The 461,373-nt window shown below is 71.6% G+C and carries 318 protein-coding genes, 1 tRNA gene and 3 pseudogenes (1 of these 322 running past the window's edge); 143 read left to right on the top strand and 179 right to left on the bottom strand.

Features of this window, described 5'->3' with window-relative positions; genetic code table 11:
* Positions 1-717: the 3' portion of a hypothetical protein gene (locus tag WMF14_RS18065; RefSeq protein ID WP_437802467.1), read on the top strand. It extends 621 nt beyond the left edge of the window; the window shows 717 of its 1,338 coding nt (coding positions 622-1,338); the start codon falls outside the window, past its left edge; the stop codon is at positions 715-717.
* Between the two features lie 181 nt (positions 718-898).
* Here the strand turns inward: WMF14_RS18065 and WMF14_RS18060 are convergent, their stop codons facing one another.
* The 4 genes from WMF14_RS18060 to WMF14_RS18045 are packed head-to-tail and all read right to left on the bottom strand — an operon-like array spanning position 899 to position 5,352.
* The gene (locus tag WMF14_RS18060; protein ID WP_437802465.1) at positions 899-2,455 is read right to left on the bottom strand and encodes a hypothetical protein; all 1,557 of its coding nucleotides are present in this window, start codon (positions 2,453-2,455) and stop codon (positions 899-901) included.
* A gap of 37 nt (positions 2,456-2,492) precedes the next feature.
* Positions 2,493-4,139: a hypothetical protein gene (locus WMF14_RS18055; protein ID WP_437804228.1), complete on the bottom strand. Its 1,647-nt coding sequence runs from the start codon at positions 4,137-4,139 to the stop codon at positions 2,493-2,495.
* A 20-nt stretch (positions 4,140-4,159) separates the two neighbouring features.
* Positions 4,160-4,486: a hypothetical protein gene (locus tag WMF14_RS18050; RefSeq protein WP_437802463.1), complete on the bottom strand. Its 327-nt coding sequence runs from the start codon at positions 4,484-4,486 to the stop codon at positions 4,160-4,162.
* Positions 4,483-5,352, bottom strand: a complete 870-nt coding sequence (locus WMF14_RS18045; protein WP_437802462.1) for a hypothetical protein — start codon at positions 5,350-5,352, stop codon at positions 4,483-4,485. The genes WMF14_RS18050 and WMF14_RS18045 overlap by 4 nt, the downstream gene beginning before the upstream one ends.
* A 116-nt stretch (positions 5,353-5,468) precedes the next feature.
* Here WMF14_RS18045 and WMF14_RS18040 point away from each other — a divergent pair, with 116 nt between their 5' ends.
* The 4 genes and pseudogenes from WMF14_RS18040 to WMF14_RS18025 form a co-directional block, all read left to right on the top strand.
* Positions 5,469-6,536, top strand: a complete 1,068-nt coding sequence (locus WMF14_RS18040) for an RNA polymerase sigma factor (RefSeq protein WP_437802461.1) — start codon at positions 5,469-5,471, stop codon at positions 6,534-6,536.
* A 1,250-nt stretch (positions 6,537-7,786) separates the two neighbouring features.
* The gene (locus WMF14_RS18035) at positions 7,787-8,368 is read left to right on the top strand and encodes an RNA polymerase sigma factor (protein ID WP_437802459.1); all 582 of its coding nucleotides are present in this window, start codon (positions 7,787-7,789) and stop codon (positions 8,366-8,368) included.
* Entirely contained in the window at positions 8,346-8,558 is a 213-nt protein-coding gene (locus WMF14_RS18030; protein ID WP_437802457.1) for a hypothetical protein, read from the top strand. The genes WMF14_RS18035 and WMF14_RS18030 overlap by 23 nt, the downstream gene beginning before the upstream one ends.
* 1,205 nt (positions 8,559-9,763) lie before the next feature.
* Positions 9,764-10,822 (top strand): annotated as a pseudogene (locus tag WMF14_RS18025) (tyrosine-type recombinase/integrase); the annotation flags it as partial.
* 169 nt (positions 10,823-10,991) lie between these two features.
* On the opposite strand, the gene WMF14_RS18020 reads toward WMF14_RS18025, so the two are convergent.
* A tRNA-Lys gene (locus tag WMF14_RS18020) sits at positions 10,992-11,064 on the bottom strand.
* Positions 11,065-11,301: 237 nt separating this feature from the next.
* Here WMF14_RS18020 and WMF14_RS18015 point away from each other — a divergent pair.
* Entirely contained in the window at positions 11,302-12,057 is a 756-nt protein-coding gene (locus tag WMF14_RS18015) for a S1 RNA-binding domain-containing protein (RefSeq protein ID WP_272098390.1), read from the top strand.
* A 473-nt stretch (positions 12,058-12,530) separates the two neighbouring features.
* Here WMF14_RS18015 and WMF14_RS18010 read toward each other — a convergent pair whose 3' ends face one another.
* A complete protein-coding gene (locus tag WMF14_RS18010) occupies positions 12,531-12,725 on the bottom strand; it encodes a hypothetical protein (protein ID WP_272098389.1) in 195 nt (64 codons plus the stop codon).
* Positions 12,726-12,729: 4 nt separating this feature from the next.
* Between WMF14_RS18010 and WMF14_RS18005 the strand changes: the two genes are divergently transcribed.
* Complete coding sequence (locus WMF14_RS18005; protein WP_437802455.1) at positions 12,730-14,250, top strand: L,D-transpeptidase; 1,521 nt, start codon at positions 12,730-12,732, stop codon at positions 14,248-14,250.
* A 142-nt stretch (positions 14,251-14,392) separates the two neighbouring features.
* Here WMF14_RS18005 and WMF14_RS18000 read toward each other — a convergent pair whose 3' ends face one another.
* Together WMF14_RS18000 and WMF14_RS17995 are read right to left on the bottom strand one after the other, a co-directional pair.
* Positions 14,393-14,842, bottom strand: coding sequence for an acyltransferase (locus WMF14_RS18000; RefSeq protein WP_272098387.1), 450 nt, complete (start codon positions 14,840-14,842; stop codon positions 14,393-14,395).
* A 6-nt stretch (positions 14,843-14,848) separates the two neighbouring features.
* A complete protein-coding gene (locus WMF14_RS17995) occupies positions 14,849-15,142 on the bottom strand; it encodes a hypothetical protein (RefSeq protein WP_437802452.1) in 294 nt (97 codons plus the stop codon).
* A 175-nt stretch (positions 15,143-15,317) separates the two neighbouring features.
* Here WMF14_RS17995 and WMF14_RS17990 point away from each other — a divergent pair, with 175 nt between their 5' ends.
* On the top strand, positions 15,318-16,070 hold the full coding sequence (locus WMF14_RS17990) for a hypothetical protein (RefSeq protein WP_272098385.1): 753 nt from the start codon (positions 15,318-15,320) through the stop codon (positions 16,068-16,070).
* 206 nt (positions 16,071-16,276) lie between these two features.
* Here the strand turns inward: WMF14_RS17990 and WMF14_RS17985 are convergent, their stop codons facing one another.
* Together WMF14_RS17985 and WMF14_RS17980 are read right to left on the bottom strand one after the other, a co-directional pair.
* Positions 16,277-16,669, bottom strand: a complete 393-nt coding sequence (locus WMF14_RS17985) for a response regulator (protein WP_272098384.1) — start codon at positions 16,667-16,669, stop codon at positions 16,277-16,279.
* Between the two features lie 208 nt (positions 16,670-16,877).
* Positions 16,878-17,312 carry a DUF309 domain-containing protein gene (locus tag WMF14_RS17980; RefSeq protein ID WP_272098383.1) on the bottom strand — a complete coding sequence of 145 codons (435 nt, stop codon included), beginning with the start codon at positions 17,310-17,312 and terminating at the stop codon, positions 16,878-16,880.
* 82 nt (positions 17,313-17,394) lie between these two features.
* On the opposite strand from WMF14_RS17980, the gene WMF14_RS17975 reads away from it, so the two are divergent.
* Positions 17,395-17,565: a hypothetical protein gene (locus WMF14_RS17975; RefSeq protein ID WP_272098382.1), complete on the top strand. Its 171-nt coding sequence runs from the start codon at positions 17,395-17,397 to the stop codon at positions 17,563-17,565.
* A gap of 62 nt (positions 17,566-17,627) precedes the next feature.
* On the opposite strand, the gene hflX is transcribed toward WMF14_RS17975, so the two are convergent.
* The 6 genes from hflX to glgA form a co-directional block, all read right to left on the bottom strand.
* Positions 17,628-19,058 (bottom strand): GTPase HflX, encoded by a 1,431-nt coding sequence (gene hflX / locus WMF14_RS17970; RefSeq protein ID WP_272098381.1) that lies wholly within the window; start codon positions 19,056-19,058, stop codon positions 17,628-17,630.
* A gap of 219 nt (positions 19,059-19,277) precedes the next feature.
* A complete protein-coding gene (locus WMF14_RS17965) occupies positions 19,278-21,200 on the bottom strand; it encodes a GAF domain-containing protein (RefSeq protein WP_437802449.1) in 1,923 nt (640 codons plus the stop codon).
* A gap of 307 nt (positions 21,201-21,507) precedes the next feature.
* Positions 21,508-22,920: a WD40/YVTN/BNR-like repeat-containing protein gene (locus WMF14_RS17960; protein ID WP_437802447.1), complete on the bottom strand. Its 1,413-nt coding sequence runs from the start codon at positions 22,918-22,920 to the stop codon at positions 21,508-21,510.
* Positions 22,921-22,979: 59 nt separating this feature from the next.
* Positions 22,980-23,441, bottom strand: a complete 462-nt coding sequence (locus WMF14_RS17955; protein ID WP_437802445.1) for a FixH family protein — start codon at positions 23,439-23,441, stop codon at positions 22,980-22,982.
* Positions 23,434-24,429, bottom strand: a complete 996-nt coding sequence (locus tag WMF14_RS17950) for a hypothetical protein (RefSeq protein WP_437802444.1) — start codon at positions 24,427-24,429, stop codon at positions 23,434-23,436. Before WMF14_RS17950 ends, WMF14_RS17955 begins: the two co-directional genes overlap by 8 nt.
* Before the next feature lie 166 nt (positions 24,430-24,595).
* Positions 24,596-26,050 (bottom strand): glycogen synthase GlgA, encoded by a 1,455-nt coding sequence (gene glgA, locus WMF14_RS17945; RefSeq protein WP_272098376.1) that lies wholly within the window; start codon positions 26,048-26,050, stop codon positions 24,596-24,598.
* Positions 26,051-26,380: 330 nt separating this feature from the next.
* Here glgA and WMF14_RS17940 point away from each other — a divergent pair, with 330 nt between their 5' ends.
* From WMF14_RS17940 to WMF14_RS17925, 4 genes are all read left to right on the top strand, one after another.
* Entirely contained in the window at positions 26,381-27,433 is a 1,053-nt protein-coding gene (locus tag WMF14_RS17940) for an RluA family pseudouridine synthase (protein WP_272098375.1), read from the top strand.
* Positions 27,434-27,695: 262 nt separating this feature from the next.
* A complete protein-coding gene (locus tag WMF14_RS17935) occupies positions 27,696-28,637 on the top strand; it encodes a hypothetical protein (protein WP_437802441.1) in 942 nt (313 codons plus the stop codon).
* 111 nt (positions 28,638-28,748) lie between these two features.
* Positions 28,749-30,698, top strand: a complete 1,950-nt coding sequence (locus WMF14_RS17930) for a molybdopterin-dependent oxidoreductase (protein ID WP_437802439.1) — start codon at positions 28,749-28,751, stop codon at positions 30,696-30,698.
* 132 nt (positions 30,699-30,830) lie between these two features.
* Positions 30,831-32,759, top strand: coding sequence for a hypothetical protein (locus WMF14_RS17925; protein ID WP_437802437.1), 1,929 nt, complete (start codon positions 30,831-30,833; stop codon positions 32,757-32,759).
* A 98-nt stretch (positions 32,760-32,857) separates the two neighbouring features.
* Here WMF14_RS17925 and WMF14_RS17920 read toward each other — a convergent pair whose 3' ends face one another.
* The gene (locus WMF14_RS17920) at positions 32,858-34,456 is read right to left on the bottom strand and encodes a hypothetical protein (RefSeq protein ID WP_437802435.1); all 1,599 of its coding nucleotides are present in this window, start codon (positions 34,454-34,456) and stop codon (positions 32,858-32,860) included.
* A 171-nt stretch (positions 34,457-34,627) separates the two neighbouring features.
* On the opposite strand from WMF14_RS17920, the gene WMF14_RS17915 reads away from it, so the two are divergent.
* Positions 34,628-35,134: a DUF4112 domain-containing protein gene (locus tag WMF14_RS17915; RefSeq protein ID WP_272098370.1), complete on the top strand. Its 507-nt coding sequence runs from the start codon at positions 34,628-34,630 to the stop codon at positions 35,132-35,134.
* A gap of 240 nt (positions 35,135-35,374) precedes the next feature.
* Here the strand turns inward: WMF14_RS17915 and WMF14_RS17910 are convergent, their stop codons facing one another.
* The 9 genes from WMF14_RS17910 to WMF14_RS17870 form a co-directional block, all read right to left on the bottom strand.
* The gene (locus WMF14_RS17910; protein WP_272098369.1) at positions 35,375-36,079 is read right to left on the bottom strand and encodes a Bax inhibitor-1/YccA family protein; all 705 of its coding nucleotides are present in this window, start codon (positions 36,077-36,079) and stop codon (positions 35,375-35,377) included.
* 271 nt (positions 36,080-36,350) lie between these two features.
* On the bottom strand, positions 36,351-36,695 hold the full coding sequence (locus tag WMF14_RS17905) for a hypothetical protein (RefSeq protein WP_272098368.1): 345 nt from the start codon (positions 36,693-36,695) through the stop codon (positions 36,351-36,353).
* 244 nt (positions 36,696-36,939) lie between these two features.
* Complete coding sequence (locus tag WMF14_RS17900) at positions 36,940-38,385, bottom strand: ParA family protein (RefSeq protein ID WP_437802432.1); 1,446 nt, start codon at positions 38,383-38,385, stop codon at positions 36,940-36,942.
* A gap of 191 nt (positions 38,386-38,576) precedes the next feature.
* The gene (gene purH, locus WMF14_RS17895; RefSeq protein ID WP_437802431.1) at positions 38,577-40,145 is read right to left on the bottom strand and encodes a bifunctional phosphoribosylaminoimidazolecarboxamide formyltransferase/IMP cyclohydrolase; all 1,569 of its coding nucleotides are present in this window, start codon (positions 40,143-40,145) and stop codon (positions 38,577-38,579) included.
* A 63-nt stretch (positions 40,146-40,208) separates the two neighbouring features.
* On the bottom strand, positions 40,209-42,701 hold the full coding sequence (lon, locus tag WMF14_RS17890) for an endopeptidase La (protein WP_437802429.1): 2,493 nt from the start codon (positions 42,699-42,701) through the stop codon (positions 40,209-40,211).
* A gap of 206 nt (positions 42,702-42,907) precedes the next feature.
* Positions 42,908-44,164 (bottom strand): ATP-dependent Clp protease ATP-binding subunit ClpX, encoded by a 1,257-nt coding sequence (gene clpX / locus WMF14_RS17885; protein WP_012235779.1) that lies wholly within the window; start codon positions 44,162-44,164, stop codon positions 42,908-42,910.
* Positions 44,165-44,646: 482 nt separating this feature from the next.
* On the bottom strand, positions 44,647-45,291 hold the full coding sequence (locus WMF14_RS17880; RefSeq protein ID WP_012235778.1) for an ATP-dependent Clp protease proteolytic subunit: 645 nt from the start codon (positions 45,289-45,291) through the stop codon (positions 44,647-44,649).
* Between the two features lie 317 nt (positions 45,292-45,608).
* Positions 45,609-46,877 carry a trigger factor gene (gene tig, locus WMF14_RS17875; protein ID WP_272098364.1) on the bottom strand — a complete coding sequence of 423 codons (1,269 nt, stop codon included), beginning with the start codon at positions 46,875-46,877 and terminating at the stop codon, positions 45,609-45,611.
* A 265-nt stretch (positions 46,878-47,142) separates the two neighbouring features.
* Positions 47,143-47,304, bottom strand: coding sequence for a transcriptional regulator (locus tag WMF14_RS17870; protein WP_272098363.1), 162 nt, complete (start codon positions 47,302-47,304; stop codon positions 47,143-47,145).
* A gap of 696 nt (positions 47,305-48,000) precedes the next feature.
* Here WMF14_RS17870 and WMF14_RS17865 point away from each other — a divergent pair.
* On the top strand, positions 48,001-48,936 hold the full coding sequence (locus WMF14_RS17865; RefSeq protein WP_437802427.1) for a ParA family protein: 936 nt from the start codon (positions 48,001-48,003) through the stop codon (positions 48,934-48,936).
* Positions 48,933-49,844, top strand: coding sequence for a ParB/RepB/Spo0J family partition protein (locus WMF14_RS17860; protein ID WP_437802425.1), 912 nt, complete (start codon positions 48,933-48,935; stop codon positions 49,842-49,844). Before WMF14_RS17865 ends, WMF14_RS17860 begins: the two co-directional genes overlap by 4 nt.
* A 20-nt stretch (positions 49,845-49,864) precedes the next feature.
* Here the strand turns inward: WMF14_RS17860 and WMF14_RS17855 are convergent, their stop codons facing one another.
* Genes WMF14_RS17855 through WMF14_RS17840 form a run of 4 tightly spaced genes read right to left on the bottom strand, consistent with a single transcriptional unit; the run spans position 49,865 to position 54,955 of the window.
* Complete coding sequence (locus WMF14_RS17855) at positions 49,865-50,941, bottom strand: tetratricopeptide repeat protein (protein WP_272098360.1); 1,077 nt, start codon at positions 50,939-50,941, stop codon at positions 49,865-49,867.
* Positions 50,938-53,799, bottom strand: a complete 2,862-nt coding sequence (gene glnD, locus WMF14_RS17850) for a [protein-PII] uridylyltransferase (protein WP_272098359.1) — start codon at positions 53,797-53,799, stop codon at positions 50,938-50,940. Before glnD ends, WMF14_RS17855 begins: the two co-directional genes overlap by 4 nt.
* Before the next feature lie 19 nt (positions 53,800-53,818).
* On the bottom strand, positions 53,819-54,652 hold the full coding sequence (locus tag WMF14_RS17845) for a CheR family methyltransferase (RefSeq protein WP_272098358.1): 834 nt from the start codon (positions 54,650-54,652) through the stop codon (positions 53,819-53,821).
* A gap of 15 nt (positions 54,653-54,667) precedes the next feature.
* Positions 54,668-54,955: a hypothetical protein gene (locus tag WMF14_RS17840; RefSeq protein WP_272098357.1), complete on the bottom strand. Its 288-nt coding sequence runs from the start codon at positions 54,953-54,955 to the stop codon at positions 54,668-54,670.
* A 111-nt stretch (positions 54,956-55,066) separates the two neighbouring features.
* On the opposite strand from WMF14_RS17840, the gene WMF14_RS17835 reads away from it, so the two are divergent.
* Positions 55,067-55,984, top strand: a complete 918-nt coding sequence (locus WMF14_RS17835; protein WP_437802423.1) for an ABC transporter ATP-binding protein — start codon at positions 55,067-55,069, stop codon at positions 55,982-55,984.
* Positions 55,985-56,213: 229 nt separating this feature from the next.
* Here WMF14_RS17835 and WMF14_RS17830 read toward each other — a convergent pair whose 3' ends face one another.
* Positions 56,214-57,788: an ATP-binding protein gene (locus WMF14_RS17830; protein WP_437802422.1), complete on the bottom strand. Its 1,575-nt coding sequence runs from the start codon at positions 57,786-57,788 to the stop codon at positions 56,214-56,216.
* An 89-nt stretch (positions 57,789-57,877) separates the two neighbouring features.
* Between WMF14_RS17830 and crcB the strand changes: the two genes are divergently transcribed.
* Complete coding sequence (gene crcB, locus WMF14_RS17825) at positions 57,878-58,261, top strand: fluoride efflux transporter CrcB (protein WP_437802420.1); 384 nt, start codon at positions 57,878-57,880, stop codon at positions 58,259-58,261.
* Between the two features lie 70 nt (positions 58,262-58,331).
* Here the strand turns inward: crcB and WMF14_RS17820 are convergent, their stop codons facing one another.
* From WMF14_RS17820 to rpsB, 4 genes are all read right to left on the bottom strand, one after another.
* Complete coding sequence (locus WMF14_RS17820) at positions 58,332-59,336, bottom strand: hypothetical protein (RefSeq protein WP_437802418.1); 1,005 nt, start codon at positions 59,334-59,336, stop codon at positions 58,332-58,334.
* Positions 59,337-59,924: 588 nt separating this feature from the next.
* Entirely contained in the window at positions 59,925-60,869 is a 945-nt protein-coding gene (locus WMF14_RS17815) for a polysaccharide deacetylase family protein (protein WP_437802416.1), read from the bottom strand.
* Between the two features lie 9 nt (positions 60,870-60,878).
* Complete coding sequence (tsf, locus tag WMF14_RS17810; protein ID WP_272098349.1) at positions 60,879-61,829, bottom strand: translation elongation factor Ts; 951 nt, start codon at positions 61,827-61,829, stop codon at positions 60,879-60,881.
* A gap of 271 nt (positions 61,830-62,100) precedes the next feature.
* Positions 62,101-62,940 carry a 30S ribosomal protein S2 gene (gene rpsB / locus WMF14_RS17805; RefSeq protein ID WP_437804226.1) on the bottom strand — a complete coding sequence of 280 codons (840 nt, stop codon included), beginning with the start codon at positions 62,938-62,940 and terminating at the stop codon, positions 62,101-62,103.
* 532 nt (positions 62,941-63,472) lie between these two features.
* Here rpsB and WMF14_RS17800 point away from each other — a divergent pair.
* Together WMF14_RS17800 and WMF14_RS17795 are read left to right on the top strand one after the other, a co-directional pair.
* Positions 63,473-65,575, top strand: coding sequence for an IPT/TIG domain-containing protein (locus tag WMF14_RS17800; RefSeq protein ID WP_437802414.1), 2,103 nt, complete (start codon positions 63,473-63,475; stop codon positions 65,573-65,575).
* Positions 65,575-67,626, top strand: coding sequence for an IgGFc-binding protein (locus WMF14_RS17795; protein WP_437802412.1), 2,052 nt, complete (start codon positions 65,575-65,577; stop codon positions 67,624-67,626). Before WMF14_RS17800 ends, WMF14_RS17795 begins: the two co-directional genes overlap by 1 nt.
* A gap of 10 nt (positions 67,627-67,636) precedes the next feature.
* Here the strand turns inward: WMF14_RS17795 and mutS are convergent, their stop codons facing one another.
* From mutS to WMF14_RS17780, 3 genes are all read right to left on the bottom strand, one after another.
* Positions 67,637-70,435, bottom strand: coding sequence for a DNA mismatch repair protein MutS (gene mutS / locus WMF14_RS17790; protein ID WP_437802410.1), 2,799 nt, complete (start codon positions 70,433-70,435; stop codon positions 67,637-67,639).
* A gap of 117 nt (positions 70,436-70,552) precedes the next feature.
* The gene (locus WMF14_RS17785; protein ID WP_437802408.1) at positions 70,553-73,426 is read right to left on the bottom strand and encodes a hypothetical protein; all 2,874 of its coding nucleotides are present in this window, start codon (positions 73,424-73,426) and stop codon (positions 70,553-70,555) included.
* Positions 73,423-75,153 (bottom strand): hypothetical protein, encoded by a 1,731-nt coding sequence (locus WMF14_RS17780; RefSeq protein ID WP_437802406.1) that lies wholly within the window; start codon positions 75,151-75,153, stop codon positions 73,423-73,425. Before WMF14_RS17780 ends, WMF14_RS17785 begins: the two co-directional genes overlap by 4 nt.
* Positions 75,154-75,645: 492 nt before the next feature.
* Between WMF14_RS17780 and WMF14_RS17775 the strand changes: the two genes are divergently transcribed.
* The 5 genes from WMF14_RS17775 (at position 75,646) to WMF14_RS17755 (ending at position 84,820) form a co-directional block, all read left to right on the top strand.
* Complete coding sequence (locus WMF14_RS17775) at positions 75,646-76,959, top strand: PP2C family protein-serine/threonine phosphatase (protein WP_437802404.1); 1,314 nt, start codon at positions 75,646-75,648, stop codon at positions 76,957-76,959.
* A gap of 409 nt (positions 76,960-77,368) precedes the next feature.
* Complete coding sequence (locus WMF14_RS17770; protein ID WP_437802402.1) at positions 77,369-78,376, top strand: hypothetical protein; 1,008 nt, start codon at positions 77,369-77,371, stop codon at positions 78,374-78,376.
* A 300-nt stretch (positions 78,377-78,676) separates the two neighbouring features.
* Positions 78,677-82,735, top strand: coding sequence for a serine/threonine-protein kinase (locus WMF14_RS17765; protein WP_437802400.1), 4,059 nt, complete (start codon positions 78,677-78,679; stop codon positions 82,733-82,735).
* 33 nt (positions 82,736-82,768) lie between these two features.
* On the top strand, positions 82,769-83,524 hold the full coding sequence (locus tag WMF14_RS17760; RefSeq protein ID WP_272098340.1) for an OmpH family outer membrane protein: 756 nt from the start codon (positions 82,769-82,771) through the stop codon (positions 83,522-83,524).
* A 120-nt stretch (positions 83,525-83,644) separates the two neighbouring features.
* The gene (locus tag WMF14_RS17755; RefSeq protein WP_437802398.1) at positions 83,645-84,820 is read left to right on the top strand and encodes a hypothetical protein; all 1,176 of its coding nucleotides are present in this window, start codon (positions 83,645-83,647) and stop codon (positions 84,818-84,820) included.
* A gap of 30 nt (positions 84,821-84,850) precedes the next feature.
* Here WMF14_RS17755 and WMF14_RS17750 read toward each other — a convergent pair whose 3' ends face one another.
* Both WMF14_RS17750 and WMF14_RS17745 read right to left on the bottom strand, forming a co-directional pair.
* Positions 84,851-85,939, bottom strand: coding sequence for a PEGA domain-containing protein (locus tag WMF14_RS17750; protein ID WP_437802397.1), 1,089 nt, complete (start codon positions 85,937-85,939; stop codon positions 84,851-84,853).
* Positions 85,940-86,015: 76 nt separating this feature from the next.
* Positions 86,016-88,127, bottom strand: a complete 2,112-nt coding sequence (locus WMF14_RS17745; RefSeq protein ID WP_437802395.1) for a hypothetical protein — start codon at positions 88,125-88,127, stop codon at positions 86,016-86,018.
* Between the two features lie 64 nt (positions 88,128-88,191).
* On the opposite strand from WMF14_RS17745, the gene WMF14_RS17740 reads away from it, so the two are divergent.
* From WMF14_RS17740 to WMF14_RS17730, 3 genes are all read left to right on the top strand, one after another.
* Complete coding sequence (locus WMF14_RS17740) at positions 88,192-88,644, top strand: hypothetical protein (protein ID WP_437802393.1); 453 nt, start codon at positions 88,192-88,194, stop codon at positions 88,642-88,644.
* A gap of 67 nt (positions 88,645-88,711) precedes the next feature.
* A complete protein-coding gene (locus WMF14_RS17735; RefSeq protein ID WP_437802391.1) occupies positions 88,712-90,283 on the top strand; it encodes a hypothetical protein in 1,572 nt (523 codons plus the stop codon).
* Positions 90,284-90,538: 255 nt separating this feature from the next.
* Entirely contained in the window at positions 90,539-92,251 is a 1,713-nt protein-coding gene (locus WMF14_RS17730) for a glycoside hydrolase family 43 protein (protein ID WP_437802389.1), read from the top strand.
* A 47-nt stretch (positions 92,252-92,298) separates the two neighbouring features.
* On the opposite strand, the gene WMF14_RS17725 is transcribed toward WMF14_RS17730, so the two are convergent.
* A complete protein-coding gene (locus WMF14_RS17725) occupies positions 92,299-93,219 on the bottom strand; it encodes a hypothetical protein (protein WP_437802387.1) in 921 nt (306 codons plus the stop codon).
* A gap of 207 nt (positions 93,220-93,426) precedes the next feature.
* Here WMF14_RS17725 and WMF14_RS17720 point away from each other — a divergent pair, with 207 nt between their 5' ends.
* Both WMF14_RS17720 and WMF14_RS17715 read left to right on the top strand, forming a co-directional pair.
* Complete coding sequence (locus WMF14_RS17720) at positions 93,427-93,726, top strand: hypothetical protein (RefSeq protein WP_437802386.1); 300 nt, start codon at positions 93,427-93,429, stop codon at positions 93,724-93,726.
* Between the two features lie 237 nt (positions 93,727-93,963).
* Positions 93,964-94,521, top strand: coding sequence for a hypothetical protein (locus tag WMF14_RS17715; RefSeq protein ID WP_437802384.1), 558 nt, complete (start codon positions 93,964-93,966; stop codon positions 94,519-94,521).
* A 758-nt stretch (positions 94,522-95,279) separates the two neighbouring features.
* Here the strand turns inward: WMF14_RS17715 and WMF14_RS17710 are convergent.
* From WMF14_RS17710 to WMF14_RS17660, 11 genes are all read right to left on the bottom strand, one after another.
* A complete protein-coding gene (locus tag WMF14_RS17710; RefSeq protein ID WP_437802382.1) occupies positions 95,280-99,569 on the bottom strand; it encodes an RHS repeat-associated core domain-containing protein in 4,290 nt (1,429 codons plus the stop codon).
* 70 nt (positions 99,570-99,639) lie between these two features.
* Entirely contained in the window at positions 99,640-100,212 is a 573-nt protein-coding gene (locus WMF14_RS17705; RefSeq protein ID WP_437802380.1) for a hypothetical protein, read from the bottom strand.
* The gene (locus WMF14_RS17700) at positions 100,212-102,980 is read right to left on the bottom strand and encodes a type VI secretion system Vgr family protein (protein ID WP_437802378.1); all 2,769 of its coding nucleotides are present in this window, start codon (positions 102,978-102,980) and stop codon (positions 100,212-100,214) included. Before WMF14_RS17700 ends, WMF14_RS17705 begins: the two co-directional genes overlap by 1 nt.
* A gap of 13 nt (positions 102,981-102,993) precedes the next feature.
* A complete protein-coding gene (locus WMF14_RS17695) occupies positions 102,994-105,267 on the bottom strand; it encodes a type VI secretion system Vgr family protein (RefSeq protein ID WP_437802376.1) in 2,274 nt (757 codons plus the stop codon).
* 40 nt (positions 105,268-105,307) lie between these two features.
* Positions 105,308-107,533 (bottom strand): type VI secretion system Vgr family protein, encoded by a 2,226-nt coding sequence (locus WMF14_RS17690; protein ID WP_272098326.1) that lies wholly within the window; start codon positions 107,531-107,533, stop codon positions 105,308-105,310.
* 175 nt (positions 107,534-107,708) lie between these two features.
* Positions 107,709-108,569, bottom strand: coding sequence for a hypothetical protein (locus WMF14_RS17685; protein WP_437802374.1), 861 nt, complete (start codon positions 108,567-108,569; stop codon positions 107,709-107,711).
* A 245-nt stretch (positions 108,570-108,814) separates the two neighbouring features.
* The gene (locus WMF14_RS17680) at positions 108,815-113,629 is read right to left on the bottom strand and encodes an alpha-2-macroglobulin family protein (protein WP_437802372.1); all 4,815 of its coding nucleotides are present in this window, start codon (positions 113,627-113,629) and stop codon (positions 108,815-108,817) included.
* Between the two features lie 1,108 nt (positions 113,630-114,737).
* Entirely contained in the window at positions 114,738-115,799 is a 1,062-nt protein-coding gene (locus WMF14_RS17675) for a beta-ketoacyl synthase N-terminal-like domain-containing protein (protein WP_437802370.1), read from the bottom strand.
* Positions 115,796-116,827 (bottom strand): DUF2169 family type VI secretion system accessory protein, encoded by a 1,032-nt coding sequence (locus tag WMF14_RS17670; protein ID WP_437802368.1) that lies wholly within the window; start codon positions 116,825-116,827, stop codon positions 115,796-115,798. The genes WMF14_RS17675 and WMF14_RS17670 overlap by 4 nt, the downstream gene beginning before the upstream one ends.
* 63 nt (positions 116,828-116,890) lie before the next feature.
* Positions 116,891-118,354, bottom strand: coding sequence for a YkgJ family cysteine cluster protein (locus tag WMF14_RS17665; RefSeq protein WP_437802366.1), 1,464 nt, complete (start codon positions 118,352-118,354; stop codon positions 116,891-116,893).
* Positions 118,355-118,456: 102 nt separating this feature from the next.
* Positions 118,457-119,761, bottom strand: coding sequence for a DUF1566 domain-containing protein (locus WMF14_RS17660; protein WP_437802365.1), 1,305 nt, complete (start codon positions 119,759-119,761; stop codon positions 118,457-118,459).
* A gap of 560 nt (positions 119,762-120,321) precedes the next feature.
* Between WMF14_RS17660 and WMF14_RS17655 the strand changes: the two genes are divergently transcribed.
* The 3 genes from WMF14_RS17655 to WMF14_RS17645 are packed head-to-tail and all read left to right on the top strand — an operon-like array spanning position 120,322 to position 123,988.
* Complete coding sequence (locus WMF14_RS17655) at positions 120,322-121,341, top strand: sugar-binding protein (RefSeq protein WP_437802363.1); 1,020 nt, start codon at positions 120,322-120,324, stop codon at positions 121,339-121,341.
* Positions 121,342-121,373: 32 nt separating this feature from the next.
* On the top strand, positions 121,374-122,876 hold the full coding sequence (locus tag WMF14_RS17650; protein ID WP_437804224.1) for a sugar ABC transporter ATP-binding protein: 1,503 nt from the start codon (positions 121,374-121,376) through the stop codon (positions 122,874-122,876).
* Positions 122,873-123,988: an ABC transporter permease gene (locus tag WMF14_RS17645; protein ID WP_272098316.1), complete on the top strand. Its 1,116-nt coding sequence runs from the start codon at positions 122,873-122,875 to the stop codon at positions 123,986-123,988. Before WMF14_RS17650 ends, WMF14_RS17645 begins: the two co-directional genes overlap by 4 nt.
* A 288-nt stretch (positions 123,989-124,276) precedes the next feature.
* Here WMF14_RS17645 and WMF14_RS17640 read toward each other — a convergent pair whose 3' ends face one another.
* Positions 124,277-125,278: a hypothetical protein gene (locus tag WMF14_RS17640; protein WP_437802361.1), complete on the bottom strand. Its 1,002-nt coding sequence runs from the start codon at positions 125,276-125,278 to the stop codon at positions 124,277-124,279.
* A gap of 114 nt (positions 125,279-125,392) precedes the next feature.
* Between WMF14_RS17640 and WMF14_RS17635 the strand changes: the two genes are divergently transcribed.
* A complete protein-coding gene (locus WMF14_RS17635) occupies positions 125,393-126,469 on the top strand; it encodes a glycosyltransferase family protein (protein ID WP_272098314.1) in 1,077 nt (358 codons plus the stop codon).
* A 49-nt stretch (positions 126,470-126,518) separates the two neighbouring features.
* Here the strand turns inward: WMF14_RS17635 and WMF14_RS17630 are convergent, their stop codons facing one another.
* Positions 126,519-126,779 (bottom strand): hypothetical protein, encoded by a 261-nt coding sequence (locus WMF14_RS17630; protein ID WP_437802359.1) that lies wholly within the window; start codon positions 126,777-126,779, stop codon positions 126,519-126,521.
* Positions 126,780-126,886: 107 nt separating this feature from the next.
* On the bottom strand, positions 126,887-127,678 hold the full coding sequence (locus WMF14_RS17625) for a Stp1/IreP family PP2C-type Ser/Thr phosphatase (RefSeq protein WP_272098312.1): 792 nt from the start codon (positions 127,676-127,678) through the stop codon (positions 126,887-126,889).
* Between the two features lie 58 nt (positions 127,679-127,736).
* Here WMF14_RS17625 and WMF14_RS17620 point away from each other — a divergent pair, with 58 nt between their 5' ends.
* Positions 127,737-129,122 (top strand): aldehyde dehydrogenase family protein, encoded by a 1,386-nt coding sequence (locus WMF14_RS17620; RefSeq protein WP_272098311.1) that lies wholly within the window; start codon positions 127,737-127,739, stop codon positions 129,120-129,122.
* A 112-nt stretch (positions 129,123-129,234) separates the two neighbouring features.
* On the top strand, positions 129,235-129,663 hold the full coding sequence (locus WMF14_RS17615) for a VOC family protein (RefSeq protein WP_437802357.1): 429 nt from the start codon (positions 129,235-129,237) through the stop codon (positions 129,661-129,663).
* 132 nt (positions 129,664-129,795) lie between these two features.
* Here WMF14_RS17615 and WMF14_RS17610 read toward each other — a convergent pair whose 3' ends face one another.
* The 3 genes from WMF14_RS17610 to WMF14_RS17600 form a co-directional block, all read right to left on the bottom strand.
* Positions 129,796-132,540: a hypothetical protein gene (locus WMF14_RS17610; protein WP_437802355.1), complete on the bottom strand. Its 2,745-nt coding sequence runs from the start codon at positions 132,538-132,540 to the stop codon at positions 129,796-129,798.
* A 305-nt stretch (positions 132,541-132,845) separates the two neighbouring features.
* Positions 132,846-133,457: a 30S ribosomal protein S4 gene (gene rpsD, locus WMF14_RS17605; protein ID WP_272098309.1), complete on the bottom strand. Its 612-nt coding sequence runs from the start codon at positions 133,455-133,457 to the stop codon at positions 132,846-132,848.
* Positions 133,458-133,624: 167 nt separating this feature from the next.
* A complete protein-coding gene (locus WMF14_RS17600) occupies positions 133,625-134,407 on the bottom strand; it encodes a class I SAM-dependent methyltransferase (RefSeq protein ID WP_437802352.1) in 783 nt (260 codons plus the stop codon).
* Between the two features lie 525 nt (positions 134,408-134,932).
* On the opposite strand from WMF14_RS17600, the gene WMF14_RS17595 reads away from it, so the two are divergent.
* Entirely contained in the window at positions 134,933-135,475 is a 543-nt protein-coding gene (locus WMF14_RS17595) for a PadR family transcriptional regulator (protein ID WP_272098307.1), read from the top strand.
* 18 nt (positions 135,476-135,493) lie between these two features.
* Here WMF14_RS17595 and WMF14_RS17590 read toward each other — a convergent pair whose 3' ends face one another.
* The 3 genes from WMF14_RS17590 to WMF14_RS17580 all read right to left on the bottom strand — a co-directional run bounded on the left by WMF14_RS17590 (position 135,494) and on the right by WMF14_RS17580 (position 139,243).
* A complete protein-coding gene (locus WMF14_RS17590) occupies positions 135,494-136,024 on the bottom strand; it encodes a GNAT family N-acetyltransferase (RefSeq protein ID WP_437802350.1) in 531 nt (176 codons plus the stop codon).
* Positions 136,025-136,142: 118 nt separating this feature from the next.
* Positions 136,143-137,276: a UTP--glucose-1-phosphate uridylyltransferase gene (locus WMF14_RS17585; protein ID WP_437802348.1), complete on the bottom strand. Its 1,134-nt coding sequence runs from the start codon at positions 137,274-137,276 to the stop codon at positions 136,143-136,145.
* A gap of 437 nt (positions 137,277-137,713) precedes the next feature.
* Positions 137,714-139,243, bottom strand: coding sequence for an O-antigen ligase family protein (locus WMF14_RS17580; protein ID WP_437802346.1), 1,530 nt, complete (start codon positions 139,241-139,243; stop codon positions 137,714-137,716).
* Between the two features lie 260 nt (positions 139,244-139,503).
* On the opposite strand from WMF14_RS17580, the gene WMF14_RS17575 reads away from it, so the two are divergent.
* Positions 139,504-140,115: a polysaccharide biosynthesis/export family protein gene (locus tag WMF14_RS17575; protein WP_437802344.1), complete on the top strand. Its 612-nt coding sequence runs from the start codon at positions 139,504-139,506 to the stop codon at positions 140,113-140,115.
* Between the two features lie 141 nt (positions 140,116-140,256).
* On the top strand, positions 140,257-141,477 hold the full coding sequence (locus WMF14_RS17570; protein WP_437802342.1) for a hypothetical protein: 1,221 nt from the start codon (positions 140,257-140,259) through the stop codon (positions 141,475-141,477).
* A gap of 91 nt (positions 141,478-141,568) precedes the next feature.
* Here WMF14_RS17570 and WMF14_RS17565 read toward each other — a convergent pair whose 3' ends face one another.
* Positions 141,569-142,105, bottom strand: coding sequence for a VOC family protein (locus WMF14_RS17565; RefSeq protein ID WP_437802340.1), 537 nt, complete (start codon positions 142,103-142,105; stop codon positions 141,569-141,571).
* A gap of 341 nt (positions 142,106-142,446) precedes the next feature.
* Between WMF14_RS17565 and WMF14_RS17560 the strand changes: the two genes are divergently transcribed.
* From WMF14_RS17560 to WMF14_RS17550, 3 genes are all read left to right on the top strand, one after another.
* Positions 142,447-143,466, top strand: a complete 1,020-nt coding sequence (locus tag WMF14_RS17560; RefSeq protein WP_437802338.1) for an AraC family transcriptional regulator — start codon at positions 142,447-142,449, stop codon at positions 143,464-143,466.
* Positions 143,467-143,587: 121 nt separating this feature from the next.
* Positions 143,588-143,983, top strand: coding sequence for a cupin domain-containing protein (locus tag WMF14_RS17555; RefSeq protein ID WP_437802337.1), 396 nt, complete (start codon positions 143,588-143,590; stop codon positions 143,981-143,983).
* A 303-nt stretch (positions 143,984-144,286) separates the two neighbouring features.
* Positions 144,287-145,066 (top strand): hypothetical protein, encoded by a 780-nt coding sequence (locus WMF14_RS17550; protein ID WP_437802335.1) that lies wholly within the window; start codon positions 144,287-144,289, stop codon positions 145,064-145,066.
* A 42-nt stretch (positions 145,067-145,108) separates the two neighbouring features.
* On the opposite strand, the gene WMF14_RS17545 is transcribed toward WMF14_RS17550, so the two are convergent.
* From WMF14_RS17545 to WMF14_RS17535, 3 genes are all read right to left on the bottom strand, one after another.
* The gene (locus WMF14_RS17545) at positions 145,109-145,597 is read right to left on the bottom strand and encodes a hypothetical protein (protein WP_272098295.1); all 489 of its coding nucleotides are present in this window, start codon (positions 145,595-145,597) and stop codon (positions 145,109-145,111) included.
* 11 nt (positions 145,598-145,608) lie between these two features.
* Positions 145,609-147,288, bottom strand: coding sequence for a DUF2330 domain-containing protein (locus WMF14_RS17540; RefSeq protein ID WP_437804223.1), 1,680 nt, complete (start codon positions 147,286-147,288; stop codon positions 145,609-145,611).
* A 239-nt stretch (positions 147,289-147,527) separates the two neighbouring features.
* Positions 147,528-149,561 (bottom strand): G8 domain-containing protein, encoded by a 2,034-nt coding sequence (locus WMF14_RS17535; protein ID WP_437802333.1) that lies wholly within the window; start codon positions 149,559-149,561, stop codon positions 147,528-147,530.
* A gap of 125 nt (positions 149,562-149,686) precedes the next feature.
* Here WMF14_RS17535 and WMF14_RS17530 point away from each other — a divergent pair, with 125 nt between their 5' ends.
* The gene (locus WMF14_RS17530) at positions 149,687-151,276 is read left to right on the top strand and encodes an IS1182 family transposase (protein ID WP_437801052.1); all 1,590 of its coding nucleotides are present in this window, start codon (positions 149,687-149,689) and stop codon (positions 151,274-151,276) included.
* A 38-nt stretch (positions 151,277-151,314) separates the two neighbouring features.
* Here the strand turns inward: WMF14_RS17530 and WMF14_RS17525 are convergent, their stop codons facing one another.
* Complete coding sequence (locus WMF14_RS17525; protein ID WP_437802331.1) at positions 151,315-153,024, bottom strand: hypothetical protein; 1,710 nt, start codon at positions 153,022-153,024, stop codon at positions 151,315-151,317.
* A gap of 115 nt (positions 153,025-153,139) precedes the next feature.
* Positions 153,140-153,667, bottom strand: coding sequence for a MerR family transcriptional regulator (locus WMF14_RS17520; protein ID WP_272098291.1), 528 nt, complete (start codon positions 153,665-153,667; stop codon positions 153,140-153,142).
* Positions 153,668-153,846: 179 nt separating this feature from the next.
* Between WMF14_RS17520 and WMF14_RS17515 the strand changes: the two genes are divergently transcribed.
* On the top strand, positions 153,847-154,923 hold the full coding sequence (locus WMF14_RS17515) for an aldo/keto reductase (protein ID WP_437802329.1): 1,077 nt from the start codon (positions 153,847-153,849) through the stop codon (positions 154,921-154,923).
* 228 nt (positions 154,924-155,151) lie between these two features.
* Positions 155,152-156,387 (top strand): hypothetical protein, encoded by a 1,236-nt coding sequence (locus tag WMF14_RS17510; RefSeq protein ID WP_437802327.1) that lies wholly within the window; start codon positions 155,152-155,154, stop codon positions 156,385-156,387.
* 189 nt (positions 156,388-156,576) lie between these two features.
* Here the strand turns inward: WMF14_RS17510 and WMF14_RS17505 are convergent, their stop codons facing one another.
* A complete protein-coding gene (locus tag WMF14_RS17505; RefSeq protein WP_437802326.1) occupies positions 156,577-157,026 on the bottom strand; it encodes a hypothetical protein in 450 nt (149 codons plus the stop codon).
* Positions 157,027-157,449: 423 nt separating this feature from the next.
* Here WMF14_RS17505 and WMF14_RS17500 point away from each other — a divergent pair, with 423 nt between their 5' ends.
* On the top strand, positions 157,450-157,824 hold the full coding sequence (locus WMF14_RS17500) for a hypothetical protein (RefSeq protein ID WP_437802324.1): 375 nt from the start codon (positions 157,450-157,452) through the stop codon (positions 157,822-157,824).
* Positions 157,825-158,246: 422 nt separating this feature from the next.
* Positions 158,247-160,970, top strand: a complete 2,724-nt coding sequence (locus WMF14_RS17495) for a hypothetical protein (RefSeq protein WP_437802323.1) — start codon at positions 158,247-158,249, stop codon at positions 160,968-160,970.
* Between the two features lie 160 nt (positions 160,971-161,130).
* Here the strand turns inward: WMF14_RS17495 and WMF14_RS17490 are convergent, their stop codons facing one another.
* A complete protein-coding gene (locus tag WMF14_RS17490; protein WP_437802321.1) occupies positions 161,131-161,580 on the bottom strand; it encodes a hypothetical protein in 450 nt (149 codons plus the stop codon).
* A 703-nt stretch (positions 161,581-162,283) separates the two neighbouring features.
* On the opposite strand from WMF14_RS17490, the gene WMF14_RS17485 reads away from it, so the two are divergent.
* The 3 genes from WMF14_RS17485 to WMF14_RS17475 all read left to right on the top strand — a co-directional run bounded on the left by WMF14_RS17485 (position 162,284) and on the right by WMF14_RS17475 (position 165,820).
* Positions 162,284-163,594 (top strand): hypothetical protein, encoded by a 1,311-nt coding sequence (locus tag WMF14_RS17485; RefSeq protein ID WP_437802319.1) that lies wholly within the window; start codon positions 162,284-162,286, stop codon positions 163,592-163,594.
* A 48-nt stretch (positions 163,595-163,642) separates the two neighbouring features.
* Entirely contained in the window at positions 163,643-165,340 is a 1,698-nt protein-coding gene (locus WMF14_RS17480; RefSeq protein WP_437802317.1) for an amidohydrolase, read from the top strand.
* Between the two features lie 96 nt (positions 165,341-165,436).
* On the top strand, positions 165,437-165,820 hold the full coding sequence (locus WMF14_RS17475; protein ID WP_437802315.1) for a hypothetical protein: 384 nt from the start codon (positions 165,437-165,439) through the stop codon (positions 165,818-165,820).
* Between the two features lie 79 nt (positions 165,821-165,899).
* Here the strand turns inward: WMF14_RS17475 and WMF14_RS17470 are convergent, their stop codons facing one another.
* On the bottom strand, positions 165,900-166,769 hold the full coding sequence (locus WMF14_RS17470) for a DUF899 domain-containing protein (RefSeq protein ID WP_437802314.1): 870 nt from the start codon (positions 166,767-166,769) through the stop codon (positions 165,900-165,902).
* Between the two features lie 399 nt (positions 166,770-167,168).
* Between WMF14_RS17470 and WMF14_RS17465 the strand changes: the two genes are divergently transcribed.
* The 5 genes from WMF14_RS17465 (at position 167,169) to WMF14_RS17445 (ending at position 176,109) form a co-directional block, all read left to right on the top strand.
* Positions 167,169-168,581, top strand: coding sequence for a cytochrome P450 (locus tag WMF14_RS17465; RefSeq protein WP_437802312.1), 1,413 nt, complete (start codon positions 167,169-167,171; stop codon positions 168,579-168,581).
* A gap of 103 nt (positions 168,582-168,684) precedes the next feature.
* Positions 168,685-170,769: an alpha-amylase family glycosyl hydrolase gene (locus tag WMF14_RS17460; RefSeq protein ID WP_437802310.1), complete on the top strand. Its 2,085-nt coding sequence runs from the start codon at positions 168,685-168,687 to the stop codon at positions 170,767-170,769.
* A 203-nt stretch (positions 170,770-170,972) separates the two neighbouring features.
* Complete coding sequence (locus tag WMF14_RS17455) at positions 170,973-171,647, top strand: O-methyltransferase (RefSeq protein ID WP_437802308.1); 675 nt, start codon at positions 170,973-170,975, stop codon at positions 171,645-171,647.
* A gap of 284 nt (positions 171,648-171,931) precedes the next feature.
* On the top strand, positions 171,932-173,464 hold the full coding sequence (locus tag WMF14_RS17450) for a PAS domain-containing hybrid sensor histidine kinase/response regulator (RefSeq protein WP_437802306.1): 1,533 nt from the start codon (positions 171,932-171,934) through the stop codon (positions 173,462-173,464).
* Between the two features lie 1,346 nt (positions 173,465-174,810).
* Positions 174,811-176,109, top strand: a complete 1,299-nt coding sequence (locus tag WMF14_RS17445; protein WP_437802304.1) for a glycosyltransferase family 4 protein — start codon at positions 174,811-174,813, stop codon at positions 176,107-176,109.
* Positions 176,110-176,168: 59 nt separating this feature from the next.
* Here the strand turns inward: WMF14_RS17445 and WMF14_RS17440 are convergent, their stop codons facing one another.
* The 4 genes from WMF14_RS17440 to WMF14_RS17425 all read right to left on the bottom strand — a co-directional run bounded on the left by WMF14_RS17440 (position 176,169) and on the right by WMF14_RS17425 (position 181,132).
* Entirely contained in the window at positions 176,169-177,287 is a 1,119-nt protein-coding gene (locus WMF14_RS17440) for a glycosyltransferase (RefSeq protein WP_437802302.1), read from the bottom strand.
* A 572-nt stretch (positions 177,288-177,859) separates the two neighbouring features.
* Complete coding sequence (locus tag WMF14_RS17435; RefSeq protein ID WP_437802300.1) at positions 177,860-178,219, bottom strand: hypothetical protein; 360 nt, start codon at positions 178,217-178,219, stop codon at positions 177,860-177,862.
* Between the two features lie 405 nt (positions 178,220-178,624).
* On the bottom strand, positions 178,625-179,401 hold the full coding sequence (locus WMF14_RS17430; RefSeq protein WP_437802298.1) for a hypothetical protein: 777 nt from the start codon (positions 179,399-179,401) through the stop codon (positions 178,625-178,627).
* 111 nt (positions 179,402-179,512) lie between these two features.
* Complete coding sequence (locus WMF14_RS17425) at positions 179,513-181,132, bottom strand: FAD-dependent oxidoreductase (RefSeq protein WP_437802297.1); 1,620 nt, start codon at positions 181,130-181,132, stop codon at positions 179,513-179,515.
* Between the two features lie 83 nt (positions 181,133-181,215).
* Between WMF14_RS17425 and WMF14_RS17420 the strand changes: the two genes are divergently transcribed.
* Positions 181,216-181,869, top strand: a complete 654-nt coding sequence (locus WMF14_RS17420) for a TetR/AcrR family transcriptional regulator (RefSeq protein ID WP_437802295.1) — start codon at positions 181,216-181,218, stop codon at positions 181,867-181,869.
* 46 nt (positions 181,870-181,915) lie between these two features.
* Here WMF14_RS17420 and WMF14_RS17415 read toward each other — a convergent pair whose 3' ends face one another.
* The 5 genes from WMF14_RS17415 to WMF14_RS17395 all read right to left on the bottom strand — a co-directional run bounded on the left by WMF14_RS17415 (position 181,916) and on the right by WMF14_RS17395 (position 187,956).
* A complete protein-coding gene (locus tag WMF14_RS17415; RefSeq protein WP_437802293.1) occupies positions 181,916-182,326 on the bottom strand; it encodes a VOC family protein in 411 nt (136 codons plus the stop codon).
* A 92-nt stretch (positions 182,327-182,418) separates the two neighbouring features.
* Positions 182,419-184,296, bottom strand: coding sequence for a c-type cytochrome (locus tag WMF14_RS17410; protein WP_437802292.1), 1,878 nt, complete (start codon positions 184,294-184,296; stop codon positions 182,419-182,421).
* A 250-nt stretch (positions 184,297-184,546) separates the two neighbouring features.
* Entirely contained in the window at positions 184,547-185,584 is a 1,038-nt protein-coding gene (locus tag WMF14_RS17405) for a sulfotransferase family protein (protein WP_437802290.1), read from the bottom strand.
* Between the two features lie 55 nt (positions 185,585-185,639).
* Positions 185,640-186,752: an SDR family oxidoreductase gene (locus WMF14_RS17400; RefSeq protein WP_437802289.1), complete on the bottom strand. Its 1,113-nt coding sequence runs from the start codon at positions 186,750-186,752 to the stop codon at positions 185,640-185,642.
* Positions 186,753-186,804: 52 nt separating this feature from the next.
* The gene (locus tag WMF14_RS17395) at positions 186,805-187,956 is read right to left on the bottom strand and encodes a ferritin-like domain-containing protein (protein WP_437802287.1); all 1,152 of its coding nucleotides are present in this window, start codon (positions 187,954-187,956) and stop codon (positions 186,805-186,807) included.
* A gap of 295 nt (positions 187,957-188,251) precedes the next feature.
* On the opposite strand from WMF14_RS17395, the gene WMF14_RS17390 reads away from it, so the two are divergent.
* Both WMF14_RS17390 and WMF14_RS17385 read left to right on the top strand, forming a co-directional pair.
* Entirely contained in the window at positions 188,252-190,057 is a 1,806-nt protein-coding gene (locus WMF14_RS17390; RefSeq protein WP_437802285.1) for a TolB family protein, read from the top strand.
* A complete protein-coding gene (locus WMF14_RS17385; RefSeq protein WP_437802283.1) occupies positions 190,054-192,261 on the top strand; it encodes a hypothetical protein in 2,208 nt (735 codons plus the stop codon). Before WMF14_RS17390 ends, WMF14_RS17385 begins: the two co-directional genes overlap by 4 nt.
* A 57-nt stretch (positions 192,262-192,318) precedes the next feature.
* Here the strand turns inward: WMF14_RS17385 and WMF14_RS17380 are convergent, their stop codons facing one another.
* The 3 genes from WMF14_RS17380 to WMF14_RS17370 all read right to left on the bottom strand — a co-directional run bounded on the left by WMF14_RS17380 (position 192,319) and on the right by WMF14_RS17370 (position 194,843).
* Positions 192,319-192,894, bottom strand: coding sequence for a c-type cytochrome (locus WMF14_RS17380; protein ID WP_272098266.1), 576 nt, complete (start codon positions 192,892-192,894; stop codon positions 192,319-192,321).
* An 89-nt stretch (positions 192,895-192,983) separates the two neighbouring features.
* Entirely contained in the window at positions 192,984-193,943 is a 960-nt protein-coding gene (locus tag WMF14_RS17375) for a TauD/TfdA dioxygenase family protein (protein WP_272098265.1), read from the bottom strand.
* Between the two features lie 84 nt (positions 193,944-194,027).
* The gene (locus WMF14_RS17370) at positions 194,028-194,843 is read right to left on the bottom strand and encodes a class I SAM-dependent methyltransferase (RefSeq protein WP_272098264.1); all 816 of its coding nucleotides are present in this window, start codon (positions 194,841-194,843) and stop codon (positions 194,028-194,030) included.
* Between the two features lie 710 nt (positions 194,844-195,553).
* On the opposite strand from WMF14_RS17370, the gene WMF14_RS17365 reads away from it, so the two are divergent.
* The gene (locus tag WMF14_RS17365) at positions 195,554-196,738 is read left to right on the top strand and encodes a hypothetical protein (protein WP_437802280.1); all 1,185 of its coding nucleotides are present in this window, start codon (positions 195,554-195,556) and stop codon (positions 196,736-196,738) included.
* A gap of 103 nt (positions 196,739-196,841) precedes the next feature.
* Here WMF14_RS17365 and WMF14_RS17360 read toward each other — a convergent pair whose 3' ends face one another.
* From WMF14_RS17360 to WMF14_RS17335, 6 genes are all read right to left on the bottom strand, one after another.
* Complete coding sequence (locus WMF14_RS17360) at positions 196,842-198,326, bottom strand: IS4 family transposase (RefSeq protein WP_437792250.1); 1,485 nt, start codon at positions 198,324-198,326, stop codon at positions 196,842-196,844.
* Between the two features lie 490 nt (positions 198,327-198,816).
* Positions 198,817-200,280 (bottom strand): hypothetical protein, encoded by a 1,464-nt coding sequence (locus WMF14_RS17355; RefSeq protein WP_437802278.1) that lies wholly within the window; start codon positions 200,278-200,280, stop codon positions 198,817-198,819.
* Between the two features lie 393 nt (positions 200,281-200,673).
* Positions 200,674-202,722, bottom strand: coding sequence for a rhamnogalacturonan lyase (locus WMF14_RS17350; RefSeq protein WP_437802276.1), 2,049 nt, complete (start codon positions 202,720-202,722; stop codon positions 200,674-200,676).
* Positions 202,723-203,025: 303 nt separating this feature from the next.
* Positions 203,026-203,361 carry a 4Fe-4S binding protein gene (locus WMF14_RS17345; RefSeq protein WP_437802274.1) on the bottom strand — a complete coding sequence of 112 codons (336 nt, stop codon included), beginning with the start codon at positions 203,359-203,361 and terminating at the stop codon, positions 203,026-203,028.
* Entirely contained in the window at positions 203,358-205,019 is a 1,662-nt protein-coding gene (locus WMF14_RS17340; protein ID WP_437802272.1) for an FAD-dependent oxidoreductase, read from the bottom strand. Before WMF14_RS17340 ends, WMF14_RS17345 begins: the two co-directional genes overlap by 4 nt.
* Positions 205,020-205,222: 203 nt before the next feature.
* Positions 205,223-206,053, bottom strand: a complete 831-nt coding sequence (locus WMF14_RS17335) for an NADPH-dependent oxidoreductase (RefSeq protein WP_437802271.1) — start codon at positions 206,051-206,053, stop codon at positions 205,223-205,225.
* Positions 206,054-206,325: 272 nt separating this feature from the next.
* On the opposite strand from WMF14_RS17335, the gene WMF14_RS17330 reads away from it, so the two are divergent.
* From WMF14_RS17330 to WMF14_RS17320, 3 genes are all read left to right on the top strand, one after another.
* Positions 206,326-206,487, top strand: coding sequence for a hypothetical protein (locus tag WMF14_RS17330; protein WP_437802269.1), 162 nt, complete (start codon positions 206,326-206,328; stop codon positions 206,485-206,487).
* 10 nt (positions 206,488-206,497) lie between these two features.
* Complete coding sequence (locus WMF14_RS17325) at positions 206,498-207,439, top strand: sulfite exporter TauE/SafE family protein (RefSeq protein ID WP_437802267.1); 942 nt, start codon at positions 206,498-206,500, stop codon at positions 207,437-207,439.
* Between the two features lie 72 nt (positions 207,440-207,511).
* Positions 207,512-208,267 carry an alpha/beta hydrolase gene (locus WMF14_RS17320; RefSeq protein WP_437802265.1) on the top strand — a complete coding sequence of 252 codons (756 nt, stop codon included), beginning with the start codon at positions 207,512-207,514 and terminating at the stop codon, positions 208,265-208,267.
* Between the two features lie 324 nt (positions 208,268-208,591).
* On the opposite strand, the gene aroA is transcribed toward WMF14_RS17320, so the two are convergent.
* From aroA to WMF14_RS17295, 5 genes are all read right to left on the bottom strand, one after another.
* Positions 208,592-209,893: a 3-phosphoshikimate 1-carboxyvinyltransferase gene (aroA, locus tag WMF14_RS17315; protein ID WP_272098253.1), complete on the bottom strand. Its 1,302-nt coding sequence runs from the start codon at positions 209,891-209,893 to the stop codon at positions 208,592-208,594.
* Positions 209,894-210,040: 147 nt separating this feature from the next.
* Positions 210,041-210,484, bottom strand: coding sequence for a glycosyl hydrolase family 8 (locus tag WMF14_RS17310; RefSeq protein ID WP_437802262.1), 444 nt, complete (start codon positions 210,482-210,484; stop codon positions 210,041-210,043).
* A gap of 123 nt (positions 210,485-210,607) precedes the next feature.
* A complete protein-coding gene (locus WMF14_RS17305) occupies positions 210,608-211,522 on the bottom strand; it encodes an isoaspartyl peptidase/L-asparaginase (RefSeq protein WP_437802260.1) in 915 nt (304 codons plus the stop codon).
* 53 nt (positions 211,523-211,575) lie between these two features.
* Positions 211,576-212,136: a hypothetical protein gene (locus WMF14_RS17300; protein ID WP_272098249.1), complete on the bottom strand. Its 561-nt coding sequence runs from the start codon at positions 212,134-212,136 to the stop codon at positions 211,576-211,578.
* Positions 212,137-213,160: 1,024 nt separating this feature from the next.
* Entirely contained in the window at positions 213,161-213,583 is a 423-nt protein-coding gene (locus WMF14_RS17295) for a hypothetical protein (protein ID WP_044964995.1), read from the bottom strand.
* A 459-nt stretch (positions 213,584-214,042) separates the two neighbouring features.
* Between WMF14_RS17295 and WMF14_RS17290 the strand changes: the two genes are divergently transcribed.
* The 3 genes from WMF14_RS17290 (at position 214,043) to WMF14_RS17280 (ending at position 219,656) form a co-directional block, all read left to right on the top strand.
* Positions 214,043-215,863, top strand: coding sequence for a hypothetical protein (locus WMF14_RS17290; protein WP_272098248.1), 1,821 nt, complete (start codon positions 214,043-214,045; stop codon positions 215,861-215,863).
* A gap of 67 nt (positions 215,864-215,930) precedes the next feature.
* Positions 215,931-217,322 carry a pyridoxal phosphate-dependent aminotransferase gene (locus tag WMF14_RS17285; protein ID WP_272098247.1) on the top strand — a complete coding sequence of 464 codons (1,392 nt, stop codon included), beginning with the start codon at positions 215,931-215,933 and terminating at the stop codon, positions 217,320-217,322.
* A 90-nt stretch (positions 217,323-217,412) separates the two neighbouring features.
* Positions 217,413-219,656, top strand: a complete 2,244-nt coding sequence (locus WMF14_RS17280; RefSeq protein WP_437802258.1) for a protein kinase domain-containing protein — start codon at positions 217,413-217,415, stop codon at positions 219,654-219,656.
* A gap of 49 nt (positions 219,657-219,705) precedes the next feature.
* Here WMF14_RS17280 and WMF14_RS17275 read toward each other — a convergent pair whose 3' ends face one another.
* Complete coding sequence (locus tag WMF14_RS17275) at positions 219,706-220,137, bottom strand: response regulator (protein ID WP_272098245.1); 432 nt, start codon at positions 220,135-220,137, stop codon at positions 219,706-219,708.
* Between the two features lie 203 nt (positions 220,138-220,340).
* On the opposite strand from WMF14_RS17275, the gene WMF14_RS17270 reads away from it, so the two are divergent.
* From WMF14_RS17270 to WMF14_RS17260, 3 genes are all read left to right on the top strand, one after another.
* Positions 220,341-220,847 carry a DUF2505 domain-containing protein gene (locus WMF14_RS17270; protein ID WP_437329780.1) on the top strand — a complete coding sequence of 169 codons (507 nt, stop codon included), beginning with the start codon at positions 220,341-220,343 and terminating at the stop codon, positions 220,845-220,847.
* 233 nt (positions 220,848-221,080) lie between these two features.
* Complete coding sequence (locus WMF14_RS17265; protein ID WP_437802256.1) at positions 221,081-222,418, top strand: NAD(P)/FAD-dependent oxidoreductase; 1,338 nt, start codon at positions 221,081-221,083, stop codon at positions 222,416-222,418.
* Between the two features lie 86 nt (positions 222,419-222,504).
* On the top strand, positions 222,505-223,284 hold the full coding sequence (locus tag WMF14_RS17260; protein WP_437802254.1) for a hypothetical protein: 780 nt from the start codon (positions 222,505-222,507) through the stop codon (positions 223,282-223,284).
* A gap of 24 nt (positions 223,285-223,308) precedes the next feature.
* Here WMF14_RS17260 and WMF14_RS17255 read toward each other — a convergent pair whose 3' ends face one another.
* The 3 genes from WMF14_RS17255 to WMF14_RS17245 all read right to left on the bottom strand — a co-directional run bounded on the left by WMF14_RS17255 (position 223,309) and on the right by WMF14_RS17245 (position 227,758).
* On the bottom strand, positions 223,309-224,799 hold the full coding sequence (locus WMF14_RS17255; protein ID WP_437802252.1) for a tetratricopeptide repeat protein: 1,491 nt from the start codon (positions 224,797-224,799) through the stop codon (positions 223,309-223,311).
* Between the two features lie 95 nt (positions 224,800-224,894).
* On the bottom strand, positions 224,895-227,057 hold the full coding sequence (locus tag WMF14_RS17250; RefSeq protein WP_437802250.1) for a protein kinase domain-containing protein: 2,163 nt from the start codon (positions 227,055-227,057) through the stop codon (positions 224,895-224,897).
* Positions 227,058-227,101: 44 nt separating this feature from the next.
* Positions 227,102-227,758, bottom strand: a complete 657-nt coding sequence (locus tag WMF14_RS17245; RefSeq protein ID WP_437802248.1) for a hypothetical protein — start codon at positions 227,756-227,758, stop codon at positions 227,102-227,104.
* A 150-nt stretch (positions 227,759-227,908) separates the two neighbouring features.
* Between WMF14_RS17245 and WMF14_RS17240 the strand changes: the two genes are divergently transcribed.
* Complete coding sequence (locus WMF14_RS17240) at positions 227,909-229,096, top strand: lipin/Ned1/Smp2 family protein (RefSeq protein ID WP_437802247.1); 1,188 nt, start codon at positions 227,909-227,911, stop codon at positions 229,094-229,096.
* 24 nt (positions 229,097-229,120) lie between these two features.
* Here WMF14_RS17240 and WMF14_RS17235 read toward each other — a convergent pair whose 3' ends face one another.
* Positions 229,121-229,939: a lysophospholipid acyltransferase family protein gene (locus WMF14_RS17235; protein ID WP_437802245.1), complete on the bottom strand. Its 819-nt coding sequence runs from the start codon at positions 229,937-229,939 to the stop codon at positions 229,121-229,123.
* A gap of 218 nt (positions 229,940-230,157) precedes the next feature.
* The gene (locus WMF14_RS17230; protein WP_437802243.1) at positions 230,158-231,126 is read right to left on the bottom strand and encodes a hypothetical protein; all 969 of its coding nucleotides are present in this window, start codon (positions 231,124-231,126) and stop codon (positions 230,158-230,160) included.
* 270 nt (positions 231,127-231,396) lie between these two features.
* Here WMF14_RS17230 and WMF14_RS17225 point away from each other — a divergent pair, with 270 nt between their 5' ends.
* Positions 231,397-231,834, top strand: coding sequence for an acyl-CoA thioesterase (locus WMF14_RS17225; protein ID WP_437802241.1), 438 nt, complete (start codon positions 231,397-231,399; stop codon positions 231,832-231,834).
* A 27-nt stretch (positions 231,835-231,861) separates the two neighbouring features.
* Here WMF14_RS17225 and menE read toward each other — a convergent pair whose 3' ends face one another.
* The 9 genes from menE to WMF14_RS17180 form a co-directional block, all read right to left on the bottom strand.
* Entirely contained in the window at positions 231,862-233,421 is a 1,560-nt protein-coding gene (gene menE, locus WMF14_RS17220; protein ID WP_437802239.1) for an o-succinylbenzoate--CoA ligase, read from the bottom strand.
* The gene (locus tag WMF14_RS17215; RefSeq protein WP_437802237.1) at positions 233,409-234,482 is read right to left on the bottom strand and encodes a mandelate racemase/muconate lactonizing enzyme family protein; all 1,074 of its coding nucleotides are present in this window, start codon (positions 234,480-234,482) and stop codon (positions 233,409-233,411) included. Before WMF14_RS17215 ends, menE begins: the two co-directional genes overlap by 13 nt.
* Positions 234,483-234,487: 5 nt before the next feature.
* On the bottom strand, positions 234,488-235,423 hold the full coding sequence (locus WMF14_RS17210) for a 1,4-dihydroxy-2-naphthoate polyprenyltransferase (RefSeq protein WP_437802235.1): 936 nt from the start codon (positions 235,421-235,423) through the stop codon (positions 234,488-234,490).
* Between the two features lie 186 nt (positions 235,424-235,609).
* A complete protein-coding gene (gene menD / locus WMF14_RS17205; RefSeq protein ID WP_437802233.1) occupies positions 235,610-237,454 on the bottom strand; it encodes a 2-succinyl-5-enolpyruvyl-6-hydroxy-3-cyclohexene-1-carboxylic-acid synthase in 1,845 nt (614 codons plus the stop codon).
* A gap of 33 nt (positions 237,455-237,487) precedes the next feature.
* Positions 237,488-238,219 carry a bifunctional demethylmenaquinone methyltransferase/2-methoxy-6-polyprenyl-1,4-benzoquinol methylase UbiE gene (ubiE, locus tag WMF14_RS17200; RefSeq protein WP_437329765.1) on the bottom strand — a complete coding sequence of 244 codons (732 nt, stop codon included), beginning with the start codon at positions 238,217-238,219 and terminating at the stop codon, positions 237,488-237,490.
* Entirely contained in the window at positions 238,216-239,490 is a 1,275-nt protein-coding gene (locus tag WMF14_RS17195) for a hydroxymethylglutaryl-CoA reductase, degradative (protein ID WP_437802231.1), read from the bottom strand. Before WMF14_RS17195 ends, ubiE begins: the two co-directional genes overlap by 4 nt.
* A 71-nt stretch (positions 239,491-239,561) precedes the next feature.
* Positions 239,562-240,638 (bottom strand): polyprenyl synthetase family protein, encoded by a 1,077-nt coding sequence (locus WMF14_RS17190; protein ID WP_272098227.1) that lies wholly within the window; start codon positions 240,636-240,638, stop codon positions 239,562-239,564.
* 91 nt (positions 240,639-240,729) lie between these two features.
* On the bottom strand, positions 240,730-241,287 hold the full coding sequence (locus WMF14_RS17185; RefSeq protein WP_272098226.1) for a GbsR/MarR family transcriptional regulator: 558 nt from the start codon (positions 241,285-241,287) through the stop codon (positions 240,730-240,732).
* 364 nt (positions 241,288-241,651) lie between these two features.
* Complete coding sequence (locus WMF14_RS17180; protein WP_437802229.1) at positions 241,652-243,400, bottom strand: phosphoenolpyruvate carboxykinase (GTP); 1,749 nt, start codon at positions 243,398-243,400, stop codon at positions 241,652-241,654.
* A gap of 177 nt (positions 243,401-243,577) precedes the next feature.
* Here WMF14_RS17180 and WMF14_RS17175 point away from each other — a divergent pair, with 177 nt between their 5' ends.
* On the top strand, positions 243,578-244,435 hold the full coding sequence (locus WMF14_RS17175) for a metallophosphoesterase (RefSeq protein ID WP_437329761.1): 858 nt from the start codon (positions 243,578-243,580) through the stop codon (positions 244,433-244,435).
* A 28-nt stretch (positions 244,436-244,463) separates the two neighbouring features.
* Here the strand turns inward: WMF14_RS17175 and WMF14_RS17170 are convergent, their stop codons facing one another.
* Complete coding sequence (locus tag WMF14_RS17170; RefSeq protein WP_437802226.1) at positions 244,464-245,663, bottom strand: kynureninase/PvdN C-terminal domain-containing protein; 1,200 nt, start codon at positions 245,661-245,663, stop codon at positions 244,464-244,466.
* 419 nt (positions 245,664-246,082) lie between these two features.
* Between WMF14_RS17170 and WMF14_RS17165 the strand changes: the two genes are divergently transcribed.
* Positions 246,083-249,700 carry a protein kinase domain-containing protein gene (locus tag WMF14_RS17165; protein ID WP_437802224.1) on the top strand — a complete coding sequence of 1,206 codons (3,618 nt, stop codon included), beginning with the start codon at positions 246,083-246,085 and terminating at the stop codon, positions 249,698-249,700.
* A gap of 218 nt (positions 249,701-249,918) precedes the next feature.
* On the top strand, positions 249,919-250,602 hold the full coding sequence (mutH, locus tag WMF14_RS17160; RefSeq protein ID WP_437802222.1) for a DNA mismatch repair endonuclease MutH: 684 nt from the start codon (positions 249,919-249,921) through the stop codon (positions 250,600-250,602).
* 39 nt (positions 250,603-250,641) lie between these two features.
* Here the strand turns inward: mutH and WMF14_RS17155 are convergent, their stop codons facing one another.
* Positions 250,642-252,348 (bottom strand): serine/threonine protein kinase, encoded by a 1,707-nt coding sequence (locus WMF14_RS17155; RefSeq protein WP_437802220.1) that lies wholly within the window; start codon positions 252,346-252,348, stop codon positions 250,642-250,644.
* 278 nt (positions 252,349-252,626) lie between these two features.
* Positions 252,627-254,744 (bottom strand): hypothetical protein, encoded by a 2,118-nt coding sequence (locus tag WMF14_RS17150; RefSeq protein ID WP_272098218.1) that lies wholly within the window; start codon positions 254,742-254,744, stop codon positions 252,627-252,629.
* A 1,025-nt stretch (positions 254,745-255,769) separates the two neighbouring features.
* Here WMF14_RS17150 and WMF14_RS17145 point away from each other — a divergent pair.
* The 3 genes from WMF14_RS17145 to WMF14_RS17135 are packed head-to-tail and all read left to right on the top strand — an operon-like array spanning position 255,770 to position 259,124.
* Positions 255,770-257,101: an HD domain-containing protein gene (locus WMF14_RS17145; protein WP_437802218.1), complete on the top strand. Its 1,332-nt coding sequence runs from the start codon at positions 255,770-255,772 to the stop codon at positions 257,099-257,101.
* Positions 257,101-257,829 (top strand): hypothetical protein, encoded by a 729-nt coding sequence (locus WMF14_RS17140; protein WP_437802216.1) that lies wholly within the window; start codon positions 257,101-257,103, stop codon positions 257,827-257,829. The genes WMF14_RS17145 and WMF14_RS17140 overlap by 1 nt, the downstream gene beginning before the upstream one ends.
* Complete coding sequence (locus WMF14_RS17135) at positions 257,826-259,124, top strand: DUF4147 domain-containing protein (RefSeq protein ID WP_437802215.1); 1,299 nt, start codon at positions 257,826-257,828, stop codon at positions 259,122-259,124. Before WMF14_RS17140 ends, WMF14_RS17135 begins: the two co-directional genes overlap by 4 nt.
* Positions 259,125-259,317: 193 nt before the next feature.
* Here the strand turns inward: WMF14_RS17135 and WMF14_RS17130 are convergent, their stop codons facing one another.
* From WMF14_RS17130 to WMF14_RS17115, 4 genes are all read right to left on the bottom strand, one after another.
* Entirely contained in the window at positions 259,318-260,322 is a 1,005-nt protein-coding gene (locus WMF14_RS17130) for a hypothetical protein (RefSeq protein WP_272098214.1), read from the bottom strand.
* Positions 260,323-260,512: 190 nt separating this feature from the next.
* Positions 260,513-261,094, bottom strand: a complete 582-nt coding sequence (locus WMF14_RS17125) for an ExbD/TolR family protein (RefSeq protein ID WP_020735583.1) — start codon at positions 261,092-261,094, stop codon at positions 260,513-260,515.
* A 15-nt stretch (positions 261,095-261,109) separates the two neighbouring features.
* Positions 261,110-261,679, bottom strand: coding sequence for an ExbD/TolR family protein (locus tag WMF14_RS17120; RefSeq protein ID WP_272098213.1), 570 nt, complete (start codon positions 261,677-261,679; stop codon positions 261,110-261,112).
* Between the two features lie 226 nt (positions 261,680-261,905).
* Entirely contained in the window at positions 261,906-262,526 is a 621-nt protein-coding gene (locus WMF14_RS17115) for a MotA/TolQ/ExbB proton channel family protein (protein WP_231864858.1), read from the bottom strand.
* Positions 262,527-263,537: 1,011 nt separating this feature from the next.
* Here WMF14_RS17115 and WMF14_RS17110 point away from each other — a divergent pair.
* From WMF14_RS17110 to WMF14_RS17100, 3 genes are read left to right on the top strand one after another with little or no spacing between them, the layout of a single operon-like run.
* Positions 263,538-264,200 (top strand): MotA/TolQ/ExbB proton channel family protein, encoded by a 663-nt coding sequence (locus tag WMF14_RS17110; protein WP_272098212.1) that lies wholly within the window; start codon positions 263,538-263,540, stop codon positions 264,198-264,200.
* A gap of 3 nt (positions 264,201-264,203) precedes the next feature.
* Positions 264,204-264,767, top strand: a complete 564-nt coding sequence (locus WMF14_RS17105; protein WP_272098211.1) for an ExbD/TolR family protein — start codon at positions 264,204-264,206, stop codon at positions 264,765-264,767.
* Positions 264,764-265,372, top strand: a complete 609-nt coding sequence (locus WMF14_RS17100) for an ExbD/TolR family protein (RefSeq protein WP_272098210.1) — start codon at positions 264,764-264,766, stop codon at positions 265,370-265,372. Before WMF14_RS17105 ends, WMF14_RS17100 begins: the two co-directional genes overlap by 4 nt.
* Positions 265,373-265,540: 168 nt before the next feature.
* On the opposite strand, the gene WMF14_RS17095 is transcribed toward WMF14_RS17100, so the two are convergent.
* From WMF14_RS17095 to WMF14_RS17085, 3 genes are all read right to left on the bottom strand, one after another.
* Complete coding sequence (locus WMF14_RS17095) at positions 265,541-268,870, bottom strand: DEAD/DEAH box helicase (protein WP_272098209.1); 3,330 nt, start codon at positions 268,868-268,870, stop codon at positions 265,541-265,543.
* A gap of 95 nt (positions 268,871-268,965) precedes the next feature.
* Entirely contained in the window at positions 268,966-271,182 is a 2,217-nt protein-coding gene (locus tag WMF14_RS17090) for a sodium-translocating pyrophosphatase (RefSeq protein ID WP_437802212.1), read from the bottom strand.
* 173 nt (positions 271,183-271,355) lie between these two features.
* Positions 271,356-272,981: a TolC family protein gene (locus tag WMF14_RS17085; RefSeq protein WP_437802210.1), complete on the bottom strand. Its 1,626-nt coding sequence runs from the start codon at positions 272,979-272,981 to the stop codon at positions 271,356-271,358.
* A gap of 437 nt (positions 272,982-273,418) precedes the next feature.
* On the opposite strand from WMF14_RS17085, the gene WMF14_RS17080 reads away from it, so the two are divergent.
* The 5 genes and pseudogenes from WMF14_RS17080 to WMF14_RS17060 all read left to right on the top strand — a co-directional run bounded on the left by WMF14_RS17080 (position 273,419) and on the right by WMF14_RS17060 (position 280,740).
* Positions 273,419-275,239: a c-type cytochrome gene (locus tag WMF14_RS17080; protein WP_272098206.1), complete on the top strand. Its 1,821-nt coding sequence runs from the start codon at positions 273,419-273,421 to the stop codon at positions 275,237-275,239.
* A gap of 99 nt (positions 275,240-275,338) precedes the next feature.
* Positions 275,339-277,582: a hypothetical protein gene (locus tag WMF14_RS17075; protein WP_437802208.1), complete on the top strand. Its 2,244-nt coding sequence runs from the start codon at positions 275,339-275,341 to the stop codon at positions 277,580-277,582.
* A 100-nt stretch (positions 277,583-277,682) separates the two neighbouring features.
* Positions 277,683-279,296: an aldehyde dehydrogenase family protein gene (locus tag WMF14_RS17070; protein ID WP_437802206.1), complete on the top strand. Its 1,614-nt coding sequence runs from the start codon at positions 277,683-277,685 to the stop codon at positions 279,294-279,296.
* 24 nt (positions 279,297-279,320) lie between these two features.
* On the top strand, positions 279,321-280,097 hold the full coding sequence (gene surE, locus WMF14_RS17065; RefSeq protein WP_437329745.1) for a 5'/3'-nucleotidase SurE: 777 nt from the start codon (positions 279,321-279,323) through the stop codon (positions 280,095-280,097).
* Positions 280,098-280,138: 41 nt separating this feature from the next.
* Positions 280,139-280,740 (top strand): annotated as a pseudogene (locus tag WMF14_RS17060) (adenine phosphoribosyltransferase).
* A gap of 4 nt (positions 280,741-280,744) precedes the next feature.
* Here WMF14_RS17060 and WMF14_RS17055 read toward each other — a convergent pair.
* Positions 280,745-281,959 (bottom strand): hypothetical protein, encoded by a 1,215-nt coding sequence (locus WMF14_RS17055; protein WP_437802204.1) that lies wholly within the window; start codon positions 281,957-281,959, stop codon positions 280,745-280,747.
* 129 nt (positions 281,960-282,088) lie between these two features.
* On the opposite strand from WMF14_RS17055, the gene WMF14_RS17050 reads away from it, so the two are divergent.
* Positions 282,089-283,339 (top strand): esterase/lipase family protein, encoded by a 1,251-nt coding sequence (locus WMF14_RS17050; RefSeq protein ID WP_437802202.1) that lies wholly within the window; start codon positions 282,089-282,091, stop codon positions 283,337-283,339.
* Positions 283,336-284,097, top strand: a complete 762-nt coding sequence (locus tag WMF14_RS17045; RefSeq protein WP_437802200.1) for a uracil-DNA glycosylase — start codon at positions 283,336-283,338, stop codon at positions 284,095-284,097. Before WMF14_RS17050 ends, WMF14_RS17045 begins: the two co-directional genes overlap by 4 nt.
* Here the strand turns inward: WMF14_RS17045 and grxD are convergent.
* Positions 284,094-284,408 carry a Grx4 family monothiol glutaredoxin gene (gene grxD / locus WMF14_RS17040; RefSeq protein ID WP_272098198.1) on the bottom strand — a complete coding sequence of 105 codons (315 nt, stop codon included), beginning with the start codon at positions 284,406-284,408 and terminating at the stop codon, positions 284,094-284,096. The genes WMF14_RS17045 and grxD overlap by 4 nt on opposite strands.
* Before the next feature lie 686 nt (positions 284,409-285,094).
* Here grxD and WMF14_RS17035 point away from each other — a divergent pair.
* Together WMF14_RS17035 and WMF14_RS17030 are read left to right on the top strand one after the other, a co-directional pair.
* Positions 285,095-285,778 carry a hypothetical protein gene (locus WMF14_RS17035; protein WP_272098197.1) on the top strand — a complete coding sequence of 228 codons (684 nt, stop codon included), beginning with the start codon at positions 285,095-285,097 and terminating at the stop codon, positions 285,776-285,778.
* Between the two features lie 280 nt (positions 285,779-286,058).
* Positions 286,059-287,633, top strand: a complete 1,575-nt coding sequence (locus WMF14_RS17030; protein WP_437802197.1) for a hypothetical protein — start codon at positions 286,059-286,061, stop codon at positions 287,631-287,633.
* A 4-nt stretch (positions 287,634-287,637) separates the two neighbouring features.
* Here WMF14_RS17030 and WMF14_RS17025 read toward each other — a convergent pair whose 3' ends face one another.
* From WMF14_RS17025 to WMF14_RS17005, 5 genes are all read right to left on the bottom strand, one after another.
* Positions 287,638-290,739 (bottom strand): hypothetical protein, encoded by a 3,102-nt coding sequence (locus WMF14_RS17025; protein ID WP_437802195.1) that lies wholly within the window; start codon positions 290,737-290,739, stop codon positions 287,638-287,640.
* 209 nt (positions 290,740-290,948) lie between these two features.
* Complete coding sequence (locus WMF14_RS17020) at positions 290,949-292,283, bottom strand: zinc-ribbon domain-containing protein (protein ID WP_437802193.1); 1,335 nt, start codon at positions 292,281-292,283, stop codon at positions 290,949-290,951.
* A 401-nt stretch (positions 292,284-292,684) separates the two neighbouring features.
* Positions 292,685-294,418: a sigma-54-dependent transcriptional regulator gene (locus tag WMF14_RS17015; protein WP_437802192.1), complete on the bottom strand. Its 1,734-nt coding sequence runs from the start codon at positions 294,416-294,418 to the stop codon at positions 292,685-292,687.
* A 299-nt stretch (positions 294,419-294,717) separates the two neighbouring features.
* A complete protein-coding gene (locus tag WMF14_RS17010; protein ID WP_437802190.1) occupies positions 294,718-296,364 on the bottom strand; it encodes a GMC family oxidoreductase N-terminal domain-containing protein in 1,647 nt (548 codons plus the stop codon).
* The gene (locus WMF14_RS17005; protein ID WP_437802188.1) at positions 296,361-296,948 is read right to left on the bottom strand and encodes a gluconate 2-dehydrogenase subunit 3 family protein; all 588 of its coding nucleotides are present in this window, start codon (positions 296,946-296,948) and stop codon (positions 296,361-296,363) included. The genes WMF14_RS17010 and WMF14_RS17005 overlap by 4 nt, the downstream gene beginning before the upstream one ends.
* Before the next feature lie 179 nt (positions 296,949-297,127).
* On the opposite strand from WMF14_RS17005, the gene WMF14_RS17000 reads away from it, so the two are divergent.
* Positions 297,128-298,780, top strand: coding sequence for a hypothetical protein (locus tag WMF14_RS17000; RefSeq protein ID WP_437802187.1), 1,653 nt, complete (start codon positions 297,128-297,130; stop codon positions 298,778-298,780).
* An 82-nt stretch (positions 298,781-298,862) separates the two neighbouring features.
* On the opposite strand, the gene WMF14_RS16995 is transcribed toward WMF14_RS17000, so the two are convergent.
* The 4 genes from WMF14_RS16995 to WMF14_RS16980 form a co-directional block, all read right to left on the bottom strand.
* Positions 298,863-300,971, bottom strand: coding sequence for an ATP-dependent DNA helicase (locus tag WMF14_RS16995; RefSeq protein ID WP_437802185.1), 2,109 nt, complete (start codon positions 300,969-300,971; stop codon positions 298,863-298,865).
* A gap of 10 nt (positions 300,972-300,981) precedes the next feature.
* Positions 300,982-301,407: a hypothetical protein gene (locus tag WMF14_RS16990; protein ID WP_437802183.1), complete on the bottom strand. Its 426-nt coding sequence runs from the start codon at positions 301,405-301,407 to the stop codon at positions 300,982-300,984.
* A gap of 127 nt (positions 301,408-301,534) precedes the next feature.
* Positions 301,535-301,918 (bottom strand): PilZ domain-containing protein, encoded by a 384-nt coding sequence (locus tag WMF14_RS16985; protein ID WP_437802181.1) that lies wholly within the window; start codon positions 301,916-301,918, stop codon positions 301,535-301,537.
* A 123-nt stretch (positions 301,919-302,041) separates the two neighbouring features.
* Positions 302,042-302,551 (bottom strand): hypothetical protein, encoded by a 510-nt coding sequence (locus WMF14_RS16980; protein ID WP_272098187.1) that lies wholly within the window; start codon positions 302,549-302,551, stop codon positions 302,042-302,044.
* Between the two features lie 129 nt (positions 302,552-302,680).
* Here WMF14_RS16980 and WMF14_RS16975 point away from each other — a divergent pair, with 129 nt between their 5' ends.
* From WMF14_RS16975 to WMF14_RS16955, 5 genes are all read left to right on the top strand, one after another.
* The gene (locus tag WMF14_RS16975) at positions 302,681-304,510 is read left to right on the top strand and encodes a peptidylprolyl isomerase (protein WP_437802179.1); all 1,830 of its coding nucleotides are present in this window, start codon (positions 302,681-302,683) and stop codon (positions 304,508-304,510) included.
* On the top strand, positions 304,507-305,802 hold the full coding sequence (locus WMF14_RS16970) for a M16 family metallopeptidase (RefSeq protein WP_272098185.1): 1,296 nt from the start codon (positions 304,507-304,509) through the stop codon (positions 305,800-305,802). The genes WMF14_RS16975 and WMF14_RS16970 overlap by 4 nt, the downstream gene beginning before the upstream one ends.
* Positions 305,803-306,067: 265 nt before the next feature.
* Positions 306,068-307,180: an ArsR/SmtB family transcription factor gene (locus tag WMF14_RS16965; RefSeq protein ID WP_437802177.1), complete on the top strand. Its 1,113-nt coding sequence runs from the start codon at positions 306,068-306,070 to the stop codon at positions 307,178-307,180.
* Complete coding sequence (gene ahcY / locus WMF14_RS16960; RefSeq protein ID WP_437802175.1) at positions 307,170-308,486, top strand: adenosylhomocysteinase; 1,317 nt, start codon at positions 307,170-307,172, stop codon at positions 308,484-308,486. The genes WMF14_RS16965 and ahcY overlap by 11 nt, the downstream gene beginning before the upstream one ends.
* Positions 308,487-308,532: 46 nt before the next feature.
* Positions 308,533-310,602 (top strand): bifunctional aldolase/short-chain dehydrogenase, encoded by a 2,070-nt coding sequence (locus WMF14_RS16955; RefSeq protein WP_437802173.1) that lies wholly within the window; start codon positions 308,533-308,535, stop codon positions 310,600-310,602.
* Positions 310,603-310,620: 18 nt separating this feature from the next.
* Here the strand turns inward: WMF14_RS16955 and WMF14_RS16950 are convergent, their stop codons facing one another.
* Together WMF14_RS16950 and WMF14_RS16945 are read right to left on the bottom strand one after the other, a co-directional pair.
* Positions 310,621-312,126: an MATE family efflux transporter gene (locus tag WMF14_RS16950; RefSeq protein ID WP_437802171.1), complete on the bottom strand. Its 1,506-nt coding sequence runs from the start codon at positions 312,124-312,126 to the stop codon at positions 310,621-310,623.
* A gap of 65 nt (positions 312,127-312,191) precedes the next feature.
* The gene (locus WMF14_RS16945) at positions 312,192-315,041 is read right to left on the bottom strand and encodes a serine/threonine-protein kinase (protein ID WP_437802169.1); all 2,850 of its coding nucleotides are present in this window, start codon (positions 315,039-315,041) and stop codon (positions 312,192-312,194) included.
* Between the two features lie 289 nt (positions 315,042-315,330).
* Here WMF14_RS16945 and WMF14_RS16940 point away from each other — a divergent pair, with 289 nt between their 5' ends.
* The gene (locus WMF14_RS16940; RefSeq protein WP_272098179.1) at positions 315,331-315,825 is read left to right on the top strand and encodes a hypothetical protein; all 495 of its coding nucleotides are present in this window, start codon (positions 315,331-315,333) and stop codon (positions 315,823-315,825) included.
* Positions 315,826-316,235: 410 nt separating this feature from the next.
* Positions 316,236-318,263 (top strand): DsbA family protein, encoded by a 2,028-nt coding sequence (locus tag WMF14_RS16935; protein WP_272098178.1) that lies wholly within the window; start codon positions 316,236-316,238, stop codon positions 318,261-318,263.
* A gap of 104 nt (positions 318,264-318,367) precedes the next feature.
* On the opposite strand, the gene WMF14_RS16930 is transcribed toward WMF14_RS16935, so the two are convergent.
* Both WMF14_RS16930 and WMF14_RS16925 read right to left on the bottom strand, forming a co-directional pair.
* Entirely contained in the window at positions 318,368-322,405 is a 4,038-nt protein-coding gene (locus WMF14_RS16930) for a hypothetical protein (RefSeq protein WP_437802167.1), read from the bottom strand.
* 120 nt (positions 322,406-322,525) lie between these two features.
* Positions 322,526-323,347, bottom strand: coding sequence for a sensor histidine kinase (locus WMF14_RS16925; RefSeq protein WP_437802165.1), 822 nt, complete (start codon positions 323,345-323,347; stop codon positions 322,526-322,528).
* A 344-nt stretch (positions 323,348-323,691) separates the two neighbouring features.
* On the opposite strand from WMF14_RS16925, the gene WMF14_RS16920 reads away from it, so the two are divergent.
* The 3 genes from WMF14_RS16920 to WMF14_RS16910 all read left to right on the top strand — a co-directional run bounded on the left by WMF14_RS16920 (position 323,692) and on the right by WMF14_RS16910 (position 326,013).
* Entirely contained in the window at positions 323,692-324,156 is a 465-nt protein-coding gene (locus WMF14_RS16920) for a response regulator (protein WP_272098175.1), read from the top strand.
* Positions 324,157-324,383: 227 nt separating this feature from the next.
* The gene (locus WMF14_RS16915) at positions 324,384-324,812 is read left to right on the top strand and encodes a response regulator (protein ID WP_272098174.1); all 429 of its coding nucleotides are present in this window, start codon (positions 324,384-324,386) and stop codon (positions 324,810-324,812) included.
* Positions 324,813-325,020: 208 nt separating this feature from the next.
* Positions 325,021-326,013 carry a sensor histidine kinase gene (locus WMF14_RS16910; protein ID WP_437802163.1) on the top strand — a complete coding sequence of 331 codons (993 nt, stop codon included), beginning with the start codon at positions 325,021-325,023 and terminating at the stop codon, positions 326,011-326,013.
* A gap of 97 nt (positions 326,014-326,110) precedes the next feature.
* On the opposite strand, the gene dapE is transcribed toward WMF14_RS16910, so the two are convergent.
* The 4 genes from dapE to ndk are packed head-to-tail and all read right to left on the bottom strand — an operon-like array spanning position 326,111 to position 329,525.
* The gene (gene dapE / locus WMF14_RS16905; RefSeq protein WP_437329715.1) at positions 326,111-327,214 is read right to left on the bottom strand and encodes a succinyl-diaminopimelate desuccinylase; all 1,104 of its coding nucleotides are present in this window, start codon (positions 327,212-327,214) and stop codon (positions 326,111-326,113) included.
* Positions 327,211-328,086, bottom strand: coding sequence for a 2,3,4,5-tetrahydropyridine-2,6-dicarboxylate N-succinyltransferase (locus WMF14_RS16900; RefSeq protein ID WP_437802161.1), 876 nt, complete (start codon positions 328,084-328,086; stop codon positions 327,211-327,213). Before WMF14_RS16900 ends, dapE begins: the two co-directional genes overlap by 4 nt.
* A gap of 42 nt (positions 328,087-328,128) precedes the next feature.
* The gene (locus tag WMF14_RS16895; protein ID WP_437802159.1) at positions 328,129-329,091 is read right to left on the bottom strand and encodes a hypothetical protein; all 963 of its coding nucleotides are present in this window, start codon (positions 329,089-329,091) and stop codon (positions 328,129-328,131) included.
* Positions 329,091-329,525, bottom strand: coding sequence for a nucleoside-diphosphate kinase (ndk, locus tag WMF14_RS16890; RefSeq protein ID WP_272098169.1), 435 nt, complete (start codon positions 329,523-329,525; stop codon positions 329,091-329,093). Before ndk ends, WMF14_RS16895 begins: the two co-directional genes overlap by 1 nt.
* Positions 329,526-329,862: 337 nt before the next feature.
* On the opposite strand from ndk, the gene WMF14_RS16885 reads away from it, so the two are divergent.
* From WMF14_RS16885 to phoU, 7 genes are all read left to right on the top strand, one after another.
* The gene (locus WMF14_RS16885; RefSeq protein WP_012235579.1) at positions 329,863-330,558 is read left to right on the top strand and encodes a response regulator; all 696 of its coding nucleotides are present in this window, start codon (positions 329,863-329,865) and stop codon (positions 330,556-330,558) included.
* Between the two features lie 6 nt (positions 330,559-330,564).
* Positions 330,565-332,061, top strand: coding sequence for a HAMP domain-containing sensor histidine kinase (locus tag WMF14_RS16880; protein WP_272098168.1), 1,497 nt, complete (start codon positions 330,565-330,567; stop codon positions 332,059-332,061).
* 96 nt (positions 332,062-332,157) lie between these two features.
* Positions 332,158-333,267, top strand: coding sequence for a phosphate ABC transporter substrate-binding protein PstS (pstS, locus tag WMF14_RS16875; protein ID WP_437802156.1), 1,110 nt, complete (start codon positions 332,158-332,160; stop codon positions 333,265-333,267).
* Positions 333,268-333,348: 81 nt separating this feature from the next.
* Complete coding sequence (gene pstC / locus WMF14_RS16870) at positions 333,349-334,332, top strand: phosphate ABC transporter permease subunit PstC (RefSeq protein WP_272098166.1); 984 nt, start codon at positions 333,349-333,351, stop codon at positions 334,330-334,332.
* Positions 334,329-335,240, top strand: coding sequence for a phosphate ABC transporter permease PstA (pstA, locus tag WMF14_RS16865; protein WP_437802154.1), 912 nt, complete (start codon positions 334,329-334,331; stop codon positions 335,238-335,240). The genes pstC and pstA overlap by 4 nt, the downstream gene beginning before the upstream one ends.
* A 9-nt stretch (positions 335,241-335,249) precedes the next feature.
* Entirely contained in the window at positions 335,250-336,113 is an 864-nt protein-coding gene (gene pstB, locus WMF14_RS16860) for a phosphate ABC transporter ATP-binding protein PstB (protein ID WP_437802152.1), read from the top strand.
* A 20-nt stretch (positions 336,114-336,133) separates the two neighbouring features.
* The gene (gene phoU, locus WMF14_RS16855; protein WP_044964959.1) at positions 336,134-336,859 is read left to right on the top strand and encodes a phosphate signaling complex protein PhoU; all 726 of its coding nucleotides are present in this window, start codon (positions 336,134-336,136) and stop codon (positions 336,857-336,859) included.
* Between the two features lie 18 nt (positions 336,860-336,877).
* Here phoU and WMF14_RS16850 read toward each other — a convergent pair whose 3' ends face one another.
* From WMF14_RS16850 to WMF14_RS16835, 4 genes are all read right to left on the bottom strand, one after another.
* A complete protein-coding gene (locus WMF14_RS16850; protein WP_437802150.1) occupies positions 336,878-337,402 on the bottom strand; it encodes a molybdenum cofactor biosynthesis protein MoaE in 525 nt (174 codons plus the stop codon).
* The gene (gene moaC / locus WMF14_RS16845; RefSeq protein ID WP_272098162.1) at positions 337,399-337,914 is read right to left on the bottom strand and encodes a cyclic pyranopterin monophosphate synthase MoaC; all 516 of its coding nucleotides are present in this window, start codon (positions 337,912-337,914) and stop codon (positions 337,399-337,401) included. Before moaC ends, WMF14_RS16850 begins: the two co-directional genes overlap by 4 nt.
* A gap of 77 nt (positions 337,915-337,991) precedes the next feature.
* Positions 337,992-339,113 carry a GTP 3',8-cyclase MoaA gene (moaA, locus tag WMF14_RS16840; RefSeq protein WP_437802148.1) on the bottom strand — a complete coding sequence of 374 codons (1,122 nt, stop codon included), beginning with the start codon at positions 339,111-339,113 and terminating at the stop codon, positions 337,992-337,994.
* A 20-nt stretch (positions 339,114-339,133) separates the two neighbouring features.
* Complete coding sequence (locus tag WMF14_RS16835) at positions 339,134-339,367, bottom strand: MoaD/ThiS family protein (RefSeq protein WP_272098160.1); 234 nt, start codon at positions 339,365-339,367, stop codon at positions 339,134-339,136.
* A gap of 181 nt (positions 339,368-339,548) precedes the next feature.
* Between WMF14_RS16835 and WMF14_RS16830 the strand changes: the two genes are divergently transcribed.
* On the top strand, positions 339,549-343,094 hold the full coding sequence (locus WMF14_RS16830) for a protein kinase domain-containing protein (RefSeq protein ID WP_437802146.1): 3,546 nt from the start codon (positions 339,549-339,551) through the stop codon (positions 343,092-343,094).
* A 206-nt stretch (positions 343,095-343,300) separates the two neighbouring features.
* Here the strand turns inward: WMF14_RS16830 and WMF14_RS16825 are convergent, their stop codons facing one another.
* The gene (locus WMF14_RS16825) at positions 343,301-343,993 is read right to left on the bottom strand and encodes a hypothetical protein (RefSeq protein ID WP_437329706.1); all 693 of its coding nucleotides are present in this window, start codon (positions 343,991-343,993) and stop codon (positions 343,301-343,303) included.
* 441 nt (positions 343,994-344,434) lie between these two features.
* Here WMF14_RS16825 and WMF14_RS16820 point away from each other — a divergent pair, with 441 nt between their 5' ends.
* A complete protein-coding gene (locus tag WMF14_RS16820; RefSeq protein WP_437802144.1) occupies positions 344,435-346,438 on the top strand; it encodes a PAS domain S-box protein in 2,004 nt (667 codons plus the stop codon).
* A gap of 11 nt (positions 346,439-346,449) precedes the next feature.
* Here the strand turns inward: WMF14_RS16820 and WMF14_RS16815 are convergent, their stop codons facing one another.
* Entirely contained in the window at positions 346,450-350,031 is a 3,582-nt protein-coding gene (locus WMF14_RS16815) for a protein kinase domain-containing protein (protein WP_437802143.1), read from the bottom strand.
* 563 nt (positions 350,032-350,594) lie between these two features.
* Between WMF14_RS16815 and WMF14_RS16810 the strand changes: the two genes are divergently transcribed.
* Positions 350,595-351,311, top strand: coding sequence for a hypothetical protein (locus WMF14_RS16810; RefSeq protein WP_437802141.1), 717 nt, complete (start codon positions 350,595-350,597; stop codon positions 351,309-351,311).
* Between the two features lie 41 nt (positions 351,312-351,352).
* Here WMF14_RS16810 and WMF14_RS16805 read toward each other — a convergent pair whose 3' ends face one another.
* From WMF14_RS16805 to WMF14_RS16795, 3 genes are all read right to left on the bottom strand, one after another.
* Positions 351,353-353,266 carry a L,D-transpeptidase gene (locus tag WMF14_RS16805; RefSeq protein WP_437802139.1) on the bottom strand — a complete coding sequence of 638 codons (1,914 nt, stop codon included), beginning with the start codon at positions 353,264-353,266 and terminating at the stop codon, positions 351,353-351,355.
* A 167-nt stretch (positions 353,267-353,433) separates the two neighbouring features.
* Positions 353,434-354,798, bottom strand: a complete 1,365-nt coding sequence (locus tag WMF14_RS16800; RefSeq protein WP_437802137.1) for a DUF1552 domain-containing protein — start codon at positions 354,796-354,798, stop codon at positions 353,434-353,436.
* Positions 354,795-356,501 (bottom strand): DUF1592 domain-containing protein, encoded by a 1,707-nt coding sequence (locus tag WMF14_RS16795; RefSeq protein ID WP_437802136.1) that lies wholly within the window; start codon positions 356,499-356,501, stop codon positions 354,795-354,797. Before WMF14_RS16795 ends, WMF14_RS16800 begins: the two co-directional genes overlap by 4 nt.
* Before the next feature lie 327 nt (positions 356,502-356,828).
* Between WMF14_RS16795 and WMF14_RS16790 the strand changes: the two genes are divergently transcribed.
* The 3 genes from WMF14_RS16790 to WMF14_RS16780 all read left to right on the top strand — a co-directional run bounded on the left by WMF14_RS16790 (position 356,829) and on the right by WMF14_RS16780 (position 361,365).
* On the top strand, positions 356,829-358,208 hold the full coding sequence (locus tag WMF14_RS16790; RefSeq protein ID WP_437802134.1) for a hypothetical protein: 1,380 nt from the start codon (positions 356,829-356,831) through the stop codon (positions 358,206-358,208).
* Between the two features lie 20 nt (positions 358,209-358,228).
* On the top strand, positions 358,229-358,813 hold the full coding sequence (locus WMF14_RS16785) for a hypothetical protein (protein WP_437802133.1): 585 nt from the start codon (positions 358,229-358,231) through the stop codon (positions 358,811-358,813).
* Between the two features lie 107 nt (positions 358,814-358,920).
* Positions 358,921-361,365, top strand: coding sequence for a hypothetical protein (locus tag WMF14_RS16780; RefSeq protein ID WP_437802131.1), 2,445 nt, complete (start codon positions 358,921-358,923; stop codon positions 361,363-361,365).
* A gap of 1 nt (position 361,366) precedes the next feature.
* Here the strand turns inward: WMF14_RS16780 and WMF14_RS16775 are convergent, their stop codons facing one another.
* Positions 361,367-362,929 carry a tetratricopeptide repeat protein gene (locus WMF14_RS16775; protein ID WP_437802129.1) on the bottom strand — a complete coding sequence of 521 codons (1,563 nt, stop codon included), beginning with the start codon at positions 362,927-362,929 and terminating at the stop codon, positions 361,367-361,369.
* A 414-nt stretch (positions 362,930-363,343) separates the two neighbouring features.
* On the opposite strand from WMF14_RS16775, the gene WMF14_RS16770 reads away from it, so the two are divergent.
* Both WMF14_RS16770 and WMF14_RS16765 read left to right on the top strand, forming a co-directional pair.
* Positions 363,344-367,342: an RHS repeat-associated core domain-containing protein gene (locus WMF14_RS16770; RefSeq protein WP_437802127.1), complete on the top strand. Its 3,999-nt coding sequence runs from the start codon at positions 363,344-363,346 to the stop codon at positions 367,340-367,342.
* 10 nt (positions 367,343-367,352) lie between these two features.
* Positions 367,353-368,204, top strand: a complete 852-nt coding sequence (locus tag WMF14_RS16765) for a hypothetical protein (protein WP_437802125.1) — start codon at positions 367,353-367,355, stop codon at positions 368,202-368,204.
* Positions 368,205-368,468: 264 nt separating this feature from the next.
* Here the strand turns inward: WMF14_RS16765 and WMF14_RS16760 are convergent, their stop codons facing one another.
* The 3 genes from WMF14_RS16760 to WMF14_RS16750 form a co-directional block, all read right to left on the bottom strand.
* On the bottom strand, positions 368,469-370,118 hold the full coding sequence (locus WMF14_RS16760) for a hypothetical protein (protein ID WP_437802123.1): 1,650 nt from the start codon (positions 370,116-370,118) through the stop codon (positions 368,469-368,471).
* Between the two features lie 204 nt (positions 370,119-370,322).
* Positions 370,323-371,231 (bottom strand): hypothetical protein, encoded by a 909-nt coding sequence (locus WMF14_RS16755; protein WP_437802121.1) that lies wholly within the window; start codon positions 371,229-371,231, stop codon positions 370,323-370,325.
* The gene (locus tag WMF14_RS16750; RefSeq protein WP_437802119.1) at positions 371,228-372,766 is read right to left on the bottom strand and encodes a hypothetical protein; all 1,539 of its coding nucleotides are present in this window, start codon (positions 372,764-372,766) and stop codon (positions 371,228-371,230) included. The genes WMF14_RS16755 and WMF14_RS16750 overlap by 4 nt, the downstream gene beginning before the upstream one ends.
* A 393-nt stretch (positions 372,767-373,159) precedes the next feature.
* Between WMF14_RS16750 and WMF14_RS16745 the strand changes: the two genes are divergently transcribed.
* Complete coding sequence (locus WMF14_RS16745) at positions 373,160-377,050, top strand: serine/threonine-protein kinase (protein ID WP_437802117.1); 3,891 nt, start codon at positions 373,160-373,162, stop codon at positions 377,048-377,050.
* Positions 377,051-377,131: 81 nt separating this feature from the next.
* On the opposite strand, the gene WMF14_RS16740 is transcribed toward WMF14_RS16745, so the two are convergent.
* From WMF14_RS16740 to WMF14_RS16705, 8 genes are all read right to left on the bottom strand, one after another.
* Positions 377,132-378,688 (bottom strand): protein kinase domain-containing protein, encoded by a 1,557-nt coding sequence (locus tag WMF14_RS16740; protein WP_437802115.1) that lies wholly within the window; start codon positions 378,686-378,688, stop codon positions 377,132-377,134.
* 268 nt (positions 378,689-378,956) lie between these two features.
* Entirely contained in the window at positions 378,957-390,497 is an 11,541-nt protein-coding gene (locus WMF14_RS16735; RefSeq protein ID WP_437802113.1) for a tetratricopeptide repeat protein, read from the bottom strand.
* A 76-nt stretch (positions 390,498-390,573) separates the two neighbouring features.
* Positions 390,574-391,482: a tetratricopeptide repeat protein gene (locus tag WMF14_RS16730; RefSeq protein WP_437802111.1), complete on the bottom strand. Its 909-nt coding sequence runs from the start codon at positions 391,480-391,482 to the stop codon at positions 390,574-390,576.
* 556 nt (positions 391,483-392,038) lie between these two features.
* On the bottom strand, positions 392,039-394,084 hold the full coding sequence (locus WMF14_RS16725) for an AgmX/PglI C-terminal domain-containing protein (RefSeq protein WP_437802109.1): 2,046 nt from the start codon (positions 394,082-394,084) through the stop codon (positions 392,039-392,041).
* A 90-nt stretch (positions 394,085-394,174) separates the two neighbouring features.
* A complete protein-coding gene (locus WMF14_RS16720; RefSeq protein WP_272098136.1) occupies positions 394,175-394,414 on the bottom strand; it encodes a hypothetical protein in 240 nt (79 codons plus the stop codon).
* A gap of 378 nt (positions 394,415-394,792) precedes the next feature.
* Positions 394,793-396,283 (bottom strand): tetratricopeptide repeat protein, encoded by a 1,491-nt coding sequence (locus tag WMF14_RS16715; protein WP_272098135.1) that lies wholly within the window; start codon positions 396,281-396,283, stop codon positions 394,793-394,795.
* Positions 396,284-396,294: 11 nt separating this feature from the next.
* Positions 396,295-400,176 (bottom strand): tetratricopeptide repeat protein, encoded by a 3,882-nt coding sequence (locus WMF14_RS16710; protein ID WP_437802106.1) that lies wholly within the window; start codon positions 400,174-400,176, stop codon positions 396,295-396,297.
* A gap of 91 nt (positions 400,177-400,267) precedes the next feature.
* Positions 400,268-401,929, bottom strand: coding sequence for a tetratricopeptide repeat protein (locus tag WMF14_RS16705; RefSeq protein ID WP_437802104.1), 1,662 nt, complete (start codon positions 401,927-401,929; stop codon positions 400,268-400,270).
* Between the two features lie 654 nt (positions 401,930-402,583).
* Between WMF14_RS16705 and WMF14_RS16700 the strand changes: the two genes are divergently transcribed.
* Together WMF14_RS16700 and WMF14_RS16695 are read left to right on the top strand one after the other, a co-directional pair.
* Positions 402,584-403,441, top strand: a complete 858-nt coding sequence (locus WMF14_RS16700) for a hypothetical protein (RefSeq protein WP_437802102.1) — start codon at positions 402,584-402,586, stop codon at positions 403,439-403,441.
* Positions 403,442-403,682: 241 nt separating this feature from the next.
* A complete protein-coding gene (locus WMF14_RS16695; RefSeq protein WP_272098131.1) occupies positions 403,683-404,006 on the top strand; it encodes a YraN family protein in 324 nt (107 codons plus the stop codon).
* An 85-nt stretch (positions 404,007-404,091) separates the two neighbouring features.
* On the opposite strand, the gene WMF14_RS16690 is transcribed toward WMF14_RS16695, so the two are convergent.
* Both WMF14_RS16690 and WMF14_RS16685 read right to left on the bottom strand, forming a co-directional pair.
* Complete coding sequence (locus tag WMF14_RS16690; protein ID WP_272098130.1) at positions 404,092-404,961, bottom strand: HAMP domain-containing protein; 870 nt, start codon at positions 404,959-404,961, stop codon at positions 404,092-404,094.
* 76 nt (positions 404,962-405,037) lie between these two features.
* Entirely contained in the window at positions 405,038-405,829 is a 792-nt protein-coding gene (locus tag WMF14_RS16685; RefSeq protein WP_272098129.1) for a HEAT repeat domain-containing protein, read from the bottom strand.
* A gap of 501 nt (positions 405,830-406,330) precedes the next feature.
* Between WMF14_RS16685 and WMF14_RS16680 the strand changes: the two genes are divergently transcribed.
* From WMF14_RS16680 to WMF14_RS16640, 9 genes are all read left to right on the top strand, one after another.
* Complete coding sequence (locus WMF14_RS16680; protein WP_437802099.1) at positions 406,331-408,088, top strand: carboxypeptidase regulatory-like domain-containing protein; 1,758 nt, start codon at positions 406,331-406,333, stop codon at positions 408,086-408,088.
* 146 nt (positions 408,089-408,234) lie between these two features.
* Positions 408,235-409,587 (top strand): signal recognition particle-docking protein FtsY, encoded by a 1,353-nt coding sequence (gene ftsY, locus WMF14_RS16675; protein WP_437802098.1) that lies wholly within the window; start codon positions 408,235-408,237, stop codon positions 409,585-409,587.
* 445 nt (positions 409,588-410,032) lie between these two features.
* Entirely contained in the window at positions 410,033-410,941 is a 909-nt protein-coding gene (locus WMF14_RS16670) for an outer membrane beta-barrel domain-containing protein (RefSeq protein ID WP_272098126.1), read from the top strand.
* Between the two features lie 139 nt (positions 410,942-411,080).
* Positions 411,081-411,893 carry a hypothetical protein gene (locus WMF14_RS16665; protein ID WP_272098125.1) on the top strand — a complete coding sequence of 271 codons (813 nt, stop codon included), beginning with the start codon at positions 411,081-411,083 and terminating at the stop codon, positions 411,891-411,893.
* Between the two features lie 272 nt (positions 411,894-412,165).
* Positions 412,166-412,927: a HEAT repeat domain-containing protein gene (locus WMF14_RS16660; RefSeq protein WP_272098124.1), complete on the top strand. Its 762-nt coding sequence runs from the start codon at positions 412,166-412,168 to the stop codon at positions 412,925-412,927.
* A 314-nt stretch (positions 412,928-413,241) separates the two neighbouring features.
* Positions 413,242-414,846 carry a hypothetical protein gene (locus WMF14_RS16655; protein WP_437802095.1) on the top strand — a complete coding sequence of 535 codons (1,605 nt, stop codon included), beginning with the start codon at positions 413,242-413,244 and terminating at the stop codon, positions 414,844-414,846.
* Between the two features lie 11 nt (positions 414,847-414,857).
* Positions 414,858-416,306 carry a cytochrome c3 family protein gene (locus tag WMF14_RS16650; RefSeq protein WP_437802093.1) on the top strand — a complete coding sequence of 483 codons (1,449 nt, stop codon included), beginning with the start codon at positions 414,858-414,860 and terminating at the stop codon, positions 416,304-416,306.
* A gap of 108 nt (positions 416,307-416,414) precedes the next feature.
* Positions 416,415-416,669 carry a hypothetical protein gene (locus tag WMF14_RS16645; protein WP_044964942.1) on the top strand — a complete coding sequence of 85 codons (255 nt, stop codon included), beginning with the start codon at positions 416,415-416,417 and terminating at the stop codon, positions 416,667-416,669.
* Between the two features lie 77 nt (positions 416,670-416,746).
* Positions 416,747-417,886, top strand: coding sequence for a hypothetical protein (locus WMF14_RS16640; protein ID WP_437802091.1), 1,140 nt, complete (start codon positions 416,747-416,749; stop codon positions 417,884-417,886).
* Positions 417,887-417,902: 16 nt separating this feature from the next.
* Here the strand turns inward: WMF14_RS16640 and WMF14_RS16635 are convergent, their stop codons facing one another.
* Positions 417,903-418,799, bottom strand: a complete 897-nt coding sequence (locus WMF14_RS16635; RefSeq protein ID WP_437802089.1) for a diguanylate cyclase — start codon at positions 418,797-418,799, stop codon at positions 417,903-417,905.
* Positions 418,800-418,876: 77 nt separating this feature from the next.
* Between WMF14_RS16635 and WMF14_RS16630 the strand changes: the two genes are divergently transcribed.
* Positions 418,877-419,635: a DUF3105 domain-containing protein gene (locus WMF14_RS16630; RefSeq protein WP_437802087.1), complete on the top strand. Its 759-nt coding sequence runs from the start codon at positions 418,877-418,879 to the stop codon at positions 419,633-419,635.
* A 41-nt stretch (positions 419,636-419,676) separates the two neighbouring features.
* On the top strand, positions 419,677-424,182 hold the full coding sequence (locus WMF14_RS16625) for a sigma 54-interacting transcriptional regulator (protein ID WP_437802085.1): 4,506 nt from the start codon (positions 419,677-419,679) through the stop codon (positions 424,180-424,182).
* Between the two features lie 16 nt (positions 424,183-424,198).
* Here the strand turns inward: WMF14_RS16625 and WMF14_RS16620 are convergent, their stop codons facing one another.
* The 7 genes from WMF14_RS16620 to WMF14_RS16590 form a co-directional block, all read right to left on the bottom strand.
* Positions 424,199-424,933 carry an SCO family protein gene (locus tag WMF14_RS16620; RefSeq protein WP_437802083.1) on the bottom strand — a complete coding sequence of 245 codons (735 nt, stop codon included), beginning with the start codon at positions 424,931-424,933 and terminating at the stop codon, positions 424,199-424,201.
* Between the two features lie 52 nt (positions 424,934-424,985).
* Positions 424,986-425,987, bottom strand: a complete 1,002-nt coding sequence (cyoE, locus tag WMF14_RS16615) for a heme o synthase (protein ID WP_437331126.1) — start codon at positions 425,985-425,987, stop codon at positions 424,986-424,988.
* Positions 425,988-426,348: 361 nt separating this feature from the next.
* Positions 426,349-427,230, bottom strand: coding sequence for a carboxypeptidase regulatory-like domain-containing protein (locus tag WMF14_RS16610; RefSeq protein ID WP_437802081.1), 882 nt, complete (start codon positions 427,228-427,230; stop codon positions 426,349-426,351).
* Between the two features lie 199 nt (positions 427,231-427,429).
* Complete coding sequence (locus WMF14_RS16605) at positions 427,430-428,647, bottom strand: hypothetical protein (protein ID WP_437802079.1); 1,218 nt, start codon at positions 428,645-428,647, stop codon at positions 427,430-427,432.
* A 20-nt stretch (positions 428,648-428,667) separates the two neighbouring features.
* Entirely contained in the window at positions 428,668-429,171 is a 504-nt protein-coding gene (locus WMF14_RS16600; protein ID WP_272098114.1) for a T3SS (YopN, CesT) and YbjN peptide-binding chaperone 1, read from the bottom strand.
* A gap of 44 nt (positions 429,172-429,215) precedes the next feature.
* Complete coding sequence (locus WMF14_RS16595) at positions 429,216-430,979, bottom strand: hypothetical protein (RefSeq protein ID WP_437802077.1); 1,764 nt, start codon at positions 430,977-430,979, stop codon at positions 429,216-429,218.
* 332 nt (positions 430,980-431,311) lie between these two features.
* Positions 431,312-432,157, bottom strand: coding sequence for an SDR family NAD(P)-dependent oxidoreductase (locus tag WMF14_RS16590; RefSeq protein WP_272098112.1), 846 nt, complete (start codon positions 432,155-432,157; stop codon positions 431,312-431,314).
* Positions 432,158-432,444: 287 nt separating this feature from the next.
* Between WMF14_RS16590 and WMF14_RS16585 the strand changes: the two genes are divergently transcribed.
* Entirely contained in the window at positions 432,445-433,230 is a 786-nt protein-coding gene (locus tag WMF14_RS16585) for a J domain-containing protein (protein ID WP_272098111.1), read from the top strand.
* Positions 433,231-433,234: 4 nt separating this feature from the next.
* Here the strand turns inward: WMF14_RS16585 and WMF14_RS16580 are convergent, their stop codons facing one another.
* Positions 433,235-433,969, bottom strand: a complete 735-nt coding sequence (locus WMF14_RS16580; RefSeq protein ID WP_272098110.1) for an OAM dimerization domain-containing protein — start codon at positions 433,967-433,969, stop codon at positions 433,235-433,237.
* Between the two features lie 308 nt (positions 433,970-434,277).
* The gene (locus tag WMF14_RS16575; protein ID WP_437802074.1) at positions 434,278-435,822 is read right to left on the bottom strand and encodes a lysine 5,6-aminomutase subunit alpha; all 1,545 of its coding nucleotides are present in this window, start codon (positions 435,820-435,822) and stop codon (positions 434,278-434,280) included.
* Between the two features lie 247 nt (positions 435,823-436,069).
* Between WMF14_RS16575 and WMF14_RS16570 the strand changes: the two genes are divergently transcribed.
* The 4 genes from WMF14_RS16570 to WMF14_RS16555 all read left to right on the top strand — a co-directional run bounded on the left by WMF14_RS16570 (position 436,070) and on the right by WMF14_RS16555 (position 441,082).
* Positions 436,070-436,666 (top strand): FxsA family protein, encoded by a 597-nt coding sequence (locus WMF14_RS16570; RefSeq protein WP_272098108.1) that lies wholly within the window; start codon positions 436,070-436,072, stop codon positions 436,664-436,666.
* A gap of 475 nt (positions 436,667-437,141) precedes the next feature.
* On the top strand, positions 437,142-437,684 hold the full coding sequence (locus WMF14_RS16565) for an NUDIX hydrolase (RefSeq protein ID WP_437802072.1): 543 nt from the start codon (positions 437,142-437,144) through the stop codon (positions 437,682-437,684).
* 422 nt (positions 437,685-438,106) lie between these two features.
* Positions 438,107-438,799 carry an oxidoreductase gene (locus tag WMF14_RS16560; RefSeq protein WP_272098106.1) on the top strand — a complete coding sequence of 231 codons (693 nt, stop codon included), beginning with the start codon at positions 438,107-438,109 and terminating at the stop codon, positions 438,797-438,799.
* A 93-nt stretch (positions 438,800-438,892) separates the two neighbouring features.
* Positions 438,893-441,082, top strand: a complete 2,190-nt coding sequence (locus WMF14_RS16555; RefSeq protein ID WP_437802070.1) for a RecQ family ATP-dependent DNA helicase — start codon at positions 438,893-438,895, stop codon at positions 441,080-441,082.
* A 13-nt stretch (positions 441,083-441,095) separates the two neighbouring features.
* Here WMF14_RS16555 and WMF14_RS16550 read toward each other — a convergent pair whose 3' ends face one another.
* From WMF14_RS16550 to WMF14_RS16535, 4 genes are all read right to left on the bottom strand, one after another.
* Positions 441,096-441,308, bottom strand: a complete 213-nt coding sequence (locus WMF14_RS16550) for a hypothetical protein (RefSeq protein ID WP_437802068.1) — start codon at positions 441,306-441,308, stop codon at positions 441,096-441,098.
* Positions 441,309-441,618: 310 nt separating this feature from the next.
* Positions 441,619-442,674 carry a tyrosine/phenylalanine carboxypeptidase domain-containing protein gene (locus WMF14_RS16545; protein WP_437802066.1) on the bottom strand — a complete coding sequence of 352 codons (1,056 nt, stop codon included), beginning with the start codon at positions 442,672-442,674 and terminating at the stop codon, positions 441,619-441,621.
* Between the two features lie 135 nt (positions 442,675-442,809).
* Positions 442,810-444,129, bottom strand: coding sequence for a PhoH family protein (locus WMF14_RS16540; RefSeq protein ID WP_437802064.1), 1,320 nt, complete (start codon positions 444,127-444,129; stop codon positions 442,810-442,812).
* Between the two features lie 220 nt (positions 444,130-444,349).
* Positions 444,350-445,711 (bottom strand): sigma-54-dependent transcriptional regulator, encoded by a 1,362-nt coding sequence (locus tag WMF14_RS16535; protein WP_272098101.1) that lies wholly within the window; start codon positions 445,709-445,711, stop codon positions 444,350-444,352.
* 387 nt (positions 445,712-446,098) lie between these two features.
* On the opposite strand from WMF14_RS16535, the gene WMF14_RS16530 reads away from it, so the two are divergent.
* From WMF14_RS16530 to WMF14_RS16505, 6 genes are all read left to right on the top strand, one after another.
* On the top strand, positions 446,099-447,790 hold the full coding sequence (locus tag WMF14_RS16530; protein ID WP_437802063.1) for an aminotransferase class I/II-fold pyridoxal phosphate-dependent enzyme: 1,692 nt from the start codon (positions 446,099-446,101) through the stop codon (positions 447,788-447,790).
* A 108-nt stretch (positions 447,791-447,898) separates the two neighbouring features.
* On the top strand, positions 447,899-448,606 hold the full coding sequence (locus WMF14_RS16525) for a hypothetical protein (RefSeq protein ID WP_437802062.1): 708 nt from the start codon (positions 447,899-447,901) through the stop codon (positions 448,604-448,606).
* 332 nt (positions 448,607-448,938) lie between these two features.
* Positions 448,939-449,721 (top strand): hypothetical protein, encoded by a 783-nt coding sequence (locus WMF14_RS16520; protein ID WP_437802060.1) that lies wholly within the window; start codon positions 448,939-448,941, stop codon positions 449,719-449,721.
* Positions 449,722-449,799: 78 nt separating this feature from the next.
* Positions 449,800-451,257 carry a serpin family protein gene (locus tag WMF14_RS16515; RefSeq protein ID WP_437802058.1) on the top strand — a complete coding sequence of 486 codons (1,458 nt, stop codon included), beginning with the start codon at positions 449,800-449,802 and terminating at the stop codon, positions 451,255-451,257.
* Positions 451,258-451,375: 118 nt separating this feature from the next.
* Positions 451,376-452,545: an acyl-CoA dehydrogenase family protein gene (locus WMF14_RS16510; RefSeq protein ID WP_437802056.1), complete on the top strand. Its 1,170-nt coding sequence runs from the start codon at positions 451,376-451,378 to the stop codon at positions 452,543-452,545.
* Between the two features lie 18 nt (positions 452,546-452,563).
* A complete protein-coding gene (locus WMF14_RS16505; RefSeq protein WP_437802054.1) occupies positions 452,564-453,961 on the top strand; it encodes an LNS2 domain-containing protein in 1,398 nt (465 codons plus the stop codon).
* Positions 453,962-454,054: 93 nt separating this feature from the next.
* On the opposite strand, the gene WMF14_RS16500 is transcribed toward WMF14_RS16505, so the two are convergent.
* Entirely contained in the window at positions 454,055-455,248 is a 1,194-nt protein-coding gene (locus tag WMF14_RS16500) for a vWA domain-containing protein (RefSeq protein WP_272098093.1), read from the bottom strand.
* Positions 455,249-455,584: 336 nt separating this feature from the next.
* Here WMF14_RS16500 and WMF14_RS16495 point away from each other — a divergent pair, with 336 nt between their 5' ends.
* On the top strand, positions 455,585-456,211 hold the full coding sequence (locus tag WMF14_RS16495) for an HAD family hydrolase (RefSeq protein WP_437802052.1): 627 nt from the start codon (positions 455,585-455,587) through the stop codon (positions 456,209-456,211).
* Positions 456,212-456,238: 27 nt separating this feature from the next.
* Here the strand turns inward: WMF14_RS16495 and WMF14_RS16490 are convergent, their stop codons facing one another.
* Complete coding sequence (locus tag WMF14_RS16490; protein ID WP_272098091.1) at positions 456,239-456,907, bottom strand: DUF2293 domain-containing protein; 669 nt, start codon at positions 456,905-456,907, stop codon at positions 456,239-456,241.
* Between the two features lie 168 nt (positions 456,908-457,075).
* Between WMF14_RS16490 and WMF14_RS16485 the strand changes: the two genes are divergently transcribed.
* Positions 457,076-457,660 carry a class I SAM-dependent methyltransferase gene (locus WMF14_RS16485; RefSeq protein ID WP_437802049.1) on the top strand — a complete coding sequence of 195 codons (585 nt, stop codon included), beginning with the start codon at positions 457,076-457,078 and terminating at the stop codon, positions 457,658-457,660.
* 138 nt (positions 457,661-457,798) lie between these two features.
* Positions 457,799-458,608 (top strand): fumarylacetoacetate hydrolase family protein, encoded by an 810-nt coding sequence (locus WMF14_RS16480; RefSeq protein WP_437329645.1) that lies wholly within the window; start codon positions 457,799-457,801, stop codon positions 458,606-458,608.
* Between the two features lie 51 nt (positions 458,609-458,659).
* On the opposite strand, the pseudogene WMF14_RS16475 reads toward WMF14_RS16480, so the two are convergent.
* A pseudogene (locus tag WMF14_RS16475) lies at positions 458,660-459,181 on the bottom strand (glycoside hydrolase family 11 protein); the annotation flags it as partial.
* 55 nt (positions 459,182-459,236) lie between these two features.
* Between WMF14_RS16475 and WMF14_RS16470 the strand changes: the two are divergent.
* Positions 459,237-459,632, top strand: a complete 396-nt coding sequence (locus tag WMF14_RS16470; RefSeq protein WP_437804479.1) for a hypothetical protein — start codon at positions 459,237-459,239, stop codon at positions 459,630-459,632.
* Between the two features lie 508 nt (positions 459,633-460,140).
* Here the strand turns inward: WMF14_RS16470 and WMF14_RS16465 are convergent.
* Entirely contained in the window at positions 460,141-460,389 is a 249-nt protein-coding gene (locus WMF14_RS16465; RefSeq protein WP_437802047.1) for a hypothetical protein, read from the bottom strand.
* A gap of 197 nt (positions 460,390-460,586) precedes the next feature.
* A complete protein-coding gene (locus WMF14_RS16460) occupies positions 460,587-461,255 on the bottom strand; it encodes a hypothetical protein (RefSeq protein WP_437802045.1) in 669 nt (222 codons plus the stop codon).
* Positions 461,256-461,373: the final 118 nt, after the last annotated feature.

The following is a 461,373-nucleotide window of genomic DNA, read 5'->3' as shown; positions in this document are numbered from 1 at the left end:
CAACCTACGTGGCACGGACCGCCAAACGGCGCCGAGCTCGCAATCACGAGGCCGTCCGCGACCGCGACCACCGAGCTCGCCCGTGCCGAGCTCGCGGCGACCAAGCCCTCCAACGGGACACCACGCCTCTGGCGCGACCGCGGCGCCGACCTCGCGAGCCGCGTCGTGGTCCTCTCCGGCCAGGGCGCGCCGCTCCTCCCGACCGGGGGAACCTTCACGCCCTACCTCGCGAAAGACATTCGGCGGGGGGCCGGTGGCTACGCGCTGCTCGACCTTCCGGGCCTGGGCCCCGTCTACGCGCAAGCCGCGCCGGTCCCCCCCGGCTGGCGAATGCACGTCAACGAGGATCCGCTGTACCTCAAGCTCCTGGGGCATGGAAAGCCCCCCTGGATTTGCTGGAGCGATCTGTCGCACGCGCAACGTCGCCTCCTGGCGGAGACGCTCACCGAGCAGCAGCGGATCGCGTTCCGGGCCGAGCGCACCAGGGCGAAGAACCTCCGAACGCGAATGGCACATTTTAATTTTGATTGCCTCGCGTGGCTCATGGAGGACGACGAGGGCCGCACCGTGCCTGTGCCTCCCGATGAGGACCTCTACCCGACGCAGGAGCAGGCGATGGAGGCCGCGCACCAGCGCTGGGCCTATCCGGGGCGGCAAGAGGGCGCAAAGCGCAGGGCTGGCGTGCGTCCACGCGCGGCGGGACCGGATCGGACTTGAGCGCTGACGACGTTCCACCACGAAGCGCCTGCTCGACGCTGGAGCGTCTGCTGCGCGCTCGCTTCGGACACTGTGCACGTCGGGGCGGCCTCTTGCATCCAGGGCGCTGGCCTTGACGACCTCGAGCGAGGCCCACCCGGCGCGGGTCGACACAGGACCGCCGAGGTCGCGCCTCTCCTATTTATTCAGGGAACCGAAACGTGTCGACGGCGATACCGTCCTCCCCCGTGATCACATCGCCGGTCCATTCCCAGCTCGTGCCACCCGGGCCCGGCAGCCCGATCTCGAAGGTGACCCCCTCCAGCGTGAGCTGGCCCTCGTCGAGGTAGGCGATGCCGATCGAGTCCCCACCGCGCCCGGGGCCGCCGTAGCCGCCAGGGCCTCCGAGACCGCCGCTGCCCCCCTGACAGGACCACATGCCGTCCCCCAAGGCGCCTCCTGGAGCACCTCGGCCGGCTTTGCCGCCTTCCTCCGGCTCCCCGCCGTCGCCGCCTTGGCCCCCGTCGCGGGTGGTGATGATGCTGTCGCGCACCGTCACCTTCGCGTGGAGCGCCAGGATGCCGATGCTCGGTTGGGCGTTCCCGCCTGCTCGGCCGCCCCGCCCCCCGCAACCGCCCGCGCCTCCGGAGCCGCCGCCGGCGCCGCCCTTGGTGGTCACGCCGCACACCGCGAGCCCACCGCGACGCCCGCCGCCCCCGCCACCGCCTTGACCCGGCATCCCCCGGGCGCCGTCGCCGGCCCAATCGCCGTGCCATCCGGTCTCATCGATCCGCCCGCGCCCCTTTCCCGCTGCGCCGGCGGCGCCCCACATGCCGCTTTTCCCGGTGTGGCCGCTGTTGCAGCCACCGTCTGCCCGGTCGCCACTTCCTCCAAGCCCCTGGTGCTGTGGGTTCGGCTCGGGTACGGGCTCGCCGTCCTCCCCATCTCCGGCGCCGTCGGCGAGGCCGTCGCCCCCCTTGCCACCGACGCTCGGGATCCCTCCCTCGCAGGAGTTCACCGCCCGAGCCCCACCCGGGACCGTCGCTGCGGAGCACGCGTCTCCCCCATACTCCCCGTCCGGCCCCGACGCTGCCCGGCCCGGCCAGTTCTCCCCATCGTGGCCCCCCCTTCCGTAATCGCTTTCGATCCAGCTTCCGACGATCTCCACCGCGGCGCCCGACCGAACGATCATCCCGATATGCATTTGGCTGCCGATGAACATGTGATCGATGACCGAGACCCCGTCCGCTGCCCCCGTGTCGCCGACGCGGGCCGGTTCGACGATCAGCGCGATCTGCCCGACCGAGGGGGGAATGAGCTTGCTCATGCTCTGCGACAGGGTTTGAATCTCCTTCACGCGTTCCCATTCGAACGTGTCGAAGCCTCCGTAGATATCCACCCCGGAGGGCAGCGTGACGGACTCGTCGAAGCCATCGTTGTTGGCGAACACGCGACCGCGTTCGGTGCGCGCAAGCTCGATGCCGCGCTGGATGGAACGAACCGGCCTGTCCTTCGTGCCGGGGTTCGCGTCGTCGCCGCCGAAGAACGGATTGTGGACGAACACGCCGCAGCCATCGACCGCCTTGCCGTTCGCAAGGTGCTCCAGGCAGACGGACTCGGGGATCGGATCGCCTCCACACGTCGAGAGGCCGTCGCACGGCGGCGCACCGTTCGGGTCGTCCACCCCCGGTGCGGTCCCGCAGCCGACCGAGGCGAGCGGCAGCGCAACGACGAGGAGGATCGCGGAATTCAGGTTCATGAGCATCCCTCACTGGTCTCGTGTCGCGCGGCGCGATTCAATGGATCAGCTCGCCTGCCGCGGGAAAGGCGACCAGTTGACCTTGTGGGCCGCGTTCCCCTTTGCCCACCTCGTCCTCCGGACCGGCGTTCCCTGCGAGACCACCGGCACCGGGCGCTCCGGGAACAATGGTGGTCCCGGGTCGAATGGCGAGGTTGGGCACCACGTAGGCGATGCCGACGGATGCGCCGCCCAGCCCGCCGCCGGCATCGCCGCCGCGACCGCCGTTGCCTCCTCCGCCACCGGGGCAGGCTGCCCACGTCTGACCGGTGTTCGTCGCGAAACCTTTCCCCCCGTCGCCGCCGGGGCGCCCCGCACCGCCCGGCTGGCCCGTTCCGCCGACCCCGCCCTGGCCGCCCTTGCCAGTGAGCACGTCGGTGTTGGCGACGGTCAGGTCCGTGCCCTCCAGCGCGACGATACCGATGCTCGCGCCGCCATAGCCGCCGCCATAGCCTCCCCGACCGCCGCAGCCGCCGCTCCCGCCAGCGCCGCCGGCGGCGCCCCCCTGGGGCAGGCCTGCCGGACACGCGACCATGTCCCCACGCGACTTGCTGCCGCCACCGCCACCGCCGCCCTGGCCGACGCCGCCCTTCTTCCCGTCCTTGCCCGGGACACCGATCCATCCATCGTCGCTGAGGAAGCCTGGACCGAAGGCGCCATCCGCGCGACCGGCGTCGGCGCCGTCTGCGCCGTCGCCCCCTTCGCTGCATCTCGTGACATCTGCGCCGAGCCCTGCATGGCCGTCGCGCTCGGAATCCTCCGCGGGCGCCGGCTCTCCCGGCGCGCCATCGCCGCCGACGTCGAGTCCGCCGTCACCGCCGTAGCCACCCGTCGACTCGATGCCGTCGTCGCACACGGTGACCACCGCAAGGGCGCCCGTCGGGGAGTCCGTGGAGCAGGCGGACACCCCGTCGTTTCCCTCAAGGCCGTATGGCGCCCGCTCGGCGTCCGCGTCCTCTCCCGGCTCCCCGTCCTTGCCGTCGCCCGCGACGATCACGCTGTCCTGCACGATCGCCCTGGCCCCCGTGCTCAAGATCACCGCGATCGACGACTTGCCATCCGGCGCGGAGGCGTCCGCCGCCACGACGCGCACGCCGGCGATCACCGACGTCGCGTTGTCCTGCGCGAGCGCCGTACCCTCCTCCCGGAGGACCCGCAGCGGGATCCCCACCGGCGGAGCGATGATCGTCGGGTGATCCGGTCCGTCGAATGCGCCCTCGTACGACCAATCCCCGCCGTTACACAGGCGCCCGCCCCAGAGGTCGACCCCCGACGGCAGCGCGATCTTCTCCGCGAACTCCCCGGCACACGCGTACACGCGCCGGGTCGGCTCCTCGCCGTGGCCTCGCCCGTGCGCGGCGAGCCCGATCGCATGTTGCAGGGTCTTCACCGGCGCGTCCTTCGTGCCTGGGCTCCTGTCGTCACCCGACAACGGGCTGACGAACACCCCACATTCATCCAGTGCCGGCGCCGTACCAGGCTGCCCCTCGCACGGACCGGGCGGAGGCACCGGATCGGGTTCGCACGCCTCCACCTCCCAGCAAGGGTCGGAGTACGGGCACCCTGTCAGCATGCTTGCGCCGCACATGAAGATCGCGACAGCGACGACCGACGTCGCCACGCGCCGGCCTTCCTTCGAACGCATCTTCTCGGCCCCCGACGTCCTCACCACAGCCCCTCGATCATCACGCCGACCTCTCGCCCGGCCGCCACCGGCGAGGCGTGGATCCGATCCTGAGCCGGCGTGAGCCCCAGGAAGGAGAAGTCCGTGAAGAAGGACGCGGCGGTCGCTGCCCCGATCACACCGCCGGCGATGAGCATGGCCGTGCCCACGCCCGCGGACAGGTTGCGCTCGTCTCGGAGGCGGAGCAGGTCAGCGCACGCCGGACGGTCCGCGGCTTGCCAGCACCTGGACCCGCTCGCCGTCGCACCGCCGTTGAGCCCGTCGCGCCGTTCGCTCAGATCGTCGTCAAGATTCGTGGCCCGGATCATGAGCAGGCTGCCCGCGGACAGGGTGGCCGTCGTGACGGCGATCCCCGCGATACGCAGCGTCGTCGGCCACGACGCTGGCTGCCCGGGAGCCTGCGGGCGCTCAGGGGCCTGGGCACCGCGGGCGCGTTGTCCTTGGCGCTGCTCTCGGCCGCGCGTGGTAACTGGATCGTCATGGTCGGCTCGGTCGCTGGCTGCGCGTCCAACGTCTGCGAGCCTTCCTCGCGGCCCGGTGCTCGGGCCCGCACCATGTGCTTGCCAGGCTCGAAGAACAGTCTGTAGGTCCGCCTGAGTCGGCCGATGGGCTTGCCGTCGATGAGCACCTCGGCATCCGGCGGGTCCACCGACAGATAGAGCGTCGCGACGAACGGAAGGGCCTTGGCCAGTCCGTCCGCGAATCCTTTTTGCTGCTCAGGAGAAAGCGCCTTGCGCCGTTCAAGGCTCCAAGCCAGGTGCTCCGCTGCGTCACGAAACTTGCGTAACTTGAGCTCGCAAAGGCCCAGCTCTCCAGCGACCTCAGCGGATTCTCGCACTGTAACAGATGTCGAGTCGATCGCCTCGAAGGCCGCCTTATACGCGGCGTGTGCCTCGGTCCACTTTCCCGATGCCCGAGCTCGTCGGGCGCGGCGAAGATGGTCCTTTACGATCGAATCGTCGCTTCGTGTGGGGACCGAATTCCGGTCCTCCGCACGGACCGGATGCGTAGTGCCGACCACGACGCCAAGCACCAAGGCTATCCAGAGCGATCGCGCGACAAAACGCATGCACGGACGGTACTCACGCCAGCCGTGGCGCGTCAACGGCGCTGAAAGTGGCATGACCTGAACGTTCCGATGAGAAAATCCCGCCCGATCGGGGAATGCGACCATCGCTGCCTATGCAGTCGCAGGCCTCCGCACCTACATGTCGCATCATATCCGACCGATACTGGAGCCGCCCTGCATTTTCTTGAAGCCCTCCACACGGCTCAGGTGTTTTACCGGTTATGGGCGAGCCAGGCAGCACCTCTACCGGCTTCGAGTTCTTCCGGCGCCTCGCGCGGCGTTTCGGTGTCCCTGCGCGACATGCGGAGGACCTCGCGCAGGACGCCCTGCTGCGGGAGCTGGAAGCGAATCAGCGGCTCGAGCTCAGGGAGGCTCGGGCGGCCTACGGTGCCACCATCGTCCGGAACCAGGCGCAGAACCACGTCCGGAACGCACGCCGTCGGGGGGAGGTCCTGACTTCGTTCGACGATCACGAGCCTCCGGCGGAGTGCCCGACCCCGGAAGAGATGCTCCGCAGGCAGCAGCGGGAGGCGCTCCTCCGCGACCTGATCAACCAGGTCGACCCCAAGTACCGCGACGTCCTGATCAAACACAGGCTCGACGAGGTGCCGCTCACCGAGATCGCCTCCGAGCTGGGGCTCAACCCGAAGACGGTGAGTACACACTACCTCCGAGCGCTCGAGGACCTCGATGCGGCGGTGAAACGCCGAAGGGCGCGTCAACGCTCACGCGGATGGGACGACGCTGCATGCGTCCCGTTCGCCTTCGATCTGCGGGGCCGCGAGGGGTGGCTGAGCAAGCTGGGCCGCCTGAGCATCAAGATCCTGGTGCAAGGAACGGTCGTCGTGCTGACCTGCGCCGTCATCGCGACGTTGCCGGACTCGCTCAGCCCGGAGTCGTGGCTGCGGGCAGCGGTGGTGCGCGCTCCTGCACCCGCACCAGCGGTGGAGGAGATCGCGCAGCCGCCGGTCCAACTTCCCGTGCGCGCGGCCGCCGCGCCGACCGCGCCGACCGCCCAGGAGATCGCGCAGCCGGCGCAGGACCGAGACGCACGTGTGCCTGCTCCGTCAGGCGCGCCGGTTCGTCGTACCTCGCTCCCCGTCCGCGCCGTGGTCCCAGCCGTCAGCGAGCGCGAGCAGAGCCTCATCGACGAGGCCCGAAGGGCCGTCGACGACCACAACGCGGTCGCAGAGGCAGAGGCCCGCCGCTTGCTTGAGACACATGCGCGGGAGTTCCCGCAAGGACAGCTCGCCGCGGAGCGTGAAGCACTCCTAACGCAAGTTCGCTGAGTCGTCGGCGTCCCTCCGACAGCCAGCGGGCGGTGATGCAAGTGATGTCGTCGGACAGCACAAGGCCGAGATCTGCCTTGCGTCCTGAATAAGGACGTTCGCGTCCAGGAGACGAAACGCGATGAATACCATGGAGGATCTACTTGGTGCGATGTGGCTCATTTCGCCGCTCGGGCTCGCGATGATAGCCTGCGCCGCGATCGGCTTTGCGGTCACCGCGCGCGAAGCGCTTGGACGCGAGCGCGGGCTTCGCGAGGCGCGCGAGCACGCGCATGATGACGAGGAGGCAGCCCTCACCGATGCGAAGGAACAGGCAGCGGGCGAGCGGGACCGATACCGGCGTCTACTGGACTGTCACGTCGATGCAGCACTCGCAGAGCTGACAGACGCCCGCGCGCGCCTCGTCCCCTGGCCAGGAAGGGTCCTCGAATCGTTCTGCGCGACGATGCCTTCGTGGAGGAGAAAGCTTGCCGAGAGCACGGGGTTAGAGCCGAGGGAGGTGGAGCGGCTGCTGAGGAGCGACCTTCCTATGACGCCCGGCCTTGCCCGGCAGCTGGAGTCCTTCACCGGCACGCCTGCTCGGTACTGGGAGCGCCTGTGGCAGCTGCACGACTACCGCCGAACGGGCGGAGAGGAGACCGTGGTGATCCAGGTCGGCGAGCCCGCCGCCACGCGCGAGAGCTCGGCGCGTCCCGCGTCGTCACCGGCGCCGAGCTCGGTGCCGCCGCCTCCGCCCACGGTGCCCCCTCGCGCGCTCGACGTTCCTCCGCCCGTGGTGCCGTCTCCCGAGCTCGCGGCCAGAAGCCCGCGAGCGAAGCTCCCGCCGCCTCCACAGCTGCGGCTTCGGTCGCCGCTCCCTGTTCGCACCGCCACGGGGGCGGAGCTCGCTCGTCGCGCTGGGACGCTGACGAGCTTCCCGCTACAGCGTGACGAAGGAGGGGCGAGCTCCGCCAACGCGTCCGATTGGGAGGAGGTAGAGCGCTCTCCGCTGAACACGACACTCCCAGGAGTAGGAAGCCACGGGTGAGCGAAGCCGTGCCTCGCATTCGGAGGACGTGAGCACGCGACCCGAGGTGCGCGTCTTATTGCATGTTGGCAAGCATGCCGCCGCGTCGCGAACTGAGCAGCTACGGCTGACGTCTTGCTTTGGTGGCGGACGTTTACGGGGAAGACGGCGAACGGGTGCCGCATGAGTGCGGCGACGCGGCGTCATCAGATGATGGGCGACTGCCCTCCGGGAAGGGTGAATTATGGGACGTCTGCCGAATGAAGACGAGCGCGCCACCGCACACGCGCGCCTGTTTTGTCCGACGCTGGTTCGCGCCGTTCTGCGCTGGTTGGGACAGCTGGGGATCCCGCTGTGCCATCGTGCCGACATCGCAGGCCAAGTCTGGCTCAACGCTTGGGAGAGCTGGCCCAGGTTTGATCCGAAGCGCGGCAGGCCGGAACGCTGGCTGAACGTGATCACCGTACACGTTGCCGCGCACTACCACGAGCGTGCGCGGCAGCGCAGAGAAGAGCTGGTCGATGTGATCGAGGTGCTCGATCCAGCCCCGGACGCTGCTGCGATGATGGAGTCCGACAACGTCAGGACCGGCACCCTCGACGCGGTGTACGAGCTTGATCCCGATCTGCGCTTCGTTCTCGTGGCACACGACCTGAACGGACTCTCGATGGCCCAGATAGCCGAAGGCGCAGGGGTACCTCTCTCTACGATTTACAAGCGGCGCACAAGAGCTATCGACGCGCTACGCGACATCATCAGGCTTCGAGAAGCCAGGGAGAAATCCCTCCGAGAGCGGGGCTACCATGAGCGTCAAAGGCTTGGTTGATCACTTCCGGCGCGACTTAGACGACCATGAGGCGGAGCGAACGATCGACGCGCTCGTGCTGGTCAGGCGGGTCGTCAAGGTCTCGCCTGTTGGAGCTGGCGACGAAAAGGACTTGAACAGCGAGCGGGTCAAGCGACAGCTGCTCGATAAGATCGGCTTGCTTCTGTGCGACGACGGGGCCTCGATGTAGGTGCCGGCGAACCCGCCCGGGAGGGCGCAGGGATGGCATCGCCACCGAGCCGGCCACGCGCAGACGGCCTCCGCGTCCGGGCTGCGGCAGGGGACGCCGAGCTCGCCCTCGATCTGCTTGTCTTCGGCAACGCGCCCCCGCTCGACTTGGCCGCCAACGCGGTGCCTGAGCGCGCTGGCGCTTCGAGCGTCGTGGCGGTCAACGGGTTGGAGCGACCCTGGCGCGTTCCTCGGGGCGCGCCGACGCTGACCCGGGCTGCTACTTTCCCTCCATGCCATCCGTGCGCCGCCCTGCCGTCGAGATCGTCCGCATGGTGCCACCACGCGACCGCGCGGTGCTGCTCCGGCTCGGCCTCGACCTGGACAATCCAGCGGACGCGAAGTTTTTCGTTGAGGGCGTCCGTGCCGCCGACGAGGCCATCGCGGCGCAGGAGCGCTGGGAGCGCGCAGCGGTCAGCCCTCGAGCCGCACGCGATCGCGTCCCTGAGCCGGGTGCGCGCGTTCGACCGCCGCCTGGCACTGGAAGGCGCGCTGCACGTGGTCGCGCGTCGCGCTGACGCCACGGCCGAGCGCCCGGAGCGCCGCGCTCCGCTCTGCGCGCTGTTCGCGCCGCCTGCACCGACGTCGGCCCCCTGGAGCGCTGGCTCGACCAGGCCCTCGCGCGCGCCGAGATACAAAATCGAGCCCCCAAATCGGGCTCCCAGCGGGTGTTCTGCACACGCACAGCAACACGTTATGATTCAGTTTTTACGTGCGCGGAGGCAGGGATCTCCTCTCGAAATACCCTGCCGTCAGAGATACCTTTTTGTGCATCTCCGCGGGCTCCGCGTCAGGCTCACCTTGAACCGACACCACGGCGGGCCACGCCGCTTACCCCGCGCACGAGCTGCCGGCGGCGCAGGGCAAAGCCGCTCACGTCCTGCTGGCCACGCGCGCACGAGGAAAAGGGAACGACGATGAAGGGCGATGCAGCAAGAAAGGACCCGGTCGGGCATGAGGATCGGCCCCTCACGCCCCGCGAGCTCGCACGTCTCCTCCGCGCCTTCGCGCACATGATCGAGGCCGCTGCCAACGATCCCGGGCCGGAGCTCCCGCGCCCGGTCCGCAGGCCCGCTCGCGCAGCTGACCTTCCCCCCGCGTCTCCGCTGACGCAGGCCCGGGCCATGGCCGCGCTGAAGAAGCTCGGCGTGCTACCTTGAGGCGCGCATGGGTGAGAACCGCAACGGCCGCCATCTGGTCCGCATCACCATCAACGGCGAGCGCCGCAGGATCGGCTCCTGCGCCACCGGGGAGGAGGCCGAGGAGCTGCGCGCCGCCGTCTATTCGCGCGCCAGCGACATCGCCGGCATAACCCTCCGGGCGTGGGGCGAGCAGTGGCTCGATCAACGCGAGCGCCTCGACGGCCTGCGCAGCATCTCGACCGACCGTGGCCGCTGGCGGACGCACATCGAGAATTCACCTCTCGCGAACATGGCACTTGTCATGATCACGCCGGGCGATGTCGACGCCTGGATATGCGCCCTCCAGAAGAAGCTGACCGCAACCCCCTATCGCGCCCCCAAACCGATCTCCCCCGCAACGGTCAAGCAGGTCGTCGGGCTGCTCCGGCAGATGCTCGACGACGCCATGCCGCAGCACATCACCACGAATCCCGTGGCCGCCCTCAAGAAGCGCGTCCAGAAGGCAACCAAACGCCGCGCCCGCGATGCCACCGTCGAGCCGTGGACGTACCTGGAGCCGGAGGAGCAGCACCGCATCCGCACCAGCGACGCCATCCCCGAGGCCGACCGCCTGATCATCCTCTTCGCCCTCCTCACCGGCCTCCGCCAGGGCGAGCAGTTCAACCTGGAGCTCGCTGACCTCCGCCTCGACGCCGACGCCCCGCACGTCGTCGTCCGCTTCGGCTCGAAGAACCAGCCCCCTAAGAACGGCAAGATCCGCCGCGTCTATCTCTCCGCCGACGCCGTCGACATCTGCCGCCGCTGGCTGGCGCTCCTCCCGAGCTACGCCCCTCACAACCCCGAGGGGCTCGTCTTCCCCGGCCCCAAGGGCGGCCGTGTGTCGAAGGGCAAGACCCCGCTCATCCGCAGCGAGATGGTCACCCTCCCGACCGGCCGCCGGAAGCAGAAGAAGGTCGACCTCTTCGACCGCTACCTCGCCGCTGTCGGCGTCACCCGCCCGGTCCGCTGGCACGACCTCCGCCACACCTGCGCCAGCTCGCTGGTTGCCGGCTGGTGGGGCCGTCGCTGGACGCTCGAGGAGGTCCGCGAGCACCTCGGCCACACGTCGATCGCCTCGACGCACCGGTACGCCCACCTGAGCGAGACGGCCATCAAGGGCGCCGTCCGCCAGACGCCCGGGTGGGCAGCGCCGCTGCCCACCTCCGCCTCGATTCCACCTGAGGTTTCGCGTCTAACCCCTCGGAATCATTCAGTGGGTCGACAGGGACTCGAACCCTGGACCTACGGATTAAAAGTCCGCAGCTCTACCGACTGAGCTATCGACCCGATTCAGCGGCCGGCGAAGCTAGCAGAAGCCCCCGCCAGGTTCCACCTTTCCGTTCCCGCCGCCTCCCTGCTCTCCGCCCTCCCGTCCTCTCCGCAGCCCCTCCCCGTCTCCCCTCCCCCGTCTCCCCCTCCTTCCGCTTCCGCCCCCCTCTCCCGCCCCGTCCTCCCGCCTCCCCCCTCGCTTCCCGCTCATCGCCGCCTTCCTCGCGCCCTCGCCTCGCGCTATGAGGTCGCGCCATGTCGTCGTCACGCCCTTCCGCCGCCTCCAAGGAATCGTTCGCTTCGCTCTTCGAGCAGTCCGAAGGAGCTGGCAAGCAGCGCCGCCGCCAGTACCACACGGGTGAGACCGTCGAGGTGACCGTGGTCGCGATCGCTCGCGAGGCGGTCTTCGCGGATCTTGGCGGCAAGCAGGAGGGCATGTTCGAGCGCGTCGCGCTCGCCGACGGCGACGGCAAGCTCCGCGTCGAGGTCGGCTCGCGCGTCTCGGCCGTTGTCGCCGGCGTCGACTCTGGCACCGGCCAGGTGCGCCTCACGCCGGTCGTCGTGCGCGCGAGCGACGGCGGCGACGGCGCGACGTCGCTCGCGGTCTCCGCGCCTGCGGCGGGCGGCGCGCCGCTGCTCGTCGAGGGAGCGCGGGTCAAGGGCAAGGTGACGGGCATCGAGCGTTACGGCGTCTTCGTCCAGATCGCGGGCACGTCCGGCCGCTCGGGCCGCGGGCTCGTCCCGACGGCCGAGACGGCGACGCCTCGCTCCGCCGACCTGAAGAAGCACTTCACGGTGGGGCAGGACGTCGAGGCGAAGATCCTCAACGTGGACGAGTCCGGCAAGATCCGCCTGTCGATCTCCGCGCTCCGCGTCGACGAGGAGCGCGGCCAGTTCGAGTCGTACGCCAAGGCCGAGCGCTCCGGCGGCGGCAACGACAAGGGCGCCAAGCCCGCGCCTCGCAACTTCGGCACGCTGGGTGACCTGCTCGCGAAGAAGGTCAAGCGCTAGCGCCTCGTCCCGTCTCCCCCTCCCGTCTCCCTCTCCCTCCTCTCCTTCCCCGTCCTGACGCCGCCGGCAGGAGATTGCATCTCCCCCTCGGTTCAGCATACACCTCGCCCGCTCAGCCCCTCGCGGCTCCAGCTTCGGCTCCTCGCCTCCCGCTGGCTCGCTGGCCCCGCGCGCCTTCGCACCTCGGGCCTGGGTCTCCCTGCCTCCGCCTTCGCGTCGATGCCTTCCCTCGCTCGAGACCCCGCCCCCGCGTCGCTGCCCGCACCGCAGCGCTCCCCGCGCACTCGCGCTCGCCCCCGCGTCGGCCCTCGCGCCACGGCGCCTTCCCGCTCGCTCTCCGGCGCCCTGGTCCGCGCTGGCGCTCTCGCCGTCGCCTTCGCCGGCGCATCCCCGCTCGTCCTCTCGACCGCGGCCTGCTCTCCGTCCCAGGATCCGCCCGGCAGGGCCACCGACGATCACCGCTCCGGCGCCGCTCACGCGACCGCCCCGCTCGCCACCGGTGCCGCCCCCGCGGCCCCGGGTCTCCCCTCGGCCGAGCCGCTGGCCCCCTCTCCTGGGTCCGCCGCGCCGGACGCCGTGTCGCCTGCGTCGCTCGCGTCGTCGGCCGCCGCATCGCCCTCCTCGAAAGAGACCACGCTGCCGGGCCGGGGCGCGAAGATCGCCAGCATCGCGATGCGCACCTGGATCTACGTCGCTCCCGACGAGCGCTCGACGAAGCTCGGCTACCTGCGCGCCGGCGCGGTCGTCGATCGGGCCGAGCTCCCTGCGGGCACCGACGGATGTGCTGGCGGCTGGTACCGGATCGCGCCGCGCGGCTACGTCTGCGTGGGCAAGGGCGCCTCGCTCGCGCTCGAGCACCAGGTGGTCGCCGCGGCCGTGCGCGGTCCGCGCCGTGGTGCACCCGTGCCTTACTACTACGTCATGTCGGGCTCGCCCCCGCCGCACCTCTACTTCCGGCTCCCGACAGTCGAGGATCAGCGCCGCGTCGAGGGGTCCACGCTCAGCGCCCACCTCGCCCGCGCGGCTGTCGCGCCCTCGTCGTTGCCGCTCGATCCCGTGCCGGAATTCCTCCTCGCCGGCCGGGATCTCCCCAAGCCGTACGGCGCCGAGGAGAAGCTCCACTACTCCGTGCATACGGGCCGCACCAAGGAGAGCTCTGCGTTCGGCCTGATCACGACCTTCGAGTGGACCAATCGCCGCTTCGGCCTCACGACCGAGCTCGACCTCATCCCGCTCGATCGCACCCGCCCCGCGCGCCTCAGCGCGATGCGCGGCGTGATCATCAAGGATCTCGACGCCGACGGCGCCGAGGCCCCCGCGGGCCCCTCCGACACGGCATCCCCGGCCGCCGCGGCGTCGTCGGCATCCCCCACGTCGTCGGCCGCTCCGACGCCCGCCGCCCCTCCGACGCCCGCCACCGCTTCGCCGGCAGATAACGCGAGCTTCTCCGTCGCCGAGCTGCCTGCCGACGAGCTCCCTCCCGCGCCGCCCGGCACCGATCCCCGCCCCGATCCCGCCTTGAAGGGCGCCCCTGCCTTCGTCCGCGTCCATGGCGCGACCCGGCAGCGCCCCTCCGCGTCGGGCCGCGCGCTCGTCGACGCGGGCCTCGCGCCGCACCGCTCGGGCTGGGTGCTCACCGGCCGCACGCGTGGCGGCGCCAAGGGGCTGCTCGAGACCACCGAGGGCTCATGGCTCGCCGCCGACCACCTCGTCATCGCCGAGCTGCGCAAGGACCCTCAGGGGTTCGCGCGCGACGGCAAGAAGTGGATCGACATCTCGATCCGCCGCCAGATGCTCGTCGCGTACGAGGGCACGCGCCCCGTGTTCGCGGCGCTCATCTCCAGCGGTCGCAGCGGCATGGCCGATCCCGAGGAGACCGACGCCACCGTCCGCGGCTCGTTCTACATCCACGCGAAGCACGTCTCGACCACGATGGACGGCGACAATGAGGCGTCCGAGGCGGCGTTCGACCTGCGTGACGTGCCCTACACCCAGTACTTCCACGGGGGTTACGCGCTCCACGGCGCGTACTGGCACGACGAGTTCGGCAAGGCGCGCAGCCACGGCTGCATCAACCTGGCCCCTGCCGACGCGGCCTGGCTCTTCGAGTGGACCGAGCCCGCCGTCCCGCCCGAGTGGCATGGAGCGCTGAACCTCGAGGGCGGCGGCACGCTCGTCTACGTGCACGGCTGATGGCTCCGTGCACGGCTGATGGCTCCGGCTGCCCCGACGCCCTCAGGACAGCCGGACGACCGGCCCAGCTCGCCAGATGCGTCCGGCAAGCTGGGCGGGGAGCCCGCTCCCCCGACCGCTGCTGGCCCTCCCGTCCGTCCCTTTACTGGCAGGACGCCGGCATCTGCGCGCCGACCAGGAGGCCGCGCAAGGTCGAGAGCGCTTGCCGTCCCTGCGGCGAGTTCGCCAGGCCGTCACACGCCGAGGCGGCCGCGAGGTAGCCGCCCTGCTGCTCGGGCGGAGCCGACTTCGCGTTCTGGCGCAGCGCCGCGCAGCACTTGCGGATCCCGCTGGGATCGCCCGTGCCGACCACCTTCTTTCCAGCGTCCGCGTCCGCCGTGTCGGCGTCTGCCGCGTCCGCCCCGGCGTCCTCTTCGGGCACGATCTGCGTCGTGGGGGTCGGCGTCGGGGCCGGCGTCGGGACGACGGGCGGAGCCGAGGGCACCGGCGGAACGTCGTCCTCTTCCTTCTTGGGGCACCCGCTGGTGACCAGAGCCACTGCAAGGGGGAACATCAGCGCCCCCAGAACCGTGAAGAGCCGTGTAGATTTCATCTCACCTCAAGTATCCGATTCGCGTTTGCGTGGGAACTTCTGTTCGACGAGGAACGCCCCGATCGCAACCAACTTCCCCGAGCGCACGCGGTCATGAGGCCCCGCCGGCTGCACGCCCTCGGCGATCCGAGCGGTCGAAGTATGGGCGTCACGAGCCCGCTCGCAAGATCGCGAACGCCGCCGACGGGCCCGCTTCAGGTGCTCCCCGACCTCGGTAGCAGGCGCGTGCGTCACGGCGAACGCGGCGAGCTCGGCGAACGCGAGGCACGCGGCGAACGCGGCGAACACCGGCGCGCGCACGGGGCGGAATCGATCGCAACGCCCCGCGATCGCGGTCGATGAGCGTGGGCCTGGGCGCGCGACGGGCCCAAGCGCGCGCGCGTGTGCATGTCCAAATCTCGAAAGGACATGCCGACCGGCCGGCGCAGGCGCGCGACTCCAGCGCTCGACCGATACGGCTGAAGCGGGAGCAACCATGAAGTACACGCAGCACGAGGAGTGGTGGAACGAACCGCGAGCCGCCGTCACCAGCCCCGGAGAGGACACATCCGTCTCGTTCTCGGTGGACGCGCCCTCGCTGGACATGCCCTCGCTGGATACGCCGGCGACCACGGAGGACGCCGCCGTCACGGCCCCGCCCGCGGCGCGCGCCGCGAGCGAGGAGCGCGACGCGTCCTCGGGACAGATCGACCTGACCGCGCTGAAGGCCGGCGAGGAGGGCGCCCGCCCCCAGGTCCTCGACCTCTTGCCGATCTTCCCGTTCGGCGAGCCGCCCGCGTCCGCACCCGTGCCTGAGGCGCCGGCGCTCGACGCGCCGGCGCGCGCATGGCGCGCCCGCTCGATCGCCATCCTGCTCGCAGGCGCCGGCGCGATCGCGGCCCTCACGGCGGGCATCTCTGCCCCGGATGCCGCCGCCACCGGCCCTCGCGCGACGGCCGGCCTCGCCGCCGCCGCGCGCGCGGTCGAGGCGCGGCTCCCGCGCATCGAGGCGCCCGCCGAGCGCGCGCTGGCCGCGCCTCCTGTCGAGCGCAACAGCGCCGGCGACGCGCCCGACGACGCAGTCGCCTCGCGGCGCGCGCCCGAGAACCGCGCGCGGGCCACGGGCGCAGCCGCGGCGACGCGCGCCAAGCCTGGCCCAGCGGCGCCAGACACGACCGACCGCCGCGCTCCCACCGACCCGTGCCGCGGCGACCTCCTCTGCGCGATGCGCCGCGCCACGGGCGGCTGATCCACCGCCTGGCGCCGCGGCAGATCCGCCGCGGCCTCGGCCGGGCTGATGCCACGGATGACCCCGCTCGGATAACCCCCTCACGCAGCGCGCCGGGCTCGCGCCCGGCATGACCCCGCTCAGATAAGTCGCTCAGCGCCCGGCTCGCGCCTGGCATGGCCCCTCGCTCAGGCAGCGCGCCGGGCCCGCGCCCGGCCCGGGCGTGCTCAGGCGGAGGCCGGGCTCGGGCCGGGCGGGCACCCCGCGTGCGCCGCGATCGAATCGAGCAGGCGGTTCAGATCGAACGGCTTTGCGACCGACGCGCACGCGCCCACCTCGCGGGCCCAGGTGCCGGCGTCCACCGCGGCCGTCATCACGAGGATGGGCGCGCGCGGACCAGGACACGACGCGTACGCGCGGGCGAACCCCCAACCGTCCATCACCGGCATGCGCATGTCGAGCAGGATGAGATTCGGCCGGTTGCGCTCCAGCAGCGCGAGCGCGGCCTCGCCATCGCTCGCCGAGAGGACGTCATAGCCCTCCTCCTCCAGCGTGATCTCGAGCATTTCCCGGATCTCCTGGTCGTCGTCGACGATCAGGATCTGCTTGCGCCGTGTCACGCGGCTCCTTTCGGTTTGCAGCTTGGCTCGAGGCTCGGCGCTCGCCGTCCCCTCCACTCCGGTTCCACAGTACCCGTCTGCCACGATATCCCCCCACACGGGCGCTTCCCATGCGCGAACACCACTCAGGCAAACGATGTCACGCCAGCGTCCCATGTCGCACGCGACGAGCGCAGAATCGACTGCGGAGCCCGTTCGGGTCAGAAGCTCACGGCCGCGGACGCGCCCCGGACGGCGATGGCGGCGCGACGTCGTCCGCGATCTCCATCCTGGGCAGAAGCGAGGCGTCGATCTCGGTTCTCTCTCCGCTCACGAGCTGCTCGATCGCGACCGCTGCGCGGGTGATGTCGTCGACGAGCAGCCGGATCGCCAGCCCGCCCATGCCGTCAGGCGTTCCCGCGAGCCGAGCGCGCGCCTTGTCGAGCAGGCGCAACGCCCCCGGTGGGCTCTGCATCCTCGTGAGCTTGTGCAGGGCCGCGGCGACGAGGATGAGCCCCTGGAGAAACGTCTTCCTCACGGGGTCCGGCTCGTCGCGCCATCCGGACTCCCACAGCTCGTGCGCCTCGAAGAACCGCCCCGCGCGGTAAGCTTCCAGCCCGCGTTGGACGATCGCTTCGAGCGCTGCGTCGGTGGAGGAGCTCATGGCGCGGAGCGACGGTGGACAGCGGAGCGTACCACGCGCCCCGGACACCCGCGCTCCGGCGCTCCGGTGCTACGCTCCGCGCGTGCAGCGGTGGCTCCTCGTCGCGGTGATTGCTGGGCTCCACCTCCTGGCGTTCGCGATCGGCATCGTCCTGCGCCGCCGCCGCAGGCGGCGACGCCTGCAGGCTGACGAGGCGCGCGCCATCGCCGCCCACGCCGACGCTGTGCGCGCCCGCGCCGCCCGCCCGCGCTGACGCCATGCGCGCCAGCGCTGCGCGCGCCGACGCCGCTCGCGCCAGCGCCGCCCGCCGCGCCCTCAGCGCGCGAGCAGGCTGCGCAGCCGATCGAGCGCCGCCGCGTGCGCCCGCACCGAGAGCCGGCCGCCGGCGTCGTCGTACTCCTCCGAGAGCACGCGCGCGTTCTCGTAGATCTCCCCGATGAGCCCCTGCTTCGCGTACGGCAAGAGCAGCTCGGCCTCCACCATCGACTGCTCGAAGAACGCGATGATCGCCTCCCGCAGCGCCGCCACGTCGGCCGAGGTCTTCGCCGAAAGCAGCGTCGCCTCGGGGAACTCGAGGCGCAGCGCGTCCCGCTCCTCCTCGGAGAGCCGGTCCACCTTGTTCAGCAGGAGCCGGCTCGGCACCTCGCTCGCGCCGATCTCGGAGAGCACGCCGCGCGTCACCGCGAGCTGATCGCGGAAGGTCGGGTCCGACGCGTCGGCCACGTAGAGCAGGAGCGACGCCTCGAGCGCCTCGTCCAGCGTCGAGCGGAAGCTCGCCACGAGATCGTGCGGCAGCTTCTTGATGAAGCCGACCGTATCCGAGACGAGGATCCGCGGGCGCACCTCCGGGTGGAGCGCGCGCACCGTCGTGTCGAGCGTCGCGAAGAGCTTGTCGGCGACGAGCACCTCGCTGCCCGTCAGCGCCCGCATCAGCGACGACTTCCCCGCGTTCGTGTAGCCGACCAGCGCGACGCGGCGCTGCCCTTGCCGGAGCGCGCGGCGCGTCGACTGCTCGCGCTGGACCGCCGTGAGCTCCTCCTTCAGCTCCGCGATGCGGTCGCGGATCTTGCGCCGATCGAGCTCGAGCGCGCTCTCGCCGGCGCCCTTGCCGCCGATCCCGCCGCGCTGCCGGTCCCCGCCGCCGCCCGTCTCCCGGAGCCGCGGCGCGACGTAGTTGAGCCGCGCGATCTCGACCTCGAGCTTCGCCTCCCGGCTCCGCGCGTGGCGGTGGAAGATCTCGATGATCACGCCCGCCCGGTCGAGCACCTGCGCGCCCGTCGCCCGCTCCAGGTTGCGCGCCTGGCTCGGCGAGATGTCGTGATCGACCGCCACGACCGTCGCCAGGCGCGCCGCCTGCCCGGCGCCGCCCGCGCGCGGCTCCGCGCCGCCGTCGTCGCCCGCGTCGTCGCCGTCGTCTCCGCCGAGCTCGACGTCGTCCTCGTCGCCGTCGCCGCTCTCCGCGGCCCGGCGCGCGCGCGCCTTGTTCTTTCGCTCCGGCGCGCCCGAGGGCACGACGCCGCTGCCGCCCGTGAGCTCCGCGAGCTCCCTGAGCTTACCCTCCCCGAGCACCGCGGCCGCCGCGAGCGCGCCGCGCCGCTGCGACACGGTCGCGATCACATCGAAGCCGAGCGTGTGCACGAGGCGGCCGAGCTCGGCCAGATCGGCGGCGTGCTCGACATCGTCGACGCCGGGGAGCTGCACCCCGACGAGCACAGCGAGGGGACGTTCTTGGTTGGTGTTTGTCATACGGTCGTGTGCGAGAGCGGGAGCTTCGCCTCATCTATCCCCGCGACGCAAGCCGCCGCGCGCTCGCCCGCGCCTCCCGGCGTCGCCTCGGACGAACCCGCCGGGCTCGCTCCGGCGAACCGCCGAGCTCACCCCGACGCGGACCACGAGGGCGGGCAGGGATAGCCCGACGCCGCCAGCGGGCGTTGCCGTCCGATCACGCCCGAGGCACGAGCGGCGTCACCTCGATCGCGCCGCCTCGCCGTGCAGCCGCGCGCTCTCGATGGCCAGCGACGCGAAGCGCCCGAGCTCCGCGGCCACGCCCGTATCGTCTTGCCGGAGCTCGCGATCCACGGTCCAGAGGCTCAGCAGGCCGAGCCTGCGGCCGCGCGCCACGAGCGGGACGAGGATCGCCGAGCGGGCGCCGAGCTCTCGCAGCGCCGAGAGGTGCTCCGGCCCGCGGGCGATCCGCTGCAGCCACGGATCGGTGACCAGCGGGATCAGCGTCGCCTCCCTGCGCGCCGTCGCCTCGGCCAGCGAGGCGGCGTCGCCGAGCAGCAGCGGCGGGTGCTTGAGCAGCCTCGGCAGGAGCGCCCGCGCCTCGGGCAGGCGCGCGGACGCGACGAGCCGCGGGGCGCCGCCGCCGTCGTCGAGATCGAGCGCGCAGAGGTCGGCGAAGCGCTCGCCCCCGAGGCGCACCACCTGCTCGATCGTCCCGTCGTGGTCGAGCGACTCCGCCATCAGCGCGCTCGCCTCGAGCAGGAGCTGCCGCGCGCGCTCCGCCTTCCTGAGCTCGGTCACGTCCTCGAGCGTCATCACCGCCGCGGTGATGCGCCCGTCGGCGTCGCGCACGGGGGCCACGCTGAAGCTCCCGAGGCGGCGCTCTCCGTCCGCGCGGATGAACTCCATCTCGTCGCGGGAGACCGTCTCGCCGCCGTGCAGCGCCCGGTGGAGCAGCCAGCGCGCGCGCTGGTCGTCGTCGGTCTCGCTCAGCAGCGTCCGCAGCGGCGCGTGGCTCGGGGTCTCCTCGGGGCCGCGGACGATCTCCGCGAACCTGCGGTTGTTGAGCGCGATGGCGCCCGACGCTCCCTCCGCGACCACCACGCCGACCGGGAGCCTCTGGATCGCCGCCTCGAACCGGCCGCGCTCCGCGGCGAGCTGCTCGCGCAGCTGGGCCTGGGTCGCGAGCGCGGCCGCGCGCTCGGCCGCCTTCTTGAAGAGCAGCCGGTCTCCCTCGGAGAACTCCGCCACGCGGCGGGAGCTCACGACCGTGACGCCGACGAGCCGGCCCTCCGAGAGCATCGGCACGCCGTAGAGCGCGTGGAGCGCGTCGCTCGGGCGCTCGCTCTGCGCCCCGGACTCGGGCCCCGCCGCGCCGCCCCCGGCGTCGGTGGCCAGCGGATCCGGCGCCGCCGAGCGCAGCGCCACCGGGCGCCGCTCGCGGACCACGCGCCCGACGAAGCCCTCCGCCAGCCTGTACGCGCGCAGGCCCCACAGCGCCTCGTCGACGCCGATGCCGGCGCGGATCCGCAGCACCTCGCCCTCGAGCAGCAGCATCACCGCCCAGTCGACCGACCGCGCCGATTCGACGAGCACCTCGACCAGCCGCCGCAGCAGCCGATCGATGTGCACGTTGCCCATACCCTCGGCCGAGACGCGATCGAGCGCGCCGAGCGCGCGCTCGCGGAGCGCGGCGCTCCGCGTCGCCGGATCGATGATCACCTGATCGAGCACCTCGTGCAGGATCGTCATCTCGACCCACGACGGCTGCGTGCCCGTCCGCTCGAGCATCCGGAGCACGCAGCGGCGCAGCACCGAGTAGTGAGCGGCGACGTCTTCCAGCTCGAACCCGTCGCGGAGCTTGTCGAGCACGCGGAAGCCGAGCAGCGGCTCGGGGAACTCGACCGACACGGACTCGACGCCGCCCCACGCGTCCGGCTCGTCGCCGCCCGGCGGCGCCGCCGCGGCGGCCACGGCCGCCTCGAGGCGCTCGGCGAGGCGCGCGAAGATGGAGGGGAGCTCGGCGCGCAGCGCGATGTAGCCGGGGGACTGCTCGCCCGGCGCGCGGCGACGCTCGGCGCGCTCCCATGCCTCCAGGATCTCCGCGCTGTGAGCGCGCAGGAAGACGGCGAGCGGCGATCTGGGAAGGTCTCTAGGGGCCATTCACGCGCTGGCCGGAGCCGAGGCACCCTCAGTCTACGCCAGCCCACGAGGACGTAGATCCAGAAACGAACCAGGCGACGGCTTGCCCGTCCGGCTCTCCCGCGGACGGCGCCGAGTCGGTCCGGCCTCTCCGTCCGTACCCTTCTTCCTGGGCCATGCGAGCGCGCTTCCATAAGCGGTTATGTGGCGCTCGCCTGCACACGAGCGCCGTCTCGCTCGCCAGCGCGCCTGCGCCGTCGCGCTCGCTCGTGTGCCGTCGCGCTCGCGCTCCCGGCCGCCGGCGCGCTCGCTCGCTCGTGTCGCCGCGCTAGCGAGCGCGCCTGCGCCGCCGCGCGCTCGCGACGCCCGCCGCGAGCGCGAACCCGATCGCGCTGCTGGCGAACGGCGCGGCGCCCTCGCCCCTCGTCGCGCCTGCCGCGCCGATCTTGCACCCGCACCCGTCCGACGCCTCCGCTGGCGGCGGCTCGGATCCCCCGCCGCTACTGCCGGTCGCTGCGGCGCCGTCGCACTGCTGGGAGCCGATGGTCAGCTCCGTCGCACCCCACAGCGGAGCGCAGGTCGAGGTCGCGCCGCTCTCCGGCGCGCACTCGATCGGCCCGCAGAGCCCGTCGAGGTGCAGCAGCGCCGAGAAGCTCTCGCCGTCGTCGATCGATCGGCCCACCGTGAAGCCGTCGGCGAACTCGTCGCCGCACGCGAAGAGCGCCTCGGCGGTCCAGGTCAAGCACCGCGCGCCGACGTCCGAGATCTTCTCGAACTCGAGCGACGCGGCCGGCGCGCGCCAGATCCCGTCCTGCGGCCCGCCCACGATCACGGTCGCGCCGTCCGGCGAGAGCGCGAACCCGAGGAGGTCGCCGGCGCTCTCGAAGGCGGTGGTGAAGCTGCGCCCTCCGTCCTTCGAGACGAGCAGCGCATCGGTCGGATCGCCGTCGAGCCGCACGTAGACGATGTCGGGGTCGACGGGATCGATCGCGCCCAGGAACGGCAGGTGCATGTCGTCGCTCCCCGGGATGTCGAGCCGCTCCCAGGTCGCGCCGCGATCGTCGGTGCGCTGGAGGGCCCCGGCGTAGTCGGGCGCGCCGTAGCGGCCGCTCACGTAGACGCGAGCGCGGTCCGAGGGGGCTGCGTCGACCGTGTGGGCGAGGAAATCGTCGGGCAGATCGACGGCGGCCTTCGTCCAGCTGTCCGCGTTGTCGCTCGTCTCCCAGAGCTGGGTCAGGAACCGACCCGCCCCGAGCCCCATGCTGACGACGAGCACGGCGCGGGAGGGGTCCTCACGATCGGCCGAAAGATCGATGACGTAGCGGTTCATCAGATCGCCCTGGGCGAGCGACCAGTCGCAGCCGCCGTTCTTCGACGCGCTCAGGCCGTCGAAGACCCCGGCGATGATCGTCCCGTCGGCGAGGAAGGAGATCATCGGATCCTCGTTCCCGTCGAAGCCGACGACCGGCTCGCAGATCCAGCGCCAGCGCTCGCCGCCGTCGTGCGAGGCGAGCAGGCCGTAGGTCGCGCGGACCATGAGGCGCGACGGATCGCTCGGGTGCGACGCGATCAGGCCTGCGGCCGGGAAGCGGCCGTTGGCCGAGGCCGGCGCCGGGAACGCGGCGACCGAGAGCAGCGTCGCGACCGAGAGCAGCGCCGCCGCGCAGGACGAGAGGGGGCCGCGCCGCCGCGCGCCCGGCCCGCTGCGCGGGTGATGCGTCGGCGCTGGGAGGGCTCGCACGGAGCGTTCGGTACGGGCTCGCTCGGAGCGTTCTGTAGGGGCTCGCACGAGGCGTCAGCCTAGTGGACGTCGAACTCGAATGCCGCCTCGTCGATGAGGGACGAGGCCAGGGCCCTGTATTGCACGTCCCAGAGGCCCCTCATCCCGAAGGGCACGTCGGCGACCTCGTACAGGCCGGGCTCGATCTCCTTGCCCTCGTGCACGGACCCGTGCCCCATGCTCGTCATGCTCGCGTAGACGCGGAGCTTGATCCGCTGCACCGGGTTCCCCGAGTCGGTCCACGTGAGCCGCACGTGGAAGGTGTTGAAGCCTCGCTTGATCGGCTCGATCGACTCCACCGCGAACTCGATGCGCCCGTTCACGCCGACGTCGAGCCGGTTGCCGGCATCCGGCTCCACGTCCCGGGAGCCGCAGCCAACCGGCGAGAGGACGGCGAGCGCCGCGATCAGCGCGGCGCAGGCGCTCGCCGCGCGGCGCCTGGCGGGTGACTTCGGCGAAGGCTGTTCACGAGGTTCAATCACGTCTTCCCCACACGTAGCGAAGGCCTGCCGACAGGGCGGCGAACGCGCCCTCGTTGCGGCCGATCCCGGAGATCGGCACGTCCACCTGGAGGTTGCCGACGGCGGTCCAGCGCGCGCCGATGTCGTGGGCCAGCACGGCGAGCAGCGCCGTCCGCACGCGCTCCTCTCCCATGGGCATGCGGGGGCCCGGGCCCGGCTCGACCTCGCGCGGCGCGCCCTCGCGCTCGTGGAGCACGCCCACGGTGAGCGACGCGCCGGAGGGCCACGCGGGCCCCGCCGCGGCGAGGAGCTGCACGCGGGGCGCGGACCGCACCGCGTCGCCGTCGGGGAGACGGTGGCTGGTGCGGAAGCTGGTCGAGGCGGAGAGCAGCGCGTGGAACGAGCCCCACGACTTCTCGAGGACCATCCCCGGCCGGATCTCGGCCACCCCGAGGCCGGTCGTGTCGGCGCCCGTCATGTCGACGCCCATCGCGCGGGCGCCGGTCACGCCGCCCACGCCCGCGTCGAACGGCGCCGTCCCGGTGCTCGGGCCGCGCCCGGTCGGGAGCGTCACGCCGAGCGTGAACGCGGCGGACGGGATCCACGGCGACGCCGCGCCCTCGATGAGCGCGATCCTGGCTGCCGCGCCGAGGTCGCCCGGCCCGCCGCCGGACGACGCATCGCCGAGCCCCACCCCGCTCCAGGTGACCATCATCGGGACGGAGATGCCGAGCTGGAGGCGCTCTCCGGCCCGCACCAGCCACCCGGCCTCGGCCCTCAGCTCGCGGTGGTAGACACCCTCGCCGGACGTATCGAAGCCTCCGTCCACCGCCCACGCCCCGAGCTGCTCCGTGAGCCGGACGGAGAAGCTCGCCGCGGCGCGCTCCGAGGGAGCGAGCCACTGGGCCATGCCGTGGCCCGCGCCGCAGCAGGCCGACGCCCGCGCCTCCCTCGGGTGCACCGCGAGCGACAGCAGGAGCACCACACCGGCAACGGCTCTGGCCAGCACGGCCGCTGCTATAGGCGAGGCTCCTGCCCCACGCCAATGCGACACGTTGTCGCGCGGAGGGCCCCTGACCTCGGTCGGGCCGCACCTTCACGCGGTGTCCCGAGCCGCTTCCGTTCCGCGCGCAGAGCCAGGCGACCGCGCGCGGGGCTCGGCGACGGCGCGGTGCTCAGCTGGCGAGGGCCTGGCGGTAGACCTGGACGTAGCGGCGCGCGGGGCGGTCCCAGCCGAGGTCGAGGCGCATGATGCGGCGCTGGACCGCGGGCCAGCGGGGCGACGTGAGGGCCGCGAGGGCGCGCTGCACGCCGCCGAGCAGCGAGGTGGCCGTCGGCTTGTCGAACAGGAACCCCGTGCCGGTCTCCAGGGCGGCGTCGACGTCGACGATCGTGTCGACGAGGCCTCCGGTCCTGCACGCCACCGGGGCGGCGCCGTAGCGCTGCGCGTAGAGCTGCACGAGGCCGCACGGCTCGAAGCGCGACGGCACGACGACGAGGTCGGCCGCCGCCATGAGCCGGTGCACGACGGCCTCGCTCACCCCGCCGAGGAACTTCGCCCGCTCGGGCGCCTTGGCCGCGGCGGCGGCGAGCTTCTCCATGAGCTCGGGGTCGCCCTCGCCGGCCACGACGACGCTGACGTCGCCCTTCAGGATCTTCGGCATCGCGTTCGCGAGCAGGTCGCTGCCCTTCTGGGCGACCACCCTGCCGATGGACACGAGGAGCGGGCGATCCGGCCGGATCTCGAGCCCGAGCTCCTGGAGGAGCGCGCTCTTGCAGCGGCCCTTGTTGCCCACGTCCTCCGCGTCGTAGCGGGCGATGATGGCCGGATCGGTCATCGGGTTCCAGACGGCGTAGTCGATGCCGTTGACGATGCCGGACAGCTGGTTCGCCCGGGTGCGGAGCACGCCGTCGAGGCGCTCGCCTTGCTTCGGCGTGAGGATCTCGTTCGCGTAGGTGGTCGAGACGGTGGTCAGCGCGTCCGCCGCCAGGATGCCGCCCTTGAGGAAATTGAGCTGGCCGTAGAACTCGAGCCGCTCGGGTCGGAAGTGGTCGTCGTCGAGGCCGAGGTACGCGAGCGCGTCCTTCGGGAAGAGGCCCTGGTGCGCGGCGTTGTGGAGCGTCAGCACGGTCCGGCCGGGCACGGCCTGCTGGTGGCGGAGCAGGTACGGCACGATGGCGGTGGGCCAGTCGTGGGCGTGGACGATATCGAACGGCGAGCCTGACCGGGCGCGCTGGCGGACGAGCTCCACGACGGCGCGGGAGAACAGCGAGAACCGGCGCGCGTTGTCCTCGTAATCGCGCCCTTCCTCGCCGTAGATGCCCGGACGATCGTGGAAGCCTGGCACATCGAGGACGACGAGCTCCACGCCCGTGCTGAGCCGCCCGTCGAAGAGCGTCACCTGGATCGGCCCGCCCGGCGACACCTTCGCATCGACCTCGAGCGGCATCGGGGTGAGGCGGCGCGCCATCATCAGCCCGCTCGAGTCGAGCGCCTGGTAGCGCGGCAGCGCGATCGTCACCTTGTGCCCGAGCAGCCGGAGCGCCTTCGAGAGCGACGACACGACGTCGGCCAGGCCGCCGACCTTGACGATGGGCGCGATCTCGGACGCAGCGAAGAGGATGTCCATGCGGGCGCCGTGTGTAGCACGAACCGGGGCGCGTACAGCGCGGCTTCCGAACCCACAGGCGCGCGCTCGCACGGCCGGCGAGGCGTCCTCGCGATCCCCTCCGAGGTCCCCTCGCCGCCGTGCACGACCTCCCTGTCCGCGGGACGCGCGATGAAAGACCGCTGCGAGCCCCAGCGCCATGCCCGCGGCACACCGCGCACCGCCGCCGCGGGCAGCTCTGGTGGCTCGCCCTTACCCACGCGGTCGTCTCACGCGCGATTTTGTAATATTACTTACCTTTTGCGCGGTCCCACAGGGCCAGCGCTTTTGCTAAAGGCCAAGGCTCCACTCATGACCAGGATCAGCGCGCGAGAGCTCGCCGGCACGAGCGGCCCCTTCGGCCGCGGCACGCCGGTGGTGCGCCCCGCGGAGGTGCCGGAGGGGTCGGTCGTCACCGTGCTGCGCGTGCCGCCCGAGTCGGCCGGGATGCGGCTCGACCGGTTCGTACAGACCCAGCTCAAGCGGACGAGCCGCACGCGCGCCGCCGAGATCGTCGCGCGCGGCGCCTACTCGCCCGAGGCGCGGCGCCTGCGCGGCAGCGATCGCGTCCGGCCGGAGCAGTGCATCCTCCTCTGGCGCGAGCCGTGGGACGAGCAGGCGCCCGACACCCCGATCCCGGTCCTCCACGAGGACGACGCGCTGCTCGCCATCGACAAGCCGGCGGGCCTGCCGGTGCACCCCACGGCGCGGTACCACAAGAGCACCGTGATCAAGATGATGGAGGCCGCGCGCCCCGGCGAGCGGCTGTTCCTGGCCCACCGGCTCGATCGGGAGACGAGCGGCGTGCTGCTGCTCTGCCGCACGCCCGACGCCGATCGGACCGTGAAGGCGCAGTTCGAGGAGCGCACCGGCGTCGTCAAGCGCTACGCGGCGATCGCCTGGGGCTGGCCCGAGCACGATACGTTCCGGGTCGAGCTGCCGCTCGAGCTCGACGGCGCGAGCCGCTACAAGGTCAAGATGCGGGTCGCGCCGCCGGGCCGCGGCCTCGCGTCGGCCACCGCGTGCGAGGTGCTGGGCCGCCGCGCCGATCCGCTCACCGGCCGGCGCTACGCGCTCGTCCGCTGCACGCTCGAGACCGGCCGGCAGCACCAGATCCGGGTCCACCTCGCGACGAGCGGCCTCCCGCTCGTCGGCGACAAGCTCTACGGCCCGGACGAGGGCATGTTCGCGCGCGGCGCCGACGGCGTGCTCACCGACGACGACCGCCGCGCGCTCGAGCTCGACCGCCACGCCCTCCACGCCGCGCTCCTGGAGCTCACGCACCCGATGACAGGCGAACGCGTGCGCATCGAGGCGCCGCTCTCGGACGATCTGCGCACCTTCTGGGACGCGCTCGACGCGTGATCCACGCAGGAGGTGGACGCCCCCATCGCGGGCCACCCCTCCGCTCGTGTGTGTGTGCGGGGTGACGCTTGCGCAGCGATGACACCTGCGGACGAGGCGGCGCCCGCGGGTGCGCGATGGACGCTGGAAGCCGAGATCCCCCGCGAGGCGGAAGGCAGAGCGGGAAGAGCAGGAAGAGAAGGCAGAGAAGGAAGAGAACGACGGCGAGATCGAGCGGCGGCGGATCTTGTGCCGAAGTACCGACTTACGTACGATGGCCGAGATGACGCGTGCGCGAGACGACCTCGAGGCGCTGCGGGATCCAGCGCTCCGGTCCACACCGCTCGAGGCCGAGAGCACCGCCCAGAGCACGACATCCGGGCCGGTGCCTGATCCGGGAGAGACGAGGCAGGACGCGGCGGCGGCGCCCTCTCCAGGAGAGCCTGCCGGCGCCCGAGAACCGCGGCAGGCGGGCCCGGAGCGATCCGCACCGGCCTCATCGGCCGGCGCCGCGCCGCTGCAGGTCGACCCGCGGGCCCGGGGCGACGAGAGCCTGGATCGGGAGCGCTACGAGCGGTACGCGATGCCGGCGAGCGATCTGCCCGCGGCCAACGTGCAGGCCTTTCGCGGCGACGCGAGCGGGGTGCTCGCGATCGTCCGGCGCGCCGTGCAGTCCGTCACGCGCGATCCGGCGCGCCACCGGCGCCGGCTGCCGAAGTCCCGCTTCGACGCGATCCGCAGCTTGCCGGAGCTCGCGATGGCGCTCGACTACGCGGTGACGCGCATGCAGCCCGAGAGCGCGCCGCCGCCCGAGGTCGTCGAGAAGCTCGACCTGCTCTACGGGGCGCTGCGCCCGACGCTCGCCACGGCCGAGGTGTACTTCCCGCGCAGCATCGTGCCCGAGACCTTCGGCATCGTCCGGCGCGCGCTCGTCGCCGGCGATCCCGCGAGCGCGACGGCCACCATCACGAACCTCATCCTGGACCGGTGGAGCCATGTGCAGAGCCGGATCCCGATCACCAGGGAGGAGCTGGCCCAGCTGAACGGCACCGCGAAGTGGCTGCTCAGCAACACCCGCCCGCCGGAGCGGCTCGACTCGAGGGACATCCGCGATCGGCTGTGGTCGCTCCTGCGCGAGCGCTACGAGCAGCTGCGGGCCATCGCCCAGGAGGTCTCGGGCGACGACTCGCGCGACTACGCGCCCGAGCGGCTCGCGGCCGACTGATCCGGCGCGCGGAGCCGCCGCGGAGCGGCGTGGAAGGCCGGCCAGGTCCGGACGGACTTCCTGGGGGCAGAGCGGGTGTACCGCCCTGCACGCCCGATCTACGCTGCTGCCATGCAGGAGCTCCGCAAGACCCTCTGTAACCGCGACTGCCCCGACGCCTGCGGCATCGTGGCCACCGTGGAGGACGGCCGCGTCGTGCGCCTCGGCGGCGACCCGGACCACCCGATCACGCGGGGCTTCCTCTGCTACCGCACATCGCGCTTCCTGGAGACCCAGTACTCGCCCGAGCGGCTGACGACGCCGCTGCTCCGCAAGGGCGGCGAGCTGACGCCCGTCTCCTGGGAGGAGGCGCTCGACACCGCGGCCGAGCGGCTCCTCGCGATCCGGCGCGAGTCGGGCCCGGCCGCGATCTTCCATTACCGGAGCGGCGGCTCGCTCGGGATCCTCACGGGGATCGCCGACGCGTTCTTCGCGCGGTTCGGGCCGGTCACGGTCAAGCGCGGCGACATCTGCTCCGGCGCGGGCGACGCCGCGCAGCTCACCGATTTCGGGGAGGAGGAAAGCCATGACCTCGCCGATCTGCGGAGCGCTCGGCACATCCTCCTCTGGGGCAAGAACGTCTTCACCTCGAGCCCTCACACGCTCCCGGTGCTGCGCGAGGCGAAGGCGCGCGGCGCGGAGCTCGTGCTCATCGATCCGGTGCACCACAGGACGGCGGCGCTCTGCGGGGCGTTCTATCAGCCGCGCCCCGGCGGCGACTTCGCGCTCGCGATGGCCGTCGCCCGCGTGCTCTTCGACGAGGGGTGGGCCGACCCGCGCGCCGCGGACTACTGCGATCACCTCGACGCTTTCCGCGCGCTCGCCCGGCGGAGCTCGGTCGCCGCGTGGTGCCGCGAGGCCGACGTGCCCGAGCGCGCGGCCCTGGACCTCGCGCGCCGCCTCGCCGAGAGGCCCACGGCGATCCTCGTGGGCTGGGGCATGGGCCGGCGCACCTCGGGCGGGGCGATCGTGCGCGCCCTCGACGCGCTCGGGGCCGTGAGCGGGAACCTCGGCATCCCCGGCGGCGGCGTCTCGTTCTATTTCAAGCGGCGCGGCGCGTTCGACCTCTCGCCGTTCCAGGGCGAGCGCCCGGCGCCGCGCACCGTCTGCGAGCCCCTGCTCGGACGCGAGGTGCTCGGGATGAGCGACCCGCCGATCCGCGCCGTCTGGGTGACCGCCGGCAACCCGGTCGCGATGCTGCCCGAGTCGGAGACGGTCGCGGAGGCGCTCCGGACGCGCGAGTTCGTCGTCGTTGTCGACTCCTTCCTCACGGACACGGCGCGGGTCGCCCACCTCGTGCTGCCCACGACGACGCTCCTCGAGGCGGACGACGTGGTCGGCGCCTACGGCCACCATTACCTCGGCGTCTCCACGCCCGTGGTCCCGCCCCCGGCCGGGGTGAAGGGCGATCTCGAGATCATGCAGGCGCTCGCGCGGCGCGTGGGCCTCGGCGACGCGCTCGACGGCAGCGCCCGCGACTGGAAGCGGCGGGTCACGGAGCCGAAGCTCGCGCCGCTCGGCGTCACCCTCGAGACGCTGGAGCGCGGGCCGGTGCGCAACCCGCTGGCGCCGAAGGTGCTGTTCGAGGACCGCAAGTTCCCGACCCCGAGCGGCCGGGTCAACCTCATCACCGAGGCGCCGGAGGAGCGCGTGGATCCCGACGCGAGCGAGTTCCCGCTGCTGCTCATGGCGCTCTCCACCGAGAAGTCCCAGTCGTCGCAGTGGGCGCGCCCCCAGCGCGGTCCGGCCGTCGTCACGGTCCACCCGGACGCGGCCGGCGGCGTGCCCGACGGCGGCGCCTGTCGGATCACGTCGCGCGTCGGCGCCATGACGGCGGTGATCCGCCACGATCCTGCCCAGCGCCGCGACGTCGCGCTCATCCCGAAGGGAGGCCACCTCCGGGACGGCCGCTGCGCCAACGCGCTGATCACCGCGCGCATCACGGACATCGGCGAGGGCGGCGCGCTCTACGAGGAGCGGGTGCGCGTCGAGCCGATCGACCCGCCGGCGCCCCTGCCCTAGTTTCGCCCGCCAGGGATCCGCCTCCGGCGCGCCGTCGCCCGCGCGGTGGACGGAGCGCGGGCTCCGGTCGGGCCACGCCGTACCCGTGAGATCCCCTGGCCGGCGCGGCCGGCGATCTCTTACGCTCGCGGGATGGCGAGAGAGCTGCCTGCAAGATTCGGGATCACGCCGCACGCCGCGCGCCGCATCGCGAACCGGCAGATCGCGTTCGGCGGGGCGATGGCGCTGCTGGGCGCGGGCGTGAGCGTGGCGGGGTTCGGCAGCGTCGCGGCCGGGGTGCCGTTCGGGATGGCCGGCGCGCTCCTGATCGCAATCGGGCTCCGCACCCGCTCGACGGGCGTCGCCGTGCAGGTCGTCAACAAGGCGTACAACCTCGCGGCGTCCGGCCAGCGCGAGGACGCCGCCGAGCTGCTCGACTACGCGGAAGCGACGTGCCGCTCGCGCTACGTCCTGCGCGTCATCGACGTCCAGCGCGCGCTCGCCGCCATGCAGCGCGGCGATCTCGCGGGCGCGCTCGTCCGCGCCGACGCCGCGGTGACCCGCCGCACCGACCCGCTCTCCTTTCACCTGGAGCACGCGACGATCGCCGCGGCGCGCTCGCTGAGGGCCCTTCTCCGCGCCTCGACGAGCGATCGCGACGGCGCCGCGGCGGACATCGAGATCGTGCGGGCGAGCGCCCTCGCGTCGCCCGAGGTGCTCGCCCGCGCCGAGCTCGCGGCCGCGGTGCTCCTGGAGCGCTCGGGCGACAGGGAGGCGCTGCGGGCGCACCTGCTCCGCGAGCGGAGCCTCCTCGTCGAGCACACGCGCCCGCGCGAGCGCGCCCTCGTCCGCGCGTACCAGCGCATGCTGAAGGCGAAGGCGAGCTCGGTCTACCGCACCGGCGCGAAGCGGGAGCCGGAGGCCGGAGGCGAGCTCTCGGCGGCGGACTGGGCGGCGCGCATCTCGCCCGACGCGGCGCCGTTCATGCGCGCCCCCGCGCTGGCCGCGGGCGGGGTGGAGGAGCTCTCGCGCGCGGAGCTGGACCGCGCCGACGCCTCCGCGCGCGCCGCGGCGGAGGGGCGCACCGGGAGCAGCCGCCAGCCGGCGGCGAAGGCGGTGCGCCGCATGCTGCTCCTGTGGGTGACCCTGGTGATGGTGTTCCTGGGGGTGTGGCAATTCTTGAACTCCGATCCGGCGCCGCCGGTCGCGGCCGAGGTCGAGCGCTTGCCGGCGGAGCCGATCTTCGGACCGCTCTCGATCGTCCTGGCGTTGCCGATCTTCTTCATCGTGATGCTCGTCGGTGCGGTGCTCGTGAACATGACGCGGGCGCGCAAGCTCTCGCAGCGCTTCATGGCCGCCCAGGTCGCCGTCGCGAAGGGCGAGGAGCAGCGGGGGAAGGGGGAGCTCGAGGCCCTCACGCGAAGCAAGGCGCCCGCGGCCGCGGCGCAGGCGCACCTCGCGCTCGCCCAGCTGTCGGAGCGGCAAGGAGAGCTCTCCGCGGCGCTCGCGGCGTGCGAGGCGGGGCTCGCGCGGCTGGGCACCGAGGCGGTGCGCGCGATGGCGGCGGACATCCTGCTGCCTGCGCTCCTGGCCGAGCGCGCGTTCCTGTTCGCGGCGATGGACCGGAGCGCCGACGCGCGCGCCGAGATGGCGCTGCTCGCGGAGCGGTATGCGTCGTACCCGTTCCTGGAGAGGGCCAGGCTGCGGGTGGCGCTCGCGCTGCGGGCGCGGGAGGGCGACATCGCCGGGGCGGCGCGCCTCACCGAGCGGGACGCGGACCTGCCGCTGAACGCGCGCGACGAGCTGCTCGCCGACGTGTGCCGCGCGGCGGCGAGCCCGGGCGCCGCGGGCGCTGGCGAGGTGGAGCGGCTCCGCGAGGAGCTCCGGCTCGACGCCGCGAGCCGGCGCTGGCTCTCGGCGGTCGCGCCGGCCGCGCTCGCGGCGTTCGAGCGCCTGAGGGAGCAAGGCGACGCCGAGGCGCTCGCCGGGGCCGAGGCGCTCGCGGAGACGGAGGCGCTCGCGGAGGCCGAGGCCCTCGCGGAGCGCGCCGCGGTGCGCCCGCGGAACGCCGACGTGGCGTGAGCGCCGCGGCGTGGGAGCGGCCTCCGGCGCGTCCGCGAGCGTCGAGCCTCGCGCCGGACGAGCGCGGCGCCCGCTCGATCGAGGGCGCGCGTCGCCGCTCAGTCTTCTCGAGCGGGCGCCCGCATCGGCTCCCTCGGCCTGGTCCGCTCGGGCGGCGCGGCGGCCGAGCCCTCCACGGCGTCGCCGATCTCGCGCGCCACGTCCTCCACGGTGCGCAGGCTGATCCTCCCGGCGAGCACCAGGGTCGCGCCGATCTCGCGGCAGTCGATGGGGTCGAGCCGCACCGGCGACGCGAACGCGTTGACGGCCGCCATCTGCCCCGCGGCGTAATCGAGGCGCGCGCCGAACACGAGATCGCCGTAGCGGGTATAGGAGACCAACCCGAGCGACGCGTGGGCGCCGCTCAACCGCTCGAAGAAGAGCTTCGACTCGGCGGACATGGGGCCTCGCAGGCTGGACAGCGCGTTGAAATCGGAGGCGACTCCGCCCACGAGGCTGAGGTCGCGCGTGAGGAACACCTCGGCGCCGAGCCCGACGTTGACGATGGGCGCCGCCGCCTCGACGATGTCGAGGCGGCCCCGCGTCCGGCTCGTCACCGCGCCCCCCGCAATCGCGATCTCCTCACGATCGGCGGCGATCCGCGCGAACTCTGGCTGGCCCATGTAGAAGAAGCCGTCGAGCTCCAGCCGCAGCCTGCTCCACTCCGCGCTCGCGCCGATCGCGACGCGGGCCGGAGAGGGGGCCACGAACTCCCCTTCACCGGCCCAGTAGCGCGCCGCCGCCGTCCCGTCGCCGCGCGTGTCCACGTAGCTCACATCCAGGGAGTCGACGGCGTGAACGCTGGGCGTCCGCAGGCTGATCCCGGCCGAGAACACCCGGTTCAGCCGGTACGTGACGCCGAGGTGCGCGAGCAGGTCCCATGAATCGCCCGAGAGCGCGGCCTGGTAGGTCGCGCTGCTCGCCGAGCCCGCGCCGGTGTCCTCCACGAGGCTGGCGACGCCGAGCGAGCTCGTGTAGCGCGTGCGCACGAGCGAGAGCGAGGCGCCCAGGGCGAGGCGCGGGGTGGCGCTGTAGCTCCACGATGGACCGGCGCTGAAGCGACCCCATGCGTAGCGGAGCGTCTGCGCCTGGCTCACGCGCCGGGAGGCGGACTCCCCCGAGAATCGGAGCGCGTCGAACCCGAACTCGTTCTCCTCCGTCTTGCCGAGGCAGGCGGCGACGACCTGGCGGCCGACCGGCACCCGCGCCGAATCCGCGCCTCGCACGCCGCTCTTCCAGTTGAAGAAATAGCAAGTCGCGTCAGGGAGGCTGTCGAGCCCTTGATCGCTCACCGTCGTGCGATCGAGCCGGAGATCGCCGTACAGGGCGGGGTCGACCGGACCTGGCTGGTGCCACCGTTGCAGTGTGCGGTGCGCATAGCGGAAGAACGCCGACGAGAACGCGATGTTCCGGTCCTCGATGCGGATGATCGTGGCCGGGTTCAGGAAGGGCGCGGCCCCGTCGACGCCCAGCACGACCCCCGTCCCCCCCAGGAGCGCCGATCGCCCGCCCAGGAGCGCGGATTCGTACCGTCCCTGCGCGAGCGCCGCGGCCCCGTCGAGCGTCCCGAGCAGCGCGCTGGCGAGGCCGAGCAGCGCTCTCCGCGCTCCGTAGCGGCGAACCAGGGCGCGCGGGCTCGGCATGGTAAGCGCCAGCATGGATCGCAGCGCCGCCGCCGCAACGGCGGCAGCGCCCGCCCGCCCTCCGGAGGCGCGTGCTCCTGCCCGCCCCTCGCCCGCCGCCCTGCGGTCTCTCTTGAGTCGCCGTCGAAGGGGGCGAGAAGTAGACTACGAGGGATGTCTCACCCGCTTCGCCGAGATGGGTCCGCCATGCCCGTGCCGCCCCTCGCCCCGCTGAAGCCCATTGATCTCGAGGACGAGCGGCTCAGGCGCTTGAACGCACTCGGGCACTTTCTGGACAACTCCATCCGTATCCCTGGACTCGACTATCGGGTCGGCTACGACGCCGTGATCGGGTTGATCCCTGGCATCGGCGATCTCATCGGTTTCGCGCTCTCGATCTACATCGTGCTCGCGGCGACGCGTTACCGTCTCCCCGCCTCGGCGGTGCTGCGCATGGTGCTCAACGTCGGCCTAGAGACGCTGCTCGGCACGGTTCCTCTCGTAGGCGATCTCTTCGACGCGACCTACAAGGCGAACGCGCGCAACCTCGACCTGCTGCGCGCGCACCTCGCCGCGCGCACGCAAGGCAGCGCGCCCCCCTCCAATCTTCGTTTCTACGCCGGCCTATCCCTGGCGCTGGCAGGCATCCTCGCCCTGACGGCCCTCATGCTCTTCTCACTCACAAGAGCGCTACAGTCTCTCTTCTCTCCCTGACGCCCCCCGAGTCTTCTCGGCAACGGACGCCGCCCGAGTCTTCTCGGCAACGGACGCCGCCCGAGTCCCTCTCGGCAACGGACGCCGCCCGAGTCCTCTCGGCAACGGACGCCGCCCGAGCGGGGGGCACCCGCACAGGAGACGGGCCCAGATCGGCGTTTTCGGCGCGGAAGCGCACTCCAGTGCGCTGAGCACCGAAAACGTCGAGATGGGCCCGTATCCGCCGCGGGTGCCCCCCGCTCAGTTGCGGGAGGTGGTGAAGAGGCGGAGTACGTACCAGAACAGCAGGGCGACCGACGCGAAGAGCTGGAGCGCGGCGCCGACGTACCGGTCCTCGGGGAAGTGGTGCAGGACGTTCGACGTGTCGTACAGGATGGCGGCCCCGGCGAACGCGACCATGGCGACGCTGAAGAAGGTGCCGAGCTGGAAGCCGAACAGCGCCCCGGCCGCGATGAGGACGAGCGCGCAGATGCCGCCCCAGCGCAGGAGAGCCCCGAGGAACGAGAAATCCTTGCGGGTCACGAACGCGATCGCGGTGAGCCCGGCGAAGCCGGCCATCGTGGCGAGCCCAGCGCTCTGGATCGCGCCGGGAGCGACCATGTCCGCGATGTAGAGGAGCGGCACGAAGACGATCGCCTGGGCGAGCACGTAGCCGCCGAGCGCGGCGTACTGCGCCGGCTTCGACACCGACGTGTGCGCCGCGCGGCTGGCCAGCCAGCTCACGAGCATGAACGCCCCGAGAACCAGCAGCCAGCTCCTGCCCATCATCGCCCTGGCGATGACCGAGGCGACGCCGGTCTTGAACAGCGCGACCTCGATCGCAGCGAAGAGCACGATCGCACCGAACAGGTGGTTGTACGTTCGCACGAGGAAGCGCTCGCGCGACTCGGCACCGGCACGGTGCACCGACGAGCGGGTCCCGTATCCTACGTAGTTGTGGTCCATGTTCCCTCTCTGGTAGGCCTCGACTCTAGCACGTGAAGCACGCCGCATGCCCGCGGCGCGGCGGCCAGGGGACGAGGCGCAGCGCCACGACGTCGTGAGCGCCGGCGCCTGTGCACGGGCCCTCCGCCGCTCGCCGGCTCCCGGGAAAGCCGGGCTGCCAGCCCCCACCGGCGACGCGGGGGCCCCTGGGAGCCCGCGGCGCCCGCCGCACGATGATGGAAATGGGGACGTCGCGCCCTGCGTCCTGTCGAGGTCTCCCTGAAAGAAGGGATTAAATCCCCTTCGGGATCTTGTCGAGATCGACCTGGGAGAGCGCATGCCGGATCAGCGCGCTCCTGTTGGCCTTGGTCATCCCGCGCGCCTTGAGCGAGCTGACCATCTCGTCCAGCCGCTCGAGATCCTCGGTGTACATCGAGATACAGATGACCTTGTAGTGCTGCGGTCTCTCGGGCGCCGGCGCAGCACCCGGCTCGGATGCGGCGCCGGTCGTCCGGGCCTTTGCGCGCACGCGAGGCACTTCCGTGGACGTATAGAACGCCCCGGACAAAACACCTTCCACTTCGTCGCGATCGAGCAGCGCCCGCGCGGCGCCCCCGAGATCGCCTTCGCTTTTCATTGCTTCCTCCAGCTCCCCTGCCCGGTCGAGGCTCCGCGAGTGCGGGCCCTTCATTCAGCGGGACTCCGCGTCCGCGGGTCCCTTCATTCAGCGGGACTCCGCGAGTGCGGGCCCTTCATTCAGCGGGACCCCGCGTCCGCGGGCCCTTCATTCAGCGGGACCCCGCGAGTGCGGGCCCTTCATTCAGCGGGACCCCGCGAGTGCGGGCCCTTCATTCAGCGGGACCCCGCGTCCGCGGGTCCCTTCACGCACCCGCCGCCGCAGCGCCCGGCCGCTCCGTACCCGCGTCCACCCGGTCGACGCTCCACGCCGTCCCGTCGCGCGCCGCCCCTGCCTCGGAGCCCGCCGTGCCGCGCTCGCGGCTCTCGATGATGCGATCGACCACCGCGAGGTAGTCGTCCGCGGCGGGGGTCCCCGACGCATACTCGAAGATCGTCTGCCCTTGCGCGGGCGCCTCCTTGACCTTGATCGCCTGCCGGATCGGCGCGAGGCAGCGCTCTCCGAAGTGCTGCTTCATCGTGCTCACCGCCTCGCGCGCGATCTTCGCGCGGCCGTCGTAGAAGGTCGGCAGCACGCCCCAGATCTGCACCGGGTGATGCAGCAGCGCGTTCACGTTTTTCACCGTCTTGATCACCTGCCGGACGCCGACGAGCGACAGGTAGTCGCACGCGACCGGGACGAGCACGCTGTCGGCGAACACCAGCGCGTTCTGGTTCATCAACGACAGGCTCGGCGAGCAGTCGAGCACCACGTAATCGTACTCGGCCGCCGCGGCGGAGAGGCGATCCGAGAGCACGCGGTCGCGGTTCTGGCGCCCTGCCAGGTAGAGCTCTGCCGCGGCGAGCGTCTCGTTGGACGGCAGCAGATCCAGGTTCGGGCGCACCGTCTTGGTCGCGTCCGCGACCCGGAGCCCCATCACGAGCACGTGATAGAGCGACCGCTCCGCGCCCGCGCCGAGCGAGACAGAGACGTTCCCCTGCGCGTCGGTGTCGACGAGGAGCACCCGCTTGTCGCGCGCCGCGAGCCCGGCCGCCACGCTCACGGCCGTCGTCGTCTTGCCCGTACCGCCCTTGTGGTTGAACACGGCCAGGCAGCGGGGCACCCCGGCGGGCCGCTGCGGCGGCTGCGCGGGCCGCTTCGCGCCCCCCGCCGGCGACAGGGGCACCGCGACCGCGCCCTGCCCCTTGAGCTCCGCCGGCCGAGCAGCAGACGCGACCTGCGCAACGGCCGGCGCGGCCGGCCCCGTCGCCTCGCCGTGTGCGCTCGCGCGAACCGCCGGCGGCGCCGGCTCAGCTGCCTCCGTGGCGGCGCGCGAGGCGCCTCCTGCCAGCGGCGCCTCGCCGCCGGTCGGCGTTGCCCCCTCGGCCGGCGCCGCGGCCGCCGCCGCGATGTCGCCGAGCCTTACCCCCTTCGCCTCACGGACCAGCTGCGTCCGGCACCCCAGCGAGCACGCGTAGTGCCGGCGCCCGGCGACGTAGAGCACCTGGGACACGAGATCCGGCGGAAACCGCTTCGCGCACGCGTCGCACGTGGCGAGCGCGGCGCCGTCCTGCCCGCCGAGATGGCTCTTTTCCAGGCATTTCTGCGAGCAGAAGAAGGAGAAGCCGCCGTCCTTCTCCTCCATCTGGTACCGGAACTGGACCTCGAATCCGGTCCCGCACACGCTGCACGTCTCGCTGATTCCGCCCACAGCTCGCTCCTTCGCGCCGCGCACAGCGCTTTGCCCAGGCGCAGCGTTGACCATCATCACAGTCAAGGCGCAAAGGTCAACTTTTCTGCGAGCGTGACCCACCCCTCCGGCGCAAGGGAGAGGGAGCGCGCGCGCCCCGGGATGGGGAGGCGCCAGGCCGGTCCGTGGCGGGACCGCGGCGCCAGGCCAGCTCAGTGACGGAAGTGCCGGGCCCCTGTGAACACCATCGCGATCCCCGCCGCGTCGGCCGCGGCGATGACCTCCGCGTCCTTGACGCTGCCTCCAGGCTGCGCGATCGCCGTGATCCCGTGCTCCGCGGCGAGCACCACGTTGTCCGGAAACGGGAAGAACGCGTCCGACGCCAGGACGCTCCCGCGAGCCCGCTCGCCCGCCTTGCTGCAGGCGATGCGCACGCTCTCGACCCGCGACATCTGTCCGGCGCCGATACCGACCGTCCTCCCGGGAATCGCGAGCACGATCGCGTTGGATTTCACGTGCTTGCAGACGCGCCAGCCGAGATCGAGCGCCTCGATCTCCTGCTCCGTGGGCGCGCGCTTCGTCACGACCCGGCCGCCGCGCACCTCGCCGGCCGCCGAGGCGTCCCGCTCCTGGACCACCAGGCCCCCGCCGACGCGCTTGAACGTCAGCTCCCGGTGATCCGCGGGCAGGAGCGCGCCGGTCGCCAGCAGCCGGAGGTTCTTCTTGGTCCGGAGCACCTCCAGCGCCTCGGGCGCATAGGCGGGCGCCACCACGCACTCCAGGAACGTCTCGACGAGCACCTCGGCGGCCGCGCGGTCGACCTCGCGGTTCAGGGCGACGATCCCGCCGAAGGCGCTGACGGCGTCCGCCTCGCGCGCCGTCCTGTAGGCGGCCGCGAGGCTGTCGCCTGTCGCGACGCCGCACGGGTTCGTGTGCTTCACGACGACCGCGGCAGGCTGCGTGAACTCGCGCACCGCCTCGAACGCGGCGTCCACGTCGACGAGGTTGTTGAACGAGAGCTCCTTGCCGCCCGCGCCCAGCGACTCCGCCAGCGCCAGCGACCCCGCGGCCGCGCCCCGCTCACGATAGAAGGCGCCGGACTGGTGCGGGTTCTCGCCGTACCGGAGCGGATAGGCCCGCTCGAGAGCGAGCGTGAGGAAGCGCGGATAGGCCTCGCGCTGCGCGGCGTTCGGCTCACCGTCCTCGGGCAGCGAGGACAGGTAACCGGACACCATCCCGTCGTAGGCCGCCGTGTGCGCAAACGCCTTGGTGGCGAGCCGGCGGCGGGTGGCGCTCGACACCTCACCTTGCCTGTCGATCTCGGCGAGCACAGCATCGTAGTCGGCCGGATCGACCACCACCGCGACGCGCGCGTGGTTCTTGGCCGCGCTCCGCACCATCGACGGCCCGCCGATATCGATGTTCTCGATGATCTCGGGGTGCGTGACCCCCGGCTTCCGGACGGTCGCCTCGAAGGGATAGAGATTGCACACCACGAGATCGATCGGCGCCCCGCCGAGCCGCGCGAGGTCCTCGTCGTCGATCGCGCCGCGCATCAGGATGCCGCCGTGCACGCGGGGATGGAGCGTCTTCACCCGGCCATCCATCACCTCGGGAGAGCCGGTATAGGCCTCCACCCCGATGACCGGCACGCCGGCGTCCGCGAGCGCCCGCTGCGTCCCCCCGGTCGAGAGGATCTCCACGCCCTTCTCCGCGAGCCGCCTGGCCAGCGGGAGCAGTCCCGTCTTGTCGGATACCGAAATCAGTGCGCGTCGAATCATTGCGACGCACAGCTAGTGCGTCTCTGCGGCGACCGCCAGCCTATCCGACGGGCGCCGCAGCGCTCACGCGCCGGGCGGCGCGGCCGGCGTCGGCTCGCCCGCCGCGGCCGGCGGCGCCTTGACCGACGCCGCCTCGGTGACGAGCTCGCCGTCCCGGTACTCCAGGACGCCCTTGGGCGGCCCGAAGACCGCATAGGAGTCGGGCAGGATGAGCGCCTCACGGAGCACGTCGTCGACGTGCTCGACGAGCACGAGCCGCAGCGCCTTCAGCACCCGCCGCGGCACGTCCCGGAGATCCTTCCGGTTCTCCTTCGGCAGGATGACGGTCGCGATGCCGCCGCGATGGGCCGCCAGCAGCTTCTCCTTGAGCCCGCCGATCGGCATCACGCGGCCGCGCAGGGTGATCTCGCCCGTCATCGCGAGATCCCGCCGGACAGGCACCTTCATGAGCGAGCTGACGAGCGCGGTCACCATCGTGACGCCTGCGCTGGGCCCGTCCTTGCGGACGAAATCGGGGAAGTGAATGTGGACGTCGACCTTTTGATAGACGTCCGGCTCGAGCCCGAGGCGATCGAGGCGCGAGCGGACATAGCTCATCGCCGCGTGCCCGCTCTCCTCCATCCCCTTCTCCAGCAGCCCGGTGATCACGAGCTTGCCCTTGCCCGGCACCACCGTCGCTTCGGCCGGGAGCAGATCGCCCCCGACGTTGGTCACGGCGAGGCCGTTCACGAGGCCCACCTCGTCGCGCTCCTCGCGCCGGCCGAGCCGGTACTTGGGGACGCCGAGGTACTTCGGGATGCTCTTCGCGACGACCTCGATCGGCTTCTCCTTGCCGTCGGACACCACCCGCCTGGCCACCTTGCGGCAGACGCTCGCGATCTCGCGCTCCAGCGAGCGCACGCCGCTCTCCTTCGTGTAGTGGTGGATGATCGTCCGGAGCGCGCCCTCCGTGAAGTCGAGCGACACGTCCTCGAGGCCGCACTCCTTCCGCTGCCGGGGCACGAGGTACTTCACCGCGATGTTCAGCTTCTCGAACTCCGTGTAGCCCGAGAGCTGGATGACCTCCATGCGGTCCTGGAGCGGCACCGGGATGCCAGAGAGCGTGTTCGCCGTCGTGATGAACATCACGTCGGAGAGATCGTAATCGAGATCCAGGTAATGGTCGTTGAACGTGTGGTTCTGCTCCGGATCGAGCACCTCGAGCAGCGCAGCCGCCGGATCCCCGCGGAAGTCGGTCGACATCTTGTCGACCTCGTCGAGCAGGAACACGGGGTTGTTCGTCCCGACCTTCTTGAGCGACTGGATCAGCTTGCCGGGCAGCGCGCCGATGTACGTCCGCCGGTGGCCGCGGATCTCCGCCTCGTCGCGCACGCCGCCGAGCGACAGCCTCACGAACTTGCGCCCCGTCGCCCGCGCGATCGACTTCGCCAGGCTCGTCTTGCCGACGCCGGGCGGCCCGACGAAGCAGAGCACCGGGCCCTTGAGCTTCTTCGTGAGCGCCTGGACCGCCAGGTACTCGAGGATCCGCTCCTTGATCTTCTTGAGGCCGTAGTGATCCTCATCGAGGATCCGCTCGGCCTCGACGAGGTCATAACGCTCCTCGCTCTTGTCGTACCAGGGGAGCTCCAGGATCCAATCGATGTAGTTGCGCACCACGGTCGCCTCGGCGCTCGTGGGGTGCATCATCTTCAGCTTCTTGAGCTCCTTCTTGACCTTCGCGGCGGCCTCCTTGCTCATCCGCTTGGTCTTGAGGGCCTCTTCGATCTCCTGGATCTCGTTCTTGAACTCGTCGCGCTCGCCGCCGCCCAGCTCCTTCTGGATGGCCTGCATCTGCTCGTTGAGGTAGTACTCCTTCTGCGTCTTCTCCATCTGCTTCTTGACGCGACTCCGGATCTTCTTCTCCACCTGGAGAATCTCGATCTCGGCCTGCATCAACTCGATGAGACGCTCGAGCCGCTTCTGCGGCTCCTCCATTTCGAGCAGCGCCTGCCGGTCGGTCAGCTTGATGGTCGGCAGGTTGGCGATGATGGTGTCGGCCAGCCGCGAGGCCTCGTCGATGGCCTGCACCGCCATCAGGACCTCGGGCTGGATCTTCTTGTTGAGCTTGACGTACATCTCGAACGTCGACTGGACCGAGCGCATCAGCGCCTCGACCTCGACGCTCGCGACCGAGCTCTCGACGATCTCGTCGTACTCGATCAGGAAGTACGCATCGCTCTGGACGTAGCGGCGGATGCGCGCCCGGCGCTTGCCCTCGATGAGCACCTTCACGGTGCCGTCCGGGAGGCGGAGCAGCTGCATGATGGCGCCGACCGAGCCGACGCCGAAGATGTCGTCCGGCGTCGGATCGTTCGTCTTCGCGTTGCGCTGCGCGGCGAGGAAGATCTCCTTGCCGCGGTTCATCGCCTCGTCGAGCGCGGCGATGCTGCGCTCGCGCCCGACGAACAGCTGCGAGACCATGTGTGGAAAGACGATGATGTCGCGAAGCGGGAGCAACGGGACGATCCCGCGCTCGGGTGCGTTCTTGCCGCGATCACTGTCGTTCTTGAAGAACATCCGCCGTCTTTCCGGGAGTGTCGGGAGGTCGGGGCACCCCCGCCTCGGTTGTCAAATGCCTTGGTTTGATGCTGAACTTCCGCCGGCTCGTCCCGCTGCCCTCCAGGGACACGCGGCGCCGGCACGCCCGGAGGAGCCTCCGGGGGGCGAGGGCTCGGCCCGGGCCGCGCCTTGCGCCCCGGCCCGCGGCCCCCCGGGGGCGAGCGCTACGCGAGCTCCGCCTCCTTCGTGTACACGATGAGCGGAGGCTCGTGCTTCACGATCACGTCCTCGCTGACGACGACCTCCTTGATCCCCGTGCGGGACGGGACGTCGTACATGATGTCGAGCATCGCCGACTCGAGGATCGCGCGGAGGCCGCGGGCGCCGCTGTTCCTCTCGAGGGCCTGGCGGGCCACCGCCACGAGCGCGCCCCGGGTGAACTTGACCTTCACCCCGTCCATCTCGAAGAGCTTCTGGTACTGCTTGACCAGGCTGTTCTTCGGCTTCGTGAGGATGTCGATGAGCGCCTCCTCGTTCAGCTCGTGGAGCGTCGCCACGACCGGCAAGCGCCCGATGAACTCCGGGATGAGCCCGAACTTGAGGAGGTCCTCCGGCTGGACGACGCTGAGCAGGTCGCCCAGCTTGAAGTCCTTCTTCGCCTTGATGTCGGCGCCGAAGCCGAGGGTGTTCTGGCCGATGCGCCGCTGGATGATCTGATCGAGCCCGACGAACGCGCCGCCGCAGATGAACAGGATGTTCGTCGTGTCGACCTGCAGGAAATCCTGCTGCGGGTGCTTGCGCCCGCCCTTCGGGGGCACGTTGGCGATCGTCCCCTCGATGATCTTGAGCAGCGCCTGCTGCACGCCCTCGCCGGAGACGTCGCGGGTGATGCTCGGGTTGTCGCTCTTCCGGCTGATCTTGTCGATCTCGTCGATGTAGACGATGCCGCGCTGCGCGCGCTCGACGTCGTGATCCGCGTTCTGGAGGAGCTGGACGATGATGTTCTCGACGTCCTCGCCGACGTACCCGGCCTCGGTCAGCGTCGTCGCGTCCGCGATGGCGAAGGGGACGTTGATGATCTTGGCGAGCGTCTGCGCGAGGAGGGTCTTGCCGGAGCCCGTCGGCCCCAGCAGGAGGATGTTCGACTTGGACAGCTCTACGTCGTCCGAGGAGACCCGGCTGTCGATGCGCTTGTAGTGGTTGTGCACCGCCACAGCGAGGATCTTCTTGGCGCGGTTCTGGCCGACGACGTACTCGTCCAAGGTCGCTTTGATGTCGGCGGGCTTGGGCACCGGGGTCGACCCCGCGTACGGCTCGTCCTTCTCGACCTCCTCCGCGATGATGTCATTGCACAGCCCGATGCACTCATCGCAGATGTAGACCGTGGGGCCCGCGATGAGCTTCTTCACCTCTTTCTGCGACTTGCCGCAGAAAGAGCAGCTTAGATTGCCATTCGAGTGATCGTCCCGCCTTCGCTCCACTTCGACCCTCAGTGCGGTCTGCCGACGCTACCGCTTCAATGAGAGGTGGGGTCCCGCCGCGGCGGCGGCCCCTCCAACTTGCGCCGGGAACGGCTTCCACCGTTCCCTGGATTTTCAGCGATGCGCAGCCAAACGCCGCGCTCGGATTCTAGTGCGGTGCCCGTACCGTCGCAAGCTAACGGGGGTGGTCTCCAGCCTGTGGCCGAAGTCAGGGAATCACCCGATGGCGCCCCGCTGTCGGCCGACGACGAGGCCGCACGTCGCACGAAAAGCGCGAAAAACAGCGGATCGAGCGAGCACAGCGCGGCGCGCAAGGAACCGCTCCCGCGTGCTCCGCTCCCGCGCGCCCGCGCGCAATGCCCCGCCCGCCACAGCGGCGGGGCGTGGCATCGTGACGCCGCGCGACGGCGCGCCGCGGCCCGGCGCGACGCCGCGCCGAGCTTCGGCCCCAGCACGCCCGCCGAACGCGGCGGCGCAGCCACCTACTTGTTCCGCTTCGGGAAGACCTCGTCGATCAGGCCATACTCCTTGGCCTGCGTCGCGCTCAGGTAGAAGTCGCGCTCGATGTCCTTCGCCAGCTCGTCCCGGTTCTTGCCGGTCGCGTCGACGAGGATGTCGATCAGCGTCTCCTTGATCTTCTTGATCTCGCGCGCCTGGATCTCGATGTCCGTCGCCTGACCGCGCGCGCCGCCGAGCGGCTGGTGGATCATCATCCGCGCGTGCGGCAGCGCGAAGCGCCGACCCTTGCGGCCGGCGCCGAGCAGCACGGCGCCCATCGACGCGGCCTGGCCGATGCACATCGTCGACACCGGGCAACGCACGTACTGCATCGTGTCGTACATGGCGAGCCCCGACGTCACGACGCCGCCCGGGCTGTTGATGTAGACCTGGATCTCCTTCTCGGGATCCTCGCTCTCCAGGAAGAGGAACTGCGCGATCACGGCGTTCGCGACGAAGTCGTCGATCTCCGTGCCGATGAAGACGATGCGATCCTTGAGGAGACGGCTGAAGATGTTCCACTCCCGCTCGCCGCGGTGGGTCACCTCGGTGACCGTCGGGAGGATGTAGGCCTTCTCGCGTTCGAGAAACTCGATGGCTTGGGTGCGGGTTTCGACTCGTCGGGTCATCCGGTGCTCCGGGGGGTTCGCTGCCGCGCGGCAGGGGCTCTACTCCTGGGCCAGACTGCGTCCGATCGCAAGACCGAACGCGCCCAAGGTTACCGGAAATATCGGCCGCTCGCCGCGCGGCGCACGGAACACGCGGCGCGCCGCGGCTCGCTCGATCCAGGCGCGCGCGCCCGATGTCGCCCGATGTCGCCCGATGTCGATCGAGAGCGCGAGAGGCGCGACCTGGACAAACGGCGCACGCCGGCGCAGCAGAGCTGAGGCGCCGGCGTGCGGAGCAGAGGTCCGGCCATTCCGCGCCGGACTTTTGCTGGGCGGGGCTAGCTCGCGTCCGCGACCTTCGCCGCAGCCTCGATGATGTCGAGGATCTTGTCCTCGAGGATCATCCCGGCGAAGAGCTCGCGCTTCTGGGGCTCGCGGTACTCCGCCTTGATCTTCGCCACGTTCTTGCCGGTCTGCTCGGCGAGCTCCTCGTAGCCCTTCTCGAGATCGGCCTCGGTGATCTTGACCGCCTTCGCCTTCGCGATCTCGGCCATGACCAGGCCCGCGCGCACCTTCATCTCGGCGTCGAGCCGCACGCGGGCGCGGAACTCCGGCGTCGGATCGACGCGCTGCCCCTGCCTCCGCGCCGTCGCGAGCAGCTCGCGCTCGGCGAGCTGCGCCTGCTGGTCGACGAGCGACGGCGGGACCGGGATCGGGTTCGCCTTGCAGAGCTCCACGACGAGCTGCTCGGCGACGGCGTCGCTCGCCCGCTGCGTCAGCTCCTTCTCGATCTTCTTGCGGAGCGACTCGCGGAGCGCGGACAGGCTCTCGTCGCCGCAGTCCTTCGCGAACTCGTCGTCCACCTCCGGGAAGATGCGCTCCCGCAGATCCTTCAGCGTGATGTGGAAGGTCGCCTGCTTGCCCCGCAGATCCGCGTTGGAGTGCTGCTCGGAGAACGTGACCTGGACGTCCTTCGACTGGCCGGGCGTCATCCCGGCGAGGGCGTCCTCGATCTCCTTGAAGACCTGGCCGCTGCCGAGCTCGGTCTCGATCTCCTGCTCCTTCGTGTCGCGCAGCGCGCCGCCGACCTCGAGGGTGAACGCGATCGTCGCGACATCCCCCTTGGCCGCGGGGCGCTCCGGATCGGGCGCCTGCAGCGTCGAGTGCTCGCGCCGGAGGGCGGTGATCTCGGCGTCGATCATCTCGTCCGTCGGCGTGGTCGAGGGGCGCTTCACCTCGAAGCCCTCCCACTTCACCTCGGCGATGTCGGGGCGGACCTCGAAGCGGGCCTTGTACGAGAACGTGTCGTCAGGGCGGAGCTCGGTGGGCGCGATCGCCGGCTGGGACAGAGGCTGCACCTGCTTGTCGGCGAGCGCCTGGTTCAGCGTGGCGTCGACGAGCCGCTGGGCGACATCGGCATGGATGCGGCCGCCGTAGAGGTGCGCGAGCACCTGGCGCGGCGCCTTGCCAGGCCGGTAGCCCCGGACCCGGGCCGTCCGCTGGAGCGCCGTATAGGCCTTGTCGACCTCGCTCCGGACCCGGTCCGCGGGGACCTCCACCTGAAACTCCATCAGCACGGGAGAAAGCTTTTCGACGTTGACTTGCATGGCGGTTTTTTCGAAGGGCGGCACTCGTGCCACGCGTCGCTGGGGGGGTCAAGACGAGCGACAGGACGCTGCTTTAAAAAAAAAGGAGCCCCGGCGGAGAGGCGGCCGCCGGGGCTCGGATCCCGGGAGGGATCGTGCAAGCTGATGTGCAGCGCTGGCGCTGGCGACGCGACGTCACGGGGCAGCAGCGCCGAGCGCAACCGCGAGGACGTGCGAGCACGTGCGAGGACGTTGAAAAGACCTCCCGCGCGCCGCGCCGCCGCGCTCAGTCGTCCGAGGCGTCGAACGGGTCCTTTTCGAAGTCGAGCTCGGCGTCGAAGGACCCCTCCTCCTCGACGATGTCCTCGAGCGAGAAGCCCACGCGGTTCGGGCGGAGAATCTCCCGCTCGAACTCTGCAAAGTTCTGATACGACCTGGGAAGCGGCATCTGTCCTCCTCACATGTGCCGAGGCGACGTCGGTGCGTCGGTCTGCTCGGCGAAGCTGGGCACCACGTCCGTGATCAAGGGGCGGTCGGCGTCGGCCCGCGACTCGAGGTCGAAGGCGGACGACGGCGCGAACCGAGCGCCGACCTGCGTTGAAGCGAAGGCGAAAGCACAAGGACCTGCGCAGGCGCGAGCGGCGCAGGGCCGCGCCCGTCGCACCAGAAGGCGCGCGCGAGGACCCGATCGACGGGCCCCGGGTCGCAGCAGGCCAGCAGCGCCCCGCCGAGGCCGAAGCAGCGACCTCGCCTCGAGGCTCGTCCGCGCGCCCATGCCTTCGCCGTTCGGCCACCTTTGCCTACATCAAGCGACATGTGGGCACTGTAGATACGCCTGCCGTTCAGGCCAACAATCCGGCAAGCGAAGGGTGGCGATGGCGGCGAGCGGAGGACGACGCCCCGCGCGGGTCCGCGCCCTCCCGGGGGGCCCCAACACAGCGTCCAGGGCGCGTCCTGGGTGCCGCAGCCCAGCGTCCAGGGCGTCTCAGGACGCCCGCGGCGGCAGCGCGCTGGGCCCGCGCGCTGGACCGACCGCGCTGGACCGACCCGCACGCTCGGTCGAACGTTTGTGTCGAGGCGCCCGCTTCTCTCGACGTGCCGATGGGGGTCGTGTAAGCAGCCTGGTCGGACGCGACACAGCACGATGCCATCGCCCAACGAGGGGGGCGCGCCCGGCAAGCCCGGCGCCGCCCCCAAGCCTTCGCCTGTCATCTTCGCCGTCGCCAACCAGAAGGGGGGCGTCGGCAAGACCACGACCTCGGTCAACCTGGCCGCGAGCTTCGCCGCGGCAGAGTACCGCACGCTGCTCGTCGACTGCGATCCGCAGGGGAACGCGTCGAGCGGCGTCGGCGTGCGGCGCGGGAGCTTCGAGCTGTCCCTCTACGACGTCCTGATCGGGCGAGCGGCGCTGAAGGACGCGATCGTGCCGACCGAGGTGCCGCTCCTCGGCGTGGTGCCCGCGACCCAGGACCTCGTCGCGGCGGAGCTCGAGCTGGTCGACGCGGACGATCGCGCTGTGCGGCTGCGCAACGCGCTGCGCCCGCAGCTCGCGGGCTACGACTACGTCGTGCTCGATTGCCCGCCGTCGCTCGGGCTCCTGACGCTGAACGCGCTCACCGCGGCGCACCGGGTGCTGGTGCCGCTCCAGTGCGAGTACTACGCGCTCGAGGGGCTGACGCACCTGATGGCGACCATCGACCGGGTGCGGAGCGTCTTCAACGCGGAGCTCACGGTCGAGGGCGTCGTCCTCACGATGTACGACGGGCGCAACTCGCTCACCCACCAGGTGGCCGACGAGGTGAAGGCGCACTTCCGCGTCTTCGACGCGATCATCCCGCGCAACGTGAAGCTCAGCGAGGCGCCGTCGCACGGCAAGCCGGCGCTGCTCTACGACGCGCAGTCGAAGGGGGCGCAGGGCTACCTGAGCCTCGCGCGCGAGATCCTGGACGGCCCGCCCGCCGCCGCGGCAGACACGAAGAAGAAGCCGCGCGGGGACGCCGTCGAGGCGGAGCCGCCGGCCGAGCCTTCGCCCCCGCAGAACCCCGGAGAGCGCGCGAGGGACGCACGACCCAGATCATGAATGCCGATCAGAAAGGGGCGCGGCGCGCGCTCGGACGGGGGCTCGACGCCCTGCTCCCGGCGGCGCCGCCGGCGACAGCGACGGCGGCCGAAGGGCGCAGCGTGTTCGTGTGCGCGATCGAGAAGATCGTCCCGCAGAAGGGGCAGCCGCGGCAGCACTTCGACGAGACGGAGCTGGAGGAGCTCACCGGCAGCATCCGCGAGCACGGGCTCATCGAGCCGCTCATCGTGCGCCGGACGCAGGCGGGGAACGACGCCTTCGAGCTCATCGCGGGCGAGCGGCGGTGGCGCGCCGCGCAGCGCGCGGGGCTCAGGGAGGTGCTCGTCGTCGTCAAGGACGTCTCCCCCAAGGAGGCGTTCGAGCTCGCGCTCGTCGAGAACGTGCAGCGGGCCGACCTCAACCCGATCGAGATCGCCGAGGCGTTCGACCGGCTGCTGCGCGAGCACAGCTACACGCACCAGACCCTCGCCGAGCGCGTCGGCAAGGACCGCACGACGATCGTCAACTCGCTCCGGCTGCTCCGGCTGCCGCCGCGGATCCGCACCATGGTCATCTCGCGCGAGCTCAGCGAGGGCCACGCGCGCGCGCTGCTCGGCGCGCCCAGCGACAAGGTGATGGCCGACGTCGCGGAGCGGACCGTCCACGGCAAGCTCCCCGTCCGCAAGGTCGAGGCGCTGATCAAGGCGGCGAAGGAGAGGGAGATCCGGGCCGCCGAGGGCGAGGGCGAGGAGGCGGGCGAGAAGAAGCGCGGGGGGAAGTCGCCTGCGATCAAGGACCTGGAGGCGCGGCTCGCGCGGCGGCTCGGGACCCGCGTCGAGGTGCGCGACCAGGGCGGCCACGGCGAGCTCGGCATCACCTATGGCTCGCTCGACGAGCTCGACAGGCTCATCGCGCTGCTCGGCGCGTGAGCCTGCTCGGCCTCCGGGCGCTACTTCAGCCTGGCGCTGAGCTCTTTGACCTTGGCGCGGGCGCGCTTGCCGATCTCGGTGTCACCCCCGTGCTTCCCGGCCTCCGTGAGCGCGGCGATCGCGCTCTGCGGCTTGCGCTCGGCCAGGAACGACAGGCCGAGGTAGTAGTGCGCGGCCGCGAACCGCGGGTCCACCTTGATCGCCGCCTGGTAGTCGGCGCGCGCCCCCGGCTCGTCGCCGAGCTCGTGGCGGCACGTGCCGCGGCGCACGTGGAACTCGGCCTCCGGCTTCAGCTTGATGGCGCGGTCGAACGCCGCCACGCAGTCGGCGTAGGCCTTCGCCGGCCCAAGCATCCGCCCGATCGTCGCGATCGTCGCCACGTCGTCGCCGGTCGCCGCGAGCGCCTTCTTGAGCTCGGCCGCGGCCCGGTCGAGCACCTTCGCCTCGAACAGCATCGCGCCGTAGGCGAAGCGCGTGGCGGCCGTGTCCTCGGCCTTGAGCGCCGCCTCGTAGTGCTTGCTCGCGTTCGCCACGTCGCCCTTCAGCCCGTACGCGTAGGCCAGGTTCTGGTGGAGCGCGGCCCGGTCCGGCGCCTGCTCGATCGCCTTCGAGAGGACCGCGATCGCGTCGTCCGGTCGAGGCGGCTCGTCCAGGTAGAGCGCGGCCAGGTTCAGCGCGGCGGCCTCGAGCTTGGGATCGCTCGCGAGCGCCTTCTTGTACGACGCCTCGGCGCCGGCGCGATCGTTCGTCTTCTCGTTGGCGAGGCCGAGGTAATAGTGCGCCTCGGCGCTGCCCGGCTCGTGCTCGATCGCCTGGAGGAGGTGCTGCTTCGCCTCCTCGTACTTCTCGTTCTTGATGTACGCGATGCCCCGATCCAGCGCCGTCGACGAGGCGCCCTTCGAGGCCGCCGCGTCGCTGCCTTCGGGCGGATCGGCCAGGAGCGGGTCGCGCTGCGGCTCCTGCGCCCCCCCGCACGCCGCGACGCACGCGGCGAGCGCTGCTGCCGCCAGGACCCGCTGCGCGGCGGGCCTCGCCGTCGTCGTCATCGCCGTCGCCGCCGCCGTCCACACCGCGCGCGTAAACCACCTCTCGTTCATCCGACACTCCCTTCGCCGTCCAGACCCTGGAGGACGGCGTGCAGCCGCTCCTCGACCTCTTGCGTCCGCTTGCCGTTCGCGATCTTCGTCCCGTCCGCGTCGCTCACGTAGAACACGTCGGCCACGCGCGTGCCCTCCGTGTTGATCTTGGCGACCGAGATCGAGAGGCCGAGCCGGTAGAGCGCGTCCGAGATCGCGAACAGGAGGCCGGGGCGGTCGCGCGTGAGGACCTCGATCACCGTGTGGTGCGAGGCGCGATCGTCGATGGATATCTGCGTCCGGACCTTCGGCGTCGGCCGCTCGCGCAGCGCGCCGCCCCGGCGCTTCTTGGCGAGCTCGGCGCCGGAGAGCTGCCCCGAGAGCACCCCCTGGATGTCGGTCACGAGCTTCGGGATGGCGCGGGCCACCCCCCCTACCCCTTCGCCGCGGTCGCGCACCCAGAACAGGTCGACGGCCTGCAGGCGCACGCCCGCCGGCGGGGACGAGCCTGCCCTCGCGCGGATCACGCCGCCGTCGTCCATCCCCTCGTCGTCGCACGCGCGCGAGTGGATCTGCGCCGCGTGGACCTCGAGGCGCGAGGCCGCGAGCGCGGCCGTGATCGCCGCGAGCAAGCCGGGGCGATCCGGCGCCACCACGCAGACCTCCGCGGCCTCCGGGTGGCGCGACGGGACGAGCGCGACCGAGACGCTGTTGCCGTTCGACTGCTGCTGCCGGGCGAGCTCCGAGTGCGCGGCGATCGCGGCCGGGCTGTTCGCGAGCAGGTAGCGCTCGGGCATCGACGCCAGATAGCGGGCCAGGAAGTCCCGCTGCGCGCGCCGCTCGGCCTCGCTCGCGGCCGGGAGGTCCTCGAGGGCGCCCACCGTACCGCTGATCGCGCGGGCCATCCGCTGGTCATCGATGCCGAACGGCCCCGCGTCCTCGCGCGCGCCGCGCAGGGCCCTGTCCGCGGAGAGGTACAGCTCGTCGAGCATGCGCGCCTTCCACGACGTCATCGACGTGGGGCTCGTGGTCGAGAGGTCGGCGACCGTGAGCAGGTAGAGATCGCGCAGCCCCTCGCGGCCGTGGACCTCCTGGCAGAACTCGGAGATCGTCGCGGGGTCGTCGAGATCGCGCCGGGTCGCGATGAGGTACATCACGAGGTGCTTCAGCACGAGGTGGCACGCCTCGTCGATGTCCTCCTGAGGGAAGCCGAGCCGCGCCAGGATCTTCCGGGCCATCTCGGCGCCGCGCCCGCTGTGATCGGTGCCCCCGATCGCCTTGCCCACGTCGTGCAGGAGCGTGGCGAAGAACAGCATCGTCGGCCGCGTCGCCTCGGCGGCGAGCCGGCACGCGAGCCCGAACTCGCCCGCGAGCTCGCCCCGCACGAGCGACGCCAGCCGGTCGACCGCGGCGACCGAGTGAACGTCGACCGTGTACACGTGGTAGACGTCGTGGTGGACGCGCCCGACGACCGGCAAGAACTCCGGGATCATCGCGAGCAGGAGGCCGAGGTCGTGCAGCTCGCGGACGACCGACCCGCTCTGCAGCTCCGTCTCCTTGCACGTGGCGACGAGGGTCCTGAACCGCTCGGCGGCCTCGGGGCTCTCGCGGAGCGCCGCGCAGAACGCCGGATCGCCGGCCGCGCGGACGATCGCGCCGCGCGCGTAGGGCAAGAGCGGCACGCCGCGCTCGACGGCCTCGGAGACGAGCCGCAGCGCGATCGCCGGATCGGTCCTCAGCAGATCCGGATCGCTCATCGTGATGCAGCCGTCGAAGAGGCGGACCCCGGCGCCGAGGTCCTCGTCGCGGCGGCGGCGCCGCGTCAGCGTCGGCGTGGCGCGCGAGACGATCATGTCGAGGGAGCGCGAGATGGTCCGGGCGCTCCGGTAGTAGTCGCTCATCATCCGCTCGATCGCCTCGGGCGACACGGCGGCCTCGTCAGGGGGCGGCGCGCCCTTCCGGCCGGCGTCGGCCGGACCGGCGCCCTTGCTGTAGCCGAGCGCGCCGGCGCACAGCTCCTGCTCGTCGAACGTCAGCCGGTCGGTCCTCCGCCCGGAGTGGGCGTGGAGCAGGTTGCGGATGCGCCAGAGCATCTCCGAGGCGCTCCGGATCTCCTCCGCCTCGCGCGCGACGAGCGCGCCGAAACGGACGAGCGCGTCGAACTCACCGACGCCGTAGCGCGCCTTCGCGGCCCAGCGGGCGACGTCGAGATCGCGCAGCCCGCCCGCGCCGTTCTTCACGTCCGGCTCCAGGAGGTAGACCGAGCCGCCGAAGCGCTCGTGCCGCTGCGCGATCTCCTTCCCGAGCCGCTCGATGAAGCGGGGCAGCTCCGAGTGCGCGAAGATGCCCGAGGAGGCGCGCTGCCAGAGCGACTCCGACAGCGACGCGTCGCCGACGACGTGCCGCCAGTCGAGCAGGCTCGTCGCGGTGGGCAGGTCCTCGCGCGCGCCGTCGATGAGGTCGTCGATGGTGACGACCTGGTGCCCCACGGCGACCCCCATGTCCCAGAGCGGGTAGAGCAGCGCGTCCGCGATGGCGCTGGCGCGCTGGGCGTCGCGGGCGAGGATGCGCAGGTCGAGATCGCTCCGCAGCGCGGCCGCGCCGCGGCCGTAGCCTCCGACCCCGGCGATCGCGACCGAGTCCCACTCCTTGCGGCCGGGCCCGCCGGACTCGCGCAGCAGGTGGAAGAGGCGCGCCAGGAGATCGTCGAGCAGGCGCGCGTGGCGCCGCCCCAGGGCGACCCCGACGGCGGCCGGATCCGCGGCCGGCGTGGAGCCGCTCGGCGCCGTGCGATCGAGCTCGGCGCGCTCGCGCGCGTAGGCGGCGCGGAGCTCGGCGAGCCCGCTGGGCCTGGACGTGGGGGAGAGGTCGACGCTCATGCGGTGTCGTTCTGCTTTCTCAGGCGCCCGGGGCGCGGAAGGCGGTGACGTGCGCGTTCACCTTGATCGGCGTGAGGCCGGCGCCGCAGAGGCGCGGCGCCTCGCTCGCGGCAGAGAACAGGAGCCCGCCTGGGCCGAGCTCGGCCGCGAGGCGGCGCGCCACCGCGTCGCCGGCGGGCTCTGCGAGGTACAGGAGCACGTTCTTGAAGAAGATGATCTGGAACCCCCCGCTCGGCACGGCGTGCACCAGATCGCAGACCTCGAAGGAAACGACGTCGCGCAGCTGCTGGCCGACGTGCAGCGCTCCGCCCTTCTCTTCACAGTAGCGCTGAACGAAGGACGGGGGGAGCTGGTCGACGGCCTCGGCGGAGTAGACGGCATCGCGCGCCGCCTCGATCGCCGGAGCGGCGCGGTCGACCCCGAGCACGCTGAAGCGGCGGCCCGCGCTCGCGAGCACCATCGCCAGGGTATAGGCCTCCTCGCCGGTGCTGCACCCGGCGGAGAGGCCGGCGATCGGCAGGTCGGGCGGGAGCCTGGGCAGCACCGAGGTCGCGATGGCCTCCCAGATGATCGGGTCGCGGTAGAAGCGCGTCTCGCCGACGCGCAGCGCGCTGACGATCTCCTCGATGGCCTCCCTGTCGTCCCGCAGCCGCTCGGCGGCCGCGAGCGGCGAGACGCCGTGGCGCGCGGCCACGGCGCTGAGCACGGCGAGGACCCGCTCGCGCACCCAGCCTGGGGCGGCGAGGCTGCGGCCCAGGCCGAACCGGCGCTGCAGCTCGGCGAGCGCGAGGTCGACGGCCCGCTGAGCGGACCGCGCTGCAGGACCTCCTCCCGCTCTCGACGATCGGGCCATGGAAGGTCGTCGCGATCAGCCGAGGAAGCCGGCTTTTCTGGCCTGGGCTCCCTTGCCGCCGCCGTCGAGGGCGATGGCGAACACGTCCTTCAGCGCGAGCACGAACGTCTCGCCCTTGGTGCTGCGCGCCTTGAGGAGCCCGCCCGCGCTCGACACGGCCTCGATCTTGGTCACCGGGAGCGACACGCCGTCGTGCGCGGCGTAGAGCGTGAGCATGCGCCCTTCGGGGAGCTCGGCCCAGCCATCCTTGTCGGTCTTCGCCTCTGCTGTCTCGAGGGCTGCCTTGAGTAGGTCGTCGGTCATGAGCAACGTTTCCGTCCCGCGCCCTGCCGCGTCAAGCACGTGCTCGCCCTTACCGTGATGCAAGGCGATCGGCGTCCTGCGGGGCCTCCTCCGTGGTACCGTACGGCGCGGATGTCGAGAAGGCCGCCCAGCCAGGTCTCCCCCTCGCACGCGGCCCCCCCGGAGGCGCAGCAGGTGGGCAACATGCCGCCGGGGTGGCAGGCGGGGGATCACCTGTTCGTCGACGACATCAAGAAATCGTTCGGGGCGACGAAGGTGCTGCACGGCATCACCATGCACCTCCGGCGGACCGAGACGGCGGTGATCATCGGCGGGTCGGGCGCTGGCAAGACGACGCTGCTCCGGCTGCTCATCGGGCTGGAGCGGCCGACCACCGGCCACATCTGGGTCGACGGCGTGGACATGGGCGCGCTCGGCGATTTCGAGATGAACCGGATGCGCCAGCGGTTCGGCATGGTGTTCCAGTACGCGGCGCTGCTCGACTCGCTCACGATCTTCGACAACGTGGCGTTCCCGCTGCGCGAGCACCGGAAGCACATGTCGAAGCGGGACATCCGCGACAAGGTCGTGGGCATGCTGAACTCGCTCGGCCTCGAGAACAAGGAGGACCGGATGCCGTCGGAGCTGTCCGGCGGGCAGCGCAAGCGGGTGGGCCTGGCGCGCGCGCTGATGCTGGAGCCCGAGATCCTCATCTACGACGAGCCGACCAGCGGGCTCGATCCGCTGACGAGCCGGCTGGTCGACGACCTGATCGAGGAGACGCGGGCGCGCTTCAAGGTGACGAGCGTGGTGATCTCGCACGACATGGCGAGCACGTTCCGCATCGCGCACCAGGCGTTCCTCGTGATCCAGGGGCGCGTCGTCGCGTCGGGGACGCCGGACGAGCTGGCGCACGGCGACAACGAGCAGGCGCGCCAGTTCATCGCGGCATCCGGGGTGGCGACGGACGAGGTGTCGCGGGTGAACCGGCCTGCGCTGGCGGACGGCACGGGCGGGCGGGTGATCGAGTTCAGGAAGGCGGCGGAGTAGCCAAGGGGGGCCGCGGGACGAGAGGTCCTGCCGGGCGCCCGGCCCGAGCAGAGGGTGTTCGTCGCGCGGCGCGGGGACCCCGCCGGACTCGCCTGGGACAGAGCTCCTCCGGCGTAGCCGGAGGAGCTCTGTCCCAGGCTCAAACATCGGCCCTCCCCGCGCCGCGCGACGAACACCCTCTGCTCGGGCCTACGCTCTTCGTTCCTGGAACCGGAGCTCGAGCGGCGCTCTACAAGCGGAGCAGCGCGACGCGGCGGCCGCGGGGCGTCGTCGCCTCGGAGAACTTGGGCGCGGTTCGAGCGAGGCGCCCGCGGGCGTCGAAGATCACGAGCGTCCCGCGCTTCTGGCGCAGGCGCGCGAGGTAGTCGTCGAGCTGCGCGAGGCCTTCGCGGAGCGGATCCTTCTGACCCTTGCGCCATACCTTGAGCTCGACCGCGCGCCGCTGGACGGCCCGGGAGCCGTCGGGCTTCTGGTAGGGGAAGCGGACGAGCAGATCGATGCGCCCACGGCCGACGCCGTACTCGCGATCGATGAAGCCGCCGCCGTTGACCGCGCGCTGGAGGAAGGCCATCAGGACGAGCTGCGGAGCGACCTCTGGGTACGGCATCCCGGAGGCAAGCACCTCGCCGTGCTCGTGCCAGAAGGCCGCGAACGCGCGGAGCAGGCGCCGGAAAGCGAGGCGGCCGTCGGGCAGGCGGAAGCGCTCGGGCGGGGCGTCGATCCGCTCCTCGGCCGAAGAGGACAGGACACGGGCGATCACCTCGCGGTAGATGGGGTTCGCGACGCGCAGCGGCTTGCCCTGGGCTACGAGGCCGAGATCGCGGACGTAGGAGGCGTCGTCGTCGTACGTGTCGCCGCCGCCCTCGTACGTTCCCGCGAGCAAGGGCTCGAGCACGCGGCGGACGCGGGGCTCGGCGAGCTTGCTGACGAGCGAGTCGAGGTGGGTCGCACGGGCCAGGATGAGGCGCTCCTTGGCCTGCTCGACGTGCGCGCGGGTGATGGGCTCGCTGGGCGGGACGGCCATCTTTTCGACGATCTCGCGGCCGAGGGCGTTGACGAGCCACGGCTGGCCGGCGGTGAGCTCGAAGGCCCGGGAGAGCGCCGCATCGACGAAGACCTGGCCGGTGTCCTCCGTGTGCTGGGCATAGAGCGCGCGGAGCTCTTCCTCCGAGAAGTCTCCGAGCCGCAGGGACTCGAGCTTGATGTTGAACGGGCTCGCGGTGCCAAGGCGTCCGGGATCGCCGCCGCTCGCGGCCTTGTAGTCGCGTACATCGCGCAGCCCGCAGAGGATCACCGAAGCGGGGAAGTGGTCGGGACGGCTGGGGAAGCCAGCGCGGAGCTGGCGCAGGATGCTGAGAAGGCCCTGGCCGCGCAGCGAGTCGATCTCGTCGAAGATGAGGGCGAGCGGGCGCGGGCAGGCGCGCGCCCAGGAGGTGAGGGCCGCGGAGAGGAGGCCCTCGTCGCCCTCGAGGGAGAACGGCGGCGGAAGGAGCTCGGGCGGCAGCGCGATCTGGGCCGCGCGCGTGAGCTCGCGCAGGACGGCGCGCTGGGCGGAGCCGTAGTCGTCGCCCGCGGCGCTGCCCTCCTCGCAGGAGAAGAGGAGCGCGGCGTGGCGACCCGAGGCCGTGAGCCGCTCGGCGACGGCGCGCAGGGCGGTGGTCTTGCCCGTCTGCCGGGGGGCGTGGACGACGAAGTACCCCATCTGCTCCACGAGCCCCGGGGCCTCGGGCAGGCGGCTCTCGGCCGGGATCATGTAGTGCAGATCGGGGCGGCACGGCCCGGTCGTGTTGAAGCGGCGCTTCACCCGCGCCAGCGTTGGGCCAGCAGCGGAGAGGACGCAAGTGCGCGGCCGCCGTTCACGATCTTCGCGACTCGAGCGGGAAGGTGAAACGAATGGAGCGGTGGTTCTGGATCGGTCTCGGTGGCGCAGCGGGGACGCTCGCCCGGTACGGGCTCTCGACGTGGTGCCAGCAGCGCTTCGGCGCCGAGTTTCCGTATGGGACGCTCGCGGTCAACGTGATCGGGTCGTTCTTGCTCGGCGTCATCGGAGAGGTCGCCGCGACGACGGAGCTCCTGTCGCCGACGCTCCGCCTCAGCCTGAGCACCGGCGTCATGGGCGGCTTCACCACGTACTCGAGCTTCAACAACGAGACGATCCGGCTCATCGAGTACAAGTCGTGGGCAGCGGGGCTCGCCAACATCGCGATCACGCTGATCGCTTGCTTGCTCGCCGGCGTCCTCGGGATGGTCGTCGCGAGGCGGCTCATCGCGGGCTGAAGGCGTGGAGATGGACCGTTGGAGAGCGCTGGCGGCAGGCGATGCCGCCCGTGGTCCTGGGAGATGAGGCTCAGCCGTCGGCGCCGAGGCTCGGCGTCGTCTCTCCCTGCGCCGGCGGTACGGCGCCCGGTGCTCCGCCGGCGGCGGGCGGGGGAGTCTCTCCGTTGGACGAAGGCTTCTCTCCGGCGGGCGGGGGCTTCTTGGCGGAGCTGCCGGAGCGGGCCTCGAACATCCATGCAGCCTTGTTCAGCTCGGGGACCAGGATCGTTCCATCGACCCGGCGCGCCGCGCGAAAGGCACGGAGGATCTTCTCGATCACGACCGCGACGCGCCCGTCCTGCAGATCGAGCGCGCGTTGCGTCACCCGTCGCCCCGCGGCGATCTGGACGCTGGCGACGCCGCGCACCCGCTGCGCCGTGGCCCGGAGCGCGGCCGCGCACTCGGCGCCGACACCGTAGTCCTCGAGGAGCTTCGCGTCCTGCGCGGGATCGGCCCGTCGGGTCTCGTCGATGAAGCTCGCGAGCGCCTCGAGGCCCTTGGCGAGGCTCTCGGGGGAGTCCGCGCGCCCCACGACGGCGTCGACCCGCGCCATGCGGCGAGCCCCGAGCGCGTTGCGCAGGCCGTCGTAGCAGAGATCGCGCTCGCCGATGCCGTCGCGCATCGCGCTCCGGCCCTGGACCTCGAGCGCGGCCCTCGCGCCTGCCGCCTCGGTCGCCGCCGCGTCGTGCGACCGCTTCATCGCCTGGAGCCGGCCCGCCTCGGCGACGAGCAGCGGCAAGAGCGCCGCGGGCATGCGCACCTTCCCGCGCTGCGCCTCGGACAGCGAGCCCAGGATCCGCCGCGCGGAGGCGACGAAGTGGGGGACGTCATCGATGAGGCTCTGCGAGTCGATGCGCGTCCCCTCGGTGACGAGGTCCTCCTCGGGGATGCCCGCGTAGGTGCGCGCGGCGAACGCGCCATCCGCGGGGCCGAGCTCCCTCGCGAGCGCGTCGAGGGTGATGGTGGTCGATGAGACGATCGGTACCTCGGCCGGCGATGCCGCCGGCGCGGGCTTCTTGGTCTTGGAAATGGCCATGAAAGAAGAAGCTATGAGAAGGCGTCAATGAAAGGAAAGGGAGCACTCCCGCGAGCACAATCACGTCGCGACAGCCCGATCCGATGAGGCGCAGGGGCGCACCATGCCCGGGACACGGCACACAGCCGCCGGCGGGGACGCGCATGGCAGGATGCGGCGCGCGCGAAGCGCAGGATGAGAAGCGCCACGACGGCAGGGGGTGGCGCGCGAGGTCGTCGGGCGAAGGCGCGGGACGGCGGTCGCACCAGCGCACCACGCGCCGGGACGCGCGCACCACACGCCGGAACGCGCGCACCACACGCCGGAACGCGCGCACCACGCGCCGCGACGCGCACACTGCGCGGAACAACGTCGCGCAGAGGCGGAGCGAACCCGCGCACGGCGCGCAGGCAGCTCGCGGGAGCCACCGCACGCCACGCGCAAGACACGCCAGGCCCCTGCGCACGACGCGCCAAGAACGCGCGCACCACACACTAGAAACGCGCGCATGACGCACGGGGATCACGCACACGACGCAGAGCGTCGAATCGACTTCCCCTCTCGCTCAGCCGGCAATACTCGCTCTCGGAGTCGGCACCGCCCCCCGGGTCACTCCACGAGCCCGCGCTCCCTGCTCGCCTCGTCCAGCCGCACGAAGCTCGCTCCCCTCCGTGCAAGCTCCTCCACGAACACCCCCAGCGCCTCGATCCGCCTGCCCAGCGGCACCCGGAGCTCCGGCTGGTGCGGCGCGAGCGCCTCGAGGCTGTCGCTCCGGTCGAGGAAGTCCATGCCGTGCAGCTCCAGGTTCACGAGCGCCTCCCCGGCGCACGCGCGCGCCAGGAGCCGCGCCCCCGCCGCGCCCGCGAGCGCCACGCTCGTCCCGATGACCGGCAGCCGGAGCCCCGGCGTCACCTGGATCGGCAGCTCGACGAAGCGCCGGCCGCCGCGCCGGTACCACGGCCGCCCCGGCCGGTACGGCCGGCGCGGCGCCGCGAGCACGCGCGGGGTATCCAGGATCGCAGCGGATCCCCTCCCCTTCACGCGCTGCACGCCCATCGCGAGCGCCTTCGCGGCGTAGTACGGCGGGCACGGGAACACCGAGGAGTCGAACGCGACACCGACCGCGTCGAGCGCGTCGAACAGCGCGTCGCTCACCGTGTACCCCGGCGCGCGGAAGCCCGTCGGACGCCGGCCGACCGCCTCCGCGATGGCCTCGGCGCCCAGCAGCACCTCCCGCGCGATCGCGGCGCGCGGGAGCCGCGAGAGGTCGTAGCGGTGCCCGTACGAGTGGTTCTCGACCGCGTGGCCAGCGTCGCTCAGCGCGCGCAAGGTCGCGGCGCTCTCGGGGCGCGCGAGGTCGCGGCCTATCGCGAACAGCGTGATGGGGATGCCGTGGGAAGCAGCGAAAGCAGCGATGCGGGGGAGCGCCGTGTCATAGACGGCGCTCAGCGCGACCGCCGCCCCGGAGCGATCCGGGACGGCGAGCCCGTGGATGGCGAGGTAGTTCGGGACCTCGTCGAGGTCGATCGAGACGGCGGCGAGGCGCCCCCGCATCGGACCGCGTCAGCTCGCGGCCATCTTCGCCACCTCGGCGGCGAAGTCGTCCTCTTTCTTGGCGATGCCCTCGCCGCGCTCGTACCGCACGAAGCGCGTGAGCTTGAGCTCGCCGCCGGCGGCCTTCGACGCCGCCTGGAGGAGCTTCTCGATCGTCTGGCCGGCCTCGCCGCGCGACGCGGCCTCCACCGACTCCTGCTCGAGCAGCGCGACCTCCGAGTACCACTTGTTGAACTTGCCCTCGATGATCTTGGGCCACGCCGCCTCCGGCTTCGGCTTCGGATCCTCGCGCAGCTGCCCCTCGAAGATCTCCTTCTGCTTGGCCTTCAGCTCCTCCGTGACCTCCTCGCGGCGGAGGACGAGCGGGCTCATCGCGGCGGCCTGCATCGCCGTCTCGTCGATGAACTTCTGCACCGCAGGGTGCTCCGCCACCGCCTGGCTCGACGCCTCGACCGCGACGAGCACGCCGATCTTGCCGCCGAGGTGCACGTACGCGTGCGTGACGCCGTGCTTGCCCGCCGGGATCGACACGCGATCCCACCGGCGCACAGCGACCTTCTCGCCGATGCGCGCGGTCAGCTCGGTGGCCGTGTCGGCGATCGACTTGCCGCCGATCGAGAGCTGAGCCGCGTCCGCGCCGTCGGGGGCCTTCTCGACCGCCGAGAGCACGTCGCCGACGAACTGCCGGAACGCGTCGTTGCGGGCGGCGAAGTCGGTCTGGATGTTGACCTCGACCATCGTCGCGCTCCGCCGGTCGGCCGCGACCACCGCGCGGACCTCGCCCTCGGTGGCGGACGCGCCGGCCCGCTTGGCGCTCTTCGCGAGACCCTTCTTCAGGATGATCTCGACCGCCTTCTCCATGTCGCCCTCGGCCTCCGTGAGGGCGCTCTTGCAGTCGCTCATCCCCGCCTGGGTACGCTCACGAAGCTCCTTGATCGCCTGCGCATTGATGCCGGCCATGGCTCTTTCTCCTTCAACCTGGAACCTAGATAGGAAGAGGCCGCGCCGAGCGGCCCCCGTTCACCACACGTCCGACTGCTGTTGCACGAACGGCCCGAGCGAGGGCGGGTCGAACCGCAGAGGCACAGAAGGCGCAGAGGCGTGAAATTTTCATTTCTGTCCCTGCGCCCTCTCTGCTCTCTCGCGGCTGCCACACCGCCCAGGCGAGCGGTGACGTCGCCGTCACCCCACCGCCCGGGCGCTGGGCCGCTCCGTCGCGGCTCGCGCCGCGCTACGACGCCTGCTGCTGGCGCGGGCCGCCGCCGCGACCGCCGCCGCGGCCGCCCTGGTAGACGTTGATCTCGTCGCGCTGGCCGCGACCGCCGCCCGCCCCCTGCTGCGCGCCCTCGCCGTGATCCTTGCGGCGCTGCGCGCCCTCGACGCACGCGTCCGCGACGCGGGCCGTGATCAGCCGGATCGAGCGGATGGCGTCGTCGTTGCCAGGGATCACGAAGTCGACGAGATCCGGGTCGCAGTTCGTGTCCGTGATGGCCACGACCGGGACGTTCAGCTTGCGCGCCTCGCTGATCGCGATCGACTCCTGGTGCGGATCGATCACGAAGATCGCCGCCGGGAGGCCGCCCATCCCCTTGAGGCCGCCCAGGTACTTCTCGAGCCGCTCGCGCTCCTTCTCGAGGCGGACGACCTCCTTCTTGAGCAGCTGCTCGTAGGTGCCGTCCTCCTTCATGCGCTCGAGGGTGCGCAGGCGATCGAGGCCCTGCTTGATCGTCCGGAAGTTCGTCAGGGTGCCGCCGAGCCAGCGGTTCGTGACGAAGTACATGCCCGCCCGGCGGGCCTCCTCCTGCACGATGTCCTGCGCCTGGCGCTTCGTGCCGACGAACAGCACGTGGCCGCCGCGGCCGACCGCGTCGGTCAGGAAGTCGTACGCGCGCTTGAAGAGCCGCGTCGTCTGATCGAGATCGATGATGTGGATGCCGTTGCGCGCGCCGTAGATGAACGGCCGCATCTTCGGGTTCCAGCGCTTCGTCTGGTGGCCGAAGTGCACGCCCGCGTCGAGCAGCGAGCGGAGCGGGAGCGGGAAATCCCCCGGCTGGGGGGCGGCGGCCTGCATGGTGTCGACCGCGGGGACGGATGCGGAGAAGCTGGTATCGGTCACGGCAGTGTCCTTTCGGTTGGTCCGCCGCTCCCCCTCCCGCGACCAACCCCAGGCGCGGACAGGAGCGTCCGTGCTGCTGGGGCACCGGGCCGCGGAATGCCGTGGGTGCCAGGAGAGCGTGTGGATTCGGTTCAGCGGCAGCGAAGGTGAGAGGTTTCAGCCTCCGCTGTCCCCCTCGTCACGAGACCGCAAGAAGGGGGCGGTTTGCTACCCCGAGGCCCATCGCTTGTCAAGCGACGAAACCACCGCATCACCCTGCAGTATTTCCGTGTGTTTGCGTGTGTCTCCGCGTGGTCCCCTCCGCGCGGTCGCGTCGGTCGCGTCGGTCGCGTCGGTTGCGTCGGTCGCGTCGGTTACGTCAGTTGCCTCGATTACGTCAGTCGCGTCGGTTGCGCGGACGGGACCACGCCGCGCGGAGCACGGGAACGCCGGGCCACGCCCCTCGGCGCGCCGTGGCCCGGCATCCGCGATGGCGTACACTCGCCTCGTGCGAACCGCATCACGAGGCTTTCTTACCGCACGCTTCGCTTCGGTCTGCGCAGGGCTCGCGATCGTCTCCGCCTGCATCGCGTCGGCGCCCGAGGGCATCCGCCGGCAGACCGACGGCGACGGCGGCGATTTCGGCGTGGACCCGCAGACCACGTCGACGTCATCGTCCACCGGCGCAGGGCTGCCCGGCGGCGATCCGCACGCGCTGCTCGGCGCAGACCCGACGCACGGGCCGTTCAACGGGGGCCAGCGCGTCCTGCTCCACGGCAACGGCTTCAGCTCCCAGGTCCGCGTCTGGTTCGGTGACGTCGAGGTCGATCCGTCCGCGATCGTGCCCATCGATCCCAGCCGGGTCCAGGTGGCGGCGCCGCCGGGCGCGGCGGGCCCGGTGGAGCTCGCCGTACAGAACGGCGACGACACGTCGACCCGGCGAGCGCTGCCGGGCGGCTACGTGTACGACGCGCTCTATGCGTCCCCGTCGAGCGGGCCGATCTCCGGCGGGACGACCGTCGAGCTCATCGGGCAAGGCACGCGCTGGGACGAGACGACGGTCGCGAAGATCGATCAGAAGCCGTGCTCGTCGCTCGCCGTCCCGGAGCCGACGCGGCTCGTCTGCACGGTGCCCCAGGGCACGCCGGGCGCGAAGACGATCTCGGTGACGACCGGCGGCGAGACGATCCTCGTGCTGGACGGCTACACCTACGAGGACAGCGTGAACGGCTACAAGGGCGGGCTCAGCGGCGCGCCGCTCGCCGGACGGCTCAAGGTGCTCGTCTATGACAACTTCACGGGGGACCCGATCCCCGGAGCGCGCGTCGTCCTCGGCGCCGACACGACCTCTCCGATCGAGGTCGACGCGTCCGGCGTCGCGGTGATCGAGGACGCGTCGCTCGATTCGCCGCGCACCGTCACCGTGGCCGCGACGTGCCATAGCCCGATCTCGTTCGTCGACGTGCCTGTCGACACGGTGACCGTCTACCTGGATCCGGTGCTCACGCCCGCGTGCGGCGCGTCCGGTGATCCGCCGCCGCCTGTCGGCGGCAAGGTCGGCAGCGCCGGGGCGATCGAGGGCGAGCTCGTCTGGGACACGTCGCTGGACCCCGGGAGCGTCGCGTGGGGCAACATCCCGAGCCCGCGCCGCGAGACCGAGCGAAAGGCGGCCTACGTGTTCACGACGGGCGTCGATCCGCTCGCGACCTTCAGGCTGCCGTCCGAGTTCCAGGCCATCACGCCGGAGACGTCGGGCGAGCTCGGGCACGGGTTCACGATGTACGTCGCGCCCGGCAACCGCACGCTCTACGCGCTGGCGGGCCTCGAGGATCGCTCGACGACCCCGCCGCGGTTCACCGCGTACGCGATGGGCGTGGTCCGCGGGATCCCGGTGCTCCCGAACGAGTGGACGAGGGAGGTGTTCCTGCGGATCAATCAGCCGCTCGACCACGCCCTCTCGATGGACGTCAGGGCGCCGGCGAAGGGGCCGAAGGGGCCGGACCGGATCCAGGCGAACGTGTCGTTGATGATCGGCAACGACGGGTTCGCGACGCTCCCGATCGGCGCGCAGAGCCCGCTGATCCCGTTCAACGGGGGGCTGACGTTCGTGGGCGTGCCGCCGCTCGCCCGCGATCTGCTCGGCGCGAGCTACCACTCGTCCGCGCGCGCTGTGACCGGCAAGGCCGGGCTGGCGCCGCTGTCCGTCGTCGGGCGGGTCCTCTCGACCAGCACGAGCGAGCCCGTGCGCATCGGCGACTTCGTGGGGGGGCCGACGCTCGAGGCACCCGCGCAAAACAGCGCCTGGGATGGGTCCCACCTCGCGACCTCGTTCGGCGCGGGCGCGCCCGTCGACCTCAGCGTCTACGACATCGCGAGCGGAAACGGCCTCATCCGGTGGACCGTGGCGGTGCCGGCAGGGTCGCACGCCGTCGAGGTGCCGGACCTCCGGCAGCTCGAGATCGAGAACGGCGCGCTGCCGCCGGGGCCGCTCACGATCGGGGTGTACGGGGCGAAGATCGACGGCTTCGATTACGGCAAGCTCGTCTACCGGCAGCTCAAGCCGGCAGGGATGTCGGCCTATTCCCTCGACAGCTTCAGCGCGCACCTGTGATGAGCGCCCCGCCCCACCCGACGCGAGCGCGCAGGCCGACGCGCGCACGGAAGCCAGGAAGCCGCGTCCGATCGCGGTACGCCGCCGCCGCCCTCATCGCCGTCGCCGCGGGGCTCGGGCTCGCGCCGAGCTGCTTCGACAGCGGCACGCGGTGGGGCGATCGGCCGGAGGAGCCGCCGCCCTGCACGGCCGGCGAGGTGCGCTGCGGCGCGGAGCTCACGCGCTGCGAGGAGACCGGCGCAGGGCTGGCCTGGGTCACGCTCGACGACTGCGCCGCTCGAGGGCTCGTGTGCGCGTCGCTCGAGCTCGGCTGCCGGCCATGCGTGCCCGCCGCGCACTCGTGCCGCGAGCAGGACGTGGTGGTCTGCGACGCGGACGGCAGCTTCGGCCGCGTGCTCGACACGTGCGACACGGAGGCCGGCGAGGCGTGCAGGAGCGGGAGCTGCCAGCAGCTGTGCGCCGTCGCGGAGCTCGAGCGGAGCAACGTGGGGTGCGAGTACTGGGCGGTCGATCTGGACAACGCGCGGATCGACGCGACCGGAAACGCGGCGGCGCAGCAGTTCGCGGTGGTGGTCTCGAACCCGCAGCCGGACGTGCCGAACGAGATCCACATCTTCCAGGACGACGGCGCGCCGGGCGACGCGCCCGCCCCGGTGGAGATCGCGAGCGCGCTCATCGCGCCGCTCTATCTCCAGGTGTTCAAGCTCGGGCCGCGCGAGGTCGATGGCAGCCCGGAGGGCGAGTACAACACGGGCACGCACACGGCGCTCACGCGGCACGCGTACAAGATCACGTCGAAGTTCCCCATCGTCGCCTACCAGTTCAACCCGCTGGAGAACGCCAACGTGTTCTCCAACGACGCCTCGCTGCTGAAGCCGCGCGAGGCGCTGACCTACAGCCCGGGCGCGATGGCGACGGCGTACGTCGTCACCGGGTGGCCGCAGACCATCGCGGTCACGGACGATCCGGACACGAACTTCGATCCGCAGAACCCGATCGATCTTCGGGCGTTCCTGGCCATCGTCGGGACGCGCGAGGGCACGACCGTGCAGGTGACGACGACGGCGAGGGTCGTCGGGGGCGGGCCCGTCCCGGAGACGCCGGCGGGCGGGTCGATCGAGGTCAAGCTCGGCGCGTTCGACGTGCTCAACCTGGAGAGCGGCGGGTTCAACGCGGACTTCACCGGATCGATCGTGAAGGCCGATCAGCCGATCGCGGTCTTCACCGGAAACGAGGCCTCGGACGCGCCCCACTTCGACGAGCTCGCGGATCGCCGCTGCTGCGCCGACCACCTGGAGGATCAGCTCGACCCGACCCGGACCGCCGGCAAGCGGTTCGCGGTGCCGCACACGCCGAGCCGGTCGCAGACCGTGAAGGAGGCCGGCGCGCGGATCGAGGCCGTGCCAGAGCCGGAGTACGTCAGGATCGTGGCGGCGAGCAGCAAGGGCGCCGTGATCGAGACGACCCTGCCGCCGCCGGACGATCGGATCACGCTGTCGTCGCTGGGCGAGTTCCGCGAGGTGACGGCGTGGGGCGACTTCATGATCGAGAGCTCCGAGCCGGTCATCGTGTCGCAGATCATGGCCAGCCAGAACGCGACGGGGGTCAAGCAGGGGCTGCCAGGCGGAGACCCGAGCCTCATCATCCTGCCGCCCATCGAGCAGTTCCGGCCGGACTACGTGTTCCTGACGCCGGACAAGTACGCGTTCGACTTCATCTCGGTGGTCGCGCCGCGGTCGGCCGTCGTGCGGCTCGACGACGTGACGCTCGGGCCGGACGAGTGCGAGATCGCGCCCGCGGACGGGCTCACGGAGGAGCAGCGCGGGGGCCGCGCGCCGTCGTTCGTCGTTTACCGCTGCCAGCTGAGCTTCGCGGCGATCGATCCGGCGCGGCAGGCGCCGGACAACGTGCTGCCCGGGATGCAGCGCGACGGCGTGCACTGGCTCACGGCCTCCGCGCCCGTGGGGCTGCTCGTGACGGGGTTCGACTCGTTCGTGAGCTATGGGTACGCGGGCGGCACCGAGCTCCGCGAGATCGCGCCGCCGGACTGAGTCGCCGCGGTCAGCCGCCGCCGCCGAGCAGCCCCTTCAGCTTGGCCACGAGCCGCAGCGCGTCGAGCGGCGCGAGCCGATCGACGTCCACAGCGCGCAAGGTCTCGATGACGGCCGACTGCTCCGGCGGCACCGCGGCCTGCGCCGGGGCGAACAGGTCGAGCTGCGCGGCGCCGCCGCGCGTTCGGCCGCGGAGGGAGGCGTGCTTGCCGCCCGGCAGCGCGGCGCCCGACTCCAGCGTCGCGAGGATCGCGCGGGCGCGCGCGAGCACGCTCTCGGGGACGCCCGCGAGCCGCGCGACCGCCACGCCGTAGCTCCGGCTCGCGGGGCCCGCCTCGAGCTTGTGGAGGAAGATGACGTCGTCGCCGTGCTCGCGCGCGGCGACCGAGTGGTTCGCGATCCCCGGCGCGCGCGCCGAGAGCTCCGTGAGCTCGTGGTAGTGCGTCGCGAACAGGGCGCGGCAGCCGATCGCGTCGAACAGGTGCTCCGCCACGGCCCACGCGATCGCGAGGCCGTCGTACGTGCTCGTGCCGCGGCCGATCTCGTCGAGGATCACGAGCGATCTCCGCGTCGCGTCGCGGAGGATCTCGGCGGTCTCCCGCATCTCGACCATGAACGTGCTCTCGCCGCGCGCGACGTTGTCGCTCGCGCCGACGCGCGAGAGGATCCGGTCGACGAGGCCGATCTCCGCCTCGCGCGCGGGGACGTAGCTGCCCATCTGCGCGAGGACCACGATCAGCGCCACCTGGCGCATGAGCGTCGACTTGCCCGCCATGTTGGGGCCCGTGATCAGCCAGAGGCGCTCGCCCGAGAGATCGAGGCGGGTGTCGTTCGGAACGAAGTGCCCCGCGGCCGCGTAGCGCTCGACCACCGGGTGGCGGCCGTCGCGGATCGCGAGCGCCTCGCCCGCCGTGACGTGCGGCCGCACGTAGTCGTTGCGGTGGGCGACGTCGGCGAGGGCGGCGGCGACGTCCCACGCCGCGAGCTTGCGCGCCAGCGCGCGGAGGCGGCCCTCGCTCTTCGCGACGAGGGCCCGCAGCCGGTCGAAGAGCGCCGTCTCCCGCTCCAGCGCGCGCGCCCCGGCGTGCTCGATCTTGTCGGCGAGCTCGTCGAGCTCGTCGCTCGTGTAGCGCTCGCCTGTCGCGACGGTCTGCTTGCGGCGGAAGGTCTCCGGGACCTTGGCGATGTGCGCGCGCGTCACCTCGATGTACCAGCCGAAGACGCGCGTGTACTTGACCCGGAGCGAGGGAGCGCCCGTCTGCGTGCGCAGCTTCGCCTCGAGCGCGAGGATGAGCTCGGTCGCGTTCTTCTCCACGCCGCGCGCGTCGTCGAGCTCCTTGTCGTACCCCTCGCGGAAGATGCCGCCCTCGCGCGTGTTCGGGGGCGGCCGCTCGATCAGCGCTGCGGTGAGCTCGGCGCACACGTCGGCGACGACGTCCAGCGACGCCGCCTCGGCGAGGAGCGGCTCGGAGCCCGACGCGGCCGCGGCGCCGTCCTTGCTTCGCGCAGCGGCGCCGTCCTTGCCCCGCGCGGCGGCGCCGTCCTTGCCCCGCGCGGCGGCGCCGTCGTCGCCCCGCGACGCTGCCTTGCCGAGGTCGGGGATCGAACGGACCGCGGCGATCGCCGCTGGGGACGCCGTGAGGCCGTCGCGCAGGAGGCCGAGGTCGCGCGGCGTGGCCTCGCCGAGGAGCGCGCGGACGCTGAGCCGCTCGAGGTCGCCGACGCCGCCGAGCGCTTGCCGCAGCTCGCCGCGGGCGCGCGGGTGCGAGACGAAGAGCTCCACCTCGTCGAGGCGCCGGCGGATGCCGGCCAGATCCGCGAGCGGCGAGAGCAGGCGGCGGCGCAGGAGCCGGGCGCCGCCCGGGGTGACCGTGCAGTCGATGACGTCGAGCAGGGTGCCTCGGCGGCCGCCGTCCGCGGCGCGCACGAGCTCCAGGTGCGCCTGGGCCGTCTCGTCGATGCGCAGCGTGCCCGAGGTGTCGTGCGGGGCGATGCGGCGCACCGGGATGCGCGCGCCGGGGCTGCAGCGGCGCGCGAAGCGCAGCGCCCGCGCGGCGGCGCGCACCGCCGGGAGCGGGTGCTCGGCCAGCGCCGCCGCCGAGATCGGCTCGATCGCGGCGTCGTCGAGGATCGCCGCGACCTGCGCGCTGTCGAGCTCCTCGTCGTCGCGCAGCGCCGCGCGGCAGGCGAGCGAGGCCGCGGCCGCACGCACGTCCGGGAGGTCCCGGGCGATCAGCGCCTCGCGCGGATCCGCCCGGGCGAGCTCCGCGAGCAGCGTCGCGGCGTCCGGGACCGAGGTGGCCGAGAGCTCGCCGGTGGAGAGATCCAGCAGCGAGAGGCCGTACGGGCCCCCGGCTCCAAGGGCGTCGCCGCGGGGCGCGCCGCCGCCGTCGACCGCCGCCAGGTAATGGTTGGCGCGCGCGTCGAGCTGCTCGGTCTCGGTGACGAGCCCCGGCGTGACGACGCGCACGACCTGCCGCGGCACGAGCCCCTTGATCTTCGACGGATCGCCGCACTGCTCGCAGATCGCCACCTTGTGGCCGAGCGCGAGCAGCCGCGCGATGTACCCGTGCGCCGCGTGGTGCGGGACGCCGGCCATCGGGGATTCGTCGGGCTCGCCCTTGTTGCGGCTCGTGAGCGTCAGGTTCAGCGCGCGCGATACGAGGACCGCGTCGTCGTTGAACATCTCGTAGAAGTCGCCCATCCGGAAGAAGAGGATGGCGTCGGGGTGGAGCGCCTTCGCATCCTCGTACTGGCGCATCACCGGGGTCAGCTTCTTCCTGGCCGCAGGCTGCTCGGACGGCTGCATCGCCGGCGTCTTAGTCTCGACCGCCGGTGAGGTCTACGCGTGATTCGCGCGTTTGTTCCGCTGTTTTTGTGGAAATCTCGGCGCCGGAACCGCAATGCCGCGGTGCCGGCAGGCGGCTCAGCGGAACCGGCGCGCCACGGCGACGTCGCGTGAGCTCAGCAGGAACAGGCCCTGGACCGAGCCGTCGGTGACGGCGAGCTCGCCCGTGGCCGGAACGAGCTGGATGGCCTGCGGCTGGAGCTCCACTGTGTCGCTGATGTCCGCGAGGTCCAGGGCGAGCGGCGAGAACGCCCCCTGGGTGGTGAAGCGGAACTGCATGTCCTGCTCGGGCACGCCGCCCGTGACCGCGAACCGGAACATCGGGTTGATGAACGCACCCGGCTCGCCGTCGGTGACGCGCCCGTCGCGCGGTGTGTGGACGACGCGCCCGTTGAGCCGCGAGAGGCGCGTGTCGCACGAATTCCGGCAGGTGCCCGTCGCGGGATCGGCGATCACGTGGTGCAGGAAGCCGGCGCCGTTGCTCCGGACGACCCACTGGCCCCCGGCGCGGATGCCGAGCTGCACCGAGCCGGCGAAGCAGCACGCCGCGAACTTGGCCTCGGCCTCGGCGGCCGGAGCGAACTCGAGGTGGTCGTCGTAGGCCTCCTCGATGCGGAGCGCCGGGCGCGACGTGATGACGCTGCCGTACTTCGCGTTGCAGGTGTCGAACGAGCACACGGACGAGTCGACGTTGTTCCAGTAGGTGGCGTCCTCGTCCGGGAGCTCGGACGTGATCTGCGCGAAGTCGGCGAGCTGCTCGGCGCGGGTCTCGGCCTCCGGGACGCCCGCGGCCTCCAGCTGTGCCTTCACGCTGGTCAGGCTCTGGACGCCGCGGCGGCAGAAGCGGGCGTCCGCGCCCCTCAGGTAGAGGTTCTCGTCGAAGGCCACGGCGGCCCGGGTGATCGACGTGAGCAGCCCCTCGTAGGTCGCGGTCCACGTCTCGTTGGCGATGTGCACCCGCGGGTCCTCGAGGTTCATCGTCAGCGCGTGCTGCGGCCCGCCGGACCTCAGCACGAGCCCCTGCTCGTCGAGCTCGCTCTCAGCGCTGTCGCTCGACGCGATCGCCTCGCGCTGCACCCCCACCGCGAGCGCGAGGTCAGGCGCGGCCCCCTCGGACGGGAACGTGGCGCGCATCTTCGGGCTCTCCGCGGAGAGCGGCACGACCGCGCCGCTGCGATCGTAGAGGATCGGCAGGCCCTGCACGCCGGGCTCGATCTGGCCGGATCCGTCGCTCGCCACGACGTAGGTCTCGGAGCGGACGGCGTGCGGGAGGACGACGTTGCAGGACGCCTCGCCGCTCGTCTCGAGCAGCGGGCTGCTCGGCGGAGCGTCCGCATCGCAGCCCGCGCGGACGCTCGGGCGCTCCGGTCCGCGGCAGGCCGCGTCGAGGTCGTCGATGTCGACGATCGCGACCTGGCCGTTCGTGAGCGCCATGTACGCGAACGTGCCCCGGAGCTTCAGCGGGCTGGCGCCGGAGTCGCGATCGGCCGACGTGCGGTACAGCGTCTCGATGTCGCACGACGTGACGCTGCTGTCGCACGGCGTGAGCTTCGGATCGGGGCTGCACCGGATTCCCCTCGGCACCACGCCCGTCGCCGGGAGGCTCTTCGGGACGTCGCGCTGCACGATCGCGAGATCGCGGACAGGCGCCGGCAGGCGGACGCGGTCGGGCGGCTGGAACGGGTTCCAGTCCGGATTCTCGCGAGCGAGCGGCGACCGGCTGGGCGCGCCGTCGCTGACGTCGAAGACCATCACGCTGCCGTCGCCGGCGTCGACCGCGTAGAGGTAGCGGCTGAAGTCGGGGGGCGACGCCAGGCTCACCGCGAGGCGCGTCGTCGTGACGACGCGCCCTGGATCGAGCGTCGACGCGGGCAGCAGCGGGGGTGACTCGCGCGGCTCGCAGGGCGTCGGGAGGTCGACGACGTGGATCACCGGCGCGTCGAGATCCGCGATGAACAGGCGCTTGTCGGAGAGCGCGAGCCCAGCGGGCCGGGGCTTCTCGGAGGCCTGCTCCTGGCTGGTCGCGGCCGCCGGCTGGGCGCACTCGGGACCGTGCGGCGCTTCGCCGGGCGTCGCGGCCGGCGGGAGCGAGACCCCGAGAGGGACCCACCGCTCCACCTCGCACGCCTCGAAGCCGCCGTCCTCGCCCTCGAGGAGCTTCTGCGCGTCGATCACGGCGATGCCGCCGAGATCGGGCAAGGTCACGAGGAGCTTCTGGCGGCCGCCGCCCTCCATGTCCAAGCTCCCGTTCGACGTGGAGCAGACGTCGTCCACGAACGCACCGGGGTCGCCAGGCTTGGTCGGCTCGACGTCGTACCTGCCTTCGCACGAGCTCCGCAGCTTGCCGCTGCCCTCCGGGTCCGGCGGGTCGGCGACGAGCAGCATCTCGCCAGGCGCCGAGGGGAGCGAGCACGCCGGCCAGGAGCTGAGCGACGGGACCGGGCAGCCTTCGCGCGGCAGCACCTTCGCCGACGGGAGCGCGTAGATCCCCGCGCGCCCCGGCTCCGCGACGGCGACGAACGACGCGGTCCCGCCCGGCGTCGCGACGATGTCGACAGGCTGCGCGCCGACAGGGAGGAAGCTCGGGGCGGGCGTGCCCGGGTCCCGATCGACGGTCAGCGCCGACTCGGTCGTCATGTCGACGATCGCGACCTCGCCGCGCGCGGTCTGCGTGACGAGGCCGTAGAGGTGCGGGAGCGTGGCCCTGCCCCCGTCCTCGGCGTCGACCACGTAGTCGGTGGACGACTCGACGGTGCGGTACGAGCAGTCCGTGATCGGCAGCGAGCGCATCACGCCCGGCTTGTCCGGATCCGGCCGGTCGACGGCGAGGCAGACGAACGCGCTGCGGCCGGACTGCGCCAGGGCCTCGACGGTGACCGGCGTGGCCTCCCCGGCGCACCCGGCGAGCGCCAGGGCGGAGGTGGAGGCGAGGAGCGCGAGGCGCGGCTTCATTGGGACTCCCGGGGCGGGACGGGCGTGCCCACCGTGAGGATCATCGTTCCGAACGTGCTCGCCTTGCGCATGTCGAGGTCGACAACGCCGAGGTACGAGTCGGTGAAATGCGCGATGTACATGAGGGAATAGGTGTCGCGGCCGGCGCTGCCCTGCTCGCGGTCGCAGCGCTCCTTCTCGTCGCCGCACGCGGAACCCGTGTCGAACGCGAGCGCCTGCGGCCCGCGCCCGGTCTTGATGACGGCGTCGACGCGGCGCGCTGCCGGGTCGTAGGAGAACGCGAGCCCCGCGTCGAACGCGAGCGCGAAGACCCTGCGGCGAGGCACGCCTTCCAGGTCGATCACCTGGCCGATCTCGATCCGGGACGGGTAGGCCCCGAGCGGGGCGGCGTCGTGGAACGCGATCGTGTCGTACACCGAGGCCTGCCCCTCCGCGTCGACGACCGAGCCCTTCTTGACCAGGGTCGTCGTCAGCTCGCCGATGAGCAGCGAGTTCGGGCCGCGATGCGCCACGTACACAGGGATCGGGATCTCCACGCACCGCTCGAGGCACTCGGCCACGTCTGCGCCACCCGCGCAGCCGTCCTCGCACGCCTGCCGCTCGCTCGCGTCGAACGCGACCCCGCGGGAGTCGGTCCCCCGCGCGAGCGCGGTGATCGGCGTCGGGGTCGACTCGTTCAGGCGCGGCGCCGCGCCTGAAGCGCCGTCCTGATAGCGGAGCAGGCCGAGCTCCGACGACGCGATGTACGTGACCGCGAACGCGGGCTGGTGGTCGATCCCCCACCCCTTCTTCTTCAGCTCCCCGAGCACGCTCGGGCGCGGCACGGCCGCGAGCTCCGTCGGTCCGAGGCCGAGGTCGGTGAGGACGTACGCCAGCTGCGGCCTCTCGCTCGCTTCCCAGCGGTTCACGATGACGCTCACGGCGTTCTCCGTCTGGTGCGAGACGACGATGCTCGTCCCGTCCGGGCCGGCGGCGATCCCGAACGGCTCCGGCGGCAGCTTGCGTCGGATGAGCTCCTGGCCGGGGTCTTCCCCGATGCGGTGATCTCTGCCGCAGCGCCCGCCCGCCGCGCTCGCGCCGCAGTCCAGCCGAAAGCAGGCCTCGCCCTGGCAACGCTGCGCGCCGGCGTCGTCGAACCGATCGTCGGCGACGTCGAAGAAGGTCACCGAGGGGTCGCCGCGCACGGGCACGAACAGGCGCGCCTGCGGCTCCGCGCCGGGGTCGGCGGCCTCGCCGCTGGGCGGCCTGTGCACGAGGAGGAGGCTGGACGCGAACGCGCCGATCACGGCCGAGCTCCGGACGACCTCCTCGTCGCCATCGAGGGCGGAGAGGTTGAGCGGCCCGCACGGCCCCGGGTAGAGCGACGACGCGGCGTTTGTCTTCAGCCCCACCGCATCGCACGCACCGCGCACGCCGCCGCTGGCGTCCTGCCCGCCAGGAGCGAGCCCCGATTGGAGCGTGAGCGCCCGCTTGCGCAGCCGCTGGAGATCCAGCGCCTGGACCGTGCCGCCGTTGAACTGGAGATCGAAGTCCGAGTTCGCGACGTAGAGGACCCGTCCGCCGGGAGACACCGCCAGGCCCGTCGGGTAGTAGAGCCCCTCGACCGGCGGCGGCAGCCCCTCGCCCTCGACGAAGCAGCCCGCGCCCCCGAGCCCGCCCACGATCGAGGCCGCGAGGCCCACGCCAACGATGCGAGGTGTCTGGAGAAGTGTGCGGGCGAGCTTCATGCGGGCGCGGAGACTAGTCAGCACCTGGAGCACTGGCAACCCGCTCCTCTCCGCGGGTTCGTTTGCGGCGGACGCGCGCCGATCGCGCGGCGCTCGCAGCGGTCCTCCTGGCGAACGAGCGGCATACGCCGCTGCGACGGCCCTCGTTTCTCGCCTGCACCTGCCGCAGCGCAGCACGGCCGCACGGCCTGCCCGGGGGTGAGCGCGCGCAACCCGCCAGGCGCGGCCTCCTCCTGGCGAGACGCTCTGCTCCAGGCGAGGCGCTCTGCAGCGGCCGCCCGTCACGGGGTGGCGAGCCCTGCGGCGGGGTGAGATGGCGCTCCCCTGCGCCGGGTGGTGCCCAAGGTGCGCCCCTGCGGCGCGGGCTCCGCAGGTCAAGGCCGACCGGATCGATCGCCGTCGTCCGTCCCCCTGCACGTTGATCTCGGAGACGCGGCGCGCCTTTGCTACGTTGGTCGCCGGGACATGGCCGATCTCGCAGCCGCCCTTGTCATGGGAATCGCCCTTCTTGGGCTGATCTATTGGTATTTTCGCTCGAACAACGGCGACCGGGCCCGGCCTCGCGCGGCGACGACGCTGACGCAGGGGGGCCCAGGAGCTCAAGCCCTCGACGAGGGGGAGGGAGAACTCGAAGATTCAACGACGAGGACAGGCGCAGCAGGGTTGCGGGGCGGCACGCCCGCGAGCGAGAGCGCCCACGCGAAGACCACCGGAAGTCACGGCCGCACCGAGCGGATCTCGAGCGCCGACTGGAAGCGATCGAACGGCTCATCGCGCCGCGACGACGACGATGACGCGTTCGACGACGATGACGACGACCTCACGCTGATCACGCTGGCGCCGCCGGAGGTGCTGCAGAGCACGATCAAGCGCGCGAGCATCCCGTCCTACGGCGGCGACGATGACGACGACGACGACGATGATGACGACGGGCACGAGCGCGAGGAGCCGTCCGCCGTCCCCATCATCTACGACGACGAGGCGGCCGTCGACGAGCCGACCAGCTCGTCGCCGCTGCTGCTCATCAGCGCCGTCGGACAGACGGATCCCGGCCAGAAGCGCAAGAAGAACGAGGACTGCTACCTCTGCCTGGACGAGCACTACCTGTTCGCCGTGGCGGACGGCATGGGTGGCCACGCGGGCGGCGACGTCGCCAGCCGCCTCGCGGTCGACACGATCGCGCGCGCGTTCAAGGATCAGTCGTTCGTGGAGAGCGACGAGGAGAGCCCCTACCCCGACGTCCCGCGTCGCGGCAGCGAGCTCGCGGTCGCGATCCAGCAAGCGAACCAGGCGATCTACGAGCGGGCCCACGCCGAGCGGAGCCTCACGGGCATGGGCACGACCCTCGTCAGCGCGCGGTTCTCGCCCAACAAGCAGCGCCTCTACATCGGCCACGTGGGCGACAGCCGCTGTTATCGCCTGCGCGACAACGAGCTGACGCAGCTCACCACCGATCACACGATGGGCGCCGCGGGGATCACCGGGCCGATGGCGAACCACCTGAGCCGAGCGATCGGAATCTCCCCCGCAGTCAAGGTCGATCTGATCATCGCCCGGCCCCACCCCGGCGACGTCTACCTCCTCTGCTCCGACGGCCTCTCGAAGATGACGAGCCACGAGGCGATCCGCGACATCCTGCTCGCCGAGCCCGATCCCGAGAAGGCGTCGCAGGCGCTCATCGAGAAGGCGAACGCGGGCGGCGGGCGGGACAACATCACCGTCATCCTCGTCCGCGTCAGCGACCCCAAGGACCTCGCGCGGCTCGCCTCGCGCGCCGGCGCCAGCGCCGGCGCCAGCGCAGGCTGACCGCTCGCCGGCCGCTTCCCCCTCGTCCCCTCCCTCCCCCTCCAACGAGCTCGACCGCGCGCGGCGCTGACCGAGAGGTCCGCGCGGCGGGCGGAGCACGCCCGCCGCGCGCAGGCCACTGCAGACAGCGTGTCTGCATTGCCACCAGTCCCGACGGCTCCTCACGCCCCGCGCGGGTCGGCTGCCCACGTGTATACGGGCGAGTGATCACGCTCGTCACGGATTCGGATCCCGCTCGCGCATAATCGCGATTTCGCGGCCATTACAATTCACGGGCTTCGATTATCACTTCGATTGATGCTTGCCGGGCTCGCAAAGAGAAGCGACGTGAGCTCTTGACGTGCTTTGGCTCGAGAGGGCTTCATGGCGGCCACGAATGGCTCGTCTATCGGAGCCGCTGATCGGGGATATGGCACGCTCGTTTCTCTGCATGATCGCCTTCGCCTCTCTGCTGCTCAGCGCGCCCTCGCTCGCGGCAGAGCCGGCGCGCCGCGCGCTGCGGCTGCGCTACAGCGAGGGTGCGCAAGCGGCCTCGTGCCCTGGAGAGCGCGCGCTGCGCGAGCGGATCCGGCTGCGCGTCGGGTACGATCCTTTCCGCGAGGACGCGACCGAGGAGGTCGACGTCGCGATCAGGCCTCACGGCGCCCACGTCGTCGCGACGACCACCTACCGGAACGCCGACGGGCGGGTCTCCGGCCGGGGCTTCGACCTCTCGCACGGAGACGGCGCCTGCGAGCAGCTCACCAACACCGTCGCGCTCGCGATCTCCTTCGCGCTGACGCCGTTCGCGAGCGACGAACGAGCGCCCGCCGCGCCGCCTCGCCCAGAGAGCACGCCGGCGCGCCCGGAGCCTGCGGGCGGGCCCGGCGAGCCATGGAGTTCGGCGCGGGTCGGCACGGGCGCGATAGCGGGGCTCGGGGTGCCCGAGGGGCTGTTCGGCGGCGCCTCCTTGCTCTTCAGGGTTCGCTGGTCACAGAGCCTCTCCTTCTCGCTGGAGAGCCGGGGCACGTTCGCCGTCTCGAAGCCAAGCGCGCGCGGAAACGGCGAGGTGTCGAGTCCGTACACCCCGAGCCCCGGCGGGAGCACGAGCGTGAGATCGCCGTACCTGCGCACGCACGCGAGCGGGGCATTCGCTCCGTGCCTTCACACGGCCGACCTGCTCGTCACATGCGCTCTCGTCGAGATGGGCGTGGCGCACGTCGGCGATCGGTCGACCCCCGCCACCGACGTGTCTCTGCTGTTCATGGGGCTCGGGCTCCGCGGCGGGATCGAGCTCGCGCTCAACGACGCGCTCTCGTTCTATTCGCACGCCGAGGTCCTCGTCTCCTTCGGGCTCCTCGACCACCCGCTCGCCGGCGCGCTGAGACCTCCGCGTCCGAGCGCCTCCATCGGCGCCGGGCTCCTCGCGGGGTTCTGAGCGCACGGAGGGGCGCGCGCGGGCAGGAGGATGGTGCGGACGGCGCGGATGCTGGCTGGAATTTTCGAGCGCCGTGGCTTGCTCGCGCCGCCCATGGAGGCGCCACGCTGCGGAGCAGCACGACGATGGCGCGCGATTCGGGCTTCGGCCCAGGTCGCCCGCCGGCGCTCCGCGCCGCGCAGAACGCCTTCTCGCTGGCATGAAGACGCGAGATTCGCGTAGCCTATCCGGACGGTGCTCCCGGAGTCCACCGACCCGACCGACCGCTTCATGATCGAAGCCCGCAGCCGAAGCGGCGGCATGGGTGATATTTTCAAGGGCACGGATCAGACCACCGGCGCCCCGGTCGCGCTCAAGGTCCTGCGCGCCGCCGCGTCGCCCCAGGAGCGCGCCCGCTTCGCGCGCGAGATCGCGATCCTCGCCGATCTGCGGCACCCCAACATCGTCCAGTACATCGCTCACGGCACCTGCCTCGACGGGCGCCTCTTCTTCGCGATGGAGTGGCTGGACGGCGAGGATCTCGGGCAGCGCCAGCGGCGCGCGCCGCTCGGCATGCGCGACTCGGTGGAGGTCGTCCGGCGCAGCGCCGCCGCGATGGCCGCCATCCACGCCCGCGGCGTCGTCCACCGCGACCTCAAGCTCTCCAACATCTTCCTCGTCCGCGGCAAAGGCACCGCGATCAAGCTGATCGACTTCGGCGTCGTGAAGCTCGCGGTCCCGGACGACTGCCCCACCGAGCGCGGCACGATCATCGGCACCCCGCACTTCATGGCGCCCGAGCAGGCGCGCGGCGAGGCGGTCGACGCGCGGGCCGACGTGTACTCGCTGGGCGCCGTCCTGTTCCGCCTCGTCACGGGCAGGAACGTGTTCGAGACCGAGAACGCGATCGCCCTGCTCAGCCGCCTCGCGATCGAGGATCCCCCGCGCGCGCAGCAGATCCGCTTCGACGTGCCCGAGGCCCTCGACGAGGTGCTCGCGCGCGCCATCGCCCGCGATCGCGAGCAGCGCTACGAGAACGGCGGCGAGCTGGCGCGGGCGCTCGCGCGGGTCGGGGAGCTGAACAACGATCCTCCCGCGACCGACAGGTCCGCCTCGATCGTCCGGCGCGCGGCCGCGCAGGAGATCATGCCGGGGCCCGCCGGGCCGGGCGACGAGCGGCCGCAGGTGCGGCTCGCCAACGGCGAGCGGCGCGTGATCGCCTGCGCGCTCTTCGAGCTGGGCGCCGGGCCGCTCCGCCCCGAGGTGGACGCCGCGCTCCGCGAGGCCCTCGGCGACGATCCGCGGTTCGAGCCGCTCCCCGACGGGAGGCTCGTCGCGGCGCTCGGGGTGGAGCGCTCGCGGGGCGACGAGGTGGCGCGCGCCGCGCGGGCGGCGCTGACCGTCGCCCGGTCGACGCCGGGCGCGCGGGCCTCGGTCGCGATCGGGCACGCCGTCCGCGGCCGGGCGAGCCTCGCCGGCGAGGCGCTCGAGCGCGCTGCCCAGCAGCTGGAGTACGCGACGCCCGGCGCGGTCCGGATCGACGCGCGCGCGACCGCGGCGCTGGAGGGGCGGTTCGTGGTCCAGGAGGACGCGCGCGGCGGCGTGCTCGTCCACGAGGACGCCGCCGGCTTCGACGCGCGCAAGCTCGCCGGGCTCTCCACGGCGACCCTCGGGCGCGGGCACGAGCTCGCGAGGCTCCAGGGCATCTTCCGACAGATCGCCGAGGACGGCGCGCCGCGCGCGGCGCTCGTGACAGGCCCCGCCGGCATCGGCAAGAGCGGCGTCCGCGCCGAGCTGATCCAGCACCTCGAGACGGCGCCGCACGCGCCGATCATCCTCCTCTGCCGCGGCGACGCGATGAGCCAGGGCGCGGGCATCACGGGGCTGGGCCGCGCCCTGCGCTCGCTCATGGGCGTCCGCGACTGCGAGCGCCTCGAGGACCAGGTGCAGAAGGTGAGCGCCCACGTGGCGATGCGCCTGGCCCGCCCGCTCCGCTTCCTCGCCGGCTTCATCGGGGAGCTCGCCGGCGTGCCCTTTCCGGACGAGGACAACGAGCCGCTGCGCGCTGCCCGCGAGAGCCCGCAGCTCATGGAGTCGCGCACGCGGATGGCGGTGGAGGCGTTCTTCCGCTCGAAGTCCGAGGCCACGCCGCAGATCCTGGTCATCGAGGACATGCACTGGGCCGACAGCACCACCGTCCAGCTCGTCGACTGGCTGCTCGGCTGCGCCGATCTCCGCTTCGGGGTGTTCGGCTTCGCGCGGCCCGAGCTCTCCGCCCGGTTCCCGTCGCTGTGGGAGCACCGCGACGTGACCCGCGTGACGCTCCCCCCGCTGTCCCCGCAGGCCGCGGATCAGCTCGTGGCGGACGCCCTCCCGCAGGCCGACCCGGCCACGCGCGGGGCCATCGTGCAGCGCGCCGGCGGCTACGGGCTCTTCCTGGAGGAGCTCATCCGGTCCGCGGCGGAGGGGCGCGACGCCGTGCCGCTCAGCGTGCAGGCCCTGGTGCAGGTCCGCGTCGACCGCATGTCGAGCGGGGTGCGCGGGGCGCTGCGCGCCGCTTCCGTCTTCGGCCAGGTCTTCTGGACGGCGGGCGTCGCTGCGCTGCTCGAGCGCGCCGTGGGCGCGGAGCTCGCCGAGCTGGAGGCGGGCGAGATGATCGCGCGCCAGCTGGAGCCGCGGGTCCCGGGGCAGGTGCAGTGGACGTTCCGGCAGGGGGTCGTGCGCGACGCGGCGTACGCGTCGATCCTCGAGGAAGACCGGGCCGCGCTCCACATCGCCGCCGCCGCCTGGCTCGAGTCCGCGGGCGTCGATCCGGGGCTCATCGCGCGCCACGCGGAGGCGGGCGGCGACAAGGCGCGGGCCGCGCTTCTGTACGCGCGCGCGACGCGGGACACGGCGGCGAGCGGCGCGGAGCTCGACGAGGCGCTCGATCTCGCGACGCGCGGGCTCGCCTGCGGGGCCGAGGGGACCACGCGCGCCGCGCTCCTGGTCCGCCGCGGGGAGATCCTCGAGCTCCTCGGCCGCCTCGACGAGGCGCTCGACGCCGCGGAGCAGGCGTCGCGCCTCGCGCTGCCCGGCTCGGATCTGTGGGGCGAGGCGCAGGTCGTCGCGGCGACCTGCATGATCGAGACAGGCCGGAGCGCCGAGGGCGACGCGCGCGCCGCGTCCGCGCTCTCTCCGCAGTTCGCGGCGGCGCTCTCACCCGCGATCCGCGCGAAGCTCCTCGCGTCGCGCGTCCGCGCCCTCGCGGCGCTGGGCCGGCCCGCCGAGGCGCTCCGCGCCGCGCAGGCGGCCATGGAGGCCGCGCGCGGGAGCGGCTCGACCGACGCGCTCCTCCACGCCCGGGAGGCCCACCTGGCCGCGCTGATGTACGCCGGCGACCTGGCCGCCGCGGCCTCCCTGGGCGCGTCGCTCGTCGCGGACGCCGACGGGGCCGGCGACGCCGTCATCGCGGCAAAGGCCCGCCTGAGCGCCGGCTCGGCGCTGAACCAGCTCGGCCTGTTCGAGGAGGCGCAGGCGCTGCTCGAGCGCGCGCTGCTCGACGCGCGGAGCCGGAAGCTCCGGGCGATCGAGGGGTTCGCGCTGCACAACCTCGGCATGTCGCACGCGCGTCTCGGCAGCATCGAGGAGGGCGTCGCGCTCGAGCGCCAGGCGAGCGAGATCGCCGACGCGTGCCAGATCTCCCGCCTCAGGTTCGCCGGTCGTCTGTACGAGGCGCTCTTCCTCGTCTGGCGCGGCGCCCCCGGCGACCACGCGACCGCCCACGCCGTCGCGCGCTGGCTCTGCGAGGAGGCGGCGCACCGCGCGGCCGCACTGCAGGCGATGGCGAGCTTCGCGATGGCCCGCGTCCAGCTGGCGCGCCGCGAGCTCAGGGCCGCGGTCGACGCGGCGCGCGAGGCATCGCGCCACCTCGCGGGGGGGCCCATCGAGGAGTGGAGCGACGCGATCCGCGTCACGCTCGTGGAGGCCCTCCTCGCGATCGGGGAGGAGCGGGAGGCGAACGCCGCGCTCGACGCCGCGTTCTCCGCCCTGGCCGCGCGCGTCGAGGCCCTGCGGGATCCCCGCCAGCGCGACGCGTTCCTTCGAGGGAACGACGACGTCGGGCGGCTGATCGCGCTCGCCCGAGAGCGCCTCGGCCGGTCGCTGCCCTCGACGCAGCGGCCGCCGCACGCGGCGGACGCGTCCGCCCAGCGGGCCGCCGGGGCGCCGTCGCGGAGCAAGGTCACGAAGACCGCCGGCGCCTCGGGGCGGAAGGAGCGCGCCGAGGCGCCGAGCAACGACCCGGCAGCGCACCGGAGCGCGAGCCCTGCGCAGAGCAAGGACGCGCACGCCGAGGGCGCGGCGGCGGCAGCGCACGAGAAGGGCGCGCCACGTTCTTGACGTTGGGTGGCCGGGTAGCTAAGGCCATCCGCGATGCGAAACAACGCTCCTGAGCGGCTCGTCGCGCGCTGTTCCACGTTCTCCACCCCTGCGCGTCCGGCCGGCGCGACCCAGGGTGCTCCGCTGGCAGCCCGCCCGACCTCGGGCCGACGGCTCACGGCGCGCGTCCTGCCGCTGCTCGCGGCCGCGGCGCTCGGCAGCGCGGCGCTGCTGTCGCCCACGCCCGCGTCCGCGCAGTCGAAGATCGCCGTCGTCGACGTGCGCCGCGCCATGCTGGAGACCGAGGAAGGGCTCCGCGTCCAGGCGACGCTCAAGAAGCTGTTCGACAGCCGCCAGGTGGAGCTCGACACGAAGCGCCGCGCGCTCGACGACGAGCGGGACAAGCTCGACAAGGAGGCCCAGGCGGGCAAGACGCCGAAGGACGTCCTCCAGCGCAGGTTCGAGACGTGGCAGCGCCAGGCCGCCGAGTTCCAGGCGACGACGCTCGACGCCCAGCGCGAGATGCAGCGCAAGGAGAGCGAGCTCACGACGCCGATGCTGCAGAAGGTGCTCGGCCTCCTCCGGCGCCTCGCGGCGCAGGAGGGCTACGACCTCATCCTCGACAAGTCGGCCGTGCCCTACTACCGCGCCGATCTCGAGCTCACCGATCGCGCGATCCAGCTGTACAACAGCGGCCAGGCCGGCGAAGCGCCGCCGGCCAAGGGCGCGCCGCCGGCCAAGGGCGCGCCGCCGGCCAAGGGCGCGCCGCCCGCCGCCCCGGCGAAGCCGGCCGCGCCCGCCAAGAAGTAGCCGCGCAGCGAACGTCGCTCGAGCGGCGCTCGTGGCTCATGCCGCGCGGCGCGATATCCTCTGGGCAGGGGCACGAGCGCGAACGGGCGCTGCGCGGCCACCTGTCACGGAGGTGGTTCGGTGGGCTCTTTTCTCGTCGGCCGGGGAGCGCGCCTCACGGCCTGCATCGGGCTCGGCGCCGCAGGCGCCCTGGCCGCTCCCGCCGCCTGTCTGTACCCCGAGTACACCTTCGATGAGCCCGAGCCTTCCGGGAGCGCCAGCCGCAGCTCCAGCGGGGACGGGGCAGAGGACTGCGCGAACGGCGCCGACGACGACGGCGACGGCCGGATCGACTGCGCCGATCCCGCGTGCGGTGACTTCGTGTGCACGGCGGCCGTGCCGGAGGGCTGGAGCGGCTACTTCGCGCTGTTCGACGGCGAGCCCGCGATGGATCCGGGCTGCCCACCCGAGTTCGCCGCGGGGCCGCCGTTCGTCGGAAACCGCGGCCTGTCCGCGCCGCCGGCGAGCTGCGCGTGCTCGTGCGGTCCCGCGGAGGGGCAAGGCTGCGATCCGGTGGACGGGATCACGATCACCGTCGCGGACGCGCCTTGCGGATCGGAGCCGCACTGCCTCTTCCCGCTCGAGACGCCCGGCTGGGAAGCCCAGGTGTGCAGAGGCCCCGATGGAGTCTTCAGCGACAGGCTGACCTGCGGGCCGAGCAGCAACACGGAGTGCTCGGCGACCACCGGCGCGCCGTGCGCCGTCTCGGTCAGCGTGAGCCCGCTCGCGGCCTCCGGCGGCGCGTGCGCGCCGAGCGCCGTGCAGGTGCAGAGGCCGGACCCCAGGTGGACTCGCCTCGGCCGCGCGTGCGCCGCGGCCGAGCCGCTCGGACGGGGCTGCAACCTCGGCCAGGTCTGCGCGCCGAAGCCAACCGCGCCGTTCGAGGGCGGCCTCTGCATCGCCAGGGACGGCGACGCCGTCTGCCCGCCGGGCCCCTACACGGAGCGGCATGTCTTCTACACCGACGTCGAGGACAGCCGCGGCTGCGACGACGACTGCGCGTGCGGCGCGCCGTCGGGCGGGACGTGCCCGACGACCGTCGCCCTCTACTCCGACGCGCAGCTGCACACCTGCTCGATGCGGGTGACGGAGCTGCCTGCGGGCAGCTGCAAGGACCTCGAGGACGACCCCTCCGTCGTGGGCCGCAAGGTGACGTCGGTCGGCGCGCCCACCGGCGGGGCGTGCCTGCCGAGCGGCGGCACGCCCCGCGGAGAGGCCCGCGGCGCGAGCCCACGGACGTTCTGCTGCCGCACCTGACACGCCCGCTGGCCCGGAGGGCGCCCGGCCTCAGAAGCTGCCGGCGACGCTGAGCCCCGCGAGGTCGGCGCCAGGCGCCTGCGGCAGGACCTCCGCGCGGCGGACGCCCGCGCGGGCGCGCCGCGCGGCCGCAGCGGCGGCTGCGCGGGCGCTCGCGTCCGGCGCGGCCGCGCTGCCGCTCATCACGAGCAGGGTGATCCCCGCGGCGACGCCGACGACACCGAGCCCGATCGCCGCCTCGGCGACGCCCGTGTAGAGCCGGCCTCGATCGGCGACGGGCCTGGCGGAAGGAGGGCAGCTCCTGTCGCCGCCGCACAGCGCGTCGAGATCGCTCAGCGTGCCTGCGCGCAGGCCGAGGAAGACCCCACCCACGGCGCCGCTCGCGATCCCGGCGCCGAGCACCGCGAGGCCCGGCGCCTTCGACGGACGCGTCGCCGGCAGGCCCTCCAGCGCGGCCCTCGGCGGCACCTCCGCGGGCGCGCCTCCCGGTGACGCGGTCGCGGGCGGCAGCGCCGCCGGCGGATCGGCGATCGCGATCTCCACGGTCTTCGCGTCCCGCTCCTCGAGCGTGACGGTCTCCCGCGCCGCCTCGCGATCGCCGACCCGGGCCGAGATGACGTGGGGCCCTGGATCGACCGGGATGTCGGCGCTCATCTCCGAGGCGCCGAGCGCGGCGCCGTCGAGCAGGATCGTGGCGGTGAGCGCCCCCGCGCCCCGGTGGATCGCGAGCCTCGGGATGCGCGCCTCGAGGTCCTCGATCCGCGCGCCGACGTTCGCGCTCACGTCGTTCGCCCGGGGGTCCCCGTCGGCCGCGGCCGCGGCGATGCGGTAGTTGCCGAGCGCCGAGACGAGCTTGCCGAGCCGCGCCTCGCACTCCGCGATGTTGAACAGCACCTGCGGCGTCCGCCGCACGCCCGCCACCGCCTGGAACTTCACGAGCGCCGCGGCGCAGTGGTTCGCCGCGCTGAGCGCGACCCCCTCCTGGAAGAGCGCCCGTGCTTCCGCGAGCTCCTCCTTGGACTGGGCCCTCGCCGGGGGCGCCGCGCTCAGCGCGGCGCCGAGCGCCGAGGCCGAGATGACCAGCCGCCAGCTGCTCCTCCGAAGTCCGCGTCGCTCCATGCATCCCCCCTGGCGGGCACCGCGCCCCTCTTCGCGCTCGGCTCGGCTCGCGTGCGTCCGCGCGCCGACGCGCCGTTTACCCTACGCGCCGGCGGGGCCGCGTCCAGCGGCCCGGGGCGCCGGAAGCGCGCGCCGCGATCGGCCGCCAGGCCTGGATCGCCTCCTCCTGCGCCACCACGAAGTCGTGCGGATCGAAGCGCACGAAGTGCCCGGTGCGGATGATCAGCTCGCGCTGGAGCAGCCGGCGCTCGCCCGGGGTGACCCGCCCCGTGTCCAGCTCGTCGAGCACGACGTCGGGTGTGTAGGGGCGCCCGCGGCGGTAGCGCGCGCTCATGTCCCAGCCCTGGCAGCGCTCGCGCCAGAAGGCCCGCCAGCGCGCGGCGTCCACCGTGGGCTGCTCCTCCATCTCCGGCGCCGGCGCCTCGGGCAGGTCGTTGGGATCGCTGACCAGCTGCGCGAGCTTGAGCTCGCGAGGCTCGCCCACGTCGGGCTCGGGCGGATCGGCGACGAAGATCTCCTCGTCCGCCACCGCGACCTCGTCCCACATCCCCGCGCCGGTGATCCGCTCCAGCGCGTAGGCCGCGGCGAGCTTCACGTCCCCGTCGACGTCGCGCTCGAGCACGTCGATGAGCAGCGGCACCGCGGCGGCCGCGCCGGCCCAGCCAAGCGCGAAGAACAGGCCGCGGCGCGGCGCCTCGGCGGCGCGCGAGGCGAGGAGCCGCGCGTCGGCGTCGTCGCCCGCGAGCGCGAGCAGGAGCGCCGCGGCGTCGGCGCCGTCGGCCTCGTCCAGCGCGCCGCGCAGCGCGAGCGGGGCGTGCGGGTGATCCGAGAGCGCCATGGCCGTCCAGGCGGCCTCGCGGAGCGCCGGGTCCGGCGCCGCGGTCGACGCGAGCGCCCGCTGGATCAGCTCGGGCAAGCGGGCGCCCGGCGTGCAGCCGAGGTGGTGGAGCGCGCACGCCGCCACGGGGGCCGCGTCGTCCGACGCCGCCGCGACGAGCTCGTCCTCTGTCGCGAAGCCGCGGTAGGCCAGGACGTCGATCGCCATCGCGCGGACCAGCGGCTCGGGCTCGCGGAGCAGGCTGCGGAGCGCGAGCGGCAGGAGCTCGTGCGGGACGAGCTTCAAGGCAGCGCCCAGCGCGTCGATGAACGCCCTGTCCTTGCCGCTCCGGAGCAGCGCGAGCTCGGCCGCGGCGAGCGCGTCGCGGCCGGCGAAGCAGCCGAGCACCATCGCGCTCGCGAACGCGACGCTCGCGTCCTTCACGGGCGCGTCGGCCACGAGCCGCGGCACGTGCTCGAGCGCCGGCGCCCCGATCGCCGCGATCACGTCGATGGCCGCGAGCATGCGCCGCTCGAGGACCAGCGCCCCGCGGAAGGGGTCGCCGAGCAGCGGCGCCCGCTGCATGCCGACCATCGCGACCTCCTCGAAGGACTCGCGGGCGCGGGCGCGGAGGAAGGCGAGATCGTCGATTGCGTCGCCGATCTCCGGCGCGAAGCCCGGCGGCGCGGGGCGCGGAGCTCTCTCCTCCGGGCCCGCCGCGGGCAGCCGCGCCTCCGCCGCCGCGGGCAGCGCGCCGGGCGCGGGCGCCTGCTGCTTCAGCGCCTCGACGGCCGCCTTGAGCTCCTCGAACGTCCGCGGCGGCGGGATCGGCGGCGGCGGCTTCGCGACGAGCTCGGCCGGGGGCGGCTCCGGGACCTTGATGAGCGGCGCGAGCGACGCCCGCTGGACCGCGTGCAACCGCGGCCGGTCGCGGCTCGCGAGGATCGGCGGCAGGTCGAGCGGCGGCGCCGGCGGCACGAGGGCGAGCCGCGCCGCCGCTTGCTCGAGCCAGCCGCGCGCGCTCCGGAGCAGCTCGTCCACCGCGGCGAAGCCGGCGTCGAGCCCGATCGCCTGCCCGATCTGAGCGGCGATGTCGTCGGTCTCCGCCAGGGCGGCGCGCACGGCGCCGAGGGGTTCGGCGCGGCCGTCGAAGGCGTCGTAGATCGCGCCGAGGGCACGCTCCAGGGCGCGCGCGGGCCCGGTCAGGTCGGTCACGGGTTCGACGTCGTGCTCGAGCGACAGCGCCGCGCGGCGGAGCGCGGCGTGCGCGTTCTCGAGCTTGTCGTGGGCGAGCACGTCCGTGCCGGCGGGCGCGGAGGGCTGCCCCTCCTGACCGCCGGGCGCGACGAAGGGCAGGTATGAGAAGGACACGCGCCATGAATACACCTGCGCGAAGGAGGCCCCAAGACGCGCGCTGAGGTAGCCTGGCCGGACGATGAAGGAACCTCCGCAGAGCGCGCAGGGCGTCGACGACGTCGAGGCGTACGCGACGCTGGCCGCCCGGCTCGCGGACCCGAGCGCCGACCGCGCGGCGCTCCTCGCGGCGCACGGGCTCGACGAGGCCGGCTGGGAGGCGCTCGACGACGCCTGGCAGGCGCGGCTCTCCGAGGCGGACGACGACGACGGCGAGGAGGCGGGCGTGCCGCCGCTCGTCGTCGCTTTCGCCGAGACGTTCGCCAGGGTCCAGCGCGCCCGAGCGAAGGGCGATCTGTCGTTCGAGCGTTTCCTCGAAGCGGCTCGCGCGATGAAGCGCGGCACCGACATGGCGACGTTGCTGAGCCGCCTGGATCTGACGCTCGAGGACTACCTGAGCGCGCAGCAGCGATGGACAGCGGCGATGCTCGAGGACGACGCGCTCTTGGCGCGGTTTCAGCGGGCGATGAGGTAACCGGGACGGCCGCGAGGCGACGTCGGCCGGGCCGCCGCGGCGCGCCGGCCGGCGGTGATGAGGGGGTATGTTCGTGGACATGGTGGAGCGCGACGAGGAGGTCCGATCGATCCGGCTCGAGGAGCTCGCCGCCGTGGCCGGGGCCCTCGAGGCGGGCCTGCCGCGCGACGAGGTGCTCGCCGAAGCGGGGCTCTCGGCCGCCGCGTGGGAGGCGGCGCGGGAGCGGTGGATGTCCAGGCTCGCCGCGCAGGCCGCGCGCGGGCAGCTGCGATCGAGCCGCCGGTACCTGGAGCTCGTCGCCGCGCAGAAGCGCCGCGCCGAGGAGAAGGCGCGGGGCGCGCCCAGGAAGCTGGAAGGGCCGATGCCGGTGGCGCCTGCTGCGCGCATCGCCCCGCTGCAGGGGGCGCCTCGGGATGGGGCGACGCCGCCGCCCGCCGCGGGCGTGAGCGACGAGGGGGCTGCGCGATCTCCCTGGGCCAGGCGGAATGCCGCCGCGCCGCTGCCCGGGGTCGTGCAGCCTTCGCCGTTGCCGCCGGCCGTGCCTTCGCCGTTGCCGCCGGTCATGCCTTCGCCGTTGCCGCCGGCCGTGCCTTCGCCGTTGCCGCCGGTCATGCCTTCGCCGTCGCTGCTGCCGGCGGTGCCGTCGCCGCTGCCCATGCCGAGCCTGGAGCGGCCATCGACGGCGCCGCGAGCCCGCATGACGCTCCTCGGCACGACGCCTTTCCCGGGCCGGGATGCGCTGCCGTTCCGTCAAGACGTGTCGAGCGCGCCCGCGGTCGAGGGCACGACTGCATCACCGGCAGAGAGCCCGGAGATGGAGAGGACGGCCATCGGCACGGTCGGCGCGCTGGGGGCCGACAGAGCCTTGCCCTTTTCAGGCACGGCCCCGTTGCCTCCGCTCGATGCCGCTCTGCCCTTCTCGCGACCGGCCCCTGTGCCTGCAGCTGACAACGCCTTGCCCTTCTCGCGACAGGCCCCCGTGCCTCCGGCCGACAACGCCTTGCCCTTCTCGCGCCCGGCCTCCTCGCCGCCGGCCGCCAATCCCCTGCCCTTCTCGCAAACGGCCCCTGTGCCTCCGGCCGACAACGCCTTGCCCTTCTCGCGCCCGGCCTCCTCGCCGCCGGCCGCCAATCCCCTGCCCTTCTCTCGCCCGGCCTCCCCGCCGCCGGCCGCCAATCCCCTGCCGTTCTCGCGAGCGACCCCCTCGCCGGCCGCCGACAACGCCCTGCCGTTCGCTCGTCCGGGCCAATCCCCCGCGCCATCGCGGCCCGCCAGGGGGGATATCGCTCCGCAACCGCCCCAGATCCCGACGGGGAGCTGGGCCCTGCCCTTCCTTCAGCCAAGCGCCGCCGAGCCGTCCGCGAGCCCCGCGCCCGCGGAGCCCGCCGCGCAAGCGCACGCCGGCATGGAGGACGACGAGACGATGCGCCGCGTGGAGCGCATCTCCCTCGCGCGGTACGCGCGCCTGTGCGCCGACCTGCGCGACCATCCGAATCACATCCCGCAGATCCAGAGCCACTATGGGTTGACCCCGCAGAGCTGGGTCGCGCTGCACAGGATCTGGCATGAGCGCCTCGAGGCCGATCCGGCGCTCAAGGCGCAGTGGCAGGCGCTCATCGACCAGAGCGCGACGAGCTGAGGACACCCGCGCTCGAGTCGGGCGCCGCTCAGCGCCGGCGTCGAGAGGTGCCGAGGCTCACCGCGCGCCGGATTTTGATTGACACCGGCCATGTGAACGTTCACATTTGACCCCCAGGGATATCCTTTCGCTTCGCCCTGGAAGCCTGCGCTCGGGACCTCGCCTGTACCAGTTCGGGGGCGAAGCGCCGCCCGAGCGGCCATGATCAAGGGCTCTGGACCAACAGGTAAGGTGAACATGCGTCGCTCACGTACATTGGCGAGAACGGCTTGTTGCGGGTTCGCGCTCACCACGGTCGGGCTCGTCGCGAGCCCCTCCGCGCTGGCCGATTACCCCATCGCCTCGCACCGCTACCTCGCCGACCCGGCCTCGCTGGTGCACGACGGGCGCGTCTATCTCTACGCCTCGAACGACGACGACAACGTCAAGGCGGACGGCTCGGACGACGGCTACAAGATGGCCTCGTTCGTGGCCATCTCGAGCAGCGACCTGAAGAACTGGACCGACCACGGGGAAGTGATCCGCGTGCCCCGCGACGCCTCCTGGGCGGCCAACACGTGGGCCCCCTCGCTCGTGGAGCGCAACGGCAACATCTACATGTACTTCGCCAACAACGGATCAGGTATCGGCGTCGCCAAGAGCGACAGCCCGACCGGACCGTTCAGAGACGCGAAGGGCAGCGCCCTGATCACCTCGAGCACCCCCGGCGCCTCGGGCCAGAACATCTGGCTCTTCGATCCGGGGGTCTTCATCGATGACGACGGCCAGGCGTACCTCTACTTCGGCGGCAACGGCGAGCAGAACGCGCGCGTCATCAAGCTGAACAACGACATGGTGAGCGTCTCGGGCTCGGCCTCCACGATCACGGTCCCGTACTTCTTCGAGGCCTCGTGGATGCACAAGCGGAACGGCGTTTACTATCTGTCGTACTCGACGAACCCCGCGAACGGCATGCGGATCGACTACCTCACGAGCTCGAGCCCCACCTCCGGCTTCACTCACCGCGGCACGGTGGGGCCCCAGCCGCCGAAGAACAACAACAACAACAACCACGCGGCAATCTTCGAGTTCGGCGGCTCCTGGTACCACGCCTACCACAATCGCTCCGTCGCCAACGACGCCGGCGAGCCCCCGGGCTATCGCCGGAACCTCGGGATCGAGTCGTTCACCTACAAGGAAGACGGCTCGATCGTGCCGGTGACCTACACGACGGACGGGCTCAAGCAGCTCGCGAACCTCGACCCCTACGCGCGCGTCGAAGCCGAGACCTTCAACGCGCAGAGCGGTATCGAGACCGAGCGCTGCGAGGAGGGCGGGATGGACCTCTCGTTGATCAACAACGGAGACTGGGTGCGCCTCCGCGGGGTCGACTTCGGCGAAGGGGCGGAGAGCTTCAGCGCGCGCGTCGCGAGCGGCGCGCAGGGGGGCAGCATCGAGCTCCGCCTGGATGCGCGCGACGGCAAGCTCGTGGGCACCTGCGCGGTCGGGGCGACGGGGGGCTGGCAGAAGTGGAGCGACGTGTCGTGTGCGGTCGACGGCGCCGCAGGCGTGCACGATCTCTATCTCGTCTTCACCGGCGGCGGGTCGAACCTCTTCAACATGAACTTCTGGCAGTTCTCGCCCGTCGGGGGCGAGGGCGCCGGCGGGGGTGGCACGGGGGGAAGCACGAGCGGCGGCGGCGACGGCAGCGTCAGCGCCAGCAGCGGCGGTGGCGCCGGCTCCGGCTCCGGAGGAGCGCCCTCGACGGGCACGGTTACGGGTGGAGGGTCCCCCAGCTCAACGTCAGCCGCCCAGGCGTCGTCGGGGGGCACCTCCGGCGAGGAGTCGGGCGAGCCGGCTGGTTGTAGCTGCCGCTCGGCGAGCCGCGCGCCGTCCGGGGGTGCCCTCGCGCTGACAGCGCTGCTCGCGGCGTCCCTGGGGCTCCGGCAGCGCGGCCGGAGGGGGCGTCGTCCGGGAGTGACAAGCTGAATCGGTAACCCAGGCGGCGATGGCCACATCGCCGCGGACGCGCGGGGTCAGCCCTCTTCGGGTCCGGGCCCGATCTCCGAAAACCAGTCATCGAGCTCGGCGAGCGTCCTGGCCCAGGCCACGAGCGCGGCTTCACCTCCCAGACGCAGGAGGAGCGTGTCCAGGCACGCGCCGTTGTCATAACGTCGATCGTACGTGAAGAGAGGCGTGATCTCGGCGATCGTCGGGCGCCACGCCTCGGGTGAGGCTCGCTCTCGCCACACGTCGCACAGGCTCTCTTCTGACATCCAGGGGAACATGCTGCAGAGCGTGTCGTCCGACTCCTCGGGGAGCTCGCGGAGCACCTCCTTCACCGTGTCGGCGACGGCGGGGGACAACCTCTCCCTCGCTTCCGGGGAGAGCGACGGAAACACGGCCGCCCACGCGGACAGCCTGTTCGAGGCGCGGGCAGCGCCGCGCACGAGCTCCGCGAAGCGAGCCGCGTCCTCCTCGCCCTTCAACGCCTTCCCTACCATCTCGAGCATTCCAGACGCTTCCTCGTCTTCCAGATCCGGACGCACGAGGCGCTCCACGTCGGAAAACGAGCCCAGAGCGAGCGCGATCTCCAGCTCGGCCTGATGCCGGTCGTCGTCCCCCTCCATCGCGGCGCAAAAGCTGGCCGCGAGGTCCCTGTCGCCGAGCGCCACTGCACGGAGGGAGAGCGCCGCGAGCGCATCGTCAATCTGAGAGCCCATGCATGGCAACACCTTCTGGTGAATGTAGCGGAGCTCCTCCAGCGTCGCCGATTCCGCCCAGTTCTCGATGGCGCGGTCCTCGCCGCGAAAGGCCTCTGGCGGTACCGAGAAGAACATGCGTGCCAGCTCCGCTCGGACGTCCGCCGTGACGAAGGAGACGAGCTCGGAGGCGACGTAGTTGCGGTCGGAGACGTCCGTCCGCTCCTTCACCTCCGCGAGGGGAGCATCCTGCACCTCGGCCGCGAGCCACGGAGGCAGCCGCGCGCAGCGGAGCGGCCCCAGCGCATCCGCGGATCCTCGCGATTCGCCTTGCCAGCGGCGGACGAGCGCTCGGGCCTGCTCGGGAGGACACCGGTTCCATTCACTCTCGGGAACATGAAAGAGAAAGCGCTGCGCCATGAGCGGAAACCGTTCAGAGGACAGCAACCATCCCATGGCTCGTTGAACGATCGCGCTCGCTCCCGCCGAGGTCCCCAGGAGCCGCTCCGTCAAGACTTCAAGGCGATCTCCGAGCTCCGGCAAGGCCGAGATCTGCGCGTCCACGTCTTCGAGTCGCTCGGCGCGGCGCTCTTCGGGGTAGAGCGGCGCCAGCAGGGCAGCCCAGAACGCACGGCGCTCTGGACGGAGCCCGGCAAGGCGCCTGGCCGCCAGCAGCAGGACCTCCTCCCGCGCGGGGGACCGCAGCCGCTCGGCGATCCGCCGGAGCGCACCGATCACGAGCGCTTTCACGACACGACGTGATTTCAGCCCGTCCAATACGAAGCGCCTGCGGTCTAGCTCGTATGCCGGCGGGGTCTCGGTCGCGCCGGCGGCCTCGATCCCTCCGACGGCGCGGTCTGCTTCGTGCAGCAAGGGCGTTGGCCATGCCACATCCGCCTCGGACACGGCGGGCCGGACCGCCCGCCAGAGCCGTAGCCTATCTTTCTCGCTCAGCGGCTTGGCGAGCTCGATACCTGCGTCCGGCCGAAAGATCCCCTCGTGGATGGCACCGGCGACCACGTCCGGGAGCGCATGCACGAGCAAACTGATGATCTGCTCGAAGATCGTTCGCAACCGCAACGCCTGCACCATACGACGGCCACGCAAGGCTTCCGACGTCGCTTCGCCGAACGCCGCGTGGCTTCGCCGCCACGCGGCGACGACGAGCGCACGAAAGCCGAACGCACCGCCATCCAAGGGTTCCCAGGCGGCGCGCATCGGCTCGGCGATCACGCGATCGAGCTCTTCCACCGTGGCGTCGTGTCGCAAGAAGTGCATTGCCCCGTATCGAATGAGGTATTCCGATCGAGCGACAGGGGCGATGCTCCCTTCGGAGCAGCTATCGAGAGTCGCCCGAACATGTGCGGTCAAGAGCGCCCGCCCACGGGCGTCGCCCAGGTTGCTCAAGCGCCGCGCGAGCTCTTTCCCGAGAGCTCGATGAAGGAACGCGGCGCCATGCGTTGTAGGACAGAGCCACGGTTCGAGTTTCCGCAACGTGGCAGACACCCGGGTCTCGGCCCGATCGCCGCCCACGATCTGGACCAGCTCTGCCTCTGAGATCGGCCCGCTGGCAGCGCTCAAGACACACACGGTATCGGCGTCGACGTCACCGGGCAACACCGTGGCGGAGCGCTCCGGCGGCATCGCCAGGACGACATCCGACCAGCCATTCAACCAATGAAGGGCCTCACCCCGTCGGGCGGCCGTGACACCGGGGTCGTTGTCCGCAGACACCCACACCCGGACGTTCCCGGGCAGCCCAGCTGACCATCCGATGCGCGACCACACGGCCGGATCGTCGTTCTCGTGGACGCCGTCGAGGACGAGCAGCAACGGCATGTCGGGGTTCTCGTCACCGTCGAGGATCGGTCGGATGTCATCTGCCACGCGCGGAGCGAGCGCGCGCTCGGACGCCTTCCTGGAAGTCAATGCTCCGAGCCGCGCGTGCAGCGCGGCGACCCATATCGAGGGATCCGCCATGCCGCCGTGGACCGAGATCGGGATGAACACCACACGGGCCAGCCCTCGCCGCGTGAGATGAAGACAGAACGCGCCTAGCAAAGAGCTCGCGCCAGAGCGCACAGAAGCCCTGATCAAGGCCCGCCCGCCTGTGGGGAAGTTCGCCCAGAGCGCTTCCAGCGCTGACCACGGGCGCTGCTCCGCCGACGCGGCAGGACGCGGCTCGCCGTGAAGCCAGGCCGCCACCGCCGGAGAGGCCAGAAGGGCCCGCGTGGCCTGCCAGACCCCGTCCGGCGCGCGCTCCAGCCCGCCGAGCAAGCCCGAAATCGCAGCTTCTTCGCCGAGGTCTGCCATCTCTACTTCCTGGTCGGGTCGGTGTTGTCGTCCTCGGGCGGCACGAACTTCGGCTCCGGCGGCGGCGGCGGCTTGTCCGGTCGCCTGTAATTGCCTTGCTCGTCCTGGAATGCGTTCGGATCGCGCGAGTTCTTCTGCTGCGAGCCGTCCGGGTTCAGCTTGGGGACGACGTTGGTCGCGGATGGATTCTCCCGCGCCACGTTCTTCCCCGGATCATTCCTGTCCGGATCGTAGACGCCGTCGGTCTTGTGATCCCACTTCTTCCCATTGTACATGACGCCGCCCTTGGCGTCACCCGTGGTGAGCCCAGCTCTCTTCTTGGCCTCGTCGGACACATCCTTGTTCGGATCAGCATTGATATTCTCCGGATGGATGCCCAGCTCGCGGAAGACCTGCGCGCAGAACGGGCAAGGCTTCTCCGAGGAATTCTTGGGTTTCCCCTTCTTCGAGTGCGCCTCGATCTTCGCGCCGCGACGGTATTCCTCGCGCAGCTCGTTCCGGACTCGGGCGTTCCGCTCGGCCTCGGACATCTTCGCCCACTTCTCGCAATCCTTGCCGTTCGCATCCTTGCCAAGGCGCTGCCGGATGTCCTTGGCCTGCTGGTTCAGCCCGTCGATCTCGGCGCACCTGCCCGCCTTGCTGGACGCGTTCGGCTTGACCTTGCCGTCGGCATCCAGGTTTCGAGGATCGCTGTCGGGCTTGTTGGGGTCCTTGAATTTCTCGCGGGAGTTCGATACCGCGTCCCTCAGCGCCGGGTCGAGGTCGTCGTCGCTCTGGACGGTCGAGCTCTTCCCCTGGATGTCCGGCAGCGGATTGCCGTTCGCGTCCTTCCGCCCCGTGGTGGTCGAGAACATCAACCCCGTGGGGTCCACCATCTTCGTGGGCCGATTCCCTGCATAGGAGAACCCGTTCTGCCCGCCGAGCAGCCCGACTGGGTCGACGCTGATGTACCGTCCTACCGCAGGATCGTAGTAGCGATAACGGTTGTACGCGAGGCCGGTCTCGTCATCGTAGTACTGCCCGAGGAACCGCAGCGGCGTCTCCGTGCGCGCGCCTTCCCGCGGGCGCGCGGCGCCCCACACCGTGCGGTCGAGCTCGCAGGCGACATTCCCGGCGGCGTCGAGCAGGCGTTCCGGTCTGCCGACAGGGTCGTTCAGGTAATAGTACCACTCGGCCGACACCGCGTCGCCTTCGCCGCTCCTGGCGTCCTTCTGCGCCCACGGCGCCGACGTCTCCTCGTCGGTGCAATACGTCCTCTCCTGGGTGACGCGATCGCCCTCCGGGCCCCATTCGCGTTTGATCTCATGAACGAGCGTGTCCCCGTCCCAGATGAACCGCGTCGTGGACAGCGTGGCCATGCGCCCGCCTTCGCCTCGCCTGACCACGCGCTTCTCGAGGCGTCGGGCAAAGGGATCGTAGACATGCTCGATCCGGACGCCATCGGGGCGCACCACCGCGCTCAGGAGACCCGCGCCGTTCCATTCGTAGCTCGTCGTGGCCTCCTGACCGCTCGGAATGACCACGCGGCGCTTGATCAGCCTCCCGTCGCCGTCCCACACGTACGACACGGGGCCGCGCCGGAGAAGCACGTTGCCGCGCCCGTACTCGCGCTCCGGCGCGCCGGGGCCGAGCTCGCGCACGTTCCCCTCCGCGTCGTACCGGAAGCGCTCGCCCTGCCCGTGGACGTCGGTGCGCGCCAGCACCTGCCCGCGCGGATCGTGCTCCCATCGCTCGGCGCCCGAGCGATCGTCGTCGATCGCGGCCACATCGCCCTGCGGCGTGTAGTGAACCGATTGCCGGAGGGTGAGGTCATGGGGGAGCGCCCCGACCCAATCGGGCTGCCCCGCGGCCACCCGAGGGGCTGCGACCCCGCGAGACACGGTGCGCTGGACCATGCGGTCGAGCCCGTCATAGACGACATCCACACGCCCGCCGCCGGGCAGATAGCGAGCGGTCTCTCGCCCGAGCGCGTCGCGGACGACGCCGAGCGCCTCGTTGCCGTCGAGCGTCACCCGCAGCGCGCGGCCGGCGACGTCGCGCACCCAGGTCTGGTGGTGTCCGCGGGAGGTCTTTCGCTCGACGACATTGCCCATCAGGTCATGTTTCGTCTCGACCGAGAACGTCTCGCCGCCGCTCACCTGCCGCTCACACGTCACCCAGCCCAGGAGATTGCGCTCGAAAAAGATGTCGCCTGAGGGGCCGTGCGCCGCGATGATGTAATCCAGCTCGTCGTACTCGAACGTCTCGACGCCGCCGTCGGGGTACTGGTGCTCCACGACGCGACCGACGACATCGTACACGTACCCGGTCTTTTCGCCGAGTCCGTTCTCGAACTGCACGACACGCCCCATGGCGTCGTAACGATAGCGAAGGGTGCGGCCGTCGAAGGTGACCTCCTCCGAGACGAGCCTGGCGGCGTTCAGCCGGATGCGGTGCACCTCTCCGTGGCTGTTGTGCACCTCCACGAGGCGCCCCTCGCGGTTGTATCGATACTTGCTGATCCGCCCGTCGGGCTCTCGCGTCTCGACGATGCGGTTGTACCCCGCATAGCGGTGCGTGGTGGTGTGGCCGTTCGGGTGCCAGATCGACGTGCAGTTTCCGGACGGATCGTACTCGTAGCGCGTCACGCCGCCGTCCGGCGTTCGCTCGGATCGGAGGCGGCCGGCGTCGTCGTAGGCGTAGGTGACCATCGCCCCCGACGCATCGAGCATGCTCTGGCGGCGACCCCAGTAGTCGTACGTGTACTGCGTCACCGCGCCCGTGGGATCGGTCCGCTCGATGAGGTTCCCGTGATCGTCGTACCTGTACAGCGTCTGCCCGCCGTTCGGCGCGACGGTCCGCGTGGTGAGCCCGCGGCGATCGAAGTGCACCTCGAAGGTGGCGCCGATGGCGTCGCGCCACACGAGCCCGCCCGTGAGGCGCCCGGTCTCGATGACGCCCCCGGCAGGGTCGACCGCCCTCCGGATGTGCCCGTCGGCGTCCCGCTCGAACGTGGTCACACGGCCGAGAGCATCCGTGATCCGGAGCTCCCGCCCGCGGGCGTCCCGCTCCCAGCGGGTCGTCGCCCCCGTCGCGTCGGTGAACGACAGCAGGTTTCCCCACGCGTCGTACGTGCGGCTGAAGACGCCGGCGGCCGTGACCGCCTTGTCGACGCTCCCGAAGCCGTTTCCGAAGAAGCGCTCGACCGAGATCGAGTCGGCCGCCTCCACGTAGTTGTGAGGCCCGTACTCGAGCTTCGTGTGAAAGATGCCCTTGGCGGCCGTGATCCCGTCGGCGAGCACCGCCGGGACGTCGGCGGCGAGGCTCTCGTCCTCGCGCCCCGGGAACGCGCCCCAGGTCTCGACGCACCGCGCCTCCCCGTCATAGACGAAGTAGAAGCAAAGGCCCGTCGGGTGCTCCTGGCACGTCAGGAGATGGTCCGTATACGTGTACCTGGTCGCCGCGCCCATCGCGTCCTCGACGAGCACCAGGTCCCCCGCGTCGTCGTAACGATACCGCGCGAACGGGACCAGCTGGCCCCGATGCGCCGCGTTCTTCACCTCGAACGAGGCGATGCGCCCTTCCCTCGTGGAGCGGACCTCGACCCTGCGACCGACCGAGTCGACGATCTGCGCCAGGACACCTTCCTTGTAGAAGAACGAGATGCGGTTGTCGTGAGAGTCGGTCTCCGCCGACAGGAGATACCGGTCTTGCCAGGCGTGCTCGAAGACGAGCCACCGGCCGTCGCCCCGATCGAGCACGAAGCCTGTCTGGCCGCGGACGAGCAGCCACCCGGAAGGGCCCACCGCCGACTCGCCGACGCGCATGGGCGTGAAGTCGACGTACATGCCGTTCCCTGTCCAGAGCCTCGTCCGGCCGCGGTGCACCTCCACCTCCCACGCGTACGAGTGGTACCAGCCGCGCCCGAGCCCGACGTCGCGGTCGCGCGCGGCGCTCGTGTAGCTGCGGGTCAGCGTCAGCGGCAGCGGGCCCGGCAAGTGCACGTCGGTGACGGGGATCGTGAAGACACGCCCTGTCACGATGTCGACAGGGTCTCCCTTGGAGCCTTTGCCGCTCCCCTTCTTGCCATGATGGTTGGGGCACGCCCCGCCGTTCTGGCCGGAGCCGCAGGCGCCTTTGCCGCCCCCGGACGCGTCGTCGCCCCCGTTCTTGCCGTTCGCGCCTTGCTTGTCCTTGCCCGCGCCGCCTCCGCGGCCGCCGGCCCCGCCGCCGTCACCGCCGCCGCCGAGAACGAAGACTCCGGGGTTCATCCCCGGGATGGCCGGGATGTTGGGGACAGGTGCCGTTCGCATCGCTGTTTCGACGCTCCCTGAGTGAAAGCTATGACAGCCGAGCCTTCCAGCGGGCACGCCGCGCGTGCCGTCAATTCAACCGCAAGAGCCTCCCGACGATCCGGAACAGCCCCCGCGACGCGGCGCTGATGCGGCTGCCCACGACCTCGATGTCGCCGTCCTGGCGAATGCGGACCGCGCCTCGGCCGGAGCGGAGCAGCAGCTCCTGCTCCGCCTCGATGGCGACGGTGGTCGCCTTGAGGTGGAGCGTGTGCGGCCGCTGCGTCGTCAGGGCCGCGACGATCAGCGGGGGCTCGCCCTCGCAGAGCTCGACGAGCACGGCGTCGCCGCGGGCGCGGGCGTCGGCGATCACCTCGGGATCGACGTCGGGCGCGATCTGGGCGTCGACGGGCCCCTCCGCGCCACGGACGTGGATCGACGCCTTCCGCCCCGCGATCGAGGCGACGCGCGCTGTCCGCATGGCGGCGCCGAGCGGCTGCGCCGTCCGCGCCGGGAGCGGCGCCGCGGCCGGCTCGGCGAGCACGTCGTCCAGGGTCACGCGCGGCGACTCGGACGCCTCCTCGGCCGTGGCCGCGGCGTCCGGCTCCTCCAGCGAGAGCGACGCAGAAGCCGCCTGCGACCCACCGTCGAACCGAGCCGCCATCAGACCTCCGAGACCTTCTTCGGCAGCTGGATCTTCGGCGCCAGGAGGGTCACGAGCGGGGACGTGATGGTGACGCCGGCGCCGTCGATCACCACCTCGCTGGCGCCGCACTTGAAGACGATGGCGCCCTTCGCCTCCACCTTGTGGAAGGCCCCGATGAACGTCGCGGGCCCGACGGCCTGCACCACGTGTGACCCCTTGAGCTTGTCGACGATCGCGCCGCCCACCATCGCGGTGCGCGAGCCGGTGACCGTCTCGCTCTCGCCGCCGTTGCTGAGGACGACCAGGCCCGTCGCCTTCTCGCTCTTCGAGCCCGTGACGCTCTCCGCGTAGCTGCCGAACGCCACCTGCACGGTCGCGGCGCCGACGTCGATCGTCTTCTTGCCCGTCACGTTGTTGTCGATGTCCTGGATCGCGCCCAGGACCTTCATCGAGCCCACGTCCTCCTTGTGGGTGCCCGTGACCTTGGCGGTCGTGTGCCCGGGCCCCTTCTCGCGGTCGGTCGCGTCGACGCCATCGACGGCGCCGTCCGGCCCGCCGACGTTGGCCGTCGACCCGCCGCCGCCGCCGCCCCCGTCCATGCCGAGGGCCGAGGCGAGCGCCTCCGGCTTCACGAAGACCTTCCCGGCGAGGCTGCTCTGCGCCACGTTCGAGGCGATCGAGGCGAACATGTTGGGCGCCGCGGCGCCCGGCGCGCCGACGGCGGCGCCGCCCCCGCCCCCGCCGCCGCCCATCGAGGCCGCGAGCTGGCTCGCGCCGGGGATGCCCGACGCGCCCGCGATCATCCCGGGCATGCGGCTCATGTCGCCGCCGGCGACGGCCTGCATCGCGCCCGCGACGCCCGCCGCCTTCTGGGTCAGGCCGTTGATCGGCGCCATCACCTGGTTGATGGCGCCGTCGACCTGCCCCTGGACCGCCGCGATCGCGTTGTTGGCCATCACGCTCGCGAACTGCACCGCCGCCTGCGCCGCGAGCGCGAGCATCGCCTCGAGGGGGTTGCCGTCCATCTCGAACTGGTTCCCGCCCACCGTGGTCGTCGCGTTGCCCTTCGCCGTAAGCGCCGACACCGCGTTCACCTCGACGTTGCGGTTGCCTCCGACACTGATCGTCTGGTTCGCGCCCACCGTGTTCTGCGAGCCCTTCGTGATCTTCGTCGTCTGGTTGCCGCCGACCTCGAGCGACGCGTTGTTCCCGACGACCGACGTCTCGTTGTTGCCGATGTTCCTCTTCGCGTTGTTCGCCGCGACCGTCTTCATGTCGCGCTGGGCGTGCACCATGATCTCCTCGGAGCCCGCCTTGTCCTCGAAGCGGATCTCGTTGGCTCCGCCGCCGCCCGGCGTGCTCGACGTCTGGATCGCCGTGCGGGTCTTGCCCTCCGGCAGCGCGTACGGCGGCATATAGACGCCGTTGTAGAGGCGCCCTGTCACGATCGGCCGATCGGGGTTGCCCTCGAGGAATTCGACGATCACCTCCCAGCCGATGCGCGGGAGCATCATCGAGCCGGAGGTCTGGAGCTGCGCGACCCGCATCCAGCACGAGGCCTTGTCGTCGATCACGTCGCTGCGATCCCAGTGGAATTTCACCTTGCAGCGACCGAACTCGTCGGTATGGATCGCCTCGGTCTGCGAGCCTGCGGGCGCCACAACCGTCGCGGTCTGCGGCCCCTCGATGAGCGGGATCGGCGTGATGCGCCGCGGCCTGTACTTCACGGAGGCCGGCACGAGGCGCGCCCGCGCCCTGGAGCGCGGCGTCGCGCGCTCGCTGCCGCCGTGCGCGTCGCCCTCCTCGTGGACGTAGGTGTGCTTCACCGCGAAGAGGAAGTACTCGCCGTCGAGCTCGCCGGAGTCCGTGATCGTGAGCTTCTGGCCGACCGCGAGGCGCGAGCACACGGTGTCGATCTCGATGGTGTGCCGCTCGACCTGCTCCTCCTCCAGCCGGATCTGCGCGAGGCGCTGCCCCTCGCTCGGCTCGAAGTAGCCGCCCGGGTAGTCGTAGCGCTCCAGCGCGTCGTTCTCGCCCGATGCCGCGGTCGCCGTGAGGTCGAGCTTCGGCCGCTTGAAGTCGAAATCGCGGAGGACGAACTTGCCGGAGCGCACACGCTCGAGCTCGCGGATCGAGTAGATGGCGTCGCGCTCGTCGGCCGCGCTGAGCCCGGTGCGCCGGCGGAACGGCAGCGCGGGGTCGCCCGCGATCGGCCCGGCGACGGTGCTGTCGTCGTCGAAGACGAGGAGCTCGCCGTCGGCGTCCACCTCGACGAAGCTGTAGACGCCCTCGTGCTCCATGAGCCGCGAGATGAACGCGAGCGCGCTCTCCTGGTACTGCACGCAGTACTCGCGCTTCGGACAGTCGCCGCTCAGCCGCCACGCGACGCGGGTGATCCCGTGATCCTCGAGGACCTTCGCCACGATCTCCTTGGCGCTCATGTCCTGGAAGATCCGCGAGTCGACGCTGCGCGCGAGGAGCGCGAGCGAGGAGACGACGCGGACGGCGTAGCGGACGCCCAGCAGCCCCTCGATGCCGAGCTCTGTGGAGCCGATCGACGTCGCGGCCTCCACCGTGCCCGCGATGACGCGCGGCGCCTCCCCGGGCGCGCCGAAGGAGAGCGCCGCGGGCTTGCCGATCATCGCATCGAGCTCCTGGTACGAGTGGAGGTACACCTCGACGTCGAGGACGAGCGGCCTGCCGGCCTCGTGGATCGCCTCGAAGCGGAGCACCCGCGCCGCGGGGACCTCGTCGATCGTGAAGTGCGCAATCGTCTCGCGTGCCACGTTCCCCTCCTCCTCAGTTGTCGAGCACCAGCGCGGCGGTGTCGGAGACGTCGCCGTCGAGCTTCGCGGACACGCCGATGATCGCGACGCTCGCGGGCGTCAGCGAGAGGATCGACGCGCCCATGACCAGCGTGAGCGCGCCGGTCGCCTCGAAGACGGCGTTGTTCGCCTTGACGAGCTGCGCGCCCCCCGCGAGCTCGGTGTACGTGCCGAGCGAGCTCTCCACGCGGTTCCCGTTCGCCACGTTGACGATCGCGCCGCCGACCTTCACGTTCATCGATCCGCCGACCTGGACGCCGCGGCCCGACTTGACCGCGATCACCTTCGCGCCGGTGGCCGTCTCGCTCCGGTCGCCCTGGACCGTCACGGAGCGGTGCCCCAGCGCGAGCTCGACGAGCGCCGCGCCGACCTCGTGGTTGAAGCCGGCCAGGGTCTGATCCGTGACCGAGCCGACCACGAGATCGATCTGGTTGCCGGACACCGTGAGCGAGCTGTTGCCGGTGACGTCGCGCTTGTGATCCCCGCCGATCTTCATGTCGCGGTTCCCGCCGATCGAGAGCGAGTGATCGCCGCTTATGTCGTCGACGTGGAAGGTCTCGATCTTCATCGACTGGTTGCCGGAGACCGAGAGCGTCTGGTTCGACCCGACGCTGGTCGTCATGCTGTTCGTCACGTTCGTCGTCTGGTCGGCGCCGATCTTCTTCTTGTGGTTGTTGCCGATCGACTCGGTCGCGTTGTTCTTCACCTCGGTGGACATGTCCTTCGAGGCGTTGATGAACATCTCCTCGCCGCCCTTCGCGTCCGACATCCGGAGCTCGTTGGTGCTGCCCCCGCCCGGCGTCGTCACGGTCTGGAGGGAGCTCTTCCCTGCCTCCTTCGGGAGCGCGTAGGGCGGCGGCGTGAGCGCGTTGTACATGCGGCCCATCACGAACGGCCGGTCCGCGTCGCCCTCGACGTGGCGCACGGTGACCTCCCACCCGACGCGCGGCAGCAGCATGGATCCGCCCGTCGGCACCTGGCTCGTGCGGATCCAGCGGCTCGATGTGTCGTCCTTCTTTCCGGAGCGATCCCAGTGGAAGGCGACCTTCACGTGCCCGCCCGCGTCGGTGTGGATCTCCTGCCCCGAGGGCCCGGTGGTCATCGCGGTCTGCGCGCCCGGGATCACCTGCTCGCGGGCGCGCCGCGGGGGCCGGTAGCGCGTGGTCCCGGTCGGCACGCCCCAGAACTCGCAGATCGACTGGAGGTCGCGCGCGCCGTCCTCCGCGCCCGCGCGGCCGGAGAGCTCGAAGTTCCGCGGCCGGCTGCCGGCGATGCGCGCGCGGACCACGAGGTACTCCTGGTTGAGCGGGTCGTACGGGTGGCCGTCCACCGAGAAGCGCCGGCCCGGGAGCAGCGCGAGCGAGCCGCTCTCGCCGCGCACGACGTCGCGCTCCGCCTGCACCGAGTCGAGCAGCACCTTGGCGAGCCGCTCCGCGACGCCCGCGTCGGCGGTGCGCGCCGGGTGCTCGTAGATCTCGAGCACGTGCTCCCCGGGATCGCTCCCCTCGGCCGACGCCTCCGGCTTCGTCGAGGGCTTCTCCGGGTCGTAGTCGCGGACGAACACCTTGTCGCTCCGCACGGAGACCTCCCGCGAGAGGCGGACGACGCGATCCGCGAAGCCCTCGGCGCCGAAGTCCTGGAAGAACGGCAGCGACGTCGCGCCCTCGATGTCGTCGAGGCCGGTCGGCGAGTCGCCGAAGACGATGACGTCCTCTTCATCTCTCATGTGGATCGCGAAGTAGATCCCCTCCTCGGCGAGGAGGCGGTGCACGAAATCGAGGTCACGCTCCCGGTACTGGACCGTGTAGACCCGCGTCGGGTGGGGCTCGGTCACGCGCCAGTCCTGCTGGCCCGCGGGCACGCCCGCGCCCTCGAGGACCTCCTTCACGATGTCGACCGCGCTCTTGTCCTGGAAGATCCGGCAGTCGGAGCGCTGCCCGAGGTTCCAGAGCGCCGGCGCGACCTCGATCCGCAGCGTGGGCACGTCGTCGGGATCGGGCACGAGCTCGGCGAGGACGATCGTCCCGGCGAAAGAGCGCGTCTGCGTGTCGTCGCTGCGCGACAGCGTGAACACCGCGCGCTTGCCGAGGACCTCCTTCGGCCTCGGCAGCGCCGCCTCGTCGTCGAGCAGCTCGCACTCGAGGCGGGTGAGCTCCGAGAGCTGCTCCGTGAGCTCGAAGCGCAGCACCCGGTAGATCTTGCCCTCCACGCTGAGGGAGGGGATCGCGAGGACATGATGATCAGCCACTCTTCACCTCTCTCTTCACGTCACTAGCGCCCATGGGCCCTCACGATCCGAGCTTCATCGACGCGCCCATCTTGACCACCAGCGCGCCCTTGACCGCGATCTTCGACCCCTTGATCACGACGGGTCCGCCGCCGAGCTTGAGCTCGCTGCCGCCGCCCTTGAAGACGCCGACGGCGCCGAGGAGGGTGATGAGCGGCGCCTGCACCACGAGATCACCGTCCAGCTTCTGGTAATGGAGGCCGCCGACCATGTTGGTGACGCCGAGCGCCACGTGGGAGAGCGAGCCCTTCGTGAGGTGGAGCTCCGCCGCCAGCGAGGTCTGGTCCTTGTTGGCCGTGATCTGCTCGCCGTGGCTGCCGTTGATGATCTGCGCCTTCACGGCGCCCACCGTCTCCGTCATCCCGCCGAGGACGTTGTCGTTGATCGAGCCGAGGCTGCCGGAGAGCTGCAGCGCGCCGACCTTGCGGCTCATGTCCCCGGTGATGGAGTGCCTGACGCCGTTCGAGATCGTGATCTGGTTCCCGCTCACCGTGTAGGAGCGGTTGCCGGTGACCTTCTCGACGTGGTTGCTGATCGCGTTGGTCGTGTCGTTGCCGCCGATCGAGATGCTCTGGTTGCCGGTGATCTTGTGCGAGAGCACCGCGCCGACGTCGAGCGATTGATTGCCAGCGATGGAGGTCGAGTCGTCGACCTTGACCGAGCGGGAGCCGTTCACGCTGATGTGCTGCTCCTCATTGACCGTCACCTCCTCGACCTTGTCGTTCTTGATGGTGACGTTCAGGTCCTTCTGGGCGTGCATGCCGAACCCCTGGCTCCCCGCGGTGTCGGACATGCCGATCTGGTTGTGGCCGCCCGCGCCGGGCGACGACATGCTCTTCAGCGTGCCGGACGCCTTGGCGGCGGGGAGCGCGTCGGGCGGCGTCTTCTCCGCGTTGTACGTGCGCCCGAGCACGAGCGGCCGGTCCGGGTCGCCGTCGAGGAACGCGACCGAGACCTCCCAGCCGACGCGGGGGAGGATCATCGAGCCGCCCATCGCGATCTGCGAGACGCGCAGCCAGCAGCTCGAGGTGTGGTCCTGCTGGCCCTGCCGGTCCCAGAAGAAGCGGACCTTGATGCGGCCGTACTTGTCGACGTGGATCGCCTGCTCCTGGGTGCTCGACCCGGTGACGACCGCCGTCTGGATGCCGCGGATGCGCGGCCGCCGCGCGCGGCGCTCGGCCGCGAAGGGCGCGCCCTTGGGGACGCCGCGGAAGTGGTTCTCGACGTCGTAGTTCGTCGCGCCGCCGGTGAGCGTCTGGTTGCCGCGCGAGACGAGGTGGGTGACCACGAACTCGCCGTTCAGGCACGGCTCCGCGGCGCCCTCGACGGCGAACGGCTCGCCCACCTTGAGCCCGGCCGCGCGGCTCTCGCCCTCGCACACGTCGGCGTCGGCGGAGAGCTCGCGCACGCGGGCCTCGGCGCGGCGGGCGCCCACGCTCCCCTTCGTGAAGCCGGCGGGGTACTCGAAGTAGGGCAGCGCGATGGCCTCCTTGCGGGGCAGCGCGGACTCCGGCTTCACGTCGGGCTTCTCGAAATCGTGGTCCCGGAGGTGGACGAGGCTCGTGCGCAGCGCGCGCGTCCTCGTGAACTTCGAGAGCGGCAGGCTCCCGGGCAGGCCGCCCTGCGCCATGCGGAAGCTCACCGGCAGCCCCTCCTCCACCTCGAAGGCGGCGGGGTCGTCGGTGATGATCATCGTGTGCCCGGCGGCCTCGTGCCGGAAGTAGTAGAAGAGGCCGTTGTCCTCGAGGAGCCGCGAGACGAAGTTGAGGTGTGACTCGCGGTACTGGACGATGAACTCGCGCGGCTCGTACTCCTTCGCGATCCGCCACTCGACCTTGTCGCCGAAGCCGGCGTCCTCGAAGACCGACTGCGCGACCTGGACGATGGTCTTCTCCTGGAAGATGCGGCACCCCTCGCGGTGCGCGAGCGCGGCCAGCGCGGGCCGCAGGCGGACGTCGAACTGGCGGCTCTCGCCCGCGATGTGCGCGAAGCCGGCGCGGTCGACGATGCCGTCGTACAGGCGCTCCTGGCCCGACGTGTCGACGACGCGCAGGCAGAGGCGGCTGCGCAGGCAGTCCTCGACCCGGAACGAGGCGTCCAGCGTCGCGAAGCGCACCTCGACCGTGTAGGGGGTGGAGATCGCCTCGACGGCCTCGAAGCGGGTCACGGCGACGTCCGCGGGGAGCTTGTCGCCCTCCAGGGAGAAGGTGGCGAAGGTAGCGGCCATTGGGGGCATGGTAGGCGATCGGCGGACGGCGCCAAGCCCCGGCGCCGGAACCCGACGCGGGGCCGACGCGGTGGGGGCTGCGTGGGGGCCGGATCGTGCGGACCTCGGGGCGGCGCGCGCACGGGCCGCTCCTTCCGAAGCGACCTTCACGCTTGCGCAAGCTATGCGCTGACCGTCAATCGCGGGTGCGGTAGCGGGCGAGATCTTCGGCCGTAGCCTCGCCGGTGTAGAAGCCGTTCGTGACCCACACCGCGCGCAGCCCCGACTCCTTGACGAGCGCGCGGAAGAGCGGCACGTCGCTGGTGCTCGGCGCGGGCACGCCGAGGGCGGGCTTGCCGTTAAGAGTACGCACGGTGTGGTTGTGGAGGACGACCCAATACTCCCAGCCGGCGGCCACGTCGCGGCGGACCTCGTCGAAGCCATAGAACGCCTTGGGCGGAAACATCGAGTCGCTCGCCCCGAGGTAAATCTTGAGCTGGGGCCGGCCGCCGACCTCGCGGCGCAGGATCGACGCGATGAACTCGGTGGGCTGAGTGAGCTCCGAATAGCGCGCGTCCTGGGCCGCGAACAGGGCTGCTTCGAGGCAGCGGATAGGCCGGACGCGACCGGCGTCGCCGTACATCAGCGCGGCGTTCTCGTCCTCGCGGCGCCATAGCTCGCGCTCGGCGTCGTCGCGCGGCTGGGGTGGATCGGCGACCGGACGCTCGAGGTCGCCGCCGGCCGCCGCGATCGCCTTACGATACGCCAGGTACCCGGGCGCGCTCGGCAACACCTCCTGGAACAGCACCGGAGCGGCCGGCGCCTCCCATACCTGCAACACCGCGTTGCCCTCGCGATGCACCACCGTCGGCGCGCCCGGCAGCACGCACCTCGGGGGCGGTGCCTCGGCGGCGCCCGCGACGGCGGCGGGCGAGGGCAGCTGGGGGCCTCCGCAGGCGGCGAGGAGGAGCAGCTGCAAGAGCGTACATCGCGGGCTCACGGCCGGGATCGTGACACGGAAGGGGGCCGCGCGCGCGGCGATCCGAGTTTGTGTCAAGGTGATCTCTTCGTCGAACGCTTCGCCTTCAATGGCGCCGTCTCACTGGAAAAGCGACGCTACTATCAACAACCGATCATGCATCGAAGGGGCCGCCTACACTCCACAGCCTGCGGGCGCGCCGAAGCCGTGCCCTCGATCGATGCGTCCATATGAACCCCTGTGGCCGGGCATCGAACACGACTTCAGCCGTGTGCTCCTGCGCCGGCGCGGGCGGAGAGTGAACCGGTATCCAGGAGCGCCGATCACTCGATGAGGATCGGCCGCGCCGGGACCACCGCGCGCGGCAGCTCCTCCTGCGCCACCCGGGCCTGCGCCTCGGGCGCCGTCACCTTCCCGGCGAGGGCGAAGCGCACCGGGATCTCCACGAGCGTCGCGAGCCGACTCGCCTCGACAGAAGCCCGCAGCGCGAGGACGCCGTTCACCTGCCGCACGCCCCCGAGCGGCTCGGCCAGCGACACCCCTGGCGGAAGCGGGATGCGCACGTCGATCTCGACCGGGCGGCCCAGCGTGTGGCGCAGCGAGATCCCGAGCTTGCCCGTCGTTCCCGCGCGCGGGCGCTTCGGCCAGGAGATCTCCACCTGCACGGGGCTCGCCGCGGCGGCCGGCGGCCGGCTCCAGCGCCGGAGCGCCGGGCGCTCCAGGCGCGCCACGACCGCGGGCCCCGCTGCCTCGACCGTCACCTCCGTCGCGCCCGCGTCGAGCGGCACCACGAGCCGCCCCGACGGCCCGACCTCCACGTCACGGCGCGCGCCTCCCGACGTCACCGTGACGCGCGCCACCCCGCGGCCCTCGCCCCCGTGGGCCAGGAGCGCGCGCACCACCGCGCGCGTGCTGGCCGGCGCGCCGTAGCCGCCGCGCACGTCGCGCTGCACGCCCACCCAGCCGAGGAGCCTCGCGGGCGGCGCCGCGCTCCGACCGAGCCCGGCAGCGCGGAGGAGCGCCGCGTAGACCACCGCGCGCGCGCTCCGATCCTCGGCCTGACCCGGCGGCAAGGTGATGCCGCCGGTCGGGAGCAGCGCCACCCAGGCGCGCAGCCGGTCCGCGACGTTCGCGGCCAGCGCTGCCCGGTGCGGCCGCTCCGCGAGCGCGAGCAGGACCCGGGCGAGCGCCACGCGATCGCCGCTCTGGATCACGTCGTCCAGCGTCCTCGTGACGAACGCGTCCCAGCACGCGTTCACCGCGCCCCCCGCCGGCGAGGGCTCGACCTCGAGCGCGTCGAGCGCTGCCGCAGGGTGCAGGGGCTCTCGCGGGCAGCGCGCGTCGATCTTCGGCAGCTCCTCCGCCGCGGACGCGGGCGCGAAGGTGCGCGCCCGGAGCGCCGGAGGCCAGAAGGCCAGGTCCTTCTTGCTCTCCTTGTACGCGAGCAGCCGGCCCACGGCGCGGCGGCCGATGTCCTCCGCGCGCGCGGCGATCGGCGCGCCCTCACCCCCGCGCGCCGCGGCCCAGCGGCGCACGAGCGCCGCGACCTCCACCGCGTCCGCCATCGCCCCGGCAGACGAGAGCCGGTCGGGATCCATCGCCTCGAGCGCCGCGGTGAGCGCGCCCGCGAGGCCGCGCTCGACGACGAGCCGCGGGCGGCCGGTGGGCTGGTAGCGCTGCGCGTCCGCCGCGACGCTCAGCGTGGCCGTGGCGCCGCCCTCGACGATCTGGGCGATGTTCAGATCGGTGGGCTCGCCCGCGGGGCGCACCTCCCACGCGTGCACGAGCGTGTCGCCCGGGGTCCCCTGCGCCTTCAGGGCGACCGCGAGCTCCGCCCGCCCCGCGCGCAGCGCCCGCACGCGCGCGCGGACCGGCGCCGCGCCCCCCGCGGGCACGTCGACCGCCACCGCCCGGCGCCGCGGGTCGGCGAGGGCAGCCACGCCGCGCGCCGTGAGCTCCACGTTCGCGCGGAGCGGCCTCGGCGAGCGGTTCCGGACCGAGATCTCCACGTCGACCTCGTCGCCCTCGACCCACGCGGCGCCCGCCTCCACGCGCGCCGAGAGCGGCTGCGCCGTGGGCACGTCGAGCGTGGCCGTGGCCGGCGTGGCGCCGTCCGGCACGCCCACGAAGACGAGCCGGAAGGTCGTCTCGACGTCGCCGAGCGGGACGCGCATCCGCAGCCGGCCATCCTTGTCGGTGCGCTGGGGCGGCGACCAGAAGAACACGCCCCGCGGCGCGCCGCTCGACGTGCGGTGGGCGCCGCCCAGCCGGCCGTGGCCTGAACCGAACCCGACGCCGGAGCCCGTACCCCCGCCGCCGGTGCCGATGCCGCTCAGGCCGAGCCCCTCGCCAAGCGACGTGCCCGTGAGCTCCTCCAGGAGGCTCTCCCACGCCGACACCGTGGCGTCGCCGACCTCCATGTCGAACTTCGCGTCGACGAGGCGATCCTCGCCGACCGCCCTGGCGTACGGCGTGCCCGAGCGCAGCACGCGCTCGAACGGATCGCGCACGTCGTCGCCCGTGCCGATCCGGCCGTCGGGCCCGGGCGCCTGCAGGGCGAAGCCGCGCCGCACCGTGAGGAACGGCGCGGGCGGCGCCGTCGTCGGGGTGAACTGGATCGTGCCGCCCCAGGGATCGAGCAGGAGCGACTCCTCGAGCTGCGCGTCGCGCACCAGGCGGCGGAGCAGCGCGTTCGGATCGCGGAGCGCCGGCTCGTCGGGGTCGAGCAGCCGCTCGCGCCGGAACGCGCGCGCCGCCGCGAGGATGCGGAAGAGCTTGAGGCGGGTGACGCGGCGAGCGACGTGATCGAACGTGACCTGCGGGTCCACCGCCAGGAGGTCCGCGAGCGAGAGCGGCTCGCCGCCGGGCGTCTCGGGGGGCGCATCCATGGCGGCCGTGACCAGGGTCATCAGCTCGGGGTTCCATGCATAGGCGCCGCCCGGCCCGCGGCGGCGCACGTCGCGCAGCCGCTCCGGGTCGCTTGTGGCCTCGAAGACCGCCCCCTCGAGCGAGCGAAGCACCTGGCCGAACGCCTCGTCGAGCGCCGCCCGCGCGGAGCCGGCCGGATCGTTCGCCGGCGCGATCGCCTCGCGCGCCCGCGCGCCGAGCTCCGCGCGCCGGAGCGGATCGAGCGCGGGATCGCCCTCCAGGAAAGCGCCGCAGCGCTCGGGCTCGACCATGCCCTGGCAGAGCCGCGCGCGCGTGTCGAGCGCCGCGAGCCCGCCGACGCTGCCCCCGCCGTGCAGATCCACGACGACGGCCGCGACGGTCCCGGGCAGGCCGCGGCTGCCCCCGTCGGTGAGCGCGAGGTCCACGTCGACGGCGCCGCGCGGGGCCGCGCGGCCGCCGGTCATGCGGGCCTCGAGCCGAGGGAGGACGCGCGGCGTGACGAGCACCGCGCCGCCCGCCTGCCGCGCGGCGGCGCCCGGCCGAGGAGCGGCGGCGCTGAGCGTCCAGACGCCGGCCGCGCCCTCGGGCAGGCCGAGCGCGCCGCCCTCCGGGCCTCCGGCGATCCAGGCGCTCGCCGCGCGGGCCGCGTTGTCCGCCTGGACGATCACGCTCCAGCCGGCGCCGTCCGCTGCCCTGCCGCCGTCCCCTGCCCTGCCGCCCGCCGACCGCCGGCCGGCGCGGGCGTCCGCGCCGCTGGCGTCGATCACGCGGAGCGGGAGCGCGTCGCCGGCGCGGGCGAGGAGCCGCTCGGGCCGGAGCAGCGCCGAGGCGTCGCGATCGACGGAGACGCACAGCGCGAACGGCTCGCGCCGCGACGCGAGCGCCGGGAGCTCGCCAGCTGGCCGCACGCGCACCGCCGCCGCGACGCCGCCGGCGCACGGCCCGACGTTGCGGAAGGCCCCGAGCTCGACGGGCGCCTCCCAGGTCACCTCGGCCTCGCCGTACGCGTCGGTGGTCACGGCGGCCTGGAGCCCGTCGCCCTCGACGGTGAAGGTGCCCTGCACCGGCTTCCGCCGCGCATCGCGGACGCGCAGGAGCATGCGCTGAGCGACGCCCGGAACGATCGCGCCCGCCTCCGGGAGCAGCGTCGCCTCCGAGGTGGGGCTCTCCACGGAGACGGTGGCCTCGCGCTCGAGCTCGTGCCCCTCGAACGTCGCACGCGCGACGACGCGCAGCGTGGTCCCTGCGCCCTGCACCACGGTGGTGGGCGCCACCGCCGCGCCGCGGACCTCGCCGGCCGCGTCGGTGCGCGCGGGCGTCGTGAGCTTCTCCCACGCGGCCCTGTCCTCGGGCGGGCTCGTGCCCTTCGGCCCGGTCCAGATCCGCACCGGCAGCCCGGCCACGGGCTGGCCGGCGCCATCGCGGATCCGGATCACGTAGCTTGCGCGATCGCCGGCGCGCAGATCCTGCTCGGACCACTCGGCCAGCATCTGCGGGGCGCCGGGCGTCTCTTCGCGCGGCGAGAGGGAGATCTCCGCGGCGTTCGACGAGGCCCCCGCCGCGCCCCGCGCGCGGGCGCGGAGGATCCAGCGCCAGTCGGGCTCGTCGATCCACGGGACGGGCACGCGTGTCATCGCAACGCCGGCCGCGTCGGTCGTGACCACGGCCGTGTGCCGCGCGACGCCGCCCTCGAGCAGGCTGACCTCCACGGGGACCCGCGGGGCCGGCTGCCCCGAGGCCTGGCTCTGCACGGTGATCCACGCCGACATCGCGCTGCCCGGCACCACGCGCGTGTCAGGAACGTGCAGGTCGACCTGGAGCGGCGCCAGTCGCTGCACGGTGAGCGTCCGGGTCCGCTGCCGGTCGCCTGCGCGCACGCCGAGCAGCAGCCGGAGCTCGCGCTCGGGCCCCTCCGGGATCGGGACGTCGAGGTGAGCGCGCCCCTTCGCGTCGGTGGTGACCCGCACGGGCGGCGGGACGGCGCTGACCTTGCCGAGGTGCTCGGGATCCCAGGTCGCCTCCACGGTGACCGCCTCGAGCGGCCGGAGCGTGACCGCGGTGGGGAAGCCGAGCGCGAGGACCTGCACCGGCAGGGTGGCGCCGGGCGCGCCGCGGTCGGGCGCGTGAACGAAGAGGTCGAGGCCGCGGGCAACCGCGTCGCGGCCGTCCGTGGCCGCGTCGGAGGTCGCGGCGGCGCCGAGGACGGCGACGAGGAGGAGGCCGGCGAGCGGAAGGGAAGGCCTGGGCATGGTGCCTTTCGACATCGCCAAGGGGAGCAGGTTCCTGCGCTGCATGGCCGCCCGGGGGGGCCGGCGCGGCGCGCGATCGGGCCGACTCGCCATCTGGCGACGGGCTCCGGGGAGGGTGTCGACCTCCTCCGGGCTGAATTTCAATTTTCCGGGGAGGGTGTCGACAGGTAGCGGGGGAATTACCCCACTTGCCTTGAATTGATCCCACTTTTGTGGGCGCAAACGACCCCACTATTTGCGGTCGGGTCGGTGAGCGGATCCCCGAGCAACGACAACTACTCTCATACAGGGGGCTTTCGTGCTCTCGCGGCGAGCCGCGCGAACGCTGCGCGGCGTCGTTCCGCGCCTCATGCCTGTGCTAAGCAAGAGGCATGAACGCATCGACCATCGCGCTCGTGCTCCTGCTCGTCGCCTTCACGCCCGGGTGCCGCGATGAACCCAAGGGAGTGTCCTACGGTCCGCCGTGCACGAAAGAGCTGGCGCAAACCCTCCAGTGGTGCGCCCCCGGAAAGGATCTGTCGCCCTGCGAACACGTGCCGGCAGAGCAGGGAGAAGCCTGCCAGGGTGGGTGTGTCCTGCAGATGTGCGGGGATACCGCCCCGGAATCGATAAACAGCCAGGCGCGCTCCACGTCGTGCTCCGATCCTCGCGGTCCCCTCTACTGGCGGAACTTCTTCGCAGCTGTAAACGCGTGCGAGAAGCAACACGGTCGAGCTCAACCTGCCAGGGGGAACTGCACAACAGCGGAGGTCGAAACGCAATGCGCCGAGCTCGCTGGTACCCATTGGGCGGACAGCTGGCCCGGTCGCTACCGGTAGGCATGGTGTCGACTTATCGTGCCGACAACCTACGGCGGCATCTCAATACTCCGAGGCGGCGTCGACAGGTGGCGGGCGAATTTTCCGCGCCGGAATGATGGAACCGCCATATCGCTATAAGACGCAAAGAAATCCTCTAAGATCTTGGCGTCTTATGGCGACTTGGCGGTTCAAATGACCCCACCTTCAGCCGAAGTACTCCACCACCGCCGCATCCCTCGTGGGCGCCACAGTTCGGCGCTCGTCCCGTTCGGCGGCTGCACCCGGACCTGGTCCGGCGTGCTGCGCCGTCACCCCGGCGCCACGATTACCATCGCCGCGCGCTCCCCGCCGTCGCTCCCGGCGAGGGAGACCGCACACGGGTGCGGCGCGAAGCCCCGCGCGAACGCCTCCGACGCGATCGCGAGGTGCAGCGGCATCGCCGCGGCGCCGAGCGCGCCGATCCGCTGGGCCGGGCACTCCAGCTGCTGCGGATCGCAGAAGAGCTGCTGCGTGCGCACCGACGCCGCCTGGAGCTCGAAATGGCGGAAGGTCTCGAAGGTGATATCGGTCAGCATCCAGCCGGCGCGCAGCCCGCGCTCGGCGAGCGGCGCCAGCGCAGCGCGAAGCGCGGCGGTGAGGCCCGTGGCCTGGAACGCGGACTCGTCGTTGTCCGGGCGTGCTCGCTCGTGCGCGGTGGCGACGCCGACGATCTGCCCGAGCTCGCGGAGGAGCGCGCGCCGCGCGACGTCGGGGCGCATGAGGACCACGAAGGCCGCGCACTCGCCGGGGACGAGGGCGTCCAGGTTGTCCGGCCGGAAGAGCCGGCCCGCGGCGTCGAGCGCGGCGATGCGCGCCGGGTCGTAGTCGGTGTGCACGCCGCCGAGCAGCGCCGCGTCGATCGCGCCTCGCGCGAGCGCGTCGCACAGCTCCGGCAGCAAGTACCCCGGCGCGGCGGGCCCTCGCGTCGAGACCTTCACCGCGATCTCCGGCGCGCACCCGTACGCTTGCGCCCGCGCGGCGAGCTCGGCGGCGACCCGCTGCGCCGGGGCCTCGCCGCCAGGCGGCCGCTGCCCGAGGTGCTCGTCGAGGCACAGGCCCATCTGCATGCGCAGCCCCCGCGCCGCGGGGCCGAGCTTCTCGAGCGCCTCGCCGAGCGCGCGCTCCGCGAGCAGGACGGCGCGCGCCGCGCCCGTGACGCGCGGATCGAGCGTGGGCAGGAAGCACATCGTGACGGGCTCGCCCTGCCCGTCCACGAGCGGCGACTCGCGCATCGCCGCGGCCGAGGCGCGGTACGAGAAGGCGGTGTCGATCGAGCGCAGCCCGACGGGCGTGACCGCGCCCGCGGCCACCATGGCGGCGAGGGGCCTCACGCTCGCCCCCGCTCGCGCACGATCACGCGCGCGTCCTTCATCCGCCGGGGCGCCTTGACGTGCGCGCGCCAGACCATCTCGACGGCCACCGGCTTCTGCGGGCCGGTGGCGTAGAGGTCGACGAGCACTGTGTCGAGGTGGGGCGCGAAGGCGACCGGCGCGCGGTCCTTCACGTGGAACTCGATCTCGACCTGCACCTTCGGGAGCTCGAAGCTGAGCGCCCCCTCGGGCGTGAGGTTGAGCGCCCGCACCGGCTCGCCGCCCGCGAGCGGCGGATCCGCGATGAGGCCCGGCGAGGCGCAGAGGTTGAAGCGGTGGTCGAAGTCCTCGGGAAGGAGCGGCGCGCGGTTCTCCCGCCACGCGGCGTCGTACGTCCCGGCGTACGCGCGGCGCGGCTCCCAGTGCCGGCCGACGACCCCGATCCCGGCGGGCGGCGGCCCGGTCTTCGCGGTCCGGATCGGGTACGAGGGATCCTCGATGGCCGGCGCCGGCTGGTGGGTGAGCGAGGCCGGCGCGCGCGTGACGCCCGTGCCGATCGGGTTGCGCGGCTCCTCGAGCGGCGCCGCGGGATCGTCGTCGTCCCGCCCGCCCCAGGCGTGATCGTAGCGCATGTCGATCTGCTCGATGGGCGAAGGCGCGGTGAGGGCGGCGCCCTTGTCCACCCAGAGCCGCTTGCCGAACACGACGAGCGATTTCTTGAGCGGGCCCACCTCGACGCGCACGTCGAAGGACGGCACCGCCTTGCCGTTCGGCGCGTACGCCGTGGCCACGAAGATCACGTCGGTCGCCGGCTTGAACAGGCAGACGTCGGCGGGGTACGCGACGCTCTCGGGCTTCTTCTCCTCCCAGGGCAGGTCGGCGAGGCGGACCCCGCGCGTGCGCTCGGGGGGCGCGAGCTCGAGGCTGCCGTCGCCCTGGAGCTCGAAGCTCGCCTTGACGATCGTGACCAGCTGCTCGCCGTCCCTGTCGACGAGCAGCTGTGGGTGCGCGGCGAAGTCCGTCTTGTTGTCGAGCGGGGGCTGGCTCATCGCGGGCGCATTATCGACAGGATCGGAGCCGATGTCTCTCCGAGTTCGAGGAGGCGCACGCGATCACCCGGCCGTGGCCGCCTCGGCGGCGTACGCGTCGAGGCCGTGGCCTCGCAGCGTCGCCTCCACGAGCGCGATCGGCTCGGCGCAGGCCGGGTCGTCCGCGCCCTCCCCGTCGACGACCGCCGGCAGCGCCCGGGCCACGACGAGCCGCACGGCGCGATCGCGGAGCGCGAGCGAGAGCGGCAGCGCCCCGAGCAGGCGGTGGCCGTGCAAGGCCGCGCGGAGGGTGAAGCGCTCGCGGTCGCCCACGCGCGCGGGCACGGGCGCGAGGAGCAGCGCGCCGAGCAGGTCGGGTTCGGCCAGCGCCAGCGTCGCGTCCGCGATCCACCGCGTGGCCCACCGCGCGAGGTCCCGCTCGCTCCGCCAGACGGCGTCCTCGCGCGCCCGCCGCGCCGCGCGGCCATGGAGCGCGGCGAGCCAGGGCGCGAGCGCCGCCGCATCCAGCGGATCGGGCCGCTCGAAGCGCGCAATCGCCCCCTCGGTGAGGCCCTCGGCCTCGAGCGCGGCGGCGAGCGAGAAGAGGCCCGCGGCGACATCGGGCGGGGGTGCTGCCGCGGCGAGGCGCCGCGACCAGGCGACGACCTCCGCGCGGGAGGCGGTCGCGCCGGGCGCCACCTGCGCGCGGTCCGGCAGCCGGGCGACATCGATGCGCTCGTCCAGATCCCCCCGCGTGACGAGCCGCGGATCGAGCAGCGGCGCGCCGCCGGGGCGGCCCGCGCTGGCCAGCACGCAGGCGCACTCCACGGCGACCGAGACGCGCACCGACTCGCCGTCGTCGACGAAGCTGGTCGGGAAGGTGCGGCACCCGAGCGGCTTGGCCTCGGGCCCGCCTCTCGCGTGGAGCGAGCAGCGCCCCTCGCCCTCGAGGTAGGCGCACCGCCCGTCCCGCATCGCCACGACGGAGGCCGCGCACGGCCACGTCCCGCGCTCCGGCGTGAAGGCCCGCTCGTGGCGCGCGCCTCCACTCAGCACGTCGGGCCGCAATGCCCGCGCCCGCGCCGCCTCCTCGGGGTCGAAGAGGATCGAGGCGTAGATCCGGCAGCAGCTCCCGCGGCCGTCGCAGTGCAGGCTGAAGTCGGGCAGCATCTCCAGCCGGCGCTCGCGGGGATCGCGCTCCCCCGGGTCGGGCGCGGGCGCCGCGGCCGCCGTGGACCTGGAGCGCGCCGCGTCCTCGCCGGCGTCGTCCGCTCCGAGCAGCCCCGCGGCGTGGAGCTCCGCGAAGAACGCCTGCGCCGCGGGCACACGCGCGTGCGCGCCCTCGCGGGCCGCCGCGATGACGATGCCCTCGACGTCGCGCGTCCCGTCGGCCGCGGAGAGCAGGACCCACTCCCGCGGGCCGAGCTGGAGCAGCTGCCCCGTGCGGGCATCGTGGAGGATGACGCGCTCCTCCTCGCCGACCAGGTGGCGCCGCGCGAGCACGTGGGCGGCGAGGCGAGGGCGCGCCGGCGGTGTGCTCGGGCTCACCCGAGCCACGCTATCCGACGCTGGAGGCAGCGCGCCACCGAAACGAGGCGCGGCGGCGCCGGCCATCTCCCGGGACGGACCGCCTCGGCCGCGCCTGCGCTCTCAGCGCACGCACTTCACCCACGCGGCCGTGAAATAGTTCCACTTGCCGCTCTCTCCCGCGTTGAACCCGGTGAAGCCGTCGTCGAAATTGAGCGCCCAGGCCGCCGCGGCGTTCCCCACGGCCGCGTGAGAGCTCCAGTACCAGTCGTTGCTGCGGGAGCCGCATTGCGTGTCGGGGAACATCGTGCGGTTGATCGACGGCGCCACCTGCGCCTCGTCGACGAGGGTCGCGAGCTCCCGGATGCTGGGCAGGCGCCACGCGTGGCCGTTGAGATCGAGCGTCGCGCAGTAGCCCTCCGCCTCCGCCCAGGCCATCGTGGCCGGCGAATACCCCTGCTGCCAGACGAGGCCTGTGTACCTGTCCATCACCTCGCCGGGCGACACGACGGTGTACTGGTCGGGCGGGGCCACGGCCGGGCTGCTCGGCACCTCCCCATCGCCGTTGCCTCGCACGCAGCGCAGGCTCGCCACGGTCGCCTTGGAGTAGGCGCTGCTGACGATCCCGTCGCTCAGGTTGAAGGCCCAGGCGTAGTCGCGCCCCGCGCCGGCGCCGGCCTGCCGGATGGTGAGGATCCAGTCGGACGATGTCTTGTGGAAGCCCCCGCGCGCCCCCGGGAAAGCGCCCTTGTCGATGGCCGGGCTCCGGGTGAAGTCGACGATCGACGTCATCTCGATGCGCGTGGGAAGGCGCCAGTCGGAGAATCCGCCGAGCGTCAGGCCGTCGCAATAGCCGATCGCCTGCTCCCACGTGTACGCCTCGGAAGGAGGGGTCTCTTGCCATTCGAGGCATGTGACGTTGTCGCGCACCACGCCGCCCCCCACATCGGTGTAGCTCGCGGGGTTGGGCAGGCCGCTGCCCGCCGGGTTGGGCATGGGCCAGCACGCCCACTTGTGCGTCCCGCAGGCAGCGGCCCTGCTGCAGGTGTCGCTCGCTCCGCCCGCGCCCCCGCTGCCCGGCCCACCGCCCTCCCCGGCCGCTCCGCCGTCCCCCGGCGCGCCCCCGCTCGCGGCGCTCCCCGCGCCGCCGCTCGCGATGCTCTCCGCTCCCCCGTCCCCCGGCGCGTCGCCGCTCGCGGTGCTCTCCGCGCCGCCGACCCCGGCGCCCGCCTCCGAGGCTCCGCCTGTCGCGAGCGCGCCGCCCGTCGCCCACCCGCCGCTCCCCGCGATCGCACCGCGGTCGCCGCCCTCCTCGCCGCACGCCGCGGCCGCGAGCACCACGCCGAGCGCGACCCCCGTCCGGGCACGCGCCGCGGAGACGGACATCACCCATGTCGCGTCAACGACCCACCGCTTGCTTCGATTCACAGGAACCTCCGCGCGCTCAAGCCAATGTCGCAAGACAAATATGCTCGAACCGCACCAACCTATCACACGCTGTGCGAGGGTCGCCAACGCACGTACCGGAAAAAAGGCATATTTCCTGCCCATCGACAGAAATCGCCCAGCGCCATCATCTCAGCTCATGCTCGACGTGGTGAGTCGCAGACCCTGCGCGCCTTCGGCAGGTGCAGCGCCCTTGATCACACCGGGGGACCACGCGTTCCCGTGTCCTGACAATTCTTCGATCAGCCTTCACCCGTGACGTCCCGCACACAGCACCCGCCGATCGGAGTTGACACCGAAAATGTGAACGCTCACAATGCATTCCAGCGGGCATCCTTTGTCCTCCAGATCCATTCCGATGGTAAAGACCAAGGAGTGGTTCGGCCTCCAGGGACGCGGAGGGTAGACCCCAGCCACCGGGGCGCACTGTGGAAAGACGCGCCGCCAGCTTTGCGGCAGATCACGGGGACAGCGGCCGGGTAAGGGCGACGCCACGCGTGATGTCAACACGTTCTTGAAGTGAATCAGCAAGGAGACCAGCCGTGAAAGAGACGATGTCCTGGGGCAAGGGTTGGGCGGTCGTAGCGCCCTTCCTGTTGGGGCTGCTCGCGATGACGGGGTGCAACGAGAAGAGCGAGGGGACGGGCGCCGCGCCAGCCGAGGGCGCCGGCTCGAAGCCGAAGGTCGTCAAGCTCGCCTTCGTCACCAACAACGCGTCCGAGTTCTGGAAGATCGCTCAGGCGGGCGTCCGCAAATACGAGCAAGAAAGCAAGGTTCAGGTCGACGTGAAGATGCCGTCGAACGGCACCACGGAGGAGCAGAACCAGATCCTCGAAAACCTCTCGAGTCAGGGCTACGACGCCATCGCCGTGAGCGCCATCGCGCCGGCCGATCAGGTCCCGGTGCTCAACAAGGTGGCCGAGAAGAGCAAGCTCATCACGTTCGACTCGGATGCCCCGGCGTCGAGCCGACTGCTCTACATCGGCACCAACAACCACGAGGCCGGCAAGGCGCTCGGCGCCTATATCGTGAAGCTCCTCCCGGAAGGCGGTAAGATGGCCGTGTTCGTCGGCACGCTCTCCGCCGACAACGCGAAGCAGCGCCTGCAAGGCATCCAGGACGCGATCGCCGGCAAGAACATCGAGATCGTCGACAAGCGGGAGGACAACACCGACCGCGCGAAGGCGCGCTCCAACGTGGAGGACATCATCAACGCGCACCCGGACCTGAAGCTCGTCGCAGGCCTGTGGTCCTACAACGGCCCCGCCATCGCGGCGGCCATCGAGGCGCTCGGGAAGAAGGGGAAGGTCCTCGCGGCGGTGTTCGACGAGGAGCAGGAGACGCTCACGGCCATCGAGAACGGCACGATCTCGGCCACGGTCGTCCAGAAGCCGTTTCAGTTCGGTTACCTGGCGAGCAAGTGGGCGCATGAGCTCTCGGTCAAGCCCGACACGGCGAAGGCGCAGATCCCGGCCAACAAGAGCATCGACACCGGCATCGACGTGATCGAAAAGACCAACGTGGCGGCCTTCAAGCAGCAGCTCGCTGAAATGAAGAAGTGAGCGTGACAGCGTCCGCCCCGGATCTGCTCGCGATGCGCGCGATCACCAAGCGGTTTCCCGGCGTGATCGCGCTCCAGGGCGTCTCTCTCTCGCTGAAGCCGGGCGAGGTGCTCGCCCTCATGGGCGAGAACGGCGCCGGCAAGAGCACGCTCATGAAGATCCTGGGGGGCGCCCTGCAGCCCGATGAGGGCGAGATCCGCATCGATGGAAGGAGCGTCGCCATCGAGAGCGTGCGCGCCGCCAAGCGCCTCGGCATCGCGCTCATCCATCAGGAGCTGATGCTGGCACCAAACCTGGACATCGCGGCCAACATCTTCCTCGGCAACGAAGGCGGCGCGACAGGGCTGCTCCTCCGTCCGCTGCCGAAGGGCGACATGCACGCCCGCGCCAGGGAGCTGCTCCTGCGCGTGGGCTTGCCGCTCCCGCCCTCGACCCCGGTGTCCGCGTTGACCGCCGGCCAGATGCAGATGGTCGAGATCGCCAAGGCGCTCGCCCTGAGCGCGCGCATTCTCATCATGGACGAGCCGACTTCGTCGCTCACGAGCGGTGAGTCCGAGCACCTCTTCGGGATCATCCGCAAGCTCCGGGCGGACGGCATCGGCATCGTCTACATCTCGCACCGGATGGAAGAGGTCATGACGCTGGCGGACCGGGTGACGGTCCTGCGCGACGGCCGCTACGTCGGTGACCTCACGCGCGCGGAGGCGACGCGCGAACGGATCGTCGCCATGATGGTGGGCCGCGAGCTCAGCGCGCACTACTTCCCGGAGAGGCGGCCCCGTCGATCGACCGAGCCCGTGCTGATTGTCGAAGGGCTCGTCGTGCCCGGCGCGCCCGCGCAGGTCTCTTTTTCGGCCGGACGCGGGGAGATACTCGGCTTCGCCGGCCTGGTCGGCTCGGGCCGCACGGAGCTCATGCAGACGATCTTCGGGGTGACGAAGGCGCTCGGGGGACGCATGACGCTCGAAGGCAAGGGGTTTGCTCCTCGAAGACCGAGGGATGCCATCGACCGCGGCGTCTACCTGGCGCCGGAGGATCGCAAGCGCCACGGCCTCGTGCTGCCGCTCAGCGTCGCAGAGAACACCTCCCTGCCCAACATCGGCAGCTACGGCCGCTGGGGCTTCTTGAACAGGGAGACGGAGCGCCGGGTCGCCGAATCGGAGGTGGAGCGCTTGAGGACGAAGACGCCCGGCATTCGTCAGCCCGTCGTGAACCTCTCCGGCGGAAACCAGCAGAAGGTGGTGCTCGGGAAATGGCTGGCCATGAACCCGCGCGTGCTCATCCTGGACGAGCCGACGCGGGGCATCGACGTCGGCGCCAAAGCCGAGATCTACCGCCACATGGCCGCCCTCGCGGATGAAGGCATCACGATCTTGATGGTCAGCTCGGACATGGAAGAGATCATCGGAATGAGCGATCGCGTCGCCGTCATGCACGAGCGACGCATCAAGGGCGTGCTGCCGCGGGAACGGCTCAGCCAGGAGCGGATCGCGACCTTGATGACGGGCCACGCGGACAAGGAGGCTCTGTCGTGAGGCGCGAGCTCGGGATGACCATCGCGCTCGTCGTGATGTGTCTGGGCCTCTACATCTCGAACCCGGATTTCCTCGGGCAGTCGAACTCGATCAACACCCTGCGGCAGATCTCGATGCTCGGGATCTTCGCGATGGGCATCGGGTTCGTCATCATCGCCGGCGGCATCGATCTGTCGATCGGGTCCGTGATCGGCCTGACGGGCGTCCTCATCGCCAAGCTCTCGTCGACCCAGATCGGCGGCCTGGGCTACCCGCTATGGATCGGCATTCCGGTGGCGCTCGGCGTGGCGCTGCTGATCGGCCTCGGCCAGGGCTTGTTGATCACGCGGCTCAAGCTGCAGCCGTTCATCGTCACGCTCGGCGGCATGTTGTTCTTACGCGGCGTCTCGCAGACCATCGCCCAGGGGGGCACCCTGAGCCTCGGTGGCTCGCCGCTGCTCGCCCTCGCGAACGGCGGGCTGCTCAAGAGCGGGAGCGACGCGCTCGTCCCGTACCCGCTCCTGATGTTCCTCGCCGTGAGCGCCGTGGCGACCTATGCGCTGCACTTCACGGTGTTCGGCCGTTACGTTTATGCGATCGGCGGCAACCGCGACGCGGCCGAGTACTCCGGCATCAACGTGAGGCGGGTGGAGACGTCTACCTATGTGATCTCGGCGGGCCTCGGCGGCGTGGCCGGCGTCTGTTACGCCTCGTACATCGGGCAGATGTCGCAGCAGGTCGGCATCGCGTACGAGATGTATGCGATCGCCGCGGCCGTGCTCGGCGGCTGCTCGCTTCGCGGGGGTGAAGGCACGGTGCTCGGCATCATCATCGGCTCCGCGGTGATGCGCGTCATCGACAACGGCATCAATATGTTCCAGCTGCCGTACCAGGACGCTGACCGCATTCAACGCATCTGGCGCCTGGACCCGAACTGGACCTTCATCATCATCGGCGCCGTGATCCTCGTCGCCGTGATCCTCGACCAGATCGTGCACATGGTGCAGACGAAGCGGCGCATCCGGCATGCCTCCGCGGGCGCCGCCGAGGCGGCGCCGAGCCTGCAGGCGGCCGCGGCGGTCGGCGCAGCGGAGTCGCCCGCCGCGCGAGCGCCCGATCGCGAGAGCGTCTGAGCTCTTCGGCGATCGGGGGACGAACTGGCAAGTCGCCAGAAGCGCCGCGCCCTTGACCATCAGGGAGGGTTATCGCTTCCTCAGCCCGGCGGTCTGGCCTGAGCAGCGCCGGAGCTCGTGACCCCTGTCGCCCGCCCCGTCTCGGCGCCATGACGGGGCCATGTCCGTGCACACGAAGAAGACGTCTATCGGCCTGTCCAACAACAGCAGGCCGAAGAACAAGAACAAGCGACATCACTGGAAGCGCTACCGCGGCCAGGGCAAGGCACACCACGGGTGAGATCGCCGTCACGGCGAGGTGAGCCGGCGAGCATAGCCCGCCGCCCGACCCACGAGCGCTGCGGCCGCGACCACGCCGCGCGCCCGCAGCGTCTCCCGGGGCGAATGCGCCTCCGGCGGCGCAACGAACGCCTCGAGCCAGGCCTCGGCCGGCGGCCGCGCCAGCACCCCGCCGAGGTCGAACAGCGAGAGATCCGAGACGCCGGCCGCCTCCGCGACGGCCACGTCCTCGCGGAGCTCGGCGACCGAGCTGTAGACCGGCTCGTCGCCGAGCGCGCCTTTGCCCACGGCGCCCAGCGAGGCGCCCGCCCTCGGACCGAACCGCCGGGCCGCGGCGCGGCACCCCCAGGCGAGCAGCGCGATCGCGTCGTCGCGGCCGAGCGCGCCGCGCGAATACCCCGCGATCAACGACGTATACAGCATCGCGCCGACGCGCCCCCACGGCGGCGCGGACACGGGCGTCCCGAGCAGTCGCTCCCAGCCGCGCGCCGGCCCGTCGGTCAGGACGAGCGGCACGATGGCGGCCGAGGTCGCCACCCCGCGCGCGTGCACCGCGCCCGCCAGCTCCACGTACGCGCGCTGCGCATCGCTCCACCGCGGGCTCCCCCGCGCTCCCCGCGGCCCACCGCCGAGCAGATCGAGCGCGCCGCGCCCCCCCGCGAGCGCCCGCCGCACCGCATCGATCGGCGGCTCGAGATCGAACACGATCTCCGCCGCGGTCAGGCGCCGCGCGTCGAGCGCGTCCAGCAGCCGGGCGATGAACGCGCCGAACGCCGCCGCGTTGCAGGCGCTCGCCCAGCGCCCGTCCTCGTCCGCGATCATCGGCCACACAGCGACCGCCACCCCCGCATCCGCGCACGCCGCGACGAGATCCGGCAGCCCCGCCGCGGTGTCCGGCCGCACCGCGATCGAGAGCTCCAGCGCATACCGCCGCAGCAGCGCGAGCGTCCCGGGCGCCCGCACCACCTCGAGCGGCAGCAGCTCGCTCCAGATCCGGCGGCGGGGCGTCACGCCCGCCGCCCGCGCCGCGGCGCCGCCTGCGCTCGGTCGCCGTCCGCGCCGCCCGCGCCGCGGCGGCGCCGTTTCCTTCCGAACGCCCCAAAGCCCCCGCTACACTCGCGCGTCATGAAGATCCTCTATGGCGTCGTCGGCGAAGGGATGGGGCACGCCATGCGCTCGCGCGTCGTGATCGAACACCTGCTCGCGCAGGGACACGAGCTCGAGATCATGGCGTCGGGCAGGGCGACCGACTTCCTGTCCAAGCGCTTCGCGGGGGTGAACCGCATCCACGGGCTCCACATGATCTACGAGGAGAACCGGGTGCGTCGCGGCAAGACGCTCTGGTCCAACGTGCTCTCCGGCGCGACGGGCACGCCGAAGAACATCGCCGCGTACTTCGAGCTCATCAAGGACTTTCGCCCCGAGCTCACGGTCAGCGACTTCGAGTCGTGGACGTACCTCTACGCCAAGCTCCACCGGCTGCCGATCCTCTCGGTCGACAACATGCAGATCATCAACCGGTGCACCCACGACGCGGAGATCCTCGCCGGCCACGAGGCGGGTTTCCAGCTCACGCGCGCGTTCGTGAAGAGCAAGCTGCCGTTCTGCAACCATTACGTCATCGCCACGTTCTTCCGCCCGCCGGTCCGCAAGCAGGAGACGACGCTGGTACCGCCGATCCTCCGCCCCGAGATCATCGCCGCGAACCGCCGCCCCGGGGAGCACCTGCTCGTCTACCAGACCGCCGAGGGGAACGACGCGCTCTCGGCGACGCTCGCGAAGACCGGGCTCGAGTGCCGCATCTACGGGATGCGCCGGAACATCACGGAAGAGCAGGTCGAGGGCAACCTGCGCTACCGCCCCTTCAGCGAGGAGGGCTTCATCGACGACCTCGCGTCGTGCCGCGCCGTCATCGCCGGCGGCGGGTTCACGTTGATGGGGGAGGCGGTCTACCTGCGCAAGCCGATGCTCGCCGTCCCTCTCGGCCGCCAGTTCGAGCAGGTGCTCAACGCCCGCTACCTCGAGCGCGAGGGGTTCGGCCGCGGCGCCGATTCGCTGGACGACCCGGCTGTCATCGCGGATTTCGTGAAGGCCATCCCGGCCTGTGAAGAGAAGCTCGCGGGCTACTCCCAGGACGGCAACCGGCAGCTGTTCGAGGTGATGGACGGCCTGCTCGATCGCGCGCACGCCGGCGTGCTCTGAGCGCGGCGCGCTGGCCGCCGCGCTCGCGGCGTGGACACCGCGCCCTCCCCTACTTCGGCCTGCAGCCCTTGAGGTCCGAGCCGGAGATGCCGTTGCACTCCTGGTCCGCGGGGCAGTCGGTCTGCTCGACGCACGTCTTCAGACACTCGAGCGCCGCGCTGTCGTCGGGCTTGCCGCAGACCGACCCGCTCTCACACTCGCCGTCCGCGCCCTCTTTCTCGCACGCCTCGCCGAGCGCGGCCTCGCCGCCACAGCCCCACGCGAGCAGCGCGCCGACGAAGAGCCCCACCCCGATCCACCTGGTTCGCATGCATGACCTCCCTTGTCTTCAGCCCACGTGCACGCGGCGGGGGCGCGGCGGCGCCGCTCACGCGAGGACGCGGCGCGCTCCCGCCCCCCTCCGCACGCCTCTGGATGCTACCGCGCGCTGCGGCTCTTGACGCCCTGGCGCTGGCTCCAGGACGCCGATGCCGTCTCCTCGATCCGGATGAGCACGGCGGTGATGTTGTCGCGGCCACCGTTCTCGTTGGCGCAGTCGATGAGCTTGCCGCACGCGTCGGCGAGCACGGCGTTGTCCTCGACGATGCGCGCGATCTCGCGATCGTCCACGAGCCCGTGGAGGCCGTCGGAGCAGAGGAGGAACACGTCGCCGGCCTCGACGCGCTCCGCGCGCAGGTCGATGTCGACGCTGGGGGCGATGCCGAGCGCGCGCGTGATCACGTTGCGGGGCAGGTAGGCGAGGTCGCGCTCCGTGAGGTCGGGCCGCTCGAGGAGCGCGTCCGCGATGAGCGAGTGGTCGCGGGTCAGCTGCGAGATATCGCCGTTGCGGAGGAGGTAGCAGCGGCTGTCGCCGGCGTGGGCGACGTAGAACTTGCGCTCCCGCGGCGAGAACGCCGCGGCGACGACCGTGGTCCCCATCCCGCGGTAGAACCGCGAGTCGTCGGCGTGCGCGTAGATGCGCGCGTTCGCGTACGTCACGGCGGCGCGCAGCCTGTCGCCGGTCGACGCCTTGCGCCGCTTGCCGTTCGCGTCGCGGAAGTAGCCGGCGATGGCGCTCGCGGCGATCCGGCTCGCGACCTCGCCGGCCTCGTGCCCGCCCATGCCATCCGCGACGACGTAGACGTTGAACTCGGGGAGGAGGATGTATCGGTCCTCGTTGTGGACCCGCTCCCTGCCGACGTCGGATAGACCTGCCGCGGTGGCGCGCATTCGCCCCGAGTCTAGACGACGCTTGGCCCCGCAGGGAACTGGGTTAATCTCCCCCGCCATGTCCGACCTTGTGATCGACAACCCGTATACCCTCGAGGAAGCCGTCCGCCGGCCTCTTGCAGACGAGGCCGCCGTCGACCGCCTCCTCGACACGGCGACCGCCGCCGCGCGGCGCTTCTCGCACACATCCATCGCCGAGCGCGCCGCCCTGTGCCAGCGCGCGGTCGAGCACATCGAGGCCAGCGCCCCGTCGATCGCCGCCGACATCACCCGCATGACGGGCAAGCCGCTGCGCCAATCCCGCAATGAAGTCGCGGGGATGGCCAAGCGAGCCCGGCATATGATCTCGATCGCCGAGGGCGCGCTCGCCGATGTGATCCTGCCGGAGCTCCCCGGGCTCGAGCGGCGGATCGTGCGCGCTCCGCTCGGTGTGGTCTTCAATCTGCCCGCCTGGAATTATCCGCTCCTCACCGCCGTGAACGTGGTCATCCCCGCGGTGCTCTCGGGCAATGTGGTGCTGCTCAAGCACTCGCCGCGCTCTCCGCTCTGCGGAGAGCACTTCGCGACGGCGTTCGCGGAGGCCGGCGCGCCGCCCGGCCTCGTCCAGGCCTTCCACTGCGACCACCCCACGTCCGAGCGCATCGCATCGGACCCGCGGGTCAACTTCGTCGGTTTCACCGGTTCCGTCGAAGGCGGACGCAGGATCTATGCGGCCACATCGAAGAAAGTGGCCGTCGACGCCGGCCTGGAGCTCGGCGGGAAGGACGGCGCCTACGTCGCGGCCGACGCGGATCTCGAGAAGGCGGTGGACGGGATCGTCGACGGCGCCTGCTACAACGCGGGACAGAGCTGCTGCGCTGTCGAGCGCGCGTATGTTCACCGCGATCTGTATCCGAAGTTCGTGGAGGCCGCGCTGGAGCTGATGAAGCGCTATGTCCTCGGCGATCCGACCGACGAGCGGACGAACCTGGGTCCGATGGCGCAGCCCCATGCGCCGGCGTTCCTGGAGGCGCAGGTGAAGCAGGCGCTCTCCCGGGGGGCGAAGGCGCTCTGCGGCGGTCGGGCGACCCAGGTCGAGGGCCGCGGGCGCTTCTTCGAGCCGACGCTCCTCGTGGACACGGCGCCCGATCTCGACGTGATGCGCATCGAGTCGTTCGGGCCGGTGCTGCCCATCGTGCCGGTCTCATCCGACGAGGAGGCGCTCGCGCTGATGAACGACAGCGATCTCGGGCTCACCGCGTCGGTCTGGACGCGCGACCGCGAGCGAGCCGCGCGGCTCGCGCGCGAGCTCGACGTCGGCACGGTCTACATGAACCAGTGTGACACCCTGGATCCGGCGCTCCCGTGGACGGGCGCGAAGAACAGCGGCAAGGGCGCGACGCTCTCGACGCTCGGGTTCCTGCACCTGACGCGGCCGAAATCGATCAACTTCAAGATCGGCTGAAGGCCCGGGCGCGCGGCGCGCGGCGTAAACAACCGCGCCGCGCGTGGCCCGCGAGCCGATGAGCTCGAATGAGTCCGCTTGCGCCGGGGGCGATGTGCGGTATCCCGGAGTGATGGAAATACGAGAGATTTATCGCGGGCGCCTCATCGATCATGTTCAGCTCGTCGTGGCCGACCTCGCGGCGAGCAAGAAGTTCTATCGGGCCGTCTTCGAGACGATCGGGATCCCGATCGGAGACGAGGCCGACGATTACTTCTGGGCCGACGAGCTCTTCATCTCCAGCGTGGACTCGCCGTCCGCGGCCGGTGTGCCCACGGGCCGAGCGCACCTAGCCTTCCAGGCGAGCGACCGCGCGACGGTCGATCGGTTCCACGCCGCCGCGGTCGCCGCGGGCGGCAAGGACAACGGCGCTCCGGGCAAGCGCCCGTACCATCCTGGCTACTACGCGGCGTTCGTGCTCGACCCGGATGGCAACAACATCGAGGTCGTCCACCACGGCCAGGCGAACAAGTCGGCCGACGCGATAAAGATCACGTTCTGATCGCGAAGATGCCGCGAGATCGTTGAAGGGCCGACACAGAATCGATTGAACTCGATACGGGCGCCGGCGCACCGCCGCGGCTCCTGCCGCGCTCCTTTCGCTGCTGCCCTCTCGGCGCCTCCTCGCCTCTCCTCAGGCCGACTGCTCCGCTGGCTCGCCGTCGATGCAGATCCGCTTCCTGACGACGGGCCTCGGCGCGACGTCGTTGAGGACCACCCCGAGGATGCGGCGATCGCCGAGCTGCTCGGCGGCCCTCGTCAGCGACGACGCCTGGGTCAGCGAGGCGCGCGCGACGAGGACGATGCCGTCAGCGGCGTCCTCGATGACGTTGGCGTCGCCCGAGCCGAGGACCGGAGGGCCGTCGATGACGACGTAGTCGTGATAGCGCCGCAGCGTGCGCATCGCGGCCTCGAAGTGGACCGAGTGGAGCGCCGCGGGGTAGCTCGCCTCGAGCGATGGCTCCGCGAGCACCGAGAGCGACTGGCTGACGGCGATGACGCCGAGCGGGCGGATCTCGCCCGCCATCCGCCGCCGGAGCTGCTCCGAGAAGCTCGCGTGCGCGGGCAGCCGCAGGCCGAGCGTCGCCGCGACGCGGGGGCACGCCAGGTGGCCGTCGACGAGCAGCACCCGCGCGCGCTCGGCCTCGGCGAGCGTCATTGCGAGGCGGACCGCGAGCGCGGTCTTGCCCTCGGCCCGGCCGGGGCTCACCACCGCGACCGCCAGCGGCTCGCCAGCCCGCCGCTGATCGAGCCGGTGCCGGAGGACCCGGAGCGCCGCGAGCGCGGGCGCGGGCGCTCCCCGGAGCAGCTCGAACACCCCGTGCCCCTCGGGATCGAGGTCCGCGCCGATCATCACCACCTCGGGCCCGTCGAGGGCGGGGCTGCCGACGCGCGCGAACGAACGCACGCCCACGCAGGCGAGCGGCGCCTCGGGCGCGCTCCAGGACGACCGGTCGACCACCTCGCAGTCGCCGAGATCGAGGCCATCCCGGAGCGTGTCCTCCGGGTCCGGGACGGCGCCGGCCGGAGCGGCCTCTTCCGGCGCGCCGGGCGGCTCCGCGCCGTGCCCGTACCCGCCGGGCGGCTCTGCGCCGGGCCCAGCCGCGCTGGACGGCTCTGCGCCGTGCCTGGCCTCCCCCGGCGGCTCCGCGCCGGGCCCAGCCGCGCAGGGTGGCTCCGGGCCGCACCCGGGCCCGCCGGACGGCTCCGCGCCGTACCCGGGCCCGCCGAGCGGCTCTGCGCAGTACGCCGGCACGATCGTGCGCTCGCGGAGCGGCGGGCGCGCCGGGAGCTCCGGCATCGCGGCCAGCAGGGCCGGGCCGCCGAGCGCGTGGATGTCGCCGCCGTCGTAGAGCGTGTCGTTGAGCAGCACCCGGGCCCCGGCGACGCCCAGCGCGAAGAAGAACGTCACCGCGGCGCCCGCGAAGAAGACGCGGCCCCGCCCACGGTCGGGGCGGCTCGGCAGGTAGGCCTGATCGAGGACGTCGAGCTCGGTCTCGCTCTTGTTCTCGGCGGCGTCCGCGGACAGGTCCGCGGCCCGCTCGTTGGCCTGAACGGTCTTCAGGTACTCGCGCGCCCGCTCGAGATCGAGGCGGAGCCGGTGCCACTCGGTCTCGAGCTCGATCACGCGCTCCTCGGCGGCTCCGTCGGCCGCCCACGGCGGGGCGCGCGGCGCCTCGCCCCTGGCCGCGCTCTCCGCCGGCGCGCGCGGCGCCTCGCCCCCTGACGACGCCCTGCCGCCTGCGGCGCGCACGCGCAGGCCCGCGATCTGCCGGAGGAGCGCGGTCCGCTCCGCCGCGAGCGCCGCGCGCCGCGCCGGCGTGAGCGCGCGCTCCTCGCCGGCCGGCGCCTCGGTGACGCCCGCGCGCACGAGCCCGAGCGCGCTCTCGGCCGCGGCGAGCTGGCTCTTCGCCGCCTCGACGCGGCGCTTCGCGGCGACGGCGTCCGGGTGGATCGGGGTCACGGTCGTGAGCTTCTCGGCGAGCGCCGCCTCGGCCGACGCGACCGCGGCGACAGCGGCGGTGCGGGCCCGCTGCGCCTCGACGACGCTCTGGGGCAGCGGCTGCCCTGGCGTCACCGCTGGCGACCGCGCGGCCCCGAGCAGCGCCTCGACGCGGGCGAGCTGGCGCTCGAGCGCCGCGAGCTGCGGATCGGCCGGGCGGGCTGGCTGCGCTGGCAGGGCGCGGGCGGCGGCGGTCGCCGGGGCGCCGGGCGAGCCGAGCGGCTGGGGCGTCGGCGCGTACGGAGAGTCGTTGAGCCCCCACTGGAACTGCGGATTCCTGGCGAGGAACGTCGCCAGCGCGCGGCTCGCCGCGTCGACCTTGGAGCTGGCCTCGGCGAGCTCCTTCCGCAGGAAGTCGCGGGTCATCGTCGCCGTGCCGAGGCTGTCGCGGCGGTAGTCGTCGAGCAGGATCTGCGTGAGGCGGGCGGCGACCTGCTGCGCAACGTGCGGATCGTCGTGGGTGAACGAGACGACGTACGTATCGCTGCTCTGCGCGCGGAAGCCGACGTGGGTCTTCATCTCCTCGACGGCCTCGACCATCGAGCGGGCGGTCTTCTCCGGGTAGAGCCCGAACGCCTCGACGACGCCGGCGAGCGTCCCGCGCGCCGTGAGCGCGTCCTTCAGCTTCGACCCGAGGCGCGCCGCGCGCGCGGTGCCGCTCTGGGGATCGCGGCCGGTCTGGATGGTGTCGCGGTAGAGGATCGTGGCCTCGCTCCGCCACACCCGCTTCGTGGCGAGCGCCAGGGCCAAGGAGATCGCGAGTCCGACGGCCATCATCGCGGCCGCTCCGCGCCAGTACATCCGGACCCGGCCGAGGACGCTTATCGCGCGATCCAGGCGCTCCCGGGGTGTGCTCTCCGTGCTCAGGCTGGCCATGGTGTTCCTCGCCCGTGTGGGCAGCGCGTCCGGCGCCGCGCGGCGCGGAGGGCGCGCGCGGGGGCGCTCCGCACCCGCACGGCAAGGCGCGTGCTCGCGGGCGCGTCACCCCGGGACGCACACCGCTCGGCGCCACCACGCGCGCTGACCGCGTGAGAGGGGGCCGACGCCGACGAACGCCATGGACATTCCGCGTCCGGCGAGCGCGGCTCGCTGCGTGGACGCTCCCGGAAAGGCGGGCGCTCGTCGCCGCGGCCCCGCTTCGGGGGAGGCCGGCTCGCCAGCGCGGCGAGCCCTCCTCCTCGTCACAGCCGCTGCGAGTAGTACTCGATGATGAGCTGAACGGCGATGGGGAACGGGATGCTCGTCTCGTCCGGCAGCGCGGCCACGCGGGCCTGCCGGGCGTCCTTGTCGACAGCGAGCCACGTGGGGGCTTCCATGTCCGTCTTCGCGAGGCCCTCCACGACGGTCCGGTGGTCACGGCGCTTCTCGCTCACGCTCACCGTCTCTCCGGCGCTGACGCGGTAGGACGGGATATCGACGCGCTTTCCGTCGACGAGCACGTGCCCGTGCGCCACCAGCTGTCGCGCGGCCGGGATGGTGCGCGCGAAGCCCGCGCGGAAGATGACGTTGTCGAGCCGCCGCTCGAGCAGCTCGATGAGCTTCGTCCCGGCGGCCAGGTCGCTCCTGCGCGCCTCGAGCATGAGCGTCTTCAGCTGCGTGTTGGTGAGGCCGTAGTTGAGCCTGACCTTCTGCTTCTCGCGGAGCCGCAGGGCGTACTCGCTGAGCTTCTTGCGGGCCTGTCCGTGCTGCCCGGGGGGGTAAGGCCTCCGCTCCGTCTTCCTGGCCGACAGCCCGGGGAGCTCGACCCCGAGCGCGCGCATGACCTTGACGCGAGGTCCGGTGTAACGGCTCATGCCCGGGCCCTCCCCAGGGACGCGCGCGCGTCGCGATGGTGGAGCGCGGCGCCGCAGGGCGCCGTTGCGTCAACGTAGTCCTGGATGTTCATCGAGCTTCTCTGTCCTTGTGCATGGGTCTTGCTGTTGCTTGTCATGGCGGTGTACCCGAGGGTGCTATCGAGGGCTCACACGCGCCGGAGGTGGCGGAGGATCGGGAACTGCGCTTTACGGAAGAAGCGCGCGAGTCCATTCGTGGTCCGGATGCGGGCGCCGAGCGGCTCGGGATAGTCGCTGTCGCTCAGGACGCGCAGCCATGGAAACGTCTCGACGACCCCTCCCTCTCGGTGGAGCTCGACGTGACGCGCGCCCCTCGCCGCGGTGGGACGGAGCTGGAGGCTCGGGCTCGCGTCGAGCAGGAGCTCCACGTCCTTGGCGAGGCGCAGGGAGACCTGGGTCAAGAAGGCGCCGATCCGCTCGGGACCGAGGTGGGAGAAGAGGCCGAGGCCGAGGATCAACGTGGGCCAGTCCTGCGCGTCGGCGAGCTGATCGATCCAGTGATCGCAGCCTGGGGACGCGGTGGCCAGCGCATACCGCGGCGTCTGCGGGGCGCGCCGGGACTTCCACGCGACCACGCGGGGAACGTCGATGTCGATCCAGTGGAGCTGCCCGTTGTCGACGCGCGAGAATCGGGTGCACGGCCCGGAGAAGAGCCCGATGGCCAACCCGTCCGGGTGACGGCGGAAGAAGTCGTCCACGACATCGTCGACCAGCCGCGTGCGGGTCGCGAGGGGGCGGAGCTCCTGTTCCGTGAAGCCAGCGCGCTCGACCTCGAGCAAGCGGGCGAGCTGGCGCGCTTCCTCGTCGTGGAGCCCGAGGTCGGGAAACGCGTCGGAGGCGTACGCGCACGCGGCGACACCCGCGAGCTCGCGTCGAGCAAACGAAGGGGCAGCGTCGATACTGAAAATCATTTTCACTTTCGTTACAGGGACGTGCGTCCTGTGTCAAGCAGCGAACGGCCGCGATCTCACCCAGGTTGAGCTGGCGACCCCACCCAGGTTGAGCTGCGGCGACCCCACCCAGGTTGAGCTGCGGCGGCCCCACCTAGGTTGAGCTGCGGCGGCCCCACCCAGGTTGAGCTGCGGCGCCGACCCCACCCAGGTTGCCCGCGGCGCGTCTCTCCATCGTTGTGTCCTGCGGCCCTGCCCTGCCCGGCCGCGGAGCCTGCGGTCGTCCGCCCCGCCCCTTGACGGGCATCGGTCGAGAGCTATCTTTTAGATATATCTTTTAGAATATCGACCCGGCAGCCGCATGGCCGCCGGGCCGCGGAGCCGGGGTGGTCTGCGCACGAGCGCGCGGCAGCTGAGTGCTCGCCGCCGTGGCGGTCCGCCGCCGAGCCAGAGAGGGATTTTGTCTATGTTCTGGGGATACGAACACCATCACTGCGCAGGCCCGCGAGGGCCGAGGGGGGTCCGTTCGGGAGGGGTCGGCACGGCATGGGCGGCGGCCCGCCGGGCTGGTGGGGCGACTGGTTTGGAGGGCCGCCGCTCCGCGCCGATCGCGGCGGCGTGCGCTACCTCGTCCTCGACGTGCTCGCCGAGCGAGCTCGCCATGGCTACGAGGTCATCCAGGCGATCGAGCAGCGCAGCGGCGACACCTACCGTCCGAGCCCCGGCGTCATCTATCCGACGCTGCAGATGCTCGAGGAGCTCGGCCACGCGCGCGTCATCGAGGCCGAGGGGCGCAAGATCTACGAGATCACCGACGCGGGCCGCGAGGACCTCAAGGCGAACCGCGAGTACGTCGACGAGTTCTACGAGCGCTTCGTCGAGACCTCGTGGGAGCGATTCGCCGAGGATTTCGGCGACGTCATGAAGCGCATCGGCTCGCTCATGAAGATGCTGCGCCACGCGATGCGCCGGGGGCGCATCACGCCGTCCGTGCTCGCGCGCACCGTGAAGGTGCTCGACAAGGCGGCGGCCGAGATCGAGGAGCTGCTCGGCGAAGATCCGGAGGGGCGCGCCGGCCGGCGCCCGTGATCCGCGCCGCCCGTGGAATCAGGGCCCGACGCGCTCAGGCACGCTCTCGAAGCAGAACACCCGCCAGGCGTTCGGCTGGCCGGGACGCACGAGCTCCGTCACGGCGCCGCTCGTGAACTCCGCGACGACGCCGCGCCAGAACGCCAGAGCGCCCCGGTTCCCCTCGGCGACGCGCACGGTCCACTTCCCGGGAAGACCGTTCCACAGGAGGCACGCCGCCTGGCGGCCCACGCCGGAGCGGCGATAGCGGCGAAGGACGAAGAACTCCGCCACATCGAGGGTGTCCGGGTCCTCCACCGCCGGCGAACCGCGCGTCGCCAGGACGAACCCGGCGACGCGCCCGCCGCATCGAATGAGGAACGCGAACCGCCGCTCCCGCTCCGACCAGTAGAGAGGGAGCTTGGGATAGCCGAAGCGCCCGTCCTGCCCCAGCTCGATACCGGGGAACACATCGCTGAGATCGTGGATGTACAGCTCGAGAAGATTGGACAGGATCACGGCGTCCGCTGGCGTCGCCGCGTCCAGAGAGACAGTCTGCGCATCTGCCATATCCAATCCTCCCATCCGCCAGCGCGCACTCGGGCGCTTCTCCGCGGCGCGCGCGTCGTTATCACGATGACCGGCCCCCTCGGTCGTCGACCGCGCGCCGCGGCCTGTGCCCCTCGGCTCAGCCGAGGAAGCCGCGCGCGCGGGCGATCGCCTCGATCGCCGGCCGCCGCCGCTCCAGCTCCTCGACGTCCTTGACGGGGAGGAACCGCGCCGCGAGGCCCTCGCGCGGCACGCGAACGAACCGGGCCGGCAGGCCGAAGGTGACCTCGTTCAGGATGCGCTCGAACTGGATCGCCTTGCGGTCGTCCACCTTCTTCTCGACCTCCACGTAGATCCAGTCCAGCGCGAGGGCGTCGAGCGCCTCGGCGCTCGCCAGGAAGGTGTTGGTGTTGAAGACGGGCACGACCTTCGGGTCGAAATCGACCGGCAGCCGGAAGTCCTCTGCCATCACCGGTCGTCCGTTCCACCGCAGCGGCCCGCCGCCCTTGTCGCCGCCCTTGTCGACCACCTCGACGGACAGGGGCCCGCCGTGGCCGAGGTGCCAGCCCAGGAGGACCGGATCGACGGTCGCGCCGAGGTTGTCGAGGTTGGCGATCCAGACGATCTTCCCGCCGCGGGCGATGAAACGGCCGAGGAGGCCGCTCTCGCGGAGGGCGTCCGGGAGGTCGCCGTGGCCGGTGGCGTAGACGCTCGGCTCGCCCGCCTCGTCCAGGAACAGCCCGCCTTCCGGGGTCAGGCGCAGCGACACGTGCTGCTCGAACGTGGCGCAGAGATCGCCCGGCTCGTCGAGGCGCGGGCCGAGCGCCTCGCGGATCGGTCCGTTCGTCGCCTCGCTGGTCATCAGCCACAGCGGGACCGGGACCCCCGTCGTGCGCCGGAGGTGATCGCTCTCGGCGAGGCGCAGATCGAGGAAGGTCCGACCAGGCAGCACCTCGACGAGCGCCTTGACCACGCCGCCCATCCGGGTGGCCATCCCGCCGGCGAGGACGCAGAGGGCGACCTCGCCCCGGCGCAGCGCGGCCAGGCCCGCCTCGCGGCAGCGGGCGTGCTCGGGCGTGCCCTCGGCGGGCAGGTCGGCGATATCGCCGGGCACGGGCGGCTCGACCGTGCCCTGGAGGCGGTTGCGGGCGTCCCGGTCCTTGCCGATGGACGCGGCCCACCGGGCGACGCGATCGGGGTCGAACCCGCGAGCCCGGAGGCGAGCGAGGAGGGGGCCAGGGAGCGCGGCGATCTGCTGGGCGAGGGAAGACACGGTGTCCTCAAAAGACCACGAGGCGATGCGCGTGGCAACGGCATCGTGCAACCGGTCACGCCATTCAGAATGGGCGCGCCTCCTGCTGGAGAGGCATCTCGCGCCTGCGCACACACCCGAGATCCGGATGGCGCTGAATGCGTCGTACGTGGCTCCCTGATGCCGCGTCGCTCGCCTGAAGGTCGCCAGTTCCATTCCGAGAATGGACCATCTCCGGGAAATCACGGTGACCGGGAGCCCCGGTCCGGCTTCCGTCAGCGGCCGGTCAACCCAGGAACAGCTCCTCCGCCGCCGCCGCGGTCGCCGCGCGCTGGAGCCAGCGTCCCAGGACGTCCACGTCCGTCTCGCCGAGGATCCGGCCCCTCGCCTCTCCGCCGTCCGACGGCCTGCTGCGAGGCCGCGCCGCCGCCGTCCCGCGGCGCCCGGCGCTCGCGCGCTCACCCGAGGAACCGGAGCACCATGTTGAGCAGCACGAGCACCACGACCATCCCGCCGCACACGAGCGCGACCTCCCTCCCCGACACGCGCACCACGACGCGGCTGTCCTCGGCCCGCGCGGCGCCGTAGAGCGCGGCGGAGGCGCCGAACACCATGTAGAGGATGTCCTTGTAGGCCCACGAGAGGAAGAAGATCCCGATCAGCGCGCCGCACAGGCTCACGAAGATCGCCGGCGCGAACCGCCTCGCCGTGGGGCCGGCATCGACGTCGCCCAGCCAGATCGACAGCGGTACCTTGAGCGACGCGTACAGGACGAGCGCGAACAGGCACATCCCGAGCAGACCCGTCTCGGCCGCGGCGAGGAGATAGGAGTTGTGGGCGGTCAAGCCGAGCGACGACTCGTCGCCGAACTGCCCTGCGCCGACGCCGATCCCCTTGGTCCGGCGGATCAGCTCGAACGCTTCCCGGAGCAGCTCGACGCGCTCGTCCGAGCTCTCGCTCGCCTCATCGCCGCTCCGGCCGCCGAGCAGGAGCATGGGCGGCCCGATGAAGCAGGCGGCGATGACGCCGAGCGTCCCGCTCCGCCGGATGAAGCTGAAGCCGAGGACCGCCAGGTACACGATGACGCCCGAGCGCGAGCGCGACAGGACGACCATCGCGCCGATCGCCGCGATGATCGCGGTCACGGGGAGCGCGCGGAGCGCCGCGGCCACGCGCGAGATCAGCCGATCCGTGATCAGGACGGGCAGCGTCAGCGCGCGGCGCGCCCCGCAGGGCGGCGCGTGCCCTAGCGCAGCGCCGCCGGGCGGCGCGCCGGCCGACGGGGGCGGGCCCCCACGGAGGGGCCTGCGCGGCCGGCGCGGGCCGGCGCGCCGCTCCGCGAGCGCGATCGCGAGCGGGATCGACATGCCGGCCATCAGCGAGAGCTCGTTGGGATCGGCGAGCGAGCCGCGGTAGCGGACGCGGCCGTCGATGGTCGACGTGCCGAGCGGCCCGGGGCGCTCGCACCGGTAGTTGCCGTCGGGCACGGGCGCCTCGATGCGGCAGTCGAGGTTGGTCTCGCAGGGGCGTCCATCCGGCTCGAGCTCGCCCTTGCCTTCCCAGTCATCGGGCGCGGCGATCATGCAGCCGTGCGGCTGGAACGCTTGCACGATCGCGACAACGGTCGTGAGGACGGCGCAGCCGACGAGCGTGATAGCGAGCGCGCGCAGCCCTCGCGGCGAGGCCGCGGCGACGGCGACGGCGACGAAGATGCCCGCGACGGTCGCGAGCTGCATGCCGCGCTCCTCGAGCGCGGCCGGGCGCTTCAGCGCGGTGGTCAGCGCCGCCCAGGCGAGGAACGCGAGCGCATAGACGACCTGAGGCGCGAGCGTCGGCTTGAGCCGCCGCCACACGACGTCGAGGGCGACGCAGAGAAGGGTGATCCCGAACGCCGCGTGCACGAGCGGAATCCCCGCGAGCGCGGGGATGAACTCCTGCGGCTTGATGATGACGAGCGCGCACAGCGCGCACACGACCCACGCTGCCATGGTGTGGCGCGCCGTCCGCGTGGCGCGCGCCGCGCACAGGCGGCCCGCGCCGCGCCGTCGTGGCGGCCGCGCGGAGGCGCCCTGCGCGGGCGCGATGAGGCGCGGCGCGCATTCCCCCCTTCCGCGCGACGGATCTAGCACCGCGGGTCCGAGCGGCACGCGGGAAGAGCGCCAGTGCGCGCGCGAGGAGCAGGCGCGGAGCGCGGCCGCGGGATCGGCGCTTGCTGGAGCGCCATCGCATCAAGGAGGCTGGAAACCGCATGTGCTCCCGCTGTGTCCGGATTGCCCTGCTCTGCTCTGCGCTCACGGTCCTCATGGCGCTCGCGGGCTGCGGCGCGCGCGCGCGCGCACCACGCGTCGACTTCGATGCGGAGCGCCGCGCGACGAGCGCCTATGCGGTCGGCCCCGGCGACGTGCTGGAGGTGCGCGCCTGGAAGAACGAGGCGCTGAGCCAGCGCGTCACGGTGCGACCCGACGGGTTCATCACGATCCCGCTCATCGGCGACGTCCTGGCGTCGGGGCGCACCGTCATGGGCATCGCCGAGGACATCGCGACGCAGGCCGCCAAATTCTATCATGAGAAGCCGGTCGTCAGCGTCGAGGTGGCGGAGCTCCACAGCTACCGGGTCTACGTGATGGGCGAGGTGTCGCGTCCTGGCGAGTTCACGCCGAGGGGGCAGATCACCGTGCTCCAGGCGCTCGCCCTCGCGGGCGGATTCACCCGCTTCGCCGACCCCGACGAGGTGGTGATCGTCCGGCGCGACGCGATCGGCGAGCGCAGGATTCCGTTCGTGTTCGATGAGGTCGTCGGGAAAGGCGATCTCCGCGGGGATCTGCCGCTGCAGACGAACGATACCGTGGTGGTGCCGTAGAAGGCCCGCATCGGGGCCACGTCGCTCCGTGAGCAGGCTTATCCGCATGCGGCTGCGGCACGCGCGTGGGTAGGGTAGCGCTCGCGTCGCAGAGGACCCGTTGCGCATCGCTGGGGTCCTCCCCTGCCCCGACGGACATCGTTGGATGATCGCCGCACCAAGTTCTGGCATCCTGGCAGGATGCGCCCCGGGGCAACACCGCCGCTCGCCGCCGTATTGACCCTCGCGTTGCCGCTGCTCGTCGCGGCGTGTGCCCCCGCGAGCCCCGGCCCCCCGGGCGCCGCCGGCAAGGCCGCGGCGCCGCCGAGCTCTCCGGTCCTCGCGACAGCCAGCGCGCCTTCAGGCCCGGGAGGCCCTGAGCCTGCCGGCGCGGCGTCCGCGGGGGGAGCGCAGGCCGATGGCGCGCAGGGCGCCGCGCCCTTCCCCGCCCGAACCGAGCCGGCCCCTGCCATCTCGGCGGACGAAGCCGAGGCCATCCTGTTCCCGGACGACGCCGCCGCCCACCGGGACGCCATCGACGCCTGCCGGCACGGGAACGCCGGGACCGCGGCCGCGCCCGGCCCGGGGCACGAGCGAATCCGCTGCCTGCTCGCGCTCCGCTACCAAGGCGACCCGCAGGCCTCGGCGAGCGCAACCGCGCTCTTCGACCAGAACGGCAGCGTCGCCGGGCTGGAGCGGGAGCACATGATGGACGGCGGTTACCGCGGCATGCTCCACCTCGTCCCGGAGCTGCCGGTGCGCGCCGAGCGCCGCCACCTCGAGTGGACGGTGTCGGCGATCGCCGACTTCGACGCCTTCATCGCGGATCTCGCGGCCGCGGCCAGCTCACCCGTGCGCTACCGACATCGCGCCCTCGCGCTCCGGTACTTCCGGTCCGTGCGGGCGCGGACGCCTTCCGCCTACGCCTCGGGCTGGACGGTCGCATACAACCTCTCCGGCTCGCTCCACCGCTCCGCGGACGACGTGCGGGAGACGCTCTTCCACGAGCTCTTCCACCTGAACGACGTCGCGCACGGCGGGTGGTCCCAGGCGGCGCTCTCGCCGATCTACGACGGCATCGTCGCGCGCTGCGGGACGAGGATCTCCTGCCTCACGCCGTACTCGCCGAACGAGACCATCGTGAAGGGCGGCACGTATTACTCGTTCCAGCCAGGGAACGGCGTCGTGGAATACGCCGCCGAGCTGGCGATCCGCTACTACCGCGAGCAGCGCGCGGCGCTCCGCGGCAAGCGGCTCTCGAAGGCGCCGTTCAAGTGCGGCCCGCCGGAGAACGCGCGGGCGTGGTCGCTGCTCTCGGGAGAGTTCTTCGGCGGCGCAGATCGGGTGGCGCCCTGCCGGGAAGGGGCGCCGGCAGCGCCCTGAGCCACATCGCAGCACGCGGTCTCGCCGTCCCACGCGCCGCACATGCCGTGACGATGGGACGCAATCACCGGCCTGGTCGCGCGCAGGCGCATCACCCCACCTGCGACCGGTGGACGACCGAGGGTCGCGGCAGCTCGAGCGGCGGCATGGGATCGAAGAGCGAGCGCTCCGCGTCGGCCACCTCCTCGGCCGAGAAGGCCCGGAGGGTCTGGCAGAACTCGACCATGATGCCGTTGGGATCGATCGTGCAGATCGAGCGGCAGAACTCGTTATCTCTCTCGGTCACCTCGAGGCCGTGCGAGAGCCATCGCGCGAGCATCCGACCGTAGAGCTCGCCCGTCGGGGCGCTGAAAGCCAGGTGGTTCATCCACACCGGCAGCCCGAGCCCTGTCGAGAGATCCGTCCTGAAGCGCCCCCGCACCGTCTCTTCGTGCACATCCCAGAATGCGAGCAGCGGACCATCGGGCTCGCTGGTCCGATACAGGGCGTGCCTCGCCCAGCCCCCATCGCGGCTGCCCTCGTAGGGCACCGCGATGACCTTCACGAGACGGAACCCCATGGCCCGGGTATAAAACCGGTGTGTGGCGACCAGATCGCTGGTCGCCAGCGCGATGTGATGCACCGCCATCGTCCCCCCTTTGCGTGCATGGCAAGGATGCCACGAGCCGGAGCGCTCGTTCAAGCTGGATTCCATGCAATCGGTCGAGCGATCGCGAACCGAGGCGCGGGCGGTGACCTCGGTTAGATCGGTTACGTCGGGTCTCCCGGTGTCCCCACCCCATCGAGCATGAAGGATTCCGGCGACAGGGAGTCCTTTGCCCAGGACGACGGCCCGGCGCGCCGTGCCCCGGACGCTCGACCAGCCCTGGACAGCGAGGCGGCGGGTGCCTCGGGGACCCGCAGCCGCCCGGGGGCTCGGCGGGATCGGCGCTGAGCCCCCGGGCGGCTGCGCTATCCTCGGCGCAGGCCATGTCCGACGGCGATCTCGTGTTCGCATCCATGCCTGCCGGGCTCATCGCCTTCGCCTCGTCGTGCGGAGTCCCGCAGGAGGATCTCCTCCAGGCGGCTGGCGTCGCGCCCGAGATCCTTACCGCGCCCGACGAGCTCGTGCCGTATGCATCGCTCTTCTCGCTCTGGGAGCTCCTTCTCCAGCGCCTGCCCGGCGAGCCTCTCGGGCTGCTTTATGCGCGCTGCATCCCGGTTTCGGTCGTCGGCATCGTGGGGCACGTCCTTCGCCACAGCGAGACCGTGCGGCAGGGCGTCGCCGTCTATGGCCGCTTCTGCCGGCTGATGGACCCGTACCTCCGCATCCTCCTCGAGGAGCACGGCGGGGTCGCGCGGCTCGCGCTCGAGCACGAGCCGCGCGTCGTCGCCATGGCCGAGCCGATCGAGATGATGGTCGCGACGCTCGCGCGCTTCATCGCGCTCTACCTCGGCGGCTCGGCGAGGCCGATCGAGGCGCTGTTCCGCCATCCTCGCCGGCACCCGCCGTCGCTCTACGAGGAGGCGATCGGGGCCCCCGCCCGCTTCGAGGCGGGCGCGACGGGCCTCGTCTACGATGCGCGCGTGCTCGACGCGCCCCTGGTCGGCGCGGACCCGTCGGTCCGCGATTACCTCGTTCGCCACGCCGAGCAGCTCCTCGCCGCGCGCGCGGCGCCCGCCAGCGCCGCGACGCTCGACGCGCGCGTGCGCGCCCGCATCGACGAGCGGCTCGATCGCGGCGACGTGGACCAGGAGGGGGTCGCGCGCTCGCTGGGCATGAGCACGCGCTCGCTCCAGCGCGCGCTCAAGGACATCGGCACGTCGTTCACGGCGCAGCTCGACGAGGCGCGGCGGGGGAAGGCGCTCGATCTCGTTCGCCGGCCTGACCTCGCGCTCCAGGAGATCGCGTTCCTGCTCGGCTATGGCGAGCCGCGCCATTTCTACCGCAGCTTCCGTCGCTGGACGGGAACGACGCCGGGAGAGTACCGGCGCGCCCGCGTCCGGTAGCTCCGCAGGTCAGAAATCCCGCCAGGATTGCTGACGCGCGGAGCCAGGGCGGCCGGAGTGCGCCGGGATGCTCGGAAAAAATCTACAATCACCTGCGCGCGCGACGGCCCATGGTGCGCGCATGACCCGACACGACCGCCACGCTTTTTATCTCTCCGACACCTACGTGCAGCTCCTCGACGGCGGCGCCGCGAAGCTGATCCCTGTGGACGCCGAGTTCTGGGCGAAGATCGGCGAGCGCGAGGAACTGCACGCCGGCCGCATGGTGGGCCTCTTTCATATGGACGAGAGCCCCGATCCCCGCGAGGTCCACCCCCATGGCGACGAGGTCCTGATCCTGCTCTCCGGCTCGGTCGACGTCGTGCTGGAAGACGAGGGCGGCGAGCGCGTGATCCAGCTGCGCGATCAGGGCACGTGCATCGTCCCTCGCGGCGTCTGGCACGGGCAGATCGTGCGCGCGCCGAGCGTGATGATCTTTATCACGCCCGGCGAGGGTACCCAGCACCGCGCGTGCTGATCCCACGCGATGACCGGCTGCGTGTGCCCGCAGCTGCCGCGGGGCGAAGGAGGCCCTTCGATGCGTGGGTAAGCGACTCGCTCGAGACGAGCCCTCCGCGTCAAAGACACCTTGGCGAGGGTAACCATCACGCGTTGGAGCGCGCTGGAGCACGCTGGCGCGAAGAAACGATTCTGCGTCGCGGCTTGACGTTGGAACCATGGCGCTCGCTTGACAATCCATGGCGGATTTGCTCCGCTCGTCGTGGGCGTTGCGCCCCTCCTTGGACGTGACTACGGCGTTCGCCGAGCTGAACGACTTCGCATGACCCACGATGCTCCGCCTGGAGCGGTGAGCGACCGCTTCGACATGTTCACGCGCGCAGAGCGCGCGGACCTCGGCGCCCTGATGGATGTCCTCGTCGCGCAGGCGTGGGCCGCGACGCCGTTCATCTACTCCAACGACGTCGAGGACGCCTATCTGGAGATCATCCGGGAAACCCCCGCGTTCACGTTCGGCCTCGTCGAGAGGGCGACGGGGCGCCTGGCCGCGGTCGGCAACGCGGCGCCGATCGCGGTGCGGAGCGACGATCTGGCGGCGCTGCCCGACAGCGGCTGGAAGTGGCAGGTCCTCCGTGCGAAGGCGGTCCGCGGCGGCGAGCCGCCAACCCACTTGGGCGCCTTCACCGCCTCGGTGTCGCCGCTGTTCCGCGGCCAGGGCGTGAGCGCGCTCGTGCTCGCCGCCTTCAAGGCCCTGGCGAGGCGCTCGGGCCTCGCCGGCGTGCTCGCCCCGGTGCGCCCCCCGTCCAAGGCATCCTGCCCAGGCATCGATATCGAGGAGTTCCTCGATCGCGCCCGCGAGGACGGCTTGCCCACCGACCCGTGGGTCCGAACGCATCTCCGCGTTGGGGGCCGGATCGCCGGGACTCCTCGTTGCGCCCTCGTGGTCGACCTGGAGCTCGATTTCTGGGAGGTCTGGCTCGGCAGGCCTATCTTGCCTTCCGAGCGCTCTTTCGAGATCCCCGGCGGCCTTGCCCCCGTGTACGTCCAGGGTCGGCGCGGGCGTTATGAGGAGCCAGCCATCTGGGTCGTTCACTCGCTCTGACATGGAGCTGCTGGACCAGGCTGGCGATGTGGATTTCGGGCCCTACGGCCGCCCAGCACAGGCCTCGTCGCTGTCCCATCGAGGGCGCACCAGCCGCTCGGCGGTCGCAACCGCGCCTCGCGCGTCGGTCACCACCCCCCTGATCCGGAGCGGTAGACCGATGGCACAAGCTGGCTCGCGAAGCACGGCCGGCCATCCGATGAACTCGCACCGGCCGTCCTCGAGCTCCGTGAGCACGATCCTCCCCCGGCTGGTCGTCGCCGAGGACGGATCGTCGATCACGGTCGTCGTGACCTCGAGCTGGACGCCCTCGGGTTCGACGCCGAGCGTCCGAAGGCTGGTCCACACGTGCCAGCCGCCCTGCGCGCCGTGGGCGAGCTCGACTTCCTGGCCGTCGGCCAGCGGCTCGAACTGCCACTCGCCGGTGCCGAGCTCGGCGACTCCCTGCGCCGGCGGCTCGTCCCCGCCGGCGCAGCCAGGAGCGAGCGCGAGGAGCACGGCGAGGCCGGCGGCGAAGGTCGAGCAGGCCACCGTGCGGACTCCTACGAGCGCCGGCGGCGGCGCACGGCCACCAGCAGGCCGAGCAGCGCGCCGCTGAGGCCGACGGCGCTGCCAGCATGGCCGCCGGCGTTGCAGCCTCCAGAGGCGGCCACGACGGCGGGGGGCGGCACATCGACGGGTCGACCACCCGGCAGCGAATCGGGCAGCTGCGGGACGCGCCGGTCGTAGAAGGACGCCGGGACGGGCTCGTCGGGAAGCACGCAGGTCGTCGCGCGGCTGCCGTCGGCGGCGATAGCGCCTACCGCCACATAGCCGGTCGAACAGCGGCAGGTCGGCGTCATGTTCATGGGCACGCACTCGCCGTTCGCGCCGCAATCGAACGTCGCACAAGGATCCGCGAGCGGCGGCGCGTCAGGTAGCGCCCGGTCACCGGGGTTGAGGAACGACATGCGGAGGTCCTGGCAGGTCACCGTCGGCCGGCCCGACGGATCGAACGTCGTGCGCGCGGTCGTCCCGGGCACGCACGCGCAGGCTGCGACGGGCTGGGCGCCGTCTGCGCCCTCGACGACGCGGCACAGGCCGCCTGCGCCGCACGCCGCGAAGTCGCACGGCGACGCGGCGCCGGCAGCCTCGGCGCCGGGAGCGCCCACGCACAGGTCGCGGTCATCGACGTAGCGCGGGAGCAGGTGGGTGTTCGACACCACGGGACCGTCGGTGCGCCGAAAGATCGGATCGACGGTCATCTCCTCGGGCGACAGGCGGGTATAGAGCCGGGTGATGGTCGTGTTGCCCTCCAGGAGCGGCAGCAGCGCGTCGCGGGCGGCCACCTGCTGCTCGTCCGAGCTCATCGTGTTGCGGACCTGGTCGGCGATGCCGATCGTCGGTCCGCTCATCTCCGTGACGAAGCCGCGACCGCCGGCCTCATCGACGCTGCGCGCGACGAGCGCCGTCCAGTTCGTCTGCACCGGCCACTGGTTCGCGCTCCAGACGATCTGGTTGTCGTCGATCTCGACGTCCGTCCAGTTGGCCGGCCCATAGCGCCGGTCGCCGAGGATCATCACGGTGATCCCCATCTCCGGCTCGGCCGCGATCGCCGTCAACCGGATCGGGATCGACGGCGACCCCGACGGAAGCGTGAAGCGGAACGGCTGGATGTCGGTGACCTCGGCGTCCGGCTTGAGCCGCAGCGCGAGGAACTTCATCCCCTCGCTCGTATAGATACCGATGTACGGCGCCATCGCGTCGTTGACGCGGAAGTTGTTTGTGCGAAGCCAGTCGATGAGCGCCGCAGGATCGGTCGACTCGACCACGGCCACGTCGTACGGCCCGACCTCTTCCCGGATGTGCACCGTGACGTCGCCGTCGTCGACGCCGCCTGAAGTGGACCCGCCCCCTGCGGTTGCCTCGGGGAAGGCAGGGTAGCAGTTCGGGTCGTTGGGCCACTGGAACTGCGGACCTGTCGCTGTATCAAGGGCGGTGAGCGCAAGCTGCGGGAACACAGCGAGGCTGTCCACCGCCGGCACCTCGGCCAGCGGGACCACCCAGGCGAAGTCCGGCGCCGCGCCCGCATACTGGATCTGCGTCACCATCGTGACCGAGCCATCCTGATTCGTCGCGAACAAGATCCGCTCCGCGGTCTGGTCCACCGGCTGTCGTCCGCAAAAGAATCCGCCGCACGCCTCAGCAGGTCGTGGCGCCGTCGTCAGCCCCGCCGCCGCCATCCCCATAACCACCCATAGCTTGCGCATGGTCTACCTCCTCCTCACCCGACCGATCGGGCGAACGCCCCCAGGCAAACACGGTACCATGCACAAGAAAAGGCGATTCCTGGGTACGACGCCGGGAGCGACCGATCCAGGGGGACGACCGTCGTCGACGCGGCGCTCCTTCTCCTAGGGTCAGAGGTCAAAACATCATCCGGCGCTCGACCCACACGCGGCTGTCGGCGCTTCTCGCCGCATCAACGTGGAACGAGCCACGCGTCGAACGGCGCAAAGTAGGCGCCCCCCTCGACCTCGTTGTCGGCGCGGTAGAGATCGAAGTCGGCCGGCAGGTCCGGGAAGTCGGGGCTGGAGAAGCCGCGCACCTCCCAGGTCGAGTAGCGGTTGAACGTCTGCCCGAAATCGAACGGCAGCACGCCCGGCGGGAATACCGGATCGACGAAGCGCAGCCACACGCGCAGGCAGTCGGGATCGGCGGGGTCCTCCTCGTCGCCGCCGTCGCACGCCTCGTGGAGCTGCGTCACCGCGACCGGACGATCGCCCGTGAACGTCACGTGATCGAAGATCGCCGGCTTCTCCTGGATGAACACGTAAGCCAGGATCTTGATGTCGTCGACGGTGCCCCCCTGCAAGCGGGCCGTGTCGTCGAGCGGGATGGCCTTGACGCCGATTGACGCCAGCCCGTTGTCCACCGCCACGACGTCGGAGAACAGCAGCGGATTCACGTAGGCACCCCAGAGGACGCCGTAGTGGCCGTTCGACCAGAACGCGTTGTCGCGGTACGCCGGCTGCGCGACCTCGATGTTGTGCCAGATCATCGCGCCGTGCCCGCGGACGTGATGGGCGACGTTGCCGTCGAAGACGAAGTCCGCCGGCCGCCCCGAGCCCCCCTCCTGCCAGCCGAAGCCGGAGACGTCCTCGCCTGTGCCGTCGTAGCCCACGCCGACGGCGACCGAGTCGCGCGCGCCCGAGCCCTCGCCGCCCGACACGGCGATGCCGGTCATGCGGTGGTCCACGCGGATGCAGCCGTCGACGCGCTCGGGGATGCCGACGCGCGCGGCCAGCACGTGGTCGAGGAGCACGCCGGCCGGCGCCTTCTCGCGATCGTCACAGAACGTGCCGCACGCGCCGTTGTCGTAGAACAGGCCGAAGCCCACCCCCTGGGTGTCGTAGCCGGCGACGTCGCTGATCTCGATGTCGTTCGACTGCTCGACCATGATGAAGTGGAGCTCGCCGCCCCAGATCGCCGCGTGACGCACGAACGAGCCCGCCGAGGCGTCCTTCTGCTGGTGGAACCAGAGCGGCGCGCGGCGGGCGGGGAGCGCGGTCCCCTCGGCGCCGCCGCTGCACGGGATCAGCGGGCCGAGCCAGCGGAGCTCCACGCTGTCGAGCTGCGCGTGCCCCTGCTCGGCGACCAGGATGTGCGCGTGTGCGGTGTCGTCGGCCGAGCGGATGACCACGTTGCGCGACAGGTTCGCGGCCTCGGCGCGGCGCAGGCAGTCCGCGCAGCCGTCGTGGGTGAACGCCGGCGCCTTGGCCAGCGTCACCTCCTTGCCGTCGACAGCGGCGATGGTCCCCTCATCGAACTGGTCGACCGCCACGTCGCCGCCGGCGAGCGGGGCCGACGGGGTGAGGACGACGCGATCGCCGGCCTTCCACCCCGACGCGTCGTCGATGGTGAACACCGCGTCGCCGTCCCCCGCGCCCTCGACGAGCTTCCCCCACGCGCGCTTGGGCGCGCCGGCCGCGAGCAGGCGCCCGGCGCCCATGACCCACACCCCGACGTCGCCGCCGACGACGGAGATGGGCGTGTCGACCGACTGCGGGCCGTCCCCTCCCTCCACCGCGCTGGGCGTGCCGGCGTAGTCCTCGTCGTGCATGCCGGTGAAGACGATCTCGGCGGTCACGCCGTCGGGAACGCGGTCGTCGGGCGTGCCGTAATCGACGGTCCCCTCCACGACCAGGTTGCCGTGCAGGGTCAGCGTGGCCGACGCCTCGCGCGACGCGCGCAGCGTGCCGCCGGCCTCGACCAGGACCGTGTGCGCCTCGGCGGGGCAGTCGACGACGACGATCTTCCCTGACGGGATCACCACGTCGGTGTCCGCGCCGGGGAGCGCGCCGCCCCAGGTCGTCGCGTCGCAGAAGGAGCAGGACTCGCCGTCGGGGCAGTCGGCGGTCGGGCCGTCGGGGCCGTCGGGGCCGTTCCCAGAGCTGCCGCAGGCCGCGAGCGTGGCGGCGGCCACGAGTGAGAGCGCGAGACGTGTTCGAACCATCGTTCCTCCAGCAGTCGCCGCCTAGAGGACCGATCAGGTTGATTTTGTGATAATTCTGGTCGCTTCGATGGAAGGCTCGACGGTCTCGTCGGGCCATGATCTCGTCCGCGTCCGGAGGTGCACGGATGGAACGATGGTCGCCGCCCGTGGAGCTGTCGCGGCAAGAGCAGGCGCTGATGAAGCGGCTGACGCGCGTGAGAGCACTGTTCGGCTTTCTCAGGCAGCACCGGCACGAGCTGTTCGATGAGACGTTCCAGGAGCAGCTGGAGGGCATGTACCGGACGACGGGGGCAGGCGAGCCGCCGCATCCACCGGCGCTGATGTGCATGGTCACGCTGCTCCAAGGCTACGTCGGCGCATCGGATGCCGAGGCGGTGGAGTTGTCCGTCGTCGACCTGCGCTGGCAGATGGTGCTCGGGTGCCTGGGTGCGGCGACGCCCCCGTTCTCGCAGGGCGCCCTGCAGGCGTTCCGAGAGAGGATGGTCGCGCACGAGATGGACCGGATGCTGCTGGAGAGGACCGTGGCGCTTGTTCGGTCCGGCGCGATGACGGAGGGCGAGAGGCGTGCGGTGTCCAAGGCGCTGCGCGTGGCGATCGATAGCCGCCCTTTAGCGGGGGCCGGGCGGGTTGAGGACACGATCAACCTGCTCGGCCATGCTGCACGCAACATAGTCCGCGTCGTGTCGAAGATCACGGAGCGTCCGCCCGAGGAGATCTGCCGCAAGGCGGGTATCCCGCTGCTTCTGGCTCCCAGCATCAAGGCCGGGCTCGACCTCGACTGGAGCGACCCGAAACAGAAGGCGGCAGCGATTCAGATCCTGGAGCGGCAGGTCTCGTCGCTGCAGCAGTGGGTCGACCGCCACCTGGACGACGTCGTCGAGCAGCCGCTTCGCACCTATCTGGAGGCGGTCACACAGGTTCGAGACCAGGACCTGGAAACAGCCGAGGATGGGACCGTTCGCATCCGGCAAGGCGTTGCACCTGACCGCCGTGTCTCCATTGAAGACGCCGAGATGCGCCACGGTCGCAAGAGCCGCTCGAAGCGCTTCGACGGCTACAAGGAGCACATCGCACGCGACCTTGACCTTCCCGTTATTGTCGCCTGCGCGGTCACGCCAGCGAATCGGCCCGAAGAAGAGGGTGCCGCGCCGATCGCCGAGGACGTCCAGCATCAGCGGCTGCGCCTCGTCGAGCTGCACATCGATCGCGCCTACGTCCACAGTCCCGTCGTTGACGACGTGATCCGCGCTGGCGGCCAGGTGTTCTCGAAGCCTTGGGGCCAGCGGGCTCGCAGCCCCGATCTATTCAGCAAGCGCGACTTCAAGATCAACCTGCGCGCCAAGACAATCACGTGTCCAGCGGGACAGATCGAGGTGTTCGAACCGGGCGATACTGTCGAGTTTGACCCTGAGGAGTGTGGCGCGTGCCCCCTCCGAGCCAAGTGCACGCAAGCTGCCTCGGGGCGAGGGCGGACCGTGTCCATCGCCGAGGATGAAGCTCTGCAGGGCAAGTTCCGGAAGTTGCAGCAGACCGGGCCAGGACGCGCCGTGCTCCGGCAGCGGACAGCTGTGGAGCATGCGCTCGCCCATATCGCGGCGCGGAAAGGACACTGCGCGCGCTACATCGGCGCCAGGAGAAATCTGTTCGACCTCCGGCGCACCGCAGCCATCCAGAATCTTGAGGCGGCCCAGCGGCTGATCCGGGAGGCTGCATAACATGTCGAAATTAGACGATTTTCAACATGTTCGGCGTTCTAGGGACACGCCGCCAGGTCGGCGGCGACCTCGGGCGGCGCGAGCGCGCGCAGCTCCGCGCGCTCGTCGAGGGCGAGCCCCTCACACCCATCCCGCCAGGCGTTGCCAAGGACCACGTGATGGTCTGACGTGAGCGTCCCGCCGCCGGCCAGGAACGCCGCCTCGCGCGCGAAGAAGCGGCGCAGCAGCGCGGCGCGGATCGGGCCGGGGGCGCGCCGCAGCGGCACGCCGAGCAGGCGCACCGGCCCGCGATCGGTGCCGAAGTCGTCGGCGAGCGCGCCCTGCGACTCCTCCAGGCTGCCGACGAGGTGGAGATAGGTGATCGTCCACGGGCCGGCGCCGGCGCCGTCGGCGGCGGTGAGGACGTCCTTCCAGTTCAGCGGTCGATCGCCCGACGTGTGGCCCCGGCCGGGGTTGACCGCGGCCTGGGCCACCCACCAGGAAAAGGTCTGCGCCATCGCGTCCGGCACGGCGTCGGCGAACGCCGCCTCGAAGAACGCGAAGCCGACCTCGTAGGGGAAGGCGGGCCCGCCGTCGGGGAAGCCGCGGTCCGCGCCGTCGAAGCCGCCGTGGCGCCGCTGCCAGTCCCACAGCTTGATCGCGGCGTAACGCAGGAGCTCCACGCGCCCGGCGTGATCGCCCGTCGTGATGAGGATCTCCTTGCCGATCTGCACCGCGGCGGTCTCGAAGGCGCGCGCCGCCTCGAGCGTGCCGTCGCGCTCGAGCGCGGCCTGCGCCTCGGCGAGCCGGCCGTCGTCGCGCGTGAACCAGGTCTCGTCGATCCTGCGCGGCAGCCAGCGCATCCACGACGGCGTCTCGACCGGGAGCGCGATGGCCGAGGTGTCGAGCGACGCGGCCAGGTCCCAGGCCGGGTCCTCGGGGAAGCCGCCGGGGAACAGCGCGGCGCCGAGCGCCTCGTCGGAGTCGAGCACGGCCTGGTGCCCGGCGCCGGCCGCGCCCGCGTGCTGCGGGCCGGGCTGGAACGGTGCGTCGATCACGCGTCCGACGGGGGGGACGGCCAGGGAGCGCACGTAGCTCGCCACGTCGGCGGCCTCGGCGGGGGTGAACAGGTGGTGCTGGGCGCGCGCGATCACGCTGTGGTTGGAGAACGCGAAGTAGGCCAGGTCGGCGCCATCGTCGGCGTGGCAGCGCGCGCACACCGGCCCGCCGTCACGGCTCTCCTCGGTGAAGAAGCGCCGCCCGCGCTCGATGGCGCCGGCGTCGGCCGACGGCGCGGTCCAGGCGGCGGGGTCGTCGGCGAGGAGGTCGGCCGTCCCCCGCCGCCCCCCGGCCACCACGGCCACGTCGATCACGCGGAACCCGGATACGTCGCGGACCTGACGGTCGTAGCGGAACACCACGCGGTTGGCGCCCGCGCGCAGCGTGCCCTCGGGGAGCGGGAGCGTGGCGGTCGCGTGGCCGCCCGACGGCCTGCGCAGCCCCGGCGCGGCGAGGTCGATCGGCGCCGCGTCGTTCACCACCACGTAGGCCGCGTCGGCCTCGACGACGTTGTGCACCGTGAGCGCGAGCCCGGCGCCCGGCGCGGAGGCGACGTCGCCGGGGACGTCGATCGTGACCGCGACGGCGGCCCCCGGCGCGCCGAGGACCTCGATCGGGAGCGAGGTCGCGGTCGCGATCGCATCCTCGTCTCCATGCGGCGCGCACCCCGTCAAGACCACGGCGAGCGCAAGCTGGGCGAGCCGTCGCACGGCCGCAGCATATCAGTGGCCGTCGAGGGTTTGGTCAGCCTCAACGCCGAGGAACAATACACCCACACCCTCCCCGGGGATCGCACGCGCGCACAAGGACTGGCACGATCGGCGATCAGGCGCTCGGCACGAAGGCCGCCGGCTGACGGCCGGGCGCGGGCGCGTCACGGCCGCTCTTCTCGGCGAGCTGACGCTCCAGCTCCTCGTACATTCGCACCTTCTTCTCGATGCCGGCGAGGTGGGCCTGCTGCTCGGCGAGCTTCCTGGCCACCTCGTCGCGGTGCGCTTCGAGCAGGGCGCGACGCTCCGAGATGGTCGCGTCGCCCCGGCGCGCGAGCGTCGCGTAGGCGAGCATCCGCTGGATGGGCATGCCCGTCTCGTGCAGCCGGCGGAGGAAGACGACCCAGCGCACGTCGTCGGGACCGTAGCGGCGGTGGCCGCTGCGCGCCCGCGCGATCGGCTGGATGAGGCCGATCCGCTCGTAGTAGCGCAGCGTGTGCGTGCTCGTGCTCGTGGCGGCAGCGACCTCGGCGATGGTCAGCCTGTCAGCCGCTCCCGAGGGCGCCTCGGCGCGCTCCGCGGGAGGGGGGCGGACGTCGATGGCGGAGAGCGGAGGGCGATCAGCTGCTCGGCGGGGCTGCACTGGACCTCTCCTTGCCGCGCGGGGGAGGGCCGGCGGCGTTTCGGCACCCGTCACGGTAAAAGCTCGAGCGCGCTCGAAGTCAAGGGCGCACCCGGCCCCGTTTTGTTTCGCCGTCCGCTCCTTGACTTCGAGCGCGCTCGAAGACTTACCCCTCCGGGACACACAAGGGAGAAGGCACGATGCGATACAAGCTCCTTGGGAAGACAGGCCTCTACGTGTCCGAGCTCTGCCTCGGCACCATGACGTTCGGCGGGAAGGGCTTCTGGCAGGTGATCGGCGCGCTCGGCACCAGCGAGGTCGAGGCGGTCGTGGGCACGTCGCTCGACAGCGGCGTCAACTTCATCGACACGGCGGACGTCTACGCCGAAGGCGAGTCGGAGCGGCTCGTCGGCGGGGCGCTCAAGGCGCTGGGACGCCCGCGCGAGCAGGTCGTCGTGGCCACCAAGGTGCGCGGACGCGTGGGCCCGGGCGTGAACCAGATCGGCCTCTCGCGGGCGCACATCCTCGCGAGCATCGACGCGAGCCTCCAGAGGCTCGGGCTCGATCACGTCGATCTCTACCAGATCCACGGCGTCGACCCCGTGACGCCCATCGAGGAGACGGTGCGCGCCCTCGACGACGTGGTGCGCTCGGGCAAGGCCCGTTACGTCGGCTTCAGCAACCTGCCCGCGTGGCTGGCCATGAAGGCGATCGGCTTCGCGCAGGCGAACGGCCTCGCGCGGTTCGAGAGCGCCCAGGTCTACTACTCGCTCGCGGGGCGCGACATCGAGCGCGAGATCGTGCCCCTGGCGCAGTCGGAGGGCATCGCGATCCTCCCCTGGAGCCCGCTCGCGGGCGGCATGCTGTCGGGCAAGTTCGATCCGGAGAAGCCGGGCGGCCCTGACGGCGCGCGGCGCACGAGCTTCGACTTCCCGCCCGTCGACCGCGCCCGCCTGCCGCGCGTGCTCGGCGCGCTGCGCGAGGTCGCGGGCGCTACAGGCCTGTCGGTCGCGCGCGTCGCGCTCGCGTGGCAGTTGACTCGCCCCTTCGTCACCAGCGTCATCATCGGCGCAAAGACGCGGGAGCAGCTCGCCGACAACCTCGCCGCCGCGGAGGTCACGCTCTCTCCCGAGCATGTCAAGCAGCTCGACGAGGCGAGCGCGCTGCCGCCCGAATACCCCGGCTGGATGCTGGAGTGGCAGAACCGCGACGTGCGCGGCGTCCCCGGCGGGCAAACGGTCGCGGATCGCGCCCGCCAGCACCAGACGAACAAGTAGCGGGCCTCATCCCCGAGGGCTTTGCGGGTCAGTCGCGGATCCGGCGTCACCATTCCGGGAGAGAGCGGTTCGCTCGGGCTGAGCAACTGGGTTGGCGCCGCGCTCCGCCGTGTTGGCAGGGAGCGCGCTCAGCCCACTTCGAACACCGCAGGAATGGCGCTCTTCTCGGCCTCGAGAGCAGCGCCCTCACCGGTACGCGTGTTGCCAACACCGCCCGTGATGTGGCAAATGAGGTCTCTCCATCTCCCATGGCTGACGCTCGCCGCCGTGGCGTGCGGCACGGATCCGGTGGCGGTGGACCCCCGGACAACCTCGCAGCTGGTCCTCGACGGAAAGCTCAGCGAGGAAGGGCCGCAGGTCATCGTGCTTGTCGTCGATGACGCGGACACGGCCGAAGCCGCGCAGCTCCGCGAGCGCGTCGCCGAGAGCGTGCGCGCGAGCCTCCTCGCGGTGCTGGGATCGCGGTGGGAATGGGGATCCTGCGGCAGCGCGGATCCGGCCCAGTGGCACCCCGGCGAACTCCGGGTGGTCGTCGCGCGGCCGAGCGCGCCCGACGCTGCGGCGCTCCTCACCTCGAGGGAAATCCCCGCGCTCGCGTGGACCACGCAGACCTCGAACGAGGGAGAGGTCGAGGCAGTGATGGCAGGCGTGACAGAGGCGCTGGGGCAACGCCTGGCCGAGCCCGGGGAGGAGTACCGCCCGCTACGGACGGCCAGGCGCGCGCTGGAGCTCGTCACGGGCGCGCGCGCGCCGGTGGGGGAAGCGGAGGTAGCCCTCGTCAGGTCACTGCCCCAGGACAGGATCGCGAGGCTGCTCGTCGCGAGCACGCGGGACGACGAAGGGCCCGGGCTCATCGCCGACGAGGTACCCAGCCCGACAGCGCTGTCGATGACCCTGGACACGGAGGTGGTCGGGCCTTTCACCACGCCCGATTGGACCTGTCGCACCGTCGACCGAGGCAGCACGCGACTGGAGGCGTGGAGCGAGCTCGTGCGCGCGGAGCCGATCACCTCGCGCTGCGACGATCAGGACACGTGGGACATGCTCCTTCACCCGGGGTGGGCCGATTGCGGCTTCATCTGCCAGGCCCACCCGCTCGCCGTGGACGCCGGAGGTGTGGTCGCTTGCAACGTCATGATCGATCAGGCCGATCTCGAGCGCTGCGATGCCGCGCGAGGCCAGCGCGATCCAGGCGGGCAGCCCACGTTCGTCGAGCGCGGCGGCGCGGAGCTGCGCCGCTGCGAGGTCGTGCAGCTCGCCGGCGCCGACCTGGAGAGCTGCCGGCATTCGCTCGATTGTCCGGGATGCCCGAGCGGCTTCTGCGCGACCGAGGTGCCGGAGCTCGTATCGCAGTGGAGCTGCGAGCGTTCGGATCACCCATGGCCGCTCCGGTTCATTGGCGGCGCGATCGAAGGCCGTCGAGGGTGGATCAACATTACATGCAGTACCGAAGCAGGAGAATGAGAGACGGCATCGCGCGGTGCGCCGTGCCCGGTCGTCCATACCTCGCTCCGAACCTGACAATTCCCCTCATTTTGTTGACATTTTGAGCAAAAAAAAATCAAACAGGGAGTCGGGGAGGCAGGGAGATTGGTGGGATTTCACTCCCCGGCTCCCTGTGAATTACCCCGAAGAGGAACCAGCAGGGTCGGTTCAGTCGAGGATGGTCCAGGTGGCCTTGGCGGTGCATCCGTAGGCGTCGAGCGCGCCGGGGTGCGAGAGCGGGACGAGCTTGGTCTGACCCTTGGCGAGCGGCCCGGTGACCGAGCGGGTGAAGGGCCCAGGATCGCCGTAGTAGTGCGTGACCGTGAAGGTGATCTTCGCCGAGTCCGGAACGGCGAAGAGCGAGGTGTTCTTGATCGCGGCGTTCGGGTTGAAGATGCTCGGAAAGGTGATCGAGCACGAGAGGTTCACCGTCTTGGTGACCGTGCCGCCGCCGTCGTCACCCCCGGGGCCGATGATCGCCTCGGCGCCCTCCCCCACGACCTCGGCGGCGTCGCCCGCGCCCTCATCGGCGCTGTCGCCGTCGAGCGGCTCGGCGATGCAGCCGACGAGCGAGAAGGACGAGATGAGCGAGCAGAGGAGCAGGTTCTTGAGCTTCATGGTGGTGTATCCTTGGGTCGGGGGTTCACGCTCACGAGATCGCGTCTCGGTGGCCTCTGGCGATACCGAGTCGCCTGCGAGGCCTTCGTCGCTGTCTCGCGGCGTCGCATCCGGATAGAGCAACCGGCAGGCCAGGTTGTCGGGGCGCTTCGGGCCGCCGCCCGGCGCGCCCTGGATCCCCGGGGATGAAGGCCTTTCTCGTGGTTTTCGCGCTCCCCCGCGCAGCGCCGAGGGGGGCGGCTGCGCGGCGCGGTGGAGGTCTGAGCCCCCACGCCGACGGCGCGAGCCTCCACCGCCTCGCACGGTCACCGTCCGTCGAGCACGGCTCCCTTCAGGGTCCGGCGAGCGTTGTGCGGGCCATCCGCACCGCGTAGCATCCGCTCTCGTGCTCGCCACGCTCTCTGGTCATCGGCCGCCGGTCCCATGCTGATCATCCGACGCCACCAGAAGGCGGCGTTCGCCGCCCTACAGAGGGAGCGCTTTCTGGACCAGACCGCCGCTTACCTCCGGCGCTGGCATGGCCCCGCCTGCGAGGCGCTGGGCGACGCCGAGCTACGCGCTTTCATCGAGGAAGGCGTGGTCCGCGCCGGCCGCTACGGCGTCACCCTGGAGCATCACGTGGTCCAGTTTCTCGACTGGATGCTCGATGTCGGCCCTGGCTTCGATGCCGATCCCGCCCACCCCTGGATCGCCCGCATCCTCCGCGATCCCGCCCTCCACGGCGATCTGAGGATGCCGGCGCTCGAGGACGAGGCCGAAGCACGAGGGTTTCCCGTGGGAGGCGACGGCTCGCCATGAAACGCAACATTCCGACGGGTTACGACCCCCCGCCTGCGAAGCGGCACAAGCCGTCACCCAGGCAGGAAGCGCGCGACCAGGTGTTCGGCGAGCGCAGCGCCAGGCGGGTCGGCGACCCCATCCTGGCCTGCCGGGACCGCCGCCCGGTGCTCATCAATCTCAGGGTCATCGCCGGCGCCGCGCCGATCGGGCCCAACGCCTCGCGGACGACCACGCACCCCGCCGGCTTCGTCCTGCTCGAGGCGGACACCATCCCCAACGACGGAACCGCCTGGAACCAGATCGCGTGGGCTGGGGGGCTCGACGCGGGCAGTCCCCGGCACCGGCTGGTCCCACGCTCGCAAGCCGGCGACTTCGTGGTGTTCGCGTGCCTCGGCCCGATGTTCGCCTCCCATCACGTCACGGTCTTCGATCCTTTCCTGGTGCGGCTCGACGTGGTGAGAGACGCCGAGCTCCACCTCGGGACCTGGTGGACGCTCCACGAAGAGGACGGGGTCGTGCTGGTACGGGCGACGACCACTCCCGACGATCAGGAGACGTGGGCTCAGATCCAGTGGACCGGCGGGGCTCCCGTCGCCGGAGGCCCAAACCTGCGCGCTGTCTCGCGCGCGTTGTTCGACGAGCAGATCATCGGGGCGAGCCTCGGCGGGGTCGAGGACGAGCTCGTCGTGCGGGGGTTCCGGCTCGAATCGCTGGTGCTCAGCGCGAACGAAGCGCCGTACGACACCGCTGCGACGGTCACCGCGACGGCCACCACCTCCCCCGACGATCCGGCCGTTTGGGGCCAGCTCGGATGGCATGGCGTCGCGTCATCGAACGGCAACACGGCGCTGGTCTCGTGCGATCAGCTCGGCTCACGGAGCGTGCGGGTGTCGCTGCGCGGCGCGTCCCGCTCGGGCACCCTCACGGTGCGCCCCGTGCTCGTCTCGCTGGCGCTCAGCACCAAAGAAGCGTCCTACGACGCCGCTGCGACGGTCACCGCGACGGCCACCACCTCCCCCGACGTACCGGACGCCTGGGACCAGCTCCAATGGGAGGGCGCCGCGCCCAGCGACGACCAACACACCGCTCAGGTCTCGTGTGATCAGCTCGGCTCGCGGGACGTGCGGGTGTCGCTGCGCGGCGCGTCCCGCTCCGACACCCTCACCGTGCACCCCGTGCTCGTCTCATTGGTGCTCAGCGCCAACGAAGCGTCCTACGACGCCGCTGCGACGGTCACCGCGACGGCCACCACCTCCCCCGACCTACCGGACGCCTGGGACCAGCTCCAATGGGAGGGCGCCGCGCCCAGCGACGACCAACACACCGCTCAGGTCTCGTGCGATCAGCTCGGCTCGCGGGACGTGCGGGTGTCGCTGCGCGGCGCGTCCCGCTCCGACACCCTCACCGTGCACCCCGTGCTCGTCTCATTGGTGCTCAGCGCCAACGAAGCGTCCTACGACGCCGCTGCGACGGTCACCGCGACGGCCACCACCTCCCCCGACGTACCGGACGCCTGGGACCAGCTCCAATGGGAGGGCGCCACGCCCAGCGGCGACCAACACACCGCTCAGGTCTCGTGCGATCAGCTCGGGTCGCGGGACGTGCGGGTTTCGCTCCGCGGCCAATCCCGCTCCGACACCCTCACCGTGCACCCCGTGCTCGTCCGGCTCGATGTCGTCAACGCCACGGACAATGGCAGCGGGGCCTGGGAGGCCTTCAAGGGGACAACCGACGTGGTGATCCGAGCCGTCACCTCGCCGCCCGCCGCCGCGAGTCAGGTCACCTGGGTCGGGGGCGTCCCGGCCCAGGCGGGCATCGTGAACGTGTCGTGCGCGGATATCGGCACCACCGACATCGAGGCTGCGCTCAAAGGTCCACCCCAGAAGGTCACGATCATCGTCAAGCGAAACCTTCCTGCCTTGCTTGGCAACTACGGCGCAGACCAGAAGATTCTCACCGCGGCCGAGAGGTTCTTTACCCACCGCGGCACCGAACCCCAGCTCGGCGACGTGGTGAGGAGGTCCTACCAGGCCAGGGAACTCCACAGTTGGCTGCAGCTCGCCTCGGTCGAGCTCCAGCTCACTCAGGGTCTCACGCTGCTGGAGAGCCTCGCGCCGGCCTGCCTGGCGGCGAACCTGCCGGCGACCGCTCAGCTGCTGAAAGCCGCCTGCGACGTCGTCCGCAAGGGTCGCACTGCCGCGGCAGTCGCGCAGCTGCTGTCCCGCTACTACACCCCTGATCGCTGCGTGAAGCTGACCCAGCTGCTCGCGCTGCCTCTGTCCGACGCGGACTGGAGCACGATCCTCGCTGACCACCAACTCTGGCCGCTCGGTCGCAACTTCCTCGTGTTCGACCGTATGCTCAGTTATGCGGCGAGCGCGAACTTCGGGTCCGATCGCGCGCTGAACGTGCTCCACGCGCTACGGTGGGTGATCGACGACTTCGACAAGGCCAAGGAGATGCTGGCGAGCGCGCCCGCGCTCACCGACGCTCGTCTGCTCTGGCTCCTCGAACGTGGACAGCGTGTGATGGGCAACCCCGCCGCAGCGGGCCTGCTCATCGAAGCCCAGGGGACGCCCCTCGGGAAAGAGGCCGCCGAGGTCCTGGTGCAGTCGTGGAACATCGCCGGTCAACAGGCCCAGGATGCCCTCGACTACGCGACGAACGGCGCCGGGACCTTCGACGTCGTGCACGAGCGGCTCTTCGCGTTGAAGGCCGCACGCGGCGTCCAGCAGACAGCGAACAACCTGCTCGCTCAGCAGGACTATCATGTGCATGACGCCCGCGCGTTGCTCGGGAGGAGCGCCGGCCGCAATTGCGCCGAACACTATGCCGACAATGACAATTCGGCCAGAGATGCGGCCGAGTTACGCCGAAACGTTGGCGCCAACGCCTGCGTCCCCAGCGGGCTCGATGGGATGGCCGTGCAGCTCGCGCGGGTGCTGCACCAGCACCGCGCGGAGATCAACGGCTTGCAGGTCGACGCGGAGACCTCGCTGATGAAGTACACGACCCACGGGGCCGGAAAGCTGTGGATCTCGATCCAGGGCGGCAACCCCGTGAAAGAGGATTGGGTGGGCCTCGAAGTCGTGCTCATCCGTCGATCGAATGGCACGCTCTTCGTCAAGCACTGCCAGCCCACCACGGCGAAGTCGTGGGTATGATGACCGCCCCTCGCGGATCGGCGCCCCTCATGGGAGCATGTGACTGAAGAAAATCATCCCGTGAACCGCTGTCGTGGTGCGCTCGGGGCCGTGCAGGATTCGCACCCACTGGACGACGACCCCGATTTCGGAAGCCACCGCTTGGTCAGCTGCGGCGGGTTCAGTCGAGGATGGTCCAGGTGGCCTTGGCGGTGCAGCCGTAGGCGTCGAGCGCGCCGGGGTGCGAGAGCGGGACGAGCTTGGTCTGGCCCTTGGCGAGCGGCCCGGTGATCGAGCGGGTGTAGGGCCCAGGATCGCCGTAGTAGTGCGTGACCGTGAAGGTGATCTTCGCCTCGTCCGGAACGGCGAAGAGCGAGGTGTTCTTGATTGCCGCGTTCGGGTTGAAGATGCTCGGAAAGGTGATCGAGCAGGAGAGGTTCACCGTCTTGGTAACCGTGCCGCCGCCGTCGTCACCCCCGGGGCCGATGATCGCCTCGGCGCCCTCCCCCACGACCTCGGCGGCGTCGCTCGCGCCCTCATCGGCTCTGTCGCCGTCGAGCGGCTCGGCGATGCAGCCGACGAGCGAGAAGGACGAGATGAGCGAGCAGAGGAGCAGGTTCTTGAGCTTCATGGTGGTGTATCCTTGGGTCGGGGTTCACGCTCACGAGATCGCGTCTCGGCGGCCTCTGGCGATACCGAGTCGCCTGCGAGGCCTTCGTCGCTGTCTCGCGGCGTCGCATCCCCATAGAGCAACCGGCAGGCCAGGTTGTCGGGGCGCTTCGGGCCGCCGCCCGGCGCGCCCTGGATCCCCGGGGATGAAGGCCTTTCTCGTGGTTTTCGCGCTCCCCCGCGCAGCGCCGAGGGGGGCGGCTGCGCGGCGCGGTGGGAGGTCTGAGCCCCCACGCCGACGGCGCGAGCCTCCATCAGATGTCTTCCCTGGTGCTCTCTGGTCCGTGAGGCCGCGGCACGCTCAGGCTCGATCGCCAGCTGCGCCGCGGCGGACGGTGCTCCCCCTGAAACCCCGCGTTCGAACGCTCGGCGCCCCTCCGTCGCGATCCGGCGGCCTCCTTGACGGCGATCGGCGCCCCATGGGATCGTCGGACATGCAGGCCGAGGCGCGTTTATCCGAGGCGCGCAGCGTGCAGCGCGGTCGTCGATGTCCAGGTGGTCCTGCCGCGGGCGGGGCGCCTCGGTGAAGAGCTCAAGGAGCGTTGATGCTGGCACCGGGCGATCATCCCCCCTCTTTCTTCTCGGACCCTCCGAGGGGTCACGCCGCGTGCGTGGGGGTCCTGGTTGGACCCTGCGTCGCACTCGCCGTCCTCACGGGCAAGCACGTGTCCGTCCCCTGGTTCGTGGTGGAGGCGGGCTTGTTCGTCGCGCTCCTCTGCGTCGCCGCCGCGACACGCAGCCCTGCGCTGCGCGTCTCCCTTCCCCTCTTCGTCCTTCCGCTCGCGTACCTTTTCGTCTGCGTGACCCGGGATGCGATGACGTGCCCCGACATCCCCCCTTCCTGGCACGTATGGCGAGAGTGGCTGCCGGCCATCGGGAGCGTGTTCGGGCTCATGTCCGCCCTCGTCGGCGCCCTCGGGGTGGTGTTCTTCGCTGCCATGGCGAGCACCATGGTCCACGTGCCGCCGCGCGCTCTCCACGCGGCGAGCGTCGCCGTCCTCGTGCTGGCCACGGGCCTCATTGCCGTATCGCTGGCTCGCGCCATACGAGAGCCCGATCCGGAGCATCACATCGCGTCCCTTCCGAGCATCGGAGTCGTCCCGCCCGTCGTGGGGGAGACCTCGATGATCGCAGAGGGCCCGTCGGACCCGTCCGGACCGCCCCTCGTGACGCGCATCCACGACGTGACCATCGGCCGGCTGGGTGTGCGCCGGTTGTGCCCGAGCCTGTCCGAGAGGTGTTTTATCGACGTGGAGGAGGCCGGAAGGCCTTTCGACGGTTACCTCGTGACGTGGCTGTCTCAGCGCGGCACGTACACGATGGTCGACCCCGAGGCGTGCCGGCAGCAGCCGGGCTGGATCGATCCCCGCGATTCTTTCATCATCCGCCAGGCGTCGCCGCTCGTTCGCAAAGCGTCTCTGTTCGCCAACGACCGCCAGCTGGGCGAGCTCCTCGTGCTCGACGGAGCGATCTACGATGCCCATCGCGGCGGCGAAGCAGGTCCGGTCGTCCTCACGGCGCCGCGGTTCTTCCCGATGCCCGCGTCCATGCGCCTCGTCGCAGACGTGCTCGGCGCCCACCGGCGCGCGATCGCCGTCGCGGCCTGCGGAGTACTGCTCTCCGCGGCGCTGCTCCGCCATCGCTGGCGCGCCCGCCGCGCCCTCGCGCGGATCGCGGGGGCGAGGGTCGCGGTGCTCGAGGAAAACGGCTGGCTCGACTTCGCGGACGGCTCGCCTCCCGTGCGCGCCGCAGACCGCGGCTTGCCGCCCGGACCGGTCGTGGTCCTCGGGCCGACGTCCGGGGGCACGTACCGCGGAGGGGCTCTCTGCGGCGCCGAGATCGTCGCCGGCGAGCAGGCCGAGCTGCTCGAGCAAGGGCGCGCGCAGATTGCTCGGATCGACGTCCTCGTCTTCTTCACCGCGGTGCTCGCGCCGCTGCCGCTGCTGACCGTCGCGGTCACGCTGAGCCTCTGGTAGCCCCCTGCCCGCCGTTGCGCGCCCCGCGCGGGTGCTAGGGTGGCGCTCATGTCGAACGCGCTCCGAGCGACGCTCCTGAGCCTCTTCGGCAGCCTCGCCCCCGGCTGTGCCTCGCCGGGCCTGTCCGCCGCGACGTCGACGCCCGAAGCGCCCGCAGATCTCGTGATCACGGCCGGCGTCGTCCGGACGATGGACCCCGGGAACCCGCGCGCCGAGGCGGTCGCCGTGCGCGGCGAGCGGATCGTCTTCGTGGGCAGCGCTGCCGGCGCGAAGGCCTTCGTCGGGCCGGGGACGCGCGTCGAGGAGCTGCCGGGGCGCGCGGTCGTGCCCGGGCTCGTCGACGGGCATGCCCATCTCTACGGGCTCGGGGTCGCGCTGGAGACGCTGAGCGTGCGCGGCGCCACGAGCGCCGAGGCGGCGGCGGCGATCGTGGCCGGGGCGGCGAAGGCGCGCCCGAGGGCCGAGTGGATCACCGGCCGCGGCTGGGACCAGAACCTCTGGCCGGGCGCGGCGTTCCCCACGCACGCCCCCCTCGACGCAGCGGCGCCGGAGCACCCGGTGGCGCTGCGCCGCGTCGACGGGCACGCGCTCTGGGCGAACGCCGTGGCGATGCGCGCGGCCGGGGTCGGTCGAGGCACGCAGGATCCGCCGGGCGGACGCATCCTGCGCGACGCCGCGGGTGAGCCGACGGGCGTCTTCGTCGACAACGCGATGGGCCTCATCGAGGCGAGGATCCCGGCCGATCCGCCCGCCGTGCGCGAGCGGCGCATCCTGCGCGCGGCGGAGGAGGCGCTCTCGTCCGGGCTCACGGCCGTGCACGAGATGGGCATCGACGACGAGACCGTGGCCGTCTACCGCGCGCTCGCCGCGGCCGGGCGGCTGCCGATCCGCGTTTACGCCTACCTCGCAGGCGACGGGCAGCTCGAGGGACTGAAGGCGCGCACGCCCGACGTGGACCCGACAGGCACGGCGATGTTCGTGCTGCGCGGGGTCAAGCTCTTCGCCGACGGCGCGCTCGGCTCGCGCGGCGCGGCGCTGCTCGAGCCGTACGCGGACGAGCCCTCGACGAGCGGGCTCTTGCTGATGGATCGCGAGGCGCTCGCGCGCGCGGCGCGGCTCGTCGCGGACGCGGGCTTCCAGCTCGCGGTGCACGCGATCGGCGACCGCGCCAACCGCGCCGTCCTCGACGCGTTCGAGGCGCTCGGCCCGGGGCGGGCGGCGGCGCTGCGGTTCCGGGTGGAGCACGCGCAGATCCTCTCGCCCGACGATCTGCCGCGCTTCGCGGCGCTCGGGGTGATCGCCTCGATGCAGCCGACGCACGCGACGAGCGACATGCCGTGGGCGCCCGCGCGGCTCGGCGCCGATCGCCTGAAGGGCGCGTATGCCTGGAGGTCGCTGCTCTCGTCGGGCGCGCGCCTCGTGTTCGGCTCGGATTTCCCGGTGGAGGACGCCTCACCGCTGCTCGGCATCTATGCAGCCGTGACCCGGCAGGATCCCTCGGGCCAGCCCCCGGGCGGGTGGATGCCCGAGGAGCGGCTCGACCTCGACGAGGCGCTCCTGGCCTTCACCGCGGCGCCTGCGTATGCGGCCTGGGCCGAGGGCCAGCGGGGCCGGATCGCGCCTGGCTACGTGGCCGATCTGACGGTCCTCGGCCGCGATCTCTCGCCCGATCGCTCGCTCGTCGACACGCCGATCGACATGGTGGTCGTGGGCGGACGCGTGGCGCGCGCGCCGGCGCCGCGGTGAGAGGCGCGCTCGTGCTGCGCGCCGCGCTTCGCCCGGACCGCCATGAGACGTCGCGGCCGACGCATCCCAACGACGAACGAAAGGAGGAATGAGCGCATGCTTGCACGCTACCACCTCGTCCGCGGGCGCCGCCCGGAGGACGATCCGCTGCCAGAAGGCAAGCGGTACGACACGCGCAAACACACGCACCACGTCCTGAGGCCCACCCCGGAGATGGTCGAAGAGTTCCTGTCGGAGCCCTCGCAAGCTGGCTTCAAGAGGTTTCGCGCCGCCTACCTCGCGGCGCTCGATGAGCGGTTTGCGGAGCAACGGGAGCGCTTCGACGCGCTGGCGCAGGAGGCCCGGCAAGGTGACGTGTTCCTCGGCTGCAACTGCCCGACGGCGCACCAGCCCGACGTCCGGCACTGCCACACGTGGCTGGCTCTGGAGTACTTCGCCCGCAAGTACCCGGACCTGGACGTGAGGTTCGATGCGCGGTGAGCGGCGTTCACTCCTGCCGACGGCGAGCGAGGCCGCTCGGGCGTCGCGCTCTCGCCGAGAATGGCGCCGGACCCGCGGTTCAGCGGCGCATCCGTGAGCAACAGTCGTCCGCCTCGGGAGCGGCGGCCGCGGGCCGCGCGCCGCTCGAATCGGACAGATCCTCCTGCTCGTCGGGGTAACGGATGCGCTCGTCGCCGGCCTTGGCGCCCAGCCCGGTGCTGCGCCCCTTGGGCTCTTCCCATTCCTCCTGGCGCCCGAGCGCGGTCAGATCGAGGAAATAGTACGAGCCGCCGGTCGACTCCGTGCCGCGCCCATAGGTCGAGTAGGTGTGGTACACGCGCTCGCCGTCGCGCAGGAAGCAGCTCAGCCCGTGCAGGTCGAAGGGCTGCTTGCCCCCCAGATAATAGGCGGAGCCCGCCTGCTCGTGCTCGGCGGGCGTTCGGTAGTTGTACTCCACTGGCGTGACCGACTCGTCCAGCGTGACGTGGTAGTCGTGGTTGAAGCGGCTGCCCGCCGACGAGTACCAGGGCACGGGCCAGCCCATACGCGCCTTGAACGGCGCGATCTTCTCCCAGGGAGCGCGCGAGATGAACGCGAACGTGGTGCCGACGTTGTGCCAGTGCCGCAGGTGGCCCTTCGAGATCTGATCGGCGTAGCCCGAGCAGCTCGGGCAGCCGCGATCCTTGGGAGTGCCGTCGTCCTCGAACAGCCACATGAAATGATAGACGATGAGCTGCTGCCGGCCCTCGAACAGATCGAGGAGGCGCAGCTTGCCGTGGGCGCCCGAGAACTCGTACGGCTCGGTCACCTCGACCATCGGCAGGCGCCGGCGATCCGCGTTGAGCCGATCGCGCGCTCTGGTCAGCTCCTTCTCGCGGGTGAGCAGCGCCTTGCGTGCCTCCAGCCACTCGGCGCGCGACACGACGCGGGGCAGTTCGATCCGGGTCATGGGGACGTCTCCATTGTCATCGGGAATGGGCCTCGCCCGGTGCGGGCGCTGCCGCGGGATGGGTTCGGGGGGTGGACTGCCGGAGCGCGCAGAACTCATCGGCACATCCATCAAAAATGTCGCCGGCCGCCACTACGCCTATGGCACGAGCATTGCGTAATGCCCGAGGCGAGCTCTCTGGTGGGCGAGCGCGGCAGCGCTGGCCGGCCCCGGCCCCGGCAGCGTGGTCACGATGGCCCTGGTCGGGCGGACAGCGCGCGGCGCGCCCCCACCTGGCGCCATCCGTCGCAACATTGGCGCCCGACGCCGCTGCCGGAGCGGCGCGCCGAGCCCATCCTTGGTATCGATCCCGGCGAGGCGCCGCGCGCCCCCGAGATCGAGCTCCCGCCGAGGTACGCCATGAGCCAGTTGCTTCGAGGCCCGCGCGGCCGACTTCTGACGACCTACCAGTTCATCACCCGTCCCTTCGAGTTCCTGTCGCGGTGCGCCTCCACGTACGGGGATGTCTTCAACGTCCCCGTGGTCAGCGGTGACGTCGTGATCGCCGGATGCCCTAGATCGGCGGAGGAAGTGTTGACGGCGCCGCCAGAGACATTCCTTCCCTTCGCCACCAGGGCGATCGCGCCACTCGTGGGGGAGCACTCGCTCCTCATGCTCTCGGGCGAGCGCCACAGGCGCGAGCGGAAGCTGCTGACACCGCCGTTCCACGGCGATCGCATGCGCGCTTACGCCGCGGCGATGGCGGACACCGCCGCCCGTCGGCTCACCGAGGCGGCGCGCGCGCCCCGCGCCGTCGCCCAGGAGATCACGCAGGCGATCTCGCTCGACGTCATCATCCGCGCCGTGTTCGGCGTGGAGGAGCCGTCTCGAACGAGCGCGTTCGCCCGCGCCGTCGTCGCCATGACCGACGCGCTGACCCCGGCGTTGACCTTCCTGCCGTTCTTGCAGCGGGACCTCGGCGGCCTCGGCCCCTACGCGCGCTTCCGCCGGCGCGTCGATGACCTGGATGCCCTGTTCCGCGGGCAGATCGAGCGGGCGCGCGCGGCGCCGGGCGACGACATCCTGAGCCTCATGGTCTCGGCCCGTTACGACGACGGCTCGACCATGAGCGATCAGGCCATCTTCGACGAGCTCCGGACGCTGCTGTTCGCCGGGCACGAGACAACGGCGCTCGCCCTCGCGTGGGCCCTCGATCACGTGCACCGCAACCCCGGCGTCCTCGCGCGCCTCCGCGATGAGATCGACACCCTCGGCCCGGAGCCCGACCCCGAGCGCCTCGCCGCCCTGCCCTACCTCGACGCCGTGTGCAAGGAGGCGCTGCGCATCTATCCGATCGTCACCGAGTCCCCGCGCCTCCTGGCGCAGCCGTTCCGCCTCGGCGAGCACGAGCTCCTGCCGGGAACGGGGGTGGCGCCCTGCATCCTGCTCGTGCACCACCACCCCGATCTCTACCCCGAGCCGTCCCGGTTCAGGCCAGAGCGCTTCCTGGAGCGCAAGTTCTCCCCGTTCGAGTACCTGCCGTTCGGCGGCGGACACCGCCGCTGCATCGGCGCGGCCTTCGCGATGTTCGAGATGAAGATCGTGCTCGGCGTGGCGCTCTCGGCATGGGAGTTCCGCCTGCTCGACGAGCGGCCGCCCCGACCCGTGCGCCGCAACCTGACGCTGAGCCCGTCGGGCGGCGTCCCGCTCGTCGTGCGCGCCCGCAATCGCGTCTCAGCGCCGCCGCCTGATCCTGGCGCGAGGAGGCGCAGAGGAAGCCCCAGCACGGGAATGCATCGCCATGGAGGCCACGACATAGCGGACATGGAGTAGATGGAGAAGATCACGACATAAAAGCTCCGCGCTCACTGCGCTTCAGGGATCGCCGGGGGTGGATCTGGAATAGAGGGGCTCCCCCGCTTGCCGCATCGCCCCCATGCTGAGACGTCTCCTCCGCTCGACGGCCGCCTTCTCTCCCTGTGCATCCCCACCTCCGCCGGTCGTTTCGATCCACGCGAGCACCGGTGTCCGGCCACAGCGCGTCGAAGGCCCATCACGTCGCCTTCGGCTGCTCACCCGGCTCGGATGGGCTGCCGCTCTGCTCCTGGCGGCGTCCTCGTGCGAGTCGGTCACCCCCTCGGTATCGCCGCGCCCGTCCGGATCGGCGCAAGTCCGGCTGGAGCTGCACGCCGGCGATGCCGACGTCTGGGCCTTCAGCGCGCGCATCCAGGGCGCCCTCGCCGGAGCGGGCACGCTGGAGGACTGCGCGATCCGGGTGGGCGGCGACGTGTTCCCCGCGGCGATCGAGCAGCAGCGGTTCTTCGCGGACATCCCGCTGATCGAGGGCGAGAACGAGATCGTCGCGCGCTGCCGGGAGGCGAGCGCGGGCGACCTGGACTCTCCGCCCGTCACCTACCGCGTCCGGCTCGAGGACACGCCGCGCGCCCGCGCCCGCGCTGCGCTGGCCGGCGGCAAGCTCGTCCTCGACGCGACGAGCAGCGAGCCCGGCGAGCGCTCGCGCGCCGAGATCGTCGCCTTCGACTGGTTCCGGCTGCGCGGCGGCGCGGCGCCGGAGCCGCTCGGGCAAGGCGCTCGCCTCGAGCTGCCGGCGCCCGACGCCCGCGGTCACGCGCTGTACGAGCTCAGGGTGCGCGACGAGCGCGGCCGAGGCGACGCCGCGCGGGTCGCGCCGCCGCTCGAAGCCACCCCTGGCGCGACCGCGCCGGCGTGGATCGACGACGCCGTCCTCTACGGCGTCGTGCCCCCGTTCTTCGGCGATCCGCCGCTCCAGAGCGTCCGCGCCGCCCTCCCCGCGATCGAGCGGCTCGGCGTCACGGCGATCTGGCTATCTCCCCTCTTCGCCGCGCCCGAGGGCGACTTCGGGTATGCCGTCACCGACTACTTCAGCGTGCGCCCCGACTACGGGACCGAGCAAGATCTCCGCGAGCTCGTGGACGACGCGCACCGGCGCGGCCTGCGCGTGCTGCTCGATCTCGTGCCCAACCACACATCGGCCGAGCACCCGTATTTCCGGGAGGCCGAGCGGCGCTCGAACCGCGCCCACACCTTCGACTTCTACGATCGCGACGACGGCGGTGAGCCGACACATTACTTCGACTGGGAGCACCTGCCGAACCTGAACTACGACAGCGCCGAGGTGGCGCGCTGGATGCTCGAGGCGTCGCTGCACTGGGTGCGCCGGTTCGACATCGATGGCTATCGCGTCGACGCCGCGTGGGGCATCAAGCAGCGGCGGGGCGAGCTCTGGTCCCCCTGGGCCGCCGAGCTCCGGCGCGTGAGCCCGCATGTCGCGCTGATCGCCGAGGCCTCGGCGCGCGATCCGTACTATCTGCAGAACGGGTTCGACGCGGCCTACGACTGGACCGAGGAGCTCGGACACTGGGCCTGGAAAGACGTGTTCGGCGCGCCGCGGGGCATCGCGGCCCGGCTCGGCGCGGCGCTCGCCACCACCGCCGCGCGCCCCGAGCGCACGCTCAGGTTCATCAACAACAACGACACCGGCGCGCGCTTCATCACCCGCCACGGGCCGGGGCTGACGCGCGTCGCTGCGGCGGCGCTGCTGACCCTGCCGGGGATCCCGTGCGTCTACACGTTCGACGAGCTCGGCGCCGAGTACGAGCCTTACGGCGGCCTCGCCCCGGTCTCACGGCCCCCGCGCGGCCAGCTGGCGCGGCACTACGAGCGGCTGATCCGGCTCAGGCGCGGTGTCGCGGCGCTCCGGTCGCCGGGGCACCTCACGGTCCACGCCGGGGGGCCCGACGACGAGGTCTTCGCCTATGTCAGGCACGGCGACGACGCGTCCCGCTTCGCGCTCGTCGTCCTGAATTTCAGCGATCGACCGGTAAGGAAGCGGCTCATCGTCCCGGAGCCGTTCGCCGCCCACGCGCGGGGAGGCCTGCGCGACGCGCTGAGCGGCGCGCAAGCCGCCTCGCGCCTCCGGGCCGGCGCCCTCGCGCTGGACCTCGCGCCCTGGGACGTCCGCGTCCTCGTGCCGCGGTAGGACGAGCCCTGCGCGGCGGCGGGCGCTGCGCTCACCGCGCCCATCTGCTATAACGGACAAACATCCAACGTTTGACGTAGCCGCGAGGCGTCGCTATCGGGACGCTCAGCGTCTCTGTCAGCTGCAGGAAGTTTGAACATCTGGCGCTCAGCTCACCCGTGCGCCGCGACGGTGGTCGCCGCGATGGGAGGAGGATGATTTTCATGTCTCAGGAGCAATGGTCCGCCGTCGATCGCTACCTCACCGATACGCTCGTGCCGTCCGACGCCGCGCTCGATGCGGCGCTCGCGGCCAGCGCCGCGGCCGGCCTGCCGCCGATCAACGTCGCGCCGAACCAGGGCAAGCTGCTGCATCTCCTGGCGCGGATCCAGGGGGCGCGGACCATCCTGGAGATCGGCACGCTCGGGGGTTACAGCACGATCTGGCTCGCGCGGGCGCTGCCTGCCGTCGGCCGCCTGATCACGCTGGAGTCGGAGCCGAAGCACGCCGAGGTCGCCCGCGCGAACCTCGATCGCGCCGGGCTGGCCAACATCGTCGAGCTGCGCCTGGGGCGAGCGCTCGACACGCTGCCCAAGCTCGCCGCGGAGGGCCGCGGCCCGTTCGACCTCATCTTCATCGACGCCGACAAGCCGAGCAATCCCGACTACTTCGCGTGGGCGCTCAAGCTCTCCCGCCGCGGCAGCGTCATCGTGATCGACAACGTCGTGCGCAAGGGGGCGATCATCGACCCCGAGAGCGCCGATCCCAACGTCCAGGGCGTGCGCCGCCTGAACAAGCTGCTCGCCACCGAGCGACGCGTGAGCGCGACCGCGATCCAGACCGTGGGCAGCAAGGGATACGACGGTCTCGCCATCGTCCTCGTCACCGAGGATCCGTAGCCGCACCGGCCCAGCGTCTGCCGGGCGCTCCTCGCGCCCTCCCGCGCCGGCCCACAAAAAAAGAGCGCCCATTCGACGGCGGGGGGGGAAGCCGTCACGGGCGCTCTGTCCTGGTTACTTAGCAGGAGACGGGCCAGGGTCTTTCCGCACCCTTTTCAAGGACTTACCCGTAAGGAAGCCCCTGAAGCTTTCGATCCTGAGATCGCCGCTTGCAGACCTGACGGACGCACTGGAATGCTTCGGGTCGCGCCGGTCGGGGTGGCATGAGCGCGGAGAGTTCGGCGATGCATGAGACTGAGGAGGGCCTGCGGGCGGCTCTGGAGCAGCTCCGGATGGTGACGGACCGGATGGCCGCCGCGGTCACGTACTGCAGCCGCGACCTCCGCTACCTCTGGGTGAGCCCGGAGTACGCCGCGTGGATCGCGCGGCCCGTCGCGGAGATCGTGGGGCAGACGATCATCGAGATCGTCGGGGCACAGGCCTTCGAGGATCTCAAGCCGTACTTCGACCGTGTGCTCCAGGGAGAGCGCGTGGAGTACGAGGAGCAGGTCCTCTTCCGAGGCCTGGGCCTGCGCTGGATCAAGGCGATCTACGTCCCCACCCACGACGCACGCGGGACGCCGGACGGCTGGATCGCCGTGGTCACCGACATCACGCGCCGCAAGGAGCTCGAGGAGATGCTGCGGGAGTCCGACCGCCGCAAGGACGACTTCCTCGCGATGCTGGCGCACGAGCTCCGCGGCCCGCTCGCGCCGATCCGCAATGCGGTGGCCATCATGCGCGTCCTCGGCCTGGAGGATCCGAAGTTCGTGTACGCGCGCGACATCATCGCGCGGCAGGTCTCCCACATGGCGAGGCTCGTCGACGATCTGCTCGACGTCTCACGCATCAGCCGCGGGAAAATCGCGCTTCAGCGGGAGACGCTGGAGCTGGCTGACCTGGTACAGGAGGCGGTCGAGGCCACCCGCCCGTTCATCCAGACCCCTGGGCACACGCTCTCGGTCACGCTCCCGGCCGAGCAGCTCCGGATCGAGGCGGATCGGGTCCGCGTCCTCCAGGTGCTCGTCAATCTGCTCACCAACGCGGCCAAGTTCACGCCGCCGGGCGGGCGCATCGGCATCGAGGTGAGCCGCTCGGAGACAGGTGAGGCCGTCGTCCGGGTGACGGACACCGGGGTGGGCATCGAGGAGGGGATGCAACCGCGGGTGTTCGAGGCGTTCGTGCAGGAGACATCCGATCTCGCGCGCTCCCAGGGCGGGCTGGGCGTTGGCCTCTGGCTGGCGAAGCAGCTCGTGAACCTGCACAGCGGGCGAATCGACGTCGAGAGCGCGGGACGGGGGCGGGGGGCGGCGTTCACGGTGACGCTGCCGGCGCTCCCCAAGAGCGCGCGCGAAACGCAACCGGCCAGCCTGCGCGAGAAAGCCGCCGGGAGCCCGCTGCGGATCCTCGTCGTCGAGGACAACCTGGACACGGCGGAGAGCCTCAAGATGCTCCTCGAGCTCCATGGCCACGAGGTGTGGATGGAGCACGATGGGCTCGCCGCGATCCATGCGTTCGGCCGTCTCTGCCCCGACATCGCCTTCATCGATCTCGGGCTGCCGCTCCTCGATGGGTTCGAGGTGGCGAGGAGGGCGCGCCGGGAGCAGGGGACGGCGGGCTGCCTGCTCGTGGCGCTCTCCGGCTACGGCCGCGACGAGGACAAGGCCGAGGCGCGGCGCGCCGGCTTCGATCTTCACTTGACCAAGCCGGCCGACACAGAGGCCATCGCCGAGCTGCTCGCCAAGCGCCGCGCGGCGCGCGGTGGGGGCGCAACGTAAGGGACCAGCTCGGGCTTCGTGCCCCGGCCGGTGACCGCGGCGCCGAGCGACTGGTCGCAGAGCCCCTATGTCCAAGATCGAGCGAGGGTTCGTCGCCGGATTGCGGGTCGGGGCCGCCGGCGCACAAAAAACAGAGCGCCCATTCGACGGCGGGGGGGAAGCCGTCACGGGCGCTCTGCTCTGGATACTTAGCAGGACACGGGCCAGGGCCTTTCCGCACCTCCTTCAAGAACTTACCCATCAGGAAACCCCTGAAGCTTTCGATCCTGAAATCATCCCTTGCAGACCTGACGGAGGCACTCGCGCCGCGGCCCTCGGCCGTGCGGCGGCGGTCCAGCGCGATCACCGCGCGCCGTCGTTGCCGGGATCGACGTCTTCCGTCGCCTTGGCTTCCGTCTCGCCCTCGTCCGCCACCTCGGCGTCGGGCTCGCCCTCGTCCGCCGCTCCCGGACGAGATCCGCCACGTCGCGCTCAGGGCGAGCTGGATGCGGCTCGCCCTGATCACGCGCCCGACGACCTTGCCCGGGAAAACCTGCGTGGTTTCGCCGAGCGGCTCGGCCTCTCGGAGGAGCTCGGCCTCGTAGGCGGCGCTGAGCATATACGCTGCTGCGCCGTTGGACAGGAGAGGTGCGCCCTGCGCTTCGCGCGAAGAATCGTTCTTTTGGACCTTCGTGGTCCTGGACGACGTGGCGGTGGATGCCTTCAGCGCCATGCTCGAATATGCCTCCTTCTCGGGGCCAGACCCCAACACATGTACGTCGTAGGTATGTCGGCAGGAACGTGGTTGTGGACGTACGTCCAGCGGTCGCCGTTTTCTAGAAACCCGTGCAGGCGTTGGGGGCCGGTCATCGTGTCGCCCAGGAGCTTGTACTTGAACGGATCCTCGGCCATCCAGGGCAAACCACGAACCCCCGCGCTGTCGTTGATGACCCGGTAGTGGACCCAGCAGAGCGCGCCCTCTGCCTCGCCTGCCTGCTCGGCGGAGTCGGCTTGCAGATCCGCCGTCTAGTCGTGTCCGGCCGGAGCGCTCGGCCCGCGTGCACGTCATTCCGTGCGCGTCGCCCGATGCAAGGTGCGAAATGCGAGGCGCGCGGTCCTCCTCCCGCCTCCACGCACGCTCACCAACCAGATTTGCGCTGATTCCTGTACAGCGCACCGGAAAGGCATATTAGCCTCTCCAGGCTACGGTCGTCGCTCCTTGAGCGCCGGCCGCCCAGTCCATCACCGAGCGAGTGCAGGGGGATCGGACCGCGCGTCGCCCGGAACGTGCCGCGCGGGGAGACATCGTCCCAACCTGCCTGTGCGACGCGCACCAGCCGGAGGCGTCTATGTCCACAATGCGACAGATGCGTATTCTCTATTTCGCACCTCGTGCCTGCTGGCCGCTGGACACCGGGGCCAAGCTACGCAACTGGCACTTTGTCCGGCAGCTCGCGCGCTTCGCGCGGGTCACTTACCTGAGCTTCGAGGACGGCGTCGTCAGGGACGGTCGGGTGCGGATGGGCGGGTGCGGCCCCGTCCCTCCGGCGATGACCGAGATCGCGCAGATCACCGATCAGGTGGTGACCCTCGCCCGGGAGCGGCCAAACTCCATCGGCAAGATCCTGCTCGGGGCCGTGGGGCAGCTGCCGCTCGTCGTCCTCAACTACACGACGAACGCCATGCGTCAGGAGCTCGCGCGCGTCCTCGAGCAAGGCCAGTTCGACGCCGTGCAGGTCGAAGGCGTGCACCTCGCCGGCTATCTGCCCTTGCTGCGCGCGGCGCGCAATCGACCGCTGCTCCTCTGCGACTGGCACAACATCGAGTCGGAGGTGCTCGTTCGCTACAGCAAGCACGCGCCCGACCCCCTCCGCGGGCTCGCGGCATCCGCGCTGGCATCGCAGCTCGCCGCCCTCGAGCGCAAGATGCTGGAGCAGTTCGACGCGCACATCACGGTCAGCGAGCGGGATCGCGCGCAGCTCCTCGCGCTCCGCCCCGACCTGCGCGCCTTCGCCGTCGACAACGGCGTCGACGTGGACGCTTTCGCCGGAACCGGGCATGCTTCCGAGCCCGCCCAGCGCCGCCGCGTCGTCTTCGTCGGTTCGATGGATTACCGCCCGAACGCGCAGGCCATCGTCACCTTCGCGCGCGACCACTGGCCCGCCATCCACGACGCGCGACCTGAGTGGCGCCTCACCGTGGTCGGCAGGAGCCCCAGGCCGGAGGTGCGCGCGCTCGGCGCATTGCCGGCCGTGGAGGTGACCGGGACAGTGCCCGATGTGCGTCCCTACTATGCCGACGCGATCGCGTCGGTGGTGCCACTGCGGATCGGGGGCGGGTCGCGGCTGAAGATCCTGGAGGCGCTCGCGGCCGGCGTGCCCGTCATCTCCACGCAGCTCGGCGCAGAGGGGCTCACGCTTCGCGATCGCGAGCATGCGCTCGTCACCCAGACCGTCGAGGAGCTCCGCGGCGCGCTCCTCGAGCTCGACGCAGATCAGGCGCTGCGGGCGCGCCTGGTCGCGTCCGGCCAGGCGCTCGTCCAGAACAGGTACGACTGGAGCGTCGTGGGCGACACGCTCGCCCGCATCTACCAGCAGCTGCATCAGCATCGCTGCGGCGTCCCGGCAGCGCCCGCGGCCGAGAGCCTCTCCGCGCCTCCTTCCTGACCGGATCCCCCCGAGATTTGCCGCGCTCCACGCCGAGGCGGGCGCCGTCCGGCGCCCCCTCAGTCCATCGCGGAGCCGGTCACCGCGGCGATGGCCGCAAGCCACGCGTCGGCCTGCCGCTCCGCCGTGAACCGCGACAGGAGCCGCGCCCGGGCGCGGGTCGCGCGCGCCCCCGCCTCTTCCGGCGACGCCAGCGCGTCGAGCAACGCCTGCGCCAGCGGGCCCGGTTGCCCGGGCGGGACGAGCCACCCTGTCTCGCCGTCCAGCACGAGTTCCGGCACGCCGCCGACGGCGCTCGCGACGACCGGCGTCCCATAGGCGAACGCCTCCAGCACCACGTTCGGCAGACCCTCGGTGCGCGACGGCAGCGCCAGCACGTCCAGCGCCCCGATGAGCTGCGCGCCGTCCCGGCGCAGGCCGAGCAGCCGCACGCGCTCGCCGAGCCCCTGCGCCGCCACCTCCGCCCGCACCGCAGCCTCGTCCGGCCCGTCGCCCACCAGCACGAGCACGGCCCGCGCGTCTGCGCGCGCCACCGCCGCGAACGCCTCCACGAGCGAGCGCTGCCCCTTCTCCGGGCTGATCCGCCCTACCGCCCCGATGAGCTGCGCCGACGAGCCGACCCCGAGCTCGGCGAGCAGCTGCGCGCGCGGGACGGGCGGCGGCATCCGATCCAGGTCGATCGCGTTCGGCACCCAGAAGATCCGCGTCTCGCTCACCCCGCACGCCCGCACCGCCGCGCGCTGCGCCTCCGACACGACCACGACCCCGTCGTGCCAGCGCAGCGTCCGGCGATCGGCCCACTCGAAGAGCCTCACCTTCAGGTCCTCGCCCGTCCACCCGCGCGCCACCGCCAGCACCCGCGGTGCGCCGCGCCCGCGCAGCCCGAGCGCCAGGAGGTCCGCCTTGTACCCCACCGTGCAGACCAGGTCGGGCCGGCGCTGCGCCGCGATCGCGCGGAGCCGCCGCGCTCCGTCGATCAGGTCGTAGCCCCGCTGCAGCGCGAGCGGCTCGGCCTCGAACCCCTCCGCGCGCGCGCCCACGACGAGCGGGTTGTCCGCGACCTTCGCCTGCCGGTGCGGGAGCACGGCGAACGAGACGTCGCACGCGCCGCGCTCGCGCAGGACCCTTGCCGCTTGCACGGTCTGCCGCTCCGGACCGCCCCAGAAGCGACAAGGCATCAGGTGGAGGAGCCGGAGCCGTCGCAGAGACTCCGATCTACACGATCGCTGCGCGCGCCGCACCAAGTTTACCTTGAGCGGAGGCGTCATGATACGAGCGCGGGAGGCGAGCCCCATGCGGAAGATCAGCGCGTGCACCGTGGTCATAAACCTCGACGTCAGAGGCATCCAGAAGGTCGCCGTCAGCCTCGTGAACGGCCTCGATCGCGCCCGATTCGACCCGTCGCTCATCGGTCCGGACGCCCCCGGTGCGCTCTTGAGCAGGTCGACCTCCCGCCCGCGACGTTCTATTCAACCACCACGTCGACGAGGACTGGGTCGAGTGGACGATGCACCTCACCGCGGAAGACGAACTTCGCATCTTTTTCGCTCTCCAGTCGGCTGCCACGTACCTCACCAACGCGCAGCCCCCCGCGGATCCATTCGCGTTCACCATGCACAGGAGCGAGCCGCAGTCCGGGGACCACGGCTCGATCGGCTTACCGATGAGCAGGGCGATCTGGCGGTCCGGTTCGCCTTGCACGCCACCCCGGCGAACGGCGATCGGATAGCTGATCTAGCGGCTCACACGGCTAATCCGGGAACGTTGTCAGTGCGCAGTAGAGAACCCATTCAAATTCGCTCCCGCTGCTCGCCTTCTTCGAGCATACGTCCTTTTTGTCTGGATCGAGACTCCATCGCGATCCACAAAACGCCTCCTTCGCTTCTTGGCCAGATCTCGTCAAGGCGAGGCAGATCAATTGACGTTCGATGCGCGGTACGTCATGAAAATCCAGCTCATTCGATGCGGTGCCAGTAGCCTCTGACGTGGTCATGTCATCCAACATGATCACGTCGGGCCCTTCGCCCACATCCTCCGTCGTCATGGCACATGAGAAACAAGCGGGCGATAGCAACAGGGCGGCAATCAGCCTCTGTGTCGTGGCTTCCATGAGTGGAGATTGCTGCGATTTGCAGACCACGGTCGAGCGCGCATGATCGATGCACCGGCGTTCTCTGATCCATGCCGGGCATCATGGACGAGCTCCGAACGCTGCGAGATGCCCTGGACGCTATTCTGTCAAAAGAGGTGGCGACGTCGCTGGCCGTGCAGCAAGCTGACTGCGACTCTGTCCGCAGGCTGGTCAGCCTGGTGCTGGAGTAGACGACCACGCGCCAGCCTCCCCGCGAGCTGCGGGCCATGGCCGAGTCGCTCTTGACGATCTTCACTCGTCGCGGCGCCGAATCTGCACCTGGTGCGCAAAAGTAACAGGGATTCTATCACGCGGGCGTGGACCTGGTGCTATGCTCGCCGTCGTGGCGAGGCTTCTCGCTCCTTGCCGCGAGTTGCTCGATCCTCACTCGGCGTAGACGGCCACGGTCGCGGTGCACGAGGTGTTGCCCACGCAGCCGGCGCGGAAGGTGTAGTAGTCCGAGAGCGCCGCGACGTGCGTCGTCTTCGGCATCTCGGAGCAGCCGATCGTCTCGGCGGAGTCCACCGCGACCTGAACGCCATTGCGATCGAACAGGCGGATATACGACATCCCCGAGCGGCTCGCCCCGTAAAGCACCGCCGAGCAGGTGCCGAAGGAGATCGTCTCTCCAGCGTTGAAGAAGTACGCCTGCTCGACGTAGTTGGTCGTGGCGTAGTTCGTGCTGCTCCTCGAGTACGAAAAGGTGCCTTTGCCGCGCGCGATCGCCACCGTCCCGCTGCACGAGGAGAATCCGTCACAGCCGGCCCGGATCTGGAAGGGCCAGCCCGTCGCCGACGTCGTATAGCGGATCTGCGCCGAGATCGACCCCGAGGGGCCGTCGTTCGCCGAGGCCACCTCCACGGGCGACCCGGAGCTCAGGTCGAAGAGGCGGAGGTACGTGTCGCCCGAGGAGCTGGCGCCGACGATGCCGGTCGTGCCGATCATCACGCGCCGGTTCGGGTTGATAGTGAGGTTGAAGTTGGCCGTGTTCACGGTGGCGTTGTTGGTCGCGCTCCGGCTGAAGGAGAAGACAGATATCGCCTCCTCCGCCTCGCCCACGACCTCGCTCTGCTCCTCGTCGCTGAGCGCCTCGGCCGCGCAACCGGCCGAGAGCGTCATCGTCAGGGCCAGAAGGACTTGTTCAAACCAGCGGGTGTTCATGTTCTTCCTTCGCTGCCTTTCTCTGGGGGCGCGCGGGCGCGTCAGCGGATCTCGCGGGCGCGCCGTGCGGGGACTCGGTCCGTTCCTGCGCGGGCGGAGCCCGCGATCGCGTCAGGGGGCGCCATCTCGAGAGGTGTCGCGTGGCCTGCGCGGTAGCTCGATCTGATTCAGCGTACCGCCAACCTCAGCCGTAGCAAAGCCGACCAGCGGGCGGAGGTAGTCCTCGAGCTGCTCGAGCGTGCCCGGGGAAGCGCGCCATCCGATGTAGCCGTCCGGGCGGACCAGCACGAGCGCATCGCCGTCGATGTCGTAGCCGGCGCGCGCGTGCCCGTCCGTATCGACGAGGGCGCGCCGGCCGGCTAGCTCCCCCGGCTGCACCACGGCGCGCGCGTGCACGGCGGCGCCATACCGGGCGTTCACCCGGGCGACCGCGTCCCCGTGCGCCGCGCCGAATGCGAGCAGCGTGAAGTGCGGGCCACGGAGCACATCGAACAGGCGGATTGGCGCCCCGTCGGCGTCATGGCAGGGCGCGTCGGGCGCTCGGTCCCCCGGGAGGACGCGCGCCGGCGCGCCGTGCTCGCTGCGGGCCAGCGAGCTCCCGCGGTAGCTGATGTCGAGCTGCTGCGTCTCCGCGCCGCGTTGCTGCTCGCCCGCGCTTCCCTCCGCGGTCCGGCGATGCAGCCTCGAGGTGAGGCCGAGCATCGCCGCGGCGACCGGCAGCCGCTCCTCCTCGTAGGTGTCGAGCAGCGCCGCGGGCGCTCCCGCCAGCACCTGGCCGAGCTTCCAGCCGAGGTTGTAGGCGTCCTGGACCCCGGTGTTCAGGCCCTGCCCGCCGGCCGCGGGGTGCACGTGCGCGGCGTCGCCGGCGAGGAACACCCGGCCGACCCGGTACCTGTCCACCATCCGCACGCTGGGCCGGTAGAGCGACAGCCAGCTCGCGTCGTGCAGCCGGACATCCGAGCGCCCCGTCCGCTCGTGGAACAGCCTCTCGACGGCCTCCACCGTCAGCTCGGGCGCCTCGTCGCCGTGGATCGGTATCACGATCTGGAAGCACTCCGTGCCAGGCAGCGGGCACAGCGCGACCGGGCCGCCGCGCGCCTTCGGCCAGGCGTGCCAGCGCTCGCGGTCGAGCCCATCGGCGCGGACGTCGCCCACGAGCGCCCGGTCCGCCTCCAGCGTCTCCCCCTGAAAGCCGACGCCGAGCGCGCGCCGCACGAAGCTGCGCCCCCCGTCCGCGCCGACGAGGTAGCCGGCGCGGACCCGCTCCGTCTCGCCCGCGCGGACCAGCGTGGCGGTCACCCCGTCGCCGTCCTGCTCGAAGCCTGTCAGCTCGGTCGCGAGCTCGACATGGATACCGTGATCCGCCAGCCGTGCGCGCAGGATCTCCTCCGTCCGCCATTGCCCGAGGAGCAGGATGTTCGGATAGGGCACGTCCGGCGCCGGCGCGCGGCGCTCGAACATGGCCCAGTCGCCCATCACCGCATCGCCGTCGTAGGCGCGGATCAACGGGTAAGAGCCTCCGGCGGCCATCGCCGCGTCCACCACCCCGAGATCGTCGAGGACCTCGAGGGTGCGCGGCTGCACGCCTTTCCCGCGGGAGCCGGCGAAATGGGATGGCGCCTTGTCGACGATCCGGCACGCCACGTCACGGCGGGCCAGGTCGCACGCGAGGGTCAGGCCGGTGGGCCCTGCCCCTGCGATGAGGACATGCGTGCTCAGCGACGGATTCATTGGCTGTCTCCTGTCAGGTGAAGTCACGCCATCTTGGAAGCTGTCGCTTGCCTCGTCAGCTTGCGTTCTGCCAGCATGGTTCCATGCGCAAGCGGGACGCCATAACGCCGCGGAAACAGCCGACGCAGGACCGGTCGCGCGCGACCGTCGAGGCGATCCTGCAGGCGACCGCTTACATTCTGGTCCGGGACGGGTACGCGCGGCTGACGACGAACCGCGTGGCCCAGCGGGCCGGGGTGAACGTCGCGTCGCTGTACCAGTTCTTTCCGGGCAAGGAGGCGCTCGTGGCCGAGCTCCACCGCCGGCACATCGAGCAGGGCCGCGCGGCCGCGGCCGCGGTGCTCGCCGCGCATCAGGGGCAGTCGCCCGACCGGGTGGTCCGGACGATCGTGGAGGCCGGCATCGCCGCCCACGCGGTGGAGCCCGAGCTGCACCGCGTGTTCCTGGAGCAGATGCCGCGCATCAGGGCGACCCGGTCCGCGGCGAGCGAGGGCTTTCTGCTCGAGGAGGCAAAGCAGCTCCTCTCGGCGTGGGGTTGCCCGGCGCCGGACGTGGAGCTCGCATGGTGGATGATGCAGACCGCGGCGCACGCGGTGGTGCATCAGGCGATCGTCGAGCGGCCCGACGACGTGCGCTCCGGCGCGCTGGCCGAGGAGCTCGTGCAGCTGCTCGAGCGCTACCTGCGCGGGAAGCAGGCCCCAGGGCCCCGCGCCGGCGCGGGGCGGGAGAACACGTGATCTCGCCGAGGCCGCCGCTGGCGGCTGCCCCGCATGGCCCGTGCGCTCAGCCGGGCGTGGCGATCTCGTCGTAGCCGCGACCGCTGAACTGAAGGAGGCAGATGCCGTGGCCAAAGGGATCGGCCAGGCGGAGCATGCTCCCCCACGCTGCCACCTCGATATCGGCTTCGGGGATCGCGCCTGCCCCCAGGGCGCGACGCGCGGCGGCCTCGAGATCGTCGACCACGAAATCGAGGTGGACCGGCGTCCAGTGGCGCCGGTAGTCGCGCGCGGCCGCACCGGCGGCTGGCTCGCTGCCGGCCGGCTTCAGCAGGAGGTAGATGGGGGCCGCAGCGCCGAGGAGCTCGACCCCGGAAGCACCAAAGCGCCGCCCGACGCGCAACCCGAACGCACGCGTGTAGAACGCGATGGCAGGATCGAGCGCCGGTACATCGATGTTGACGAGCAGGTCGGACATGCGATGAGGGTAGCTCCTCGGCACGTCGCCCCCAAGGCCGGGCGCTTCGCGGCGGTGCGACAGGCGCCCGGCGCGGGCCGGGAGCCATCGGGTCAGAGCGTCTCGAGGTACGCGACGAGATCGTCGATCTGAGCCGGCGCGAGCGCCGAGGTGACGCCGTGTCGGTCCCCTCCACCGCACGGGCCGAAGCGGTCGTGGAGCGTAGCGGCGCAGCCGTCGTGCATGTACGGAGCGCGCGCCGCGAGCCCGCGGAGCGAGGGCACCTGGAAGGGCTTGCCCGTGCCCACGTCGACGGTCTGGTTGTTCGTGAGCGTCTCGCCGGAATGGCACGTCGCGCACGCCAGGGTCGGGTCGTTGAAGAGCGCCTCGCCGCGCGCGGCGGCCTCCTCGTCGGCCGGCTTCGACCGGGGCAGGGACTTGATCGTGTCGAGCCACGCCGCGAACGCGTCGAGGTGCTCGCCGTCCGGAAGCGAGCCACCCATCCGCTTCACGAACACCTCCTCCATGAAGCCCGTGAAGTATCCCAGGTCACCATCCCAGTGAAACGGCATCGTCGCGAGGACGCCGCCTGACACGGATTGTGTGCGGCGCGGTCCGACGGGCTGGAAGTTCCATACACGACCATCTTCATGCCCCTCCGGGTGGCAGGACGCGCAGGTGACGGAGAGGGCTCCGCCGCGGTTGCCGTGGAAGAGGGCATGGGCATCGTCGAGCCGGCTCTCACCGGGAAGCTCGATCATGCCGAACTTCACGCCGTCGAGGGCCGAGACCTTCAGGATGCCCGGCGGCTCCCGTAGCTGCACGAGCAGCTTGTTCGCTCCGAAGTAGCTGACGGCGATGGGCTCGCCGCTGGGGCCGATAAAGGGGCGGTCCTGGTCTGGGGCGAGCGCGCAGCGTTCGATCCCGTCCTCCCGCTCGAGGGTCTCGAGCGGCGTCACGACGAGATCGCGGCTGCCCGCCTGCAGGATCGCCACGCTGAGCCCATCCGGCGACACAGCGATGTCGACGGGGAGCACCCCTACCCCGATGCCGCCCACACCATGCCTGGACAGCACAAGGTCCGACGGATGGCCCTCGCTGTGCAACGGTCGCGTGACGGTCACCGCCGTATGGATCACGCTCTGTCTGCAATCCGTCGAGTAGTAGCTGCCGGCCCCCGCAGGTTCGATGGGCGTGACGAGGGCACGCTGGTGCACCATGGCCACACCGCCCCCAGGCAGCGGGACCGTCCTCCACGCCACCGCCGGCGCGAACTCGCGCGTGTCGTTCGCGCCGTCGTACAGCGCACCCGGGATGTACGCCAGCGGCCTGATGCGCTCGACGACGGTCCCGTCCTTCGCGACCACCAGGAGCTCGGCGGACCGGAAGCGGCTCACGAGGAGCGAGTCCCCCTCGACGACCACGTCGCGCAGGTCGCCGTCGAGGCGGAGCTCGCGGACCGGCGGGGCCGCGACGTCCCAAGAGAGCGTCACGAACTCGCCGCCCGCGCACGCGACGTGGAGCAGGTCTGTCGACGCGTCATAGGCGAGCCCGCGGGGCGCGGGGCACACGGGCCTGCGGTGCATCTTCTTGGTCGCGAGATCGATCGTGACCACCGCGCCCCCGCGGCGGAGCGCCACATGAACGGAGCCAGCCGCCCCCTCGACCACACGCCCGGGCTCGTCGTCCTTCTCCAGGGGGAGGATCCCGTGCACCCTGGACCTGACGAGATCGACGATGGAGATCCTGTCGCGGTCCGGATCCGCCGCAATGGCAAACGCCTTGTCGGTGGTCACAAGAAGCGTCCCGCCGCTGATCGGGGGAGGCGGCACCGCGGAGACCTTGGGGGATCGATCTCGCGTCGGGGAGTCCGGTAAACCCTCGGTGTCGTCCCACGGGAGATCGTCATAACCGTCGAGCACCGTGCACCCGGCGATGGCCGCAATCATGGCGACGAGCGCGGTGAACCCCGCGCCGAAGTGAGCTTTCATTGTGCCTCCTGCGACCGGCGCGGCTATGCAAGACGGTTGCCGGGGTCGTGCGCCGGGCCTATGACGACGACACCTCTCCCCGAAATCAGCGAGATCGCAGCAGACGCGCCGAATTCAGGGGGCGCGTCCATGCAGCAGGATCAGCAGTCTCCGCCCAGGGCACAGACTTCCGACTGCCGGAATCGTGCTGGGAGACGCAAAATAGATACGCTGAAAAGGCCAGGTGTTGCCGTCGTTCCACACGCGGCGATCAGGCTGGCACCTCGCCCACGGCCGCCTCCGCGATCTCGGTGGGATACAGCTCCGCGAGCGCGGCGAAGCCAGGCTGACACGCGTCCATCAACGCGCGTCGCTCTCCGGGCGCGAGCTCGGTGAAGCGCGAGCGCGCCGGTCGGACGATGCCCGCCATGCGCTCGATCCAGGCGTCATCGGCGTCGACGCCGATGAACTCCATCAGGCGAGCGATGGTCGGGCGCGGCGCTCGGCCGAAGTCCTCGTAGCGAAGCGTCAAGAGCCGCCCGGACGCGACGGCCGAGAGCTCGTCGAGCCCTGTCACGATCTCGCCGGACCAGTAATGGCCGCACAGCGGCAGCGGCGTCTCGTAGCGCAGGAAGGCCTCGCGATCGAAGCGCTCGGGCAAGAACGGGAGCAGCTCCTCGGGCACGTCGTCCACGTAGGCGCGGTCCCTCGATTCCCACGGATCGACGCCGAGGATCTCGGTCAGCTGAACCGCGATCAACGCCATGCGAAACCCGAGGTGACGGCTCATCGAGATCGCGCAGGTGCGGCCGTCACGGACCAGATGTACGAAACGAGCGTCGGGAAAGTTCTTGATCAGCCGGCGAACCAGCCGCAACGAGCCCCCGGAACGCTCGACCCACGTTCGCTTGCCGAAACGGTGAGCGAGGAACCCGAACACCTGCTGATAGTGCTGGCCGACCGGCGCCACGGGCAGGGTGGAGACGAAGCGCTCGAGGTCGGCGAACAGCGCCTCCGGTTCGTCGCACAGATGCGGAAGCGCGGTCTCCAGGATGGCCGGCACGCCCGGTACGCCCCCGAAACATGGCAGCGTCGCCGGCCGATACAGCACCTCGTCCATCATGACGTCGTGGCGCCGCATCGTCGCCAGCTTGGGTTGAATGCCCGCGACGATCCGCCAGAGCTCGTCCGCGTCGATCGGATGGTCCGGGAAACACAGGGAGATCCGTCCACCGAGGTCGGTGGCCAGCGAGAAGAACTCGGAGATGCTCAGCAGGTCCGGATGTCGGCGCACGAGGTTCGACAGCATGGTCGACCCACAACGCCCCGTTCCCACGATGAATAGCGGTGTCAGCGCGCTCATGTCAGCGAGCCACCGGGAGATTTTTGCGGGTCTCTTCGAGGACCTGATGGTACCACTGGCAGAGCGCCACGAGGGGCACCTCGGCGTACGCAAAACGCTCGTGCCCCCGGAGCGCCGCGTCCGTCCGGATTCGCTCGAAATGCTTGTGACCGATGATGTACGAACCGTAGAAATCCATTCGCTTGTCGAGCTGCTGGTCGAGCCAGGAGAAGTCGTCACGCCGGTCGATGAACATGGGCGCGTGCATGCCGAGCAGCTCGAACATCGCGCGCACCGTCGCGCCGGTCTTCCATGGGAATGGATGCGTCAGATGAAACACACCCTCGCACGCGTCCTGGAGGGCGATCCCGACGGCCTCCTGGACGACGGCATCGACCGGAACGAGGTTCAGGTCGCCATCCGGGTCGACCCTCATCCGCACGGGGGATCGCGACAGCAAGCCCTTCTGGGTGCGCTCGATCATCCCGCGGAACTGCACGAGCTGCCGAAAGAAGCCATAACAGCCCGAAAACGAGGTCGCCCCGAGCGTGCGGCTGTGCCCCACCACGATGCTGGGGCGAAAGATACGAATGCGCCCGTTCGCCCAGGAGGCGACGAGCGTCTCGGCGTCGATCTTGCTTTGCTCGTAGTGGTTGTTGGTCGCGTTGCCGCGGCTCCGCACCTCGGGGATCGCCCCCGTCGCGCGCCCTGCAACGTACGCCGTGCTGATGTAATTGAACGTCCCCGCCCCGAGCTGCCCCGCGAGGGCGAGGACGCGGCGGGTGCCTTCCACGTTGGTCGCCCTGATGACGTCCACGTGACGATTCTCGTATTGCAGCGATGCGGCCACATGCCACACCTGCGCGACGCGAGCGCCGATCGGCTCGCGGATGCCGCAGTCTTGCTCGACGACGTCACCGGCGACGACACGGCACCTGTCGAGCTTCGCGAGCACATCGGTCGCTTCGTAGAGGCTTGCAGCGTGATGGATGGACTGGCGGAACCTCTCGACCGCCCCGGTGTCGCCCGGTCGGACCATCGCCACGATGTCGTCATCGGTCCGCCGCAGCAGCTCCAGGACGAGCGCGCCGCCGATAAACCCCGTCGCCCCGGTCACGAGATGCGCTTCCTTCATGGCGGAGAGGGAGCGTATCGCGTGGCCAGGGCGAGCGGAAGGGCCCCTGCCCTCAAGCCATCATCGCGCTCTGGGCAGCTTCGTACGGGCGCCCTGCCAGGAGCAACCTCGACGCCGGCCGCACGATCTCCTCGATCGCGCGCGCGGCCGCCTCGCCGCGCGCTGCGGCGCCGAACCGCCCGTGCGCCGCGAGCTGCGCACCTCCTGCGCTGTCGCCTCCCCCGAGCTCCGCGCGCCCGAGCCCCGCGAACACCTCTTCCACCGCCGCGCGCACGCGCTCGCCGCCCGCGCGGATCGCCCACGCCACAGTGCCCCACGCGAGCTCCGCGTGCCGCGCTTCGTCCGCCGCGATGATCGCGAGCGCGCTCCGCACCGCCGGGTCCTCCGCGGCGCCGAGCTCCTCGGCCGCGACCACCGCCGCGATGGTCTCGCCGATGCAGCCCTCCTTCGCGGCGCGCGCCGCGATCGACGCGAGATCTGCCTCGACCTCCACCCGCCCGTCGAAGGGAAACGCGCCGGGCGCGATCGCCTCGCCCGCATAGGCGCTCGCGAGGGCGAAGCAGAGGCGCGCGTGGCGGGCCTCGTCGAGCGCCGCGCGGTGCGCCTCCTCCACGAGATCGGCCGGCGCGCCCGCGGCGAGCAGCTCGAGCGCGAAGCGGCCGAACGAGGCCACGGATGCGTGCTCGAAGAGCGCGTCGCTCGTCCACGCCGCGGCCAGCGCCTCCCGCAGGTCCGCGCTGAGATGATCGATCCGCGGCGTCAGGGCCTCCGCCGCGCCCCAGCCGGCGCTCCCGCGGGCGCGGACGAACGGCGCTGTCCGCGCTGCCTCTTCGACGAGGTACGGGCGCCCCTCGCACATCGGGATGAAGTACGTCTGATAGCAGCACTGCCCGTCCTGCAAGGCTCCATCGCTCTTGACGCTGTGCGACCCGAAGGCGGACTGATTGAGGATCTCCTGCGCTTCCGGCCGCGAGGGGCACGCGACAGGCTCGCCCCCGCCGGCGCCTGCGCCACCGGCACCCCCAGCGCCGCCGGCGCCTTCCTGCGGCCACGCGAAACAGGCCACCTTGGAGACGGGCTCAGGCTCGTCGGGACAGCTGCTCATGGCGGTGACGCAGCCGGTCGCGCCACCCGCAGCGGGGAGCGCGAGCAGGGCGAAGAGGCGATATGCAAGCGTGCGGCGAAAAGCATGTGCGGTGGTCATCAGGTTCCTCGTTGATGAAGAGCAGGTCTGGACCCGCTTGCACGACGCATGCCTCCCGGGAATTCACGCCAATCTCGAGTCCCCCGCGCCGGGAGAGTATGGTCAGGCAGTCATGGGGGGTGGCCAGCCCGAAGGCGGGGCTCCTCCCGAGGCCGGCCCCTCCCCTCCTGTTCATGCAGCGTCGGCAGGCGGGCCGTAAGAGGTGCGGACTCCCGGGCAGCCCGGCCAGCGTCCTTCCCGCGCGCCACGCTCACGCAGCTTTACGCCCTCTCGCGGATAGGGCACGTCCCTTTCCATGGAGGAGCCTCGACCCCCGACCGACGCGCAGCCCCCCGCCCCCGAGGCCGAACCGCCGGAGTCGCTCGAGGCGCTCGTGCCGAAGCGCAGGCTCTGGCCGGTCTTCGCGGTGCTCGGCCTCGTGATCGCGGCGGCGGGCCTCCTCGCCTTCCGCTCGATGACCACGACCGATCCGCTGCGTATCCTCGTGGCGATCGATCTCGATGGCTACTGGTGGGAAGGGTCGCAGCCCGCAGCGAGGCTCGCCGACGAGCTCGGTGAGCACCTCGCGGAGCTCGGGTTCGATCCCGTGAAGGGCGGCGACCCGAAGGTCGTGAAGGCGCTCGAGAGCGCCAAGGACCCGAAGGAGGCCGCGAGGGCGCTCGGCGCCGGCTTCATCATCGAGGCGCGCCTCGCGCCCGAGATCGTGGAGCACCCGGTCAAGGAGGGGTATTTCGAGCTCCGGGTCGACGCGCCGGTGACGCTCACGTCCCTGGACAAGGGCACATCGACCGAGGGGCGGATCCGCGGCTACTCCGGGGCGACGAAGAAGGACCGCGCGATGGCGCTGCTCGCGAACTCCATGGCGTCCCAGGCGCTCGACGCCGTGATCGCGCAGCTCATGGACCACCCCTCGGTGCGCGAGATCACGGAGGGATCGGACATCAAGCTGCTGGAGCGGCTGGCGTCGGCGCGGAGGTTCGTGAAGGACCGCGCCGCGAACCTCGACCGGGCCGCCGCCGCATACGCCGCCCGCGCGAAGGAGGTCGAGGCCGAGGAGCAGGGGCGCGTGACGTTCCTGTCGCCCCAGGCGGCGGAGGACCTGCTCGTGGGCACGGCCGAGGGCGGGTATTTCGTCAAGACGGCCGATGTCTCGGTGTTCCACTCGGTGAGGTCCAGGGACCTCGCCCGCAGCGAAGCGCTGGAGACGGTCGAGTGGCGGCCGCTCGATCAGCCGGCCGTCCCGACGACGGATCCCGGCGCGGTCAAGCCGATGTGGAGGGGCTATCACGTGTACTCGTATCCGTCGTCGCAGCGCGACGGCGACCGGGCCGCGCTGGTGGAGGACTTCTTCGGCTGGGCGAAGACGATCACGGTCGTCGACCGATCCGGGCAGAGCAAGCGCGTGCGCGTCGACCCGGAGCACCGGTTCGTCGACCCCAAGCTCGCCCCCGGCGGCAGGTTCGTGGCTGTCTACGATCGCCCGGAGGCGGGCGCGCAGGCCGATCTGATGGTGCTCGACACCGACGGCGGCAAGGAGGTGTTCGGCTTTCACACCGAGAATCAGTCGCTCGGCGGGTTCGCGTGGCTCGACGAGACGAGGCTCGTGTTCGTCTACGTACCCGACGCGTCGGAGGACGACGCGCCGCACCTCGCGGTGGTCGACGTGGGCAAGCAGCCGCTGTCGATCGAGCGCCCGTTCCGCGCGAAGCCCGGGGAGGACCTGCGCAACCCGGCGGCGTCGAACGACGGGACGAAGATCGTGTGCGTCGTCGACGGCGACGAGCCGGGGATCGCGGTCATCGACACGGCGACGTGGCGCCGCAAGGTGTACGCGGCCCCGGGCGGCGCTTCGTGGCCCGCGTTCTCGCCCGACGCCGCGCGCGTCGCGTTCGAGACGCGGGGCACGGGCGGTACGGACATCGCCGTGCTGGCGCTCTCCACGGGCGAGATCAAGAAGCTCACGGTGGGCTCCGCGGCGGAGCGGGTGCCGCGGTTCTCCGCCGATGGGAAGCGCGTGCTGTTCGAGGTGCGGTACCGCGACCCGGTGTTCCCGCAGAAGCGGTCGATCTCGCGCATCGCGAGCGCGGCGGTCGAGCCGTGAGCGCGCCCCTCGTCCCGCCGCAGAACGCCAGCGCCCTGCCGCAGGACGCCGCCGCTCCTCCCGGCGACGAGAGCGCCGCGACCGCGATGTTCTACCGCATGTCGGCCGAGCGCCTGCGCGCGCGCTGCCTGTGGAGCGGCCTCGCGCTCGCGCTGTCGGCGCTGGTGCCGTACGAGGTCGCCTACGGCCACGGGATCTTCGTGTGGAGCGTGCTCCCCGAGCTCGCGCCCGCCGCCCAGGTCGCCGCGCTCGCGCCCGCGATCGCCGGCCTGTGGCTGCTCTTCCTCGGCGCGCGCACCGAGCGGCGCGCGGGCCTGCTCGTCGAGCGGCCGACGTCGCGCGCGATCGCCGTGCTCGCGGCGTTCGTGGCCGTGAACGTCGCCGTGTGGATCGGCCGCCGGAGCTCCGCGTGGGACATGCTGCCGCTGCCGGACAGCCTGCTGACGCGGCCGGCCCCGTTCCTCGCGGTCTTCGCGTTCACCGCGGCGGGCGTGGTGCTGCGCTTCCACGCGCGGGCGCGCAAGGGCGGCAGCGCCCTGCTCGTCGCGTCGGTGGCCGCGGCGCTCGTCTTCTATCTCTGGCCGTCCCGCGGCGAGATCCCCGCGCAGACGATCGCGCGCGCGGCCGTGCTCGTCGCCACGCTGCCCGACGCCCGCTTCCAGCTCGGCTACGGCATGGTCCTGCTGTTCGTGCTCGGCCCGCTCGCGATCGCCCTGCTGGGCCTCTCCTACGTGCGCCGCGTGCCCCGGCGCGAGCACCCTGGCCTCGCGATCGCGGCCGTGTGGGCCATGCCCGGCCTCATGCTGCTCTTCGTGTACCGCGCGTTCCTCTCGGGCGGCTGGGGCGTCGAGGCGGGCGCCGTCGCCTTCTTCGCCCTCCTGCTCGCCGCGGTCGTGGCGGTGCTCGCCTCCGCGATCGAGGTGCTCGCGCTCGGCGTGATGGTGCCCGAAGCCGAGCTGGAACCAGGCATCGGGGCCAGCGCGGGCGGCGGCGGCGCGCGGCCGATCGCAGCGGCAGGCGCGGCCGCGGCGTCGGTCGCCGCGCTGCTCGGCGCCTTGCTCGTGCTCGGCCGCCCCACGCCGAAGGGCGTCGACTGGAGGCTCGGCGCGCCCACGACCGAATGGGACAAGGTGTACGGCGAGCTCTTGCCGAGCTGGGAGCGCGCGCGCATCGCCCGCGACGCGCACGCTCGCGACGCGCAGGGCACGGGCGCGGAGGCGCAGGTGCTGACCAGGGCGCGCAGCCGCGACATGCTCGCGGTCGCCAGGGCGCAGCCCGACGGCAAGGACGTCGCCGCGGCGCTCGCGACGCTGGCCGGTCAGGTGGACGATCTCGAGCTCTCCGGCCGCGCGTTCGGCCGCCTCGTCGCCGAGGCCAACGACGCGGCGCGACGCGCCGGCCTCGGGTACTACCTGGACGCGTCCGTCCACCTCGGCGTCTCGACCGACGGCGCCACGCGGCGCTTCTACACCACGCCTTACCGGGTGAAGGAGGTCCACGCCTACCGCGTCGGCGACGACCGCTTCGCGACGCTCCTCGTCGAGCCCATGACGGGCGAGCCCCGCGTCCACCTCGGCTTCTCGCGCGACCAGGATCCCTTCGCGCTCGTCCTCGGCTCCGAGGTGCGGTCGTATGCCGAGCGGTTCGACAAGGAGGGCGCGACGTGCCACGCGGCGGCGGACGGCGCGGCCGGCGCCAACGCCGGCGCCCTCGCGCGCTGCGACGCGGCGCTCGCGAAGCTGCGCGAGCGCCTGGGCTCCACGCTGGAGCGGGCCGTGCTCGCCGGCACCGAGCGGCACGAGCTCCAGCACCAGATCGACGGCCCTCACCTGCCCCTCTCGCCCGCGGTGACCGAGCTGCTCGCCGGCTTCTCCGACGAGGCGCAGGACCGCGTGAGCCGCGAGCTCTCCGCGTACATCGCCGAGATAACGGCCGGCGACGCGCCGCCGCAGCTCACGCTCGTGCACCTGTTCCCCTTCGGCGTCGTGGCGCGCGGCGGCGCCGAGCACCGGGTGGCCACGATCGTCCTCGAGACGCTCTCCGGCAAGAGGCTGCGCTCTGGCGCGCGGGAGGTCGATCCCGAGGCGTACGCGCAGGCGTTCGAGGAGCAGTTCAGCCGCGGCGACGACGAGCTGCGCGAGGCCGCGCGGCGGGGCTACCGCGAGCACTTCGGGGTGGATCTGCAGGAGCCCGTTCGGGAGTGACCGCGCTCGGCGCCTGGAAGCGCCTCCCCGGCGGCCCGCTCCGATCGCCCGCGCTCCTCAGTGCAGGACGCGCGTCTCCCGCGCCGCCGACAGCGCCGCGCCGCCGGCCCAGGGCTCCATCCGATCTCCCAGCGAGGCGCGGACCTTCGCGACCTCGTCCCGCGTGATGGCGGGCGCGCTGTTCCCCCAGCTCGACCGGACGTAGGTGAGCACCAGCGCGACGTCCTCATCCGACAGCGTGACGCCGAGGTTGGGCATCACGTCGTTGTAGAGCGCGCCGTTCACCTCAATCGTACCGGCGGCGCCGAGCAGCGTGATCCGGATCGGCGTCTCCTTGTCCTCGAGCAGCCAGGAGGAGCCGGTGAGGGGCGGATAGCGGCCCGGCTTCCCTTCCCCCCTCGCCTGGTGGCAATTGGCGCACGAGCGATAATAGATCTTGCCGCCCTGGGCGAGGTCCTCGTCCGGGACGCCGGAGGCCGCCACGCCGCCCGTCGGCGTCCGGGCGTCCAGCTTCCGGAGGACCATCCACGGCAGCGCGAGCACGCCGAAGGCCACGATCAGCATGATCACCACGACGTGCGCCGTGCTCTGCGCTCCGTCTCGAGCGTCGTCGCGCTTGCTTGTTGGACCCACGGGGCACTCCTCCGCCGCAGGTGAAGCGCACGCGTCCGCGGCCGTCAAGGATCCCCTGACGCCCGCGGAGGCGCCCCGGCTCGGCGCGACTACGCGCTCGCCGCGGCCACGGCGACGCCGGCGCTCTCGCTCCTCGCGGCGGCGGCGCGCTGCGCCTTCTTGCGGGTGACGCTGCGCTTGCCGTCGATGCTGACGGGGGCGTCCCCGTCCACCGTCACGCGGCGCACAACGCGGACCTGATCGCCGTAGTCGTTGATCGCGTAGTGCTGCGTGGCGCGGTTGTCCCAGACCGCCACGTCGCCCGCGGCCCAGCGCCAGCGGACGGTGTTCTCGAGGCGCGTGACGTGCTCCTGGAGCACCTGGAAGAGGTGCGCCGAGTCGTGGGACGAGACGCCGACGAGCCGCTTGACGAAGTGGCCGAGCACGAGCGACCGCTCCCCGGTCTCCGGGTGAACACGCACGACGGGGTGCTCGGTCTCGTACACGGTCGACGTGAACACCTCCTGAAAGCGCCGCAGGTCGTCCGACGACGAGTTCGGCTTCCGCCCCTGGTAGTCGTACTCGTTGCTGTGGACCGCCCACAGCGTGTCCGCGAGCGCGCGCAGCGCGGGCGGCAGATCCTGGTACGCGGTGACCGTGTTGGCCCAGACCGTATCGCCGCCATACGCCGGGATCACGAGCGCCCGGAGGATTGATGCCCTCGGGTAGGCGTCCACGAACGTGACGTCGGTGTGCCAGGAGTTCGCGCGTCCGCCCTCGCGCGAGTCGAGCTCATGGATGTAATCGGTGCCATTGACCACGGGCACCGTCGGGTGCGCGACGGGCTTTGCGCCGAACAGCGTGGTGAGCGCCTCCTGCGAGGCGTCGTCGAGGTGGTGCTGGCCCCTGAAGAAGATGACCTTGTGTCGCAGCCAGGCTTTCCGGATCTCGCTCACGGTGGTGGCGTCGAGATCGGCGCTGAGGCGCACGCCCCGCACCTCCGCGCCGATCCGGCCGGCGACGGGGACGATCTCGAGGACGTTGTTGCTGTGGTTCTGTGTGGCGCTCATGCGGAGTTCTCCTCGTGGCAGAGAAAAGCGATAAAGATGCTGGAATGGCGTCGCGGTGCAGGGGTCGGCTATCGACCTGTCAGCTCAGTGCGACGCCGGTTTGTGTGCGATGGCGAAGAGCCGCTTCCCCTCGAGCCGGATGCCCTCGGGCGTACGGAAGGCCTCGAGCTCGCGCTGGATGTCCTCGATGGCCTGGCTGCGCAGCGACTCGGGCAGGTGGCCGAGGAAGTTGCCGAACGAGCTCGCCTGCGAGAAGGCGATGGCGGAGCGCCCGTCCGGCTGATGGTGCACGTTCTCCTGGGCCTCGATCTTCTGCACGGTGAAGCCGGCGCCCCCGAGCAAGCCGGCGAGCTCCACGGCGGTGACCCAGTGGGGCGTCCCATCCCGGGACTCCGGATAACGTGCGTAGGGCTCCCGCGAGAGCACCTCCCGCTTGATGGCCTGCAGGCGGTTCGGGTGATCCTTCGCGCCCGTGGTGAGCCCGAGCCGGCCCCCCGGCTTGAGCAGGCGGTGGATCTGCCGCAGCGGCTCGGTCTTCTCGGGGAGCCAGTGGAAGACGGCGTTGAGGTACACGACATCGAAGCTGCCGGCGGGGAAACCGTCGAGCGCGTAGGCGTTGCCGACCTGGAAGGAGAGGTTCGCCTTCGCCTTCTGCTGGGCGATCTCCACGCGCAGCGGCAGCGGGTCGATCCCGAGCACCTTGCCGGTCGGCCCGACGAGGCCCGCCACATGCTCTGCGAGCAGCCCGGTGCCGCTGCCGATGTCGAGCACGTGCTCGCCGGGGCGGACGCCGAGCTCGGCGATCAGCCGCTTTCCATGGCGGAACTGCCGATCGGCGCTGCGCACCTCGTAGTCCTGCGCGAGCTGGGGCGTATCGAAGACGAGACTGAGACCACTCATGCGACGGCTCCGTGAAAAGGTTGTTCTCGGGCGCACTCGGCGGGGTGACGGCCCGGGCGGCGCACCGCCGCGCCCTCCGTGCCGGGTCGCGGCTCGGACGCGCGCCGTCGTCGTGGGCGTTGGTCGTTGGTCATTGGTCGTTGGTCCTTGGTCATCGTGATCGCACACACCGTGCCAGGCATTTCCACGCGCTTCGGCCGGATTTCGCGCGCCAGGTGCTGCGTCACGAGCACGCGGTCAGCAGCGCCTGCTGCCGAGGCCGCACCGCGCCCGCTGCGGCAGCGCGAGCGTGGGTGCCGGAGCGGCGCAAGAGCGCGGCGCACAGACGATGCCGGGTGTTCGGGCCCTGAACGATCCAGCGCTGGACGCGCTGTGTACAGCAAGAGTGGACCATTCGATAGGTTCACATTTTCAGGGGGCGCCCTGCCCTCATCGGCTCTGTCGAACCCGCCGCTGCGCAGCCCGCTCGATCGTCGATTGATCGACGTTCACATCCCTCCGACAGCAGATCGGACCCGCCGCCACGCTGCCCGCTCGATCGTCGATTGATCGACGTTCACATCCCTCCGACAGCACCGACAGCAGACGACCGCTGACCGGATGAAGCGCGCCGCGCGAGCGCGATGCGCGATGCGGCATGGCGAAGGCGTGACTCCACGCTCCCAAGCGCTCCTCTCCTGTGGCAGACTGCGCGCATGCTTTTTCATGTCGTGAGGAACGGTTCACTCGTCGGCGCGCTGCTGCTCGCGGCGGGATGTAGCTCGGGCGGCGGGCAGGCGCAGCCCGAGGGCGAAGGGGGGTCGGGCACCACGGTCGGCAGCGGCGGATCGGGCGCGCAAGCGAGCGGCGCAGGCGGCGCAGGCGGCGGTGGAGGCCCGAGCTGCGCGGAGTTCGCGATGCCCACCGACGTGGACTGCGCTGCGCCCATCGACGGCGTTCTGCCGGTGAACCTGCGCTGTACGGGGCTCTACGGGAACTTCGATCAGCGCGAGCTCGCGTGCGGTGTGCTCGAGTACAAGCCTGCCGTGGAGCTCTGGAGCGACGGCGCCAAGAAGCGGCGCTTCGTTTCCATCCCGAAAGGGCAGCACGTGGACACCAGCAATCCGGACGCGTTCATCTACCCCGAGGGGACGCAGTTCTGGAAGGAGTTCAGCGTGACGGGCGCGGGCGGCGCGCTGCGCCTCGCGGAGACTCGCCTCCTGCGCAAGACGGCGGCCGGCTGGGTCTACACGAGCTATGTGTGGTCCGAGGACGAGAAGCAGGCCATCCAGATGCAGAACGACTTCGGCGTGGAAGATCTCTACGGCACCGGCCACACCGTGCCGAACCGCGATCAGTGCAAGGAGTGCCACGTCGGACGCGCCGATTACGTCCTCGGCTGGGACGCGCTGATGCTCGGCTCCGGCGCCCAGGGGCTCTCGCCCGAGACGCTGGTCGAGCTCGGCGTGATCGCGGACGCGAGCAATCTCGCCCTCACGATTCCGGGCAACGAGGTGGAGCGCCAGGCGCTCGGTTACCTTCACGCCAACTGCGGAGTGAGCTGTCACAACGACCTGCCCGAGTCGGCGGGCCAGAAGACGGGCCTGTACCTGCGGCTCGAGGCGAGCGAGCTCGGCAGCGTGATGGCCACGGATGCCGCCCGGACGGCCATCAACAAGCGCCCCGCGGAAAACGCGAAGTACGAGGGGCTCCCGAACCCCGACCCCGCCAACTGGTACGACATCCGGCCGGGAGACCCGTCGCGCAGCTTGCTTGTCGCCCGCCAGGTGCTCCGCGGCTTCGAAGGGCAGATGCCGCGGATCGGGACGCACAAGGTCGACGAGACGGGAGTGGAGGTCGTCTCGCGCTGGATCCAGGAGATGAAGGAAGACACTTACCCGCCTCCGGGCCCCTAGTACGGACTCGCCTGGGTCGGTCTCCCCCCCTTCACCTCACCATCGGTCACCAACCTGAACGTTAACGTTAACGTTAACGTTATCGTGGTCGTCTGAGGATTGATCACATTTCCCCCTTAGTTTTCGCTGCGTTGGCAAGGGCGGCGTTCCAGCCCGTCTCCAGCATGAGCAAGGTCTGCATTCCGCGCGCGAGCGTCAGCCAGCCGGGGGGACCGTTGCGCTTCAGATGTCCACCAAGACCGGCAACGGCGTAGAGCGCATCGACTACCGTCGCCCCCTGAGCCGGCAACTTCTTGGGCTGGTGCTGGTGCAGCAGCTTCAGCTGCGTGGGGTTCAGGGCTCGTTCCGCAGGCGCGTTGGGCTCAAGGCGTGACAGCGAGCGCAGCAGCAGCATCTGCCACGCGATCGGGGCGAACAGCGCCAGCGCGTTCGTCAGGCTCTGGAAGCTCTCGAGCTGGCGCGTCTCGAGGGCGCAGCCGGTCTTGAGCGCCTTGAAGAACTCCTCGATGAGCCACCGTGCCCGATAATGGTCGACGATCGCTCCGATCTGGTCGGGCGTGTCGACGGGCTCGTTGGTGGCCAGCACCCACGCCACCGGCTCTTCGCCCGCTGGCGGGTCGATCTCCTGCACAACCACGACGTTGACCGCGAGCTCTTCGGCCAGCTCGGGCAGGTAGTAGGGACGGCGCAGCGCCACGCGCCGCGCGCCGACGCCCAGCGTGGCCATCCGCTCCGAGCGCTCGGGGTGCGCGCGTTTGCTCGCCGGTACAGGGCCGGCGCGGCGTTGGGTGAGCACGACCTCGCGACTGAGCCGGATCGGCAGCTCGACCAGCGCCTCGCTCAGCCGCAGCCGTGCGCTGTCGTCGAGCGATTCTTCCTCGTCCTCGGCCAGTTCCGACACGTTTCGATCCCGCGCCATGCGCACGACGAAGCGGTGGCCCTGCTCGACCATGGCGCACAGAAGCGGGTAGGCGTCGGCCTCGCGGTCCATGATGTGCAGCAGCGACGTGCGGTCGCCCACGGCCTGCTCGGCCGCCTCCACCTGCCGCAGCCAGCGCGTCGACTCCTTGTCGGCCACGCGCGCATAGTCGCTGCCCGTCCTGTTTTTCTTGCGTGGGCTCTTGGAGAGGGCGGAGGCTTTGCGGGCCCAGCAGGCAAGGCCCAGCAGTCCAAGCGGCTGGTTGATCGCGTCGGTGGCCACGGCGAGCGTCGCGTGCGCCAAAAAGCCCTGGGTGTCCTTGCCGTTGAGCGGACCGAGCCCTTTGCGTGCTCCGTCGCCGTCGAAGGCGACCGCGGTGGTGTCATGCACCGCACGAACCGTGTCGTGACCGGCCATCCGCCCGAGGGTCTGCTCGCTGTGGGCTTGCACCAGCGCACCATACGACACGCGCTTGTTGCCAAGGAGCCGGTAGAAGCCCTCCAGCTCGGCTTCTGTCTTCAGCGAGTCCGGGAAACTCTCGCCCGGCGCCACGCTCAGCCGCGCCACCACAGCCCGGACCCGCTGATGCAGGCGCGCGTCGCCCAGCTGCACCGTCTCGAACTCGCGCACGATCGACGGCATCGCTTCCGGTACATCGGGATTTCCCATGATATTTCAGACGCTTGGCGCGTCCGAAACGGATCAAAAATGTGCGGGATCCTCAGTCGTGGTCGTGGTCGTGGTCGTTTACGTGGTCGTGGTCGTGGTCGTTCACGGCCTATCGTTGACGACCACGACCACGACCACGACCACGTAAACGACCACGACCACGTAAACGGCCACGTTCGGAGGTAGGAGAACGCGGCGCGAAGCTTGGTTAACGCCTCGGTCACGGGGGCCTGCCGTGGGCGCGGAACCGAGCGCGGTGCCTTGCGCCGATGCCCGCAGAAGCGACGCGGCCGCTCACGGCGGAGATCGAGGTGCGGAATGCTAGACAGGAGGGAGGCGGAGCGCCCCAGGCATGTTCTGACGCCTCGGGGTGCGGGGCGAAGGGCGCTGATGGCGCCCCGGAGCCCCCAATGTCGGCCTGAGACGAACTTGGCTCTTCACCCTCGAGGTCGGCAGATCAGATCCCGCCGACCTCGAGCGCTCGCCAGGATCAGGGCGGTCCCGCGGCGCCGTCCGCGATCCATTTACGCAAGATCTCGAGCTGCGCCGGGCTGACGGTCGGCCCCCCCGTGCTGGGCGGCATCACGCCCGAGATGCACTGCGCCGTGGAGGTCTGCTGGCAACCCGCGCCCTCCGCCTTGCCGGCCGCCTTGAGGTAGAGCCAGCTGTGGTCGGGGTCGCCCGGGACGACGAGCTTGAACTGGCCGCCGTCGCGGGAGGGCACGTTGACCAGACCGTCGACGATCTCCCTGGAGCTGAGGTGGCCACCGAGCGACAGCCCCGCGTTGGCGCCCGACTCGGCGTGGCAGCCGCTGCACAGGTTCGTCGCGCTCTCGAAGATGGGCCGCACCTTCTCGTGGAAGTACCCGGACTCCACCGGCAAAGGCGCATTGGGATCCCTGACGTCCTCGGGGTCCAGGTTGTCCTTGATGATCTTGATCTCGGTATCCATCTCGCGACACTGCGCGACGAGATCGTCCTTCAGCTTCTTGTCCGTCGGCAACAACCCCTTGGCGAGCCGGTACTTCTCCCACACGTTGTCGATCCAGCCGTGGAGCTTCCAGAACATGTAGTTGTCGATGTTCGCGCTGGTGTTGTTCACACCATGCGTCGTGTTGCCCGGCCGCGCCCACTTGGCGTGCAGCACGAAGTGGAGCCCCACCCACGGCATGCTGGCCGCCCCCGCCAGCTTCTGACCCACGTTGCACTGAAGCCAGAAGCCGAGCTCGCCTTCGTCCTTGAACCTCGCGAGGTTCTCGGGCTTGTCGATCTCATCGCCGATTTTCCCGGCGGCGAGGGCGTCCGCGTCCCAGTTCTTCCACGCGGAGCGCCACTGGGGCGGCACGTCTTCCGCCTTGGTCGGGAACTTGGTGAAGCCGGTGAACTGCTCTTTATGATTCGGCCAGAGCTGCTGCAGCGCCTGGATCATGTGGCGGTGAAACACGAGGAACTGATAGCCGTCGCCGGCGGTCTGACAGTTCTGATCCTTCGGGACCAGCTGCTTGAAGTCGCAGATGCCCACCTTGCTCCCGGCGCCACCGAAGTTGCAGGCGCGGATCGCGTGCCACTCGACGTGGGCGTCCTGCCACCTGTTTTCATACATCCAGTCCAGGACCTGGGGCTGCACCGTCGTATCAACGATGTTCGGATCGTTGTTGCCGGGCGGAAAGAACTCCGCCGGGCCATCCTTCATGTTGGGATCCGAGTCGCTCGGGTGAGGCATGTACCCGCTCTCGCAGTGGTCGTACGCAGGATGGTCGTCCGGACCGCCGCCGACACCGGCGCCTCCAGAACCCGAGACCGCGCCCGAGCCCGAATCCGCGCCCGTGCTCGCCTGCGAGCCAGCACCCGAGCCCGCGCCCGAGCCTGAGTTCACGCTCGATTGCGAGCCCGCGCCGCCCGTCCCGCCCGTCGCATCGGGTCCTCCCGCGCCGCCCTCCGACGCGCCGCTCAACGAGTTGCCATCGTCACCGGCGCACGCGCTGAGCAACAACGCGGCCAGCGCGGCGAGCGTGGCCAGGCCCCGCCGCGATGTACGGAGTTCGGTCGCAGAACCCTGGTGCAAGTCGATAAATCGCATGTCGCTCTCTCAGGCTCTCAGGCCGTTAGGCTCAGTCCGTCAGGCGCAACCCGCCTCACCTCGGGCAGGCAACACCACTCTACCAGCGGCACGCGAACTTCGTCAACGGTGTTAACGAATGTACTGTAACCGTGTATTTATCAACATGTGAACGCTCACAGGCAGGCTGTGCAGTGAGGGCGGCCCTTTCGACGCGTTTTGACTCGGTAGCCAGGCCGTCGGCTTCAGATATCGAGTCGAGCGAGGCGACTTGCCAGCGCCGGAGTCTCAGCGGACGTGGATATCCGGCTTCGGCGGCGCGGCCATCCCCTCCCCGATATGGAAGCTCGGGTGAGGCGGCTGGTTGTAGGCGCCGTTTTGCCACGAGATGGCCACGCGGTACTGCGGATCGTGCATCAGGGTGTAGATCCGGTTCGTCGCGGCCTGGTTCGTGGTGAAGATGCGGATGGAATCGCCGCAGCGGAAGATCACCTCTTCACGCCAGTCGCCGAGGAGGTCGGCGCTGAGCGTCGGCGTGCTCTTCGTGCCGTTGTTCGAGGTACACCCGGCGGCCGTGAAGTTCGCCCCTTGGCCGTCGGCCTGGCGGATGCCATTGCCGTCGAGGAGCTCCCGGCTCAGATCAGCGTCCCACCAGATGAGGAAATTGCTCGACGCAGGGCGGTTCCCGACGCGATCGCCGTCCGAGCCGCCCAGCAGCTCGCTGTTGTTGACCCACGCCTCGCTGCCGGGGCTGCGCGGGTCGACGTCCGCAGCCACGCCCCGGCCGGGGCCCTCCTCGCCGCCGTTGCCTGGCCCCTTCCAGAGGACCTCGCACGTGCGGGCGTCACGCATGGCGTAGGCGGGCGACTCGCTGCCCTCGTACGGCTGGAACACCTCGAGTCCAGGGCGCGACGGGATGTGATCCGTGACGTGCAGCGCGTCGCCGTGAGCATAGTAGTTCACCGCGCAGAGGCCCTTGCCGTCGTTGTCGAACGTGGCGCCGCCGTTGATGATCTCCTGCTGCGGGTCGTCGTCCACGTTCGCGACGCTGATGGAGTGGCAGCCCTTGCCGCCGAACGCCTCGTTGGCGCGGCTCGAGCTGGAGTCGAACGTCCAGAGGTTCGAGAGCGCGCCGTCGCGGTAGTTCCAGGCCGAGAGCGTCGTGCGCGCATAATAGCCTCGCCCGAACACGACGCTCGGGCGCCCCGTGTCGTCGAGGAACGCGACGGTGCCGACGAAGCGGTCGACGCGGTTGCCGTAGCACTCGTTGTTGCCCCAGCTGCACACGTCGCCGCGCCCGACCTTGAACTCGGTCGTGGCGAGCTCCGCGCCGGTGTCGCCGGCGAACACGGTGAGGTACTCCGGGCCGGTGAGGATATAGCCGTCGTTGTTGCGGTAATCCTTGGAATCGTCATCGCCGGCCGCGGGCCCCTTGCTCAGGTACTCGCCCCTCCCATCGCGCGTCCCCGGCGCCGTCTTGACGGCCACCTCCGCCTTCCCGTCGCCGTCGAGATCGTACACGAGGAACGGCGAGTAGTGCGCTCCGGCCCGGATGTTCACCCCGAGATCGATGCGCCAGAGCCGCTTGCCGTCGAGCGAGTAAGCGTCGAGGTAGGTCTTGCCGGTGCGGCCGGCCTTCGAGTTGTCCTGGAGGTTCGACGGATCCCACTTGAGGATGATCTCGTAACGCCCGTCGCCGTCCACGTCTCCCACGCTGCCATCGCCGCTCGAGTACGTGTAGCCGTCCCCTGCGGGCGGCGGCGTCGTCGGGATGGACAGGTATCCATCCTTCCACACGGACGCGGACTCCGACTCGCCTTGCTCGACGCCGCCGACGACGGGGCGCACGGTGTAGACCGAGCTCGGAGAGCCGCCGCGGTCCACGAGGTTCGTGGAGTCCGTGAGCGGCGCGTCGTTGACCTTGGCGCCGTCGCGGTAGACGTTGAACGCGATGTCGTCGGGGTCGTAGCCGAACAGGCGGAAGCCCACGTACGTGCCGCCGTCCGTGGGCACGGCCACGACACCGCGGTCGAGGTCTTCCATCTGCGCGAACCCCGTGGGCGCCCCGCCGCCCGCGCCGCCGCCCGCGCCGCCGCTGCCGGTCGAGGCGCTCGTCCCGGCGCCGCCGCTGCCGGACGCAGCGCTGGTGCCCGCGCCGCTGCCGCTGCCGCTGCTACCGCTGCCGCTGCCGCTGGACGCCGCGCCGGTCGCGCCGCCGCCCGTCCCAGCGCCCTCCCCGCCAGCGCCGCCCGCGCCGGTTCCGGAATCACCGCTCGATCCGCATGCCAGGTGAGCGGCAGCGAGCGAAAAGCAAACGAAGAAATTAGATCGTCTCATGCATACCTCGCGCGGCCCCTCATCGTCCGGTCGGCGCCTCGCCTCCCGGCCGTGAGCGGAATGGTGGCCTCGTTTCTCACCCAGGTTGTGAGAGCAGGACGAAGTCAGTCACGAGAATTGCACGGGACGCACGATTTCTCGTGCATTGAAATTTTACCGCCATGCACCTGAGGACAACGGGCTCGACTGGCCCGAGCCCCTTCGGGGCAGCAGGTGCTCGCGCTCGAACGGCTCGCCGCAAGGACGGTTGTGGTGGGGATGGGGATGCTGCCGTGACGGCACGCGGAGACGCGCGCGGCGCTGCTAGCGCTGCCGAGCGACGGAGAGGACGCGGAACGTCTGGTCGGCGGCGGCGCCCGGCTTGCGCCGGGTGCCCCACCCCACCGCGGCCCGGTAGCTCCCGAGCAGCCCGGAGGCCTCGAGCTGTCCCTCGTCCACCGCGGTTGGCCGCTCCGCCTCCGGGGCCACGTAGAGCGCGTCCACCGGGCAGTAGGCCTCGCACATGAAGCAAGTCTGGCAGTCGCCCTGGCGGGCGATGACCGGCGCGCCGCCCGGGACGCGGTCGAACACGTCGGTGGGGCAGACCTCGACGCAGAGATCGCACCCGATGCACCGGGCATCGCTGACGAGCTCGATCATGGCGCCTGCACCTCCGCCGCAGCCGCGCCGATCGACGCCGGCGCGGGCGACTCGGGGCGCACCCACACGTGGTCGAGACCGCCGGTGATCAGCCGCCGCTGCTGCGCCGGATCGAGCCCGGGGTGGTCCTTGTGCTTGTGCATGCCGCGCGTCTCGGTGCGCGCGCGCGCCGCGTTGAACATCCAGCGCGCGGTGGCCACCATCGCGGCGCTCTCCCGCGCCCGCACGGCCTCGCGCACCGCCGCCCCGGGCCAGGCCTGCCGCACGTCCCTCCACAGCCCATCGAGCCTGTCGAGCGAGGCCGCGAGCCCCTGCGCGGTGCGGAAGAGGTTCTTGTCGTACGGGAACACCTCGTCTTGCACCGACCGGATCACCCCCTCCGCGTCGAGCGGCCTCGTCCCGCCCGCCGCCGGGAGCGCGGCTCGGCCAACTCCCTCCACCGCGCGCCGGCCGGCGCGCGGGCCGACGCTGCGCGCGAACAGGGCCGCTCCCTCGCCGGCCCACTGGCCGGAGGAGATGGCCCACGCGGCGTTGTGGCTGCCGCCGCCCGTGAATCCGCCGCAGATGAGCTCTCGCGTCGCGGCGTCTCCGGCGGCGTAGAGCCCCGGCGCCGACGTGGCGCAGCCGTGGCTGGTGATGCGTATCCCGCCCGTGCCGCGCACGGTGCCCTCGAGCCGCAGCGTGACCGGGAACCGTTGCCGGAAGGGGTCGATGCCGGCGCGATCGAAGGGAAGGAAGAAATTCGGCTGGGCCGTGCGCATCCACGCCTGGAGCGCCTCGTCGGCCTTGTCGAGCTGGGCGTAGACCGGCTGGGTGAGGAGGGTCTCCGCGATCACGGACCGGCCGCGCTGCGAGCCGGCCCCCTCGATGACGCGCCCGTCCTCGTAATAGAACGTCGCCCAGTTGTAGAAGAGGGTCTTTGTGACCGACGCGAAGGCCGGGGCGATCGCGTAGGCGTTGGAGAACTCCATCCCTGACATCTCGGCGCCCGCCTCGGCGGCCATCAGCCCTCCGTCGCCGGTGAGGACGTTGGTGCCGAGCGCCTTGCTCAGGAAGGCGCAGCCGCCGGTGGCGATGACCACGGCCCCGGCCTTTACCACCCACCTGTGCCCGAGCTGCCGGCAGACGCCGGCCGCCCCGGCGACAACGCCGCTCCCGTCGACGAGGAGCTCGATCGCGGGGCTGTGGTCGAGGATGCGGACGCCAGCGAGCTTCACCCGCTTGCGCATGAGGCGCATGTACTCGGGGCCTTGCAGGCTGCGGCGGACGGGCTGCCCGCTGTCGTCGACCGGAAATGGATAACCCCAGGTCGCGAGGTCGTTCACGCTGGCCCACGTCTTGTCGAGCACGCGGTCCATCCAGCCCCGGTCCGCGAGGAAGCCGCCAAGCCCCTCCCGGCTCGCCTTGGCCGCCTCGCGCATCTCGGGGACCGGGGGCACGTACCACACGCCGACCCCCGAAGGCGCCGTGGCGCCGCTGCTGCCGCAATACCCCTTGTCCGCGAGCACCACGCGCGCGCCCTTCGCCGCCGCGGCGAGCGCGGCCCACGTCCCGGCGGGCCCGCCGCCAATCACCAGGACGTCGGCCTCCAGCGCCAGCGTGTCGCTCCCGTCGAGGACGCGTCCGCCCTCGCCCTCAGGCTCCAGTTCCTCGCTCATGATGGGAAGGCTCCCTTGTTCAGGCCAGCTGCCTTGTCCGCCCCTCTCCAGCGCAATTGCAGCCGACATGCCATCGCCTGTTTCCCGGCGCCGATCCGGTGGGCGGCTCCCTGATTGCTGGAGAGGCACCAAGGGCTGCTGCCAAGGTGCTGCTCCGGGCGCACCTCCGCGGCACCTCGCGCGCATCGACCGCCGGGCTCCGGCTATTGCAGCTGGAACCCCATCGCCAGGAGGGCCGCGCGCAGCCGGTCGCGCCCGCGCAGCGCCTGGGCCGACTCGACGCGCGCGGCCGAGTGGCGGCTCCAGCTCCCCTGCACGCCCATGCGCTCCTTCGTATAGAAGCGCTCCATGAGCTGGTCGTAAGCATCGAGCGCGCCCACGCTTCGCTCGAACGCGCCGTACTGCTCGCGGTGCAGGACGACCTCTTGCGGGAGCCGCGGCTTGATGCTCGCCGGGGTGGCCTGGTCGGGCCAGCCCACGCACAGGCCGAACGTCGCGAACACCTGGGGTGGCAGGCCGAGCTCGGCCGCGACCGCTTCGGGGTGGTTCCGCAGCGCGCCGATGTAGACGGTGCCGAGGCCGAGCGACTCGGCCGCGACGAGCGCGTTCTGCGCGGCGAGCGCCGCGTCGACCACCGCCATGACGAACATCTCGAGGTAGTCGAGCCCTTCGTGCCCCACGCCGCGGTGCTTCGCGAGCTCGCCGAGCCGCTGCAGATCGGCGAGCCAGACAAGGAACAGCCCGCAATCGCGCACGTGCGCCTGGCCGCCGGCGAGCTCCGAAAGGCGCCGCCGCCGCTCGGCGTCCTGCACCGAGAGCACGCTCCAGAGCTGCAGGTTCGACGAGCTCGGCGCCGACTGCGCCGCGGCCACGAGCAGCTCGAGCGTGCCCTCCGGGAGCGGCCTCGGCGCGTAACGCCGCACCGAGCGATGCCCGAGCAGCGCCTCGATCACCTCGTTCCACTGCGCAAAGCGCGGCGCCGGCCCCTCGCCGCCGTACCGCTCGCCGTAATACGCCACGCCGCGATCACTCATCGGTCTGCTCCTTGCCATCCTTGCAATCGATCGTCTCTCGCAGCGCGGGACGTACTCCCCTGCCGCGATGCCAGGCTGTTCTCTGCGCGCCTCGGCGCCGCGCTCGCACAGCGCGACGATCCGTGGGAGCGCGCCAGCCGGACGTATCCGTTATAACGGATGGACTATCCACCATAAAGAACAAAACCGCGCTGCTCGCCGGGCCGGGGTGGCGCTCGCTGCGGCCTTGACGTTCTCGCGCCGGAGCCCAAGCCAACCCCGAGCTGCCCGCCATGAGCCCCGTCGTGTATGCGAGCCTCTGCGTCCTCGTGCCCCTCGCCTGGGGGGTGATGGTCGTCTGGGTCTCGAACCGCGTCGAGGCCATCGTGGCGCGGCGGAGGGCGCGCGCCGGCAAGGCGGCCCCGCCGCTCCCGCCCACCGAATACCATATCTGAGCGGGGCGCCATGCTCGAGATCAGCCTTCATGCTGGCGTGGGACACCCCGTCTCGCTGGTGATGCTGGCGCTGATCGGGCTCTTCATCGGCTACATCGCGGGGATGTTCGGCGTGGGCGGAGGCTTCCTGCTCACGCCGGCGCTGATCGCGATCGTGGGCGTGCCCGCGCCGGTCGCGGTCGGCTCGGCGCTCTGCCAGAAGTGCGGCACCTCGATCGCGTCCTTCCTGAAGTACCGCCACCTCGGGCGCGGCGAGCCTCGCATCGATCTCGTGATGCTCGGCGGCAGCCTGATCGGCGTGGACGCCGGGACGCGCCTGCTCGCCTACCTCTCCGAGCGCGGGAGGTGGGTGGTGCTCGGCCGCCCCGTCCCGGCGGTGACGCTCGTCCTGGATCTGGTCTTCATCGTGCTGCTCTCGCTCACGACCGTCTACGTCGCGCGCGACGCGCTCCGGGCGCGCGGGCGCGAGGCGCCCCGGGGCGACGTGACCATCCCGGGGCCGCTGGTGACCCGGATCCGGATCCCGCCGTTCATCGATCTCCCGGGCGTGGGGCTCGAGCGGGTCTCGGTCCCGATGATGGCTTACCTCGGCTTCGTGCTGGGCGCGGCCTCGGGGCTCATGGGCATCGGCGGCGGCGTCCTCTTCATGCCGATCCTGCTCTACGGCTTCGGGCTCTCGGTGCGCAACGCCGCAGGCACGGGCGTGCTGCTCCTCTTCGTGACCGTCGCCGTGGGCACGTTCGAGCAAGCGCTCCACGGCTTCGTCTCGCTCCGCCTCGCCCTGGCCCTGCTCGTCGGCTCCTCCGTCGGCTCCCAGCTAGGCGCGCTCACCACCAACGTCCTCCCGAACCGGATCCTCCGCCTCCTCTTCGCCGTGCTCGTCGCCGCGACCGTCGTCATGATCGCGGTCGACCTGGGTCATCTCCTGATCGGCCACCAGGGGCGCCGCTGATCCAGCTGGCCCGCGCATCCGCCGCGCGGCGCCCCGCTTGCCGTCGGCCGGTCCTGGCACCACGCCAGTCGTATGAAGTTCTCCGTTCTCGCTCTGGCCGGCCTCGGCGTCGCCATGCTCACGACGGGGTGTAGCAAGGAGGACCGAGCCCTCGCGGAGGAGCGCCCGGTGCAGCCCGCGAGGGTCGAGCGGCAGCCCGTCGAGCCGCCGCTCACGGCGACCGAGGTGCCCGTGCCAGGCGACTTGCCGGCGTTCGTCGTCACCGGGCCGCTCGGCGCGTGTCCACGGATGGTGTTCCTTCACGGCATGTGCGGGCACGGGATGGGCTACGTGCAGGCCTTCGCGAGGGCGGCGCGGGAGCACGGCGGGGTGCTCGGGCTCCAGGGCGACGTGCCCTGTGGCGCCGACCGGGTGTTCAGCAAGTACTCGCCCGACGTCGACGAGCAGGACGGCCGCATCCGGAACGCGCTGGCGGCGTGCGGCGGCGAGGCGGAAGACCTCGTGGTCATCGGCTACTCGCAGGGTGCCTATCTCGCCGAGCGGCTCGCGGAGCGGTGGCCGGAGCGGTATTCGCGGCTGGTGCTGCTCGGCGCGCCCACGACGCCCTCGGCCGCGCGCCTCCGGGGCATCCGGGGAGCGGTGATGATCAGCGGCGAGCTCGACGCCACGTACCGCATGAAGGAGGGCGCGAGCGGGCTCCTCGCCGCCAAGATACCGGCGGTCTACCGGGAGATGCCGGGCGCGCACCACGGAGCGCTGCCGGACGCCGAACGGGTGATGGACGAGGCGCTCGACTGGCTCGACGCGAACGCGCGGCCCCGCCCTTGAATCGACATGACGAGGGCCCTCGTCCTCGCGCCGACCAGGGCCCGGCTCGGGGCCCTCCTTGCGAAACGTCCTCTTCACCGTGGAGAGCCAGCGGGGGAGGTGGAGCAGCGCGGGGCGCCGGCGGGGCAGGCCCCCACAAACCCGAGCGCCGGCCCGCAGCGAAGTGATCTCTCCCCGATCTCGCCCCCCGTTCAACGGGCAATAGCCGCCACAAGGCGCGAGTTTGTGGGACAGCCCCGCCGGCGCCCCGCGCTGCTCCACCTCCCCCGCTGGCTCCGCTGCAGCCGGATCGTGCTACTTAGAAGTCGCCATGGCCGCCCGCGGTCACCCGACGGGCGCGGCCCCGCCGCTCGCGCCGCGGCACCGCTCGACGTCCTCCCAGAACGTCGGGTACGTCTTCGCGACGCAGGCCGGATCCTCGATGGTGATCCCTGGCCGGCACAGCCCCAGGATCGCGAAGCTCATCGCCATGCGGTGGTCGCTGTAGCTGCGCACGAGCGCGGGCGTCAGCGGCCGAGGCTCGATGCGGAGCCAGTCGTCGCCGTGGGTCACCTCCTGGCCCAGGCGGCGGAGCTCTGCGACGGTAGCGGCGAGGCGGTCCGTCTCCTTGATCCGGATGTTCGCCACGTTCCGGATCGTCGTCGGCCCCTCGAGGAGCGGCGCGATCGCCGCCAGCGTCATCACCGTGTCCGAGATGTGGTGCATGTCGACGTCGATGCCGCGCAGGCGCCCGTCGCTGCGCACGGTGGTGGCGTCGGCCTGCCGGCTCACCCGCGCGCCGGCCTGCTCCAGGAGCTCGACGAACCGGTAGTCCCCCTGCAACGCCCCGTCGGCGAGGCCGGGCACGGTGATGGATCCGCCCGCGGCCGCGGCGAGCGCGAACGGATAGCTCGCGGACGACGCGTCGGGCTCGATCCGGTACGCCCGCGGGCGGTACCCCGCGGCGGGATGGACAGTGAACCCGCCCGCGGCCTCGTCGATGCGGCCGCCGAAATCCGCGACCATGCGCCGCGTGATCTCGACGTAGGGGCGACTGACCAGCTCGCCGGCCACGCGCAGGTCGATGGCGGCGTCGGCGAAGGGGCCGGCCATCATCACCGCCGAAAAGTACTGGCTGGAGCGATCGCCGCGCATCGTCAGCGTGCCGCCCTTCAGCCGGCCGCCCCGGATCCGGAGCGGCGGGCACCCCGTCGCGCACTCCACATCCGCCCCGAGCTGCCTCAGGCCGTCGACCAGATCGGCGATCGGCCGCTTGGCCATGTGCTCGTCGCCGACCAGCACCACCTCGCCCGGCACGAGGCACGCGAGCGCCGCCAGGAACCGCACCGTGGTGCCGCTGTTCCCGACGAACAGCTCGCGCCCCGGCGCGCGCAGCCGGCCCCGACCCCCCTTCACCACCAGCGTGTGCGGTCCGGCGTCCTCGATCCCGATCCCCAGCGCCTCCAGGGCGGACCGCATGTGCCGCGTGTCGTCGCTGTGGAGCACCCCCTCCAGCGTGCTCTCGCCGTCGGCGAGCGCAGCCAGCACGAGCGCGCGGTTCGTGATGCTCTTCGAGCCAGGGACCCGCCAGATCAGATCAGGCGGCGAGGAAAGCGGTGTGATGGGCAGGGGGCCGGCAGGGATCATGAGGGCGGCGGACTATAGCGAGGCGCATCTTCGTGCGCCACGGGCTCATCGCGTCGCTGCGTCGCTCGACCGAGCCCGGATCACACGAATCTGCGCGGCGCCGCGCCGCCGCGCCTCACTGCGGCGCATATGCCTGGAACTCGCCGCTCACGTGCAGCAGCGCCATGAAATACAGCATGCCGTCGTAGTAGCGGTACTGCCCGCTCGGGGGATCGAGGTCCCAGAGCGCCTGGACGAAATCGGCGGACCGCTGGTCGGTGGCCGCGAGGCTGAATACGCGTACGCCGGGTGCGTCTCGTCGGCGTGGAACATGTATGTCTTCGCCCAGTTCCAGAGCGCGTTGAACTCCGCCTGATGGTCTGTCTGGACGGCGATCATCATGCCGTAGCTCATGCCCTCCGAGCGCACGTCCTCGCTCGCGATGTCGCGGATCTGCGCGAGCGGGCCGTTGTCGTTCTCGTCCTGCTCGAAATAGGCGGACTGCTCGGCCGGATCCCCCTTGAAGAGATGGTCCCAGGCGGCCGCGATCTTGGCGTTCACCTCGTCCTGCGTGCGCCCGTTCTCGGCGAAGAGGTTGCGGTACTCCCCCATATCGACAGCCCCGCTCCCGCCAGGCGTCGACGCGCCGCCCCCGCGCCATCGCCACCCCCGCTCCCACCGCCGCCATCGGCAGCGCCGCCGGTCCCTGCCCCGCCCGCGCCGGAGGAAGAGAATTCACACACCGCTCTCCTCACCCCAATCGCCGACAGCTGCCCACGACATGGTCGCGGTCGAGCGCGCCAGCCCGAACCGCCCCGTCCGATCGAGCGCGATGACGCCCCCGGTGATGTCGAGGCGCTCCGCCAGGTGCGCGATGATCCCGCTCGCCGCGTCGACAGCGCCGATGCCCGCGCGCATCCGCTCCACGGCCGAGTGCGCCACCACGAGCCGGATCATCCCCTCGCCGTGGCCGGTCGTCGACACGGCCCCGGCCTCGTCGTCGGCGTACGTCCCAGCCCCGATGAGGGGCGAGTCCCCCACCCGCCCGACCCGCTTGTTGACCGTGCCGCCCGTGCTCGTCGCCGCGGCCGTGAGCCCGCCCCCGTCGAGCGCCACCGCGCCGACCGTGTTGCCCGCCCAGGAGGTCGCGCGGATGCCCTGCTGGGCCGCCGCGAGCGCCTCCCGGGCCGCCTCCGTGATGAGCGCGGCCTCGCCCACGGGCGAGAACCCCTTCATCCGCGCGAACCGCGCGGCGCCGTGCGCGGCGTACAGCACGTGCCGGCCGTCCTCCAGCGCCGCGCGCGCGATCGCGATCGGCTCGGCGAAATCCGAGAGCGCGCAGACAGCGCCGGCCCTGAGCCCGCGGCCCTCCATGATCGACGCGTCGAGCTCGATGTGGCCCTCCTCGTTGAGGCACGCGCCCGTGCCCGCGTTGAAGAGCGGATCGTCCTCGAGGACGCGCACCGCGCGCTCGACCGCGTCGAGCGCGCTCCCTCCCTCGGAGAGCACGCGCGCTCCCTCGCGCGCCGCGCGGAGGCACCCCGCCGCGTGCAGCGGCCGCCGCTCAGGAGCGACGTCGCCCGCGCCGCCGTGGACGAGGACGGAGCGCCGCCCGCCGCGCCCGCCCAGAGAATGGATGACGTGCTTCACGATCGTGGCACCCTACCCCGGCGCGCGCCCGGAGGTCCACGCCCACCCGAAGCTCACTCGGGCGGGAGCGCGCTCCGCTTGGCCTTGAGATCGTAGGCCATGCCGCACGGCAGCGCCGCGAGCACCGGCGCCACGCTGAGCTCTCCGGCGACGAGGTCCTCGCACCGCGACCCCGCCGTGGGCACGAACTCGAAGGACATCGTCGCCTTGAACCCGGCGACGTCATCCCCTCTGCCGCCGAGCTGCCCGAGCGCCCGGTCGCGGCGCTCGACGGAGCACGGCGGCCCCGGCGGCGCGTCGCCGGCGCGCATGTCCACCACCACGCGCCCGTCGATCGAGAAGCTCACGTCGTCGTCGTCGATGACGCCTGGGATCACGCTGGCGCCGTTGTTCCAGTACAGGGACCCGTCGCCGCGCGCGAGCTCGACGTCGAACTCCCACAGGCGCTTCGCGCCGAGCGCCCCCTCCCCGCACGTGTTCGCCGTCTGCGTCCCGACCACGTGGAACGCGCCGAGCGCGGTCCCCCGCTCCGGCGCTTCCTGATCGCCGAAGGCGTCGGCGCAGGCTGGAAGCAAGGGCAACGCCGGCAGCAGCGCGAGCAGCAGCATCCGCATCGAGCCCGCGTACCAGACAGGCACGGCGCAGGACAAAAAAGCGCTCGCAGGCAATGGAAATAAAAACGGGTCGGGTGCTTTGCTCGCACCCGACCCGTCCCGTGGGCCTCTACCGGAGGCCTTCTGGACCCCGCTTGATCCCGCCTGTGCGGCGCCCCCCCTGTCCCATCGCGACGAGCGTTCGGCCCCGGAGCGCCGGTGAGAATCGTTGCTGGAAGACCTGAGTCTTCCTCGATTCCCTCTCTGCCGGCCTCGCGGAGGTCGCGATGGCAGTCAACAGGTTATCGAGCGCCGGACCTGGCCGAGCGCGGTAGCGTTTTGCAAGGCCCCGATGACCCTGCGTCCACGCTCCACGAGGGTCAGCCGTTCCCAGCCTCCGGTATAGAAGAGCCACTGGTACTGTGCATGGTGTCCATCCCTCCTCCGGCTTGCCGGCACCCCGCGCCGGATCGAAAGAGATCGTCCGGCATGGCAAGGGTGTTCGATTGCGGATCTGCGGAGAGCCCGCCGATCTGGTGTCGACCCCGGCACCGTGGTGCTCCACGGCAGGACCATCCTGGAGCTGATGCTCCGTCCGAGGCCGAGGACCAGCCTATCACCGCTGTTCAGGCGAGCAAGGGGCTCACGCACCGAAACATCGAAAGCGATTCTCTTCCATTCCATCCATGTCTACCCGCGGTCCGCAGGGTCCCACCGCTCCCACCGCGTCTCGCAGCGCAGCCGGGCAGGCGTCGTTCGACGTCGCTCGTCGCACGTCGCACGTCGCACGTCGCACGCCGCACGCCGCACACGGCCAGGCAGGCGTCACCGGGAGCAGCGGCCAGGCAGGACGAGGCGCAAGGCGCATCTCGGCAGGACGAGGCGCAGCGCTCCGGCGAGACGACGTGCCGGACGCACGCGCGCAGCTGCCGGAACAGGTAAGGTGGAACAACGGCGAGGACGCCGGCAAGGACGTTGGACGGCGGGCCCGCGCGCCGTGACCTCCGCCGCCCGCGCCGCAGCGCGAGGTGGGGCCGCGCGCCCGTCAGACGTGCGCGAACCAGCTCGCCTCCTCGCCCTCCGGCAGCGCCGTGGCGAGGACCGCGAGCATCGCGTCGATCTCTTCCTTCGTGTGGACGCCGCTGCGCAGGATGGCCGCCGGGCCGTCGCCCCCAGGCACCACGACCGACTCCACGGCGAGCGCGGTGTTGACTCCATAGCCGTAGGACGCAAGCGTCACGACCGCGGTCGCTTCCCGGTCGTCGAGCAGCCTCCGGATCGTCAGCGTGCGGCGCACGCGCTCGCTGTCCTCGGCCCACGACGCGAGCCACGCCCGCGCCGCCTCGTCGAGGCCGACGAGCACGAGCTGCGCGGGAGGCAGCGCGTCAGGATCGGCCGCGGCGACGGCGGCGCGGTGGAAGCCCCGCACCTCCCGGCACCAGAGCGGCGGCGCGCCGTCGACGCGCACGAGAAAACCGTAGGGGCCACGGACCCCCTCTCGCTCCGAGCCCCCCGAAGAAGCAGAAGAGAAACTGTCGTTCGACACGAGGGGAGACGATACACGAGCTCTGCTCGGCGGAGGAAGCCCGCTCAATTGCGCAGCACGTCGAGGCGACATGGCTCCGCCCCGGTCACACCTGTCACACGCACGCCGCCTGGGTACGCTCGCCGATGCCCATGGCGACCACAACGAGAGCGCCACACTCCTGGGATTTCGGCTAAGGTGGCCCCGCCTCCCCCGTGGAGCCCGTCCGGGACGGGGTGCGTCCTGCACCTACGGCGTCGCCCCGGCCCCGACGGGCTCCAGCCCGCAGCGACGGGTCGGGGCGGCAGCAGCGCCCGATGTCGGGCGCGCTGCCGCGGAAGGCCGGCGAAGAGGCCCGCCGGCGCATCCCGCGTCACCTCGATCCCGATCGAACCGCAGGCAATGAAGCTCACGTCACAACAAGTCATCGAGATCGTCATCGCGCTCTGCGCCTACTTCGGCGTCGCGTTCGCGCTCAACTGGTTCACCCCGGCGCGCTTCCGCGTGCTCGCGCGGTACAGCACGGTCGCCGCGGGCGTCGCGCTGTTCTTCTATGGTCTGGACCGGTACATCGACGAGCACGCCCGCGCCGTGGACATGGCGAAGGTGGCGATCGCGATGGGCGCCGCGCTCTGCGTCTTCTACGAGACGCACCGCGAGGGGATGCGCCGTCCGATCGCGGAGCGCTGGAAGCGGTTCGCCGGCGTCGCGCTCGGCGTCGCCGCCATCATCGCGTACTTCAACGGCTTCCGCTTCGGCTATCCCAAGTATTACCACCGCTGGGATCAGTTCCATTATTACATGGGGGCCAAGTACTTCCCGGAGATGGGGTACGACGGCCTCTACAAATGCGCGCTGATCGCGCAGGACGAGCTGGGGCTCGTCACGTACACGAACGAGGACACGGGGCGGCAGGTCAAGCTCGACATGTCGAAGGAGGTCCGCCACCCGGACAAGAAGATCCGGAACCTCGGCGGCGACAACCTCCTCATGCCGGCGAGCGAGGTGCTCGCCAACCCCGAGATCTGCAAGGCGCACTTCGCACCGGAGCGCTGGGATGCGTTCAAGGCCGACGTGCAGTTCTTCCGGACGGCCTCGGACAAGGGCTACTGGGAGGACATGCAGAAGGACCACGGCTACAACCCGCCGCCGGTCTGGACGATCATGGGTAAGTTCTGGGCGGACCTCCAGCCGGCCAGCACCCGCTACCTCCAGTTCCTCGCCAGCTTCGATATTTTCTATCTGCTCGGGATGTTCGCCGCCCTCTACTGGGCCTTCGGGTGGCGGGTCTTCGCCGTCGCGGCGATCTTCTGGGGGTGCCAGTCGTCGGCGCCGTTCTACTGGACGGGCGGCGCGTTCCTCCGGCAGGACTGGCTCTTCTACCTGGTCCTCTCGGCCTGCCTCATCCGGAAGCGCTACTTCAAGCTCGCGGGCGCGAGCATGGTGTACGCGGGCCTCCTGCGCATCTTCCCGGGCCTGCCCGTGATCGGTTGGCTCACCGTCGCCGGGATTCACCTCGTCCGCCACAAGCGCATGGCGAGGTCGCACGTGCAGGTGCTGATCGGCGGCGCCCTCGCGGCCGCCGTGCTCATTCCGGTGAGCATGAAGGTCTCCGGCTCGGACTCGTACCGGCAGTTCTACGAGCACACGCTCAAGGTGCACGACCAGACGCCGCTGACGAACCACATGGGCCTCCGCGTGCTCGTCTCCCACGAGCCCGGTACGGGCGTCGAGTCCGGCCGCATGAAGTACACGAAGGACACGAAGCTCGTCGATCCGTTCGAGGTCTGGAAGCGGATGCGCAACGAGCGCTACGCGAAATATCGCTGGATCGCCTACGGGATCATCGCCGCGTCCCTGGCGGGCTTCGTCTACGTGTGCCGGCGGGTCCGCTCGCTGTGGGTGGCCCAGTGCCTCGCCCAGATCTTCGTCATCCTGCTCTCGCAGCTCACCTGTTATTACTATTCATTCATGATCTTGAGCGCGCCGCTCACCCGGGTGAAGCGCCAGATCGAGGTGCCGCTGTTCGGCCTGGCGGCGCTCAGCCAGTTCATCTGGATCACGTTCAACTACAACGACGACAAGTACACGGTGCTCACCGCTGTCTCACTCGCCTTCTGCTATTACCTGCTCTGGATCTTCTCCGGTAAGACGATGCCGTGGGCGCGGCAGCCCGAGCCGGCGAGCGAGGACGGCGGAAAGCCGACGGCCCAGCAGGCCTGAGGCGCTCGCCTCCTGCTGGATCACCACGGCATCGCATCTCATGCCTGGAAGTGCCTGGAAACGAACGATGACAGAAGTAGAGCGAGAGCATCCCGACGAGCGAGGCGATCTCCAGGGAGACGAGGCCCGGCCCAGCGATCCTGGGGCGCCGGCCGACCGGGGGAACACGCCGGCCCCGCCGCGCGGCGACGAGCGGGCGGTCCACGCTTTCCGGAAGGTCCCGCGGACGGGCGTCATCTACGTGACGACCGAGGCCGCGCGCCTCGGGTTCAAGGCAGGCGCCGACGAGGGGACGGACGGCTGGTGCAACCTCGGGCAGGGCCAGCCGGAGACGGGCCCGCTCCCGGGCTCGCCCCCGCGCTGCGCGGCGGTGCCGATCTCCGGAGACGACCAGGAGTACGCGCCGGTGGCCGGCCTCTGGGAGCTGCGCGAGGCGATCGCGTCGCTCTACAACCGCGCTTACCGGCGGGGCATGCCGTCGCGCTACACGGCCGAGAACGTGGCCGTGTCGGGCGGGGGTCGCATCGCCCTCACCCGCGCAGCGGCGGCGCTCGGGCAGATCAACCTCGGCCACTTCCTCCCCGATTACACAGCGTACGAGGAGCTGCTCGACGTCTTCCGGCTATTCTCGCCGATCCCGATCCTGCTCGAGGGCGAGCGCGGCTACTCGTTCTCGGTCGGCGACCTGCGCCGCGAGATCCTGGGCCGCGGGCTGAGCGCGATCCTCGCCTCGAATCCCTGCAACCCGACCGGGAAGCACGTGCGCGGCGAGGAGCTCGCCGCCTGGGTCCGCACCGCGAAGGAGCTCGATTGCGCGCTCTTGCTCGACGAGTTCTACTCGCATTACGTCTACGGGATGGGCGACGTCGCCCCGATGGAGAGCGCGGCGCGCTACGTCGAGGAGGTCGATCGCGATCCGGTCGTGATCTTCGACGGCCTGACCAAGAACTGGCGCTACCCTGGCTGGCGCGTCACCTGGACGCTGGGGCCGCGCGAGGTCATCGAGGCGGTGGCGAGCGCCGGCAGCTTCCTCGACGGCGGCGGCTCCAAGCCGATGCAGCGCGCCGCCGCAGAGCTGCTCACCATCGAGCACACCCGCGCCGAGACGACGGCCATTCACCGGACGTTCTCGCACAAGCGCGAGATCATGCTCGAGGGGCTGCGCAAGCTCGGCGTCACGGTCGACGCGGCGCCCGAGGGCACGTTCTACGTCTGGGGCTCGGTCGCGGATCTGCCCCCGGGGCTCTCCGACGGCTACGGCTTCTTCCGGGCGGCCCTCGGGGAGCGGATTATCGTCGTGCCGGGCGAGTTCTTCGACGTCAACCCCGGCAAGCGCCGGGCGGGGCGGCCGTCGCGGTTCCGCCACCACGTCCGTTTTTCTTTCGGCCCGAGCGAGGACGTCCTCGTCCGGGCGCTCGGGCGGCTCGAGCGCATGGTAGGCGAGCGTCGCCGGGCCTGACACCGGCGGCGCCGCGCAGGGGAGCGGGAAGACGGGGCCGAGCGCCAGGTCTTGTCGCGCTGCACGTCTTCCGACATGGTGGGGGAGCGCGTGGCCAAAGATCCGTGGAGTGATTGGAACGACGACGACCCCGGTAACTTCCAGCCGGGCGATACGATCGGCCCCTACGAGCTGCTGTTCCCGGCAGCCGTGGGCGGCATGGCCGCCGTGTGGGCTGCGCGGCTCAGGCGGCCCAACGGGTCCGTCCAGATCGTCGCCGTCAAGCTGCTGTCGGACGCGATGCGCGGGGATGACGACGCGCGGGCGATGTTCCTCGACGAGGCGTGCACCGCGTCGCGGATCCTCCACCCGAACGTCGTGCACATCCTCGCGTACGGTGAGGTCCGCGATCGGCCGTACCTCGCGATGGAGTGGATCGACGGCGCCCCGATCGCGAAGATCTTCTCGAACCAGAAGGCGAAGCGCGCGCTCCTGCCGCTCGGCTGGGTGCTCCACGTGATGATCGCCGCGTGCGCCGGGCTGCACGCGGCGCACGAGGTCCGCGACGACACGGGCGAGCTCCTCAACCTGATCCACCGCGACGTCACGCCGGAGAACGTGATGGTGACGTTCGACGGCATGGTCAAGGTCGTCGACTTCGGCGTCGCGAAGACGCGGGCGCGCGCGCAGACCAGCCGCGTCGGCGCGATCAAGGGCAAGACGGGGTATTTCTCGCCCGAGCAGGTCATGGGCGGGGCGCTCGACCGCCGCAGCGATCTCTTCTCGATGGGCGTGCTGCTCTACCTCCTGGTGACGGGCCACACGCCGTTCCGCGGCAAGGGCCCGCTGGAGGCGATGCAGCAGATCGCCAACCGCAACCCGCAGCCGCCGCGCGAGATCATGCCCGAGGTCCACCCGGAGCTCGACCGCATCATCATGCGCGCGCTCGCCAAGAACCCGAACGAGCGGTACCAGACGGCCGCGGAGCTGCGCCGCGATCTCGAGCAGGTGAGCGTCGCGGTCCGCGAGAGCTACACCGACAAACAGGTGGGCCAGCTCGTCCGCGATCTGCTCCCCGGGGTCGCCGAGGCGCGCAAGGAGCGGATCGATCAGGCGCTCGACGAGCTCGATCGGATCCTCGCCGAGCGCGCCCACCCCCAGAAGCCGCAGGCCTCGCGCCCCGAGGACGCGACCGAGGTGATGCTCCGGCGCATCTCCATGCTGCCGATCCTGCAGGACGGCCCGGAGGCGACGGAGGGCGGGGGCGCGGCCGACGCGGCGCCGCCCTCGTCCCCGGCAGGCCCCGCGAGCTCGCGCATGTCGGGGCCCGCGAGCTCGCGCATGTCGGGGCCAGCGAGCTCGCGCATGTCGGGGCCAGCGAGCTCGCGCATGTCGGGGCCGGCAAGCTCGCGCATGCCGGCGCCGACGAGCCCGCGCCGCGCGAACGCCGACCCGATGCGCAAGTCGAATCCGGACGCGACGCGCAAGTCGAATCCGGATGCAACCCGCAAGTCGAACCCGGACGGGGCAGGCTCGCCGTTCGATTTCCCGGCGGGGCTTTCGCCGCTGCCGCTGATCCCGCCGCCACTGCACGTGGGGCCGCCGGCGCCCCCGGGGCCGGCGGCTCACGTCGGTCCGGCGGCGCACGCGGGCGGCCCCGCGAGCGCTGTCGCGCCGGCGCCCGAGCGCCGCGCGCGCCCGGCCCCTGCGACGTGGTCCTTCGTCCGCGTGGCGTTGCTCGCGCTGATCGTCCTGGGCCTGATCGCGGCCGCTGCGTTCGCGCTCGCGCGTTCCGGCCGCCTGCCGTTCGGCCGTGTGGGGGTGCCTTCCGCCAGCCCCAGCGCCTCCGTACCGGCGGTGCAAACGCCCGATGCCGGCGCCGATGCCGCGGCGAAGCCGAGCGCGTCGGCGACGGCCGCCACGGTCGCGAGCGACGCCGTCGCGGATGCCGCGGCCCCGATCGACGCGGCCGCGGCCGAGCAGATCGCCGACGCGGCCGCGCAGGTCGACGCGGCCGACGCGGCCGCGCAGGTCGACGCGGCCGACGCGGCCGCGGATGCCGCGGTCCCCGCCGACGCAGGCGCCCCTCTCCCGAGCGGGCAGCCGGCGTACATCCCCGGCGCCGCACCCGCGCCGGCGACGCCGTACCCGGGCTCCTCGGTCACCCCTGCGCCGCGCGTCCCGGGACCCTTGCCGACGCCATCCGTCACCGGGTGGCCTCCGCCACGGCCCTCGCTCCAGCCCGCGCAGCCGGCGACTCCACCCGCCCCCGCGCTGCCGCGCGGGCCCGTCCCCGGCCAGGCGCCGCCGCGGCCGCGCCCCGCTGCGCCGCCCCTCGACCTGGCGCCGCGGTAGCGCCTTCAGACCGGCCGCAGCGGCCTCCCGCGCGGCCGGCGGATCGCGCTCAGTGCTCCTTCGGCTTCTCGGGCTGCGCCTCTTCGGACGGCGGGGACGGCGTGGCGCGGGCGGCGGCTTTCTTCAGAGACGACTCCGCCAGCGACACCAGCATGGCGAGGTTCACCGGCTTCGAGAGCAGGAAGATCGCGTGCCGACGCAGCGCGCGGATACGAGCCTGCTGCGACTCATCGGCCGTCACGACGAAGACGGGCGTGTCCCGGTTCAGCGCCCCCTTGGCCGAGAGCGACTCGAGCACGCTGAAGCCGTCGACCAGCGGCATGTGCAGGTCGAGCACCACGAGATCGAACTTGCGCGCGGAGAGCCGGCGCAGCGCCGGCGCCCCGCCGTTCGCCTCCTCGACCTCGCCCAGCGGGCGGAGCGAACGCACGAACATGGATCGGATCGCGGCGTCGTCGTCGATGACGAGGATGCACGTCACAGCGTCATGCTCGCACGGATGCAGAAGCGCTGGAAGCCCGCCGCCCGCGCCCGCATCACCCGACGCGCGCAACACAGACGGACGCATTGTCCTCGCAGATCCCGCGTTCAGCGGTCCCGGCCGAGACATGGACGCCACGTACGGGCTGCGGTACACGCAGAGCTAGACGTCATCGAACCCGCGCACCGCAAAGGAACGATCCCATGGGCAAGTTCACCCTCACACACGAGATCAACTGCAACCTCGAGACGTTCTGGAAGCTGTTCCTGGACAAGACATTCAACGAGGAGCTCTACAGGAAGGAGCTCGGTTTCCCCGAGTTCACGATCACGGAGCAGGTCGAGACGGCGACGGAGATCATCCGGAGGTCGGCCGGGAAGCCGAAGATGAATCTGCCCGGCCCCGTCGAGAAGCTGCTCGGCTCCGGGTTCCGCTACACCGAAGAGGGCAGGCTGAACAAGGCGACGAAGGTGTGGACCTTCAAGCTGACACCAAGCACCCTGGCCGACAAGATGCGCAACGAAGGCGTGGTGCGCGCCGATGCCATCGGCGACAACAAGGTGCGTCGGATCGCCGAGATCACGATCGAAGCGAAGGTGTTCGGCGTCGGCGGCATGCTCGAGAGCAGCGCCGAAAAGGAGCTGCGGCAAGGGTGGGAGCTCAGCGCGGTCTTCATGAACAAGTGGATCGCCCAGGGCAAAGCCGCTTGACCGGGCCGATGGCGATCGATCGGCCCCTGCTGCGCACCGCCTGGGGCGCCTGACGCAAGCGCTGTCCGACGAGACGAACGGACGGCGACGCCGACGAGAGGGGATCGCGATCGCCCATTTCGCGGCCTCCGTCCCGCGAACGAGCGAGGGCGCCCCTTCACGTCCAGGGTCAAATCGGGAGATCTGCGGCTCCTGCTCTTGCTGCGGTGGCACACGGGAACCAGGGCCACGGCATGGAGCACGTCGTCATCATCGGTGCCGGCTTCGGCGGCCTCTACGCGGCGCGGGCGCTCCGGCGCGAGCCGGTACGCGTGACCGTGATCGACCGGCACAACCATCACACGTTCCAGCCCCTCCTGTACCAGGTCGCGACGGCGGGCCTGAGCGCGAGCGACATCGCCACGCCCATCCGCCACGTGCTGCGCAAGCAGAAGAACACGAGCGTGATCCTCGCCGAGGTGAAGGCGATCGACCCCGTCCAGAAGCGGGTGATCTTCGAGGACGGCGAGCTCGGCTACGACAAGCTGATCGTCGCGGCCGGGGCGTCGCACTCGTACTTCGGGAACGACGCGTGGGCGGCCTTCGCGCCCGGGCTCAAGACCGTCGAGGATGCGCTCGAGATTCGCCGGCGCGTCCTCGTCGCCTTCGAGGCGGCCGAGCGCGAGCCCGATCCGGCGCGGCGGAGCGCCTGGATGACGTTCGTCGTGGTGGGCGCGGGTCCGACGGGCGTCGAGCTCGCCGGTGCCCTCTCGGAGCTCTCGAGGCACACGCTCAGGCGCGAGTTCCGGCACATCGACCCGAGCAAGGCCCGCATCGTCCTGCTGGAAGGGGCCGGGCAGGTGCTGCCGTCGTACGTCCCGGAGCTCGGCGAGAAGGCGAAACAGCAGCTGGCCGCGCTCAATGTGGAGGTGCGGACGAACTGCCGCGTCACCGGCATCGACGAGGAGGGGGTCTCGATCGGCGACAAGCGGATCGAAGCCAGGACCGTGCTCTGGGGGGCCGGCGTGGCGGCGTCGGCCATCGCCCGCACCCTGGGAGCGCCGCTCGACCGGGCAGGGCGCGTGCTGGTGGCGCCGGACCTGACGGTGCCGGGTCACGAGGACATCTACGTGATCGGCGACCTCGCGTCGCTGAAGCAGGAGGACGGGACGCCCGTGCCCGGCGTGGCGCCCGCGGCGATCCAGGGAGGGCGCCACGCTGCGCGCAGCATCGCGCGCACCTTGCGGGGGCTGCCGCGGCTGCCGTTCCGATACAACGACCGGGGATCCATGGCGACGATCGGGCGCGCGGCGGCGGTCGCCGACTTCGGCAAGCTGAAGCTCTCCGGGTTCCTGGCGTGGCTCGCGTGGCTGTTCGTCCATATCCTCTTCCTGATCGGCTTCCGTAACCGCTTCCTGGTGCTGTTCTCGTGGGCCCTGTCCTACGTGACCTACCAGCGCGCCTCACGGTTGATCACGGGCGAGATCCCGCCGCTCCTGGAGGACCACCGCGCGCCGGAGCTCGAGGCGCGCAAGGACGGTGGCGCCGTCAGGAGGCACCAGCCCATGGAGCCCGCGCGCACACGCGCCTAGGCGCGGCCCTGGAGCACACACGCCACGCGCCGGCGACCTGCGCTCGTCTGGACCTTGGCGACGGAGCTGCGTTAGCGTCATTGACCATGACGATCCATCCCGGACAGGGCGCCCCGACGCATCCGTGGCGAGCGCTCCTCGCCAGCGCAGCACCTCTCGCCGCACTCCTGCTCGGCGCCCCCTCCGCCTTCGCGCAGGCGCCTCCTGCTGCGTCCGCGCCGCCGCGCGCAGCCGCCCCTGCCGGCGCCGAGCCGCAGCCCGCGCCCTACGGAGCCCCCGCGCCGTACGGCGCGCCTGCCCCCTACGGGCAGCAGCCCGGCTATTACCCGCCTCCCGGCTACGCCCCGCCTCCGGGCTATGCCCCGCCTCCCGGCTACGCCCCGCCTCCGGGCTACGCCCCGCCGCCCGGATACGCCTCGACTCCCGGCTCGTACCCGGTCGGCCCGAGGATCATGAACTACGAGGAAGGGCAGGCCGTCCCGGAGGGCTACCGCGTCGAGGAGAGGGCGCGCCGCGGCCTGGTCATCGGCGGCGCCGTGACGTTCGGGGTCACCTACATCCTCTCGGCGATGGTCGGGCTCGTCGCGGAGAGCGCGGACAGGGCGAGCGGCGGCAGCGGGGAGAGCTACCTCCCGCTCTACATCCCGCTCGCCGGCCCCTTCATCACCGTCGGCACCGCCGATGCGAAGGGCGGCGGCGTCTTCGTCCTCATGGTCGACGGGCTGGCTCAGGTCGCCGGGGCCGCGATGTTCATCGGCGGCCTCGCGGCGCCCGAGAAGAAGCTCGTCCGCAACGACGTCTCCCTCTCGGTGAAGCCGATCGTCACGGGCGACGCCGTCGGGCTCGGCGTCTCCGGCTCGCTCTGAGCGCGCGCCGCCCGCGGCTCGGCGTCACGGCACGACGGGCGGCGTCTCATCCATCGTCTTGACGGCGCGCTTGGCCCTGCGGCGCACGTCGACGTGCAGCGACTCGTCGAAGTTGATGGCCGAGAACGCCGCCCGCGCCTCGATGTTCTTGCCGAGCGCGGCGTACGCCTCGGCCTCGTTCCATCGCAGCTTCCAGTCGCGCTTCGCGAGATCCGAGAGCCTCGCCGCATCGGCGATGATGTCCGGGTACCGCTGCTGCTTCCCGAGCTCGGTCCAGTGCTCGGCCCGGAGATCGTCGTCCCCGGGCGCGAGCGCGACGGCCGCCGCGAAGCCCGCCAGCGCGTCGTCGATCCGACCTGCGACGAGCTCGGCGCGGGCGAGCGAGCGGCGCGCGCCGGCGCTCTCGGGGTGAGCCGCGACGAAGGCGGCGAGCGCGGGGATCGCCTCGTTGACCTTCTGGATGTCCGCGGGATCGCTCGGCCAGAACCGGAGCGAGAGCGCCGCGAGATCGCCTGGGTCGCTCTCCAGCGCGCGCTCGACCGCGGCGGGCACCTCCGCTCCGCGGCCCGCCTGGGACAGGCACTTGGCGAGCTCGACCCAGGCGCCCGACGAGGACGGCGTCGTCGCGACGAAGGCCTCGGCCGCGGCGAGCGCCTCGTCGGTGCGCCCGAGCGATCGGAGCGCGGCGATCCGCGCGAGGTGCGCGCGCTCGCCGCTCGCCCCTTCGCCCGAGGCGGCGACGGCGCGCTCCGCCGCGGCCAGCGCGACGTCGTGGCGGAGCTCGCGCTCGTGGTAGGTGAGCTGCTCGAGATAGAAGGCGCCGTCGCGCGGCGCCGCGTCCCACTGGCCCGCGAGGTACTCGAGCACCGCGTCGGAGCGCACGTAGACGAGCGAGGCCGCGTCGCGCGGGTTCTCGTAGATCGGCGTGAGGACCCCGAGCTGGACCATCGCGTCCAGCGCCGGCTGGCAGTCGGGCTTCGCCTCGAGCGCGAGCACCATCTCGTCGAGCGCGGCGTCTTTCTTCTGCATCGCCAGGTGCACTTGCCCGACCGCCACGTGGTAGTCGGCGTCCCCCTGGAATGTCTTTCGGATCGCCTGGAAGCTCTTCAGCGCCGCGGGGTGATCGCCCATGTTCGCCTGCGCCGAGGCGAGGTTCAGCCGCGCGGCGTGATCGTCAGGATCCATCGTGATGATGCGCTTGAGCGCCGAGATCGCCTTCTCGTAGTCGCGCTCGCCGAAGGCCTTCTGCGCGCGCTCCCAGACCGGAGCCTTGTCGAGGAACGCCTCGAATTGCGAGACGAGCGTGCTGTTCTGCTTGCGCCAGACGCCGCTCTTGCCGGGCTCGGAGTTCGTGAGGAAGTCCTTGATCCACTTGCGGGCGGCGTCGATGCCGAGCCCCTTGTCGGCCAGCCCTTCGAACTCACCCCGAGGCACCGGCATGCGCGCGGGGATCCCCTGCCGGCGCGCCGTGGTCTCATCCAGGCCGATCAGCACCCAGTCGCTTTGCTCGCTCATGATCCAAGGACGGTAGCCGCCGTGCCCCGCCGGGATCAAGCGACGTCTCGGCGCGGCGCGCGTCGCGCGTCGCGCGCTCGCGGGCGCAGCGGCGCTCAGGAATAGAGCCAGGCCAGCAAGACGAACGCCATGAAGGCCGCCGCCGCGACGGCGAGCGCGAGCGCGCGCGGCACGCCGAGGAGCATCGGCCGGAGGCTGGCCTGAAACGCGTCAGCGTCCGCAGCGGTGGGCGGGCCGATCGCGTCGCCCGCAGCGTCGCCCCGGACGGCGAGCGCAGCGGATGGCACGCCTGCCGCGTCGCTCCTCGCGGGGCCGGTCGCCATGAGCTGCTGCGCCGCGCTCGCGTCCCCGGGCGCCGGAGTCAGCCGATGCGGGGGCGCGCCGAAGTCCGAGGGCCTCGACGTGGCGGGTGATGCCAGGTGCTCGAGGCCGAGCTGGGCGAGGATGGACCGCTGCTCGTTGCCCCACGCGACAGGCAGCGCGGTCGTCTCGGGCGCGAGCGTGAGCGGCGTGGACATGACCTTGTGCATCGCCCGCTCGAGCGCGAGCGCCTCGTCGAGGCGGTGCGACGCGCGCTCCGGGGCGGCGCTCGCGGAGAGGCGCAGCGCCTCGGTGGCCATCTCGGAGAGGTGAGCAGCCACCTTGGCCAGCGCCAGCTTGCGCTCGGCGTGGGCGACCGCGAAGCGCGCCTCCTCGCGGAGCCGGAGCGCCTCGGTCGTGAGGCGGTCGACCTCCGCGTGCAGCGGCCGCGCGCCTCCCGGCGCGCCTTGCGCCGTGAGCGGTGTGTCGGCGTCATGATCCACGGCGAACGCGGCCACCCTCGAGATCGAGGGCGTCGCCTCGTTCCCGGGCGTCGCGCGCGGCTCGTTCCCGAACATCGGCAGCGGCTCGCTGTCCCGCTCGGTGATGGATCCGTACGAGGGCAGGCTGCTGCGCCGCCGTCCTCCGCCCGAGCTGGAGGACCCGGGGTCGGCGCGCCCCCTGCCGTTGCTGCCGACGACGACCGTCGCCTCGTCGGCCGTCTCGGAGGCCATGGCACCACGCCGGCCCAGATCGTCGTCCGCGGCGTCCACGTCGCTCGGCGTGAGGCCGGTCGGCGAATGGGACAGCGTCCCGCGGCGCGCCTCGATGTCGGTCGCGTCGCCGTCCTGAGCGCGCGCCCCCCCGTCGCTGCGCAGCCATCCGGGCGCGTTCGCACCCCTGCCCCGCGGATCGGCCGATGGCCGGCGCGGGATCGCCCGCGCGGTCGAGAGCGAGGGGCGCGGCGCCTTGGCGACGCCGGCGAAGCCGCCGGTGACGGCGCGCTCGAACCAGCGCATCTGCCTCATCGCGTTGCGCCGCACGAAGCGCCCGAGCGCCTCCTCGTTGCCCTCGTGGTACCCGTGGCTGTGCAGCCAGCCCTCCAGCCGAGCGAGGATCTCGTCCGCGCTCTGGAAGCGCGACGGCGGGTCCCTCTCGAGACAGCGCATCACGATCGACACGAGCTCCTTGTCGATCTTCGGCCGGAGCTCCCGGAGATCGGCCGCCGGCTGCGTCGACATGCTCCGCAGGAGCTCGTAGTCGCTCGTCGACGGCCACGGGTGCTTGCCAGTGAAGAGCTCGAACAGCACGACGCCGAGCGAGAACAGGTCGGAGCGCTTGTCGGCGGCGCCCCCGCGGGCCTGCTCCGGCGCCATGTACGTCGTCACGCGGCGGCGCGCCCCGACGGCCGTCGTCATCACGCGGAGCGACGATTTGGCGAGCCCGAAATCGGCGATCTTCACCTCGCCCTGGAAGCCGACGAGCACGTTGCCCGGCGTCAGATCGCGGTGCACGAGGTTGAGCAGCGCGCCGCCTGGCGAGCGGAGCTCGTGCGCCGCGCTGAGCCCGCGGCAGAGCGTCGCGCCGACGTGGACGACGAGCCGCTCGGAGAACATCTCGCCCGTGTCGAAGACGGTCTTCATGAGCCGCGCGAGGCTCACGCCCTGCACGAGCTCGACGGCGAAGTACCATCCCTGCTCGTCCGTCCCCCAGCCCGCGACCTCGACCACGTTCGGGTGCTTGAGCGCCGCGGTCGTGCGCACCTCGTCGAGGAACCGGGTGGAGACGTTCTGATCCTCGGCGAAGTGCGGGTGCAGCCGCTTGACGGCGAGCAGCTCCCCAGGCCGGTGCGGACCTGCCGACCTGCAGAGATCAACGCGGGTGGTGGCCCCGGACGCGATCTCTGCAAGGAACTGAAGCGAGAGCGCAGCCGGCGCGGGCTCGGGGAGCCGAGACATGCACGGAGAAGTCTAGCGGGCGACGGCCCCCAGCGGAAAGAGCATCAGACGCCCGCGCGCACCGCGGCGATCGCGGCGGCGACCCCGGAGGGGGTGGCCTTGAGGTGCACGTCCAGGTGGTCATCCTTGGTCTTGAGCGCACGGACACCGAGCACCGGCGCGCAGATGCGCAGCGCCCGCGCGACCGTCGGATTCCCGCCGAGGGCCGGGATTTTGAGGAGATCCAGGGTAATCCTGTCATCCTTCGCGTCGATCAGCGCGGCGGGCCGCTTGGGCATGAAGGAGACGAGATCGCCCGGCTTGTTCAGGTCGATCGCCCCCGAGCCGATCAGCCCGGCGATCGGCGAGGCCTCGTCGCCCATCACCTGCAGCTTGAGGTCGGCGATCCGCAGGCCGACCTGGATCGCGTCCGCGCGCACGTCGAGCTCCTCGGCGAAGGCCGTGAACGAGGCCCGGATCGGGGCGCCCATGACCTTCACCGTCAGCGCGAGGCGCAGGCCCGGGGGCGCGGCCTCGATCACGATGTCCTTCGGCGCGCGCTTGCCGCCGCTGAGCTCTCTCGCCAGATAGCGCAGCGCATCGATCGGGACGCCGAACCGCAGGCGCAGCGCGCCGCGCAGCGCCCTCGCGATCTCCTCGGGGTGCGCCTTGAGATAGTCACCGGCGTGGCGGAGCAGGACCTTCGGGTCGGGCTTGGGCATCGTTGGGGCAGCTACGATTGCCCGGAGTCAGGCCGGCACGCAAGGGGCGAGCGCGGTCTACAGCGACGCCATCGACGACCGGAGCTCGCTGTTCGAATGGGGGCGACTCGGTCACACTCGGGCCCGATGCAGACCAGGATACTACTTGTCATGGCGACAACAGCGCTCGCGATCGGCTGCGGATCGGCCGACGGGACGCTCGAGTGGGCGCCGAGCGGCAGCGGAGGCGGGGGCCAGGGCGGCGACAGTGATGGCCGGGGCGGCGATGGCGACGGCCAGAACAGCGGTGGGGGCCAGAGCGATGGCGGCGGGGGCAAGGGCGATGGCGGCGGCGGCGCGCCGAGCGGCGAGGACGGCGGTTCGAGCGGCGCCGGGGCGCCGGGGGCCTTCTGCGACCCACCTCCGGCGTGCGATGCGCCGCCGCCGGATCCGGGGGAGGAGCTCGCCTGGAACCACCCGTCCTCGTACCTCATCGCCGGCGCTGGGAGCCCCAACCACCGCGGACGCGACCTCTACCTGACGCCGGACGACCCGCAGTGGATCATCGGAAAGTTCGCCTACGGGATCACGGACAAGGACCTGAAGGATGAGCGGGTCGACATCTATCTGCTCCGCGGCTGCGGCGGCGCGTGGGAGCGCCTCGGCTCGGCGACCACGACGGAGGCGGACTCGGCGCACCGCGCGGTCGAGGGCGTCAGCGATGACGGCGGCCGCGTCTATTTCGAGATCCCCGCGGCGCAGCGGCTCGGTCCGGGCCGGCACCGGGTCCACCTGGTCGTCCGCGGCGACCTCTCGAGCACCGACCTCTTCATCGAGGTCGTCCCGCGGGGCGCCCCGGTGTTCGTCAGCGACGTCGATGGGACGCTCACCGGCACGGAGACCGAGGAGTTCACCTCGCTCCTCCTCGGCGAGCTGCCCGACGTGCACGCGCACGCCGCGGCGGCGTTCCACCGGCTCACGTCGAAGGGCTACCGCCCGATGTACCTGACCGCGCGGCCGGAGTGGCTCGTCCAGCGCACGCGCGACTTCATCGAGGCGTACGGCTTCCCGCCTGGCATCGTGCACACGACGCTGAGCCTGACCGGCGCGGTGGGCGACCGCGCCGTGGAGTACAAGACAGCGGAGCTGGAGCGGCTGTTCGACGGAAGGGAGATGCTGCCCGCGTGGGCCTTCGGCAACACGGCGACCGACGCCGAGGCCTACGACAACGCCGGCGTGATGCCGCTCGCGCAGCGCGTGTTCTATCGGTTCGACGATGAGTCGCACGGGGGCCGTCGCATCGACAGCTACGACGAGCTGTTCGCCGAGATCGACGCGCTCCCCAGCCTCTGCGATTGATCCACCCGGCCGGCGCGTCGCCCGTCAGCCGGACGCCTGCTCGGTCCGGGCGCCGCTCGCCGGCGCCTCCGATGCGGCCGCGGCGCCGGCCGGCGCTTCGACGCGACCGCCGATCGAGCGGAGGAGCTCGCTCACCGCGGCGTGGGCGCGCTCGCGCAGCTCGTTGACCCGCGCGCCCTCGCGGCCGTCCGGGCGCACGGCCATCGGCGCGCCGACCCGGACGCGGACGATCCGCAGGGTGCCGTCGCCGGTGTCGATGGCGCCCTTCTTCATGAGGAGGTGCGTGCCGTCGATGGCGACCGGCACCACGGGCACGCCGGCGCGGACGGCTGCATAGAAGCCGCCGTTCTTGAACTCCCGGAGGATGCCGTCCTCGCTCCGCGTCCCCTCGGGGAAGACGAGCAGCGGCTTGCCGCTCCTGAGCACCTCCTCGAACCGCGCGATCGCCTCGACCGCGGCGCGGGAGCCGACCGTGCGATCGACAGGCACATGGCCCGCGAGCCGGAGGTGCCAGCCGAGGAACGGGATCTTCATGAGGGAGCGCTTGGCGGCCCACTTGAAATCGCCTGGCAGAACGGCGCCGAGGGCCAGAATGTCAAGAAGGCTCTGGTGGTTCGAGCAGTAGACGAACACCCCGGGAGGGACGTTCTCGAGCCCGCTCGCCTGGATCTCGATATCGAGCCCTCGCGCGCTCGCCTGACACCAGCGGCGCATCGCCCACAGGCTCGCCGAGCGCTGCGGCGTGAGGGGGCCCAGCGTCAGAGACACTGTGCCGTACGCCATGGTCCTGAGGGTGAAAGGGACCCACTGGCGCGTCGCCAGCCATGCGCTCTTGAGATCCATACTACAGCGCTTACCACTCTCCATGTCGGGCGAAAACGCGTAGTGGCTTGCGCACCATCGCTGTGTGCGTGCGACGTTGCTCGACTCCAGATCGCCGCTCCGCGACGCGGCGAGATCGCGATCCGGCGTTCGCCCACGTCGGAAGCTCGCCATGAGTCGGGACGGCTCCGCCGGCCAGGGTGGCGGCTCGAGCGACGCGCTCTTGGGGCGCCGTGCGGCTACGGCTGGAGCGGCGGCGTGAGCAGCCCCCAGCCGACCGTGGCCGGCCGCCCGGCGCGCTCGAACTTCACCGTGTACAGGCCTGTCTCTTCGGCGCTCTGCACGACGGCTGGGCGCAGCGCGCCGACCCATTCGGCCCAGACGCTCGCCCCGATCTTGAGCTGCGGCTTGACGGGGAGCGGGCGGAGCGCCGATTCGTCGGCGAGCAGCGCGGCGCCGCCGTAACCGAGGGCAAACCACCGCGCGGAGCTGCTGGACAGCGACGTCAGGACGGCGCCTGGCTCGGCCGCGGGACCGCCGAGCCGCGACACGAGCAGCACGTGGCGCCACGTCTCGCCGTCCTTCCATGCGGCGAAGTTGCCGGGCGCGAGCCCCGCGGTCTGCACGACGAAGCGAACGCCCTTGAGCTGCGCGAGCGGGGTTCGCGGGTCCATGTCGGTGTAGCGGACCTCGATCTTGTCCTTCACGAAGCGGGTGAGGACGGCGTGCTTCATGACGCCGTTCCACTCCGTGAGCAGCGGGTCGTGGGGCCGGAGGCGGGGCGCGTCGGGCACGGGGATGACGTAGCCCGGGTGAACCTTGTACGACGGTCCGCCCCTCCCCTCGACGATGAGGTCGTCGCCGTCGAAGCCGACCACCGTGCCCGCGTACAGCACGAGCGTGGACCCGAGCTTGGCCCCGGCGAGCATCCGGTCCGAGAAGGTGAACACGCGGCGGCCTGGCTCGAGCTTGATCGGATACGGGGGGAGGCCGAGCGGGTTCGACGCGTGCGCCGCGCCGGTCGGCGCCGAGGACTCCGCGAACGCAGGCCGCGGCAGCGCAGCGACGGGCGGGCTCTGGGAGGGCATCGGCGTCGGGGTCGACGCCGGCGCCGACTCGCACGCAGCCGCGAAGCACGCCGCGAGGAGGCAGGCGAGCGCCGCGACCACGCCGCGGGAGCGCGGCGCTCGGGCCCCGAGGCATCGCATCGCGCGGCGCTCGCTCTCCTTCGCGGTGGCGCGACGCAGCCTGCGGGACCCGGCCCCGAGACCGCCGGGACGTCGGTCAGCCATCGCGGGCGAGCATGGACCGCGAAACGGACGACGGCGAGCGGAAAGGGACAGGGGAACGACGCGACGAAGCGCCGCCGGTCCGACGTGACCGCCCGCGTCAGAGCCGGAGAAGGAGGGCGCCGCGGTGCGGCGGAGCACCGCGCTCCTCGCGACGTGAGCAGCGCCTCTGCGCTACCCTGCGGCGCGATGAAGCGCGCGTTCAGCGTCGATGAGCTCAAGCAGACCGCGCCGCGCCTCGCCGTGGAGCGCCGCGCCGTGCGCTTCCAGGACGTCGACGCGGCCGGGATCGTCTTCTATCCGCGGGTCCTCGAGTATTTCAGCGACGCTTACATGATCGCGTTGAAGGAGCGAGGCGTCGACCTCCCCGCCATGATCGCGGGCGGCACGATCAAGCTCCCGCTCGTCCATGCCGAGGCGGACTACCTCCTGCCGCTCCGGTTCGGCGACGCCATCGAGGTCGAGGTGCTCGCGCCGAAGCTCGGCGACACGTCGTTCACGGTGGGCTACCGCGTGACGGCGGCGGGCCGGGTCGCCGCCATCGGGCAGACCGTGCACGTGTGCATCGACGGCGCGCGCTTCACGCCGTGCCCGCTCCCGGGCGATCTGCGCAGCGCGCTCGCATAGCCGCTCCGAGCGACGGCGCGCCGGGCGCTAGCGCGGTGGAAACGGGGCGAGCGCAGCCGCGAGCTCCGCCGCCGCGCCGGCGCGATCGAGCTTGCCGGCCGCGGTGAGCGGCAGCGCCGCGACGGCGCAGAGCCGCCGCGGGCGCTTGTGCGGGGCGAGCCGCGCCGCGACGACGGCCGCGAGGTCGCCGAGCAATGCGGGCGAGGGCGCGGCGCCGCCCGTCGCGCCGGGCGCGCCCCGATCCGGGACGATCGCCGCGGCGACGACCTGGCCCCAGCGCTCGTCAGGCACGCCGAACACCACCGCGCCGGCGACGCCCGCGCAGGACGCGAGGACCTGCTCCACCTCGGCGGGGTACACGTTCTCGCCGCCGGTCACGATGAGATCGCTGCGGCGCGCCGCGACGTGCAGCCGCCCGGCGGCGTCGAGCGCGCCGAGATCGCCGGTGCCGAACCACCCGGCGCCGTCGACCGCGAGCTCCGGCGCGCGGTCGGGGCCGCGGTAGTAGCCGCGGAACAGCACCGGGCCGCGGATCTCGATGCGGCCCACGCCGTCGCTGCCGGCGCCCTCGATGCGAAGCTCGACGCCGGCGATCGGGGAGCCGGAGCCCGGCTCCCTCGCGCGCGGATCGCGCGGGCGCTGCGCGGTGACCTGCGAGCACGCCTCGGTGAGGCCGTACGTGGTGAGCGCCGGGATCCCGCGGCGCGCGCACTCATCGAGCGCCCGCTCCGGAGCGCCCGCGCCGCCGACGAGCACCGCCCGGAGCCGGGCGAGGACGTTGTCGCGATCGGCCTCCAGCAGCGCGAGCAGCATCGTCGGCACCACGGAGAGCAACGTCGCGCGGTCGCGGACGATCGAGGCGAGCACCGAGGCGGGATCGAAGCGCGGCGCGAGGATGACAGCGCGCCGCGCGAGCAAGCAGCGGGTCACGATCGAGAGGCCACCGACGTGGCAGAGCGGAAGGCAGAGCAGCCAGCGATCGTCGTCGCGCACGCCGAGGTTGGCCGCGCTCCCCTCGGCGGCGGCGAGGATCGCCCGGCGCGAGAGCACCGCGCCCTTGGGACGCCCGGTGGTGCCCGACGTGTAGACGATCGCCAGATCGCCGGATGTGTCCGGGGGCGGGACGCGCGCCGCCTCGGCGGCGCGCGCCCCGCGCTCGCGGAGCGCGTCGATCTCCGGCGCGGCGTCGTCGAGCAGGGCGGCGAGCGCCGGCTCGCGCAGAACGAGGTCGGGGCGCGCGTCGTCGAGCAGGAGGCTCGCCTCGCCGGCCGTGAGCCGGGGGTGGATCGGGACGAGCACGGCGCCGAGCGCGAGCAGCGCGTGGATGACGACCACGGTCCCGAGCGCGTTCGGGGCGACGAGCGCCACGCGGGCTCCCGGCCCTACCCCCGCGCGGGCGAGCCGGGCGCACACGGCCGCGACCGCGGGTGCCAGCTCGCCGAAGCGGAGAGCGCCGCCGGGGCCTAAGCCGAGAACGGGGACGTCGATCGCGCGCGGCGCGTCGTCCCCGGCGCCGCCGTGGACGATCGCTGTCCGGGCGGCGGTCGCCGGATCGCGCGCGGCATCGAGGAGGCTCAGCCCGTCCATGGCCGGATGCCGAGGCCGGGCCGATCGCTGGCCGCGACCAGGCCGCCCTCGCGGAGCTGCGGGATCTGGATCGCGGGCCACGCCTCCAGACCGGCATGCGCGTCGAGGCCGCACGCGAGCGGCGGGCGCGGCAAGGCGAGCGCGAGCTCGCACGAGGCGGCGAGCGCGATGGGCCCGTCGAAGAGGTGCGTCACCACGGCGTCGATGCCGCGCGCCTGCGCCCTGCAGCCGAGCGCGTGCGCGCGCAGCAGGCCGAGCATCGCCGGCTTCAGGATGAACGCAGCGCAGCCTTCCGCTTCGAGCAGGCGCTCCGGCATGCCCTCGACCGCGAGCGACTCGTCGGCCGCCCACGGGACCTCGCGCGCGCCGAGGTGATGGAGGAGCTCTGGCGCGACCGGCTGCTCGACGAAGCGCGGGCCGAGCGGCGCGAGGAGCGCGAGCCGACGCGGCGCCTCGTCGAGCGACCATGCCGCGTTCGCGTCGAGCCGGAGCTCGACGCCCGGGTGCTCCCGCCGCAGCGCGCGCAGCGCCTCGAGGTCGCGCGCAAAGCCGTCCTCCCCGCGCGAGCGGAGCTTCACCTTGATGGCGCGGACGCCGCGCGCGGCGAGCGCGCGAGCGCGCTCGAGCATCTCCGGCAGCGCCACCGAGGTCGTGAGCAGGCCGTTGACCTGGACGTCGGCGTGGCGCCGGTGTCCGCCGAGGCACGCCGACATCGAGAGGCCGAGGCGCTGGCCCAGCAGATCGAGAAGCGCCGTCTCCACGGCGAAGCGCGCCGCCGGGAGATGGCGCAGCCGCGATGACAGCGGCGCGAGCGCGCGCAGGATCGCGGACGCCGCGGCCGCCGGTGTCGCGCCCTCGGCCGGCGGGTCGATCGCGCCGAGCGCCCCCGGCAGCTCGGCGAGCGCGCGCTCGTCTTCGTCGGCCGTGTCGGGCGAGAAGCCCGGGAGCGGCGTGGCCTCGCCCAGGCCGACGCGCCCGTCGTCGTCGGTGAGCGACAGCACGAGGCCCCGGCGCGCGCCATCGAGGATCCGGGACGCGAGGCGGGCATCGACGACGCGCATGATCCCTACAGCTGCGCCGCGAGGCCGAGCGAGAAGAGCAGCGCGTAGGCGAGCAGCAGCTTCGCCGTCCCGGCGAGGCACTCGTTGAGCGGCCGGCCGTCGGTCGTCGCCAGCACCCGGAGCAGGCGCACCGCGCGAGGGAACGTCGCGAACACGAGGAGCGTCCACCGCCGGCCCTCGCCGACGGCGAGCGCGACCGGCACCGCGTAGGCGACGGCGAAGAGCATCGCGTATTCGATGACGCCCGCGCGGCGCCCGAGCCGGACGGCGAGCGTGCGCTTGCCGGCGACGACGTCCGTCTCGCGATCGCGGACGTTGTTCACGACGAGCACGGCGGTGGCGATGGCGCCGATCGGCACGGCCGCCGCCCACGCGAGCGGCGGCACCGAGCCGAGCTGGACGAACGCCGTACCGCAGACGGCGACGAGGCCGAAGAACACGAACACGAAGAGGTCGCCGAGGCCGTGATAGCCGAGCGGGTACGGCCCGCCGGTGTACGCGACGCCAGCGAGGATCGAGACGACGCCGATCACCACGATGGGCCACCCGCCCACGAACGCCAGGTACACCCCGAACGGCAGCGTGAGCGCGATCGTGACGAGCAGCCCGGCGCGCACCTGGCGCGCGGTCAGCAGCCCCGCCTGCACGGCGCGCGTGGGGCCGAGCCGCTCGTGCGTGTCGGCCCCCTTCTCGTGATCGAAGACGTCGTTCGCGAAGTTCGTCGCGATCTGGATGAGCATCGCGCCCGCGAGCGCCGAGAGCGCCGGGCCGAGCCGCATCCCGCCGAGCGCGTAGGCGACGGCCGTCCCGACCATCACCGGCGCGAGCGCCGCGGTGAGCGTCGCCGGCCGGGACGCGAGGAGCCACGCCCGGAGAGAGCCGGGGCGCACGCCCTCCGCGGCCGCCGCGCCCGCCGCCTGAGGAGCCGCCGCGGCGCTCACGATCCCCTCCCCGGCTCGCGGAGCCCGCGCGCTCCCGCAGCGGCGCGAGCGCTCCCGCGCTGCGCGGCGTCGCCGCCGGACGCGCCGCGCGCGACGACGTCGGGTGCGGGACTCGTGTTCGCGTTGACCTGGTTCATGATCGTGGATCCCTCTCGGCAAGCTCGGGGTTCTCGGCGCGCGCGCCGCTCATGGAGACTGCAGATCGGCCGCCGCCCCCTCCGCGGCCGGCGCGCTGACCAGGGCCGCGACGTCGCGGCGGACGTCGGACCAGAGCCGCGCCACGCGGGCGGCGCCGTCGTGGGGCGGCACCACCGCCTCGATCAGCGTCGCGCCCATCCGCTGGTACGCAGCGGCGAGCGCGCGGGCGAGATCTCCGGCGGTCCCGGCGCGCTCGTAGCCGAGCCCGAACATCGCCGCCGCGGGCGCGAAATCGAGGTGCTGCGGCATGGTGAAGCACCGCTCGAGCAGCTCGGCGCCGCGCCTGGCGATGGGGAGGTGCTCGAAGATGCGGCCGCCGTCGTTCTGGACCACCACGATGACGAGCGGCGCTCGGCCGTCGCCCGCCGCCTTCGCCGCGAGGAGCAGCCCGGTCAGATCGTGCAGCAGGCTGAGATCGCCGAGCATCAACGTGACCGGCGCGGCGGCGGCCACGCGGGCGCCGGCCGCCCCCGACACCAGGCCGTCGATCCCGCTCGCCCCGCGCTGGTGCAGCACGCGCAGCGCGCGCGCCGATGGCGGGCAGTACGTATCGAGGTCGCGCACCGGCATGCTGTTGCCGATCGCGAGCAGCGAGCCTGCCGGGCACGCGCAGGCCACCATCCGGGCGACGGCGCCCTCCGTCAGCTCGTCCCCGGCGCAAGCGCGCGCGGCGTGCGCCGCCGCGATCTCGCCGGCGCGCGCGAACGTCGCGGCCCAGTCCCGCCGCCCGCGCCCCAGGCTCAGCGCCGCCCCGGCGAGGCGCGCCGCGAGCGCCTCGCACACCTCCACGGGCTCGCCCATGACGAGGGCGGCCGCGGCGCTCGTCGGGTCGTTCCAGCCGTGCGAGGACACGACGACGCGGCGGGCGCTCGCGTGCTCGGCGATGTAGGTCGCGTACCCGGCCGATGTCGGCGGGGCGCCGAGCTCGAGGATGAGGTCGGGCGCGTTCGCCGCGCGGAACTCGGGCGCGCGGAGGAACGAATCGAACGACGCCGGCATCACGACGCCCTCGGCGAGGCCGCCGAAGCAGATCTGGCTCGTGCCCTCGGCGAGCACCGGGAAGCCTGTCGCGCGCGAGAGCGCGAGCACCGCGCGGCGCGCGCGCGCGTCGTCCTCTCGGCTCTGGGCGGGGCCGCACACGATGAGCCCCCGCTCCGCGCGCGCGCAGCGCGCGGCGATCTCCTCGATCGCGCGCCCATCGACCCCGGCGCGGGCCGACACGACCCGCGTGCCGCCGCGGCGCATCAGCGCCTCCCACTCCGCCTGCCATGGCTCGGGCCCGGCCGCGTCGACCGGCTCGAGCGGCTTGCGGAAGCGCGCGTTGATGTGGACCGGGCCCGGCGTCGGCGAGAGCGCGCGCGTGACCGCCTGGGCCGCGATGCGCGCCGCCGCGCGCATCGCGAGGGGCGACGGATCCGGCAGCCCGAGCTCGGCGAAGTGACGGACGTGGTCGCCGAAGAGCTTGGTCTGATCGATGGTCTGCGAGGCCGCGGCGTCGGCGAGCTCCCACGGGCGGTCGGCCGTGATCGCGATGAACGGGGTGAAGCTCTGGTGCGCCTCGATGATCGCCGGGAGCGCGTGCGCGCCGGCGGTGCCCGAGGTGCAGACGAAGACGCTGGGCCGGCCGGTGACGCGCGCCTGCCCGAGCGCGAAGAACGCGGCGGCGCGCTCGTCCACGACGCTCTGGCAGCGCACCTCCTCGCTCTCCATCGCCGCGATCGCGAGCGGCGTGGAGCGCGAGCCTGGGCAGAGGACCACGTCGCGCACCCCGGCCTGCGCGAGCGCGCGGACGAACAGCTGCGCCCAGGCGGAGTGGAGGTTCGACCCGCCCATCACCGCCCCCCGAGGCCCTCTCTCACGCGCACGTCAGGCCCCCTCGGGCGTCGCGACGAAGAGGCACACGACGCCCATCGTGAGCGGCTCCACGCGGAGCACGCGCAGCCCCGCCTCGCGCATCAGCTCCGCGAACTCGTCCGGCGGCGGGAACCTCGCGATCGAGTCCTGCAGGTACCGGTACTCGTCCTTGCCCGAGATCGCGCCGCCCACGTACGGCACGACCGTGTGGATGTGGAAGCGCGCGAGCTTGCCCATGAGCCCGCTGCGCGGCTCGCTGAGCTCGAGGATCGCGATGCGCCCCCCGGGCCGCGTGACGCGCGCCATCTCGCGGAGCGCCCGCGCGCGATCCGGGACGTTGCGGATCCCGAACGCCATCGAGATGGCGTCGACGCTCGCGTCGCCGAGCCCGAGCTGCTGCGCGTCGCCGACCTCGAGATCGATCCGCCCGGCGAGCCCCGCGGCCTCCACCTTCCGGCGACCGACGCCCAGCATCCCCTGCGACGGATCGACGCCGATGACCCGCACGTCGTGCTCCCGCGCGATCGCGATCGCGAGATCGGCGGTGCCCGTCGCCAGGTCGAGCACCGTCGCGCCGGGCGAGAGCTCGAGCGAGCGCACCGCGCGCCGCCGCCAGCCCTGATCGAGCCCCAGCGAGATGACCCGGTTCAGGAGATCGTACCGCTCGGCGATGCCGTCGAACATCTCGCCCGTGCCGAAGCGGCGCCCGCCGCGCGGCGCCTGATCCTGGCTCGCGTCGCTCATGTTCCGCCTCCCGCCTGGTGCGCCGCGCGCGGCGCCTCGGCTCGCTCTGCGGCGAACCGCTTGCCGTCGCCGGACGCCGGCCCGGCGGCCTCCCCGCCCGCTGTGGACGTGACGCCGAGCGCGCGCTTCCGCTCGTGGAGCCGCATGTGGCCTCGCTGGATGCCCTCGCTCGCGAGCGCGCGCAGCGCCGCCAGGTTGGACGCCAGCCCGACGGACGCCAGCACCACCGCGAGCTCGCGCGCGCTCTTCGCGCCCACGAGCTGCAGCGCGGCGCGCACGCCGGCGTGCACCTCGGTCGCGCCGCCCACCGTGCCGACGGCGAGCGGCAGCTCCGCGCGCCCCACGAGCCCGTCGGGGATGCGCTCCCACGTGCTGAGCGGCCGGTACCGGCCGCCGAGCGACGCGTACGCGTGCGCGCCCGCCTCGATGGCGCGGAAGTCCTGCCCGAGCGCCACCGCGGCCGCGTCGAGCCCGTTCATGAAGCCCTTGTTGTGGGTCGTCGCCCGGTACGGATCGAGCTCCGCGAAGCGGCTCGCCCGCGCGATGCCGCTCGCCACGTCCGCGCCCCCGAGCGCGTCGTCCGTCACGGTGGCCGTCACCCGGACGAGGCGGCGGACGGTCAGGTTGGAGAGGATCCGCAGGCCCAGCGTCCCGCCGGCGATACGCTGCACGAGCGGCGCCACCGCCTCCGCCACGGTGTCGACGAGGTTCGCTCCCATGGCGTCGCCGACCTCGACGTAGAGGTGCACGACGAGCACGCCGAGCTCCGCCGAGAGGACGCGCACCTCGAGATCGCGGCAGCCGCCGCCGCGCGCCACCATCCTGGGGATGGCCGCGTCCCCGGCCGCGAGCAGGCTCGCGCGGGCCGCCTCCAGCCGGCCCGCGGCCGCCTCCGCGTCCGGCACGTCATCGAGCTGGACCTGGGCGGTCATGATCGGCGGGTCCGCCTCGCCCGAGAAGCCGCCCGACCGCCGGACCATGCGCGCCGCGTTCGACGCTGCGGCGATGACGCTCGGCTCCTCCACCGCCATCGGTACAAGCACGTCGCGCTGGTTCACGCGGAAGTTCAGCGCCAGGCCGAGCGGGAGCGCGTGCGTCGCGATGACGTTCTCGCACATCCGATCGGCCACCGCCGTCGGCAGCCCTCCCCCGCTGGCGAGGTGCGCGAGCGCCTCCTCGTCGAGCAGGCCGAGCGCCTGGATCGCGCTGAGCCGCTCCTCGAGGCACCGCTTGTAGAAGCCGCTGATCCGGCTGGACACGTGTTGGCTCATCGGGTGTCTCCGCGCGCTCGCGAGAGAAGCGCGCGCTCCGCGCACTGCATCAAGGGGTTCGTCATCGCCGCTCACCGCCTCCGCCGGGGCGTCGACATCGCGACCCCCTCCAGCGCCGCCTTCGCCGGGCTCTCCGGGAGCGGCTCGATGCTCCGCACCGCGTCCCCGCAGAGCCGGGAGGCGAGCTCGAGGCAGTCGTCCACGACGCGCTCCTCGACCATGATCTGCGCGATGCGCCGGCCGAGCTCCGGCTCGACGGCCGTGTCCTCGGACGCGCAGTGCGCCTCGAGGGCGGGCGTGAGCTCGCGGTCGCGCTCCATCGCGAGGAGCAGCGGGTACGTCATCTTGCCCTCGCGCAGGTCCGTGAGCAGCGCCTTGCCGGTCGCCTCCGGGTCGCCCGCGAAGTCGAGGACATCGTCGACGAGCTGGAACGCGACCCCGAGGCTCGTCCCGAAGCTCTCGAGCGCCTTGCAGAGCGGCTCGCTCACGCCGCCCGCGCGCGCCCCTGCGAACATCGCCCAGCGGAACAGCGACGCCGTCTTGCCGTCGACGATCTGGAAGTACTCGCCCGTGCTCGTGCGCACGCGGCCCCGCGACGCGAGCTGGAGCGCCTCGGCGACGACCATCTCCTTGATCACGAGGAGCACCCGCTCGAGCACGTCGGTCATGCCGACCGCCTGGATCTTGGAGAGCGCGTCGAGCAGGAGGTAGTCGCCGCCGAAGATCGAGGCGGCGTTGCCGTAGATGACCCGCGCCGCGTCCGCGCCTCGCCGGCGATCGCCGAGGTCGACGACGTCGTCGTGCAGCAGCGTCGCGTTGTGGACCAGCTCGACCGCTACCGCGAACGTCCGCGCGGCGTCGTTGAAGCCGCTCCCGATGTGGGAGGCCAGCGCGACGCAGATGGGCCTCAGCCGCTTGCCGTTCAGGCCGAGCAGGTGCCGTGCGCTCCGGTGCGCCGGCGTCTCGCCGTCCAGCCCGACCTTCGCGATCTCGCCCTCGATGTCGACGAGGTCCCCGTCGAGCAGGCGCCTCAGCTCCGCGAGGCGCGCGGCGAGCGCGTCGAGCCCTCGCCCAGCGCACATGCCTCCGAGGCTCGAGACGACATCGCTCCGCTGGACCGTCCCAGTAAACGTTGTAGTCGCAGTCATCCCATCTCCACCTGGAAGCACGAGCGCACGCTGCGCCCCGCACCGCGCGGGGCCCCCCGTGACGATCGAGCTCTCCGAAATCACGGTCCCGCTAGGCGCCTCGCCGGGAACGCACGGCGCGGATGGGGAACCGGACCAGATCCCCGAACCGCGAGAAATCCACGGTCCTGCTCTTGATGAACCCGTCGAGCGCCGCCTGCGCGACGATCACGAACGAGAGGAGCCGCTCCACCCGATCGAGGCTGAACCGGGCGGCTTCGGTCGGAGGCAGGCCTTCCAGCAGCGCCGATGCCCGCTCGAGGCGCTCCCTCACGGAGTCGGCGATCAGCCGCTCGCGCTCGGCGAACACTTTGGAAATCATCTTCCAGAAGTCCGTCTCGGCCTCGAAGAACTCCTTCCGCTCTCCCGGTTTCCATACTCTTCGTACTACACCCCACCTTTGCAATTCTGTCAGCGACATACTCATTGCGCCGGAGGAAACCTGCAGCCGCTCGCCGATCTCGGCGGCGGCGAGGGCTCCGCCCTCGATGAACAGGACGGTCCAAATCCGCCCGAGCACCCGGCGGAAGCCCCAGTGCTCGATGACGTCGCCGATCGCGTCCGCCGCGAGCAGCTCCGCCTGGCGATGGATGTCGCTTGCGTGGCTCATGAAAGTTTCAGAATTCTTTGAAAGAACTGTGTGGGCCTACTTGCGCCGGCGTCAAGACATTCCCGACCGTTCTCGCCACGCAGCGCGGACGGGCAGGTCGGTTCCTGGGCTGGCGCGGGCGCGCGCGTCATTTCCTCGGCCGCGCGGAGGCGCGTCACTCTTCCTGGCCCGTGCGCCCGCGCGTCACTCTTCCTGGCCCGCGCGCCCGCACGGCCTGGCGTCGAGCTCGAGCGCCGGGATGCTCCTGGGCAGGGCTCGCGCGTCGCCGCCGCGAGCCTTCGGCCGGGGCCGTTCCGGGCCTCGCGGCGGTGCGTGGCGTGAATCAGGCGTGAATTAGGCGTGAACCGCTCTCGACCGCGCTAGCTCACGCGCGCATCCGGGCCATGAGATCCCGGTTCTGCCGGAGCAGCGCTTCGGGCATGCGCGCGCCGAACGACTCCAGGAACGCCTCGCGATCGCGCCCCTCCTCCAGCCACGCGTCGCGATCGATCGCGAAGAGCTCGCGCATCGTCTCGTCGTTCACGCCGAGGCCGCTCGTGTCGAGCTCGCCGTCCGCGGGCATGATCCCGACCGCCGTGTCGCGTCCCTTCGCCTCCCCGCGCACGCGCGCGACGATCCAGCGGAGGACACGGAGGTTCTCGCCGAAGCCTGGCCAGAGGAGCGCGCCCGCCTCGCTCTGCCGGAACCAGTTCACGTGGAAGATCTTCGGGAACGCTGCGTGGTTCTCGCCGAGCTCGATCCAGTGCCGGAAGTAATCGCCCATGTTGTATCCGCAGAAGGGGCGCATCGCCATCGGGTCCCGGCGGACGACCCCGACCTTCCCGGTGGCCGCCGCGGTCGTCTCCGAGGCCATCGTCGCGCCCAGATAGACGCCGTGAGCCCAGCCGCGCGCCTCGCAGACGAGCGGCGCGAGGCGCGCGCGCCGTCCGCCGAAGACGATGGCCGAGATGGGCACGCCCGCTGCGGCCTCGAACTCCGTCGAGATGGACGGGCACTGGCGGGCCGGCGCGGTGAACCGGCTGTTGGGATGCGCCGCGGGCTCCTTGCTGTCGGGCGTCCATCGGCGTCCCCTCCAGTCGGTGAGCACCGGCGGCGCCGGACCGTCGAAGCCCTCCCACCACGGCGTCCCCTCCGGCGTGAGCGCCACGTTCGTGAAGATCGAGTTCCTGGCCAGCGTCGCCAGGGCGTTCGGGTTCGTCTTCGAGCTCGTCCCCGGCGCCACGCCGAAGAAGCCGGCCTCGGGGTTGATCGCCCAGAGCCGGCCATCCCGGCCGATCCGCAGCCAGGCGATGTCGTCGCCGACCGTCCACACCTTCCACCCCTTCTGGGACGCCGGCGGCACGAGCATGGCGAGGTTCGTCTTCCCGCAGGCGCTCGGGAACGCCGCGCAGACGTACGTCACCCGCCCTCCCGGGTCCTCCAGGCCGAGGATGAGCATGTGCTCCGCGAGCCACCCTTCGTCGCGCGCCATCGTGCTCGCGATGCGCAGCGCGAAACACTTCTTCCCGAGCAGCGCGTTGCCCCCATACCCGGAGCCGACGCTCCAGATGAGCCGCTCCGCCGGGAAATGGCAGACGAAGCGGCGCTCGGGGCTCAGGTCCCCGAGCGAGTGCAGCCCCCTGCAGAAGTCCTCGGAGCTGCCCAGCGCATCGAGCGCGACCCGGCCCATACGGGTCATGATCCGCATGCTCGCCACGACATAAGGGCTGTCGGTGATCTCGATTCCGACCTTCGAGGAGGGTGATCCCACTGGGCCCATCAGGTACGGGACGACGAACATCGTCCGCCCCTTCATCGCCCCGTCAAACAGCCGTCCGACCCGCTGCGAGGCCTCGTCCGGCGACATCCAGTTGTTCGTCGGGCCCGCGTCTTCCTTGTCGCGAGTGCAGATGAACGTGAGGTGCTCAGTCCGGGCGACGTCGGTCGGGTCGCTCCGGTGAAGATAGCAGTTGGGGTATCTCTCCCCGTCGAGCGCGAGGAGCGTACCGTCGCTCAGCATCCCCTGGATCAGCGTTCGGTTCTCCGCCTCGGAGCCGTCACAGAAGACGACCCGATCAGGCCGCGTCTGATGGGCGACCTCGTCCACCCACGCTGAAAGTTTCCGGTTTTGCATACGACTGCGAGCCTAGCCCGAGCGAGAACCTCCGCCAAGTCACAGTACTATTGTAGTATTTCGTCAAATCTGGATGTTCTGGCAGAGGGCGTGGCGTGGCAGCCGGCCGGCGTTCACGCGTCGGATGGGCTCAGTTCACGCGAGGCGAACGCAGGGACGTTCGGCTATGCTGGAGACGTGCAGCGTGTCGTCGACCTCCCTGATCGGGGCAGACTCATCGTCGCCACCGATTTACAGGGCAATGTCGCGGATTTCGAGCGAATCGCCGAGATCTTCGAGCGGGCGGCGACCGGCCGTGACGGCGCGGTCCTCGTGATCACGGGCGACCTGGTCCACGGGCCCGAGCTCGACGAAGGTGAATGGCCCGACTACCTGGGCTCGTTCTACCGGGGCGATTCCGTGACCTTGTTGAAAAAGGCGAGGAGTCTCGCGGAACGCCACCCCGGCAGGGTTCACTACCTGCTCGGCAACCACGAGCACGCGCACGTGGGAGGTCCGGTGGTGGCCAAATTCTTCCCGGACGAGGCGCTGCGGCTCGAAGACCTCCTCGGCCCGGAGGACACGCTGGCGATGCGGAGCTGGTTCCGCGGGTGGCCGTTCGTGGCGGCCGCGCGCGCGGCCCGGCTGGTCATGTTGCATGCGGCGCCGCACGCCCGCATCCAGAGCCGGCAAGATCTCGATCGGCTCCCGCTCGACGGGTTCCTCGACGTACCGCTCTCGGAGATGAGCCTGCACGGGACGCTCGGCGCGCTGCTCTGGGCGCGGAGCACGTCGAGCGACCGCGCCTATGCCTTCCTCCGCGCGATCGACCCGGACGCTCGCGTGGCGATCTACGGGCACGACGTCGCGCGCGAGGGGTATGCCACCGAGCGCGAGCCGCTGCTCTGCCTGTCGACGAGCTTCGGTTGCTACGACGGCGACAAGCTCTACCTGGAATGGGATCTCGCCGAGCCCGCGGAGAGCGCGGCCGACGTCGCCTGGCGCGGGCTCCGGTCGCTGTACCCCGACGCGCCGCGCGTCCACAGCGAACCCTGAGCGTCCCGACGAGAACGTCGCCAGGACGCTAGCGACCGAGCTCCTCGACGAGGGCCGCGACGCCCTGGTCGATCTCGGCGTCGGTGAGGTATGGCGCGGGGCCGATGCGCAGCACGTCACGTCGGGCGTCGACGAGCACGCGCCGGGCGCGGAGGCGCTCCACGACGTCGCCCGCCCGCGCTGAGCGGACGGCGACGAAGCCGCCACGGCGCTCGGGCTCGCGAGGCGAGACGACGTCGCCGCCGCGGCCCGCGGCGTCAAGGACGCCGAGGATGCGCCCGGTCTGCCGGAGCGATATCGCGCGCAGCCGCGGCACGGTGAGGCCGAAGCGATCCCAGTGCGCGATCACCGCGGCGGCGCGGTAGACCGCGGAGGGGTCGAACGTGGAGCCCGCGAACCGCGCGCCCCCGGGCGCGTACGCGACGCCCCCGCTGCTGCCCGCGAGCGAGCCGAAGTCGGCGAACCAGCCGGTGAAGACCGGGCGCAGCCCGCAGCCGTGCGGGACGCGCATCCAGCAGATCCCCTCGCCCATCGCCGCGTACTTGTAGCCCCCCGCGACCGCGAAGACATGAGGCGCGGCGCTGCCCCACGCGAGCGGGACGACGTTGAACGCGTGGTAGGCGTCCACGAGCGGGACGGCGCCGATCTCGGCCGCGCGCGCGACGATCTCGCCGAGCCGCGGCACCACCGTCGCGCTCTCGAAGAGCACAGCCGAGATCGCGAGCATCGAGGTGCCCGGCCGGAGCGCCGCGAGCAGCCGGTCGGCGAGCGCGTGGCGCGGCTCGACGCTCACCCAGTCGATCTCGACGCCGTCCTCGGCGAGGCGGGCGAGCTGACGCCTGAGCGAGTGGAACTCGCCCTGCGTGGTGACGATCCGGAGCCGCTCGCGCCGCGGAAGCGACGAGATCAGCCGGTAGACGAGCTCGTGGGTGTTCTGACCGAAGGCGATGGCGTCGCCGCGCTCGAAGCCCATCCGCTCCAGGATCGCCGCGCCGACCGCCGAGAGCCTGGGCAACACCGCGGCGTCCCACTTGCCGTCGACGAGCCGCGCGGCGTCGTCGAAGCATGCGGCGAGCGCGTCGCGCGCCACATCAGGCCAGGCCTGGTGCGAGTGCCCCGTGAGCAGGATGCGCGGCGCCGCGTCCCCGGCCGGCGCGAGGAAGCGCGAGTACGCCGCGCGGAACGCGTCGAGATCGAGAGAGAAGCCCTGTTCCACGTCTCCTTGCATTCCAGCTCTTCAGTCGAGGCGTCGCCGGCGGACACGCTGGGCGACGAGGCCCCGTAGCGCTGCCGCTTAACTCACTTCGCTGCTCACTTCCACCCAGCCGGTCCGTGCGGTGCGGTGCCTTGCGCAGGATGCGTGGATTGCGTCCTCAACGCGTAGAGCGGCCCGGAGCGCTCTGCCATCTGCCGCTGCCCCACGCGCGCGCCGACGGTCCAGGCGGCCGGACGCGAGGGGACGCGCTTCTGCGCGAGATCGAGCGTCGGCGGGCCGGCTCCTCGCCGTGCCACGACGTGCTCGCCTGGGCGAGGAGGCGAAACGCGCGGCGGGGGCGCGCCTCGGGCCGGTCCGATCATCGTAGGGGGAGGTAGCTGTCTCGGAGCCATGTGGAGCGGCACGCGCTCCGGATCGAGGTGGGAGGTTCCATGGCGGGCGAGGATTGCCGCGGCGTGGGAGGGGGGCCGGCGCGTCGGCGCGCTAGACTGCGCAACCTGCCGATGCGACCGCGCGCGGAATACCTCGAAGGGCTCGTCGACCTCACGTCCCACGACGACCCGAACGTCCGCCGCGCGCTCTTCCGGCAGACGATCGCCTCGCTGGCCCTGGTCGACGCGCTCGATGGATCGACCCCGCTCGACTCCCTCAGCCCGGATGGCCTGCTCCGGAGCGTCCAGACCGCCATGGCCGACGGGCTGCTCGACGATCTGAGCTGGCTCGCGCCGGCCGCGGCGAGCGTGGCGCTCTACGAGATCGCCGGGGCGCTCCCGCTCGGGCCCGAGCGGCGCGAGCTGGGCAGGCGCGTCCTGGGACAGCTCTATGCCGGCAACGCAGCGACGTTCGTCGCCCTCGCGACGCGCATGGCGGCCGGCTCGGCCCGCGGCCTGTCCGGGGCAGGGATCCGCGCCCGCGTGATGCTCTCGCTCTGGCTCCCCGCCGGCACCGACATCCCGGTCGAACCGCTCGCGCTCCTGCTCGCCTCGCGGCGCGAGCTGTCGCGCGACTGGATCGCCGCGCCATCGACCGGCTCGCTCCCGGAGCGACGCCTCGCCGCGCGCCTGCTCGAGCGCGCCGCCCGCGAGGCGACCCGCCGGGCCACGCAGGGCGACGACCTCCCGCTCCGGCTGTTCCGCAACGTCGGCGACGGGCGGCGGCGCGACCTCGACCGCAACGCCGACGGGATCGCGCTCGCCTGGCAGACGCTCCTCGCCGATCGCGAGCCGCTCGTGTGGCGCCACGTGGCCGCGGCGCGCGGCCTGCTCGCCGGGGTGCTGCCCGACTTCGACGAGGAGGTGCGCGCGCTGCTCGCCCAGGATCTCTCCCCCACCGAGTGGCGGCGCGGCGCGGCGTCGCTGGCCGCGAGCATCGCCGTGGATCCGGACGGCGCGCTCGGACGCGCGATCGAGCTGCTCCGGAGCCCGCTGCTCGCCGCGGATCCGGGCATCGCCACGGCGATGGCCTGGGGGCTCCCCGTCGCGGCCGACGCGGAGCCCGAGGCCGCCGACGCGCTGCTCGACGAGATCGCGCGCACCTCCCCGATGGCGACCGCCGAGGCGATCGTCGAGCTCCGGCGCGAGCTCCGCGGCGTGATGAGCCGCGGCGAGCCGTTCGGCGCCCGCGCCGCGGCGCGCTGCGCCCGAGCGCTCGAGGACGCGCTCGAGGCCCCGCCCAGCGCGCACGTCCGCGACGACGGGCTCGCGGCGCTCGCGCGCGTCATCCACCGCGACCTCTCGATGGACAGCGCCGGGGTGGCGCTGCTGCGCGGCGCGCTCGACGGCGCCGTCGCGGCGTTCGTCGAGACCGGCCCGCGCGACGCGCACGGCCGCGCGCTCGAGGCCTACGCCCTGGCGACCGAGGTGGTGGGCGCGCTCGAGGAGATCGAGCTCTGCGAGCACGACGACGCGCAGAGCACCGCGGCGCGCAGGGCCGCGCTGGGGCTCGTGCGCGAGCTCGACGCCGAGCTGCTCGGCTCCGGCCTGCTGAAGAGCCTCCTGCTCCTGAACCGGCGGCCGAGCGAGGACGCGACCGGGGTCGCCTCCCTGGACGATCTCGACGAGCGGCTCGCTCGCTGGCTGCTCCGCGCCGAGGGGCCCGCCGCCCGGGCGAGCGCCTCGCCGCCCCTGCACGTCACCGTGCACCAGCGCAACCTGCGCGCGCTCATCCACCTGATCGACGGAGAGAGCACCGATTTCGGCAGCGAGCCCGAGCTCAAGGCGCGGGTGCTCGCACGCTGGACGGGCGCCATCAGCGTGCTGCTCGACCGGCTGCGCGCCGAGCGCGGCTCGTCGCTCCGCCGCGCCATCGCCGCCTCGGTCGCCCGCGGCCTCGACGCGCTCGTGCGCGAAGGCGCCGCCGACGCGGCCGACATCTTCTTGCATGCGGCGATGCGCGGCGGCGACCCCGACGACCTCGACGTGCTCGGCCAGGCGAGCATGCACCCGGACGTCGCCCAGCTGCTGCGCGCCTACGCGCGGTTCGCGCGCGGCGGGCGCGAGGGCGGCGCGCGCGCGACGGAGGGCGACGCCCCGGCGTCGCGCCGGTCGACCCGACAAGGCGGCCTCGACGCGGAGCTCGCCGAGGCCGAGCGCGCGCGCGTGGCGCTCGAGCGCCTCGCCGCACTCGAGGCGCTCGTCACGGCGCTCCCTGCAGGCGCGTCGCAGCGCACGGAGATCGTGCGGGGCGCGCTCGCCCGCCTCTCGCGCGCGCTCGGCGCGCTGAACGCGGCCCGCGCGCTCAGCGCGCTGACCGGCGCGGGCGACGGCGACGTGGACGCCTCGCCGCTCGCCGCCCTGGAGGAGGCCTTGACGCGCCTCGCGCAGCTGACCGCGGGCGCGCGCCGGCGCTGCGGGGAGCACCCGGCCTCCGCGCCCTCCGGCGCGACCGAGCCGCTGCGCCTCGCCATCGAGGTCGCGCTGCAGGACGAAGGCGACGCGGAGCCGAGCGTCGCCGCGCCGATCGAGGCGCTCGTCTCGGCCGCGCGCGCGAGCATCCCGAGCGCGCTCGCCGATGTGGTCGCCCTCGTCGCGCCGCGCGTCCTGCTGCTCCCGGTCCGGCGGCCGAGCGCGCCGAGCGGGGTCTCCCTGCCCGAGCAGCCGCTGCCCGCGTGGCTGCCGAGCCGGCGCACGCTGGGCGGCTTCTACGTGCACCGCCAGCTCGGCGGCGGCTCGCTGGGGACGGTGTTCGTCGTCACCCGCACCGAGGAGCGCCACGATCCATCGGCGGAGCGCTTCGCCCTCAAGGTGCCGGAGTACGATCACACGGCGGCCAGGAGCGTCTCGGAAGCCGACTTCCTCCGCCTGTTCCGCGAGGAGGCGGGCGCGCTGCTCTCGCTGCCCGATCACCCGAACATCGCCCGCTTCGTCACGTTCGACGCGGGCGCCCGCCCCAAGCCGATCCTCGTGATGGAGCTCATCGAGGGCATCCGCTGCGACAAGCTGCTCGACGCTCGAGGCCTGACCTCCCGGAGCGCGGTGGCGCTGCTCGACGGCATCCTCGCCGGGCTGGAAGCCATGCACGCCGTCGGCGTTGGGCACCTCGACATCAAGCCGACCAACGTGATCCTTCGCGGGGGACGCGAGCCCGTGCTCGTCGATTTCGGCCTCGCAGGCCGCCACATCCGCCCCGGCTGCGCCACCGGCTGCTACGGCGCCCCGGAGATCTGGGGCGTCGTCCCCGCCGGGGTCACGCCGACCCCGCTCACCGCCGACATCTACAGCTTCGGCTGCCTCGCCTACGAGATCCTCACCGGCAAGACGCTGTTCGACGCGCCCACCGAGGTCGCGCTCATCACGGCGCACGTCACGCACGATGGGCTCCCTGCGCCGATCAAGCGCATCGCCGACGATCCAAGGACCGCCGACATCGCGGCGTTCATGTATGCCTGTTTACGACACAACCCGAACGACCGCGCGAACGCCTCCTCTCTGAGAGAGATGCTGCTGCGGATCACCGGTCAGCTCGCTGACCTGAGATGGCCGCTCGACGACGAGCGGGCTGCCAGGCCCAACGCTGGTGGGCCCCGGAAAGTCCATACAGGAAATTCCTGATGCGTTTTTCCTCTGAATCCTGTCGGCCCAAAGAAGGTTTTAAGCAGTAGGTTGTTTCTCGGCGGCGCGTTCGGGGGGGCCGCGTATCAGGCCGCCATGGCCCCCGGGTCAGCGCTGCTCGATTCCCATCGACGTACCGGCGCACCCCGGCGGCCAACCTTTCTCGATCGCGGCTGAGCGCTGGAGTCGCGCCCCGCGATGCTCTAAGGGCGGCGTCGTTGATCCCTGCGCTGAAACCGCCGCGCGACGAAGCCGAGCTCCGGGGCCGAGCAGCCGCGCTCGCCGGCCTGACGCTCGCCGATCTGGCACGCGCGCTCGGTTGCGCCGTGCCCCGAGGCGGCGTGCGCACGAAGGGAGCCGCCGGCGCGCTCCTCGAGCGCGCGCTAGGCGCGACGGCCGGCTCGACATCGAGGCCCGATTTTCCCCACCTCGGGATCGAGCTCAAGACGATCCCTGTCGACGTGGCTGGGGCGCCGCAGGAGTCGACGTTCGTCTGCTCGATCTCCCTCTCGGACGCCGATCGTGCGGAGTGGGAGACGTCGCGCGCTCGCGCGAAGCTCGCCTGTGTGCTGTGGGTCCCGATCATCGCCTCTCCTGGCCGGCCGAGCGAGGAGCGACGGCTGGGCGTCCCGCGGCTCTGGCGGCCGACGGACGCGCAGGAGCGCGTCCTGCGCGCCGATTTCGAAGACCTGATGGGGCTCATCGGCATCGGCGCCGTCGAGGCGCTCACCGCGCACGCGGGGCGCTGGCTCCAGGCGCGGCCGAAGGCCGCGAGCGGGCGCTCGCGGACGCTCGCGTTCGGACGCGACGGGGAGATGATCGCCGCGCTGCCGCGCGGCTTCTACCTGCGCCCCAGCTTCACCGGCGCGATCCTGAGCGATCCGGCCGCGATCCCGGCGTGACAGGCGAGCCCCTTTCGCGAACGGGCGCCGCTGCGCGCGTCACTTGCAGGGGACGACCTTCTTGGAGCCGTCCGGCATCGTGGCGGTGCACGTCTCCAGCGAGAGATCGTCGTTCACGGTCGGCGTGACGGTGCGCGGCGGCGCCGGCTCGTCCACGGCAGCCCCCCCGGCTTCCGCTGGGCGCGTGCGCCCTCGCCCTCCAGCTCCGGCGCGCGGCGGCTTGCCCGCGCTGGCGCTTGGCGCCGTCGTACCCGCTGCGGACGGCTCGCTCCCCGCATCCACCGCTGTCCCGGTCGGGCTGACGCCCGCATCCGATGGGCCTGCGTCCGCCTCGCTCGCGCCTGCGTCAGCCGTCGCTGCGGTGCCCGCGGGGACAGCGACCGTCGGGCTCGCGGCGGCCGTGTCCGGCGCCTGAGGCGCCGTCGCCGTCGGCGCGCCGGGAGCCGCGGTGTCGGCAGAGGAAGGCGCTTCCGCCGGAGCGGTCGCCTCGCTCCCTCCCACAGCGAAGCGGCTGCGCTGGAACTGGAGCGCGCCCCACGCGCCCACGAGGACGGCGACAGCCCCGACCGCCACGTAGAGCATCGTGCGCCCGCGGCGCGGGACCTCGTCCTCCACCGGGGGCGTAGAGCTGCCCGTGCGCGCGCCCCTGTCGCTCACCGACGGCCCGCTGCTCGTGCGCGATGCGCGCGACGTCCGCGTCATGGCCGCCCGCGACGCCGGCGGAGGCAGGTCGAGCTCCACGGCGTGCTGGCGAAGGATCCCGCCGATGGTCGTGCGCGTGCCCGGCGCGGCGTAGGGCGCGAGCGCCTGAACGAACTCCGCGATCGACTGGAAGCGATCCTCCGGCTCGCGCGCGATCGACTTCTCGATCACCTCGACGAGGCCCTCCGGCACCTCGGGGCGGAGGTCCTGGAGCGCCTCGGGCGGCGACGTGTAGATCTTCGCGCACAGCTCGGGGAAGCTATCGGCGACGTACGGCGGCCTGCCGCCGATGATCTCGAAGAGGCACACGCCGAGCGCGTAGATGTCGGTGCGAGGATCGACGCTCTTCGAGGAGCGCATCTGCTCGGGGGACATGTACAGCGCGGACCCGAGGATCGTGGTCGTCTGCGTGAGCGAGACGTTGCCCGTGTCGCCGGTGAGGATCTTCGAGACGCCGAAGTCGAGCACCTTGATGTGCGGGGCGCCGTCCGGGCGCTTCGTCAGGAACAGGTTCGCCGGCTTCAGATCGCGGTGGACGATGCCGAGCGCGTGCGCCTCCGCGAGCGCGTCGCACGCCTGGACGATGTGATCGATGCACTCGCCGATCGCGAGGGTGCCCGACTCGGCGGCGTGGCCCGCGAGGTCCACGCCGTCGAGCAGCTCCATCACCATGTACGGCTCGCCGCTCTCCAGGGCGGCCACGTCGAGCACGCGCACGACGTGGTGCGTCTGCAGCTTGGCGACCGTGCGCGCCTCGCGCATGAACCGCTCCGACGCCTCGGTGTACGACATGAACTCCGGGAGCAGGAACTTGATGGCGACACGCGTATCGAGATCGAGGTGCAGCGCCTCGACCACGAGTCCCATGCCTCCACGGCCGATCGTGCGCTCGACGCGGTACTTGCGCGCAATGACGGTGCCAGGCGCAATCGTGTAGACGTTGTCAGCCTTCGGTTCCCCCGGGCCGAGCGGAAACGCAGCCGTCTCCGGGCCGACCGAGACTTCTCCTTCGGTCGAGTCCGGCTCACCAGAGGAGGGCGCCATCGAGCTAAGGTATACACGTCGCGCTTCTCCGAAGCGATTCCCCTCACGCCGCAGGAATGCAAAGAGCTGCGAAAAAACGACTCCCAGGTGGGACGTGCGCGTGGAACAGGCGGAAGCAAGCGCAACCCAGGGCCAGCCTGCGCTCCTCACGCACCGCCACACCGCGGACGAAGCGCCTGCACGGTCCGTCGGTGAGGCGCCGACGACCGCCGTTCCTTCAGGTTCGGCTCAGCGGTCGGCCTGCGCTCGTGGCCCCGCAATGCCAGTTGACAGCGAGCTCAGCGGGTGCGCGCTGGCGGGGTCCGGGAGCGGCGCATGTTCGCCGTCGAGGAGGTCCGGTGCGGTCCCTCGGTGCCGTGCGCCGGGGTTTGCCGCGTCGCCTTGAGGTTGCCGAGATCGGCCTCGATCTCGACGCCTAGGGCGCGGCAGCGCCGGATGAGCCGCTCCAGATCGACACCCGCCTCGATCAGCAACCCCGAGGGGGGCGACGGATCGACGAACATCTCGGCCGCCGGCCGCCGCGTGCGGAGCAGCTCGCGGATCTCGGGATCCTCGATCCAGAGGAAGCCGGAGGCGCCGACGAAGCTCGCCTTGCCGATGACGACGCTCGCCTGGATGAGCATGCGCGAGATGGTGTCCGGCAGCGGCGCGACCGCCTCGATGCGAGAGCGCAGGGCGTCGCTGTCGAGGCCCACCGACAGCGCGCGCGCGATCGACGGCGGCGTGAGCAGGAGATCGACATGATCGCCGACGCGGCCGATCTCGGCGAACGCTGAGAGCCCGAGCACGGCAGCGACCCTGGCGCTCGGGCCGACACGCAGCGCGTGCGCCTCGACGAACTTGCTCTTGCTGTTGTCCGAGCTCGGCGCGGAGCCCGCGAGGAGCGCCCGCCCGCGAGGCGTCAGCCGGAGGGCCAGCTCCGCGCTCGCCACGTCCTCGGCCCCGCCGAGATCGATGATCCCGAGCGCCGGCAGCGACTCCAGCGCGATCCGCCGCGTGATGTCGGGGACCTCCGGCGCCTCGACCGAGGCGCGCTCGGCCCAGCGACGGACCAGCCGCTCGACCCCCGCGATGCGCTCGTCCGCCGCCAGGTAGCCTTGCAGCGACTGCCAGGGGACCCAGCGGCCCTCGCCGAGGTCGTGCAGCGCGTCGAGCACCATCTCGCGGAGCGCGCCGATGGGGCTCGCGTCGCGGTTGTCCGACGCGACGCGGAGCACCTCCCGCTCGGCGCGCGCCTCATCCCACGCGCCGCCGCGGCGCCACGTCGTGAACAGGAGCGGCGTCAGCTCCTGCACCAGGAGCGAGCCGGGCGGCGTCGCGGGCGACGCCGCCGAAGCGTCCCAGAGCCCGACGGCGCGCGACAGCGCGGCGACGAGCGCGACGCCATCGACGTCCCGCCCGAAGCGCTGCGCGAGCCGGACGAGCAGCGACCGCGGCGTCCCGACGCCGGGGCGCACGTCGCTGCCGGGCTCGCGCACGCAGTACGCGAGCGCCAGCGCGAGCATCCCGGGATCCGAGGCGAAGCGGGCGCGCCGCGGGGCGTGATCCTCCTCCAGGACGAACGACCGGATCTGCTCGCGCCGCTTCTCGCGCATCCGGCGGCGATCCGCGCCGACGATCGCCGCTACCTCGGTCGGCACGACGTGCCGGTTCGGATGGATCGGGATGAGGAAGGCGCGGCGCTCGAGCGCGAAGCCCGCGCCGCGGCGGCTCGCGGTCACCCCGCTCGCGCTGCGCAGGCGCATCGGCTCCCGCTCCAGATCGAGCAGCTCCTGCGTGTCCACCTCGCCGCCGACGGCCTCGATGGACTCGAGCAGGCGGCGCTCGACGGGCGCGAGGCGATCGATCTCCTCGCGGAGCCGGTCCGGATCGCTCAGCGTCTCCCACGCGTTCTCGAGGGACAGCGCGATGGGCGGCGTGGCCGGGCGGCCGAGGTAGTGCGTCGCGATCGCGCTCATCGTCTCGAAGGGCGCCTGCGCGAGCAGCGCCCGGATCGCCCGGGGGTCCTCGCTCTCCCAGCTCTTCAGCTGGACGAGGAACGCGGCCGGGAGCACGAGCTCGATGCCCTCGTCGGTCTTGCGCGCGTAGACGACGCCACGGGCGATGAGCGGCTCGAGCCCGGCCGGGAGCGACGGGACGACGAGCACGCCGCCCGCCTCGGCGATGCGATGGAGCAGCTCGCGGCTGGCGGTCGGGAGCCGCGACGGGTCGCGCACGTCGGGGAGGCCGACCAGCGCCCGCGCCGCCTGAGAAGGCGCGTCGATCCGCTTCGCGGCGTCGATGCGGATCCCCATGCGTGTGATGAGGCCCTTGAGCTCCGACTCTGGGAGGGCGCGAAGGATGGCGTCGAGCCGCCTCGGCGACTCGTCGAGCTCAGCCTCATCACTGCTCGCCATGCCTCCCGATTCGCGTGTCACCCGACCTTGCTCCTCATCTGCAGGATGCCCCCGCCCCGACTGTCGTCCGTTGGTTGTGGTCATGCGCTCGACTTGATCTCCCGGATATCCGATGACCCACGTTAACCAGCGGAATAGTCAGCCTCCTACCGTACACCAGGATGCTCGTCCAGCTTCAAGAAATCGAGCACTTTCCTCCGTCGATCACAATTTTCTCCGATCGCAATTTCGCTCGCTGGCCTCGCGGCGCCTCCTTCTCGCTCGTCGGTTCTTCGTTTGTTCTTCGCCGGTTCACCTCGGTTCACCTCGGTTCACGTCGGTTCACGTCGGTTCACGTCTGTTGTTCGTCGGTTCACCCCGCTGTGGTTCGCGTCGTCCTCGCACGTTCCTCGCGCGTTCGTCGCATGGTCACCCGCTGTTCGCCCGATTCATCTCAGGCATCTCAGCCCGTATCTCGAGCGCTCGTCCCGTGTACCGCGACCGCACGAAACCGCACGCAACCGTACGCAATCACACGCGCTCGTACGCAATCGCATGCGGCCGCGGGACCACGCTCGCGGTGCCGTGATGCGCCGCGCGCGCGTTCGCCTCACGCGGCGCTCGACACGATTTGCCGCTCGCTCGACGTTGGCGACGTCCGCGACGTCGGCCGCTCGACGTCCGCCGCGCGATTCCGCCTCGGCGTGGCTGGCCCGGTCGCATGAATTCCGTCGCGCGCCACGCTCGCGGCGTCCCGATGCGGCGCGCCTGTCGTCCTCGTCAGGGGGAGCTGACCGGCTCGCTGGATCGCTCACGAAGAAGGCTCGGCGACGAGCCGCGCTTGCCTTCCCGCGGGCCCACGTGGGAACGTCGCACACCTCCTTGATTTCCCGTCCCTGTTCGAGGCGCACCATGCTGTGCTCCACACCGCACGCCCGAAGCAATGAGCCCTCTCCCCCGCGCACACGCCCGCGGATCGACGCCATCAGGCGACTCCTGAGTGACCCGGCGCCGTTTGCGCCCATGGCGTCGAGTGGAGACCCATCTTGATTCTGCGCGACCCGGTCCACGGCTTGATCGAGTTCGAGAGCGGCGAAGCGGCCATCGTTCCGCGCCTGCTCGGCGCTCGCGAGGTGCAGCGGCTGCGGCGCATCCGTCAGCTCGGGCTGACGTCGCTCGCCTTCCCAGGCGCCGAGCACACCCGCTTCTCGCACGCGCTCGGGGCCGCTCACGTGATGCGCCGCCTGATCGCGAGGCTCCGTCAGATCGATCGCGACCTTCCGTTCTGGCAGAGAGTGACCAGCGACCGCGCGCGCGACGCGATCGCCGCAGCGTTCCTGCACGATCTCGGCCACGGCCCGCTGTCGCATCTCTTCGAGGAGGCCATGCCGGGAGCGCTCCACCACGAGCGCTGGACCGAGCGCATCCTGCTCGACCCGTCCTCGGACGTGCACCAGGTGCTCGTGCGCCAGGATCCCTACCTCCCGCAGCGGGTCGCCGACCTCATCGGCGGACGGCACGAGCTGCCGTACCTCGCCAAGGCGGTGAGCGGGACCTTTGACGTCGATCGCTGCGACTACCTGCTCCGCGACGCGCACGCGACGGGCGTCAGGTACGGCGAGTACGACCTGCCGTGGCTGCTCCGCAGCCTCAGGTTCAGCGACGTCCAGGTGGAGATGCCCGGCGGCGGCGCCGCGTCCGCCCCGCCGGCGCCCGCGCTCGCCATCGACGGGACGAAGGGGATGAGCGCGATAGAGTCGTTCCTGCTCGCCCGCTTCTTCATGTTTCAACAGGTCTATTTCCACAAGACGACGCGCAGCGCGGAGTGGATGATCGGCGCCATCCTCCGGCGCGTCGTCGCCCGCCTCGCCGCCGGGGACCGGATCCCCGAGGTCCCCGCCGCGGTCGCCGCGATGGCCGTCGGCGAGATGCCCACCCTGGAGCAGTACCTCGAGCTCGACGATCAGGTGCTGCTCGGGGCCATCCACGCGTGGGAGGCGGCGCCCGATCCCGTGCTGTCCGATCTCGCCCGCCGCCTGCGCGTGCGTTCGCTCTTCAAGTCGGTCGAGCTGTTCCCGGAGCCCGGCGAGTCGCCGGCCGAGCGCGACGCCCGGCGCGCGGCGGCGCTGGAGACCGTGCGAGAGATCGCGCAGAGCGGCGGGCTCGACCCGGATGTGTACGTCGGCGTCGACGTCGCCGAGGACACGCCCTACGCCGAGGACGAGTCGCTCATGGTCGTCTACTCCAGAGGGCGCCCGCGGCGCCCCGCCGAGGTGTCCTTCTTGCTGGATCGGCTGCGCAACGAGACGATGACACGCACCCGGATCCTCTTCGCGCCCGAGCTGCGGGATACGGTGCGGGAGGCGCTGATACGCTGATGACCACCAGGAACAAGGCAGCCCGGGGATCGTCCGAGCCCGCGCGCGCGCGCCGCGCCATCACCAGAGCAGTCGCCGGTATTGCAGCGCTCGCGGCACTCGGGGGGGCGTCCACGGCGCACGCGGAGGGCGATGGGGCGTACGGCCGGCTGGACGGAGACCTCGATCTGCGCGCGGGCGCTGGCGCCTCGTTCGCGGACGGCGGTCCGGCGCTCTGCGCGCGCGGCGCCGCGGTGTACCTCTCGACCGCCGGCCTGTATGCGCACTACACCGACGCGCTCGGCGCAGACGGGGCTCCCGTCGCGCGCTCGATCGCGGGCGGCGTCTTCATCCAGCCGCTCTTCCTCGCCCGCTATGCGAGCGATCTCGAGCGCAGCGCGCCCTGGCTCGACCTCTTCATCGATTCCGTCGCGCTCGGCGTGGGCTCGTTCTGGGAAGCGCCGCCGGGAGCAGGGCTCGCCGCAGAGCCCGGGCTCGAGCTCTCGCTGTCGCTCGACGTGCCGCTCCTGGGAGACGCCACGGGCCCGTTCCTCGGCGTGCGGGGTGCGCTCCGCTTCCGCGGGCCGGAGCTCTCGGGCGACGAGGGCCCGCGCGACGCGCAGCGGGCGATGGTGTCGGTCACGCTGGGCTGGCACCACGTGCTCCGCGCGCACCTCGTCGACGCAGGCGATCGTGCCCCCGCCCGGGCGGCGGTGCAGCGCGGCGTGGTTGGCGCGAGGACCCGTTGAGCGCTGCGCTCGGCGAGCTGCGCGCGGCGCTGGTGGCCGCGTTCCGCGCCGGGCTGACGGAGCTCGACCCAGCAGGGCTCGTCGAGCGCGCGCTCGACGCCGAGGCCGGAGCGCACCGCGGCCGCGTGTTCGTGATCGCGGCGGGGAAGGCGGCGCCCGGGATGGCCCGGGGGGCGCTCCGCCGCTGGGGTGACAGGATCGCCGGAGGGCTCGTCATCACCGTCGCGGCCCCGGCGCTCGCCGCGCGCGATGAGACGACATCGCCGACCGACCCCGAGGAGACCGCGCTGCGCCCGCTGCGCGTGATGCGCGCGGCGCACCCCATCCCCGACGCGCGCAGCGTCGACGCGGCCGAAGCGGCCCTCGCCATCGCGGCCGCGCTCGGGCCCGAGGATCTCCTGATCGCCCTCCTTTCCGGCGGCGCGTCGGCGCTGATCGCCGCGCCGCCTCCGGGCGTGTCCCTCGCGGACAAGCAGGCCGTCGTCGCAGAGCTCCTGGAAGCAGGCGCGCCGATCCAGGACGTCAACCTCGTTCGCCGCCACCTGTCGCGGATCAAGGGTGGGCGGCTCGCGGCGGCGGCGGCCCCGGCGCGCGTGCTGACGCTGCTCATGAGCGACGTCGTGGGTGGACTCCCGCACGACGTCGGCTCGGGTCCCACCGTCCCGGACCCGACGCGCGTGGAGGAGGCGCTCGCCGCCCTCGAGCGCTGGGCTCCCCGGTTCGCGCGGCTCACGCCCGCGCTCAGCGAGTCGCTGAAGCCAGCGGACGCGCGCCTCCTGGAAGCGCGTGTGCTCGCCGATCCGGACAAGCTCGCCGAGCGTGTGGCGGCGGCCCTCGCCGACAGGACAGGGCTCCGCGCCGCCGCCGCCCCCGCCGAGGACGGCGATGCGCGCGCGATCGTGGAGCGCCGCCTCGCGCTCGCGCGCACCCTCGCTCCCGGCGAAGCCGCCGTGATCCCCTGCGAGCCGACGCTGGCGCTGCCGGCCCACCGCGGCGCCGGCGGCCGCGCAGGATGGATCGCGCTCGCCGCCCTGCGCGGCTTGCCGCCCGACGTCGCGCTCCTCTGCGCGGCCTCCGACGGCGTCGATGGCAGCTCCGGCGCCGCGGGGGCGGCCGTCGCCCGCGCGGCAGCAGCCGCGATGGACGACCGCGCGATCGACGCGGCGCTCGCGCGCTTCGACGACGCCGTCGTTCATCGCGCGCTCGGCACGCGTGTCGAGACCGGGCCGACAGGTCACAACCTCACGGACCTGCACATCGTTGCGCGAGACTTCCAGAGAGGCGCGCACGTGTGAGCTCACGCGGCAACGCGCGCTGAGGCGCGGCGGCGCGCGTGAGTTCACGCGGCAACACGCGCTGAGGCGCGGCGGCGCGCGTGAGTTCACGCGGCAACGCACAGCCGCGTGAACTCACGCCGCAGCGCGGACTACGGCGCGAGCCGGCGCGCGCAGGCGCGATGAGCGGCGCGCGCCCCGGGGCGGCGCGCCCTCACTGCGGCTCGGCGACAGCGGCCGTGGTGTCGCCCATCGCCTCGCGCACCGCGAGCGCGAGCGCGCAGCTGTTCGCCTGCCGCTGCCGCGCATCGAGCACGCTCCCCTCGATCGAGGGCGTCCCGCCGATCAGATTGCCGCTCGCTTCGCGGCGCACCCGCAGGATGGGCTTGCCGTCCGACAGCCGCCACACCCCGACCCGCGCCATGTGCGGGACGCCGAGCAACGCCTCGGTGCTCGCCGCTCCCTCGGCCGGCTCGTCGAGGACGAGGAGGTAATACTGCGCCCGCGTGAGGAGCTCCGCCGCTAGCGGAACATCGTCTCGGATCGTGTCCTCGAAGCTGGATTCCAGCAGCCGCAGGCGGAGCTCGCTCGAGGCATCCTGTGCGTCACGCACCCACTCGTCCGAGAGGACCTGCATGGTCCGGTAGGCGACGCGCAGGTTGAAGGGCTGCGCGGGCCTGGAGCAGCGCTCGGCCTCGTTGCAGTACTCGCCCGCGGGGCAGTCCCGCGTGCGCTTGCACTCCGCGCCGGCCAGCGGGTTCGGGTTCGGCACACGCAAGAGACACGCAGTGAACGCGTCGCGGAGCGACTGCTGCGCGTTCTTCCGGACGGCGTCGACGCCCGTGGCCTCGTCCACCCGGAGGCGCAGGTAAATACCTGCAAGCTCACGGAAATTCCACGTCTTGAGCGCTTCCCGATCCACGAGATCGGCGCCAGCGCTCCGCGCCAGATCGAGGGTCCAGCCCTCCACGCGCTCGCGCATGGGGAACCAGCGCGGGCCGAGCTCGACGGCGACCGCGCGCTGGCGCGCCATCAGCTTCTGGCGCGCGCTCTCCATCTGCCCCTGCGACCACTTCCAGTGGAGGATCGCCGAGACCGCCAGGACGAGGGCCGTGTAACCCCAGAACTTCGCCGGGGGCCAGCGCATCTTGGAGCGCGCCTCGCGCGCCTTGTAGACCGACGGCAGGCCGCGCTCGCGGGGCGGCTGTTCAGAGGACATAGCAGAGGCTCCACGCAGGAGGCCCCAGCCCGATCACCCGAGCAAGGCAGCCTCCTCCACGCGAGCCGCGTAGAGGCGAAGGCCGCGCCGAGCGCGCCGCTGGAGCCACCACGTTCCATGGTGACCGAGGCCGCCGGGGGTCGCCCGGCGTGCCCCATCCTTCTGTGCTCGATAGGTCAAGAAGCGGGGATCACTGCGACTTCGGGAGCTTGCTGACCATGAAGCTGACGTTCGGGTAACCGGCGAACGCCGCGGTCTGGAACACGCTCTTCACGACCAGCGCGGGCACGTTCTGATCGACCTGGAGGATGCACACGCCGGGGAACGGCTTGTTCGGCTGCACCTGCTTCCACAGCTCGCGCTTGTTCTTGAGCAGGTTGAAGAGCTCGTCGATCTTCTGAAGCCGCCCGAGCTCCTCGATCGCGCGGGTCGATCCGGCGAGGGCGCCGTCGACGAGGATCTGGTTGCCGTTCACGGCGACCATCGGCGCGTCGATGACGTCCTCGACGTTCTCCGCCTTCGGGAGCTTGACGTTCTTGTCGACGGCGATCTCGCCCGACGCCGAGAAGGACATCAGGAGGAAGATCACGGTCACGACGAGGAAGTCGATGAAGCTCACGAGGTTGAGCCCAGCGTTCGGGCTGCGAGCGCCGTGCCCGGACACCTTGTTCCACACGAACCGGAGCGGCACGCCCTTCATCAGCCGGCGGCCCGGCTGGTGGATCACGTGGGCGTGGGGGTTCTTGTGGTGCTTCGGATTGAACCTATCCATGTGCGCGCTCCTGCCTCAGCGGACCGAGAACGTCATGTTGAACACGGGGACCTGCTTGTTCCCATCGGGCAGCCGCATCTCGCGCTTGGGCGCGTAGAGCGCGTCGAGCACCGCGACGATCTCCTTGAAGGGCGTCCGGTTGTCGGTGTGGAGGATGGCCTGGTCGAGCTTCTTGTCGCTCGGGTCCCGGTGGCCGCCGTGGGTCTTCCACTCCTCCTCGATCCGCTTCGCCAGCTCGGGGTAGCGGACGATCTTCGAGCCCGCCTCGCCGATCTCGACGGGCGACTTGTTGACCTTGACCTCGTTGACCACCGTCGCGCCCTGCTTCCACACGAGCCCGAACTCGCTCTCGCCGATGTGCAGGTTCAGCACCTTCTCCGGCGTCTGCGGGGTGAGCTCCTTGTTCGGGTCCGGAGGGCCAGGGACCTGGGCGTCCGCGTTCATGCGCGAGTTGGTGACCCAGACCGCCGTGATCAACAGGAATGCAATCGTGACCATCAGCAGGTCGATGAACGGGATCATGTTGATATCGCTGTTCGTCGACCGCTTCTTGCCGCCACCGTCGCCGACGTCTACGCCGCCCATATTGCCTTCCCAACGTGAGCCTGAGCTCACCTATCCAAGTTGTTCCGGGGAACGCCCTGCCCGCAGCTCGCGGTGGGCCACCATGCTGGGTCTGACTTCGTCGCTCTTCCGAAGTTCCCGGGGCCCCGGCGGCGGAAGCCGCCGTCGGGGGCTTCGAGGCGCGAGAGCGGGCCCAGGCTGCATCGCGCGCGAAGGGCGCTCGACGACCCGGGCCCGCCGAGGACCATCAGGCAGCCGCCTGACCTACTGCTGCGACATTCACCTTCTGACGGTTCGCGACGACGAGGTTGAGGATCTGCACCGACGCCTCGTTGATGTCGTCCTCGATGTGCTGCGTCTTGCCGTTCAGCACGGCGAAGCCGATGAGGCCGATGATGGCCACGCCGAGGCCGAAGGCCGTGCAGTTCATGGCCTCGGAGATCCCGAGCGCGAGCACGCGGGCCTTCTGGCTGGGGTCGACCGACTCGCCGGCGACGGAGCCGAACGACTTGATGAGGCCCGTCACGGTCCCGAGGAGGCCCGAGAGCATCGCGAGGTTCGCGAGCAGCGCGAGGTACGAGGTGCGCGCCGAGATCTTCGGCAGCTCGCGGAGAGCCGCCTCGTCCATCGCCGCCTGGACCTCCTCGTCGGGACGGTTCACCTTGACGAGGCCGGCCTGGACGATGCGGGCGAGCGGGGCGTTCGCCGCCGAACACATCTTCACGGCCTTGGCAACGTCACCCGCCAGGATGCACTTCTGCATGGTGGCGAGAAAGACGTCCTTGTTGATGGACGAGCCGAACAGGTAGAGGGCGCGTTCGACGATGATGCCGATCGTGAGGATCGACCAGAACAGGATGGGCCACATACCCCACCCACCCTCTTTGAAAGCTTCATACGCTCCGTGCATTGCTTCTGTCCTCCAGTTCGCCTCGCGTCCCCGGGATGAGGTTTCGCGCAACTCGATCGGTTCCCTTTGTCAGACTCGTGTTGCCGAGGGGCGGCAGTCTTTCACTCACACGTAAAGACGGATGAGAGGCCTATTTTTGCTTGGCGGCGCTGGCCGTGGACGGCGTGCTGCTGTCGCTCTCTGGCGAGATGCCCACGGGACGCTAACCGAGCGGCGCTGACCTCTGCAAGAGTCCTGATCGTCTCTTCTGGTGCCGGCGCCCTGCGCCGTCCCAGCTCTCCCACCTGTCGTCCAAGACTGACTTCGCGTCGTCGCGCCAGGGGCCCTTCATGGCTCTGGGCGCGGCTCCCCGTTCACCGCAGAGCGTGCCGCCTTGTGGCCGAGCTACGCCGACGCGCCCGGGGGACTCGCGCATCTTCGCGATTGAGACCCGGCGCCGTCAAGAGAGATTTGGCCACACGTGAGCGCTCTGATACGGGCAAAACTTTACAACAATCGCGGGGTTATGTCATGATCGGCCGGGCGCGATGCGGGTCGACATGCGGCAGATCCCGCGAATTTCAGGGGGCGCAGCGCCCGCATGACCACCGCCGGCCCGATCGCGCGGCGCGGCAGCGCGAGCCGCATCACCCGAGAGCGAGCGCAGCGGCTCATCCGCCCCGGGGGACGCGGCATGGCGGAGCACGGTGGCCCGCTCGGACGCCGGCGGTCCGGGCGATTCAGGGGTCTCCGGACCTCCCTGTCCGGCCTCGACACCGCCGGCGCCCGTCCGCGTGGCCGGGGTGAGCTCGCCGTGAGATACGCTGGTTCTTGCGGGGATTTTCGGCGATCCCGGCCTCGCGGCTCGGGGCGCGGCAGCATCGCCGAGCTTGCGCACGGGATCGGGCGGCAGTTATAGTCGCCGCGCCTGGAGATTGTCGGGCTTCTGACGACGCTGAGAAAGGGACTTCGAGGATGCGTCATCTGCTGATGTTGGCGGCCGAGGGTGGTGGCGAAGGTGGGATGTGGGAGGCCATCAAACACAATCCGACCTTCCTGATCGCGAACCTGGTCGTCTCCGCGGTCGTGGTGACCATCATCATCGAACGAACCGCGTTCCAGCTCGGACGCTACCGCGTGAACTCCAAGGAGTTCTTCGCGCAGGTCAAGAAGCTGGTGGCGGCCGGCAACATCGACCGCGCCATCAAGCTCTGCGACGCGAGCGACTATCCGATCCTGCAGCTCGTCAAGGCCGGCCTGACCCACGCGAACAAGGGGGCCGACGAGATCGACGCCGCCCTCAGCGAGAAGCTGTCCGAGCTGAAGCCGGCCGTGGAGAAGCGCATCGGCGCCCTGTGGTCGCTCGCGAACATCGCGACGCTGATCGGCCTCATCGGGACGGTCTCCGGCCTGATCAACACGTTCGCCTCCATCGCCGCCCAGGGCCTCTCGCAGGCCGACAAGCAGCGGATGCTCTCGAACGGCATCGCGGAGGCCATGTACAACACGGCGTTCGGCCTCGCCATCGCGGTGGTGTGCATGATCGCGCACGTGCTCCTCCACACCCGCTCCAAGAACATCCAGCACGATCTCGAGTCGACGACGGAGCGCGTGTTCAACCTGCTCACGATCAGCAGCAAGCCTGGCTACTAGCCCATGGCGGACCCGCAAGACGTCCCGCTCAGCTCGGCGCAGCGATCGAAGATCCGGCGCCTGTCGCAGCCCAAGGAGCCCGAAGCCGGGGAGGAGGCCGGCGAGCTCAACGTCGTTCCGTACCTCGACATCATCACGAACATCCTCATCTTCGTGCTCGCCAGCGTGTCGGTGACATTCGTGTCGTCAATCGACACGACGCCGCCTTCCATCGGCGGGGGCAAGGTGCGCAGCGAGCTCTCCAGCAAGGCGTTGAACCTCTCCGCGTTCATCACCAGCCAGGGGATCTCGCTGAAGACGTCGAGCGGCAACATCGCGACCGGCTGCCAGGACGTGGGCGGCGGGGTCACGGTGCCGAAGGTGAACGATGGCTATGACTATCCCGCCCTCACGGCGTGCGCGAAGCGCCTCAAGAACGCCCGCTCCGAGTTCAAAGAGGAGACGCAGGTGACGATCACGGCGAACCCGGGCATCGACTACAAGACGATCATCGACGTGATGGATGCGCTGAGGAGCGACGACGGGGAGGTGCTGTTCCCGGAGGTCCACTTCGGGGTGGCCCGATGAGCGCCGAGCAGCGACCTGCCCCGCGGCCGAGGGCGAGCGTCGTCCGCTACAAAGCGGCCCTCCGGAAGGCGATCCGAAGGAACCGGCGGGAGCCCGAGATCGACTTCTTGAACATCACGGCGATGCTCGACCTGATGACGATCATCCTCGTCTTCTTGCTGAAGAGCGTTGGATCGTCGGCGGCATCCATCCCGCAGTCGAAGGATCTCACCCTGCCGAAGTCGGTGATGCAGGCCGAGCCCTCCCAGGAGGGTGTGGTCGTCATCGTCTCGAAGTCGCAGATCCTGGTCGGCGAGGATCCGACCCCGATCGTCATGCTGCCCAACCGCGAGCAGCTCGCGCAGTCGGGCGTCGACGCAAAGTACAAGCGCAGCGGGCCGAACGATCTCTACATCGTGCCGCTGGCGAACGCCCTGTCCCACGCGCGCGAGACGGACAAAGCCATTCGCGCGGCGAAGGGGCTCGATCCGTCGTCGTCGGAGGCGATCATCGTCGCCGACGCGACCACGCCGTACCGCCTCCTGATCGAGGTCCTGTTCACCCTGGGGCAGAGCGAGTTCGGCAAGTACCACCTGATGGTCCTGAGCGGCAGCCGCAAGCCGTAGCCATCCTTCCCCGCCCTGCGGTGCCCAAAGCCCCCCATGACGGCCACTCCGAACGCCGTCATGGATCCACCCGTGCTCCCATGAGGGAGGGGCGCGCTCCCCTGCGCACCCCCATGGAGCGGCCGGTGCTCCGCGACCGGCGCGCTCCCCCTGCGCGCCGTCGTTCGTTCAGTCCACCGCGAACAGCTCTTCCAGGTCGGCCTTGGTGAGCTTCTTCGCGCCGCCGGCGTCCTCGCTGAGGACGGACGCGACGAGCTGGCGCTTCTTGTCCTTGAGCAGCAGGATCTTCTCCTCGATCGTGCCCTCGGCGATGAGCCGATAGGCCGTCACCACCTTCGTCTGACCGATGCGGTGGGCGCGGTCCGTGGCCTGCTGCTCGACCGCCGGGTTCCACCACGGATCGAAGTGGATGACCGTGTCGGCCGCGGTGAGGTTCAGGCCGGTGCCGCCCGCCTTGAGGCTGATGAGGAAGACCGGCACGCTCGGATCGCTCTGGAAGCGCTCGACGCGCTCCGCCCGGTCCTTCGTGGAGCCGTCGAGGTACTCGTAGGCGACTCCATCCTCCTTCATCGCCTTCTCGATGAGCCTCAGCATCATCACGAACTGGCTGAAGACGAGGACCTTGTGCCCGCCCTCGACGGCGTTCGCGATGAGCTCCCGGACCGCGACGAGCTTGCCCGAGTCGTCGTCGCCGAACTCCCGCGGCAAGCCGAGCAGCCGCGGGTCGCAGGCCGCCTGCCGGAGGCGGGTGAGGCCGGCGAGGATCTGCAGCTGGCTCTTCGCGAGGCCGACGCGCTCGACCTCGCCGAGGACCTGCGCCCGCACCTCGCGCGCGACCTGCAGGTAGAGCGCCCGCTGCTCGCCCGTGAGATCGCAGATCTGATCCATCTCGATCTTCTCGGGAAGATCCTTAGCGACCTCCTGCTTCGTGCGGCGCAGGATGAACGGGTGGATGGCGGCGCGCAGGCGCTGCGCGGTCTTGTAGTCGCCCGCCTCGATCGGGCGCGAGAAGCGCGCCTCGAACTTGTCGAGCGAGCCGAGCAAGCCCGGCGAGACGTAGTCGAAGATGGACCAGATCTCCGAGAGCCGGTTCTCGATGGGCGTGCCCGTCAGCGCGAGCCGGCGCTTCGCGCGGAGCCGCTTGGCCGCCGCGGCGGTGGCGCTCATCGGGTTCTTGATGTGCTGCGCCTCGTCGAGGATGGCGTAGCTCAGGTCGAGCTGCGCGAGGAAATCCTCGTCGCGACGGAGGAGCGCGTAGCTGGTGATCACCACCTCCGCGGCCTTCACCTCGTCGATCTGGTCCTTGCGATCGGCGCCGTGCCAGAGGGCGACCGACAGCGAGGGCGCGAACCGGGCGAGCTCGCGCTCCCAGTTCGTGACGACGCTCGTCGGGGCGACGATCAGCGCGCGCATGTGCTTCTCCTCCTGCTTGACGGCGAGCAGGAGGGCGAGCGTCTGGACCGTCTTGCCGAGGCCCATGTCGTCGGCGAGCACGCCGCCCGAGCCGATGTCATGGATGAACTTGAGCCACGAGAGGCCCGCCTCCTGGTAGGGGCGGAGCGTCGCCTTCAGGTTCCTGGGCCGCTTGGTGCTGCCGATCTCGTCGATGTTGCTGAGCTTCTGGAACAGCTCGCGCGCGGACGCGGTCACGCTCGATCCGCTGGCGTGCTGGAGCAGCTCGTGCACCCGCCCGGCCTGCGCGAGCGGCAGCCGGCCGCTCTTGCCGGCCGCCATCATCAGCTCGACCTCGCGATCGAGCATCGCGCGCACGGCGTCGGGATCGAACGCGGCGAACGACCCGTCCTCGAGGCGGACGTAGCGCTTGCCCTCGGCGAGGCAGCGGCGCAGCTCGTCGCGATCGACGCCGACGCCCTCGCTCTCGAAGCTGAGCTTGACGTTCAGCCAGTCCATCCCCGAGGTGACCTTGGCGAACACGCCGATGGGCCTGCCGCGCACCTGCGTGTCGACGAGATCCTCGGGGACGAAGAGGTCCCAGTCGTCGGGGAGCTCGGCGAGCCCCTCGGTCCAGAAGGTGAGCGCCTGGTCGCCGTTCGCGATGAAGCCCTGGCCGGTCTCGTCCGGCTTGAGCCCGAGGGCGAGCAGCTTGCTCGCCGCCTCCTGCTGCGCGGCGATGTCCACGCGGATGCAGCGGGCGCGCTTCATCCCCTCCTCGGGCGGCTGAATGAGCACCGGGGGCGACATGCCGTCGGCGCGCACGGCGACCTCGGCGTCGCCGTAGGCGGCGGTCAGCGTGACGCGCGCCTCGATGAGCGAGCCGCCCGCGCGCATGCGGAACGTGGGCACGAGATCCACGACCTCGGCGATCTGGTTCAGGTCGGGCAGCTCCGCGCCGACCTCGAGCGCGATCTTGGGCAGCCCCTGCATGATGATGCGGGCCAGCTCGCTCATCGGCTCGCCGATGGTCGGCGAGCGGAGCAGGCGGCGCATCGCCGCGGGGGAGACGCGCTTGTCGATGCGGCGCGCGAGCCCCTCCTGCGTGTCGATGTGCCAGCCCGGCCAGCCCTCGAACCACCCGCCCTGGAGCAGCGAGAAGCGGCGCTTGTCGTTCCCCCGCTCGAAGCTCGTCTTCACGATGATGGTGTCGCCGCCGACGGTCTCGAGATCGAAGCGCGGCCGCAGGCTATCGTCGCCGAAGCGGAGCTGCATCAGCGCCGGCTCGAGCAGCACGCGCTGGCCCTCGAGCAGCGGGAGCAGCTCGGCCACGTCCTCGCCGCGGATATCGACGGCCGGGTGGCGCGGGTTGCCGCTCTCGAACCGGGCGAGCAGCCGGAGGGCGTCGCGATCCGGCGTCGGATAGAGCGCCTGCCAGGCGAGCGCCGCGGAGGGCAGCACCGGGACGCGCGCCTCGGCGTCGAGGACGGTGACGGTCAGCGCCCCCTGCCGCACGTGGAGGCGGAACTCCACGCGCCGTGCCCCGGTGACGCCCTCGGGCGGAAGCCAGGCGCCGATCCCGGTCTGCTTGGCCGTCGCGTCCAGGACCGGCGCCGCGAGGGCGACGGGTGAGCCCGGCGGCCCGTGGGTGCCGACGACGGTCGGGACGGGCGCCGCCGGCGTGATCGCCAGGCGGCCGCGGCGGTCGCGGCGGCGCACGCGCTTCAGGGCGTCGCCGCCGGCGTGGGCGGTCTGCGGGACGAGCGCCGGGATCGGCGGCTCGCGCCGCGGCTGCGCGCCGCGCGCCTGGTCGCGGATGCTGATGAGCAGCGCCGCGACGTGCTTGCAGTGCTGCCCAGCCTTCTGGAACGCAGGACAGGAACACTGCGACTGGATGCCATCGGGCGAGAGCTCGACCTTGACCGGATACGGCTCGGAGTCGGCGGCGCGGACGGTGCCGCTCGCCATCGTCTCGTTGATGGAGATGTCCTCGACGACGCGGCGGCGGAAGTACTCCAGCCCGCGGAGGAAGGTGCGGGCGCCAAGCAGCCTTCGCAGGCCACGATCGCTGAGGGTAGAGAGTGCGTCGGAGATCGGAGGCGGCACGTCGTGGGCTCGGGATACGGGTGCGGCGGCTATTCGCCGGGATGGGTCGGGTGAACGGGATCTCTTGGCAAATCCCGCTGGGTGAAGAACCGTCATCAGATGAAGAACGGCAAGAACACGATGGTCACGGCGGGGAGCATCTTGATGAGCACGTGGATCGCGGGACCGGCCACGTCCTTGAGCGGATCGCCGATCGTGTCGCCAACGACGGCGGCACCATAGGTGGGGTTGTCCGCCCGCGCCCCCGTCTCGTCGACAAGGTAGCGCCCACCGTGCGCGCCGGTCGCGATGTACTGCCTCGCATTGTCCCAGATCGCCCCGGTATTCCCCAAGAAGAGCGACCCGAGGACGCCTGCGACCGTCCCGGCCATGATCAGGGCCGCGACTGAATCGGCCGCGACCAGAGGATTATCTTCCGTCCTTGCAAAGCGCAAGGCAAGTCCCACGACGACGGGGACCGCCACGGAGACGAGGGCCGGCGCGATCATGTGGCGCAGCGCTGCCCGAGAGACCATCTCGACGCAGGGCTCGTGGTCGCCGACGAAACCCGGCGGGCGGGCGCGGGCCTGGCGCCTCACTTCGTCGAGGACACGTCGGCCAGCCTGGAGGACGTTGCGAATGCAGCGGCCGGCCAGCCAGAAGACAAGGAGGATCCCGACCAGGGCGCCGAGATAGACCTCGGGCCGGTCGAGGCGCAGGACCATCGCGGTCGTCTCGCCGCGGATCGGCGCGCTCGACGCCAGCGCGCGGCGCCGGGACTCATCGAGGTAGCCCGCGACGAGCAGCAGCGAGGCGAGCGCGGCCACCCCGGCCGTGTACGCCTTCGTGAGCGCCTTGGTCGTGTTCCCGACGGCATCGAGCACGAGGGTGCGGCCACGCACGTCCGGCCGCTCGCGGGCGACGGTCACGGCGACGATGCCGCCCGCGTTGTCCACGATGGGGCCGAACGCATCCATGGCGAGGACGTAGCCCGAGGTGCCGAGCATCCCCATCGTCGCGACCGCGGTGCCGAACAGGCCACCCCCGGCGAGCCCGGAGCGGGCGCCGAGCAGGTAGGAGCCGAAGGTGGCGCCGACGACGACCAGGAGCGGGAGCACCGAGCTCTCGAGGCCGATGGCGAGCCCGCGCAGCACCGCCATCGCGGAGCCGCTGCGCGCCGCCTCGGCGAGCTCGCGCACCGGGCGGTGCCGCTGCTCGGTGTAGTACTGCGTGACGTGCAGCACGCCGATGCCGGCGACGATGCCGATCACGCCGCACGCGAAGAAGACGACCCAGTGGGCGTCGAGCAGCCACTTGGCGGCCCCGGCGATGCCGACGGCGTGGAGGGTGGCCGTGACGTAGAGACCCCGCACGAGGGCGTTGAAGGCGTCCTCCCGGTCGTCGGTCTTGACCACCATGACGCCGAAGAGCGTCGCGATGAGGCCGAACGCGCGGCTGACGAGCGGGAAGAGCACGACGGCGAGGGCGCTCGGGAGCCCGGCGTTGTTGCGGAAGAGCATCGCGCCGACCACCATGGCGCCCGCGTTCTCGGCGACGGTCGAGGCGAAGACGCCGGCCGCGCGCCCGGCGCAGTCGCCGACCGTATCGCCCGCCAGGTCGACGATCGTGGCCGGGTTCTGGAGGTCGTCCTCGTCGAGCCCGACCTCCGCGCCGGCGAGGTCCGCGCCGAGGTCGGCCGCCTTGGAGAAGGTGCCGCCGCCGAGCTGCGCCATCAGGGCGGCGAAGGAGGCGCCGAGCGGGTAACCGGCGATGACCCAGGGGATGGTCGGGGCGAGCGCGAGCGCCTCGGCCGGCTCGGCGCCGAAGCCGCCACGGAACGCGAGGACCGCGGCGAACAGGCCGCCGAGGCCGAGCAGGCTCATGCTCGCGACGAAGAGCCCCGAAACGGCGCCGCCGCGGAGGGCGATCTGCAGCGCGAGATCGAGCGAGCGGCGGGCGCCGCTCGCGGCGCGCACGCTGGTGCGGGGCGCGATCCAGGCGGCGACGCGGCCGGTCGCGACCGCGCTGGCGGCCCCGACCGCGAACGAGAGCGTCAGCCAGACACCGAGCTCCAGCGCTGGCACCGGGTTGTTCTCCCCGGCGCGCCGGAGGAGGCCGTAAGCGAGGAAGATGGCGCCGCCGAGCATCGCCGAGACCGCGCCGATCACGCTGCTCTGGCGGCGAAAGTACGCCTCCGCGACCCCCTGGATGATCGCGGCGACGCGCTGCATCTCGGGCTCGACCGCGGGGCGTGCGACGACCCAGCGAGCGAGGTAAGCCGCAAAGGCGAGCCCGAGCAGGCCGCCGCTGAGGGTGAGCGCAAGCTCCGTCATGACGGGCGGACCGGGCGCGCACCGTGGACGCGCTACCTCGGCCGGTGAGGGATGATGCGGGTGGTTGCCGCGGTATCGACAAACGCGCCGCAGGAACCCGCGCTGCAGCGGCGCACGCCTTCCCTACTCCGGCCAGGAGGGCCGTGCAAGCGAAGAAGACGCGCGCGGCCGGGTCATTTCAGGTCCTTCGCGTCGCGCCCGACGACGTGGTCCAGCCGGGTCTTGGCGACGAGCGCGCCGACGCGCGCGTTGAGCTGCTGGAGCCGCGCGCGCGTCACCTCGCCCTCGGCGTCGACCACGTCGACGCTCGTGGCCCGTCCTGCCCGGAACAGCTCGGACCTGACGCGCATCGACTCCGCGGCCGCCGCGAGCTGGCGCTCTGAAGACTCGATGCTGCTCGAAGCCTTGCTCAGCTCCGCATACGCCGAGGCCACCTCGAGGCGGAGGGCGTCGCGCAGCGCGGCCTTCTGCTCCGCGATCTGCGTGGTGCGGGCGTTCGCCTCGGCGGAGGCGCCCGCGGTGGTGAAGATGTCGTTGACGACCCACGTGGCGCGGACGCCGGCGGACCATGTCATGGCGAACTTGTCCTGCGTCGGGAAGATGCGCTGGTTGGGGTTCGCGTAGGTGAGATCGGCGAACCCGTCCACGCGCGGGAAGTAGCCGGCCCTCGCGACCGCCTCGGCCTTCTCGAGCGAGTACTGCGTCTCGTCGAGCGCGCGGATCTCGAGGCGCCTCTGAAGCGCCTCCTGCACCAGCGCCGGGAGCGCCTCGGCGGGCGGCTTCGCAGGCGCGCTGCCCATCACGTCGATCCCCAGCGTGAGCGGCCTTTCCTGCCCGGCGCCGAGCGCGATCCGGATCTGGTCATCCGCGACCAGGAGCGCGGCTTGAGCCTCGTTGAGCACCTGCTCCGCGCCGGCCACCTGGGCCTCGAGCCGGAGCACGTCGGCGCGCGAGAGCAGGCCCACCTCGAAGGTGCGGCGCGCGTCCTCGACGTGCGCCCTCGCCTGAGACACCGCCTCACCTGCCACGACGACCTGCCCCTTCACGCGGACCCAGTTGAAGAAGGTGACCTTCGCGTCGGCCGCGGCCTGCAGCGTCTCCGCCTGGAGCTCGAGCTTCTTCGCGCTCTCCGCGTGGGACGCGGCGGCGTATCCCTGCGAGATGCGGAACACGTAGTCCGAGATGGGGACGGCGAGATTCGCCGTGAGCGAAATGCTGTTGAGAGGCGCCGGAAAGGACAGCGAGGCGGCCCCCACCGGCCGCCCCGCGCTGTCGACGACGCACTGGCCTTGCACGTCGGGCGGACATGGACCGACCTTGATCAACCCTTCGCTGCTCGCGCCGACGATGCCACCGCCTCCGAGCCCCGCGCTCTCGACCTCGGAGAGGCGCGTGTAGGTCGCCGTCGCAGTCAGCCGGGGAAAGAAATTGACCATGGCCTGGTCGACCTTCGCCGACGCCGCGCGGAGATCGGCCTGCTTGGCGCGGAGCGACGCGCGCGTCTGCAGCGCAGCCTTCGCGACATCGTCCGGCGTCAGCCCTCCCGGCTGCGGCGCGAGGGCCGTGGCGAGCGGATCGGCCTTCGGCGCCGCCGGCCGGGCCGCAGCGACGGCAGGCTGCGGTTGGCCCGCGGGAGGAGGCGCAGGGGCGGGCGGCGGGGTGACCGGCTGCGGTGCCGCCGGTCGGGGAGCGGCCGGCTGCCCCGCAGCCGGTGAGGCGATGAGCCCGAGGGCGAGCAGCCCGGCGAGCGTCGAAGCCAGCGAGATGCTGCGTCGAGACGAGGGTGCGGTGCTTTTCATGACCGGTGGGTCACTTATGGGCGGCGAGAGCACCCGTCAAGTCACAGGCGATCCCACGCATCGCGTCTCGGCGATCGCTCGCCTCGCCGTCTGGCGAAGGTGACCGGGCAGCCCGCGCTCTCGGCGCACGGCGTGCTTGCGCCCCGGGCCCGCGTGATGCCGTGACCGCGCCGCGCACCGTCCTGGGCCGCGCCGGACACGATGGTCTGGCGCGCTCGTCATGCCGTGCCGCAATGGGCCACGACAGCAGGGACGTCATCGCCGATGCGCAGCACGGGACCCTCGCCAGACGCGCCATCCAACCCCGTTCACGCGCGTTATGGACGGCAGGAATACGTCGCTCTCTCCGCGGCAACACGTATTGCCGCGCGCGATCGGATGGAAGAACATCGAATGAAGTGGCCGCCATCTTGCTTGGCGGCGGACCGGAGGCCCTCATGCATAGACTGCTTGCGTCGCGCCGCAGCTTCTCCCCGTTCCTCGCCATCCTTGTGATCGGATCATCCTTTGCCGCCTGCGCTCCGTGGGAGCTCGGTGAGGACGACACCCCCGACATCGGTGATCCCGGGAGCGTCGCGGTCGCGGCGGAGCCGCCGCCCGCCATCAGCGGCGGAACGCTCGCCGTGAGCAAGAGCGCCCTCCGGGCGGTGGCCGCGGATCCGGATCGCGACCGGGTGTGGATCGTCGATCTCCAGGCGCAGAAGCTGACCGCGGAGATCGCCCTGCAGAAGGGCGACGAGCCGGGCAGGGTCGTCGAGGACGACGCGGGTCGCTTCCACGTCGCGCTCCGCCGCGGCGGCGCGATCGTGACCGTCGACGCGGACAGCGGGACGATCGTCGACAGGCGCGACGTGTGCCCGGCCCCGCGGGGGATCGCCTACGATGCGCAGACCGACGAGCTCCACGTCGCCTGCGTCGGCGGCGAGCTCGTCACGCTCCCGGCCGGTCCCGGAGCGGCGACACGCCGCCTGAAGCTCGATCGCGATCTGCGCGACGTGGTCGTGGACGGGGATCGCCTCCTGGTCAGCAAGTTCCGGTCTGCCGAGCTGCTCACCATCGGAGCGGACGGCGCCGTCATGGAGCAAAAGAAGCTACCGAAGTTCAACCTGTTCGGGCAGGAGTTCGCGCCGACCGTCGCCTGGCGGACGATCAAGCTGCCGACAGGCGGTGTCGCGATGGTCCACCAGCGCGCCTTGATCGCGCCGGTCGAGATCGTGGAGGGGGGCTACAGCTCCGGCGGATGCGATGGGAGCGTCGTCCACAGCACGGTCTCGGAGGTCGGGACGCCCGACTCCGACGGCCAGCCGAACCTGGCCGCTGCCCTCCCCTCCGCCACCCTGCCGGTCGATGTCGCGGTGTCCGATGACGGCCTCTCTTATGCGGTCGTCGCGGCCGGCAGGAGCGAGATCCTCGTGACCAGCAGCGCGAACTTGAACGTGGCGAAGGGTGCCCCCGAAGGGACCTGCATCGAGGCGGAGCAGCGCGTCGCCGTGGAAGGCGAGCCCACGGCCGTCGCGTTCGCTGGCAGCTCCGTGGTGGTCCAGACCCGTGAACCGGCGGGCCTCCAGATCCTCGGGGAAATCAACGCCACCGGCAACCGCGTCACCCAGGTCATCACGCTCCCCGGGGAGAGCCGGAAGGATACCGGCCACGAGATGTTCCACCGGAACGCGTCCGGACCGATGGCCTGCGCGTCGTGCCATCCCGAGGGAGGCGAGGACAGCCATACCTGGGTCTTCAACCCCATCGGCCCGCGGCGCACCCAGTTCGTCAGCGGCGGCATCCTCAACACCGCGCCGTTCCACTGGGACGGCGATATGTCCGGTATCGAAGCCATCATGGACGAGGTCTTCGAGCGCCGCATGGGCGGCATGCACCAGGGACCGCGCCGGGTGAAGGTCTTCGCGCGGTGGATCGACAGCCTGCCCGCTCCGCCGGTGTCGTCGGCGCCCGACGCGGAGGCCGTCGCGCGCGGCGACGCGCTCTTCCACGACAAGGCCGTCGACTGCGCGAGCTGCCACGCGGGCGCTCAGCTCACGAGCAACGAGTCGTTCGACGTCGGCACGGGAAAGCCCTTCCAGGTGCCGTCGCTGGTCCGCATCGGCGCGCGCGCGCCGTTCATGCACGACGGGTGCGCGCCGACGCTGAAGGACCGGTTCACCAACCCCGCCTGCGGCGGCGGCGACCGGCACGGCAAGACGTCCCACCTCTCGGACGCCCAGCTCGACGATCTGGTCGCCTACCTCGAGACCCTCTGACCCTCTTCCGGCGGGATTTTCGGCTGGTGAGCCCGCCTGATCGCGCCGCATCACCGCGAATGATGTAACGAGCGCCGAGCCGCGATATGCTGGCGCGGCGTGAACGTCGCCGAAAAAGTCGCCACCCTCGAAGGGCTCCTCCACCGGGTGCAGCGGAACGCCGCTGCGCCTCGTACTCGGGCGCAGCTCGCGGCCTCCGCCGAGCTCGTCCCGCATCGCGGCGAGGCGCCCGGCGCCATCGCCAACGACACGGCGGGCGCGGCCTCGCCCGACCCCAGGTTCAGCTCGACGGAAACGTCGCCGGCGAACGAAGCACGGACGGCGGCGGCCAGCGCGGTCGCAGCGAGCGGACCGTCTGCGCCGCGCTCCCTCGAGCCCGTCCTCGACGACGTCGGTGGCATCGACGCCTTCACCCCTGCGGCCGATGCGCGCCAGATCGCCGCGCAGGCGCCGCAGACCGCGGCGGCCAGCGCCGCGAAGCAGCCCGCAGCGGCCGCGAAGGCGCCGCAGCAATCTCCGGCGAAGACGCCGCCACAGCCGCCGGTGAAGGCGCCCGCAGGGGCCACGCCCGCGGCGAGCGGGGTCAAGGCGGGGGCCGTCAAGCCGGCCGCGGCGACGCCGGCGCGCAACCCTGCGCCGCCTCCCAGCTCACCCGGGAAGCCGGTCGCGAGGCCCGCCGCATCGCTCGATCTCCCGCGAGCTGACGCGGGTCCCCCCGCCGGCGCTCAGGAGACCTACCGCCCGCCCGCGGAGGCCGCCGAGCTGAAGCCGAGAGAGGCAGCCAGAACAGCGGCCAAGGTCACGGCGCCCGCTGCCAGGTCAGGTGCCCAGGCCAAGGATGCGCCCGCTGCAGCGGTGCCCCCGGCCCGGGGCTCCAGCCCGCGCGCAGAGACGAAGCCGTTCTTCCCTCACGAGGACGTCGCTGCGCGGCCCAAGGTGGCGGAGAGCGACAGCGAGCTCTCGTTCGCAGGGCTCCTCCCCGACGAGCCGGAACCCGGCCAGAGGCCCGCAGCAGCGCTGAAGCTCCCGGCCGAGCGAAGGCCGACGCCGGATGCCGAGGCGCGCGCGGAGCGCAGATCCCTGCCCGACCGCGCGGAGGCGCACGCCACGACCGCGTCGCGCGCCGCGGACGACGCCCCGACGCTCGAGGCGGTCACCGCCCGCGCGCCGTCGTCCTCCGGGGAGCCGGTCACCCCGAAGGCGCCCGATCAGATCGCCGTCGCCACCCGGCGCGCGATGGGGGAGCCTGCCAGCGAGCAAGAGTTCAGCCGCGAGATGGTCGACGATGAGCCGACCGTGATCCGCGGCATGCTCGAGGACGAGCCCACCGTCATTCGTTCCCGCCCCGAGGGCCTCGAAGACGAGGAAACCGCGGTCCGCTCCGCGCGATCCGAAGCCCAGGCCATCGCGCGCTCGGTCGCGGAAGAGACCGGCGCTGCGTCGCCCGGAACGCTGTCCAGAGACGCCAGCGACGAAGCGGATCGCAGGTCCAGGCCGAAGGCGGCCGACCGCGACCTTCTCCCGAAGGTCATCACCAAGGATCCGCCCCTCCCGGCCGACAAGGACGTGAAGCCTTCCGACCACGTCACGACGCGGCCGACCGCGGACGCCGGCATCACCGTGCGCCCGCCGCCGCGCCCGCGCTCTCCCGTGGGCCTCGTGATCGCAGCCGTGGCGCTCCTCGTGGGCGGCGCAGCGGTCGCGTACAAGCTCGGCGTGTTCGGCTCCGAGCCCGCTCCCCTCCCCAACGTCGCCCCCGACACCACGTCTCCCGGAGCGACCCAGAGCGCAACCGAGCAGCCGCCGACCACCGCGCCGACGCCGACCGCTGCGCCCACCGAGACGGCGCCCGCTGCACCGTCCGCGGTCGAGACCGCGGCGCCGGCGGCGAGCGCTGCGCCCGAGGCGAGCGCTGCCCCCGAAGCGAGCGCCGCGCCCGAAGCGAGCGCTGCGCCGGCCGCAGGCAAAGCCGAGGATCTGCCGTCAAACCGGGGCCACCTGACGGTCAACTCGCCAGAGCGAGCGTCGGTGTATGTGAACGGCTCGCTCGCCGGAAGCACCGGAGAGACGCTCGATGTGCCTTGCGGAACGCGTTACGTGCGGCTCGGTAAGCTGACGACGGAGAAGACGTCGACCCCGGCATGGCTCTCCGCCGGTCAGGCGGTCATCGTCGGTTGTCGCAAGCAGACGGTCGTGTCGATCACGCCCTCCGCGGCGAGCCCGGCGCCCGACCGGCCCACGAAGCGGAAAGGCAGCGCCGCCGGCACCGCCACCCCGGACGGTGAGGGCGCTGCGCCCGCTCCCGCCGAGGAGACTGCACCGACGCCTGATCCGGCTCCGTAGAAACCCGCGCCCCTGGCCCGTCCGGTCGGGGCCTGCTCCCTCGGGGTCACCGCATGCCCCATGCAGAGGGACAGGAGCGCGGTGCTAGGCTCCGCGCCCCATGAATTCCGAGACGACTCCCCTTCCCCACGACGCCGGCGCCGCAGCTGGCGACGCATCGTCGTCAGCGTCCGTCAGGGTGGCGAGCTCCGGTCCCTTCCCTCTGCGCAGCCCGGCAGGGGGAGCGCCGCTCGACGACGTGGCGGAGACAGAGCTCGGCGCCCTCGCGACGATCGTCGCCAGAGCGCGGGCGGCGCAGGTCGCCTGGGCCGAGGTCCCGATCAGGGAGCGCGCCGAGCTCGTCGCGCGCGTCAAGAAGCGCCTGCTCGCGCGGGCCGAGGAGATCGCGACGCTCGTGCACCGCGAGTGCGGCAAGCCGATCGAGGAGGCCGCGCTCGCTGAAGTGCTCCCGAACGCGGATCTCATCGACTACTGGACCCGATCCATCGAGGAGCTCCTCGACGACTCCCCCGTCGCGCTCGACCCGCTCGCCTACCCCGGCAAGGTCGGGCGCATCCAGAGGGATCCTCGCGGCGTCGTCGCGCTCATCACGCCCTGGAACTACCCTGTCGCGATCCCGCTGCGCACGATCGTGCCGGCGCTGCTCGCGGGCAACGCCGTGGTCTTCAAGCCGAGCGAGGTCACGCCGCGCTCCGGCGCGCTCGTCACCTCGCTGTTCGACGGGCTGCTCCCGGACGGCGTCCTCGCCGTCGCGCAGGGCGGCAGCGACCTCGGCGCCGCGCTCGTCGGGGCTGGCGTCGATCTCGTCGTCTTCACCGGCAGCGTCGCCACTGGCAAGAAGATCGCCGTCGCGTGCGCCGAGCGCCTCATCCCGACGTCGCTGGAGCTCGGCGGGAAGGACAGCGCCATCGTGCTCGGCGACTGCGATCTGGAGCGCGCCGCGCGCGGCGTCCTCTGGGGCGCCTTCACGAACGCCGGACAGAACTGCGCCTCCATCGAGCGCGTCTACGTGGAGCAGGCGATCGCGGGCCGCTTCATCGGGCGCGTCGTCGAGCTCACGGGGCAGCTCCGGGCCGGCGTCGACGTCGGCGTGATGACGACGGCGAGGCAGGCGGAGCTCGTGCGGCATCAGCTGGAGGCGGCCGTCGAGGGCGGGGCGGAGATCCTCGCAGGCGGCGCGCCGGAAGAGGGCTCGCTCGCCTTCCCGCCGACGGTCCTCAAGGTGGAGCGCGAGGACACGCCGCTGCTCCGGGAGGAGACCTTCGGCCCCGTTCTTCCCGTCATCGTGGTGAAGGACGCCGAGGAGGCGATCGCGCGCACCAACGCGTCCCGCTTCGCGCTCACGACCAGCCTCTGGACCCGCGGCTACGAGCGGGCCCACGCGCTCGCGCGACGGCTGCGCTCCGGCGTGGTGACGATCAACAACCACGGCTTCACGGGCGCGCTCCCGGCTGCGCCGTGGACGGGGGCGGGAGACAGCGGCTACGGCGTCACGAGCAGCCCACACGCGCTCGCGGAGCTGACGCGGCCGCGCTTCTTGCTCGAGGACCGCAGCAGGGCGAAGAGCGAGCTGTGGTGGTACCCTTATACGCCCGCGCTCCGGACCGTCGCCTTCGCGATGGCGCGCGCGCGAGGTGGAGCCGCATGGTTCGGCCGCATCAGCGCCCTCGTCGAGCTCGTCGCCGCGCTCGCGAGGCGCTTGCTCGGCCGCTGATCCAGAGACCCATCGAGCGAACCCATGCGCCCTCTGATCCTCCTCTCCAACGATGACGGCTACTCGGCCCCGGGCCTGATCGCGGTGCGGGACGAGCTCGCCCGGCACGCCGACGTGGTGGTGTGCGCCCCCGCGGTCAACCAGAGCGCGACGAGCCACTCCCTGAGCCTGCACCGCGTCCTCCGGCTCCTGGAGGCTGCGCCTGGCGTGTTCGCGGTCGACGGGACGCCCGCCGACTGCATCTACGTCGCCCTTCACGCCGGCGCGCGCGTGCTGCCGCGGCGCCCCGATCTGGTCGTGTCGGGCATGAACCACGGGCTCAACCTGGGCGCCGACATCTTCTACTCGGGCACCGTGGCCGCCGCGCGAGAAGGAGCGCTCCGCGGCGTCCCGTCGATCGCGCTCTCCGCCGATGCAGGCGCGTCGCTCCCGGCCGCCGCGGCGCTCGGCGTCAAGCTCGCCCTCGCCCTCCACCGCGCCGCCGGGCAGGAGGGGCGCCGGCCAGCGCCGCTGCTCAATGTCAACATCCCTGCGGGCAGCAGCTGGCCCGTGCGAGCCACGCGCATCGGCGCGCGCTTGTACACAGAAGAGGTGATCTTTCGCCGGGATCCGCGCGGGCACGAGTACCTCTGGATCGGCGGCGCGGGCGTACGCCACGACCTCGTCCCCGGCTCGGACACCGAGGCCTACGACGAAGGGGCCGTCAGCGTCACGCCGCTGACGCTCGACCTCTTCGCCGCGCAGCACGAGGGCATCGCAGGCCTCCTCGCCGCGGAGCTCAACGACGGCCACGTCGCCTGACGTAGCTCGCATCGCGACGCGTGGAGCGCTTTCCGGCTCGAATGCGCTCGCCTAGGCTCGCGTCATGTTCAATCACGACGCCCTGCCCTCCGAGCATGCGCTCCGTTACCTCAAGGCGCACCTCCGGAACGTCCCGGATTTTCCGAAGCCCGGGATCCTCTTCAAGGACATCACGCCGCTCCTCGCGGATCCGCGGGCGCTCCACATCACGCTGGATCTCCTGGCCCAGCGCTTCGTCGGCGAGCACGTCGACGTCGTGGTCGGCGTCGAGTCGCGGGGCTTCATCTTCGGCGGCGCGCTGTCGGCCCGGCTCAACGCCGGCTTCGTGCCCGTGCGCAAGCCCGGCAAGCTCCCGGCCGCGACCGATCGCGTGGCGTACGCGCTCGAGTACGGCACGGCAGAGCTCGAGATGCACAAGGGCTCGATCAGGCCGGGGGCCAGGGTCCTCATCGTGGACGACCTGCTCGCGACCGGCGGCACGGCCTCGGCCGCGGCGGAGCTCGCGCGCAAGCAGGGCGGCGAGGTCGCCGGCTTCGCCTTCGTCGTCGAGCTCGATTTCCTCGGCGGTCGGGCGCTCCTCACGGAGCGCGCCGGCGACGCGGCGCCGGTCTTCTCGATCGTTCACTTCGCCGCGGGCGAGTGAGCGTTCACTCCTGGCCCACGCCGACCTGCAGCTTGCGCGCGACGGTGCGGCTCGCGGTCGTCGCCCGGGTCGGCCCGCCGACGGGGAACGTGATGACGACAGCGCCCGTGCCGCCCTTCGTGATGCCCCCGCCGTGCGCCCCCACCAGCTTGCCAAGGCTCGCCGCGTCGAGCGAGGCGCCGGCGCCGCGCAAGGCGTCGATCGGCCCCACCCCTGGCAGCGCGGCGAGCGCCCCTCGATCGACCGCCGACATCTCGGCGAAGAGGCCGGACGCATAGACGAGCGCCGTCGCCGCCGCGGCCGGATCCGAGCCGCGGAACCAGGCGCCTGCGTCGTGGTAGGGCAGGTGCGCGCAGCGCGCGTACAGGGCGCCCAGCGCCGCGGCGGACGCGTCGGCCATGCGATCGCCGAGCGCGACGAAGCGCGCCCGGTGCGCGGGATCGAAGTATGCCCGCGCGTATCCGCCGGAGAAGCGCGCGGTGATCGCGCGCCACGACGGCGAGCGCTTCGCCTCCTCCGCGTCGAACCCGGGGACGATCTCCACGACCCCGTCGGTGATCGCGGCAAGATCGGCGTCGGCGCCCGCCGTCAGCTTGCCTTGCGCGATGAGCGCGCCCAGCCCCACGGACTCGGCGGTCAGGGCTGGAGGTTCCCCGGCGCCGGCGGCGACCTCCGCTGCGGCGGCGCCGCGCGGCATCGCGAGCCAGAGCTCGGCGGCCCAGCCCGCGAGCTCGAAGGGCCCCATGGAAGCGCCGGCGTAGATCCGCTTGCGCGCGGCCTCGCACGTGCGCGCGTTCCGCGCCGCATCCTCGCCGGCGGTCGTCTCCGGCTCTGTGGGCGAGGCAGCCGGGGCCTCGCGCGATCGGAACATGCGCGACGCGAAGAGCGCGCCGACCACCACGAGCGCGATCACGCCGATGGGGATCACGAGGTGCCGCGCTGGCCGGACCCGGGCGGCCGGCGCTGGCGGCGCGAGCGAGCTCACCGCGCGGTGCGCCTGAGCGAGCCGCCGCGCGATGTCGGACGCCTTACGCGTGCGCAGCTCTTGCGGCAGAAGCGGCCACTGCTCGACCAGCTGCTCCAGATCGATGGCCACGGGCGCACCGCGCCCACGCAGCGCGATCTGGCGCCCCTGCACGCTCACCGAGCCTGATGTTCCAAACAGGCCCAGGGCCTCCTGTACAGCCGCCTCGATCTCCCGCGCGCTGGGGTCGTCCACGCTCGCAGGGTAGCCGGATTTGCGGCCGGCATGCCGCCGCTTCTTCACGCCGCCCGGCTGCCGTGGCCGCAGGCGCGGGCGGCGACGGAAATGCCGCGGAGGGCCGGCGGGCATGTCACATTCCCGCGCGTGCAGAAGACGCGCGTCTACCTGTCGCCGGGCATGTTCGGCTTCGCGACCCTCGCCTCCCTCGAGTATTTCGAGCACTTCATCCGCGCGATCGAGGAGCGGTTCCGCGATCGCGGCCGGATCGTCGAGATCCACGTCTGCGAGGTCCACCCGACGGCCTCCATCCTCCGCCGGGCGGCGAAGCTCGCCCGCCTCGTCGACGAGAGCGCCGGAGACGATGACGGCCCTATCCACATCGTAGGCCACTCGACCGGAGGCCTGGACGCCCGCCTCGTCGCTTCGCCGACGGCGCGGCTCCCCGGGAACGCTCATCGCCGGCTCGGCTGGACGAGCCGGCTGCGGTCCGTCACCACCATCAACACGCCTCATTTCGGCACCCCGCTCGCCGCCTTCTTCGCCACGGTGAGCGGCCAGCGCCTGCTCTACGCCGTCACCGCGCTGACGGTGGCCGGCCTCAAGCTCGGCGCGCCTCCGCTCGCGGCCGCGTCGGCGCTGGTCGCCGCCTTCGGCCGGGCGCAGCTCGGCTTCTTCGAGATCGAGCTCATCGATCGCGCGGTCGAGAGCTTCATCCGCGTGCTCGACGACGCGTCGAGCCGCGAGCTGCGCGCCTGGCTGAAGCTCTTGCGCGACGACCAGGGCGCCATCGTCCAGCTCATGCCCGAGGCGATGGATCTGCTCCACGCCGGCCTCGAGGACCGCGCGGGCTTGCGGTACCAGAGCGTCGCGACGTACGCGCCACGCAACGCCGTCCGTGACTGGGTATCGGCGCTCCGGTCGCCGTGGGGGGCGATGTCGGCTGCCATCTTCACCGCGCTGTCGAACATCACCGCCCGCCTGAACGAGCACTACCCTTGCCGCTCCCATGACGGCTCGATCGAGCAGAAGCTCGCGCGCGTGCTCGGCGAGCTGCCGCCGCCGGACGCCAACGACGGCGTGGTCCCGCTCGCCTCGCAGGTCTGGGGGGAGCTCATCTGGGCCGGCAAGGCCGACCACCTGGACATCGTCGGCCATTTTCCGGGCAAGGGCGGGCACATCGACTGGCTGGCGAGCGGAGCCCGCTTCAATCGCCTGCGCTTCGACGCGGTGCTCGACCGCATCGTGACCGGGATGGTGGCCGGCGAGCAGGGCGGCCTGGCAGAGCACGCGGCGGCGCCGCCGCGCCCGCTCGCTGACGCGCGCGCGTCGGAGCGCGGCGTGGACCTCGAGCAGACCAGCGCCTCGACGAGCGCGCGCGGCGAGCCCGCCGCGTGAGCCGCGGCGGCGCGGCGCGCGCGCTCGCTCAGATCACGGCGGAGCTCGTCGAGTGCCGGCGCTGCCCGCGGCTCGTCGCGTGGCGCGAGGACGTCGCGCGAGAGAAGCGGCGCGCTTACCGGGACCAGACCTACTGGGGCCGCCCTGTGCCGGGCTTCGGCGATCCGGACGCGCCGCTCGTGATCGTCGGGCTCGCCCCGGCGGCGCATGGCGGGAACCGCACCGGTCGCATGTTCACGGGCGATCGATCGGGCGACTTTCTGTACGCGGCGCTCTATCGAGCGGGGCTCGCCTCGCAGCCGACGAGCACCTCGCGCGACGATGGGCTCTCGCTTCGGGGCGTGTTCATCACCGCCCCCTGCCATTGCGCCCCCCCGGACAACAAGCCCACGATCGCCGAGCTCGCGGCGTGTCGTGGGTGGATCGACCGAGAGCTCGCGGCGCTGCATCGGGCGCGCGTCTACCTCGCGCTCGGCAAGATCGGCTATGACGCCGTCGGCGCGCTCGCCCGGGCACACCGCGCGTCCGCGGGGGATCGCGCGGAAGCTCACCCACGCCTGCCACCGTTCGCGCACGGCGTGGAGGCGTCGATCCCCGATCCGCGCGGCGGCGCCGCGGCGGCGCGGCTCTTCGGCAGCTATCACGTCAGCCAGCAGAACACGCAGACGGGGCGGCTCACCGGCGACATGTTCGACGAGGTCCTACGCCGCGCGGTGAGCGCAGCAGGGCTTCGCGCCCCGGAGCGATCCGGACGTTAGCTCTGGTTCGACAGGAGCTTCTGCAGATCGCCCGACTGGAACATCTCCATCAGGATGTCGGAGCCGCCGACGAACTTCCCGTCCACATAGACCTGCGGGATCGTCGGCCACTGCGAGTAGTCCTTGATCCCCTGGCGCAGCGAGGGATCGGACAGCACGTTGACGTCCTTGAAGTCCACGCCGCACTTTTTCAGGATGTCGACGGCCCGCGCCGAGAACCCGCATTGCGGGAAGGTCTTGGTGCCCTTCATGAAGAGGACGACGCGGTTGCTCTCGACGGTATCCTTGATTGCCTGGTGGATGTCGCTCATGGCTCGTTCCTGATCTCCCGCCGCGAGCGGGATCGCCCATTGTTCAATCTACACAGAAGCGGCGCGTGACCGCCGGGCCGCACGCCGTGGCGTCCGGCGGGGCTCGCGACGGGACCGCACTTGGCTCGCCAAGCGGACCACGTGACCGCCCCGCCCCGCGCGCGGTTGTGAACGGGGTTTCTGGTGTCGCCCTCCGCCCGCGTCAACTGGGCTGGAGCGCCGCAGGGGTCTCATGGAGGGCCGCAGGGACCAGTGTATCCTCGGGCGGGTGCGGCGACGGCTAGGTGCGTCTTCGCGAGGGGCGCAGGTCGGTGGGCCGCGCCGACCGGGCTCAGCGCATCCACCGAGGGGGCTCGACGGCCGCGGCCGCGCAGGGGCACGGCGGGCGATCGATACGGCGCGCGCCCGCCCGCGGACACCGAAACGTCGAATGCTGGTCGACAACGTGCTCCAGGACCTGTGTACCCAGGCCGCGGCGACGCCGCGCTTTCGGCCCGCTGGACGCGCCTCGTGCCGCCCGCACCGCGCCTGCACCGCAGCGTCTGGCCTCGCGCTGCCAAGTCGTTGTAGAACACGCCCCCACCTCGGCCGTCTCACCGACCGTGACCAGCGGCGGTGAGCCGCCGCGGGTGCGGCGAGCGTCCCATTGTCGCGGCCTCACCCGCACAACCCTGAAGGAGCCTCGTATGCGCTTGCACGTCCTCATCCCAGCGGCCCTGCTCGGCCTCGCGCCCCTCGCCTGCGGCGGCAGCGACCCGGAGCCGAACAACCCGTCGCAGATGCAGAACCAGTACGGGGCGTCAACCCAGTACCCGCCCGGACAATACCCGCCTGGCCAGTACGGTCAGCCCGCCCAGCCTGGCCAGTACGGCCAACCCACCCAGCAGCCGGGCCAGTACACGCCGCCTGCCACCACGACCCCCACCCCGACGCAGACGCCGACCGCGACGGGCACGAGCACCGGCCAGGCGACCCCGATCGCGCCTGCCGCGGTCAGCGCAGCGACCCCGATCCTCACCGCCATGGCGGCCTCCGAGGTCCAGGGCATGCAGCCGGAAGGCGGCGCGTTTGCCGGGCAGTTCCAGGACGGCCAGACGCTCGAGCAGCCGTTCAATATCCAGCCGGGCAAGTGTTATTCGGTGATCGGCGTGGGCCTCGGCGTCCAGGAGCTCAACCTGCAGATCGTCGCCCAGCCCGCGCCGATGCTGCCGCCCGTGGTGCTCTCTCAGGACAACACCACCGGACCGAACGCCACGCTCGGCGGCAAAGGCACTTGCTTCAAGAATCCGCTCCCCGTCGGCGGCCCCGCGAAGGCCATCATGACCGTCCGCGGCAGCGGCCTCGCCGTCGCCCAGATCTACGTGAAGTAGTCGCGTCCCTGCGGTCCGGCGCCGTCTGCCTCATGCCTCGAGGCGCGGCGCCACCGCTCGCACAGCGGGACGTCCGCTGCCCTGCGGTCGTCCGCTGCCGCCACGTGGCCCTGGCACCACCGCCTCGCGGCACGGCTCGCGACGTCACCCCTGTGTGAACCCGCTCGCCCCAAGCTCTGCTCGGCAGGGTCGGTGGTCGATGGACATGGCTCACCCGGAAGGACGTCGTACGTTTCGCCCTCCGCTGTTCGCCGGGGGAGATGCAAGGTACACTCCAAGCGTGAGCTTGCCTTGGAAGTACTCGGCTCCCTGGATCGCCATCGTCGGACTGGCGTCCTGCTCTTTTCGTATGGCCGAGGGGTCGGTGGATGGCCCCGATACGCCCGGGGACGCCGGTCAACCCACCGTCTTGGCGTTCGAGGAGGAAGGTACGCTCCAGCTCGTGCCAGGGGAGCTGCGCACGGTCTGGGTCACGGGACAACCGCCCGCGCCCTACGAGGTGAGCTTCACCCTCCTCGGCGAAGCTGCGGGTGCATGGGTCGACCGCACGACGGCCGTCGCGGACGAAAATGGCAGGGCCTCGGTTCAGCTCCACGCGTCGACTCTGGGGAGCACGTTTCGGCTGCGCGCCGCGACGAAGAAGGGGCCATCCGCCGAGCTCGGTGTTTCGGTGAGCGCGGAGGGTTTCGGCACGCTCCGCGTCATCCCGGTCTACGACGGAACGCGGGTCGCGAAGGGCTGGACGGCGAGCGTCGTCGCGGAGGCCACCTGCGAGGAGATCGCGGCTGCTGCGCCCGAAGCACCCGTGGGCGCGCTCGTGGCGCACGGCGGTCCAGGCGAGCCGGTGGTCGTCAAGGGCGCGCCTGTAGGGCCGAGCCTTACCGTCGCTCTGCACAGCGGTCGGATCATGTGGGGTTGCGTGGGCGAACGAGAGCTGCAGGCCGGGTCGGCGCGCGACGTCTGGGTCCCGATCAAGGACCTGCCGATCGATATGGCGGCGACGCGCCTCGACACGAAGCTGACCCTCGTGACGGCTGAGGGGCTGACCGCGATGCTCGAAGCAGCGACCGAGCAGCTGCTCGACGCGTTCTTGCCTGCCGGCGCGGAAGCCGCGTCCCTGCTCGACGCGATGCAGCGCGCCGCGCCGCCGGCCCAGGCGACCGCGTTTGCCGCGCAGCGCATCGAGGGTGACTGGGACGCGGCGGCACAGGCGCACCTCGCCGCCCTCCCAGTCCCCCTGCGCAACAGGTGTCGTGGATGGGCCCATGCCGGGCTCGCGGCTACGCCGCTCGCGCTCGATGGCCAGCTGAGCGGCGCGGGAGACATGCAGGGACGCGCGCTCTTCGAGGCGAGCTGGCTCGGCAGCGTGACCGCTGACAACGCGGGCGTACCATCGGAACATTTCATGTCGTGGACGGCGGATCCCGGCGACGTGCTCCGGCTCGCGGGGACGCTGACGTGGTCGCCGACCCGATACATCGGCGGAGTGACCGGGCTCGGGGTCGCAGCGGAGGCGGATGCGGAGTCCGTCCCTGCAGCGCTCGCCGCTGCGGCAGAGTGCCAGGCGCTCGGCGAGCTGCTCGGCGGCTACTCCGACTGCTCCAGCGACTGCATGGCGATGCTGTGCGCTGGCGGGCTCAAGCTCCTGTGGCGCGCTGGCACCGAGGCATCGGAGAAGGCAGGGATGATCGGCGAGATCGTCGTGAACGCTTCAGGCCCTGCGCAGCTCGACAGCTCCGCCACGCCGATCGCATGGACGGCCGACTGGCTCGGGGCCATCCGCTACGGGCAAGGCGAGGAGGTCGGCGTCGAAGGACGGGTGAACGCCGTTTCGCCGGACGCCATCACCCACTAGCGGATCATCTGGCGGCGTCCTTCGGCTCGCAGCGCAACCGCCACCTCCGGCCCGTCGCGCGCTCGGTCGCAGCGAGCGGGATCGCGCCGGCGCCGACGTCGCTCTGCTTCTCGGGCGCCTTCGAGAAGGCGCCCTGCAGCCTCACCGCCATCGCCTCGACGCACGCGCTGCCTGGATCGAGGCGAAGCCTGAACTCGGCGCCGTCGACGGAGGGAGAGCTGCCGACGACATCGAAGCTCGGCGAGCCCTCCAGGCTCGTGTCGAGGAGCCAGCCGTCCTGCCCCGGAGTACACCGCTCGAGCCGTGTATCCGCGAGGTCCTTGCGGCCGAGCGGCACCGCCTCGCCGAGCGCGCCGGTCTCGCGGTCGATCGGGAGCACGTGCCAGGAGCCGGCGCGCACGCCAGGGTCGGGAGCCGCCGAGATGAGCAGGCCGACACCGCCGCCCAGCGCACGCCGGACCAGGCGCGGAGGATCCACGCCGTAGCCGGCGCGGCCAGGCCGATAGTAGGTCGCCAGCTGCCGCGCGATCCCGAGGTCGGCGCGCCACAGCGCCACGACGTCATACGAGCCGCCGGGCGTCACGAAGAACCACGTCTCGCCGAGCCGCACGGCGCCGTTCGGAAACGGCCGGAGGAAATTGCCGGCGCGGCCGGCGCTGTCGCGCAACGGAAGGATCGGCAGCCCTTCAGAGGCTGCGAACAGGCTGCATCCGGCGCCGCGACACACGTGGGTCAGCGCGGCCCGTCCGCCAGGGTCGAGGTACGCGCCCCAGGACGCCGCCCCCTGGCTCACCACCCCGAGCGCCTCGGCGGCCGACGCCTCATCCGACCAAGGCGAGGCGCTCACGCCGCTGGAGCGCACCCCGCCATCCGGGTCGAAGCGATCGTCGAAACGGAGGAGCCAGCGCCCGGCGCGCGCCCAGTCTGCGCCTCGCTTGCCCCATGCGTAGGCGCGCATCGTCACGATGTCGTACGGAGCCCCGTTGTCGAGGCCGATCTCGTCCGCCCCGCGCTTGGGCGGCGGAGTGTTGCGGAAAGGAGCCCACGGCGACGTCGGTGTCTCCGTCGACGCCGAGCGCGTGACCGACGAGGCCGGGCGCGCTCCCTCGGTGCGCGCGGACGGCGCGGCGGAAGGCTTGTCCGGCAGCGGTGGCGTCGAGGAGCCGAGGGCCTCGCAGCGCATCGCGATCGGGCTCCCCGCGCGGAGCGGCATCTGAAGCACAGGCGGCGGCTTCGCCTCGGCGAGATCGTCCGGCATCGCCGCCTTGCCCCAGCCGACCCGGATCCACCCCCTGAAGACGCAGCCGACGGGGCCGCACGCGCGCGTCCTCGACGCCGCGGTGTCGTCGTCCCGCTCCGGCAGATCGAGCGCGCGCCAGGTCATCCCGCCGTCCGTCGACTCGGCGGCGCGCTCGCCTTCTCCGAGGGAGAACGCGAACCGCCCTGACAACAGCGCGCCCGTGCCGTCCTGGCGCGGCGCGCCGGCGGTCACCTTCCCGCTCTTCGCGTCGATCCGAACGCCCACGATCGGACCGCCTGCCTCTACCCAGCCGCCGATGACGCCGGGCTCACGCTCCTCGAACCCTTCGATCCACATACCGCGCTGCAGATCGCGCGCGGTGCTGCGCGGCTTGCCCGGGAGGATCAGCGGGACGGTCGTGACGTCGCTCCCCTTGAGCAGCGTGAGCTGCCCCGATGCGTCCAGGCGAGGCGGCGAGAGGACGGCGATGCGGCCGTCGGACAGCGCGACGACGCGCTCGATGCCGGCGTCTCGCGCGGGCGCGCGGACGTGGATCTCGCGGGTGCGCCCGTCGGCGGCGACGACGCAGTACGCACGCCCGGCGCGCACCGCGCTGTCTTCGCTGCAGGAGCCGCGGATCACCAGCGCACCGTTGCCGCTCGCGACAACGAAGCGGGGCTCGTCGAAGCGCATCAGCCGGCGCATGCCGAGCGGCGGCTGGAAGGCGTACAGGGTCGTCGGCCCCTCGCGCTCGCCGCACACGAACCCGAACGACGCCCCCGCGCGGATCGCATGGCAGGCCGCCTCTCGCTCCGGATAGGCGTCGGGCGCGACGTCGATGACCGCCCCGTCGCGCAGCGAGACGCGCGCCAGGGCGCCGCCGCGAGCCACCACCGCGGTCGTGCTCGAGTCGGGCCACCCGTCCTCGACCGCCGCGCGGAGCGGGCGCCTCCCGAGAGGCCCCTGGGCGCGCGCCGGCGGCTCGTGCACGTCGTCGGAGACCTCCAGCGCGCGGTACGTGACGCCGCCGCGCGCATCGACCGCGTAGAGCCCGCTCGCGGTCATCACGGCAGGATCGCCGCCGACGACGGCGACGGAGGTCGGCCGCGCGTCGATCTCCACCTCACGCCAGGTGGCCCCTGCGTCGAACGTGACGAGCAAGCCGCGCAGATCGGCCTCGACCACGGCGCGCCAGCCGTCGGCGAACGCGATCTGGCCGTACGAGCTCGCCGGTGGGAGCGGGCCGAGCGGCATCGCCGCGCCCGTCTGCGCGTCGATCGCGAGGAGCCGGTGGCTGTGCGAGAGCCGAGCGTAGAGGCGATCGAACCCCGCGAGGATCTCGTTCGCCTCCGACGGCAGCTGGACGAGCGGCTCGAGCGGGGCGAGCCACGCCTGAGCCCGCCAGAGCTGCGCGCTGCCGCGGTTCGAGGAGTAGAACAGGTAACCGCCGCCCAGGCGCGTCGGCAGCTTGAGCGAGGTGACCTGACCCGACGGCAACAGGTCGGCGGCGCGCTCGAGCGATCCATCGTCGTGCGCGACGACGCGCATGCGATCGATGAGCACCCGCTTGGCCCCCGCCTCGCTGGCCACCACGCCGCGCTCTCCGACGAGGTCGGGGAGCAGTCGCGATGGAGTGACCATGGTCACGAGCGCGCCCTGCGAGGCTCGCCCGCCCGGAGCCTGGCGCGACGCCTGCCCAGCGGCGCTGCGATCGCTCGACGCCTGTCCTCCGGATGGCGTCATCGCCGCCCGTCCACCGCACCCTGCCGCGCTCGCGCAGAGGAGCAGCGCCATCGCGGAGCGCCGCGCCGCGCCCGGCATCCACCGAGGCATCGGCGCGCGCAGCCGCCCGTCGGGCTCACTCATGACGGACGATGCTAGCGCGGCGGTCCGGGCGCCGCACCGTCCTTGCGGGCGCCCGCTCGAAGGTTCAGCCGCGGCGCGCGTCGCGCGTGTCTGCAGCGTCTGGCTCATGCCGCTCGCGCATCGCAGAGCCAGCGCCGGAGCAGCCGCCGCGCGCGCGGCTCCGGCGACGAGGATCTCCGCTCACCGATCGGACGACGGCCGGTGCGCGTTCACTTGCCCTTTGCGGAGCACTGCATCGCGCACATCAGATCGCCGGCCGCGCACCCGCAGCCGCCGCGCTTCGCGGGGGCCGGAGCGGCCGGCGCCGGGGCGGCGGCAGCAGGCGTCTGCTTGCCTGCGGTGCTGCCGCCGGTGCTCGGTCGCGTCGACGGCCTCGTGCTCGGGCGCGCCCCTGCTGCCGTCGGCGTGGCGCTCGGCGCAGCGCTCGCGACCGGCTCTGCCGTCGCGGTCGCCGACGCCGTCGCCGACGCGGTGGGCGCCGGCTCCGGCTCGGGGGGCGCCGTCGTCGCCGGCGCGGCGGCCGTGGGCGGCGTCGTCTCCACCGCAGCGGGAACCGGCGTGCTGCCGCCGCCCTTCATCAGGAAGAAGACGCCTGCGATCGCGATGCCCGCGATCGCGATGCCCGCGCCGATGATCAAGGGGGCGCGGTTCTTGGAAGGGGCCTCGCCGACGTTCGGCGGCGCGACCGACGGCGCTCGCGCCGTGGTCACGATCGGCGCGCTGAGCTGGAACAGGCCGCCATCGTTGGCGACGATGCTCGCGACAGGCGACGGCGCTCGGACGCCGGCTCCCGATGCGAGGGCCTTCAGGTCGATGAGGCCGGAGTCCTCCGAGGCGCTGACGGCCGCCCGCGCCGGGGCAGGAGCGGCGGCCTTCGCCGTGAGGGCGCTCAGCGAGAACAGCATCGAGTTCTCGTCGCGCTGGCCAGGCGCGGCGCCGCTCTTGAAGAGCGGTGCGCTCGTCGCCACGTCGTCGGAGCTGGGCCGGTGCGCCTCGACGCCCGGGCTCCCGCCGAAGAGATCCTGCGTCGGGCGCGCCGGATCGCGACGCACCGCCGCTGCCCGAGGAGCGGCCGCCGCGACCGACTCGACTCCCGGGGAGGTCTGCCCGAGGGCCGCTCCCCCGCTGGGCACGGACGTCGACTGCACCGGCGCCTCCTGCGCGGCCGCCGAGGCAGGAGCGCTGCCTGCGTGCAGGGCCGCGACGATCGAGTCGATCTGGCCGAGCGGCTGCCAGTCGGCCATGCCGTCCGCCCAGACGTACGTCTCGGCGTTGATCACCCCCGACTGGTAGCTCGTGACGATCTCGGCCAGCGCCATCGAGCGCTGATCGCCGTCCGCCACGTTGACCAGGTACGTCGTCCCATCATTCGGAACGCTCGTGCCGGACACCGGATCGGCGAGCCCGCCGTTCGTCGTCACGCCCGAGCTGTTCACGAGGATCGTGGCGCCGCATTTGCGGCACTTGATCTTGACGGTTCTGCCTTGGACCTTCTCGTCCGAGACGGTGTACTTCGACTGACAGGACTGGCAGGTGATCTTCATTGGGGGCTGGCCCGCTGGGGTGTAGTGCCGGCGAGGCGTCGCGTAGAGTTTACCTTGATACCGCGCCGGTGGCCCGCTCTCTGACGTGCCAGTCGCGCGTCTGATCTCGCAGCTCCGCTTTACGATAGCCGAGGTCGTCGTCCCTTCGTAAAGCACAAAGGGACGGACCGCCGACGGGACCGTTGTCGGGGTGCGGCGCAGCAGCGCGCAGGTCGGGTCCCGGAGTGCGACCAGCCGCCTCGCGGCGCGGCTCATGGGCCCATCCGCGCTGGGAGGCGGCTCACACTCGGCGCGCCCGCGCGACCCGTGATTGCTGCGGTACTGCGAACCTGCGGTGTGGCGGTGTGAGCTCGCGGCGCGGCGCGGCGTGCGTTCGCGGCGCGGAGCGGCAAGGATGCCCGTCAGGCGTCGCCGCGCGCGGAGCCGAGCTCTTCCAGGGCGGGCTCGTCGGTGACGACCGGCACGTCGTCGACCGGGTCCTGCGGCTCGGCGCTCTCGCTGTGCCCCTGGGCCTCGTGGCTCCCCACGTGCTCCCCGTACGCCTGCAGCTTCGAGTACAGGCCGCGGCGGCTGATCCCGAGCACGCGGGCGGCGCGCTGTTTGTTGCCGCGCACCGCCTCGAGGGTCAGCAGGATGAGCTTGCGCTCCGCATCCGCCAGGCGCGTCCCGACAGGAAGGCGCAGCACGAGCGGGTGCTCCGCCGCTTCGCCGGCGTCCCGCGACGGCTCGGCCTCGTGCGTGCCCGTCTCCCCCGGCCTCCGCGGCATCGAGGCAGGGCCGATGGAGGACGGCACGGGCTGCGCGCCGACGTGCGACGGCACGGGCTCGGACGGGACCACCAGGTCGGCGGCATGAACGATCGGCACGGAGAGCGGCTCGGCCGGCTCGGCAGGGGCGACCGGCGCCGCCACCCTCGCCGACGGGATGCTGTCATAGGAACGCCGGCCCGCGCGCCGCTCGATCCGGCCCTGGCCGAGCTGGACGTCGTTGGCCGACACCAGCTCGTTCGAGGCGAAGAGCGCCGTCTGCTCGATGACGTTGCGCAGCTCGCGGACGTTGCCGGGCCAGTCGTGCTCGGCCAGCCGCTCGACGGCGGCGTCCGAGAGGCGGCGGGCCGGGGTGCCGTAGCGCTTGGCGAACTTCAGCAGGAAGCGCTCGGCGATGGGCAGGACGTCCTCCCTGCGCTCGCGTAGCGGAGGCAGCGTCACCGTGAACACGTTGAGCCGGTAGTAGAGGTCCTCGCGGAAGACGCAGTCGTCGACGAGGTCGAGCAGGTCCTTGTTCGTGGCGGCGACGACGCGGACGTCGGCCTCGATCTCCTTGCGCCCGCCGACGCGCGTGAACCTGTACGTCTCGAGCACGCGGAGGAGGCTGACCTGCACGGCCGCGTCCATCGTGCCTACCTCGTCGAGGAAGACGGTGCCGCCAGCCGCCGCCTCGAACTTGCCCTCCGCGGCCGCGAACGCGCCGGTGAACGAGCCCTTCTCGTGGCCGAAGAGCTCGCTGCCGATGAGCTCGCGCGGGATCGCGCCCGTGTGGACCGGCACGAACGGTCCCGCGCGGCGGCGGCTCCGGTTGTGAATGGCGCGCGCGACGAGCTCCTTGCCCGTGCCGCTCTCGCCGACGATGAGCACGGGGGCCATCGTCGCGGCGACGCGATCGATGCGGGTGAAGACCTCCCGCATCCGCGGCGAGCCGCCGATCATCCCCTCGAACACGAGCTGCCCATGGAGGGGATCGTCGTCGTCGAACTCGGTCGGCGGCGACGAGAGGAGCTCACGCACGAGCAGCACGAGGCGCGCCGGATCGAGCGGCTTCTGGAGGTAGTCGGCCGCTCCCAGCTTGAGCGCGTCGACGGCGCTCGTGATCGACGCCGCGCCGGTGACCATGACCACGTGGGGCGGCGGCGCCTTCGGCTCGGGCCCCTCGAGCTCGCCGGGCGAGAGCCGGCGCATCAGATCGACCCCCGTCATGCCCGGCAGGTTGAGATCCGTGACGAGCACGTCAGCCGGCGTCCGCTGGTGGATCTCGAGCGCTTGCTCGCCGCTCGACGCCACGACGACGTCGAGCCCTTCGTGGCGCAGTACCGCCTCGAGGATGGCCGCCTGGTCGGGCTCGTCTTCGACGAGGAGCACGCGGCCGTGATGGCTGTGGCTCCGATGCGGCGAGCGCGCTTGTCCGCGCGGAATTGCAGCTGAAACTGCGTTCGGTCCCAAAGCTTCCCTCCCAGCTCGGCGGACGGACGGCTCGGCCCCGTGCGAGTTGAAACGTGCCGTTAAACTTGTACCTCGCGGGGGCCTCGTATCAACTCGGGAGTTGCCTCCTTCTCGGGTGCAAAGCCCCCCTCACATACCGTCCGCGACATGCCGTGCCTGCCCGACGGATGCGGCGCCCCTGGCTCACTGACTCCTGTGGTGACACGCCGCCGCGCGCCTCACCAGCGCTCGATGATGCCGCATGCGATCCGATCGGCCAGCGCCATGCACGTAAGCATCGGATTCACTGCGGGACTTCCAGGAAAGACGCTCGTGTCAGCGACGTACACATTGTCCAGATCGTGGCAGCGCCCCTCCTCATCGACCACCCCGTCCCGCGGGCGCCTCGACATCCGCGCCGTGCCGAAGGCGTGATTCGCCGCGGTGATCGTGTCTCGTCCGTCGAGCCGTTTGCTCTTCAGGATCTCGGCTTCTTTCGGCGACCTCAGCTCGTCGGGCACCCCGTGCAGCCCGGGCAGGATCGACGAGGCCCCCGCCGCCCAGCAGATGTCGGACAGGATGCCGAGACCGCGCTGGATCTTCTCGACGTCGCGCGGTGCGTAGTCGAATCGCACATCAGGGTCCCAGCTGCCTCGCTTCGGACGCACCGTCCCGCGCGACTGCTCGGCAGCAATGATGACGTCGAACGGCGCCATCCGGTTGTATGTCCGGAGGTGACGCTGGTAGTCGTGCCCGAAGCCGGGGAATCGCGCGGCGAGCACCGCCGGAGGCGACCAGAGGACCTCCAGCTTGATCCCTTGCTCGATGAAGTGGAGCGAATGATAGCCCTGGGTCGCGCCCTCCCATGGATCGATGGGCTCGGGGAACACCGCCATGATGGCGAGCCCCGGGTGGAGCTGCAGCTCGTTGCCCACGTAGCCGCTCGAGCCGGCGGCGCCGCTGCGGAGCAGGATGAGCGGGGTCGCCATGCAGCCGGCCGCCAGCACGACGAGCTCCGCCCTTATCTCGACGGACGCCCCCTCGCGCCACGTGAAGGGCTCGATCGTGCGCCCGCGCATCCCGGCGGCGCGCCTGCCGGAGAGGAGCAGGTGCTCGGCGCGCACGCTGGTGAAGACGCGCGCGCCCGCCCGGATCGCGGCGGGGACGTACGAGACGTCGGTCGACATCTTTGCGCGGTTGCGACACCCCGTGAAGCACTCGCCCGAGCCGCGGCAGCCGCGCACGTTGCGGTGGGTCGGCTCGCTCGACAGCCCCAGCGCATCGCAGCCGCGCTTGAAGCGCAGGTTGCGCTCGCCCTGCACTTCCATCGGCGTGGGCGAGACGCCGAGCAGGCGCTCGACGCGATCGTAGTGGGGCAGCAGCGCGTCCAGGGTGAGCGAGGCCGTGCCGGTCCGCTCTGCCCACTTGTCGAACACCCAGGCGGGCGAGCGCGCGCAGATGGCCGAGTTGACGACCGAGCCGCCCCCGAGCGCGATCGCCTGCATGGTCGGGATGAGCATGCGCCCGCGGGCGGCGCGCATCCCGCCCTCGCGCAGCGTGCGCGAGAGCGACTCGCCCGCCTCCTGGCGGAAATCCTCCACCCCGAACGGCGGCCCCTCCTCGACGAGGATCACGTCGCGCCCCGCCTCGGCGAGCTCCTTGGCGACGACCGCGCCGCCCGGACCCGAGCCGACGACGAGCACCTCGCACGACGCCCGCACCTCGCCCTCGTAGTCGGCGAACACCTTCACCTGGGTGCGCGGCTCGCCGGGCGCGAGCGGCTCCACAGCGCCCCGCGATCGGAGCGTGGCCTCGGAGAGCGAGCGCCGCTCGCCGCGCTCGCGGCTCACGGCGCGAGGCGGCTCCGGGAAGACGGGGAGCTTCATGCCGTCACCCCCGGCACGAGCGACGGGGGCGCCGCGGCGGCGGGCTCACCCGCCGCTCTCCCGGCGGCGCGGCGCTCGAAGGGCGTGGCGCAGCAGGCGACGCCGATCGCGCCGGCGACCTTCTCGTTCGCGAGATAGCCCATGGAGAGCATCGTCCGCAGCGAGAGGAACGTCACCCGCCGGAGATAGATGCAGCTCTGCGCCATCGACGCGAGCACCGCGATGCGATCGGCCTGCGGGAGACGCGTGAAGCGGGCGCGGCGCGGCCCGAAGACCCACGGCGAGAGCTCGACGAAGTGGAACAGCAGCCGCATGTAGGGCCGGAGAGGCCGCGGCGTGCGCGCGACGTAGCGGTCCATGTACTCGACCAGCCCGGCCTCCGTGCCGGAGACCGGGATTGGACCCCCGGCCGGGAACAGGGCGTCAGCGCAGGCCGCCACGATGGCCCGCTCCTTCACGGACAGCGCGGAAGAGGGAGCAGCGGGAGCCGACGCCCTGCGCGCGAGCAAGACGGCGGCGAGGGCGAGCGCCACCAGGGCGACGACGGGACCGATCACGGGCAGGTGCGCAACGAGCTCGCTCATCACTCGACTCCTTCCTTGTCAGCACGGGAAGCCGTCGCCGTGGCTGCCTCGACAGCGTAGTCCTACAGTCGGAGTGCGCAATTTCGTTCGCACTGCGTCGGGATGTGCGCACACCATCCTGTCCCGATTTACGCGGCTCGACGTTGTGGCTGTGACAATCGCGGTATGGTCGGCGCCCGATGAGCGACGAGCCCGTGACCACAGGGGAGAGGAGCGAGGAGGTGGGATACGACGAGTCCCTCGAAGGCGAGGAGCCGTCGGGAGCGGAGCGCCACGCCTCGCCGGCGCGCGATCTTCGAAGCTGGCTCGCTGGCGCTCCCCTCCCCGCTTCGCTGGAGCTCACGCTCGGGCTGCTCGCGCCGATGGTGATCACGATCGCGGCTGCGCTCCGCGTCGCGAGCTTCACGATCGACGACGCATACATCTCGTTCCGGTACGCGGAGAACCTCGCGAACGGAAATGGGCTCGTTTACAACGTGGGCGAGCGCGTCGAGGGCTACACGAACTTCCTCTGGACGGTGCTCCTCGCCGCGGCGGTGAAGCTCGGCGCGGCGCCGGCGGCGGCGTCGAAGGTGCTCGGCGCCGCCTGCGCTGCAGGTGCGCTCGTCCCGACGTACCTCCTCTCCCGGCGGCTGCGTCCGTTCTCGAACGTGCCCTGCCTCGCGACGTGGCTGCTCGCGATGAGCGTCCTCTTCTCCGGCTACGCGGTGTTCGGGCTGGAGACGCCGCTGTTCCTCCTGCTCACGCTCGCGGGGACCGAGCTCTTCTTCCGTGAAGAGGACGCCGCCAGCGACGACGGCGGCGCTCGATCCGCGCTCGTCTTCTCCTCATTCCCCTGGTTCCCCTTGTCCGGCGCTGTGTTCGCGCTCGCCGCGCTCACCCGCCCCGAGGCGCCGCTGTTCCTCGGTCTGCTCGTCGTCTGGCACTCGGAGCAGGCGCTCTCGCGCCGGAGCGCGCTGCGCCTCATCGCGTTCGCGCTCCCGGTCGCCGCGCACCTCGTGTGGCGGCACAGCTACTACGGCGCATGGCTCCCGAACACGCTCGCCGCGAAGACGGGCGACTTCGCGCTGCAGATCCAGGGCGGGGGCGACTACGTCCGCAAGTACGCGCAGCACGCCGGCGCCTTCCTGTGGCTCGGGCTCCTGTCGGTCGCCTCGTCCATCGTCCACCGGCGCCGGAGCGGCCTCGCGATCGCGTCGATCGCGCTGCTCTTCGGCGTGTACGTCGTCGCGGTGGGCGGCGACTGGATGCCTTACTTCCGGTTCCTCGCGCCGGCAGAGCCGTTCGCGTTCCTGCTCGCCGACGACGCGGTCCGCGCGATCGCAGCGCGCCGCGAGCGCGTGGCGTCGATCGCGATCGCAGCGTTCGGCGCGATCACGATCGCGACCCGCGCCGGCGAGCTCGTGCGGGCCCAGCGGAACCTCCTCGTCAACGACAAGGGCTTCTGGGACGACGCGGCAGGGCGCTCCGCGGAGTGGCTCGCCCAGAACGCGGAGCCTGGGCCCATCGCGCTGGCCGACATCGGCTACGTCGGTTACCGCACGGGCTTCCCGGTCGTCGACATGCTCGGGCTGCTCAGCCCCGAGGTCTCCCGCCTGCCGGGCGGGTACACGCACAAGGTCGGGGCCGGCTACACCGACGCGATCTTCGCGAAGAACCCGCGTTACTTCTTGGTCATCTCCTCCGGGATCGACTGCAAGAACCCGACGGTGCCCTCCTCCCGCGCCTCGTACGACGACCCCAGGTTCAAGGCCGACTACAGGCTCCTCCAGGCCATCGCCCTCCGGAAGGGCGGCGCCTGGTGCATCTACGGGAAGACGTCGTATCCCTGACGAGCGCTCCGACGAAGCGCGCGCGTCGCCGGAGCGTGCGCCTCGTCTCGCGCTTCGCCTCGCGGCCCCTTCGCCCCGCGCCTCATGTCCGCGCGCCTGTCCCGGCCGGCGCTGCTCCTCGCTCCGCTTCCGCGTCGGCCGCGCGGGCCGCCCAGAACGCGCGCACGTCCTCGATGCGGTCGGTCCGGCGCGCGTCGGGCAAGCTGTCGAGCAGCACGCGGCCGTAGCCGCGCGTGCGGATCCTGCGGTCCAGGATCGCGACGATGCCGCGATCGGTGCGCGCGCGGATCAGCCGACCGAAGCCCTGCTTCAAGGTGATCGCGGCCTGCGGCACGCTGTAGGCGATGAACGGGTTGCCGCCGTTCTGCTCGATCGCCGTGCACCGGGCCGCGACGACGGGATCGGTCGGCACGGCGAACGGGAGCTTCTCGATGATCACGAGGCGCAGCGCCTCGCCGGGGACGTCCACCCCTTCCCAGAAGCTCATCGTCGCGACGAGCACCGCGTGCCGCTCTGCGCGGAAGCGGCGCAGCAGCGCGCCCTTCGGCGCGTCCCCCTGCACGAGCAGCGGAGCCTGCCGCCCCGGAGCGATCCCGTCCGCCCGGGCGACCGCCGAGGCGCGCGCGAACCGGACGCGGAGGGCCGCGGCGAGCGCGTTCATCGCGCGGATCGACGTGCAGAGGAGGAACGCGCCGCCGCCCGTGATGCCGATGAGCTCGGCCGCGCGATCGGCGGCGCGCTCGACGAACGCAGCGTCGGTCGCCTCGGGGAGATCGCGCGGCGTGTAGAGCAGCGCGGCGGTCGGGTAGTCGAAGGGCGACGGGACCTCGAGCTCGTCGACAGGGACCGACACGTCCTCGTCGAGGCCCATGCGCGAGCGGAGGAAGCGGAACTTCGCCCCGGCGGAGCCGCTCGTCGTCAGCGTGGCGCTCGTCAGCACCACGGCGCCGATCCGCTCGAAGACGTGCTCGCGCAGCATGTCCCCGAGATCGACCGGCGACGCGCCGAACGAGACGGCGCGGCCGCGCACCTCGACCCACGTGACCTGGTTCGTCGCGGGGTCGACGATGCGCGCCGCGTCGTCCCGCAGCTGCGCGGCGCGGTTGCCGACGAGCTGCACCGCCTCGCTGATCGCGTTCGCGCTCGCGTACGCCGCGAGCGCCTCGAGGTGGTCGTCGAGGCGGTGGTACGCGTCGAGCAGCTCGCCGGACCAGGCGTCCCTGGCGAGCGGGCTCCGGGCCTCGCCGCGATCCCCGCCACCGGCGGCGGCGCCGCCCAGCGAGGCGAGCCGATCGAAGAGCGCGTCCGCGGACTCGCGCACGACGGCCGTGATCGCCGTCCCCTCGCCCCGCCCGAGGATGCGATCGGCGAGGCCCGACGCGATGAAGGCCCGGTCCGCGTCGCGCAGCATCGAGTCGACCCGCGCGCGCGAGACGCGGACGCCGAAGAAGCCCGTCGCGATGTCCTCGAGCTGGTGCGCCTCGTCGAAGATGACCGCATCGTACGGCGGGAGCGCGCCGGCGCCGGCGAAGCCGCGGCGCGCTCCGGCGATCTTCAGCGCGAGGTCCGCGAAGAAGAGGTGGTGGTTGACGACGAGGAGGCGCGCCGCCTCGCTGTCGCGCTTCATCCGCGTGACGAAGCACCGCTCGAAGTGCTCGCACGAGGCGCCGAGGCGCGTCTCGCTGGACGACGCGACCTCTCGCCAGAGCGGATCCCCCTCGGCGAGGTGGGCGAGCTCCGCGACGTCGCCCATCTCGGTCTCCTGCGCCCACGCCTCGATCAGCGGCAGCGAGCGCCCCGCGATCCCGGCGCCCGCGCCGGGGCTCGTCCGGAGCTCGCTGAAGCGCCGCAGGCACAGGTAGTTGCCGAGCCCCTTCACGAGCGCCGCGCGCGGATCCAGCCGGAGGTGCTCGGCCACGAGCGGCAGGTCCTTCGTGTAGATCTGGTCCTCGAGCGCCTTCGTCGCGGTCGAGACGACGACCTTGCGACCGCTCAGGATCGCGGGCACCAGGTAGGCGAGCGTCTTGCCCGTCCCGGTGCCCGCCTCGCAAAGGAGGATGCGGTCCTCCGCGAGCGCCCGCTCGACGGCGCTCGCCATCGCCACCTGCCCCTCTCGGTCCTCGTACCCGTCCAGGCCACGCGCGAACGGGCCAGAGGGCCCGAGCAGGCTCGCGGCTCGATCGAAGGGCATCGCGTACCGCTCAGCGCGGCAGGGCGGTCTTCTCCAGCGAGAGGGCGAACCCCACCTCGCTGACGGCGAGCTCGAGCGACGCCACGCGCTTCTCGAAGTGGACCTCGCACCACGTATCGAGCGTCCGCTCGGCGTCGCCGGGGTCGCGGACGTGGCGGAGGGCGGCCTCGGCCTCGGTGTAGCCATGCGCCACGGCGGACTCGGCCATCCCGCGCGCCCGCTCGAAGAGTTGCTCGTCCGCCGCCCCCGGGAAATCGTTGCGCTGGGCGCGCACGATGAACCCGACCCGCAGCGGCTCGGCGCCCACGACGATCCCCGAGTCCATGAGGAGGTTCTCCCGCACCCGCTCCGCGACCTGCACGGCGTCGCCCCGGGTGCGGTAGACCTCGAATCCGGCCTGGAGCAGGGCCTTCTTTATCTCCGCGGGTGTCGGCATCTTCCGCTGGTTTCCGGCTACCCCCAGCTGTCAGCAGGAACATCCATCGCAAAATTGCGGGTGCCTCGTCAAGCCGACAGCGCCGACCACGTGTGGCGCTCTGGAACGCCGGCGCGCTCGTGTGTGCTCAGGAGCTCGATCGCGGCGACCTCGAGGGGCCGCCTTCCAGGCTCCCCAGGCCGTTAATGCCCTCTCGATCCTCCAGACCATCCAGGAAACACACCCCGACGATCGACCCATCGGGCTCGTCTTGCACCCACATTATCCTACCTGGACGCGGGCTCCTGCCGTCGAGCCAGACCGTTAGTTCCGTACCAGGGTCGAGTGAATTTTCTATCACTACCCTGAGCCCACCGACGCTCACGTTCAGCGTCCAGCCGGCGACGGCGCGCTCGCCGGTCTCCAGGCGTACCCGCTCGCTCAGCTCGCGGCGGGGGCTCCTGCGACGGTTGGCCAGGAGCTCAGGGGGAATCTGGAGGGACGGGGGTGTGAGGGTTCTGCGTCGAATCACGAAAGAAAATTACAAGCACACGCCGTACCCGGGGACAGAAATGTGGGCTCCGGTCGATATTCAGCGTGGACGGGAGAGCTGGGTCCTGCATGGCGCACGAGGACGCGCCCCACCAGCGGTCGCTCAGTGCGCGTCTGCGTGGTCGGGCTGGTGGCCGGAGCCGTCGCTCGGCTCCTCGAAGACGGAGACGGGCTCGAGCAGGGACAGCTGCTCGCGCTTGATGCCTACGCCCTTGTCGGAGAAGAAGAGGTCGTTCTCCTGAAGCCGCGAACGCACACGGGCGATGAACAGGATAGGCATGCCCGCCTGCGTGTAACCGAGCTGCACCAGCGTGCCCTTCGGCCAGTTGCCGCCGTCGAACGCGAGCTCCTTGCGAAGCGTGTAGAACCCTTCGGCGGGGAGGCGCTGCAGGGAGTCCGCCCACGTCGTGCCCCGGAACGCGACCGCAGGACCGTGGAAGTGCCAGCGGTTGTGAACGTTGTGGTCGGGCGTCGTGACCGTCGGCAGACCGTTGTCCGAGTGGTTGTGGAAGGAAACGAGGGTGCCAGCAGGCACCTTGTCCTCGTGTCCGGGGAGCGGCTTTGTCGTCAGGTAGAGGCCGCAATCGGGGAGCTGTGACTTCGAGCTTGCCATGGCATGAGCCCCTAGCCCCGCTCCCGACCGCCGTAAAGACACGCCGTCGACGCCGTGCTATGCCGCGCCAGGCCAAGGCGGGAGGCCGCTCGAAGAGCGAGCGGCGCACGCCCCGGGAGCGAGCCCTTCGTGAACAGACTGAGCCAAATCTTCGGCGCTGCCATCATCATCGCGATCGCCGTCGTCTTCATCGTCCAGTTCCGCCCGAGCACGGGCCCCGTGCAGTCGGCCGGGAGGACCTGTGCCGTCGAGGTCCGAGGCAGCTGCATCTCCTCGACCGACTTCAACGCGTCCAAGAACCTGCTCGCGATGCGGAGCGTCGACGAAAACCGCCTCCGGGCGATGGGTTACCGGCGGCTCACGGCGGAGGGGCTCTACGAGCGGTGGCTCCTCAATGAGGACGCGAAGCGCCTCGGGATCACCGTCTCGGACGACGAGCTCACGAACGAGCTCGTGTCTGGCAGGGTCCATGTCTCGCTCCCGGCAGACAAGATCCGCCAGGTCGGTTACGCCCTCAGCCTCCGGGAAGACCTCACTCGCTACCTGGACGTCCGCAACCGGCAAACGAAGAAATTCGACAACAAGCAGTACGAGAAGCAAATCCGGAACATCACGAAGATGAGCCCCACCGACTTCCGCGATTACCAGCGGAAGGAGCTCATCGCCGCCCGGATGCGCGACCTCATCCGGGCGCGGGTCCGGGTCGGCGAGAATGAGGCGTTCGAGCAGTTCTCGCGCGAGAAATCCACCAGGACGCTCGCCTACGTGCGCTTTGACCGGCGCTTCTACAGCGATCTCATCGTGGACACGTCGGACAAGGCGATCCAGGCCTGGGCCGACACCAACAAGGAAGAGCTCGACAAGGCCTGGGAGGGGCGGAAGGCGCAGTATCAGCCCGAGTGCCGCGTCGCCCGAGAGCTCGTTGTCGAGGTGAAGCCCGAGGAGGCCGAGCAGGGGCCGGAGGCGGGCAAGGCGGCCGCGAAGGCGCGGATCGAGGGCGCGGTCCAGCGCCTCAAGAAGGGCGAGAGCTTCGCCGACGTGGCCCGCACCGCGAGCGACGGGCCGAGCGCGGCGCGCGGCGGCGAGCTCGGATGCGTGGCCAAGGGCCGCCTGAGCAAGCCTGTCGAGGACAAGCTCTTCGAGATGAAGGCGGGCGACGTGTCGGACCTCATCGAGACCGAGGACGGCTTCCACGTGATCAAGCTCGAGCAGATCGCGAAGGACGCCGAGGCCGAGAAGATCGGCCGGCAGGAGGCGGCGCGCGACCTCTACATCGCCCACGAGTCGGAGCGGCTCGCGGCCGAGGCCGCGAAGCAGGTGCTCGCCGCCGCCGCGGGCGGCAAGTCGCTGGAGGACGCGCTCGCCGCGTACATGGCCCAGCTCACGCCGGCGAAGCCGAAGGAGAAAGCGAGCGAGAAGGCGGGCGCCGCGGCGCCGGGCGCGAAGGCGGGCGGCGAGCCCGCCGCGGCGAAGCAGGACGGGAACAAGGAGGCGGGCGCGAAGGAGGGTGGCCAGGCCGAGGCCGGGGATGCGCGGGCCCCCTACACGATCGCGAACCACCCGAACCGGCCCACCGTCGAGACCAGCCTGCCGTTCAACGTCTCCGGCTCGCCCATCGCGGACGCGAAGGACAGCACCGAGGCCGCGCGCATCGCCTTCCAGCTCGACAAGCCGGGCGATCTGCCCAAGGACGTCGTGGCGCTGGCGAACGGTTATGCCGTGATCCAGCTGAAGGAGAAGACCTCCGCGAGCCAGGAGCAGTGGGACAAGGACCGCGAGTTCTACACGTCGGCCATGCGCGCCGCGAAGCAGAACGACGCGCTCATCGGGTACGTGCGCCGGCTGAAGTCGACGATCGGCAGCGAGGTGAAGTACGACCAGAACCTCCTGAAGGAGTCCAAGCCTGCCGAGGATGGCTCCGGCGAGCCGCCGCTGCCGCTCGAAGACGAGGGGGAATGACGTCGCTCCCGCTGCGTGACGCGCGCGACGTCGTCCTCCCGAACGGCCTCAAGGTCGTCCTCGTCCCGCAACCGCACGTCCACCGGGCGGTCGCCTCGCTGTACCTGCGCGTCGGCTCACGGTTCGAGAGCCAGCAGAACAACGGAATCTCGCACTTCCTGGAGCACATGGTGTTCCGGGGGACGTCGACGCTGCCGTCCGCGCACGCGCAGGCGCTCGCCTTCGAGCGCCTCGGAGGGACGCTCTACGCGGCGACCCACGTCGACCACGGCGTGATGAGCATCTCCGTGCCGCCGACGAACCTGGAGCCGGTGCTCGCCCTGCTCGGCGAGGTGACCACGTCGCCCCGCTTCACCGCGATCGAGGTCGAGCGCGGCATCGTGCGCGAGGAGATCCTCGAGGACCTCGACGACGAGGGGCGCGACATCGACGCGGACAACAACGCGCGCGCGCTCATGTACGAGCGGCACCCGCTCGGGTTCACCATCACGGGCGACATCGCGGCGCTCGATCGGTTCGACGAGCCGATGCTGCGCGCCCACCACGCCCGGCACTACACGACGGCGAACGCGGTGCTCTGCCTGGCGGGTCGGCTCGATCCCGAGGCGTGCGCGCGGGCCGCCGAGCGGCACTTCGGCGCCATGCCGCGCGGCGAGCAGGTGCCCGCCGCGCCGCCGCCCAACGGGCAGAAGAAGCCGAGGTTCCGCTTCATCGAGAACCAGTCGAGCCAGACCGATCTGCGGATCGCGTTCCGGGGCGTGAGCGAGCGCGATCCGCGCGAGCCCGCCGTGGAGATGCTGCTCCGCGTCCTCGACGACGGCATGTCGACGCGGCTGTACGAGCGGATCTGCGATCGGCTGGGCCTCTGCTACGACGTGTCGGGGATGTTCGAGGCCTACGAGGACGACGGGGTCGTCGACATCGCCGCGGGCGTCCAGCACGACCGCGCGACCGTGGTGGTCCGGGAGATCTTCGCGTTGCTCCGCGAGCTCGCCGAGGTCGGCCCGCGCGAGGACGAGCTCGCCAAGGCGCGGGACCGCCACCTCTGGTCGGTGGAGGCGATGCTCGACGACGTCGAGGCGACCGCCGGCTTCCATGGGCTGGCCGCGCTCGCCGACATCACGCGCACCCCGGAGGCGCGGCACGAGGAGCTCGCGCGCGTCAGCGTCGCCGACGTGCGCGACGCCGCGCGCGCGCTGTTCAGGCCGGAGCGCCTGACCGTGGTGGCCGTGGGCCTGCTCCGCTCCTCGGAAGAGGCGAAGCTGGAGAAGGCCGTCCGCTCGTTCGGTTGACCCAGCGCGAGCCAAGAGCCGCGACGCACCACGACAGCAGCGATCGCCGAGGAAGCGGAGGGAGCCCCGGTAAGGGGACGGCCGCTGAAGGGCGCCCCCGTGCGCATGGCTGGCCCCTGCTACTCGCTGCACGGGATCCTACCCCGGCGCGCGAGCCGTGGTGTCCGGGCATACGTGTCAGCGGGGCTTTCGAGGGGAACCGAGCGCGTTCAGAGCCTTGAATAAACTATTTGCATCTATGCGCATCAACACATATGTATGAGGCATGGTCTCGGTCGTGGAGACGCCGGCTCAACCGGAGGAGGCGGTCGCGCGGTGCGAGCTGTACCGGCTGCTGGCGGATCCGGTGCGGGTGCGGCTCCTCGGCCTGGCCGCGGCGGAGGAGCTCGCCGTCGGAGAGCTGGCCGAGCTGCTCCGCGAGGGTCAGCCGAAGATCTCCCGCCACGCGGCCGCGCTCCGCGAGGCGGGGATCCTGCTCGCCCGGCGCCAGGGGACGTGGACGCTGCTTCGCCTGGACCCGCGCGCGACGACCGATCCCGTGGTCGACGACGCCGTGCGCGCGGGCCAGCGCGCGTGCGCGGCGGACGGGACGCTCGCGCGCATCGAGGAGGTGCTGGCCGCGCGCGACGCCGAGACGCGCGAGTTCTTCGCGCGCGGCGGGCGGCCGTTGCGCCCGGGGCCGCCGTCCGAGCTCGCCGCCTACCTCGCGGCGCTCGCGCCGCTCCTGCCCCACAGGCGGCTGGCGGTCGACGCGGGCACCGGCGACGGGGCGCTCCTCGAGGTGTTATCGCCCGTCTTCGATCGCGTCGTCGCGCTCGATCGCGCGAGCGCCCAGCTGCAGCTCGCCGGGGAGCGCCTGCGGAGGCGCAGCCTCGAGAACGTCGAGCTGGTGTGCGGCGAGATCGACGGGCCCGAGGTGATCCAGGCCGTGGCGCGCGCGCTCGGCGGCGATCCTCCGGAGGCCGACCAGGCCCTCTCCGGGGGCGCCGACGTGGTCTTCGCGGCGCGCGTGCTGCACCACGCGCCTCAGCCGGCGAAGGCGATGCGCGCGCTCGTCGAGCTCGCGCGCCCGGCCGCGCCCGGCCGCGGCGACGGCGCGAACGCCCGCGGTGGCGCGGTGTGCGTGCTCGATTACGAGGCGCACCATGATCAGGCCCTTCGAGAGCAGGAGGCGGACATCTGGCTCGGCTTCTCGCCGGGCGACCTCCGGGGTCTCGCCGAGGAGGCCGGGCTCTCCAGTGTCGAGCTCCGGCGGCTGCCGTCCGCATGGCAGGGCGAAGGCCCGGATCGACACCTGGTTTGGCAGCTGCTCGTCGGCTGGCGCGGCGCGCGCACAAGCGCATTCACGGAAAAGGCAAAGGGACACCATGACTGCTGAGAAGAAGCTCTCCTACAAGGTCGCCGACATCACGCTCGCGGACTGGGGTCGCAAGGAGATCCGCATCGCCGAGAAGGAGATGCCCGGGCTGATGGCGCTGAGGGCGGAGTACGGCTCGACGCAGCCGCTCAAGGGCGCGCGCGTCGCCGGCTGCCTCCACATGACGATCCAGACGGCGGTGCTGATCGAGACGCTGGTGGCCCTCGGCGCGGAGGTCACGTGGACGAGCTGCAACATCTACTCGACGCAGGACCACGCGGCGGCGGCGATCGCGGCGGCCGGCATCCCGGTCTTCGCGTGGAAGGGCGAGACCCTCGAGGAGTACGACTGGTGCATCGAGCAGCAGCTCTACGCCTTCAAGGGCGGCAAGGGGCCCAACATGATCCTCGATGACGGCGGCGATCTCACGATCGTCGCCCACGAGAAGCACCCGGAGCTCTTCACGGGCGCCGATCCCATCCGCGGGCTCTCCGAGGAGACGACGACCGGCGTGCACCGGCTCTACGAGATGCACCGCGCGGGCAAGCTGAAGGTGCCCGCGATCAACGTCAACGACTCGGTGACCAAGAGCAAGTTCGACAACCTCTACGGTTGCCGCGAGTCGCTGGGCGACGGGATCAAGCGGGCCACCGACGTGATGTTCGCCGGCAAGGTCGCCGTCGTGTGCGGCTACGGCGACGTCGGCAAGGGGTGCGCGCAGTCGCTGCGCGGCCTGGGGGCGCGCGTGATCATCACCGAGATCGACCCGATCTGCGCGCTGCAGGCGGCGATGGAGGGCTACGAGGTGAAGCGCCTCGAGACCGTCGCCCCGATCGCCGACATCTTCGTGACGGCGACGGGCTGCGAGGACGTCGTCCGGGCGGAGCACATGATCGCGATGAAGGACGAGGCGATCCTCTGCAACATCGGGCACTTCGACTCCGAGATCCAGATCGCGTGGCTCGAGAAGAACCCCGAGATCAAGGAGGAGAACATCAAGCCGCAGGTCGACCACTTCATCTTCCCGGACGGCAAGCGGCTGATCGTCCTCGCGCGCGGCCGGCTCGTGAACCTCGGTTGCGCCACCGGCCACCCGTCGTTCGTGATGTCGACCTCGTTCTCCAACCAGGTCCTCGCGCAGATCGCCCTGTGGACCGAGAAGCACACGATCGGCGTCCACCTGCTGCCGAAGAAGCTCGACGAGAAGGTCGCGGCGCTGCACCTGCCGAAGCTCGGGGTCGAGCTGACCCAGCTCACGACGGAGCAGGCGAAGTACCTGGGCGTCCCCGCCGAGGGCCCCTTCAAGGCCGAGAACTACCGCTACTGAGCGGCGGGCTTTCGGCGCCTCCGCCGCTGGGGTAGGCGGCCGATTGATGGATCCTCGCCACAGCAAGGACGAAGCCCAGCGCACCCTCGACACCTACGCCTCGATCTGGGGCGAGGATCTCGCCCTCCGCGTCTACACCTCCCGCCTCCTCGGCGCCGATCCGTCGCTCGTCCTGCACGGCGGCGGGAACACGAGCGTCAAGAGCACGGCCGTCGACCTGCTCGGCGATCGCGTCGAGGTGCTCTTCATCAAGGGCAGCGGGTGGGACCTCGCGACCATCGAGCCGCGCGGCTTCCCGGCGTGCCGCCTCGCGCCGCTCCAGCGCGCGTGCGCGCTCGAGGCGATGACCGACGAGCAGATGGTCGCGCTCCTGCGCGGCCAGATGCTGGATCCGGCGAGCCCGACGCCGTCGGTCGAGGCGCTGCTGCACGCGATCATCCCCGCGAAGTTCGTCGATCACACGCACGCGGACGCGGTGCTCGCGGTCATCGATCAGCCCGGCTCGGCCGAGGTCGTCCAGGCGATCTACGGGGACGGCGCGCTCTTCGTGCCGTACGTGATGCCAGGCTTCGCGCTCGCCCGCCGCGTCGCGGAGCTCGTCCGGGAGCGCCTCGCGCAAGGGGCGCTCCCGTCGCTGATGATCCTCGACAAGCACGGCGTCTTCACGTGGGGAGACACCGCCGAGGAGAGCTACGCGCGCATGATCGACGCCGTGACGCGCGCCGAGCACTACATCGCCGAGCGCAGCGTGGTCGTCTCGCACCCCACGGTCGCGGCGGATCCGGACCTCCGGGCCGCCATCGGGCCGGTCGTCCGCGGAGCGCTCGCCCGCGCGTCGGGGCGCCCCTGGGTCTGCACGCTCCGCACCGGCCTGGAGCTGCTCGCGTTCTGCGCGCGCGACGATCTGGCCAGGGTCTCGCAGATCGGCTGCGCCACGCCGGATCACGTCATCCGCACCAAGGCGCGGCCGCTCGTCATCGACGCCCACGCCACCACCGACGTGGCGCGGTTCCGTGCGACCGTCGAGCAGGCCATCGCGAGGTACGTGGCCGAGTACCACGAGTACTTCCGCCGCTCCTGCGCGGCGCGGGGCGTCGTCCGCGATGAGCTCGATCCGTTCCCGCGGGTGCTGCTGTTCCCCGGCGCGGGCGCGCTGTGCGTGGGCGGCTCCCGCGCCGAGGCGGAGATCGTCGCAGACGTCTACGCTCATACCGTCTCCGTGATCGAGGCCGCCGAGGCGCTCGGCGGGTACCAGCCGGTCCCGGAGCTCGACCTGTTCGACATGGAGTACTGGAGCCTCGAGCAGGCGAAGCTGAAGCTCGGGGCGGGCCAGAGGGGCCCGCTCGATCGGCGGATCGCGCTGATCACGGGCGCCGCCTCGGGGATCGGCCACGCGACCGCGGCGACGTTCCTCGCCGCGGGGGCGCACGTGGTGCTGGCCGATCGCGACGAGGAGTCGCTCGAGAAGGCAGCCGCCGAGCTCGGGGGCCGCTACCGCGGCCGCTGCATGAAGGTCGCCTGCGACGTGCGCAGCGAGGCCAGCGTGCACCGCGCGTTCGCGCAGAGCGCCGCGCACTTCGGCGGCGTCGATGTCGTCGTCTCGAACGCCGGCCGCGCGTTCTCGGGCTCCCTCCACACGTCCGAGGGGCACGAGGCGCTGTGCGCCTCGCTCGAGCTGAACCTGCTCGGCCACCAGAACGTCGCCCGCGCGGCGGCGCGGGTTCTGCTCGCGCAGGGATCAGGCGGCGCGATCCTGTTCAACGCCTCGAAGAGCGCGTTCAACCAGGGGCCCGACTTCGGCCCCTACGGCGTCGCCAAGGCGGCGCTCGTCTCGCTCATGCGCCAGTACGCCGTGGACCTCGGACCTCAGGGCATCCGGGCCAACGCCGTGAACGCCGACCGGATCCGCACCGCGCTCTTCGGCGCCGGCTTGCTGGAGGCGCGCGCCCGCGCCCGCAACGTCTCGGTCGACGATTACTTCCGCGACAACCTGCTCCGGCGCGAGACCACCGCGGCCGACGTGGCGCAGGCGTTCCTCTACCTCGCGACGGCCGAGGCCACGACGGGCTGCGTCGTGACCGTCGACGGCGGGAACGCCGCCGCTTTCCCCCGCTGAGCCGGTCGGCTCAGAGCCCTACGCGTTCGCGCCGCCGCCGCCCTCGCCGAGCGCGGCCCCGTCGAGGGGCTTATGGGCGTCGAGCCGGATCTTCTTCCAGTCCCCCGAGCGGAACTTCCACACCATGGTCGCGGCGAGGAGGACCACGTAGGCGACGCCGGCGCCCCAGATGCCCATCAGGCCGAAGCCGAGCGTGATGCCGAGCAGCCACGCCAGCGGGACGAGGCAGGTGAAGTGCAGGATGAGCTCCACGACCATCACGAACAGCGTGTTGCCCGCGCCGAAGAGCGCCTGCGTCAGGATCATGCCGACCGCGACGAGCGGCGTGCAGATGCCCATGACCTGCAGCGGCCGGAGCGCCGCGGCCTGGACGAGCTCGCTGCTGCTGGCGAACGCGAGGATCTGCCGCGCGAAGATCGCCTCGAGCAGGCCGACGACCCCGAAGATCGCGAGCCCCAGCCGGACGCTTGTCCAGCCGAAGCGCGCGGCCTTGTCGCCGTCCTTCTCGCCGAGCGACTGCGCGACCAGCGTCGCCGTCGACGTGCCGAAGGCGAGGCAGGCGGTGAACGTGAGCTTCAGGATCCCGACGATCACCGTGGTGGCGGCGCCGTACACCGGCTCGGCGCGGCCGCCGGGACAGAGGGGCGAGACAACGCCCGCCGGCGCGACCTGGTCGAGCTTGCTGGCGATCGCGTAGAAGAGCGCGAAGCCCGTCATGATCGCGACGGTGGCGACGGCGCTCGGGATCGACAGCCTGAGGATGGACCAGACGAGCGGGGCCGAGAGCTTGCTCGTGGCGAACGGGCGGTAGCGGCGCCGGTACGCCGGCAGGAGCGCGTACGCGAGCATGATCGCGAGGCCGACGTAGGTCGAGATGAAGCCGGCCATGCCCGCGCCGGCGATGCCGTACTTCGGGATGCCGAGCGAGGCGTTGCCGAAGATGAGCAGGAGGCAGAGCACGATGTTCAGCCCGTTCATCGCGAGGGCCGAGACCAGGTGGATGTGCGTCTTGCCGATCCCGTCGAAGAACGCCTTCAGCGCGAACGTCGCCGCCATCGACGTCACGCCGAGCAGGCGCCAGCCGAGGTAGTCGAGCGCCGCCTGCCGCGCGTCCGGCACCTTGATGATGACGGACAGGATGTACGGCATCGTCAGGTACCCGATCGCGGAGAACACGACGCCGGCGACGATCGCGAAGAACAGGGCGTTCGCTAGGACCGCGCCAGCGTCCTCGGGGCGATTCTCGGCGAAGCGGCGCGCCGTGAACGCCTGCGTGCCGACCGAGATCGCGCTGAGCGAGCCGCCGAACAGCCACAGGACGATCAGCGACGGCAGGAGCGCCGCGTGCGCGTTCGAGGACTCGGGGCACGGCAGGTGCGCGAAGAAGACGATGTCGACCTCGTTGACGATGCTCTGGGTGAGCATCGCCGCCACGGTCGGCAGCGCGAGCCGCAGGATCGCGCGATGGGGTGGCCCCGACGTAACGGCGTTCGAACCCGGCGCGGACAGGGCGATCTGAGCCATCGCAGGCTGCGCGGTATACAACGCCGCAGCCCACGCGCGAGCGAAATGCGCCGCGCGACGCGGGGCTACTCCGCTTTCGCGACCCGGGACCGCCGCTTGTGACGGCGCCGCTTCGCTTCGCCGCGATCCTCGTGCGCGTCTTTCGCCGCCGTGTCAGCCTCGCCACGCGCGGGTGTCGGCGCGGCCGACTCGCGCGCCGCGGACGAGGACGATCGCTCGCGCGCCTTCTGCTCGCGCTTCGCGACCTCGCGGGAGGCGCGATCCGCCGCGCCGCGCGCCGCAGGTTTGGCGGCCTTGGACGCCGGTGCGCGCGCGGCCGTCGCCGAGGCGCGCCGGGCGGGCTCGTCCCTCGCCGGTGGCTTCGCCGCGTCGCTCTTCGCGATGGCGGCCTGCGCATGCGGCACCACCGCCGCGGGCAGCGCGGCTCCCTCTCGGGGCGCGGCGGCATCAGCTCCGGCGGCGGACACAGCGGCGAGGGTCGAAGGCGTGGCGCTCCCCTGCCCTGCCGCGCCAGGCCCTGGCGCGCTGGCCGCTGCGAGAGCTGCCGCGGCGGACGCCGGCGCGTAGGAAGCTGCCGCGAGCGACGGCGCATCCGCGGCTGCCGCCGGCGCATCCGCAGCGACTGCCGGCGCATCCGCAGCGACTGCCGGCGCCTCCGCAGCGATTGCCGGCGCGCCGGGCGCAGCGGGCTGCGCCTCGTCGCCCGACGCCGCGGTCGCCTCGCCCGCGGCGCCGACGAGCGCAGCGACCGCGGGGACGCTGGCCACCAGCTCGCGCCCCTTGCCGACGACCAGCACGCCCGCGAGCGTCATCGCGGCGGCCACCGCGGCGAACCCCAGCGCGCGGCGGCGGGTGCGCGCGCGCGCGGGCTGCCCCAGCGCATCCAGGATGGCCTTTCGCATCTCGGCGGCGCTCTGGAAGCGGACGCTCGGATGACGGGCCAGCGCGCGCATCACCAGATCGTCGACGAAGGTCGGGATCTGCCGGGCCGGCGCGCGCTCGCGGAGGCGCTCGGGGCTGCCCTTGATCTTCGCGTCGATCAGCGCGACGAGGCTGTGCTCGACGAACGGCAGGCGCCCCGTGAGCATCTCGTAGAGGACGCAGCCGAGCGCGTAGAGATCGGCGCGGCCGTCGATGCGCCCCGACGCGGCCTGCTCGGGGGCCATGTACTCGGGCGTCCCGACGATCGCGACCGCGGCCCGGGCCGGCCCTTCGCCGGCGCCCGTCTCGTCCGCGACGCCGTCGGCCTCGCCGCGATCCTCGGAGAGGCGCTTCGCGAGCCCGAAATCGAGCAGCTTCAGGCCGGCGTCCGCGAGGGAGAGCGCCCCCTCGGCGGCGCGCGGGCGCGTCATGAACAGGTTCTCGGGCTTGATGTCCCTGTGAACGAGCCCCTCGGCGTGCGCGAGCTCGAGCGCGCTCAGCACCTTGGCGGCCATCGCGAGCGCGTCCCTCCAGTCGATCGCGCCGCCGCGGACGAGCAGGGCGTCGAGCGTCTCGCCCTCCAGGAGATCCATGGCGCAGAACAGCCGGCCATCCGCGGCCATGCCGAAATCGTGGACCTTCACGAGGTGCTCGTGGGAGAGGCGCGAGAGGACGCGCGCCTCGCGCCGGAAGCGGCTCGCGACCACGTCGGTCGCCGAGTGCTCCGCGGAGACGACCTTGAGCGCCACGCGGCGCCCCAGATCGACGTGCTCCGCCTCGTGGACGGTGCTGCTCGCGCCCGTCCCGATCTCGCGCAGCAGCCGGTAGCGCGTCCCGGGCAGCGTGCCGTCGTCCACGCGCTCGGCGGAGGCCATGGCCTCCGCGCGCGGGCTCACCGGCGTCACGGCCGTGGCGCGGTGGGCCTTGGCGGCGGCGACGAGGGCCGCGAACTCGCTGCGCGAGCGCCCCGGCTCGCCGGGGAACAGGCGCTGCATCAGGTGCGCGGCCCGCGCGCGCACGCCGCGTTCGCCGCCGGGCAGGGCGACCGCCGCCCCGAGGAGCGCGGCGAGGTCGCGCGCGGCGGCGCGGCTCGACGGGTAGCGGGCGTCGCGGTCGAAGGCCGTGAGCCGCCCGATGGCGGCGTCGAGCGCCGATGGAGCCCCGAGCGACAGCGCGATCGGCGGCGGGTCGTTCTGGTTGCGCGCGACCGCGGCCATGTGCGCCTGCGCGTCGCCCTGCAGGAACCGGCGCCCCGCGCACAGCTCCCAGAGCATGATCCCGAGCGCATAGAGATCGACCCGCGCGTCGCCCGGATCTCCGTTGGCGACCTCCGGCGCGACGTAGCCCGGCTTCGCGAAGACGACGCCCGCGACCGTGTGGCAGCGGCGGTTCTGCCCGCGGGCGGTGCCGAAGTCGATGATCTTCACGTCGCCGGCGAAGCCGAGCATCACGTTCTGCGGCGACAGATCGCGGTGGACGATGGCGAGCGCGGCGCCCGACGGGTCCCTGCGCTCGTGCACGTGGGCGAGCGCCTCCGCGATCATCGTCGCGATCGCGACCGCCTCCGCCCAGTCGAAGCGGTGCCCGAGCTGCACCGCGCGGGCGCGGACCTCGCCGAGGCTCCGGCCCTCGACGTGCTCGACCACCGCGTACGGCTCCCCCGTCGCCGGGTCGACGTCCGCCTCGATGACCTGCGCGACGCCGGAGTGCTGGAGCTGCGCCTGCACCCGCGCTTCGTCGAGGAAGCGGGCGATGTAGCTCGGATCGGACGCGTGCTCGCGGCGGATGATCTTCACGACGACGGGGCGCTCGGCCCCTTCCAGCCCGGTCGTGGAGGCGAGGAACACCTCCCCCATGCCTCCGCGGGCGATGCGCCGCAGGAGCACGTAACGACCGAGCGGCCGGGGAACATCGTCCGCAGCGAAGCCGCTCTTGTTGGGCTCATGCGAGGGCGGAGGAACCGGGCGAGGCACGGTCGCGGAGGAGTTCGCCATGAAGCGAACCTACCGGATGTAGGACAAGGTGGGCCAAGTTCGCGCGGATCGCCGCACAACCCTGAAACCGGCCGTGCTCCTGCTGGCGCGGGCTGCTCGAACCACCGGTTCGACACAGGGGCTCTCCAACTTATCCACAGGGTTATCCACACCCTGTCGACAAGTGGCGTCCTCCGGGCGGTACCCTGGAGAAGCGTCGGGCTCCGTCCAGGAAGGCCCGGAGTGCCGCGTTCCCTCGGGGATCCGGGCCATTGCTCTCCCTGCACGCCTCGGCTAATCCTTGCGAGGGATGTCGCGACACGCTGTCCAGCGCCTGATGACCGTGCTGACGTTCGCGTTGGCGCTGGTCCTGCCGCTGAAAGCGCGCGCTGCGATCATCCCGGTGTGCGAGGACGACCGGATGACGATCGTCGCCCCGCCGGACGAGCCGTCGTGCACCGTCTTGACCAGCGTCGACGATGCGACGGGCGAGACGAGGGACGCGCCCATCTGTGATCCCCGCGGAGCCTCCGCGGTCGCTCCGCCCCGCACCCTCCCGATCACCGACGCGCGGATCGACGCGGCGCCAGGCTGCGCCGGGCTCGATGGCGGGCCGATGGTGGGGCCGAACTCGCGACATCCAGGTCCTGTGAGCGAGCTCGCCAGCGCTCCGCACCAGGCGCTGCTCCTTCCGGAGCTCGTCCTCCCTCCCCCGTGCGCGCCCGTCTCGCTCTTCTCGTTCGGGGCGGTCTCGGGAGGACCGCGTCCCGGCGTCGCGCAGGGCGTCTACCACCCGCCTCGATGAGGCGAGCTCGCCGGCAGCCCGCACGCGATCGCGCCGCTCGGTCTCTCGGAGACCGCTCCAGGCGCGAGGGCGGTGCTGCCGCGAGATCCGGAGCGCTTGCCGGTCTGACCCGAGCCTCCTAGGCGCCGGTCCGGTCCCACGTCGCGCAGGCTCGCCCTCTCGAGGGCGACGTGCCAGCCGCGCGCGAGGCCGGGCGCAGGCGCCGGCGTGAGGGGTCGAGAGCGGCTCTGGCGCTCCGCCGGGGGCTGCGCTGCGGGCACGCGGCGGCGGCTCCCTTGGCCCGGGGTGGCGCGCCGCCCCGGGAGCTCACGATTGGCGATCTTGTCGCGGGCGCTGCACCCGGTGCCGCACCCGCGTTGAAGGAGGGGCCCGCCTGGCGGAGCCCCACCCACGTTGAGAGAGGAAACATCATGAACAAGGGAACAGCCATCGTCGGCTTTCTTCTCTGCTTCATCGCAGGGATGGGGCTGATGTGGAGCATCGATCGGAGCGCCGGCTCGCGCGGCCATGAGATCTCGGCCGCCGTCGAAGACGGTCAGCCGTGGACCGACGAAGACGCGGCGATCCCGGTGTCGTCGAAGGACCCCCTGTGGGGCACGCGGGCGGCGCCGGTGACGATGGTCGTCTTCAGCGACTTCGAGTGTCCGTTCTGCAGCAAGGTCGAGACGACGATCAGCCAGCTCAAGGACAAGTACGGCCCCGAGAAGCTGCGCATCATCTGGAAGAACAACCCGCTCCCCTTCCACAAGAACGCGCGCCCGGCGGCGCTCGCGGCCGAGACCGTGTTCCGCCTCGGCGGCTCGAAGGCGTTCTGGAAGTTCCACGAGCTCGCCTTCCAGAACCAGAAGAGCCTCTCGCCCGAGAGCTTCGAGAAGTGGGCCGGCGACGCCGGCGTCGACAGGGCGAAGTTCAAGGCGGCGTTCGATCGGCAGGAGTACATGGCCAAGATCGACGCCGACATGGCGGTCGGCAAGACCTCGGGCGTCACCGGCACGCCCGCGTCGATCATCAACGGCGTGTTCCTGAGCGGCGCTCAGCCGATCGACAAGTTCACGTCCGTCATCGACGAGCAGCTCAAGGCCGCGCAGGCGGCGGTCGCCTCCGGGACGAAGCCCGACAAGGTGTACGCCAAGCTCGCCGCGGAGAACAAGGCGAAGGCGCCGCCCCAGAAGGACCGCGAGCGCCCGCAGGAGGACGACAAGACCGTCTGGAAGGTGCCCGTCGGCGAGGCGCCGGCGAAGGGTCCGGCCACCGCGCTGGTCACCATCGTCGAGTGGTCCGACTTCCAGTGCCCCTTCTGCAGCAAGGTCGTCCCGACGATCGACGAGATCGTCAAGACCTACGGGGACAAGGTCCGGTTCGTCTGGAAGAACAACCCGCTCCCGTTCCACCAGCGCGCGGAGCCCGCGGCTGAGCTCGCCATGGAGGCCCGCGCGCAGAAGGGCGACAAGGGCTTCTGGGACGCGTACGACCTGCTCTGGAAGAACCAGCAGAAGCTCAACGACGAGGACCTGCTCGGCTACGCCAAGGAGCTCGGGCTCGACGTCGAGAAGGTGAAGGCCGCGATCGCCACCAAGAAGCACGGCGCGTCCATCGCCGCCGATCAGGAGCTCGCGGACGACCTGCAGGCGTCCGGGACCCCGCACTTCTTCATCAACGGCCGCCGGCTCGTCGGCGCGCAGCCGATCGACAAGTTCAAGGCGATCATCGACGAGGAGCTGAAGAAGTCCGAGGCGCTGCTCGCCAAGGGCGTCGCCGCGAAGGACCTCTACGCCGAGATCATCAAGGACGGCAAGGAGCCGCCGCCGCCCGAGCGCAAGGAGGTCTCCGCGCCGCCGCCGAACAGCCCGTGGAAGGGCGGCGAGAAGGCCAAGGTCGTGATGCAGGTCTTCTCGGACTTCGAGTGCCCGTTCTGCAAGCGCGTCGAGGACACGGTCTCCCAGATCTCGAAGACCTACGGCGACAAGCTGAAGATCGTGTGGCGCCACCGGCCGCTGCCGATGCACAAGAACGCGCCGCTCGCGTCCGAGGCCGCGCAGGAGGCGTACGCGCAGAAGGGCAACGCCGGGTTCTGGGCGTACCACGAGGAGCTCTTCAAGAACCAGGGGCAGCCGGACGGCCTCGCGCGCGCCTCGCTCGAGAAGTACGCCGAGGAGCAGGGCCTCGACCTGACGAAGTTCAAGAAGGCGCTCGACGCGAACACCCACAAGGCGTTCGTGGACTCCGAGAGCGCCGTCGCGGACAAGGCGGGCATCAGCGGGACGCCGGCGTTCGTCGTGAACGGCTACTTCATCAGCGGCGCCCAGCCGTTCTCGAAGTTCAAGAAGCTCATCGACAAGGCCATGAAGGAGGCCGGCGAGACCGCGCCCGCCGGGCTGCCCGTCAAGAAGCCGGCGCCCGCCGCGCAGCCGGCCGCCGCCCCCGCCACCCCGAAGTGAACCGCCGCCGCGCGGTTCGCTCTCTCCCTTCCCCTTCCCTTCCCTGAAGCCCACCCGACGGGCGGCTCCCGCTGAGCGGTTGAGCCGCCCGCCTCCCTGCAGCCTTAGCCGGTGGTGCGGAACCGCGAGCGCCCCTCGGAGATCCACCACGCGCGGTAGCGCTCCTGGGCGGCCTCCCGCTCCTGCCGCGGCAGGTCCTCGTAGTAGCCGAAGTACTCCTTGGTGATGCCCTTCAGCTCGTCGATCGCCGCGCGGCGGATGGCAGGCTTCTCGTGCGTGAGCGCGTCGATGATCCACTCGATACGATGGCGCTCGCCGTTCCTCGACCACCATGACAGCCACCTGCGCGCGTCTCGGCCGAGATCGTCCCGCGTGATGACGATCAGCGCCCGCGCCGCCGCCTCGACGATCGCCTCGTGAGGATCGGTGAGCGCGCTGATGAGCGCCGGCACGCTGGCTCCGGAGCGGATCTCGGTCATCGTCTCGATGGCCGCGAGCCGTCGCGCGGACGATTCCTCGCGATCGCGCGCGATGTGATCGAGCCCCTGCAGGATCGGGCCGCCCGCAGGCGGCGCCGCGATCAGCGAGGCGGCCGACTGGATCGCGATCCGCCGCACGGCGATGCTGTCGTCGAAGAGCCGTGGGAGCAGCGCGTTGGCGGCCTCCGGGTACGGCAGCTCGCCGAGCACGTGCGTGGCCCACAGGCGCACCTCGGGATCGGGCGAGGCGCTCCGCACGGTCATGAAGGGGAGCGCCGGCCGCCGCATCGCGACGATGAGCTCGAGCAGCGGCCCGCACTGGGAGGCAGGGGGCGTGGTGGCGACGATCGCGGCGCCCTCCGGTCCGGCCAGCTGCTCACGGAAGCGCTGACGGTCGACCCGGAGCGGACCGGGAAACCGCGCGGCGACGATCGAGATCGCCGTGTCGCCGTTCCGCACGAGCTCGGCGAACGCCCTCGCGCCGGACTCGCCGCCCGCGAGGACGTGTTGAAGGAGCGAGCTGTACTCCGCGCGCAGGTCGCCGGCCGGCGACTGCGAGACCGCGGCGCGGCGCTCGGACGGGGGCCTCGCGTACGACGTGGCGGTCTCGACGGCGACAGGCGTGCGGCGGCGCCACGAGGGGCGCCCCGCTGCCGGCGCCGGTCCGAGCTCCCGGTGCTCCTCTGCGCCCGGCGTGATCGAGCTGTCGAGCATCCACGGAGGCCGTGAGTACCGCTTCGTCCGCGCCTCTTCCGGCTCGCCGAGATCGAGGTCCTCCGACGCCGAGGGGACCGGCGCCGCGGGGATCTCGAGGTCGGGGATCTCGTCGATGATCGCCGGCGCGGACGACGTTGCGGCGCGCGACGCAGGCAGCGGCGTGACCGCCGGCATCATCGGCGCTGTGACCGCCGGCATCATCGGCGGCGTGATCGCCGGCATCATCGGCGCCGTGACGGCCGTGCCCGACACGACGTCCGCGTCCACCTCGAGGCCCGACCGGAACTGCGGCTCGGAGCCGAGGCGTTGTGCGTGCAGCGTCGGGGCCGGCGGGATGGTCGAGCTGAAGGCCATCGCGTGCGCGACACCTTCTTCCGGCGGCACGGACTCGGCCTCCACGCCGGTGCCGCGAAGGCCGAAGGCACGCGCGACGGCATCGATCCCCGAAGCGCCGTCCTCCGTCGTCCAGCCGCCCTGCGGCCGCACGGCTCGCGGCGCGACGTCCGAGGGGTCGGCGGGCGGGGGTTCTCCCGCGTCGCGATCTGCATCCGCCGCGGGCAGCTGCGCTCCTGCGGCGGCGACGTGCGAGCCGTGCGCGTCCGACCGGACCATGCTGCTCAGCTCCATGAGCGCGGCGCGGGTGCGCAGGGACAGCGGTCCCTCGATGGCCTGCTCGCCCAGCGGCGCAGCAGCGTCCTCTGGAGGCGCAGCAGCGCCCTCCGAAGGTCCGGCGGCGGCGCCCTCCGGAGGCGCAGGTGCGGGATGCAGCGGCGCGGGCGCCTTCTGCGGAGGCGTGGCGGCATCGTGGGGCGCCGGGCCGTCGCTTTGCTGGGCACCACCGCTGCGGTTCAGCTTCTTCCGCAGGATGAGCCGCTCCAGCACCGTCGCCGCGATGCCGGCGAGCGCGATGAGGTCTCCGATGCTCGAGAGCTCGACCGAGGTGGCGCCGTCGTCACCGTAGACGAGCGCGACGACGCGGCCGCGCACGACGATCGGGACGACCGCCACAGCGGCCGCATGGACCTTCCTGCCGAGCTCGCGCTGGAGCTCGGCGTCAGGAGCGCTGCCGGCAATCGCGGTGACGAGCGGCGCGCGGAGCGCGCGCGCCCTGGCGAGGGCGCTCGGACGTTCGAAGGGCACGGTGATCTTCGTGACGCGCTCACGCTCGGCGCCTGGACCTGAAGCGTTGCGGCCCTCGGCGCGCTCGCCGTGCACCGTGAACAGGACCGTGTACTCGAAGTACTGTTGAGCGAAGTCGAAGAGGACCGCGAGCACCTCTTCGCTCGAGCCGACGGCGGCGAGCGCCTGCTCGGCCATGGCCAGCGTGAAGGGGCCCTTACGCCTCTGCGCAGCGGGCGCAGACCGTCCCGCCTCGCGCATGGAGACCTTCGCCGCTGGCGTGATCGAGGAGAGCTCGCGTCGCTCGGCCGGAGGCGCCTCGGGGACCGGCGCCTCGGGTGTCGGTACTGCGGGTAGCGGCGACGGTGCCGACGCCGTCGGCGCGGATCCGTCCGGCCGCTGCTGCAGCGCCGAGGCGGCTTGCGGCAGCGGCTCTCGCTGAGGCCGGTGTGCCGCAGAGGCCCGCTTCAGCCAGCCCGTCAGGAGCTGAGTACCTGGCGCCGGCGAACGCGCGCCGGAGAGCGCCGACGCCGGCGAGGCCGCTGCTTTCGGAGCCGACTCCGGGATTTCGACGGGCGGCCCCGGCGCTTCCACGCGCGGCGACGTGTGCACGGCGTCCGATGGCGCCAGCGGCGAGAGGTGCGGCGCGAGCTGCTCGGAGCGCGGCGTCGGCACGGCCGGCTCGATCGCCGGTTCTTCCTGCAGCGCAGCGGCCTGGCCGGTAGGCGCGGCCGCCTCACCACGAGCTGGCGCGGCGCGCTTCGAAGCGACCGCCTCGACCCGAGGCATGTGCGCCTCGGGATAGCGGAGCGCGGACAGATCGAGCGGATACGCAGCGACGACCGTCGGCTCGTCATCCATCTCGTGGAGCGGCGGCTTCCTCGGCGTGGGCACCGCCTCGTTGAGCGCGACGTCCGCGACGACCGTGTCCTCGTCGTAGATCGAGGTCAGCGATTCGACCGTCGGAGCATCCTCGATGCTGTGCCGCCGCTGCTGGGTCTCAGCAGCCTCCTCGGGCTCCTCGACGCTGGCCGGCGAAGCCGCGTCGACTCCTGGAGGCGACGTGGGGCGAGCGCCTGCCGGTGAATCCGCATCGACGCCAGGGGGCGAGGCCGCAGCGACCTCGACAGGGCGAGCCGCGACGACCTCGGCAGGAGGCGTCGTGTCGACCCGCGCGGACGAGGTGGCGTCGACCGCTGCGCGTGGAGCCGCGTCGGCGCCCGCGGGTGAGGCGGGCGCCGACGCCGCCGGCGGGACCGCTGCGGTGACCGCTGGCCCAGGCCCGTTTGACTGGTTCGGCTCGTCGGGGCTCGGCTCGGCGCGCGCGTCGAGCTGCTTCACGAGCCGCGACAACCGCCGCTCCAGGGCCACGCCGTAATGCTCGGCGAGCGCCTGGCGGATGCGCACCAGCGGCGCGGCGAGCTGCCGCAGGCTGACCCCCAGCGCGAAGCTCAGCTCCTCCGCCACGGGCAACGCGAGGGGCTCCGCCGTGGCGATGACGAGCGTCGCTTCGCGCTGCGCGGCTCCCGCCCCTGCCACGTCGAGGCCTCCGCGTACGTCGAGGGGGAACACGCGGTGCTGGACCGCGAGATCGACAGGGATCGTCCGGAGCACCTCGGGCGACGCGGGCCGCAATCGGCCGACGGCGGGCGGGAGCCCGAGGCTCTCTGCGAGCAGCGCCGTGAGCTCCCGCTCACGCACCGCCCCCAGCTCCAGCACATTCGTGGCGAGGTCGCCGCCGTGGAGCACTTGGCGGGCGATCGCCTCTTCGACCACCCGCATCGAGGTAACCCCATGCTGCACGAGGAGAGAGCTCAGCGTCGGCATCGAGGCGCATTCATCGGTGGGCGGTGGAAGTTGGAGCACGCTCGCGACGTGCGACCCCGTTCATCCTAGACGAAGTCTTCATCGGACACGATCCGCGCGTTGCGAGCCCCGGGCAGGACCTCATCCGCCATCGCCGCTCGCGCTCGCCGCGCCGCCGCGACCCCTCGTTTCGGGCGAGCCGGGGGGAGCGCCCCGTTGAACGCCGCCGAGAGAGCACGAGAATCGCAGACCCGTCGGGGAGAGCCCCGAGGCCGGCTCCGTCGAGCTGCCGTCCGCGCGCTCGGACGACGGCTCCACGGTCAGCCCGCCCCCGTGCGCGCCGAGGATGCCACGCGCGATCGCGAGCCCGAGCCCCAGCCGCTCTCGACGGCGCGGCGCGACGGGGTCGGCGGGGATCGCCGCCCGCTCGCCGAACGGATCGAGCAGCCGGGCGAGCGGCTCCGGCGCGACGGGGCCGGCCTCGTCGATGACGGTCACCACCGCCTCACCGCCAGAGATCGAGACACGTATCTGCACGGGGCGATCGCGCGAGCGCAGGATGGCGAAGCCGAGCACGTACTCGATCGCCACCCGGAGCAGCTCAGGATCCCCCTCCACGGGGGCGCCCCCGTCGGGCTCGGCATCGAACGAGATGCGCACGCCACGCGCGGTCGCCGCTTCCTCGAGGTGCCCCGCCGCGCGGCGGGCGAGCTCGCCTGCATCGCACGACGCGATCGCCATGGGACGGCTCGCGTCCGCGCGGAGCCAGATGGAGTTGTCGAACTCGTCGAGGAGCCGCTTCAGCCGCTCGCCCGCGCCGCGCACGCGCTCCAGCATGTCCCGCGGCGCCGCCCCGAGGTCCTTCTGGTAACGCAGGAGATAGTGGACCCCCGCCAGCATGGTCGCCAGCTCACCCCGAAGATCGTGGCCCACACGCGCGAAGAACTCGTCATCCATCCACATAAACGCCTGCTCCGAATATGCAGCAGCGCGGACCTCGAGCATCAGACGAGCAAGCCAACCGTCGTCGGGGCTGCCCCGAAACAGCGGTCGCCGGACGCTGGGGGTGAGCCGCGCAGAGACCCCCCATCTGCGCTGGACAGTTGATGGTTGCGGATAAGCGACCTGGGCACAAGGTGTACCTGGGGTTCAGGTTCCGCCTCCACCAGCGCGGGGGGGCCTTTCCAGAAACGCCGGCGGGAGGCCGTTGCTCTCCTTCCATGGTCCCATGGTCATGCTTCCGCGCATCGCGCATCGAAGCCCGAGCACCTGGGGAGCGCTGTCAGCCGAGCCGCGAGCGGGGGAGCATGTCCGAGGCAGAGCGCAGTGAGTTCACCGAGCATCACGACGAGCAGGGAGATGAGGATACCCTGGTGATCGAGCGGCGGCGCAGGGTCCTCATCGTCGATGATGATCCCGATTTCCTCGTCATGGCGGAGGCGGCGCTCGCTGCGCACGGCTTCCTGGTGGAGCGGGCAACCGGCGGGTTGCGTGGCGTGTTCCTCGCGACGCAGGACGTGCCGGATGTGATCCTGTGTGACCTGAGGATGCCCGGCATCGACGGCTTCGTCGTCGCCGAGGCGCTGCGCGCCGATCCGGCGACCCAGCACGTCGCCATCTTCGCGTGCACCGGCCGGCGCGATCTCGAGGCCCGCGCCGCCCTCAACGCCTCGGCGTTCGACGGCGTCCTCGTGAAGCCGGTCGACTGGGACAGCGCCGCCCGTTTGCTCCACGAGATCGTCGGCGTCCGCCGACCCTACGGACCTACCTAGGCCACGTCAGGAGCAACCTGAGACCCCTTCAGGGCAAATGCAGGATAACCCCTGCGCGGGAGGGGAAATGCCCGGCATTGTGCCCGCTATCAGGTATACAAACATGACGTGACCCGAGCGGATCGCCCCCCTACATGACCTTCGTGAGAGGCCGGCCGAGCGATGCCGGAGCCCCTTACGACCGATCGGGCGGCGCGGTGCGCCGAGGAATGGAAAGGTTCACAGGGATGGAAGTGAAGTCTGATGACAACGCGGTCTCGCCGCTCGTCCTGGTCGTGGACGACTTCCAGGACAACCGGGAGATGTTCGCGGAGTACTTGTCTTTCTCCGGGTTCCGCGTGGCCGAGGCGGCGACGGGGCGCGAGGCGCTCGACCGCGCCTTCGAGCTGATCCCGGACCTCATCCTGATGGACCTCTCGCTCCCCGAGATCGACGGCTGGGAGGCGACGCGCCACCTCAAGAGCGATCCTCGCACCATGCGGATCCCCATCGTCGCCCTCACAGGTCACACGCTCGCGGGGCACTCGCGCGAGGCGAAGGACGCGGGGTGCGACGCCTTCCTGACGAAGCCGTGTCTGCCGGACACGCTCGTGCTCGAGATTCGCCGCCTCCTGTCGCGCGGCGTCGCGTCATCGCAGCCGGAAAGCACGCCCTGACGCGCTGCGAATCCCCGCTCCACGGAACCAGCGAAACCCACACAGCGCGCACGAGCTCGCGAGATCCGCGAGGCGCGTGCCCCCCGCGAGACCGCGAATAGCGCACCTGCGCTCCCGCGCTGCCAGGACTTGACTGCGGCACCACCTGACTATTCTCGGTGCGGTCTTTCTGGCTAACTGAGCGCTTGAGAGGCACGAGGGGACAAGAATGGCGGGGGTGACGAGAAAAAAAGCCGGGAAGAACGCGGCGGACGGCGCGGATGCAGCGCACGGCCGCACGCTCCGCGGGCGCACCACGGCGGCGCCCCTGCGCGCTCCGAAGAGAGGCTCGGCGTCCGCTGCAGCGAGCGGGCCTCGATCCGCGGGACCGGCGACCCTGCGCGCCAGGGCGCCCAGGCGATCGAAGGCGGACGCGGAGCGGCTCGCCCCACGGGGCGACGCGGCCAAGCGCGAGCGGATCATCGAGGAGCAGCGCCAGCTCCTCGAGCGTCGCGCGGAGGCGGCGGAGCGCCTCCTGCGCGACACCGTATCCACCATCTCTCACGACCTCAGGAACTCGCTGAGCGTGATCGTCGTGAGCGCCCGCATGCTGATGCGATCCGTCGCTCAAGAGGGCCCGGGTAGGCGGCAGCTCGAGGCGATCACCCGCGCGGCGGACGAGATCAACCAGCTCGCGCAGGACCTTGTCGACGCCATGAGCATCGAGAGCGGCTCGCTGAAGGTCGGCAAGGGCGCGCACGAGGTCGAGCCGATCCTCGACAAGGCGATCGAGCTCGTGGCGCCCACGGTCGCGCTGAAGCCGCTCGAGATCGCCAAGGAGCTGCCGCACGATCTGCCGCCCATCGCGTGCGATCGCGAGCGCATCGTCCAGGTCATCGCCACCCTGCTCGGCAACGCCATGCGCTTCACGCCGAAGGGCGGACGCATCACGGTGCGCGCCGAGCCGTCGGGCACCGACGCGCGATTCTCGATCTCCGATACAGGACCTGGCATCTCCCCGGATCAGCACCCGCTGCTCTTCACCCGCCACGCGCCCCCTCGAAGGCCCATGGGACAGGGGATGGGGCTCGCGGCGTTCGTCACGAAGGGCATCGTGGAGGCCCACGGCGGTACGATCTGGGTCGAGAGCTCGCCCGGCCAGGGGAGCACGTTCTTCTTCACCATCCCCGCCGCCGGGCTCTCGGTGCGCGCAGGCACCTGAAGGGCACGAGGGTCGCCGGGGCGCGCCCCGAGCACCGCGCGCGATCAGGCGGGTTCCCCCGTGACACGGAGCGCACGCGGCGGGTGCGCGCGCGGCGTCAGGCCGGTCCGAGCGCCGAGAGCCAGCGGCGGAGGATCGCGCGACCCTCCGACAGCTTTTGAAGCGACGACCACTCGTTGCGCTGGTGCGCCTGGGCGTTCTCGCCAGGGCCGAAGTTGACGGCAGGCACTCCGAGCTCCGCGAAGCGGGCCACGTCGGTCCACGCCTGCTTCGGCTCGACCGCGGCGACGCCCGCCTCGCGCAGCGCGACGACGAGCGGGTGCGACGCGTGCGGCGGCGCCGAAGGGCTGAGATCGCGCCAGGCGATCTCGGCGCGGCCGTCCACGAGCGCCTCGATGGTCCGCTGCGCCTCCTGGATCGACGTCCCAGGCGGGAAGCGGTGGTTCAGGTTCATCGTGAACTCGTCCGGCACGACGTTCCGCCCGCGCCCGCCCTGCGCCATCGTCGCCGTGGTGACGGCGCGGTAGACGAATCCGTCGATCTCGACCTCGCGCGGCGCGAGCGCAGCGAGCTCGACCAGGAGCGGGCCTGCCTTGTAGATGGCGTTCTCCCCTTGCCACGGCCGCGCGCTGTGCGCCGTCCGCCCGCGGAACGTCAGCCCAGCGTGGAGCGACCCGCTCGCGCCGAGGCTCAGCCGGTTGTCGCTCGGCTCGAGGCACACAGCGAGATCGAGCGCGCGGAGATCCGGCTCGCGCTCGATGACCAGCGCGAGCTCGTTCTCCAGGTACGGCCCCTCCTCCCGCGCGTAGAACACGAGCGTCAGATCGACGCCCGCGATCGCCTCCCGCTCTCCCTCGGCGAGGTCGAGCATCAGCGCGAGCCCCGACTTCATGTCGCTCGCGCCGGGGCCGTAGAGGCGATCCCCCTCGATCCGCGGCGGCCCGTCGTGCGAGGTGCGCACCACGTCGAGGTGCCCGGCCAGCGCGATCTTCGGGCCGCCCGTGCCCTGCGTCACCTGCACGACGAGCGAGTCGCCGTGGCGGCGCACCGGCGCGGCGAGCCGGGCCCGACCGAGCCGCTCCGCTACCGCGCAGCACAGCTCCTGCTCCTCGCCCGTGGGCGACGGGACGGAGCACAGCCAGAGCAGCGTGTCCGCGAGATCGGCCGCGGCCGCCGCGTCCGCGTCGGCGCGCGCGCTCACACCGGCACCGCGAAATCTCGCAGCGCCGCGTTCAGCGACACCTTGCGGTCCGTCGCCTCGCTCCGCTTGCCGATGATGAGCGCGCAGGGGATCGAGAACTCCCCTGCGGGGAAGCGCTTCGGCCGCGTTCCCGGGATCACCACGCTGCGCGCAGGCACCCGGCCGCGGTGCTCGACGACCTCCGGCCCCGTGACGTCGAGGATCGCCGTCGACGCGGTGAGCACCACGCCGGCGCCGAGCACCGCCTCTTCCTCGACCACGACGCCCTCCACCACGATCACGCGGGAGCCCACGAAGACGCCGTCCTCGATGATCACAGGCCGCGCCCCCGGCGGCTCGAGCACCCCGCCGATGCCGACGCCCCCGGCGAGGTGCACCCCTCGCCCGATCTGCGCGCAGCTGCCGACCGTCGCCCAGGTGTCGACCATCGACCCCGAGCCGACCCACGCGCCGATGTTCACGTAGCCGGGCATGACGATCGCGCCCTGCTCGAGGAACGCGCCGTAGCGCACCGTCCCCGGCGGGACGACGCGCACGCCCGCCTTGTCGAGGCCGCGCTTGAGCGGGATCTTGTCGTGGAACTCGAAGGGGCCGGCCTCCATCACGCTCATGCCGCGGACCGAGAAGTAGAGAAGGATCGCCTCCTTGATCCACGCGTGCGTCACCCACCTGTGCGGCGCGCCCTCGCCGGTGGACGCCGCGCCTTCGCCGCCCGCCTGCGCGGTCTTGTCGGGCTCGGCGACGCGGAGCTGACCTTGATCGAGGCACTCGATCGTGCGGAGGACCGCGGCCTCGTGCGCGGGCGAGCGCAGGAGCTCGCGGTCGCGGAACGCCGCCTCGACAAGGGACTTCATGGATTCTTCGGTGGCCATGGCGCCGCCTTTAGCACGGCCGAGCCAGCACCGGCACCGGGGTCAGAACGTCATGGTGACGACGCGCCCGCCCGTCCCCTCGACGAGCTCGATGCGCGCGCGGCGCGCGACGACGCGGGCCACGGCGGCCGCCCGCTCGCCGCCGTCGCGCAGCACCACGTCGAGGGCGACCGCCGGCGCCCCCTCGCGCGGGCCGCGCTCGGCGATGCGCACCACCGAGCGCCCGTCCGAGAGGCGGGACACGGTGAGGTGCGGGCTCGCGACACCGGCGGCGCTGACCATGCCGACAGCGAGCTCCATGAGCCCGCTCACGGCGCGGACGTCGCCCTCCACCTCGTTGGCCCGGCCGTCGGAGGAGGCGACCGAGATGCCGACCACGGGCCGCCCCTCGGCCGGGGCGGCGCTCCAGTTGCGGAGCACGTCGATGAGATCGAGCGGCGTCGGGCGCAGCTCGAGGGTCGCGATCACGAGCTCGGACAGGCGCAGCGCGCCGCTCAGCTCCCGGGCCGTCCTGCGCACCGACGCCTCGAGCCCGAGGCGCTGCCGCGCGTCGATGCCGCGCTCGGAGCCGCCGCGATCTCCGCGACCGCGGCCAGGGCCGCGCGCCGGCGAGGCGCCGGCCGCGGCGCGGGACAGCTCGTCCGTGAGGCGCGCGACCTCGACGCCCGCGTGGCCGAGGACCGCGCAGGCGGCGTCGGCCGCCGCGGCGTCGGCTGCCACGGCGTCGGCCGCCACGGCGGCGTCTGTCTCGACGAAGCCGTCGCGGACCGCCGCGGCGTCGGCCGCCACGGCGGCGTCTGTCTCGACGAAGCCGTCGCGGACCGCCGCGGACAGGCTGTCGAGGGCAACGACGAGCGCCGCGCATCCCTCGCAGACCTCCGGCAGCGCGAGCGCGACCCCACGCGGCCCGACGCGGCGCGAGCCGAGCAGGTGCGCGAAGCTCTCGATGCCTGCCGCGCCGTCCCGCGCCGCGCCGAGCGCAGCCGCGAGCCGCTCGCCGAGCATCAGGCCGTCGCGCTCGGCGCGACCTCGTAACCCGCGAAGAAGTAGGCGATCTCCCGGGCGGCGGTCGCCGGCTTGTCGGACCCGTGGACCGCGTTCTCGCCCACGTTCGCCCCGTAGAGCTTGCGGATCGTCCCTGCCGCCGCCTTGGCCGGGTCCGTCGCGCCGATGACCTCGCGGTACTTCGCCACCGCGTCCTCGCGCTCGAGCGCCATCACCAGGATGGGGCTTCGCGACATGAACGTCACGAGCTCGTCGAAGAAGCCGCGCCCCTGGTGCTCCGCGTAGAAGCCCTCGGCCTCCGCGCGGGTAAGGTGGATGCGCTTCATCGCTTTGACCGTGAAGCCCTCCTGCTCGAGGCGGGCGACGATCGCGCCGGCCGTGTTCTTTTCCATCGCATCAGGCTTGATGATTGAGAGTGTTCGCTCGAGGGCCATGGGCGGCCCAGTTAGGCGAAAACGCCGAGCGTTGCAAGCGTCACGCATTCCGTCCCGGGAGTCCGCAGCCCGCCGCGCTGCATGACCCGTCGGCCGGTCGCGCTTCCGTCATCGCTGTCCGCCCCGCCACACCGCTCCAGGCTGCTCTCCCGGCCGCGCCCCAGGTTGCGGATCGGCCACGTCCGATCCCGCCCGCCCGTTGTCCGTCTCGGCTCTCCGCGCTCTCCTCGCGCTCGCGCGCCACCGCGTCCTTGTCGCAATTCCGTCTCGCGAGGGCGACGCGCGACACGCGCGATCGCCATCAAGCTGTCACAATGCGCTGCTACATACATCGGCCATGCCGAGCCACGTGCTCATCGTCGAGGACGAGCGCGACCTGCAGCGCGTCCTCACCTACAATTTCCGTCAGGCAGGGTTCGATGTGGTGTCCGCTGGGAGCGGGGAGACGGCGCTCCGCGCGGTCAAGGAGGAGCGGTTCGATCTCGTCCTGCTCGACCTGATGCTCCCGGACATGTCGGGCACGGAGATCTGCCGCCGCCTCAAGCAGAACCCACAGACATCGGCGGTGCCCGTCATCATGGTCACGGCCAAGGGCGAGGAGATCGACCGGATCGTCGGCTTCGAGCTCGGGGCCGACGACTACGTCGTCAAGCCGTTCAGCGTGCGCGAGCTCATCCTGCGCGCCCGGGCGATCCTCAAGCGCTCGGAGAGCCCGGCGTCGGCGCCGGAGAAGTTCGACTTCGGCATCCTGCGGGTCGATCGCGCCGCGCACCGGGCCTGGGTTCAGGAGGCCGAGATCGCGCTGACCGCCCTCGAGTTCCGCCTGCTCATGATGCTCTACGATCGCCGCGGGCGCGTGCTGTCGCGCGATCTCCTGCTCGACGAGGTGTGGGGCTCGCACGTCGACGTGACCGCGCGCAACGTCGACACCCACGTGAAGCGCGTCCGCGAGAAGCTCGGCGCGGCGGGCGATTACATCGAGACCGTGCGCGGCGTCGGCTACCGGTTCCGCGCCGAGCCCGAGGTCGCCTAGGGGCCCATGCGCTTGCTTAGGGGGCTGGGCATCGGCGCGAAGCTCGCGGCGGGGACGGTGCTCGCCCTCCTCGTCGCTGGCGTCCCGATCGAGCGCCTCGCCGCGCGCGACATGGAAGCGGCGCTGCTGGCGGAGCACAGCCCGCGCGCCGCCGTCGACGCCGCCCTCCTTCGCTCACGGCGCACCCTGCTCCTCGGCATGGGCACCGTGATCGTCGTCGCCGTCTCGGTGGGCGCCGCCACGGCCTTCTTCGTCACGCGCCCGATCCGGAGGCTGACCCGCTTCGCGCAGGCGATGTCCGAGGGCGACCTGTCGACGCGCGCCCCGCTGCGCGGCTCGGGCGAGCTCCGCCAGCTGGCGCGCGCGCTGAACCACCTCTCGAGCGAGCTCTCCCGCTCCACCGCCGAGGTCCGGACGGAGCGCGCCCTGCTCGCGGGCATCCTCGACGGGATGAGCGAGGGCGTCCTCGTGCTCGATCGCGACGGGAGGATCCTCCTCGCCAACCGGGCGCTCCGCGCGATGGCCTCCCTCGGCGAGGACGCGCTCGGTCGATCGGTCATCGAGTCGATCCGCAACGCGCGGCTCACCGAGGCGATCCAGCTCGCCGGCAAGCGGGACGAGCCTGTCGACGTCGAGGTCGAGCTCGGGCGGACGCTGCCGAGGCGGCTGCTCGTGCGCGTGTCGCGCCGGAAGGGCCCGGAGCGGCTCGGGCACGATGAGCGCGAGGCCCTCGCCGCGTGGGGCGCGGATCACGACGGCGCGTCCGCCGAGCCGGGGCTCATCGCGGTGTTCCACGACGTCACCGATCTCCGCCGGCTGGAGACGATCCGGACCGATTTCGTCGCCAACGTGTCCCACGAGCTGCGCACCCCGGTCACCGCGATCAGCACCGCCGCCGAGACGCTGCAGCTCGGCGCGCTGAACGATCCCCACGAGGCCGCCGAGTTCGTCGACGTGATCGATCGGCACGCGAAGCGCCTCCGCCACCTCGTCGACGACCTGCTCGACCTCTCGAAGATCGAGGCGAAGAACTTCCGCCTCGCGCTGTCGGAGCTCGACATCGCCCCCGCCATCGAGCACGTCACGCAGCTGCTCGCGGAGGCGGCGCGCCGGCGCAGGGTCACGTTGACCGTCGACGCCTCGGCGCTCCCGCCCGCTCGGTGCGACCGCCGCGCGCTCGAGCAGGTGCTCATGAACCTGCTCGACAACGCCATCAAGTACGCGGGCGAGGGAGCTCACGTCACGGTGAAGACGCGCTCGGTCGATCACCAGGTGACGATCGCCGTCGCCGACGACGGCCCCGGTATTCCGCCCCACCACCTGGGCCGCATCTTCGAGCGGTTCTACCGAGTCGACGCCGGCCGCTCACGCGATCTGGGCGGCACCGGGCTCGGCCTCGCCATCGTGAAGCACCTGGTCGAGCTGATGAACGGCTCGATCGAGGTCGAGAGCGCCATCGGCCGCGGCACCCAGTTCACCGTCCGCCTGGCGCGCGCCGAGTGATCCACGCGAACCACGCAAAGCCAGGAAAGCGCGGTACTCGCTGTTCCACCTTGCCGTCACGGAGCTGTCACAAAACTCGATTACGCCTTGCTGTGCATGGCTCGAATTCTGCTCACCCTGGCGATGTTCCTCCTGACCGCGGCGTGCGGTCGCTCTGATGCCCCCCAAGAAACCGGCTCGCTCCCCGGCGCGAAGAAGGACACCGCGCCGCAGCCGACCGCTGACGGGGACATCACCTTGACGGGCGCGGGTGCGACGTTCCCGTACCCTCTTTATACGAAGTGGATCGCTGAGTTCCAGAAAGCCAACTCCAAGGTCAAGATCAACTACCAGTCCATCGGCTCCGGGGGTGGGATCCGGCAGATCACCGAGCGGACCGTCGATTTCGGCGCCTCCGATGCCCCGATGAACGAGGAGCAGCTCGGGAAGGCCGCCGGCATCCTTCACCTGCCGACCTGCCTGGGCGCGGTCGTGCTGACCTACAACCTCGAGGGTGTCCCGTCTGGCCTGAAGCTCACGCCGGAGGCGGCCGCGCACATCTTCCTGGGCAAGATCAAGAAGTGGAACGACCCGGCCCTCCAGAAGGAGAACCCGGACGTGAAGCTCCCCGACAAGGAGATCGCGACGGTCCACCGCTCGGATGGCAGCGGGACGACCAAGATCTTCGTCGACTACCTGAGCGCGGTCAGCCCGGAGTGGAAGAGCGGACCAGGGACCGGGACCAGCGTGAACTGGCCTGGCGGCCTCGGCGCCAAGGGCAACGACGGTGTCTCCGCCCTCATCACGAGCACGCCCGCCTCGATCGGCTACATCGAGCTCGCGTACGCGATGCAGAACAAGCTCACGTTCGCCTCGCTCAAGAACAAGAGCGGGAAGTTCATCGCCCCGTCGCTGGAGAGCACGACCGCCGCGGGCGCCGGCGCCGCCGCCAAGATGCCGGAAGACCTCCGGATCTCGCTCGTGGACGCCGAGGGCGAGGACGCATACCCCATCGCCGGCTTCACGTACCTCCTCGTGTACCAGGAGCAGAAGGACCTCGCGAAGGGCAAGGTGCTCGCCAACTTCGTCAAGTGGGCGATGCAAGACGGCCAGAAGTTCACGAACGACCTCCATTACGCCCCGCTGCCCGCGGCTGTCGTCGAGAAGGTCGACAAGAAGCTCGCCGCGCTGGCCGGCCCTGACGGCAAGCCCCTGCTCGCCCCATAACCCCCAGGAATGCGCCTCAGCCGTGCGAACGGCGCTCCGCCGCGCGCGGCTGGCGTGCGCGCAGGAGCGCAGGATAGGTCCATGAGCACCGTAGAAGTCCCGATGCAACAAGCCGCCTCGTCCGCGCCACAGAGCGACGCGCCACATGGCACGCGCGGAGCAGATCGAGCGTTCCGCGCCATCCTGACGATGTTCGGCCTGACGGTGCTCGCGGTGCCAGCGCTGATGGTGCTGGAGCTCATCCGCTCATCGCGGCTCGCCATCGACAAGTTCGGGCTGGGGTTCCTCACCGGGCGCGTGTGGGACCCTGCGCGTGAGGAGTTCGGCGCGCTCCCGTTCGTCTACGGCACGGTCGTCACGTCGCTGATCGCCATCGTGCTCGCCGTCCCCGTCTCGCTCGGCCTCGCGATCTTCCTGTCGGATCTGGCGCCCCACCGGATCCGCAAGCCGCTCGGGTTCATGGTCGAGCTCCTCGCGGCGATCCCGAGCGTCGTCTACGGCTTCTGGGGCATCGCCGTGCTCCGCCCCTGGCTCCGGGACACCGTCGAGCCGGTCATCATCAAGTACTTCGGCTACATCCCCCTCTTCGAGGGCCCGCCGCTCGGCTTCGGCATGTTCGCCGCGGGCGTCATCCTCGCCATCATGATCGTCCCCACGATCACGTCGGTGTCGCGCGAGGTGATGCAGGCGGTGCCCCAGCTGCACCGCGAGGCGGCGGTCGGCCTCGGCGCGTGCGCGTGGGACACGATCCGCTACGCGGTCCTCCCGTCGGCGCGCTCAGGCATCATCGGGGCCATCATCCTTGGGCTGAACCGGGCGCTCGGCGAGACGATGGCCGTCACGATGATGATCGGCAACGTCCCGAAGGTGAGCGCGTCGATCTTCCACCCCGGCTATTCGATGGCGAGCGTCATCGCCAACGAGTTCGTCGAGGCGACGAGCGATATGTACGTGTCGGCGCTGTCCAAGATCGCGCTTCTCCTCTTCGGGGTCGCCCTCCTCCTCAACCTCTTCGCCCGGTGGCTCGTGAGCTCGACCAAGAGCAAGCTGGAGAAGCGCGCATGAACAGCGACACTCCTGTCCCCGTGGCGAGCCCCACGAGCGCCCCCAGGCGCACGCTGCTCGAGCCCGCGCCCGGCGAGACGCTGCGCCGCGCGCGCAGCTACTTCTTCGAAGGGCTCTGCGTCTCGAGCGCCGTCGTCGTCCTGGTCCCGCTGTTCCTGATCTTCATCTACGTCGTCAGCAAGGGCCTCAGCGGGCTGTCCCTCGACTTCTTCACCCAGCTGCCGAAGCCCGTCGGCGACGAGCGGAGCGGCATGGGCAACGCGGTCGTCGGCACGCTCATCCTCGTCGCCATCGGCTGCAGCATCGGGTTGCCGACGGGCATCCTCGCCGGCATCTACCTGGCCGAGATCGGGCGCGGCAAGCTCGCGGCCGCCATCCGGTTCATCGCCGACGTGCTCGGCGGCGTCCCCTCGATCACCATCGGCGTGTTCGTCTACGCCCTCGTCGTGGTCACGATGAAGCGCTTCTCGGCGCTCGCCGGCGGCATCGCGCTCGCGATCGTGATGCTCCCGACGGTGACCCGCACGACGGAGGAGCTGCTCAAGCTGGTGCCCGCCCACCTCCGCGAGGCGTCGCTCGCCCTCGGCGTGCCGGAGTGGCGCACGAGCCTCCTCGTCGTGCTCCGGACGGCCTCGCCCGGGATCGGTACCGGCGTGATGCTCGCCGTGGCGCGCATCGCCGGCGAGACCGCGCCAGTGCTCCTCACCGCGCTCGGCTCATCGTATTGGAGCTTCGCCATCGACCGCCCCATCGCCTCACTGCCGGTGCAGATCTGGCGGAACGCCACATCGCCCTACCCGAAATGGCAGCAGGAGGCGTGGACCGGCGCCCTCGTGCTGATCATCATCGTCTTCCTCCTCAACCTGCTCGCGCGCATCGCCACGTCGCGGAGCGTCAAGGCGCGCTAAAGGCACCCGATGAGCTCGTTCGACTCACTGCACCACAAAGGACGGTCCGGGGAACGCCGCAGCGGGCTCGACGTGGACGGCATCGACAGCCGCTCCATCGAGCCAGGAGACGAGGCGCCGCCAGCCAAGATCAGCGTCACTCGGCTCAACGCCTATTTTCATAAGTTCCACGCCATCCACGACATCACGCTGGATATCCCCGACGGCCAGGTCACAGCGGTCATCGGCCCGTCCGGGTGCGGTAAGTCGACGTTCCTGCGATGCCTCAACCGGATGCACGAGCAGGTGCCCGGGGCCTCGGCGAAGGGCTCCGTCATGATCGACGGCGTGAACATCTATGACAAAGCCGTCGACCCGGTGCGGCTGCGGCGGCGCGTCGGCATGGTGTTCCAGAAACCCAACCCGTTTCCAACCATGTCGATCCGCGAGAACGTCCTCGCCGGACACAAGCTGAACGGCATCTCCGTCAAGGATCCCACAGGCCTCGTCGAGAAGTGCCTGCGCCAAGTCGCGCTCTGGGACGAGGTGAAGGACAAGCTCGATCAGTCCGGGCTATCTCTCTCGGGCGGCCAGCAGCAGCGGCTCTGCATCGCCCGCGTCCTCGCGGTGGAGCCGGACGTGATCCTGCTCGACGAGCCGTGCTCGGCGCTCGATCCCATCGCGACCGCGCGCGTCGAGGAGCTCATCGACGAGCTGAAAGAGCGGTATACTTGCGTGCTCGTAACACACAACATGCAGCAGGCCGCCCGGTGCTCTGACTATACCGCCTTCTTCTACATGGGGGACTTGGTGGAGTTCGACAGGACCCAGACCATCTTCACCAACCCCAAGGAGAGCAAGACGGAAGACTACGTCACCGGGAAGTTCGGCTGATGGAAGCGGGGGATAGAATCATGCCGACGTCGCACACGAGCAAGGTCTACGAGCACGAGCTACGCACGCTTCGCGAGAAGCTGCTGCTCATGGGGAGCCTCGTCGAGGAGATGATCCAGAAGGGCTCGACCGCGCTCACGACGCGCGACACGGGCCTCGCCAAGGCGACGATCCGGCTCGATCGGCGGATCAACCGCCTCGAGTGCGAGGTCGACGAGCTCTGTATGAGGATCCTCGCGACCCGCCAGCCCGTGGCGTCCGACCTGCGCTTCGTCACCACGGCGCTCAAGATCGTCACCGATCTGGAGCGGGTCGGCGACCTCGTTGTGAACGTCTGCGAGCGTGTGCAGGAGCTCAACGAGGAGCCGCCGCTCGCGCCGGTGGCGGATCTGCAAGGCCTCGCGGACGAGGCGATCGAGGTGGTGCACGAGGCGCTGGACGCGCTGGTCGCCCGCGACTGCGAGCGAGCGAACCAGCTGCTCACGCGCGATGACGTGATCGACGAGCACTACGCCCGCATCTTCCAGGAGGTGCTCCTCGTCATGAGCCGCGACCCGAGCACGGTGTACAGGGCCACGCGCATCCAGTCGATCGCCAAGTACCTGGAGCGCATCGCCGATCACGCGATGAACATCGCGGAGTCGGTCGTCTTCCTCGTCAAGGGGACGGACATCCGGCATCACAACCGCCTGAAGGAGAACGACCCGCTCTCCTCGCCGCCGCCGGCCGGGCTTCGCCTGCGCTAGGCGCCTGCCCGGCCTGCGCTAGGCGCCAGCGCTGCCCGGAGGCGCCGTCCCGCCGTGGCCGTGCCCGTGGGGCGCCTCGTCGCCGTGCGCGTGCCCGTGGGGCGCCTCGTGCCCGTGCTCGCCGGCGCAGCGGGCGTCCTCCCATCCGACCCAGTACGGGCCGTCCGGCCCGTGCTCACGCTTCCAGATCGGCAGGCGCTCCTTGATGCGATCGATGAGCAGGCGGCACCCGCGGAAGGCCTCTGCCCGGTGCGGCGCGCTCGCGGCGCAGGCCACGGCGACGTCGCCGACGTGGAGGGCGCCCACCCGGTGCGTCGCGGCGACGCGCACGCCGGGGAGCTCTGCCGCGATCTCCGACAGGACCCGCTCCAGCTCGGCCTCGGCCATCGTCCCATAGGCCTCGTACTCCAGCAGCGTGACCGAACGGCCCTCGTTGACGTCGCGCACCACGCCCAGGAACGTGGCGATTCCGCCCGCGCCAGGGTGAGACACCGCGGCGATGAGCTCGTCGAGTCGGAGCGGCTCGGCGCGGATCCGGCTCACGGCGCGCTCCGCTGGAAATGGCCGGACCGGCCCCCGCTCTTCTCGAGGAGCTTGATGTCCGAGATCACCATCTCGCGATCGATCCCCTTGAGCATGTCGTAGATCGTCAAGCACGCGGCGCTCACCGCGACCATGGCCTCCATCTCGACCCCGGTGCGATCCACCGCCTCCGCGGCGGCGGTCACCCGGATCGACGCGGACGGCTCGTCCACGTCGAGCGAGACCGAGACGTGCGTGAGCGCGATGCCGTGGCAGAGCGGGATGAGCTCCGGCGTGCGCTTCGCCGCCATGATCCCGGCGATCCGCGCCGCGGCCAGGACGTCGCCCTTCGGGGCGTCGTCGCGCGCGACCCGGGCGATCGTCTCGTGGCGCATCAGGACGGCGCCGGACGCGACCGCGCGGCGGTGCGTGACGGGCTTGCCTTCGACAGGCACCATGCGGGCCTCGCCGCTCGGAGAGAGGTGAGTCGAGAGCGCTTCGCCCTCGCGGGGTCGATCAGGGGTTCGCGGCATCGCCCCGGAATCTGACACGGCGGCCCCGAGGACCGGTAGCCGAACGTGATCCGGCCCCGCGCCGATCGCCCGCTCCTTCAGCCGCCGATCGCGCGGATCGACACAGCGGAGGCCGTCTCTTCGGTGCAGCCCTTCCAGACCTTGCCGTCCGGCTTGAGGCGCCACGCCTCGTCCAGGCGCAGGCGGATCGCCGCGCGATCGCCGATCTTCGCCTCGCGCGAGGCGTCGACGCCGTCGTCCGTGGCGAGGCACGGCCGGAGCACGCCCGTCGAGGAGACGCGCAGGCGATCGCAGCTCTCGCAGAACGTGTCGCTCGTGCCCGTGATGAAGCCCACGCGGAGCGACGGGTCGCGGCGAGCGCGGACGTACCTGGCCGGGCCGAGGCCGGGCTCGGCCGCCGCCTCCTCGGGGAGGAGGTGCTCGGCGAGGCGCGCCCTCATCTCGGCCGCGGTGACGAGGTGCTTGCCGACGAGCCGAGCGCCCTCGGCGATCGGCATCACCTCGAGGAAGCGCGGCACCATCCGGCGCTCCCAGGCCCACAGCGCGAGCCGCTCGATCTCGTCGTCGTTCACGCCGCGGAGGACCACCGTGTTCAGCTTGATCGGCGAGAAGCCCGCCGCGATCGCGGCGTCGATGCCGTCGAGCACCCGGGCGAGCTCGCCGCCCCGGGTCACCTCGTGGAAGCGCGCAGGATCGAGGGTGTCGATCGAGACGTTCAGCCGGTGCAGCCCGGCGGCGCGCAGCGGCCCGGCGAGCCGCGCGAGCTGCGACGCGTTCGTCGTGAGGGCCAGATCCTCGAAGCCGAGCGAGGCGAGGCACCCGACGATCGACACGATCTCGGGGTGGAGCAGCGGCTCGCCGCCGGTCAGGCGCACGCGCCGGACGCCGGCGTCGCGCAGGGCCTCGAACATGGTGCGCCAGGCGGCCGTCATGAGCTTGCCGTCGGCGTAGCCGTCATGCCGCGACGGGCGGCAGTAGGTGCACGCGAAGTCGCACCGATCCGTGACCGAGATGCGCGCGCTCCGCGGCGCGGGCCCCGCGTGCGCGCCAGCGGCCTCGCGGGCGCCGTCGCGGTACGGGATCACGGCGGCGCGTCGCCCCGCCTCTCCGCCGCCGACGAGCGGCAGCGATCGCCTCCGCTCGGCCGGCGCGTCGCCCGCATTGCGCGCAGGATCGAGGCCGCCAATAGAAGAAGGCATGCAGCGTCCCTCTCGGTCCTCTAGCCGCCCGCCACCGGCGGGATGAGCGCGACCTCGTCACCGAAACCTACAGGATCGCTCGGCGTCGCATAGACGCCGTTCACGGCCACCCGGATGGATCCCTTGTAGGGGCCGAGCCCCGGATAGCGAGCACAGACGTGCTCCAGGAGCTCCGCTGCGGTGCAGGGACCAGCCAGCGGCAGCGCCACTTCTCCGGTGCCCAGCACATCCCTCGCGCCAGCGAATGCAAGCACGCGTACCGCTGCATCCATCACCGCAACCTAGCATCGCTCCGCTGACCCGACACGACGAACTGCCGCCAAGCGACCTCGGGCCGCCCTGGCGCCTGGCGCCTGGTGCCTGGCGCCTGGTGCCCGGCGAGATTCGAGTCTACCGGGCCCGGCCGGCACGGCTATCATCGGGCGGCTCACCGTCATGTCGGAAGAAGGCTTTTTGCCGGGCACGATCCTGGCCGGTCGCTATCAGGTCCGCCGAGAGCTGGGTCGCGGCGGTATGGGCGTCGTCTATCTCTGCCGCGATCTCGTGCTCGACGAGCGCGTGGCCGTGAAGCTGCTCGACCGGCCAGGCGCGGCGGCCCGCCCCGAGGACGCCTGGTGGTTCCAGGAAGAAGCCAGGGCGCTCGCCGGGCTCTCCCATCCGGCGCTCGTCAAGGCCCGCGACTTCGGGGCGCTCAGCAACGGGACGCCGTACCTCGTGATGGACGCCGTCCCGGGGCGATCGCTCCACGAGTGGCTCTACCTTGCGCGGCTCGAGGACCCGCTGCCCTGGCCGATCATCTGGAGCGTCATCGACCAGGTGCTCGGCGCGCTGGCGCACGCGCACGCGCGGGGCGTGATCCACGGGGACCTGAAGCCGTCCAACGTCCTCGTCGATCTGCAGCACGGGGGCGAGCCGCCGCTCGTGCACGTGCTCGACCTCGGGCTCGCCTGGCTCATCCAGGACCGGGTCGATCACCGGCTCGACGGCTCCAGGGAGAGCGAACCCACGGTGCGCTGGGGCGCGGGCACCCCGGGCTGGATGGCGCCCGAGCAGATCCGGTTCGCGGCGCCCCACGTCGGACCGCCGACGGACCTCTACGCGCTCGGCTGCATCCTCTACGCCCTGCTCGCCGGCGGCGAGGTCTACGACGGCAACAACGACGAGCTCCTCCAGCAGCACCGGAGCGCGTCGATCCCGGACCTGCCCCTCCCCCCGGTGGTGCCGGGCGACGTCGCGAAGTTCGCGAAGCGGCTGCTCGCGAAGCGGCCCTGGCACCGCTTCGATTTCGCTGGCGACGCGCGGCGGGTGTGGAAGCGGTTCGAGCCGCGCAACAACGAGAACGTGACAGCGACGCCGCTGCCGATCGCCCTCTTGACGAGCGGCCGTCTGCCCCCGAGCCGCAAGGAGCTGCTCACGCCCGAGCTCATCGAGCCTCCAGACGACGACCCGCCGCCGTCCGTGACGACCACCGGGCTGCTCGCGCTCCGGCCCAGCCCGTTCGTCGCGCGGACCGGGGAGCGGGCGCGGCTCATGGAGGTCGTGGCCGAGATGGTCGACGCGCCGAAGGCGATGCACCGGTTCGTCCTGCTCGCGGGCGAGGCCGGCGTCGGCAAGAGCCGGCTGGCCGAGTGGCTCTGCGAGGAGGTCCACGAGCGGGCGCTCATGGTGCCGCTCCGCGCGCGCTACCGGCGCATCGCGGCGCCGCTCGACGGCGTGCTCGGCGCGGTGACCCAGCACTACCGGCTGGAGCGGGCCGAGCGCGAGATCGTCGAGAAGGTGCTGATGAACCTCTGGGAGGTCCCGCCCGAGGACGAGGTCGGCAAGACGTGGGTCGCGGCGACCGCCGAGTGGATCAAGCCGTCGCCTCCGGGCAGCGAGGCGGTCGGCCCGACGGGGAAGCGCTTCCGCCTGGACCGCCCCGAGCTCCGCTGGCTGATCATCCGCAAGACCCTGGAGAGGATCGGCCGGGACCGGCCGGTGCTGCTCTGGCTCGACGACCTGCACTACGCCTCGTCGACCACGTTCGAGGGGCTCATGACGCTCCACCGCGACGCGCCGAACCTGGGCCTCCTCGTCGTGGCGACGGTCAGGAGCGAGGCGGTCGAGTGCGATCCGGTGGCGGCGAGGCGCATCGAGGGGGCGCTCGCGGCCTACGTCGGGGAGCGGCTCGACGTCGCCCCGCTGAACCCCACGCAGACGCACGCGCTGCTCCGGGAGACGCTGCCGCTCGACGACGCGGCGGCCGAGGCGGCGACGGCCCGCAGCAAGGGGAACCCGCTCTTCGCGCTGCAGCTGCTGCACGCGTGGGCGGGCGGCGGCCACCTCCAGCTGCGCGCGGGCAAGTACTTCGTGCCGAGGGCGTCGATGGCCGTGCAGGCGGCGACCACCGCCGACCTCTGGGAAGAGCGCCTCGCGGCGCTGCCCGAGGAGCTCCGCACCGGCGCGCGCGCCGCCGCCGCGCTCGGCGGCGACATCCGGCGCGAGATCCTGCGCGCGCTGCTCACCTCGCTCGATATCTCGGCGGACCGGGCGATCGCGTCCATGCAGCGCGCCCAGATCCTCCTCGCCGTGGGCGATCGCCTGCGCTGGCCGCACGCGCTGCTCCAAGAGCACCTCCTCTCGCAGCTCTTCCTCGAGCCGGACGCGGCCCGCGTGTTCCGCGCCGCCGCCGACGCGCTCGGGGCGCACCCGGCCGCGTCGAGCCGCCGCATCCTCCGGCACCGGGTGGTCAGCCTGCTGCGCGCCGGCGAGACCGACGAGGCCGCGGCGCTCATGCACGCGCACGTGGCGGCGCACTGGCAGAGCTCGCGCGACATCGCGGCGACGCTCCGCGACCTCGCCGTGCTCGACGGCAAGCTGCCCGGGGGGAGCGACTCGCGCCCGGGCCTCCGGGGCGGGGTGGACGCGCGGCCCGTGCTGACGGGGACGCGCCTCGGGACGCAGCTGCGCTTCCGCGGCGAGGCGCTGCGGCTGGCGGGGAGGCTCGACGAGGCGCGGCGCGACGCCGAGGACGCGCGGCGCATCTTCGAGCAAGCCGGCGACCGCGAGAACCAGGCGCACTGCCTGCGCCTGCTCGGGCACATCGCGTCGGACCTCGGCGCGGAGGCGCAGGGCCGGCGGCTCGTGGCGCGAGCGCACGCGATCTTCGACGAGATCGGCCACGGCCACGGGCAGGCGCAGTGCGAGGTGCTGCTCGGCGAGATCGACTACCTGCTCGGCGAGCACGCGCGGGCGCGGGCGGTGCTGGCGTCCGGGGCGTCGAGGTTCATGGAGGTCGGCGATCGGCTCGGCCGGGCGCAGTGCCTGCTGCTGCAGAGCATGGTCGAGCAGGCCGGGGCGACCTCGGAGGCGGCGCGCGCGCTGCTCACGACCGCGCACGCCGACTTCGACGCCATCGGCTACCGGCTCGGGCTCGCGCAGTGCGACCTCGCGCTGTCGCACTCGGACCACCGCGTCGGCAACTTCGAGGCGGCGCGCTCGGGCGCGCTCGCGGCGCGGCAGAGCTTCCGCGACGTCGCGAACCCGCGCGGCGAGGCCGGGTGCGAGCGCCTCCTCTCGATGGTGGCGCTCGACGCGGGCGCGCCGGAGCTCGCCGAGGAGCACGCGCTCGCCGCCGGCAGGCTCTTCGAGCGGCTCGGGGATCCGTGGGGCCTGGTGGAGGCGCGGCTGCTCTTCGCGCAGATCGCGCTCCACCGCGCGGACGCTGAGCTCGCTCGCGAGCACCTGATGGCGTGCGAGGCGGTGGCGCTCGCGGAGGCGGAGCCCCGGCAGCACCGGCACCTGACGCTCGCGTGGCTCGCGTACCACGAGGGGCGCTTCCACGAGGCGGCGCGCGAGCTCGACGCGGCGCGGGCGGCCTTCAAGGACAGCCGCACCGGAGACCATACGCCGCAGCTCCTCGAGCGCTTCGCGCGGATGGGCTGGCCCAAGCCGGCGGGTACGCGGATCAGCGGCTGGATGCGCACGCTCGAGAGCACCTGAGGCGAGGGCCCGGGGGGCGCCACAAGCGCTCTCCAAAGGCTCAAAGGCCGCCGACGGCTGGCGCTCTCACGAGCTGCGTCGCCGAGCGGGGCTCACCCGCACAGGAGACGGGTCCAGATCGGCGTTTTCGGCGCGCAGGCGCACTCCCGTGCGCTGAGCACCGAAAACGCCGAGATGGGCCCGTATCCGAAGCGGGTGAGCCCCGCTCAAAGGGGGAGCCAGAAGTCGGGCCCGAAGAGGCGGCGCGCGTCCTCGATCGTGCGGAGGGCGCGCGGCAGATCGAGCCTCGCCTGGTGCTCGGCCAGCTGCACGACGTAGGGGATCCAGAGCGGCCTGCAGACGACGAGCGCGGCGAGGTGGAACTCCGCCTCCTCGGTCTGGCCGAGATCCATCGCCACACGCGCAAGGAGGCTGTGCACCGGGACCGGCGACCCGAGGGGCGCGATCGCCGTGGCGCAGCGCCGCACGCTCTCCGCGGCCTCCTCGCTGGGGTGCCGCCGGAACTCCTGGAACGTCTCCTCGAGCTCGTGCTCGTCGCTCACCTGCTCCGGCAAGTGCTGCGCGACGAGCGCCTTCCAGTGATCGACGAACGGCAGACCGGCGAGGGCGCTCGAGCCGTCGGCGTGGGCAAGGAGCATGTCGGCCTCCTTCCAGTCGCCAGCCTCTCGGGCGAACTCGAGCCCGGAGACGACCCGAGCCTCCTCGTGGAGCCCAGGCTCCTTCGTCAGGAGCCAGCGCTGCCAGTAGAGCGCGCCCCGGAAGGCCACGCGCGCGAGCGGCTCTTTGTCGTCCGCACGCATCTGCAGCGCCATGTCCAGGAGCGCACTCTTGTGCCGCTGTACGTCGTCGACGAGAAGGCTCGCCGGCCAAGCGCAGAGCCCGCACGCCTCTGAGATCATCGAACCCCCTCGCACCGCGCGAGAGCTGCCTGCCGACAGGCAGCGCAGAAGGAACCCCCCGCGATACAGACCAACGCTACCACGGCGCCCGCAGCACGCGAGAGGCCGTCGCCAGCAGGTGGCAGGCAGACAACATTGACGAAGGCAACAGCGCTCGAATGCCGCCGCGCGAGCGGCCTGCACCGGAACGGATCCCGAACCAGGGAGCGGACGAGAGACGAAACGCACGGGGACGAAGACGACGAGGACGGCGACGACGACAACGGCCCGCGCCGAGCCGCGCGCGGGCTCATGGACCTCGACCGAGGCTTCCTGCACAATGCGCCGCTGGCGGCAGCGACCGAGCGGGGGTGTCGGCGGCCGCTCGAGGTGCTGATTGGCGATCGAGATCGAGAGGACAACACGGCGGCACGGCGCTCCTGACACCCTGCGGCGCCCACGATGAGCCAGCCTGATCTCCACCGCGCCGCGTTCGAGGCGGCCGAAGACGCGCTCCTCCTCCTGGAGAACGGCCGCGTGATCGACGCCAATCCGAGCGCGATCCGGCTGCTCGCCGGGTCCGCGGACGGCCTCGTCGGACGGGAGCTCACGGACCTCGCGCCGCTCCTGCAGCCCGACGGACAGGCCTCCGCCGAAGGCCTCGCGCAGCGGCTCGACGCGGCGGGCCGGGGCGAGCCGCAGCGGTTTCGGTGGCTCTACCGGCGCCCAGGCGGGGACTTCATCCAGGCCGACACGCAGATCGCGCGGCTCCCCCTCCCCGACCGAGCAGGGCCGATCCTGCGCGCGGTCGTGCGCGAAGAGGACAAGGAGCAGCGGCGGCTCTACGCGCTCGCCGTCGACATGCTCGGCGCCGCGACGCTCGACGGGCGGTTCAAGGAGCTCAGCCCCTCGTGGGAGCGCACGCTCGGGTTCAGCCGCCAGGAGCTGATGGCGCGGCCCTACCTCGAGTTCATCCACCCCGAGGACAAGGCGCGCACCCTCTCGGAGACAGACACGTTCTCGACGGGCGCGCAGACGATCACCTACGAGAACCGCTTCCTCTGCAAGGACGGCTCGTACCGGTGGCTCGAGTGGAACGCGATGCTCGCGCTCGACGAGGGGCTCGTCTACTTCGTCGCCCGCGACGTCACGCGGCGCAAGACCGCCGAGATCGCGCTCCGTGAGTCCGAGGAGAAGCTGCGGGCGCTCTACGACGGCATCCCGCACCACCTGGTGGTCGTCGACAAGGACGCGCGCATCGTCTCGGTGAACCGGCCGTCTCCCGGGGTCCGGGAGGAGAGCATCGTCGGCCGGAGCCTCTACGATTTCACGGCGCCGGAGTACCACGCCACCGTGAGGGAGGCGCTCCGGACGGTGCTCCAGGAGGGGGGCCGCGCGAGCTACGAGGTGGTCGGCCTCGGGGCGAACGGCGGGCGGGCGTGGTACGCGAACCACGTCAGCGCGATCCGCGGGGTCGACGAGGTCACGAACGCGCTCATCGTGGGGGAGAACATCACCGAGCGCCGGCGCGCCGAGGAGCAGCGCCGGGAGAGCGAGGCCCGCTTCCACGCGGCCGTCGAGGCCAGCATGGACGCGTTCCTCACGCTGGCCTCCCGCCGCGACGACAGCGAGGAGATCTCCGATTTCGTGATCACGGGGCTCAACGCGCGCGCCGCGACGATGCTGTCGATGCCGCGCGAGCAGCTCCTCGGTCAGCGCCTCTCGGAGCTCGTCCACTCGATCGAGGCCGGCGTCCTCCTCGAGAGGTGCCTGCGCGGCCTCCGGAAGGGGGCGCCGATCGAGGAGGAGATCCTCCTGCCCGCGCCGGCCGCCCAGGCGTCGCGCCCTGGCGTCTGGGTGCACCACCAGATCGTGCCGATCCAGGGCGGCGTCGCCGTGACGATGCGGGACACCACCGAGCGCAAGCGGCTCGAAGATCAGCTGCGCCAGTCGATCGAGCGCCTCGAGGTGTACGCCGAGGAGCTGGAGGGCAAGAACCGGATGCTCGCCGCGGAGAACGCCGAACGCGAGCGGACCGCGAGCGTCCTGCGCCAGCAGCAGGAGGCGATCCGCGCGCTGTCGACGCCGATCATCCAGGCGTGGGAGGGCGTCCTCGTGCTGCCCATCATCGGCGCGCTCGACGGCGTCCGGGCCACGGACATCATGGAGAAGCTGCTCGGGGAGATCGTCCGCACGCAGGCCCACTTCGCCGTGCTCGATCTGACCGGCGTGGAGGTCGCGGACACGCCGACGGTCGACCACCTGTTCCAGGTGGCCCGGGCCGCGAGCCTGCTCGGCAGCCGCTGCCTCGTGTCGGGCATCTCCCCCGGGGTCGCGCAGGCCATCGTGACGCTCGGAAGCGACGCGCGGACGCTCGAGACCTTCGGCGCGCTCGAGGACGCCCTGCGCCACGCGCTGGTCGTGTCCGGCGCCCGGCTGCCGAACGCGCGCGGCAAGGCGCGGTAGCGGCGGCCTGCCTATGCGTCGTCGGCCGCGAGCTCGTCGTGGAGCTCCCGGGCGCGCGCCGCGTGGCGCGCCGCCGCGGCGCCCTCGCCGATCGCGGCGGCGTGCGCCGCGGCGCGGTCGTACGCCGCCGCGGCCGCCCGAAGATCGCCGCCCCGCTCATAGTGGTGGGCGAGGAGGGCGGCGCCCTCGTCGCGCGCCGCCGCGCTCGGGGCGCGGTGCTCGATCCAGTCGGCGACGAGCAGGTGGATCCGCCGGCGGATCTTGAGGCTCAGCATCTCGTAGGCGACCTCGCACGTCGCCTGCTCCACGAACACGTACTCGCGCTCGCCGGGGAACGACGCGGGGGAGCGGAGCCGGATCAGCTGGCGCTCGCAGAGGCGCGCGAGCAGCTCGGCGGTGGACGCGCTGCCGCCGTGGCGCACCGAGAACGGCGGATCGAGATCCTGGAGCTCCGCGAGGATGCGCTCGCTCGACATCGGCGAGCGCGCCTGCGGGGCGTCGTTCCGGAGCCGCTCGACCGCGCCCTCCCAGAAGGTCCGGCCGACGACCGCGGCCTGCGCGAGGAGGCCGCGCGCGGCCTCGTCCAGGCGGTCGAGGCGCGCCTGGACCACGCCGTGCACCGCCGGCGGCAGGCTCAGCGCGCTGAGCGCGTCGTCACGGACGTGCCACGCGCCCTCCTGGGCCTCGATGACGCCGGCGTCCACGAGCAGGTGGAGGGTCTCCTCCACGGTTCGCGGGTTGCCCTCGGAGCGCTCGGCGATCGCGCGCACGAGCTCGAGATCGAGCGCGGAGGCGCCGCGGAGCCGATCCCGGATCATCTCCTCCGCGTGCCGCCGCGCGAGCGGAGACGCGTCGACGCGGACGTACGCCTCCTTCCCGACGCCCCAGTCGGGGCGGCGCTCGTAGAGCTCGGGGCGCGCGGTGCACACCATGCAGAGCGGCAGCCCCTCGGCGTGCGCCACGAGCTCCTCGACGAGGTCGAGCGTCGCGTCGTCGGCCCACTGCAGGTCGTCGCACACGATCACCATCGGCGTCCGCTCGAGCGCGAAGGTGACGAGCAGCACGAGCGCGGAGGCGATCCGGCGCCTCGCCAGCACGCTGCCGCGCGCCGCGGCCTCGAGCAGCCCTGCGGGCGCAGGCCGCGCGCCCAGGATCGCCGCCAGCCGGGCGAGGATCTCCTCGAGGTCGCTCCCCCCGCTCGGCCTCGACAGCGAGGGGGACGGATCGAGCTCGTCGTCGTCCTCGTACCGCGCCGCCCCGGATCCCCTGCGCCCGCTGACGGTCGAGCTGATCGGCCCTCGGAGCGGGACGGACGACGCGCGGGTCACGATGGGCGACGCGCCCCCGAGCGCGGCGGCCCTGGCCCCCGCCCCGGCGGCCTCCCGCTCGGCGCGGACGCGGGCGCGCGCGGCGCGCAGCCGGATCCAGCGCAGACCGCGGCGCAGCTTGCGCAGGATGACCTGGGCTGGATCGGCCTCGTGGATCCCGAACCAGCGGCGGAGCAGCGCGCCGGCCAGGCCATAGCTCGACTCCTGCGCGAGCGCCGAGCACTGCGCCGAGAGGGTGAGCAGCCCCCCGGGCGGCGCGAGCGCGTACCCGCGCTCCGAGGAGGGCGCGCCGCCCCCGGCGCCGCCGTCGCCGAGGCCCGCGAAGAGCTCTGCGAGCATCCGCGTCCGTCCCACGCCGGGCGCGCCGACCAGCGTGATGAGGCGCGGCCGCCGCTCGTGGAAGGCGGTCTCGACGAGATCACACAGGCGCTGCATCTCCGCGCCGCGCCCGACGAGGCGCGTCGAGAGCCCATGGAAATCGGGCGGCGCGAACGCGTGGTGGAGCGGCGCCTCGCCGAGCACGCGGTAGATCGGCTGCGCCGCGCCGTGAGCGGTGGACGCCGGAGGCGCCGCCGGCGCCCGGACCGCGCCCGCGTCGATCGGCTCGACGTGGAAGCGCCCGAGGACGAGGCGGTGGGTGTCGCGGCCGATCACGATCGCGCCGCGCGGCGCGAGCTGCTGCAGGCGCCCCGCGCCGTCGACCGCGTCGCCGATGACGGCGAGGTCCTGCCGCGCCGAGCCTCCCGCGCCGACGAAGGCCCGCCCCGTCGCGATGCCGAACCGCACCGAGAGGCGGACCGATCGCGCGGCGCGCGGCAGCGCGAGGCGCGGGATCGCGGCCTGCGCGCCGAGCGCCGCGACGATCGCCCGCTCGGCGTCGCTGTCGGTCGAGCGAGGGACGCCGAAGACGGCCATGACGCGCCCGCCGATCGGCCGCTCGACGATCCCGTGCATCTGCTCGACGTGCTCCGCGAGCTCCTGATAGCAGCGGTCGACGACGTCCTTGACGTCCTCGGGATCGAGCCGCGACGAGAGCGCGGTCGCCTCGGACAGATCGGCGAACAGGACGGTGCAGATCCGGTGCTCTCCGCCCTCGAACGGCAGCGCGGCCCGGGTCCGCGGCGAGCCGCGATCGGAGCTCACGCTCCCCCTCATCCCGCTGCTGTCCGGCGCCAGCCACGACCTCGACGACGGCGGCAGCGACGGCGGCGGGACCGACAGCGCCGGCGGCGGCGGCAGCGGCGGCAGGTGGACGGCGGCGAGGTCGAGCAGCCCGTCGGCGTCGTCGTTCGTGTCGCTCGGGCCGAAGGCGGGCGCGCGCAGGGTGTCGCGCGCCACCACGACGATGCTGGAGCGGTGGGCGGCCTCCAGGGCGGCCCACATCTCGCCGAGGTTGTGGAACCGCTGCGAGGGGTTGATCGCGAGCGCGCGGCCGAGGACCGCCTCGACGTCGGCGTTCGCGTTCACCCCGCGGGAACGGAAGCTCGGCCGGATCGCCTCGTCGCTCGAGGCGACGAAGAGCTGGATGACGTCGCCGCCCGAGAGGGCGGGCTGACCGCTCGCGACCTCGACGAGGATGAGGGCCATCGCATAGACGTCGGTCCAGGGCCCCGTGGCGCCGAACCGCGGGCTGAACTGCTCCGGCGCGCCGTACTGCGGCGTGAAGGCGCGGAACGTTCGTCCCGTCTGGACGAGCGCCTCTGCGAACGTCGGCGTCTCCGAGAAGACCTTGGCGAGCCCGAAGTCGAGCACCTTCATGCGGTCGCCGAGCAGGAACAGGTTGGCCGGCTTGACGTCGCGGTGAGACACGTTCTCGTCGTGGGCGACGGCGAGCGCGGAGGCGACCGGCGCGAGGAGCCGGATCGCGTCGCCGAGGCTCCTCGGCGGGAGCTTCTCGGCGCTGCGGCGCTTGAGATCCTGCTCGAGCGTCTCGCCCTCCAGCCACTCCATGACGATGTACGGCGTCCAGGGCCCCTTCGGAGCCGCGGCAGCGCCGATGTCGAGCGCCTGGACGATGCCCATCGTCCGGCGTGAGAGCTGGTGGAGCAGGCGCGCCTCCTCGCGGAACTTGGCGAGGAAACCGTCCTGCTGGTCAGGGCTTAGACCCGCGGGGATCTTGAGACATTTGACGGCGACCGGCGCATCGAAGCCGAGGTGCCGGGCCCGGTAGACGACGCCGAACGCTCCCTCGCCCGCCAGCGCCTCGACGGCGAACTGGCCGTCGATGATCGACCCCACCCAGCCGAACGGGTCGCTGGCCTGCATCGTTGCCTAGGCTACCTGTTGCGCCGAACCCCGAGCAAGAGAAGCAACGGCCGCGGGCGAGGGGATGTGCGAGGCGGGGCGCGCGTGGGGCCCCGCCGAACTCGCGGCTCCAAGGAGGAAAAGGGGCCCTGACGGCCGCGACGGGCGACTGGCATAGATCCATCTCCGCTGGCCGGGTAACGATGAGGCCGGCGATTCGAGCTCGACGGCGCCGATCTGCCTACATGAGCGCTGCGGCGCTGCGGCAGAACTCGGACCGCCGGACCACCGCAGCTCCGGTCCATCGAGGCCCACTGCCGTCCTCGCGCTTCTCTCATCGCCACGCGCACCACGCGGCGCGTACCGGTGGATCGAGCACGAAGACGAGTCTCCTGGATCGGGGACAGGCAGCTCATGGGCGCTCCTGCCTGTCACGGTCGGCCTGCGCTGCAGGCCCTCACGGGCCCGCCGCGTCGCCGAAGCAGCCGTATCCCTAGCCCCAGAGCGGGAATTGAAGGGCGAGGGAGAGCGCGCCGCGTCGGTTCATCGTCGACCGCCGCGGACGGCAGCGCCATCCTGAACGCATGAACTTCCTGCTTCATCGCCACCTCGCCGCGCGCGACCTCGGCTCGGCCGCCGCGGGCGCAGCGGCGATGCTCCCGGACCTCTGGCGCATGGCCGACCGGCGCGTCAGGCCCTCCCGCGCGCCCGATCGCCCTGCCGCCCCGCCGCCCCGCCTCGCCGAGGTGCTGGCCGGCATCGACCACCACGTCGCCGTCGACCGCTGGTTCCACGCCGCCCCCGTCTTCGTGGAGGGTGAGCGCCGCCTCGCCGCCGCGTTGCGCGCCGCCTCGCTCGGCGCGCCCCGGCTCGCGCTGTTCGCGCACGTGCTCTGGGAGATGTGCCTCGATGGCGCGCTCGTCCGCAGGACCGGCCTAGCGCCCCTCCTCGACGACCTCCGCGCCGGCCTCGACGCCATCGACGGCGCCCCGACCGAGACCGCCGCCTCGATCCACCACTTCCAGCAGCGCGCCCCCTCCCCCGCCGGCGCCCTCGCCGATCGCGCCGCCTTCGAGTCGCGGCTCCGTCGCATCTGCGACGAGCTCCTCCGCGGCCCCTGGATCGCCGGCTACCAGGACGGCGCCGGCCTGGTTCTTCGCCTCTCAGGCGTCCGCGCGCGCTTCGGCATGCCCCCCTTCACCCCGGACCAGCACGCCCGCCTGGCCGCGCTCCTCGACGCCCTCGCCGCCTCCGCAGACGACGCCCTGACCGACCTCCTCCGCACCGCGCCGAAGCACTGAAGCGCCCCCGCACCCCTTCATCCAGACGGCGATCGCCTCTCTTACTCGTGCACGATGACCGTCGTTCCTTCGCCCAGCTCTTCGCCTGTGTTGATGGCGTGCCATCCGGGCGGCACCGGGGGATCGGTCCAAAGAAAGAGCCGGTGGGCGTCGATGGGCGACAGGTTGATGCAGCCGTGGCTGCGCGGCGTGCCGAAGACGTCGTGCCAGTACGCGGCGTGGAGCGCGTAGCCGCTCGCGAAGTACTGGATGTACGGCACGTCCTTGAGGGCATAGGTCCCCTCGCCGCGGCGCCGCGTCACGCCGTACTCCCCGTCGCCCTTCCGGGGGACCACCTTCTCGCCTGCCGCGGGCTTCGCCGCAGCGCTCGCGCCCGGCTTCTTCGAGGAGCGCTCCTTCGAGGAGCCGCCCTTCTCCGGCTTCGCGCCGCGCGAGGCCGACGGCGCGTCGGCGGTCGTCTCCGCGCGGCCGCCGACGCTCGACGACTCGTTCGAGTCCATCGTCGCCGTGATGTGCTTGTTGCGGATCCGGAAGATGCCGCGCACCGTCGCGGTCGTGGTCTTGGGATCGGCCACCCCGGCCTGGCCGGTCGAGACCAGCGTGGCGTAGACCGGGCGCTTGCCCTCCCAGAGGACCAGCGTCTGGTGCGTGATCGACACCTCGATCCACTTCTCGCCCTTCTCGGCGACCTCCGGCCACGCGGACGGCGCGACCGCGAGCCCGACGTCGAGCTGGCTCACGTACCGCTGATCCCGGGTGCGGTAGTACTTCACGCCCTCGATCCGGCGCATCCTGCCGGTCAGCGGGACGATGTCCCGGAACGGCAGCTCCTTGCCCGGCGTCGCCTTGTCGCCCTGGATCTGGACGTCGCGGGCGCTCCGCGCGCGGACGAAGGCGAGCGGCAGCGTGAGCGCGTCGGTCAGCTCGACGCCGTGCCAGGGAGAGCCGGTGTCGGGCTTGATCTTCGTCGCAGGCGCGAGCCGGAGATCGGTCGTGATCGCGAACCGCCGGCTCAGCGACTCCGGTCCGGTCGTGAACGATCCGATCAGCGACAGCCCCGTGAAGCGCCGCGCGCGATCGGCGAAGGCCGCGTAGTCCGGGACCTTGAAGTCGCTGATGTTGCGGATGAGGCGCTTGCCGCCCTCGAGCCAGAACGGGATCGGGTCGCCGTCCCCTTCCCCGCCGAGCAGCGCGCCCTCGCCGAGCTCGAGCGAGTTCTTCCCAAGGCCGAGCTCGCCGAGCTGCTTGCCAGGTAGCGGCACGCCGCGCGCGTCGATCGCCACGTCGTTCGCGCCGAGGATGACCCGCTGCACGGTCGCCTTGTTCTCCTCGAACCACGACAGGTGCTCGTCCAGCTTGAACTCCGATTTGCGCTGCTCCTCGGCGGTGGGGACGCGCAGGTAGAGCGGCAGCACGGCGCGGACGAAGGCGTACCGGTACGGGAGCGCGGTCCTCATGTTCGGCCCAGGGCCGGCGGCCTTGAGGATCGGGTCGTTCAGGTCGAGCGTCGCCTCCTCACCCACGCAGAGGTAGCCGTGGGGCTCGATCGCATACCAGCCGCCCGGACAGCCCGCGGTGCCGGCGGGCTCGGCGGAGCGGGGCACCCTGGAGCCGACGCGCAGGTACCCGAGCTTCTTCGACGTGTCGCGCGGCTCCTTGTAGACGGTCGCCACGAAGGCCGTCACGCCGAGCAGCGGTTTGTCGCTCGGCGGCCACGCGGACGCCGCGGGCGCCGCAGGCGCGGCCTGCCCCTCGGTCGCCGTGAGCGCCGAGGGGGCCGCGTCGGCGCCCGCGTCGCCGGCAGGGGCCGCCGCCCCCGCGTCCGCGGAGGCGTCCGCGGGCTTGCGACAGCCGCACGCCGCGGCCGTGAGCGCCGCGAGGTGAGCGAGACAGAGAGCGAGGCGCGCCGCGCGCCGCGCACCGTGAGGCTTCCCGGAGGACAGCAGGGCGCCCATGCGGGCCTACTTGCCAAAATCGGCGCGCGACGAAAAGCCCAAAACACCCGGCGGACGCGCGCCGACGGCTGGCTCCTCGGGGCTCCGCCCCGAACCCCGGCGTCCGCTTCGCGGTCGCCCTGGTTGCGCGCGTCAGCAATCCCCGGCGGGATTTCCTGCGCGCGCAACTAGACCGAGAGGCCCGGCAACGCCCCCGTGCAGTACGCGGGGTTGCCGAACGTCGACACGTCCACGCCCATCGCGTTGCACAGCGAGACGAGCAGGTTGTTGTGGGGATCGCCGGCATAGCGCAAAAATCGTCCGGTCCTGAGCGCCCCGCCGGCGCCCCCCGCGATCACGTACGGCATGTCGCGCCGCGAGTGGCTCTGCCCCTCCGAGATGTCCGTGCACCAGAGGACGAGCGTGTTGTCGAGGAGCGTGCCCGTGCCCTCCTGGACGGCGTCGAGCCGCTCGAGCAGGTACGCGAGCTGCTCCGCCTGCCAGCGCCCGATGTCGACGAGCTGCCGCTGCTTGTCCGCGTCGGCGATGTTCGAGTGCGAGAGCGCGTGGTGCGTCTCCGACTGGCCGAGCCACGTGAACACCTTGCCCGCCTGGGTCGCGCTCCACTGGATCGACGCGACCCGCGTGAGATCGCAGGCGAGCGCCATCGCGAGCAGGTCGGTCTGGAGCCTCCCGATCGCGGGGAAGTTGTCGTTCGCGTAGACGTCGAGCGGCTCGCCCAGCGCCGGCAGGGCGCACGCGCCGCCGAGGAGCGCCGGCACGTCGAGCCGCTTCTCGATGTCGTTCAGCGCGTCGAGGTGCCGCTCCAGCTTCTGCCGGTCCTCGCCCCCCAGCTCGCGCGCGAGGGCGCCGTAGTCCTCCATGACGCTGCCGAGCACCCGGCGGCGCAGGACGCGCCGCCGCGCGAGCTCCGCGGGATCGGCGCTGAGGTCCAGGAACAGCCGGTCGAAGGCCGCGCGCGGATCGTCCTCGGGCGGGACCGGCTGGCCCGGGCCGAGGTACGAGAGGCGCGACGAGACGTTGGCGTACTGGACCTGGACGCCGAGCTCGAGCGACGAGAGCTTCGTGCGATCCCCGAGCCTCGCGGCGAGGAGCTGGTCGACCGAGATGCCCCCGCCCCAGCCGACCCGCGCGGCGGGGTTGCAGGCGTACGGGAAGAGGGTCCCCTCCTGGAGCTCCGTGCCCGTGAGCGCCTGGCCGATGCCCTGCTGGTGAGAGTCGCCCGGCCCGTGGTAGGCGGACTCCATGTCGATGCCCTCGACGACGAGCAGCTTGTCCCGGTAGGGCGAGAGCGGCGCGAGGATCTCTCCGAGCTCGAACGACGTCTCGGTCCCGATCGGCTGCCAGGCCTCCTTCACCGTGCCGAGGCCGGTGAAGAAGACGACGAAGCGCTTCGGGAAATCGACGGCGCTCGCCGATCCGGCCATGGCGTCGAGGAAGGGGAGCGCGAGGGCGAGCCCGCCGGCCCCGCGCAGGAAGGCGCGGCGGTCGAGACGCCTCCTCGACGCGCGGCGCTGCACGGCCCCGCTCACGGCGCACCCCCTGCGCCCCGCGCCGCGCGGCGGTAGCGGAACGCGTCCGTCTGGGTCAGCGCCACGAGCAGCGCCTTGATGTTGTACCCGCTCTCGGCGAACGCCGCCTGGATCTGGCGCATGCTGCACTCGTCCTCCGCCTGCTCGGCGCGGCCGTAGCCGAAGCGGAACCACTGCGTCGCGACGCACTGGCGCACCTCGTCGCTCTCCGCGAGGCGGTGCGCGAGCTCCACCGCCCCGTCGAAGGGCCCATCGATATCCCGGCTCCCCACGATCTCGCCGCTCGCGTCGACCGGGACGCCCCGGTCGACCTCGCGGTAGAGGCCGATCCCGTCGTAGCGCTCGAACCCGAAGCCGATCGGATCCATGAGCCGGTGGCAACCGGCGCAGGCCGGATCCTCCGCGTGCCGCTCGAACTGCCTGCGGGTCGGGATCCCCTCCCGCACCGGCGGCGGCTGGATGTCCACGTCGGGCGGCGGCGGCGGCAGCGTCCGGCAGAGCAGCCGCTCCCGGACGAACTTGCCGCGATGGACGGGCGACGACTGGTCCGGCTTCGCGAGCACCGCGAGCACGCTGGCCTGGGTGAGGAAGCCGGCGCGCTGCGCGGGATCGAGCGGCACGACCGAGAGCTCGCCGGGCGCCTCCGCGCTGCCCGCCGCTCCCAGCCCGTAGAACGCGCGGAGCTCGGCGTTCATCAGCGAGTAGGGCGCCGTCAGCAGGGTCGCCACGTCGCCGGCGTCGTCCTCGAACACGACGTGATCGAGGAACGCCTCGGTCTCCGCCCGGAGGAGCGCCGGGAGCCCGGCGTGGAAGCCGGGGTAGACCGCCGGGTCCTTGGTGAGGGTGTCGATGTTCGACAGCTGCAGCCATTGCGCGTGGAAGTTCGCGACGGCGGCGCGGGCGCGCGGATCCTCGAGCATGCGGCGGGCCTGCGCGGCGATCTGCTCCGCGGTGCGGAGCTCCCCCGCGTCGGCTGCAGCGAACAGCGCGTCGTCGGGCATCGAGCTCCAGAGCAGGTACGAGAGCCGCGAGGCGATCTCGTGGTCCGAGAGCGCCACCACGCCCTCGCCGGCCGGATCCGGCATGCCGTGCTCGACGCGGTAAAGGAAGTGCGGCGACTGGAGCATCGCCTGGATCACGAGCTCGACGCCGGTCGAGAAGCCGTGCTCGTCGTTTCCGGAGGCGAAGAGCCGCGCGAGCCGCTCGCTCTCCGCGGGCGCGAGGGGACGGCGGAACGCGCGCTTGCCGAGGCGCTCGATGAGCTCGGCAGCGCACACGTCGGGCCCCTGCACCACCGGGTCGCACCCCGGAAGGAGCTTCCCGAGATCCTTCGCGGCCCGCGCCGCGATCGCCTCGGAGGCCTTCATGAGCTGCTCGGCGAGGAGCTGAGTGACCCCGAGCGCCGCCGCCTGGTTGTTGAACCCGAGCGCCTCCTCCTCGACCACGAAGGCGTCGGCCGGCGCACTGTCGTCGCCCAGGAGATCGCGGATCGTGTTGTTGTACTCGAAGCGCGTCATCCGCCGGAGCGGCGACGCGCCCGGCCGGATCTCCGCGCAGCGCGGCGCCTCGCCCTCCGCTCCCCCCGCGGCCCCGCCGCCGCGCCCGCTGGAGCAGGCGGCGGCCGCCGCCACGACGATCGCGAGCCCGAGAGAGCCGCCGGGGCCGCGCGCCGCGCGGCGGTGCCGTCCTCTTGACCGATCCATCTGCCCTCTCCCCTGGGGGACGCGCTGGCCTGCGATGCGATGCGTTGCGTCGCGGCGCTGCGCATCGTGCGACGACATTTCTCGCTTCGCCGGGGCCCGTCAAGGCGCCGAGGAAGACGAGGCTCAGCGAGGCCCGCGAGTCCGATTGCAGCGGAGTCTCGTAGCGACACTGCGCGTCACCAGAAATGTCGCTCAGCCCAGTCGAAAGACGCTGGATCCAGCCGCGACATCGCCTGTAGGCTCGCGCGCGTGCAAGCTTCGTTTGACGCCGCTGCCGGCAAAAGGCCCGCGCGGAAGCCGACCAGGTTCAGAACGCTGTCCCTCTCTTTGAGCCTCTGCGGGAGGATCCTCCTCGGGCTCTCCGCCGCGACGGTCACGACGTTCGCGCTCTCGCCCATCGCGCTCGCCGCCCCCAAGGGGTCGAAGTCGATCGCGATCCACATCGAGGGGCCGAACGCGGACGACATCCGCGAGGACATCGCGTCCCTCGTCCCGGAGACGCTGAAGGTCGTGGACGCTGACGCGTTCTCGAAGTCGCTGCGGGGCGCCGGCCAGACCAAGCCGGTGGGGGACGCGCTGGTGACGAAGGCCCAGCGGAAGAAGGCCATCGACCGCATCCGCAAGGCGGGCAAGGCCGCGAAGGTGGAGGGGGTGATCTACGGCGTCTCGCGGACCAACAAGAAGAAGAAGAAAGAGGTCCACCTCGTCTACGTCGACGAGAACGCCGGCGACCTCGCGGTGGACAGCGCTGTGCCGCTGGGCGGCTCGCGGGACGACCGCAAGAAGGCGCTGGAAGAGCTGCTCGGCCCGACGCTCTCACAGATCGCGCCGCCGCCCGCCGCGGCCGACGAGGACAAGCCGAAGGACGGCGGCGACGACGGCGACGGCGCGAAGGACGGCGACGAAGAGAAGGACGGCGACGACGGCGACAAGAGCGCCGACGACGGCGACAAGGGGGGCGACGACGGCGACAAGGGCGGGAAGCGCAAGCGCCACGACCCCCGCTCGGCGCTCTTCTCGGTCGAGGCCGGCGTCGAGTTCACCGGCCGCTGGTTCGAGTACTCCGATCCGGTCACGCAGAACCTCCGGCCCTACGACGTCTTCGGTCAGCCCGCGCTGTCGATCTCCGGCGAGGTGTACCCGCTCGCGTCGACGGACATCCCGGTGCTCAAGGGCCTCGGCATCACCGCGGGGTACATGCTGGCGCTCGGCCTCAACTCGGCGGTGGGCGAGGGCGACCCGATCAGCACGACCTACCAGCGCGTCAACCTGGGGCTGCGGGAGCGGCTGTCGATCGGCGAGTCGGCCGTGCTCGGCATCTCCGCCGGGCTCCGGCTCCTGACCTTCGAGGTCGACGCGCCGGAGGCCCTGGCCAGGACGGTGCCGAACGTCTCCTACACGCTGGTCCGGGGCGGCCTCGACCTGCGGGTGCCGGCCGGCCCGGTCGCGCTGGCGCTCGGCGCCGACTACCTCTTCCCGCTCTCGTCAGGCCCGGTCTACGATCGGTTCGCCGGGGCGAGCGTGCAGGGCATCGGCGCGATGGCCGGCGTGCTCGTGCCCGTCACGACCGGCGTCGAGGCGCGGCTCCTCGTCGAGTACGCGCGGTTCTTCTCGTCGTTCGAGCCCGCGATCGGCGACCCGTACGTGGCCGGCGGGGCGATCGACCAGTACCTTGGGGTGCGGCTCGCCGGAGCCTACGTTTACTGAGCGAGAGAGAGAGGTAGCACGTGACGTACATCGCTTTCCTTGGCGGGCGCACCGCGCTCGCCGCCGCCGTGATGAGCGGCGCTGCGTTCATCATCAGCTGCGCGGGGACCCTCGAGGACAAGGACCAGTACCTCGCCGGCGGCGACGGGCCTGGCGGCGGAAACGGCCAGGGCGCGACGACCGGCAGCGGCGGCGACGCCGCAGCCACCAGCGGCGGCGACGCTGCAGCCACCAGCGGCGGCGACGCTGCGGCCACCAGCGGCGGCGACGCTGCGACCACCAGCGCGAGCAGCGGCGGTGGGACCGGATGCGCGGAAGCGCAGGCGCTGGTGGCGGCGAAGTGCGCCACCGCGGGCTGCCACGATGGGCAAGCGAACCTGGGGGGCCTCAATCTGTCGGCGGGCTGGGAGACCAGGGTCGCGGGCCAGGCGTCCGACTGCGGCGGCAACGGCACGGTGATCGTGCCGGGCGATCCGGACGCCAGCTTGCTCTACATGAAGCTCTCGGACCCCCCGCCGTGCGACAGCCGGATGCCGCTCGGCCCGGAGCTCAGCGCCGACGAGAAGAAGTGTCTCTACGACTACATCGCGGCGCTCCCGCCCTGAGGTAGCGAAGGAGCGTCTGGCCGCGGCAGCGGCGCGGGCGGCGCGGTCGTCACCTCGATGAGACCGCCTCGTTGGCGCCCCCGTGGCCAGACGCTACGCTCGCCGCGATGCTGCGCCGGCGCTCGTTCTGGATCGCCGCGGCCGCCGTCGCCTACACCGCCTTCGCCGCGCTCCGGGCGTCCGGCGGCCACGGGCCCGCGTGGCTCGCCCTGCTCGGGCTGCCCGCGTTGCTCGCGCTTGGCCTCCGCTGGGTAGAGCGGCCGCCGCGGGGAGAGGACCGGATCGAGCCGGCGGCCCGCAGCGCGGCTGCCGTCTGCCTCACCGGCGCCGCGATGCTCGCCGCCGCGCGGAGCGGCCCCGCCGGGCTCGCGCTGATCGCGCTCGGCAACCTCGGCGCGGCGGCCGCGGCGATGGCCGCCCTGGTCGGCCTCGCGCGCATCGCGGGCCTCGGCGGCCTTCTCGAGCCTCCGCCGAGCACGCGGCGCCTCGACGCGGCGGCGTTCGCCTCGCTCTTCTGGACCGTGGCGATCGCCCTGCCCGCCGTCTCCGCGGTGGCGCCAGAGCGCACGGCCGATCTCGATCCGCTGCTCGTCCACTACGCCACGTCCGCCGCCTCGCTCGGCTCGCTCACGGTGACGCTCGTGGCGATCGCGCGCGTCCGCATCGCGCGGCGGATCGAGCTCGGCGTGGCCGACAGGGTCGAGGCCGCGCTGCTGCTCACCGCGACCGCGCTGGCGGTCGGCCTCGCGGCGGCCTTCGTCGGCGTCGCGCCCCCCGAGTCGATCCTGCCGGTCACGAGCGCCGTCGCGGCGGTCTGCGTCGCGTTCTGCACCGTGGCCGCGGACGCCGCGCAGGTCTCGCGCGCGCTCCGCGGCACGCTCGCCGTCGCGACGCTCGCGACCCCGCCGGCGCTGCTCGCGGTCTACGCCGTGCACGAGGCGCCGCGCGGCGATCTCGGGCTCCGCGGCGCGCCGCAGTCCTCCGTCGGCGTGGCCGTGTTCGGCGCGTGCGCGCTGTGCGCGCTCGCGGGGCTCGCGGCGCCGGCGCTCGCGCGCCGGTTCGCGCCGGAGGGGGCGCGCTGGCTCGGGGCCTTCGACGCCGCGACGCGCGCGGCGATGAACCCGGAGCCGGAGGCGGCGCTCGAGGCGGCGCTCTCCGCGCTGCGCGAGGCGTCGGACGCCGGCGTCGCCGGGCAGGCCCCGCCGGCGCTCTACCTGCTCTCGCCGCCCGAGCGGGTGACCGTCGATCGCGCCGGCTACGCGCACACCGAGCCGGCGGAGGTGCCGGCGCGCCTCATCGAGCTCGCCCAGATCGAGCCGGAGCGCGTCCTTCGCGTCGAGGCCGCCGAGGCCGTCGAGGTCCGGCGGCCGGAGGTGCGCCCGCTGCTCGCCTGGCTCGCGGAGCGCGACGTCGGCGTCGTGGCCCTGGTGAACGACGCGGAGGGCCCGATCGGGGCCCTGGCCATCCCGCGGGCCCGGCGCGCGTCGCCGATGACGCTGGAGGAGGTGAGCGGCCTGCGCGCTGTCGCCGACCGGCTCGGCGCGGTGATCGCGGTGTCGGCGATGCTGTCGGGGTCGCGCGGCCGCGAGGTCGCCGCCCGCCGCGAGGCCGAGGAGCGCGCGCGCGAGGTGAGCCGGCTCGAGCGCGCTGTGGCGCAGGGCGCGGGGCGCTTCCGCGCGATCGCGGCGCTGCTCGCGCGGCCGGCGCGGGCCGCCGCCTACAGCCCCGCCGCCCGCGCGGCGCTCGAGCAGCTGGAGCGGCTCGGCGTGGCCGGCGGCCCGGTCACGCTGCTGACGGCGCCCGGGATCGACGCCGTGGCGTGGGGCGCGGTCGTCCACCTGACCTCGCCGCGCGCGGGCGGCCCGCTGGCGATCGTCGACGGCGCGGCGCCCCTCCCCGAGGGGTTCGCGCAGGCGTTCGCGCAGGCGCGGGGCGCTGCGCCGGCGCGCGACGAGGCGGCGGCGATCGAGGGCTCCTCGGGGACGCCGACCGCGCTCGCGCTGTGGCGTGATCCGGACAGCTCGCCCATCGAGGCGGCGCGGGGGGGCACGCTGCTCGTGCTCGACGCCCAGGCCTTGCCGTCGGAGGTGCAGAGCTACCTCGGCGCCGCGCTGCCGGACGATGTGGGGCTCGTCGTGGCGGTGCCCCAGACCGTGGACGCGCTCGCGGCGACCGGCCAGCTGAGCGAGCGGCTCGCGGACCGGCTCGGCGACCGGGCCGTCGCGCTGCCCTCGCTGTCGTCGCGCGCCGAGGATCTCCGCGCGCTCGCGCTGGATCACCTCGCGCGCATCGGCGTCCGCCTGCGGGGCCGTCCGTTCGGCCTCGATCTGCGCGCGCTGCAGGCCGTGCTCGACCACCCGTGGCCCGGCAACGACGCCGAGATGGGCGCTGTCCTGCTCCGCGCGGCGCTCGTGGCCAAGGGCGACGTCATCGGCGAGAGCGAGCTCGCGGCGATCGGCTTCGCCCCGTCGCCCGAGCCCGCCAGCGGGGCGGACAGCGTCCGCGGCGAGCCGCGCCGCGCCCGGAGGCGGCGCGCGGATCCGAGGGGGTAGGCTACGCCTCGGGCGGGGCCCGCCGCGCTGCCCTGGGTGGCACGCCGGGGCGGATCTGCGCGGGCTGCAGCATGTTCTTCCGGAGGAAGTGATCGAACATGTGCTGGCAGCTGGGACAGGGGTCCACGGGATCGCCGGCGTCGAAGTACCTGGACGCCGCTGCCTGGATCGCGATCCCGGCGTCGGGGATCTCGCGCAGCGCCCGTCGCGTCCCTGCCTCGTCCAGGGTGCCGGGCCGGAGCGCGTGTTGCCGCTCCCATGAAGCAAGGTAGTCGCTGAGCGCCGCGGGCGCCGAGCATCGTCCTGGCTCCACGGGGATCCGCGCCGGCTCTCCCCTGGAGAGCTCCTCGATCCAGCCGCGGTACCACGCGGTGAAGCTGTCGTGGGTCGGGACGACGCCGAGGCCTGCCGCGCGAAGATCCGCCCAGACGCTGCCCGCGCGCGGGCCGCGGATCACGAGCACGGAGAAGTAGCCGCAGCCCATGTGCGCGAGCGCGACCGTCCCGCGGACGACGTCGTCGGTCTGGAGCGCGGCGCGCTGGGGTGCGGCCAGCGTCCGTGGATCGGGCCGGTAGGCCCTCGTGTGGGGGAACTCGCCGGTGAGGCTCTCGATCTGTCCAGGGCCGTCGAGCGGCAGGAGCCCGTGGTACGGGCCGGCGCCGGAGCTCCCGACGCGGGTCAGAAACGCGGCGTAGTCGGCGGGGATGCGGGCGCCGCACGAGGCCTCGATGCGCTCGATGTCTCGCGCGGTGAGCGGCGGGCGGAGCCGGTATCCGTGCGCGCGGGCGCCGAAGCGGTTCAGCCACGGATCGTGATCGCGGTGGAGGTGGTCGAGCGCCTCGGCGGCGCCCGCGACGAAGCCCTCGACGACCGCGGCGGGAGCGGGGTGGTGGAGCCCCTCGGCGCGCAGGCGCTCGAGCGCCCACGCGGCGGCGGCGCTCTCCGGGTGCGCCCTGGCGTAGGCCGCGAGCTTGTCGTACGCGGAGGCGTCGCCGTCGCGCGCGGCGCGGTGGTAGGCGTGGATCGGAAAGGCGGTTGGGTGCGCCGGCTGCGCCTCGAGGACGGCGTCGAGGTGCCGCAGCCCCTCGTCGGTGCGGCCGGCCTCGCAGAGCATGGCGCCGAGGTCGCAGCGGGCCGAGACGTCCTCGGGATCGAGGCGAGCTGCGGCCTCGAACGCGTCGCGGGCGGCGTCGATCTCGCCGCGCTCGCGGAGGGCGTAGGCCAGGCTCACGGCGGTCGCGAACGTCGGATCGAGCTCGAACGCCCGGCGGGCGAGCTGCACGGCCTCGTCGAGGCGGCCGAGCTTGCGGAGGATCATCCCGGAGACCCAGGCGACCTGCGGATGGTCCGGGTGGCTCGCACGGAGCACGTCGAGGGCGGGCAGCGTCTTTTCCAGGGCGCCGCGGGCCTTCGTGTCGGGGTGCTCCTCCGGGTAGCGGCCGAGGAGTTTCACAAGGCGGTAGACCGCGGCATCGACCTCCATGCGCGCCACGTTCTTCGGCGTGAGCTCCGGGGCGCCCTGCCGCGGCGTGGGTTTCTGCTTGCGCCGTCCGGTCCTGGACATGGCGGGACGGTAGCCTGCCCCCGCGGGGGCACCAAGGAGCGGCGGAACGCCCGCAGGGATCGCGCGCCGCAGGAGAGGTCGGCCGTTGATGCCTCCGGGAACGCGGTCCGCTCGGGCGAGCTCTCACGGATCCCGGATCCGGCCGCCGGCGGGGCGGCCTGGCAGATCAGCGCCGCGTGGCGGGACGCCCGCCCGCGTGCACCGCCGCGTGCGGGGACGCCCGCCCGCATGCGGCTCTGCGTGGGGGGACGCCCGTCGGCGTGCACCGCCGCGTGCGGGGACGCCCGCCGGCATGCAGCTCTGCGTGGGGGGACGCCCGTCGGCGTGCACCGCCGCGTGCGGGGACCGCCATGGACGGCGTCGAGGAACCGCCGGCGGGTTGCGGGCGGCACGCTCGTCGCCGAGCATGCTCGCATGGCGCGAACGGCCCCGTTTCCGAATGCGGCGGTGATCCCCGGCATGAACCCCGGCGTCTTCATCCTCGGCGGCGGCGGAAGCGGCGGCGGTGGCAACGGCCACATCGGGAATGGCCGCGGCGGCGGTCAAGGCGGCGATGGGAAGAACGGCGGCAACGGCGCGCGCGGCGGCGGCAAGGACGCGGGGAGCTGCGGGCCCGGCAGCGGCGGCGGCTGTCCCAACCCCGCACACGGCGGCGGAGGCGGCACGCACGCGGGCGATCCGGTCGATCCGATCACAGGGCGCGTCTACACGGTGGCGGTCGTCGACCTCGCGCTGCCCGGCGCGATCCCGCTCGTGGTCAAGCGCAGCTACAGCTCGGCGCTCGTCGAGGAGGATTGCGGCCTCGGCTTTGGCTGGACGCACTCGCTCGCGTGGCAGATCGAGGAGCGACGTCGCGGCCTGCGGGTGCTGGAGCCGCACGCGGCGGCGATGGAGCTGCCGCGGAAGCTCGATGAGGACGAATCGGTGCGGCTGCCGTGCGGGGTACTGACCCGGTATCCCTGGGGCTACGCGCTCGCGGCGGATGGGCTGGCGTATCTGTTCGCAGAGCCGCTCGGCAGCCGCTGGCTGCTGAGCCGGATCGTCGACGTGCACGACAACGCCGTCGCGCTCGCGTACGAGGACGGCGGCCTCGTGCAGGTCATCGACAGCGTAGGCCGTGTCGTGCGCGTACGGCGCCACAGCGACGGGCACATCGCCGCCTTCGAGGTCAAGAACGCCTTCGCGCACGGTCGATGGGAGACACGGCGGCGGTACGCGTTCGACGCGCGCGGCGACCTCATCGCGGCCGAGGACGCCGCGGGCCACGCCCACCGCTTCGCCTACGATGAACGCCATCGTCTGATTCGGCGAGAGGAGCCCGGCGGGCTCGTCGCCAAGTTTCGCTACAAGGACACGCGCTGCATCGAAGCGTGGTGTCACCGCGAGGGCAACGACGCGCTCGACGACGGCGTGCCGGGGGCCTTGAGTGACGGTTCACCAGCGAAGGGGTTCCTGCACGTCAAGATCGATCACCACGACGGCGTGCTCACGGAGGTGATCACCTCGCGCGCCATCCGGCGGGTCGACGGAAACGCCTTCGGCAAGCTCGACAGGATGGTCTGGGGAGCCGGCGGCGGCGTGCATAGGTTCGGCTACGACGATACCGGTGCGCTGTGCGCGTACCAGGACGCGCTGGGGCAGGTCTTCCGCTGGGAGCGCGACACCGAGGGGCGGGTTCTAGCCGAGGTCGATCCGATGGCGAACAGGACCGCCTACGAGCACGACGCGCGCGGGCTCGTCTCGGCCATGACCGACGCGCTCGGCGGCACGGCGCGTTACGAGCGCGACGCGCGCGGCGATGTGGTGGCCGTCTACGACGACATGGGGTTCGTCGTCGGGTTCGCCTACGACGCGCGCGGCCTGCTGGTCGGCGCGACCCTGCCGAACGGCGGCGAGACGCGCATGGAGTACGACGCGCTCGCGAACCGCGTCCGCGTCGTCGAGCCCGACGGCACCGAGCGACGCATCCGCTACGACTTCCTCGGGCGGGTGATGGGTTTCACCGACGAGCGCGGGAACGAGACGCGGTTCGCTTACGACGCCTGCGGCAGGCTCGCGGCCGTGTTCGGGCCGAGCGGCGCGGTGACGCGCTACGACTTCGACGTCGACGGCAACCTGGCCAGGATCGGCGACGCCGACGGGCGCACGACCACGCTGCGCTGGGGCGGCTTCCACGTCGTCACCGAGATCGAGCGGCCGGACGGGAGCAAGGTGCGGTACCGCTACGATCGCGAGCAGGACCTGGTGCGCATCGTCAACGAGGCAGGCGAGGAGCACCGGCTCGAGCGCGACGCCGAGGGGCGCATCACCGGCGAGCGGACCTTCGATGGGCGGGAGATCCGGTACAAGCTCGATCTGCTGGGCAGGATCGTACGGAGGGAGTGTGGCTCCGAGAGCGTCGGTCTCGCGTACGATCCGCTCGGGAGGCTCGTGAAGCGGAGCACCTCCGACGGGCGCGAAGATACCTTTGAGTACGATCCTCTCGGCCGGATCGAGCGCGCGGTCAGCGGCGACATCGAGTGCGAGTACACCTACGACCCGCGGGGGCGGGTGACGGCCGAGGTGACGCGGCGGGGCGCCGAGGTGCTCGCGACGTTCGCGTGGACCTACGACGCCATGGGCAAGGCCACCTCCGTGCGCGGGCCGGGGGGCGAGATGAGCGTGCAGCGCGACGTCAGGGGGCGGCCCGTCGCCGTGCAGATCGGCGGGGAGAGCAAGCCGCTGCGCCTCGCATACGATGCGCGCGGCTTCGAGGTCGAGCGGCTCTTGCCAGGCGGCGGCACGATCGCGACCGACGTCGACGCGGACGGGTGGATGGAGCGGCAGCGGGTGCTCGGGATGCCTACGGCACCGCGCGTCGCTCCGGGAGAGCCCGCCTGGGTCGGCCCGCTGCCGTCGCGCGAGACGTGGCGCAAGACGTACGCTTGGTCGCCTGCGGGGCTGCTACGCACCCACGAGGACCTCGGCGGTAAGATGGGAGAGCTGCTCCGCGATGCGAACGGCCGCGTCGTCGAGCGGCGCAAGGCGGGCAGAGTCGCCGAGCGGTTCCGCTACACCGCTGCGGGAGAGATGGAGCGAGCTGGCGAGCGACGTACGTACGCGCCTGGGGGGCGGTTGACGGCACGCACCGCGGGACAAGAGACCGTGCACTACGAGTACAGCGATCGCGGCGATGTGGTGCGGAAGCGCGTGAGCGAGCTGGACGGCCAGGGGGAGGTGCGGCGTGAGCTCGTGTGGACGTACGACTGGACCGGCGACGGGCGGCTCATGGCGGCGCGGACCCCGGAGGGGAGGACGATCTCGTTCACTTATGACGCCTTCGGTCGCAGGGTCGAGAAGCGCGTGGCGCGACTCGGGCAGGTCGAGAGCGTGACCCGGTATGCCTTTCGCGGCGATGTGATGGTGCACGAGCGCACCGAGCGCGCGCAGCACGACGAGGCGCCCGTCGTGGAGGAGCGGAGCTACGTCACGCTGCCGGAGAGCATTCTGCCGCTCGCGCAGAGGGAGGGCGCGGCGGGGGGGCTCAGGTACTTCGTGCACGGAGTGAACGGGTTTCCGGAGGCGCTGTTCGAGGGGGACGGGAGCGCCGCGACGGAGCTCGAGGCAGGCCTGTACGGCGACCTGCCGGCCGAACAGGCCAGGATCACACCGCTCAGGCTTCCGGGGCAGTATGCCGACGAGGAGACCGGGCTCCACTACAACGGGCACAGGTACTACGACCCGGAGACCGGGGAGTACCTCAGCCCGGAGCCGATAGGGCTGGAAGGGAGCCTCAAGGCATATGCCTACGCCGATTCGTGGCTCCCCGAAGCGATCGATCTGGATGGGCTCAAGAAGGATCCGGTCCTCTGCACCATCCGCAAAAAAGATGGCACGACCGTGACCGGCGCGAGCCAGGACAGAGGCCCGGGCGATCTACATAAGGCAGTCTTGGCCGCGTTACCTCCGACGCCGGCTCGCGATCCCGATGACCCCACCGCTCCCTGGAACTGCGCAGAGCCAGCAGCGCTCTCCGCACACATCAAGGACTGGGAAGAGAGGAATAGGCCAAAAAAGTGTGAGCCGGGCGCAGAGGGGTGGAAGAAGAACCTCCGATCCGCCATGCGAGAGATAGACGAAGAAAACGGAATCTCGTCGAAGCACGAGAAATCGAGCGTGGCTCGCGCTCCATGCCCAAACTGCTCGCAAACGGTGCCGAGGCTCTTCGCGCTCGCTGGCATGATGCCGCCCACGAAGGTGCTCGCTCCAGGATACCAAAACAAGAAAGGCGTGGGACCGCTCGAGCGCTTCTCCAAACCAAACGATAGCTTTCACAAGGATCCGAGCAACAAATCTCCGAATATATCGACACCGGGAACAACCAACCTGGGAACCTGGTCGCTCACCAGCAAAGGCTGGATGCGTCACCCCTGAGGATCGATGCATGAGCCAAACTCGTCCATCGCTGGAGGCTTTCGGTAGGCAGCTCTCGGACCGCGCGAGTTCATTCTTCACGAGCGAGCATATATTTCGGGATGTCTCGAGAACATGTAGCTTCGAGCGGCTCGCCGAGGAGCTCGATCGGCGAGGTGCGCCGTGGTTCGACAAGGTGTTCGAACTTGAAGAAGACTTCGGTGGCCTGGTACGTCGAGGGACCCATCCGAAGGCGCCTTCCCTGGCCCTCGGACTCTTTCAATTGATATGCCTTGGCCTCGACTCTCCCGGCGACGACGAGCCCGAGGACGACTCCGCGCTCGTCTCGTCAGCGTGGCCCATGGCACGTTTGTCAGCGACCGGCGATCCGATGGTCCATGTAGGCTTGTACACGACGGAACGGGATCTCTACATCAACGAGGCTGGATGGGTATTCTGTTACATTCCCATGTTGGATCGCGTCGAACTTCTCTCTGGATCGGCGTCAACGTTCTTGGAACGGATCGCACTCGAGGATCATGTGCGACGCGCGATGCGCGACCACGCAGGGACGTTTTTCATCGCAGATGCGGGCCTCTCGATCGCACAGGCTCTCGGCCTGCCCATCATTGAGGAGGCTTCGGACGCGCTGGTCAAGCACTGGATGAGTCCCGATGTCTTCGTCTCACGCTTGCCCTCGGCGTCCACATCGGGCACCTGCAGGACGCGAATCGTGTCCCGCACAGTGGAAGACCTCCTCCTCGCGGCTCGGACCGTGACAAAGAAGCATCCTGGAGCGCGGGCGACCGTGGAGACTTATCTGCGAGGTGGACGCGAGCGATACGACGCGCTCCAGCGCGAAGGAATCGCCGTCGATGAATGATCGGAGGCCGATACCGGTCCTCCGCGCGGTCGGGTCGCGTTCGTGGTGTTCCCCCCGAGGCCCCCTCCCCTCCCTGAGCGCGCGGAGCGCGCGATTTGGGAGGGGCGGGCCGCGCGCAGGCGCGGAGCGCCGAGCACGGACCGGGGGTGGGCATCCGCTGCCGCTGCTGCGCCCTCTCGCGCGTCTCGCTCGTCGCGCACCGAAGCGCCCGGTGCCCTCACCCGGGCGCCCGACGAAAGAGCGCGCGACGGCTCGTGAGGCCGCTCAGTAGAAGCGGTAACCGAGGCTCGCCGGGGCCGCGAAGACCCAGCCGTCGAGGCCCTTCATGACCGTCGGGGAGACGCTCAGCAGGAGCGCGCCCGACGTCCAGCCCGCGCTCGGAAGGTCCGCGAGCACCAGCGACACGTCGACGCTCCCGCCGAACGCGAGCGTCTCGACGAGCGCGCTCTCGGGGAGGCTGCCCTCGCGCGCGTTCACGGCGACCTCGCTCCGACCGTAGTTGAGGTGGACCACCTCGGAGGGGATCTCCCCCTTGATCCCGGTGACGTTCGCCTGCTGCCCCACCGGGCCCACGAGCCCTGAAAGGCCGAGCCAGACGCGCCCGAGGCGCATCGAGACGGAGGGGCCGCCGACAACGAAATAGCCGCCGCCGAAGCGGTAGCCGCCCAGCACACGCGCGCCAAGGTGCAGATCCTCGGAGATCGCAAACCCGATGAACGCCTCCCCGCCAGCAAACGGCCCGATCGCCGGATCGAAGCTGGCATGGCAGACCTCATCGTCACAAGGCGCGATGAGCTCACCCTCCGGGATGTTGTAGCTGTAGGAGTACGCGCTCAGATCGCCGAAGCTGCCGGCGTCCATCAGGCCGATCAACGCGCCGCCGGCCACACCGGCCTCGATCACGAAGCTCCCGGTGTGCCTCGGCGAAGATCCAGAGCTCGGCTCCGGCTCCTCGGCTGCAGGAGGCGCCGCAGGCGACGCATCGGTCTCCGGCCCCGCGGCAGCCTTCCCAGGCCCGGCAGCGCCCTTCCCAGCCTCCGCCGCAGCCGGGCCCTTCTCAGACCCCGCAGCGCCCTTCCCGGGCCCCGCAGCGCCCTTCCCGGGCCCCGCAGCGCCCTTCCCCGGCGCCGCAGCGCCCTTCCCCGGCCCCGCAGCGCCCTTCCCGGGCCCCGCGGCGCCGTCCCCGGCCGCCGCGCTCCCCTTCTCCGACGCCGCCGCCACCGACGCCGCCGGCGCGGGCGCCTCCGCCGCGGGCGCAGGCTGCGCAGCGGCCGAGGCGTCCTTGGCGAGCGCCGGCAGCGCCACGGTCTTCCGCTCGCCCCGCTTGATCGACACCGAGTGCTCCCACGGCTTTCGACCAGGGGCGCTCGCGCTCACCTTGTGCTGGCCATGATCGATCGGCCTCGCCTGACCCCAGAGCGCGCCGTCGACCGGCGCCCCGTCCAGCGTCACCTCGAGCCCCTCGACCGCGGCTGCGCGCGGCACGCTCAGCGTCAGCCGCGGGAGCGACAGCTCCAGCTTCGCTCCCCTCGCCTTCGCGTCGGCCTCCAGGCGCTTGTTGCCCTCCTTGCGGGCCGCTGCGCCGAGATCGATGTACTCGGCCCACGCCGTCGCCACCTTGCCCTGCTTCTCGTGGCACATCGCGAGCGCGAGGAGCGTCGCCGACCTCGGGCTCAGCCTGTAGCTCTCCTCGAGCTTCGGGCAGGCCTCCGCGACCTTGCCCTTCTTCATCAGGCTCTTGCCCTCGTCGAGCAGCGCCTCCGCCTGCGCGAACGCGACGCCCGGGCTCACCGCGAGCGCGAGCGCGAGCGCGACGCCGGCGAGGCGCGCGCAGGAGCGCCCGGCGCTCCAGGCGCGCCGCGACGCCTCGACGCAGGAGCCGCGGCGCCGCGCGCGCCAGGGGGAAGCAAGCAACTTGTCGGAAGTCTCAGCGTCTTGCCGGTTCAAACGGTCCGTCGCTCCCAGGGCGATGCCCGTGAGGTGATGTCCAAGGCGCGAGCGCAAGGACGGCGCGCCTCCGCACTGCAAGGAGGACGGAGCGTACCACGCACCGTTTGAGCCGAGCAAAGCCGCGCGCGGTGCGTGGAGATGACAGGACGAGCGCGTGGCAGGCGCGGGTCAGCCGGCCGCGGAGCGCTCGTCGAGCAGCTTGATGCCGGCGGCGACCTCGCTGGCGAACGACTCGGCGAGCGCCCGCGCCTGGGCGAACCGCGGCGGGACTTCCCGGGCGGCGCGGGCGAGCGCCGCGACGGCGAGGTCGTGGGGCTGGCGCAGGAGGACGCGGTACGCGAGGCTCCGGCCAGGAGGCGTCGCGACGACCGCGAGCGTCGAGGCCGACCACGCGAACGGCGGGTCCTTCCGCGCGGCGGTCGCGAGATCCGTGAGCGGCGTGCGCGTCATCCAGAGGGAGAGCGCCTCGGCGAAGTCCGGCGGGGCGAGCCCCGGGACGTCGTGGCCCATGTCCGCGAGGCCGACGCGCCGGGTGTCGACCTGGACGCCGCGCAGCTGCCGCCACCGGAGCAGCCGCGCGGGCGGACGCTGGCCGCGGAAGCTCGCGCGGCCCGTCCACCAGGCGACGAGCGCGTCCGTGCGAAAGCAGTCGAGCACCCGCGCGAACGTCACGTGCCGCGAGAGCGCGGCCCCGACGTCCACCGGCGCGGGCACGAGCTCGCAGAGGTCGCGCACGCTCGCGAGCAGGCGGGGATAGCGGCTGCGCGTCAGGACGCTGGCGAGCTCGTGGTTCGTGAGCTGGAGCAGGTCGTTCAGCGCGGCAAGGAGCGCCCACTCGGCAGCGGTGAGCCCCGGGAGCACGTCGACGGGGGCGATGAGGCGGGCGACACGGACGCGGACCAGATCGATCCGCGAGCCGAGGTCGCGATCGATCGCCGGCGCGCCGTCGCCGAGGAGCAGCGCGAGCCGGACGCCGAAGGGGCGCACGGGGCGCAGAGGACCGCCGAGGACGAGCGGGGCGAGCACGTTCGCCTGGAGCTCGGAGAGCCGCTCGGCGATCGCTTCGGCCTGGGTCATTGGGGCGCCCGGCCAGCGCCCGGCGGCAGCGCCCTCGGCTCGGCCAGCGCCTCGGACGGGGCGAGATCGCGCAGCGGCCGGATGCCGACGCCGCCGAGCACGACCTCGGGCAGCTCGGTGGCCAGCGCCGCCGTGAGGCCCGCGGACGACGCGGCCACCGCCGACCATTGCTGGGCCTCGAGCAGCGCCGTCTCGAGGGCGACGAACGCCTCCTCCGGCACGCCGATCGCCCCCCCGTCGCGCCCGATGAACAGCGCCTGCCCGGCGGGGGCGCCCAGCGCGCGGAACAGCACGCCGGGCGCGACCGCAGGGACCGCATCGTAGCCGGCAGGGATGTAGAGGCCCGGATGGACCTCCCGGAAGAACTCGCCGACCGGGATCCCCTCGATGCCGGTGGGGTGCCGTAGGAACGCGCCCGCAGCGGTGAAGGCGATGCGGGCGCGGCGCAGGGTCTCGGGGCCGAGCGCGTAGGCGACGTGCCGCAGGAGCGGCATCTCCTGCGGCCGGATCCACGAGGCCGTGACCGAGCGCCACGGCTCGGAGCTCGGGACGAGGCGGAGCGACAGCACGACCGACGCGGGGCGCTGCGCGTCGCCCTCCGCCGCCACCTTCGCCGCGACGGGCTCGCGGCCGAGCTCCACCCGGGCGAACGCCGCGACGTCGCCCATCGCCGGCAGCTTCGCGATCTCCAGCGCCTCGCGGCCCCCGCCCCGGAAGAGCACGAGGCCCGCCTCGCCGAACACCGGGCAGGCGCGGAGGTTGACCGGGTGCCGGAACCCCACCTCCACCGCCGCGCCCGGCGCGACCGGCACGAAATACCCGAGCCCCGGCGTGCTCGTGAGCAGCGGGACCATCCGGGCAGGGACGGCCGGCGCGCGGAAGAGGTACCGGAGCACCGGGGCGTCATCGAAGCTCGACTCCGGCGGCCACTCGCACAGGCCGACCTCGGCCTCGACGCTGCTCCGGGAGAAGTAGCGAATGAGCGCCGGGCCGAGCCCCGACTCCGCGAGCAGCCAGCGGGGGCCAGGGTCCCGCCCGGCGGCCGGATCGAGGTGCGGCTCGAGCCGGAGCAGGAGCGTGCGCACGTCGACGCGACGCTCGACCTCGTACGTCTGCGAGAAGGCGTTGTGATAGAGCGAGAGCGCCGCGTCGCTGGGCAGGATCTGCGGGACGTCGTACCCGAACGGCGCGGCCGCGTCGCGGTACTGGACAAAGTGCCGGCTCGTGCCGGTGAAGCTGTAGCCGCCCGCGAGCCGCGCGATCTCGGCGACACGGTCGAGCCGATCGCTGCTCTCGGCCGCGAACAGGAGGGTGACCTCCCGCGCCCCCAGCTTCGATCGGACGATCTCGACGACGAGCGAGCGGAGGATGTCCGCGAGCGAGCCCTGCCGCGTGTAGAGCGCCAGGAAGGCCACGAGCCGATCGATCGACGGCAGGAGGACGAGCCCCTTGGCGCCGAGCGCGACCCCCTTGGCGTCGAGCCCGAGGCCGGGCGTGCGCAGCCGGGTCTGGTGAACGGCGACGCGATCGAGCATCGAAATGGCTCCCGCCGCTCGAACGTAACGCAACGTAGCGCAACGCTGGAGGAGCAGCGGAGCCGAAGACCGTAGGAGGAGCCGCCGGATCCGTCAAGAGAGGCCCGCCGCGCGCTCTGCGGGCTCCCCGGCCGGGTCCGTCAAGAGAGGCGCGCCAGGCGCCAGAGAGGCGCGCGCGGCTCGGCGAGCTCTCCTGCCGGCTCGCCGCGTCCGCCACGCTGCCGGGTCCCCGCGACCGCGACACTGGAACTGCCATGAGCGACGGCGTAGTCTCTTTCGCGAATGCGCCCTGTCGGAACACCGCAGGCCCACGCGGCCCGACGCGATGAGATCGCCTCTCCGCTGCGCCGGAGCCCCCTCGGCTCCCATCCCACGAACCACGTCGGCTAGCGCATGAGCTCCGCGCGCATCGAGTCCGCAAGGCCGCTCGTCGCAGGCCGGTTCCACATCGAGCACGAGGTCGGCCGCGGCGGGATCGGCACCGTGCACCGCGCCTTCGACGTGCAGACAGAGCGCTACGTCGCGCTGAAGATCATCACGGCGGTCGGCGTCGACGCCGAGGGCCAGGCCCGGCTCTCCCGCGAAGGGCAGGTCCTCTCGGAGCTCGATCACCCGGGGATCGTGAGGGTCGTTGCGTTCGGGACGCTCGAGGCGAGCGCTGTCGACGCGGAGGGGCGGCGCATCGAGGAGGGCGCGACCTACATCGCGATGGAGTGGCTCGACGGCGAGGACCTGGCGGCGCGCCAGAAGCGCTCCCCGCTCTCGCTGCGCGAGGGGATCGAGGTCGGGCGGCAGGTGGCGAGCGCGCTCGCGGCCGCGCACGCCGCGGGCGTCGTCCACCGCGACATCAAGCCTTCCAACATCATCCTCCTGCGCGGCTCGCCGGACGCCCCGCTCCGCACCAAGCTCGTGGACTTCGGCGTGGCGGCGTCGAAGGAGGTCGTGCTCACGACGGACGCGGGGGGCCTCGTCGGCACGCCGGCGTACATCTCGCCCGAGCAGGCGCGCGGCGACGCGACGGTGGACGCGCGCAGCGACCTCTACTCGCTCGGCGCGACGCTGTTCGAGCTGGTCGCAGGCCGGCCCCCGCACATGGGGCCGAGCTCGATCGCGACCCTCGTCCGCCTGGCGACGACGCCCGCGCCGCGCCTCTCGGAGTTCCTGCTCGACGTGGTCCCGGCGCTCGACGACCTGATCCACGCGCTCCTGCTCGCCGACCGGGAGCTCCGGCCGAGCTCGGCGCGCGAGGTGGCGGACAGGCTCGCGGCGCTCGCCGACGAGCCGTACCTGCCCACCCCGTCGCCGCTGCGCGTGAGCGACAACCCGCCGGGCGCGATGGGGACGCGGCTCGTGACCACGATCGTGGCGCTGCACGTGGCCACCGGGGAGGAGCGCCAGCGGGAGCTCGAAGCGCTGCGCCGCCGCGGGGCCGACGCGCTGCCGCTCGGCACGGACTCGATCGCCGCCCACCTCGGCGTGCGGCAGGCCCACGGCGACGAGGCGTCCCGCGCCCTCGAGCTCGGGCTCGCGCTCGGCGGCCGCGGCGGCCGCGTCGGCGTCGCCTCCGGCCGCATGCGCGTCGACAGGACGCGCGCCGCCGGCGAGGTCGTCGACCGCGCGGTCGCGCTCGCGCGCGAGGCGGGCCTCGGCCGGGTCCTCGCGGACGCCACCACGGTGGAGCTGTCCCGCGGGCGCTTCATGGGCGAGCCCCTGGAGAGCGGCGCCGTGCGGGTGCTGGCGCGCGCGCCGAAGCGGCCCGACGCGCAGACGCCGTTCGTGGGGCGGGACGCCGAGCTCATCACGACCGTCGCGGCGTTCGAGCGGTGCGTGGAGGACGGGACGCCGGTCGTGATGAGCATCTCGGGGCCGCCGGGGATCGGCAAGAGCCGGCTCGCGCGCGAGTTCGTCGCCCGCATCGTGGATCGACCGGATCCGCCGCGGCTCGTCCAGCTGCGCTGCGAGTCGTTCGGCCGCGCGCAGGCGCTCGGCGTCGCCACGGACGCGCTGCGGGTCCTCATGGGCCTGCCGAAGGGCGCGTCGCTCGAGCAGGCCGAGGACGCGGTGCGCGCGCGGCGGCCGCTCCACGGCGACGGCGGGCTCCTCGCGCGGCTGCTCGCGAACCAGCCGTTCCCGGACGGCGTCGACCTGCGCGGCGCGCGCGACGCGCTCTACCTCTCGATGACCGACATCGCCGTCGACGCGGCGTCGAGCGAGCCGTGCGCGCTGCTCGTCGAGGACGCGCAGTGGGCCGACCCGGAGAGCGTCGCGTGGCTCGATCACCTCCTCGGGCGGGCGACCGGGAGGGCGCTGTTCATCCTGCTCATGGTGCGCCCCGCGTTCTGGCGCGACCAGGGCCAGCGCTTCGCCGGCCGCGACCACGTGCGCGTGGAGCTGCGCCCCATCGCGCGCCGGGCCACGCGCGAGATCGCGCGGGCGGTCTTCAGCGCGGCCGCGGCCGCGCTGCCGTTCGACGAGGCGACGCTCGACCGCGTCGCGCAGCAGGCGGCCGGCTCGCCGCTCTTCGCCGAGGAGCTCGCGCGGGTCATCGCATCGGGCAAGGACGCCGCCACGGCGCCCACGATCGAGGCGGCCATCCAGGTGAGCCTCGACGCGCTCGACGAGCCCACCCGGGAGGCGGTGGTGCGCATGAGCGTCTTCGGCCTGTCGGTGTGGGACCTGGGCCTCGCCGAGGTCGGGGTGGCCGAGCCCGCGACGGCGCTGAAGAAGCTCATCGCCGCGGAGCTCCTCGTCGCGCAGCCCGCGTCGCGCTTCCCGGCCGCGCGCGAGTTCCTGTTCAAGCACGCGCTCGTCCGCGACGTCGCGTACGCGTCCGTCGGCGAAGAGCTCCGCCGGAGGCTGCACGCCGCGGCGGCGCGCTGGCTCGATCGGCTCGGCGAGGACAGCGCGACGGTGGCGCAGCACTTCGATCTCGGGGGCGAGCACGAGGAGGCCGCGATCCGCTGGGAGGCCGCCGCGCGGCGCGCCCTGGCGACGAACTCGCTCCGCGACGCGGTCACCATGGCCGATCGCGCGCTCGTGTTCTCCCCCGACAAGCCGACGGCGTTCGCGCGCGCGGTCCTCCTCGAGGAGGCGTACTCGCGGCTCGACGCGCGCTCGCCCGAGCGCGACTCGGCGATCCGGGCGATGTGGGAGAACGTCTTCGACGAGGCGAGCGAGCTGCGCACGCTGACGGCCCGCGCGCGCTACGACCACGCGTGCGGCTCCGGGATCGACCTGGAGGAGCGGCTGACGGCGCTGCGCGACCGCGCCCGGTCGATCGATCTCGTCGAGGAGGAGGCGCAGTGCTCGGCGACGCTGGCGCAGGTCCACGCGTTCGCCGGGCAGCTGGCGATGGCCGAGCAGGAGGCCGCGCACCTGCTCGACCTGGCGGCGCGGCGGAACCTCGTCTGGGCGGCGGTCGACGCGTGGCAGACGCGCGCGGTCGCCCACCAGACGCGCGGCGAGCCGGCCGCCGCGCTGGGGGCGCGCCGGAACGCGGCGCGGGCCGCGCGCCGGGCCGGGCTGCAGGAGCGCGAGGCGATGCTGACGATGAACGTCGGCTTCGCGCTGACGACCATCGGCGCCCGGGAGGAGGCGCTCCAGGAGATCGAGGGGGGCATCGCCAGGGCGCAGGCGATCGGCAGCTCCGGGGCGGCGCGGCACGGGCAGATGATCCTGCTCTGCTGGGCGGCGACGTTCGGCCCCGAGCCTCGGCTCGACGCCGTGCTCGCGGAGCCGCGCGCGAGCGCGGACGAGGCCGCGGGGAGCATGTGGGTCGTGCGCGACCGGGTGACGCTGGGCATCCTGTTCTACCGGGGCTGCGAGCTCTTGCGCCTCGAGTCGTCGGGCCTCGCGCGGGCGCGCTCGCTGCTGAAGAAGGCCACCGACGCGTACCGGGTCACCGACAACCGCGACGTCCTGCCCGTGGCGCTCGGGTTCTGCGCCGAGGCGGAGCGCCGCTTCGGCAACGCCGAGCAGGCCCGCGAGATCGCGCGGGAGGCGGCGGCCCTCGTCGAGGCGGGCGCGCCGAGCCTGCTCAACGAGGCGCCGATCTACCTCGCGCTCCACGACGCCTGCGTGGACATGGGCGATCTGGAGGGCGCGCGGGCCGCGATGGAGCGCGCGATGCCCCCGCTCCTGCGCCGGCTGAAGGGCCTCGAGGGGACGCCCTACGCCAGCTCGTTCCTGCTCAACCTGCCGCAGAACTCGGCGCTGCTCGTGGCCGCCGAGGCCTACGGCTGCGTGCCGCCGGAGCTCGAGGCGATGCTGAGCGGCCGGCCGTAGAGCCCCGCGCGGCGCTCCGACGCCCCTCGCGACGCCTCCGGCGGCTGTCCGGCGGCTAGGCCGAGCCCGCGGCCCTGCCCGTCACTTCCGCGGCGCGGCGCCGCCGCCCGCCTTGGGGGACGTCGACGGCACCTGGCGGAGGTTGATGGTCAGCACCTCGTCGCGCGTGAACACAACGAAGCGCGCCTCCGGGGTGTACCCGTCGGCCGTGACCCGGATGCGGTGCCCGGTGCCATCCCGGCTGAACCTCGCGAAGAACGGGTTGCTGGGGAGCTCCACGTCGTCGAGGTAGATCTTCGCGTCGAGCGGCGTGGCGATGATCCGGAGCTCGACGAGGTTGGCGACCGGGGGCGCGTAGGTCGTAGGAGGCGGGGTCGTGGGCTCGTCCCTCGCCTCCGTCGGAAGATCTCTCTCCGGCGGGGTCCTCGAGGATCGGAGCGCGAGGACCGCCCACGCGCCGCCGATCAGCAGCACCGAAAGCACGGCGATCCCCGCGCTCCAGAGCGCCTTTCGCCGGGTCGACTTGGTGTTGGCGACCATGATCGTGGGGATCGTCTGGCGGTTCGAGATGCTGTCCTCGCGCGACGGGTCGTCGCCCAGCATCTGGTCCCCCACCGGCGCGGAGAACTGCTGCGACATCTGCGAGAGCGGCATGCGCTGAGACCACGGCACGGCGCCGCGCTCCTCGAGCACCGGCAGGATCTCGAACTCCTCCCCGCCCTCGGCCGCGCCGGCGTGGAGCCGCCCCAGCTGGTCGCTGATCGCGGACCTCACCTCGGCGCGGCGGTGCGCGAATGTCTCACCGATGAGGCGACCGATCTCGGCCGAGGAGGGGCGGCGGCCCATCGTCGCCAGGTACGCCTCGACGTCGTCACGCATCTGGGCCGCCGTCGCGTACCGCTCCTCGGGCGCCATCGCGAGCGCGCGCGAGCAGATCCGCTCGAGGGCGTCAGGCGCCGCGGGCCACCGCTCGCGCAGCTTCGGGATCTCGCCGAAGGTGAGCCGCTGGAGGATCTGCACGTCGGAGAGATCTCCCCAGAAGCGCTCGCCCACGACGAGCTCCCAGAAGATGAGGCCCATCGAGAAGATGTCCGCGCGGCGGTCGACCATCGTCGCGAGGGCCTGCTCCGGCGCCATGTACCGGATCTTCCCCTTCACGACGCCGGTGCTGGTGTCCGCGTCGCGCGTCGCCCACTTCGCGATGCCGAAGTCGACGACCTTCGCCTGCCCGTCGTAGGTGACGAAGATGTTGTGCGGGCTGATGTCGCGGTGGACCACCTGGAGCGGCTGCCCGTTGAAGTCCATGAGGTCGTGCGCGTAGTGGAGCCCGGCGAGCGCGTCGGCGAGGATCGCCAGGTAGACCGCGCGGTGACGCGACGGGTCGATCTTCCTGCAGATCCGATCGAGCGAGTGCCCTTCCAGGTACTCCATCACGATGTAGTACTGGTCGTCGATCTGACCGCACTCGTACGTCTGCACGACGTTCGGGTGGTTCAGCCGCGCGGCGAGCCTCGCCTCGTCGAGGAACATCGCGTTGACCTCGGGCTCGGTCGCGATCCCCGGCTTGAGCCGCTTGATCACGACCAGCTTCTCGAACCCGAGCGGGCCGCGATGCGCAGCGAGGAAGACCTCGGCCATCCCTCCCTGCCCAAGCTTTGCGATCAGCCTGTATCTCCCGAAGCCTCTCGCGGACTGCACGGGGAGCCGGACGATCATCGATGACGAGGTCACAGCACCTGATCGTTCGTAAGGATTGCTGACTCGTCAAGCAGACTCATGGAGATGTGCATCCCTCCGGCACAGCGGAGCCCCGGGGCGAGGAGCGCGCGCGCGCTCCCCCTGAATGCCCCGGGTACTCCGGTTAATGAGGTGAATTCCGCTACTTAGGCCCGACTGCCGCGCGGGATCAGCCCTCGCCGATGGCGATCCCGAGCGCCTGACGCAGCGCGAAATACTGATCGCTCGTCGAGAAGACGATCAGCTCCTTGAGCCTGTCCTGGGGCGGGAGATCCCCGGGCTGCTGCGGCTCGGCGGCGATGATCTTCTTCGCGATCTCGAGATCGCCCGAGAGGAGCAGGCCGGTGCGCGCCGCGGTGATGTCGACGCACTGGACCCACCGCTTGATGTTGGCCTTGGCGCCCTCCGCAAGGAACTTCTTGACCACCATGCGGAGCCCCTCGAGCTGCATCGGCTGCATGAACCCGCGGAGCGTCTGCGCGGTCGCCGTGATCTGCTTCTCGATGTCCGGCGGGACCGACGTGTCGGGCGCGACGAGCTTGATCCCGGCGAACAGGAGCACCGTCAGCTCGGTGACCGTCGGGAACAGCGTCTTGATGTAGTGCTCGCCGCGGTACATCGCGAGGTGCTTGCCGACGATGAACGTGAGCTCCTGCGGCGAGAACCCGGTCAGCACGGTCTGACCCGCGACGGACGCCGGCTGCTCGTTCGCCACCGCGACGAGCGCGCCGGGCACGTCGCTCCGCACGTAGAGCCGCGGCGCCGGCAGGCCCAGGACGTTGGCCGCCCACCCGAAGGTCCGGGCGAACGTCACCGTCGAGGTCGCCGGGTCCTGCAGGAAGCGCTGATCGAGGACCGGCAGCTCACGGCGCTGCTTGAGCGTCTCGATCTTCGCCCTGAGCGCGGCGCCCGCGATCATCTCGAAGATCTTGCCGACGTAGAGGTTCTCCTCCTCGTGGAACAGGTTCCTGATCCACTGCTCGTTGTCGAGCCGGCTCTTCGCCTGGATGAGCCCCTGCGGGCGGTAGTCCTCGAAGTACTGCTGCTCGTCGGGATCGGCCTTGCGGAGGAACGACAGCGCCGCCGCGACGCACCAGGCCTGGTCGTAGCGCTTGCTGTCCACGTACAGGCGGTAGAGCCGCTTGTACGGGTCGATCTTCATCGGATCGATCTTGACCATCGCCTGGAACTCGCCGGTCGCCAGATCGAACTGCTCCGACTGCTCGTAGAGCTCCGCGAGGATCAGGTGCTCCGTCGCGTCCTCGGGCTTGAGCCGCGACGCCATGCGGAACGTCTCGACGGCGGCCGTCCTGTCGCCGAGCCGATCGCGGTAGATGAGCCCGAGCGCGTGCCAGAGGCTGTACTCGAGGTCCGTGTTCCCCTTGCCGGCCACCCGGTGCAGCATCTTGCGGTACGCCCGCTCGAGCTGCTTCCACTCCTTCTGCGCCGTCAGGATCTTGTTGATGCGCTCGAAGGCCTCGAGGGAGTGCGGGTTCAGGTCCAGCGTGTCGTTGAACAGCTCCACCGCGCGCGCCGGGTCGTCCAGCTTGTCGCGGTAGATCTGCGCCATCGTGTAGAGGTAACGGCTCTTCCGATCCGGCTGCGGCTCGAGCTCCGCGATGCGCTGGAGGCAGTCCACCATCCGCTCCCACTGCCCCGTGCGCTGGTAGAGCTGGAGCAGCTTGTGGAGCAGCACGTGGTTCTGCGGCTCCAGGTCGAGCGCCTCCTCCAGGGCCTCCACGCCCTTCGGGATGTTGTTCTCCTTGTCGACCCAGATGTCGCCGATGTCGTTCAACATCCTGAACCGCTCGACGCCGTCCATGATGTTGTCGAGGATCAGCCGCTTGTAGTGGCAGACCTGCTTCCAGTCCTTGAGCGCGTCGTAGACGGCGACCATCGCCTCGAGCGTCGGCCGGTGCGCGGGCTCGGCGCCGAGCGCCTTCTCGAAGTTGTTGACCGCCTGCTTCGACTGCCCCTGCGCCTGCTTGATGCAGCCGAGCTTGTAGTAGACGGTCGCGCGCTCCTCGGTCTCGGCCTCGTCGAGGCTGGTGAGCACCTTCTGGTAGTTCGTCAGCGCGCTCGCCCAGTCGCCGAGCTTGAAGCTGACGTCCGCCAGGCCCCGGATCGTCTCCTGGTCGGTCAGATCGAGGTTGTGCGCGGCCGTGTACGCCTTGAGCGCGGCGTCGTCCTTGCCGAGGCGCTCGAGGACCCGCCCGAAGGTCCGCTGCAGCCGGTGCTGCTCTGACCTGTCGCGCTTGCCGCTCTTCCTGACGAGCATCTCCGCGAGCGGCTCGGCCTGGGCCCACCGCTCCGTGGAGACGTACTCGTTGAGGAGCGGCATCGCGGCGTCCTCGTTGTCGGGATCGCTCTGGAGCGCCATCTCGTACGCCTGCACCGCGAGCGCGTGCTCGCCGAGCATGTCGTCCCGGAGCTTGCCGAGCTCGACGAGCAGCCGCGCCTTGGCGCGGGGCGCGTCGGTGTTCATCTGCTCCTGGTCGAGGTAACGCGCCGCCCGGTCCCAGTCGGCCGCGTCGATCGCGATCACCCGCAGCGCCGCCAGCGTCGGCACGTGGGACGGATCGAGATCGAGCGCCATCTCGAAGCGCTCCTGGGCCTGGACCCGCTCGCCGAGCTTCTCGTCGAGCTGCCGGCCGATCCGGAAGTACATCTCGACGCGCTGCTTGCCGTCGGCCGTCAGGTCGGCGACGCGCGTCATGTACTCGATGGCCTTCGCCGAGTTGTCCTGCTTCTCGTAGAGCTTCGCCAGCGCCTCCAGGGCCGGGATGTGCGTGTCCTGGATGTCGACGATGTTCAGGTACGCGTCGATCGCGCGGTCGAGGTCCTCGATCTCCTCCGCGTAGACCTTGGCCGTCTGGGCCCAGAGCTCGATCTTCTTCTGCCGATCCTCCGCCGCGTTGATGTGGCGATCGTAGGTGTTGATGAGATCGTGCCACTGGCGGAGCCGGCGATAGCAGCGCTCCAGGGCCTCGAGCGCGGGCTCGTGGCTCGGGTCGATCTCGACCACCTGCTCGAGGCGCGCGGCCGACAGATCGGGCTTCAGGAACTGCTCCTCCTGGAGGTTCGCGATCTTCATCAGCACGTCGATGCGCTCGCGCTCCGTGGTGACCACGTCGAGCTGCATCTCGAGGACGCGCACGAGATCCGGCCACTGGTGCGTGGCCGTGTAGACGCGCTCGAGCCCCCGCATCGCGAGGAGGTTCGAGGCGTCGATGTCCAGCACCTCGCGGTAGACCGCGCCGGCCTTCTCGATCAGGCCGAGCTTGGACTCGTAGAGGCCGGCGGTGCGCAGCTTCACGGCCGCGACGACGTCGGACTCGCTCACGGCCCGCGCCTTGCGGAGCAGGACGTCGACGAGATCGTTCGACTGATCGCGATCCGTGTAGATCCGCTCCAGCGCCTCGAGGGCCGGCAGGTGCAGCGGATCCACGTCGAGGGCGCGCCGGTAGAAGCTGAGCCCCTGCTCGACCTCGCCCATGTGCTTCTCGAGGACCTCGCCGAGCTCGGTCAGGACCTCTTTCCGATCGACGTCCGTCACCGCGACGTTGAGGGCGCTCGTCAGCATCTGCCCCTGCTGCTGCCACTGGCCGGTCTTCTTGAAGAAGTTCGCCATCTGGCGCAGCACCGCGACGTTGTTCGGGTCGTGCGCGAGGATCTGCTGGTAGTACGGCTGGGCGTACTCGGGGTGGCCGAGGTCCTCCGCGTACCACTTGGCGAGGCGCAGGCAGAGCGTGATCTTCTGGAGCGGGGCCGTCTGCTGCTGCAGCCACCCGTTCACCGTCTGCACGAGCTCGGGCCAGCGGTTCGTCGCCTGCGCCATGCGCTCGAGGTAGCGGACCGTGTCCATGTCGGAGAAGTCCATCTCGAACGCCGTGAGCAGCGCGTCGAAGGCCTGCGGCTTGTCCTCGAGCTGCTCCTCGAAGACCCGGGCCACCTTGCGGAGGATGTCGGTCTTCTCGGAGACCTCCTCGCGCGAGTCGAGCCGCGCGAGGTAGAGCTCGATGAGCGGCTCGCTCCGCCGGGCCGCGTCGTGGAGCTGCTCGAGCGCCGCGAAGGCCTGATCGTGCGTCGGCTCGAGCTCCAGGACCTTCTCGTACGCGAGCGTGCCCCGGTCCCTCTCCTCGACCTGGTGCTCCCAGATCTGCGCCACCTCGAGGTACTCGCGCACCTTGTCCGCCGGCGACTCGTAGGCCGCCGCCCGGCCCATCTTCACGTCGATGACCTCGACCCAGCGGCCCTCGGCCCGGAGCAGGTTCTCCAGGGCGGCCATCGCCTCGAAGTCCTTCGGGTCGACCTCGAGCAGCTTCCTCCAGGCGTCGATGGCGTCGTACGCCTGCCCGAGGACGTGCTGGTAGGTCGTCCCGAGCTCGCGGTACAGCGCGATCACGTTCTCGGCCGGCAGCACGTCCCGCGCCCGATCCACCGTCTGGTGGAGCGAGCTCACGATCTGCTCGGGCTCGTTGCGCAGCCGCCAGATCGCCGCGATGGCGTAGAGCGCCTCGAGGTTCGCGTAGTCGATGTCGAGGACGCGCTGGTAGTCGTCGAGCGACGAGTCGTCGCGGCCGAGCTGCTCGTGGAACAGCTTGGCGCGGCGGAGCAGCACGGCGACGCGCGACTCATCGTCGATCGCGATGTCGTAGTGCCGCTCGAGGACGTCGCAGAGCTCGGACCACTGCCCCACCCGCTCATAGAGGTTGGACAGCGCCCCGAGCGCCTCCGGATCCTCGCCGCGGAGGTCGAGGACGCGCTTCCACGTCTCGACCGCGCCCTGGACGTCGTTCAGCCGATCGGCGAGCAGGTGCGCCATCTTGGCGCGGATGTCGGCCTCCTGGCTGTCGCCCATCGCGTTCTCGAGCTCCCGCTCCAGCACGACCTTGAGCTGGGTCCAGGCCCCCTTGGCCGTGTAGATGCGCTCGAGGGCGCTGATCGCCTGCTCGTTCGTCGTCTCGAGCTCGTCGAAGATGCGCCGGAACGCGCGGATGGCGTCGTCGAGCTGCCCGAGCCGCTCCTCGTACGTCTGCCCGAGCCGGAGGTAGAGATCGACGAGCTCCGGGCGATCCTCGGTCGCTCGCACCCGCTGCTCGAGCACGCTCGCGAGCTCCGGGTACTGCTCGAGCTGCGTGTAGATCCGATCGAGGTTCGAGAGCGCCTCGGCCTCGAGCGGCTCGATGCCGAGCACGTACCGGTACGTCTCCTCGGCCTTGGCGACGTCGCTGAGGTCGGTCTCGAAGACCCGCGCGAGCCGCTTGCCGATGCCTGTCTGGACGTCCTTGTCGCTGTGGATGCCCAGCACGTCGGCGTACGCGTTGGCGAGCATCTCCCAGCCGCCGTCGACCGAGCCGGCGAGCCGCTCGACCTCCTCGAGCGTCTTCTCGTCGCCGGGGTACTCCTTCAGCGCCCGCATGAAGACCGCGAGGGCGCCGTCCGGCGAGATGAGGCGCTCCTCCTGGAGCTCCCCCAGCCGGTAGTACATCGCCTGCCGCTCCTGCGGCTCGGTGAGGTGGGTGAGCTCCGCCTCGAGCACCCCGCCGAGCTTCTCCCACTCCGCGGCCGCCTGGTAGAGCGGCTCCAGGATGGCGCCGATCTCGATCTGCTTGATCCCGGCCGCGAAGAGCCCCTCGAGGGCCTCCAGCGTCGGCGAGTGCTCGGGGGCCGCCGTGAGCACCTCGCGGTACGCCCCGATGGCCGCGGGCAGGTCGTTGAGCCGCGTTTGATAGACCACGCCGAGCCGGTACTTGAACTCGAGGATCTCGTCCGGCGACTGCGCGATCTCCGACTCGCGCGAGAGGATGGTGACGAGGTCGCTCCACCGCTCGGTCGCGGTGAACAGGCGATCGAGCGACGCGATCGCGGTCTGGTTCTCCGGCTCGACCTCGAGCACGCGCCTGTAGCGCGCGACGGCGCTGTCGATGTCGTCGAGCTGCGTCTCGAAGATCTGCGCGAGCCGGAGCCCGAGCTCCACGAAGCGCGCCGGCTCCTCGCCGAGCCGGCCGAGCTCCGTGTCGTACAGCGCGGCGACCTGCGGCCAGCGGTTCACCATCATCGCGAGCCGCTCCAGGTTCGAGAGCGACTCCTCGTTGCCGATGTCGAACGTCACCGCCCGCGCGTACGTCTCGAACGCGGTGACGTGGTCGCTCAGCATCTCCTCCGAGAGGCGCGCGACGCGGTGGAGCAGATCGACCCTCTCGTACGGGTCCTCGGCCACCTTGACCCGGACCTCGAGCACGCTGATCAGCTTCTGCCACTCGCCGGACGCGTCGTAGATGGGCTCGAGCACCAGCGCGGCGCCGAGCGGCTCACGGCTGCCGTCCTTGATCTGCTCGAGCGCCCGCAGCGTCGGCTCGTGATCGGGCATCTGCTGCAGGAGATCGCGGTAGAGCTCGATCGCCCGGGACACGTCGTCGAGGTGCTTCTCGTAGAGCTCCGCGATCCGGTACTGGTAGCTGATCCCCTCCGCCGGGTCCGCGGTGATCTCCGCCTCGTGCTGGAGCACGCTGAGCAGCTCGAGCCAGTTCTGCGACGTCTGGTAGAGGACGTCGAGCCGCCCGAGCGCCTGGAGATCGTCCGGATCGATCTCGAGGACGCGCTGGTACGTGTCGATCGCGCTCGCGACGTTCCCGAGCTCGCGCTCGTACACCGCGCCGATCTGGTAGTAGATGCGCTTCTTCTCGTTCGAATCGAGGACGAGATCGGCCTTCTTCGCGTAGACGGAGAGGAGCTCCTGCCAGCGCGAGAGGCTGAGGTAGAGCTTCGTCAGCGCGTCGATCGCCCGCAGATCCTCGGCGTCGAGCTCGAGCACCTTGCCGTAGACGGCGATGGCCGGATCGTGCCGCTCGAGCACCTCCTCCTCGATGCTCGCGGCCTGGAAGAGGGCGAGCTTCTTCTCGTTCAGGTCGTCGAGGATGTCCGCCTTCTGCTGGAGGATCTGCGACAGCTCGTTGTAGCGCTCCGCGGTCCTGAACAGCCGCTCGAGCGACTCGGCCGCGTGCAGGTTGCGCGGATCGATCTCGAGCACGCGCCGGTAGTGCCCGACGGCGCTGTCCATGTCGCCGAGGTCTCCCTCGTAGATCCGCGCGCTCATCGTGTAGAGCGAGCTCGCGAGCTCCGCGTCGGTCTGCTGCGCCGCCAGCGTCTCGAACACGCGCGCCAGGTCGGCGAAGCGGCCGGTCGCGCGCGCGAGCCGGTCGAGCCCCTCCTGCGTCGACTCCGAGGCCGGATCCTGGCTCAGCGCCCGCGCGTAGGTGTCGAAGGCCGAGCTGAGGTCGCCGCCCGCGTCCTCGTAGAGCACGGCGATCTGGTGGAGCAGCTCGACGCGACGGGTCACGTCGTCGCTGCGCCGCACCTGCACCTCGTGCACCCCGATGAGCTTCTGGAAGTCGCCCGACTGGCGGTACAGCGGCTCGAGGATCTCCGCGATCGCGAGCTCGTGCTCGGCGACCTTCCCGAGGCGCTCGAGCGCCCCGAGCGCCTCGACGTTCGTCGGCTCGCGCTCGAGCACCTGCCGGTAGATGTCGATCGCCGAGTCGACGAGCCGCATCCGCGACTCCCGCAGCGCGGCGAGCCGGAGCATCAGCCTGATCTGGGACTCCTCATCGACGGCGATGCCGAGCTGCGCCTCGAGGTTGTCCGCCAGCTCCTCCCACATGCCCTGGCGGCTGAAGAGCCCGTCGAGCGCCGCCAGCGCCACCATGCTCGTGTTGTCGATGGAGAGGACCTCGCGGTAAGCGGCGATCGCCTCCTCCGGCTGCCCGAGCCGCTGCTCGTAGACCTCGGCCATCTGCGCATAGAGGCCCTCGCGCTCGGTCGGCTCGTGCACGAGCTCGATGCGGCGCCGGTAGACGCCGATGAGATCGCCCCAGCGCTCGGTGCGCCGGTAGAGCTCGTCCATCGCCTCCAGCGCCTCCGAGTCGGCGGGATCGATCGAGAGCACGCGGAGGTAGCCGTTCGCCGCCTCCTCGACCTTGCCGAGCCGCTCGTGGATGCTCGCGAGGCGCATCCAGTACTCGCGGCTCAGCCGGGCGTCGCTCAGCGAATCGGCGATCTCGCTGAAGATGACGTCGAGCCTGTCCCAGGCGCCCGCCTGCGCGGCGAGCGACTCGAGCTCCGCCCGCGTCTCGGCGTGCGACGGGTCGTCCTTGAGCGCCCGCGACTGCGCGTCGAACGCGCGGCCCAGGTCGCTCAGGCTCTCGGCCGCCGTCCGCGCCACCTTCCGGAGCAGCGCGACGCGCGTCGCCGTGTCGCCCTCGGCCGCGGCGAGGATCTCGAGCGCCTGGATCAGCTTCTCCCAGTCGCCGCGCCCCTCGTAGATCTCCTGCAGGATGGCCGCCGCCTCGGCCCGCAGGGCCTCGTTCGAGAGCAGCGCCTCGAGCGCGAGGCGCGCCGCGTCGTTGCCCGGATCGAGGATCAGGATTTCCTTGTAGTTCTCGAGCGCTCCGGCCGCATCGTTCAGGTGCTTCTCGAGGGTGCTCCCGAGCCGGAACTTGAGGTCGATGAGCGCCTGCTCGTCGAGCGGAGAGTCGATCCGCTTGCGGAGCACGTCGACGTAAGACGCCCAGTCCTGCTGCTCGCGGTAGAGCTTGTCGAGCGCCGCGAGCGCCTGCGGGTCCGTCGGCTCGTCGTCGAGCACCTGGCGGTACGTCCCGATCGCCTGCGCCGCGTCGCGCAGCTCCCCTTCGTAGAGCTCCGCGATCGCGTAGAGGATCTGCTTGCGCTCCTCCGGCTCGGTGACGATGCCGAGCTTCTTCTCGTAGATGCCGAGCAGCTCGCCGAACCGACCCGTCTCGCGGTAGAGCCGCTCCAGCGCGCCGATCGCGGCCTGGTTCTCGCCGTCCGCCTCGTACACGGCGCGGAACTGCGAGAGCGCCTCGTCGATGCGCTTCACCTCATCGAGCAGCACCCGCCCGAGCCGGAGCCGGAGATCGACCCCGAGCGCGATGTCCCCCTCGCCCTCGGCGCGCGAGATCGCCGACGAGTAGGCCTGGATCAGGGCGTCCCACCCCTCGGTCGAGCGCGCGGCCCGCTCGACGTCATCGATGCACTGCTCGTCCTGCGGCGCGATCTGGAAGGCCGAGAGGTAACGCTCGAACGCCCGCTGCGGCTCCTTGAGGCGCGTCTCGTAGAGCGCCGCGACCTGCCGGTAGAGGTCGAGCCGGGAGACGTCGTCCTGGTCGTGCGAGAGCTTCACCTCGATGGCGCCGGCGAGCCCCTTCGGGTTGTTCGCCTGCGTGTAGATCGGGATGAGCGCCTCGGCCGCGGCGAGGTGCGAGCCGTCGATCGAGAGCACCTTCTCGTAGGCGCGCGCCGCGCGATCCGCCTTCTGCTTCTGGACCATCCAGAGATCGGCGATCTTGACCAGCAGGCTGATCTTGGCCGCGTCGTCGGTCTCCTTGGCCTCCTGCGACTCGAGGACGCGGATGAACTCGTCCCACTTGCCGCTCTCGGCGTAGAACACCTCGAGATCGTCCCAGCGCTGCAGCTGGAGGTACGCCTTCTTGAGCGCCTCCTGGGCCTTGCGGTCCTGGGGGTTCAGCGCGATCACCTCTTGCCAGGCCTTGACGGCCGCCTCGTCGTCCTTGAGGCGCTCGCCGTAGAGCTGCGCGAGCTTGCTGAGGAGCGCGAGCTTCTGGGTGCTGTCGAAGGTCGTGTCGACCTGCTTCTGCAGCACCCTCGCGAACGCCTGGTAGTCCTTGTTCTTCTCGTAGAGCCCGGCCAGCGCGTTCAGCGCCTCGGGGTTCTCCGGGTCGTTCGCGAGGACCTCGTCCCAGAGCTCGATGCAGAAGTCGACCTTCTTCACCCGCTCCGACGCGAGCTTCGCGATCTCGAGGTACTTCGCTGCGCGATCGCCGCCCTCCGGGAGCGCCGCGGCCTCGCGGCGGAGCAGCCCGATGAGCTTCTCCCAGTCGCGCCGCTTCTCGTAGCTCTGGCGGAGGAAGTCGATCGCCTGCGCGTGCTCGCCGTCGATCGCGAGGATCGCCTCGTAGCACTTCACCGCCTCGGCCGCGTTCGAGAACTTGCCCGAGTAGAGATCCGCCGCCTTCGCGTAGTTGTCGATCTTCTCGGCGGGATCCGAGACCGCCTCGGCGATCTCGATCAGCGTCTTGACGTACTCGTTGTACCGCTTGGCCTGCTCCTGCTTCTGGGCCTTGGCCTTGAGCTCCTCGACGCGGCCCGCGGTCTCTGCGGCCGGAGGCGGCGGCGCCGTCGGCCGCCGGCCGACCTCCGAATCGGCAGGCCTGCTCTCGGCGGGAGCCCGCGCAGGCGGCGGCGGCTCGATGTCGGCCACCGAGGACCTCGCGTCGCGCTCGTCCACCGACGAGGCATCCACAGGAGCGCTCACGGGCGCGCTCACCCTGCCGCTCACCGGGGCTGGCGTGCTGAGCGGCGCTGGCGTGCTCACGGGCGCAGGCGCGCTGACGGGCGCAGGCGCGCTGACGGGCGCAGGCGCGCTCGTGGGAAGCGGCGTGGCGTCCGCAGGCGCGACGGCGACGGGCGCAGGCGGCGCGACGACGACGGGCGCGGGCGCGACGGCGACGGGCGCAGGCGCGGCAGCAGCCGGCGGAGGCGCGGACGGCGCGACAGGCGCGGCCGTCAGGCGCTCGCCGATCTGCGCTTCGAACGCGCTCACGCTCGGGTGCGTCGGGGCGACCGCCGAGAGCCTCTCGAACCAGCTCCTGGCCCGGATGAGGTTGCCGAGCTGACGCCAGGCGATGCCGCCCGCCTGCGCGATCATGTACGGGGAGCTGCCGTTCTGGTTGGCAGCGCTCTCCGCCAGCGACGCGACGCGCTCCCAGTTGCCCTCCTTCGTCCCCCAGAGCTCGCGCAGGTAGGCGAACGCAGCCTCGTTCGAGGGATCGAACCGGAGCGACTCCTCGAGGAGCTTCGATCCGATCTCGACGTTCTGGTGCCGCGTGGCCCAGCGCACGCCGAACTTGAAGGCCGCCTCTCCGCGCGCCACGCCGGCGCGCGCGTCGAGGATGCGGCGCTGCGTCTCCACGATCGCCTGCGGCCGCTCCGCCTCGACGAGGAGCCCCTCGAACATCGTCGCTGCCTGCTTGTCGGAGGGCGCGGTCTCGTACGCCCTCCGGAGCAGGTCTTCGAGTTGACCGCGATCGAAGCGCTTCGCGAGGCGCGCCGCGCGGAGCAGCAGCCGCTTGCGCTCGTCGTTGCTCGCGGCCGCGTCGGCCGCGTCCACCAGCTCCGCCATGCGCGCCGACCACGACGACTGATCGACCTGCATGTCGAAGAGGCAGGCCCGCGCCTCCTCGCTCGTCCCGCCGGACGCAGCGAGCCCCTTCGCGTACATCTCCGTCGCGCGCTCGAAATCGCCCGCGTCGCAGAGCACGTCGCCGAGCTCCACGCGGAGCTCGGCGGCCGCGGTCCCCTCGGGGGCGTTCCTCAGCTCGAGCTCCAGGAGCTTCTGGACCATGTTGGTCTTGCCGAGGTCCCAGTAGATGGAACGAGCCGACTCCAGCGCCTCGAGCAGCGCTGGATTCAGCTTGTAGGCGTCCTGGAAGTGCTTCAGCGCCTTGACGGCCTGAAGGAACTTCTCCTCGAGCAGCCGCCCGAGCTTCAGGTGATATGCCGCCTTCCGGGTGGCGTCCCCTTCGGCCGCAATCCCCTTCTCGAGCTCCTCGACGAGCCCTTGCCAGTCATGAACCGACTCGAGATGATTGAGACGCTGCGCAAGATCCATTGATTATCGACCCTCGGCCCCGACCTTCGAACGAATTGAAACGCTTACGTGCCCCGTGCCGCGCGCGGCATCACGGCTACTGACCGCCGAGCCGCGCGACGAGCGTGTTCGCCGTCTCGCACTCGGTCTTGAAGCTCGCCGCCTTCGAGCCCTTACAGGCGCGGGTGGTGAACCCCTTGAGCATCTGGATCGCCTCCTGCTTGCGCGGCGGATCCAGGGTCGCGTAGGTGCTCCCGAGACTCCAGAGGATCTGTACAGACTCGGGACCATCCGTCGGCGCCACCGCCTTGGCGGCCTCGAGCTCGGACACCATCTCCGCCGTGGCCCCCCGGTCCTGGTAGACCGACGCGAGCAGGCTGTGGATGCCGAAGAGGTACTTGTCCCCCGGCTTCGCGAACGACATCGCCTCCTTGAGCACCTGCTCGGCCTCCTTCGTGTACCCGAGACGGGAGTACAGGTCGGCGAGCGCCGCGTAGTAGCGGATTTCGTTCGGGTTGTGCTCGATCGCCTTGGTGAGGTTCTCGAGCGCCTTCTGCTCGTCGTCCGTCCAGAGATAGACGTTCCCGAGCTGGGAGTAGCAGTCCGCGAAGTTGGGGTCGTTCTCGATGCACTTCTGGTACGGCTCTTTGGACTCTTCGTAGGAGATCGTCTTCTTCTTCGCCTGCTGCTCGAGCGCCCACCCCCGTTCGAACCAGTAGTTGGCGAACTTCGGGGCGATCTGCGTGGCGCGAGACAGCGTCGATGCGACTTTGTCCCACTCCTCCTGCTTCTTGTGAGCCATCGCCAGCTTGAAGAAGATGCGGTGGTTGGTCGGGTCGAGCTTGGTCGCTTGCTCGTACTTGTTGGCCGCACCGTCGGGGTTGACGGCGACCTCCTTGTCGGCCTGATTCGCCAGGATGACGGCCTCCTGGCGGTGCCGGCTGCAGCCCAGGCCCGCCGCGCTCGCCGCGACCAGGCCAACCATCAAGAATGCCCCAAGCTTCATCTCGCTCACCTTTCGAATGGCCCCGGCATCGCCGGCCTCTGAGTGACCTGGGCGTCGCGTCGCCCCTCTTCAACGTCCCGGAGCCGGCTGCGCCGCTCCTTCAGTGTCCCGGAGTCGGCTGCGCCGCTCCTTCAGCGTCCGGAGTCGGCTGCGCCGCTCCTTCAGCGTCCCGGAGTCGGCTGCGCCGCTCCGTCCCCAATCCCGGAGACGGCTGCGCCGCTCCTTCAGCAGTCTCGGAGACAGGCTGCCCCGCTCCGTGTGGCACCGTCACAAGCGTCCCGAGGTGGCGCGCGTCGAACCTCGCGCGGCGACGCGAGAATAGGCGGAGGCAACCGCGGAAGTCCAGGGCTTCAGACCCCGCGCATGCGCCTCGCTGCAGCGCCTCCACGCCGGGCCCCCACCCTCCCCCGCGCGGCGGACGCCGAGCTGGCCACCCCACGGGCGCTCGCCGCAGACCCCCGGCCGCGCCCAGCGCCAGCCGCGTCCAGCGCTGAAACGGAAAACGCCCCGCACGCGAGGTGCGGGGCGTTCGCTCGAACCGAGCGGCGAGGCGAACTCAGCCGCCGGGGCTGAGCATGATCGGGTAGACGACGGTGACGATACCGCCCTCGGGCTGCGGGAACGACAGGCCGTAGAACGCCCGAACGACGCAGGAAACCACGCCGTTATCGGGCAGATCCGAACCTCCGTTACCCACGTTGGAGACCGCGCCGTCGCGCCCGATGACGAAGCGCACCGCGACACGGCCCTGCAGATTCGGGTTGTTCCTGAGCCCGTTCTCGTAGCAAAGCCGGAATCGACCGAAGTTCTGACGGACGATACGCTGGATGACCTCGGGGGGCAGACGGCCGCTCACGCTGGTCGCACCCATGCGCACCTGCGGCGGCTTGGTGCGATGAGACCCACCGAGGCGGCCATGGCCGGAGCCGAAGCCCTGGCCGGTGCCGGTGCCGGCGCCGTGCCCGATGGTGCCGATCGAGCCGAGGCCGATGCCCTCGCCGCGCCCGCCACCACCCTCGCCGATGCCGGAGAGGCCGAGGCCGCCAGCGCCGAACGAGTCGCCGATCTGATCGCCCCACATGTTGCCGCGGGCGCTCAGCGCATCGTTCCCGAGCGAATCGTCGCGTCCCCACGGCGCGGTCGGCGCGTTCGGATCGCCGCCAGCGCCGGCGTTCAGCAGCCCGATCATGCCGAACTCCGCGGCGTCGCGGAGCGCGGCCTGGCGGGCGATGTGCGGATCCGGGTTGTCGGCGGGCCCCTGGACGCCGTAGCGGTTGCCGGTGGCCTTGGTGTTCGGGTTACCCATCGAACCCTCTTCACCCTTGGCGCGTGTACCGGTGCCACCCTCCTTGTTGTCCGCAGCGTTCTCGGCGACCTGCTCGGTCTCCTTCTCCTCCATCTCCTTCTCGGCAGCCGCCGCGAGGTACTGCTGGATCAGGAACTGCTGGTCAGCGGAGATCCCGTCCTCGCCCGTATCGCCGAGGGGCGGCATGAAGAAGGCCATCGCAGCGAGTAGCCCGAGGTGAACCGCCATCGAGAGGCCCGTGTACAGCAGGCTCTGCGTGTCCAGCTGGAGGTGGCCAGCCACGACCTTGCCCGCGTTCACGGCGGACACCTGGAAGACGATGCCGTCGAGCTCGACCTTCGCCTTCCCGCCCGACGGAAGCGCCATCTGATAGGCGCCAGAGAGCTCGGAACACGGCTGCGTGAGGCCCTGATCGATCGCCTGCTGCACCGTCATCTTCGGCCTACCCGGGATCTCGATGGTGCCGGTCGCGCGGGGCAGGAGCACCACGGAGACCGAGCCGGAGCGATCCGCGAGGAGGATGGGCGCCCGCGTCGTGCCGAGCTTCTCCGAGGGGATGAAGTAGTCGCACTTGAAGTTCTTCCCCGCCTCCTCACCCACGTAGAAGGAGCGCGGCGGCGTGAGGTGCTCGACGTGGAGCACCGCGGCATCCCACAGGATCATGACCTCGACGGAGGCCGCCGGGACCTCGACTTCCTCGCTCGGCACGTCCGGCCCGTTCTTCACGAGCGTGTACGTGTAGGAGCCCTCCGGCGCGTCCGGGGGCACCTCGTCGACGGCCGGCGCCGACTGCGCGAACGGGTTGTTGTAGGAGAACGGGTCCGCCCCGCCCGCGGAGGCGGCTGCGAACGGGTTCCCAGGGGGCGCGGCCGCAAACGGATTCCCGGGCGCCGCAGCGCCGAACGGGTTCCCACCAGGCGCCGCCGCAAACGGGTTTGCGGGGACCGGCTTGGCGGGGCCCGCCGCCGCGGCGACCGCCACCGGCTCCGCGCGCTCCAGCATGATCTTCGTGCCGCCGATCTGCAGCTGATCGCCTGGGCTGATCTTGCACTTGTTGACGCGCGCCCCGTTCACCATCGTGCCCGGCTCGTTGCCGAGATCGATGAGCGTGATGTCCTGCGGGGAGGCGACCTCGATGACCGCGTGCATGCGCGAGGCAAGCTCGTCATCGACACGCAGATGGCTCTTCGCGTCCTTGCCTACCTTGACGATATCCTGGGTGATCGTCTCCCGGCGGACGAGCGCCTCGTTTTGGTAGAGCGCAAATGTGAGAGCGACCCTTTGCTTGCCTTCCATCTCCGCCAGCCTTCCCTGTGCGCCGCGCGGCGCACGCCCCCAGCACCGGGGGGTAAATCGATAGGGCAGGTGCCAAACCTGCCCATCACATCAGAGGTTCTCGACCGACTTGAGCATCTCCGGAACGAACGAGGTGCGGGGCCTGATCAGCGTCGTCCGGACAGGGCCGGGCCGCACGCGGATGGTGGCGTCGTTGGGGCCGAACCCGCCGGCGTTCAGCGGATCGTCCGAGAACTCGTACCCGTACCCCTCATCCTTCTTCCCAGCGCCAGGAGCCGCTCCCTGCGCGAACGCCGATGAGGCGACCACGCTCATAAGAACGGCAGCCACGACTCCCGCACCCAATCGGGTCAACCCTCTCATTCCAGCCTCCTCACAATGTTTCGACGCTGTTACAGTGCCATTGTACCGCCTTCCGCGGCGGCCGGTCAACCAGCTTCGCATGCTATCGAGGCGTCGGAGAGCACGACCCACACACGCCTCGACAACCGATTCCACCCAAGGTTCCCAGAGCGCTGCGACGAAGACGAAAAGAACGAGCCCCCTTCTCCTTGATGCAGCTTCGTGCAGCGAGAGAAGGGGGCTTCAGGTGCCGTTGTCTGTCGCACCGCCACGCTGTCCGACCCGCCCGTCGAGCTCGCCCGGAATACTACCGTATCCCTCGCTCACCCTCCTTGCGACCCGGACAGCGCCCAGGACGAGGCTCCGCTACTGGGCAGGAGCCGGGGCCGGGGTCGTCGCTTCGCCCCCTTCGCCCCCTTCGCCCTCGCTCCCGGCAGCTGCCTCCTGCTCGGCTTCCTTCGTCTTCATGTCAGCCTCGGCCGCCTTCCGCTCGGCCTCGGTCTGCTTGTTGAAGGCGATGATCTGGTCGATCTCGCTCATGCGCTCCTTCGACCGCTTCACCGCGTCGGCGAACTCGGTGCTGGCGCCCGCCTTCTGGATGAACTGACCGAACAGCCCCTTCGCCGACATGAGGGCGCCCTCGGCCCCCTTGCCGCCCGACTTCGCCTTGTACTCCTGGGTCAGGATCGCCTCGTTGTAGTAGGTCTCGGCGCGCTCGGGGGCGACCTTCTTGGCGGCATCGAGCTCCGCGCTGGCGGACGCCACCATGCTGTCGAAGTTCGAGTCATCGATCTGACCGCGCAGGGCGAGCGCGAGGCCCAGATGAGCGTCGTAGTCGTTCGGACGCATCTTCAGGGCCGCGCGGTACGCCTCGTCCGCCTGCTGGAACCCGCGGAACTGGAGGTTCACCGCCGCGTAGTTCATCTGCGCCTCGTAGAAGGTCGGGTCGAGCTTCCTCGCGATGTTGAACTCCTGCACGGCGCCGTTCAGGTTCGCGAGCTCCACCTGGATCATCCCCGCGGTGTTGTGGATCGGCGCGTAGTTGGGGTTCTTGCGGATGGCCTGGGAGCAGACCAGCGCCGCGAGCTCCAGCGCCTGCGTGTCGACCTTCTTCTGCTTGCTGACGTTGGTCGCGACCGCCTTGCCCGACTTCCTGCCCGCCTTCTGCTTCGCCGTCTCCAGGTAGTAGATAGCGAGCTGGTTGAACGCGGGCATGAAGGCGTCGTCGACGGCCAGCGCGCTCTGGATGTACCGCTTCGCGCGCTGGAAGTCGTTGGGGCCATCGTTGTCGGCGACCTGGTTGCCGCGCTTCATGTACAGGAGCGCGAGGTGCACGAGCGCCTCGACGTTCTTGTACTGAGCATCGACGACGGCGGCCTGGCGCATCTCGCTGATCGCCGCGTCGATGTTCCTGTCGCCCGACTCCGCCAGGTTGTAGAGCGCCACCTGGACCCGCGCGGGGTGGAACTTCGGGTTCTTCTGAAGCGCTTGCGTGAAGTGCTTCTTCGCCTCCGAGTCCTTCTTGCAACGCTGGTACGCGAGCCCCGCGTTGTAGATGGCCTCGGCGAACGTGGTGCTCCCTTGCTCGTCCGCGGCGTCCAGGAACAGCTGGGCCGTCGAGCTGCAAGTCGCCTCGGACCAGTCCCCAGCCTTGTCGTGCTGGACCATGGTGTCCATGGCGGTCTTGAACTTGTTGGCCGCCTCGACCGACACGGCCTGACCCTTGCTGTCGGTGATCGTCTTGCCCGTCGTCGGGTCCTTCGCCCCGTGAGCCGTACCGCCGGTGCTCCCGCCGCCACAACCCGTCGCGGCCAGAAGGAGCACCGCAACCGCTGCCAATGAGGTGATGCTTCTCATGTTTCGCTCCATCACTTCCTGGGTCGGGTCGTGGCCCGATCGAGCGCCGAGCCTTCCTTGGACGAACCGGACGCAGCCGGCGCGGCCTTCTTGTCCTCGCTCGCCTTCTTGTCGTCGCCCGCCTTCTTGTCCTCGCCCTCTTCCTTCTCCTTGCTCGCAGCCGGCTTGTCAGCGGCTGTCAGCGCCTCTCGGAAGGGGGTGCCGTCGAGGTTCAGCGGCGCAGGGCGCTCGCTCATGCCGGAGTTGACCCGCGACGGCGAGCCGCGGAATTCGTCGATGAGGTGGTACTCGGCGCCGTAGTTCTTCGACAGCCACACCTCGCAGGTACGCGAGTAGTCGTCGAAGTACTGGTACTTCACGGACAGGTCGAGGCAGGTCTTGAACGCGCCCTTCGCCATCTGCTTCTGCGGCTCGCTCGCCTCGTCGAGGCGCGAGTAGTACTCGCCCCGGATCTCGTCGTACGAGACGTCGGTGCCCGGGACCATGCCGTGCCCCTTCCATTCCTTCGGAATGGGCGCGGCCCGGAACTCGGCGACGAACTTGCCCCACATCTGACCGACGCGCGCGCCGGCTGCGATGACCCACTTCGGCGGAGGCGTCGGCTCCAGCTTGAGGATCTTCTGGTACTCGGCGTCGGCCGCCTCGATCGCCGGGCGCTTCTTCTTCACCCAGTCGGCGACCTTGGTGTTGATGTGCTTGAGGACGTCCTCGCGGTTCCCGGAGCCCTTGTACTCGGGGAACTTGATCTTATCGACGTCCTTCCGCTTCTGCTCGGCGAAGTGGAAGTAGGCCTCGCCGACCGCGGTCAGCACCTTGCCGAGCCGACGCAGCTTCTCCGGCTCCTCGCCGCCGATCGCGTCGAGCTTCTTGAGCGCGGCCGCCGGGTCCTTCCAGTAGCCGCGGACCTTGTTGTACTCGCCGTTCGCCGGGGTCACGCTCTTCGTCTGCAGGAGGACGCGCGCGTACATCGCGTGCGCTTGCACCTGGACGTCGAACGTCGCGTTGCGATCGATCTGCGGCATCGCCGTCGACAGCCGCCGGCGCGCCTGATCCCAGTCCTCGCGATCGATGTAGTGCGCGCCGATCGCGAACGCGATCTGCGCGGTCTGCGCCGGCTTCGCCTTGCCGTAGTTCTTGTTGAAGAGGTCGGCGTCCTTGATCGCCTGGTCCTCCTGACCGAGGCCGAGCCGCAGCACGACCGCGTCCTGGAGCGCCTCGGCGGCCTTGTCCCCCTTCGGGTTCTCGCGGGCGTAGCGCTCGTACCAGTTCGCCGCCTCGTCATAGACCGCGATCGCCTGGTAGTTGCCGCCGATCTCGTAGATCGACGTCTTCGCCAGCTCGGTGTTGTGGAGGTTGTACCGCGGATCGAGCAGGATCTTGCGGGCCGAGATGGACTTGGCGATGAGGCGGGCGGCCTGGAACGCCTTGGCCGCGTTGTAGAGGATCTCCTCGCTCTTCTCGCACGCGGGCTGCTTCGCCTCGCAGGCGGCCTCGCCGTACTTCTTCCACATGTCCATGTAGGCGACGGCGGCCTTCTCGTAGTTCTTGAGGGCCTCGACGCCGCCGGCCGCATCAGCCGCCTCGACGAGCTTCTGGGCGCGCAGGCGCTCGATGTCGCGCTGGATGCGGATCAGGATGCCGCACTGCTCGGCGTTCTCCTTCTCCTTGCCGCCCTTGCAGTAGAGGTCGACGAACTTGGGCACGTCCGCGGCCATGTCGTCGTAACAAGACGGACGCGGCGGATCCATGTTCGCGCCGAGGACGTTGAGCGACTCGAGGTAGAGCTGAGACGCGTAGATGCCGACTTCCTTGTCGGCGTGGTTCAGCGCCACGTCGCGGAACGCGAGCGCGGCCTCCTCCCAGTGCTGCGCCTCGAAGTACGTGCGGCCGCGCGCGTACTTCACCTCGACGTACTGCTCCTGCGCTTCCTTGTCGTTCGCCGCGGGCTTGATGTAGCAGACGTACCGGTTGAAGGCGGTGATCATGCCCTTCTGGCTGTCGCTGAAGTCCTTGGGCAGGAACTTCGCCTTCTCCGCCTTCTTGTCGCCCTTCTTGCCCGTCCCCCCGTCGGGGAGGTTGCCGGACCCCTTCTTGTCGGAGCCGTCCTTGTGGGTCTCGGTGTAGATGTTCTGGTAGCAGAGCACCGAGGCGTACGCGGCCTCAGCCGCCTGCGGGCCGTTCGGGTCCTCGGCCACGACCGAGTCGAACGCGGGACCGCACTTGGCCCAGTCCTTCTGGAAGTACAGAAGGTCGGCCATCGCGTACTTGATCTTGAAGATGTTCGGCCAGTCCTCCTTCAGGATGCGGGGGAACTCGAACTTGGCGAACTGCTCCTGCTTGAAATTGTTGACGACCTTGTCGTAGAGCTGCGCGGCGAGCTGCATCGTCTTCTTGTCGCCGGTGCCGCGCACGCCGCCCGAGCCCACCGCCTCGAGGTGCCAGGCCATCGCCGTCTCGGTCAGCAGACCGGCGGTGATGTTCGAGCACTTCAGCTTGGCGTCCGCCGGGTGCCCCTCGCCCAGGAACTTGTTGTGGACGTCGAGCTGGCGCCCGAGCTCGCCCATGATCTGGTCCTTGTTGCCAGACTTCATGGCGAGCGTCGCCTCCGCGATGTGCCCCTGATAGACGCAGTACCTCGGGCCCCGATCGCGGGTCATCAGGTCGGTGTAGAGCTCGATGCCCTCCTTGTAATGACCTGTGTCGAGGTAGTTCTGCCCGAGGTCGTCCATCATCTTGAACGTCTTCTCGGAGCTGCCGCTCGTGTCGCCGCTGAGCGGCCGGAGGAAGTCGTGCGACTTGCGCGGATCGCCCGCGAGCGCGTAGACGGGGATGATGTCGCGCCGCGCCGAGACCGCGAGCTGCGCCGCGTTCGGCATCTGCTGGAACTGCTGCCCGTACTCGATCGTCTTCTTGAACTCGCTGATCGCGCGGGCGAAATCGCCCTTGTTCCAGTAGACGTACCCGAGCTTGTAGTGGGCGTAGCCCCAGACCTTGTTCTCGGGCGGCGGGTACTGGGTGACCTTGACGTACGACTGCTCAGCCAGGTCCCACTTGGACGGGTCGCCCTGCGCCTCGTTGAAGAAGAGCTCGCCGAAGGCGAGGTACGCGTTCGGGATGTACTTCGAGTTCGGCCAGTTCTTGATCAGCTCGAAGTAGACCTTGCGAGCGTCCTCGAGCTGCTGGGCCTGCTCGTACTCGTAGGCGAGGTAGTAGAGGACCTCGTCCGTGCAGCCCGTGCTCTTCGCGGGGTCGGCCGCGTTGGTGCTCTGGCAGTACTTCGGATACTGCGTCTTCAGGTCCGTGTAGTACTTGATCGCCTGCTTGCGCGCGAGGCTGAGGATCTTGTCGGCCTTGCCGATCTCGGCCTTGATCCCGGCGACCGCCTTCGGGTTCTTCCGCTTGGCCTCGTCCGCCTTGATCTGCCCCTCGGTCTTGTCGCGGAACGCCGCCGACTCGAGCTCGACGTAGCCCTCGGCGAGGCGCCGCATCAGCTTCGGCCGGTCCGGCGCGTTCTTCGGCGTCGAGGAGTACAGGCCCTCGAGTCCCTGGATCTCCGTGACCAGCAGGCTCCTCACCTTCGGGGCGAGGCGATTGCGCCGCTCGTCGCGCTGCGCCGAGGCCTGTGAAGCCGTCGGATTGGTCGGCTTCGTCAGGTCCTCGCGCTTCTTCAGCTGGATCCCCTGCGGGGCAGACTTGAAGCTGACCTGCGGCTTCTTGCCCGCCGACACCTGGAGCTTGCCGCCCGGACAGGCGGCGATCGCATCCTTCGCCGGCTGCGTGATGCACGCGTCGGCCGCCGACGCGGGGCTCGTTGTGACCGCGCACGCCGCCACGGCCAACGTACCCGCCGCCGCGCGGAGCGCATGCAGTACACCGAACTTCGACTGCTTCATCTCCATCTCCGTCCCTCCGCCACGGACCCCCGTGAGGAAGCGCTGCCTGCCCCGCGACCTAGGGCCGCGGGGCCAACCATGATGAAATCGCTCACTTGCTGCACTTCGACGTCACGACCTGCCGGTAGAAGCCGAGCTCGTCGCGCCAGTACTCGCCGTCGAACGGCCAGAGCACGTGCTCGTCGTCGGGCTTGACGACGCCGTAGGTGAGCGCGTCCTCCTTCGACAGCTGGCCGCTGACGACCTGCTGATCCAGCTTGTTCCTTTCGGCCGCGGTGATGTCGATGAGGATCTTCGACGAGTCACGGAGGTGCTCGTTGAGCTCGTCGAGGTTGCGCTGGTAGCGCTCCCGGCCGAGCGTGCCGGCGTTGCGGATCGCGAGGCTCCTCGCGAACTCGAGCGCGTCGGTCACGTCGCTGCCGACCGGGGAGTTGCGGAAGTTGGCGGGCGCCTTCTTGAACCGATCCGCCTCCTCATCGAGGATGCGCACGTACTCCATGTTGCGACGGAGCTGGCGATCGGAGAGCGCGTTCTCGACGATCGGCCGGACCCTCGGCGGGATGTCGCCCTTGCCGGCGCCCACGTCCTTCAGGAACTGGAAGAAGCGCTCCTCGTTCCCCTCCCCCTGGTACCGGGACAGGATCGACTCGAGGTCCTTCTTGATCGGCTCGTACTTCTTCTTCATCTTCGCGACGATCGTGGTCGCGTCGCCGTACTGGCAGATCGTGAACGAGACGACGGCCTTCAGGATGTCGGCCTCGGGATAGAACGAGTTCGGGAAGTAGGGCGACTCGATCGTGTGGATGTTGCCGAGCGCCTGCGGGTACAGCCCGGCCATGAAGTACGCCCAGGACTGCTCGAAGAGGCTGTCCAGCCAGTACTCGCTCGCGACGTCGACGCGGTTCCAGTACTTGACGGCCGCCGAGAGCTTCGCGGCGTCGATCGTCGGAACGTTGTTGTCGTCGAGGCGGACGGACGCCGAGTAGTAGGTGCGCGCCATCGAGAGGAACGCGAGGTCGCGCATGCGCGCCTCGTCCTCGAGGCCCTCGACGCCCTCGTCGATCGCCTGGACGATGCGCTGGAACGACTTGACCGCCGGCACAGACTTGCGCAGCTGCACGTACGAGATGCCGCTGAAGAACTGCGCCTGGACGTAGTACTTGCTCTTCGGGTCGACCTTGGCGAAGAGGCTGATGGCCTCCTCGTAGTTCCGGTTCCGGTACTTGTAGCGGCCGAGCAGGTAGTTGAGCTGCCAGTAGAGGTCGCGCTGCTGGGGGTTGTTGAACCGCGCGATCTGCTCGGTCTTGTACTTGCCGACGCGCTCGATGATGTCCGCCGGCTCCGGGAGCTGCGTCGCGAGCTTGGACAGCCAGAGCAGCGTCTCGTTGAACTTGAGGTGGCTCGGCTTGTCGGCGATCTGCGAGAAGAGCGCATAGCTCGCCTGGTAGAACTGCAGGCGGTAGAGCGCGATCGCGAGGTGGTACTGGGCGATCTGCTTGTTGCCCTCGTCATCGCCGGTGTCGCCGTCGACGACGCGCTTCAGCTGCCGCGCAGCGTCGCTCCACCGCTCGCTGTCGAAGAGCCGCTTGCCCTGCGCCGCCTCCTCCGTCATCTGGCCCGCGGTCACGGGGCCCGCATCCTCGTCGGCGCTGACCTCTTTGCTGGGCTTCTTGTCGCCCTTGGCGTCCGCCTTTTCAGCCGCGACGGGCTTACCTTTGCCGGGCTGCGCATGCCCCACGGCGGGGGATAGCAACAGGGCAGAAGCTACAAGGCAGATACTCGCCACCCGGTTCCGCATCGTCGTTCCTCGCTTTCGGCGACGTAAAGATCGTGGCCCCTTCGCCCCGTTCGCGGCTCCACACACGGAGAACGCGCGCCGTAGACCCCCGAGGCAGCTCGGTCAGGAACCAAAAAGTTCAATGAGAATCAACGGATACTTGCGTGTGGCGGGGGATGGTAGGATTGTGGCGCGCAGCTTGTCAAGCGATGCCGGGCGAGGGGCCCCCTCTTGCATTCCCGTCCTGAGACACCCGGCGCCGCGTCGACCTTGGGGTTGCGCACTGCGTAGGAGTCGACGGTGGAATTATCGAACGGAGGCGCGATCGCTTCCTTAAACGCGATCGTCGCGCCGCCGCCTCACCGCCGCCGCCCAGGCGGCAGCCAGGCCGTCCGCCGCCAAGGGATGCGCGCGCGCAGGGTCGAACGCCTCGCACCGGCGGCGCCCGCCACCTCGGCGACGTGGACGGGCGCGCCCCATCCGGCTGTTGACGCTCAAGGCGCGCTTCGTCTAGGGTCCAACCGCTGACGTTGTGCCTTTGAGCACCTCGACTTGAGCGTTTTCTTGCCTCCCGTCCGCGCGCCGCTGCCGAAGCGGTGGCGCGCACCGCCGCCGAAGGAGCACGTTCTGATGACCCGTTCCATTCTGTCCGGCCTGCTCGGCCTGCTCAGCGTCGTCGCTATGGCGAGCCTGCCCTCCGCGTGCGAGAGCGGCGGCGTCGGCGACCCGTGTCTGCCTGAAGACGAGTACGATTCGCAGTTTGCTGGCTTCAAGGTGACGGAAGAGAACATCGAATCGCGATCCTTCCAGTGCCAGACGCGGATCTGCCTGGTGAACCACTTCCAGGGGCGCGTGAGCTGCCCGCTCGGCCAGGAGGCGCCTGCGACGTGTGTACCCGGGCAAGGCGGGTGCACCACCTGCGAGGAGTCGGGGACGCACGCGCCCGACTGCGACCCGACGAGGCCGGACGGCGGCAAGAGCCAGTGCCTCAGCGGCAACTGCGACGCCGCCGGCGCCTTCTGTCGCTGCGGCGGCGACACCGACTGCCCCGGCGACGGCTGGAAGTGCGACACCGATGCCGGCGTCTGCAAGCTGTACCTCTGCCGCGACGGCTTCACCGGCTGCCAGGACCCGACCAAGTCGGCGGCCGAGAACGAGGGCAAAGCCTGCTGCGTGCCGGGGACCGATGACCAGGTCGCGTCGCCCGTCTGCGGCCAGTGCGCCGCCAACTCGAACCGGAACGCGCAGCAGGCGGTGTACTGCTCGTGCCGGTGCGGCGTGGCCGATGGCGAGCCGGACGACCCGAACTTCAACTTCTGCGAGTGCCCGCAGGGCTTCACCTGCTCGGAGATCCGGCCGAACGTCGGCCTCGGGGACCCGAACATCACCGGCAAGTACTGCATCAAGCAGAACACGGGGTTCGAGAACGAGGGGGCCTGCGGCGACGTGCAGGGCCGCGCCAACTCGGACCAGTGCGAAGGCTTCTAGGCGTCGGGTGACCGGCCGTCGCGGCTCGCGCAGCCCTCCGCCGACGACGGCCGATCTGGCCGGAACCTCCCTCTCCCTCCCTCCCAGCGAAGATTCGGGCTCACATGACGGCCGGCCGCCCGGGCGCGCCGCGACGCGCAGCGCACGGGCGGCTCCGGCGAAGAGCCGGCCGGCGATCGGGCCCGCTGGCGCTCCCGCGGCCGACGCGCGGCGAGCGCTCGGCGCGCGCGCGGAGGACGCGGTGGTCGCTCACCTCGCCGCGCAGGGCGTGGAGATCATCGCGCGCAACGCGCGGGTGGGGCGGCTGGAGATCGACGTGGTCGCGCGCGACGGCCCTGTCATCGTGATCATCGAGGTGCGGACACGCGGCGCCGGCTCGTACGTCCGCGCCCTCGACAGCATCGACGCGAGCAAGCGCGCCCGCGTGCGGCGAGCGGGCGAGCGGCTCTGGCGCGCCACGTTCTCGCGCGTGCGCGGCGTGGAGCGGATGCGCTTCGACGCCGCATCCGTGACGTTCCTCCCGAGCGGAGAAGCGACCGTCGAGATCATCAAGGCCGCCTTTTAGCGCGGCCTGAACTCTTCTTATTTTTGGCTTGATCTCGGGAGGGATTCGGACAGCGCGTACGTCGATCGACCGCGCGCGGGCTCGATCACGCGTCGAGCTGCTCCTGCATCTCGCTGCGGAGGCGCTTCAGCTGGGAGAGGCCCTCGGGGTCGATCTCGAGCGTCCCCTTCTCGGCGCGCGCCCCCGCCTCGAGCTTCTCGAGGACCGCATCCATCTTGGCGATCTTGCCCTGCTGGCGCGCCCTCAGGTCCTCGACCATCTTCTCGAACGCCTCGAAGAAGTGCTGGAGCTCGTCGCCCTTCCGGAGCTTCTCGCGCACGACCAGCTTGCCCTCGCCGACCTGACGGAGCAGCCGCTTCATCTTGAAGATCGGCCCGGCGATCTTGTGCGTGAAGACGATGCCCGCGATGCCGACGCCCAGGACGAGCAGCGACAGGAGCGCGACGATCAGGCGTAGCAACATCTGCTGGTTGTTCGCGACGTCGGCGGCCTGCCGCTCGAGCGCCTCCGCCCGCTGCTGCAGCGTGGCCGCGTCGCGCTCGAGCCGCGACTGCTCGTCCTTGAGCTTGTTCTCGTCGCGCTGCGCCGCCTCGCCGAACGTCTTCGTGAGCTCGGGATCGTCCTTGTACTCCTTCGCGATGTTCATCGCGACGACCTCGCTGACCCGACGGCTCTGGACGAGCACCTCCTGGCCGCGCTTGACCGTCTCCTGCCCCTGACGGACGGTCTCTTGTCCCTGCTGCACGGCGCTGCGGCTCTGCTCGATGATCTTCGAGCTCGCGTTCCAGAGGAGGATCCCGAGCGCCACGGAGAGCGCAAGGCTGATCCCCACGAGGAACCCCGTGTATTTCAGCTGGAAGTTCTGGTCGATCAGGTAGTTCCGCGCGCTCCGCTGGTAGCGCGCTCTGACCTCCGGCGCGGAGGTCTGCGGGGCCGTGCTGGAAGCGTCGCTCATGGGATCCTCGGAGCTGGCTGGAGATGACAAGGGTCGTGAGGCACTGGAAAAGCCAAGTTCGAGCAGCGAAGGTGCATCACAGCGAGGCGACGACCTTGTGGAAGGTCTCGACCGCGTTCTCGACGCACATCTTCATCAGGATGTTCTCGCTCTGGACGTCTTTCTTCGGGGTGCCGCTCTGCGTGAGCTTCGGCGCGAACTCACCCTGGAGCGACTTGGACGGATAGGTCCACATGCTGACGCGGACCACCTGGGTGAGGTTGCCGCCCTGGTACACGGCGGGCTCGACCGTGGCGAGGAGATAGAAGCCCTTCAGCTTCTTGCCGTTCAGAATCTTCTTGCCTTGCGCCACCGTCTCGCCCTTGGGGGCGACCGCGTAGCCGGCCTTCGCGAGGATCTTCGACTGGATCGCGGCGCGCACGAGCGGCTCGATCTCGGACTCGGGGCGACCGCTCTTGTTCGTGATCTCGATGGCCACGTAGTACTTCGTGTCCGCGCCCGGAGGCGGCGGCGCAGCCGAGCCGCCACTGCCACCGCCGCCGGCGGACAGCGCCGCGATCGACTTCTGCATCTGCGACTTGACGGCCGGCGTCTGCTCGCGCCCCTCGGCGCGCTCCAGGCACGCGAGCCCCGCGGGCTTGCCGAGCTTGCCGAGCGCCGCGGCCGCCGCGACCTTGACGGACGCGTTGCTGTCCGTGAGGGCATCGCAGAGCGGCCTCGTGGCGGCGTCGTCTCCCGACGCGCCGAGCGCGAGCGCCGCCTGCGTGCGGACGCGATAGTCCTCGTTGGTCCTGAGCTGGTCGGCGAGGTAGCTCGTGCGCTGATCCGCGTAGAGCCTCGTGGGTATCAGCGAGAGTACAAGCGTCACAACCAGCAACACGAGCACTGAAAAGGGCCGACGCATTCCACGTCCGACGATACACGAGCGCATCGCCGCCGTGGCGATCGGATCAGCCGGTCTACACCCGAAAATTGGTGCGCACACGCTCGCACTTTTGCCTTGCATTCGCTCGCTCCTCGCTGCGACCAGACTGGACGGTTTGACGCGGCCTGCCCGCGGCGCTTCAACGCGTGAAACATGTTGGGCTCACGGCGAACACGGCTTCACCATCCGCTTATCTACCCACCCGCTGCCGCCATCGACCCGACGCGCTGCCGCGAGCTCGCGTGCACGTCCGCTCACGTCCGCTTACGTCCGCGCTCGCCGCTTGCTCGCTCGCTCGCGCCGCAGGCGGCGGGCGAGCGCGAGCTCGGCATGGCTTCGGATCGGCTTCCCCTTGCCCATGCCGTGTCCGCGTGACGGATAATGCGCGACCATGACGAGGAGCTCGCCGGAGGCCTTCGGGAGATGCGCGGACTGAGACGATGCGTGCCGTTGGCGCTCCTCGCGGCCACGGCGCTCGCGGCGGCGCCCGCGGCGCACGCGCAGACGCAAGGTGCGCCGCTCCGCATCCATGTGCGAGGAAGCGCGCAGATCGAGGCGGTCGCATGGACCGAGCCCGACGGGTTCGTCGTGCGCGGAAGCGTCGTCGACGACGCGCGGAGCGCGATCGCAGAGGCGCCGCTCTCCATCGATGCGCTCACGAGCGCCGGCGCGCCCGCGGTCCTGCCGGCGGTCGATGGGTGCGCAGCCGACGGCGCGGCGCGCGCCCGCGAGCCCCGCCCCTCACAAGGCGGCTACGTGATCGCGACAGACGAGCGCGGCGGGTTCTGCCTCCGCGGGCGCGCGCCGCTCGCGGACGCGACGCTGCGCATCCGGTTCGCCGGGGGAAAGCTCTACGACGCGGCCGAGGCGAAGATCCCGATCGAGGCACACGCGGCCCCGCTCGCGCCGGTGATCCTCCGGTTCGATCCGCCAGTGGACGCGATCGATCTCGATCGTCCGACGGTCAACGTCGCCGTGGCGCTCCGGCTCGATCGCAGCGGCGCGCGCGGCTTCGCGAGCGGCGCGCCGTTCGAGCGCGACCGGCTCCCGGTCGTGCTCGAGGACGAGCGCGGCGCGCGGCTCGCTGAGGCGCCGACCGGCGGCGACGGCCGCGCGCGCTTCGAGCTCCCGACCGAGCGCCTCGACGGCGCCGGCCAGGGCGTGCTGCGCGCGCGCTTCGATGGAACCGCCGCGCTCGCGAAGGCGAGCGTCAGCCAGGGCGTCGTCCGGTACGCGCAGGTCACGCTCGATCTGTCGCATCCCGTCGAGCCGGCGCGCGCGGAGGACGGCGTGTCGATCGACGTCGAGGTGCGCTCGTCCCGTGGCCCGGTCGAGGGCGGCGTCGTCGAGGCGCTGCGCGCGGGTGAGCCCGTCGGAGCGGCGACCGTGTCCGGCGGCAAGGCGCGGGTGATCGCCGCGTTCACCGCCGAGCGAGCGGGTACGGTCCCGATCTCGCTCCGCTACGTGCCCGCCTCTCCGTGGTGGATCCCCGGCGCGGAGCTCGCGATCGACGTGCCCGTCGCGGGCCCCGGGGCGTGGCGACAGATCGCGCTCGGCGCCGTCGTCCTCGTCATCGCGGGCTGGGTGCTCGGCGGCTGGCGGCGGGCGCCGAAGCGCGCCGCGACGACGCGCGCGGGCGACGAGCGGCCCGTCGCGCCGCCCGGCCGCGCCGGCGTGCGTGTCATGGGACCGCTCGAGGGCGCGACCGGCTGGCGTGGCGCCGTCGCCGACGCGCACGACGGCACGCCCATCGCGCGCGCCGAGCTCGTGATCGTCGTGCCCGCCTTCGACGGCAGCGGCGTCATCGCCCGCGCGCTGACCGACGACGTCGGCGAGTTCTCGATCGAGGCGCCGTACCGGAGCGACGCGAGGCTCGTGGTCCGCGCGCCGATGCACAGCAGCCATGAGCAGGCGCTCCCGTCGCCGAGCAAGCTGGGCATCGCGCTGGTCACGCGGCGCCGCGCCGTCCTCGACCGCCTCGTCCGCTGGGCGCGGCGCCAGGGAGCTCCCTTCGAGGGGCCGCCCGAGCCGACGCCCGGGCACGTGCGCCGCGCGGCGAGCAGGGTTCAGCAGCGCGAGGTCGAGCTCTGGGCGAGCCGGATCGAGCACGCCGCCTTCGGCCCCGATCCCGTCGACGAGCGGATCGAGCAGGACCTCGGGGCGTCGGAGCCCAAGCCGGGCGCCTCGCCGCTCGCCCCGTGAGCCAGGTACACGGAGGCCCGCGCAGCGCCGGCCCCGCCGCCGCGTCGATCTGCCGTTTCGCTGGCCGGATCGCGCCCCCGCGCGACCGCACGTTGACGTATGGGGTGCGTCCCATATAGTCGGCTCCCTCGCCGGAGAACGCCAACGTGGAAATCGCCCTAATTATCGTCGGCCTCGTCGTGGTGGCGGCGATCGTCTACTTCGTCACGAAGAAGGCGCCGCCACCGGAGATCGCAGCGCCCCCCGAACCGAAGAAGCTCCAGGAGAAGGCGAAGCAGCCCTCCGAGAAGCCGGCGGACAAGCCGACCGAGAAGCCGCGTGCCCCGAAGAAGCCTCCGGCGGAGGAAGCTCCTCCCGCGAAGGCGAAGGAGCCCGCGCCGCAGGAGGAGCCGCCCGCGGTGGTGCCCGCGCCCGTCGCGCCGCCGGCCGCCATCGAGCCGGCGGCGCCGGAGCCCGCGGTCGCGGAGGCGCCCGTCGCGCCCGCGATCGAGGCGCCGGCCGCCAAGCCCGCCGCCAGGCCGGCGCGGGAGACCGCGCCTCCGGCCGCGCGCAAGCGAGACATCGAGGGGCTCCGCAAAGGCCTCACGAAGGTGCGGGAGAGCGAGGGCTTCTTCGGCCGGCTCAAGGCGCTGTTCGCCGGCAAGAAGGAGATCGATCCCAACGTCGTCGAGCAGATCGAAGAGGTGCTGCTCACCTCGGACGTCGGCGTGAAGACGACAGAGCTCCTCCTCGACGAGATCCGATCGGCGCTCAGCAGGAACGAGCTCGCCGACACCGACAAGGTCTGGGACGCGCTGCGGGAGCACGCGAAGCGGATCCTGCGCGTCGGCGCCGGCGGCGGGCTGCCGCTGAAGGCGCAGCCCACCGTGGTGATGGTGGTCGGCGTGAACGGCGTGGGAAAGACGACCACGATCGGCAAGCTCGCGACGCAGCTCAAGGCCGAAGGCCGGACGGTGGTGCTCGCCGCGGGCGACACGTTCCGGGCGGCGGCGGTGCAGCAGCTCAACGTCTGGGGCAAGCGCGTCGGCTGCGAGGTCGTGCGTGGCAAGGACGGCGCGAACCCCGGCGCGGTGATCTTCGACGCGATCCAGAAGGCGAAGGACACCGGCGCCGACGTGGTGCTCGCCGACACCGCCGGCAGGCTGCACACGAAGACGAACCTCATGGAGGAGCTGTCCCGGGTCGCGCGCACCATGAACAAGGCGCTCGAGGGCGCGCCTCACGAGACGCTGCTCGTGCTCGACGCCACGAACGGCCAGAACGCCATGCAACAGGCCGCGCTCTTCAAGGAGGCGCTGCCCATCACCGGCATCGTGCTGACGAAGCTCGACGGCACCGCCAAGGGCGGCGTCATCCTCGGCATCTGCGCCGAGCATGGGCTGCCCGTCCGGTACGTCGGCATCGGCGAGCGCGCGGAAGACCTCCGCGAGTTCGAGCCCGACGAGTTCGTCGAGGCGATGCTCGGCCGCGCCAGCGGCTCCGAAGACGCGGCCGCCTGACGCGCGCCCCGCGGCGTGAGCGCCGGCGGCGCTCGATCTCTCCTCACCACCCAATCGCGCGGCTCGACACCGGTCCAACCAACGGGCGATGGCTCCGATGTCTCAGCACGCCGCGCCTCTGCCGCTGAACCCGTCAGGCGTCACGATCGTCGCGCCCTCGGCGCAAGCACACCGGCGATCCGAGCCCGCGGTGATTGTGCAGCGAGTCTGCCGCTCGCCGCGAATCCACCCGGCGCGCCCCCTCTGCGACGCCGCCGGTCGTCCGTGGCAAAAGGATTTGGTTGTTGATCCTTTTATTTTCGGCGTGATATAGTCCGTCGGGCTTGGCGGTTGACCGAATTATTTAATGAATTCGAGTAGTTAGGAAGCTGTACTACCTGGGCGATCGATCGCGATCGCTCGCATCGCACGGACTTTGGAAGGGATGGCGATGAACCAGGCTCGCGTGGGGCTTCTCGTTGCGGCTGCGCTCGTCGCGGTGCCGCTTACGGCGTCGGCTCAGCCAAAAGGGCAACCCAAGGAAATCAACCTCGACGAGCCAGAGACTCCTGCCGAGGGCACGGAGCCGGTGGAGGCGCCCGCGGCCCCGACCGATGGCGGCGAGGAAACGGGGCTTGGGGACATCTGTAAGATCGACCCGACGGCGTGTCCCACGATCAATTTGGAGAAGGAGGCCGCGAAGGATCTCAAGAACGAGACCTACGCGGTGCAGCAGATCTACGCGCTGCGCTACCACCGCTTCGAGGTGAACCCGTACTTCGGGCTGACGATGAACGACCAGTTCGTCGGCCACAACGGGCCGGGGCTCGCGGTCAACTGGTACCTCACCAACGTCCTCGCGATCGGGGTCAACGGCAACTGGTACGGTGCGCTCAACACGCCGTCGGACTTCAACTTCCAGACGAGCAGGGCGGCGCGTATCGGCGAGCCGATCACCGAGTATCAGTGGAACGCGAATGCGAACTTCACGTACGTCCCCGCGTACGGCAAGTTCGCCGGGTTCAGCGACTTCATCTTCCACTACGACTTCTTCGTACTGGGCGGTGTCGGCGCGATCTCGACGAGGCCCATGGCCGTCGTCGATCCCGACAACCGCACCTTCGACTGGAAGCCGAAGCTCTCCTTCCACGTCGGCGGTGGCCTCCGCATCTTCTTCAACCGCTGGTTTGCGGCGATGTTCGAGGTCAGCGACTACATCTTCTTCGACGAGCTCGAGAACCCCAGCGTCGCGGCGAACCCTCAGGACAAGAGCACCTGGCTCGCCGAGGGGAAGAGCTTCACCAACAACGTACAGGCGCAGGTCGGGCTGTCGGTCTTCCTGCCGTTCTCCTGGGAATACCGGCTGCCGAAGTGAAGACTTTGGACGTGGGGACGCGCAGACGCCGAGCGCGAGACATAGGATGATTCAGCCAAAGACGGGGACAGGCATGATGCGTCGATTCGTCCAAAGCCTCTGCACTGTGGTGGCAGGGCTTACCGGCTGTGCACTTCTGATGACGGCTGCGCCCGCGGAGGCGCAGGAGATTCAGCTCACGGGCCCTCTGGCCGGCGCACCGGCCGTGCGGCAGCTCCGGCTCCACCGTGCCGGGCGGTTCGAGGTGGCTCCAGGCGCATCGTTCACGCTGCTGGACGAGTACCGGCGGACGATCATGCCGGGCCTGCGGCTCACCTACCACTTCACGGACTGGCTCGGCTTCGGCGCCTGGGGCGGGTACGGGTTTCAGTACAACGCCGGGCTGACGGACGAGCTCCAGCGCGTCGCGATCGACGGGCGTAACTGCGATGCCCAGCCGTTCACGAAGGCGTGCCAGCTGACCAGGGTCAACCTGACCAAGGGCGATCTGACGAAGGATCAGCTCGGGCAGATCCAGTGGGTCGCAGCGCCCCAGGTCACGGTCGTTCCCTTCCGTGGAAAGCTGGCGCTGTTCGCCGAGCTCTTCGTTGACACCGACGTGAGCTTCTTCGCTGGAGCCGCGGCGATCGGCGTGAAGGAGCGCAAGGAGTGCGGCACGACCAACCAGAACGCCTGCGCGGAGACCTTCGGACTCGAGAGCCGCATGGCCTTCGCACCGACGTTCGGCCTCGGCTGGAACTTCTACCCGTCGGACTTCATCGGCTTCGGCGCGGAGTGGCGCGCCCTGCCGTTCGCATGGAATACTTCGGGCTTCGACAACCACGGGCTCGGAACGGACGAGGCGTTCCCCGACCGCAAGGTGGACGACAAGGACCGCGAATTCCACTTCACGAGCATGGTCACCGTGAGCCTGAGTATTCAGTTCCCCACCGGCATCAAGACGACGGAGTAGACGGCTGCGCCGGCTCGCGGTGACCGAGCCGGTTCGCCCGGGGTAGCTCAGGCGGGAAGCACCCTCTGCCGCGAGCCACTCTAGCGGGGCGCGGATTCATGTGATACGGGCTCAGCCGCTAGGCAGGCGCGTGAGGCGGGCGAGAGCACGCTGCAGCGAGCCGAACGACGCGGATGAGCCCGTAGCGCACGAAGATGCGCCCCGCTATAGATCCGGTGACGATCGCCGGGTAGCTCGGACCGGGCGGCGGGGACAGCCACCAGAGGTCAGCGTTGGGTATTTTCGATTTTCTCCGCAAAAGCAATCCCCCTGCCGGGGGCGTCCCCTCCGACAAGAAGGTGGCCGGGCCTGCGAAGGTCGTCGCGGACAAGCGCGCTCAGACGTACGACCGCCTCGACGCCATCCAGTCGCTCGCCGCGATGAAGAGCGCGGATGCGGCGGCGGCGCTCCTCAGGCGCTTCACGTTCTCGATCGACCCCTCCATCACGGATCAAGAGGAGAAGGATCTGGCTTTCCGGGGGATCGTCGATGCGGGCAAGGACGCGGTGCCGGCCGTTGTCGAGTTCTGCATCAAGGCCGAGGCGCTCACCTGGCCGCTCAAGATCCTGCGGGCGCTGCTCGACGACGCCGAGTACCGGACCGAGCTCGTCCAGCTGCTCGACCGCTTCGACACGGAGTATGCGCGCAACGTCGAGCCGAAGCAGCAGCTCATCATGGCGCTGGGCGACATCAAGGGCGACGACGTGCGGGTGGCGGTCGAGCGGTTCCTCGACGACGTCAACGAGACGGTCAGGTTCCACGCCGTGCAGACCATCTTCTCCCAGGGCGATGAGGCGAGCGTGCCAGCGCTGGTGAAGATGCTCGCGACCGAGGAGTCGGTCCGGGTGAAGAACAAGGTCGCCGAGGGGCTGATGACCCGGGGCTGGACGGTGCCGGCCGAGCTGCGGAGCAGCGCGAGCCAGGCGCTCCAGGACTCGAATGGCTTCAGCGTGGGCTCGGACGGCAAGCTCCGGAAGGGCGCTGGGTACAGCTGACCCGGCGCGCATCGTGACAAGCCCGTTCGTCCTGCGATCGGGTTGACAGCATCACCGCGTGTGGACGAAACTCCACGCCATGCTTGTTCAGCCCTCGGCGGCAGCTGAGAGCGAAGCCGCGCAGACCGGCCCGCACAAGACGAAAGTGAGCGCCATCCGTGATTGAGCATCTCTCATGGATGGCGGAGCTTCCGTCGCGACGTCGTCCGCGGCACGCCAGCGACGCACGCCCTGGCACGCTCGTGGGGAGCGCCCGTCGCGTCCCCCTCTGTCGCCTCCCCCTCCGCCGCCTCCCCCTGTCACGCGCGCTGGCCGTGGCGTGCTTGCTGCCTTGCGCGCTCGTCCCGCGCAGCGCAGCCGCAGCCGACTTCGAGGTCGAGTCGACGACCGGCGTCCAGGCCTACGAGGTCGCGAGCCCCTGGGGCGACACGAACATCGAACGGCGGCGGCTCCTTCAGACGCTGGGGCTCGCCGTCTACAACCTCCAGGGCGACTCTGCCCCAGGCGAGGCCGACTACTCGGCGACCGTGCGGCTCCGGCTCGACGCGGACTTCGGGATCAATGGCCACCTCGACGGCGCGCAGCGGGGCGGCGAGACCGACTACAGCATCGATGGCGGCTCGCGCTACATCCCGGGGCTGCGCGAGGCGCCCATCGATCTGATGTATGCGTACGTCGAAGGGCGGAACGTCGCCAGCGGGTGGCTCGGCTTCCGGGTCGGCCGTCAGTATGTGAGCGACGTGCTCGGGTGGTGGTCGTTCGACGGCGCGCTCCTCCGGGTGACGACACCGTACTACGTTCAACTCGAGGCGTACGGCGGGCTCGAGCAGCGCGGCGGCCTGCCGCTCTCCACATCGCGCTTCGAGCAGCAGGGGATCTGGCGCGGCAGCCACCGGGGATTCGGCGATGACCGGACTCAGCCCGGGAGTGCAGCCGATTTCCCGTCGTATCAGGCGTCCGATCTGGCCCCAGCGTTCGGCGTCGCGCTCGAGAGCGCGGGTCCGAGCTTCGTCCACGGTCGCCTGACCTACCGCCGCGTTTACAACCTGGGGACCTCTGTCACCCAGCAGTTCCCGGATCCGGGCGGAGGCGTCCGGACGTCCGATGCGTCGCGCATCTCGCAGGATCGGCTCGGGTACGCCGCCAACATCAACAAGCCGGATCTCGGCGGCCTCAAGGGCGGAGTGACCTACGACTTCTACAACCAGCTCGTCGGCTCGTTTTACGGCGGCCTGGAGGTGTACGCCGGGAGCCGCGTCACGCTGGGGGCGGACGTCGACTACTTCGTTCCGACGTTCGACGCTGACTCGATCTGGAACTGGTTCACCCACGATCCCATCACCACGATCACCGGACGGGCGGCGGTGGACGTCACCCGCGAGATCGATGTCGCGGCCTGGGGCGGCACGCGGATGTGGATCGCCGAAGGCAACCCGGAGGAGTTCGGCGCCGGCCAGTGTGAGGCGGTGAATCGACCAGGCTGCGTCGGCGCGACGTCGCTCGATCCGAATGACGGCGCGCTCCGCGACTACGCGCGCGACGAGAAGAACCGCGCCGCGACGATCTCGACCGATGTGCTCGCGAACCTCGCGGGACGCTACCGCACGCGCACGACGTCGGTCGAGCTCCGCGGGATGCTGCAGACGGGGGAGCGTGGGCGCCGGACGGGGGCCGATCTCTCTGGAGAGAAGCGGCTGAGCGGGCAACGCTACGCGCTCGGAGCGCGGATGTCGCTGTACAACTGGGAGGATCCGCTCAGGCCGGACCGGGGTGCGACGTCGTTCGGATATGTCCTCGGGGCCGGGTATCGGCCGGGCGAGGTCGCGGATTTCAAGATCGAGTGGGAGCACGACATGAACCGGCTGGTGGGCCAGCGCTTCCGGGTCGTCGGCCTCATGAACCTGCGGGTGGCGCCGTGAGCGAGGATCGCATGGACGCAAGACAGGACGGCCGGCGCCGCGCTCGGCGAGACGAGGCGAGGGTCGTCCCTGGGTGGGTCGCGATCGTCGCGTGCCTGGGCGCGCTGGCGCTCGCGATCGTGGGCCCCGAGGCGGCTGCCCAGCCGAAGCCGCCGGCGGCAGCAGGCGACGACAGCGCCGAGGCGGCCGATGGCGACGCGGACGAAGGCGACGCCGAGGGAGAGGCGCCTGCGAAGGCGCCGCACGGCGGGTACACGTCGGGCCTCCACCCGATGCCCGCCGACGCGGAGGTGCCCCTGGCGTGGATGCCTCCCGGGACGAGCGCGACCCCGGTCCCGAGCGACGAGATCTATCCCCCGCAGACGCTGACGATCCGCTTCAACCACAAGAAGCACGTCAAGGGGCTCAAGCAGACGTGCAAGTCGTGCCACGGCGCGGCCTACACGAGCGGCGCGGTGACGGACCGGCTGCTGCCGAAGCCGAGCGAGACGTGCGACAACTGTCATGATGTCGATCACTCCGACCTCACCCAGGTGAAGGCGGGGACGAACGAGAACGGACAGTGTGCGTACTGCCATATCGGGGAGAACGCTGGCAGCGACGGAAAGGTGGCGCCGCTCGTGCTGCCGCACGCGAACCTCCGCTTCCCTCACGCGAAGCACGTGAGCCGGAACATCAAGTGCAGCCAGTGCCACGGCCGCGTCGATCGGATCGAGCTCGCTACCCGGGACCAACTGCCGCGCATGGCCGGCTGCTTCACGTGCCACAACATGAGCGGCGCGGCCCAGGGTGAGGCGAAGAGCGACTGCGACGTCTGCCACGTGACGCGCCCCGACGGGCGGCTCGTGACGGCGTTCGCCACGGGCGATCTGCTGCCACCCGCGTGGCTGCACAACGCGGGGCACACGCCCGACTGGCTCGAGCGGCACAGGCAGATCGCCGCGAACGACAGCGCCTTCTGCGGGTCATGCCACAGCGCGAACTACTGCACCGACTGCCACGACGGGAAGATCCGTCCGCGCAACGTCCACCCGAACGACTTCCTCTCGATGCACCCGCAAGCGGCCCGGCAGGACAATCCTCGCTGCGTGAGCTGCCATCAGGAGCAGACGTTCTGTGCGGACTGTCACCGGCGGACGGGCGTGGCGCGCGACGCGCCGAGCGCAGCGCGGCCCACGGGGCGCCGCTTCCATCCCCCGCCGGCGGAGTGGACCACAGCGCCACGCGGCGCGAAGCACCACGCCTGGGAAGCAGAGCGAAACCTGAATGCGTGCGTTTCCTGCCACACCGAGCGGGACTGCGCGACCTGCCACGCGACGCGCGGGGCGTCAGGCGGGCAAGGGCTGAACCCGCACCCGCTCGGGTTCGAGAGCAAGTGCAAGACGGCGTTCTCCCGGAACCCGCGTCCGTGCCTGGTGTGCCATCAGTCGAGCGACAGGTTCGTGCAGCGGTGCCAATGAAAAGTCAAAATCCGTCAGTATATTCCTTGCCCTGGCCTTCCAGCGACGGGTATAGCGAAGTGCGCGCGGCTTCCCTAACGATCGCCGCGAACGCCAAGGAGAACGGGCGTGAAGGAGCTGATCAAGTACCTGATCGACAACCTCTATCTCGATTTCCAGGGGGAAATCACGCTGGAGACAGTGCGGGGCTTCCTCCGCGAGGACGACGGACGGGAGGCACGCCAACTTTTGTCGAAGCTCATCGAGGAGAAAGGGGTAGACGACATGCTGATCACGCTGGCCGACTGTCTCAAGGAGCACATCCAGTCCGGGGTGAACGAAAAGGTCGTCCGCGAGCAGCTCTCGCTCTACTCCGAGAGCTGAGCACGCTGGCTCGCGCGACGCGCCTCGCCCCCCTCCCCCTCTGTCTGCAGGCGGCCCTCGCGACGGCCGGCTGCGACGTGGGGGAGGCCACGCTCCAGCCGATCGACGCCCCTCCTGTCCAGCTGATCGAGGCACGCGCCACGACCAGCCTCGACCAGAATTACCAGCCCGTCCGCACCGCGCTCGATCCCGCCGGCACGACCGAGGTCCTGTCGACAGCGAGCTTCGTGCTGAAGTTCGATCGCTTCCTGCTGCCGAGCTCGGTGAGCGCCACGGTCGGCGCCGAGTCCGTGTGCGTCTCGGGCGATCTGGCCACGGTCCAGACCTACGCGGACTGCGTCAATCCGATCGCCCTCGCGCCCACGTACAACCCTGTCCAGCGGGAGGTCATCTTCCGCCAGATCGAGGGCATGCCGGGTCTGGTTCCCGGGACCCGGTATGCGCTGACCGTCTTCAAGCCGGCGGACGAGGCTGCGCCGTCCGGCATCCGCGCGTTCGACGGCGCGCCCCTCGACGGCAACACGCGCATCGAGTTCTCCGTCGCGGCGACGAACCCGCCCCAGGCGATGCCGGAGCGCCCGCCGAGCGGCGACTTCTTCTGCCAGCGAGACCTCGAGTGCGTCATGCGCACGGACGCTTGCCAGGGCGACGCTCCCGCGGATCCGACGTGCATCGCCTGCGTGAGGGGCGCCGCGTACTACCTCTTCTACGGCTGCTTCGGGTGCCACAACGGCGCGAGCGCCGCCGCCGGGCTGGACCTGAACCTGGGCACGGCGTTCAACCAGCTCGATCCGCTGCTCGAGACAGCGATCGGGCGCACCGCGCACCAGACCCAGATGGGCGAGAAGGCGCACGTGGGGGAGGCATCCCCTGCGCGCTTCGGCAGGGCCATGCCGCTCATCGACCCGGGAAACCCGGGGAACAGCTACCTGCTCTACAAGATCCTCATCGGGCAGAGCGCGGTCGACCCCTCCTTGCCCGCCGATGCGGCGGAGAAGCTCCGCCAGGAGAACGAGCGGCTGCAGGCGGCGTTCGTCGTGGGAATGCCGATGCCGCCCCCGCCTTCCAACCCCATATTCTGGTTCCACCCCCAGAACCCCCAGACGCCGGACGATCAGTACACGACGCCCTACGTGGATGGCATGGACATCCTGTCCGCGTGGATCCTCAACGGCGCCGCGCCGCGAGACTGCTCCGCCCCGGCTGCCTCGCCCTGACGGCGCTTGCGCAGCGTCACATCACGCGGTTCCGCCCGGCCTTCTTCGCATGGTAGAGCCGCTCGTCGGCGCGGCGGTAGAGCTCCATCGGCGAGACAGGCGCGTCCGGCGTGACGGCGGCGACCCCGAAGCTCGCGGTGACGGCGACCTCGCCCTCCTCGAAGCGGAACGGCGTGCGCTCCACGAGCGCGCGCAGCTTCTCGGCGACCACGCGGGCGCCGTCGAGGGCGATCTCCGGCACGAGCAGCGCGAACTCCTCCCCGCCGACGCGCGCGAGGACGTCGTCGCGGCGGACGTTCGCGGCGGCGAGCGCGGCCATCTGGCGGAGCACGGCGTCGCCCGTGAGGTGCCCGCGGGTGTCGTTGATGTTCTTGAAGTGATCGATGTCGAACATGATGAGCGCGAGGTGGCGATGGTAGCGGCAAGCCCGCGATACCTCGCGCTCCAGCGCGACCTCGAAGGAGCGCTTGTTGTGGACCTGCGTCAGACCGTCGAAGGTCATCAGCCGGTAGATCTCCTCGTGATACGAGAGCTCGACGTTCCCACCCTGGATGAACTTGAAGATCGTCCGGCCGATCTTCACCTGGTCGCCGTCCCTGAGGGCGCGCTCATCGACGGAGACGTCGTTCACGTAGGTGCCATTGGTCGAGCCGAGATCGCGGACAACGTAGCTCATCCCCGTCCAGGAGATGCGCGCATGACGCCGGCTCACCGCGTCGTCGTCGAGCGGGATATCGGTCTGTATCGCGCGCCCACACTCGATTGCCCCGGTCCCTAGCGCGATGCGGCGCCCGAGCTCGGTGCCGTAGATCACCACCAGACACGCGGTGCCAGGCGCCACCGGCAGCACCGGCGGGGCGATCGAGGTGCAGGTGACGAGCGTCTGCCGATGATCGTTCTCTTGCTTCGCCACGCTAGGGGAGCCAAGTACACCAGAGCCGACGTGCCAGGGCAACGCGCGTCGCGCGTCGGACATGGTAGGCTTCGGCCATGAAACACTGCGGTTTCGCGCAGATGTGTGTCGCTGCCACGATGGCCGCCGGGCTCGCCGCTCCTCTCAGCGGGTGTGGCACGAGCGCGCCCCCGATCGACGAGGGCGACGCCGCGCCCGCGCCGCAACAACCCGAGACCGTCACGAGCTTTCCGGAGGCTCCGCCGCTCCCGGGCGAGACCGAGTGCAAGGTCGTCGTCAGGACGGGGATCCCCGTCACGTCGGCGCAACACGTGGCCACGTGCGCGCCTGTCCAGTACACGACCAACCCGCCGAGCGGCGGAGATCACTGGGGCATCTGGGCCGAGTACAAGCGCTTCGAGTCCGAGGTCCCGCGGGAGATGTACGTCCACAACCTCGAGCACGGCGCGATCGTCCTCGCGTACCGGTGCGCCTCGTCCGGCTGCGCGGACGTGAAGGCGGCGCTCGACGAGGTGCGGGCCGAGGCCGCCTCCGATCCGAAGTGCCTCCTGGTGCCGGGGGGGCCGGAGGCGCGCCTCGTGATGACGCCCGACAGCGCGCTGGACACCCCCGTCGCAGCCGCGGCCTGGGGCGCCACGTACACCGCGACGTGCCTCGACAAGGCGTCGCTCGCGCGCTTCGTGGCGGACCACTACGGCAAGGGCCCGGAAGACACGTGCGGCGACGCGGGGGCCGTCGATATCGATCTGCCAGACGGCGGCGCGCCGAGCTGCGGCGGCGGCGGAGGCGGCGGAGGCGCGGGAGGCATGGCGGAGGGCGCTCCACCAGAGCCGTAACCGGGTTGACAGGTGGCTCGCGGCCCGGGAGCATTCTGGGCATGAGCGAGCCGTCGACCGTGACACCTCGGTTGGCAGAGCGCTTCCGGCTGCTGGACGTCGCGGGTTCCGGCGGGTCGGCCGAGGTCTGGAAGGCCGCCGATCGGGAGCGCGGCGGCATGGTGGCGCTCAAGATCGAGCCGCGCGAGCGCGGAGCGCCCGCGGCGCAGCGCGCCTCCGCGCGGCGGGTGCTCGCCCGCGAGGCGCTGCACGCGGCGCTGGCGCTCTCGCCGCGGCTGCCGGAGCTCGTCGACGTCGGCTGGCTCGCGATGCCATCTGGCGTCGCGCGCGCCGCGCGCGTCGAGGGCGCCCCCGGGGAGGAGGGGCGCGCGTTCGTCGCGATGCGCTGGGTCGAAGGGCGAGCCGTCGCCGACGCCCTGCGCGGGCTGCCCCCCGGCGAGCGCGCGGCGCTCGCGCTCGCCGCCGCGCGCGACGCGGGCGAGGCGCTCGCCGACCTGCACGGCATCGGCCTGGCGCACGGAGATCTCAAGCCGGAGAACCTGATCCTGACGCCGGAGGGGCGGGTCGCGGTGATCGACCTGGGGCTCGCGTGCTCGATCCACGAGGCCTCCGTGGACGGGGCGACGCTGCGGTACATCGCGCGCGGGGACGCGGAGCTCGGAGACGCGCGGGCGAGGGACCTGCTCGCGCTGGGGACGCTGCTCGCCGAGATCGCCTTCCCCGGCGTGGCGGACGCGGACGATCCCATCGGAGCGGCGCGGGCCGCGGTGGCCGCGGAGAGCGCGGCCGGGCCGCCGCTCGACGCCATCTGCCGGGCGCTCCTCTCGCCCTCCCCCGCGGCGCGCCCGTCGTCCGCGTGGGTCACCGAGTCGGCCCGCGCCGCGCTCGCCGGCGCGGCGCGCGCGCGGCACCCGTTCGCCGCGCCCCCCGCGGGGCGCGCCGGCCGCGACGCGGGGGCGCCCGCCGCTGAGCGCGATCGACAGGACCGCGACGCGCGCCGCGTGCGCGCCGCCTACCTGCGCCTGCGGCGACACGAGCTCGAGGCGGCGCTCGGGGTGCGCGACGACGTCGCCCCCTGGCTCGTGGACGCGTTCGCGGTGGTCGAGCGGGTGCGCGCGCTCTCCGGCGCGCCGCTCCGCGCGGGCGACGGTGCGGCGCGCGCGGGTCCGCCGCAGGGCGACGCGGCGTGGCTGGGGCGGCTCGGGCCGGACCGCGTCGCGCGGTGGCTCACCGCGCTCGCGGGGACGAGCGCGGCTGCGTGGCCGATGGGGCCCCTCGCGTCGGCGCCGGAGAGGGCGCTCGCGGACGCGCTCGTCGCGCTCGCGCGGCAGGTCCCGCCGCGCGCCTGGACGTACGCGGACGTCGAGGCGGCCGTGCTGGGAACCCCGGGGAGCGGCGCGCGGCGGCGGGCGAGCGCGGCGCCGCAGGACCGCGGAGCTGCCGAGGGCGCCGCCGAAGCACGAGCCCTCGGCGCGGCGGAGGCGGCGGCGCTGGCGCTCGCGATCGCGCGGGTGCCGCCGGATCCGCTGGCGCTCGAGGCGATCGAGCAGCGCGACGACGCGCCCGCCAGCCTGGTGGTCGCGGCGGCCAACGCGCTCCGGCTGCACGGCGACGCCGGGCGCGCGCGGAGCCTGATGCTGCGCTCGTGCGTTCGAGGCGCCACGGAGGCCGCGGCGCTCGCGGCGGAGGTGCTGCGGCGCGCCGGCGATCGCGCCCTCGCGGAGGAGAGCGCGCGCGCCGCGATCGATGCCGGCGCGGACCCGGAGGGGCGCGCGCGCGCGGTGCTCGCGCGCGCCGCGATCGACGCGGGGGCGCTGGAGGCGGCCGACGCGCTCGCCGGCGATGCGGTCACGGCGCCGCTCTGCGAGGTGCGCGCGCTGCTCGCCGTGCTGCGCGGCGACACAGCGCGGGCGCTGTCGGAGGTGGCGCGCGGCGAGGCGCTCGCGAGCTCCGTCGAGGAGCTGGCGCGGATGGCCGCCGTGCGCGGCTACGCGTGGCACGCGAGCGATCCGGAGCGCGCGCACGCGTCGTTCAGCGCCGCGGTGGACTACGCCGTCCGCGCCGGCGCGGTGGTCGAGGAGGCGACCTACCGGACCGGCGAGGCGGCGGCGGCGGTGGATCTCGGCGATCTCGACGGCGCGATCGCGACCTCGACCCGCGCGGCGCTGCTCTGGGAGCACCTCGGCCGGCCGGCGCAGGGCGCACGGGCGCTGCTCGCCTGCGCCGCCGCCTACGCCACCGCGGGCCTGGTGCACGAGACCTGCCGGACCGCCGAGGACGCCATCGCGCGGGCCCGCGACGCGGGCGACGCGAAGGCGGAGGCCTACGCGCTCTGGGCCATCGCCGACGTGGTCGCCGCGCGGGGCGACGGCGTCGCCAGCGCGGACGTCGGATCGCACGTCGACCCGCGCGCGGCGGCGGCGCGCGCGGCGGCGCTCCTCGCCGGCGGCTCCGCGGACGACACGCTCCGGGCGGCCGCGCGGCTCCTGCGCCACGGCGCAGACGAGCTCGATGGATCCCGCGTCGAGGAGCTCGACGAGCTCGCGAACGGCCCGGAGCCCGCGGCGGCCTCGCGGCTCGACTGGTGGGGCGCGCGCGCCGCGATCGCGATCGCCGCGGACGACGTCGGCGCCGCGATCGCCGCGGACGACGCGCCGCGCGGCCCGGCGGGCGCGTCGGGCGCGTCGGCGTCGCGCGGCCGCAGCGACCGCGTCCTCGCCGCGATCGCCGCGCTCGCCGGCGCCCGCGCCCCGATCGCGGCGCGCGGCCCGGCGCTGGCCGCGGCGCACGCGCTGGCCGTCAGGGCCGGGCAGACGGACGTCGCGCACCGGGTGCTCGCGGCGCTCGCCGACGCCGCCCGCGAGCTCTGCGGGCGCAACGCGGGCGCAGGCTCGGCCGGCGCCTCCGCTGCGTCGCCAGGGGCGTCGGCGCTCTCCGGCGCGGTCCGATCGCTCCCGTGGGTGGTCCGCGCGCGGGCGCTGCCGGAGAGCGGGCTTCGGCCCGAGCAGGCGCGCGATCTGGAGGCCCTCGTCGGCGCGCTCGGCGAGCGCGAGCGGCTCGCGCCGCTGCTCGACCGGGTCGTCGACGCGCTCGTGCTCTGGACGGGGGTCGAGCGGGGGCTCCTGCTCCTGCGCGCCCCGAACGGGCGCCTGGTCCCGCGGGCCGCGCGCAACCTGGCCCGCTCGAGCCTCGGCGCGGAGCAGCTCGCGCTGTCGGAGACGCTCGCGCGCCGCGCCCTGGAGGCGCGCGAGCCGGTGGTCGCGGTCGACGCGGCGGGGGAGCTGCCGAGCGTGCACCGCAGCGTGCACGCGCTGAAGCTGCGGAGCGTGCTGGCCGTCCCGCTCGTGGCGCGCGGCGAGGCGCTCGGCGTCGTCTACCTCGACGACCGCGTGCGCCGCGGCGCGTTCGGCGCGCAGGAGCTGCGGTGGGCGCGCGCCATCGCGTCGGTCGCGGCGCTGGCGATCTCCGACGCGCGCGCGCAGGTCGAGCTGCGCCGCGCCGCGCGCCGCGCGGAGCGCGCCTCGTCGCGCCTCGCCGAGGAGCTCGCGCGGCGCGAGGCGGAGCTCGACGCCGCGGCGCTCGAGCTCGCCAGGGCGCGCGGCGGCCGCGACACGCGCTACCGGTACGACGCCATCATCGGCGAGAGCGAGCCTCTGCGCGCGATGCTGCGCCTCGTCGATCGGGTGACCGCCTCCGAGGTGCCGGTGCTCGTCTGCGGCGAGTCCGGCAGCGGGAAGGAGCTCGTGGCGCGGGCCATCCACCACAACGGGCCGCGCGCCGCGCACGCGTTCGTGAGCGAGAACTGCGGCGCGATCCCCGAAGGGCTCCTCGAGTCGGCGCTCTTCGGGCACGTGCGCGGCGCGTTCACGGGCGCGGATCGCCCGCGCGCCGGGCTCTTCGAGGTGGCCGATCGGGGCACGCTGTTCCTCGACGAGATCGGCGAGATGAGCCTCGCGATGCAGACGAAGCTGCTGCGGGTCATCGAGGACGGCCTCGTGAGGCCGATCGGCTCGGAGCGGGCGCGCAAGGTCGACGTGCGCGTCATCGCCGCGACCCACCGGGATCTGGAGGCGCTCGTCCGCGCCCGCGCCTTCCGGGAGGATCTGCTCTACAGGCTGAACATCATCGCGATCCGGGTGCCGCCGCTGCGCGAGCGCGCGACGGACGTGCCGCTCATCGTCCAGCACTTCCTGGAGAAGCACAGCCGCGGCCCGGTCCGGGTCACGCGCGGGGCGATGGATCGGCTCTCGGCCTACGCGTGGCCAGGCAACGTGCGCCAGCTGGAGAACGAGGTCCGGCGGGCGCTCGTGCTTTGCGACGGGACCATCGATCGGGAGCACCTCTCGCCGGAGATCGCGCACGGCGGCAGCGCGACGCCGCGCGAGCTCGGCCTCAACGTCCGCGCGAGGATCGACGCGCTGGAGACGGAGCTCGTGCGCGACGCGCTCGAGCGCACGCGCGGGAACCAGACGCAGGCCGCCAAGCTGCTGGGCCTGTCCAGGTTCGGCCTTCAGAAGATGATCAAGCGGCTCGCCATCGAGGCGTGAGGCAGGCCCGAGCGGGTCACCTCGACTTCACGAGCGCGCCCGCGTCGCGCAGGATCGTGTCGAGCCCGTCGTCGTTCGCCTCGTAGTAGCCGCGGATCACGCCCTGCTGGTCGACCAGCACGAGGCGCTCGCCATGGAAGATGCTGAAGAGCCCAGGGCTCGACTCCTTCTTGCCCATGGCGATCTTGAAGCCGTCGAGGACCGTCGACTCTATCTGATCGAGGGGGCCTGTCAGGAGCGTCCAGCGCTCGAGCGGGAGCTGCTGCGACGCCGCGTAGGCCGCGAGCACCGCCGGGGTGTCGTTCTCCGGGTCGACGGTGAATGTCAGGAGGTGCAGCGCGTCACCGAGATCGCGGCCCCGGTGCTCGATCTCCTTCATGCGCTGCGTGAGCTTGGGACACACGGTCGGGCAGGTCGTGAAGATGAAGTCCGCGATCCACACGCGGCCCCGGAGCTGCTCCAGCCCGAACCGCGCGCCCCGCTGATCCGTGAGCTCGAAGGCGGGCAGAGGGATGCGGATCGCGGGCGTCTCCGCGGCCTGGCCGTGGAGCGCGCGCCCGGCGACCCCGATGGTGATGAGCGCCGCGAGCCCGACCAGCGCGAGGAGCCCTGCCCAGAACACGGGCGTGCCCACGAGCTTACGGCGCGGGGGCCTCCCCGCGTCGCCGCGGTCGGACGGGAGTGAGTGGCCGGTCGGCTCCGCAGGCGACAGAGCGCCGTTCGCGTGGCGCGTGGGCTCGCTTGAGACCATCCGGTGACGCTTAAGGGCCTGTCCCCTGTGAGTCAAGGCGACGAGGCGCCGCTCAGGCGCCGATCATCAGCGCAGCGAAGAGGAGCACCAGGTAAACCATGGAGGCGAAGAAGACCTGACGCGCCCAGCGAGCGCCGGTGCCCGCGCGGAGACCGTAGACGCCGAGCCCGAAGAACGCGCCGCCGAGGAGGACCGCGGCGCCGAGGTAGACAGGGCCCGCCACGCCGAGCGGGACGAACAGGACCGAGGACACCACGAGCAGCGCGAGGTAGCCGACGATGTGGCGCCGTGTCGTGAGATCGCCCTTTTCGAGCGGCAGCACCTTGAGCCCCGCGCGCTGGTACTCGTCCTGACGGAAGAGCGATATCGCGAGGAAATGCGGGATCTGCCAGAGGAACATGACGGCGAAGAGCAGGAAGCCGGGCGCGTCGATCTGCCCTGTGACGCTCGTCCACCCGAGCAGCGGCGGGATGGCGCCGGGGATCGCGCCGATCGGCAGCGAGAGCGTCGTCCGGCGCTTGAGCGGGGTATAGACGAGGACGTAGCTGAGCAGCGCCACCGCGGCGAGCACGCCCGTGGTCGCGTTCACCCCGATGAACAGCACCGGAATCGAGGCGGCAGAGAGCGCGATCCCGAACCAGAGCGCCAGCTCCGGCGAAAGCCGCCGCGCCGGCAAGGGGCGGCTCCGCGTCCGCTCCATCAGCAGATCGGTGTCGCGCTCGATGTACATGTTGAGCGCGTTGGCGCCGGACACGACGAGCACCGTCCCCAGCAACGCCAGCGCAAGCTGCGCCGGCGGCACCGCCGCGCGCTCGATCGCGGCCTCTCCCGCCAGTCCGGCGCGGAGATAACGGCTCGCCACCCACATGCCGCCGAGCATCGTCGCGGCCACCATCCTCGTGATGCGCGGCTTGGTGAGGCTCACGAGATCGGCCGCTCCCTTGAGCAGCGGGCGCGCGCTCGTGGGGACCGCACAGCCGCCGCCCTCGGACGGCTCAGCCTGGCGGACGTAAGGGACGACCGGGGCGCGCTCGGCGGCCTGCTCGACGCTCATGGTCACGCGCGCACCTCGCTGCTGTGCTCGGCGCCCACGCCGCGCGCTCGCGCGGCATTTCCGAAGATCCCTGGGCTCGGGACAGTTACACTGAAAAACGTCATCACCGGAGCGCGGGAGGCGGGAGAAAACAGCATCGGGGCCGGGAGACTAGCGCGCACAACACGTCTCGGGGAGTCGAGTTCGTCAGTTGTCGCCCGCCTCCCTTTAGGGCACGAGTCGCCTTGCGGCAACCGTCGTGGCGTGCTCAGCCGTTCTTTGCGCGTCGAGCGAGCCTGGAAAGGTCGCTCCCCCGCGCCGCTTGCCGCCAGCCGGGCGGCCCGGGGCGGGGCGACGCCTGCCGCAGCCGCTGCCATGGATCTCACCAAAGGCCCTTGAGCTCGTCCTTGTTTTCCGCCGGCTCAGGCTCGGTTCCGGCGTACGTGAACGTGACCTGGGCGGGCTTGTCGTCCGCGACCGCGACGTCGGCGGTCTTCAGGCCATAGCGGGGGTGCCACGCCTCGAGCTTGTACTTGCCGGCAGGGACCTTCTCGATGGTGAACGAGCCGTCATCCCCGCTCACGGCGAAGAACGGGTGATCCGTCACCACGACAAAGCCGCGCATCCACGGGTGGACGTCGCACGTGAGCTTGATGATGCCGTCCTTCCACGCCTTCGTGAGCGGCGCGGCGCCCCCCGGCTGCGCCTGGTTGAACAGCGTCTCAGAGCCCTTGTAGGTGTGCACGTTGTGCAGCGTCCGGTCGCTGTTCTTGATGTCGACCTGCTGCTCGGAGACCACGCCCTGGATGCGCGGCACATACATGCAGTCCTGCTGGTCGACCACCGCGTGCGCGTCGGGCGCCTTCCAGCTGCCCGGCACGCCCCCGACCGCGATGCGGACGAAGGTGTCCTTGAGCTTGCCATCATTGACGACAACAGCGTTGTAAAGGACGTCTTTGTCCTGGCAGAACGGAGCGTCCTTGCGCGCGGTGGGGACCTTCATCTCGACCGGCTTGCCGGTGAACTTGACGACCCCCTTGATGATCCCCTTGCCCTCGGGGGCCGCCGGGGCGGCCGCCTGCGCCGTGGCCTTCGGCGCTTCGGACCCCTGAGGGGCCGCGGCGGGCTTCTCGACCGAGGCCACCGGGGGTGCCGCCTTGATGGCCGTCGCGGCCGTGCCGCCGCTCGGCCTCGAGGGCTCCTCGGGGCACCCTGCGAGCGCGAGCGCGAGAGCAGAGAGCGAGGCGAGATCGCGACGATGCATGAGGACTCTCCCGCGCCCGCGGCGCGCCACGCGAGCCTGATTTGCGCCCCTCCGAGCCTGATCTGGCGTTTTCAGGGAGGGGTCGTCTGGACCGGGCGGCGACTCCCACCGCGTCTTTCTCATGGCGAGCAGCGGGTGGAATGCCGCGCGCCGTCCTTCCGCACAGCGAGGGCGTGCTTAACGAGTGTCGTCGCTCGCGTCAACCTGACGCGCCGCCGGTGATGTCCGGTTTCCCGGCGCCCGGGAGCGAGCCAGAGGTGCGCTCGCGCTCGTTCGCGAGCACGGCCGCCCAGAAGCCGCGCTCGTCGCGGGCCGCGAGCGCGACGCAGAGGGCGGCGATCACCAGCGACAGCGCGCCGAGCGGCACCTCCGGGGCGCTGCCCGCGACGAGCAGCAGCGCGAGCGCGCCGCCCAGCGCCGGCAGCCGCGGCGGGGCGACGAGCGCGAGCGCGACGATCACCACCGAGAGCGCGGCGACGAAGAGCTGTATCGAGAGCGGCACCACCGGAGCGGGGCGGGTGAGCAGCCGGTCGAGCGCGCGGCGGAAGAGCGCCTCGACCATGGATGCGTCGTCGGCGGCGCCCGCGAGCGCCGCCCGCGTGGCGAGCAGGGCCGACGCGAGCGCCACCAGCGAGAGCGGGCTCACGAGGCGCGGCCGCGGCGGCTCGGCCTCACGGGGCCGCGCCTCGCGGCCCGCGCCGAGCGCGACGGTCGCCGTGAGGACGGCCAGCGCGTCGAGCGCGAACGCGGCGGTCGCGACGGAGCTCGTCGCGCCGGCGAGCGCCTTCGAGCCGCGGTCGTTCGCCCAGACGGCCAGGAGGACGCCGGCGAGCCGCACGAGCGCAGAGGCGCCGACGAGCCCGAGCGCGGCCGCGACCGGCCGCACGAACGGGACGCGGAGCGCCTCCCACGCGCTGCCGAGCGCGAGGATCGCGGCGCTCACGCCGATGAGCGCGGCGGAGAGATCGGGCACGCGCTGCACGGTCGCGTGCAGCACGACAAGGATGACGAAGCTGCCCGCGACGATCGTGCCGATCCGCAGCGCGTACGGGACGCGGCTCCGCACGACCGCGCTGATCAGCGCCATCGCGACGACGATGGCGCCGATCGCGAAGAGCTGCGAGGCGCCGGCGCCGGCGAGCTCGATCGTGTGGACAGCGCGCTCGATGCCCACCGCCAGGCCGACCATCGCGGGCGCGAGCATGCGGCCGAGGATCATCGCGAGCAGGGCGAGGACGGCGAGCGGCCGGATCAGCGCGAGCACTGGCAGGCCGGCGAGCGGAGGTCGCCCGGCGGCGGAGGACCGGCGCTCGGGAGGCGGAGGCTCGCCGCCCTCCTCGCGATGGGGCGAGGCAGCGGCGTCCGGCGCGGCGGTGAGAGGAGGGCCTTCGGGTGGGAGATCGATGTTGAGGAGCATTGAAGATGAGCGCCCGTCGCTCAGCCCTTGTCCCAGGCGCGGGGAGCGTCGAGATCCGTGAAGACCGCGGCGGTCGCCGAGGCGTCGATCAGGTCCTGCATCCGCTGGCCGCCGGCCTCCTCGACGATGCGGTCGTCGTACTCATCCGCGAGCACGGACAGATCCCGGAGCGCGACGAGGATCTCGTCGGCGTCGAGCGTCTCACCGCCGAGGAGCGTGTGGACGATGACCACACACGAGCCCTGCGCGACGTAACCGAAGGCGCCGAAGCGGATGCGCGCGTTCAGGCGGAGCAGCTTCATCGCGAGGTCCGGCGTCATCTCGACGCCGCGGGCGAGCTGCGCGACGAGCCGCACGAGCGCGCGATCGGGCGCCCAGGGGAGGACATGAAGGTAGACGTACGCGGTCCCCTGGCGGACGACGTAGAACTGCGGCTCGACTCGGGTGAACGCCGGGGAATCCGCGAGCGCCGCCTCGATGCGCGCGTTGGTCACTCGAACGGCCTCGTCGGAATCCTTCGGCATGACGCGCAGGATACATCGCCGCGGTCCCGGTGCAGAGCCGGGACCTAACGCCCGAGCGGAAGCAGCGGACCTTGCGGCGCCGGCGCACCCTCGTCGCCCGGGACGGCGCGCGGCCCCCTGCGCACCGGCGCCGGCTCGACCGGGGCGGCGCCGGAGGGCGCCTTCAGCAGGAACGGGCGGGCGTTGCGGGTCGAGCACGCGTCGTACGGATCCCGGTGGAACTCCCAGTGCAGGTACACGTTGCCGTCCGGCGAGACGATCGCGTCCGGCGCCTTGCCGAACGGCGACGCGCGCTGCACCGAGTTCAGCGCGACGATGTCGAAGGCCGTCATCCCGCTCGGCCTCGTGACCCCGAGGCGCACGATGCTGCCGCTGTCCTTGTTCAGGACGATCTCCACGTGGGTCACCCGGTTCTGGTTGAACGCGTGCCCGGACGGCAGGCTCTCGAGCGACGCCAGGAACTCCTCCGCGAAGATCGGGTGGAGCCGGTTGTGGATCATGTTGATGTACGTCGCGAACGGCACCCGCGCGGCGTTGAGCGAGGTCTGGTTGCCGGGCTTGACCGAGGGGTCGTAGTTCTCGATCGCGGCGCGCCATTTCTTCCACTTGTCCGTCGTCTCCCACGAGCCCCGGTGCGCGCTCTTGCGGGAGGCGCCGTCCGAGGCCCGCTCCGCCCTGAGCTTCTCGTTGCCGACGGCCGCCTGCACGCCGGCCATGTCGAGGTTGAGGTTGGGCCCGCCGGGGAGCCCCGGCGCGCCGAGGCCGATCGAGCCGACGCGGACCGGGCTCTGGTAGGGCTGCGGCGTCGCCTTCTTGCCGGCCACGCGGCTCTTGCCGTCGCCGCCCGGGTTCGCCGGATTGAGGGTGTAGCCGCCGTGCGCGCCGTCGATCACCTCGGGCGACGCCGGGCCGGAGCCGCCCGCGGCGCCCCTCTCCGGCGGCGGAAGCGCGGGAGGTGCCTGCGCGACGCGAGCCCCGCCGCTCGCGCCCGGCACGCTCGGGGAGGACGCTGCCCGGGAGGCCTGCGCGGCCTGCGCCGGCGACGCCGGGCTGTGGTGCTCCGCGCTCTCGCTCCTGGGGTTCCCCTCGCCGGGCGCGTGCTTCTCGTTGCCGGCGCGCTCCTCGCTGTGGCCGCTGTGATCGTGGTCGCTGTCGCCGACCGTGTCCGTCGGCGCCTTCGGCCCTGACGGCGTCCCGGGCGTCGGCTCCGGATCGTCCTGATCCTTCGAGCGGATCTGCGCCATGGTCTCCTCGGCGACCTTGTTGGCGTCGTCCGCGATCCGGTTCGCCTCGGGGTTGTCCTCCTGGTCCTTCTGGACGTGCTGGCGGACGGCGATCCGTTGATCCGCCGGCGGCAGCGGCGGCGGCGGCGCCGGCTGGACCGGTACGATCCTGGCCGCCTTTTCCTTGGGCGGCTCGGCCTTTGGCGGCGCGGGTGGAGGCGCCTTCGCCTGGCGCGGCGGCTCAGCCTTCGGCGGCTTCCGCGGTGGGATCGTCGCCGCCTTGGTCGGCTCGGGCTTCGGCTGCTGCGGATCGGGCGCCGCGTCCTTGTCCGGCTCGCTGTCCGCCGGTCGCTCCGGCGGCGCGAGCGGGGCGGGAGGCGGCGTGAGCGCCGCGCCGTCGGTCAGGATCTCGAACGTCGTGTCGCCCGGCCGGAGGCCATCCCTCACCGCGTGGACCATCTGGCGGAGCTGGGCGCGATCCTCGATGACCTGCGCCACCTCGACCGCGCCGCCGCCGCCCGCCATGTGCGCCACGATCGCCGCGCAGATCCACAGGGCGAGCGGGATGTGGGCGTCACGTGACACGGCGCTCAACGCCTCCGCGCTGCAGAGGCCGCACCGCGCGACATGGCGCAGCCGTAACAGCAGCGAAAGACGGTCACCGGTGGCACCTCCAGACTCCGCGTGAACGACCTGCTCGAACAGTGCGCCGATGCGCCAATCGTACCCCGGAAGCGGTTCGAACCTAGCATCCAGGGATCAGCGCAGCAACGGTCGGCTCGCGCGAAGCCGCATCGTCCGCGCCGCGGGTGAGGCGCGATCCGCGGGAAGCAGCCCTGGGCGGGCGCGCCGGCGCTCCGGTCGCGCCCGCCGTCGGCCAGGCGCCCTGCGCCGTCGCGCCAGCGCCCGCGCCACGATCAGAGCTTGATGATCGCGTCCCAGTGATCCGCGATCTCCTGCGCCGTCCAGACGCCGCCCTCGTCCTTGAACTTCCCGGGGCTCTGGACGACTTTGTAAATGTACATCTGTGCACCCGCGACGGCGAGGACGTTGCCGGTCTTGTCGGCGCACAGGTCGGACGCGAGGAACAGCGCCGCAGGCGCCACGTGCGCCGGCGTGAGCGTGTCGCCCGCCGATTGGAACATGGGCAGATCCTCCGTCATGCGTGTCTTGGCGATGGGCGCGATCGCGTTGACGGTGATCCGTTGCTTCTGCAGCTCGATCGCGGCGGTGCGGGTGAGCCCGTAGATGCCGGCCTTGGCAGCCGCGTAGTTGGCCTGCCCGAAGTTGCCGATCATCCCCGAGACGCTCGTGGTGTTGACGATCCGCCCTCCCCCGCCCTGCGCGACCATCTGCTTCGCGGCGGCCTGCGTGCAAAGGAACGTCCCCTTCAGGTGAACGGCGATGACGGCGTCCCACATGCCCTCATCCATCTTGAGGAGCGTCTTGTCGCGGACGATTCCCGCGTTGTTCACCAGGATGTCGACCCGGCCGAACGCATCGACGGCGGTCTTCACGATCTTCGCCGCGCCCTCGGGGGTCGCCACGCTGTCGAAGCTCGGCACGGCCTGCCCGCCCGCGGCCTTGATCTCCTCCGAGACCTGCGCCGCCATCGCGTCGCTCGAGCCCGCCCCGTCGCGCGTCCCGCCGAGATCGTTGACGACGACCTTCGCGCCCTCGCGGGCGAAGAGCAGCGCTTCCTCGCGGCCGATCCCGCCGCCGGCTCCCGTGATGATCGCGACCTTTCCGTCGAGCAAGCCCATCGCAGATTCCTCCTGATCCGCGCGCCGGCGCGGTGCGCCGTGCCGTTTTCGCGCGGAGCTTCGCACGGCGGGCCTCGGCCCGGGCACACATTCGTGCGCGCAGGGGCACGCAATCGAGCAAAGGCCACGCGACGGCCGAGCGAAGGCCACGCAATGGCCGAGCGATGGCCGAGCGACGGTGACGGTGCGCGCGAGCGGGCCCGTCCGGCGAGGGAGACGTCCGCGCTCCCGAGCGGCTGCGCCGCTTCTTTGGCCGATCGAGCGCGGCAGTGATAACGCCGCCTTCGATGCAACTGCCCAGCCGCCTTTCCACGTCGACCCTGGGAGACCTGCTCGGCGCGCTGCACCGCGAGAAGACCACCGGGCTCCTGGAGCTCTGCGAGCTCCGGACGCCGAGCGGCTCGACGGTGCCGGGCCGCCAGCACCGGATCCAGCTCTTCTCCGGCCTCGTGACGGCCGTCGAGACGCCGCTCCGCGTGCCCCGCCTCGGCGAGATCCTCGCGAAGGAGGGCTCCGCACCCGAGCCGTCGATCCAGCGGCTCGCCGCGCTCGTCGCCGCGCACCGGGGGCGCCGGACCGGCGAGGTGCTCGTGGCGGCGGGGCTCATCCCGGCGAGCGCGGTCGACCGCGCGCTCCGGATCCAGCTCCGAGAGCGCCTCGAGGCGCTGTTCAGCATCGAGGAGGCGACCATCTGCTTCCACACGGCGAGGCCCCTCGCCGGGTCGCTGCGGCAGACCGGCCCGCTCTCTCCGAGCGATTTCCTCCACGGCCGCCCGCGCGCGCGGGATCGGCAGCGGCGCGGCTCGTCGGCGCGCGCCGCGCACGGCGGGCCGGCGAGCGCGCCGCCGCGGAGCGCTCCGCCGCGCGCCGCTCGCGCGGACGAGCCGCGCCGCCGGGCGCTCGAGGCGCTGGGCCTGCGCGAGGGCGCGACCGAGGCCGACATCCGCCGCGCCTTCCGCCGCCTGGCCGCGTCGCTGCACCCCGACCGCGCCGCGGCGCAGGCCGGCGACGGCGCCCAGCGCACCGCGCGGTTCGCCGAGCTCTCGGCCGCCTACCACCTGCTCGTCGCCTGACCGCCTACGCCCGGCCCACGAGGCGCTCGATCAGGAACGACGCCACGGTGATCGGCTTCGTGCCCGGGCCGAACCCGGCGTCGAAGCCGAGCTCGACGGCCAGGTTGTGATCGATGCGCGGGCCGCCGAGCAGCAGGATCACCTTGTCCCGGAAGCCCTGGCGCGTCGCCAGCTCGACGAGCGCCGCCGCGTTCTCCTTGTGGCAGTTGCGCTGGGTGATCACCTGCGAGACCAGGATCGCGTCCGCGCCGAGCGCCTTGGCCTTCTCGCAGAGCTCGGCGTTCTCGACCTGGGCGCCCAGGTTGTGGGCGTCGAAGCACTTGAAGCTCTCGAGCCCCTTCTCGCCGGCGAACCCCTTGTAGTTCAGGATCGCGTCGATGCCGACCGTGTGCGCGTCGCTGCCGGTGCACGCCCCGACGACCACGATCTTGCGGCCGAGCTTCTTCGCCTGCGCCTCGATGTCGTCCCGCGTGAGCGGCTGTGCGGCGAGCTCCTCGACCTCGATGTCCGAGAGGTCGACGCCGTGCTGGGAGTGCCCGTAAACGACGAAATACGTGTGCTCCCGGCTGGCTTGCTCCATCGCCGTGACCAGCGGCTCGCGCAGGCCGTGCGACTCGGCAAAGCGCTTCGCCGCCTCGCGCGCGCGGTCGCCCGGCAGGACGCGGAGCGTGAACGACATCTGGACCATCCCGTCCCCCTCTCGGTCGCCATACGCACGCAGGATGTTTCGCAGTGTCATGCTCACCTCTGTCTACAGCGGTGGGCCAGAAGAGCCCATCCATCGTTGACAGTAGCGCCATGCGGCGTCGCGCGGCCAGCGCGATCGAGAGGGAGAGAGCGCGCTTCTTCCATGCTTCCATGCTTCCATGCTTCCATGCTTCCACGCTTCAGCCATGCTTCGGCGCACGGAAGATGCCAAGTCAGGAAGAATGTCGTCCGGCGCGCTGACGCTCCGGCCCTGTCGGAGAGTTGTCCCGGGAATCCCGTCCTTCTCGGCGCGCCCCCAGCCCGAAGGCCCTCCGACCGGAACGGCGCAGCAGGACAGGCCTACGACCGCTCCAGGACCTCGAGGATCGGGTTCAGGTACTCCGGGTGGCGCGCGACGACCCCCGAGTACCCCTTCCCCCCGGTGCGCGTGCGCTTGACGTCGCCGAACGCGCCGCGCCCGATGGCGTCCCAGACGGTCTCCTGCTCGACCTCCCGCAGCAGCTCGTGCGCCTTGTCGAGGACCTCGCGGGCGCGCCGCTCGACGATGCCGCCCGGCTTCCACTGGATCTCGTCGCCGAGGTGCCGCGCCGCCGTGAAGATGTAGCGGGCGCTCTTCAGCGAGAGATACCGGTCCATGAGGAGCGGTGTGTGGACCGCCTCGCTGAACATCCCGAGCAGCTCGATCGACTGGCCGGTCGTGATCCCGACCAGGTTGAACATCGCGTCGTGGACGTGGCTGTGGAAGATGTCGCCTGTCTTGAACTTGGTGGGCGGCATCCACTTGATCGGGTGCCGGTCGAAGATCTGCCGGACGAGCTGGGCCTGGGCGAGCTCGAAGAGGAGGCTGTCCTCGAGCCAGGGGTTGATCTCGAAGGCGTGGCCGAGGCCCATCTGCTCCTCGCGGAGGCCCGCGCGCCGCGCGAACGCCTCGTTGATGAACTGCGACGCGAGCACCGTATGGGCCTTCTCGACCGCATCGGCGGTCGTGAGGTAGTTGTCCTCTCCCGTGTTGATGACGATACCGCTCCTCGCGATGATCCTCCGGGAGAAATACTGATCGATGAACGTCCGCTGCATGTTGATGTCGCGGAACAGGATCCCGTACATCGCGTCGTTGAGCAGCATGTCGAGCCGCTCCACCGCCGCCATCCAGGCGATCTCGCTCATGCAGAGGCCGGACGAGTAGTTCGTCTGCGCGAGGTAGGTGCCGGTGTCGCGGGTCGCCTCGTCGGCGGCGCGGCGGATGATCCTGAAGTTCTCCTGGGTCGCGTAGGTGCCGCCGTATCCCTCGGTGGTCGGCCCCTCCGGGACGTAGTCGAGGAGCGACTGGGCGGTCGCGCGGATCACGGCGACGATGTCGGCGCCGGCGAACCCGGCGGCCTTGGCCTGCACGGCGTCGTCGTAGATGTTGCCCGTCGCGACGATGACGTACTTGAGCGGCGCGACGCCGACCCGGTGCGCCGCCTTGTTGGCCTCGCGCTCGTCGCGGGCCCTGTCGATCCGGGCGATCGCCTCCCGCGTCGCGGCCTCGAGCGCGCCGCGCGCCTCGGCCGCGGACGGCCCCGCGCCGAGGTCGGCCGCCTCGCTGAACGCCAGCATCTCCGCGGCCTCCTGCACCGAGCCGGCGCCCTCGCAGAGCGCCCGGCCCAGGTGGTAGGCGACGCCGCGGCCCGCTTGCCCCGCCCTGTGGATGCGATCGACGAGCGCGTTCACGAGCGGCGTCCCCTCGGCGTCGGCGCCGATCACGCCGTAGGCGCGGGCGACGGTGCGCTCGACGCCGACCGTGGTGTGGCGGTCGATGAAGCGCTGCACCTCGTCGGCGATGTCGGCGGCAAACGCGCGACACGCCTCCACCTTTTCCTGCTCCACGGGGACAGTCGTCATGGATTTCTCCGGGGCAAGCGCTCTTAGCGCACTCTCACCGCGGCCGGTACTCCGGCGCAGGATCCAGGGCGGAGCATGGAACAGTGGAACAGCCGGCCTCGTGGGGCTCCTGGCGGCGGATGGCGGCGCGGGGCGGTGCGCGATGGCGGCGTGCCGCGGTGCGCGATGACGGCGCTCGGCAGCGAGGCCGGCGGCGGGCGGCCCCACGCGTGCGCGGCGCGGCGGGCGGCGCTAGACGACGGGGGTCATGGGCAAGCTCATCCTGCTCTTCACGGCGCTCCCGATCCTGGAGCTCTGGCTCCTCCTGTCGATCGGCGACGTCATCGGCTTCTGGCCCACCGTGGCGATCGCGCTCGGGACGGCGATCCTCGGCGCAGCGCTCGCGAAGCGCGAGGGGCTCAAGGTGCTCGCCTCGTGGCGCGGCGCGCTGGCGGCGGGCCGCGTCCCGGACGAGGGGCTCACGGGAGGGCTCCTCGCGCTCCTCGGGGCGGCGCTGCTCATCACGCCGGGGGTGCTGACCGACGTGGCAGGGCTCATGCTCCTGATCCCGCCGGTGCGCCGCCGGATCGCAGCGGCGGTGCGGGAGCGGTTCGAGCGGCGGGTGGCCGCGGCGAGCGCCGCCGGCATCGGCGTGGACGGCCCCGGCAACGGCGCGTTCTTCAGCATGAGGGTCATCGACCTGAGCGGCGGGCCGTTCGGCGAGCGCGCCGATGGGCGCGCTGGCGCGTCCCGCGGTCGACCGGCGTCATGGCAGGTCATCGACGTCGAGGCGGAGGTGACCGAGGGGGCCGAGGAGGATGAGGCCGGCGGGCCAGCGCGGACGACGCGACGACTGCCCGGCTGACACCTCGATGTCATCGATGCCCCGGCGAACGCATGCGCGCTCGCGCTGCCCGGATCACCAGCGACTCTCACGCACGACACCCGAACACCGGCGTCAGGAGCTCGGCGAGACAGCGAGCAACGACGCAGGACAATGATTCACGTCCGAGCTGCACGACTGAAACGACAAAGAAACAGAGCGCATTGTAGGCTCTTCAACGTCGTCGGCGCAGCCCGACATCCCAGGAGAAACGACATGAAGATCTGAACCTGCGCAACATGACGCAACAACGCACAACCACACCAACGCAGCAACCTCCTATGAAAGATCCAACTCGAACCTCGATCCCATCGCCCCGACCGCGCCGCCCCGGCGGCAGCGCGAAGAGCGACCCCGGCACGACGTCCAGCCCTGAGCAGCGCCGACGCGCTCGCCTGAACGCCCGGCGGGCGGTGCTCCAGCGGCCCAGCCGCGCGCCCTCGCGGAGGGTGCCCCGATGAGGCTCATCAAGTCGATGGCCAGCTGGCTCCTCGGGTACGTCGATCCACGGGAGCCGCTCGGCAGCTCGCTCATCAACGCTCTTTCCCGACTCCCCATCCACCTCGCCGCGGACGCCGTGTGCCTCCGGAGGAACGCGGACTCTGGCGCCCTCGAGGTGCTCCTGACACAGCGCGGAGCGTCGGCGGCAGGCCCTGGAGAGTGGTGCTGCCCCGGCAGCGTCCTCTCGCCGGGCGAGCAGCCCGAGCACGTCCTCCACCGGGTCGGGATGACGATCTCCGACTTCACGTTCGTCGGCGATTACTTCTCGGCCGCCACGCGCGGCTGGATGCTCTCCCGGGTCCATCAGGCGAAGCTCGCCGAGGTCCCGGCCACGGGCACCTGGTGGCCAGTCGAGCAGCTGCCGAACAACCTGGTACCCAAGCACCGGGAGCTGGTCATCCCGATGGCGGTCAAGGCCTTCCATGCCCAGCGCGCGAAGCGCTCGCAGGCCCAGCGCACGAAGCGCTCGCAGAAGGTCACCAGCGCGCAGCTCACGTGAGGCGCCGCGCGGGCCCCGCGCCGCTGAGACGCAGGAGGCGGGCGGCCCGCTCAAGGCCCATCTCGCGCGCTCGCTCCGAGAGGCGCCCGCGGGATCACAGGAGATGTGCGATCATCCCCCCTTCAGCGTACGGCCATCTCCAGAGCCAGCAGCTCGATGAAGCCCTGCGGTCGTCCGTCTATGCTGCTCCGGGCGAGCGCGGCGCGTGGCTGAGCGCGGCGCGTGACTGGCGCGTGACTGGCCAAGGACAGAGCATGTAGCGCCCGGACACACCAGGAAAGGAAGCGTGGGGGAGCCGCGCCGTCGGTCCGCTCGCGCCGCGCACGGCCGGCCGCTATGGTTCGCGCGCCGCTTGCGTTACGCTGCATGGTACGGCTGTGGATCCCCGCGGCGGCGCTCTCCGCGGGTGATTCCGCACGGACATGGAAGACATGACGGTCGACAAGACAGCTCTCATCGTGGGAGGAACGGGCCTCGTCGGCGGCCACTGCCTGCGCCTCCTCGTGCAACAGCCAGCGTACACGAAGGTCGTCGCCCTGCTCCGCCGCCCGGCCCCGATCGAGGACGCGCGGCTCTCGCAGCGCATCGTCGACTTCGACCGGCTCGAAGGCGCGGACTTCGCCGGCGTGAGCGACGTGTTCTGTGCGCTCGGGACGACGATCGCCAAGGCCGGCTCCGAAGAGGCCTTCTACGAGATCGATTATCGCTACCCCATCACCATCGCCAGGCTCGCCGAGAAGGCCGGGGTGAAGCAGTTCGTCCTGGTCTCCTCCGTGGGCGCCGACCCGCGCTCGACCAGCTTCTACCTTCGCGTGAAGGGCGAGCTCGAGCAGGAGCTCTCGGCGGCGAGCTTCGCGGCGGTCCACGTCCTCAGGCCGAGCCTGCTCCTCGGCGAGCGGGGCGAGGTCAGGAAGGGCGAGGCCATCGGCGTCGCGGCGGCGCAGACGCTCCGGTTCACGATGAAGGGCGGCCTGCGCAGGTACCGGCCCATCGACGCGAGGACGGTCGCCGGCGCGATGGTCGCCGCGGCGCTCGGCGGGCGCAACGGTCGCCACGTCTATCACTTCGACGACATGGAAGCGCTCGCCAAGGGCATCGGCGTCGTCCAGGCCTGATCGCCGCCATGGCGCCGCCACCCACCGGGCGACGCATGCGCGCGAAAATGCTAGGGCTCGCGGCAGGCACGGCGCTCGCTCGACGACGCCGCCATGGTCCTCGCTGAACGCCCCTCGCCGATCGTGACCGAGCGCCTCGCCCCCTCCTCGCTGCGCCCGCCGGAGAGCTCGCCCCCGTCGCTCGACGCCGTGCTCGCGGAGCGGTTCGGCATCGCCGCGTTCCGGCCGTGGCAGCGCGAGGCGATCGAGGCCCTGCTCGGGGGCGCGGGCCGCGTCCTCGTGGTCGCCCCGACCGGCGGCGGCAAGTCGCTCTGCTACCAGCTCCCGGCCGTCGCCCTGCCCGGCACGACGCTCGTCCTGAGCCCGCTCATCTCCCTGATGGAAGATCAGGTCCGCGCCCTCGAGGCGCGCGGCATCCCGGCGACGTTCATCGCGTCCAGCCTCGCGCGCGACGAGAACGGCCGCCGCCTCGCCGCCCTCCGCCGCGGCGAGTACAAGCTCGTCTACGCCGCGCCCGAGCGCCTCGCCCTCGACGGGTTCCTCGAGGCGCTCGCCGCGAGCCGGCTCTCGCTCGTCGCCGTCGACGAGGCGCACTGCATCGTCCAGTGGGGGCACGACTTCCGGCCCGACTACCTGCGCATCGGCGCCGCGCTCGCGCGGCTCCGGCCGCCCCGGGTCCTCGCCTGCACCGCGACGGCGACCCCCGACGCGCGCGACGAGATCATCCGCCGGCTCGGCTGGCCGCTGCCCGCGCCCGACGGCGCGGACGACGGCGGCGGCGACGGCGACGCGGTGAGCGGGCGCGGGCGCGGCGCCGAAGAGCCGCCGCCCAAGGTGATCCTGCGCGGCTTCGCCCGGCCCAACCTCCACCTGCAGGTCTCGGCGGTCGACGGCCCGCGCGAGGCCGGGCGCCGCACGGCGCGCGCGCTGCTGGAGGCCCTCGGCGATCCCGGGCGGCCCCGCGGGGCGGGCATCGTCTACGCCGCCACCCGCAAGGGAGCCGAGCGCCTCGCCGAGGCGCTCCGCGACGCAGGCTGGAACGCGGAAGCGTACCACGCCGGGCTCGCCCCCGAGTCCCGCGCGCGCATCTCGGCGGGCTTCGCCGATCGCAGCCTCTCCGTGGTCGTGGCCACCAACGCCTTCGGCATGGGGATCGATCGCCCCGACGTCCGGCTCGTGGTGCACGCCCAGCCGCCGTCGTCGATCGAGGCCTACTACCAGGAGGTCGGCCGCGCCGGGCGGGACGGCGACCCGGCCCGCGGCCTCCTCTTGTTCGCGCCCGCGGACATCGCGCTGCGCCGCCGGCTCTGCCAGCTCGGCGAGGGGGGCGTCGAGGCGAACGCCGACGACGCCGCGCGCGCCTGGGGGCTGTTCCGAGAGCTGCTCCGCTACGTCGACGCCGCGACGTGCCGGCACGACTTCATCCTCCGCTACTTCGGCGACGAGGCGGAGTCGCTCGGCGGCTGCGGCCACTGCGACGTCTGTCTGGAGGTCGACGCCCTCGAGGCGAGCGACCCGGCCGCGCTCGCCCGGGACAACGACCTCGTGCGCCGGGCGCTCGCCGGCGTCGCGCGGGTGAAGGGCGGCGCCGGGATGCAGGCGGTCGCGTCGATGCTCGTCGGCGAGTCGAACGAGCGCGTCCGCCGCATGGGGCTCGACCGGCTCTCGACGTTCGGCGTCCTCGAGGGGAAGAGCCACGACGAGGCCATGTCGATCCTTCGCGCGCTGCTCGCCAACGCCTGGATCGATCTCACGACGGGCGAGTTCCCCGTCCCCCTCATCACGCCAGCCGGCTGGCGCGTGATGCGCGGAGAGGTGCCCACGCGGGTGCGGCTCCCGGTCCCCGCCGCGCGCCGGCGGCCGCGCCGCGCGGCGCCGGGCGCGTCGCCCGCCGCGCGCCCGCCGGCGGCCGCGCCCTCCACGCGGGCGCGCGCGCAGCCGGCCCCGCAGGCGTTCGCGTCCGCAGCGACCCGCGACGACGCGGCGCGCCCCGCGCCGGGCGCCCCCCTCCCGGCCTCGCGCGCGCAAGCGGAGCCCGGCGTCGAGCTCGAGGAGCGCGACGTGCCGCTGTTCGAGGCGCTCCGCGCCCACAGGGCCGCGCTCGCCAAGGAGAAGTCGCTGCCCGCCTACGTCATCGCGCACGACCGGACGCTCCGGGAGATCGCGCGGATCCGGCCCGCGTCGCTCGACGACCTCGCGCTCGCGCGCGGCATGGGTCAGGCGAAGATCTCGAGCTACGGGGAGGGCATCCTCCGCGTCGTCCGGGAGTTCTCGGGCCCCTGATCGGCCCGGGACCTCAGGCGAGGCCCGCGACGCGGAGCTCCGCGATGAGCTGGCCATCCAGGCTGACGAAGGTCGTCAGGCGCCCCTCGACGTTGATGAACACGTCGAGCATCAGGCCCGCGCCGAGATCCAGGACATGGAGGTCCCCCTTGAGGACCACCGTCGGGGCCTCGCTTCCCCTCGGCGGCCGTCTGGGTTCCCTCTCCATGGCCTTCTTCGAGTTCATGCCCGCCTCCGCCCGCCGGCCCGTCCGCGCCGCGCGCTCCCAGGACCGCCGCCGCACGCCGCGCGGATGCGACCGCACGCGCGACGTCGCCCGTCCGCCGGCCACCACGTCAAGCGCGTTCCATGCCGCGCTCGCACGGCTGGAGTGATCCTTCCCTTCACGCAGCCCCCTTTCTCGCCCGCCCCTCACCCGGCCGGCGATGCCTTCATTTCATGGGATCGGCTTCCCAGGAAGGCACGAAGTTCAGCGAGGATCGGACTTTTCTTCCCGGCTTCCCATGCTCCCGGTCGAGCTGGGCAGCCGCGGACCATCACCTCTCCCTCGCCCAGGACGAAAGCGACGCCGCTGCGCCCACCGAGACCCGGCCCGAGGCGAGCACCGGCCCCAGCGCTGGCTGCTCCACGAGCAGCGCCTCGACCCGCAGCAGCGCCGGCAGGTAGACGACCTCCCGCGCGAGGCCGCCGCCCCGGTGGACGCGCGCCGCGATGCGCAGGGCGTCCCCCGTGGAGCGCGCGCCGCGCGCCTCGAGCAGCCGCGCTGTCTCGACGAAGCCCGCGCCGCGCTCGACGCTCCGCGCGGCGAGGTGGCGCAGCCCGAGCTCGATCCGGCGGGCGCCGACCAGGTACCCCGCGGCGCGCTCGCGCGCGAGCGCCCAGCCCTCCTGATCGTCGCCCCCGTTCGCGGTCCCGATCGCGAAGATCCCCAGCGGGAGCGCCGCAGCGCGCACGCTCGGCGCCGCGTGCCCCTCGATCTCGTGGAGCACCGTGCGCTCGACGTCGTCGCGCGTGAGCATGCGCCCCCGCGCGACCTGGATCACCCCGTCGCCCGTCGCGGCGAGCGGCGCGATGTCGGCGATCACGACCCGGAGGGGCAAGCGCCGCGCCCCGATCTCGCGGCGCATCCGCGACAGGAGCGACCAGGGCGAGCGCGCGTCGTCGCTCCGCACCCGCTCCTCGTCGCTCGACGCGGCGCCCGCCTCCTGCTCGACCCATGTCGCGGCGAGCGCGTCCGCCTGCTCGTCGAACGCGTCGCGCGCGGCGTAGCGGCGGCGCGCGGCGGACCAGCACCCCGCCCCGCCCGCGGCCTCGCAGATCGCGGCCTCCGCGGCGAGCTCGCTCGCGCGGCCGGCGTAGACCGCGCCGAGCTCCCCTTGCCCCGCGAGCCGCTCGGCCGCCGCCTCCATCGCCTTTCGAAGCTCGCCGTGGTCCTGCGCGGGCGCGTAGGTGAACCGCGGGAGCTCCCCGCCGCTCCGATCCCAGGAGGCGGCGAGCCGCGCGAGCTCCTCGACGAGGTTCACCGGCGTGCTCGACCCGACGACGCGGATCCGCCGCGCCGCGGCGCCGAGGAGCCGATCCGCGTCCGGCACCCACGCCGGAGGCGCCGGCCGTTCGGCCGATCTAGCTCGATGACGCCGCGCCACGGCCCGCCGCTCCTTCCAAATGCGCCCCCGCCCCGCACGCCCCCGCCCCGTGAGAGCGCCGCGCGCCCGGCGCCGCTCGCCTCAGAGCAGGTTCGCCGCGAGCTCCGCGAGCTCGCTGCGCTCGCCCTTGGCGAGCACCACGTGACCCGCGATGCGCTCGCGCCTGAACCGCTCCGCCACCACGAGCAGGCCGTTCGACGCATGGTCCACGTACGGGTTGTCGATCTGCTGAGGATCGCCGGTCAGCACGATCTTGGTCCCCTCGCCGCACCGCGTGATGATCGTCTTCACCTCGTGCGGGGTGAGGTTCTGGGCCTCGTCCACGATGAGGTACTGGTGCGGCAGGCTGCGCCCGCGGATGTAGGTGAGCGGCTCGACCTGGATCCGCCCGCTCTCCAGGAGTTCCACGAAGCCGCGCGCGTCGCGCCCCGGCTTCGTGCCGCCGTTCGAGAAGAGGAACTCGAGGTTGTCGAAGATCGGCTGCATCCACGGGTTCAGCTTCTCGTCCACGTCGCCCGGAAGGAAGCCCAGATCGCGCCCCAGCGGCATGATCGGCCGGCTCACGAGCAGCCGACTGTAGGCGTTGTCCTCGGTCGTCCGCTTCAGCGCCGCCGCGAGCGCGAGGAGCGTCTTGCCCGTCCCGGCCTTGCCAATCAGCGTGATCAGCCGCACCGAATCGTCGAGCAGGAGGTCCAGCGCGAACGCCTGCTCCTTGTTGCGCGGCCGGACCCCCATCACCCCCTCCCGCCCGACCCGGAGGGCGACGATCTGCCCGCGCGCCGCGTCGAACCGGCCGAGCGCCGTGTGGCTCGGCGCCCCCGCGTCGCGGAGCAACACCGCCGAATTCGGCAACAAATCCGCGATCTTGTCGCTGGAGAGAGAGCCGTTCTGGAAGAACGCGTCGACCTCGGAGCCGGGCACCTCGAGCTCCACCACCGACTGCTCGATGGCCGGGTCGTGCACCCGCTGGTTCTCGTACGTCTCCGCCGGGATCCGGAGCGCGTCGGCGCGGATCCGGAGGTTCGTGTCCATCGTCACGAAGATGGTCGGCCGATCCTTGTGCCGATCGCGGATGTCGATCGCCGTCTGGAGGATGGCGCTGTCCTGCGATCCGGACTCCAGCCCCACGAGCAGCTCCGGCCGCCGCTCCGGGATCGCGATCCGCAGCGTGCCGCCGCTCTCGAGCAGCACCCCGGTCGCGAGCGTCCCGGCGCCGCGGACCTCGTCGAGCAGCCGGGCGATCGTCCTCGCGTTGCGCCCGCGCTCGGAGCCCTCCCGCTTGAACTGATCGATCTCCTCGATCGCGTAGATCGGGATGATGACGTCGTTGTCCTCGAACCTGAAGATCGCGTGCGGATCGTGGAGGAGGACGTTCGCGTCGAGAACGTAGTTCTTCTTCATGGGGGAGCGGGACGACGTAGCCGCCTGAGGCGACGGGCGCAAGAGAGCTGTTGTGCCGCCCGCGCTTGGTTGCGGTCACGCGTTGACCCATGCATCGGCGCGAGCCTCTCGCGGACATCTGGAGAAATACCGACCTTCGACTCGGCCGGATCTGGAACATCGTCCACGGTCGTCGCGCCGTCCGCGTCGTCCCCGTCGACTCCCGGTCGGCCCGCCGCCGTCAGAGATCGATCCGGTAGTCCTTGATCTTGTAGAGCAGCGCCCGGTGGCTGATCTCCAGCACCTCGGCCGCCTTGGTCCGGTTGCCCTTCGTCTTCTGGAGCGCGCGCCGGATGAGGATCTCCTCGATGACGCGGGACGTCTTCTTGATCGACAGCTCGCCGCTCGTCAGCTGCATCTGGATCGGATCGCGCGCCTCGCGGATCCGCTCGGGCAGGTCGGCCTCGCCGATGCGCTCGCCCTCGCAGAGCACCATGGCGCGCTCGACGGTGTTCTCCAGCTCCCGCACGTTGCCCGGCCACCGGTACTCCAGGAGCAGCCGCCTCGCCTCGGGCTCGAAGCCGCGGATGTTGATGCCGAACCGCGCGTTGTTCCTCGCGAGGAAGTGATCCATGAGGATCGGGATGTCCTCCCGCCGCTCGCGGAGCGGCGGGATCGCGATGGGGAGCACGTTGATCCGGTAGAAGAGGTCCTCGCGGAACCGGCCGGCCTGCGTCTCGGCCATCAGGTCGCGGTGGGTCGCCGCGAGGATGCGGACGTCGACCTTGATGTCCTTGCTGTCCCCCAGCCGGCGGAGCGTCTCCTCCTGGAGCACCCGGAGCAGCTTCACCTGCAGCGCCAGCGGCAGCTCGCCGATCTCGTCGAGCAGCAGCGTGCCGTGGTTCGCCTGCTCGAACAGGCCCGCCCTGTCGTTCACCGCGTCGGTGAACGCGCCCCGCTTGTACCCGAAGAGCTCGCTCTCCAGCAGGTTCTCCGGGATGGCGCCGCAGTTGACCGCGACGAACGGACCGCCGCGGCGGCTCGACCGCCTGTGGATCGCCCGGGCCACGAGCTCCTTGCCGACGCCGCTCTCGCCCGTGATGAGCGCCGTGGTCTTGTAGTCGGCGACCTTCGCGATCGTCTTGAAGATCACCTGCATCGGCGGGCTCTTCGCGAGGAGCTCCTCGAAGAGGTTCTCCCGCCGGATCTCCTGGCGCAGGACGCGGTTCTCGCGGCGGAGCGCCTCCCGCTCCTCGGCCTTGCGGAGCGTGAGCAGCACCTCCTCGGCCTTGAACGGCTTCTGGATGTAATCGTAGGCGCCCGCCTTCATCGCCTCGATCGCCAGGTCGACGTTGCCGTAGGCGCTCATCACGATGACCGTCGCCTCGTTGCCCTTGGCCTTCAGCGTCGCCAGCAGATCGAGCCCGCCCATCCTGGGCATCCGGACGTCGGTCAGGATGACGTCGGGCCCGAACGTCTCGACCATCGCGAGCGCCTCCTCGCCGCTCGAGACCGCCTCGACCTCGTAGCCGTCCCGCTTGAGGAACGTGCGCACCACGAGGCGCAGGTTTTCTTCGTCGTCAACGACTAGGACACGGCGCATAGACCCTGAAAACTTTTCCTACACCGGCGCGCACCACTCCGCAACGAGTTGCGCCTTTGCCCTTGCCGCGGCCTGTCATCCGCGGTGTTTGGGAGTCAGGTGCAGCGCGCGCAGGCCCCCGGCGGGCGAGCTCTGCGAACGTCGCCGCGCACCACGCGAACGACCCTGCGCGACGCGGAATGCGCCTGCGCGGCGACGGCGCTCCGCGGCGCTCGTGGCACGCCAGGACGACGCGGTGGTGGCAGTTGACGCGGCCCGCGCAGGCTGCTTTAGCGGCGACACGCGCAGGGAACGAGCAGGGGCCCGAGAGGCCTCGATCCTGCACGCCGGAGCGGCTTTCGCGGACAGGACCGCGCCCCTTAATTCGATCGCGTGAGGAGCCAGGGCATGAGGATGAAGGATCGTCTGGTCGACCAAGCAAAGAAGCTCACCTCGTCGGGCGTGGTCGTCCGTGTCGTCAGCAACGATCGCGTGATGCGGCTCGCCACGGGGGTCATGGACGCGAAGAACCGCCTGCGCGCCGCCCGGGAGCGGGCCGCGGAGGCCTGGGACATCCTGCTCAACGGGCACGCGCTCCCGAACATCGATCCCTCGCTCGACGACGAGGCCGGCGTCCACGGGGCGACGCCGTCGCGCGCGGCGGCTCGTCGGCCCGCCGCGCCCGCCGCGCCCGCCGCGAGCGGCGCGGGGCTGTCGGTCGTGGAGGAGACGGCGAGCAGCGAGGCGCCGCGCGAGCGCGGGGTGGCGAGCCGCCCGCACGTGAACGGCGTGGGCGCGAACGGCGCGGGCTCGAACGGCGCCGGCACCTACGTGGCCGCGGCGGCCGAGCAGCAGCTCGCGACCCAGATGGCGGCGCGGACGTCGCTGGCGCGGATCGGCGGGCGCGACGTGTTCGAGAAGGCCTACAAGTTCATGACCGCGGACAACGCCCGCGCCATGGGCGTCTACCCCTTCTTCCGCCCGCTCGACTTCAACAACGGCCCCGAGGCGCAGCTCGAGGGCCGGACCGTGATCATGCTCGGCTCGAACAACTACCTCGGGCTGACGACGCACCCGAAGGTGCGGGAAGCCGCGCGGAACGCGATCGACAAATACGGCACCAGCATGACCGGCTCGCGGCTCGTGAACGGGTCGATGCGCCTCCACAACGAGCTCGAGCAGAAGCTCGCCGCCTACCACGGCAAGGAGGCGGGGCTCGTGTTCACGACGGGCTATCAGGTGAACATCGCGACCATCTCGGCGCTCCTCAGCAACAAGCGGAGCGTCGCGATGATCGACAAGGACGATCACGCCTCCATCTACGACGGCGTGCGGCTCGCGCAGGCGGCCGGCGCCCGGATGGTGCGCTACAAGCACAGCGATCCCGCCGCGCTCGACAGCGCGCTCTCCGAGATCGCCGACACCGAGGGCGCCCTCGTGATCACCGACGGCGTGTTCAGCGCCCAGGGCGAGATCGCGAGTCTGCCCGGCATCGTCGAGGTGGTGAAGAAGCACAAGGCGCGGCTCCTCGTCGACGACGCCCACGCGCTCGGCGTCATCGGCCCGGGGGGCCGCGGCACCGCCGCGCACTTCGGCCTCGGGAAGGAGGTCGACCTCATCGGAGGCACCTTCTCGAAGTCGCTCGCCTCGATCGGCGGCTGGCTCGTCGGTGAGCGAAAGGTGCTCGATTACATTCAGCATTTCGCCTACAGCTTCCTCTTCGCGGCGAGCGCCGCGCCGCCCTGCGTTGCCGCCGCCATGGCCTCGCTCGAGGTCATGCAGGAGGAGCCCTGGCGCCAGGAGAAGCTCCGCGAGAACTTCACGTACATGCGCACGGAGCTGCAGCGGCTCGGCTTCGAGCTCGGCAAGACCGAGACGGCCGTGATCCCCATCTACATCCGCGACGATCTCAAGACCGTGATGATGTGGAAGTCGCTCCTCGACGACTACTCGCTCTACGTGAATCCGTTCATCACCCCGGGCGTCCCGCCCAAGCAGCAGGTGCTCCGGACGAGCTACATGGCGACCCACGAGCGCAAGCACCTCGATCACGCGCTCGAGGCGTTCGAGAAGGTCGGCAAGAAGTTCGGCGTCATCTGAGGCGGGCGGGGCGGGAGCGGCGCCCTCCGGGCATGCTCGACGTGATCGACGCGCGCCCGCCACGTTCGGCATTTTCGCCGCGCGGCGGGCGTGGTCAGCTGAGCGGTCATGGATCTTCGACCGTTCGCGCAAGGTGTCGCCGGGGCGCTGGGCCCTGCGCTCCGCTCTTTCTTCCTGACGGCCGCGGCCATGTCGTTCCTGGCCCTCGTCCTCGCCGCCGCCTCGTACGCCATCGCGGCCGACGGCTCGGCGCTGCGCGGGGCGCTGGCGGCCGTCGCGGCGCTCGCGCTCTCCGCCGTGATCGGCTTCACGCTGTCGTGGAAGCGGGCGCTCGGCACCGGCATCCTGCAGATCGTGCGGGCGAAGCGCCTCGGCGGGATGCTCGTGACCTCCGTGTTCGAGCGGCTGCTCGGCGTCTCCGAGCAGGCCGAGGCGGGCGCCCGCGGCGGGCGGGTGGCGCAGGCGGTGGAGCGCGTCCCGCTCAACGAGGCGGTGAAGCGCCTTCGCCTCGCCGTGATCCACAGGGTGCAGGCGGCGCCGACAGGGGGCGGCGTGCGGGGGTTCCTGCGGCGCAAGATCGAGGCGCAGCTGCTCGGGACCATCGAGACGCTGACGCTGGCGCGCTTCCGCAACGAGGCCAACCAGGCAGGCGGCATCGACCTGCTGAAGGTGCGGGACGAGCTCTCCCAGGGCGTCGACGGCCTCGTCGCCGACCAGATCGAGGGGACGCTGCTGAAGATGACGCTGCTCCTCGTCGGGGCCGCCGCGCTGGCGTCGCTCGGGGCGGCCGCGGGCATCCAGTACATCCCTCTGTGATCCTCCTCTCAAGAAGGGCGCAGGCCCCTCTCCCCCTGCGCGCCCGCGGCCCTCGGCGAACGACACCTCGCCCGGTCCAGCGCCGCCGACGGCTCGAGCCGCTCCCCTGCCCGATCGACGCCTGTGGCCAGCGAGGCAGCGAGGTGCGCCCGCGCGGGCAGGCCACGCGGCCGCGCGCCGCTCGGGGGCTCTCCATGCACATCGGCTTTGCCTAACTGCTCTGCACTACGTTAGTGTCGACCGACTGCAGTTACGTTTCATGTTGCTCTCATGTTTCATGTTGCTTTCACCTCGTGCTGCGCAGAGGAGGCAATTCGATGATGGAGAACGATATGCGGAGAAGTTGCTCGGCGCTCGCTTGCGTCGTGGGGTTGCTCGCGTCGCCCGCCGCCTGGGCTCAGGATCCCGCTGCGCCCCCGGCTGATCCGGGCGCAGCGGCCGCGGCCGCGCCGACGCCCGCGGCGGAGCCCGTCGCGCCGGAGCCGCAGGCGAGCCAGATCCCGAGCTGGTTCCGCTTCGACGCAGACAGCCTCGGTCTCCAGCTCTGGGCCGGCGCCACGCACCAGGTCGGCCCCATCAGCCTCTCGAGCGACATCTACCTCACCACGCTGGGAACCGCTGAGTTCGACATCGGCCCCGCCTTCACGATGGGCCCTGTCATCCTCAACCCGATGGTGGGCTTCTCGTTCAACTTCACGACGATGCAGCCGGCGGCGCTGGTCGCCCCGCAGCTGTTCACCTTCGTCGACTCGAAGCCCGTTTACTTCGAGTCGTGGATCCTGGGGTCGTTCTCCAGCATGTTCGACGAGAGCGTCCAGAACTACGTCTACACGCGGGACTTCCTGCTCTACTACCCCATCGACGACTTCGGCATCGGCCCGCACCTCGAGGCCACGCTCGACCTCAACGAGGTCACGCTCGAGGACGATCCATCGACCGCCGGTGTGGACGTCGACAAGAGCGGCCTCGCCAGCCTGCAGGTCGGGGGCGTGCTCGGGCTGAACTACGGCACGGGAAACAAGCTGCTCCTTTACCTCGGCTACGAGACGCAGGAGGAGAGCCAGATCGGCGGGAAGAAGCTCGCCGGCCGGTTCACGTTCGTCCACAATTTCTGACGGCGCGACGGGAGCACACGCTCGCTCCGCCTTCCGGTCGAGCTTCCCGCCGGCCTGGCGCGCTGGTACCTCAGCGCCATGGCCAGACCGATCTCGTTCTTCACGACCGCGTTATGCACGCTGCTGGGGCTCGGGTGTCAGGCCCGGGACGGCGCCCCGCCGGCCGCGCCGGCCCCGAGCGCGTCCGCTTGCCAGCCCGCCGACTGCGGCCCCCTCGCGATGATCGCCCGCGTCTGCGACGACGGCTCCACCGGCACCCCGCAGTGCGCGCGCGCCGAGGGCGGGGCGTGCCGGTGGGAACACGTCTGTCCCGGCGCGAAGCCGACCTCCGGGGCGGCGGCCCCTGGGCCGAGCGAGCCCGCCCCGCCGGACGCTCAGCAGCCGGATCCTCCGGCGCCGGCCACGGCGCTCGCCGACGCGAACGCCGCGTTCGCGCAGCGCCTCTACGGCAAGCTCGCCGCGACCAAAGACAAGCTCTTCTTCTCGCCGGCGAGCATCTCGACGGCGCTGGCCATGACCTACGCCGGCGCCCGCGGCGAGACAGCGGCTCAGATGGCGAAGACGCTCGAGTTCACCCTCCCGCCCGAGGCGCTCCATCCCGCCTTTGGCGGGCTCATCAAGGAGCTGGCGCTGGCGACCGGGCCCAAGGGGCCCGAGCTCCGGATCGCCAACCGGCTGTGGGGCCAGGCCGGGCTGCCGATCGAGCCCGCGTTCCAGAGCACCACCCAGCAGCACTACGGGGCAGGGATCGAGCTCGTCGACTTCAAGGGCGGGAGCGAGCCGGCGCGGGGGCGCATCAATCAATGGGTCGAACAGCAGACGAACGGGAAGATCAAGGACCTGATGCCCGCCGGGAGCATCACCGGCCTCACGCGGCTCGTCCTGACGAACGCTGTCTACTTCAAGGGGAAGTGGGCGACGCCCTTCGACAAGAAGGCCACCAAGAACGAGCCGTTCACGGTCAAGCCCGGGACGGCGCCGGCCGTGCCGATGATGCGCAAGACGCTCCTGGCGGGCTTTGGAAAGACCGCTGACGCCTCGGTGCTGGAGCTCGCGTACGAGGCGCAGAGCCCCGAGCGCCGGCTGGCCATGGTCGTCGTCCTGCCCGCGCAGGTGGACGGGCTGGCGCAGGTGGAGCAGCGCCTGGCAGCGGGGCAGCTCAAGGCGTACGTGGAGGCGCTCGAGCCGACGCGGGTCGACGTGGCGCTCCCGCGCTTCAAGATGACCGCCGAGCTCGAGCTGTCGGCGACCCTGAGCGCGCTGGGGATGCCGCTCGCGTTCGACGAGAAGAAGGCCGACTTCTCCGGGATCACGAGGGCAGAGCCGCTCTACATCTCCCAGGTGCGCCACAAGGCGTTCGTGGAGGTCAACGAGGAAGGGACCGAAGCCGCCGCGGCCACGGGGGTCGTCATGACGACACGATCAGCCCCGGCGCCGCCCCAGGTGTTCCGCGCGGATCACCCGTTCGTGTTCCTGATCCGCGACGTGGCGACTGGCACCGTGCTGTTCATGGGCCGCGTGACCGACCCGCGATGACGTCGCTCCCGGCGGAGGGGGGCCGAAAGTCCGCGCGGAGCTCCTGAACCGCCGTACGATGAGCCGTTTTGACGGGCCTTCACAGGGTCCGCCAACCCCCGATGTCAAGGAGCGAGCGATGAAGAACGAAGACGCCGCGAAGGTGCTGCATGCCGTCCGTGACCTGGCCCCCGCGATCGCCTCACGGAGCGCGGAGATCGAGGAGGCGCGGCGCCTCCCGGCGGATCTCCTCGGCCAGCTCAAGGCGGCGGGTTGCTTCCGGATGTTCCTGCCGAGGAGCCACGGCGGCCACGAGGTCGACCTGCGCACGGGGATGGACGTCCTCGAGGCGCTCGCCCGGGCGGACGGGGCCACCGGCTGGACCGTGATGATCGGCTCGGAGAGCCCGCACCTCTTCGCGCTCCTGCCGCGCGAGCGCTTCGACGCCATCTACGCCGGCGGGCCGGACGTGATCATCGGCGGCGGCTTCAACGCGCAGGGCGAAGCCCACGCGACGGACGGCGGCTACCGGGTCACCGGGCGCTGGAGCTTCGCGAGCGGCTGCGAGCACGCCAGCTGGCTGTTCGGAAACTGCGTGATCATGGACGGCGGCCGCCCGCGGATGGGCGAGACGCGCGAGACGCCAGAGGTGCGGGGCATGCTGTTCCCGGCGAGCGAGGCGCGCATCATCGACACCTGGTCCGTGCTCGGCCTGCGCGGCACGGGCAGCCACGATATCGCGCTGGAAGGGGCCTTCTGCCCCGAGGCGAACACCCTCGATATCTTCCGGGGCCAGCCGTCGGTGGCCGGGCCGGGCTTCGTCGCGCCCGTCCTGCACTTCGCGCTCCACATGGGGGCGGTGGCGGTGGGGATCGCCCAGGGGGCGCTCGACGACATCGTGACGCTCGCGAGCTCGGGCAAGAAGCGGCTGTATGCGCGCACCCAGCTGGCAGACTCTCCGCTGTTCCAGGTGAACCTCGGCCGCGCCGAGACGAGCGTCCGCGCCGCCCGCGCCCTGCTGCGCGACATAGGGGACGAGCTCTGGGCCGCGTGCGTGAACAACCCTGGCGCCGCCCTCGCGGTGGCGCCGCGGATCTCGGGCGCCCTGGCGTGGGTGACGGAGGTGACGGCCCGGGCCGTGGACACCTGCTATCAGGCGGGCGGGGGCGGAGTCGCCCGGAACGCGTCGCCCTTGCAACGGCGGTTCCGGGACATTCACACCTTCTCCCAGCACGCCGCCGCCGCAGAGGGCTGGTTCGGCCAGGTCGGCTCCGCGCTCCTTGGGCAGCCGACGGGCCTCTGGACCTGAACCTTAGCGATCACCGTCGTGGTGGTCGTGGTCGTGAACGTGGTCGTGGTCGTGAACGTGGTCGTGGTCGTGAACGTGGTCGTGAACGTGGTCGTGGTCGTGAACGTGGTCGTGGTCGTGGTCGTCAACGGCTCGATCGTGAACGTGAACGTCCCCCGGAGATCGCCGCTCTCAACTCCCACGATTCACGTCGGCCGGCGGACGACCACGACCACGACCACGACCACGACCACGACCACGACCACGTTCACGACCACGACCGCGTTCACGACCACGAGCGCGTTCACGACCACGACCACGACCACGTTCACGACCACGACCGCGTTCACGAGCACGACCAACGCGGTATACGTGGACATGTTGCGCCCCTCCCCGCTCGCCCCGCTGGTCCTCGCCGCCGTCTCGTTCGTCGCCTGCGCCGGTGCCCCGCGGCAGCCCGATGCGCCCGCGCCGCCGCGGCCCCGGGCGGGCGCCTGCCCGGCCCGGCCGACCTGCGACGCGCCGCCGCCGGAGGCCTTGCCGCGCGGGTTCAGGCACACGCGCTCGCGCCTCGTCGCGGCCGGGTGGCCGCGCCACCGCGGGCGCGACCTCTTCGCCCGCGCCGACGGGCCCCAGTGGGCCATCGCGAAGTTCGCTTACGGGCCGCAGGACGACGATCTCGAGGACGAGGACGTCGAGGCCTATCTGCTCCGCGGCTGCAGCGGCGCCTGGGAGCGGCTCGGCACCTTCCGGACGAGCGACGATGACCACCCGCACCGGACGACGGAGGGGATCCCGGACACCGGCGGGCGCATCTACATCGACCTCGCCGCGGGCCGGCGCCTCGAGGTCGGCCGGCACCGCGTCCACCTCGCCGTGGCCGGCGACGCCACGAGCGCGGACCTGTTCATCGAGGTCCTCCCGCCAGGCGCGCAGGTGGCCGTGACCGACGTCGACGGGACGCTCACGTCGAGCGAGGCGGCGGTCGTCAGCGAGCTGGTCGGCGGCGCCCCGCCGGCCGCCCACCCCGGCGCGGCGGACGCGATGCGCGCCCTCGCCGAGAGCGGGATCTACCTTTTCTACGTGACCGCGCGCCCCGAGTGGCTCGTGGGCAGCACGAGGGTCTGGCTGCGAGAGCAGGGCTTCCCGCCGGGCATCCTCCACACCACCATCGGAGTCACCGGCGCGTTCGGCGGCGCGGCGGCGAAGTACAAGACGATCGAGCTCGGATGGCTCAAGGCGCGCACGGGCATCGTGCCCTCCTTCGGCTTCGGCAACATGCCGAGCGACGTGGCGACGTACACGGCCGCCGGGATCGCCCCCTCGCGGTGCTATTATTACAAGCTCGGCGGCGATCTCCGCGGCGGCGTGCCCCACGACGACTACCGGGGCCTCGTCCGGGCGCTCTTCCGCCCACAGGCCGCCTGCGCGCCCTGAAGGACGCGCTCGCGACGCGAGCCTGCGCGCCCCGCGCCACGCCAGCGGCGGGCGCGCCCGCATCAGGGAGCGCCCCCGCCGCCGATCACTGGATCACTGCGGGATGTCGATCACGTCCTCGCAGGTAAAGTCGACGCCCAGGGACGCCTCTGGATCGGACTGTATCGCGTTACACACGCTCTCGCAGAGCTCGATCTGCGACGGGTTCGATGGATTGTCGTAGCGCCAGGCGTCGTCGCTCGCGCACTCCTGATCGTACGCGACGGCCTTCGGTTGGCCCCCTCCGCTCGTGTACGTCACGCGCACCCGCTGCTTGTCGAACGTCCTCCCGTCGGGCGCCGCCGGGATCGCGACGTTGCACGTCACCGCGGCGCCGCGGATCTGGTCGATGGCCGCCCTGAACGCGGTCGCGGTCGCGTCGGGGTTGCCAGTCTCGATGATGAAGGCCTGCCCCGTGCCGCCCGCCGCGGCGATGTCGCGCAGGTTGTCGACGTTCCCCGGCTCGTCCTCCGGCGGGTTCGCCACCCCGATCACGTAGGTCGGGATGTTGTCCTGGCGCGCCCCCTCGACGCGCTCGACGACGGCCTCGATGGAGTCCGCCTGCCCGCCGCAGCGCTGCGGGTAGCCGTCGGTCACGAGCACGAGCGCGTACTTCCCGGGGCTCTCCTGGCGCTGCCGCTCGATGAAGGTCACCGTCCCATCGACAACGAACGCCGTCGGCGTGCTCGTGCGCCAGTCGTCGTCGGTCGCGGGCGTGACGTCGTCGATCGCCTTACCGAACGCCTCGGAGGGCAGCGGCGTCATCTCGACGTCCGGCGCGCCGTAGGTTCTGGCGTCGCACATCCGCCGCTCGCCGGGGAAGAACGTGAGCGAGGCGGTGAGCCCCGCGGACGCCGGATCCGTGAAGAACTGCTTGGTCGCGGCAACGACGGGATCCCACTTGAGCTCCTTGCTGTGCGAGGGCCTATCGTTCATCCCCATGCTGCCCGACACGTCGAACGCGACTGCCAGGTACACGGGCTGGAGCCCGGCCTGGGCCGTTTGCGTGGCGCACGCCTCGCCGGCGCCGGTCGAAGGGCCAGCGCCACTGCTGGGGTTGCCTGAACCCGAGCCGCTGCCCGAGGTCACACCCCCTGAACCGAAGCCGCTGTCGTCGCCTCCGCTCCCGCTACCCGAGCTGTTCGCGGCGCCCGAGCCACTCTGATTCTCGTCGCCATCGCCGCCGCCGCACGCCGCGCTGGCCACGGCGACCGTGAACAAGGCAATGCCCATCGCAGGCAATCTCATGGCCTGACTCCTTTTTAAGTAAGTGCCGGCGCTGCGCGCCGGTAGAAAAGCAGACCAACCACACGTGTCCTCAGGAGCCGGCGCATCGCCGGACCACGCTCATGAGGACTCGCCACCCATGCCCAGTATAAGCCATCGCGCAGCGCATTGCGAGATGCGCCTTCTCAAAGTTCGTATCAATTTTGTGTCTTTGTTACAGGCCGCTTCCACGCCGCGCTCAGGCCGCGCTCACGTCGCGGCGCCCTCAGCGCAACTCACCGGTGTGGCCGCACGCCTGTGCGCCCGTGTGACCTGTGTGCGCACACGCGCGCGTGCCGGTGCTACGGTTCGCGCCTGATGGTCCGCGCAGTGTGTTTCGATCTGATGGATACCGTCCTTTACGACCCGTACCGGGAGGCGCTCGCCGCGGCGATCCAGTCCGCCGCGCCCGCCGCGCCCGCCGCGCCCGCCGCGCCCCCCGAGATTGCGAGGCATCGCGATCCCACGTGCTGGCCCGCGTTCGAGATCGGCGAGATCGATGAGGCCGAGTTCGCTCGCCGGTTCTTTCGTGAAGGCGCGGAGGGGTTCTCGTTCGACCTCGACGCGTTCAACCAGGTGCGCCGCGCGGGATATCGCTTCTTGCCCGGCGTGCGGGAGATCGTCGCGTCGCTCGAGGGCCGCGCGCTCCGGTTCGTGGCGAGCAATTACCCCGTGTGGGTCGAGGAGGTGCGCGAGGCGTTCGCGCTCGACGTCCTGTTCGAGGGCGTCTATTCGAGCCATCACCTGGGCGTGCGCAAGCCGGCGCGCGAGTTCTTCGATCGGCTCATGGCGCGCATCGGGGTCGACGCGGGCGAGTGCCTCTTCGTCGACGATCGCGCGGAGAACTGCGAGGCGGCGGCCGCCGTCGGGATGCGCGCGCACGTGTTCGACGGGGCCGCGGGGCTGCGCGCGCGGCTGGTCGGCGAGGGGCTGCTCGGCGGGTAACGCGCTCGCTCTGCTCCGCCCCGCGCGTCAGAGCGCCGCGCAGAGCGGGCACGACGCGGCCGCGTGCGGCGCGTCGCCGCGATGGAGATCGAGGATGGCGCGGGAGATCTGCGCGAGCTCGCGCCGCACCTCGCGGCGCATCCCCTTCACGCGCGGGATGGCCATCGAGTCGTAGGCCGTGGTCTGGTGCCGCATCCAGGCGATCACGGCCGACTCGGCGCGCTGCGCGACCGGGATCCGCTCGGTGCGGGCGACGGTGCCGCTGCCGACCGGCGTGGCGTGCAGCGTCACCTTGGTCGCGACCGCCCGCGCGAGCGCGGCGTAGCGCGGCGAGAACCGAAGGAACGCGGCCACCGCGGCCTCGAACTCGCGCACGTACTCCTCCTGGTCGCGCTCCCTCCGCCGGGCGTCCGCCTCACGCTTCTTCGCGTACGAAGGCGTGCTGCGCTCGGCCTCGAGCGCGGCGCGGGCGGCCTCGATGGTGGCGGCGGGCGCCCAGAGGCCCCGGGAGAACGTCTTCCTCCCGCGCTTCTCGACCACCATCCAGGATGGGCCCGCGAGCTTCACCCGGCGGGTGAGCCCCGCGTCGCCCGGGGGCAGGCACGCCCAGCCTTCGGGCGGCGAGAGCAGCGCGCCGTCGGGCGCGCGGAAGCGGCGGGGATCCGGGGTCGGGGCCAGGGTCAGGCACTCGGGCATGGCGAACCGGCGGCGTGCTAGGCCAGGTCATGCCGCGCGTCCAGCGCCGGCCGGCCGCCTCCGTCGCCCGGCGCCGAAGCGGCCCCGCCGGGTGATGGTACGCTCCGCGCCAGCGAGGGGCGCTCGCCGGTGTCCGCCCCGGCCCGGCCAACAGGACAGGAGGACAGCGTGTCGGACGACGATCGCACGAGGTGGGACGCCCGCTACCGCGAGGGCGGCGGCGATCCGGGGGAGCCCTCCGCCGTGCTCACGGCGCTCGATCCGCTCCTGCCCCGGCGCGGGCGCGCGCTCGACCTGGCGGGCGGCGCGGGCCGTCACGCCCTGTGGCTCGCGCGGCGCGGGCTCGACGTGACGCTGGCCGACATCTCCGAGGTCGGGCTCGGCATCGCTCGGAGCGCCGCGGCGAAGGAAGGGCTCGCGCTGCGCACGGCGGCGCTCGACGTCGAGCGCGACCCGCTCCCTGCCGGGCCGTGGGACCTTCTCCTGATCTTCTATTTCCTCGAGCGCCGGCTCGCGGCCTGCGCGGCGGAGCTCGCCCCGGGCGGCCTCCTCGTCGTCGTGCACCCGACGCGGTCGAACCTGCTGAGACACGCGCACCCGAGCGCGCGCTGGCTGCTCGATGACGGCGAGCTCCCGGGGCTCCTCGGCGAGGCGCTCGAGGTGGTCCGCTACGAGGAAGGGTGGCTCGAGGAGGGGAATCACGAGGCCCGCCTCGTCGCGCGACGTCGGGGCGCCGCGGCGCCTCCTCCGTGACGGCGGCCCACCGCCAACGCCGCGCGACGACCACGACGCACGAGCTCCGCGCAGACGGCTGCCAGGCGCTCGGCGTCGTGTTGCGTAGGTCCCAGTCCCAGGCTTGCCGCGACGCGAAGATCGCGCTTTGCTCGCGCCATGCGCTTCGCTCGCCTCGCGCCTCCGGATCAGGATCGCCCAGCCTTCTTCGCCCGCCTCGACGGCGCAGCCGCGCTCGTCCTGGACGCGCCGCCCTGGCTTGGCGGCAAGACCACGGGGGAGGCCGTGGCGTGGACCGACGTCGATCTCGCCTGCCCCGTGGTCCCCACGAAGATCGTGTGTGTGGGGCGCAATTACGCGGCGCACGCCCAGGAGCTGGGCAACGACGTCCCGGTCGAGCCGCTCCTCTTCCTCAAACCGCCCTCGGCGCTCATCGGTCCTGGCCAGTCCATCGTGCTCCCTCCGGAGAGCCAGCGGGTCGAGCACGAGGCGGAGCTCGGCGTGGTCATCGGCCGCCGCGCCCGGGACGTGCGACCGGAGCACGCGCTGGATCACGTGCTCGGGTACGCCTGCCTTGGCGACATCACCGCGCGGGATCTGCAACGGAAGGACGTGCAGTTCACGCGGGGCAAGGGGTTCGACACGTTCTGCCCTGTGGGCCCGTGGATCGAGACGGAGCTCGATCCCGGGGCGCTCCGCGTGCGGGCCGTCGTGAACTCGCAGGTGCGGCAGGACGGGCTGACGGCGCAGATGATCTGGGGCGTGCCCGAGCTGGTCGCGTACATCAGCCGGGTGATGACCCTGGAGCCCGGCGACGTCATCGCGACGGGGACGCCCCAGGGCGTGGGGCCGATCGTGTCCGGCGACGAGCTCGTCATCGATATCGCCGGCGCCACGGCCGAGACGCGCGGGATCGGCGCGCTGCGGGTGTCCGTGACCGCGCGGGGCGACGGCGCGAGCGGGCGCTAGCTCGGCGAGCCGCCCCGGGGCGGGCCGGGATCGACGCTCCGACCCCGGCGCTCATCTCATGGAGAAGCTCACCTCGGCCCTTCCGCTGCTCTGATATCCTTCCACGAGCATCGAGACCTCGGTCAAGGTCCCCATGTTCAGCCCCAGGCTCTTCCATGCGTCGAAGTGGTTGGCGACGGTGATGGTTCCGCTCGTGCGCTTCTGCGTGCGAACGCTCCAGAACTGGGGAGGGGCATTGATCCCAAGCACATCGGATCGCTGGATTCTGTAGATGTCATAGACGCCTCCGTCGCTCGTGACGGTGCCCATGGCTGCTGGTCCGCCAGGGGGGCGCCAGGTGCCCCAGCCATCAACGATATAGTATTCGACGTCCGGGTTCTTCGTCCATCCATAGACCCCCAGGTAGGCGTTGCCGTTTGGCTGAAAGTCAGCCTCATAGGTCACGATCTGATTCCCCGACCCGGGCCTCAGGCCCTTAGTGCCCAGCAAATTATTGATATCGCTCCATTCCACGCTGAAGCCATCCGCGGTGCTGGTCAGGCAGCCGGTCCCCCGGTCCATCCAGAGCCGATAGGTGAAGCCGCAGTGGTCGCCGGTTTGATTGCTGCAGACCGACTGTTCGGATGTCGTGCACGTGTCGGGCGCGCCGCCGGCCCCACCCTCCCCGCCGGCCCCGCCGCCGCCCGTCCCCGAGCTGCTGGTCGACGACGAGCCCCCGCCAGTCCCGCCGCCGCCCGTCCCCGAGCTGCTGGTCGACGACGAGCCCCCGCCGGCCCCACCCTCCCCGCTGGAGCCGCCGCCCGTCTCCGAGCTGCTGCTCGACGACGAGCCCCCGCCGGCCCCACCCTCCCCGCTGGAGCCGCCGCCCGTCCCCGAGCTGCTGCTCGACGACGAGCCCCCGCCGGCCCCACCGCCGCCCGTCCCCGAGCTGCTCGAGGACGAGTCCAGGCCTTCGAGGTCATCGCCCGCAGTGCGCTCGACGTTGCACGACAGCAGGCAGCATGCGACCGAAGCGGACAAGTAGACAAGCAAGGGAGCGACGCGCATCTGAAGGGTTCTCCATGATGGACCGGCTGAGCCTCAAAACTCTGCCCTCGATGGATTCATGAACCCATCGAGCCGTCTGCGGCCCCTTCGGTCCAGCGGTCAAAAATCGAATGTACCCGCGAGCATGCCCATGTCCCGGTGATCATGGATGCACCCGCGGTGCCCGCGCCGATCGCAGGCCTGGCGATCACGACGATTGTCGAAGAGACACTCACATGCAAATACCGCGTGTGCTGGGGATGGGCATCGCCTCAGAGAAAGCAAGACCACCTCGGACGCGCAGCCGCAAGAAGCAAGTAATCCCCACAGCAGCCTCACTCGGCGTCGGCCCTTGCGCAATCCAGCGACCGACCGCGGCGCCGGGCCGAGATAGGTCCGGACCGCCAAGGGCGGTTTGGAATATTCTTATCGACATGAGGCGAAAGTCAAGGGTCCTTACTGCTTCATCGCGACGGTTTCGCTGTGGCGTGCCTCGCAAGATACAGTCACGCTGCGCGCGTGGGTTCGATCATCGAAGCATCATCGAACCCGGATTCGTTCACTCTCCTGAAAATCGGCGATACCTCAGCGGTGGGCGCGTTCCATGGCTTCTCGCCGCAGAGGATCTCCGGATAGGCCACCACCATCCCGCTGGAGCGCCAGCGCCACACCCAGCCGAAGGCGGGTCTGCCCTCCACCTCCGAGGTATAGACGCGCTGGAAGCCGGCCCCGCGCGCAGCAAGCCGCCCACCCATCCACGCACCAAGCGTCGATGACCGCTGCGATCCCGGCAAGGACGTCGAGCCCGGGACCGCGCCATCTCTGACCCCCTCGCTCCACGCGGCGCGCCTGGCCCACCCTCGTTGAGGTACCGCGAACTGTTATGCTCCCGATGTCGATCCCGATGAGGGATCTCCCTGAGTCCGATCGACCGTTGAGCGAGGTGGCGACGTCAGTCGATCGCGATCGCAACCGCCGTGTCGTCCGGGTACGTGAAATCCTGCCTGACAGTAAACGGAGCGCTGGGGTTATCGCATTGGCTGCTTAGTCCACACTTGGCCGCGCCGAAGAGCTCGATGGCGATCTCGAGCGCTCCGGGCTGCACGGCGACGGCGCGCTCGCAGAACGCGACGAATGGATTGTCCGGCCGAACCGCGCAGGCGCTAGGCATCTGCTGGCGCTCGTACAGCACGCCTGTCCAACCGAACGTCGCGCTCTGTCCGGCCGCGATCTCGATCACGGTCGCGTCGTGGCAGTCGAGCGGCCAGTGTTCTGCCGTCTGGACCTCCTCGCAGGTCATCTCGAGGTTCGAGAGCTCCGCATTGCCGAGTTGCCCACCCTCCGGAGCCACGCGAAAGCGGTCGGAGCAATTGTCGTTGTGGTGATAGATGGGCGTCGCGCGGTTGTTGGTCACCGTGAACGTCACCTGCGGTCCGGGCTCGTCGTCCTCGAACGCCGAGCAATCGACCGCGCCGCCGCCGGGCCCCGGGCCGGAGCCGCCGTCCCCCCCTTGGCCGCCGCCGGAGGAGCTGCTCGTGGGCCCGCCAGGGCCCACCGTCGTCGAATCGACGCAGGCGGACGCCAGAAGACAAATTGAAACCATCGCCAGGATCCTCGACATGAGCATCACCTCGTGAGGGCACGGACAGCAAAAGTTGGTCCAGGCTGAGGGATCCCGCAGATCGCGTGGCTTCGCCGCGTCGCAGGAGATCGCGCGTGCCGCAGTGAGCCTTACTGTG

Origin of the sequence: Sorangium sp. So ce693, assembly GCF_051521375.1 — a bacterium.
Classification (GTDB): Bacteria; Myxococcota_A; Polyangia; order Polyangiales; family Polyangiaceae; genus Sorangium; species Sorangium atrum.
The sequence above is the reverse complement of the archived record's forward strand: the minus strand, read 5'-3'. Positions and strand labels throughout refer to the sequence as shown.

Bases quoted from the DNA above. Each gene is read 5' to 3' on its own strand.
- WMF14_RS17870 (WP_272098363.1), bottom strand. From the start codon at position 47,304: ATGCCGCTTCCCAGGTCGTATCAGAACTTTGCAGAGTTCGAGCGGGAG.
- WMF14_RS17460 (WP_437802310.1), top strand. From the start codon at position 168,685: ATGCTGAGACGTCTCCTCCGCTCGACGGCCGCCTTCTCTCCCTGTGCA.
- WMF14_RS17635 (WP_272098314.1), top strand. From the start codon at position 125,393: ATGAAGATCCTCTATGGCGTCGTCGGCGAAGGGATGGGGCACGCCATG.
- WMF14_RS17470 (WP_437802314.1), bottom strand. From the start codon at position 166,769: ATGACCCGGATCGAACTGCCCCGCGTCGTGTCGCGCGCCGAGTGGCTG.
- WMF14_RS16955 (WP_437802173.1), top strand. From the start codon at position 308,533: ATGGATCCTCGCCACAGCAAGGACGAAGCCCAGCGCACCCTCGACACC.
- WMF14_RS16910 (WP_437802163.1), top strand. From the start codon at position 325,021: ATGGCGGGGGTGACGAGAAAAAAAGCCGGGAAGAACGCGGCGGACGGC.
- glnD (WP_272098359.1), bottom strand. From the start codon at position 53,799: ATGAGCGTCGACCTCTCCCCCACGTCCAGGCCCAGCGGGCTCGCCGAG.
- WMF14_RS17600 (WP_437802352.1), bottom strand. From the start codon at position 134,407: ATGATTTTCAGTATCGACGCTGCCCCTTCGTTTGCTCGACGCGAGCTC.
- WMF14_RS17670 (WP_437802368.1), bottom strand. From the start codon at position 116,827: ATGAGCCAGCCCCCGCTCGACAACAAGACGGACTTCGCCGCGCACCCA.
- purH (WP_437802431.1), bottom strand. From the start codon at position 40,145: ATGATTCGACGCGCACTGATTTCGGTATCCGACAAGACGGGACTGCTC.
- rpsB (WP_437804226.1), bottom strand. From the start codon at position 62,940: ATGCAGGCCGCCGCCCCCCAGCCGGGGGATTTCCCGCTCCCGCTCCGC.
- WMF14_RS16490 (WP_272098091.1), bottom strand. From the start codon at position 456,907: ATGCCCGAGTGCCTGACCCTGGCCCCGACCCCGGATCCCCGCCGCTTC.
- WMF14_RS16970 (WP_272098185.1), top strand. From the start codon at position 304,507: ATGACGTCGCTCCCGCTGCGTGACGCGCGCGACGTCGTCCTCCCGAAC.
- WMF14_RS17940 (WP_272098375.1), top strand. From the start codon at position 26,381: ATGACCAGGATCAGCGCGCGAGAGCTCGCCGGCACGAGCGGCCCCTTC.
- WMF14_RS17595 (WP_272098307.1), top strand. From the start codon at position 134,933: ATGGGCGGCGGCCCGCCGGGCTGGTGGGGCGACTGGTTTGGAGGGCCG.
- WMF14_RS17350 (WP_437802276.1), bottom strand. From the start codon at position 202,722: ATGAGACGATCTAATTTCTTCGTTTGCTTTTCGCTCGCTGCCGCTCAC.
- WMF14_RS17170 (WP_437802226.1), bottom strand. From the start codon at position 245,663: ATGCAAGGAGACGTGGAACAGGGCTTCTCTCTCGATCTCGACGCGTTC.
- WMF14_RS17425 (WP_437802297.1), bottom strand. From the start codon at position 181,132: ATGAATCCGTCGCTGAGCACGCATGTCCTCATCGCAGGGGCAGGGCCC.
- WMF14_RS17110 (WP_272098212.1), top strand. From the start codon at position 263,538: ATGTTGGCGGCCGAGGGTGGTGGCGAAGGTGGGATGTGGGAGGCCATC.
- WMF14_RS17480 (WP_437802317.1), top strand. From the start codon at position 163,643: ATGTCGAACGCGCTCCGAGCGACGCTCCTGAGCCTCTTCGGCAGCCTC.
- WMF14_RS16605 (WP_437802079.1), bottom strand. From the start codon at position 428,647: ATGCTCCTCAACATCGATCTCCCACCCGAAGGCCCTCCTCTCACCGCC.
- WMF14_RS17775 (WP_437802404.1), top strand. From the start codon at position 75,646: ATGGGAATCGCCCTTCTTGGGCTGATCTATTGGTATTTTCGCTCGAAC.
- hflX (WP_272098381.1), bottom strand. From the start codon at position 19,058: ATGACAAACACCAACCAAGAACGTCCCCTCGCTGTGCTCGTCGGGGTG.
- crcB (WP_437802420.1), top strand. From the start codon at position 57,878: ATGGAGCGGTGGTTCTGGATCGGTCTCGGTGGCGCAGCGGGGACGCTC.
- WMF14_RS17345 (WP_437802274.1), bottom strand. From the start codon at position 203,361: ATGATCGAGCTCGTCAGCGATGCCCGGTGCATCGGGTGCGATCTCTGC.
- WMF14_RS17265 (WP_437802256.1), top strand. From the start codon at position 221,081: ATGGAGCACGTCGTCATCATCGGTGCCGGCTTCGGCGGCCTCTACGCG.
- WMF14_RS16980 (WP_272098187.1), bottom strand. From the start codon at position 302,551: ATGGCAAGCTCGAAGTCACAGCTCCCCGATTGCGGCCTCTACCTGACG.
- WMF14_RS16780 (WP_437802131.1), top strand. From the start codon at position 358,921: ATGCTGCGCCGGCGCTCGTTCTGGATCGCCGCGGCCGCCGTCGCCTAC.
- WMF14_RS16895 (WP_437802159.1), bottom strand. From the start codon at position 329,091: ATGCTCGGCGAGCGGCTCGCGGCTGCGCTCGGCGCGGCGCGGGACGGC.
- WMF14_RS17235 (WP_437802245.1), bottom strand. From the start codon at position 229,939: ATGGATCTCAAGAGCGCATGGCTGGCGACGCGCCAGTGGGTCCCTTTC.
- WMF14_RS17500 (WP_437802324.1), top strand. From the start codon at position 157,450: ATGCTGATCATCCGACGCCACCAGAAGGCGGCGTTCGCCGCCCTACAG.
- WMF14_RS17415 (WP_437802293.1), bottom strand. From the start codon at position 182,326: ATGTCCGACCTGCTCGTCAACATCGATGTACCGGCGCTCGATCCTGCC.
- WMF14_RS16710 (WP_437802106.1), bottom strand. From the start codon at position 400,176: ATGAAGCAGTCGAAGTTCGGTGTACTGCATGCGCTCCGCGCGGCGGCG.
- WMF14_RS16555 (WP_437802070.1), top strand. From the start codon at position 438,893: ATGGTCCTCGCTGAACGCCCCTCGCCGATCGTGACCGAGCGCCTCGCC.
- WMF14_RS17335 (WP_437802271.1), bottom strand. From the start codon at position 206,053: ATGAGTGATCGCGGCGTGGCGTATTACGGCGAGCGGTACGGCGGCGAG.
- WMF14_RS17690 (WP_272098326.1), bottom strand. From the start codon at position 107,533: ATGGCCGCTACCTTCGCCACCTTCTCCCTGGAGGGCGACAAGCTCCCC.
- lon (WP_437802429.1), bottom strand. From the start codon at position 42,701: ATGTTCTTCAAGAACGACAGTGATCGCGGCAAGAACGCACCCGAGCGC.
- WMF14_RS16880 (WP_272098168.1), top strand. From the start codon at position 330,565: ATGCGCTTGCTTAGGGGGCTGGGCATCGGCGCGAAGCTCGCGGCGGGG.
- WMF14_RS16950 (WP_437802171.1), bottom strand. From the start codon at position 312,126: ATGGCTCAGATCGCCCTGTCCGCGCCGGGTTCGAACGCCGTTACGTCG.
- WMF14_RS17835 (WP_437802423.1), top strand. From the start codon at position 55,067: ATGTCGAGAAGGCCGCCCAGCCAGGTCTCCCCCTCGCACGCGGCCCCC.
- WMF14_RS18000 (WP_272098387.1), bottom strand. From the start codon at position 14,842: ATGAAATCTACACGGCTCTTCACGGTTCTGGGGGCGCTGATGTTCCCC.
- phoU (WP_044964959.1), top strand. From the start codon at position 336,134: ATGCCGACGTCGCACACGAGCAAGGTCTACGAGCACGAGCTACGCACG.
- WMF14_RS16630 (WP_437802087.1), top strand. From the start codon at position 418,877: ATGAAACACTGCGGTTTCGCGCAGATGTGTGTCGCTGCCACGATGGCC.
- WMF14_RS17405 (WP_437802290.1), bottom strand. From the start codon at position 185,584: ATGCTGTCGAACCTCGTGCGCCGACATCCGGACCTGCTGAGCATCTCC.
- WMF14_RS18035 (WP_437802459.1), top strand. From the start codon at position 7,787: ATGGGACGTCTGCCGAATGAAGACGAGCGCGCCACCGCACACGCGCGC.
- WMF14_RS16625 (WP_437802085.1), top strand. From the start codon at position 419,677: ATGAGCGAGCCGTCGACCGTGACACCTCGGTTGGCAGAGCGCTTCCGG.
- WMF14_RS17035 (WP_272098197.1), top strand. From the start codon at position 285,095: ATGCGCTTGCACGTCCTCATCCCAGCGGCCCTGCTCGGCCTCGCGCCC.
- pstC (WP_272098166.1), top strand. From the start codon at position 333,349: ATGAGCACCGTAGAAGTCCCGATGCAACAAGCCGCCTCGTCCGCGCCA.
- WMF14_RS16540 (WP_437802064.1), bottom strand. From the start codon at position 444,129: ATGAAGAAGAACTACGTTCTCGACGCGAACGTCCTCCTCCACGATCCG.
- WMF14_RS16525 (WP_437802062.1), top strand. From the start codon at position 447,899: ATGGATCTTCGACCGTTCGCGCAAGGTGTCGCCGGGGCGCTGGGCCCT.
- WMF14_RS16465 (WP_437802047.1), bottom strand. From the start codon at position 460,389: ATGGGTGGGCGGCTTGCTGCGCGCGGGGCCGGCTTCCAGCGCGTCTAT.
- WMF14_RS17580 (WP_437802346.1), bottom strand. From the start codon at position 139,243: ATGGCAGCGTGGGTCGTGTGCGCGCTGTGCGCGCTCGTCATCATCAAG.
- WMF14_RS16480 (WP_437329645.1), top strand. From the start codon at position 457,799: ATGCGCTTCGCTCGCCTCGCGCCTCCGGATCAGGATCGCCCAGCCTTC.
- WMF14_RS17815 (WP_437802416.1), bottom strand. From the start codon at position 60,869: ATGCGGGGGCGCCTCGCCGCCGTCTCGATCGACCTCGACGAGGTCCCG.
- WMF14_RS16515 (WP_437802058.1), top strand. From the start codon at position 449,800: ATGGCCAGACCGATCTCGTTCTTCACGACCGCGTTATGCACGCTGCTG.
- surE (WP_437329745.1), top strand. From the start codon at position 279,321: ATGCGCCCTCTGATCCTCCTCTCCAACGATGACGGCTACTCGGCCCCG.
- pstA (WP_437802154.1), top strand. From the start codon at position 334,329: ATGAACAGCGACACTCCTGTCCCCGTGGCGAGCCCCACGAGCGCCCCC.
- WMF14_RS16805 (WP_437802139.1), bottom strand. From the start codon at position 353,266: ATGGGCGCCCTGCTGTCCTCCGGGAAGCCTCACGGTGCGCGGCGCGCG.
- WMF14_RS18040 (WP_437802461.1), top strand. From the start codon at position 5,469: ATGGGCGAGCCAGGCAGCACCTCTACCGGCTTCGAGTTCTTCCGGCGC.
- menD (WP_437802233.1), bottom strand. From the start codon at position 237,454: ATGGGCGGGTCGAACCTCCACTCCGCCTGGGCGCAGCTGTTCGTCCGC.
- WMF14_RS16535 (WP_272098101.1), bottom strand. From the start codon at position 445,711: ATGCGCCGTGTCCTAGTCGTTGACGACGAAGAAAACCTGCGCCTCGTG.
- WMF14_RS18005 (WP_437802455.1), top strand. From the start codon at position 12,730: ATGCGCACCTGGATCTACGTCGCTCCCGACGAGCGCTCGACGAAGCTC.
- WMF14_RS18030 (WP_437802457.1), top strand. From the start codon at position 8,346: ATGAGCGTCAAAGGCTTGGTTGATCACTTCCGGCGCGACTTAGACGAC.
- WMF14_RS16765 (WP_437802125.1), top strand. From the start codon at position 367,353: ATGAGCCAAACTCGTCCATCGCTGGAGGCTTTCGGTAGGCAGCTCTCG.
- aroA (WP_272098253.1), bottom strand. From the start codon at position 209,893: ATGATCCCTGCCGGCCCCCTGCCCATCACACCGCTTTCCTCGCCGCCT.
- tig (WP_272098364.1), bottom strand. From the start codon at position 46,877: ATGCAAGTCAACGTCGAAAAGCTTTCTCCCGTGCTGATGGAGTTTCAG.
- ahcY (WP_437802175.1), top strand. From the start codon at position 307,170: ATGACTGCTGAGAAGAAGCTCTCCTACAAGGTCGCCGACATCACGCTC.
- WMF14_RS17215 (WP_437802237.1), bottom strand. From the start codon at position 234,482: ATGCGCGTCGTCGATGCCCGCCTCGCGTCCCGGATCCTCGATGGCGCG.
- WMF14_RS16990 (WP_437802183.1), bottom strand. From the start codon at position 301,407: ATGCCGACACCCGCGGAGATAAAGAAGGCCCTGCTCCAGGCCGGATTC.
- WMF14_RS17540 (WP_437804223.1), bottom strand. From the start codon at position 147,288: ATGGCGGCGGCGGGGCTGACGACGGCGCCACGACCTGCTGAGGCGTGC.
- WMF14_RS17765 (WP_437802400.1), top strand. From the start codon at position 78,677: ATGGGTGATATTTTCAAGGGCACGGATCAGACCACCGGCGCCCCGGTC.
- WMF14_RS16935 (WP_272098178.1), top strand. From the start codon at position 316,236: ATGAACAAGGGAACAGCCATCGTCGGCTTTCTTCTCTGCTTCATCGCA.
- WMF14_RS17930 (WP_437802439.1), top strand. From the start codon at position 28,749: ATGCAGGAGCTCCGCAAGACCCTCTGTAACCGCGACTGCCCCGACGCC.
- WMF14_RS17010 (WP_437802190.1), bottom strand. From the start codon at position 296,364: ATGAAGCTCCCCGTCTTCCCGGAGCCGCCTCGCGCCGTGAGCCGCGAG.
- WMF14_RS17705 (WP_437802380.1), bottom strand. From the start codon at position 100,212: ATGGCGGCTCGGTTCGACGGTGGGTCGCAGGCGGCTTCTGCGTCGCTC.
- WMF14_RS16585 (WP_272098111.1), top strand. From the start codon at position 432,445: ATGCAACTGCCCAGCCGCCTTTCCACGTCGACCCTGGGAGACCTGCTC.
- WMF14_RS17125 (WP_020735583.1), bottom strand. From the start codon at position 261,094: ATGGATAGGTTCAATCCGAAGCACCACAAGAACCCCCACGCCCACGTG.
- WMF14_RS16580 (WP_272098110.1), bottom strand. From the start codon at position 433,969: ATGACACTGCGAAACATCCTGCGTGCGTATGGCGACCGAGAGGGGGAC.
- WMF14_RS17225 (WP_437802241.1), top strand. From the start codon at position 231,397: ATGAAGCGCGCGTTCAGCGTCGATGAGCTCAAGCAGACCGCGCCGCGC.
- WMF14_RS16920 (WP_272098175.1), top strand. From the start codon at position 323,692: ATGTCCGAGGCAGAGCGCAGTGAGTTCACCGAGCATCACGACGAGCAG.
- WMF14_RS16715 (WP_272098135.1), bottom strand. From the start codon at position 396,283: ATGAGAAGCATCACCTCATTGGCAGCGGTTGCGGTGCTCCTTCTGGCC.
- WMF14_RS17620 (WP_272098311.1), top strand. From the start codon at position 127,737: ATGTCCGACCTTGTGATCGACAACCCGTATACCCTCGAGGAAGCCGTC.
- WMF14_RS17770 (WP_437802402.1), top strand. From the start codon at position 77,369: ATGGCACGCTCGTTTCTCTGCATGATCGCCTTCGCCTCTCTGCTGCTC.
- WMF14_RS18060 (WP_437802465.1), bottom strand. From the start codon at position 2,455: ATGAACCTGAATTCCGCGATCCTCCTCGTCGTTGCGCTGCCGCTCGCC.
- moaC (WP_272098162.1), bottom strand. From the start codon at position 337,914: ATGCCGCGAACCCCTGATCGACCCCGCGAGGGCGAAGCGCTCTCGACT.
- WMF14_RS17255 (WP_437802252.1), bottom strand. From the start codon at position 224,799: ATGAGCGAGCAAAGCGACTGGGTGCTGATCGGCCTGGATGAGACCACG.
- WMF14_RS17180 (WP_437802229.1), bottom strand. From the start codon at position 243,400: ATGCAAAACCGGAAACTTTCAGCGTGGGTGGACGAGGTCGCCCATCAG.
- WMF14_RS17780 (WP_437802406.1), bottom strand. From the start codon at position 75,153: ATGAAGCTCGCCCGCACACTTCTCCAGACACCTCGCATCGTTGGCGTG.
- grxD (WP_272098198.1), bottom strand. From the start codon at position 284,408: ATGAGCGACATCCACCAGGCAATCAAGGATACCGTCGAGAGCAACCGC.
- WMF14_RS17860 (WP_437802425.1), top strand. From the start codon at position 48,933: ATGAATGCCGATCAGAAAGGGGCGCGGCGCGCGCTCGGACGGGGGCTC.
- WMF14_RS16820 (WP_437802144.1), top strand. From the start codon at position 344,435: ATGAGCCAGCCTGATCTCCACCGCGCCGCGTTCGAGGCGGCCGAAGAC.
- WMF14_RS17435 (WP_437802300.1), bottom strand. From the start codon at position 178,219: ATGGAAGCCACGACACAGAGGCTGATTGCCGCCCTGTTGCTATCGCCC.
- rpsD (WP_272098309.1), bottom strand. From the start codon at position 133,457: ATGAGCCGTTACACCGGACCTCGCGTCAAGGTCATGCGCGCGCTCGGG.
- WMF14_RS17560 (WP_437802338.1), top strand. From the start codon at position 142,447: ATGTCCGACGGCGATCTCGTGTTCGCATCCATGCCTGCCGGGCTCATC.
- WMF14_RS17680 (WP_437802372.1), bottom strand. From the start codon at position 113,629: ATGCCCAGGCCTTCCCTTCCGCTCGCCGGCCTCCTCCTCGTCGCCGTC.
- WMF14_RS17020 (WP_437802193.1), bottom strand. From the start codon at position 292,283: ATGAAGATCACCTGCCAGTCCTGTCAGTCGAAGTACACCGTCTCGGAC.
- WMF14_RS17410 (WP_437802292.1), bottom strand. From the start codon at position 184,296: ATGAAAGCTCACTTCGGCGCGGGGTTCACCGCGCTCGTCGCCATGATT.
- WMF14_RS17185 (WP_272098226.1), bottom strand. From the start codon at position 241,287: ATGAGCCACGCAAGCGACATCCATCGCCAGGCGGAGCTGCTCGCGGCG.
- WMF14_RS17630 (WP_437802359.1), bottom strand. From the start codon at position 126,779: ATGCGAACCAGGTGGATCGGGGTGGGGCTCTTCGTCGGCGCGCTGCTC.
- WMF14_RS17515 (WP_437802329.1), top strand. From the start codon at position 153,847: ATGCGATACAAGCTCCTTGGGAAGACAGGCCTCTACGTGTCCGAGCTC.
- WMF14_RS16575 (WP_437802074.1), bottom strand. From the start codon at position 435,822: ATGACGACTGTCCCCGTGGAGCAGGAAAAGGTGGAGGCGTGTCGCGCG.
- WMF14_RS17140 (WP_437802216.1), top strand. From the start codon at position 257,101: ATGACCACCAGGAACAAGGCAGCCCGGGGATCGTCCGAGCCCGCGCGC.
- mutS (WP_437802410.1), bottom strand. From the start codon at position 70,435: ATGCAGCCGTCCGAGCAGCCTGCGGCCAGGAAGAAGCTGACCCCGGTG.
- WMF14_RS17090 (WP_437802212.1), bottom strand. From the start codon at position 271,182: ATGACGGAGCTTGCGCTCACCCTCAGCGGCGGCCTGCTCGGGCTCGCC.
- WMF14_RS16775 (WP_437802129.1), bottom strand. From the start codon at position 362,929: ATGTCCAGGACCGGACGGCGCAAGCAGAAACCCACGCCGCGGCAGGGC.
- WMF14_RS17740 (WP_437802393.1), top strand. From the start codon at position 88,192: ATGAAGGAACCTCCGCAGAGCGCGCAGGGCGTCGACGACGTCGAGGCG.
- moaA (WP_437802148.1), bottom strand. From the start codon at position 339,113: ATGCCTTCTTCTATTGGCGGCCTCGATCCTGCGCGCAATGCGGGCGAC.
- WMF14_RS17625 (WP_272098312.1), bottom strand. From the start codon at position 127,678: ATGCGCGCCACCGCGGCAGGTCTATCCGACGTCGGCAGGGAGCGGGTC.
- WMF14_RS17325 (WP_437802267.1), top strand. From the start codon at position 206,498: ATGCTCGAGATCAGCCTTCATGCTGGCGTGGGACACCCCGTCTCGCTG.
- WMF14_RS16940 (WP_272098179.1), top strand. From the start codon at position 315,331: ATGTCGCGACACGCTGTCCAGCGCCTGATGACCGTGCTGACGTTCGCG.
- WMF14_RS17395 (WP_437802287.1), bottom strand. From the start codon at position 187,956: ATGACCACCGCACATGCTTTTCGCCGCACGCTTGCATATCGCCTCTTC.
- WMF14_RS17290 (WP_272098248.1), top strand. From the start codon at position 214,043: ATGAAGCTCACGTCACAACAAGTCATCGAGATCGTCATCGCGCTCTGC.
- WMF14_RS16620 (WP_437802083.1), bottom strand. From the start codon at position 424,933: ATGGTCTCAAGCGAGCCCACGCGCCACGCGAACGGCGCTCTGTCGCCT.
- WMF14_RS16750 (WP_437802119.1), bottom strand. From the start codon at position 372,766: ATGCTCGATCGCGTCGCCGTTCACCAGACCCGGCTGCGCACGCCCGGC.
- WMF14_RS17550 (WP_437802335.1), top strand. From the start codon at position 144,287: ATGACCCACGATGCTCCGCCTGGAGCGGTGAGCGACCGCTTCGACATG.
- WMF14_RS17310 (WP_437802262.1), bottom strand. From the start codon at position 210,484: ATGGGGGAGTACCGCAACCTCTTCGCCGAGAACGGGCGCACGCAGGAC.
- WMF14_RS16810 (WP_437802141.1), top strand. From the start codon at position 350,595: ATGAACTTCCTGCTTCATCGCCACCTCGCCGCGCGCGACCTCGGCTCG.
- glgA (WP_272098376.1), bottom strand. From the start codon at position 26,050: ATGGACATCCTCTTCGCTGCGTCCGAGATCGCGCCCATCGTCAAGGTC.
- WMF14_RS17490 (WP_437802321.1), bottom strand. From the start codon at position 161,580: ATGAAGCTCAAGAACCTGCTCCTCTGCTCGCTCATCTCGTCCTTCTCG.
- WMF14_RS17270 (WP_437329780.1), top strand. From the start codon at position 220,341: ATGGGCAAGTTCACCCTCACACACGAGATCAACTGCAACCTCGAGACG.
- WMF14_RS17025 (WP_437802195.1), bottom strand. From the start codon at position 290,739: ATGAGTGAGCCCGACGGGCGGCTGCGCGCGCCGATGCCTCGGTGGATG.
- WMF14_RS16740 (WP_437802115.1), bottom strand. From the start codon at position 378,688: ATGGCCGAGGTCTTCCTCGCTGCGCATCGCGGCCCGCTCGGGTTCGAG.
- WMF14_RS17120 (WP_272098213.1), bottom strand. From the start codon at position 261,679: ATGGGCGGCGTAGACGTCGGCGACGGTGGCGGCAAGAAGCGGTCGACG.
- ndk (WP_272098169.1), bottom strand. From the start codon at position 329,525: ATGGCCCTCGAGCGAACACTCTCAATCATCAAGCCTGATGCGATGGAA.
- WMF14_RS16600 (WP_272098114.1), bottom strand. From the start codon at position 429,171: ATGCCGAAGGATTCCGACGAGGCCGTTCGAGTGACCAACGCGCGCATC.
- WMF14_RS16590 (WP_272098112.1), bottom strand. From the start codon at position 432,157: ATGGGCTTGCTCGACGGAAAGGTCGCGATCATCACGGGAGCCGGCGGC.
- WMF14_RS17785 (WP_437802408.1), bottom strand. From the start codon at position 73,426: ATGAAGCCGCGCCTCGCGCTCCTCGCCTCCACCTCCGCCCTGGCGCTC.
- pstB (WP_437802152.1), top strand. From the start codon at position 335,250: ATGAGCTCGTTCGACTCACTGCACCACAAAGGACGGTCCGGGGAACGC.
- WMF14_RS17505 (WP_437802326.1), bottom strand. From the start codon at position 157,026: ATGAAGCTCAAGAACCTGCTCCTCTGCTCGCTCATCTCGTCCTTCTCG.
- WMF14_RS16735 (WP_437802113.1), bottom strand. From the start codon at position 390,497: ATGGATCTTGCGCAGCGTCTCAATCATCTCGAGTCGGTTCATGACTGG.
- WMF14_RS17195 (WP_437802231.1), bottom strand. From the start codon at position 239,490: ATGAGCCAACACGTGTCCAGCCGGATCAGCGGCTTCTACAAGCGGTGC.
- WMF14_RS17820 (WP_437802418.1), bottom strand. From the start codon at position 59,336: ATGGCCATTTCCAAGACCAAGAAGCCCGCGCCGGCGGCATCGCCGGCC.
- WMF14_RS17420 (WP_437802295.1), top strand. From the start codon at position 181,216: ATGCGCAAGCGGGACGCCATAACGCCGCGGAAACAGCCGACGCAGGAC.
- WMF14_RS16690 (WP_272098130.1), bottom strand. From the start codon at position 404,961: ATGAGCGACGCTTCCAGCACGGCCCCGCAGACCTCCGCGCCGGAGGTC.
- WMF14_RS17905 (WP_272098368.1), bottom strand. From the start codon at position 36,695: ATGAAAAGCGAAGGCGATCTCGGGGGCGCCGCGCGGGCGCTGCTCGAT.
- menE (WP_437802239.1), bottom strand. From the start codon at position 233,421: ATGGACGGGCTGAGCCTCCTCGATGCCGCGCGCGATCCGGCGACCGCC.
- WMF14_RS17845 (WP_272098358.1), bottom strand. From the start codon at position 54,652: ATGGCCCGATCGTCGAGAGCGGGAGGAGGTCCTGCAGCGCGGTCCGCT.
- WMF14_RS17080 (WP_272098206.1), top strand. From the start codon at position 273,419: ATGCATAGACTGCTTGCGTCGCGCCGCAGCTTCTCCCCGTTCCTCGCC.
- WMF14_RS17555 (WP_437802337.1), top strand. From the start codon at position 143,588: ATGACCCGACACGACCGCCACGCTTTTTATCTCTCCGACACCTACGTG.
- WMF14_RS17455 (WP_437802308.1), top strand. From the start codon at position 170,973: ATGTCTCAGGAGCAATGGTCCGCCGTCGATCGCTACCTCACCGATACG.
- WMF14_RS17105 (WP_272098211.1), top strand. From the start codon at position 264,204: ATGGCGGACCCGCAAGACGTCCCGCTCAGCTCGGCGCAGCGATCGAAG.
- WMF14_RS17935 (WP_437802441.1), top strand. From the start codon at position 27,696: ATGACGCGTGCGCGAGACGACCTCGAGGCGCTGCGGGATCCAGCGCTC.
- WMF14_RS17230 (WP_437802243.1), bottom strand. From the start codon at position 231,126: ATGCGATGCCTCGGGGCCCGAGCGCCGCGCTCCCGCGGCGTGGTCGCG.
- WMF14_RS17100 (WP_272098210.1), top strand. From the start codon at position 264,764: ATGAGCGCCGAGCAGCGACCTGCCCCGCGGCCGAGGGCGAGCGTCGTC.
- WMF14_RS18045 (WP_437802462.1), bottom strand. From the start codon at position 5,352: ATGGTCGCATTCCCCGATCGGGCGGGATTTTCTCATCGGAACGTTCAG.
- WMF14_RS17085 (WP_437802210.1), bottom strand. From the start codon at position 272,981: ATGAAAAGCACCGCACCCTCGTCTCGACGCAGCATCTCGCTGGCTTCG.
- WMF14_RS17760 (WP_272098340.1), top strand. From the start codon at position 82,769: ATGCGAAACAACGCTCCTGAGCGGCTCGTCGCGCGCTGTTCCACGTTC.
- WMF14_RS17320 (WP_437802265.1), top strand. From the start codon at position 207,512: ATGAAGTTCTCCGTTCTCGCTCTGGCCGGCCTCGGCGTCGCCATGCTC.
- WMF14_RS16795 (WP_437802136.1), bottom strand. From the start codon at position 356,501: ATGGATCGGTCAAGAGGACGGCACCGCCGCGCGGCGCGCGGCCCCGGC.
- WMF14_RS17735 (WP_437802391.1), top strand. From the start codon at position 88,712: ATGTTCGTGGACATGGTGGAGCGCGACGAGGAGGTCCGATCGATCCGG.
- WMF14_RS16925 (WP_437802165.1), bottom strand. From the start codon at position 323,347: ATGTGGATGGATGACGAGTTCTTCGCGCGTGTGGGCCACGATCTTCGG.
- WMF14_RS17360 (WP_437792250.1), bottom strand. From the start codon at position 198,326: ATGGGAAATCCCGATGTACCGGAAGCGATGCCGTCGATCGTGCGCGAG.
- WMF14_RS16725 (WP_437802109.1), bottom strand. From the start codon at position 394,084: ATGGAAGGCAAGCAAAGGGTCGCTCTCACATTTGCGCTCTACCAAAAC.
- WMF14_RS17880 (WP_012235778.1), bottom strand. From the start codon at position 45,291: ATGACCCGACGAGTCGAAACCCGCACCCAAGCCATCGAGTTTCTCGAA.
- pstS (WP_437802156.1), top strand. From the start codon at position 332,158: ATGGCTCGAATTCTGCTCACCCTGGCGATGTTCCTCCTGACCGCGGCG.
- WMF14_RS17165 (WP_437802224.1), top strand. From the start codon at position 246,083: ATGGCGGGCGAGGATTGCCGCGGCGTGGGAGGGGGGCCGGCGCGTCGG.
- WMF14_RS17115 (WP_231864858.1), bottom strand. From the start codon at position 262,526: ATGTGGCCCATCCTGTTCTGGTCGATCCTCACGATCGGCATCATCGTC.
- WMF14_RS17910 (WP_272098369.1), bottom strand. From the start codon at position 36,079: ATGGACCACAACTACGTAGGATACGGGACCCGCTCGTCGGTGCACCGT.
- WMF14_RS16530 (WP_437802063.1), top strand. From the start codon at position 446,099: ATGAGGATGAAGGATCGTCTGGTCGACCAAGCAAAGAAGCTCACCTCG.
- WMF14_RS17475 (WP_437802315.1), top strand. From the start codon at position 165,437: ATGCTTGCACGCTACCACCTCGTCCGCGGGCGCCGCCCGGAGGACGAT.
- WMF14_RS16730 (WP_437802111.1), bottom strand. From the start codon at position 391,482: ATGAAGCTTGGGGCATTCTTGATGGTTGGCCTGGTCGCGGCGAGCGCG.
- WMF14_RS17865 (WP_437802427.1), top strand. From the start codon at position 48,001: ATGCCATCGCCCAACGAGGGGGGCGCGCCCGGCAAGCCCGGCGCCGCC.
- WMF14_RS17330 (WP_437802269.1), top strand. From the start codon at position 206,326: ATGAGCCCCGTCGTGTATGCGAGCCTCTGCGTCCTCGTGCCCCTCGCC.
- WMF14_RS18010 (WP_272098389.1), bottom strand. From the start codon at position 12,725: ATGCTGGCGATCTTCGCGCCCCGGCCCGGCAGCGTGGTCTCTTTCGAG.
- WMF14_RS17840 (WP_272098357.1), bottom strand. From the start codon at position 54,955: ATGACCGACGACCTACTCAAGGCAGCCCTCGAGACAGCAGAGGCGAAG.
- WMF14_RS17240 (WP_437802247.1), top strand. From the start codon at position 227,909: ATGGCGACAACAGCGCTCGCGATCGGCTGCGGATCGGCCGACGGGACG.
- WMF14_RS17925 (WP_437802437.1), top strand. From the start codon at position 30,831: ATGGCGAGAGAGCTGCCTGCAAGATTCGGGATCACGCCGCACGCCGCG.
- WMF14_RS17510 (WP_437802327.1), top strand. From the start codon at position 155,152: ATGAGGTCTCTCCATCTCCCATGGCTGACGCTCGCCGCCGTGGCGTGC.
- WMF14_RS17285 (WP_272098247.1), top strand. From the start codon at position 215,931: ATGACAGAAGTAGAGCGAGAGCATCCCGACGAGCGAGGCGATCTCCAG.
- WMF14_RS17750 (WP_437802397.1), bottom strand. From the start codon at position 85,939: ATGGAGCGACGCGGACTTCGGAGGAGCAGCTGGCGGCTGGTCATCTCG.
- WMF14_RS17070 (WP_437802206.1), top strand. From the start codon at position 277,683: ATGAATTCCGAGACGACTCCCCTTCCCCACGACGCCGGCGCCGCAGCT.
- WMF14_RS17250 (WP_437802250.1), bottom strand. From the start codon at position 227,057: ATGTCTCGGCTCCCCGAGCCCGCGCCGGCTGCGCTCTCGCTTCAGTTC.
- WMF14_RS17615 (WP_437802357.1), top strand. From the start codon at position 129,235: ATGGAAATACGAGAGATTTATCGCGGGCGCCTCATCGATCATGTTCAG.
- WMF14_RS17575 (WP_437802344.1), top strand. From the start codon at position 139,504: ATGTGCTCCCGCTGTGTCCGGATTGCCCTGCTCTGCTCTGCGCTCACG.
- WMF14_RS17300 (WP_272098249.1), bottom strand. From the start codon at position 212,136: ATGCGGATGCTGCTGCTCGCGCTGCTGCCGGCGTTGCCCTTGCTTCCA.
- WMF14_RS17150 (WP_272098218.1), bottom strand. From the start codon at position 254,744: ATGGCGAGCAGTGATGAGGCTGAGCTCGACGAGTCGCCGAGGCGGCTC.
- WMF14_RS16550 (WP_437802068.1), bottom strand. From the start codon at position 441,308: ATGAACTCGAAGAAGGCCATGGAGAGGGAACCCAGACGGCCGCCGAGG.
- WMF14_RS17650 (WP_437804224.1), top strand. From the start codon at position 121,374: ATGCGCGCGATCACCAAGCGGTTTCCCGGCGTGATCGCGCTCCAGGGC.
- tsf (WP_272098349.1), bottom strand. From the start codon at position 61,829: ATGGCCGGCATCAATGCGCAGGCGATCAAGGAGCTTCGTGAGCGTACC.
- WMF14_RS16885 (WP_012235579.1), top strand. From the start codon at position 329,863: ATGCCGAGCCACGTGCTCATCGTCGAGGACGAGCGCGACCTGCAGCGC.
- WMF14_RS16755 (WP_437802121.1), bottom strand. From the start codon at position 371,231: ATGACCCAGGCCGAAGCGATCGCCGAGCGGCTCTCCGAGCTCCAGGCG.
- WMF14_RS17965 (WP_437802449.1), bottom strand. From the start codon at position 21,200: ATGGCCCCTAGAGACCTTCCCAGATCGCCGCTCGCCGTCTTCCTGCGC.
- WMF14_RS16945 (WP_437802169.1), bottom strand. From the start codon at position 315,041: ATGGCGAACTCCTCCGCGACCGTGCCTCGCCCGGTTCCTCCGCCCTCG.
- WMF14_RS16610 (WP_437802081.1), bottom strand. From the start codon at position 427,230: ATGCATCGTCGCGATCTCGCCTCGCTCTCTGCTCTCGCGCTCGCGCTC.
- WMF14_RS17390 (WP_437802285.1), top strand. From the start codon at position 188,252: ATGGAGGAGCCTCGACCCCCGACCGACGCGCAGCCCCCCGCCCCCGAG.
- WMF14_RS17915 (WP_272098370.1), top strand. From the start codon at position 34,628: ATGCCCGTGCCGCCCCTCGCCCCGCTGAAGCCCATTGATCTCGAGGAC.
- WMF14_RS17465 (WP_437802312.1), top strand. From the start codon at position 167,169: ATGAGCCAGTTGCTTCGAGGCCCGCGCGGCCGACTTCTGACGACCTAC.
- cyoE (WP_437331126.1), bottom strand. From the start codon at position 425,987: ATGAGCGTCGAGCAGGCCGCCGAGCGCGCCCCGGTCGTCCCTTACGTC.
- WMF14_RS17855 (WP_272098360.1), bottom strand. From the start codon at position 50,941: ATGAACGAGAGGTGGTTTACGCGCGCGGTGTGGACGGCGGCGGCGACG.
- WMF14_RS17375 (WP_272098265.1), bottom strand. From the start codon at position 193,943: ATGAGCGCCACACAGAACCACAGCAACAACGTCCTCGAGATCGTCCCC.
- WMF14_RS17990 (WP_272098385.1), top strand. From the start codon at position 15,318: ATGAAGTACACGCAGCACGAGGAGTGGTGGAACGAACCGCGAGCCGCC.
- WMF14_RS16665 (WP_272098125.1), top strand. From the start codon at position 411,081: ATGACGGCTGCGCCCGCGGAGGCGCAGGAGATTCAGCTCACGGGCCCT.
- WMF14_RS17430 (WP_437802298.1), bottom strand. From the start codon at position 179,401: ATGAACACCCGCTGGTTTGAACAAGTCCTTCTGGCCCTGACGATGACG.
- WMF14_RS16965 (WP_437802177.1), top strand. From the start codon at position 306,068: ATGGTCTCGGTCGTGGAGACGCCGGCTCAACCGGAGGAGGCGGTCGCG.
- WMF14_RS17610 (WP_437802355.1), bottom strand. From the start codon at position 132,540: ATGGCCAGCCTGAGCACGGAGAGCACACCCCGGGAGCGCCTGGATCGC.
- WMF14_RS16995 (WP_437802185.1), bottom strand. From the start codon at position 300,971: ATGCCCTTCGATCGAGCCGCGAGCCTGCTCGGGCCCTCTGGCCCGTTC.
- WMF14_RS16570 (WP_272098108.1), top strand. From the start codon at position 436,070: ATGGGCAAGCTCATCCTGCTCTTCACGGCGCTCCCGATCCTGGAGCTC.
- WMF14_RS16520 (WP_437802060.1), top strand. From the start codon at position 448,939: ATGCGGAGAAGTTGCTCGGCGCTCGCTTGCGTCGTGGGGTTGCTCGCG.
- WMF14_RS16460 (WP_437802045.1), bottom strand. From the start codon at position 461,255: ATGTCGAGGATCCTGGCGATGGTTTCAATTTGTCTTCTGGCGTCCGCC.
- WMF14_RS17000 (WP_437802187.1), top strand. From the start codon at position 297,128: ATGAGCGACGAGCCCGTGACCACAGGGGAGAGGAGCGAGGAGGTGGGA.
- WMF14_RS16770 (WP_437802127.1), top strand. From the start codon at position 363,344: ATGGCGCGAACGGCCCCGTTTCCGAATGCGGCGGTGATCCCCGGCATG.
- WMF14_RS17370 (WP_272098264.1), bottom strand. From the start codon at position 194,843: ATGAGTGGTCTCAGTCTCGTCTTCGATACGCCCCAGCTCGCGCAGGAC.
- WMF14_RS17130 (WP_272098214.1), bottom strand. From the start codon at position 260,322: ATGTCCTCTGAACAGCCGCCCCGCGAGCGCGGCCTGCCGTCGGTCTAC.
- WMF14_RS16495 (WP_437802052.1), top strand. From the start codon at position 455,585: ATGGTCCGCGCAGTGTGTTTCGATCTGATGGATACCGTCCTTTACGAC.
- WMF14_RS16565 (WP_437802072.1), top strand. From the start codon at position 437,142: ATGAGGCTCATCAAGTCGATGGCCAGCTGGCTCCTCGGGTACGTCGAT.
- WMF14_RS17155 (WP_437802220.1), bottom strand. From the start codon at position 252,348: ATGGCGCCCTCCTCTGGTGAGCCGGACTCGACCGAAGGAGAAGTCTCG.
- WMF14_RS17920 (WP_437802435.1), bottom strand. From the start codon at position 34,456: ATGCTGGCGCTTACCATGCCGAGCCCGCGCGCCCTGGTTCGCCGCTAC.
- WMF14_RS18015 (WP_272098390.1), top strand. From the start codon at position 11,302: ATGTCGTCGTCACGCCCTTCCGCCGCCTCCAAGGAATCGTTCGCTTCG.
- WMF14_RS17535 (WP_437802333.1), bottom strand. From the start codon at position 149,561: ATGGTTCGAACACGTCTCGCGCTCTCACTCGTGGCCGCCGCCACGCTC.
- WMF14_RS16825 (WP_437329706.1), bottom strand. From the start codon at position 343,993: ATGATCTCAGAGGCGTGCGGGCTCTGCGCTTGGCCGGCGAGCCTTCTC.
- WMF14_RS17980 (WP_272098383.1), bottom strand. From the start codon at position 17,312: ATGAGCTCCTCCACCGACGCAGCGCTCGAAGCGATCGTCCAACGCGGG.
- WMF14_RS17445 (WP_437802304.1), top strand. From the start codon at position 174,811: ATGCGTATTCTCTATTTCGCACCTCGTGCCTGCTGGCCGCTGGACACC.
- WMF14_RS17565 (WP_437802340.1), bottom strand. From the start codon at position 142,105: ATGGCGGTGCATCACATCGCGCTGGCGACCAGCGATCTGGTCGCCACA.
- WMF14_RS17245 (WP_437802248.1), bottom strand. From the start codon at position 227,758: ATGCCCAAGCCCGACCCGAAGGTCCTGCTCCGCCACGCCGGTGACTAT.
- WMF14_RS16510 (WP_437802056.1), top strand. From the start codon at position 451,376: ATGAAGAACGAAGACGCCGCGAAGGTGCTGCATGCCGTCCGTGACCTG.
- WMF14_RS17710 (WP_437802382.1), bottom strand. From the start codon at position 99,569: ATGCGAACGGCACCTGTCCCCAACATCCCGGCCATCCCGGGGATGAAC.
- WMF14_RS16700 (WP_437802102.1), top strand. From the start codon at position 402,584: ATGACCCGTTCCATTCTGTCCGGCCTGCTCGGCCTGCTCAGCGTCGTC.
- WMF14_RS17190 (WP_272098227.1), bottom strand. From the start codon at position 240,638: ATGACTGCGACTACAACGTTTACTGGGACGGTCCAGCGGAGCGATGTC.
- WMF14_RS16560 (WP_272098106.1), top strand. From the start codon at position 438,107: ATGGAAGACATGACGGTCGACAAGACAGCTCTCATCGTGGGAGGAACG.
- WMF14_RS16930 (WP_437802167.1), bottom strand. From the start codon at position 322,405: ATGCCGACGCTGAGCTCTCTCCTCGTGCAGCATGGGGTTACCTCGATG.
- WMF14_RS16745 (WP_437802117.1), top strand. From the start codon at position 373,160: ATGAGCTCCGCGCGCATCGAGTCCGCAAGGCCGCTCGTCGCAGGCCGG.
- WMF14_RS17530 (WP_437801052.1), top strand. From the start codon at position 149,687: ATGGAACGATGGTCGCCGCCCGTGGAGCTGTCGCGGCAAGAGCAGGCG.
- ubiE (WP_437329765.1), bottom strand. From the start codon at position 238,219: ATGAGCGACGCGAGCCAGGATCAGGCGCCGCGCGGCGGGCGCCGCTTC.
- WMF14_RS16500 (WP_272098093.1), bottom strand. From the start codon at position 455,248: ATGAGATTGCCTGCGATGGGCATTGCCTTGTTCACGGTCGCCGTGGCC.
- WMF14_RS17400 (WP_437802289.1), bottom strand. From the start codon at position 186,752: ATGAAGGAAGCGCATCTCGTGACCGGGGCGACGGGGTTTATCGGCGGC.
- WMF14_RS17340 (WP_437802272.1), bottom strand. From the start codon at position 205,019: ATGAGCGAGGAACTGGAGCCTGAGGGCGAGGGCGGACGCGTCCTCGAC.
- WMF14_RS17440 (WP_437802302.1), bottom strand. From the start codon at position 177,287: ATGCCTTGTCGCTTCTGGGGCGGTCCGGAGCGGCAGACCGTGCAAGCG.
- WMF14_RS16915 (WP_272098174.1), top strand. From the start codon at position 324,384: ATGGAAGTGAAGTCTGATGACAACGCGGTCTCGCCGCTCGTCCTGGTC.
- WMF14_RS16815 (WP_437802143.1), bottom strand. From the start codon at position 350,031: ATGCAGGCCAGCGACCCGTTCGGCTGGGTGGGGTCGATCATCGACGGC.
- WMF14_RS16830 (WP_437802146.1), top strand. From the start codon at position 339,549: ATGTCGGAAGAAGGCTTTTTGCCGGGCACGATCCTGGCCGGTCGCTAT.
- WMF14_RS16900 (WP_437802161.1), bottom strand. From the start codon at position 328,086: ATGGCCACCGAAGAATCCATGAAGTCCCTTGTCGAGGCGGCGTTCCGC.
- WMF14_RS18055 (WP_437804228.1), bottom strand. From the start codon at position 4,139: ATGCGTTCGAAGGAAGGCCGGCGCGTGGCGACGTCGGTCGTCGCTGTC.
- WMF14_RS17450 (WP_437802306.1), top strand. From the start codon at position 171,932: ATGCATGAGACTGAGGAGGGCCTGCGGGCGGCTCTGGAGCAGCTCCGG.
- WMF14_RS17590 (WP_437802350.1), bottom strand. From the start codon at position 136,024: ATGGCAGATGCGCAGACTGTCTCTCTGGACGCGGCGACGCCAGCGGAC.
- WMF14_RS17005 (WP_437802188.1), bottom strand. From the start codon at position 296,948: ATGAGCGAGCTCGTTGCGCACCTGCCCGTGATCGGTCCCGTCGTCGCC.
- WMF14_RS17795 (WP_437802412.1), top strand. From the start codon at position 65,575: ATGAGCGCCCCGCCCCACCCGACGCGAGCGCGCAGGCCGACGCGCGCA.
- WMF14_RS16650 (WP_437802093.1), top strand. From the start codon at position 414,858: ATGGACGCAAGACAGGACGGCCGGCGCCGCGCTCGGCGAGACGAGGCG.
- WMF14_RS18050 (WP_437802463.1), bottom strand. From the start codon at position 4,486: ATGATCCGGGCCACGAATCTTGACGACGATCTGAGCGAACGGCGCGAC.
- WMF14_RS17260 (WP_437802254.1), top strand. From the start codon at position 222,505: ATGACGATCCATCCCGGACAGGGCGCCCCGACGCATCCGTGGCGAGCG.